Source organism: Phaeobacter sp. JH20_08 (assembly GCF_048056635.1).
GTDB classification, from domain to species: Bacteria; Pseudomonadota; Alphaproteobacteria; order Rhodobacterales; family Rhodobacteraceae; genus Phaeobacter; species Phaeobacter bryozoorum.
This window is the reverse complement of record NZ_JAYMVV010000018.1, coordinates 169,495-595,168: the sequence shown is the minus strand read 5'-3', so window position 1 is coordinate 595,168 and position 425,674 is coordinate 169,495. Positions and strand designations below refer to the sequence as shown.

At 61.2% G+C, this 425,674-nt stretch carries 394 protein-coding genes, 6 tRNA genes and 1 pseudogene; 175 read left to right on the top strand and 226 right to left on the bottom strand.

What is annotated here, in order from left to right; translation table 11 throughout:
- The 6 genes and pseudogenes from VWY75_RS18380 to VWY75_RS18355 form a co-directional block, all read right to left on the bottom strand.
- Window positions 1–200, bottom strand: a pseudogene (locus tag VWY75_RS18380) (hypothetical protein); the annotation flags it as partial.
- Between the two features lie 651 nt (window positions 201–851).
- Window positions 852–2,189 (bottom strand): pyruvate dehydrogenase complex dihydrolipoamide acetyltransferase, encoded by a 1,338-nt coding sequence (locus tag VWY75_RS18375; protein ID WP_416538882.1) that lies wholly within the window; start codon window positions 2,187–2,189, stop codon window positions 852–854.
- A 12-nt stretch (window positions 2,190–2,201) separates the two neighbouring features.
- Window positions 2,202–3,587 (bottom strand): pyruvate dehydrogenase complex E1 component subunit beta, encoded by a 1,386-nt coding sequence (locus tag VWY75_RS18370; protein ID WP_416538881.1) that lies wholly within the window; start codon window positions 3,585–3,587, stop codon window positions 2,202–2,204.
- Window positions 3,588–3,603: 16 nt separating this feature from the next.
- Complete coding sequence (gene pdhA / locus VWY75_RS18365; RefSeq protein ID WP_340545752.1) at window positions 3,604–4,617, bottom strand: pyruvate dehydrogenase (acetyl-transferring) E1 component subunit alpha; 1,014 nt, start codon at window positions 4,615–4,617, stop codon at window positions 3,604–3,606.
- Between the two features lie 303 nt (window positions 4,618–4,920).
- Window positions 4,921–5,220, bottom strand: a complete 300-nt coding sequence (locus VWY75_RS18360) for an FtsB family cell division protein (RefSeq protein ID WP_340545751.1) — start codon at window positions 5,218–5,220, stop codon at window positions 4,921–4,923.
- Between the two features lie 256 nt (window positions 5,221–5,476).
- Window positions 5,477–6,667 carry a phosphoglycerate kinase gene (locus VWY75_RS18355; RefSeq protein ID WP_416538880.1) on the bottom strand — a complete coding sequence of 397 codons (1,191 nt, stop codon included), beginning with the start codon at window positions 6,665–6,667 and terminating at the stop codon, window positions 5,477–5,479.
- Window positions 6,668–6,860: 193 nt separating this feature from the next.
- On the opposite strand from VWY75_RS18355, the gene VWY75_RS18350 reads away from it, so the two are divergent.
- The 3 genes from VWY75_RS18350 to VWY75_RS18340 all read left to right on the top strand — a co-directional run bounded on the left by VWY75_RS18350 (window position 6,861) and on the right by VWY75_RS18340 (window position 9,123).
- Window positions 6,861–7,367 (top strand): peptidylprolyl isomerase, encoded by a 507-nt coding sequence (locus tag VWY75_RS18350; protein ID WP_416538879.1) that lies wholly within the window; start codon window positions 6,861–6,863, stop codon window positions 7,365–7,367.
- A complete protein-coding gene (locus tag VWY75_RS18345; RefSeq protein WP_340545748.1) occupies window positions 7,360–7,911 on the top strand; it encodes a peptidylprolyl isomerase in 552 nt (183 codons plus the stop codon). The genes VWY75_RS18350 and VWY75_RS18345 overlap by 8 nt, the downstream gene beginning before the upstream one ends.
- Window positions 7,912–8,157: 246 nt before the next feature.
- Window positions 8,158–9,123, top strand: coding sequence for a DUF3179 domain-containing protein (locus tag VWY75_RS18340; protein WP_416539167.1), 966 nt, complete (start codon window positions 8,158–8,160; stop codon window positions 9,121–9,123).
- A gap of 88 nt (window positions 9,124–9,211) precedes the next feature.
- Here the strand turns inward: VWY75_RS18340 and VWY75_RS18335 are convergent, their stop codons facing one another.
- The 6 genes from VWY75_RS18335 to VWY75_RS18310 form a co-directional block, all read right to left on the bottom strand.
- Window positions 9,212–10,708: a calcium-binding protein gene (locus VWY75_RS18335; protein ID WP_416538878.1), complete on the bottom strand. Its 1,497-nt coding sequence runs from the start codon at window positions 10,706–10,708 to the stop codon at window positions 9,212–9,214.
- A 225-nt stretch (window positions 10,709–10,933) separates the two neighbouring features.
- Window positions 10,934–12,178, bottom strand: coding sequence for a calcium-binding protein (locus VWY75_RS18330; protein WP_416538877.1), 1,245 nt, complete (start codon window positions 12,176–12,178; stop codon window positions 10,934–10,936).
- A 247-nt stretch (window positions 12,179–12,425) separates the two neighbouring features.
- Window positions 12,426–12,968: a bactofilin family protein gene (locus VWY75_RS18325; protein WP_416538876.1), complete on the bottom strand. Its 543-nt coding sequence runs from the start codon at window positions 12,966–12,968 to the stop codon at window positions 12,426–12,428.
- Complete coding sequence (locus VWY75_RS18320) at window positions 12,958–14,289, bottom strand: DUF5930 domain-containing protein (RefSeq protein ID WP_340545744.1); 1,332 nt, start codon at window positions 14,287–14,289, stop codon at window positions 12,958–12,960. Before VWY75_RS18320 ends, VWY75_RS18325 begins: the two co-directional genes overlap by 11 nt.
- Before the next feature lie 462 nt (window positions 14,290–14,751).
- Window positions 14,752–15,630, bottom strand: coding sequence for a ferritin-like domain-containing protein (locus VWY75_RS18315; RefSeq protein ID WP_416538875.1), 879 nt, complete (start codon window positions 15,628–15,630; stop codon window positions 14,752–14,754).
- A gap of 156 nt (window positions 15,631–15,786) precedes the next feature.
- Window positions 15,787–16,248 (bottom strand): peroxiredoxin, encoded by a 462-nt coding sequence (locus VWY75_RS18310; protein ID WP_340545742.1) that lies wholly within the window; start codon window positions 16,246–16,248, stop codon window positions 15,787–15,789.
- A gap of 100 nt (window positions 16,249–16,348) precedes the next feature.
- Between VWY75_RS18310 and VWY75_RS18305 the strand changes: the two genes are divergently transcribed.
- The 7 genes from VWY75_RS18305 (at window position 16,349) to uvrA (ending at window position 29,394) form a co-directional block, all read left to right on the top strand.
- Entirely contained in the window at window positions 16,349–20,005 is a 3,657-nt protein-coding gene (locus VWY75_RS18305; protein ID WP_416538874.1) for a DUF3971 domain-containing protein, read from the top strand.
- Window positions 20,006–20,130: 125 nt separating this feature from the next.
- Window positions 20,131–21,201, top strand: coding sequence for a tRNA preQ1(34) S-adenosylmethionine ribosyltransferase-isomerase QueA (gene queA, locus VWY75_RS18300; protein WP_416538873.1), 1,071 nt, complete (start codon window positions 20,131–20,133; stop codon window positions 21,199–21,201).
- A gap of 249 nt (window positions 21,202–21,450) precedes the next feature.
- A complete protein-coding gene (locus VWY75_RS18295) occupies window positions 21,451–22,725 on the top strand; it encodes an MFS transporter (protein ID WP_340545739.1) in 1,275 nt (424 codons plus the stop codon).
- A gap of 137 nt (window positions 22,726–22,862) precedes the next feature.
- Entirely contained in the window at window positions 22,863–23,441 is a 579-nt protein-coding gene (locus VWY75_RS18290; RefSeq protein ID WP_340545738.1) for a DUF924 family protein, read from the top strand.
- Between the two features lie 191 nt (window positions 23,442–23,632).
- Entirely contained in the window at window positions 23,633–25,027 is a 1,395-nt protein-coding gene (gene lpdA, locus VWY75_RS18285) for a dihydrolipoyl dehydrogenase (RefSeq protein WP_416538872.1), read from the top strand.
- A gap of 129 nt (window positions 25,028–25,156) precedes the next feature.
- A complete protein-coding gene (locus VWY75_RS18280; protein ID WP_416538871.1) occupies window positions 25,157–26,407 on the top strand; it encodes an MFS transporter in 1,251 nt (416 codons plus the stop codon).
- A gap of 110 nt (window positions 26,408–26,517) precedes the next feature.
- On the top strand, window positions 26,518–29,394 hold the full coding sequence (gene uvrA / locus VWY75_RS18275) for an excinuclease ABC subunit UvrA (protein ID WP_416538870.1): 2,877 nt from the start codon (window positions 26,518–26,520) through the stop codon (window positions 29,392–29,394).
- 855 nt (window positions 29,395–30,249) lie between these two features.
- On the opposite strand, the gene mmsB is transcribed toward uvrA, so the two are convergent.
- The 52 genes from mmsB to VWY75_RS18015 all read right to left on the bottom strand — a co-directional run bounded on the left by mmsB (window position 30,250) and on the right by VWY75_RS18015 (window position 68,619).
- Window positions 30,250–31,125: a 3-hydroxyisobutyrate dehydrogenase gene (gene mmsB, locus VWY75_RS18270; protein WP_416534844.1), complete on the bottom strand. Its 876-nt coding sequence runs from the start codon at window positions 31,123–31,125 to the stop codon at window positions 30,250–30,252.
- Between the two features lie 3 nt (window positions 31,126–31,128).
- Complete coding sequence (locus VWY75_RS18265; protein WP_416538869.1) at window positions 31,129–32,169, bottom strand: enoyl-CoA hydratase/isomerase family protein; 1,041 nt, start codon at window positions 32,167–32,169, stop codon at window positions 31,129–31,131.
- Window positions 32,170–32,176: 7 nt separating this feature from the next.
- On the bottom strand, window positions 32,177–33,322 hold the full coding sequence (locus VWY75_RS18260) for an acyl-CoA dehydrogenase family protein (RefSeq protein WP_416538868.1): 1,146 nt from the start codon (window positions 33,320–33,322) through the stop codon (window positions 32,177–32,179).
- Between the two features lie 510 nt (window positions 33,323–33,832).
- Window positions 33,833–34,711, bottom strand: a complete 879-nt coding sequence (locus VWY75_RS18255; protein WP_416538867.1) for a hypothetical protein — start codon at window positions 34,709–34,711, stop codon at window positions 33,833–33,835.
- A gap of 301 nt (window positions 34,712–35,012) precedes the next feature.
- Window positions 35,013–35,774 carry a hypothetical protein gene (locus tag VWY75_RS18250; protein ID WP_416538866.1) on the bottom strand — a complete coding sequence of 254 codons (762 nt, stop codon included), beginning with the start codon at window positions 35,772–35,774 and terminating at the stop codon, window positions 35,013–35,015.
- The gene (locus VWY75_RS18245) at window positions 35,737–35,955 is read right to left on the bottom strand and encodes a Com family DNA-binding transcriptional regulator (RefSeq protein ID WP_416538865.1); all 219 of its coding nucleotides are present in this window, start codon (window positions 35,953–35,955) and stop codon (window positions 35,737–35,739) included. Before VWY75_RS18245 ends, VWY75_RS18250 begins: the two co-directional genes overlap by 38 nt.
- Before the next feature lie 134 nt (window positions 35,956–36,089).
- Window positions 36,090–36,461, bottom strand: coding sequence for a DUF1353 domain-containing protein (locus VWY75_RS18240; protein ID WP_260079469.1), 372 nt, complete (start codon window positions 36,459–36,461; stop codon window positions 36,090–36,092).
- Complete coding sequence (locus tag VWY75_RS18235; protein WP_416538864.1) at window positions 36,458–37,438, bottom strand: phage late control D family protein; 981 nt, start codon at window positions 37,436–37,438, stop codon at window positions 36,458–36,460. Before VWY75_RS18235 ends, VWY75_RS18240 begins: the two co-directional genes overlap by 4 nt.
- Window positions 37,435–37,644 (bottom strand): tail protein X, encoded by a 210-nt coding sequence (locus VWY75_RS18230; RefSeq protein WP_416538863.1) that lies wholly within the window; start codon window positions 37,642–37,644, stop codon window positions 37,435–37,437. The genes VWY75_RS18235 and VWY75_RS18230 overlap by 4 nt, the downstream gene beginning before the upstream one ends.
- Window positions 37,644–38,069, bottom strand: coding sequence for a phage tail protein (locus tag VWY75_RS18225; RefSeq protein ID WP_416538862.1), 426 nt, complete (start codon window positions 38,067–38,069; stop codon window positions 37,644–37,646). Before VWY75_RS18225 ends, VWY75_RS18230 begins: the two co-directional genes overlap by 1 nt.
- On the bottom strand, window positions 38,069–40,906 hold the full coding sequence (locus VWY75_RS18220; protein WP_416538861.1) for a phage tail tape measure protein: 2,838 nt from the start codon (window positions 40,904–40,906) through the stop codon (window positions 38,069–38,071). Before VWY75_RS18220 ends, VWY75_RS18225 begins: the two co-directional genes overlap by 1 nt.
- Window positions 40,907–40,927: 21 nt before the next feature.
- On the bottom strand, window positions 40,928–41,056 hold the full coding sequence (locus VWY75_RS18215; RefSeq protein WP_260079512.1) for a GpE family phage tail protein: 129 nt from the start codon (window positions 41,054–41,056) through the stop codon (window positions 40,928–40,930).
- A gap of 26 nt (window positions 41,057–41,082) precedes the next feature.
- Window positions 41,083–41,403, bottom strand: coding sequence for a phage tail assembly protein (locus VWY75_RS18210; RefSeq protein ID WP_260079511.1), 321 nt, complete (start codon window positions 41,401–41,403; stop codon window positions 41,083–41,085).
- Window positions 41,404–41,487: 84 nt separating this feature from the next.
- A complete protein-coding gene (locus VWY75_RS18205; RefSeq protein WP_260079510.1) occupies window positions 41,488–41,988 on the bottom strand; it encodes a phage major tail tube protein in 501 nt (166 codons plus the stop codon).
- Between the two features lie 12 nt (window positions 41,989–42,000).
- Entirely contained in the window at window positions 42,001–43,182 is a 1,182-nt protein-coding gene (locus tag VWY75_RS18200) for a phage tail sheath C-terminal domain-containing protein (protein WP_416538860.1), read from the bottom strand.
- A 42-nt stretch (window positions 43,183–43,224) separates the two neighbouring features.
- Window positions 43,225–43,707 carry a hypothetical protein gene (locus tag VWY75_RS18195; protein ID WP_416538859.1) on the bottom strand — a complete coding sequence of 161 codons (483 nt, stop codon included), beginning with the start codon at window positions 43,705–43,707 and terminating at the stop codon, window positions 43,225–43,227.
- Window positions 43,708–43,717: 10 nt separating this feature from the next.
- The gene (locus VWY75_RS18190) at window positions 43,718–44,611 is read right to left on the bottom strand and encodes a hypothetical protein (RefSeq protein WP_416538858.1); all 894 of its coding nucleotides are present in this window, start codon (window positions 44,609–44,611) and stop codon (window positions 43,718–43,720) included.
- Window positions 44,608–44,934 (bottom strand): hypothetical protein, encoded by a 327-nt coding sequence (locus VWY75_RS18185; RefSeq protein ID WP_416538857.1) that lies wholly within the window; start codon window positions 44,932–44,934, stop codon window positions 44,608–44,610. Before VWY75_RS18185 ends, VWY75_RS18190 begins: the two co-directional genes overlap by 4 nt.
- Window positions 44,935–44,937: 3 nt before the next feature.
- Complete coding sequence (locus VWY75_RS18180) at window positions 44,938–45,552, bottom strand: phage tail protein (protein WP_416538856.1); 615 nt, start codon at window positions 45,550–45,552, stop codon at window positions 44,938–44,940.
- On the bottom strand, window positions 45,552–46,256 hold the full coding sequence (locus tag VWY75_RS18175; RefSeq protein WP_416538855.1) for a phage tail protein I: 705 nt from the start codon (window positions 46,254–46,256) through the stop codon (window positions 45,552–45,554). Before VWY75_RS18175 ends, VWY75_RS18180 begins: the two co-directional genes overlap by 1 nt.
- Window positions 46,249–47,256: a baseplate assembly protein gene (locus tag VWY75_RS18170; protein WP_416538854.1), complete on the bottom strand. Its 1,008-nt coding sequence runs from the start codon at window positions 47,254–47,256 to the stop codon at window positions 46,249–46,251. The genes VWY75_RS18175 and VWY75_RS18170 overlap by 8 nt, the downstream gene beginning before the upstream one ends.
- Entirely contained in the window at window positions 47,253–47,585 is a 333-nt protein-coding gene (locus VWY75_RS18165) for a GPW/gp25 family protein (protein ID WP_244918460.1), read from the bottom strand. Before VWY75_RS18165 ends, VWY75_RS18170 begins: the two co-directional genes overlap by 4 nt.
- Window positions 47,586–47,590: 5 nt before the next feature.
- The gene (locus VWY75_RS18160; RefSeq protein WP_416538853.1) at window positions 47,591–47,776 is read right to left on the bottom strand and encodes a hypothetical protein; all 186 of its coding nucleotides are present in this window, start codon (window positions 47,774–47,776) and stop codon (window positions 47,591–47,593) included.
- A gap of 1 nt (window position 47,777) precedes the next feature.
- Window positions 47,778–48,068 carry a PAAR domain-containing protein gene (locus VWY75_RS18155; RefSeq protein ID WP_416538852.1) on the bottom strand — a complete coding sequence of 97 codons (291 nt, stop codon included), beginning with the start codon at window positions 48,066–48,068 and terminating at the stop codon, window positions 47,778–47,780.
- Window positions 48,068–48,466 (bottom strand): phage baseplate assembly protein V, encoded by a 399-nt coding sequence (locus VWY75_RS18150; RefSeq protein ID WP_416538851.1) that lies wholly within the window; start codon window positions 48,464–48,466, stop codon window positions 48,068–48,070. The genes VWY75_RS18155 and VWY75_RS18150 overlap by 1 nt, the downstream gene beginning before the upstream one ends.
- On the bottom strand, window positions 48,459–49,016 hold the full coding sequence (locus VWY75_RS18145) for a hypothetical protein (protein ID WP_416538850.1): 558 nt from the start codon (window positions 49,014–49,016) through the stop codon (window positions 48,459–48,461). The genes VWY75_RS18150 and VWY75_RS18145 overlap by 8 nt, the downstream gene beginning before the upstream one ends.
- Window positions 49,013–49,459, bottom strand: a complete 447-nt coding sequence (locus tag VWY75_RS18140) for a phage virion morphogenesis protein (RefSeq protein ID WP_416538849.1) — start codon at window positions 49,457–49,459, stop codon at window positions 49,013–49,015. Before VWY75_RS18140 ends, VWY75_RS18145 begins: the two co-directional genes overlap by 4 nt.
- A 3-nt stretch (window positions 49,460–49,462) precedes the next feature.
- A complete protein-coding gene (locus VWY75_RS18135; protein ID WP_260083097.1) occupies window positions 49,463–49,906 on the bottom strand; it encodes a gp436 family protein in 444 nt (147 codons plus the stop codon).
- A 96-nt stretch (window positions 49,907–50,002) separates the two neighbouring features.
- A complete protein-coding gene (locus VWY75_RS18130; protein ID WP_260112269.1) occupies window positions 50,003–50,392 on the bottom strand; it encodes an HI1506-related protein in 390 nt (129 codons plus the stop codon).
- 14 nt (window positions 50,393–50,406) lie between these two features.
- Window positions 50,407–51,321 (bottom strand): Mu-like prophage major head subunit gpT family protein, encoded by a 915-nt coding sequence (locus tag VWY75_RS18125; protein WP_416538848.1) that lies wholly within the window; start codon window positions 51,319–51,321, stop codon window positions 50,407–50,409.
- 2 nt (window positions 51,322–51,323) lie between these two features.
- Complete coding sequence (locus VWY75_RS18120) at window positions 51,324–52,307, bottom strand: phage protease (RefSeq protein WP_260083094.1); 984 nt, start codon at window positions 52,305–52,307, stop codon at window positions 51,324–51,326.
- 256 nt (window positions 52,308–52,563) lie between these two features.
- Window positions 52,564–53,094: a hypothetical protein gene (locus VWY75_RS18115; protein ID WP_416538847.1), complete on the bottom strand. Its 531-nt coding sequence runs from the start codon at window positions 53,092–53,094 to the stop codon at window positions 52,564–52,566.
- A 303-nt stretch (window positions 53,095–53,397) separates the two neighbouring features.
- Entirely contained in the window at window positions 53,398–54,606 is a 1,209-nt protein-coding gene (locus VWY75_RS18110; RefSeq protein WP_416538846.1) for a phage minor head protein, read from the bottom strand.
- Window positions 54,599–56,170 (bottom strand): DUF935 domain-containing protein, encoded by a 1,572-nt coding sequence (locus VWY75_RS18105; protein WP_416538845.1) that lies wholly within the window; start codon window positions 56,168–56,170, stop codon window positions 54,599–54,601. The genes VWY75_RS18110 and VWY75_RS18105 overlap by 8 nt, the downstream gene beginning before the upstream one ends.
- Window positions 56,170–57,612, bottom strand: a complete 1,443-nt coding sequence (locus tag VWY75_RS18100; RefSeq protein ID WP_416538844.1) for a terminase large subunit domain-containing protein — start codon at window positions 57,610–57,612, stop codon at window positions 56,170–56,172. The genes VWY75_RS18105 and VWY75_RS18100 overlap by 1 nt, the downstream gene beginning before the upstream one ends.
- On the bottom strand, window positions 57,602–57,808 hold the full coding sequence (locus VWY75_RS18095) for a hypothetical protein (protein WP_416538843.1): 207 nt from the start codon (window positions 57,806–57,808) through the stop codon (window positions 57,602–57,604). The genes VWY75_RS18100 and VWY75_RS18095 overlap by 11 nt, the downstream gene beginning before the upstream one ends.
- On the bottom strand, window positions 57,808–58,344 hold the full coding sequence (locus tag VWY75_RS18090) for a DUF3486 family protein (RefSeq protein WP_260083089.1): 537 nt from the start codon (window positions 58,342–58,344) through the stop codon (window positions 57,808–57,810). Before VWY75_RS18090 ends, VWY75_RS18095 begins: the two co-directional genes overlap by 1 nt.
- 2 nt (window positions 58,345–58,346) lie before the next feature.
- On the bottom strand, window positions 58,347–58,646 hold the full coding sequence (locus VWY75_RS18085) for a hypothetical protein (RefSeq protein WP_040170660.1): 300 nt from the start codon (window positions 58,644–58,646) through the stop codon (window positions 58,347–58,349).
- 6 nt (window positions 58,647–58,652) lie between these two features.
- Window positions 58,653–58,991, bottom strand: coding sequence for a DUF2730 family protein (locus tag VWY75_RS18080; protein WP_036766944.1), 339 nt, complete (start codon window positions 58,989–58,991; stop codon window positions 58,653–58,655).
- Window positions 58,988–59,557, bottom strand: coding sequence for a holin family protein (locus VWY75_RS18075; protein WP_416538842.1), 570 nt, complete (start codon window positions 59,555–59,557; stop codon window positions 58,988–58,990). Before VWY75_RS18075 ends, VWY75_RS18080 begins: the two co-directional genes overlap by 4 nt.
- Before the next feature lie 67 nt (window positions 59,558–59,624).
- Entirely contained in the window at window positions 59,625–60,236 is a 612-nt protein-coding gene (locus VWY75_RS18070; RefSeq protein WP_416538841.1) for a holin-associated N-acetylmuramidase, read from the bottom strand.
- 85 nt (window positions 60,237–60,321) lie between these two features.
- Entirely contained in the window at window positions 60,322–60,708 is a 387-nt protein-coding gene (locus tag VWY75_RS18065) for a hypothetical protein (protein WP_416538840.1), read from the bottom strand.
- On the bottom strand, window positions 60,705–61,160 hold the full coding sequence (locus tag VWY75_RS18060; RefSeq protein WP_416538839.1) for a gp16 family protein: 456 nt from the start codon (window positions 61,158–61,160) through the stop codon (window positions 60,705–60,707). Before VWY75_RS18060 ends, VWY75_RS18065 begins: the two co-directional genes overlap by 4 nt.
- Complete coding sequence (locus VWY75_RS18055) at window positions 61,160–61,411, bottom strand: hypothetical protein (RefSeq protein ID WP_416538838.1); 252 nt, start codon at window positions 61,409–61,411, stop codon at window positions 61,160–61,162. The genes VWY75_RS18060 and VWY75_RS18055 overlap by 1 nt, the downstream gene beginning before the upstream one ends.
- Window positions 61,412–61,422: 11 nt before the next feature.
- On the bottom strand, window positions 61,423–62,088 hold the full coding sequence (locus VWY75_RS18050; RefSeq protein WP_416538837.1) for a DUF3164 family protein: 666 nt from the start codon (window positions 62,086–62,088) through the stop codon (window positions 61,423–61,425).
- A 298-nt stretch (window positions 62,089–62,386) separates the two neighbouring features.
- Window positions 62,387–62,581, bottom strand: a complete 195-nt coding sequence (locus tag VWY75_RS18045; protein WP_416541679.1) for a hypothetical protein — start codon at window positions 62,579–62,581, stop codon at window positions 62,387–62,389.
- Entirely contained in the window at window positions 62,578–62,955 is a 378-nt protein-coding gene (locus VWY75_RS18040; RefSeq protein ID WP_416538835.1) for a hypothetical protein, read from the bottom strand. Before VWY75_RS18040 ends, VWY75_RS18045 begins: the two co-directional genes overlap by 4 nt.
- Window positions 62,955–63,752: a hypothetical protein gene (locus VWY75_RS18035; RefSeq protein ID WP_416538834.1), complete on the bottom strand. Its 798-nt coding sequence runs from the start codon at window positions 63,750–63,752 to the stop codon at window positions 62,955–62,957. The genes VWY75_RS18040 and VWY75_RS18035 overlap by 1 nt, the downstream gene beginning before the upstream one ends.
- Complete coding sequence (locus VWY75_RS18030; protein ID WP_416538833.1) at window positions 63,749–64,492, bottom strand: AAA family ATPase; 744 nt, start codon at window positions 64,490–64,492, stop codon at window positions 63,749–63,751. The genes VWY75_RS18035 and VWY75_RS18030 overlap by 4 nt, the downstream gene beginning before the upstream one ends.
- A 57-nt stretch (window positions 64,493–64,549) precedes the next feature.
- The gene (locus tag VWY75_RS18025) at window positions 64,550–66,682 is read right to left on the bottom strand and encodes a transposase domain-containing protein (RefSeq protein ID WP_416538832.1); all 2,133 of its coding nucleotides are present in this window, start codon (window positions 66,680–66,682) and stop codon (window positions 64,550–64,552) included.
- Entirely contained in the window at window positions 66,679–67,572 is an 894-nt protein-coding gene (locus VWY75_RS18020; protein ID WP_416538831.1) for a ParB/RepB/Spo0J family partition protein, read from the bottom strand. The genes VWY75_RS18025 and VWY75_RS18020 overlap by 4 nt, the downstream gene beginning before the upstream one ends.
- A gap of 678 nt (window positions 67,573–68,250) precedes the next feature.
- A complete protein-coding gene (locus tag VWY75_RS18015) occupies window positions 68,251–68,619 on the bottom strand; it encodes a hypothetical protein (protein WP_416538830.1) in 369 nt (122 codons plus the stop codon).
- A gap of 161 nt (window positions 68,620–68,780) precedes the next feature.
- On the opposite strand from VWY75_RS18015, the gene VWY75_RS18010 reads away from it, so the two are divergent.
- The 4 genes from VWY75_RS18010 to VWY75_RS17995 all read left to right on the top strand — a co-directional run bounded on the left by VWY75_RS18010 (window position 68,781) and on the right by VWY75_RS17995 (window position 73,215).
- Window positions 68,781–69,125, top strand: a complete 345-nt coding sequence (locus VWY75_RS18010) for a helix-turn-helix domain-containing protein (RefSeq protein WP_416538829.1) — start codon at window positions 68,781–68,783, stop codon at window positions 69,123–69,125.
- A gap of 214 nt (window positions 69,126–69,339) precedes the next feature.
- The gene (locus VWY75_RS18005) at window positions 69,340–69,957 is read left to right on the top strand and encodes an autoinducer binding domain-containing protein (protein ID WP_416538828.1); all 618 of its coding nucleotides are present in this window, start codon (window positions 69,340–69,342) and stop codon (window positions 69,955–69,957) included.
- Between the two features lie 61 nt (window positions 69,958–70,018).
- On the top strand, window positions 70,019–70,687 hold the full coding sequence (locus tag VWY75_RS18000; RefSeq protein ID WP_416538827.1) for an acyl-homoserine-lactone synthase: 669 nt from the start codon (window positions 70,019–70,021) through the stop codon (window positions 70,685–70,687).
- Between the two features lie 770 nt (window positions 70,688–71,457).
- Entirely contained in the window at window positions 71,458–73,215 is a 1,758-nt protein-coding gene (locus VWY75_RS17995; RefSeq protein WP_416538826.1) for a UDP-N-acetylglucosamine-peptide N-acetylglucosaminyltransferase, read from the top strand.
- A gap of 233 nt (window positions 73,216–73,448) precedes the next feature.
- Here VWY75_RS17995 and VWY75_RS17990 read toward each other — a convergent pair whose 3' ends face one another.
- The 3 genes from VWY75_RS17990 to VWY75_RS17980 form a co-directional block, all read right to left on the bottom strand.
- Window positions 73,449–74,051 (bottom strand): L,D-transpeptidase, encoded by a 603-nt coding sequence (locus VWY75_RS17990; RefSeq protein ID WP_340545730.1) that lies wholly within the window; start codon window positions 74,049–74,051, stop codon window positions 73,449–73,451.
- Window positions 74,052–74,220: 169 nt separating this feature from the next.
- Entirely contained in the window at window positions 74,221–75,255 is a 1,035-nt protein-coding gene (locus VWY75_RS17985; RefSeq protein WP_416538825.1) for a fatty acid desaturase, read from the bottom strand.
- Window positions 75,256–75,456: 201 nt separating this feature from the next.
- On the bottom strand, window positions 75,457–76,956 hold the full coding sequence (locus VWY75_RS17980) for a CoA-acylating methylmalonate-semialdehyde dehydrogenase (protein ID WP_416534848.1): 1,500 nt from the start codon (window positions 76,954–76,956) through the stop codon (window positions 75,457–75,459).
- Window positions 76,957–77,088: 132 nt separating this feature from the next.
- On the opposite strand from VWY75_RS17980, the gene VWY75_RS17975 reads away from it, so the two are divergent.
- The 3 genes from VWY75_RS17975 (at window position 77,089) to coaD (ending at window position 79,140) form a co-directional block, all read left to right on the top strand.
- Window positions 77,089–77,985 (top strand): LysR family transcriptional regulator, encoded by an 897-nt coding sequence (locus VWY75_RS17975; protein ID WP_416534849.1) that lies wholly within the window; start codon window positions 77,089–77,091, stop codon window positions 77,983–77,985.
- A 56-nt stretch (window positions 77,986–78,041) separates the two neighbouring features.
- On the top strand, window positions 78,042–78,476 hold the full coding sequence (locus VWY75_RS17970; protein WP_340545726.1) for a CBS domain-containing protein: 435 nt from the start codon (window positions 78,042–78,044) through the stop codon (window positions 78,474–78,476).
- Window positions 78,477–78,645: 169 nt separating this feature from the next.
- Window positions 78,646–79,140, top strand: coding sequence for a pantetheine-phosphate adenylyltransferase (coaD, locus tag VWY75_RS17965; RefSeq protein ID WP_340545725.1), 495 nt, complete (start codon window positions 78,646–78,648; stop codon window positions 79,138–79,140).
- Between the two features lie 113 nt (window positions 79,141–79,253).
- On the opposite strand, the gene VWY75_RS17960 is transcribed toward coaD, so the two are convergent.
- Both VWY75_RS17960 and gap read right to left on the bottom strand, forming a co-directional pair.
- Window positions 79,254–79,397 (bottom strand): hypothetical protein, encoded by a 144-nt coding sequence (locus tag VWY75_RS17960; RefSeq protein WP_416538824.1) that lies wholly within the window; start codon window positions 79,395–79,397, stop codon window positions 79,254–79,256.
- A gap of 114 nt (window positions 79,398–79,511) precedes the next feature.
- The gene (gene gap, locus VWY75_RS17955) at window positions 79,512–80,513 is read right to left on the bottom strand and encodes a type I glyceraldehyde-3-phosphate dehydrogenase (protein ID WP_340545723.1); all 1,002 of its coding nucleotides are present in this window, start codon (window positions 80,511–80,513) and stop codon (window positions 79,512–79,514) included.
- Window positions 80,514–80,797: 284 nt separating this feature from the next.
- Between gap and VWY75_RS17950 the strand changes: the two genes are divergently transcribed.
- Window positions 80,798–81,769: a DUF808 domain-containing protein gene (locus VWY75_RS17950; RefSeq protein WP_416538823.1), complete on the top strand. Its 972-nt coding sequence runs from the start codon at window positions 80,798–80,800 to the stop codon at window positions 81,767–81,769.
- A 72-nt stretch (window positions 81,770–81,841) separates the two neighbouring features.
- On the opposite strand, the gene VWY75_RS17945 is transcribed toward VWY75_RS17950, so the two are convergent.
- Together VWY75_RS17945 and tkt are read right to left on the bottom strand one after the other, a co-directional pair.
- The gene (locus VWY75_RS17945; RefSeq protein WP_416538822.1) at window positions 81,842–82,555 is read right to left on the bottom strand and encodes a GIY-YIG nuclease family protein; all 714 of its coding nucleotides are present in this window, start codon (window positions 82,553–82,555) and stop codon (window positions 81,842–81,844) included.
- A gap of 102 nt (window positions 82,556–82,657) precedes the next feature.
- Entirely contained in the window at window positions 82,658–84,679 is a 2,022-nt protein-coding gene (gene tkt, locus VWY75_RS17940; RefSeq protein WP_416538821.1) for a transketolase, read from the bottom strand.
- A 282-nt stretch (window positions 84,680–84,961) separates the two neighbouring features.
- Here tkt and VWY75_RS17935 point away from each other — a divergent pair, with 282 nt between their 5' ends.
- Both VWY75_RS17935 and VWY75_RS17930 read left to right on the top strand, forming a co-directional pair.
- Window positions 84,962–86,017, top strand: coding sequence for a hypothetical protein (locus tag VWY75_RS17935; RefSeq protein WP_416534853.1), 1,056 nt, complete (start codon window positions 84,962–84,964; stop codon window positions 86,015–86,017).
- On the top strand, window positions 86,017–86,415 hold the full coding sequence (locus tag VWY75_RS17930; RefSeq protein ID WP_416534854.1) for a cell division protein ZapA: 399 nt from the start codon (window positions 86,017–86,019) through the stop codon (window positions 86,413–86,415). The genes VWY75_RS17935 and VWY75_RS17930 overlap by 1 nt, the downstream gene beginning before the upstream one ends.
- Window positions 86,416–86,587: 172 nt before the next feature.
- Here the strand turns inward: VWY75_RS17930 and grxD are convergent, their stop codons facing one another.
- The 7 genes from grxD to VWY75_RS17895 all read right to left on the bottom strand — a co-directional run bounded on the left by grxD (window position 86,588) and on the right by VWY75_RS17895 (window position 92,506).
- A complete protein-coding gene (grxD, locus tag VWY75_RS17925; RefSeq protein ID WP_340545717.1) occupies window positions 86,588–86,950 on the bottom strand; it encodes a Grx4 family monothiol glutaredoxin in 363 nt (120 codons plus the stop codon).
- Window positions 86,951–87,061: 111 nt separating this feature from the next.
- Window positions 87,062–87,292: a hypothetical protein gene (locus tag VWY75_RS17920; RefSeq protein WP_416541678.1), complete on the bottom strand. Its 231-nt coding sequence runs from the start codon at window positions 87,290–87,292 to the stop codon at window positions 87,062–87,064.
- A 6-nt stretch (window positions 87,293–87,298) separates the two neighbouring features.
- On the bottom strand, window positions 87,299–87,535 hold the full coding sequence (locus VWY75_RS17915) for a BolA/IbaG family iron-sulfur metabolism protein (protein WP_340545715.1): 237 nt from the start codon (window positions 87,533–87,535) through the stop codon (window positions 87,299–87,301).
- Between the two features lie 66 nt (window positions 87,536–87,601).
- The gene (locus VWY75_RS17910; RefSeq protein ID WP_416538820.1) at window positions 87,602–88,150 is read right to left on the bottom strand and encodes a hypothetical protein; all 549 of its coding nucleotides are present in this window, start codon (window positions 88,148–88,150) and stop codon (window positions 87,602–87,604) included.
- Between the two features lie 97 nt (window positions 88,151–88,247).
- Window positions 88,248–90,413: a phosphoribosylformylglycinamidine synthase subunit PurL gene (purL, locus tag VWY75_RS17905; protein WP_416538819.1), complete on the bottom strand. Its 2,166-nt coding sequence runs from the start codon at window positions 90,411–90,413 to the stop codon at window positions 88,248–88,250.
- Window positions 90,414–90,670: 257 nt separating this feature from the next.
- Window positions 90,671–91,066: a hypothetical protein gene (locus VWY75_RS17900; protein ID WP_340545712.1), complete on the bottom strand. Its 396-nt coding sequence runs from the start codon at window positions 91,064–91,066 to the stop codon at window positions 90,671–90,673.
- 534 nt (window positions 91,067–91,600) lie between these two features.
- Entirely contained in the window at window positions 91,601–92,506 is a 906-nt protein-coding gene (locus VWY75_RS17895; protein WP_340545711.1) for a LysR family transcriptional regulator, read from the bottom strand.
- 169 nt (window positions 92,507–92,675) lie between these two features.
- On the opposite strand from VWY75_RS17895, the gene VWY75_RS17890 reads away from it, so the two are divergent.
- From VWY75_RS17890 to VWY75_RS17845, 10 genes are all read left to right on the top strand, one after another.
- The gene (locus tag VWY75_RS17890) at window positions 92,676–96,095 is read left to right on the top strand and encodes an indolepyruvate ferredoxin oxidoreductase family protein (protein ID WP_416538818.1); all 3,420 of its coding nucleotides are present in this window, start codon (window positions 92,676–92,678) and stop codon (window positions 96,093–96,095) included.
- A 282-nt stretch (window positions 96,096–96,377) separates the two neighbouring features.
- A complete protein-coding gene (locus VWY75_RS17885; protein WP_416539166.1) occupies window positions 96,378–97,298 on the top strand; it encodes a lysophospholipid acyltransferase family protein in 921 nt (306 codons plus the stop codon).
- 20 nt (window positions 97,299–97,318) lie between these two features.
- Complete coding sequence (locus tag VWY75_RS17880) at window positions 97,319–98,128, top strand: glutamate racemase (RefSeq protein ID WP_416534858.1); 810 nt, start codon at window positions 97,319–97,321, stop codon at window positions 98,126–98,128.
- Between the two features lie 127 nt (window positions 98,129–98,255).
- Window positions 98,256–99,284, top strand: a complete 1,029-nt coding sequence (gene argC, locus VWY75_RS17875) for an N-acetyl-gamma-glutamyl-phosphate reductase (RefSeq protein ID WP_416538817.1) — start codon at window positions 98,256–98,258, stop codon at window positions 99,282–99,284.
- A 51-nt stretch (window positions 99,285–99,335) separates the two neighbouring features.
- Window positions 99,336–99,779 (top strand): cytochrome c maturation protein CcmE, encoded by a 444-nt coding sequence (gene ccmE / locus VWY75_RS17870; RefSeq protein ID WP_340545707.1) that lies wholly within the window; start codon window positions 99,336–99,338, stop codon window positions 99,777–99,779.
- A gap of 130 nt (window positions 99,780–99,909) precedes the next feature.
- The gene (locus tag VWY75_RS17865; protein ID WP_416534860.1) at window positions 99,910–100,521 is read left to right on the top strand and encodes a holin-associated N-acetylmuramidase; all 612 of its coding nucleotides are present in this window, start codon (window positions 99,910–99,912) and stop codon (window positions 100,519–100,521) included.
- Window positions 100,512–101,120 (top strand): holin family protein, encoded by a 609-nt coding sequence (locus VWY75_RS17860; protein WP_416538816.1) that lies wholly within the window; start codon window positions 100,512–100,514, stop codon window positions 101,118–101,120. Before VWY75_RS17865 ends, VWY75_RS17860 begins: the two co-directional genes overlap by 10 nt.
- 107 nt (window positions 101,121–101,227) lie before the next feature.
- Window positions 101,228–103,192: a heme lyase CcmF/NrfE family subunit gene (locus VWY75_RS17855; RefSeq protein ID WP_416538815.1), complete on the top strand. Its 1,965-nt coding sequence runs from the start codon at window positions 101,228–101,230 to the stop codon at window positions 103,190–103,192.
- On the top strand, window positions 103,189–103,683 hold the full coding sequence (locus VWY75_RS17850; protein ID WP_416538814.1) for a cytochrome c-type biogenesis protein: 495 nt from the start codon (window positions 103,189–103,191) through the stop codon (window positions 103,681–103,683). The genes VWY75_RS17855 and VWY75_RS17850 overlap by 4 nt, the downstream gene beginning before the upstream one ends.
- A gap of 181 nt (window positions 103,684–103,864) precedes the next feature.
- Window positions 103,865–104,641, top strand: coding sequence for an enoyl-CoA hydratase-related protein (locus VWY75_RS17845; protein WP_340545702.1), 777 nt, complete (start codon window positions 103,865–103,867; stop codon window positions 104,639–104,641).
- A 152-nt stretch (window positions 104,642–104,793) separates the two neighbouring features.
- Here VWY75_RS17845 and VWY75_RS17840 read toward each other — a convergent pair whose 3' ends face one another.
- The 3 genes from VWY75_RS17840 to gltX form a co-directional block, all read right to left on the bottom strand.
- Window positions 104,794–105,681, bottom strand: a complete 888-nt coding sequence (locus tag VWY75_RS17840; protein ID WP_416534864.1) for a calcium-binding protein — start codon at window positions 105,679–105,681, stop codon at window positions 104,794–104,796.
- A gap of 331 nt (window positions 105,682–106,012) precedes the next feature.
- Window positions 106,013–107,308 (bottom strand): citrate synthase, encoded by a 1,296-nt coding sequence (locus tag VWY75_RS17835; protein WP_340545700.1) that lies wholly within the window; start codon window positions 107,306–107,308, stop codon window positions 106,013–106,015.
- Window positions 107,309–107,434: 126 nt separating this feature from the next.
- Window positions 107,435–108,835 carry a glutamate--tRNA ligase gene (gltX, locus tag VWY75_RS17830; protein ID WP_416538813.1) on the bottom strand — a complete coding sequence of 467 codons (1,401 nt, stop codon included), beginning with the start codon at window positions 108,833–108,835 and terminating at the stop codon, window positions 107,435–107,437.
- A gap of 79 nt (window positions 108,836–108,914) precedes the next feature.
- Between gltX and VWY75_RS17825 the strand changes: the two genes are divergently transcribed.
- Complete coding sequence (locus tag VWY75_RS17825; RefSeq protein ID WP_416538812.1) at window positions 108,915–110,975, top strand: ComEC/Rec2 family competence protein; 2,061 nt, start codon at window positions 108,915–108,917, stop codon at window positions 110,973–110,975.
- A 68-nt stretch (window positions 110,976–111,043) separates the two neighbouring features.
- Here the strand turns inward: VWY75_RS17825 and lexA are convergent, their stop codons facing one another.
- The 7 genes from lexA to VWY75_RS17790 form a co-directional block, all read right to left on the bottom strand.
- Entirely contained in the window at window positions 111,044–111,721 is a 678-nt protein-coding gene (lexA, locus tag VWY75_RS17820) for a transcriptional repressor LexA (RefSeq protein ID WP_340545697.1), read from the bottom strand.
- A gap of 153 nt (window positions 111,722–111,874) precedes the next feature.
- Complete coding sequence (glp, locus tag VWY75_RS17815) at window positions 111,875–113,047, bottom strand: gephyrin-like molybdotransferase Glp (protein ID WP_416538811.1); 1,173 nt, start codon at window positions 113,045–113,047, stop codon at window positions 111,875–111,877.
- Window positions 113,048–113,521: a cyclic pyranopterin monophosphate synthase MoaC gene (gene moaC / locus VWY75_RS17810; protein ID WP_416538810.1), complete on the bottom strand. Its 474-nt coding sequence runs from the start codon at window positions 113,519–113,521 to the stop codon at window positions 113,048–113,050. It abuts the gene before it with no gap.
- Window positions 113,521–114,333 (bottom strand): indole-3-glycerol phosphate synthase TrpC, encoded by an 813-nt coding sequence (trpC, locus tag VWY75_RS17805; protein ID WP_416534868.1) that lies wholly within the window; start codon window positions 114,331–114,333, stop codon window positions 113,521–113,523. Before trpC ends, moaC begins: the two co-directional genes overlap by 1 nt.
- A gap of 14 nt (window positions 114,334–114,347) precedes the next feature.
- Entirely contained in the window at window positions 114,348–115,001 is a 654-nt protein-coding gene (locus VWY75_RS17800) for a uracil-DNA glycosylase (protein WP_416538809.1), read from the bottom strand.
- Window positions 114,998–116,029 (bottom strand): anthranilate phosphoribosyltransferase, encoded by a 1,032-nt coding sequence (gene trpD / locus VWY75_RS17795; protein ID WP_416538808.1) that lies wholly within the window; start codon window positions 116,027–116,029, stop codon window positions 114,998–115,000. The genes VWY75_RS17800 and trpD overlap by 4 nt, the downstream gene beginning before the upstream one ends.
- Window positions 116,026–116,607, bottom strand: coding sequence for an anthranilate synthase component II (locus VWY75_RS17790; RefSeq protein WP_416534870.1), 582 nt, complete (start codon window positions 116,605–116,607; stop codon window positions 116,026–116,028). Before VWY75_RS17790 ends, trpD begins: the two co-directional genes overlap by 4 nt.
- A gap of 199 nt (window positions 116,608–116,806) precedes the next feature.
- Here VWY75_RS17790 and VWY75_RS17785 point away from each other — a divergent pair, with 199 nt between their 5' ends.
- The gene (locus tag VWY75_RS17785) at window positions 116,807–118,510 is read left to right on the top strand and encodes a divergent polysaccharide deacetylase family protein (RefSeq protein ID WP_416538807.1); all 1,704 of its coding nucleotides are present in this window, start codon (window positions 116,807–116,809) and stop codon (window positions 118,508–118,510) included.
- 165 nt (window positions 118,511–118,675) lie between these two features.
- On the opposite strand, the gene trpE is transcribed toward VWY75_RS17785, so the two are convergent.
- From trpE to fabI, 6 genes are all read right to left on the bottom strand, one after another.
- On the bottom strand, window positions 118,676–120,187 hold the full coding sequence (trpE, locus tag VWY75_RS17780) for an anthranilate synthase component I (protein WP_416534872.1): 1,512 nt from the start codon (window positions 120,185–120,187) through the stop codon (window positions 118,676–118,678).
- A gap of 15 nt (window positions 120,188–120,202) precedes the next feature.
- Window positions 120,203–122,044, bottom strand: coding sequence for a SurA N-terminal domain-containing protein (locus tag VWY75_RS17775; RefSeq protein WP_416538806.1), 1,842 nt, complete (start codon window positions 122,042–122,044; stop codon window positions 120,203–120,205).
- A gap of 158 nt (window positions 122,045–122,202) precedes the next feature.
- Complete coding sequence (locus VWY75_RS17770; RefSeq protein ID WP_416538805.1) at window positions 122,203–123,393, bottom strand: aminotransferase; 1,191 nt, start codon at window positions 123,391–123,393, stop codon at window positions 122,203–122,205.
- Between the two features lie 207 nt (window positions 123,394–123,600).
- Entirely contained in the window at window positions 123,601–124,104 is a 504-nt protein-coding gene (gene gpt / locus VWY75_RS17765) for a xanthine phosphoribosyltransferase (protein WP_340545686.1), read from the bottom strand.
- Between the two features lie 50 nt (window positions 124,105–124,154).
- Window positions 124,155–124,769, bottom strand: coding sequence for a LysE family translocator (locus tag VWY75_RS17760; RefSeq protein WP_340545685.1), 615 nt, complete (start codon window positions 124,767–124,769; stop codon window positions 124,155–124,157).
- A gap of 97 nt (window positions 124,770–124,866) precedes the next feature.
- Window positions 124,867–125,685, bottom strand: coding sequence for an enoyl-ACP reductase FabI (fabI, locus tag VWY75_RS17755; RefSeq protein ID WP_340545684.1), 819 nt, complete (start codon window positions 125,683–125,685; stop codon window positions 124,867–124,869).
- Between the two features lie 169 nt (window positions 125,686–125,854).
- On the opposite strand from fabI, the gene pdxH reads away from it, so the two are divergent.
- The 5 genes from pdxH to VWY75_RS17730 all read left to right on the top strand — a co-directional run bounded on the left by pdxH (window position 125,855) and on the right by VWY75_RS17730 (window position 132,212).
- On the top strand, window positions 125,855–126,460 hold the full coding sequence (gene pdxH / locus VWY75_RS17750; protein WP_340545683.1) for a pyridoxamine 5'-phosphate oxidase: 606 nt from the start codon (window positions 125,855–125,857) through the stop codon (window positions 126,458–126,460).
- Window positions 126,461–126,578: 118 nt separating this feature from the next.
- The gene (locus VWY75_RS17745; RefSeq protein WP_340545682.1) at window positions 126,579–127,115 is read left to right on the top strand and encodes a cold-shock protein; all 537 of its coding nucleotides are present in this window, start codon (window positions 126,579–126,581) and stop codon (window positions 127,113–127,115) included.
- 4 nt (window positions 127,116–127,119) lie between these two features.
- Window positions 127,120–127,641 (top strand): DUF192 domain-containing protein, encoded by a 522-nt coding sequence (locus tag VWY75_RS17740; RefSeq protein ID WP_416541677.1) that lies wholly within the window; start codon window positions 127,120–127,122, stop codon window positions 127,639–127,641.
- A gap of 43 nt (window positions 127,642–127,684) precedes the next feature.
- Window positions 127,685–127,761 (top strand) — tRNA-Pro (locus tag VWY75_RS17735).
- A gap of 806 nt (window positions 127,762–128,567) precedes the next feature.
- Window positions 128,568–132,212 carry a vitamin B12-dependent ribonucleotide reductase gene (locus VWY75_RS17730; protein ID WP_416538803.1) on the top strand — a complete coding sequence of 1,215 codons (3,645 nt, stop codon included), beginning with the start codon at window positions 128,568–128,570 and terminating at the stop codon, window positions 132,210–132,212.
- 197 nt (window positions 132,213–132,409) lie between these two features.
- On the opposite strand, the gene VWY75_RS17725 is transcribed toward VWY75_RS17730, so the two are convergent.
- Window positions 132,410–133,585 (bottom strand): MFS transporter, encoded by a 1,176-nt coding sequence (locus VWY75_RS17725; protein WP_416538802.1) that lies wholly within the window; start codon window positions 133,583–133,585, stop codon window positions 132,410–132,412.
- Between the two features lie 424 nt (window positions 133,586–134,009).
- Here VWY75_RS17725 and VWY75_RS17720 point away from each other — a divergent pair, with 424 nt between their 5' ends.
- Genes VWY75_RS17720 through VWY75_RS17690 form a run of 7 tightly spaced genes read left to right on the top strand, consistent with a single transcriptional unit; the run spans window position 134,010 to window position 141,347 of the window.
- The gene (locus VWY75_RS17720; RefSeq protein ID WP_416538801.1) at window positions 134,010–134,756 is read left to right on the top strand and encodes a FadR/GntR family transcriptional regulator; all 747 of its coding nucleotides are present in this window, start codon (window positions 134,010–134,012) and stop codon (window positions 134,754–134,756) included.
- Complete coding sequence (locus VWY75_RS17715) at window positions 134,749–135,900, top strand: aminotransferase class I/II-fold pyridoxal phosphate-dependent enzyme (RefSeq protein ID WP_416540130.1); 1,152 nt, start codon at window positions 134,749–134,751, stop codon at window positions 135,898–135,900. The genes VWY75_RS17720 and VWY75_RS17715 overlap by 8 nt, the downstream gene beginning before the upstream one ends.
- A 41-nt stretch (window positions 135,901–135,941) precedes the next feature.
- On the top strand, window positions 135,942–137,198 hold the full coding sequence (locus VWY75_RS17710; protein ID WP_340545676.1) for an ABC transporter substrate-binding protein: 1,257 nt from the start codon (window positions 135,942–135,944) through the stop codon (window positions 137,196–137,198).
- Window positions 137,180–138,130 carry a carbohydrate ABC transporter permease gene (locus VWY75_RS17705; protein WP_340545675.1) on the top strand — a complete coding sequence of 317 codons (951 nt, stop codon included), beginning with the start codon at window positions 137,180–137,182 and terminating at the stop codon, window positions 138,128–138,130. The genes VWY75_RS17710 and VWY75_RS17705 overlap by 19 nt, the downstream gene beginning before the upstream one ends.
- A gap of 8 nt (window positions 138,131–138,138) precedes the next feature.
- Entirely contained in the window at window positions 138,139–138,990 is an 852-nt protein-coding gene (locus tag VWY75_RS17700) for a carbohydrate ABC transporter permease (protein WP_416534881.1), read from the top strand.
- Between the two features lie 11 nt (window positions 138,991–139,001).
- Window positions 139,002–140,069 (top strand): ABC transporter ATP-binding protein, encoded by a 1,068-nt coding sequence (locus tag VWY75_RS17695; RefSeq protein ID WP_416538799.1) that lies wholly within the window; start codon window positions 139,002–139,004, stop codon window positions 140,067–140,069.
- A 24-nt stretch (window positions 140,070–140,093) separates the two neighbouring features.
- Window positions 140,094–141,347: an AGE family epimerase/isomerase gene (locus VWY75_RS17690; RefSeq protein WP_416538798.1), complete on the top strand. Its 1,254-nt coding sequence runs from the start codon at window positions 140,094–140,096 to the stop codon at window positions 141,345–141,347.
- A gap of 227 nt (window positions 141,348–141,574) precedes the next feature.
- On the opposite strand, the gene VWY75_RS17685 is transcribed toward VWY75_RS17690, so the two are convergent.
- Window positions 141,575–141,649: transfer RNA gene (locus VWY75_RS17685), tRNA-Asn, on the bottom strand.
- A 457-nt stretch (window positions 141,650–142,106) separates the two neighbouring features.
- Here VWY75_RS17685 and VWY75_RS17680 point away from each other — a divergent pair.
- Complete coding sequence (locus VWY75_RS17680) at window positions 142,107–145,052, top strand: hypothetical protein (protein ID WP_416538797.1); 2,946 nt, start codon at window positions 142,107–142,109, stop codon at window positions 145,050–145,052.
- 26 nt (window positions 145,053–145,078) lie between these two features.
- Here VWY75_RS17680 and VWY75_RS17675 read toward each other — a convergent pair whose 3' ends face one another.
- The 3 genes from VWY75_RS17675 to VWY75_RS17665 form a co-directional block, all read right to left on the bottom strand.
- Window positions 145,079–146,542 (bottom strand): phosphatase PAP2 family protein, encoded by a 1,464-nt coding sequence (locus VWY75_RS17675; RefSeq protein ID WP_416538796.1) that lies wholly within the window; start codon window positions 146,540–146,542, stop codon window positions 145,079–145,081.
- A 133-nt stretch (window positions 146,543–146,675) separates the two neighbouring features.
- Window positions 146,676–148,448: an adenylate/guanylate cyclase domain-containing protein gene (locus VWY75_RS17670; RefSeq protein ID WP_416534885.1), complete on the bottom strand. Its 1,773-nt coding sequence runs from the start codon at window positions 148,446–148,448 to the stop codon at window positions 146,676–146,678.
- A gap of 122 nt (window positions 148,449–148,570) precedes the next feature.
- On the bottom strand, window positions 148,571–149,059 hold the full coding sequence (locus VWY75_RS17665) for an Lrp/AsnC family transcriptional regulator (protein WP_416538795.1): 489 nt from the start codon (window positions 149,057–149,059) through the stop codon (window positions 148,571–148,573).
- A 94-nt stretch (window positions 149,060–149,153) separates the two neighbouring features.
- On the opposite strand from VWY75_RS17665, the gene VWY75_RS17660 reads away from it, so the two are divergent.
- Complete coding sequence (locus tag VWY75_RS17660; RefSeq protein WP_416538794.1) at window positions 149,154–150,359, top strand: methionine gamma-lyase; 1,206 nt, start codon at window positions 149,154–149,156, stop codon at window positions 150,357–150,359.
- Window positions 150,360–150,463: 104 nt separating this feature from the next.
- On the top strand, window positions 150,464–152,857 hold the full coding sequence (locus VWY75_RS17655; protein WP_416538793.1) for a 1-deoxy-D-xylulose-5-phosphate synthase N-terminal domain-containing protein: 2,394 nt from the start codon (window positions 150,464–150,466) through the stop codon (window positions 152,855–152,857).
- Between the two features lie 254 nt (window positions 152,858–153,111).
- Here VWY75_RS17655 and VWY75_RS17650 read toward each other — a convergent pair whose 3' ends face one another.
- A complete protein-coding gene (locus VWY75_RS17650) occupies window positions 153,112–154,095 on the bottom strand; it encodes a helix-turn-helix transcriptional regulator (RefSeq protein ID WP_416538792.1) in 984 nt (327 codons plus the stop codon).
- 48 nt (window positions 154,096–154,143) lie between these two features.
- Between VWY75_RS17650 and VWY75_RS17645 the strand changes: the two genes are divergently transcribed.
- The gene (locus VWY75_RS17645) at window positions 154,144–154,638 is read left to right on the top strand and encodes a DUF1579 domain-containing protein (protein WP_416538791.1); all 495 of its coding nucleotides are present in this window, start codon (window positions 154,144–154,146) and stop codon (window positions 154,636–154,638) included.
- A 239-nt stretch (window positions 154,639–154,877) separates the two neighbouring features.
- Here the strand turns inward: VWY75_RS17645 and VWY75_RS17640 are convergent, their stop codons facing one another.
- Complete coding sequence (locus VWY75_RS17640; RefSeq protein ID WP_416538790.1) at window positions 154,878–158,129, bottom strand: chemotaxis protein CheB; 3,252 nt, start codon at window positions 158,127–158,129, stop codon at window positions 154,878–154,880.
- 262 nt (window positions 158,130–158,391) lie between these two features.
- Here VWY75_RS17640 and VWY75_RS17635 point away from each other — a divergent pair, with 262 nt between their 5' ends.
- The 7 genes from VWY75_RS17635 to VWY75_RS17605 all read left to right on the top strand — a co-directional run bounded on the left by VWY75_RS17635 (window position 158,392) and on the right by VWY75_RS17605 (window position 165,096).
- Entirely contained in the window at window positions 158,392–159,069 is a 678-nt protein-coding gene (locus VWY75_RS17635; RefSeq protein WP_416541676.1) for a hypothetical protein, read from the top strand.
- A gap of 622 nt (window positions 159,070–159,691) precedes the next feature.
- On the top strand, window positions 159,692–160,828 hold the full coding sequence (locus VWY75_RS17630) for an ABC transporter substrate-binding protein (protein ID WP_416538788.1): 1,137 nt from the start codon (window positions 159,692–159,694) through the stop codon (window positions 160,826–160,828).
- 100 nt (window positions 160,829–160,928) lie between these two features.
- Window positions 160,929–161,849 (top strand): branched-chain amino acid ABC transporter permease, encoded by a 921-nt coding sequence (locus tag VWY75_RS17625; protein ID WP_416538787.1) that lies wholly within the window; start codon window positions 160,929–160,931, stop codon window positions 161,847–161,849.
- Window positions 161,849–162,832, top strand: a complete 984-nt coding sequence (locus VWY75_RS17620) for a branched-chain amino acid ABC transporter permease (protein ID WP_416538786.1) — start codon at window positions 161,849–161,851, stop codon at window positions 162,830–162,832. Before VWY75_RS17625 ends, VWY75_RS17620 begins: the two co-directional genes overlap by 1 nt.
- Complete coding sequence (locus VWY75_RS17615; RefSeq protein ID WP_340545658.1) at window positions 162,825–163,595, top strand: ABC transporter ATP-binding protein; 771 nt, start codon at window positions 162,825–162,827, stop codon at window positions 163,593–163,595. The genes VWY75_RS17620 and VWY75_RS17615 overlap by 8 nt, the downstream gene beginning before the upstream one ends.
- On the top strand, window positions 163,592–164,281 hold the full coding sequence (locus tag VWY75_RS17610) for an ABC transporter ATP-binding protein (protein WP_340545657.1): 690 nt from the start codon (window positions 163,592–163,594) through the stop codon (window positions 164,279–164,281). Before VWY75_RS17615 ends, VWY75_RS17610 begins: the two co-directional genes overlap by 4 nt.
- A gap of 71 nt (window positions 164,282–164,352) precedes the next feature.
- Window positions 164,353–165,096, top strand: a complete 744-nt coding sequence (locus tag VWY75_RS17605; RefSeq protein WP_416534894.1) for a glycosyltransferase family 2 protein — start codon at window positions 164,353–164,355, stop codon at window positions 165,094–165,096.
- Window positions 165,097–165,152: 56 nt separating this feature from the next.
- Here the strand turns inward: VWY75_RS17605 and VWY75_RS17600 are convergent, their stop codons facing one another.
- Entirely contained in the window at window positions 165,153–166,703 is a 1,551-nt protein-coding gene (locus VWY75_RS17600; RefSeq protein WP_416538785.1) for a trimethylamine methyltransferase family protein, read from the bottom strand.
- A gap of 474 nt (window positions 166,704–167,177) precedes the next feature.
- Between VWY75_RS17600 and VWY75_RS17595 the strand changes: the two genes are divergently transcribed.
- From VWY75_RS17595 to VWY75_RS17575, 5 genes are all read left to right on the top strand, one after another.
- Complete coding sequence (locus tag VWY75_RS17595) at window positions 167,178–167,762, top strand: outer membrane protein (protein WP_416538784.1); 585 nt, start codon at window positions 167,178–167,180, stop codon at window positions 167,760–167,762.
- A 365-nt stretch (window positions 167,763–168,127) separates the two neighbouring features.
- Complete coding sequence (locus tag VWY75_RS17590; protein WP_416538783.1) at window positions 168,128–168,712, top strand: outer membrane protein; 585 nt, start codon at window positions 168,128–168,130, stop codon at window positions 168,710–168,712.
- Between the two features lie 340 nt (window positions 168,713–169,052).
- Window positions 169,053–170,450, top strand: coding sequence for a cysteine--tRNA ligase (gene cysS, locus VWY75_RS17585; RefSeq protein ID WP_416538782.1), 1,398 nt, complete (start codon window positions 169,053–169,055; stop codon window positions 170,448–170,450).
- A gap of 116 nt (window positions 170,451–170,566) precedes the next feature.
- Window positions 170,567–172,198 carry a citramalate synthase gene (gene cimA, locus VWY75_RS17580; protein ID WP_416538781.1) on the top strand — a complete coding sequence of 544 codons (1,632 nt, stop codon included), beginning with the start codon at window positions 170,567–170,569 and terminating at the stop codon, window positions 172,196–172,198.
- Entirely contained in the window at window positions 172,198–172,977 is a 780-nt protein-coding gene (locus VWY75_RS17575) for a squalene/phytoene synthase family protein (RefSeq protein WP_340545650.1), read from the top strand. The genes cimA and VWY75_RS17575 overlap by 1 nt, the downstream gene beginning before the upstream one ends.
- A 93-nt stretch (window positions 172,978–173,070) precedes the next feature.
- Here the strand turns inward: VWY75_RS17575 and VWY75_RS17570 are convergent, their stop codons facing one another.
- Window positions 173,071–174,297, bottom strand: a complete 1,227-nt coding sequence (locus tag VWY75_RS17570; protein WP_416538780.1) for an MFS transporter — start codon at window positions 174,295–174,297, stop codon at window positions 173,071–173,073.
- Between the two features lie 91 nt (window positions 174,298–174,388).
- On the opposite strand from VWY75_RS17570, the gene VWY75_RS17565 reads away from it, so the two are divergent.
- Together VWY75_RS17565 and VWY75_RS17560 are read left to right on the top strand one after the other, a co-directional pair.
- A complete protein-coding gene (locus VWY75_RS17565) occupies window positions 174,389–175,072 on the top strand; it encodes a DNA-3-methyladenine glycosylase family protein (protein ID WP_340545648.1) in 684 nt (227 codons plus the stop codon).
- Entirely contained in the window at window positions 175,069–175,734 is a 666-nt protein-coding gene (locus VWY75_RS17560; RefSeq protein WP_340545647.1) for an alpha/beta hydrolase, read from the top strand. Before VWY75_RS17565 ends, VWY75_RS17560 begins: the two co-directional genes overlap by 4 nt.
- 48 nt (window positions 175,735–175,782) lie before the next feature.
- Here the strand turns inward: VWY75_RS17560 and VWY75_RS17555 are convergent, their stop codons facing one another.
- Complete coding sequence (locus VWY75_RS17555; RefSeq protein ID WP_340545646.1) at window positions 175,783–176,475, bottom strand: pseudouridine synthase; 693 nt, start codon at window positions 176,473–176,475, stop codon at window positions 175,783–175,785.
- Window positions 176,476–177,100: 625 nt separating this feature from the next.
- Between VWY75_RS17555 and VWY75_RS17550 the strand changes: the two genes are divergently transcribed.
- On the top strand, window positions 177,101–177,667 hold the full coding sequence (locus VWY75_RS17550) for an HNH endonuclease (RefSeq protein ID WP_340545645.1): 567 nt from the start codon (window positions 177,101–177,103) through the stop codon (window positions 177,665–177,667).
- A gap of 90 nt (window positions 177,668–177,757) precedes the next feature.
- Here the strand turns inward: VWY75_RS17550 and VWY75_RS17545 are convergent, their stop codons facing one another.
- Both VWY75_RS17545 and rocF read right to left on the bottom strand, forming a co-directional pair.
- Window positions 177,758–178,804, bottom strand: a complete 1,047-nt coding sequence (locus tag VWY75_RS17545; protein WP_340545644.1) for an ornithine cyclodeaminase — start codon at window positions 178,802–178,804, stop codon at window positions 177,758–177,760.
- 133 nt (window positions 178,805–178,937) lie between these two features.
- Entirely contained in the window at window positions 178,938–179,864 is a 927-nt protein-coding gene (gene rocF / locus VWY75_RS17540) for an arginase (protein WP_416538779.1), read from the bottom strand.
- 112 nt (window positions 179,865–179,976) lie between these two features.
- On the opposite strand from rocF, the gene VWY75_RS17535 reads away from it, so the two are divergent.
- The gene (locus VWY75_RS17535; RefSeq protein ID WP_340545642.1) at window positions 179,977–180,402 is read left to right on the top strand and encodes an Lrp/AsnC family transcriptional regulator; all 426 of its coding nucleotides are present in this window, start codon (window positions 179,977–179,979) and stop codon (window positions 180,400–180,402) included.
- A gap of 75 nt (window positions 180,403–180,477) precedes the next feature.
- Here VWY75_RS17535 and VWY75_RS17530 read toward each other — a convergent pair whose 3' ends face one another.
- Window positions 180,478–180,948 (bottom strand): disulfide bond formation protein B, encoded by a 471-nt coding sequence (locus VWY75_RS17530; RefSeq protein WP_416538778.1) that lies wholly within the window; start codon window positions 180,946–180,948, stop codon window positions 180,478–180,480.
- A 2-nt stretch (window positions 180,949–180,950) separates the two neighbouring features.
- Window positions 180,951–181,529, bottom strand: coding sequence for a YqaA family protein (locus VWY75_RS17525; protein ID WP_340545640.1), 579 nt, complete (start codon window positions 181,527–181,529; stop codon window positions 180,951–180,953).
- Window positions 181,530–181,701: 172 nt separating this feature from the next.
- On the opposite strand from VWY75_RS17525, the gene VWY75_RS17520 reads away from it, so the two are divergent.
- The 3 genes from VWY75_RS17520 (at window position 181,702) to VWY75_RS17510 (ending at window position 182,632) form a co-directional block, all read left to right on the top strand.
- Window positions 181,702–181,787, top strand: a tRNA-Leu gene (locus VWY75_RS17520).
- 172 nt (window positions 181,788–181,959) lie between these two features.
- The gene (locus VWY75_RS17515) at window positions 181,960–182,253 is read left to right on the top strand and encodes a hypothetical protein (protein ID WP_416538777.1); all 294 of its coding nucleotides are present in this window, start codon (window positions 181,960–181,962) and stop codon (window positions 182,251–182,253) included.
- A 58-nt stretch (window positions 182,254–182,311) separates the two neighbouring features.
- Window positions 182,312–182,632, top strand: coding sequence for a hypothetical protein (locus VWY75_RS17510; RefSeq protein WP_416538776.1), 321 nt, complete (start codon window positions 182,312–182,314; stop codon window positions 182,630–182,632).
- A 135-nt stretch (window positions 182,633–182,767) separates the two neighbouring features.
- Here the strand turns inward: VWY75_RS17510 and VWY75_RS17505 are convergent, their stop codons facing one another.
- From VWY75_RS17505 to VWY75_RS17445, 13 genes are all read right to left on the bottom strand, one after another.
- Entirely contained in the window at window positions 182,768–184,246 is a 1,479-nt protein-coding gene (locus VWY75_RS17505; RefSeq protein ID WP_416538775.1) for an HD-GYP domain-containing protein, read from the bottom strand.
- A 135-nt stretch (window positions 184,247–184,381) separates the two neighbouring features.
- Window positions 184,382–185,137 carry an ABC transporter ATP-binding protein gene (locus VWY75_RS17500; RefSeq protein WP_340545624.1) on the bottom strand — a complete coding sequence of 252 codons (756 nt, stop codon included), beginning with the start codon at window positions 185,135–185,137 and terminating at the stop codon, window positions 184,382–184,384.
- Window positions 185,134–185,991 carry an ABC transporter ATP-binding protein gene (locus VWY75_RS17495; RefSeq protein WP_416538774.1) on the bottom strand — a complete coding sequence of 286 codons (858 nt, stop codon included), beginning with the start codon at window positions 185,989–185,991 and terminating at the stop codon, window positions 185,134–185,136. Before VWY75_RS17495 ends, VWY75_RS17500 begins: the two co-directional genes overlap by 4 nt.
- A complete protein-coding gene (nikC, locus tag VWY75_RS17490) occupies window positions 185,988–186,923 on the bottom strand; it encodes a nickel transporter permease (protein ID WP_340545622.1) in 936 nt (311 codons plus the stop codon). Before nikC ends, VWY75_RS17495 begins: the two co-directional genes overlap by 4 nt.
- Complete coding sequence (locus tag VWY75_RS17485) at window positions 186,920–187,978, bottom strand: ABC transporter permease (protein WP_416538773.1); 1,059 nt, start codon at window positions 187,976–187,978, stop codon at window positions 186,920–186,922. The genes nikC and VWY75_RS17485 overlap by 4 nt, the downstream gene beginning before the upstream one ends.
- Before the next feature lies 1 nt (window position 187,979).
- Window positions 187,980–189,575: an ABC transporter substrate-binding protein gene (locus VWY75_RS17480; RefSeq protein WP_340545620.1), complete on the bottom strand. Its 1,596-nt coding sequence runs from the start codon at window positions 189,573–189,575 to the stop codon at window positions 187,980–187,982.
- 91 nt (window positions 189,576–189,666) lie between these two features.
- Entirely contained in the window at window positions 189,667–190,737 is a 1,071-nt protein-coding gene (locus VWY75_RS17475) for a dipeptidase (RefSeq protein ID WP_416538772.1), read from the bottom strand.
- A gap of 203 nt (window positions 190,738–190,940) precedes the next feature.
- Window positions 190,941–191,612: a class II aldolase/adducin family protein gene (locus VWY75_RS17470; RefSeq protein ID WP_340545618.1), complete on the bottom strand. Its 672-nt coding sequence runs from the start codon at window positions 191,610–191,612 to the stop codon at window positions 190,941–190,943.
- A 7-nt stretch (window positions 191,613–191,619) separates the two neighbouring features.
- Window positions 191,620–192,723 (bottom strand): S-methyl-5-thioribose-1-phosphate isomerase, encoded by a 1,104-nt coding sequence (mtnA, locus tag VWY75_RS17465; RefSeq protein WP_416538771.1) that lies wholly within the window; start codon window positions 192,721–192,723, stop codon window positions 191,620–191,622.
- Between the two features lie 87 nt (window positions 192,724–192,810).
- A complete protein-coding gene (locus VWY75_RS17460; protein ID WP_416534910.1) occupies window positions 192,811–193,101 on the bottom strand; it encodes a MoaD/ThiS family protein in 291 nt (96 codons plus the stop codon).
- Window positions 193,102–193,110: 9 nt separating this feature from the next.
- Entirely contained in the window at window positions 193,111–195,381 is a 2,271-nt protein-coding gene (locus VWY75_RS17455) for a xanthine dehydrogenase family protein molybdopterin-binding subunit (RefSeq protein ID WP_416538770.1), read from the bottom strand.
- Window positions 195,381–195,863, bottom strand: coding sequence for a (2Fe-2S)-binding protein (locus VWY75_RS17450; protein WP_340545614.1), 483 nt, complete (start codon window positions 195,861–195,863; stop codon window positions 195,381–195,383). The genes VWY75_RS17455 and VWY75_RS17450 overlap by 1 nt, the downstream gene beginning before the upstream one ends.
- On the bottom strand, window positions 195,860–196,726 hold the full coding sequence (locus VWY75_RS17445) for an FAD binding domain-containing protein (RefSeq protein WP_416538769.1): 867 nt from the start codon (window positions 196,724–196,726) through the stop codon (window positions 195,860–195,862). Before VWY75_RS17445 ends, VWY75_RS17450 begins: the two co-directional genes overlap by 4 nt.
- Window positions 196,727–197,438: 712 nt before the next feature.
- On the opposite strand from VWY75_RS17445, the gene VWY75_RS17440 reads away from it, so the two are divergent.
- The 3 genes from VWY75_RS17440 (at window position 197,439) to VWY75_RS17430 (ending at window position 201,575) form a co-directional block, all read left to right on the top strand.
- Complete coding sequence (locus VWY75_RS17440; protein WP_340545612.1) at window positions 197,439–198,404, top strand: TAXI family TRAP transporter solute-binding subunit; 966 nt, start codon at window positions 197,439–197,441, stop codon at window positions 198,402–198,404.
- A 136-nt stretch (window positions 198,405–198,540) separates the two neighbouring features.
- On the top strand, window positions 198,541–201,147 hold the full coding sequence (locus tag VWY75_RS17435; protein WP_416538768.1) for a TRAP transporter permease: 2,607 nt from the start codon (window positions 198,541–198,543) through the stop codon (window positions 201,145–201,147).
- Window positions 201,144–201,575, top strand: a complete 432-nt coding sequence (locus VWY75_RS17430; RefSeq protein ID WP_340545610.1) for a universal stress protein — start codon at window positions 201,144–201,146, stop codon at window positions 201,573–201,575. Before VWY75_RS17435 ends, VWY75_RS17430 begins: the two co-directional genes overlap by 4 nt.
- Before the next feature lie 89 nt (window positions 201,576–201,664).
- Here the strand turns inward: VWY75_RS17430 and VWY75_RS17425 are convergent, their stop codons facing one another.
- From VWY75_RS17425 to VWY75_RS17415, 3 genes are read right to left on the bottom strand one after another with little or no spacing between them, the layout of a single operon-like run.
- Window positions 201,665–202,771, bottom strand: a complete 1,107-nt coding sequence (locus VWY75_RS17425; RefSeq protein WP_416538767.1) for a lipocalin-like domain-containing protein — start codon at window positions 202,769–202,771, stop codon at window positions 201,665–201,667.
- A complete protein-coding gene (locus VWY75_RS17420) occupies window positions 202,761–205,211 on the bottom strand; it encodes an FtsX-like permease family protein (RefSeq protein WP_416538766.1) in 2,451 nt (816 codons plus the stop codon). Before VWY75_RS17420 ends, VWY75_RS17425 begins: the two co-directional genes overlap by 11 nt.
- Window positions 205,208–205,873 (bottom strand): ABC transporter ATP-binding protein, encoded by a 666-nt coding sequence (locus VWY75_RS17415; RefSeq protein WP_416534917.1) that lies wholly within the window; start codon window positions 205,871–205,873, stop codon window positions 205,208–205,210. Before VWY75_RS17415 ends, VWY75_RS17420 begins: the two co-directional genes overlap by 4 nt.
- Before the next feature lie 200 nt (window positions 205,874–206,073).
- Here VWY75_RS17415 and VWY75_RS17410 point away from each other — a divergent pair, with 200 nt between their 5' ends.
- Entirely contained in the window at window positions 206,074–206,466 is a 393-nt protein-coding gene (locus VWY75_RS17410; protein WP_416538765.1) for a hypothetical protein, read from the top strand.
- Between the two features lie 96 nt (window positions 206,467–206,562).
- Window positions 206,563–207,012, top strand: a complete 450-nt coding sequence (locus tag VWY75_RS17405) for an ion channel (protein WP_416538764.1) — start codon at window positions 206,563–206,565, stop codon at window positions 207,010–207,012.
- Window positions 207,013–207,036: 24 nt separating this feature from the next.
- Here VWY75_RS17405 and cls read toward each other — a convergent pair whose 3' ends face one another.
- A complete protein-coding gene (gene cls, locus VWY75_RS17400; RefSeq protein ID WP_416538763.1) occupies window positions 207,037–208,455 on the bottom strand; it encodes a cardiolipin synthase in 1,419 nt (472 codons plus the stop codon).
- Between the two features lie 113 nt (window positions 208,456–208,568).
- Here cls and VWY75_RS17395 point away from each other — a divergent pair, with 113 nt between their 5' ends.
- Together VWY75_RS17395 and VWY75_RS17390 are read left to right on the top strand one after the other, a co-directional pair.
- A complete protein-coding gene (locus VWY75_RS17395) occupies window positions 208,569–209,420 on the top strand; it encodes a YihY/virulence factor BrkB family protein (protein WP_340545603.1) in 852 nt (283 codons plus the stop codon).
- A gap of 174 nt (window positions 209,421–209,594) precedes the next feature.
- Window positions 209,595–209,792, top strand: coding sequence for a hypothetical protein (locus VWY75_RS17390; RefSeq protein ID WP_340545602.1), 198 nt, complete (start codon window positions 209,595–209,597; stop codon window positions 209,790–209,792).
- A 67-nt stretch (window positions 209,793–209,859) separates the two neighbouring features.
- Here the strand turns inward: VWY75_RS17390 and VWY75_RS17385 are convergent, their stop codons facing one another.
- Together VWY75_RS17385 and VWY75_RS17380 are read right to left on the bottom strand one after the other, a co-directional pair.
- Complete coding sequence (locus VWY75_RS17385; protein ID WP_340545601.1) at window positions 209,860–210,615, bottom strand: RlmE family RNA methyltransferase; 756 nt, start codon at window positions 210,613–210,615, stop codon at window positions 209,860–209,862.
- 71 nt (window positions 210,616–210,686) lie between these two features.
- Complete coding sequence (locus tag VWY75_RS17380; RefSeq protein WP_340545600.1) at window positions 210,687–211,799, bottom strand: Ppx/GppA phosphatase family protein; 1,113 nt, start codon at window positions 211,797–211,799, stop codon at window positions 210,687–210,689.
- A 323-nt stretch (window positions 211,800–212,122) separates the two neighbouring features.
- On the opposite strand from VWY75_RS17380, the gene VWY75_RS17375 reads away from it, so the two are divergent.
- The 3 genes from VWY75_RS17375 to VWY75_RS17365 are packed head-to-tail and all read left to right on the top strand — an operon-like array spanning window position 212,123 to window position 214,443.
- Window positions 212,123–212,419, top strand: a complete 297-nt coding sequence (locus VWY75_RS17375; RefSeq protein WP_340545599.1) for a virulence factor — start codon at window positions 212,123–212,125, stop codon at window positions 212,417–212,419.
- 26 nt (window positions 212,420–212,445) lie between these two features.
- A complete protein-coding gene (locus VWY75_RS17370) occupies window positions 212,446–213,378 on the top strand; it encodes a methylenetetrahydrofolate reductase (protein WP_416538761.1) in 933 nt (310 codons plus the stop codon).
- A 3-nt stretch (window positions 213,379–213,381) separates the two neighbouring features.
- Window positions 213,382–214,443 carry a methyltetrahydrofolate cobalamin methyltransferase gene (locus VWY75_RS17365; RefSeq protein ID WP_340545597.1) on the top strand — a complete coding sequence of 354 codons (1,062 nt, stop codon included), beginning with the start codon at window positions 213,382–213,384 and terminating at the stop codon, window positions 214,441–214,443.
- Window positions 214,444–214,779: 336 nt separating this feature from the next.
- Here the strand turns inward: VWY75_RS17365 and VWY75_RS17360 are convergent.
- Both VWY75_RS17360 and VWY75_RS17355 read right to left on the bottom strand, forming a co-directional pair.
- Window positions 214,780–214,856 (bottom strand) — tRNA-Arg (locus tag VWY75_RS17360).
- Between the two features lie 238 nt (window positions 214,857–215,094).
- Window positions 215,095–215,664, bottom strand: coding sequence for a YcbK family protein (locus tag VWY75_RS17355; protein WP_340545596.1), 570 nt, complete (start codon window positions 215,662–215,664; stop codon window positions 215,095–215,097).
- Window positions 215,665–216,038: 374 nt separating this feature from the next.
- On the opposite strand from VWY75_RS17355, the gene VWY75_RS17350 reads away from it, so the two are divergent.
- From VWY75_RS17350 to VWY75_RS17335, 4 genes are read left to right on the top strand one after another with little or no spacing between them, the layout of a single operon-like run.
- Entirely contained in the window at window positions 216,039–217,673 is a 1,635-nt protein-coding gene (locus tag VWY75_RS17350) for a L,D-transpeptidase family protein (protein WP_416541675.1), read from the top strand.
- A 38-nt stretch (window positions 217,674–217,711) separates the two neighbouring features.
- Entirely contained in the window at window positions 217,712–218,785 is a 1,074-nt protein-coding gene (gene lpxD / locus VWY75_RS17345) for a UDP-3-O-(3-hydroxymyristoyl)glucosamine N-acyltransferase (protein WP_416538758.1), read from the top strand.
- 48 nt (window positions 218,786–218,833) lie between these two features.
- Window positions 218,834–219,088 (top strand): acyl carrier protein, encoded by a 255-nt coding sequence (locus tag VWY75_RS17340; protein ID WP_416538757.1) that lies wholly within the window; start codon window positions 218,834–218,836, stop codon window positions 219,086–219,088.
- A 28-nt stretch (window positions 219,089–219,116) separates the two neighbouring features.
- Window positions 219,117–220,325, top strand: coding sequence for a beta-ketoacyl-[acyl-carrier-protein] synthase family protein (locus VWY75_RS17335; RefSeq protein ID WP_416538756.1), 1,209 nt, complete (start codon window positions 219,117–219,119; stop codon window positions 220,323–220,325).
- Between the two features lie 103 nt (window positions 220,326–220,428).
- Here VWY75_RS17335 and VWY75_RS17330 read toward each other — a convergent pair whose 3' ends face one another.
- Complete coding sequence (locus tag VWY75_RS17330; protein ID WP_416534925.1) at window positions 220,429–221,073, bottom strand: invasion associated locus B family protein; 645 nt, start codon at window positions 221,071–221,073, stop codon at window positions 220,429–220,431.
- Window positions 221,074–221,617: 544 nt separating this feature from the next.
- Between VWY75_RS17330 and VWY75_RS17325 the strand changes: the two genes are divergently transcribed.
- Window positions 221,618–223,162 (top strand): helicase HerA-like domain-containing protein, encoded by a 1,545-nt coding sequence (locus tag VWY75_RS17325; RefSeq protein WP_416538755.1) that lies wholly within the window; start codon window positions 221,618–221,620, stop codon window positions 223,160–223,162.
- A gap of 111 nt (window positions 223,163–223,273) precedes the next feature.
- Here the strand turns inward: VWY75_RS17325 and VWY75_RS17320 are convergent, their stop codons facing one another.
- The 5 genes from VWY75_RS17320 to VWY75_RS17300 form a co-directional block, all read right to left on the bottom strand.
- Complete coding sequence (locus tag VWY75_RS17320; RefSeq protein WP_416538754.1) at window positions 223,274–224,596, bottom strand: branched-chain amino acid ABC transporter permease; 1,323 nt, start codon at window positions 224,594–224,596, stop codon at window positions 223,274–223,276.
- Window positions 224,593–225,603: a branched-chain amino acid ABC transporter permease gene (locus VWY75_RS17315; protein WP_416538753.1), complete on the bottom strand. Its 1,011-nt coding sequence runs from the start codon at window positions 225,601–225,603 to the stop codon at window positions 224,593–224,595. Before VWY75_RS17315 ends, VWY75_RS17320 begins: the two co-directional genes overlap by 4 nt.
- Window positions 225,604–225,606: 3 nt before the next feature.
- Window positions 225,607–226,437, bottom strand: a complete 831-nt coding sequence (locus tag VWY75_RS17310; protein ID WP_340545587.1) for an ABC transporter ATP-binding protein — start codon at window positions 226,435–226,437, stop codon at window positions 225,607–225,609.
- Window positions 226,434–227,222, bottom strand: a complete 789-nt coding sequence (locus VWY75_RS17305; RefSeq protein WP_340545586.1) for an ABC transporter ATP-binding protein — start codon at window positions 227,220–227,222, stop codon at window positions 226,434–226,436. The genes VWY75_RS17310 and VWY75_RS17305 overlap by 4 nt, the downstream gene beginning before the upstream one ends.
- Window positions 227,223–227,321: 99 nt before the next feature.
- A complete protein-coding gene (locus VWY75_RS17300; RefSeq protein WP_416534929.1) occupies window positions 227,322–228,515 on the bottom strand; it encodes an ABC transporter substrate-binding protein in 1,194 nt (397 codons plus the stop codon).
- Between the two features lie 486 nt (window positions 228,516–229,001).
- Here VWY75_RS17300 and VWY75_RS17295 point away from each other — a divergent pair, with 486 nt between their 5' ends.
- A complete protein-coding gene (locus tag VWY75_RS17295) occupies window positions 229,002–230,108 on the top strand; it encodes a PQQ-dependent sugar dehydrogenase (protein WP_416538752.1) in 1,107 nt (368 codons plus the stop codon).
- 60 nt (window positions 230,109–230,168) lie between these two features.
- Here VWY75_RS17295 and VWY75_RS17290 read toward each other — a convergent pair whose 3' ends face one another.
- Window positions 230,169–231,173 (bottom strand): GlxA family transcriptional regulator, encoded by a 1,005-nt coding sequence (locus VWY75_RS17290; protein ID WP_416539164.1) that lies wholly within the window; start codon window positions 231,171–231,173, stop codon window positions 230,169–230,171.
- 181 nt (window positions 231,174–231,354) lie between these two features.
- Here VWY75_RS17290 and VWY75_RS17285 point away from each other — a divergent pair, with 181 nt between their 5' ends.
- Window positions 231,355–232,725 (top strand): class II 3-deoxy-7-phosphoheptulonate synthase, encoded by a 1,371-nt coding sequence (locus tag VWY75_RS17285; RefSeq protein WP_416534932.1) that lies wholly within the window; start codon window positions 231,355–231,357, stop codon window positions 232,723–232,725.
- Window positions 232,726–233,028: 303 nt separating this feature from the next.
- Here the strand turns inward: VWY75_RS17285 and VWY75_RS17280 are convergent, their stop codons facing one another.
- On the bottom strand, window positions 233,029–233,862 hold the full coding sequence (locus VWY75_RS17280; protein WP_416538751.1) for a PAS domain-containing protein: 834 nt from the start codon (window positions 233,860–233,862) through the stop codon (window positions 233,029–233,031).
- 245 nt (window positions 233,863–234,107) lie between these two features.
- Here VWY75_RS17280 and VWY75_RS17275 point away from each other — a divergent pair, with 245 nt between their 5' ends.
- From VWY75_RS17275 to phoB, 11 genes are all read left to right on the top strand, one after another.
- Entirely contained in the window at window positions 234,108–235,004 is an 897-nt protein-coding gene (locus VWY75_RS17275; RefSeq protein WP_340545581.1) for a YicC/YloC family endoribonuclease, read from the top strand.
- A gap of 46 nt (window positions 235,005–235,050) precedes the next feature.
- On the top strand, window positions 235,051–235,692 hold the full coding sequence (gene gmk / locus VWY75_RS17270; protein WP_416534934.1) for a guanylate kinase: 642 nt from the start codon (window positions 235,051–235,053) through the stop codon (window positions 235,690–235,692).
- A complete protein-coding gene (locus VWY75_RS17265; protein WP_416538750.1) occupies window positions 235,689–236,210 on the top strand; it encodes a gamma carbonic anhydrase family protein in 522 nt (173 codons plus the stop codon). The genes gmk and VWY75_RS17265 overlap by 4 nt, the downstream gene beginning before the upstream one ends.
- 27 nt (window positions 236,211–236,237) lie before the next feature.
- A complete protein-coding gene (locus tag VWY75_RS17260; RefSeq protein WP_416539163.1) occupies window positions 236,238–237,395 on the top strand; it encodes a trans-sulfuration enzyme family protein in 1,158 nt (385 codons plus the stop codon).
- 49 nt (window positions 237,396–237,444) lie between these two features.
- The gene (locus VWY75_RS17255) at window positions 237,445–238,485 is read left to right on the top strand and encodes a sensor histidine kinase (protein WP_340545577.1); all 1,041 of its coding nucleotides are present in this window, start codon (window positions 237,445–237,447) and stop codon (window positions 238,483–238,485) included.
- 223 nt (window positions 238,486–238,708) lie between these two features.
- Window positions 238,709–239,764, top strand: coding sequence for a substrate-binding domain-containing protein (locus VWY75_RS17250; RefSeq protein ID WP_340545576.1), 1,056 nt, complete (start codon window positions 238,709–238,711; stop codon window positions 239,762–239,764).
- Between the two features lie 144 nt (window positions 239,765–239,908).
- Window positions 239,909–241,387: a phosphate ABC transporter permease subunit PstC gene (pstC, locus tag VWY75_RS17245; protein ID WP_340545575.1), complete on the top strand. Its 1,479-nt coding sequence runs from the start codon at window positions 239,909–239,911 to the stop codon at window positions 241,385–241,387.
- The gene (gene pstA, locus VWY75_RS17240) at window positions 241,387–242,766 is read left to right on the top strand and encodes a phosphate ABC transporter permease PstA (protein ID WP_416534937.1); all 1,380 of its coding nucleotides are present in this window, start codon (window positions 241,387–241,389) and stop codon (window positions 242,764–242,766) included. The genes pstC and pstA overlap by 1 nt, the downstream gene beginning before the upstream one ends.
- Before the next feature lie 14 nt (window positions 242,767–242,780).
- Window positions 242,781–243,578 (top strand): phosphate ABC transporter ATP-binding protein PstB, encoded by a 798-nt coding sequence (gene pstB / locus VWY75_RS17235; protein WP_061049311.1) that lies wholly within the window; start codon window positions 242,781–242,783, stop codon window positions 243,576–243,578.
- A gap of 17 nt (window positions 243,579–243,595) precedes the next feature.
- Window positions 243,596–244,306: a phosphate signaling complex protein PhoU gene (phoU, locus tag VWY75_RS17230; RefSeq protein WP_061049310.1), complete on the top strand. Its 711-nt coding sequence runs from the start codon at window positions 243,596–243,598 to the stop codon at window positions 244,304–244,306.
- Between the two features lie 2 nt (window positions 244,307–244,308).
- Complete coding sequence (gene phoB / locus VWY75_RS17225) at window positions 244,309–244,998, top strand: phosphate regulon transcriptional regulator PhoB (protein ID WP_061049309.1); 690 nt, start codon at window positions 244,309–244,311, stop codon at window positions 244,996–244,998.
- Between the two features lie 74 nt (window positions 244,999–245,072).
- On the opposite strand, the gene VWY75_RS17220 is transcribed toward phoB, so the two are convergent.
- The gene (locus VWY75_RS17220) at window positions 245,073–245,984 is read right to left on the bottom strand and encodes a LysR substrate-binding domain-containing protein (RefSeq protein WP_061049308.1); all 912 of its coding nucleotides are present in this window, start codon (window positions 245,982–245,984) and stop codon (window positions 245,073–245,075) included.
- Between the two features lie 102 nt (window positions 245,985–246,086).
- Here VWY75_RS17220 and VWY75_RS17215 point away from each other — a divergent pair, with 102 nt between their 5' ends.
- On the top strand, window positions 246,087–247,307 hold the full coding sequence (locus VWY75_RS17215; protein WP_340545573.1) for an acyl-CoA dehydrogenase: 1,221 nt from the start codon (window positions 246,087–246,089) through the stop codon (window positions 247,305–247,307).
- Between the two features lie 753 nt (window positions 247,308–248,060).
- Window positions 248,061–248,837, top strand: coding sequence for an SDR family oxidoreductase (locus tag VWY75_RS17210; protein ID WP_416539162.1), 777 nt, complete (start codon window positions 248,061–248,063; stop codon window positions 248,835–248,837).
- A gap of 8 nt (window positions 248,838–248,845) precedes the next feature.
- Here VWY75_RS17210 and VWY75_RS17205 read toward each other — a convergent pair whose 3' ends face one another.
- The 6 genes from VWY75_RS17205 to VWY75_RS17180 form a co-directional block, all read right to left on the bottom strand.
- Window positions 248,846–249,712: an acyl-CoA thioesterase gene (locus tag VWY75_RS17205; protein ID WP_340545571.1), complete on the bottom strand. Its 867-nt coding sequence runs from the start codon at window positions 249,710–249,712 to the stop codon at window positions 248,846–248,848.
- A gap of 78 nt (window positions 249,713–249,790) precedes the next feature.
- Window positions 249,791–251,002, bottom strand: a complete 1,212-nt coding sequence (locus VWY75_RS17200; protein ID WP_416538749.1) for a serine hydrolase domain-containing protein — start codon at window positions 251,000–251,002, stop codon at window positions 249,791–249,793.
- Window positions 251,003–251,033: 31 nt separating this feature from the next.
- A complete protein-coding gene (locus VWY75_RS17195) occupies window positions 251,034–251,786 on the bottom strand; it encodes an enoyl-CoA hydratase/isomerase family protein (RefSeq protein ID WP_340545569.1) in 753 nt (250 codons plus the stop codon).
- 143 nt (window positions 251,787–251,929) lie between these two features.
- A complete protein-coding gene (locus tag VWY75_RS17190) occupies window positions 251,930–252,724 on the bottom strand; it encodes an IclR family transcriptional regulator (RefSeq protein WP_340545568.1) in 795 nt (264 codons plus the stop codon).
- Between the two features lie 24 nt (window positions 252,725–252,748).
- Window positions 252,749–253,738: a phosphotransferase family protein gene (locus VWY75_RS17185; RefSeq protein WP_416539161.1), complete on the bottom strand. Its 990-nt coding sequence runs from the start codon at window positions 253,736–253,738 to the stop codon at window positions 252,749–252,751.
- A 92-nt stretch (window positions 253,739–253,830) separates the two neighbouring features.
- Entirely contained in the window at window positions 253,831–254,817 is a 987-nt protein-coding gene (locus tag VWY75_RS17180; protein WP_416538748.1) for an NAD(P)H-dependent flavin oxidoreductase, read from the bottom strand.
- Window positions 254,818–255,017: 200 nt separating this feature from the next.
- Here VWY75_RS17180 and VWY75_RS17175 point away from each other — a divergent pair, with 200 nt between their 5' ends.
- The 3 genes from VWY75_RS17175 to VWY75_RS17165 all read left to right on the top strand — a co-directional run bounded on the left by VWY75_RS17175 (window position 255,018) and on the right by VWY75_RS17165 (window position 257,485).
- Complete coding sequence (locus tag VWY75_RS17175; RefSeq protein ID WP_340545566.1) at window positions 255,018–256,019, top strand: NADPH:quinone oxidoreductase family protein; 1,002 nt, start codon at window positions 255,018–255,020, stop codon at window positions 256,017–256,019.
- 264 nt (window positions 256,020–256,283) lie between these two features.
- Window positions 256,284–256,733 (top strand): type II 3-dehydroquinate dehydratase, encoded by a 450-nt coding sequence (aroQ, locus tag VWY75_RS17170; protein ID WP_416538747.1) that lies wholly within the window; start codon window positions 256,284–256,286, stop codon window positions 256,731–256,733.
- Entirely contained in the window at window positions 256,730–257,485 is a 756-nt protein-coding gene (locus VWY75_RS17165) for a helix-turn-helix transcriptional regulator (RefSeq protein ID WP_416534941.1), read from the top strand. Before aroQ ends, VWY75_RS17165 begins: the two co-directional genes overlap by 4 nt.
- Window positions 257,486–257,978: 493 nt before the next feature.
- On the opposite strand, the gene tsf is transcribed toward VWY75_RS17165, so the two are convergent.
- The 5 genes from tsf to VWY75_RS17140 form a co-directional block, all read right to left on the bottom strand.
- Window positions 257,979–258,854, bottom strand: coding sequence for a translation elongation factor Ts (gene tsf, locus VWY75_RS17160; protein ID WP_340545563.1), 876 nt, complete (start codon window positions 258,852–258,854; stop codon window positions 257,979–257,981).
- 79 nt (window positions 258,855–258,933) lie between these two features.
- On the bottom strand, window positions 258,934–259,707 hold the full coding sequence (rpsB, locus tag VWY75_RS17155) for a 30S ribosomal protein S2 (protein ID WP_340545562.1): 774 nt from the start codon (window positions 259,705–259,707) through the stop codon (window positions 258,934–258,936).
- A gap of 188 nt (window positions 259,708–259,895) precedes the next feature.
- The gene (locus VWY75_RS17150; RefSeq protein ID WP_416538746.1) at window positions 259,896–260,741 is read right to left on the bottom strand and encodes a lysophospholipid acyltransferase family protein; all 846 of its coding nucleotides are present in this window, start codon (window positions 260,739–260,741) and stop codon (window positions 259,896–259,898) included.
- The gene (locus VWY75_RS17145; protein WP_340546318.1) at window positions 260,738–261,499 is read right to left on the bottom strand and encodes a GNAT family N-acetyltransferase; all 762 of its coding nucleotides are present in this window, start codon (window positions 261,497–261,499) and stop codon (window positions 260,738–260,740) included. Before VWY75_RS17145 ends, VWY75_RS17150 begins: the two co-directional genes overlap by 4 nt.
- Before the next feature lie 105 nt (window positions 261,500–261,604).
- Complete coding sequence (locus VWY75_RS17140; RefSeq protein WP_061049281.1) at window positions 261,605–261,790, bottom strand: DUF3553 domain-containing protein; 186 nt, start codon at window positions 261,788–261,790, stop codon at window positions 261,605–261,607.
- A gap of 28 nt (window positions 261,791–261,818) precedes the next feature.
- On the opposite strand from VWY75_RS17140, the gene VWY75_RS17135 reads away from it, so the two are divergent.
- The gene (locus tag VWY75_RS17135; RefSeq protein ID WP_340545560.1) at window positions 261,819–262,415 is read left to right on the top strand and encodes a histidine phosphotransferase family protein; all 597 of its coding nucleotides are present in this window, start codon (window positions 261,819–261,821) and stop codon (window positions 262,413–262,415) included.
- Between the two features lie 78 nt (window positions 262,416–262,493).
- On the opposite strand, the gene VWY75_RS17130 is transcribed toward VWY75_RS17135, so the two are convergent.
- From VWY75_RS17130 to VWY75_RS17100, 7 genes are all read right to left on the bottom strand, one after another.
- Window positions 262,494–263,759, bottom strand: a complete 1,266-nt coding sequence (locus VWY75_RS17130) for a glutamate-5-semialdehyde dehydrogenase (protein ID WP_340545559.1) — start codon at window positions 263,757–263,759, stop codon at window positions 262,494–262,496.
- A 74-nt stretch (window positions 263,760–263,833) separates the two neighbouring features.
- Complete coding sequence (gene proB / locus VWY75_RS17125) at window positions 263,834–264,940, bottom strand: glutamate 5-kinase (RefSeq protein WP_340545558.1); 1,107 nt, start codon at window positions 264,938–264,940, stop codon at window positions 263,834–263,836.
- Window positions 264,928–265,962 carry a GTPase ObgE gene (obgE, locus tag VWY75_RS17120; RefSeq protein WP_340545557.1) on the bottom strand — a complete coding sequence of 345 codons (1,035 nt, stop codon included), beginning with the start codon at window positions 265,960–265,962 and terminating at the stop codon, window positions 264,928–264,930. Before obgE ends, proB begins: the two co-directional genes overlap by 13 nt.
- A 109-nt stretch (window positions 265,963–266,071) precedes the next feature.
- Window positions 266,072–266,611 carry a GNAT family N-acetyltransferase gene (locus VWY75_RS17115; RefSeq protein WP_340545556.1) on the bottom strand — a complete coding sequence of 180 codons (540 nt, stop codon included), beginning with the start codon at window positions 266,609–266,611 and terminating at the stop codon, window positions 266,072–266,074.
- Between the two features lie 191 nt (window positions 266,612–266,802).
- Window positions 266,803–267,072 carry a 50S ribosomal protein L27 gene (gene rpmA / locus VWY75_RS17110; protein ID WP_340545555.1) on the bottom strand — a complete coding sequence of 90 codons (270 nt, stop codon included), beginning with the start codon at window positions 267,070–267,072 and terminating at the stop codon, window positions 266,803–266,805.
- A gap of 11 nt (window positions 267,073–267,083) precedes the next feature.
- Window positions 267,084–267,674 carry a 50S ribosomal protein L21 gene (locus tag VWY75_RS17105; RefSeq protein WP_340545554.1) on the bottom strand — a complete coding sequence of 197 codons (591 nt, stop codon included), beginning with the start codon at window positions 267,672–267,674 and terminating at the stop codon, window positions 267,084–267,086.
- A 264-nt stretch (window positions 267,675–267,938) separates the two neighbouring features.
- Window positions 267,939–268,790 carry a DUF2059 domain-containing protein gene (locus tag VWY75_RS17100; protein WP_416538745.1) on the bottom strand — a complete coding sequence of 284 codons (852 nt, stop codon included), beginning with the start codon at window positions 268,788–268,790 and terminating at the stop codon, window positions 267,939–267,941.
- Window positions 268,791–268,909: 119 nt separating this feature from the next.
- Here VWY75_RS17100 and VWY75_RS17095 point away from each other — a divergent pair.
- Window positions 268,910–268,999: transfer RNA gene (locus VWY75_RS17095), tRNA-Ser, on the top strand.
- A gap of 236 nt (window positions 269,000–269,235) precedes the next feature.
- Here VWY75_RS17095 and VWY75_RS17090 read toward each other — a convergent pair.
- The 9 genes from VWY75_RS17090 to VWY75_RS17050 all read right to left on the bottom strand — a co-directional run bounded on the left by VWY75_RS17090 (window position 269,236) and on the right by VWY75_RS17050 (window position 277,132).
- Window positions 269,236–270,456: a cysteine desulfurase gene (locus tag VWY75_RS17090; RefSeq protein WP_416538744.1), complete on the bottom strand. Its 1,221-nt coding sequence runs from the start codon at window positions 270,454–270,456 to the stop codon at window positions 269,236–269,238.
- The gene (locus tag VWY75_RS17085; RefSeq protein ID WP_340545551.1) at window positions 270,449–271,030 is read right to left on the bottom strand and encodes a YIP1 family protein; all 582 of its coding nucleotides are present in this window, start codon (window positions 271,028–271,030) and stop codon (window positions 270,449–270,451) included. The genes VWY75_RS17090 and VWY75_RS17085 overlap by 8 nt, the downstream gene beginning before the upstream one ends.
- Window positions 271,027–271,512: a YIP1 family protein gene (locus VWY75_RS17080; RefSeq protein ID WP_340545550.1), complete on the bottom strand. Its 486-nt coding sequence runs from the start codon at window positions 271,510–271,512 to the stop codon at window positions 271,027–271,029. Before VWY75_RS17080 ends, VWY75_RS17085 begins: the two co-directional genes overlap by 4 nt.
- The gene (locus VWY75_RS17075) at window positions 271,512–272,792 is read right to left on the bottom strand and encodes a SufB/SufD family protein (RefSeq protein ID WP_416538743.1); all 1,281 of its coding nucleotides are present in this window, start codon (window positions 272,790–272,792) and stop codon (window positions 271,512–271,514) included. The genes VWY75_RS17080 and VWY75_RS17075 overlap by 1 nt, the downstream gene beginning before the upstream one ends.
- Entirely contained in the window at window positions 272,793–273,548 is a 756-nt protein-coding gene (sufC, locus tag VWY75_RS17070) for a Fe-S cluster assembly ATPase SufC (RefSeq protein WP_340545548.1), read from the bottom strand.
- Between the two features lie 67 nt (window positions 273,549–273,615).
- Entirely contained in the window at window positions 273,616–273,930 is a 315-nt protein-coding gene (locus VWY75_RS17065; RefSeq protein WP_416538742.1) for a YbjQ family protein, read from the bottom strand.
- Window positions 273,931–273,968: 38 nt separating this feature from the next.
- On the bottom strand, window positions 273,969–275,492 hold the full coding sequence (gene sufB / locus VWY75_RS17060; RefSeq protein ID WP_340545546.1) for a Fe-S cluster assembly protein SufB: 1,524 nt from the start codon (window positions 275,490–275,492) through the stop codon (window positions 273,969–273,971).
- A gap of 15 nt (window positions 275,493–275,507) precedes the next feature.
- A complete protein-coding gene (locus tag VWY75_RS17055) occupies window positions 275,508–276,551 on the bottom strand; it encodes a cysteine desulfurase family protein (RefSeq protein WP_416538741.1) in 1,044 nt (347 codons plus the stop codon).
- A gap of 122 nt (window positions 276,552–276,673) precedes the next feature.
- Entirely contained in the window at window positions 276,674–277,132 is a 459-nt protein-coding gene (locus VWY75_RS17050; protein ID WP_340545544.1) for an Rrf2 family transcriptional regulator, read from the bottom strand.
- Window positions 277,133–277,320: 188 nt separating this feature from the next.
- Here VWY75_RS17050 and VWY75_RS17045 point away from each other — a divergent pair, with 188 nt between their 5' ends.
- From VWY75_RS17045 to VWY75_RS17020, 6 genes are all read left to right on the top strand, one after another.
- Window positions 277,321–277,974, top strand: coding sequence for an alpha/beta hydrolase (locus VWY75_RS17045; protein ID WP_340545543.1), 654 nt, complete (start codon window positions 277,321–277,323; stop codon window positions 277,972–277,974).
- Window positions 277,974–278,222, top strand: coding sequence for a hypothetical protein (locus VWY75_RS17040; protein ID WP_416535948.1), 249 nt, complete (start codon window positions 277,974–277,976; stop codon window positions 278,220–278,222). The genes VWY75_RS17045 and VWY75_RS17040 overlap by 1 nt, the downstream gene beginning before the upstream one ends.
- The gene (locus tag VWY75_RS17035; protein ID WP_416538740.1) at window positions 278,215–279,387 is read left to right on the top strand and encodes an HD domain-containing protein; all 1,173 of its coding nucleotides are present in this window, start codon (window positions 278,215–278,217) and stop codon (window positions 279,385–279,387) included. The genes VWY75_RS17040 and VWY75_RS17035 overlap by 8 nt, the downstream gene beginning before the upstream one ends.
- Window positions 279,388–279,444: 57 nt before the next feature.
- A complete protein-coding gene (locus VWY75_RS17030) occupies window positions 279,445–279,780 on the top strand; it encodes a DMT family transporter (RefSeq protein WP_340545540.1) in 336 nt (111 codons plus the stop codon).
- 147 nt (window positions 279,781–279,927) lie between these two features.
- A complete protein-coding gene (gene typA / locus VWY75_RS17025; protein WP_340545539.1) occupies window positions 279,928–281,748 on the top strand; it encodes a translational GTPase TypA in 1,821 nt (606 codons plus the stop codon).
- Between the two features lie 118 nt (window positions 281,749–281,866).
- Window positions 281,867–282,448 (top strand): VOC family protein, encoded by a 582-nt coding sequence (locus VWY75_RS17020; protein ID WP_416535950.1) that lies wholly within the window; start codon window positions 281,867–281,869, stop codon window positions 282,446–282,448.
- Between the two features lie 108 nt (window positions 282,449–282,556).
- Here VWY75_RS17020 and VWY75_RS17015 read toward each other — a convergent pair whose 3' ends face one another.
- From VWY75_RS17015 to recA, 3 genes are all read right to left on the bottom strand, one after another.
- Window positions 282,557–282,844 carry a DUF1330 domain-containing protein gene (locus VWY75_RS17015; RefSeq protein ID WP_340545537.1) on the bottom strand — a complete coding sequence of 96 codons (288 nt, stop codon included), beginning with the start codon at window positions 282,842–282,844 and terminating at the stop codon, window positions 282,557–282,559.
- A 78-nt stretch (window positions 282,845–282,922) separates the two neighbouring features.
- Complete coding sequence (alaS, locus tag VWY75_RS17010) at window positions 282,923–285,574, bottom strand: alanine--tRNA ligase (protein ID WP_416538739.1); 2,652 nt, start codon at window positions 285,572–285,574, stop codon at window positions 282,923–282,925.
- Between the two features lie 224 nt (window positions 285,575–285,798).
- Window positions 285,799–286,866: a recombinase RecA gene (gene recA / locus VWY75_RS17005; protein ID WP_340545535.1), complete on the bottom strand. Its 1,068-nt coding sequence runs from the start codon at window positions 286,864–286,866 to the stop codon at window positions 285,799–285,801.
- 204 nt (window positions 286,867–287,070) lie between these two features.
- Here recA and VWY75_RS17000 point away from each other — a divergent pair, with 204 nt between their 5' ends.
- Window positions 287,071–287,664, top strand: a complete 594-nt coding sequence (locus tag VWY75_RS17000) for a gamma-glutamyl kinase (protein ID WP_340545534.1) — start codon at window positions 287,071–287,073, stop codon at window positions 287,662–287,664.
- A 64-nt stretch (window positions 287,665–287,728) separates the two neighbouring features.
- On the opposite strand, the gene VWY75_RS16995 is transcribed toward VWY75_RS17000, so the two are convergent.
- The 3 genes from VWY75_RS16995 to guaB form a co-directional block, all read right to left on the bottom strand.
- On the bottom strand, window positions 287,729–290,038 hold the full coding sequence (locus VWY75_RS16995) for an ATP-binding protein (RefSeq protein ID WP_340545533.1): 2,310 nt from the start codon (window positions 290,036–290,038) through the stop codon (window positions 287,729–287,731).
- A gap of 93 nt (window positions 290,039–290,131) precedes the next feature.
- Entirely contained in the window at window positions 290,132–291,343 is a 1,212-nt protein-coding gene (locus tag VWY75_RS16990; protein ID WP_416538738.1) for an RsmB/NOP family class I SAM-dependent RNA methyltransferase, read from the bottom strand.
- Between the two features lie 68 nt (window positions 291,344–291,411).
- Entirely contained in the window at window positions 291,412–292,860 is a 1,449-nt protein-coding gene (guaB, locus tag VWY75_RS16985; protein WP_416538737.1) for an IMP dehydrogenase, read from the bottom strand.
- Window positions 292,861–293,109: 249 nt separating this feature from the next.
- Here guaB and VWY75_RS16980 point away from each other — a divergent pair, with 249 nt between their 5' ends.
- The 4 genes from VWY75_RS16980 (at window position 293,110) to VWY75_RS16965 (ending at window position 297,305) form a co-directional block, all read left to right on the top strand.
- Window positions 293,110–294,285, top strand: coding sequence for a CaiB/BaiF CoA transferase family protein (locus VWY75_RS16980; RefSeq protein WP_416538736.1), 1,176 nt, complete (start codon window positions 293,110–293,112; stop codon window positions 294,283–294,285).
- A 150-nt stretch (window positions 294,286–294,435) separates the two neighbouring features.
- Window positions 294,436–296,532 (top strand): ASKHA domain-containing protein, encoded by a 2,097-nt coding sequence (locus tag VWY75_RS16975; protein ID WP_416538735.1) that lies wholly within the window; start codon window positions 294,436–294,438, stop codon window positions 296,530–296,532.
- An 87-nt stretch (window positions 296,533–296,619) separates the two neighbouring features.
- Window positions 296,620–296,693, top strand: a tRNA-Gly gene (locus VWY75_RS16970).
- 135 nt (window positions 296,694–296,828) lie between these two features.
- Entirely contained in the window at window positions 296,829–297,305 is a 477-nt protein-coding gene (locus tag VWY75_RS16965) for an acyl-CoA thioesterase (RefSeq protein WP_416538734.1), read from the top strand.
- A 24-nt stretch (window positions 297,306–297,329) separates the two neighbouring features.
- Here VWY75_RS16965 and pgl read toward each other — a convergent pair whose 3' ends face one another.
- The 3 genes from pgl to VWY75_RS16950 all read right to left on the bottom strand — a co-directional run bounded on the left by pgl (window position 297,330) and on the right by VWY75_RS16950 (window position 300,030).
- On the bottom strand, window positions 297,330–298,001 hold the full coding sequence (gene pgl / locus VWY75_RS16960; protein ID WP_416538733.1) for a 6-phosphogluconolactonase: 672 nt from the start codon (window positions 297,999–298,001) through the stop codon (window positions 297,330–297,332).
- Window positions 297,998–299,482 (bottom strand): glucose-6-phosphate dehydrogenase, encoded by a 1,485-nt coding sequence (gene zwf, locus VWY75_RS16955; protein ID WP_416535958.1) that lies wholly within the window; start codon window positions 299,480–299,482, stop codon window positions 297,998–298,000. Before zwf ends, pgl begins: the two co-directional genes overlap by 4 nt.
- A gap of 278 nt (window positions 299,483–299,760) precedes the next feature.
- Entirely contained in the window at window positions 299,761–300,030 is a 270-nt protein-coding gene (locus tag VWY75_RS16950) for an usg protein (RefSeq protein ID WP_340545525.1), read from the bottom strand.
- Window positions 300,031–300,253: 223 nt separating this feature from the next.
- On the opposite strand from VWY75_RS16950, the gene gyrA reads away from it, so the two are divergent.
- Window positions 300,254–302,986, top strand: a complete 2,733-nt coding sequence (gyrA, locus tag VWY75_RS16945) for a DNA gyrase subunit A (RefSeq protein WP_416536301.1) — start codon at window positions 300,254–300,256, stop codon at window positions 302,984–302,986.
- Between the two features lie 123 nt (window positions 302,987–303,109).
- Complete coding sequence (locus VWY75_RS16940; RefSeq protein ID WP_340545524.1) at window positions 303,110–303,460, top strand: DUF6614 family protein; 351 nt, start codon at window positions 303,110–303,112, stop codon at window positions 303,458–303,460.
- Between the two features lie 94 nt (window positions 303,461–303,554).
- Here the strand turns inward: VWY75_RS16940 and VWY75_RS16935 are convergent, their stop codons facing one another.
- The 3 genes from VWY75_RS16935 to VWY75_RS16925 all read right to left on the bottom strand — a co-directional run bounded on the left by VWY75_RS16935 (window position 303,555) and on the right by VWY75_RS16925 (window position 307,013).
- The gene (locus VWY75_RS16935; protein WP_416538732.1) at window positions 303,555–305,024 is read right to left on the bottom strand and encodes a carboxypeptidase M32; all 1,470 of its coding nucleotides are present in this window, start codon (window positions 305,022–305,024) and stop codon (window positions 303,555–303,557) included.
- A 2-nt stretch (window positions 305,025–305,026) separates the two neighbouring features.
- Window positions 305,027–306,175, bottom strand: coding sequence for a heme A synthase (ctaA, locus tag VWY75_RS16930; protein ID WP_340545522.1), 1,149 nt, complete (start codon window positions 306,173–306,175; stop codon window positions 305,027–305,029).
- Window positions 306,176–306,266: 91 nt separating this feature from the next.
- Window positions 306,267–307,013, bottom strand: a complete 747-nt coding sequence (locus VWY75_RS16925) for an RNA methyltransferase (RefSeq protein WP_340545521.1) — start codon at window positions 307,011–307,013, stop codon at window positions 306,267–306,269.
- Window positions 307,014–307,220: 207 nt separating this feature from the next.
- On the opposite strand from VWY75_RS16925, the gene VWY75_RS16920 reads away from it, so the two are divergent.
- The gene (locus tag VWY75_RS16920) at window positions 307,221–307,856 is read left to right on the top strand and encodes a thiamine phosphate synthase (RefSeq protein ID WP_416538731.1); all 636 of its coding nucleotides are present in this window, start codon (window positions 307,221–307,223) and stop codon (window positions 307,854–307,856) included.
- Between the two features lie 64 nt (window positions 307,857–307,920).
- On the opposite strand, the gene VWY75_RS16915 is transcribed toward VWY75_RS16920, so the two are convergent.
- Window positions 307,921–309,144, bottom strand: coding sequence for a HupE/UreJ family protein (locus VWY75_RS16915; protein ID WP_416538730.1), 1,224 nt, complete (start codon window positions 309,142–309,144; stop codon window positions 307,921–307,923).
- On the opposite strand from VWY75_RS16915, the gene VWY75_RS16910 reads away from it, so the two are divergent.
- From VWY75_RS16910 to VWY75_RS16895, 4 genes are all read left to right on the top strand, one after another.
- The gene (locus VWY75_RS16910; RefSeq protein WP_340545518.1) at window positions 309,143–309,988 is read left to right on the top strand and encodes a DUF4198 domain-containing protein; all 846 of its coding nucleotides are present in this window, start codon (window positions 309,143–309,145) and stop codon (window positions 309,986–309,988) included. The two genes, VWY75_RS16915 and VWY75_RS16910, sit on opposite strands and share 2 nt — an antisense overlap.
- Before the next feature lie 48 nt (window positions 309,989–310,036).
- Window positions 310,037–310,999 (top strand): PfkB family carbohydrate kinase, encoded by a 963-nt coding sequence (locus VWY75_RS16905; RefSeq protein WP_340545517.1) that lies wholly within the window; start codon window positions 310,037–310,039, stop codon window positions 310,997–310,999.
- Window positions 310,996–311,910, top strand: a complete 915-nt coding sequence (locus VWY75_RS16900) for a pseudouridine-5'-phosphate glycosidase (protein WP_416541674.1) — start codon at window positions 310,996–310,998, stop codon at window positions 311,908–311,910. The genes VWY75_RS16905 and VWY75_RS16900 overlap by 4 nt, the downstream gene beginning before the upstream one ends.
- Before the next feature lie 83 nt (window positions 311,911–311,993).
- A complete protein-coding gene (locus tag VWY75_RS16895) occupies window positions 311,994–312,686 on the top strand; it encodes a DUF502 domain-containing protein (RefSeq protein ID WP_416538728.1) in 693 nt (230 codons plus the stop codon).
- 44 nt (window positions 312,687–312,730) lie between these two features.
- Here the strand turns inward: VWY75_RS16895 and VWY75_RS16890 are convergent, their stop codons facing one another.
- Together VWY75_RS16890 and VWY75_RS16885 are read right to left on the bottom strand one after the other, a co-directional pair.
- Window positions 312,731–313,759, bottom strand: coding sequence for a patatin-like phospholipase family protein (locus VWY75_RS16890; protein WP_416538727.1), 1,029 nt, complete (start codon window positions 313,757–313,759; stop codon window positions 312,731–312,733).
- Between the two features lie 135 nt (window positions 313,760–313,894).
- Entirely contained in the window at window positions 313,895–314,668 is a 774-nt protein-coding gene (locus tag VWY75_RS16885) for a 3-hydroxybutyrate dehydrogenase (RefSeq protein WP_416538726.1), read from the bottom strand.
- Window positions 314,669–315,084: 416 nt separating this feature from the next.
- Between VWY75_RS16885 and VWY75_RS16880 the strand changes: the two genes are divergently transcribed.
- From VWY75_RS16880 to VWY75_RS16860, 5 genes are all read left to right on the top strand, one after another.
- Window positions 315,085–316,911: an extracellular solute-binding protein gene (locus tag VWY75_RS16880; protein ID WP_340545512.1), complete on the top strand. Its 1,827-nt coding sequence runs from the start codon at window positions 315,085–315,087 to the stop codon at window positions 316,909–316,911.
- 111 nt (window positions 316,912–317,022) lie between these two features.
- The gene (locus tag VWY75_RS16875) at window positions 317,023–317,862 is read left to right on the top strand and encodes a helix-turn-helix domain-containing protein (RefSeq protein WP_416538725.1); all 840 of its coding nucleotides are present in this window, start codon (window positions 317,023–317,025) and stop codon (window positions 317,860–317,862) included.
- A 16-nt stretch (window positions 317,863–317,878) separates the two neighbouring features.
- Window positions 317,879–318,355 carry an arsenate reductase ArsC gene (locus VWY75_RS16870; protein ID WP_340545510.1) on the top strand — a complete coding sequence of 159 codons (477 nt, stop codon included), beginning with the start codon at window positions 317,879–317,881 and terminating at the stop codon, window positions 318,353–318,355.
- Entirely contained in the window at window positions 318,352–319,008 is a 657-nt protein-coding gene (locus tag VWY75_RS16865; protein ID WP_340545509.1) for an MIP/aquaporin family protein, read from the top strand. The genes VWY75_RS16870 and VWY75_RS16865 overlap by 4 nt, the downstream gene beginning before the upstream one ends.
- A gap of 191 nt (window positions 319,009–319,199) precedes the next feature.
- Entirely contained in the window at window positions 319,200–319,430 is a 231-nt protein-coding gene (locus tag VWY75_RS16860) for a hypothetical protein (protein ID WP_014874610.1), read from the top strand.
- A gap of 146 nt (window positions 319,431–319,576) precedes the next feature.
- Here the strand turns inward: VWY75_RS16860 and VWY75_RS16855 are convergent, their stop codons facing one another.
- Window positions 319,577–320,200, bottom strand: coding sequence for a helix-turn-helix domain-containing protein (locus VWY75_RS16855; protein WP_340545508.1), 624 nt, complete (start codon window positions 320,198–320,200; stop codon window positions 319,577–319,579).
- 65 nt (window positions 320,201–320,265) lie between these two features.
- On the opposite strand from VWY75_RS16855, the gene VWY75_RS16850 reads away from it, so the two are divergent.
- The 3 genes from VWY75_RS16850 (at window position 320,266) to VWY75_RS16840 (ending at window position 323,989) form a co-directional block, all read left to right on the top strand.
- Entirely contained in the window at window positions 320,266–321,876 is a 1,611-nt protein-coding gene (locus VWY75_RS16850) for a class I adenylate-forming enzyme family protein (RefSeq protein ID WP_416538724.1), read from the top strand.
- Window positions 321,873–322,544, top strand: a complete 672-nt coding sequence (locus VWY75_RS16845) for a DsbA family oxidoreductase (RefSeq protein ID WP_416538723.1) — start codon at window positions 321,873–321,875, stop codon at window positions 322,542–322,544. The genes VWY75_RS16850 and VWY75_RS16845 overlap by 4 nt, the downstream gene beginning before the upstream one ends.
- Before the next feature lie 221 nt (window positions 322,545–322,765).
- Window positions 322,766–323,989: an MFS transporter gene (locus tag VWY75_RS16840; RefSeq protein WP_416535973.1), complete on the top strand. Its 1,224-nt coding sequence runs from the start codon at window positions 322,766–322,768 to the stop codon at window positions 323,987–323,989.
- 92 nt (window positions 323,990–324,081) lie between these two features.
- Here VWY75_RS16840 and mfd read toward each other — a convergent pair whose 3' ends face one another.
- The gene (mfd, locus tag VWY75_RS16835) at window positions 324,082–327,543 is read right to left on the bottom strand and encodes a transcription-repair coupling factor (protein ID WP_416538722.1); all 3,462 of its coding nucleotides are present in this window, start codon (window positions 327,541–327,543) and stop codon (window positions 324,082–324,084) included.
- Window positions 327,544–327,577: 34 nt separating this feature from the next.
- Entirely contained in the window at window positions 327,578–328,102 is a 525-nt protein-coding gene (locus VWY75_RS16830; protein ID WP_340545503.1) for a component of SufBCD complex, read from the bottom strand.
- Between the two features lie 201 nt (window positions 328,103–328,303).
- Here VWY75_RS16830 and hemB point away from each other — a divergent pair, with 201 nt between their 5' ends.
- Both hemB and VWY75_RS16820 read left to right on the top strand, forming a co-directional pair.
- A complete protein-coding gene (hemB, locus tag VWY75_RS16825) occupies window positions 328,304–329,302 on the top strand; it encodes a porphobilinogen synthase (protein WP_416538721.1) in 999 nt (332 codons plus the stop codon).
- A gap of 217 nt (window positions 329,303–329,519) precedes the next feature.
- The gene (locus VWY75_RS16820; RefSeq protein ID WP_340545501.1) at window positions 329,520–330,095 is read left to right on the top strand and encodes a YSC84-related protein; all 576 of its coding nucleotides are present in this window, start codon (window positions 329,520–329,522) and stop codon (window positions 330,093–330,095) included.
- A 159-nt stretch (window positions 330,096–330,254) separates the two neighbouring features.
- Here the strand turns inward: VWY75_RS16820 and VWY75_RS16815 are convergent, their stop codons facing one another.
- Window positions 330,255–331,127 carry an NAD(P)-dependent oxidoreductase gene (locus VWY75_RS16815; RefSeq protein WP_416538720.1) on the bottom strand — a complete coding sequence of 291 codons (873 nt, stop codon included), beginning with the start codon at window positions 331,125–331,127 and terminating at the stop codon, window positions 330,255–330,257.
- A gap of 136 nt (window positions 331,128–331,263) precedes the next feature.
- Here VWY75_RS16815 and VWY75_RS16810 point away from each other — a divergent pair, with 136 nt between their 5' ends.
- Window positions 331,264–333,753, top strand: coding sequence for a penicillin acylase family protein (locus VWY75_RS16810; RefSeq protein WP_416538719.1), 2,490 nt, complete (start codon window positions 331,264–331,266; stop codon window positions 333,751–333,753).
- A 104-nt stretch (window positions 333,754–333,857) separates the two neighbouring features.
- On the opposite strand, the gene hflX is transcribed toward VWY75_RS16810, so the two are convergent.
- From hflX to trkA, 4 genes are all read right to left on the bottom strand, one after another.
- On the bottom strand, window positions 333,858–335,129 hold the full coding sequence (gene hflX / locus VWY75_RS16805; RefSeq protein ID WP_416538718.1) for a GTPase HflX: 1,272 nt from the start codon (window positions 335,127–335,129) through the stop codon (window positions 333,858–333,860).
- Entirely contained in the window at window positions 335,129–335,368 is a 240-nt protein-coding gene (hfq, locus tag VWY75_RS16800; protein WP_008204623.1) for an RNA chaperone Hfq, read from the bottom strand. Before hfq ends, hflX begins: the two co-directional genes overlap by 1 nt.
- Window positions 335,369–335,496: 128 nt before the next feature.
- On the bottom strand, window positions 335,497–337,044 hold the full coding sequence (locus VWY75_RS16795; protein ID WP_340546316.1) for a TrkH family potassium uptake protein: 1,548 nt from the start codon (window positions 337,042–337,044) through the stop codon (window positions 335,497–335,499).
- Between the two features lies 1 nt (window position 337,045).
- Complete coding sequence (trkA, locus tag VWY75_RS16790; RefSeq protein WP_340545497.1) at window positions 337,046–338,422, bottom strand: Trk system potassium transporter TrkA; 1,377 nt, start codon at window positions 338,420–338,422, stop codon at window positions 337,046–337,048.
- 129 nt (window positions 338,423–338,551) lie between these two features.
- On the opposite strand from trkA, the gene VWY75_RS16785 reads away from it, so the two are divergent.
- Entirely contained in the window at window positions 338,552–339,013 is a 462-nt protein-coding gene (locus VWY75_RS16785; protein ID WP_374015281.1) for a hypothetical protein, read from the top strand.
- A gap of 76 nt (window positions 339,014–339,089) precedes the next feature.
- On the opposite strand, the gene VWY75_RS16780 is transcribed toward VWY75_RS16785, so the two are convergent.
- The 5 genes from VWY75_RS16780 to dusB form a co-directional block, all read right to left on the bottom strand.
- Entirely contained in the window at window positions 339,090–340,505 is a 1,416-nt protein-coding gene (locus VWY75_RS16780) for a sigma-54-dependent transcriptional regulator (RefSeq protein ID WP_340545495.1), read from the bottom strand.
- The gene (locus VWY75_RS16775; RefSeq protein ID WP_340545494.1) at window positions 340,502–342,781 is read right to left on the bottom strand and encodes a sensor histidine kinase NtrY-like; all 2,280 of its coding nucleotides are present in this window, start codon (window positions 342,779–342,781) and stop codon (window positions 340,502–340,504) included. The genes VWY75_RS16780 and VWY75_RS16775 overlap by 4 nt, the downstream gene beginning before the upstream one ends.
- 99 nt (window positions 342,782–342,880) lie before the next feature.
- On the bottom strand, window positions 342,881–344,293 hold the full coding sequence (locus VWY75_RS16770) for a response regulator (RefSeq protein ID WP_340545493.1): 1,413 nt from the start codon (window positions 344,291–344,293) through the stop codon (window positions 342,881–342,883).
- Between the two features lie 6 nt (window positions 344,294–344,299).
- Complete coding sequence (locus VWY75_RS16765) at window positions 344,300–345,466, bottom strand: two-component system sensor histidine kinase NtrB (protein ID WP_416538717.1); 1,167 nt, start codon at window positions 345,464–345,466, stop codon at window positions 344,300–344,302.
- Window positions 345,463–346,476, bottom strand: coding sequence for a tRNA dihydrouridine synthase DusB (gene dusB / locus VWY75_RS16760; RefSeq protein ID WP_416538716.1), 1,014 nt, complete (start codon window positions 346,474–346,476; stop codon window positions 345,463–345,465). Before dusB ends, VWY75_RS16765 begins: the two co-directional genes overlap by 4 nt.
- Window positions 346,477–346,667: 191 nt before the next feature.
- Between dusB and VWY75_RS16755 the strand changes: the two genes are divergently transcribed.
- The 4 genes from VWY75_RS16755 (at window position 346,668) to VWY75_RS16740 (ending at window position 350,249) form a co-directional block, all read left to right on the top strand.
- A complete protein-coding gene (locus VWY75_RS16755) occupies window positions 346,668–347,870 on the top strand; it encodes a bifunctional 2-C-methyl-D-erythritol 4-phosphate cytidylyltransferase/2-C-methyl-D-erythritol 2,4-cyclodiphosphate synthase (RefSeq protein WP_416538715.1) in 1,203 nt (400 codons plus the stop codon).
- A complete protein-coding gene (locus VWY75_RS16750; protein ID WP_340545489.1) occupies window positions 347,867–348,373 on the top strand; it encodes a phosphatidylglycerophosphatase A in 507 nt (168 codons plus the stop codon). Before VWY75_RS16755 ends, VWY75_RS16750 begins: the two co-directional genes overlap by 4 nt.
- A gap of 17 nt (window positions 348,374–348,390) precedes the next feature.
- Window positions 348,391–348,855, top strand: coding sequence for a CinA family protein (locus tag VWY75_RS16745; protein ID WP_416535989.1), 465 nt, complete (start codon window positions 348,391–348,393; stop codon window positions 348,853–348,855).
- A 212-nt stretch (window positions 348,856–349,067) separates the two neighbouring features.
- A complete protein-coding gene (locus VWY75_RS16740; RefSeq protein ID WP_340545487.1) occupies window positions 349,068–350,249 on the top strand; it encodes an ammonium transporter in 1,182 nt (393 codons plus the stop codon).
- A gap of 84 nt (window positions 350,250–350,333) precedes the next feature.
- Here VWY75_RS16740 and VWY75_RS16735 read toward each other — a convergent pair whose 3' ends face one another.
- Window positions 350,334–350,780: a type II toxin-antitoxin system RatA family toxin gene (locus VWY75_RS16735; protein ID WP_340545486.1), complete on the bottom strand. Its 447-nt coding sequence runs from the start codon at window positions 350,778–350,780 to the stop codon at window positions 350,334–350,336.
- 73 nt (window positions 350,781–350,853) lie between these two features.
- On the opposite strand from VWY75_RS16735, the gene hpt reads away from it, so the two are divergent.
- Both hpt and VWY75_RS16725 read left to right on the top strand, forming a co-directional pair.
- Window positions 350,854–351,399, top strand: coding sequence for a hypoxanthine phosphoribosyltransferase (hpt, locus tag VWY75_RS16730; RefSeq protein WP_340545485.1), 546 nt, complete (start codon window positions 350,854–350,856; stop codon window positions 351,397–351,399).
- A gap of 212 nt (window positions 351,400–351,611) precedes the next feature.
- A complete protein-coding gene (locus tag VWY75_RS16725; RefSeq protein WP_340545484.1) occupies window positions 351,612–351,962 on the top strand; it encodes a hypothetical protein in 351 nt (116 codons plus the stop codon).
- 47 nt (window positions 351,963–352,009) lie between these two features.
- On the opposite strand, the gene VWY75_RS16720 is transcribed toward VWY75_RS16725, so the two are convergent.
- Both VWY75_RS16720 and lipA read right to left on the bottom strand, forming a co-directional pair.
- Complete coding sequence (locus VWY75_RS16720; RefSeq protein ID WP_416538714.1) at window positions 352,010–353,155, bottom strand: amidohydrolase; 1,146 nt, start codon at window positions 353,153–353,155, stop codon at window positions 352,010–352,012.
- Window positions 353,152–354,102, bottom strand: coding sequence for a lipoyl synthase (gene lipA, locus VWY75_RS16715; protein WP_340545482.1), 951 nt, complete (start codon window positions 354,100–354,102; stop codon window positions 353,152–353,154). The genes VWY75_RS16720 and lipA overlap by 4 nt, the downstream gene beginning before the upstream one ends.
- Window positions 354,103–354,461: 359 nt before the next feature.
- Here lipA and VWY75_RS16710 point away from each other — a divergent pair, with 359 nt between their 5' ends.
- The gene (locus VWY75_RS16710) at window positions 354,462–355,010 is read left to right on the top strand and encodes a peroxiredoxin (protein ID WP_340545481.1); all 549 of its coding nucleotides are present in this window, start codon (window positions 354,462–354,464) and stop codon (window positions 355,008–355,010) included.
- A gap of 93 nt (window positions 355,011–355,103) precedes the next feature.
- Here VWY75_RS16710 and VWY75_RS16705 read toward each other — a convergent pair whose 3' ends face one another.
- A complete protein-coding gene (locus tag VWY75_RS16705; RefSeq protein WP_416538713.1) occupies window positions 355,104–356,177 on the bottom strand; it encodes a DUF6456 domain-containing protein in 1,074 nt (357 codons plus the stop codon).
- 239 nt (window positions 356,178–356,416) lie between these two features.
- Between VWY75_RS16705 and VWY75_RS16700 the strand changes: the two genes are divergently transcribed.
- A complete protein-coding gene (locus tag VWY75_RS16700; protein WP_416538712.1) occupies window positions 356,417–356,713 on the top strand; it encodes a DUF6477 family protein in 297 nt (98 codons plus the stop codon).
- 130 nt (window positions 356,714–356,843) lie between these two features.
- Here the strand turns inward: VWY75_RS16700 and VWY75_RS16695 are convergent, their stop codons facing one another.
- Window positions 356,844–358,397: a trimethylamine methyltransferase family protein gene (locus VWY75_RS16695; RefSeq protein ID WP_416535996.1), complete on the bottom strand. Its 1,554-nt coding sequence runs from the start codon at window positions 358,395–358,397 to the stop codon at window positions 356,844–356,846.
- A 237-nt stretch (window positions 358,398–358,634) separates the two neighbouring features.
- Between VWY75_RS16695 and guaA the strand changes: the two genes are divergently transcribed.
- From guaA to VWY75_RS16650, 9 genes are all read left to right on the top strand, one after another.
- Window positions 358,635–360,203: a glutamine-hydrolyzing GMP synthase gene (gene guaA / locus VWY75_RS16690; protein ID WP_340545477.1), complete on the top strand. Its 1,569-nt coding sequence runs from the start codon at window positions 358,635–358,637 to the stop codon at window positions 360,201–360,203.
- 146 nt (window positions 360,204–360,349) lie between these two features.
- Window positions 360,350–361,903 (top strand): hypothetical protein, encoded by a 1,554-nt coding sequence (locus tag VWY75_RS16685; RefSeq protein ID WP_416538711.1) that lies wholly within the window; start codon window positions 360,350–360,352, stop codon window positions 361,901–361,903.
- A gap of 106 nt (window positions 361,904–362,009) precedes the next feature.
- Window positions 362,010–362,912 (top strand): DMT family transporter, encoded by a 903-nt coding sequence (locus tag VWY75_RS16680; RefSeq protein ID WP_416538710.1) that lies wholly within the window; start codon window positions 362,010–362,012, stop codon window positions 362,910–362,912.
- A 106-nt stretch (window positions 362,913–363,018) separates the two neighbouring features.
- On the top strand, window positions 363,019–364,143 hold the full coding sequence (locus VWY75_RS16675) for an OmpP1/FadL family transporter (RefSeq protein ID WP_416538709.1): 1,125 nt from the start codon (window positions 363,019–363,021) through the stop codon (window positions 364,141–364,143).
- A 200-nt stretch (window positions 364,144–364,343) separates the two neighbouring features.
- Window positions 364,344–365,207, top strand: coding sequence for an ATPase (locus VWY75_RS16670; protein ID WP_416538708.1), 864 nt, complete (start codon window positions 364,344–364,346; stop codon window positions 365,205–365,207).
- 65 nt (window positions 365,208–365,272) lie between these two features.
- Complete coding sequence (metA, locus tag VWY75_RS16665) at window positions 365,273–366,190, top strand: homoserine O-acetyltransferase MetA (RefSeq protein ID WP_340545472.1); 918 nt, start codon at window positions 365,273–365,275, stop codon at window positions 366,188–366,190.
- Window positions 366,180–367,184, top strand: a complete 1,005-nt coding sequence (locus VWY75_RS16660; protein ID WP_416538707.1) for an alpha/beta fold hydrolase — start codon at window positions 366,180–366,182, stop codon at window positions 367,182–367,184. The genes metA and VWY75_RS16660 overlap by 11 nt, the downstream gene beginning before the upstream one ends.
- A gap of 60 nt (window positions 367,185–367,244) precedes the next feature.
- Window positions 367,245–368,114 carry a polyphosphate kinase 2 gene (gene ppk2 / locus VWY75_RS16655; RefSeq protein ID WP_416538706.1) on the top strand — a complete coding sequence of 290 codons (870 nt, stop codon included), beginning with the start codon at window positions 367,245–367,247 and terminating at the stop codon, window positions 368,112–368,114.
- On the top strand, window positions 368,107–368,724 hold the full coding sequence (locus VWY75_RS16650) for a TetR/AcrR family transcriptional regulator (protein ID WP_340545469.1): 618 nt from the start codon (window positions 368,107–368,109) through the stop codon (window positions 368,722–368,724). Before ppk2 ends, VWY75_RS16650 begins: the two co-directional genes overlap by 8 nt.
- A 101-nt stretch (window positions 368,725–368,825) precedes the next feature.
- On the opposite strand, the gene rpsI is transcribed toward VWY75_RS16650, so the two are convergent.
- On the bottom strand, window positions 368,826–369,311 hold the full coding sequence (gene rpsI / locus VWY75_RS16645) for a 30S ribosomal protein S9 (RefSeq protein WP_416536010.1): 486 nt from the start codon (window positions 369,309–369,311) through the stop codon (window positions 368,826–368,828).
- Window positions 369,312–369,316: 5 nt separating this feature from the next.
- On the bottom strand, window positions 369,317–369,775 hold the full coding sequence (rplM, locus tag VWY75_RS16640) for a 50S ribosomal protein L13 (RefSeq protein WP_260101830.1): 459 nt from the start codon (window positions 369,773–369,775) through the stop codon (window positions 369,317–369,319).
- A gap of 296 nt (window positions 369,776–370,071) precedes the next feature.
- On the opposite strand from rplM, the gene VWY75_RS16635 reads away from it, so the two are divergent.
- Window positions 370,072–370,596 (top strand): hypothetical protein, encoded by a 525-nt coding sequence (locus VWY75_RS16635; RefSeq protein WP_340545468.1) that lies wholly within the window; start codon window positions 370,072–370,074, stop codon window positions 370,594–370,596.
- A 96-nt stretch (window positions 370,597–370,692) separates the two neighbouring features.
- Here the strand turns inward: VWY75_RS16635 and VWY75_RS16630 are convergent, their stop codons facing one another.
- On the bottom strand, window positions 370,693–372,108 hold the full coding sequence (locus VWY75_RS16630) for a PLP-dependent aminotransferase family protein (protein WP_416538705.1): 1,416 nt from the start codon (window positions 372,106–372,108) through the stop codon (window positions 370,693–370,695).
- Window positions 372,109–372,199: 91 nt separating this feature from the next.
- Between VWY75_RS16630 and VWY75_RS16625 the strand changes: the two genes are divergently transcribed.
- The 5 genes from VWY75_RS16625 to asd all read left to right on the top strand — a co-directional run bounded on the left by VWY75_RS16625 (window position 372,200) and on the right by asd (window position 375,353).
- On the top strand, window positions 372,200–372,433 hold the full coding sequence (locus VWY75_RS16625; protein ID WP_340545466.1) for a DUF1127 domain-containing protein: 234 nt from the start codon (window positions 372,200–372,202) through the stop codon (window positions 372,431–372,433).
- A 212-nt stretch (window positions 372,434–372,645) separates the two neighbouring features.
- Window positions 372,646–373,167 carry an adenosylmethionine decarboxylase gene (gene speD, locus VWY75_RS16620; RefSeq protein ID WP_340545465.1) on the top strand — a complete coding sequence of 174 codons (522 nt, stop codon included), beginning with the start codon at window positions 372,646–372,648 and terminating at the stop codon, window positions 373,165–373,167.
- Window positions 373,164–374,018, top strand: a complete 855-nt coding sequence (gene speE, locus VWY75_RS16615; RefSeq protein ID WP_416536014.1) for a polyamine aminopropyltransferase — start codon at window positions 373,164–373,166, stop codon at window positions 374,016–374,018. The genes speD and speE overlap by 4 nt, the downstream gene beginning before the upstream one ends.
- Window positions 374,019–374,120: 102 nt before the next feature.
- Window positions 374,121–374,357 carry a hypothetical protein gene (locus VWY75_RS16610; protein WP_260090384.1) on the top strand — a complete coding sequence of 79 codons (237 nt, stop codon included), beginning with the start codon at window positions 374,121–374,123 and terminating at the stop codon, window positions 374,355–374,357.
- A gap of 105 nt (window positions 374,358–374,462) precedes the next feature.
- Window positions 374,463–375,353 (top strand): archaetidylserine decarboxylase, encoded by an 891-nt coding sequence (gene asd / locus VWY75_RS16605; RefSeq protein WP_416538704.1) that lies wholly within the window; start codon window positions 374,463–374,465, stop codon window positions 375,351–375,353.
- Between the two features lie 3 nt (window positions 375,354–375,356).
- On the opposite strand, the gene VWY75_RS16600 is transcribed toward asd, so the two are convergent.
- Window positions 375,357–375,779 carry a PaaI family thioesterase gene (locus VWY75_RS16600; RefSeq protein WP_416538703.1) on the bottom strand — a complete coding sequence of 141 codons (423 nt, stop codon included), beginning with the start codon at window positions 375,777–375,779 and terminating at the stop codon, window positions 375,357–375,359.
- Between the two features lie 128 nt (window positions 375,780–375,907).
- Between VWY75_RS16600 and VWY75_RS16595 the strand changes: the two genes are divergently transcribed.
- From VWY75_RS16595 to gluQRS, 4 genes are all read left to right on the top strand, one after another.
- Window positions 375,908–376,696, top strand: coding sequence for an enoyl-CoA hydratase (locus VWY75_RS16595; RefSeq protein WP_340545461.1), 789 nt, complete (start codon window positions 375,908–375,910; stop codon window positions 376,694–376,696).
- A gap of 365 nt (window positions 376,697–377,061) precedes the next feature.
- On the top strand, window positions 377,062–378,405 hold the full coding sequence (gene trmFO, locus VWY75_RS16590) for a methylenetetrahydrofolate--tRNA-(uracil(54)-C(5))-methyltransferase (FADH(2)-oxidizing) TrmFO (protein ID WP_416538702.1): 1,344 nt from the start codon (window positions 377,062–377,064) through the stop codon (window positions 378,403–378,405).
- Window positions 378,406–378,438: 33 nt separating this feature from the next.
- Window positions 378,439–379,053, top strand: a complete 615-nt coding sequence (locus VWY75_RS16585) for a class I SAM-dependent DNA methyltransferase (RefSeq protein ID WP_416536019.1) — start codon at window positions 378,439–378,441, stop codon at window positions 379,051–379,053.
- Window positions 379,050–379,925, top strand: coding sequence for a tRNA glutamyl-Q(34) synthetase GluQRS (gluQRS, locus tag VWY75_RS16580; protein WP_416538701.1), 876 nt, complete (start codon window positions 379,050–379,052; stop codon window positions 379,923–379,925). Before VWY75_RS16585 ends, gluQRS begins: the two co-directional genes overlap by 4 nt.
- A gap of 57 nt (window positions 379,926–379,982) precedes the next feature.
- Here gluQRS and hisI read toward each other — a convergent pair whose 3' ends face one another.
- Window positions 379,983–380,360, bottom strand: a complete 378-nt coding sequence (hisI, locus tag VWY75_RS16575) for a phosphoribosyl-AMP cyclohydrolase (protein ID WP_416538700.1) — start codon at window positions 380,358–380,360, stop codon at window positions 379,983–379,985.
- A gap of 59 nt (window positions 380,361–380,419) precedes the next feature.
- Between hisI and VWY75_RS16570 the strand changes: the two genes are divergently transcribed.
- The gene (locus VWY75_RS16570) at window positions 380,420–380,872 is read left to right on the top strand and encodes an iron-sulfur cluster assembly scaffold protein (RefSeq protein ID WP_416538699.1); all 453 of its coding nucleotides are present in this window, start codon (window positions 380,420–380,422) and stop codon (window positions 380,870–380,872) included.
- A 368-nt stretch (window positions 380,873–381,240) separates the two neighbouring features.
- Here VWY75_RS16570 and VWY75_RS16565 read toward each other — a convergent pair whose 3' ends face one another.
- The 5 genes from VWY75_RS16565 to VWY75_RS16545 form a co-directional block, all read right to left on the bottom strand.
- Window positions 381,241–381,363: a hypothetical protein gene (locus VWY75_RS16565; RefSeq protein ID WP_024097384.1), complete on the bottom strand. Its 123-nt coding sequence runs from the start codon at window positions 381,361–381,363 to the stop codon at window positions 381,241–381,243.
- Window positions 381,364–381,553: 190 nt separating this feature from the next.
- Window positions 381,554–383,644: an ATP-dependent DNA helicase RecG gene (gene recG / locus VWY75_RS16560; RefSeq protein ID WP_416538698.1), complete on the bottom strand. Its 2,091-nt coding sequence runs from the start codon at window positions 383,642–383,644 to the stop codon at window positions 381,554–381,556.
- Window positions 383,641–385,836: an NAD-dependent DNA ligase LigA gene (ligA, locus tag VWY75_RS16555; protein WP_416539160.1), complete on the bottom strand. Its 2,196-nt coding sequence runs from the start codon at window positions 385,834–385,836 to the stop codon at window positions 383,641–383,643. Before ligA ends, recG begins: the two co-directional genes overlap by 4 nt.
- Window positions 385,837–386,038: 202 nt before the next feature.
- Window positions 386,039–386,758 carry a response regulator transcription factor CtrA gene (ctrA, locus tag VWY75_RS16550; protein ID WP_340545454.1) on the bottom strand — a complete coding sequence of 240 codons (720 nt, stop codon included), beginning with the start codon at window positions 386,756–386,758 and terminating at the stop codon, window positions 386,039–386,041.
- 125 nt (window positions 386,759–386,883) lie between these two features.
- Entirely contained in the window at window positions 386,884–387,162 is a 279-nt protein-coding gene (locus VWY75_RS16545; RefSeq protein WP_040104126.1) for a DUF1153 domain-containing protein, read from the bottom strand.
- A 149-nt stretch (window positions 387,163–387,311) separates the two neighbouring features.
- Between VWY75_RS16545 and mnmA the strand changes: the two genes are divergently transcribed.
- Window positions 387,312–388,457 carry a tRNA 2-thiouridine(34) synthase MnmA gene (gene mnmA, locus VWY75_RS16540; RefSeq protein WP_340545453.1) on the top strand — a complete coding sequence of 382 codons (1,146 nt, stop codon included), beginning with the start codon at window positions 387,312–387,314 and terminating at the stop codon, window positions 388,455–388,457.
- A 271-nt stretch (window positions 388,458–388,728) separates the two neighbouring features.
- Here the strand turns inward: mnmA and lpxB are convergent, their stop codons facing one another.
- The 13 genes from lpxB to pyrH form a co-directional block, all read right to left on the bottom strand.
- Complete coding sequence (gene lpxB / locus VWY75_RS16535; RefSeq protein WP_416538697.1) at window positions 388,729–389,910, bottom strand: lipid-A-disaccharide synthase; 1,182 nt, start codon at window positions 389,908–389,910, stop codon at window positions 388,729–388,731.
- Entirely contained in the window at window positions 389,907–390,695 is a 789-nt protein-coding gene (locus VWY75_RS16530) for an LpxI family protein (RefSeq protein WP_416538696.1), read from the bottom strand. Before VWY75_RS16530 ends, lpxB begins: the two co-directional genes overlap by 4 nt.
- A gap of 4 nt (window positions 390,696–390,699) precedes the next feature.
- Entirely contained in the window at window positions 390,700–391,485 is a 786-nt protein-coding gene (gene lpxA, locus VWY75_RS16525) for an acyl-ACP--UDP-N-acetylglucosamine O-acyltransferase (protein ID WP_340545450.1), read from the bottom strand.
- Window positions 391,486–391,490: 5 nt separating this feature from the next.
- Window positions 391,491–391,955 carry a 3-hydroxyacyl-ACP dehydratase FabZ gene (gene fabZ, locus VWY75_RS16520; protein WP_340545449.1) on the bottom strand — a complete coding sequence of 155 codons (465 nt, stop codon included), beginning with the start codon at window positions 391,953–391,955 and terminating at the stop codon, window positions 391,491–391,493.
- A 137-nt stretch (window positions 391,956–392,092) separates the two neighbouring features.
- On the bottom strand, window positions 392,093–392,743 hold the full coding sequence (locus VWY75_RS16515; RefSeq protein WP_340545448.1) for an OmpH family outer membrane protein: 651 nt from the start codon (window positions 392,741–392,743) through the stop codon (window positions 392,093–392,095).
- A 5-nt stretch (window positions 392,744–392,748) separates the two neighbouring features.
- The gene (gene bamA, locus VWY75_RS16510; protein ID WP_340545447.1) at window positions 392,749–395,145 is read right to left on the bottom strand and encodes an outer membrane protein assembly factor BamA; all 2,397 of its coding nucleotides are present in this window, start codon (window positions 395,143–395,145) and stop codon (window positions 392,749–392,751) included.
- Between the two features lie 125 nt (window positions 395,146–395,270).
- Complete coding sequence (locus VWY75_RS16505) at window positions 395,271–395,396, bottom strand: hypothetical protein (protein WP_340545446.1); 126 nt, start codon at window positions 395,394–395,396, stop codon at window positions 395,271–395,273.
- Window positions 395,397–395,584: 188 nt separating this feature from the next.
- On the bottom strand, window positions 395,585–396,934 hold the full coding sequence (gene rseP, locus VWY75_RS16500; RefSeq protein WP_340545445.1) for an RIP metalloprotease RseP: 1,350 nt from the start codon (window positions 396,932–396,934) through the stop codon (window positions 395,585–395,587).
- A 4-nt stretch (window positions 396,935–396,938) separates the two neighbouring features.
- Window positions 396,939–398,111, bottom strand: coding sequence for a 1-deoxy-D-xylulose-5-phosphate reductoisomerase (gene dxr, locus VWY75_RS16495; protein WP_416538695.1), 1,173 nt, complete (start codon window positions 398,109–398,111; stop codon window positions 396,939–396,941).
- Window positions 398,111–398,902, bottom strand: coding sequence for a phosphatidate cytidylyltransferase (locus tag VWY75_RS16490; RefSeq protein WP_340545443.1), 792 nt, complete (start codon window positions 398,900–398,902; stop codon window positions 398,111–398,113). The genes dxr and VWY75_RS16490 overlap by 1 nt, the downstream gene beginning before the upstream one ends.
- Window positions 398,899–399,657 carry an isoprenyl transferase gene (locus VWY75_RS16485; protein ID WP_416536039.1) on the bottom strand — a complete coding sequence of 253 codons (759 nt, stop codon included), beginning with the start codon at window positions 399,655–399,657 and terminating at the stop codon, window positions 398,899–398,901. The genes VWY75_RS16490 and VWY75_RS16485 overlap by 4 nt, the downstream gene beginning before the upstream one ends.
- A gap of 9 nt (window positions 399,658–399,666) precedes the next feature.
- Window positions 399,667–400,230: a ribosome recycling factor gene (gene frr / locus VWY75_RS16480; protein ID WP_340545441.1), complete on the bottom strand. Its 564-nt coding sequence runs from the start codon at window positions 400,228–400,230 to the stop codon at window positions 399,667–399,669.
- A gap of 275 nt (window positions 400,231–400,505) precedes the next feature.
- Window positions 400,506–401,255, bottom strand: a complete 750-nt coding sequence (gene pyrH, locus VWY75_RS16475; RefSeq protein WP_340545440.1) for a UMP kinase — start codon at window positions 401,253–401,255, stop codon at window positions 400,506–400,508.
- A gap of 146 nt (window positions 401,256–401,401) precedes the next feature.
- On the opposite strand from pyrH, the gene miaA reads away from it, so the two are divergent.
- The 6 genes from miaA (at window position 401,402) to VWY75_RS16445 (ending at window position 410,326) form a co-directional block, all read left to right on the top strand.
- Window positions 401,402–402,274, top strand: a complete 873-nt coding sequence (miaA, locus tag VWY75_RS16470; protein WP_416538694.1) for a tRNA (adenosine(37)-N6)-dimethylallyltransferase MiaA — start codon at window positions 401,402–401,404, stop codon at window positions 402,272–402,274.
- A gap of 306 nt (window positions 402,275–402,580) precedes the next feature.
- Window positions 402,581–403,405 carry an AraC family transcriptional regulator gene (locus VWY75_RS16465; RefSeq protein ID WP_340545438.1) on the top strand — a complete coding sequence of 275 codons (825 nt, stop codon included), beginning with the start codon at window positions 402,581–402,583 and terminating at the stop codon, window positions 403,403–403,405.
- 411 nt (window positions 403,406–403,816) lie between these two features.
- Window positions 403,817–405,487: an ABC transporter substrate-binding protein gene (locus tag VWY75_RS16460; protein WP_340545437.1), complete on the top strand. Its 1,671-nt coding sequence runs from the start codon at window positions 403,817–403,819 to the stop codon at window positions 405,485–405,487.
- A gap of 139 nt (window positions 405,488–405,626) precedes the next feature.
- The gene (locus tag VWY75_RS16455) at window positions 405,627–406,679 is read left to right on the top strand and encodes an ABC transporter permease (protein WP_340545436.1); all 1,053 of its coding nucleotides are present in this window, start codon (window positions 405,627–405,629) and stop codon (window positions 406,677–406,679) included.
- 14 nt (window positions 406,680–406,693) lie between these two features.
- Window positions 406,694–408,136 (top strand): ABC transporter permease, encoded by a 1,443-nt coding sequence (locus VWY75_RS16450; protein WP_416538692.1) that lies wholly within the window; start codon window positions 406,694–406,696, stop codon window positions 408,134–408,136.
- 102 nt (window positions 408,137–408,238) lie between these two features.
- Window positions 408,239–410,326: a dipeptide ABC transporter ATP-binding protein gene (locus VWY75_RS16445; RefSeq protein WP_416539159.1), complete on the top strand. Its 2,088-nt coding sequence runs from the start codon at window positions 408,239–408,241 to the stop codon at window positions 410,324–410,326.
- A 26-nt stretch (window positions 410,327–410,352) separates the two neighbouring features.
- Here the strand turns inward: VWY75_RS16445 and VWY75_RS16440 are convergent, their stop codons facing one another.
- Together VWY75_RS16440 and VWY75_RS16435 are read right to left on the bottom strand one after the other, a co-directional pair.
- Window positions 410,353–410,727 carry a hypothetical protein gene (locus VWY75_RS16440; protein WP_340545433.1) on the bottom strand — a complete coding sequence of 125 codons (375 nt, stop codon included), beginning with the start codon at window positions 410,725–410,727 and terminating at the stop codon, window positions 410,353–410,355.
- 293 nt (window positions 410,728–411,020) lie between these two features.
- Entirely contained in the window at window positions 411,021–411,605 is a 585-nt protein-coding gene (locus VWY75_RS16435) for a lytic transglycosylase domain-containing protein (RefSeq protein ID WP_416538691.1), read from the bottom strand.
- Between the two features lie 342 nt (window positions 411,606–411,947).
- Here VWY75_RS16435 and ssb point away from each other — a divergent pair, with 342 nt between their 5' ends.
- Together ssb and VWY75_RS16425 are read left to right on the top strand one after the other, a co-directional pair.
- A complete protein-coding gene (gene ssb / locus VWY75_RS16430; RefSeq protein WP_340545431.1) occupies window positions 411,948–412,475 on the top strand; it encodes a single-stranded DNA-binding protein in 528 nt (175 codons plus the stop codon).
- 273 nt (window positions 412,476–412,748) lie between these two features.
- Entirely contained in the window at window positions 412,749–414,971 is a 2,223-nt protein-coding gene (locus tag VWY75_RS16425; protein WP_416538690.1) for a methyl-accepting chemotaxis protein, read from the top strand.
- 144 nt (window positions 414,972–415,115) lie between these two features.
- Here the strand turns inward: VWY75_RS16425 and aroB are convergent, their stop codons facing one another.
- Both aroB and VWY75_RS16415 read right to left on the bottom strand, forming a co-directional pair.
- Window positions 415,116–416,243 (bottom strand): 3-dehydroquinate synthase, encoded by a 1,128-nt coding sequence (gene aroB, locus VWY75_RS16420; protein ID WP_416536049.1) that lies wholly within the window; start codon window positions 416,241–416,243, stop codon window positions 415,116–415,118.
- Window positions 416,243–416,833 carry a shikimate kinase gene (locus VWY75_RS16415; protein WP_340545429.1) on the bottom strand — a complete coding sequence of 197 codons (591 nt, stop codon included), beginning with the start codon at window positions 416,831–416,833 and terminating at the stop codon, window positions 416,243–416,245. The genes aroB and VWY75_RS16415 overlap by 1 nt, the downstream gene beginning before the upstream one ends.
- Window positions 416,834–416,914: 81 nt before the next feature.
- On the opposite strand from VWY75_RS16415, the gene VWY75_RS16410 reads away from it, so the two are divergent.
- The 6 genes from VWY75_RS16410 (at window position 416,915) to VWY75_RS16385 (ending at window position 424,754) form a co-directional block, all read left to right on the top strand.
- Window positions 416,915–417,064 carry a hypothetical protein gene (locus VWY75_RS16410; protein WP_340545428.1) on the top strand — a complete coding sequence of 50 codons (150 nt, stop codon included), beginning with the start codon at window positions 416,915–416,917 and terminating at the stop codon, window positions 417,062–417,064.
- Window positions 417,054–418,802, top strand: coding sequence for a hypothetical protein (locus VWY75_RS16405; RefSeq protein WP_416538689.1), 1,749 nt, complete (start codon window positions 417,054–417,056; stop codon window positions 418,800–418,802). Before VWY75_RS16410 ends, VWY75_RS16405 begins: the two co-directional genes overlap by 11 nt.
- A 24-nt stretch (window positions 418,803–418,826) precedes the next feature.
- On the top strand, window positions 418,827–419,834 hold the full coding sequence (locus tag VWY75_RS16400; protein ID WP_416536053.1) for a site-specific tyrosine recombinase XerD: 1,008 nt from the start codon (window positions 418,827–418,829) through the stop codon (window positions 419,832–419,834).
- Between the two features lie 95 nt (window positions 419,835–419,929).
- Window positions 419,930–421,240: an HlyC/CorC family transporter gene (locus tag VWY75_RS16395; protein WP_340545425.1), complete on the top strand. Its 1,311-nt coding sequence runs from the start codon at window positions 419,930–419,932 to the stop codon at window positions 421,238–421,240.
- Window positions 421,241–421,428: 188 nt separating this feature from the next.
- On the top strand, window positions 421,429–423,846 hold the full coding sequence (locus VWY75_RS16390; RefSeq protein WP_416538688.1) for a GcvT family protein: 2,418 nt from the start codon (window positions 421,429–421,431) through the stop codon (window positions 423,844–423,846).
- Between the two features lie 245 nt (window positions 423,847–424,091).
- Window positions 424,092–424,754 carry a nucleotidyltransferase family protein gene (locus VWY75_RS16385; protein ID WP_416538687.1) on the top strand — a complete coding sequence of 221 codons (663 nt, stop codon included), beginning with the start codon at window positions 424,092–424,094 and terminating at the stop codon, window positions 424,752–424,754.
- Window positions 424,755–424,763: 9 nt separating this feature from the next.
- Here the strand turns inward: VWY75_RS16385 and VWY75_RS16380 are convergent, their stop codons facing one another.
- Complete coding sequence (locus VWY75_RS16380) at window positions 424,764–425,363, bottom strand: Hint domain-containing protein (protein WP_416538686.1); 600 nt, start codon at window positions 425,361–425,363, stop codon at window positions 424,764–424,766.
- Window positions 425,364–425,674: the final 311 nt, after the last annotated feature.

Here is a 425,674-nt window from a genome sequence, read left to right as displayed (position 1 = left end):
GACGAACTCCCTCTAAAAAACTTTAGGGTGTCAACCCCGGCCCCTCCATCGATTCCATCAGCCAATGGTTGCCCGGCAGATGCTGCAACATTGTAGACAATCGTGTCATTTCCTGCATCTCCAAAGATTGTGTCTACGCCTGCGGTATCTAGCAGGATATCATCACCGATAGTTCCGGAGATAACAGAGCCAATACTCATTGAATGTCCTTTCTTCTTACAAAATTATTGGGGATCAATTCTCGGTTCTACTTTTGGAACCACGCCCGGTAGAATTCACATTTTTTGACCTGCCACTCGAAGTCAGAGCACTGCCATGAAGGGAAAGCCAAGATTGAACCTCAACCTTTAAAAGTGACTGGTTAGCAAAAGGTTAATCTGAATCTAGGGAGATCAAACCTGGAAAATTTAGCTGTTTCGCATGCCACTTAACGCCACAAGGGCGAGGAGTTTATTGTTCAGAGTTCGCAGTCGAAGTTCTCTAGCTGTCACTTTTTCCTCTAGATGTCAGCATGGATGACCGCAAACGGCAACCCTCCTGTCTTTGGTTCCGATCAGGTGAACGGCTACAAGGTCCCGCATCCCGTTCGTTCGATCATGGTTAGCGGCTGCACGTGCGGCGAAGGTCTGTTCCTGCCATCGCTCATGCAGCATGGGATCGCCGCCCGACTGCCAGCCCCCGAGACTTTGCAAAGCCCATTTCCTGCGCTTTGCTGTCTCTGGCAGCCGTCCAGCTGCGCCCGCGCGCGGGAGGCTTAAGCTGGCCTTTGGAACAAGGCACCCGCTCCACAAAAAAGGACCGGAGCGCTGCGCCGGTCCTTTCCTTTTGCTCGTCCGTTGACCTGTGGCGGTTTAGGCCAGCATCATCATCGGGTTTTCAAGGTTGTCCTTGATCGCGTTCAGCAGTTCGGCGCCAAGGGCGCCGTCGATGACGCGGTGGTCGACGGACATGGTCACCGACATGACGGTGGCCACGGCCAGTTCGCCATCCGCACCGACAACCGGTTTTTTCACCCCTGCGCCGACGGCAAGGATGCCTGCGTGCGGCGGGTTCACGATGGCGTCGAAATTGTCGATGCCGAACATGCCGAGGTTGGAGATCGCAAAGCTGCCGCCCTGATATTCATGCGGCGCAAGCTTGCGGTCGCGGGCGCGTTTGGCGAGGTCTTTCATCTCCGTCGACAGCGTCGAGAGTGATTTGGTCTCGCTGTTCTGCAGAACGGGTGTGAACAGGCCGCCCTCGATCGCGACCGCGACCGCCACATCGGAGGCCTCCATCTTCAGCACGCGGTCACCGGCCCAGACGGCATTGGCATCCGGCACGGCCTGCAGCGCCAGGGCGCAGGCCTTGATGATGAAGTCGTTGACCGAGAGTTTGACGCCACGGCCCTCGAGCTGTTTGTTCAGCTCGCCGCGGAACTTCAGCAGCGCATCCAGCTGGATGTCGCGGCGCAGGTAGAAATGCGGCACCGTCTGCTTGGCCTCGGTGAGGCGGGCGGCGATGGTCTTGCGCATGCCGTCCAGTTTGACCTCCTCATAGCTGCGGCCTTCGTACATGCGGGCGACCTGATCGGCGGAGGGGCCTGTGGGGGCGGCGGCTGCGGCAGGGGCTGCGGCGGTTGCCGGAGTGGCTGCTGCCGGGGCGGCGGCGGCCTGCGGTCTGGCGTTTTCCACATCGGCCTTCACGATGCGGCCACGGGGGCCGGAGCCGGAGATGGCGGCCAGATCCAGCCCTTTGTCAGCTGCGATACGGCGCGCCAGGGGCGATGCAAAGATGCGGTTGCCATCGGCGCCCTGCGGGGCTGCGGGCGCGGGTGTTGCCGCAGCGGCGGCCTCTGCCGGCGCCGGGGAAGAGGCCGGGGCGGCTTCCTCGGACGCCGCAGGGGCGGCCTTGTCTGTCGCGGCGGCGGGGGCAGCCGGGGTGGCGCCGATGTCGTCGGCGCTTTCGCCCTCTTCCAGCAGCACGGCGATGGGGCTGTTGACCTTCACGCCTTCGCTGCCTTCGGGGATCAGGATCTTGCCGATCACCCCTTCGTCGACGGCTTCGAATTCCATCGTCGCCTTGTCGGTTTCAATCTCTGCCAGCAGGTCGCCGGAGGCGACGGTGTCGCCTTCCTTCACGAGCCATTTGGCAAGGGTGCCTTCCTCCATGGTGGGAGAGAGGGCGGGCATCAGGATTTCTGTGGGCATCGCTGTCTCTCCTTACCGGTAGGTCACTTGTTTCACCGCTTCGATCACCTCATCGGTGGTGACCAGCGCGTGTTTTTCGAGATTGGCGGCATAGGGCATGGGCACGTCCTTGCCGGTGCAGGTGATCACCGGGGCATCGAGGTAATCAAAGGCCTCCTGCATCACCACAGAGGAGATATAGCTGCCAACAGAGCCCTGCGGCCAGCCTTCCTCAACTGTAACCAGACGGTTGGTCTTCATCACCGATTTGATGATGGAGCCGGTGTCCATCGGGCGCAGGGTGCGCAGGTCGATGACCTCGGCGCTGATGCCATCCTCGGCCAGTTTCTCCGCCGCTTCCAGCGCATAGGTCATGCCGATGCCAAAGGAGACGATGGTGACGTCAGTGCCTTCCCGCCAGATCCGGGCCTTGCCAAAGGGAACGGTGTAATCATCCAGCTTCGGCACTTCAAAGGATTTGCCGTAGAGGATCTCGTTCTCGAGGAAGATCACCGGGTTGTTGTCGCGGATTGCGGTTTTCATCAGACCTTTGGCGTCGGAGGCGGAGTAGGGCATCGCCACCTTCAGGCCGGGGATCTGCATGTACCAGGCGGCGTAATCCTGGCTGTGCTGCGCGCCCACGCGGGCAGCGGCACCGTTGGGGCCACGGAACACCATCGGTGCCCCCATCTGACCGCCGGACATATAGAGCGTCTTGGCGGCAGAGTTGATGATGTGGTCAATCGCCTGCATGGCGAAGTTGAAGGTCATGAACTCCACAATCGGGCGCAGACCGCCAAAGGCCGCACCGGTGGCGATGCCGGCAAAACCATGTTCGGTGATCGGGGTGTCGATCACGCGCTTGGAGCCGAATTCGTCCAACAGACCCTGAGAGATCTTATAGGCGCCCTGATATTCGGCGACTTCCTCGCCCATCAGGAAGACATCGCCGTCGCGGCGCATTTCCTCGGCCATGGCGTCGCGCAGGGCTTCGCGGACCGTGGTCTGCACCACTTCGGTGCCCTCGGGCCAGTCCGGGGTGGTGTCCACCTCGGGTGCGGCGGGGGCTGCGGCAGCAGCGGCGGCGGTTGCGGGCGCCGCAGGTGCCTCTGCCGCCGGCGCTTCGCTTGTGGAGGGCGCGGATGCTGCGGGGGCCGCATCGGGGTCGTAGCTTTCGCCGTCTTCCAGCAGCACGGCGATCGGGCTGTTGACCTTTACGTTCTCGGTGCCTTCACCGATCAGGATCTTGCCGATGACGCCTTCGTCAACGGCTTCGAATTCCATCGTCGCCTTGTCGGTTTCGATCTCGGCCAGAATATCGCCGGAATTTACTGTATCGCCCTCTTTGACCAGCCATTTGGCCAGGGTGCCTTCCTCCATGGTCGGCGACAGGGCGGGCATCAGGATTTCAGTTGCCATATCGTATTACGTCCCCTCAGGCGGTTTCTTGCGGCAGCTCATCCGCATAAATATCGGTCCAGAGTTCATCGAGCGCCGGTTCCGGGCTCTCCTTGGCGAAGTCTGCGGATTTGTTGACGATGTCCTTGATCTCTTTGTCGATCACCTTGAGGTCGTCCTCGCTTGCATGTTTGCCGGTGAGCAGCATGTCGCGGACCTGTTCGATGGGATCGCGTTCCTCGCGCATTTTCTGCACCTCTTCGCGGGTGCGGTACTTGGCGGGGTCGGACATGGAGTGGCCACGGTAGCGGTAGGTCTTGACCTCAAGGATATAGGGGCCTTTGCCTGCGCGGCAGTGGGCGACGGCGCGTTCGCCGGCCTCTTTCACGGCCAGCACATCCATGCCGTCAACTTCCTCGCCCTTGATGCCGTAGGCTTCGCCGCGTTTCCACAGGGCGGGGGATTTGGTCGACCGCTGCACCGAGGTGCCCATGGCGTATTGGTTGTTCTCGATCACGAAGACGACCGGCAGATCCCAGAGCTGGGCCATGTTGTAGGTCTCGTAGACCTGACCCTGGTTGGCGGCGCCATCACCGAAATAGGCGAATGTCACGCGGTCGTTGCCTTTGTATTTGTCGGAGAAGGCGAGGCCTGCGCCCAGTGGCACCTGCGCGCCGACGATGCCGTGGCCGCCGTAGAAATGTTTCTCTTTCGAGAACATGTGCATCGAGCCGCCTTTGCCCTTTGAGTAGCCGCCTTCGCGGCCGGTCAGCTCGGCCATGACGCCGTTGGGGTCCATGCCACAGGCCAGCATATGGCCGTGGTCGCGATAGGAGGTGACGCGTTTGTCGCCCTCTTCGGCGGCGGCCTCAAGGCCGACAACAACCGCTTCCTGTCCGATGTAGAGATGGCAGAAGCCGCCAATCAGACCCATGCCATAGAGCTGGCCTGCCTTTTCCTCGAATCGCCGGATCAGCAGCATCTCGCGGTAGTACTCGAGTAGCTCTTCGGCAGAAACGTTTGGTTTCTTGACACTTTTTCTCGCAGCCATAGTGGCGGGCTCCCCCTTAAGGCTAGATAGTTTAATGCTAAACTAGTTCATAATGGATTTTGTTACGTCATGCGAGTGTTATTATGACGTGCCGTCACCAAGGGGTAAAGGCGATGGTGTTTCACCAGTGTTTCAGCGGTGTTCCGGGGCGTTGACCTGAGGGCTGATCGGGGGCTGGCCTGCAGCATGGGGTATCGGCTGGCATTGCGCGGCGCAGCCTTTCGCCCGCCGGACAGCAAAACGCCCGCGAGCGAGGCTGCGGGCGATCACATGTTTCAGAGCGGTCTGCGCCGGGGCGGCTGTTTAGCGGATGACGATTTCATCCGAGCGCAGCAAGCCCAGGACGGAGCGGGCCTGTTCATCCAGCAGGTCCAGATCGAGGTAATCATCGGACAGCCGGTGGGTGAGGTTCTCCATCTGCGCGGTCTCACGCTTCAGCTGGTCGAGATCCTGACGCAGCGCTTCCACTTCGGCCTGGATCTCGACCCGCCTGAACAACCCGAAATCCCCCTGCACGGCAGCGAAGGTGAAATATGCGCTCAGCGCGAATGCAATCGTGGAAAAGACGAATGCACCCAGAGAGGGACGATTGGTTCGGGTCACGGTGATGGCCTGTATGATCTGCTGCTCAAGTCTCGCGCCGGTTTACCCGGCGTCTGCAACAATACTGCCACAGGCATCATGGTTTGTGAAAGGTGAAAATTGTTAATTATGAACATTCTGACGCAAAAACGCACCCCAACCGGATGGCAGGGGTGCGAGGTGTTAACAAGTGGTTAACGGATCTTGCGGGTCACCGCGATCTTAACCTTTTGGCGGCGATACCGGCCTCTGGCCTGCGACAGGTGGCAGATTCGGGTCAGCCCTCCAGTGCGGCGACGCCGGGCAGGGTCTTGCCCTCCATCCATTCCAGGAAGGCACCGCCCGCGGTGGAGATATAGGTGAAATCAGCCGCAGCCCCGGCCTGATTGAGGGCCGCAACGGTATCGCCGCCCCCCGCGACGCTGACCAGTGCACCGGATCTTGTCAGCGCGGCGGCCTGTTGTGCGGCGGCATTGGTGGCAGCATCGAAGGGCGCGATTTCAAAGGCGCCCATGGGGCCGTTCCAGATCAGCGTTTTGGAGGCGGAGAGCGTATCGGCGACGGCAGCGACAGTCTGCGGGCCTGCGTCGAGGATCATCGCATCGGCGGGGCAGGCGTCGGCGGCGACGGTTTCATTGTCGGCCCCGGCCTTGAATTCGCGTGCGACGACGACGTCGACGGGCAGGATGATCTTGCAGCCTGCGGCCTCGGCTTTGGTCAGGATCTCGCGGGCGGTGTCGGCCATATCGTGCTCGCAAAGCGACTTGCCCACATCAATGCCCTGTGCGGCGAGAAAGGTATTGGCCATGCCGCCACCGATCACCAGATTGTCGACCTTGCCGACGAGGTTGCCCAGCAGTTCCAGCTTGGTGGAGACCTTGGCACCGCCAACCACGGCGGTGACCGGGCGCTGGGGTTGGCCGAGGGCTGCGTCAAGCGCTGTCAGCTCAGCCTCCATCAGACGACCAGCGCAGGCGGGCAGCAGACGGGCCAGCGCCTCGGTCGAGGCATGGGCGCGGTGGGCGGCGGAGAACGCATCGTTGCAATAGATATCGCCCAGCTGGGCCATCTCAGCCGCAAGAGCGGCGTCATTCTTCTCCTCGCCCGCGTGGAAGCGGGTGTTTTCCAGCAGCAGCACGGCACCTGCGGGCAGGCCCGCCAGCGCGGCCTCGGCAGCGGGGCCGCGACAATCGGCGGCAAAGGTCACCGGCGCGTCGAAGGCGGCCTCAAGTGCCGGCACCAGCGGGCGCAGCGACATCTCTTCGACAACCTTGCCCTTGGGGCGGCCGAAATGGGCCAGCAGAATCGGGGTGCCGCCCTTGGCGAGGATATCCTTGACCGTTGGGGCGACGCGCTGAATGCGGGTGTCATCGGTGACGCGGCCATCCTCGACCGGGACATTGATATCGACGCGCACCAGAACGCGCTTGCCTGCCAGGTCCATCTTGTCGAGTGCGGTCCAGCCCATGATCATATCCTTCTGTTGGTCGCGTGTGTTGGTCGTGCTGTGCGAGGCCAGTCGCGCGGAGGCGGGCTGGCGCTGTTGGCGCGATGTTTCGGGGCTTTTTGCCGCCCAGTCAATGCTCCGTGACCAAAGCTCCCTTGGCAATCGGCGGCGCGGGGCTTAACTATCGGGCGAATGCAAAGCACAGGAGGGCCACATGGCCGAGATCAAGGATCCCGAAAACACCATCATCATGGAGCTGAAAGACGGCAAGGTGGTGATCGAGCTGCTGCCCGATGTGGCCCCCCAGCACAGCGCACGCATGAAAGAGCTGGCCCGTGGCGGTGAATATGACAATGTGGCGTTTCACCGGGTGATCGACGGCTTTATGGCGCAGACCGGCGACGTGCAGCACGGCGATATGGAAGACGGGTTCAACCTGCGTATGGCAGGCACCGGCGGCTCTGACCTGCCGAATGTGCCGGCGGAATTCTCCAAGCTGCCGCATGACCGTGGCACGCTGGGCGCGGCGCGCTCCGCCAACCCGGATTCGGCCAATTCGCAGTTCTTCATCAACTTCAAGGACAACCATTTCCTGAACGGTCAGTATACGGTCTATGGCCGCGTGATCGACGGTATGGAACATGTCGATGCGATCACCCGTGGCGAGCCGCCTGCGAACCCCGACCGCATGATCAGCGTCAAGGTGGCAGCCGATGTATAAGCTGGCAGCGGTATTTGCGCTGATGGCGGGGCCTGCGCTGGCCAGCGGTCTGGAGATCGCGGTCGAAGGCGAGGGCGCCAATGGCACCATCAAGATTGACCTGTTCGAGGACGTGGCCCCCAAACATGTCGAGCAGATCACCGCGCTGGCAGCCGAGGGCAAATATGATGGCGTGGTGTTTCACCGTGTGATCGAAGGCTTTATGGCGCAGACCGGTGATGTGGAATTCGGCAAGCTGGGTGGCGATATGCGCCGCGCAGGCATGGGCGGTTCCGAGCGCTCGGACCTGCCGGCCGAATTCTCCGATCTGGAGTTCGATCGCGGTGTCGTCGGCATGGCCCGCTCGCAGGATCCCGACAGCGCCAATTCGCAGTTCTTCATCATGTTTGCGCCGGGGCATTTCCTCAATGGTCAGTACACCATTGTGGGCAAGGTGACCGAGGGCATGGATGTGGTTGACGCGATCAAGCGCGGCAGCAGCAGTCAGAACGGCGCCGTTGTCGGCCAGCCCGATGTGATGAAAACCGTCACAGTGACCGAGTGATCCTGCGATCCGGCCTGCCGGATTGACCTGATATATATTGCAACGGCCCGTACCCTGCGTGGTGCGGGCCGTTTGCCGTTTCAGCCTGGGATACGCGCGCCTGTCACGGGCTTGTGCGGTGCATGTGAGGGGATTTTGCGGCAGGCTGTGCGCCTCAAGATCAGTTGCGAAGCTGGTCGCAGGTCAAGGGGGAGCGCAGAGATGTCACGGCTGGCGATAGGGAAACGGGATCCGCTGCGCGCCGGGATGGTCGGCGCTGTGCTGGCGGCTTTGCTGGTGATGCTGGGCGCTGTTAAGGCGGTGGCTGATCCGGCGCAATGGGCGCGGGAGTGGCCGCAGACCGATTTCAGCCGCTCCGCCGTGGCCAGCTGGGATGAGATCAAATCCGGTGGTCCGCCAAAGGATGGCATTCCGGCGCTGAGCGATCCGGCGTTTCACCCGGCGGCGCAGGTGACGGGGCTGAGCCCCGCCGAACCGGTGGTGGTGCTGGATCTGCCGGGGCAGGCGGCGCGGGCCTATCCGCTGCGCTATCTGATCTGGCATGAAATCGTCAATGACCGGGTCGGTGGCATGCCGGTTGCGATCACTTATTGTCCCTTGTGCAATTCCGCCATGAGCTTTGACCGGCGGGTGGCTGGCCGCACCCTGAGCTTTGGCGTCACCGGCAAGCTGCGCCAGTCCGATATGGTGATGTATGACCGCGAGAGCGAGAGCTGGTGGCAGCAGGCCACGGGCACCGGCATCGTGGGCGAGATGACGGGCCGGGAGCTGCGGCAGCTGCCGAGCTGGCTGGACAGCTGGCAGGCATTTCGCGCCGCCTACCCAGAGGGTCTGGTGATGGCTGAGCCGCGCCACAACCGCAGCTATGGCCGCAATCCCTATCAGGGCTATGACCGGTCGAACTGGCCGTTTCTATATGATGGCGCGCCGCCGCCCCATGGTATCGCGCCGCTGGCGCGTGTGGTGCGGGTGGGGGACCGGGCCTGGCCCCTGGCGCGACTGGCGGCGGCCGGGGAAATCCGCGAGGCGGGGGTGGTCCTCAGCTGGCGGGCCGGGCAGGCCTCGGCGCTGGATGCCGGGCAGCTGGGCAAGGGGCGCGACGTCGGATCGGTGCGGGTGCGGGGACAGAACGGTGCGGATCTGGCCCATGATGTGATGTTTGCCTTTGCCTATCATGCTTTCTGGCCCAAGGGGCGCTGGATGCTGGAGTGAGGAGGCGGTGCTCAACCGAGTTCTGCACGAAAAAGAGGGCGCACCGGCAAAGGCGCGCCCATAGCCATATTTTGAGAGCGGTATCTAATCAGAACAGGAAGTTATCGGTGTCCATCAGCTGATCGACGGTCACGTCTTCGACCAGCAGGGAGACATTGGCGAAGGTGACGCGCACATCCGCGCCGAGCTGTGCAAATCCAAGGTGGTCGATGCGGGTTGCACCGCGGGTGATCTCGATCACATCCTCGCCAAGGCGGAAATCGGTGATGGTGTCCTGACCGGAACCACGGCCAAAGACAAAACTGTCGGCACCGCTGCCGCCGGTCAGGCGGTCATGGCCGGACTGACCGATGAGCCGGTCGGCGCCGTCGCTGCCAAACAGCGTGTCATGCCCGCGCCCGCCCAGCAGGAGATCATCGCCGGCATCGCCGCGCATCACGTCGTGGCCACCGCCGCCGCTGAGCCGGTCGCTGCCGGTACCGGCGGTCATCGTGTCATTGCCGCGCCCACCGGTCAGGCTGTCGTCGCCGGTCCCGCCGGTGATCAGATCGCGCCCGTTGCCACCGTCAAGCCGGTCATTGCCGTCGCCGCCATCAAGCGTATCGGCGCCACTGCCGGCCCTCAGCGTGTCGTGGCCTGCGTTGCCGTCAAGGCTGTCGTGGCCGCTGCCGCCAATCAGCAGGTCATTGGCATTTTCGGCCGGGCCAATCTCGTTGTCGCCACGCAGGGTGTCATTGCCAGCGCCGCCGATCAGCGTGTCATTGCCAAGACTGCCACGCAGGTTGTCGTGACCGGCCTCACCGGAGAGGTGATCGTCCCCCAGCTCGCCGTCGAGGAAATCATTGTTGCGCCCGCCCGACAGGGTGTCGGCGCCGGTGCCGCCCAGCAGGAAATCCTTGCCCGCGCCGCCGGTGATGCTGTCATTGCCGCCCCGGCCATGGATCATGTCGGAGCTGTTGCTCTCCGCCGCGTTGCGGGTGGTCAGGATTTCGTCGGCGCTGCCGCCTTCCTGAATATGCAGGGTCTGGGTGGCGAGGCGCACCGTCTCCACGCTGAGCAGCAGGTCCTGTCCGGCCCGCGTCGTGAGCTGCGCGCCTGCGATGTCGTCAAAGGCAAAGCTGTAGCTGGTGATCCCCTCCGCCAGTCGCAGCTCGTCCTCGCCGGGGCCGCCGATGATGGTATCATTGCCGCCGCCTGCCTGAATGGTGTCGTTGCCACCAAACCCCTGGATCCGCTCGCCACCGTTCCAGGCCGAGGTGATGGTGTCATCCCCCGCCAGCGCCAGTGCCAGCAGCGAATAAAGGTCACTGGTGGCAATCATCTGCGAGGGCAGGCTGAAGCCGCTGACCGACAGGATCAGGGTCTGGTGGTGGAACAGGGCAAAGCTGTTGAGCGGGCTGTCCGCAGTCAGATTGCCGGTCTCGTCAAAGGTGAACCTGCCCTGAAACACCAGCACAAAGTCGCGGTATTGCACGGCGATCTGGGTCTCGGATGTGCTGAGAACAGCCACTTTGGTAAAGTCGAAGTCATTGAAATCAAACGGCGGCGCCATATTTGACGCGGCCGCTACAAAAAGCTCTGCCATGGTCTGACCTGCTGCCTGAATGCCCGTTGCATCTTTTTGATGCTTTTGTCGGGAACCTAGGGGGCGGGTCTGGATCGGGGAAGTCTCGGGTTAACGAATAATTAACCTTTGTTAATTCTGTTGCGAAAACTCTGCACCGTGTGCACGCCGGACTTGTCGCCTCTGGTATTGAAAAAGGCGCCCCGATTGGGGGCGCCCTTGGTCAGTGCAGATCTGCGATATCGCTCAGAAGAGGAAATTGTCCGCCGCCTCGATCTGCTCAAGCGTGCTGTTCTCGACCAGAATGGTGACATCGGCGAAGGCAATCTGAACATCGGCGCCCAGCTGGGTGAAGGTGAGATCCTCGACCCCATCCGCGCCACGCCCGATCTGAATAAGATCCTCGCCAAGGGTGAAATCGGTGATGACATCGCTGCCATAGCCACGATGGAAGACAAAGGTATCGGCGTGAGCGCCGCCGGTCAGCGTATCGTCACCCTCCTGACCGATCAGCCGGTCGCTGCCGCCATCACCATAGAGGCGGTCGTCTCCCTGGCCGCCCAGGAGTGTATCCTGGCCGGAGTTGCCGCGCAGGAGGTCGTGACCTGACTGACCGCGCAGCTGGTCATTCCCGCCGCCGCCGATGAGTTTGTCACCGTGGGACCCGCCGACGATAATATCGTCGCCAAGATCGCCAGCCAGCCAGTCACGCCCGGTGCCGCCAAGCAGGAGATCATCCCCATCGCCGCCTTTCAGCGTGTCATGGCCCGTGCCGCCGAGCAGGCGATCGTTGCCTTCTTCGCCCAGCAGCATGTCGCGCCCGGAGAGGCCAGAGAGCGTATCGGCGCCACGTCCACCAAGCATCATGTCGCTGGTCAGCTGGGCATCCTGATCGCCGCTCAGCGTGTTGTCGAAACTGCTGCCGGTGCGCAGCGCGAAGCTGCGATTGGCAAATTGCAGCTGTTCGATCGACACCAGCGTGTCGCGGCCATCGGCGGACTCCAGCGTGATGGTTCCATAGAAGGACGACGCGGAAGCGCGGCCAAAATTGTCGTTGATGATCAAACGATCGGTGCCAGTGCCGCCATTTACATAGTCATTGCCGGTGCCAAGGCTGATGACATCGTCGCCGCCATAGGCCAGCCAGCGGTTGCCCTCGGTCATGTTGGAGGTGATGGTATCATCACCGGTCAGCAGCGCAGCTTCGAGAGCGCTGCCGCTGGACGAGGCGAACCGATAGAAGTTCATCGAAAATTCGCTGAAGGAATAGACCGTTGTCCTGCCGGTCGCCACGGACATGGAGTTCACGGTCCACAGGTAGGGAGAGGATGAGGCGAAGGTTCCGGTCAGGGTGACCGAGGTATCGCTGGGGGAGGTAAAGTACAGCCGGTTGCTGGTTCGGCTACTCAGGCTGAGACCTGAAAACCCAAGATCGTTGATGCCATCCAGGGTCAGCGTTCCGGTGGGATCATTTACAGTAAAAATTGCCATAACAGAAAGAGATCCTGATGAGAGATGCAGCAGACCAAATGCCTGCAACTTTAACGGTCTCGTACACTCAGCAACCTATGCCTGCAAGATCCGCGCCTAAGAATCGCTCTGCATTCACCGGGCGACGTCGCGTCCGCGTGCTGGGATAGTCGGGTCAGACGGGCAGATGACCATGGCGCAGCAAAAACGCCGCAGGCGGAACCTGCGGCGTTGATTTTTTGTCGATACGGCCGATGGAAGGCTCGGATCAGTTCTCGGCTTTATGCGCGGCGGTGGCTGCGGAGACGGCGGCGGAGGGGGCCGGTGCCGGGGCTGCGGCGCGGGGCGCTGCGGCTTTGCCGGGGTTCAGCGGGTCGTCCTGACGCTGCACGGAGCCTTCGAAATGGGCGCCACTTTCGATTGCGATGGTCTTGTGGATGATGTCGCCTTCGACGCGGGCGGTTGAGGTCAGGCGTACCTTCAGGCCGCGCACACGACCGACGATGCGACCATTGATCACCACGTCATCGGCGGTCACTTCGCCCTTGATGGTGGCGCTTTCGCCAATGGTCAGCAGATGGGCGCGAATATCGCCTTCGACGGTGCCTTCGACCTGGATATCGCCGGTGGTCTTGAGGTTGCCGGTGATGTGCAGATCCGAGCTGAGCACGGAGGCCGGTGGCTTGGCCTTGGGCGCGGTGGCCTTGAAATCGCTGGCGGGCGGAACCGGAGCGGAAGACGGCGCAGGTGCCGCAGGGGTTGCTTCGGCCGCTTTCTGGCCGGGCTCGTTGATTTTGCTTTTAGAAAACATTTCTCGCAGCCTTGATATAGATCATCGGGTTTACGGGGTTGCCATTGACCCGAACCTCGTAGTGGAGGTGGGTCCCGGTGGACCGTCCGGTGTTACCCATATCAGCAATGTGATCCCCGCGCGAGACCCTTTGACCGACCTTCACGCGGAGTTTCGAATTATGGGCATATTTCGTCTCAATGCCAAAGGCATGTTGAATTGTCACAAGTTTTCCGTAGCCGGATTGCCAGCCGGCATGAGTCACCACGCCATCGGCGGTGGCAAAGATATCGGTGCCGGTCTGTCCGGCGAAATCGGAGCCTTTGTGCAGGCGGCGGCCGCCGGTTTTGGGGTCGCGACGATAACCAAAGCCGGAGCTGCGGCGCACCAGGTTGAGGTTCACCGGCGAGGCGAAAGGCGCTTTCTGCGCGGCCAGCCGATAAAGGTTCAGCTGGTTCATCTGGTGCAGCAGGTCGTTGGCTCTGCGCTCTTCGCGGGTGGGTTCCTCACCGCGCGTGGACAGGGCTAAAGGGCTGAGCGGACCGCCCTGACCGCTGTAACCGCGCCGGACCTGTTCAAGGATACGGTCGGTGGGCATTCCGGCACTGCGGAACATCTTGTCGAGGGGGGCGACGGAGACTTCCATCGCCTCTTCCAGCTGGCGGAAGATCTGATCGTTACGCTCATCCATCAGCCGCAGTTCCAGCTCCAGCGCGTCGCGCTGTTCAAGCGCGGATTGGGCATTGGCTTCGATCTGGTCACGCTCGGCGGCGGTTTCGGCCAGCGCCTCGGCCATGAATTCCATCTGCACGGGCGCGCTGACGGCCATCAGCTGGGCCGGGCTGTCGGCGGCGGTTTCCTGTTTCAGCGCGGCGAGGGCGTCGCGGGCGGCTTCGCGATCCTTCATGGTCTGGCGCAGAGTGGTCTGGATCACCTCGATGCCGGTTTCCAGCTCACGGCGGCGGGTCTCGGAGGCCAGCAGCTCGGATTGCATGGAGGAAATCTGCGTCAGAGCGGCGTTGAACCGTTCCTGGGCGGCCAGCGCCTCGGCGGCGCGGTCGTTGCGCTCGCTCGACAGCGCATTGAGCCGCGCACGATAGGTCATCTGGTCGCGCTTGGCCTGTTCGCGGAAATTGCCGGAGCCGATGCTGTCCATCAGCACGATGGCGGTGGCGACGATGGACCAGGCCACCAGCAGCGCCATGCCGGCAAAGGCAATGAGCTGGGTTTCGGAGCGCAGCCGGATGAAACGGGTATCCGTGTCGGATTTAAGGAACACACGTCGCTCCGGGAAACGACGTTCAAGAAATGCGTGAATTTTGATTGCCAGACGTGTTCGCACGCTTTGGTCCTTGTCCTGCCCCAGTTGTCGCACTGCCTGTACCGGCGCTCCTCCTGCCGGTGTGACGGTCGGTTCCGGTCCCCCTCGGAGCGCCCCTGTCGCAGTGCCTGGACGCGCAGATACGCGCCATGGCGAAAGGGAATAGCCAGCCGGAGGAATTTGGGCAAGCCTGTTGGCCCGGTGTTCGGCGGGAGGGCGCGGAAACCGCGCGGCAGGGCGAAGATCAGCGGGTGAATGAGCGAAAAATCGCCGATAGCCGCCCGATCCGGGGTGTGAGGCCGGTAATGGGGCTGCGGCGGTCGGCCTGCCGACACGGGGCAGGCTTACCGGATCGGAGGGGTGTTCAGGTCAGGTTGCTGGACCGTCTGCGGCGTCCTGCGCAGGCCGCTGGGAGCGCGCGTTATTGGCCACTTCGCGGAGCCGATGGCGGCGCGCCCCGCGCCTGTTGTGGCTGTGGGTGGCCTAGCGCAGGGCCGGGGGTTTCATCGGGATGTCTTCGGTGAGCGGCCAGTAGAAATCGGGCGGGATGCCGGCCTCGGCACGTTTTTCCTCGTTGAAGGGCGGTTTCAGATGGCCATGGAAATATCGACCGACGAGATCGTGAAAGACCTCTTTCGGGTCCAGATTGTCGCGCCCGCAGAGGAAATGGAACCATTTCGATCCATAGGCCACATGGCTGACCTCTTCGGCGTAGATCACCTCTAGCGCATCAACCGCCTGGGTGAGCTTGGCCTTGCGGAAAATCTCGATCATGCCGGGGGTCACATCCAGGCCGCGCGCCTCAAGCACCATCGGCACAACGGCGAGCCGACCCATCAGATCCTCGGCGGTGTCCTCGGCGGCGCGCCACATGCCGGCATGGGCCGGAAGATCTCCGTAATGGCTGCCCAGTGCCTCAAGACAATCACACATCAGATTGAAATGTTTCGATTCTTCATCTGCCGCCTTGACCCAGTCGTCAAAGAAGCCAAGCGGCATCGGCACATGAGAAAAGCGGGCGATGATGTCCCAGTGCAGATCCACCGCATTCAGTTCGATATGGGCTACCGCATGTAGCAGCGCCTTGCGGCCGGCCTCTGATCCGGGGCGGCGGCGCGGCACATCGCGGGGGTTCAGCAGCTCCGGGCGCTCGGGGCGGGCCGGGTGCAGCGGCGGGTTGGCGGTGCCGATCTCGATCTTATCCGCATCACCGGCGCGCGAGGCAAACCAATGCGCGGCGTGGCGACGCGACAGCGCGGTTTTCTCGCGCCCGTCTGCGGTGGTCAGCACCTGCTGCGCCATCTGCGCAAGGGTGAGCGGGGCGGTGGTCTCGGCTGCGGTCTGCGGGGCTTCGCTGGTCATCTGGGCGGGTCCGTTACTGGCGGTGGGCTGCTCTTGTCCCTCCCTGCCACCGGCGGCTGTGGCGCGCAACCCGATAGGCGGCCCCGCGTCAGGCCGATCTGGATCAGCGGGGCGGCCGGCACGGTGGGCGGAATGGCTGGCGGAATGGGGCCGCGTTCAGAGCGCCTGCGCCGCCTCCAGCACCTCGGCGACATGGCCGTCAACCTTCACCTTGCGCCAGATCCGGGCGATATTGCCCTCGGCGTCGATGAGGAAGGTCGAGCGTTCGATCCCCCAGTGTTTCTTGCCGTACATGTTCTTTTCTTTCCAGACGCCATAATCCTCGCAGGTGGTGCCGTCGGCGTCGGACAGAAGCGGCGTGGTCAGCCCGTGTTTGGCGACAAATTTGTCGTGTTTGGCAACCGGATCCTTGGAGATGCCATAGACCACGGTTCCGGCATCGGCAAAGGCCTGCAGGTGCTCGGAAAATCCGATGGATTCCTTGGTGCAGCCCGGGGTATCATCGCGGGGGTAGAAAAACAGGACAACGGCCTTGCCGCGCAGCTCCTCCAACGTCACGGTGCCACCGCCGTCGCGGGGCAGGTTAAAGGAGGGCGCTGGGTCTGAGGGGGCGAGCATAAGTTAAGGTCTCCAAAACGGTTTCGCAGGGTTTGCGTGCCATAGTTAGGCCATCACGGGCAAAGGGAAAGCAAGGATTAAACCGGTCTCACCCATAGCGGTGGATCCCGAGCGGGAGCCATCTTCCTCTGTGTCGGCGCAGGCCACGCAGGAGGCTGCACCCGATGGGGCTGCGGCGGATGAGAATGTGGCTGTTGCGCGCGCGGTGCCGCCGCCGGAGGGGGTTGTCTATCTGGGCCCCGATGAGGCGCCACCGGCAGAACCGGTGGAACAGGCGGTGCCGGTGCCGGGGCCTCGTGCGTCGGACGGGATTTCGGCCGGGGATCTGGGCATTCCTGCGGCGGCAGGGGCTGATCTGCCGCCCGCGGCGACGGCGCGCGCGCGGCCCCAACGGCGACTGCTGCGGCGGATGCTGCGCAGTGCGACCATCACCGCCGTGCTGCTAGCGCTGCTGGCAAGCGGGGTTGTCTTTCTCGGGCTGGGCACGCGCATAGATGCGCCGGACTGGCTGCGCGACCGGGTGGAGCGGCGGATCGAGCAGCACCTCGGCGGACTGAGCATTGAATTCGGTGCCATTCATCTGGTGGTGAACCGGGGCTGGCGGCCCCGTGTCAGCCTGCGCGATGTGACCCTGCGCGATGAGACCGGCGCGCGGGTGGCGCGGCTGGCGGACGCGCAGGCCTCGCTGGCGATGCGGCCGCTGCTGCGCGGGCAGATCCGACCCAAGACGATCATGCTGAGCGGTCTTTACGGCACGCTGCGGCGCGACAACAGTGGCGGTCTGGCGCTGAGTTTGGCCGAGGGGGAGGCGCCGCTGCGGCAGGCCGCCACCCTGCCTGCGCTGATCGAACAATGGGACCGGCAGCTGGAACTGCCGGTGCTGTCGGCGCTGATTGCGGTAGAGACCGAGGCGCTGACCCTACGCTATGAGGACGCGCGGCTGGGTCGGGTCTGGACGCTGGATGGCGGCAGCATCCGCATGGGCCGCAGCGGACAGGAGATTGAGCTGGCCGCCGGGTTCTCGCTGTTGAGCGGGCGCGATTATGTCGGCACGGTCGAGGCGAATTACAGGTCAGCCATTGGCGACAAGGCGGCGGATTTCGGTGTCCTGGTCAATTCGGTGGCGAGCAAGGATATCGCAGCCCAGAGCGCCGCGCTCGGCTGGCTGGATGTTCTGGACGCGCCGATTTCGGGCTCTCTGCGCGGTGCCATCAGCAGCGAGGGTGCCTTGTTGCCGGTCTCTGCCAGCTTGCAGATTGGCGAGGGGGTGATCCAGCCCACCGCCGCCACCCGCCCGGTGCCGATCACCGGCGCGCAGAGCTATTTCACCTATCTGCCCGCGCGGCAGGAGCTGCAGTTCAACGAGCTGTCGGTGAACAGCGGCTGGGGCTCCGGCTCGATGGAGGGGCGGGCGCGGCTGATCGGGGTGGAGAACGGCCAGCTCACCGATCTGGTGGGGCAGCTGCGGTTTCAGGACCTGAGCCTCAATCCGGCGAAACTCTATGAGGCGCCGCTGGATCTGGCGGGGGTGACGGCGGATTTCAAGCTTGAGATGGCGCCGTTTCGACTGCGTCTGGGCGAGATGCTGGTGCGTGACGGTGAGACGCGGATCCTGCTGGATGGCGAGATTTCGGCGGGGCAGACCGGCTGGGATTACGCGCTGAACGGACGCGCCAACCGGATGACCGCCGAGCGGCTGAAAGAGGTCTGGCCTGCCGCAGCCCCGCCAAAGCCGCGCGAATGGGTGCGCGAGAACCTGCTTGCAGGCTATGCGCGCGATGTGAATTTCGCGCTGCGTGGCCAGGGCACGGCAAAGCCGTTTGTCTATCTGGATCTGGCATTCGAGGAGGCGGCGGTCCGGTTTCAGAAAACGCTGCCGCCGCTGCGCGATGCGGCGGGGCAGTTCAGCCTTTATGGCAACCGTCTGGTGGTGATGGCGACAAAGGGCTGGGTGACAGCGGATCAGGGCGGGCGCGTGGATGCGGCGGGTACGTCGTTCATCATTCCTGACACTTCGGTGAAGGACGGCGCGCCGGGGATTGCCCGGATCGAGGCCACAGGCCCGGTGACGGCGGCGCTGTCGCTGCTCAACCGTCCGCCGCTGTCGGTGATGGACAAGGCCGGGTTGCCGGTGGATCTGGCGACGGGGCAGGTTGCGATCAGCGGCACGCTGGCGGTGCCCCTGCGCAAGGGCGTCACGCCCGAGGAGATCACCTATCACTACCGGGGGCGCCTGCGTGATGTCAGCAGCGATGTGCTGGTGCCGGGTCAGCGCGTGGCGGCGAAGGCCCTGAGCCTGAGCGGCAATCAGGACCATGTGCAGATCGAGGGCGGCGGCGCGCTTTCCGGGGTGCCGGGCAGCCTGATCTGGCGGCAGGCGGTGGGACCGGCGGCGGAGCGGGCGGTTGCGGCTGCGGGCGGGGCCGCGCCGGTGCGGGTCAGCGGTACCATCGAACTGTCGCAGAACACGATTGATACGTTTGATATCGGCCTGCCTGCGGGATCGGTATTCGGACGCGGCGAAGGCCGTTATGAGGTGGTGATCGACAAGGGGCAGGCGCCGCGGCTGACCCTGGAAAGCGATCTTGCGGGGCTGGGGCTGCGCATTCCGGCGCTGAGTTGGCGGCTGAGCGAGGCAGGCACCGGCCAGCTGAAACTCAGCGCGACCCTTGGGGAGACGCCGGATGTGCAGGCGCTGTCGCTGGAGGCGGCGGGGCTGCGGGCGGCCGGTGCCATCACGCTGGAGCCGGGCGGTGGTCTGCGCCGGGCGCGGTTTGACCGCGTCGACCTGCAGGGCTGGTTCCGGGGCGCTGTCGATCTGGTGGCGCGCGGCGCGCGGTCGCCGGCCATCAATGTGCTGAACGGGGTGCTGGATCTGCGGCAGATGCCCGATGGTTCCGGCGGCAGCGGCAGCAGCGGTGGTGCCTCTGGCGGCACCGGGCCGATCAGCCTGCAACTGGACCGGATGCAGGTCACCGACAGTATCGCGCTCACCGGTTTTGCCGGGCGGTTTTCCACCACTGGCGGTCTCAACGGCAACTTCACCGCGGCGCTGAACGGGCAGACCGGGGTCAGCGGCGTGGTGGTGCCCAAGGATGGTGGCTTTGCCACCCGGATCCAGTCTCAGGATGCCGGTGGGGTGTTCCGCGCGGCGGGGGTGCTGCGCCATGGCTCTGGCGGGACATTCGACATGTCGCTGGTGCCGGCCCCCGGCGCCCCCGGCGAATATGACGGCCAGATCGAGGTCAAGAACACCCGGATCAAGGACGCCCCCGCAATGGCGGCGCTGCTGAATGCGGTCAGCGTTGTCGGGCTGATCGACGCGCTGGCCGGGCAGGGCATTCTGTTCACCACGGTGGAGGCGAGGTTCAGGCTGGGGGCGACCCATCTGATTGTCCATGAAAGCAGCGCGGTGGGGCCGTCGATCGGCCTGTCGATGGACGGCAATTACGATCTGGAGCGCAGCGTGCTGAACATGCGCGGGGTGGTCTCGCCGATTTATCTGCTCAACGCCATCGGCCGCGTCTTTACCCGCAAGGGTGAGGGGCTGATCGGCTTTGCCTTTACGCTGAAGGGCACGGCGGATGATCCTCAGGTGCAGGTGAACCCGCTGTCGGGGCTGGCGCCGGGGATGTTCCGCGAGCTGTTTCGCGGACCGGCGCCGCGGCTGCCGGGGGAGGAGCCGCCAGCCCCCGCCGTGCCGCGCGCCGAACGCGACAGGCCGAGCTATTCGGTTTCGCCGGGCGAAGACCGCTAGGGCGACCCGCTGCCATCGGACCATCCATGGGCCATTCCAAGGCGATCCATGGGCGGTGTGCCGATCGCGGACAAAGGTGCAAAACCTATTGGCCAAGGGCCGCGCAACAGCCTATATCGCAGCCTATGAAACTCAGTGATTTTGACTTCGACCTCCCCGATGACCGCATTGCCACCCGTCCGGCAGTGCCGCGCAGTTCCGCGCGGCTGCTGGTGGCCGAGGGCGATAGCATCTGCGACGCGCGTGTTGCCAATCTGGGCCAGTGGCTGCGCCCCGGTGACCGGCTGGTGCTGAACGACACCAAGGTGATTCCCGCGCGGCTGAGCGGGCTGCGCCACCGCGACACCGCACAGGGGCCGATGGCCGCCAAGGTGGAGGTCACGCTGCTGGATCCCGGCGCCGATGGCAGCTGGGCGGCGCTGCTGAAGCCGCTGAAGAAGGTCAAACCGGGCGAGGAGATCGTGTTCTCCGAGGCGCTGAGCGCGACATTGGAGCGGGTCGAGGACGGGCAGGGCTACCTGACGTTCAATCTGAGTGGCACCGATTTCGATGCGGCTCTGGCCGAGGCGGGGGCGATGCCGCTGCCGCCTTATATCGCGGCCAAGCGGCCAGCGGATGAACAGGACAAGACCGATTACCAGACCGTCTGGGCGCGCAATTCCGGCGCGGTGGCGGCGCCGACAGCCTCGTTGCATTTCGACGAGGCGCTGCTGGCAGAGCTGAAGGCCATGGGGGTCGAGATCAGCTATGTGACCCTGCATGTGGGGGCAGGCACCTTCCTGCCGGTCAAGGTCGAGGATGTGACCACCCACCGGATGCACGCCGAATGGGGCCGCGTCAGCGCCGAGGCCGCCGCCGAGATTGCCGCAACCAAGGCCGCAGGTGGCCGGGTGATCCCGGTTGGCACCACGGCGCTGCGGCTGATCGAAAGCGCCGGGCAGAGCGGTGCAATCGAGCCCTGGGAAGGCGATACCGACATCTTCATCTATCCCGGTTTCACCTTCCATGTGGTGGATGCGCTGATGACCAATTTCCACCTGCCGAAATCGACGCTGTTGATGCTGGTCTCGGCGCTGATGGGGCAGGACCGGATCCGGGCGATTTATGACCATGCGCTGGCAGAAAACTACCGCTTCTTTTCGTATGGCGATGCGTCGCTTTTGATACCGCCGGTGGCGGAGATGTCGCAGACCTGAGGGATAATTTCAGCGAGAAGCATTTTTAACTGGTCTGGGCTATGGTCCTGCCGGATCCAATTGTCACCGGGTTTGCGATGGGCACACCCGGTTTTTGGGGTCTCTTGGTCATGAAGCTGCCATAAGACCCTGTTCATAACGGCGCCGGGCGATTGCGATGCCCGTGACCAATTCACCAGGACCCCGGAGCGGGCCCAGAGCCCGTTCGGCGCGCTCTGGTACGGACAAGCGAAGTAGGAGAGACGGGCAATGTGGCAGGTGCTGTCGAGCGCATGGGCGCTGCTTTTGGGTATGGGTATGCTGATGGTCGGCAACGGTCTTCAGGGGACCCTGCTGGGCGTTCGGGGCGAGATCGAAGGGTTTTCTACCCTCGAGATGTCCTTTGTCATGTCGGCTTATTTTGTCGGCTTTCTGGGCGGATCGCGTCTGGCGCCGGAGATGATCCGGCGGGTCGGCCATGTGCGGGTCTTTGCGGCGCTGGCCTCGTTCATCTCGGCGGTGATGATCCTTTATCCGGCAATCACCAACCCGGTGGCCTGGATGCTGGGCCGGGTGCTGATCGGTTTCTGTTTCTCCGGCGTGTATGTCACCGCCGAAAGCTGGCTCAACAATGCCTCTGACAATGCCAACCGGGGCAAGGCGCTGTCGCTCTATATGATCGTGCAGATGATCGGCATCGTCAGCGCGCAGGCGCTGTTGCTGGTCGGCGATCCCTCGGGATATGAGACCTTTGTCATCGCCTCGGTGGTGGTTTCGGTCTCCTTTGCCCCCATTCTGCTGTCGATCTCGCCAACCCCGGCCTTTGACCGGACCAAGCCGATGACCCTGCGCCAGCTGATGGATGCCTCGCCGCTGGGCTGTGTGGGCATGTTCCTGCTGGGGGGCGTGTTCTCGGCGCAATTTGGCATGAGCGCGGTCTATGGCGCTGCGGCCGGGCTGAGCCTGACGCAGATTTCGATCTTCGTTGCGACCTTCTATGTGGGGGCTGTGCTGATGCAATACCCGCTGGGGTGGATGTCGGACCGGATGGACCGGCGGATCCTGATCCTGTTTGGCGCGGCGGTTGCCGGCGGTGCTGCGATCGGGGCGATGATCCTGGGGGCTGATTTCCGTTTCCTGCTGATTGCGGCCTTCCTGATCGGGGGCATGACCAACCCGCTTTATTCGCTGCTGATTGCCCATACCAACGATTATCTCGACTATGACGACATGGCGGCGGCCTCGGGTGGGCTGGTGTTCATCAACGGGCTGGGCGCTGTCGCCGGGCCGCTGATCACCGGCTGGCTGATGGGGGATGAGGTCTTTGGTGCGCCGGGGTTCTTCCTGTTTACCGCGCTGCTGCTGCTGATGCTGGCGGTCTATGCTGCCTATCGCACAACCCAGCGCCCGGCGATTCCCACCGAAGAGACTGGGATCATGTCTGCGATGTCGCCGACGGCCTCTCCTGTTGCGGTTGAGTTCGCCCAGGAATATGCCATCGAGGCGGACATCGAGGAGCAAGAAGCCGCCGCCGAAGCGAGCTGATTGCGCTAACTCACGGGAACTGTGGCAAGTTTTTCACGAAACTGTCGTGTATGACGCAAATCGTGACGGGCTTGCCCTTGTAAAATCTCTGCAAAAAAGTCTGAATTTCAGAACGGTATCTATGTGGAGGCAGACCTATGACAGGTCCCGAGGAGATCCTGGACTTCTGGCTTGTAAGCACGGGAGAGAAGGGGTGGTACATGCAGGATGACGCGCTGGATGAGGAGATCCGGCGCCGGTTTCAGCCAACATGGGAGGCGGCCTGTGCCGGCAAATGCGACCATTGGCGCAGCAGCCCGCAGGGGGTTCTGGCCTATATCATCCTGACCGATCAGTTTCCGCGCAACATGTTCCGGGGGCAGGCGCAGGCTTTCTCGTCGGATACATTGGCACTGGCGGCGGCGAAATGTGCGATCAGCAAGTCCTGGGACATGAAGATCGACGAACCGCAGCGGCAGTTTTTCTACCTGCCGCTGATGCATTCGGAGAACCTGTGCGATCAGGAACGCTGCGTGCGGCTGATGCTGGAGCGGATGCCCAAGAACGGCGCGTCCAATCTGCTGCATGCGCGCGCCCACCGCGAGGTGATCCGCCAGTTCGGCCGTTTCCCCTATCGCAACGAGGCGCTGGCGCGCAGCAGCACCGCGCCGGAAATGGATTACGTCATGGCCGGTGGCTATGGCAGCACCATGCGCAGTCTTCAGGCCGCAGGCTGAGGCGGCTGCCTTTCGGGCTTGCCTGAAACGCATCCTGCCCTGACACTGTTTTTGCGCCGTGCCCCAAGGAACGGGGTGCGGCGTCGCTGTTTCTTGCATGGCTCCTATGCGGTTGCATAGTGTGATTGCAGTGCCGCGAGAAATAGTTTAACGGTGAACTAGTTTTTGATCCAGTATGGCGAGGAACCACCATGGCCGCAGAAACCTATGACGTGATCGTAATCGGCGCAGGGCCGGGGGGCTATGTTGCCGCCATCCGTGCCGCCCAGCTGGGGTTGAAGACCTGCATTGTCGAACGTGAACATATGGGTGGCATCTGCCTGAACTGGGGCTGCATCCCGACCAAGGCGCTGCTGCGCTCGTCGGAAGTGTTCCACCTGATGGAGCGGGCCAAGGATTTCGGCCTGAAGGCAGACAACATCGGCTATGACCTCGATGCGGTGGTGAAACGTTCGCGCGGGGTGGCCAAGCAGCTGTCCAGCGGCATTGGCCATCTGATGAAGAAGAACAAGATTGCCGTGGTCATGGGCGAGGCGACGATCCCGGCCAAGGGCAAAGTGTCGGTGAAAACCGAAAAGGGCACGCAGGAACTGGCGGCGAAGAATATCGTGCTGGCGACTGGCGCCCGTGCGCGCGAACTGCCGGGGCTGGAAGCGGACGGCGATCTGGTCTGGACCTACAAACACGCGCTGCAACCGGTGCGGATGCCGAAGAAGCTGCTGGTCATCGGCTCCGGCGCCATCGGCATTGAATTTGCCAGCTTTTACAACACGCTGGGCGCTGACACCACGGTTGTTGAGGTGATGGACCGGGTGCTGCCGGTCGAGGACGCGGAAATCTCCGCCTTTGCCAAGAAGGCCTTTGTCAAACAGGGCATGAAGATCATGGAGAAAGCCATGGTCAAGCAGCTGGACCGCGGCAAGGGCAAAGTCACCGCCCATATTGAGGTCGGCGGCAAGGTGGAGAAACAGGAGTTCGACACCGTGATTTCCGCCGTGGGCATCGTTGGCAATGTCGAGGGGCTGGGGCTGGAAGGTCTGGGCGTCAAGGTCGACCGTACTCATGTCGTGACCGATGAATACTGCCGCACCTGCGTCGATGGCCTTTATGCCATCGGCGATATCGCAGGGGCGCCCTGGCTGGCGCATAAGGCGTCGCATGAGGGCGTCATGGTGGCCGAGCTGATCGCGGGCAAGCACGCGCATCCGGTGAAGCCGGAAAGCATTGCAGGCTGCACCTACTGTCAGCCGCAGGTCGCCTCTGTCGGTTATACCGAAGCGAAAGCCAAGGAGTTGGGCTATGACATCAAGGTCGGCCGCTTCCCCTTCATCGGCAATGGCAAGGCGATTGCGCTGGGTGAGGCCGAGGGCATGGTGAAGACCATCTTTGACGCCAAGACTGGCGAGCTGCTGGGGGCCCATATGGTTGGCGCCGAGGTGACCGAGATGATCCAGGGCTATGTGGTGGGTCGCCAGCTGGAGACCACCGAAGAAGACCTGATGAACACCGTCTTCCCGCATCCGACGCTGAGCGAGATGATGCATGAGAGCGTGCTCGATGCCTTTGATCGGGTGATCCATATGTAATCTGGTCTTTGGGCCTGATTGATTGAGATGACAGAAACGCCCGAGGCCATGCTTCGGGCGTTTCTGCGTCCGGGGGGTCGTGTTTGATGTATCGCTCGGCTGGTACTTTGCAGTGGGGCGCGCTATGCCATGCGCTTCGACCGGTTTTGGCGGATTCCAAGCGCCAGGCGCAATTGCAATGAGGGCAGCCCAATGAACACCCCCCACCTCCAGGAACCGCAGACCCGCTGGGGCGTGGTGATGATCATCTGGGTCGCCGGCCTGGGGGCAGCGGCGCAATACGGCAAGATCGCGATCATTTTTGATCAGCTGGGGCTGCTGTATCCGGCTGCGGGGTCATCGCTGAGCCTGACGGTGACCATGGTCGGGGTGCTGGGCATTCTGCTGGGCGTGGTTGCGGGCGGGTTTGTCGCCTCCTTCGGCTATCGCCGCAGCCTTGTCTGGGCGCTGTGGATCGGGGCGGCGATGTCGGCGCTTCAGGCGCTGCATCTGCCTTATGGTCTGTTTCTGGCAACACGGCTGATCGAAGGTCTGTCGCATCTGGGGATCGTGGTGGCAGCCCCAACACTGATCCCGCAGATCTGTAGCCCGCGCCACCGTGGCACGGCGCTGTCGATCTGGAGCACCTTCTTTGGCGTGTCTTTTGCACTGCTGGTCTGGTTCGGCCTGCCGCTGGTTGCCGGGTTCGGCCTGTTGTCGCTGTTTGGCGCCCATGCGCTGGTGATGGCGGTTCTGGCGCTGTTGCTGGGGCGGGTGCTGAAATCGGTGCAGGTGCCGCCGCGTCTGCCGCTGCCCAAGCTGGCGGAGCTGCCGGGCCTGCATCTTGAGATCTACCGCTCTCCGGCCAAAGTGGCCCCGGCGGCGGGCTGGCTGTTCTATACCACCTGTTTCGTGGCGCTGCTGACGGTCCTGCCGCCGCATCTGGATGCGGACGTACGGGTCGGCGTGGTCAGCGCCATGCCGCTGGTCAGCATTGCCACCTCGATGACACTCGGGGTCTGGTTGCTGCGCCGGGTAGCGGCGGTGCGGGTGGTGCAGGCCGGGTTCCTGCTGGCCGCTGGTGGCGCCGTCTGGCTGCTGCTGATGCCGGGGCTGCCGCTGGCCTGCATGGCGCTGGCGGTGGCCTTTGGTCTGGTGCAGGGGGCCAGCTTTGCCTCCGTGCCGCAGCTGAATGCTGAGGCGGCAGAGCAGGCGCAGTCCAATGGCGCGATGAGCCAGGCCGGCAATATGGGCAATGCCATTGGCACGCCGCTGATGGTGGCGGCTGTTGCGCTTGGCGGATACCACGGGATGATGGGAATGGCGCTGCTGCTGTTCCTTGGCGGCTTGGCCGTGCATGTGATGCTGGCCCGACGGCGGGCGCAAAGGGCAGCTATCTGAAGGCGTTCGCCCTCTGTTCTCTTTTTTCTATTGGAGACTCGGCGCGCAGTCCCTATCTGTAGGGTCGGACACCGGTCGCAAGGGCGGCTGGCGTTGAATCTGGGGGCAGTATGGCTGAGTTGAAATCGATCGAAGTGCGCGGCGCGCGCGAGCACAACCTGAAAAACATCGACGTGGATATCCCGCGCGATCAGCTGGTGGTGATCACCGGCCTGTCGGGCTCGGGCAAGTCCAGCCTCGCGTTTGATACCATCTATGCCGAAGGCCAGCGCCGCTATGTCGAGAGCCTGTCGGCCTATGCACGCCAGTTCCTCGACATGATGGAAAAGCCGGATGTGGATCACATCAGCGGCCTGTCGCCTGCGATCTCCATTGAGCAGAAGACCACCTCGAAGAACCCGCGTTCGACTGTGGGGACCGTGACCGAGATCTACGATTATCTGCGTCTGCTGTTTGCCCGCGCTGGCACGCCCTATTCGCCGGCCACCGGAATGCCGATCGAGGCGCAGCAGGTGCAGGATATGGTCGATCGCATCATGACGCTGGAGGAGGGTACCCGTGGTTTCCTGCTGGCGCCCATCGTGCGGGACCGCAAGGGGGAGTACCGCAAGGAGTTCCTCGAGCTGCGCAAACAGGGCTTCCAGCGCGTGAAGGTGGATGGCGAATTCTACGAGCTGGATGAACCGCCGACATTGGACAAGAAGTTCCGCCATGACATTGATGTGGTGGTTGATCGTCTGGTGGTCCGTGAGGGTCTGGAAACCCGGCTGGCCGACAGCCTGCGCACCGCGCTGGATCTGGCTGATGGCATCGCCATTCTGGAAACCGCCCCGCGTGCGGCCGAGGGCGAAGAAGCGCCTGAGCCTGAGCGGATTACTTTTTCCGAGAATTTTGCCTGTCCGGTCAGCGGCTTTACCATTCCCGAGATCGAACCACGGCTGTTTTCCTTTAACGCGCCGTTTGGGGCCTGCCCGGAATGTGACGGTCTGGGGGTTGAGCTGTTCTTTGACGAGCGGCTGGTGGTGCCGGATCAGAACCTGAAGATCTATGACGGCGCGCTGGCGCCCTGGCGCAAGGGCAAATCGCCCTATTTCCTACAGACCATCGAAGCTATCGCCAAACATTACCAGTTCGACAAGAACACCAAGTGGAAGGACCTGCCCAATAAGGTGCAGCAGGTGTTTCTGCACGGTTCTGGCGATGAGGAAATCAAGTTCCGCTACGATGAGGGCGGTCGTGTCTATGAGGTGACGCGGGTTTTTGAGGGGGTGATCCCCAATATGGAACGCCGCTACCGCGAGACCGACTCCAGCTGGATCCGCGAGGAGTTCGAACGCTATCAGAACAACCGCCCCTGTGGCACCTGCGAAGGCTACCGACTGCGCGAAGAGGCGCTGGCGGTCAAGATCGCCGGGCTGCATGTGGGGCAGGTGGTGCAGATGTCGATCCGCGAGGCGCTGGCCTGGATCGAGGATGTGCCCAACCACCTGTCGACGCAGAAACAGGAAATCGCCCGCGCCATCGTGAAGGAGATCCGCGAACGTCTGGGGTTCCTCAACAATGTTGGTCTGGAATATCTGACGCTCAGCCGCAATGCCGGCACGCTCTCCGGTGGCGAAAGCCAGCGGATCCGTCTGGCGTCGCAGATCGGCTCTGGTCTGACGGGCGTTCTCTATGTGCTGGATGAACCTTCTATCGGGCTGCATCAGCGCGACAATGACCGGCTGCTGGAGACGCTGAAAAACCTGCGCGATCAGGGCAATACGGTGATTGTTGTCGAACATGATGAGGATGCGATCCGCGAGGCGGATTATGTTTTTGACATCGGTCCGGGTGCCGGGGTGCATGGGGGCCAGGTGGTCAGCCATGGCACGCCGGAGATGATCGCGGCCGATGAAGCCTCGATCACCGGGCAATATCTGTCCGGCAAGCGTGAGATCGCGGTCCCGGCCGAGCGGCGCAAGGGCAATGGCAAATCGGTGAAAGTGGTGAAGGCCACCGGCAACAACCTGAAAGAGGTGACGGCGGAGTTTCCGCTGGGTAAATTCCTCTGTGTGTCCGGCGTCTCTGGCGGCGGCAAATCCACGCTGACGATTGAGACGCTGTTCAAGACCGCCTCCATGCGATTGAACGGCGCGCGTCAGACACCGGCGCCCTGCGAGACGATCAAGGGGCTGGAGCATCTGGACAAGGTGATCGACATCGACCAGCGCCCGATTGGCCGGACGCCACGGTCAAACCCGGCGACCTACACCGGTGCTTTTACCCCGATCCGCGAATGGTTTGCAGGGCTGCCGGAGTCAAAGACGCGCGGCTACAAACCGGGCCGGTTCTCCTTCAACGTGAAGGGCGGTCGCTGCGAGGCCTGTCAGGGTGATGGGGTGATCAAGATCGAGATGCACTTCCTGCCGGATGTCTATGTCGAATGCGAAACCTGCAAGGGCGCACGCTATAACCGTGAGACGCTGGAGATCCAGTTCAAGGGCAAGTCGATTGCCGATGTGCTGGATATGACGGTGGAGGATGCGCAGCAGTTCTTCCAGGCGGTGCCGTCCATCCGTGACAAGATGGATGCGCTGATGCGGGTGGGCCTTGGCTATATCAAGGTGGGCCAGCAGGCGACCACCCTGTCCGGCGGCGAGGCGCAGCGGGTCAAGCTGTCAAAGGAACTGGCCAAACGCTCAACCGGGCGGACGCTCTATATTCTGGACGAGCCGACCACTGGTCTGCATTTCGAGGATGTGCGCAAGCTGCTGGAAGTGCTGCATGAGCTGGTCGATCAGGGCAATTCCGTCGTGGTGATCGAGCATAACCTCGATGTGATCAAAACCGCCGACTGGATCATTGATATCGGTCCTGAAGGTGGTGACGGCGGCGGTCAGATCGTGGCCGCAGGCACACCCGAGGAGGTTGCCGCCACCGAAGGCAGCCATACCGGCCACTACCTGAAGGATATCCTGAAGGCGCGCAGCCTGGCGGCGGAGTGATCCGCCAGGCGCGGCCGTCAGTCTGTGGCGGGACATAGTCCCTGTCGCGCTGAGCCGATCCTGCCAGTGTCCTGCGAAACGGTATCCTGAAACGACGAAGCCTAAAAAGACGAAGCGCCGCCGACATTCTGTCAGCGGCGCTTTCCACAGAGCTGGATTGGGACGGCGCGGCACCCTTCGGGGGGGTGGGGGAGAGCCTGCGGACGAGGGGCGCAGGCAGCAGATGCCGCAAACCAAAATCGTTTAATCCAATTGGCGTGGAAGTCTTCTTCTCAGAAGCCAAGCGAACCTGTGTAAATGCGACGAAATAGACGATACCGGTGGGGGTTCAGTGTCGTTTCTTACGTATTCGCAAAGTGTCGCTTATATATAGGTCGGTCCTTTCCTGATAATTGCTGTATTAATGTCTATACGCCATCGGCCTACTGCCAATTAACGAAATAGGGCCCGGATTGCTTCCAGAGAGAGTGGCCGTTTTTAGCCGCATCGTCAGGGGGGATCAGATATTTGGCTGATCTATTCGTAGGTTGACATATGAATATTCATGCGTCTAGGAAAAAGTTAACGCGTCGCCCTGCGTAAAAATAATAATTTTACATTTCCTAATGTGAGGATCTGTTAATTAATTGCCTGTTAACGAAGGTTTCCCGACAAACTGTTGATCATTTTATTTAATTCCCCCGCTTGTAAAGCGCCTGAGGGGGGCAGCATCAAAATGCGTGAATAACGCCAAATCAGAGAAAAACGCCGCAGCCCGGAATGGGTGCGGCGCCTGGATGTTTTTTACGAACCCTGAGTCAGGCGTCAGGTCACGGGGGGCCGGATCTGGCGGAGACAAAAGGCTCAGCTGTCGGATCAATCGTGGCGGCTGCGGGCCGCGAAGCGCGGCAGCATGGCGCTGAAATCCTTGCCTGCGCCGCCTTCTTCCTCAACAAACATGGAATAAAGCGCCTGCGCCAGCGCCCCCATCGGCGTGTCGGCATCGGCGCTATGGGCGGCCTGCTGGGCCAGACGCAGGTCTTTCAGCATCAGCTCGGCGGCAAACCCGGGTTTGTAGTCATTATCGGCAGGCGACTGCGGGCCAACCCCCGGCGCCGGGCAATAGGCGTTCATCGACCAGCTGTAGCCAGAGGAGGTGGAGACCACATCGAACATCTTCTGACGGTCGAGACCCAGTTTGTCGGCAAGGGCAAAGGCCTCGCAGGTGCCGATCATGGTGATGCCGAGGATCATGTTGTTACAGATCTTGGCGGCCTGACCGGCGCCGGCATCGCCGCAGTGCACAGCCTTTTGTCCCATCACGTCAAACAGCGGCTTGGCTGCGTCGAAGGCGGCCTGGCTGCCACCGGCCATGAAGGTCAGCGTGCCGGCCGATGCGCCACCAATACCGCCGGAAACCGGGGCGTCGACAAACATCAGATTGGCCGACCCGGCACGATCGGCGACCGCGCGGGCGCTGTCGACGTCGACGGTAGAGCAGTCAACCAATGTAGCACCGGTCGCCATTGCGGGGATCACGTCATCGGCAACCGAGCGCAGGATCTCGCCGTTGGGCAGCATCGTGATCACCACCTCTGCGCCGGTCGCGGCCTCAGCGGCGGAGGCCGCCATGGTGACGCCCTCGATCGAGACATCCGCCATGTCAAAGCCGGTGACGGTGTGGCCTGCCTTTGCCAGATTGGCGGCCATTGGGCCCCCCATATTGCCGAGACCGATAAATCCGATGTTCATGTCTTACTCCTCCTCGAACTGCAGCGTGTCGCGGGCCAGTGGCATCAGCATCTGGCTGACAGCGGTAGCAGGCACTTCACGATCTGCATATTGCCATTTGGGCTGGCGGTCCTTGTCAATGATCTGGGCGCGGATGCCCTCCAGAAAATCGCCCTTTTCCATTGCGCGGTGAGTAAAGCGATACTCCAGTTCCAGCGCTTTGCGAATACTCATGCTGCCAAGGCGCAGCCGGTGCAGGAGCTCGACGGTGCAGGCCATTGATAGCGGCGAATTGCGGCGGAGGGTTTTCAGCGTGTCCTCGGCAAAGCTGCTGGCGTCATGATTGAGCGCCGTCAGGATATCGCCAAGCGCCTCGCCGCCAAAGCTGCGGTCAATGTCGGCACGCAGCGCGGCCAGCTGCCCTTCGGGGGCGGTCTCTGCGCTGCTTTCGAGACTCTTGGCACGGCCGGTCTGCTCAAGCTCCGAAATCAGCGCAGGCCAGCTGACCTCGGGAATGTAATGGTCGGCAAAGCCTGCGTAGATCGCGTCCGCCGCCGTCATGCGCGCACCGGTGAGGCCCAGATATTCACCAAGCCGACCGGGCGCCAGAGCCAGCATCAGGCTGCCGCCCACATCGGGGATGAGGCCGATGCCGACCTCGGGCATGGCAATACGTGTGCTGTCGCCGACAATGCGATGGGTGCCGTGGCAGCCAAGACCGACGCCGCCACCCATGACAAACCCCTGAAGGAAGCTGACCACCGGTTTGGGGTATTCGAAGATCCGGGCGTTCATACGGTATTCATCGCGCCAAAACCGGCGACCATAGTCGTAATCGCCACTGGTGCCGGTCTGGTAGAGTTCGGCAATGTCACCGCCGGCGCAGAAGGCTTTTTCGCCCTCGGCGTCCATGACCACCAGATCGACCGCGTCATCCGTTGCCCAGGCCCTGAGGGCGGCATCGACCGCCAGACACATGTCATAACTCAGCGCATTCAGCGCCTTGCCACGGGTCAGGGTGATCCGCCCGGCGCGGCCGGTGATGCGGATATCAATATCGCTCATGTCGGCCTCAGTGGTTTTCCGCCAGCAGATGGCGCGCGGTAATCACCCGCATGATTTCATTGGTGCCTTCCAGGATCTGGTGGACGCGCAGATCACGCACCAGTTTTTCGATGCCGTAATCGGCAAGATAGCCATAGCCGCCATGCAGCTGCAAACATTGATCCACCACTTTGGAGCCTGCTTCGGTGACAAATTTCTTTGCCATCGCGCAGTGTTTGGAGGCATCCGGCGCGCCCTGATCCAGCTTCCAAGCCGCCTGACGCAGGAATACACGGGCCGCCTGCAATTCGATTTCCATATCGGCGAGGCGGAATTGCAGCCCCTGAAACTGGTCGATAGATTTGCCAAAGGCCTTGCGTTCGGACATGTATTTCAGGGTCATGGTCAGCGCCTGCTGCGCAGCCCCGAGCGAGCAGGAGGCGATATTCAGGCGCCCGCCGTCGAGACCCTTCATCGCGTATTTGAAGCCGCTGCCTTCTTCGCCGACCAGGTTATTGGCCGGGATCGTGCAGTCGTCGAACTGGACCTGCGCGGTGGGCTGGCTCTTCCAGCCCATTTTTTCCTCAAGCCCACCAAAGCTGAGGCCCGCCGTGCCATCTTCGACATAGACGGTGGAGATCCCCTTGGGGCCGTCTTCGCCGGTGCGCACCATGCAGACATAGGCGTCAGAGTAGCCGCCACCGGAGATGAATGCCTTGGTGCCGTTGAGGGTGTAGCCCTCGTTGGTCTTGGTGGCGCGGGTTTTGAGGGCGGCGGCATCGGAGCCGGAGCCGGGTTCGGTCAGACAGTAGCTGAGCACGGTCTGCATCGACAGGATGTCGGGCATGATCCGGGCCTTCATCTCGTCGCTGGCAAAGCTGTCGAGCATCTTGGCGCACATATTGTGGATCGACAGGAAGGCGGCAACAGACGGGCAGGCCATCGACAGCGCCTCAAAGACCAATGTGGCATCCAGCCGGGACAGCCCCGCGCCGCCGGTTTCCTCGGAGACATAAAGCGCGCCGAACCCCAGCTCGCCGATCTGCGGCCAGAGCGATTTCGGAATGGTGCCTTCGGCCTCCCACTGGCGGGCGAAGGGGGCGATATGCTCCTGTCCAAAGGCGAAAGCCATATCGAAAATGGCGGTCTGTTCCTCGGTCAATGCGAAATCCACAGCATATCCTCCCTGATGTGAACGCGGCCCGGCCCGGATCTGACCCGCCGGGGTCGTCATGAATTGAACGGTTGTTTATTTTCTAGCGACCCAAGGGCAGCAGGGCAAGCCGCAGCGGTGCAAAGCTGCTGTTGTAGCGGGACACTTCCGTTTGCAAACTCGGACACTTCAAGTTGCAGCAACTCATTTTCATGATTTCCCTGCTTTTTAGGTCAAAACCCGGTGCCCAGCCAGATCCGAGAGCTTCGGCTTCCCCGATCCGGCGCTGCGGTTTTGGGACACTTCCCATTGCAAACTTGAACGTTCGCCGCCCAGACCGTTAAAAAATGGCGGGGCGGCAGAGAGTTTTATGGGGCGTTAAAAGGGTCTTCTAAAGAGCTGGAACCGAGCCGACACAGCGATTGCGGACCCATGTTGGCAGTGACCCAGAAGGCAACAACGCGGACGGAGCGGACGTTCGCAAGATTTGGCCAAACGGTCGTTTGCGGAAACCTTCCCGAAATAGTGTTTCTAGGACTGGTCTTGTACCGCCTTTGCCTGTGTTTTTATGTAGTCCTCGTATCCCGTTAGGTAGGCCTTCCGCTGTGGACAGTCCTCCAACACGGCTAGTTGCAAAGCTGCATATAATGAAAAGCAAATCTGATCGAAATTAATCTGATTAAGCCTTCCTTCCTTGAATGTGTCATTCCTAATATCAAAAATCCTTCTCACCTCATCGCCTACGATCTGGGATCCGAGTTCATCACAAAAGTAGCGACGGCGCTTGTTGCCATTACTTCCACCACCTGAATGGGTGTGGAAGACAGCCTCGAATGCAAGCCACATAAGGATGAAGCGCTCATAGGGATAGCGTTGGGCGAAAGCACTATCGAGCAACGTAGACGCCTCGAGCGGTACGGGCCGCAGCTTCGCTTCCTCTATAGGCGGATTATCGAATACGTTGAGGTTTTGGTTGTCGAATACCGAAGCGAAGCCAACGTCAGAAATGTCAGAAATACAGGACTCACCCTGCAGACCGATTTCTCCGTGCCTTTCGAGAACAAGGTCGCGGGCAATAGGCGCACCAAACATCACGCGTAAGGCATTAGCCACGAGGATGCGCTGAACATGCTCAGCGTCGCGCTCATCAGAGCTTTGATAGCTGAAAGTCAACTTTAGAAAAATCGACCCGACCGGGATTGGGACGCCATGAGCATGTGAAATGCATTGTCCTGTTGGATCGTAATAGGTGGACCAACGCACTCTGGTGGCGTCACCTCCCTGAGGTGATACCAAAGCTAAGTCTATGCCTTGGAAGCCATTGTTTTCTAAAAAGGCTCTGACTCGCGGAATGTCAGCCTGTTGCAGTGAAGAACTCCATAGCGTTTCCGCGAAAAATGATGGCTGCATGAGCTAGTCTTTCCTTTTCAGAGCGGTGGCCAATAACGGTTTCGTACTCCGTACATCGGTCATTTGTCACTCACTACAGACCTGTGCTTCGGGCACAGTAAGAACAGTAAGAATTGGCATTTTCCAACTTCCATGAGCCAGTTCAAAACCCAAGCAGTTGTTGAAGGTCGCTGGCTGATTCGCAACAGCGGACATTCATGGCTTGCACAGCATCGGTCAGTTTGGGCTCGTTTCTGCCGTTCGCAACAAACTGGTTCAAAGGCCGGTTTGAAGTTCTTGCTGGGGTAGGGGGAGCCCCGGCCTAAGCCGGAACCTCCTTTTCAACTTGTGGCAGGGCATCGGGGTATTCTTTTGCTAAGGGCTCGATCTGCCTGCGCATTTTCCGGTCCAAGGGCATCAGGTATTTGTGCCGTTTGAGGTGAACTCGGGGGAGTTGTTCGAACCCAAGCGATTTGGCGTATTCGGCGTAAGTCATGCCAAGGCGCTTGATGCGCAGGCTCATGGTGCGGCCATGGACCAGCTTGTCGCCATCTTTGAAGGCGTGCGACGCAACGCAGTCCTCATAGATCCAGTTGCCAGCCTGATAAATGCCGCCATGATGGCCCTCCTCAAGGGCGGCGTAGGAAATCACCAGGCGCAGGCCGGGATTCAGCGCCTTCAACATGGCCAGGGCTTCGCTGATGATCTGGGTCACCGGGGCCTTGTGATTGTCCAACGCTACCCGCGTCAACTCGCAGACCTCGACCTGTTCCAGACCGTAGGGGGTGCCAATGCGCGGGGTTGCGCCGCGTGAGAAGACAACAGCGCCGATGAAACGCCCGGCTTCAAAGACGCCGACTTTCACGGTTTTGCCGGTTGGCATGGTCTTGGTGTAGTGCCAGGTTTTGCATGCCCAGAGGGCGTCATGATAGCCAATCCAGGCCAAGGCAAGCGGGTGTTTGGCCGTGTCTGATTTCCCTAACCGGTCAAGCTGAGGCTGTGACGCGGCCGTCAGAGGCAGCACAAGGCGTGCCTTTTCCGTGGGACTATGTCGGGAGGTGATCCAGTTGCGAAACTTGGGCATTTTGCCCTTCCTTTCCATCGCGCTCGCTGTTCTGGCGCTTAGGTGAAGGGCTCTGCGGCCTCAGGTTATTATGTGCCTTGCATCTTGGGCACTTGATGGCGAGCGTGCCGCTAAGGGCGCCAGGCTCAATTTTGAATAACAATCTGCGGCATTCACCGCAGCGTTGGTCTTGCAGCTCCAAGTGGAATCACTCCAAAGAGGCCGTGTCCTCGCGAGGGCAGGGGGCGGCCATAAGATTGAGCTGGTCGGCGGGGGCAAGTGTGAGAGCTGGACCCCGTGCAAAAGGATGCGTTAGCGCCCTTTTGCCTCCCGGTTTCATGCGGGAATACGTAGTGCCCATTTCCAGAACCGGCGGGCGCGCATGGCGCCGTAGGCGGCCCAGGTGCGCAGGGCGGGGGCGTGTTCGCTCAGTGCTGCCTCAAACCACTGGCTGTCGGCAAAGGCCACGCGGTAGCCTTCTTCCAGCAGTGTGTCGTGGATGACCGCGGATTTCAGGAAATAGGGATCGTCAGGCGAGAACAGCCAATGCAGCCAGGCGGGGACCGAGCTTTCAAACTCCCGGCCTGCCGGGATGGTCAGGAGCCAGCCGCTGTCTTTCTTGCCAATGCTCCAGGTCAGATCGCGCGTGGTGACATAGCTGCGCGTGCCGCCCCGGCGATACCATTCGGTGTCCAGGTTTACGTTCATGTCTTGGCCTTCTCGTTGTCGCGTTCTGCTTTGAAACTGGTTGTGAGTGTGGCGTTGAGGCGGTGGGTGACGCTGGTGATCAACCATTCGCCTTCCAGTTCGGGCTTGATGCCGGTCAGGTTCACCTTGGCCTCTGCCATTAGATCCCCCCAGAAGCCCCCGAGCTGAACATTGACCGAGCCGCTGGCGCGGGCGGCGCGGGATAGGGCGGCGTCAGCGGCGCGCTGTGCTTCGGCCTCGTTCGGGTAGCGGTGGCGCAATTTCAACTTGGGGTCTTTGTCTCCGGCCTTGCAGGTGCGGATTTCAGCGCTTCCAAGGTTGGTCCATTCCACGATGACGCAGCCGTATTTGCCGCGCCCTTTCAGTTGCCAGTCGCAAGAGGCCATTTGCGCGCGGTTCACTTCAAAGACCGGCAGGGCAGAGCCATCTGCGGCCTTGTTCTCCCCGCGTTTGGCAACCACCAGGGCGCCGCCCGCCGGTTTGGCAACGGCGTCCAGATCCTTGGCCAGACGGGTCAGGAAGTTGAGGTCGCTTTCGGTGGTTTGCGCAAGATACGCATAGCGGTGGGCTTTCAGGCTGTCGCTGATCACCGGTTTCAGCCCATGTTCGCCCGCAATCTTGGTGACGATGTCGGCAAGAGAGACGTTGTGCCAGGACCGCGATTTGCGCGCCCGGATACCGCTCAGCATATCTGCCGCCTTGGCACCAATGGTCATGGTGTCTGGCGCAAGACTGCCGCTCAGCTCATCAACCACAAAGCGCCCGATTTCCACCAGATCCCCGGTGAAACCAAGCGAGATTTGCAACGCGGCGCCGGTTTCAGGCAGGGCGATGGCATAGTCGCGGTCGTCCACCGTGATCTCTGCGCGGTCGGATTTGCTGCCCGCCTCATCAATGACGGTCAAGCCGATCAGCCGGTCGGCAAAATTGCCGGTGACGTCCTCACCATCGGCGATAATCTGATAGGCGACTTTCATGACGTGCCCCAGAGACGCAGCGGCTTGCGGACGGTGGCCGGGGCCGGATCGGGCAGGTTGATCAGCACCCCCTTGGGGAGGATGGGGCCAAGCCGCGCCAGCCCCGGATTTGCCTCATAAACGGCAACGGTCATGTCCTCGTGGCCATAGTGATCCTTGCAGATCTCGTCGATCATATCGCCCTCGCTGGTGCGGTAGGTCTGCATCACAGCCCCCCGAGGAATGAGGACAGGACGCCGTTGTCCTGGCCATAGGCTTGCAAGGTCAGCGAGAACTCAATTTTGCGCGGGGCACCATCGGCCAGAAAGACGCTTTTGCGTTCCTCAACATGGGTGATCACCCAGCGGTCCCAGACCCAGCCGAGGCCATCGACCATCATCATCGGTTTGGCCACCTTGGCCTGCAACCGCATCATTTCAACCTGCCGTAAACCGCCTTTGAAATGGGGATAAATCACCCCTTCAAGCCGCAGTTCCTCGGCGTCTGGTCCGGTGAACTGAAGGGCCGGGGCACGTCCGATCCGATTCACCTTTTCCCAGCGGTAGGCGGCGGTGCGGGCAAACTGCTGGTAGGAACCCCCGCCCATACCAAAGCGAAAGCCGCCAAGGGCCATCATGACCATACTCAACATCAGTAATCCAACCCATCATGCAGGTCGGCGCGGCGGGCGCTTTCCTGTCGGTTCAGCTCTTGCATCACCATCCGCGCAATTGCGGCCTCATCGGTGCCCTGCGGCGGTGCGATGGTGATGTTGATCGTGTCGCCCTGGCGGGTGATCTGCGGTGCGGCGGCTTGCGCCGACAGGGCCGGGCGCGGGTCAATCTGGCGCTGGATTTCTGCGGGGCCTGCGACGGCGGCCGCCGGGATCGACAGCGAGGTCGCCGCCATTGCCGCCTTCAGAACCCGCGTGGGCAGGACGCTGCCGGATACGCCAGGCACAAAGATCTCGGCGCTGCGTTCCCCGACCAGATAGGGCATCCCTGCGCGCACCGGGCCGCCTGCGTCTCGCTGCCCGCTCAGGGGATGCGCTTTAGGCGAGCGCTCACGCCCGCTGCCGGTCGCTGCCTTGGCGGTGGGGCTGTCGCCACTGGCCCAGGCTTGCAGATCTGTCAGCCATTGCGGCTTGAGATTGGCCAGTTTGTTGGTGATGAACGTCACCGCCTGGTCCACGATTGAGGCCATGCCGTCCCAGAGTGTTTTCATCAACGTGACGCCGCTGGCAAAGAGAGAGATTTCGCGGAACTTGGCAATGATTTGCTGCGGGACGCCCAACAGCTCCATGACATAGGCCACCAGCCCGATGGCGCCCTCTATCGCAATGGTGAAGGGGTTGAACTCTGCCAGCAGCTTGAACACGCCTTTGATCAGCCCTTCGTCAAAGGCCGCGCGCACCAGTTCGATTTTCTCGGTGACTGCGCCGACGATCTTGTCCCAATTGTCATAGACGACATAGGCAAGTGCGGCGACGGCTGCGATGACCAGGCCAATCGGATTGGCCATGGCCAGAGCGCCAAGGCGGACAAAGGCACCGCTCAGCAGCTTGACCCCGCGCAGCAACAACAACAGCGGACCTTTGCCAACCCACATCAGCAGTTTGCCCGCCGCGAAAATGGGGGCCATGGGCAGCCACCAGATCAGGCGCAACGCGGCAAAGCCCGCATAGAGTGCTGCGGCTGAGGCAATGACCCGGCCTAAGCTGCCGTCCCACTCAAACAGCGAGGCCACCATTTGACCAAGCGCGGCCCCGGCATCGGTGCCCCAGGACGTCCAGGCGTCGCGGCTGGCGTCCAGCGGTCCCAGGAGATTGCTAAACCACTCCCAAAGATCACGCGCGGCCTGGATGATTGCGTCCAGCATTGGCGCGGCAGGACCAAGGGCGGCGCGGAACCCTTCCCAGAATCCGGTAAAGAACGCGCCAAGGCCGGACCAGTTGTTGTAGATCCAGATACCCGCCATCGCGACACCGGCCAGGAGCGCGCCAATGCCGGTGGCCAGAAAGGCCCAACGGATCGCAATCAACGCGCCGCGCACCAGCTTTAACGGGTTCAACAGCGCCAGCAATCCACGCGCCAGAAGTGGCGCCAACATCAGCAAGCCGCTGCCCGCCCGGATGATGTGCAGGAATACCGGCAGAATCGAGAACAGCGACCAGCGCAGGGCAATGGATGCGGCCCGCAGGCTGAACAGGGCGAATGCCGCTTTCATCACGCCGTTGATCAGAGCGGGGTGGGCGGCGGCCCAATCCGTCATCGCAGCCACAATCGGCATCAGCGTGGCCATCAATTCATTCATCTGTGGCAGAACGGCAGTGCCGACGACAACGGCCAGCCCCTTGGCGAACTCCAGAAGGCGCTGGCGCTGCACAAAGGTGGTGGCCGCCTGTCGGCTGTATTCTTCCTCCATCAGCCCTAGCAAGCTGGCGGTGTCGGCGGCGTTGGCAAAGGCGGTCTCCAACATTTCGACATTCGTGATCAGGGGGGTGATCGCGCCCTTGGCTTCCTCACCAAAAAGAATGCCGACCATCGAATTGCGCTGATGAACCGGGATGCTGTCAAACGACTTGATCACCTTCAAGATGGCGCCGGTCGCATCGTCCTGCATGTCTTTGGCGAGCTGTTCCGGGTCCAGGCCGAGGGCCTTGTAGACGGCGCGTTGGCGTTTGGTGACATTGCTGCCACGGGTCAGCGCGTTGGTGAAGTTTTTCAGCCCCGTTGCGGCCACCTCTGGAGCCGCGCCTGCGGCCAGCAATGTGGCGCTAAGCGCGGCGATTTCATCGGCGGCAAGACCGGCGGATTTGGCAACGGTGCCTTGCCGGTTGATCACGGCTAGAATGTCGGCCTCGCTGGTCGCCATGGTATTGCCGAGCAGGTTCACGGTATCGCCCAAGACCATGGCTTCGCTGTGGGTTAGGTTCAGGTTCTGACGCCAACGCGCCAGCGCGGTTCCGGCCTCATCGGCAGTGATGCCAAAGGCGGCGCTCATCTTGGCAGCGTCGGTGGCAAATTCCAGCAACTGGCGACGTTTCTCATCATCGGGCAGGTTTTCATCTACCACGCCCATCCGACCAGCGGCGGCGATGATATCGGTCATGCCTTCGGCGGTGGCGGCCAACCCGCCAGAGGTCACCAATTCGCGGATCTGCGTTTGCAGGATATTCAGCCCATCGGCGTCCTTGAATGACACCACCTTGGACACCTCGGCCAAACGCCGTTCGGCCTGAATGGCGGGTTCGGTCAAGCCAAGCAGGGTGCCGCCCAATGCGGCTAGCCCCAGAACCTCGCCTTGCAGGGCAGAGCGGCGCGCCTTGTTGGCTTCAAGCTGTTGATTGGCCCATTCCACACCACGGCGCCCGGTCTGTTCGGTGACGTGGCCGATCTTGTCCAGCGCCGCAGTCGCCTGCCGCGCCGGGGCCGACACCTGGTCAACCAGTTTCAAGATCAGGGCAATGTTCAGATCGCCTGTGGCCATGCCACCCACTCCAATATCAGCCTATTTCTGCGCGCCGTTCTGGGCCTCGGATCGCTCGCGCGCTTTTTCCCGCCACATGGCCAGCTCCTCGATGCTCATGCTGTCCATCACATCGGGGGGCCAGTGGAACACGAGGGCGATATCCGCCATCGCGTCCTCTACAAATTCGGGCAGTTTTAGGGGGTCGCCTCCAGTTCCAGAAGCTGCCCCTCCAACTGCTCTTTCTTCGCGAAAAAAAGCAGGGTTTTCGTCGCCAGTTCGGTGAAGTCCTCCGGTGCTAACTCAGAGGACAATTGCAGAGGGGACAGCGGCGGCTGGGTAATGCGGGGCAGCAATTTGAACATGGCGTCCACTTCCATCCGCAGGATATCCACCATCGACAAGCCGCGCAGCTCCCCTGGCGAGGGGCGGCGCAGGGTGATTTCGGTGACCTTCTCGCCGTCGATGGTAACGGGCGAGGACAGGGTGACAGCGTTTAGTTTTTGGGTCTGGCTCATGGGTCAGGCTTTCAAAAAAGGTGAGGGCGAGGGCAGGGCGGATGAGCCGCCCTGCGGGGTGTTCAAGGTGTTTCAAATGCTGCTTTAAAGGCCCATTGAGGCGCGAAGGGCCGCCAATTGATCAACGCCACCGATGACGCGCTTGCCCGCGCGCACGTCGATCTCGAACAGTTCTTCGCCATCGTGCAACATGCGGAAATAGTCAGCTTCAAGCGTGAGCTTCATTGGTACGTCAGAACCGGGCTTAAGGTCGGCAAAGTTGGTGACGGCGAACAGACCGCCAACGGTGGCGACATAGGTGTCAGAGGAAAAGTCATCTTCGCCCATCGCGCCGGGGCGCAGTGTCAGCCGCTTGCGAGTGCCAAACATCTTGATCAGCTCCGGCGGCCATTCCGCCAGCGTCAGCTCACAGCGCAAGGCCTCCATGCCCATGTCCTGGGCAACTGTGCCGTCCATGCCGGAACCGCGATGATTGGCAAGCTGGAGTTTCAGTTCCGGCAGCTTGCCTTCGGTGACGCGCCCGCAATAGCTGCGCCCGTCCACGAACGCGCCGAAATTGCGGATTGTGCGGGGGTATTGGATCATTGTTCAGCCTCCTTATGCTGCCTGTTTCACACCGGAAACAAGGTCGTCGTAATAGGCGCCATTGCGGTGGCCCCGGAAAATCAGGTGTTCCAGCGGGGCGGGCGGTTCCAGGTCATAGTCCAGATACAGCTTGCCTGCTTTCAGGGTGGCCTCGGTGTTCAGTTCCGCGTCCATCCAGCAGTTGAAACCCAAGAGGGCACCGCGCTGAACCAAGCCCCGGCCAAAGGCCAGAACGCCATCGCGAATATCCATGATGAGCTGCGCCGACATAGGACGATCCATGGCCCAATCATGGGCTTCGGCGATGCTCTGGGCCACGATATCGGCGGTCCGTACAACCGACAGGAACGCCCACTGTGCATCTGCCGAGGTTGTGCGGTTACCCCAGAGGCGGAACCCATTGTTGCGGATGATCGTGGCGACTTCCGCCTCGTTCATCCGGTTGGCTTCGGTAGCCGCCGAGTTGATGTGGAAACCGACCGGGCGGGCGGTGCCATTGATGCCGCGCACGATCTTGTTTGACGGGGAATGCCAATAGCCGTTTACAACGTCATTCTTGGCGATCAACCCGGCAACATAGCCGGAGGCTGGGCGGGTCACATTGCTGGCGCTGTCGGTGTCAAACGCGGTCACCGCTGGGTCGATGATGAACAGACGGTCGGATCCGTAATTCTGCCGATCCAACTTCCCGTCTTCTTCGGTGGTGTTGGGGCCGTCCTTCAGCACCACGGCGCGGGTCTTTTCCGCCAGGGTAATGAGATTGGACACAACCGGATTGACGCCCTCACCGGGCAGGCCAGAGGTAAAGCCGGGCGCCGCCGTGATCCGGGGGGTCATGTCCAAAACACTGCGCGCGTGTTCCAGGGCAAAAACCCCGGTTCCAGTGGTCGGATCGCCAACCACATTGGCCTTGGTTGCAGCCGCGTTTTCCCCCTCTGGTGCGGCCACCACGACCACCTCGGTTGCGCCGTTCTGATAGGCAGCCAGATAGGCATCGCGCAGGGTGCCGCCGACGCCCAGCTCATTGGCGTGGCGGGGGCCTTTCAGGTGAACCGGCTTGTTACGGGGAAAGCCGAGGGGCGCATCGGGCGCGGTGCCGACAAGCCCGATTACCGAGCTTTTGGCCGAGCGGATCGGGCGGAGGCCGTCGTCAATGCGAACGACTTCGACCCCGTGAAGAAACATTTCAGGCATTGTGAGCCTCCTTTGGTTGGGTTCGGGAAAATGGGCCATGTGTCAGCTCTCGACGGGCCAGGCGGCCAGCATGGCGGCCTTGTGTTCGGCGGTGGCGTAGCCTTCGGCGATCAGGCCGTCCAAGAAGATGCCGACGACAGCGTGTTCGCGGCGGATGCTCTGGGGCACATCGGTTTCCCATTTCATCCAAAGCAACCGCATGGCCGGGCTTGGATCCTCGCGCATGGCCAGCTCGCCCGCGTCATCCATGCCGGTGATGTGCCGGAACAGGGTCATGGCTTCCAGCTTGGTCAGGGGGCGGTAGACCGGATCGCGGGGCGGCAGCGGTTCGACCGTCCAGCTGCCATCCTGCCAGTCCAGCCGCTCGGTGGCCGGATCATAGGCGGGTTTTGCCGGGGCCAGCGCATATCCCGCAGCCGTCAGATCCGCTTCGGCATAGGGGGCAGTCCGCCAGCGGCCATTGGGCAGGCGCAGTTTTTGAGGAAGAGACGCGGGACGCGCGCCATTCAGCGTGTATTGGCTCACAATGGCCTCCTTAATATTGCTCGGTGAGGTAGCCCCGGTTCTCAACCAGCCAGAGCGTTCGGTCAGGGGCATAGGCGAATTGTTCGCTGCTGGAGTTATGCGGATCCGGGCGCTGCCCCTGATAGGTCAGCGTGTCCAAATCGCCATTGGTGCCATATCTCAGGGTCTGAACCCCGTAACCAAGACCGACGTCTGACGAATTGAAACAGCACAGCTCATCGTCCGCTGGCATAAAAATTCCGGCACCGCCGTTGTTCTTTATCTCGCTGGGCACAAGCACGCTTTGATCGGGGGTCGCGGTGTCAATGCCGGAGAAATCCCAGGGCGTGGCGGCGTTCCACTTGTCGAGATAGCTGACGTAATCCGGTGATCCGGTCTCTTGGCGAAAACGCAGCAAGTAGCTGCCGTCGCGGGCAAAACAGGCATAACTGCTGGCATGTGAAATCGGATTTCCCACGGACCAGTCCAACACCATCGTATTGACGTCCCAAGGGGTGGTCAGCCGGTAAACGCTGATCGCGGAGGCAGATCCGAAAAATGCAAAATGAGATCCATCAGCAGCGGCCACCATCATTCGGTTTCCGGGCGAGACTTGCCCATGGCTCACAACCGAATTGGCAGGATCCGAAAGATCCTCCCAATTTCGGATATCATAGACGATGAGGGCACCGCCGGTATCCTCCGATGACACGATCAATTTGCCGCCTCCGGAGGCGTCTGGGACGACACAGATGCCCTTCAGGATGCTGAGGCTTGGGCTACCAACAATGCCCGAAAGAGACAGCTGTCGCCGAAAGAGGCCGGTCGCCGCACCTATGCTACCGCCGCCCCCAGCTTTACCTGCGCTGCCCAGCGACAGCAGTGGGCTGCTCAGCGCGCCGTCATGTCCGACGACGCGTCTCATGCGGGCACCGGGCGATCATGGTAGCTGACCCAGACATCAAGCGCTGCATCGTCGCTGGCAACAAAGCGCAGCACGTCACCGGCCAAGAGTGTGCCGGGGCCGACCATACTGGCGCGGGCGTCGCCATCGGAGATGGTCTGGGCGGGCGTCACCTTATAGGTCTCGCCGCCTGCGTCGATTTCGCAGGTCAGGATCACGCCGGATGCCGCGTCATTGCTGGTCTGGATGGTGGCAATATGGCGGGTGTGATCCGCCGGGACCGGTGGCATGGCGACACCGGCCTGCGTGACATGCGCCAGAAAACGGTTTGGGATAATGCTCATGGGTTAGGCTCCTGCGATCATGGCGAGGTGTTCGGTGTCGGACAGGGCGTCAGAGCGCGGCACCCATTGAGCGCTACCGTCTGGGGCGCCTTGCAGCATGGCCCCCGGTGACGGCGCGCCTTCGGGCAACAGGCGGGGGTCCAGTGCGTCCAGGTCTTGTTTGGTGGCGAGGGTCAGCAGTTCATTGATCTGGGCCGTGACATTCTGGGCCTGGCCAATCACGGTGATCAGATCAAAGGTCTGTTCAATGACGGTTGCGCCGCCTTCAGCGGGCATAAAATCCGGCGTATCGGCGGCATGGGTGTAGCCATAAAGCTGTTCATCACCTGTCGCCGGATCGCGGGCAAACACGCCCAGCTCGCGGATATAGAACCCCTCGGCCAGCCCTTGGTTGGTGACAAAGGCGCGGATGCGCGATGTACCATCGCCCAGAACCTCCATTGACTGGATGCCAAGCGATAGCCGTTCATTGACCAGGGCATTCAGTGGCTTGATCTCTGCCGGTTCTGCGCCGTCGCCCAGGGCAACGCGGGTGAACTCCAGGGGCTGGCCGATCTGGGCCTTGGCTTGCAGGTTGTCGCCTGCGGCGGTGGTGACTGTGCCGGAAAAATTCGCCATCAGATTGACCTCGGTTGAATGGTGGTTTTGGCGGTGATGTGGGCGGCTGTGCCGCGCATGAGCCGGGCAGGTGCGACGGCAATGCTGGGTCGTGCCGGGCGGATCTCGGTGCGCTTGACCTGGTGCAGTGCGGCACCGATGGTCCGGCGGGTCGGCGCGACCTTCACGTCAAAACGGATACCGACACGCAGATGCGTCCCGCTGTGCAAGGCGGTAGCTTTGTAGAACGTCGTCACAGCGGATCGGATGACGCGGATTGCGCTCAGGCGTGACCGCACGGGTTTCACGCTCTCAACAACACGGATCAGCTCCGCATAGCTGGCGGCTTGCAGCCCCTGATTGGGGGCAAGGGACAGCGCGAAGGTATGGGGCGCAACGCGCGCGTCATTGCGCGGCTCAGCAATGCTGATTTGACCGACGATACCCTCCAAAACGCGACGCAGTGCCGTGACCGTGCCTTTGCGACGGTGAACCTCGAGCGCGGCCTTGATCACCCGGCGTTTGGTCGCCTCGTCCCAGGACGGTTCCCAGACATCCACGGAGAACGCCCAGGCCAACCAGCCCAGCAAATCGGCGGGGCAGCTATCAGGGTTCATCAGCGTGGCAACGGGTGACAGATCCGGGCGTGTGCTTTGGATCAGCCGTTCCAAGGACCGCTCCAGCGATGTGCTGTTTGGTGGCAGGATGGACGGTTGATCAGACATGCTGCCCCCCAACGGTCAGGGCCACGCCTTCGGGCGCGCAATAGGCCGCTTGCCAGTCTCCGACCTCGATGTCGGCGGCAGGGTTGATGAGATTTACACGCTGCACACCTTCGACAAACAGCGCGGCATAGATTGCGCCGCGTGTGACGTCGTGGCCAAGCCGGTGACTGCGGTTGATATAGTCGGCCAGTGAGGCTTGCGCGGTGGCCAAAACCAAGGCGCGATCGGGGCCGTCCTTCAGGGTCAATTCCGCGGTGATCTCATAGGGTAGAATACCGGCGCTGCGCGGGCGTGGGTTGTCGGTGATCGGTCGGACGTCTTCGGCGTTCACAGAGGTTTCAACGGCGCTTAAAACCTCGTTTGAAGCGCTGCCGTCACCGGTTTGGCTCAAGACAGTAATGGCCACGTCACCCGGCATCGGGTCCACCAGACCGGCATCATCCAGAACGCCAAGCACCAGGGCACCGGCGGGCAACTGCGCGGCCAGCTCGGGCGTGATTTGCAAACGCGTAAAGGCGGGCGCTGCCACGTCCACGTCTTTGATGCCGCCCGCTGCTGACAGTGCCCAGTAGATGTAGGAGCCGCGCGGCCCGGCGGTGCTGCGACCTTCCATGGATAGTTGGATGCGGTGGCGGAATGCGTCGTCGCTTTCCTTCAGCTCAGGGATCGGTGGAATGGGGCTGTCGTCGGCCTCTTGAATGGTCAGGCGTTCAACGCCCCAGAACACACCGAGGTGATCCAGTGTTGCACCGGTGGAAAGCGCCAGCAGCAGGCCGCGCGCATCGTCGTTAAACTCCAAACGATCCAGCAGGCGGTAGTAGGCAAAGACGCGGATCAGTTTTGTGACCGGCTCGCTTTCAAGCTGAAGGAACGGCGCCAGCTCCGGCTCCAGGCGGACCGCCTCTGCCTTCATATCGGCAAACAATGCGTCAAAGCCGACCGAGCGCAGGATTTCCGGCGCGGGAAGCTTGCTGTGGTCGATGGCGGTAAAGCCGCTCATTGGCTGGCCTCCGGTGACAGATCCACGGGCAAGGGCAACAGGTTGCCGTCGGGGTCGCTCAATTCCAGAACCGCATAGCCGGGGCGCGCCTCGGTGACCTGCACCCGCGCAAGCGTGATGCGCGGCTCCCAGAGAGCCAGCGCCTCGGCGGTGGCCTGGTAGACGTCAATGAGGGTGTCCCCGTTCAAGGGCTGGTCGATGATAAAGGGCAGGTCTGAGCCATAGTCCCGCAGCATCACCGTTGACCCCTTTGGGGTGGTCAGGATGTCGTGGATCGACTGGGCAAGATGCCCGTCGCCCTGCAACGCCCGCCCGCTATGTCGGTTCATACCGGTCACGACTTGGCGCGCTCCGGCTTGCCCGCGCCTGATTTGGCAGCGGGTTTCGGGGCCTCATCCGCCAGGGCAACATTCTCATATTGCGCCTGGGCTGCGGTCAGTTGCAAAGGCGCGCCTTTGGGGCGCCATTCGCCGGCCGTCCAGCCTGCGGCGGTGGTCACATAGTCCAGTTTCAATGGCATCTTAGCCTCCTACAATCACGGTTCCGGCGCCGGTCGCGATGGATGAGCCGCAGCCCACCGCATCGCCAACGCGGGCCAAGGGTTTGCCGTTCACAAAAACGGTGGATGAGCCTGTCGCCTGGCTTGCACCGTGGCAGAGCAGGTCGGGGTTGCAGTGGGTTGCCCAGCTATCGCCTTGGCGCAGGGCGGCGAGGCCCTCGATGTCCACATTCGGGCTGCCGCCAGTGGCGGGCCGGGGTGGATAATCGGCATGGCCGGTGCAGGTGTCGGTTTTGCGGGCTGCTTTTGGCATTAGTTGATCCTTACTTTGGCGCCTTGCAGGAACAGCTCACCAACCGCTTTGATGGTGATATTGCCACCAGCAGCTTCGATGTATGAGCCGCCCTCAAAGCTGAGGCGGAATGTGTCTGGCGCCCCGTGGGGCGGGTTCTTTCCTGTGGGCAGGGCGCCCAGAATGACAGCCTGGGCCAGATCGCCGAATGGGGCGGCCAGCATCACCCATTCGCCGGTCTGCAAGGGCCACCACGAATGGTTGCTTGCGGCGCGCTGTGCCATCCAGGGGATCAGGTCGGTCTCAATGTCACCGCATTGGACGCGCGCCCTGCCTGAGGCCGCATCAACCGCAATGACCTTTCCGGTCATCAGCAAATTTTCAATGCGGCGGTCTGCTTCTGCGAGTTGTTCACTCATCGTCAGAGCCTCCAACGTGTTCGTAGTCATCGGCATGATCCGCGCCGACCTTGGGCGCGATGCCGACATGCAGCTCCACACCCAAAGATCGGGGCGCAGGCTGGAAAAAGCTGATGGGCTGAAGCCAGGTGACCGCCCAAAGGGAAACGGCTTTTGATTTCACCTTGGTCGATATCAACGTGTGCATCGCCGTGGTCCGGGCGGGGCCGATGCCGTCCAGGCCCCAAGTCTGTTCGGGGATGGCGGCCAGCAGCGTCTGGCAGATCCGGGCGGCAAGAATATCGCGACTGATGCCGAGGCCATCACGGGTGACCACATATGCTGCCATCAACAGCAGAAAGGTTGCCGGTGCCCCTGCATAGGTTTGATCCTGCTTTGCGCCGAGACACGAGACCTTGACCGCTGGCGCGGGAATGCCTTCGCGTTTTAGGTCATCAAGGGAGTACTTGCCCTCATGCGGCGTACACTCGCGAAGATCCGGCAACAGGGCGTTGAACCGGGCGCAGACCTGGGTGGGTAGATCAGCCATAGCGTTGTTCGGATCGCTCATTGCAACAGATCCTCCAGCGTCACGGTGACGAGGTCGTACAGATCCAGCTCGTCCTCATCAGAGACGCCAAGATAGGGCCGGGCCGGAATGCCGCTGTCGATTTCATCACCGCCGATCTGGTGGTGGGCGGCATAGACAAGATTGGAGCCGACCTGGACCTCGCTCTCGCTGGCATAGCTGGCGATGCTGTCCCGCAAATCTCCCTCATCGACCAGCAGCGAATGCACGTCATGGTCGCGGGTTTCGTCATAGCTTTCTGACCAGGGCGCCCAACGGTCGCCGTCGGGGGCGACGGCAGTGTCAAACCGGCGCCGGGTAGAGCTTTCCAGAACCGCCCCGGCATCATCTGCCAGTTCAGCCAGGCGAAAGCCCTCAAGGCGGCGGACCTTGGCAATGGCTTCGGTCAAGCCCGAGGATGTGAGAGTTGCAGCAACACCGGCCATGGATCAAAGCCCCCGCATTTTATCACGGGTGAACTCGCGTTCCGGGCCGACCGTAACCACCGGGCGGGGGCGGGCGGGGGCGACAGGATCGTCTCCGTCGCCTGATTGCGGCGCGCCTGTGTTTAATGTGGCGGTGCCGCGCGCGATGTCCTTCAGGTGTTTCTGGGCGTCCTCGTAGCGGGTGCGGTGTTCGTCCGACAGCACGTCGCTGGACAGCGCGAGCCGGTAAAGAGCGATATCCACGCTGAACTGAACCAAGAGGCCGGGCACGGTCTCCAGCGGCAAGCTGAACCGGACGCCCAGATAGCTGTCGATCTCATCACCCGCTGTTTGCAAGGCGCGGGCAATGGCTGCCTCGTCGGGTACGCCGTCGCCGTCACGATCCGCCACATAGAGCGCGTCCTGCGAATAGAGCGTCACGATATCTGTCTGAGTGGCGTAGGCCATCAGGTCACCTTTGGTTACTGGTCTTGGATAAGTCGTCGGGGCAAGAGGCTCCCCGATGCAGCACCCCGTGGCCGCGTCGGATCATCGCCCCCCGGTTTAAGCCGGTGCAGTGGCGGCTGGGGTTTCAAACCCGCCACTGGTGAGAGCATCCCAGGCCGCGTTGCGCTCGGCGGTGGTGATCTTGCCCAGGTCATCGCCCAGAAGGTCGAACAGGGCGTCGATTTTCGGCTTGCCGTCCTTCTGGAAATCCTCGGGGCTGAGGCTTTTGATGGCCTCGCGGATCTGGGCGTCGCGCGCTGCTGCGTCTGAAGCCGGGTCAGCCTCGGCCAATGCCACCCGCAGGTTTGGCTCTGCCTTCAGGCGGCGCCATTGATCGGCGTCGAAATCCTCGGCGTTGACCGGGATGCCAGCGTTGGGAAAGAACGTGCCGCAGCGGCAAAAACCCTCTTTTGGTACGCCTGAAATTGTATAGTTCTTGGATGTCATAGCGCGGCCCTCCTTTAAGGCAGCCAGGGGTTCACCAGAACCTTGACCTCGTTGTAGTTGGGGTTGGATGCGCCACCGTCGCCGAGCATCATCTTGACGACCTTGTTGGCCTTGGAGCGGTTGGACCGGCCCACCATGATGTGTGAGGGCATCAGGCCCAATTCGCGCCCGCCGTCGCCGGTCACGCCCATCATGGCCTCAAAGGCGGCATCAAAATTGTCGCCGTTCAGTTCGGCCTTGGACATATGGGCCATTTGCCAGAAGCCATAGCCAGCCGCCCAATATGCGTCGGCGCCATAGAGGTACTGGTTGCGCATGAACACATGGTCGCTGGTCTTGGGGTCTTCCTTGCCAATGAGGCTGACCTTTTCGCGCTCTTGGAAAATGAACGGGCGCAGGACGGAATTCAGATCCAGCATATACCAGGGCGACCCGGCGCCATCGGTCATGTTGGAAATGGTTGTAACCGCGCCGGTGCCGTCATGCCCGGCATAAACCGGGTGGTCAGTGTCAAAGAAATACTGACCGTCATAGCAAGTCTGGCTTGCTCCGTTGATGATCAGATCGCGGACCATCTGGTCGGGCTTGCGGGCGGCGGCTTCACCGAGGCGGCGGAAACGAGGACCGTAGGTGCCCAGCTTGTCGTTCTTGATGTCCTTGGCTTTGACGCCGATGGTTGTCTCGAACTCCTGGTTGATGATCTGGTAGCCGTGCGACTTGATATCTTTGACCACCCGGTCGCCGATCCATTCCCGCATTTCCGGCGCATCGCCCAACCAGTCATAGGTCTCGCGATCATCATTGGAATTCACGATGGTGCAGACGTCCTTGTAAAAGGACTGGTTGGCCATCGCCTCATAGCCATCATTGAAGTTCTTTTTGGCGCCTGTCCAAAGTGCTGACAGCACCGCTGGTGTAATTGCAGCCATGATCAGCTCTCCTCGGTTTCAGCTTGCGCCGCGTGGAAGTCTTCAGGGGTGAGGCCCATCTGGCGGCAGATCGCCAGCTCGTCGGGCGATAGCGCCTTGTTTTGGGCGGTGGGGGTCTTGTCGCGCAGCTCGCTGTCTGCGGCGATGACGGGGCTGGCATCGACAAGTTGCTGGAATTTCTCCAGCCCGCCCTCGGAGCGGCAGGCCGCCACATGGTAGTCGCGGCTGCTTGGCGCAATTTTACCCGCCTCAATGGCAGCGCCGACGGCAGTGTTGATCGCCTCGTCCTGGCGCTCTTTCTCGGCAGTTTCAAAGGCGCTGAGTTTGTTCATCGCCAGATCGTAATCGGCGCGCGGGATGAACTTGCCGCTGTCAGGGTTTTCGGCCCGATTGCGGGCGGTCGCCTCATCCGTCTTCATTTTGTTGATCGCCGTCACCACATCCAGATCGGACGCGTTTTCCGGCAGGCCGAGGGCCTCAAGGATCGCCTTGTTCATCGGCAGTACCTCATCAGCGCCACCCTGATGGTCTTCAGTGTTCAGGGCGGCTAGTTCCAGGTTGGGTTGGTTGGTCAGGCCCGCCGAAATCATCTTGCTGATTTCCTTGGCCGCCTTGGTGAAGGTGAAAACGGGGCTCACATAGCGGTATCCTTTCGACGCGATGGAATTGCGGCCTGCGTCATTCCATTCAACGCGCCCCCAGATCGCCCCGTTGCGCGCATCCAGTTCCTTGATCCAGCCGACCGCAGGGGCGGCATCGCCCTTTGCGCCCTTCACTTGGGTGGCATGTTCAAAATCAACGGGGAGGTCAGCACGGTTGCGCGCAAATTCAGCGACCACCGCGTCGGGATTGGTCAGCCGCCATTGGCGCCCGTCACGGCCCGTCAGGTGCGGGCCGGGTGGCGTGAGCTGGATCCAATCGGGTACGCTGTCGCCCTCTGCGTTCAGCGCTAGCGCAATGGTGGTTATGGAGTTGGCCTGTGTCATGAGGCCACAATGCCCCGCCGTGCGGCACTACTCAGCCCTGGCAGGTGTCGGGGGCAAGATCGAGGGTCAGAAAGGGGTTGGCGAAAGAGGGGGCTTAGAAGGGCGTAACGGCTGCTGGCGCATGATGCCGCCCGAAAACCCGTTTCACCCCTTTCTACCCCCTTTAACCCCCCTTTAAAAACGATCCTGAAGCAAAGATGACTCGGGTTTTACCAGAAGATGCAGCAATATGCGCTTTCTGGGTCTCGGTGACATCCTAGTTGCTTACGCAGGAAGACCTTACCACGGCGCTCTTTGAAGGGATGGCTGATATGTTTTCGAATTTGCAAGTCTGCCCTTCGAAATCTAATGCGATGTGGCCGCCGGTATCCGCACTATGACTTTGCTGGCCGTCGACTTTTAATGTGAGTATCGTTCCGCTGACATTAGCTTTAAGCAGTTTCGTTGCACCATTTGGCGCCGTGAAATCGAAGACTTGGCCCGATTCATAGGTCGTCAAACTTGACAGTAAGTTCGGAACGAATAGAGCACTATTGGCTTTATTGGATGTAGCCACCTCTAACGTCTTTCCGAATGCGTCAAGTTTGCGCTGCAATGAGTTCAGTGAGGAGTCGCCGGGAGCGAGACCTTCAGGTGAAATGAGGTTCTCGAGTTGGTCGAGACGCTTTTCGAGTTCTGGGTAGGTCGTTATCTCTGAAGGTTTGACGGCGGTATAGACAGCCGCTCCCCCCATGAGAAGGCCGCCAAGACCTGCTAGAAGTGTTCCAATGGGCGCGATGGTTGACATAGTTATTCCTAAATCCGAGGTCATCAAATGCTGTGATGATCAGTGAAAGCTAGATTCATAGCAATCAAAAATTCAGATTGATGATGTCTTCAAATCAGCAATATAAAATAGGGTGTTTGGGTATACTGCGAACCTTATTTTGAGGGTTGATATCACCGCAAGCACCTCGTGACGATGACGTTTCAGCGCCCGCCAACCTCGCCAGTATTGAAAATTTCATCCCTGATTGCTATCTTTGAAGTGTGCGTGAGCCTAGGGAAGCCGGTCTTGAGCCGCGAGGGAATTTCCGCCCCTCCACGCGCGTCATTCCCTCACTATGGTTACATTTTTTCCGCGCAACAGCTTTGCCCATTTGGCGGGTGTGCTGCGGTGGAATGTGCTCAGGAAGATCTCATCCCCGGCCACAGTGCGCTTTAGAACGAACCGCCAGCGCTTGGCGTCTTGGCCTTCAAAGATCAGGCTTTCGGTTCCGGTGCCTGACACCTCATGAGCGATAGATCCTGTTTCCAGAAGCTCCGCAACGCGCCTGAACTGATCGGCGGTGGCCTCACCATGGTTGCGCCGGGTTTTTTCGGCTGTGTAGTCGGAGAACTGCACCACGCGGGTTTTGGCGCCGATCCGGTCTGCCAGCTCCTGCGGCAGCATGGCGACAGGGGCCGAGCCGGTGGCTGAACCGTCATGGATGCGGCGCACACGCCAGCTTGTCGCCATATCGCGGGCGGCAGCATGGGCGATGGCCGGATCTGCGGCATTCAGTTTGTCTTGCAGGAACTCGGCCATGCGGCGTTGGCGGTAGAGGCCGGGATTGCTTTCCCATCCGGGGTCGATGCCGACCGGGAGTTTCTTCAGCTCGCCGGTACGCGGATTGAGCACCTCGCGGCTGGGGGTGTCGGGGTTTTCACTGATGCCGATTTCTTCAGCTTCGCGGCGGGTGATCTGGCGGACATGGCATTTGCAACCAAAACCGTTGGGCGGATACCAAACCTGCCAGGCCGGATCATCGACCGGCAACACCATGCCGCTCCGGGCCGCGTGGCTGGGCCGGTGGCGGACGCTCGGGCCGAGCAGATAGACCAGATAGGGCAGGGCGCGCTTGCTGCGTTGGATGCGTTGCCATTGGCCCGCCGCACGGGCCGAGCGCATATTGGCGCGATAGATGGTCTTGAGACGGCGAGGCGATCCAAGGCGAACCTTCTTCACGTCACCTGTAAGCGGATCCACCTGTTCCTTGACGCCCCACCAGCCCATGCGACGCAGGCGTGGGGTCAGAGTTTTCTGGAACTCCTCAAAGGGAATGCCCTTTTCCAGGGCCGCTTGCAGCTCGTCGCGGATGGTTTGCAGTACATCGACCTGCATGGCCTTGGCCACGGTGAAGGCGACGGCGTGTTCTTCAGGCTCAACATCGCGAAAGCTGAAGCTTGGGCGCATGGCCTTATTGCGGAAAAAATCCGTCACCTCAGGCGGCGCGCCGGGATTGAAGCTGTAGCCGGGCCGGTCGCGAAACTCAGCCATCGCTGATGTCTCCCAGGGCGCGGGATTTCACGGCGGATTTAACCAGGCTGTCCAAGAGCGGGCGGGTGTCCATTTTGGGGAACGCATCGGCCAGTGTCGCAAGCGCGTCCTCATAGGAGGTGGCGGTCTCCAGCAGTTCCAGGACAGGGGCAATAACTGGCCCCATGATCGCGTCCCAATCCTCTGTCAGTTCTGCCTCCAGATCGTCCAGCGGCGCATAGGGGTTGCTTGCGCCTGTTGACGTTTCGGACCGGTTGGCGGCGGTTTCAGTGGGCGGCGCGGGCGGCGTTGCATCTGCGGCGTCGGTTTTCTTCCGCGACGGCGTCAGGATCTCGTCGCCCGCATCGGGTTCAGAATAGCCAAGCTTGCCCCGCACCTCGGACTGGCGCACCCGAACGCCCCGATCCACCATCTCAGCGGTGTGACGCAGGATCATGTCCACGTCTTCGGTTTCTTCAATGGTGATCTTCAGGCGCGGATATCGCTTCTGCACCCCAAAATGCAGATCTACATAGGGCTTCACCAGATCCCGGTTCAGAGTGGTGGTGACAGATTTTGCATCGGCCTTGGCAACGTCGTGGCGGACATCGTTATGCACCTCGGCCTGGGCCATGGACGAGCCATTGTCTGAGGTCATGGTCTGGCCGAGCACGGCCTTTGATGTCTGTTCATCGACCCAGCGCGCGAGATTTTCAAACACCTCGGCGCTGGCGCTGCCGCTCATGGCCTGCACAAATTCAATTTTCATGGCCTCTGGGATGACTGCCGCCGCGTCGGTGCCGATATTGGCAACGGCCCGGAACAGCACCTCGACGTCTTCTGGCGTGGCGCTTGGCCCGTATTTGCCCAGACGCAACGGCAGGCCGTAGGTTTCAACAAAAGCCATCCAGTCTTTCACCGTATAGGCTTTGCACATCCACCCAAAGGACACGAGACGGGCCAGGCCACCCCGGATCGGCAGACCGGATTTCAGTTTGGCCTGATGGGAAATCCACTTGAATGGTTCCAGCTCAACCCCGTCGATCATATCCCGCTCATCCAACATTCGGATTTTACGGCCTGTCTCGCGGTCTAAGGTGAAAAACCTCGGGTCGTGATGCAGAAACTCTTTGATCGACCACTCGGTTTTGCTCCGTTCCCAGATGATTTCCGTTTGGGAAAACCCTTTTCCGAGGGCGTCCAACATATCCTCAATCAGGTCTGAGAACCCGTCATGCTCTGCAATGTTTTCGCGGACGGCATCGGCGATTTTTTCGTCCTGAGCGTCACCGGATGCCGGAGTGACAACGGGGTCAACGCCCGAAATCGCGCGCTTTCGGATGCCCAGGACCGAACCATAGTGTTGGTCTCGCTCCTCCATTTCCTCGGCCAGGACGAGATAGTCATGAATGTCACCTTCGTTGGCCGAAAGAAGGATCTGCGACAGGCGCTGCGGCGTCAGGCCGAGCGCGACCGACGGCGCCCAAGCGTTGCGGATAGAGGTGATCCCCGGTTCGGGCACCCGCTGCGTCAGGCTCTGGAGTTTGATCGGGCGCCCGTAGGCGTCAAGCAGGCGGGGTGTCATCACCAAATTCCTTTTCTGGCATTAAAACCTGCGGTCAGGTGGATGGGCCGTTTTGTGTCTCTTTCGCCGCCGGGTGCGACGGGGCGATAGACCAGCGGCTGGTATTCGGTTTCTGCGGCTTCGCAGGCCAGGGCTGCCGCCCAGAAGCGGTCGGCGTGGCCGTCGGTGTCGGTGTCCGCGACGAGGCGCCGGATGCCCGTGGGGCCGGTCACAGATTTGATGGCATGAAGATCCGCGCGCAGCTTGGGGTCGCCCTCGGGGATCAACATTGAGCGATCCTGAAAGCGGTCTTTCATGCCGGTCGCCAGATCCAGCTTGGCCGGCGCGCTGAACAACACGCCGAGAACACGGTCCTCGCCGTGATTGCGCTGGGCATCTTCCACCGGCTTTTCGCCCATGCCGGTCTGATCCATGCAGCAGCGCGCCACGCGGTAGCGGCGGAACACATCGGCTAGAAGCTGGTCCTGCCGCGCGAAGCTGATACGGCGCTCGGCGATGACTTCGCGGGTGATCAACTGACCTTCGACCAGTTCCATCACCCAGATCACAAAGAGGTCGTTTCGTGCCGCGATATCAACGCCGACGTAGCAAAGCCCGCCACGATAGAGCGCAGGGTGACCGGCGCGCACATCTTCACAGGATGAAATAAGATCGTAGTCCAGCCAGGCCGAGGCCGCGTCCAGCCATTTCAGCTCAAATTCTTGCGCCCAGGCGTCTTCGTCGGACATACCGGCGCGCAATTCGTCGATATCAACGTCCAGCCCCTGTTTGACCGCCTCGTAGATATCGACGTGGTGTTTAGAAAACCCATTGTTGAGCGTGGTCATCAGCTCATGGAACTTGTTGCCCTTGCCATTTGGTGTGCTGATCACCCGGATTTTATGGCCACCGCGCGCGGCGACCGGAAAGGCCGACCCCCAGATCCGGCGACTGTCGGCGTGAAAGGCAAACTCGTCAAACAGCATGTTGCCGCCAAAGCCACGGGCGGCGTCAGGTGAGGCGGAAATCGCCGTTACGCGGGAGCCGCCCGGATAGCGGACTTCCTGCGCCTTGTAGGTTGCAGCCTCAACATCAACCAGATGGACAGCGCCATTCTGGACGACCTCCCGTTTGTGGGCGGGCACGTGGAAATCTTCCTCGGAAAACTCTGGCCGCCCCTTGCGCGCCAAGGTGGTGAGGGCCGCGTAATAGCCCTCAGTCATGGGTTTTACGGCGTCTTCAATGGCCTCTTTGGCGGTTGCCTCTGATCGTGACAGGATCGTCCAACGCGTTTTTCGCCCTTCAATCTCGGCATCAACGCAGTCGCCTACGATTTCGCCGCCCGAGCCGAATGTCTTGCCGCCCCGCCTGGTAAACATGCCAATTTTAAAACGGGATGTGTCGGCGATCCACGCCTTCTGGTAGGGCAGGAAGTCAATGACCGGCCCAACGCTAACCGCCATTTTTGGCCTCGGGCGCCTCACGCATTGCAATCAGGTAGGGCTGTTCCTTGTACCACGCGATTGTGCAGCGCATTCCAAGGTGGACGAACCTCTGGCGCCGCCCAAAGAACAGAGCAGCTATTGAGGGCCACATCGGCCCCTTGCGCCAATTGTAGTCACCGACCAGGACAATAGTTCCAATTACCATATCGCTCATCAGACAAACCCCATGATTTCGCGGGCCTTTTGCGCGGCCTCTTTTTCCACGTCTCCGGCTTCCACCGCCTCATCCAGTTTGCGCGCCATTGCGTCGCGTTCGGCCTTGGCGATTTCATCACGCAGCGAGGTGCTGCGGATCAGGTTGTTTAGGGCCGTGGTCAGATCCTTCAGCCCGCGCGGATCGGGAAGCCGGTCGGGATTGGCCATTGCCATCTGCAATCGCCATTGAATCGTGGTGAGCTGCTGGAACAGGGCCGAGGTGACGTCGACCTCATCTTGCAGGCTGGCCTCCTCAAGAAAGGCGCGGATTTCGTCCTGGGCCTGTTCCTGCATCTTGGCATAGTCGCGAAACTCCTGCCCGTAGGCGTGAACGGCGGACTTGCCGATCCGCATTTCCAGCCCGGCGTCTTCAAGGCGAAAATTCAGCGCTTCGGTGACATCCTCATAGTCAGAGAAACCACGCGCCTTCAGCTCATCTTGCAACCAGTGGCGCATCTCGCTTGGCAGTAGGTCGATCTTGCGGGGTGGGGGCATGACTACGGCCCAGGCCGGGGGCGTTGGACGCCTGAATGGCGCGCCTTGCCTTCGGCGACCTCAACACCGCGACTGGTCGCAGTGGCAATGCGGAATAGCCCGTTATCAGTGACACTTGCCAAGCCCTGTTCGCTCAACCAGTCCAGCTCGCCCATGACCTGGTCGCGGGTGGTAGCTACGCCGTAGCTATTGCAGACGTCCACGAGGATGGATGCGTTGGACGTATATTCCGGGCTGTCTGACAGGAATTTTAGAATTGTCAGGCGACGGTGTTTGGACAGGGTGTCTTGGTATGCGCTCATGGTCTCTTAGGTCCCGATTAGATGGTCTTCGTGACGGCTGACGATGGTTTCAAGGCGGGCCATGATCTTGGCGTTGCCGTCCATCACAGCGCGGATTTCGGCCAGCGATCCTGTCTGTTTGACCAGCTCCAGTTGCAGGGCGTGAATGTCGCCCGTGCCGGGGAGGATCTGCACTGTTTGCTCAAGTGCCGCGATACGGTTTTCGTGGCGATCCATCCGCTTGGACCCTTCTTTGAACCGTTCGTCGGTGTCTTTCTGGCGGGTCGCAAAGAACGTGTAGATGATGGCGCAGACTGAAATTCCGAGATTGGTCAGCTTTAGAATGGTCTCAAGATCCAGGGTCACCGTTTCTGCCCCGCTTCCCACCAGTCCGTCACGGCTTGATTTTCCCCTTTCGGCTGCGCCTTGGCGATGTCATCGCCCGCCACGCCGCCCTCAGCGGCGCCGGGCGTGTCATGTCGCAGAGCGTCGATTGCGCTGATGTTTTCCAGAACCTGCGGCAACAGCGCGGTGCCCTGGTTAAGCGACTGACGGAACTGTTGCGATTTCACCTGAAACCGCCCGCCGAAATAAAATGCGACGATTGTTCCGGCCAGCCACCAGAGCGGATCGGGCACCAGGGCCAGACCCTGCATCCGGGCAGCAAACCAAAGCGGGTCGAACATGGCCGAGGCGAAAAGGGCGAATGTGGCAATCACCATCAGCGGGCGCGGCAGACGGTTCATGCCGTCCATAAACCGGTCAAAACGCCCAATGGCAGGTCGGCTGAACTCGGCGCCATGTTGGGCCAGCGCGGATTGCACATAAGCCGCCTCGCGCTGTGCACTCGCCTCAGCATGTGGGCGAAATACGCCTGCTGTTTCAGTGATCACATTGCGACCGCCGCCAAAGAGCCATTTCAAAAGCTGCATATCTTGCCTCCTAAGTCGCAGCCAAACCGATGCGTAAACTGCGGAACCTGCCAATTGCCCGGCGCGCTCATCCCCATGCCGATGTCCGTTGCTGGAAAGCGGCGTCGCTCAGGTGGTAGCGGGGAGACATGAATTCCTCGGCGCGCTTGATCCAGCCGCCTTTGCCGCCCACGCGGGTCCGGGCAAATTTACGGGATGCAGGCCGACGGTCAGCGAGGCGCAAATAGTAGTCCCGGCGGGCAATACCGTAGGCATCTACCAGATAGTCTCCGGCCTTTTCATAGGCCCGGTGGGCCGCTGCGGCGGTCTTTGGGCCAAGCGCGCCATCGACCGCGACCGGTTCTTGAAACCCCGCCAGTAGGCGCTGGAGGATCTTTACGGCATTGGCACCGGCATTGACCTGCATGTCAAAAACACTGGCTTGCAGCGCCTGCGGCAACAGGTCGATCCGGGGTCTTGTGAAATAATGCCGGATGAAAATTTCAACGGCCTGCGCGCGGCTCAAAGCGCGCACATCCAACACGTCAACATCGCCGTCGCGGTCTAGGTCCAATCCCAGACGGCGCATCGTATGGATGGTGACGCCGTAATTGGTCGCGCCGCCGGGATCGGCGGGATCATTTACGAACCCGCCTTCGCGCGCGACGATTTCCTCTGCAATGGTTTGGACTGATGGCATGGCCGGTGGCTCCGTCTGTGTAAGACAAAACTACCTGTGCCATCGGGTGATTGCCGTCCCGGCGGGTGTCGGGGGCAATGCAATATTAGATGAAAAAATCGCCTTGATCGTCGTTGCGTCGGCGCAGGCTGGCCGCGACACGCTCGACTGTTCGCAGGGTCACGTCAACCTCGGCAGCGACCACCGAATGACTTTTGCCTTGGCCCAGCAACGTGGCGATCCGCTGGCGGCGGCCGGCCTGCCCGCCAAAGTTTCCGGCGGGGACAACCAGTTTGCCGCCACCCAGTAGTTTGTAAAGGCGAAGGGCATCTTCTGCACCCACCAGCTCCGCAAGGCTGGAGCCTGCCTTATCCGAGATGTAGACCTCACGCCCGCCCTTTGCCTCTGCCAGGCGCACCGCCAGATCAAGGCTGATTTCCTCGGCGATGTAGGACAGCACACCGGGCAGATATGGGCGGAAATTGCGGTTCATCGCTGATGGTCAGACCAGTCAAAGTCGATGTCCTGGCGGTGGCCCCAAGACTTCAACGCCTGAATGACCTGGTCGATCTGATCATGATCGCGGAGCATATCAACGTCGGCGGGCACCGACTGCCAGGCGGAGCCAAACCGTTTGCGAATGAATGTATTTAACCCGTTCCGGCTAGGGTCACGCAACGCGTCGGCCTCACCGAGCTTGCGCCAAAGGACATGGACCAAACGCAGGTCAGCACGGGGGGCTTTCTTATGGCGGTGGTTCCCGGCTGTCGCGGCCTTGAAACCATCGTTTTTAAGGCGCTTTAAAACGCTTTTTAACTCGGCCTCGGTCATGTCTTTCATGGACGTTTTGCCCGTGACGGCCAGCTGCAGGCCGCGCCGTGCATCGCTGTCCATGCCAAGCTGACGGCAGCCGATGTGGATCTTCTGTTGCAGGGCGCGGCTCATCACACAGCCTCGGCTATCGGGGCGGCAACGGGATGCCGGGCAACGTCGTCCTGCATCCGCTTGTCCGCTTGGTTCATTTCCTCACGGACCATCGCGTCGAATGCCTCAGGCGCGATCTTGGCAATCTCCGCCTCACGCCGCAGAACGACCAAGCTATTGCCCAGGACCAGATTGGCGCGCCGCATTTTGGTGGCATAGCTGCTGAACGCACGGTGTAGAGCAGTTTGGATTTCGGATTGGGTCATTGCCATCGGACGCGCTCCTATGCCTTGGCCAAGTCAATCGTGATATGTTCCCAGGGCGCATCAACGCTGGGCCGCTGATAGCAGCGCGTATAGCTGGCGGTGCCCACCACCCGCATGGCATCCTTGATCGCCGTCATGGCTTGTTTCCAGCGCACATCGGTGATGTCCAGCCGCAAGAGCATCATCACCTCACCGCGATTGATCTGGCCGGGCTTTTCGGTGTTGAACGCACGGGTGACGATGGCGCGCAGCTCTGCCGGGGCATCTGCTGACCATTCGTTAAGGCATTCATCCAGCAACTGCTTGGCCACCTGCAATTCCGGGCCAAAGTCGATTTTGTCCGCGACGGACACGGTGATTTTGAACAGGCCGTCAAATGAGGTCAGGGTCATGTTACCCTTAGCACCGCCAAGCTGTGCGCCGTATTCCTGAGCCAGCAGGGCCTGCAAATCGGCAACATCGCGGCCAGTATGGGCTTTGAAACGGGCAACTTGGCTGCGCAGCGGCAGGGCATAGCTGATGATCTTGCGGACGGTTTCGTCCTGTAGTTTGTCGCGGGCGTTGACCGTTTCTAGTGGCACCAATTTGCCCTTTGCGTCGGTCATGTATTTGTTGCCATTGGCCTCGACAATGCCGTCGGGGATGTCTGCTCGTTCGAGGGAGGAGGTCTGGGCTTGGGTCATTCCAATTGCTTTCTTTCTGGGGGGGGCGTTTCGGGGTTAGGGTTAGGTGGATTTCAGTTCCAGGGCGGCAATACGCTCCTGCGCTTCGTTGCGTTCCTGGCGCAGGATCCAAGCTTCCAGTTTCGAGCCTAGAGGGCCGAGGGTCATGCCCGCCATAATCGCCTCTTTCGGCCACCACCAAGCGACTGACAGTGGAGTGAGGGCGGAGTAAGTAAGGGCGACTGAAAGCGTCTTTTGAGCATTTCGGCTGATCATTTATGTCCTCGCGGGTGGTGAGGGGTGCGTTTCGGGATTGGGGTTACGCGCCCTCTGGGTCCAGCGCGTCGGCCAGGCTGCGCAGGACGATACCTGCGTGAACCGGATCCTTGATCATGATGGCGTCTGCGAGCGCGTCGGCGGCGCCGATGGGAACGCGTGCGCCTGATACGAGGTCATTCACTGCTGCGCGCACTTTCTCAGGTGTCAGGCGGCAAAAAGGGTGCGGAGTGATCATGTGTCACCTTCTGATTTGGCGAACTGTGGGCAAGCGCGACAGGCGCGGGTCATGCGGACGCGAAAGGGGTTGGAGTGGGACCAGGTCTCAGCGCGGCGGCGATGGTCGAGGCAAGCCGCACTCGCAATTTCCACCTGCAAGGCCGGGCATTGCACCGGTGCATTCATGAAGACATCACGCACCGTAGATTCAATGCGGGCCATATTCCCGGCATAGCGGTTGCGGATTGCTTGGCTGACCACGGCGGCACTCACGCCGAGCTGCTTTGCGACTACGTTTTGTGAAGAGCGGTCGCATTCGGCAATCAAGACGGCGATCCACTCGGGCAGGGGTTCGCCCCAGCCATCCTGGGCAAGGATCAGGCGGTCGTTCATCACAAACGCCCTCCGGGTGCGTAGACGATCTTGTCTTCGTTACTATCGACAACCACGGTCATCCGTTTCTTCTGCGGCGGTAAGGGGCCTGTGTCGCGGATTAGGATTAGCAAGGTGTCGTCCTGCATTTCACGGCTACGGGTCCGCGCGCTCGGCCTCAGGTAGCCTGCCGCCCTCAGGACACGGCAGTACGCGAGGATATCATCTTTGGAGACGTCAGGCCGCGCCGGTGAAAGCGCCGCAAAAATATCAATTGGTCGGAACTTCTTTTGCTGCCTGATGGTGATCCAGATTGCGCCATCGGCAGTGGCGCGCATGGATTTTGCGTGCTCTCTAGCTTCCTGTCGTGTCTTGGTCGTATAGAAAATTTTTCCGTCGCTTCGGCCCCACTCTCGGATGATCTCGTGGCGGCGCAATTCGGAGACAAACCGTGTGCGGATTGCGCCGACAGCACATACCGATGCAAGGTCTTCAATCGTGAAGTATATGCGATCATGGATGAAGCTCCAGATCTGCCTTTCTTCGTCGCATTTCGGACCGAATGCAGCCGGGGTTTCCAGACCGGTCGCCCCGGATATGTTCGCTTGTGGCGGATCGTAGCGATAGAAACGGACGTTTTTTTCTCTGCCGCATGGCTTAACCGTGCCATCGCGGAGTAAGGAGCGTAAGAATATCTCCCGCTCCGATTTGGTTCCGGGGCAGTGTTCTGCGACCTCGGAATAGGTGAAACGGTCGCGGGATTTGATGAACTTTAGGACGCTTTGTTCGCAAGGTCCGCGAAGGAGTTGCATGTTCATTTCAGCCCCCGACGCGGAGAGGGAGCGTCTTTGCGGCGAAATTCGATACCGCCCCAGTCTTCTAGGCTCATGGTGTTTAGGCCCAATTTGACCGCCTCATTCTTAACCTGAGCGATATCCGTAACCATGCGGCGAACATTGCCAGTATTTCGTTCAAGAATGGCCTCCAAAAGATCAGGCTGAATTTCAACATTCGGCGAATAAACGGCGCTCAGCATCTGAGCATCTTTGGGGGTCGCAGGCTGTGCCGCGACCCACGACATGACCCGGCTGTCAATCAATTCAAACTTGCGGAGCTTCTGAGGGAATTCTTCCATGCCGATCAGGATAACCGGAGTGTCTGAACCGTCGTGCAGATCTCGGATCAGCTCAATAACGCCTCTGCGAAACGCATAGTCGGCCTCATCCACCAGCAACGTGCGCCCGTCCATCGCAAGCGCCTCGCAAGCTTGTAAGACCATGTCAGGCACGACCCGTTTTGGCGCAACGCCCAGTTCTCGCAGCAAACGTTCTAGGAACGTTTTTTTCGTCCAATCACCTTGCATGGAAATATGGATAACGTCGAACTTGGAGGAACAGAATATTGCGCCAAACGTCTTCCCGTAGCCGGGGTAACCATAGAACACACCCAAGCCTGGCATCCCGAAGCTGCGGCCTTGCAGCTCTTTGACCAGCGTTGCCATTCGCGCGACATTGGCAAGCGGCTGAATGCTGTTGCCTGTTTCCATCAGTTGTGTCATTCCTTACTCCTACTCAATTTATGCCGCCGCTTCGGATCCAGCCGGGCGGCGGTTTTCTTATCCGGCGCTGTTGCTGCCGAAATCTCCGAAAATCGCTGAATACGCCTCGTATTCTGGGTGTTCATAAAACCCTGCCAGCCATCCGGCCTCCGCCTCGCCGACGGGTTTTCCTTGCTGCTGTCGAAGCGCGATTTCCTCGGCCTGCCTGAACCGTGCCTCTGGGGTGTCCGCCACCTTAAACTGCCCACTCTGCGCCGCCGTTTTCTTGGCAATATCCATCTGCAAAATCAGAGCGTCTTGCTCTTGCTCCGCCGCTGGGTCCATGTGATCGCGGAACGTGGTGACCGCAGTTGGTTTGCGGAACACCGGCTTCACCACTTTGGCCTCCAAGTCCGCCAGAGCCTCAGACGGCGACGGGGCAGAGTTGTTCATATCGGCGGCAAGTTGTTCGACCGGGATGGGCCGTTGCAGCTCTGCCAAGGCTTTTTCCGCTTTGACGATCTGGCGGTTGCGGCGGGCTGTTGACCGCGCGCCGTCCAGATCGAAAAAACCAACCTTCTGCTGGCATTCGGCAAAGCCCAAATATTGGCCGTCGAGCGCTGAAAGATGTACGCCGCAGTGAAGGTCTTCGGGATCAAAGCGGATGATCACTTTGCGACCCGCTTCCTGGCTCATCCAATCGCAATGGTAGACATTGCCGTGCAGGGTGAGCTTGCCGCTGTCCTTGTGCAATTTCCCGTCTGCCTGGCCCATCAACCAAAGGTGCCGCTGTTCTTCGGTCGCCTTGATGATCGGCGCGGTCGCATAGCTTTCGGCAAATGTCTCATCAAAGGACCGACCCTTGGCGGTATCGGATCGGCGACCCGTGCGGGCGTTGTGTTCGGCAATACCCTCCGCCAGGACTTCCAGAAACTCAGCGGCCTTGATTGCCCGGCTGCCGTAGTTTTCTGGTTTGGCGTCGGGTCGGTTGCCTACATAGGCGCCCGCAAAACGCACATCCTTGGCAACATCGCTGGCCAGATCCCTGAACGCGCGTTCAATGGGTTTCGCCTGACCGTGGGCAGGCGTGGCCCAGTGCATGTCGATGTTAAGCAAGGGCAAAACACCAATTGGATCGGCTTCCCGAACTTTGAAGCGGAACCGGGTGGGTGCGCCTGCCGTCATCCATTTGTTGGCAAATTCGCGCCCGTTGTCGAACAGGCAACGCTTTGGAATACCCCAGTTGTCGACCAACTCACCAAATGCCGCCATCACCATGACTTTGTTCGGGTCGTGATCCACGCGCCAGGACAGAATTTTGCCGGAATAGAGGTCTTGGAACGCCACGATTTGAGGGCGGTTGATGGTGCCGTCGGGCCATTCGACAAAGACGTCGATCTTGTGGCAGTCGGCGTTGACAGCTTCCAGCGCGTGGAGGCTCGACCGGTCGCGAATTTGGGCCGGATAGCAGCGCATCAGGCCATTGACGCCCTCGCGGAGATAGACTTGCGTTGTGCGCAGCACCTCGGCATCTACCCAGCGCTTTGCCGTCTTCTCAATTGGGATGGGCCAACCCATCTGGCCCGCCTGGCGCTCAGCCATGCGGTAGCATTGCGCAAACGTTGGGCGCTCGGGACGCAGCCAAGCGCTCTTGAGCCAATCCATAAACGGCTGATAGGCGGCACGATCTGCCTGTTGGGTGCGTTTTTTCGGTGCTTTGGGCGCGACGAATGCAAGCCGGTCCTCTGGCGCCACACCGGCGACAAGGTCGATCCAGTTATAGATCGTCCGGGCGCTGGACCCGATTTCTGCGGCGATGGTATCGACGGCATGGACATGACCCGCACCGCTGGTGTGAAGCAACTCAACCTTGGTGATCGCATCCAGGCGGCGCGCGGCCTCGTCTTTGGATTTCTGGGGCAGGGCGGCATAGGCGGCCCATGCACCGTTTCGATCCGGCTTGGCAACGGGTTGGACCGTCTCGCGCTCAACCAGTTTGGTGCGGGCGGCAAGGGGCAGTACCGACCAGTGATAGACATACCCACCACCGCGTCCGACTTTGCGCTTTATTGCGCCGGGTACGTCCCGCCATCCGTCACGCTCGGCTCTCGCCGTGATACCCTGCACGGTGCCGGGGAGGCCGGGGAGGCGGGCGGCAGCCAGCTCAGCCGCCGACCACCATTCCTGTGCCGGTGTGCCGGGCGCGCTCATGCTTGGCCCCCGCTTTTACGGGAGCGAAACCCGATGACCTCACTGCCCGGAGCGCGTTCGGCCTGGGCATCTTTGATCAACTCGACCAGGACGTCGCCATACTGTGCGACAAACTGGCGGCGCGCTTCTTTACTTGCGCGGGCAAACGCATCAGCCAGCTTTGAAAACTGCTGTTCAACAGGCGTTTTAAGGGCGGCACCGGGGGCTTTTTTCCGGTCCAGAACCTCTTTCGCCGATTTAGCGGTTCCCTCGCCCAGGGCGGCGCAGATAGCAGCTCGGTCGGCTTGCTCTCCGCATTTGGCAATATGCTCTAGGTCTTTGAATTGGACCTTTTGCGGGGCGTCCCGGAGCTGGGCGATTTCACTAGGTGAGAGCTTTTCACCGACGCTGATCAGGCGTTGCATCGTTTTTTGAGACTTACCGAATGTCTCGGCTGCATTTGCCGTGAACGATGCAAGCGACATTTTGTCGTTTGCATCCCAGCGCCCGTGTGCGCCCGCTTTTCCGCGCGCAGTTTCGGGGTTTTCCCGCTCATATAGTTCTTTGTGAGCGGCGAGAAACACGGCCATATCCAGCGGCGTCAAAGGTGCGCCGGCCACATTGGCGTCCACCTCAATACGGATCGCCTGATCATTGGTGCACTCGCTGACTTTAACCGGCACCTCGGCCAATCCTGCTTCTTTTGCGGCAGTAAGGCGGTGCAGACCGTCCAGCAGGCGATAGCCGTCTTTGACACGGCGGACCAAGAGCGGTTGCAGGATGCTGCCAACCTCTTGAATCGAAGACACAATGCTTGCAACCGCTGTTTCAGAGGCGGTGCGCAACCGTTCCTCTACCTGAATATCTTCTACGGGTAGGGTTTGAATTTGTTGCCAGACGGGTGGGGTCATTGGGGATGCTCCATCGTAACTGAGGGTCGAGTTTGTTGGCCTGTCGTTCTGTGCGACATGGCCAATGAGGTTGAGGCGCTTCACCTGGGCCGCATGGCCTGCGTGGGTCAGCGCGCCGGGCATCAGGGACGCCCGCTTGTTTCGAGTTTCAGAAGGTCCGCGAGGCATTCCAGGGAACCGCGCCCATTTAGGTGGGCGACAAGATCGGCAATGCGTTCTTGGGCCGTGCCAACCGCCTCAGCGGCGCTATCCACTGCGTCAGCCAAAGCTCCGGCGTTCTGGCTTCCAAGGGTTCGGGCCTCTTGATGGGCCGCAACCGCTTGCTCCAATGCCGACCGGCATCGCGCGTAGTCGGCGGCATGTTTCGTCAGTTCACTCGCAAGCCGGTGCTGGGGGAATTGGATCAATTCAAAGTCTATCGCGCTCATTGCAAAAGGCTCCAAAGTAAGGGGGCGGCGGGCAGCACAAAGACACAGGCCGCGCCGATAAGATCGCCCCAGAAGTCGAACGGGGTGGGGAAGTAGCGTTTGAAACTTTTTCGAAGAAGCCGTACCGTGGTGGCCGTCCTTCTCTGAAAAAGCCCCCAGCGGCGCATCCCCATGCCCGCTGGGGAAGTTGCCCGATTTTGCGGCGGGGAGTGGGTCGCCACATACCGTCGGGGCGGCATTCCAGATCCTTTCATATCGCAGCACCCGCGCTCTCAGCGTTTGCCGCGATGTCTCGCGCGGTGAGTTGCTTTCGGCTGCGCAATGGACCGTGTAGTGCATCAACGTAGCAACCTTTGCTTTGTAGGTGTGGGACTACGTCTTCTTCTGGCGTATCGACCTCATAGCCCAAGGTAAAAAGGACGAGCCGTATGGTAAGGGTCGATGGGTTTCCTTGTTGTTCTGCAAGCTTACGCAGCCATTTACCGGTCAAGCCACACGAGCGACCAAGTTCTGCGTATGACAGCTTCCCCAATCCTTGGTTTGCTACTTTCAACTCCCTGTTCAGGAGTTTGGCGAACTGCCGCCCGCTCATCTGTGAAATTATAGTGTTCGGCGTCATCACGTCCTCCTGTAGTTCGATACGATAGAACTAAAAGTCTACCATTTCAATACAAGAAGTCTATTTTATCGAAGTATAGATCTATCACCGGCTACTTCGACACTTCCGACGCGGCCTATATTCCCGATTGCGGGAACTATAATTCCCTGTATTATGCGCTCATGGTTGGACCGATTGACAAGAACCAGGCAGCACGCGGTGGCGGGGTTGAGATATGGCGCAAGCGCCTAAGGCAGGCGCTGGACGACCGTGGCCTTGATTATGGCGAGGTCTCGGTAGCAGCCGGAAACAACGACGAGTATGTGAGCAAAGTCTTGAACGGCCGGTTCAATCCTACGGTCGCACGGATCTTGAGGATCTGTGAGGTTTCCAACATAGATATGGCTTATCTTTTTTCGGATAGCCCCTCCGCAGACGAGCGCGAGGTAATTCAGAAGTCGAGCGATTTGACGGAAAGCGATGCTGAACTAGTCAGCCGCCTCCTTGCTAGTTCGCGTTCCCGATAACGAAGCGGTTGCCAACGCTTCTCTAAAAGCTGCAATCCCCTTTCCAGGCGCTGCTGCATCTTTCTCGCTCACACGTGTAAGGACTATTTCAAGGGTGCGCGCAGTAATTCCGTTGCTAGTCATAGTTTTGCCTGTGTAGAGAAAGTATCACTTGTGATAATACCCTAATGCGGTATTAGATGTACGGATTACATATATAGCGTGTGTGTCCAATATGATTAATGATATAATGCGGGTTCATTTGCGAACCTTGGAAGAGATCTCCAAGAAAGGTTTCTCGCTCGGCGTTGGCTTCGATGGTGCAGAGCCGGTGTTTATGAAGTCTACTTATTCAAGGGAGTGGATAGACCACTATCTGGTGCAGCGGTACTTTGATCAGGACCCCACTATCCACTTCGGCAAATCCGCAACGGGCTTCACAACTTGGGAAGATCTGCGGCGAGATTATCCGGGATCTAACAAGTTCTTTGATGATGCCGCACGCTTCGGTCTCGGAGAGGGAAACACTCTCTCCGTCCATGTTGACGGTCAAGTTTCAATACTGAGTTGTTCCGGTCCGAAATGGGGAGACACCGAGAGAAGGCTGGCGAAGGCGGCCCTCTACTCAATCCATGCTGTCCACCATCGGAGTTCCTGCCGCTTCAGCATCAAAGAAAAGTCGAAGGATGTGATCAGGTTGATGTGTGCGGGGCTACAAGATCGAGAGATTGCGGAGAGGCTCGGGGTGAAACTGGAGACGGTCCGTCAGCGTAGACAAACAGCGATGCAGGCGGTCGAGGCATCGTCAACAGCTCAGCTAATATCATTAGTGATAAAATACGGCTTGATCTAGCTCTTATAGATTCACAAGGTTCGAGTCTGGTTGAACATGGCGGTTCAGATAGGAGATTGCCATGCAGCTACACGTTTTTTCGTACGAACAGACTTCAGATTTTTCTAGGATCTTCGACGGTTTTCTTTCGCTTAGAAAGCGCAAACTGGTTGATGAGTTGGGGTGGACGTTAGCTTGCAGAGGTGAAGTCGAGCGCGACCAGTACGACAGGCCGGGGACATTGTATTCTATAGCCACTTACAATGGGGAGGTTGTTGCCGGAGCGCGCGCGCAATCCTGTGGTAACAAGTCCGGTCGGTGGACGTACATGTTGAAAGACGCCGCAGACGGTAAGCTTGTCGGCATTCCCGGCGGGCTGTTGGTTTCTTATCCGTCCGATAACACCGTGTGGGAATGTACTCGCTTTGTAAATGACGAGCGGCTCTTTAAGGATTTGCCCGACTGGATCGGAACCAAGTTGGTTGTGGCGGGGCTGTGCCAGGCCACGCGGCGGCTTGGTGCCGAAAGACTGATTTCTCTGTCTCCACGTGCGCTTGGCGTACTGCTCAGAAGGTTCGGTTATCAGGTCCAAAGGCAGGGCCGCCGTTACCTCTGCGAAGATGATCAGCGGGAGTATTGGGCATTTGTCATGGGCTGCGCCCCGGTTGTGAATGAGGCCTTGTTCTTCAGGCACGCTACACCACCGACGCTCGAGCACGCCCATGCCCGTCTGTTGTCAGGGGTGGCTTAGGTCTAGTTCACCGGTCGCCGGTGCGGGTTTCCGCAGTTCTCATTCGACGATCAGAGATCCTCTGTGTGGTTTGGTCTGCGAAAAATCGTTTTCAAGTTTCTACCGGGTTTATCGGCAAGAAGATTTACCTAAGAGTATGAATGATAGAAGAAAATATCTTTCTTGAAAATTGGAACGCAAATCCGGCGCTATTTTCAGGTTCGGTTGGGGGAGGTTGGGCATCGAACTTGACATAATGGCCCTTATTGGGATCCTGCGGCGCTGCTGTGGTGGCGCCGCTTTGATTGGGGGGCTGTGGCCCTCATAGCCTTACAATAAAGGCCGACAGTGCAGGCGGGCGCTGCTGTGCGCTACTATGGGGAGCCTGGGCAGAATAGAGGCGGGTAGCCCCAGATAATTTGAAACTTGAGCTGTCTCAGTTTTCGACATCGGCCCGAAATTCGCCCAATTTTCAAGTTGTGCAAGACAAGCGCCATTTTGGCCCGAGCCTTTAAATCCGTCTTGAACGCCCAATTTTTTATGCCTCATCCGGGTTTGTCCGGCTTCCCCCGGCCTCTTCCGGTTACTGCAATATAAAGTGTCTCCTAACAGCTGTGCAGAAATGTCGGTCCGGCGGCGTTTGCCGATGGTTGACCGTGGCATTGACGCAAGGGGCGCCGTCTGGCTGTAAGTGAACCGTTTCTTAGGCATTTTCTTCCAAACTGACCGAAATTTGTCAAAAACCGTGGTGCATCGCCCGCCATGGATGATCAGCTGAGGGCAGACTTTCGATGAACAAGCCATTGCGCACCAAACATCTTCCGAAATCAGCGCGTCGCAGGCTGGAAACTCCGGCGCCATCGCCGGCGCTGGCGCTGAAAGCAGAGGCGGGGCGTGCCTTTATCGAGGCTGACTATCCACGCGCGCGCGACTTTGCGACCCGCGCGCTTGCCTTTGAGCCGGACAACGCGACGCTGCATGCGGAGATTGCTTCCAGCTTCATGCAGGAGAAAAAATACGAACTGGCGCTGAAGCATCTTATGGGTGCGCTTAAACTTGAGCCGACCAATCCGAAATGGCTCAGCGCGATCGGGACCATTCTGTTTCTGATGGACAAGCTGACAGATGCCGTTGGCTTCTTTGAGGCGGTTTATCAGATCGACCCGGAAAATGCGATGAATGTCTCCCGGCTTGTGCAGTCGCAGATGAACCTTTGCGACTGGACCGTCTACAAGGATCAGAAGAACAAGCTGAGGATCCTCGATAACGACCCGGCCAACGGCGATCCGTTCACCACGCTGCTCTATGTCGATGACGCCGCGTTGCAGAAGAAACGCGTGGTGAGCAAGACGAAGAACAAGGTGACGATTTCCGAACGGAAAGTGGCCCGTAAGTTCAACAGGACTCCGGTGGCTGGTCGCAAGATCCGGATTGGCTATTTCTCCTGCGATTTCTTCAATCACGCGACCATGTTCCTGATGGCGCGCCACTTCGAATTGCATGACCGTGATAACTACGAAATCTACATCTATGACTACAGCCGCGAACCAAGCGATGTCATGCGTCAGCGCGTGCTCGACGCTGCCGACTGCTACCGGCCGATCCATAACCTGAAAGACGAGGATGTCGCGGAGCTGGCCCGGGGGGACAGTCTGGACATCGCGATCGATCTGAAAGGCTACACCAAAGACGCAAGGCCAACGATATTCGGCTTTCGCGCGGCACCGGTGCAGATCTCCTATCTCGGCTACCCAGGCACCACGGGAATGCCCGCGATGGACTATTTCGTCGCTGACGCTGTCACCGTACCAAAAGAGGGGCGGCGCCATTTCTCAGAAAAAATCCTGTATATGCCGAATTGCTATCAGGTAAATGACAACAGTCGTCCCCATCCCGAGACCGGACCGACCCGCGCGGATATGGGGCTGCCCGAGGATGCGGTGGTTTTCTGTTCGTTCAACAACCATAACAAGGTTTCCCCGGCGGAGTTCGACATCTGGATGGACCTGCTTAAGGAGGTCGATGGCAGTGTCCTGTGGTTCCTTGCGGTGCCTGGTGTGATCCGTGATAACATCCGCAAGGAGGCGGAGGCTCGTGGCGTGCCGGCGGATCGGATCGTCTTTGCCGGGCGTTGTCCTACTCCCCATCACATTGCGCGTCTGCCGCTGGCGGATATCTTTCTTGATACCTTTGCCTGTAATGCCCACACCACGGCGAGTGAGACGCTGTGGTCGGGCGTGCCGGTGGTGACCAAACCGGGGCAGCAGTTTGCGGCGCGGGTTGCGGCGAGCGTCGTCACCGCCGTGGGTTGTCCTGAGCTGATTGCCGAGACGGAGGAGGAGTATCGCGCGCTGGCGCTGCGGCTGGCCCGGAACGCCGAGGAACGACAGGCGCTGCGCGAGAAGCTGAAGGCGAATATCGCCACCACGCCGCTGTATGATACCGAGCAATATGTCCGCGATTTCGAGGCGCTTCTAACAAAGGCGATCCAGCGCTATGACGATGGGTTGAAGCCGGATCATTTAAGCCTGGCGGAGGGCAAGGTCTAACCCGCCATCCGTGGCGTCGCTGACCGGGATCCGCATTTTGCTGAGCCGGACGGTGCTTCCGGCGCAAAGCCTGCCGTCGAAAAAGCGACCCGCCAAAGAGTAAAAAACGCGCCCCGGTCTGCCGGAGGCGCGTTTTTGTTATGACATCCGTGTGGCGCGGGGATCTGCCATGGTGGCCGACCGGCGCTCAGGCCGACGGATATTTGACCGGCAGCCGCCTGCGGGCGGATGGATCAGAGCAGGCGCACCTTTGTGCCGATCTTCACCATCTCGTAGAGCGATTCGACGTGCTGATTGTAAAGGCCGATGCAGCCGGAGGAGCTTTGCCGTCCGATCTTGCGGGTGTCATGGGTGCCATGCACCAGATAGGCCGGCCAGTCGAGATACATCGCACGTGTGCCCAGCGGGTTGCCCGGGTCGCCGCCGTCGATGCGGACGGGCAGTGTCGGGTCACGCTCGCGCATGGAGGCGGTTGGAGTCCAGCTGGGGTTCTCCGCCTTGCGCACAATTTCGGTATAGCCGCGTCGGGTCAGCTCCTCGGTCATCGGCACCGAGGAGGGGAACAGCCGGTAGGTCTCGCCATCCGGCCCCCAGTAATGCAGCGCGCGCGAGGAAATATCGGCCAACATGCAGCCCACGCCCAGATCATCGAAGTGATCCTGCCAGGCCTGCTGCTGGAAGGAGGAAATATTGCGTTTCACCGGGATTTCGGTTTCGATCTTTGGCTCTTCCACCGGAAAGGCGTCGCTCGACTGGGCGCGCAGCAGCGCCGGGGTGGCCAATGTGGCGCCAATCCCGGTGAGGGCAGCGCGGCGGGTCATACGAAAGTTGCTCATGATATCCTTCGACAGTCTGCTCGGACATTAGTTGGCAAACTAGGTAGTACTGCGGAATTTCCTAGGGGCAGGTCGCGAAATTCAGCCGGTCTCACAGGGTTGTGTAGCCCGGTGAGACCGTGAGTGGCGGAAGTCTGCCGTTTTTTCGGCGCCTGGGCGCCGGTGAGGGTCAGCCGTAGAGCTGGCGCGCCTGGGCAAAGGACAGCAGGCGCTTGGTCTTCTCGTCCCAGAGGTGCAGCCGCGCATTGGCGAGGCTTTCGCGGATGGTCATCCGGTTGCCCTCGGCCAGTTCGGCGTGGTCGCGCAGCACCTGGGGAAGCCGGTAGAAGGGAATGCGGCTATAAAGGTGATGAACGTGGTGGATGCCGATATTGGCGCTGATCCATTGCAGCACCGGCGGCAGAACATAATGCGAGCTGCCATGCAGGGCGGCGTCATGCAGGTGCCAGTCCTCTTCCTGTTCCCACTGTGTCGTCTCGAACTGATGCTGGACGTAGAACAGCCACAGCCCGGCGGTGGCAGCCAGCAGCGTGGCGGGCACAAAAATCAGCAGCAGCGGCATCAGCCCGCCGAAATACCAGATCACCGCCAGCGCCAGAATAATGGTCAGATTGGTGCCCATGGCGCTGATCCAGTAGCGGGCCTGGCCCATCAGACCGTAGGGGATACGGTTTTGCAGGAAGAACAGATAGCCGGGGCCGATGGCAAAAAGCGTCACCGGATGGCGATAGAGCCGATACATCAGCCGGCCCCAGCGGCTTTCGGCGTGGTATTCGGCTACGGTCATGGTGTGGATATCGCCCATGCCGCGTTTGCCCAGATTGCCATGGGTGCTGTGATGGATCGAATGGGTGCGGCGCCAGACATCATATGGCGTGAGGGTCAGCACCCCGATGATGCGACCGGTCCAGTCGCTGAGCCGACGGTTGCTGAAGAAGGAGCCATGGCCGCAATCGTGCTGAATGGTGAACAGCCGCAGCAGGAAGGCGGCGATCAGAACGGAGATGGCCAGCGTCAGCCAGTAACTGATCGACAGCGACCACCAGGCCAGGGCCCAGAGCAGCAGGAAGGGCACGACCGTCACCGCCAGCTCAAAGCTGCTGCGCAGGGGGCTTGGGTCGCGGTATTGGGCCAGGATCTTGACCCAGTCGCGGGCGGATTTCGCAGCCGCCTGCGGCTGGTTGGATTCGTCTGTCGTGCTCATGCGCCTGCCGTTTTTCTGTCCATCCATGACCGGATAGACGAGTTACGCGGCGGAACAAGCATAAATTGGTCGAAGCCCTTATTTTTCTGGCCCTGTGCCGCGAATAACGCCCGCCTGCCGCTCTATCTGGGCGGGAGCGCGCAGCGCCATGGAAAAAGGCCCCGGAATGTCCGGGGCCTTTTCTCGTTTTGGGGCGACAGGTCAGTCCATCGCCTTGAAGTTGAATTCGCCACCTTCCTTGATGCCCGAAGGCCAGCGGGAGGTCACCGTCTTGGTGCGGGTGTAGAATTTGAAGCTGTCGGGCCCGTGCTGGTTCAGGTCACCGAACATCGACTTCTTCCAGCCGCCGAAAGTGTGATAGGCCAGCGGCACCGGGATCGGCACGTTGATACCCACCATGCCGATGTTCACGCGGGAGGCAAAGTCGCGCGCGGTGTCGCCGTCACGGGTAAAGATCGCGGTGCCGTTGCCGTACTCGTGATCCATCGCCAGCTTCAATGCTTCCTCGTAGGTGCCTGCGCGCACAGTCGAAAGCACCGGACCGAAGATCTCCTGCTTGTAGATGTCCATGTCGGGGGTGACATGGTCGAACAGGTGGGCGCCGACGAAGAAGCCGTCCTCGTAACCTTGCAGTTTGAAGTCGCGGTTATCGACCACCAGCGTGGCGCCCTGATCGACACCGGACTGGATCAGGCCCAGGATGCGGTCCTTGGCCGCCGCGGTCACAACCGGACCCAGATCCACGTCGTCGCCGGCGGTGTAGGGGCCGACTTTCAGCTTTTCGATCCGCGGGATCAGCTTCTCGATCAGCTTGTCGGCGGTTTCCTCACCAACCGGAACCGCAACCGAGATTGCCATGCAGCGTTCGCCGGCCGCGCCGAAGCCCGCGCCAACCAGCGCGTCAGCGGCCTGATCCAGATCGGCATCGGGCATCACGATCATGTGGTTCTTGGCGCCGCCGAAGCACTGCGCGCGCTTGCCGTTGGCGGTGGCGCGGGAATAGATGTACTGGGCAATCGGGGTAGAGCCGACGAAGGACACGCCCTGAATGATTTCGCTGTCCAGAATGGTGTCAACCGCCTCGCGGTCGCCGTTCACCACCTGGAACACGCCTTCGGGCAGGCCTGCCTCGACGAACAGCTCAGCCAGCATCAGTGGCACGGAGGGGTCGCGCTCGGACGGTTTCAGCACCACGGCGTTGCCGCAGGCCAGCGCCGGGCCGACGTGCCACAGCGGCATCATGGCGGGGAAGTTGAACGGCATGATGGAGCCGACAACACCCAGCGGCTGGCGCATGGAGTACATGTCGATGCCGGGGCCGGCGCTGTCGGTGAATTCCCCCTTCAGCATCTGCGGCGCGCCGATGCAGTATTCGATCACTTCCAGACCGCGCTGCAGGTCGCCCTTGGCGTCCGGGATGGTCTTGCCGTGCTCGCGCGAGAGCGCCTCGGCCAGCTTGTCCATGTCGCGGTTCATCAGGCCAACCATCGCCATCATCACGCGGGCGCGCTTCTGCGGGTTGGTGGCGCCCCATGCGGGCTGTGCCGCGGCGGCTTTTTCAATGGCATCGGTGGTTTCCGACGCGCTGGCCATCGGGCATTTGTACTGCACTTCGCCGGTTGCCGGGTTGAAGACATCGTCAAAACGGCCCGAGGTGCCGGACACCAGCTTGCCGTTGATAAAATGGCCGAGTTCTTTCATCGGATCCTCCTACATTCCAGTTGCCGGTATCGTAGGCTTGCAAAAAACACTGGAAAAGAGGAAAGATCTCAAAGAGGCTTTGCAGGAACGCAAAGGTTAACAGAATGTTGACGGCAGGAGAGGGAAAAGCTCATGGATCCACAATGGGATGACATGCGGGTGTTCCTGGCAGTGGCGCGCGAAAGCAGCCTGTCGGGGGCGGGGCGGATCCTGAAGATGGATCCGGCCACCGTGGGTCGGCGGATCTCGCGCTTTGAGGAGGCGCTGGACACGCCGCTGTTCGTGAAATCCCCGCAGGGCTATGCGCTGAGTGCTGCGGGGGACCGTTTGCTGGGCCATGCCGAGGCTGCCGAACAGGCGATGCGGGCCGGGCAGGAGGCGCTGGTCGGCCCCAGTGACACGCTGTCGGGCCAGATCCGCATCGGTGCGCCGGATGGCAGCGCCAATTATCTGCTGCCGCAGGTCTGTGCCAGAATCGGGGCCGAGAACCCGGATCTGGATATCCAGATCGTGGCGCTGCCACGGGTCATCAACCTCAGCCGCCGGGAGGCCGATATGGCGGTGACCGTCAGCGCGCCCACCGCAGGCCAGCTGCTGGTGCAGAAAATCACCGATTACAAACTGCATCTGGTGGGATCGCGCCATTATCTGCGCGCCCATCCGCCGATCGAAAAGCTGGAGGATCTGAAGGATCACAAGATGATCGGCTATATTCCTGACATGATCTTTGACCGGGAGCTGGATTATCTCAATGATCTTGGGGTGGACCGGGTGGCGCTGGCCTCCAATTCGGTGTCGGTGCAGATAAAACTGGCGGCTGAGGGTACGGCGCTGTGCGTCGCGCATGATTTCACGCTGCCGTCGCACCGCTCGCTGCGCAAGGTTCTGACCGACAAGATCAGCCTGACGCGCAGTTTTTATCTGGTGCGCCACCAGGGGGATCAGCGCAGCGACCGGCTGAACCGGTTTGCCCAGGCGTTGTCAAAAGGCATACGCGACGAAGTGGTCCGGCTGGAAGGCTTGACTTGATGCCGGGTTAGGGCAACCCTTGGTGGTACGTAATAAAATTACAAAAAGGAGCGCCTATGTTGGTTCAATTGATTCTGAAGTCCAAGGCAAGCTCTGGGGTGGTCACCATTGCTCCCGAGGCAACGATATCCGAGGCCGCCAAATTGCTGGGCGAGCACAAGATCGGTACTGTTGTTGTCTCCAGTGATGGCGAAACCGCCGAGGGTATCCTGTCCGAGCGCGATATCGTGCGCGAGCTGGCCCGCAGCGGCTCCGGCTGCCTGAGCAAGGCCACCAGCGAATATATGACCCGCAAGCTGGTCACCTGCACCAGCCAGTCCAACGTCGAGGACGTGCTACAGCAGATGACCGAAGGCCGCTTTCGCCACATGCCGGTGGTCGAGGATGGCAAGCTGATCGGGCTGGTGTCGCTGGGCGATGTCGTGAAGGCGCAGCTGGCCGAGGTCGCGATGGAGAAAGACGCCCTTGCAGGCATGATCATGGGGCACTGACCTCAGGATCCTGACACCCGGGGCTGTGGCCCCGCGTCTGATGCGGTGTCCTCCCGCATCGGACGGCTGACGTCACGGCGCAGGAGCAGGTCGGTATTTCCACGCTCTTGCGCCCTGATGACAAAAATGTTTGCTTGCGCGCAACCAACCAGCAGGCAGGAGAGGCCCCATGCGTATTGGCTTGTATCCCGGCACATTCGATCCCATCACATTGGGGCATATAGATATTATCCGCCGGGCCAGCGCGCTGGTGGACAAGCTGGTGATCGGCGTTGCGATCAACCGGGACAAGGGGCCGCTGTTTTCGCTGGAAGAGCGTGTCGCCATGATCGAGGCGGAATGCGCCAAGCTCAGCGAACAGACCGGCACCGAGATTGTCGCCCATCCGTTTGAAAACCTGTTGATCGACTGCGCCCGCGACGTGGGCGCGCAGATCATCGTGCGCGGGCTGCGCGCGGTGGCGGATTTCGAGTATGAATTCCAGATGGTTGGCATGAACCGGGCGCTCGACAGCTCGGTCGAGACGGTGTTCCTGATGGCCGAGGCGCGCCATCAGGCAATTGCCTCCAAGCTGGTGAAGGAAATCGCCCGGCTGGGGGGCGATGTTTCGAAGTTCGTCACGCCGATGGTCAAGAGCGAGCTGAGCCGCCAGCTGGCGAAATAGTCAGCCTGCGGCGATAGAGATGCGACATTGGGAGCGGCCCGGTTCGGGGCCGCTTTTTTATGTCTGCAAACACTGTGTTGCGACCTGTTCCTGATCTGCGCGGCGCCGCCGGATCAGCGCCAGAAGGCAATCCAGTCGATCAGTTCAAACAGGCGCTTGCCCAGAAACACCATATGCGCGGTGCCAAACAGCCAGAGATCCACGGCCAGACCAGCCAGGATCAGCAGCGCAAGGAACAGGGCAATTCTATTGGTCATGATGGGTCTGGGGCCGGGGTAAATAAGATACGCCCGGCCAGATATGCCTGACCGGGCGGTGTCTTACAAGCCATGCGGGCCAAGTGCTGCGCACAGAGGCCGTGGTGCCGGGGCTCAGCCCAGACGACCCATCGCGACAGCGACGTCCGCCATACGCACCGAGAAGGCCCATTCGTTGTCATACCAGGCCAGAACGCGCACCAGGCTGTTTTCCACGACGCGGGTCTGATCCGGCGCGAAGATCGAGCTTTGCTCCGTGTGGTTGAAATCAATCGAGACCAGCGGCGCGGGTTCATAGCCGATCACGCGGGACATATGGCCCTTGGCGGCTTCGCTCATGATGGCGTTGATTTCGGTGACGCTGGTCTGCTTGCTGGAGCGGAAGGTCAGATCCACAGCAGAGACATTCGGGGTCGGCACGCGGATCGCAGAGCCATCCAGACGGCCCTTCAGGTTTGGCAGCACCTCACCCAGCGCCTTGGCGGCACCGGTGGTGGTCGGGATCATCGCCATGGCAGCGGCGCGGGCGCGGTAGAGATCGTCGTGGCGGCGGTCCAGTGTCGGCTGATCGCCGGTATAGGCGTGGATCGTGGTCATGATCCCGCTTTCGATGCCGACGGTTTCATCCAGCACCTTGGCCAGAGGGGCGAGGCAGTTGGTGGTGCAGGAGCCGTTGGAGACCATGCGGTCGCCCGCCCGCAGCTTGTCGTCATTGACGCCAAAGACGATGGTCTTGTCGACATTGGTGCCGGGGGCGGACAGCAGAACCTTCTTGGCGCCGCGCGCCAGATGCGCCTTGGCCTTTTCGCCGTCGTTGAATTTGCCGGTGCATTCCAGCACCACGTCACAGCCGGACCAGTCCAGATCGTCCATATTATAGGTGGAGAACATCTGCATATCGCCACGGCCGAGGTTCATGGTGTTTTCACCCAAGGTGACCTCGCCGGGGAAACGGCCATGCACGGAGTCGTATTTCAGCAGATGCGCTGCGGTTTCCAGCGGGCCGGTGGCATTGACCTTGACCACTTCGATATCGTCCCGGCCCGAGGCTGCGATATGCGCCAAGGTGCAGCGGCCGATGCGGCCAAACCCGTTGATCCCGACTTTGATGGTCATATGCGTATCTCCAAGCGAGCAAGAATTGCCTCCGCTATAGCTGCCATTCCCTCGGGTCAAAAGCTTAAAAATGGCTTTATTCCAGACTGTTAGCGCAAAACTTGACTGGTTGCGGTAACAAAATTGACTGATTGCGATAACGGTTTTTGCGGCCCTGCGGCGGATGTGCGACGCGCCCCGGATTGCATGCCATCGGGAACAAAGCGGGCGCTGAACGGCTTGTACCTGATAGGCGATAGGATAGGGTGGGCCAAAATGCGCGCGAATGGAAAAGGGGACCGGGTATGAGCGGTTTGTTGGCTTTGCTTGATGATGTGGCAGGCATCGCAAAGGTGGCTGCGGCCTCGGTGGATGATGTGGCCGCGGCGGCGGGCAAGGCGGGCGCCAAGACGGCGGGCGTGATCATCGACGATGCGGCGGTCACGCCGAAGTATCTGCAAGGCTTTGCCCCGGCGCGCGAACTGCCGATCATCTGGCGCATTACCCGTGGGTCGCTGTTCAACAAACTGATCCTGTTGCTGCCGGTCGCCATGCTGCTGGCGAATTTCGCGCCCTGGCTGATCACGCCCTTGCTGATGCTCGGCGGCTCCTATCTGTGTTTTGAGGGGGCCGAGAAGATCTTTCACGTGCTGTTCCCCCATGCGAGCCACGCCATTGACGAAGACATGAGCATCAAGGATCCCGGCCATCTGGAAGAGCAGAAGATCAAGGGCGCGATCAAGACCGACTTCATCCTGTCGGCGGAAATCATGACCATCGCGCTGGCCGCGATCGAGGCACCAACTGTGTGGATGCAGGCAGCAACACTGGCGGTGGTGGCCATCGGGGTGACGCTGGCGGTCTACGGATCGGTTGCGGTCATCGTGAAGATGGACGATGTGGGGCTGTATCTTGCGGGCAACGCACCAACGCCCATCGGGCGCGGTCTTGGCCGTGGGCTGGTGAAATTCATGCCGGTGCTGATGTGGATCCTGTCGGTGGTCGGCACCGCCGCAATGCTCTGGGTCGGCGGCTCCATCATCATCCACGGGCTGGAGGTGCTGGGCTTTGGCTGGCTGGGCCATCTGATCCACGACTGGGCCTACGCCGTCGGTCACGCGGTGCCTGCGGCCTGGGAAGGCTTTGCCGAGTGGAGTGCCAAGGCGGCGATGGACGGGGTGTTCGGCGTTGCCTGGGGGCTGGTCCTGATCCCGCTGGCGACCAAGGTTGTGGGGCCGGTTTTAGGGATGTTTGGTAAGAAGTCTGCTGGCCACTGATGGCACATAGATCTGTTAAAGGACAAAGCCGCGCCCAAAGCAAGCGCATTTCCCCCCACGGAAAAAGGCTATCTATTGGAACTTGCGCCGCTTGAAGGCTCTCACGTCGGCGTGAGATAGCTTGAACCACTCGCCATTGGCGCGTTGGGCTGCAAAGCGGCGGTGCCAGTACCCTTCGATACCTGGAGGGTCGTCTGTTTTGATAGCGTGGACCAATTCGACTTTCTCGGGGAGCGCAATGCTGATCTGCTTCACTCGTTTTTCCAACTCGTCGCTTCGGCCAATCTTGAAATGCTGCCCAGACTGGAGAAGGTAAACCCATCCCTCAAAACAATTCGATATTTCAGAACTTGCTTCGGAAGTTTGTGAAGCTTTTTCTTTGGGTAGGATGGCGACCAGATCGTTTTCACCTCGCTCTATGGCACGATCCCTAAGAGCGGCGATTACTCCGTCTTTATTTCCGAAGTGTTTAGCGAAAGTGTTGTGACTTATGAAGTTGGGAGTGTTCCTTGCGTAAAAGCGCAATTCAGCACTTGAGGGTGGTTTTCCGTAGTGGCGGCAGACCTCTGCATACTTGTCCAGGACTAAATCGCCGGACAATCGCTCTTGCATATCATTGGGCGTCAAACCTGCATCAGCAACTACGTCATTCCAACGAACCCATAATTTGCCATACCAGTCACTGTCAGAGATTCCGGTTTCTTGCTGAAAGTAGATCTTGCCGGGGGTCTTGCCCCCGTTTTCCGCTGCAAGGCGTTTGATTTCACTGAGGATGCGTTCTCTCATGAAGGAATGATCGTTGAGCGTGGGGATAGTGTCAACGCGTTGCGAAGAACTAAAAAGGGCACCTATCTGGGTGCCCTTTGTGTTTGTTCGCTTGGGGAGCAATTACCCCAGCAGTTCTTTCACTTTCGCCACCGTACCCTCAGCCGTAATGCCGAACTTCTCGAACAGCTCGCCCGCGGGGGCGGAGGCGCCGAAGCGGTCCATGCCGACGAAACCGGCTTTCTTCTCCTGGCCGCGTTCGCCCATCAGCAGGCGATCCCAGCCGCCGGCGCGCATGGCGGCTTCGATACCCACGCGGACCGGGCCTGCGGGCAGGACCTTGCGGCGGTAGGCTTCGTCCTGCTCGGCGAACAGTTCCATGCAGGGCATGGAGACAACGCGGGTGCCGATGCCGTCGGCTTCCAGTTTGGCCTTCGCCTCCAGCGCGACGGAGACCTCAGAACCGGTGGCGATCAGGATCACCTGACGCTTGCCCTCGGCCTCTGCCAGAACATAGCCGCCCTTGGCGGTCAGGTTGCTGAGCTTATGCTCGGTCCGCACGGTGGGCAGGTTCTGACGGGTCAGGGTCATCACCGAGGGGGTGTCCTTCGAGGTCAGGGCGATTTCCCAGGCCTCTGCGGTTTCCACGGTGTCGGCGGGACGGAACACATAGGTGTTCGGCGTCGCGCGGCAGATTGCCAGATGCTCCACCGGCTGGTGGGTCGGGCCATCTTCGCCAACGCCGATGGAATCATGGGTCATCACAAAGACGGTCGGGATCTTCATCAGGGCCGCCAGACGCATCGCCGGACGCGCGTAGTCGGTGAAGCAGAAGAAAGTCCCGCCATAAGGGCGCATCCCGCCGTGCAGCGCCATGCCGTTCATCGCCGAGGCCATGCCGTGCTCGCGGATGCCCCAGTAGACGTAGCGGCCCTTGCGGTTGTCGGTGTCAAAGACGCCCAGATCGCCGGTCTTGGTATTGTTGGAGCCGGTGAGGTCAGCAGAGCCGCCGACGGTTTCCGGCATGATCGGGTTGATCACTTCCAGCGCCATCTCGGAGGATTTGCGGGTGGCCACCTTCGGCTGGGTTTCGGAGACCTGCTTTTTCAGCGCCTTGATGGTGGCCGACAGCTTCTTGGGCGCATCCAGCGCATAGGCGCGGTTGAAGCGGTCCTGTTTCTGCTGCGAGGCTTCGGCAAAACGGGCTTCCCAGGCTTCGCGCTCGGCTGCGCCGCGCTGGCCGATGGCTTCCCACTGGGATTTCACATCTGCGGGCACCTCAAACGGGCCGGTGGTCCAGCCGTAGGCGGCCTTGGCGGCCTTCATCTGCTCGGCGTCGGTCAGCGCACCGTGACCCTTGGAGGTGTCCTGTGCAGCGTGACCCAGTGCGATGTGGGTCTTGCAGGCGATCATCGAGGGTTTCTTCGATTTCTTCGCCGCGGTCAGGGCCTCGTCGATGGCCTTGGGATCGTGACCGTCGATTTCGATGACCTGCCAGCCGGAGGCCTTGAAGCGCTGCACCTGATTGGTGCGGTCGGAGAGTTCAACCGTGCCGTCGATGGTGATGTTGTTGTTGTCCCAGAGGACGATCAGCTTGCCCAGCGAGTGGCGACCGGCAAGGCCGATGGCCTCCTGGCTGATGCCCTCCATCAGGCAGCCGTCGCCTGCGATCACATAGGTGTGGTGATCGACCAGCTTGCGGCCGTAATGCGCGCGCTGCATTTCCTCGGCCATGGCAAAGCCAACGGCATTGGCAATGCCCTGACCCAGCGGGCCGGTGGTGGTTTCGACGGCATCAATCAGGAAGTTTTCCGGGTGACCGGCTGTCAGCGCGCCCATCTGGCGGAAATTCTTGACCTGATCCAGCGTCACCTGTGCATCGCCCATGAGATAGAGCAGCGAATAGATCAGCATGGAGCCGTGACCGGCGGACAGGACGAACCGGTCGCGGTCGGGCCACTGGGGGTTCGCCACATCGAACTTCATGTGTTTTTCAAACAGGACGGTGGCGACATCGGCCATGCCAATCGGCATGCCGGAATGGCCGGAATTTGCCGCGGCAACGGCATCAAGGGTCAGGGCACGGATGGCCGCAGCCTTGGTCCAATGTTCGGGGTTTGCGTTGCGCAGGGCTGTCAGATCCACTGGATTTTTCCTCTGGGTTTTCGGCAGACTGAGCGCTCAATAGCAGTGATATGGCAAAGATCAAGCGTTTGCGCGGCTTCCTGCGCGAAGTTGACGCTGCAAGTGGTTGAAAGCAAACAGGGGGTAATTTATCCCTGCATGAACTAAGCTGGATGTGCAGCGCCGGATCCCTCTTGATTCGCCCTCCGTTTGCGGAGACGAGCGGAAAAACGGGGCGATGGCGCGGCGCAGGGTCCGGCGGAAAAGACCGGCAGATACTCACGGGGTCGTAAAGGGGCAGGCATGGAGCAGATCGAAGAATTGCAGGGTCGGATCCTGGCGGCAATGGACCGGATTGGCGCAGGTGCCGCAGCATTGCAGGCCGGCGCACAGGCTTCGGCAGAGGCGCATGCGCAGGCCCAGGCGGAGGCGCAGTCACGGACGGCTGCTGCGCAGAGCGACCTCAGCCGCGCGCTGGAAGAGGAAAAGATCGCCAATGCCCAGCTGGAAGAACGGCTGAAGGTTCTGCGCGCCAAGCTGGAGGAGGCCGAAGCCAATGCGGCCCCCGCGCAGGGCGCCGATATCGGTGAGCTGGCGGCGTTGCAGGCCGAGGTCGAGCTGCTGCGCAACGAGGTGGGCAATACCGCCGAGAAAGACGCGCTGAAGTCCGAAGTGGCGCGGCTGAAACAGGAATTGGAAGTGCAGGGCAACGAGGCGGCCACCGCCCGCGAAACCTTGCAGGATCAGCTGGATGAGGCGCAGGCCTCGCTGGCGCGGCTACAGGAAGAGCTGGCCGAGCAGCCCGATGATCTGGGGGCGGCGGTGGATACAGCCGCGCTTGAGGCCGAAGCGGAGGCGCTGCGCGGTCAGCTTGCCCGGGCTCAGGACGAGCTGGCCCAGGCGACGGCCACCCTTGCGGCGCGGCCCGCAGGCCCCAGTGCCGAAGAGATTGCGCAGCAGAATGAGACGCTCTTGCGTCTGGATGCCACGCTGCAGGAGCTGCGCCACAGCAATGATCAGCTGCGGGCCTCCAATGCGGCGCTGCGAGACGCAAATGCCGCTGGTGTTGGTGATGCGACGCTGATCAATGCAGCGCTTCAGGCCGATATCGACGCGCTGACCGCAGCGCGCGCCAGCGATCAGGCCGAGGTCGATGCGGTGCTGGCCAAACTGGAACCCCTGCTGGCGGCTGAGCCTGCGCAGGGCGAAACCCCCGCAGCCCCGGCTGAGGCGGCGCCGATTGCGCAGACGGCGGCGCCCGTCGATGTGATGCCTGCATCCGCAGCGCCCCAGGTGCCCCAGGCGCCGATCACGCAGCCGCGAACCGCCCAGCCCATGCCCGAAGGGGAGGATGTATGATGCCCGAGGTTACGATTCATATCGGGGGGCGCGGTTTTGAAGTCTCCTGCCAGGAAGGCGAAGAAAGCTATCTGCATTCGGCGGCCAAAATGCTGGACGATGAGGCTCAGGTGCTGTCGGACCAGATTGGCCGTATGCCCGAGGCGCGGATGCTGCTGATGGCGGGGCTGATGCTGGCGGATAAAACCGCAGCGGTCGAGGATCGCATCAAGGAGGTTGAGGCCGAACTGGCAGAGCGCACCGCCGAGCTGGCCGAGCTGCGCGCCGCCCCGGCACCGGAGCCTGAGCGGATCGAGGTGCCGGTGGTGCCGCCGCTGGTGACCGAGACCCTCGCCGAGCTGGCCGCCCGCAGCGAGGCGCTGGCGCAGGAACTGGAAGAGCAGGCGGCCGCGGGCTGACAGGCCGCGAACCGCGACGCTCAGATTTGAAACCGCCGCATGGGTCAGCCCCATTGCGGCGGTTTTCTATGATATTGGAACCAAACGGTGCTTAAAAAAAACACCCCCGGCCAACGCCGAGGGTGCGGATCTTCTGGTCGCCAGCCACAACAAGAGGCGAGCGGGGACAGGCTTAGCCGTTGGCTTCGCGGATCTTGTCGGCGGCATCCTTGTCAAAGGCGACACCGTTTTCAGCAAACATGCCGTCCAGTTCACCGGAGAGGGTCATCTCGGTGATGATATCGCAGCCGCCGACAAACTCGCCTTTGACATAGAGCTGGGGAATGGTCGGCCAGTCGGAGTATTCCTTGATGCCCGCGCGGATTTCCTCATCCGCCAGCACGTTTACATCGGTGTATTCGACGCCGATGTAGTTCAGCACGCCAGCCACGCGGGAAGAGAAGCCACATTGCGGCATGTCCTTGGTGCCTTTCATGAAGAGCACCACGTCGCTGGCTTTGACGGTTTCATCAATACGGGTTTTTACGTCGGTCATTTTCGTCTTCCTCTCGGCGAATGTGCCGTTGATCAGTTGGCCATGATATAGGCAATTACATGCGGCTTGCCAATCCGGGGCGCTAAGTTGGCGCGGCGAGCGGCTCTGCGGCTATCTTTTCCCTCTTGGAACAAAGAAACGGGCGTATTCGTCCGGGTCCTTGGGCACCTTCCATGTGCGCATGGAACCGCCGCCCATCCCCGACTGATAGTCGGAGCGCAGGGTGTGGTAATTCGGGTCGTTGTCATCCTCCTCCAGCGGCGCACGGCGCTGCCCAACGAGGGCAACAACCGCCGTCATGACAACAATGCCGAGGATCAGAAGAGACATGAACAGCGACATGGCAGGTTACTCAGGCGCCTTGGTGGTCAGGGCCAGCGCGTGCAGCTCGCCGTTGGCGCCGTCCATCTTGCCCTTCAGGGCTGCATAGACAGCGCGCTGCTGCTGGACACGGTTCTTGCCGCGAAAGCTTTCGTCGATGACCATCGCGGACATATGCACACCGTCATGGCCACCAACCTGGATTTCCGCATCGGGAAATGTCTCGCGCAGCAGGTCTTCGATTTCTTGGGCTTGCATCGGCATTGGGGGGTGTCCTTATTTCTAGCTTATCAAAAATGTAGGGTGCGGCGGGGGCCTCTGCAAGGCGGATTAGCCGCGCAGCGTCACATAGGGAGCAAGGCGCGGGATGAAGGCGGGCACCTCGGCCAGGGCCTCCTGGACCTGCGGCTCCTCAAAGTCCCAGATGGTGCGCCCGTCGCTGACCGCCAGCGTCGCCATCAGAACATTCAGATCGGCCCGCAGCGCGTCCGGCAGCGGCAGGCCGGCTGCCTCGCGCAGGATCAACAGCGCCTCATGGATGGGGCGCAGGACACGCAGGGCGTGGGTCATATGCGGCAGAAGGTCAGCATCGTCGCGCCATGTCTCGCCCTGAAACAGCACCTCAGTCACCCGCTGCCCGGCGCCCGCGCAGGAATAGGCAATACAGCCGCCAAAGCCACGGGTATTCAGATTGGCGTGGATGGTGCAGCTGAAACAGGATTGCGAGAGGTTGGGGCAGGGGGTGTCGGTCTCCTTCAGGATCGCGAAATCCTCGTCCTCCTCAAACGGGTAGGCCACACAGCAGAGCGCGGCGCAGCGGCTGCAATCTGCTGTCAGTTCGGGGAGGTCGATATCAGGAATTTGGCCGGACAGGGGCATGTGGTCACCTGCGAGACATCAAAAAAATGGGTGGGACGGCGATGCCATCCCACCCGGTATCATCGTGTCGAGGACCATGCCCCAACGCGGCCTGCGCTCAGGCAACGGCAGCAGCGAAGCTGCTGCGGAAGATGTCTGCCAACTCGGCCAGTGGCGCTTCGGAGCCGCCGATTTTCACCATGTCGCCGCCGAATTTGCCGACGGTGGTGATGGTGACACCGGCCTGACCTGCGGCCATCATCAGGGCCTCGGCCTGATCGAAGTTGCAGGCCACAAGGTAGCGCGCCTGATCCTCGCCAAAAACCGTCGGGGTGTCGCCTGCGTCGAGCTGGACGCCAACACCGGCCGCTTCGGCCAGCTCAAACGCCGCCAGCGCCAGACCGCCATCGCCCAGATCGGTGCAGGCCTTGATCAGCTCACGGTTGGCGCGGATGAACTCGCCATTGCGCTTTTCCGCTTCCAGATCCACTGCCGGTGCGTCGCCGTCCTCGCGGTTGAAAACCTCCGCCAGCAGCGCCGACTGGCCCAGATGGCCGATGGTTTCGCCGATCAACAGCGCGATATGTCCGTCGCGAACTTCGCCGGTGATGGCCTCTTCGCCTGCCGCGATCAGGCCAACGGCGCCAATCGTCGGGGTCGGCAGGATGCCCTGACCGTCGGTTTCATTATAGAGCGACACGTTGCCGGAGACGATCGGCATGTCCAGCGCAGCCACAGCCTCGCCGATGCCTTTGATCGCGCCGACGAACTGGCCCATGATCTCGGGCTTTTCGGGGTTGCCGAAGTTCAGGTTGTCGGTGGTTGCCAAGGGTTTGGCGCCGACAGCGGTCAGGTTGCGGTAGGCCTCGGCCACCGCCTGTTTGCCGCCCTCATAGGGGTTTGCCTTGACGTAGCGCGGCGTCACGTCGGAGGTGAAGGCCAGCTGTTTGTCGGTGCCATGGACCCGCACGATGCCGGAACCTGCGCCGGGGCGGCGGGCGGTGTCGCCCATCACCGTGGTGTCGTACTGCTCATAAACCCACTGCTTGCCCGCGTAGTTGGGCGAGGACAGCAGCGCCTTCAGCCCGTCGATCGGATCAATGGTCGGCACATCCGCGTCGGTCAGCGGCTCGGCGGCCGGGGTTTCCACCCAGGGGCGGTCATATTCCGGCGCGGTGGAGGACAGTTTCGACAGCACCAGATCGGCCTTCACTTCGCCGTTGTGCATGATCAGGAAGCGGTCCTCGGCAATGGTTTCGCCAACGATGGCAAAATCGAGATCCCATTTTTCGAACACTGCACGCGCCTCGGCTTCCAGCTCCGGCTTCAGCACCATCAGCATCCGCTCCTGGGATTCCGACAGCATCATCTCGTAGGCGGTCATGTCCGCTTCGCGCTGCGGCACGTTTTCGAGATCCAGACGCACGCCCAGCTTGCCCTTGTCGCCCATTTCCACGGCAGAGCAGGTGAGGCCCGCGGCGCCCATGTCCTGAATGGAGATCACCGCGCCGGTCTGCATCAGCTCCAGCGTGGCTTCCATCAGGCGTTTTTCGGTGAAGGGGTCGCCGACCTGCACGGTGGGGCGTTTTTCTTCGATAGTGTCGTCAAATTCCGCCGAGGCCATGGTGGCACCGCCAACGCCGTCGCGACCGGTCTTGGCACCGAGATAGACCACCGGCATACCAACGCCCGAGGCGGCGGAGTAGAAAATGGCGTCGGTCTTGGCCAGACCGGCGGCAAAGGCGTTCACAAGGCAGTTGCCGTTATAGGCGGGGTGGAAGCGCACTTCACCACCGACGCATGGCACGCCAAAGCAGTTGCCATAGCCCCCGATGCCCTCAACCACGCCGTTGACCAGTCGCCGGGTCTTGTGGTGGGAGGGTTCGCCAAAGGACAGCGCGTTCATTGACGCGATGGGGCGTGCACCCATGGTAAAGACGTCGCGCAGAATGCCGCCAACCCCGGTCGCCGCGCCCTGGTAGGGCTCGATGTAAGAGGGGTGGTTGTGGCTTTCCATTTTGAAAACAACGGCATCGCCGTCGCCAATGTCCACGATGCCTGCGTTCTCGCCGGGGCCGCAGATCACCTGGGGGCCTTCGGTCGGCAGGGTGCGCAGCCATTTCTTGGAGGACTTATAAGAACAGTGCTCGTTCCACATCGCGGAGAAAATCCCCAGCTCCGTGAAGGTCGGCTCCCGCCCGATGATGTCGAGGATCAGATCATATTCCTCGGGCTTCAGCCCGTGGTTGGCAATCAGTTCAGGCGTGATGGCGGGTTCTTGCATCCGTAAACGTCCCCAATGGCTGCGATTGCGCGCCTTTTAGGGCAAGCAGGGCCAAGGGGGAAGGAAAAAGCGCAGACTTGCAGGCGGCGGCGGGCCTGGCCGTGCCGATGCTGCGGATTTCGGCACGTCGGGGCGCGCATCACGGTGCGGTCGATGCGCCAGATCCCATGAAAAAAGGCCAGAGCCACGACGGCTCTGACCTTATGATGGTCCCCGGTCCCGCGCTGCGGCGGGGCGTGACCCTCAGACGGTGGCGATCAGTTCAGAACGGAACCGTCGGTCAGTTTCTCAGGGTTTTCGCTGGCAAAGGTTTCCAGCATGGTGCGCAGCTCGCCCGTGGTCTGACCCATGCGCAGCACGCCATCGGTTTCCCACATGCCGTCCAGCGTGAAGCGCATGCCGCTCAGCTTGTCGGAGAAGCTGTCGCGGAACTCCACCAGGATCTTGCGGTCAGGGCCCGGCTCGGTGCCGACCTCAACAACTTTGCCCAGGAAGACGCCGTTGACGTCAACCACGGGGGCACCCATGAATTCCATGTTTTCTTCAAGAAAGGTCTCGCCCGCATCGTTCGGGGTGGCGTTTTCGGTCAGCACCTCGGCGCTGGCGGCGCCGGTCATTGCGATCAGGGCGGCGATAGAGGTCATGCGGAGCATAGTTGCTCTCCTTCAAGTCAGTTGCATTTGTCTTGCGTTCTGGCTGCTCAACGGAGGAGACCGACAAAAGGTTCCTGAGTTTTTTTCGCGCGATGATGGGGGTGATCGGCATATCGGCGGTGATCTGCACAGGCTGATCGGATTTCCAGCAGCTGCGGTGAAAATTGCGGCGTTCCGGGGAAATATGCTGCCTGAATATCGCGCGCGGCGGCAGGCCCGTTGACGGCAGGCGGGGCGCTGGTGACGCTACACGCAGACCAGTCATTGCCAGCCGGCCTGTGAGTGCCGATCGTTAGGATAACGCCGAGCGATGCCTTGATCCGGCGGCCAGTCCTACGGATCACGCCGTCGACGTTTGAACCAAAAAAAAAGGCCGAGCACTAAGCTCGGCCGAAGTCCAACAGGGAGGTATGAAGGGCGACAGCGTCGCTGCCTTCGAGATGTGATTTAGGGGGGCAGCGCGCCTCGATCAAGAGTTAACAGACCCGGAAAATGGCAAGGCCGCTATGCGCTGTGCGCATGGCTCGGGTCTGGCTAGATTTTGCCCAGTTCTTTCATGTGCTTGCGATGTGCAATAATCTCATTCTGGACGAAATCGCGGAATGCGGAAATCCGCCGGGAGTGGCGCAATTCTTCCGGGTAGGCGAGGTAGACCGGCACGTCGCTGGTATCCTCTTCCTGAAGCACCGGCACCAGATCCGGGAAGTCCTCGGTCACGTAATCGGGCAGAACGCCAATGCCCAGATCGTGGATAACGCCCTGCAAGACACCGAAGTAATTGTTCACGGTGAGCAGCGAAGAGGGGTTATAGGTCATCAGTTTCTGTACCAGGACCGCAGCGGAGCCAACCTGCGCCGAGCGCGGGTTCTGGCAGATCAGCCGGTGATCTGCGATATCCTCCGCCTGTTCCGGCGCGCCGTTGCGTTCGACATATGCACGGGAAGCATAAAGCTTCATCTGCACCGTCATCAGCCGCTTGCGGATCAGGTCGGCCTGGCTCGGCTCCTTCATGCGGATCGCCACATCGGCCTCGCGCATGGGCAGGTCAAGAACCCGCTCCTCCAGCATCAGGTCGATCTTGAGATCGGGGTAATGTTCATAAAGCTTGGTCAGGCGCGGCGCCAGCCACAGAGTGCCGAAGCCAAAGGTGGTGGTAACGCGCAATTCGCCAAACACCTCTTCCTCGCTGTCGCGAATGCGGGCAGAGGCGGCTTCCAGCCGTTTTGACATCGATTTCGTCGCGTCAAACAGCAGCTCCCCCTGTTCGGTGAGAATCAACCCCCGCGCGTGGCGGTGAAACAGCGTCGAGCTCAGACTCTCTTCCAATGCGCGAATCTGTCGGCTGACTGCCGATTGCGACAGGTTCAGCTTGTCGCCTGCATGGGTGAGGCTGCCTGCGTCCGCCACCGCGTGAAATATTCTAAGCTTATCCCAATCCATACCCGTCACTTTCGATGCCTCTGATGTAGCCTATATGAAATGTATCGAAACTTTCAATTTGATAGGGCGGTCAGAAACATATTCCGGCAGAAAACAGTATACAGGTCAGCAATTATGACCTAATATATCGCCAAGAAGTGCAAGCTAATCGAGGTTGGGGAGGCCCAGGATGAGCACGCAGAAGATTTCTCTGAACGACAAATTCGATCTGACAAAATCACCGGTGATGCTGAATGGCACCCAGGCGCTGGTGCGTCTGATGCTGATGCAGAAACACCGGGATAAGGCGGCGGGGCTGAACACGGCTGGTCTGGTGACAGGCTATCGCGGCTCGCCGCTTGGCGCTGTCGACATGCAGATGAAGCGGGCGGAAAAACATCTGACCGCAAGCGATGTCACCTTTCAATTCGGTCTGAACGAGGATCTCGCCGTGACCGCCCTCTGGGGTGCCCAGCAGGCCGAGGTGCGCGGCGAGGGCAAATATGACGGCGTCTTTGGCCTGTGGTACGGCAAGGGGCCGGGGGTTGATCGCTCTGGCGATGCCATCCGCCATGCCAATATGGCCGGCTCGTCGAAATATGGCGGCGTGTTGATGGCGATGGGCGATGACCACACCGGCGAAAGCTCCACCGTGCTGCATCAGTCGGAATGGTCGCTGATGGATTGTTACCTGCCCATCGTCAGCCCGGCTGGCGTGCAGGAAATCCTTGATTACGGGATCTACGGCATTGCGCTCAGCCGCTTTTCGGGGCTGTGGGTTGGTCTGAAAACCATGAAGGACACGATCGAGGTGACATCGGTCGTCGATGGCAACCCGGACCGTATGCAGCTGGTCACGCCGGAGTTCGACATGCCGGCCGATGGCCTGAACATTCGTCTGGATGATGACCGTTTCCGTCAGGAAAACCGGATCATCGACTACAAGCGCTTTGCGGCGGAGGCTTTCAGCCACGCCAACAAGATGGACAAGCGCATGTGGGGCAAGCCGGGCGCCAAGATCGGCTTTGTTGCGGCGGGCAAGAACTGGCTGGATCTGGTCCACGCGATGTCGCTGCTCAACATCGACGAGACCATGGCCGAACGGCTGGGGATTACAACCTATAAGGTTGGCCAGACCTGGCCTCTGGACATGAAGGGGTTCAACGCCTGGGCCGAAGATCTGGACCTGATCGTTGTGGTCGAGGAAAAGCGCAAGCTGATCGAGATACAGATCAAGGAAGCCCTGTTTGACGAGCGCAAGGGCCGCCGCGTCTACGGCTGGTACAAGGGCGGCGCAGGCGGGATGCACCGCGACGAGCTGTTCCCGACGAAATATGCGCTCGACCCGATCATGATTGCCGAAAAGCTCGGCCAGATCCTGATCGAAGAGGGCCGCGAGACCGAGGCGATCCGTGCTGGTCTCTCGGCGCTGGATGAGGCGAAGCGTGCCGACAATGCCGAGGAAATCGCGGCCCGTCTGCCCTATTTCTGCTCGGGCTGTCCGCATAACTCCTCGACCAAGCTGCCGGATGGCTCCCGCGCCTATGCCGGGATTGGCTGCCATTTCATGGTGCAGTGGATGGACCGCGAGACCACCGGCTTCACCCATATGGGCGGCGAAGGTGTGAACTGGGTTGGCGAGGCGCCGTTCTCCAACCGCAAGCACGTGTTCCAGAACCTTGGCGACGGCACCTACAACCACTCCGGCGTGCAGGCCATTCGCGCGGCGCTGGCCGAAGGCACCAATATCACCTTCAAGATCCTCTATAATGACGCGGTTGCCATGACCGGCGGACAAGAGGCCGAGGGCGGGCTGACCGCCCAGCAGATCGCGCATGAGCTGACGGCGATGGGTGTGAAAACCATCGCGGTGGTCTATGACGAAAAGGAAGACGTCGACGCCAAGCTGTTCCCGGCAGGTATGCGGATGCATGAGCGGGCGGAGCTGATGGTGGTACAGAAGGAGTTTGAGAAGGTCGAAGGCGTCTCCGCCATCATCTACATTCAGACCTGCGCCGCCGAAAAACGCCGCCGTCGCAAGAAGGGCCTGTTCCCCGATCCCGACATGCGCGTGTTCATCAACTCCGACGTCTGCGAGGGCTGCGGTGACTGCGGGGTGCAATCGAACTGCGTCTCCATCGTGCCGAAGGAAACCGAACTGGGCCGCAAACGCGCCATTGATCAATCGTCCTGCAACAAGGATTTCAGCTGCGTCAAAGGCTTCTGCCCGTCATTCCTGACCATCGAAGGGGCAAAGATCCGCAAGGAGCCGACCGCCGCACTAGACCTGCCGGACCTGCCGACGCCTGAGCTGCCGAGCATCAATGGCACCCACAACGTGGTGATCACCGGCGTCGGTGGCACCGGCGTTGTCACCATCGGTGCCGTGCTGGCGCAGGCCGCGCAGATTGATGGCAAGGGCGCTGGCATGATGGAGATGGCCGGTCTCGCCCAGAAAGGCGGCGCGGTGCATATCCACTGCCGCATTGCCAACAGACCCGAACACATCAGCGCCATCCGCGTGGCCACTGGCGAATGTGATGCGCTGATCGGCGGCGATCTGGTTGTGTCTGCCGGGGCAAAAACCATCGGGTTGATGAAAACCGGCAAGAGCGGTGCGGTGGTGAACAGCCATGAGATCATCACCGGTGATTTCACCCGCGACACGGATTTCCAGATCCCGAGTGATCGGCTTCAGGTCGCGCTTGAGGCCCGTCTGCGGGATCGTCTGGATCTTTTTGACGCCTCCGAACTGGCGCGCGCCAGCATGGGCGACTCGATCTTCTCCAACATGATGATCTTTGGCGCCGCCTGGCAGCGCGGTCTGCTGCCGATCAGCCTGGAGGCCATCCGCGAGGCGATCACCCTCAATGGGGCTGCGGTTGAGCGCAATCTGCGCGCCTTTGATATCGGTCGCTGGGCGGTGCTATATCCGCAGGAGGTGCAGAAGCTGATTGCCCCCAATGTGGTCGAACTGCCCAAGACATTGGAGGATCAGATCGCCTTCCGCAGTGCCCAGCTGGTCGATTATCAGGGGCCGCGTCTGGCCAAGCGCTATGGCAAGATGCTGGACGGCATTTCTGACAAAGCGCTGAAGGAAGCTGTGACCAAGGGCTACCACAAACTGTTGTCCTACAAGGACGAATATGAGGTGGCGCGGCTGTTGCTGTCGAGCCGTGAGAAAGCCGAGGCCGAGTTCGAGGGCGATCTGAAGATCTCCTACAACCTCGCGCCGCCGATGCTGACTGGCACCGATCCCAACGGGCGCCCGAAAAAGCGCAAGTTTGGTCCGGGTCTGGAACGCTGGCTGCGGCTGTTGGCAAAGTTCAAAGGTCTGCGCGGCACGCCGCTGGATGTGTTTGGCTATACCGCCGAGCGCAAGATGGAGCGGGCGCTGATCAGCCAGTATGAGGCCGACATGAAGGAATGGCTGCCCAAGGCATCGCCTGAGATCATGGCACCGCTGATTGCGCTGGCGGAATTGCCGCTGGAAATCCGCGGCTTTGGTCCGGTGAAACAGGCCAACGAGACCAAGGCCGCCAAACGCCGCGAGGAGCTGCTGGCCGCATTGCGTCAGGGCGGCAGCGAGTTGAAGACGGCCGCGGAATAACGCGGGCCGCTGCTGGCGATCGTTCTGGCCGAGCCACTTAGGCCAGACCACTTCGGAAGGGCGTCACCGGTCGGATCGGGGGCGCCCTTTGTCGTTGATCCGGGGGATCTGGAACCGGAAAGACACAGATTCCCAACCCGCTGTCGCATCGCCGTTACCCTGGTTGTGTAGACCGGGGCACAGGCCCTATAGCCGGAGCGGGGGGCTTGGCTGCCCCTGCGTAAACCAGAGACTGAGACCACGAGGCTCGCTATGTCGTCCATCCGCAGCACGCCCGGCAACATGAACAGCTATGCCAGAGACACTGGATCACGACGTGAGGCGATGCGCAGCGCACGCGATCTCTCTTATGCGCATTCCGCCCAGACCCGGCCGGGACGGGCGATGATCCGGGTGATGGAGAATGCCACCGGGCGGCTACAGCTGATCAAACGTGCCGAAGGCTATGAGGCGGATGTCGCCGCCGGGCAGAGCTTCTGGACTGTCATGCGCGACCGCTACGGGCTGCAGCTGGAGCTGTTGGGAGGCACGCTTGCCAATATCCCGAAGGATCAGCCGGTGGTGGTGATCGCCAATCATCCCTACGGTATTCTGGATGGTCTGATGCTGGGGCATATCCTGTCCGAGGCGCGGGGCGATTTCCGCATTCTGGCGCATCAGGTGTTTCGCAGGGCCGACGATCTCTCCCGCGTTATCCTGCCGATTGATTTTGCCGAAACCAAAACGGCACTGAAGACCAATCTGGAGACCCGCAAGACCGCGCTGGACTATCTGGGGCAGGGCGGCGCGATCGGCATCTTCCCGGGCGGCACGGTGTCCACCGCCGCGCGGCCCTTTCTGCGGCCGATGGTGCCGCCGATGGATCCGGTCTGGCGTGGCTTTACTGCGCGGATGATCGCCAAATCCCGCGCGGTTGTGGTGCCGATCTACTTCGACGGGCATACCTCCCGGCTGTTCCAGATCGCCAGCCATGTCCACCCGACTCTGCGTATGGGCCTGTTGATCAAGGAGTTTCGCAAACGGGTGGATACGCCGGTCCGGGTCGCCATCGGCAGCCCGATCGGGCGCGAGATCCTCGATCCGCTGGCAGGTGACGCAAAAGCAATGATGGATTTCCTGCGCAAAGCCACGTATGAGCTGTCTCCGAAACCACTCAAATCCTATGACTATGGGTATGAGTTTGAGGAGAAACACCGCGCCTGAGCGGTGAGCGAGAGAGACAGATGGCTGTAGGTATCTTTGATTCCGGCCTTGGCGGGCTGACGGTTCTGAATGCCGCGCAGGAGCGGCTGCCGGATGTGGACTTCCTCTACTACGCGGACAGCGCCCATGCGCCCTATGGCGTGCGCGATGCCGAAGACATTTACCAGCTGACCAAGGCCGCAGTTGAAGACATGTGGTCCAAGGGCTGCGATCTGGTCATTCTGGCCTGCAACACCGCCTCGGCGGCGGCGCTGCGCCGGATGCAGGAAGGCGGGCTGCCCGAGGGCAAGCGCGTGCTGGGTGTGTTTGTCCCTCTCATCGAAGCGCTGACTGAGCGGCAGTGGGGCGACAATTCGCCGCCGCGCGAAGTTGCGGTGAAACATGTCGCGCTGTTTGCAACGCCCGCCACCGTCTCCAGCCGCGCGTTCCAGCGTGAACTGGCGTTCCGCGCCATCGGCGTCGATGTCGAGGCGCAGGCCTGCGGCGGTGTTGTGGATGCCATCGAAGACGGCGACATGATCCTTGCCGAGGCGCTGGTGCGCAGCCATGTCGATGCGCTGAAGCGCAAGATGCCACAGCCACAGGCGGCGATCCTTGGCTGCACCCATTACCCGCTGATGGAAGATATCTTTCAGGCGGCTCTGGGCGACGAGGTTCAGGTGTTCAGCCAGGGCAAACTGGTGGCCGAGAGCCTTGCCGACTATCTGGAGCGTCATCCCCATATGATGGGCGCGGGGCAGGGCGGGTTCTACACCACCGGTGTGCCGAGCCGCGTCAGCGATCGCGCCACGCAGTTCTTGCGACGAGAGATGATCTTTCAGGCGGCCTGAGCCGCGCCGGTGAGCGGATTTCGGCGATTGTTTGATCTGCCGCAACTCTGGTCACCACCGTCTTTGCTATCACTGCCGCAATCTCGACGCGGCATCTCGTTCTTCCCTTGTTTCAAAGAGGTCCATGATGACCCATAAAGTAGCTATTCTGGGCGCCTCCGGTTACACCGGCGCTGAACTGGTGCGGCTGATTGATCAGCACCCCATGATCGAAATTGCCGCCCTCTCTGCCGACCGTAAGGCAGGCATGACCATGGCCGAGGTGTTCCCGCATCTGCGCCATATGGATCTGCCGGTGCTCTGCAAGATTGACGAAATCGACTTTGCGGGTATTGACCTGTGTTTCTGCGCGCTGCCGCATAAGACCAGCCAGGACGTGATTGCCGCCCTGCCGCAGGATCTGAAGATCGTGGATCTGTCGGCGGATTTCCGGCTGCGCGATCCTGCGGAATATGAAAAATGGTACGGCAACCCTCATGCCGCGCTGGCGCAGCAGGACGAGGCGGTCTATGGCCTGACCGAATTCTACCGCGAGGAAATCAAATCCGCGCGTCTGGTGGCGGGCACTGGCTGCAACGCCGCCACGGGCCAGTTTGCCCTGCGTCCGCTGATCGCATCCGGGGTGATTGATCTTGATGACATTATTCTGGATCTGAAATGCGCGGTCTCCGGCGCGGGTCGCAGTCTCAAGGAAAACCTGCTGCACGCGGAGCTGAGCGAGGGCTATCACGGCTATGCCATCGGTGGCACGCACCGCCATCTGGGCGAGTTTGACCAGGAGTTTTCCAAGATCGCAGGCCGCCCGGTCAAGGTGCAGTTCACCCCGCATCTGGTGCCGGCCAACCGCGGCATTCTGGCCACCGTCTATGTCAAAGGAGACGCGCAGACGATCCATCAGACCTTTGCCAGCGCTTATGCGGATGAGCCCTTCATCGAGCTGCTGCCCTTTGGTGAGGCGCCCTCCACGCGGCATGTCCGTGGCTCCAACTTCTGCCACATCGGGGTCGCTGCAGACCGCATCGAAGGCCGCGCCATCATCGTTGCGGCACTTGATAACCTGACAAAAGGTAGCAGCGGGCAAGCCTTGCAGAACGCCAACCTGATGTTAGGTGAAGAGGAGACCACGGGGCTGATGATGGCGCCGCTGTTCCCCTGATACCCGATTGTCTGGCGCCCTCCGGCGCCGGATCCCACCCAAGAGGCCCCGATGAAGTCACTGAAGAAACAACGCCGTATCCAGATCATCGCGCTCACCACTGTGGCGCTGGTGGTGGCGACGGCGTTGATTGGCTACGCCATGCGCGACGGCATCAATTTCTTCCGCTCGCCCAGCCAGGTGATTGCGGCGCCACCGGAGGCAAGCGAGGTCTTTCGCATCGGCGGGCTGGTCGAGGAGGGCAGCATCGTGCGTGGTCAGGGCGAGACGCTGCGCTTTGTGGTGACGGATGGCGGCGCCTCGGTCCCGGTCACCTATACCGGTGTGCTGCCGGATCTGTTCTCTGAGAACCAGGGTATGGTCGGCACCGGTCGCTACATCAATGGCGTGTTTGAAGCTTCTGAAATCCTTGCCAAACATGATGAGACCTATATGCCGAAAGAGGTCATGGACGCGCTAAAGGAACAAGGCGTGTATCAGGCCCCGGAGAGCTGATCCTCCAGTTGTCTTGACACCCGATCACGCGCTCGGATCGGGTGTTGCGATCCGAGCGCGCGCCGAGGTCCGGGTGCGCTCATTTTTCATTGTCATGCTGGTGTCCCGAACCAATCAAAGGGACTGACCCATGCAGGACATCAAAGCCATCGCTCAGGAAATCATTGCCCGCGAAGGCGGCTATGTGGACGACCCGGATGATCCCGGCGGCGCCACCAAACACGGTGTGACCCTCGGCACGCTCCAGCGCCTCGGCATGGATCTGACCGGCGATGGGGATATCGACAAGGCGGATGTCGCGGCTGTCAGCGAGGCGCAGGCGGTGGATCTCTACATCCGGCATTACTTCGACCGGCCCCGGATCGCGGCGCTGCCGGAGGTGCTTCAGCCCTCGGTCTTTGACATGTATGTAAATGCCGGAGCCAATGCGGTGCGGATTTTGCAGCGCCTGCTGGCGCAGATGGGCTATGAGCTGGCCGTGGATGGGCGGATCGGCCCGCAGACCGCCACGGCGGCCCGCGCGGCGGCCAAGATCGGCCGCGTTGCGCTGCGGGACGCCTATGGCGTGGCCCGGCGGAACTATTACTTTCGCATTGCCGACCGGCGTCCGGCCAGCCGCAAATATGCCCGAACCCGAAAGGGCGGCAAGGGTGGCTGGATCCTGCGGGCCGAAAGCTTCATCTCGCCGCAATATCACCTCAGCCCGGCAGAATTTCAGGCACGGGTGGCGACATGGGGCTGATTGCGGATGTGCTGCGGGGCCTGTTCGGCCGGGAGCGGAATGTCGTTGTCGAAACGCTGGAGGTGTTTCGCGAGAATGCCGAAGCCGGTGCGGAGCGGGATCAGGCGCGCCGCGCGGATGCGCTGGCCCAGCTGGCGGCGGAATTTGCCCGTGGCGGCGGCAGCGCGCCCAGAGGCTGGTTCGATCGCTGGATGGACGGGCTGAACCGGCTGCCGCGGCCCTTGCTGGCGCTGTCGACGCTGGCGCTGCTCGGCTCGGCGATGGTGGATCCCTTGTGGTTTGCGGCCCGAATGCAGGGACTGGCGCTGGTCCCGGAGCCGCTGTGGTGGTTGCTGGGCGTGATCGTCTCGTTCTATTTCGGGGCACGCCAGCAGCTCAAGAGCCAGGGGTTCCAGCGCGAGATCGCCGAAAGCCTCGCGCAGGTTCCAGCGGTCGCGGCGAATGTCGCCCGGATCGACGCGCTGCGCCGCGCTGACCCTCAGGCCCCGGCATCGGCAAACTCACCGGTGCTGCATGGTGATGTCGACGCAAGTGATTATGATCTCGTTGAAAATCCAGCGCTGGAGGACTGGATGGCCCTCTCGCGAGCAGCAAGGTGACAGGGGTGGTGTACGCGATGCCTGTGCCCTCAGAACAGCGCACACTGCGGCGTGAGGACGCGCCGATTGCGATTGGCGGCCTTGCCGGATCGCCCTATAGATAGGCTATGATTACAGAACTCGGTCACTTCGCCCTCATCCTTGCCTTTGTGATTGCCACCGTGCAGATGGTGGTGCCCTTGGTTGGCGCCCATTTCCGCTGGCCCGGCTGGATGTCGGTGGCCGAGCCTGCGGCGCAGGCGCAGTTCTTCTTTACCGCCTTTTCCTTTGGGGCGTTGATGTGGGCCTTTATCACGTCAGATTTCTCGCTGCGGCTGGTGGCGCTGAACAGCCATTCCGCCAAGCCGATGCTTTACAAAATCTCCGGCACCTGGGGCAATCACGAAGGGTCGATGCTGCTCTGGGTGCTGATTGTCAGCCTGTTTGGCGCTGTGGCCTCGGTCTTTGGCAATGGCCTGCCGCCAACGCTGAAGGCCCGGGTGCTGTCAGTACAGGCCGCGATTGGCGTGGCGTTCTTTGCCTTCATCCTGTTTACCTCAAACCCGTTCCTGCGCCTTGCGGTGCCGCCGTTTGACGGGCAGGGGCTGAACCCCTTGTTGCAGGACCCCGGTCTCGCCTTTCATCCGCCGTTCCTATACCTCGGCTATGTCGGCCTGAGCATGGCGTTTTCCTTTGCCGTGGCGGCGCTGATCGAGGGGCGGATTGACGCCGCGTGGGGGCGCTGGGTCAGGCCCTGGACATTGGCGGCTTGGATCTTTCTCACCATCGGTATCGCGCTGGGGTCCTGGTGGGCCTATTACGAGCTGGGCTGGGGCGGCTTCTGGTTCTGGGATCCGGTGGAAAATGCCTCCTTCATGCCCTGGCTGCTGGCGGCAGCGCTGCTGCATTCCGCCATCGTGGTGGAAAAGCGCGAAGCCCTGAAAAGCTGGACCATCCTGCTGGCCATTCTTGCCTTTGGCTTTTCGCTGATTGGCACGTTTATCGTGCGATCCGGCCTGCTGACCTCGGTCCATGCTTTTGCCAGCGACCCGGAGCGCGGGGTGTTCATCCTCTATATTCTGGCGATTTTCACTGGTGGCGCGCTGCTGCTGTTTGCGCTGCGTGCGCAGGCGATGCAGGCCAAGGGGGTCTTTGGCCTCGTCAGCCGCGAGACCGCGCTGGTGGCCAATAACATCCTGCTGGCGGTGAGCTGTTTTGTCGTCTTCTTCGGCACGCTCTGGCCGGTGGTGGCGGAGATGGCCTTTGATCGCAAGCTGAGTGTGGGTCCGCCGTTCTTCAACGCAGCCTTCACCCCCTTCATGGTGGTGCTCGGCGCGATCCTGCCGGTGGGTGCGATGCTGCCGTGGAAACGCGGCCTTCTGGCGCGCACGGCCTGGCGGCTGCGTTTTGTCTTTGCGCTGGCGGTGGCGTTTGGCGTGCTGGCCTGGGCGATGCAGACCGGCCGGTCCGGCCTGGGGCCGATCGGGCTGTTCCTCGGGGTGTGGATCGTGGTTGGCGCCTTCGCTGACCTCTGGCTGCGCGGCAGCGCGACCGGGCGCTGGCAGCGTCTGCTGCGCCTGCCGCGTGCGGATTGGGGCAAGGCGCTGGCCCATGCCGGTCTGGGGGTCACCATCTTTGCCATCGCCGGGCTGACCGCCTGGCAGGACGAAGACATTCGCGTGGCCGAGGTGAACCGGCCCTTCGACGTCGGCGCCTATACGCTGGAGCTGCAGGCCGTGCGCAGGGTGCAGGGGCCGAATTATTTCAGCACCATGGCGGATATCGAAGTGACCCGGGCAGGGCGGTTCGTGGCGCTGCTGAACCCGGAGAAGCGTGAGTATCCGGTGTCGCGGATGCCGACCACCGAGGCGGCGATAGACTACCGGTTCCTGCGCGATCTCTACGTGGTGATCGGCGACCAGCAGGCCAATGGTGGCTGGACGGTACGGACCTATATCAAACCGCTGGCGAACTGGATCTGGGGTGGCTGCCTGTTGATGGCCTTGGGTGGTCTGCTGAGCCTGAGTGACCGTCGTTTCCGCGTTGCGGCAGGGGCGCGCCGCGCCCCGCGTGAAGGAGTGCCCGCCGAATGATACGACTGTTTCTTGCCCGGCTATTGCTGGCGTTGACGCTGCTGGCTCCGATGGTTGCCACCGGCACCCCGGCGCTGGCGGTTGAACCTGACGAAATTCTTGATGATCCGGTTCTGGAAGGTCGCGCGCGTGAGCTGTCCAAGGATCTGCGCTGTCTGGTCTGCCGCAACGAGAATATCGACGAAAGCAATGCCGATCTGGCTCGTGATCTGCGCCTGCTGGTGCGCGAGCGGCTGGTGGCCGGTGACAGCGACGCCGAGGCGATGGCCTTCATCGTGGAGCGCTACGGCGAATATGTGTTGCTCAGCCCGCGTGCAAACGGTGCCAACTGGCTGCTTTATGCCGCCGGTCCGCTGATGCTGGTGATGGCGCTGCTGCTGGCCGGGGGCTATATCCGCGCCCGCAGCCGCACGCCGGAGGCGGAGGACCCCGGCGCCGACAGCCTTAGCGCGCAGGAACGTGCGCAGCTCGATCGCATCCTGAAAGACTGAGCCACCAAGACGCGCCGCGCGGGTGGGGGGCGGTAGGACCGCCCATACAACCGCAGCGGCACAGCGCCGACCAGCGCCCCTCCGCGGGTGGTTTTGCAGCAAGAGGTTACGCGGCGTTTGCCTTTTCCTGCGGGCTTGCATAGGCAAGTCTGCGAAAAACCTTTAACCACGAGGCCCTTTGATGGATTACAAGGAAATTCTGTTCTCGCTGGAAGACGGCTTGGCCGTTGTGACGCTGAACCGACCCGCAAAGATGAACGCGCTGACCGGTCTGACGCGGGCGGAGATCACCCATGCGATGCAGCGCGCGGGCAAAGAGGCCCGTGCGGTGGTCCTGACCGGTTCCGGCGTGTCATTCTGTTCGGGGCAGGACCTGTCCGACGCCGCAAGCCAGGGCAAGCTGGATCTGGAGCGGACGCTGCGGGATGAATACACCCCGATGCTGGAGGCGATCTATAACTGCCCGGTGCCGACCATTGCCGCGGTAAACGGCCCGGCTGCGGGTGCGGGTGCCAATCTGGCGCTGGCCGCCGATGTGGTGATCGCCACCGAGAGCGCTTATTTCATGCAGGCCTTTGCCCGTATTGGCCTGATGCCGGATGCCGGCGGCACCTGGTTCATGCCGCGCCAGATGGGCATGGCCAAGGCAATGGGGGCCGCGCTGTTCGCCGATAAGATCTCCGCCAAACAGGCGAGCGACTGGGGCATGATCTGGGAAGCCATTCCCGACGCCGAATTTGACGCCCATTGGCGCGCCCGTGCGGCCTATCTGGCGAATGGCCCGACCCGTGCGTTCGGCGCGATCAAGAGCGCGATCCGCGATGGCTATGGCAACAGCCTGCCGGAGCAGCTGTCCGAGGAGGCCCATCTGCAAGGCCAATGCGGCAAGACCCGGGACTTCATGGAAGGGGTCACCGCTTTTATGGAAAAACGCCCCGCGAAGTTCGAAGGCCGCTAAGACGGTGCAATCCGTGATCGGCTGATGCCCTTCCTGAAATGCAAAACCCGCCCCTGATGCGCATCGACTGCGCGGGGGCGGGTTTCTTTTTTGCGCCAAGGGGCCTGCCGGACCGGGCCGGATCAATTGACCCGGCCCGGCAGATCACCTGGTCAGCTGCTGCGGGCCACCAGGGCGACATGTTCGGCCAGGTTGAAGCTGGCACCGGCATTGATCAGGCGCACGACCTCCTCGCCGTCTGCAACGAGATAGGCATCGGTGCCGCCGTCCTCATTTGCGCGGGTGATCACCTCCAGCTCCGGCTCGTCTTCGGTTTCGTCGTAGTAATAGACCACCCGGTCATCATCCGCCGTGAAATCGGTAATGGTCGCCTGTTCATCCTCGGTCAGCCAGGCTCCGGTTTCGAAGCTGTCGTTGCCGCTGCCACCGGTCACCGTATCGTTGAGACCAAAGAGCACGGAGTCGTCACCGGCACCGGCATTGATGGTATCGCCAGCAGCGTCCTGATCGGCCGTGTAGTCAAAGTTCAGCAGGGCGTTGACCTCGGCTGCGGAGGTCGGCGTCTCGCGGCCCTGAACGATGTCTTCATAGGCGCCTTCGTCCAGAATGCCTGCGGCGATGATCAGGTCATTGCCCTGACCGCCGACCAGATGATCCGCGCCGCGGGTGTCAATCAGCGTGTCGTCACCGGCATTGCCGCGCATGAAATCATCGCCATTGCCACCGATGAGAGTGTCATCACCATCGCCACCAAAGACGTTGTCATTTGCCGAGCCACCGTCCAGCCGGTCGTCGCCTGCGCCGCCTTCGATCGTATCGGGACCGCCGCGTGCGTCGATGTTGTCGTCACCCTCACCGCCAAGCAGGTTTTCGCTGCCGGTGGTGCCGAACAGCAGGTCGGCACCCTCGCTGCCCTCGATCACGGTCGCGTTTTCCTCGTTACCGCTTTCATCTGCGTTGGAGTCATTGCTGTCGGAATCGTCGGAATCGTTGATGATCACACCCGCCAGCAGGCCGACCCCCAACATTGTCATAAGCATTAGCACGGTGCGTCTCCCGTTAAGGTTTAATTAGCAATTGCGATTATGCCTATTGCCGAGGTCAAAATTCGTCAATCGAAACCCTTCGTAGTTGAGTAAAATGCGATGAAAAGGGTTAACCAGGTTTCTGCATTGGAAACATCCCGGACCTAACCTTTTGATTGTTGACCTATCCGAAAGGCGCGGACCTGCAATCTAAAGATGTGTCGCGCTGCGGCGCGGGCGCGCGCCTTGGGGGTTGCAAGGTCGGCGCCATAAAAAAGCCCTGCCTCCTAGGAAGCAGGGCTCATATCTGTGATGGTCAGCGAGGCCTGGGCAGACCGGCTGCCGGTCAGCGCTTTTCGATGTCGACGTAATCGCGGGCGGTTTCGCCGAGGTAGAGCTGGCGCGGGCGACCGATCTTGTTCTGCGGATCCGCGATCATTTCTTTCCACTGCGAAATCCAGCCGACGGTGCGCGACAGCGCAAAGATCGGTGTGAACATCGAGGTCGGGAAGCCCATCGCCTCAAGGATGATGCCGGAGTAGAAATCGACGTTCGGGAACAGTTTCTTCTCGATGAAATACTCATCGTTGAGCGCAGTGCGCTCCAGTTCCTTGGCGACCTGCAGCAGCGGGTTGTTTTCAACGCCGAGCAACTCCAGAACCTCATCGGCGGACTGTTTCAGCACCTTGGCGCGCGGATCGGTGTTCTTGTAGACCCGATGGCCAAAGCCCATCAGACGGAACGGATCGTTCTTGTCCTTGGCGCGTTCGATGAATTCGGGGATCCGGTCAACGGAGCCGATTTCCTTCAGCATTTCCAGGCAGGCCTGGTTGGCGCCGCCGTGGGCCGGACCCCAGAGGCAGGCGATGCCCGCAGCGATACAGGCAAAGGGGTTCGCGCCGGACGAGGACGCCAGACGCACGGTCGAGGTCGACGCGTTCTGCTCGTGATCGGCGTGCAGAATGAAGATCCGGTCCATCGCGCGGGCGAGGATCGGGTCGACGTGATATTCCTCTGCCGGAACCGAGAAACACATGTGCAGGAAGTTGGCCGCGTAATCCAGATCGTTGCGCGGATACACAAACGGCTGGCCGATGGAATATTTATAGGCCATCGCAGCAATGGTGGGCAGTTTGGCGATCAGGCGGATCGCGGCCACTTCACGCTGCCAGGGGTCATTGATGTCGGTGGAGTCGTGATAGAAAGCCGACATTGCACCCACAACACCCACCAGGGTTGCCATCGGATGCGCGTCGCGGCGGAAACCGCGGAAGAAGTTGTGCATCTGTTCATGCACCATGGTGTGACGGGTCACGCGGGTCTCGAAATCTTCCAGCTGGGCTGCGGTCGGCAGTTCACCATAAAGCAGCAGGTAGCAGACTTCGAGGTGGTGCGACTTGGATGCCAGCTGGTCAATCGGATAGCCGCGGTGCAGCAGCTCACCCTTGCCGCCGTCGATATAGGTGATCGTGCTGTCGCAGCTTGCGGTCGAGGTGAAACCGGGATCATAGGTGAACACACCGGCCTGGCTGTAGAGCTTGCGGATATCAAGAACATCGGGCCCGGTCGTCGGCGAAAAAATGGGAAGCTCGTAAGTTTCGCCATTCAGGCTGAGCTGGGCGGTTTTCTTTGTATCGGTCATAGATGTCCCTTCCTGATACAGGCGCGAAAGCGGGGGAGGCCCCCGCCTTGTGCAGGCAGCACCTGCACGGCAACCGCGCAGGTGAGGTCATAGCTGTACCGGCTTACCCAGCGGTTAACGATGGGGTCAGTCGGCAACGTCGGCGAGTCGGGCCAGTGTTTCGTCCCGGCCCAGAATCAGCATCATATCGAAAACTGAAGGTGTTACCGCACGGCCTGCCAGCGCTGCCCGCAACGGGCCTGCCAGTTTGCCGAACTTGGTATCCCGTGCTTCTGCAAATGTATTCAGAAGCGCCTCCAGATCGTCTCGGGACCAGCTAGCATTTTGCAGCTGCGGCGTCAATTCACTCAGTATACCGTCGGATACAGATGCCAGGGCCTTTGCCGCCTTCTCGTCGAGAACGAGCGGGCGTGAAGCCAGAATAAAATGAGCCTTTTCAAGCAGCTCCGGAAAAGTCTTGGCCCGGTCCTTGAGGCAATACATCGCACGTTCAAGATCGTTTGACTGAACGTCATTTAACTGTGGCTTGCCAGCAGCGGCAAGATAGGCCTGCAGCTCATTCCGCAGCGCAGCATCATCGCTGATCGCAATGTGCTGACCACAGAGGTTTTCGAGCTTCTTGGTGTCAAATCGTGCCGGGCTTTTGCCGATACCGTCAAGGTCGAACCAGTCACGGGCCTGCTCATCCGTAAAAAATTCGTCATCGCCATGGCTCCAGCCGAGACGCGCCAGATAGTTGCGCATGCCCGCAGCCGGATAGCCCATCGCCTGGTATTCCTGCGCGCCGAGGGCGCCGTGGCGTTTGGACAGTTTCTTGCCATCAGGGCCATGGATCAGCGGGATATGGGCCCAGACCGGAACATCCCAGCCCATGGCTTCGTAGATCATCATCTGGCGCGCGGCATTGTTGAGGTGGTCATCGCCCCGGATGACATGGGTGACGCCCATATCGTGATCATCCACCACCACGGCCAGCATGTAGACGGGCGTCCCATCCGAGCGCAGCAGGATCATATCGTCAAGCTGCTCGTTCTTGATGGTGACATCGCCCTGAACCTCGTCTCGGATGACGGTGCTGCCCTGCTGCGGCGCCTTGATGCGGATCACATAGGGCGCATCGGGATGGCTGCTGGCATCGGCGTCACGCCACGGCGAGCGATAGAGCGTCGATTTGCCCTCGGCCTTGGCCTGGTCGCGGAAGGCGGCAATTTCGTCCTGCGTTGCAAAGCACTTATAGGCCTTGCCCGCCTCAAGCAGTTCACGCGCAACGGCGGCATGACGTTCGGCGCCTTCGAACTGGCTGATCACCTCGCCATCGTGATCCAGACCCAGCCAGGCCATGCCCTGCAGAATGGCGGCGGTCGCCTCGGGGTTGGAGCGCTCGCGGTCGGTGTCCTCGATACGCAGCAGGAATTTGCCGCCGCGCCCACGGGCATAAAGCCAGTTGAACAGCGCGGTGCGCGCACCACCGATATGCAGATAGCCGGTGGGAGAGGGGGCGAAACGGGTGACGACCGGTTTGGACATGGGGGTGATTTACCTTTTGGAAACCATGGAAAGGGTAGTTTTGTCGCCTGTCTACCGAGCCAGAAGGCAAGGAGCAAGCATGCGCGCCCTGGGCATTCTTGACAGTCTGCTGCAATCCCAGCGCGGGGAGCTGTTTCCCTGGGTGCCGGTCCTGTTCGGCACCGGGATCGGGGTTTTCTTTTCTCTGCGGTTTGAACCTGTGGCGGTTCACTATTTCGGCCTGGGCGGCGTTGCGCTGGGTGGGGCGCTGCTGTTGCGACGTGGTGACAGGCAGGACGGGCTGGTGTTTCTGGGCTGGGCGATTGTGACGATCGCGCTCGGCTTTGCGGCCGCCGGGATGCGCGCCCATTCGGTTGCTGCCCCGGTGCTGAGCTTTCGCTATTACGGCCCGGTCGAAGGGCGGGTAATCGCGATAGATCGCTCCGCCCGGGACCGGCTGCGCATCACCCTCGATCAGCCTGTGCTGGACCGTCTGGCGGCTGGGGCCACTCCGGCACGGGTGCGGCTGTCACTGCCGGTCGGGGCCGCGCTGCCGGGTATCGGCGACCGGGTCATGACCACCGCACATCTGATGCCGCCGCAGGGACCGGTGGAGCCCCATGGCTTTGATTTTCGCAGGCACGCCTGGTTTCAGCGCCTGGGGGCTGTTGGCTATACTCGGGTCCCGGTTCTGCGCGTTCAGCCGAGCCGGTCTGATCTGCCCGTACAGCAGCTGAGACAGCGGATTTCCGACCGTATCCGTGACCAGATGCCGAAAGCCACAGGTGGCTTTGCCGCGGCCATCACCACCGGGGATCGCTCGGCCATCCCGCAGGCGGAACTGGAGGCGCTTAGAGCCAGCAACCTTGCACATTTGCTGGCGATTTCAGGGCTGCACATGGGGCTTCTGGCGGGCGTCGTGTTTGGCGGCCTGCGGCTGCTGATGGCGCTGGTTCCGGCCTATGCGCAGCGGGTAAACGCCAAGAAATTGGCCGCGGGTGGTGCGCTGCTTGCGGCGAGCGCCTACCTGCTGCTGTCAGGCATGCAGGTCGCCAGTACCCGTGCCTATGTCATGGTTGCGATGATGCTGGGCGCGGTGCTGCTGGATCGGCGCGCCCTGTCGCTGCGGGCGGTGGCGCTTGCGGCACTGGTGATCCTGGCGATCCGCCCGGAAAGCCTGCTTGGCCCCGGGTTTCAGATGAGTTTTGCGGCGACAACGGCGCTGGTGGTCGTCTTCGGCGCGCTGCGGGATCACGTTGCGCCGGGTGGCGCGCGCTGGCTGCGGATGGTGGGTGGGGTGGTGCTGTCGTCCCTGGTTGCGGGCGTTGCCACGGCCCCCTTTGGGGCGGCGCATTTCAATATGCTGTCTCACTACGGGTTGCTGGCCAATGTTCTGGCGGTGCCGGTTATGGGGTTGCTGGTGGTTCCTGCGGCGGTGCTGGCGCTCTGCCTCGCACCGGTCGGGGCATCCGGTGTCGGGCTGGCGCTGATGGACCTCGGCATCCGCTGGATCCTGTCGGTTGCCAATTGGGTGGCCGGACTGGAGGGCGCGCAGGGTGCGGTCCAGATGCCGCCCGCCGTGGTGTTGCCGCTGGTTGCCCTCGGCGCGCTGCTGCTTGCCCTCTGGCGAGGGCGGCTGCGCTGGGTTGGTCTGCCGGTTCTGCTGGCGGCAGCGGGGCTCTGGTACGGACATCCCCGACCCGTGGTCCTGATCGCGCCAAATGGTGGGCTGGTTGGCGTGATGACAGCGCAGGGCCGCGCCTTGTCCCGCGCAAAGGGGCATGGCTATGCGGCCGAGCGATGGGCGGAGAACGACGGCAGCCTGCTAACCCAGGCCGAGCGTGCGCAGCTGTGGCAGCGGATCGCGGTGGCGGCGCCCAGCGTTGCGGGCAAATCGGTGTCGGCGTATCTCGCGATCTCTGATCAGCCGCTGATCCATGTGATTGGCAAGGCGGCCGCAGAAGCGCTGAGCGATTGTTCGGCGGACGCGGTGCTGGTCAGCGCTACGCCACTGTCACCGGTGGGGGGCTGCAGGGTGTTTGATGCTGATAGCCTGCGCACCCTTGGCAGTGTGCAACTGCAACCGGACGGGCGCTGGATCTCGGCAAGTGACGTGGTTGGTGACCGACTGTGGAGCCACACTCCGCAGCGCGACAGGTGATAATCCTCGACAGCCTCTTTCAAAGGCGTGTTTCTTGGGGCGGGTAACCTTCGAGGGCGACCCTCTGGTCAATAGGTGCGGATAAGTCCGACAAGGCGGCCCTGCACCTTTACCTGATCCTGCGGATACTGGCGGGTCTCATAGGCCGGGTTTGCCGCCTCCAGCGCAATGGTGCTGCCTTTGCGGTAGATGCGTTTCAGCGTGGCTTCCTGTCCATCGACCAGCGCAACCACCACATCGCCATTGTCAGCCACGGAGGTTTCGCGGATGACAACGATATCGCCATCATTGATGCCGGCTTCGATCATTGAATCACCACGGACCTCCAGCGCGAAATGCTGCCCCTGGGCTGACAGCATGGAGGCCGGGACCGCGACCTGATGGGAGACCTGGTTAATCGCCTCAATCGGGACGCCGGCGGCGATGCGGCCCATCACGGGCAGCTCCATCGCGGCGATCATTGCCGGGGCGGAGACCTGATTGGCCGGTTCGGATGGCGCTGCCTCTGTCATCTGCTGGGCGCTGCCGAGGCTGTCCGGCAGGCGGATGATCTCGATCGCGCGGGCACGATGTGCGAGGCGGCGGATAAATCCGCGTTCTTCCAAAGCGGTGATCAGCCGGTGGATGCCCGATTTCGAGCGCAGGTCAAGCGCCACCTTCATCTCGTCAAAACTGGGGGGGACGCCATCCTTTTGCAGACGTGTGTTGATGAAATCCAGCAAGTCCAGTTGCTTCTTCGTCAGCATGACATCCCTCTCAGCCGCTCGATGTTTCGCTTTGTTCTACGCATGTTCCCGTTTTGTGTCAACGGCATGTCGCATGAAACCTGTCAAACGCAGCCGAATTGATGCTGAATTGTTGGCAAAGTGAAATCCGCCGGCGTGTATCGCCTTATCCGATCAGATCGGAAGGTAGGCAAGCATCGTGCCCTTGGCGCGGGGCGGATCATTGGCGGGACGGATGGCAAGCGCGTTGGCCTCGGCAAGCAATGTCAGCCTGGCGCTGTCCTGATCGTCAAACACATGCAGCTCCGCTGCGCTGAGCTGCGCCCGCATGTAATGGGTACGCGGGCCGTTGGCCGGCAGGTCCTGCGCCAGGGGGGCCTCGGCCGGTTGCGGACCATGGGGCGGGAGCCCCTGCATGGCGCGCAGCATCGGTAACAGGAAGACATGGCCGCAAACCATTGCAGACACAGGGTTTCCCGGCAGGCCGACCATGGCGGAACGGCCCAGTGTCCCGGCCATCAGCGGCTTTCCCGGGCGCATCGCAACCTTGTAGAAGGCGCGCGCCATACCCAGGCTTTCGGTCACCCCGGCAACCAGATCATGATCGCCCACCGAGGCACCGCCAATGGTCACGATCAGATCCGCCTCGCGGGCCAGATCCAGGGCCATGCGCAGGCTGCCTTCGGTGTCGCGGGCGATTGGCAGAATGCGGACGCGGGCGCCAGCCGCCGTGAGCAGCGCATCGAGGCCAAAGGTGTTGGACGCGATGATCTGGTCGGGGCCGGGCGTATCGCCGGGGAGCACCAGTTCATCGCCGGTCGAGATCAGGGCAACGGTCGGACGTACATGCACCGGCACCTCGGCGATGTTCATCGCGGCCAGCAGCGCGATATCGGCAGACGACAGCAGACGCGGCGCCGCGATCGTGCTGCCGAGCTGAAAATCGCCGCCCTTGGGACGGATATTGTTGCCGGGCCCCGGATGATCCGAGATCGTGATCAGGGATCCGGTGCGGCTTGTATCCTCTTGGATAACCACAAAATCAGCGCCTTCGGGCACTGGCGCTCCGGTAAAGATACGGACCGCCTGACCGGGGCCGACGCGGCCCTTGAAGCCATGACCGGCGGCGCTTTCTCCGATCACCTTGAACATGGCGTCACGCTCAACCTCGGCGGCCTTTACCGCGTAGCCGTCCATCGCGGAGGCAGCGAAGGGTGGCTGGTCGCGATTGGCCGAGACCGGCGCCGCAAGAACGCGACCGGCTGCGGCGCGCAGCGGCACCGTTTCGACCCGCATCGGGGACACCAGTTTCAGAACTGTGTCGAGGGCCTCGGATACTGAGATCATCTACGCCTCGTAACGGCCTGATTTTCCGCCGTCTTTCAATGTTACGCGAATGCCGCCGATCTGCATCGCCTTATCCACCGCCTTGGCCATGTCATAGACGGTGAGCGCGGCGGTGGAGACAGCCGTAAGCGCCTCCATCTCGACGCCGGTCTGGCCCGTGGTTTTTACGGTGGCTTCCACGCGCACCCCCGGCAGGTCCGGATCGAGCGACAGTTCGACGGCAACTTTGGTCACCGGAAGCGGGTGGCAGAGCGGGATCAGATCTGGCGTTTTCTTGGCGCCCATGATGCCTGCCAGCCGGGCAACGCTCAGAACGTCGCCTTTCTTTGCCCGACCTTCCGAAATGATATCAAAGGTTTCGCGCGCCATGCTTATGTGGCCTTCGGCGGTGGCGATCCGCGCCGTCACCGCCTTGTCGGAGACGTCGACCATATGGGCATCGCCCTTGCCGTCGAAATGTGTAAGCGGCGCCATCACATGGCCCCCGGCATTAGTGGGTTTGCGAGGATATCACGGGTTGCGGCGGTCACATCCGCCTGGCGCATCAGGCTTTCGCCAATCAGGAAACTGCGGGCGCCGTACCGCGCCATGTCGGAGAGATCCTGGGGCGTCGCAAGACCGCTTTCACAGACGATGGTGCGATCCGCAGGCACCAGCCGCGACAGGGTGCGCGTGGTGTCGAGCGTGGTGTCGAAGGTCTTGAGATTCCGGTTGTTGATGCCGAGGAGGGGCGATTTCAGCTTGCAGGCGCGGTCCAGCTCTTCCTCGTCATGAACCTCAAGCAGCACATCCATATCCCATTCAAAGGCAGCGGCCTCCAGTTCGGCGGCCTGCATGTCGGAAACGGAGGCGAGGATGATCAGGATGCAATCGGCGCCAAGGGCACGGGCCTCGGCCACCTGATAGGTATCATACATGAAGTCCTTGCGCAGCACCGGCAGGGCGCAGGCATTGCGGGCCGCTGGCAAAAACGGCTTTGCCCCCTGAAAACTGGGTGTGTCAGTCAGCACCGACAGGCAAGTTGCGCCGCCGTCCTCATAGGCTTTGGCGAGGGTTGCGGGATCGAAGTCTTCGCGGATCAAGCCTTTGGAGGGGCTGGCTTTTTTGATCTCGGCGATCAGCCCGTAACCCTGACGGCCGGCCGCCATCAACGCCTTGGCAAAGCCGCGCACCGGATCGGCTTCACGGGCCTCGGCCTCGACCGTCTCAAGCGGTTTGGCGGCCTTGTCGGCGGCGACCTCTTCCAGCTTGTAGGCCTTGATCTTGTCCAGCACAGTTTCAGTCATCTTGACGCCTCCGGTCACGCGTTCCAATCAATCTGCGGCTGCCCGCGTTGGGCCAGCCAGCTGTTCACCGCCGAAAACGGGCGCGATCCGAAAAAGCCGCGGCGCGCCGAGAGGGGTGAAGGATGGGCCGTCCTCAGAATAAGGTGATCGCCCGGTTGAATATGTTTTTCAAGCCCTTGGGCCTGTTTACCCCATAATATGTAGGCCGTCGGGCGCTGACTGCTCCGGGCCAGCACCTGATCGGCCAGCGCCTGCCAGCCCAGATGCTTGTGGCCGTTGGCCTCACCTGCGGGCACGCTGAGCACGGTATTGAGCAGCAAGACACCCTGACGGGCCCATCCGCGCAGGTCGCCATTGGGTTTCTCGACACCAAGGTCAGCACTTAACTCCTTGAAAATATTACTCAAGGAGCGCGGTAAGGGGCGGACATCCGGCTCCACCGAGAAGGCCAGACCATGAGCATGACCCGGCGTCGGATAGGGATCCTGACCGAGGATGACAACGCGGGTGCGGTCGGGCGGCGTCAGGTCCAGCGCCGCCAGCCGCTGCGCCACGGGCGGCAGGATCTGACGTGGGTCATCCGCCACCGCCTTGGCGATGGTTGCATAATCATTGGCAAAAAACGGCAGGTCACCCCAGCCACCCGGAACGGGGAGGTCTGGGGTCATTTGCTGTCAGCGGCTGCTGTGGTGATCCGCGCGACCGCTTCAATCTTGCCCCGTGCGGCGCCGCTGTCGATGCTGCTGCGCGCCATCTCGACGCCGGTTCTGAGATCATCCGCGGCGCCTGCCACCAGCAGGGCGGCGGCAGAGTTCAACAACACCGCGTCCCGGTAGGCGGATGCTTCGCCTGACAACAGCGCCTCAAACGCCTTTGCGTTGTCTTCGGGTGTGCCGCCGACGATTGCCTCAAACGGATGAACCGGCAGGCCTGCGTCCTCGGGGTGGATCTCCATTTCGGTGACATTGCCACCTGGGTTCAGTGCCGCAACCCAGCTGATGCCGGTGATGGTCAGCTCATCGGTGCCGTCGGAGCCATGGACCAGCCAGGCCTGCTCGGACCCCAGCTGGCCAAGGGTTTCGGCCATCGGGCGGATCAGATCGCGGCTGAAGGCGCCGGTGAGCTGGCGTTTAACACCGGCCGGGTTGGTAAGCGGGCCGAGAATGTTGAAGATCGTGCGCGTGCCCAGTTCCTGCCGGGTGGGCATGACATGGGCGATGGCCGGATGATGCATCGGCGCCATCATGAAGCAGATGCCTGCTTCGCGCAGCGCCTGTTCGGCCACTTTCGGGCCGACCATGACATTGATGCCCATCTGGCCAAGCGCATCCGCAGCGCCGGATTTTGACGACAGGTTGCGATTGCCATGTTTCGCGACAACGGTTCCGGCACCGGCCACGACAAAGGCGGTAGCGGTGGAGATATTGAGCGTTCCCTTGCCGTCACCGCCGGTGCCGACAATGTCCATCGCGCCCGCAGGTGCCACCACGGGATTGCATTTGGCGCGCATGACGGCGGCGGCGGCGGCATATTCATCGACCGTCTCGCCACGGGTGCGCAAGGCCATCAGCAGGCCGCCCATCTGGCTGGGCGTGGCATTGCCTTCGAACAGATGGGTAAAGGCGGCCTCTGCTTCGGCCCGGCTGAGAGGGCGATCCGCAGCGGCGTCGATCAGCGGCTTCATCTGATTGCTCATGCGGGCACCTTCATCACGTCGAGGAAATTCTTGAGCAGCGCATGGCCGTGTTCGGAGGCGATGGATTCCGGGTGGAACTGGACGCCGTGGATCGGCAGAGTCTTGTGCTGTAGCCCCATGATGGTGCCATCTTCCAGCTCTGCGGTGATTTCCAGACTGTCCGGCAGGCTGTCGCGCTCCACCACCAGCGAATGATAGCGTGTCGCCTCAAAGGGGGAGGGCAGACCGGCAAATAGTCCGGTGTTGTTGTGGTGCATGGTGCCCATCTTGCCGTGAACGATGTCCTTGCAGCGCACGACCTTGCCGCCAAAGGCCTGACCGATGGTCTGGTGGCCAAGGCAGACGCCCATCAGCGGGGTCCGGGTTTCGGCGGCGGCTTCGGTCAGGGCCAGGCAGATGCCGGCCTGATCGGGGTCGCAGGGTCCCGGCGACAACAGGATGCCGGCGGGGTTCATCGCCATCGCATCCTGTACGTTCAGCGCATCATTGCGATGGACCTGCACATCAGCGCCCAATTCGCCCAGATAATGCACGAGGTTGTAGGTAAAGGAGTCGTAGTTGTCGATCAGCAGCAGCATAGTCGCGGGGCTCGTTTAAGGGCTGGCGGGCCGGGGCCGCGCCGCAGTATAGTGGTCGCGACATACATGTTCAGGGTTGCGCGGCAGCGTCAAGTGCACATCACCAGCAGCGGCCAGGCCAATCGGGCCACGGGGTGTTGGGGCGGCTTGACCGACAGAATGCGACCGGTTCCAGAAGGCAACGAGAGGCAGGACAGAGATGCGAGGGTTTCTTGGAGGCGTGAGTTTCGGGGCCTTGGTGGCCGCAGGCAGCGCCGTGGTGTGGTCGCTGTCGGTGCCGTTGCCCAAATCGGTCGAGGTCAGCGTGGCTGAACCGGCGCGCAGCGTCGTGCAGGCTCCGGCGGCGGAAACGCCGGTTGACGGTGGCGGCACCGATCCAGATCTGGTGGAGGCGCCGCCCGCCGCATTGGATCCGCAGGTCGTGGGCGATGATCTGGCGGCGCTGGCCGATGCCGATACGGGTCCGGCGGAACGTCCTGAGGTTGGCACCGAACTGGGGAGCGGCACCCGTGCTGCTCCGGGCGGTGTCGGTGCGCCTGCCATTGATGTCGGGCGCGATGCGCCTGTTACCCCAGTTGAGGCCTTGCCGGCCCCCAATGCGCCCAGCCAGGAGCAGAGGCTTGTCGTGGTGTCGGATCCGGCGCAGCCGCCGGTGCCTGCGGCAGCAAGCGAAGCCCCAGCCCGGCTGGCCTCCCCCCCGGATCAGGGCACTGAGGCCAATCCGGGTGGCGACAGCCGCACCGCGGCAACAGCTGCACCCAGCGACGAGGAGCCAAGCGGCAGCGCAGCCGCCAGCCGTCTGCCGGTGCCGAATATTACAACCGGTGATCCGGTGCTGAGCAGCCCAGCCACGGGCGGGGCGTCAGGTCCGGCGCTTGGGGCAGCCCCCGGGCCCACACCGACACCTGTGCTGCCGGCGCCCGGCCGCGCCGGACCAGCGCAGGTGGGCACGCAGCCAGCGGCCAGTGATGCCCAGGCCAAGCCTTCGCAGCCAGAAAGCGTCGGCCAGCCAGAAAATGCCGGAACCGGGTCAGCAGCATCGACGGCGCCAGCGACGCGGCGGATTGCGGATCTGCCGACCACGAATTCCGCGCCGGAACCATCCGCTTCAGCCTCTGAGAGTGCTGGCCGTCCGCAGATCGGCACGCCGGTGCGCCCGCTGACCGAACGCGATGACGCCAAGGCCCCTGCCGCTGGCAGCCAGATTGCGACGCCATCCGCCGGGGTGCCGTTTGAGCAGAATGCCCAGCCCTTTACCCCGGAGGACGGGCGCGCGCTGATGTCGATTGTCCTGATTGACGATGCGAAGGCCATTGGCGCCGAAGCCTTGCAGGATTTCCCCTATCCGCTGACCTTTGCGCTGGATCCCGAAGATCCCGAGGCCGCAGCCAAGATGGCCCGCCATCGCGCGGCTGGTTTCGAGGTCATGGTGGTGGCGGATCTGCCGCGCGATGCGGGGCCACAGGATGCCGAAACAGCCTTGCAGGTCTGGCTGGAGACCCTGCCGGAGGCTGTCGCCGTGCTGGAAGGGGTCGAGACCGGGTTTCAGGGCAACCGCCCGCTGGCCGATCAGATGGCCACGGCGCTTGGCGCGATGGGCTACGGGATGGTGACGCAGGATGCCGGTCTGAATACCGTGCAGAAACTGGCGCTGCGTGAGGGGGTGCCGGCCGGTGTGGTCTTCCGTGATTTCGATGGCGCCGGACAGGATCCCCGGGCCATTCGCCGGTTCCTGGATCAGGCAGCCTTCCGCGCCGGGCAGGAAGGTGCGGTGATCATGCTGGGTCGGGTACAGCCGGATACGATTTCGGCACTGTTGATCTGGGGGCTTCAGGATCGTGCCAACCGGGTGGCGCTGGCGCCGGTGTCGGCCTCTCTGCGGGCGCAGGTGCAGGCCGAGTGATCGGCGCGCCGGGCTGAGCCCGCGTGAAAAAGGCGCCCCTCTGAACGAGGGACGCCTTTTTTGCCTTCGGCGAGAGTATTTTGGGAAAGATGACAGGCGGTCGAGATGCCGCGCGCATGAGATGCCGGGCGCGCAGAAACTCGGGGGCTGCGGTTCTGTCCGCGCCTAGCCGTTGCCGTTGCCGGTAAAGCGGGCCGCATCTGCGGCGGCACGGCGGATCGCGTTGGATTTATGGACGGTCTCCATATATTCCGCCTCCGGGTCGCTGTCATAGACAACGCCGCCGCCGGCCTGGATATAGAGGGTCTGATCCTTGACGATGGCGGTGCGCAGCGCGATGCACATGTCCATGTCGCCGCCGGCCGAGAAATAGCCGACACCGCCGCCGTAGATGCCGCGTTTTTCCGGCTCCAGTTCGTCGATGATTTCCATCGCGCGCACCTTTGGCGCGCCGGAGACGGTGCCTGCGGGCATGCCGGCAAAGAAGGCATCCAGCGCGTCCTTGTCCTCTGCCAGCTCGCCCACGACGTTGGAGACGATGTGCATCACGTGGCTGTAGCGCTCGATGATGAATTTTTCGGTGGGGCGTACAGTGCCGATCTTCGCCACCCGGCCGGTGTCGTTGCGGCCCAGATCCAAAAGCATCAGGTGTTCGGCCAGCTCTTTCTTGTCGGCCAGCAGATCCAGTTCCAGCGCCTTGTCTTCCTCGGGCGTGGCGCCGCGCGGGCGGGTGCCTGCGATCGGCCGGATGGTGACCTCCTGCCCGAAGACGCGCACCAGGATTTCGGGGCTGGCACCGACCACCTGGAAGCCGCCGAAGTTGAAGTAGAACATGAAGGGCGAGGGGTTGGTGCGGCGCAGGGAGCGGTAAAGCGCGAAAGGCGGCTGCGGGAAGGCCTGTGTCCAGCGCTGTGCCGGCACCACCTGGAAGATGTCACCGGCGCGGATGTAGTCCTTGGCCTTCTCCACCGCGGCCATATAGCCCTCTTTGGTGAAATTACTCACCGGGGGCGCAACCTCGTCGGCGTCGCCAAGGTCGCGGCTTTCGGCGGGCATGGCACGTTCCAGATCGCGCACCGCGTCCATCACCCGCTCGGCAGCCTGGGCATAGGCGGCCTTGGCCGACTGGCCTTCGCTGGCCCATGCGGGGGAGACCACTGTGACCTCGCCCTTGACCCCGTCGAGCACGGCGATCACCGAGGGGCGCAGCATCAGCGCATCGGGGAGGCCAAGCGGATCCGGGTTCACGTTCGGCAGATGTTCGACCAGCCGGATCATGTCATAGCCGAGATAGCCAAAAAGACCGGCCGCCGCCTGCGGCAGATCATCGGGCAGCTCGATCCTGCTTTCGGCGATCAGCGCCCGCAGGTTGTCCATCGGGTTGCCGTCCTGAGCGGTGAAATCATCCGCATCAAACCGCGCCGAGCGGTTCAGGGCCGAGCGCTCCCCGTGGCAACGCCAGACCAGATCCGGTTTCATGCCGATGATCGAATAGCGCCCACGCACCTCACCGCCGGTGACGGATTCCAGCATGAAGGCATCTTTCTGGGCGCCTGTCAGCTTCAGCATCAGCGACACCGGCGTGTCGAGGTCGGCGGCAAGCCGGGTGTAGACAACCTGGTTTTCACCGGCCTCATAGGCTTTGGCAAAGGTCTCGAAATCGGGGGTCAGGGCCATCTGGATCTGCCTTGATTACTGGAAGTTGGCCTGCACGGCATTGAGCGCCTGCGGGTCGATGCGCGGCGCGGCGCGGGTCTGGGCGTCCTGCACGAAGGCTTCGAACAGGGCCTGAGCAAGCGCCTGATCCAGCTGGGTGCCCATCGCCTCGGCCAGCGCAGCCATCTCAGGCGTGTCGGCCACCGGCAGGGTTTCGGTGAGGCGCACCACAACAGTAGCACTTTCATCGCTGACCACGGCGACCTCGCCTTCGGCCAGATCAAAGACTCTGGCCATCAGCGACTGCGGGGCTGCGTCGATATAGGCGGCGCGGGTGAGGCCGGTTTCGGATGTAAGCTCAACGCCCTCGGGCAGCGCATCGCCGCTCTTCAGCAGGTCTGCCAGACGCTCGGCTTCGGCGACGGTGGCATCCTGAAGGCGCTGCTCCTGCCACGCGGCGCGCAGTTTGTCCTGAGCTTCTGCAAAGGGTTCGGGGCGTGGCTCAAGCTGTTCATCCAGGCGGATGGCAAAGAGGCTGCCGTCTTCGAGGAAGTCGACCTCGGGGAAATCTTCGGTGCTGACAGCGGCAGCGGCGGTGCGGAACCCGTCATAGGCGGCGATGCCATCGGTGCTGCCGTTGTGCCAGTCGATCTTGCCCAGCTCCATGCCGGGTTCGTTGACGAGCTCTTCCAGCGTGGCACCACCGGCGAGCATGTCGTTGATGTCCTCGGCGCGGGTTTCGATCACTCGGCGGGCGCGGTCGGTTGCCAGCTCGGCGCGCAGCTCGTCCTTGACATCATCAAGGCTGGTCACGCGTGCCTCAAGACGGCCATTGACGCGGAACAGGGCCGGGCCGAGATCGCTGTCGAGCGGGCCAACCACATCGCCGACCTGCGCGGCAAAGACGTCCTGTCCGGCGCCGCCGAGGTCGCCCATGGTCACATCGCCCAGATCCACGTCCTGCAGGCTGAGACCGCGATCGGCGACCAATGCTTCAAAGGTGCTGCCATTGATGTCGAGCTGCGCCTTGGCGCTGGCGGCCGCTTCGGTGTTGGCAAAGACCAGACGTTCCACCAGACGGCGCTCGGGCACCTGATATTCATCGCTGCGCTCGTTGAACAGCTGTTCCAGCGCGGCGGCGTCGATCTCGATTTCGTCAACCAGCGCATCGGGGCGCAGGGCGGCGTAGGTGATGACCTTGGTGCGGGGCAGGGTGAAGCGGTCGATATGCGCCTCATAGAAGCTGCGCAGCTCTTCTTCGCTGGGGTCGACGGCCGTCAGGGCGATGCTGTCGGGGCTGACTGGCAGCCAATCAAAGCTGCGACGGGCACCGACATAGCTGGTGAGCGTGTCGCGCAGCGTGTCGGGCATTTCGGTGCCTGCCATGATCGCACCCTGCACCAGGGTGCGGGCGGATTCGCGACGCAGGTCGGCCTCGAAGGCGGCTTCGCTCAGGCCGATATTGTCCAGCGCATATTGATAGGTGTCGCGATTGAAGGCGCCGCTGCCGTCCTGGAACGCCGGGATCCGGCTGATTTCGTCGAACAGGTTCTGATCGCCGATGGACAGGCCCAGATTGCTGCTTTCCTGATCGAGTGCGGCGATGGCGATCAACCGTCCCAGTACCACGCGATCAAGACCAAGCGCTGTCATCTGCGCGATAGGAATGCGCTGGCCGGTCTGGGCCTCCAGCGCGCGCTGTTCGCGCTGCAATTCGCGGGCGTAGTCATCGACCGAGACCTCCTGATCTCCGACCACCGCAACCGAGTTCACCGATCCGGTGAAATTGACCGCACCAAAGCCGGCGAGGCCGATGATCAGCATCCCCATCAGGATCCAGACAAATGTATTTGATAGTTTTTTCATGCCTGCAGCCATGATGTCCTCGTATTGCCGGTCGCCGGACTGCACGGGGCAGCCGGGAATGCTGAAATGTCGAGGCTCTGAATACGCTGCCACCTTGAAAGGGGCAAGGGACGACTGATCTGTGCCTGCGTTCAGAGCGGGTGAGAGGGTGAGATTGCGGAGGCCTCAGCTCACGGGGCCCAGTTTGCCAGCCGGTCGAACAGGGTCCAGATGCCGGATGTGTCGACATTGGCAAAGGCGATGCGGAATTGCTGCGCGCCCGATGGATCACCCTTGGGCGTGAACATGCTGCCGGGTAGCATCAGGATACCTGCCTCTTTTACCAGACGCCGGGCCAGCGGGTCGCTGTGCTGGTCAAACGGGTGGGCCACATAGGCGAAATAGGCGCCACAACCGAGCAGCTGCCAGCCACGCGCCGCCAGCGGCGCAAACCCGGACTCGATGGCAGCGCGGCGGCGCAGCAGTTCCTGACGCTCTGCGGCGAGCCAGTCGTCGAGGTTTTCCAGCCCCCAGAGCGCGCCGACCTGACCAAGCTGCGCCGGGCATATGGTGACCGTGTCGAGGAACTTCTCCATCTCCTGCAGGTGATCGCGATGCGCGGCCACGGCACCCAGCCGGTGCCCGGTGAGCCGATAGGCCTTGGAGAAAGAATAGAGGTGGATCAGCGTGTCGGACCAGCCGGGATCCTGAAACAGCCCATGGGGTGGGCCATCCCGGCTGTCAAAGTCGCGGTAGGTCTCATCCACGATCAGGGCAAGACCGTGGGCACGGGCAAGATCATAGAACCGCTGTACCAGACCGCCGGGATATTCGACCCCGCAGGGATTGTTCGGTGTGACCAGAACGATGGCGCGGGTCCGGTCGGTGATCAGCTTTGCAGCGGCATCCGGGCAGGGCAGCATGGCTGCGCCGACCGGCAGCGGGCAGGTTTCGACCCCCTGCATGTCGAGCCACATTTTGTGATTGAAATACCAGGGGGTCGGGAGAATGACCTGATCACCCTCACCACAAAGCGCCGCGATGGTCGCGGCAAAGGCCTGATTGCAGCCGGAGGTGATTGCGACATCACCCGCCGTGAGGTCGGCCGCATAGTGGCGGCCCATTTTTGCGGCGAGCGCGGCGCGCAGGCTGTCCCGGCCCAGTACCGCCCCGTAAAGGTGGCTGCTGTCGTCGCCAAGGGCGGCCTCGGCGATGGCGCGGCGCAGCCCCTCGGGGGGCGGGTCCGCAGGCGCCGCCTGACTGAGATTGAGGAGCGGCATGTCAGCAGGCAGGGTCAGCCCCTCCAACCAGCGCCGGGAATCGACGATGGGCGAGACAAAGGTGTCTTTGGTGCGGGCGTGGGGAAATCGGGCCTGTGGCATCGGGTGTCCTGTCTTGCGTCGGCGCGTCACCGGCCAGAGCCATGGCGCGCTTTGGCCACTCCGCCGCAACTGCGCCGGTTTTGCAAGGGGGTTTGACCTGCGCCGGAAAAATCCAAGCAGATCCCCGGCGCGGAAACGAAAAAAGACGCCCCCTAAGGTGCGTCTTTCCATGCGTCGTGTGACGGTTGGTGGTCCGTCAGTCGATGATCAGTCGGTCCCGCGATAGGGTTCGACATATTGCAGCGCCATATCCCAGGGGAAGAAGATCCAGGTGTCCTGGCTCACCTCGGTGATGAAGGTATCGACCATCGGCCGACCTTTGGGTTTGGCATAGACGGTGGCAAAATGCGCCTTGGGATACATCTGGCGCACCAGTTCCAGGGTTTTGCCGCTGTCGACCAGATCGTCGATGATCAGCACGCCTTCACCGTTGCCCATCAGTTCGGCGTCGGGAGCTTTCAGCACCTCCGCCTGTCCCTGATCCTGATGATGATAGGATTTCACCCCGATCGTGTCGACGATGCGGATATCCAGTTCGCGGCTGACGATCATGGCCGGAGCCATGCCGCCACGGGTGATGGCGACAACGGCACGCCAGGCGCCTTCGTCGGGGCCTTGCCCGTCCAGACGCCACGCCAGTGCGCGGCTGTCGCGGTGCAGCTGGTCCCAGGAAATATGAAAGCCTTTTTCATGAGGCAGACGATCGGTCATTTTTTTGATGCTCCTGTTAGGGTCTGGCGTCCGGGATCGTGCATCTGCCCTCAGAGGGCGGCGATCTTGACGCCGAGGGCGGCCAGCAGACCACCAAAGACCCGGTCGATCACATGTTTCAGATTGATATACCCGCGGCGCGTTTTCTCAAAGGAGAAGATACGGGCCACGAGGGTGTTCCAAGTGACTTCACCCAGAAAGATGCAGGTGAGCAGCGCGGCAAGGGCCAGGCTGCTGCTGCCTTCGGGTACGGTACCGACAAAAACGGCGCCGAAAAAGGCGGCCGGCTTGGGGTTGGCCAGCTGGGTGAAGATCCCAAGACGGAAGGCCGCAAAAGCAGTCTGCGGCAATTGTGCGTCACTGTCCTGCGACATCGGTTCACTGGCATGGCGCCACATGTTCCAGGCCATGTAGATCAGGAACATGGCGCCGCCGATTTTCAGCAGGGTCAGCAGGAAGGGGGCATAGTCAAACAGCAGGTTCAGCCCGAAGAGCGCGGCGGAGGCCCAGAACACCGCACCCGCACCGATGCCAATCGCCAGCGCCAGACCACTGCGCCAGCCATGGGCCAGGCCAACGCGCGCAGCCATCAGAACGGCTGGGCCAGGGCTGATGGCAGCCATCAGGCACAGGAGGACGGAAGCGGTAAAAGCGGCGAGTGTCATGGTGGGTCCCTGTCATTGGAAGAGGCGCGCGTGGGCCGCGCGCCTGCTGTGTCATTCTCTGTGGTGCAGATGCGCGCAGCATCTGCTGGACCCGTGTTTATTTGCGCCCGGTTGCCGCATCGATGTCAGGGGCGTCAACCGCCTTCATCCCGACGACGTGATAGCCGGCATCCACGTGCAGATTCTCGCCGGTCACGCCGGAGGACAGATCCGACAGCAGATAAAGCGCGGATTTGCCCACGTCATCAATGGTCACGTTGCGGCGCAGCGGCGAATTATATTCGTTCCATTTCATGATGTAGCGGAAATCACCAATGCCCGAGGCGGCCAGCGTCTTGATCGGTCCGGCAGAGATCGCATTGACGCGGATGCCGTCCTTGCCCAGATCTTCGGCAAGGTATTTGACCGATGCTTCGAGCGCGGCCTTGGCGACACCCATGACATTATAATGTGGCATCACCTGTTCGGCGCCGTAATAGGTCAGTGTGACCGCGCTGCCGCCCTCGGACATCATCTTCTCGGCGCGCTGCATCACCGATGTGAAGGAGTAGACCGAGATATCCATGGTCATCTGAAAGTTGCCACGGGTGGTGTCGACATAGCGACCGCGCAGCTCGTTCTTGTCGGAAAAGCCGATGGCGTGCACCAGAAAGTCCAGTTTGCCCCATTTTTCTTCCAGCGCTGCAAACAGCGCATCAACGGAGCCCTCATCGGCCACATCGCAGGGCAGGACGATATCGCTGCCAAGCTGCGCCGCCAGCGGGTCGACGCGTTTCTTCAGGGCATCGCCCTGGTAGGAAAACGCAAGCTCGGCGCCGGCGTCGGCGCAGGCTTTGGCAATGCCCCACGCGATGGATTTATCATTGGCAAGGCCCATGATGAGGCCACGTTTGCCGGCCATCAGTTGACTAGACATGCAGGTTCTCCGCCTGTGATATTCGAATTAGACGACGTTTAGTCTGTCAGGCGAGGCGCTTCAAGAGCGCTGTCTCTTGTCGTTTGCCCTGTCTCGGCCTAGGTTGCTGAAAGCCATGCGCATTATCGCGCCAGCCAGACCCATATAATAACAGTCCAAGAGGTGCGCCATGTCCGATCGCAGCGGTATCTTTGCGGGGGAGGATCCCTTTGCCATCGCGCGCAGCTGGCTGAGCGAGGCGGAAGAGAGCGAGATCAACGATCCCAATGCGATTGCGTTGTCGACGGTGGATGCCGATGGGTTGCCCAATTGCCGGATGGTCCTGCTGAAAGAGATCGAGGACGCAGCCTTTGTCTTTTATACCAATTACGAAAGCGCCAAGGCGCAGGAGCTGGATGGCGCTGGCAAGGCGGCGTTTGTCATGCATTGGAAATCGCTGCGACGCCAGGTGCGCGCGCGCGGGATCATCAGTCGCGAGAACGGCCCGCAGGCCGATGCCTATTATAAATCCCGGTCCCTCAAGAGCCGGCTGGGGGCCTGGGCCTCGGCGCAGTCGCGCCCCTTGTCGAGCCGGGGTGCTCTGATGGCGGAGGTGGCCAAGGTCACAGCCACCAAAGGGTCAAATCCCGAGCGCCCGCCATTCTGGGGCGGTTACCGTCTGACGCCGCTTGAGATCGAGTTCTGGGCCGATGGCGCGTTTCGTCTGCATGATCGCTTTGTCTGGCGGCGCGAAACACCCGAAGCGCTTTGGAGCGTGGAGCGGTTGTGCCCTTAGGTCACTATCGGAAAATAGCAGAATTGTGATATTGGTGTCCGTTTTTGGCTTGAACTCAGAACCGAGAATAGAGCATCACCTACTGGTTAAAAACTGAAGAATACGGTGGACTACAGCAGTGGCAGAAGACTTGAGCAGTTTGCAGCAAATACGCGGGCTGGTGAAATGGTTCGATCCAACCAAAGGTTTCGGCTTTGTCGTCTCCGATGAGGGCGGACCGGACATCCTGCTGCACGTGAATGTGTTGCGTAACTTCGGTCAGAGCTCCATCGCCGACGGGGCCGAGGTTGAGCTGGTAACGCATCGCACCGAACGCGGCGTCCAGGCGGTGGAGGTTCTGTCGATCACGCCGCCGGTTCGCGACGACAGCCCGGTTCTGAGCGATTTCGCTGAGATTGATGCCGAGACGCTGAGCGCCGAGCCACTGGTACCCGCGCGAGTGAAATGGTTCGACAAAGGCAAGGGCTTTGGTTTTGCCAATGTGTTTGGCCGCGACGAAGACGTGTTTCTTCATGTTGAGGTTCTGCGCCAGTCGGGTCTGTCGGAACTGCAACCGGGCGAGGCGCTTGGGATGCGGGTGATCGACGGCAAACGCGGCCGCATGGCGGTCGAGGTGCTGGCCTGGGAAGCGGCGCTTCTGGAAAAGCAGGACTAAGGTGATGCGGCACGCCTGGACCCGATTGTCAGACAGGATGACAACAGGAGCCAGAGCCGCCGCTCTCTCTATTATGTCGGTCGCTGCGATTGTGGCGGCCGGGGCGGTGCAGGCCGAAGAGGCCTGCCGCCCTGATCTGGTCAGCCTGCGCGGCCCCTGGGGGCAGGCGCAGTTCTCTGTAGAAATCGCCGATACCATAGAAACACGCGCGCAGGGGTTGATGCACCGGCCCCATATGGCGCGTGGCAATGGCATGTTGTTTGTCTATGAGGCGCCGCAGCGCGCCAGCTTCTGGATGAAGAATACGCTCATTCCGCTGGACATGCTGTTTGTCGACAGCAGCGGCACGGTGCGCCATATTCACCATCGCGCCATTCCCGGGGACCTGACGCCGATTCCGGGTGGTGACAACGTCTATGCCGTGCTGGAAATCAACGGCGGTCTTGCCGCGCTTTATGGGATTTCAGTCGGCACCCAGCTGCGCCATGAAGTTTTTTCAACGACAGGCGCAATTTGGCCCTGTTAGGGCTTTTCAAATCAGATCGGCAACGCTAGGAAGGCGCACGGTCCGGGGCGTGGCGCAGTCTGGTAGCGCACCTGTTTTGGGTACAGGGGGTCGTGAGTTCGAATCTCGCCGCCCCGACCATTTCATCCATCTGGATGTGACGTAGACGCCGACATGCCTGTCACAGGGCTGTTGGCGTTTCGCGTTCCAGCTGACCGATCCGATGGGGGCGCAGATCCGTCATCCGCGGACGGGCAGGGGCGCTGTTCAGTCCCTGAGGGCTCGCTGAGGAGATTCGGACTGGTTTCCAAATTATGACCAAATCAGGCGTCTCGCTATGTCTGTTAAGGGTTGCTTAACCAACTGACGCGCGTTGGCGTCGATTTCCTTTTACGCTTCGTGCCAACAGGGAAAAAAAACACCTCGGCACGCCTTCTATCTGGAGGGCGTGTATTTCATTTTTTCAACCCTCGGCCTGGTTGAGTGATTTCTGTTTCAGAAGAGTTCGCTGCTGCCGTTGCTGCGGCGTGACATGCGGCAAGCCCCTCTCCGCAAGGGGATTTATCGCGTCGGATGGATGGGGCTCTTGGGACCGTGCCAGGTAAAGTGATCAACTCTGAATCGCAGCTTCGTGATCGACCGCAGACCATTAAGCTATCGTCAACGAAAAAGATGGTTACGAAAGCCTAAAAATGCCGTTGACCCCATATGCCTGAATACGTCAAATTGTGTACGTCGGATGATGCAGCACAAAATATGGTGGATTTCACCCGGTGCTACACCAGACCAAGCAAAGCATTTAGCGCTGGCGGATATGGGGCCTCGGCCCTGGCACGCATCTTATGTGAGGTGCGCAGCAGGGTGTTTTGCGGCGAAGAACGAGAAGAGACGCGTCGGCAAAAAGGCGTGATTTGTGACAGTGGGACTGCAAAAAAGAGGCAGATGGCATGAAGATTGAACGGAAATTTACAAAATCTGGGCAGGACGCATATGCCGATCTGGACTTTGTCCCTGCAACGTCGGAGATCCGCAATCCAGACGGCACCATTGTGTTCCGTCTTGATGGCGTCGAGGTCCCGGCGGGCTGGAGCCAGGTCGCCAGCGATGTGATTGCGCAGAAATATTTCCGTAAAGCCGGTGTCCCGAGCAAACTGAAAAAGCTCCGTGAAAAAGGCGTGCCCGAGTTCCTATGGCGCTCGGTTCCGGCCGGTGATGATGTTGAATTTGGCGGCGAGACCTCCTCCAAACAGGTGTTCGACCGTCTGGCCGGCGCCTGGTGCTACTGGGGCTGGAAAGGCGGCTATTTCTCAACCGAGGAAGACGCGCGCGCCTATTTCGACGAGATGCGCTATATGCTGGCGACCCAACGCGCCGCGCCGAACAGCCCGCAGTGGTTCAACACCGGTCTGCATTGGGCCTATGGCATCGACGGCCCGGCACAGGGGCACCATTATGTCGATTACAAAACCGGCCAGCTGACCAAATCTGACAGCGCCTATGAGCACCCGCAGCCCCATGCCTGCTTTATCCAGTCGGTCTCTGACGATCTGGTGCAGGACGGCGGCATCATGGATCTTTGGGTTCGTGAGGCGCGGTTGTTCAAATATGGCTCCGGCACCGGCACCAATTTCAGCCACCTGCGCGGCGAAGGCGAACCGCTGTCCGGCGGTGGCAAATCCTCTGGCCTGATGGGCTTCCTCAAGATCGGTGACCGGGCAGCCGGGGCGATCAAATCCGGTGGCACCACCCGTCGCGCCGCCAAGATGGTGATCGTCGATGCAGATCACCCGGATATCGAACAGTTCATCGACTGGAAAGTGATCGAAGAGCAGAAGGTGGCCTCCATCGTCGCAGGCTCCAAGATGCACGAGAAGATGCTGAACGGTCTCTTCGAGGCCATTCGCAGCTGGGACGGGGCCGAGGCTGACGCCTATGATCCGGCCGTCAACGATGGGCTGAAAAAGGCAATCCGCGAAGCCAAGAAGGTCGCCATCCCCGAGACCTATGTGAAGCGCGTGCTGGACTATGCCAAGCAGGGGCATACCTCGATTGAATTCCCGACCTATGACACCGACTGGGACAGCGACGCCTATAATTCGGTTTCCGGTCAGAACTCCAACAACTCGATCCGGGTCACCAACGCCTTCCTTCATGCGGTGAAGAAGGACGCCGACTGGCAGCTGATCAACCGGGTCGATGGCAAGGTCGCCAAAACCGTGAAGGCACGGGATCTGTGGGAAAAGGTCGGTCATGCGGCCTGGGCCTGCGCCGATCCGGGCATCCAGTTCCACGACACAGTGAACGAGTGGCACACATGCCCCTCCGACGGTGAGATTCGCGGCTCAAACCCTTGTTCGGAATATATGTTCCTGGACGATACCGCCTGTAATCTCGCGTCTCTGAACCTGCTCACCTTCCTCAAGGACGGGGTGTTCCAGGCCGAGGATTACATGCACGCCTGCCGTCTGTGGACGGTGACGCTGGAAATCTCGGTGATGATGGCGCAGTTCCCGTCCAAGGAAATCGCGCAGCGTTCCTATGATTTCCGCACGCTGGGTCTTGGCTATGCCAATATCGGCGGCCTGCTGATGAACATGGGCTACGGCTATGACAGCGCCGAAGGGCGCGCGCTTTGCGGTGCGCTGACCGCGATCATGACCGGCGTGTCCTATGCCACCTCCGCCGAGATGGCCTCCGAGCTGGGGCCGTTTGCCCGCTACGAGCAGAACGCAAGCGACATGCTGCGGGTGATCCGCAACCATCGCGCAGCCGCGCACGGCGCGGTCGACGGCTACGAAGGCTTGGCCGTGAAGCCGGTGCCGCTTGACAGTGCCAACTGCCCGGACCCGCGTCTGGCGGAACTGGCGATGAGCAGCTGGGACGAGGCGCTGGAGCTGGGCGAACGTCACGGGTTCCGCAATGCGCAGGCCACCGTGGTGGCCCCAACCGGCACCATTGGCCTGGTCATGGATTGCGACACCACCGGGATCGAGCCGGACTTTGCGCTGGTGAAGTTCAAGAAGCTGGCCGGCGGCGGTTATTTCAAGATCATCAACCGCTCGGTCCCCGCCGCGCTGGAGGGGCTGGGCTATTCCCCGGCCCAGATCGAAGAGATCGTCTCCTATGCCGTGGGCCATGGCACCATCGGCAATGCGCCGGGAATCAATCACACCTCGCTGGCCGGTCACGGCTTTGGCCCCAATGAGCTTGCGAAGGTCGATGCGGCGCTGGAGTCGGCCTTTGATATCCGCTTTGTGTTCAATCAGTGGACGCTGGGCGAGGATTTCTGCACCGGTGTTCTGGGCATCCCGACGACTAAGCTGAACGATCCGACCTTTGACCTGCTGCGCCATCTGGGCTTCAGCAAGCGCGATATCGAGGCGGCGAATGACCATGTCTGCGGATCCATGACGCTGGAAGGTGCGCCGCATCTGAAGGAAGAGCACTATCACATCTTTGATTGCGCCAATCCTTGTGGCAAGAAAGGCAAGCGTTATCTGGGGGTTGATAGCCATATCCTGATGATGGCCGCAGCCCAGAGCTTTATCTCCGGTGCAATCTCCAAGACCATCAACATGCCCAATGACGCCACCATTGAGGATTGCCAGAAGGCCTATGAACTCAGCTGGTCGCTGGGGGTGAAGGCCAATGCGCTGTACCGTGACGGCTCCAAGCTGAGCCAGCCGCTGGCGGCGGCACTGGTTGAGGACGACGATGAGGCGGCCGAAATTCTCGAAAGCGGGTCGCAGCAGGAAAAGGCCATCACCCTTGCCGAGAAGATCGTCGAGAAGGTGGTCATCAAGGAAATCGTGAAATCGCATCGCACCAAGATGCCTCAGCGCCGCAAGGGCTATACCCAGAAGGCGGTGGTTGGGGGCCATAAAGTGTACCTGCGCACCGGCGAATATGAGGATGGCAACCTTGGCGAGATCTTCATCGACATGCACAAGGAAGGTGCCGGTTTCCGGGCGATGATGAACAATTTCGCCATCGCGGTATCGGTTGGCCTGCAATATGGCGTGCCGCTGGAGGAGTTTGTCGACGCCTTCACCTTCACCAAGTTTGAGCCCGCGGGCATGGTGCAGGGCAATGACTCGATCAAGAATGCGACCTCCATTCTGGACTATGTGTTCCGTGAGCTGGCGGTCAGCTATCTCGATCGGACCGATCTGGCGCATGTCAAACCGGAAGGCGCCAGCTTTGACGATCTGGGCCGGGGCGAGGAAGAGGGTGTCTCCAATCTCTCGGAACTGAGCGAAACCGCTGCGACGCGGTCGCTGGAGGTGCTGAAACAGATTTCCTCCACCGGCTATCTGCGTAAGCGTCTGCCGCAGGAACTGGTCGTATTGCAGGGCGGGCAGACCGAGCTGCTGGCCAACATCGGGGGCGATCCGGTCGCTGCCTTGCAGTCGCTGGTGCCTGAGACATCAGCCGTTGCGCCTGCCGTGTCCGGCGGCATGGACGCCCGCACCAAGGCCAAGATGCAGGGCTACGAGGGCGAGGCCTGCGGCGATTGCGGAAATTACACGCTGGTGCGCAATGGCACCTGCATGAAATGCAACACCTGCGGCGGCACCTCTGGCTGTAGCTGAGTGCTGATGGAATTGGACTGTGACCGTCGCGGCGATGCTGTCGCGCCGGTCGGAAACCCGGGGTGGGTGCGCTCACCCCGACACGGATCGGGACACAGGCAACAACCTCGGGCGGTAACAAGAACCACCTGATCCGTGCAACTGGGAGGGGGAGGCCACAGCGCCTCCCTTTTTCTTTTTTGGGTCCGGAGCTTGGTTTAGCTGCGTTTTAGAACCCTTGAAAATATAACGATAAACGTTGAAAGCGCTGCAAGGATCATAAAGGCGGCAGGCAGCGACAGCAACTCGGCGGTAATGCCGATCATGGGTGGGCCGATCAGAATGCCGCCGTAGCCGAATGTCGCGACGCTGGCGATAGCAGCGCCCGCGGGCAGTTCGGGATCACTGGCCGCGCGGCTGAAGGCGAGCGGCATGACCAGCGCATAGCCGATACCCATCAGGGCAAAGCCAATCATGGCAGCAGCGTAGTTGCCAAACACCACCGCGATCAATGCGCCAAGACAGGCGCTGGCACCGGCCATGCGCGCGGCGCTGACGGCCCCAAGCCGCGCAACCACAAGATCGCCGATCAGCCGCATTGCCACCATAGCGACCGAGAAAACGGCAAATCCAAGCGCGGCATCCGCTTCGCTGGCGCCCGTCGTCAGCACCAGAAAGATCGCGCTCCAGTCGGCCATCGCGCCTTCGCCAACGGCCCCGCAAAAGGCGACAAATCCCACCGCAACCAGCGGTCCACGGGGCAGAAGCGATGGTTTTGTCATCGGATTCTTGGGGGCGGGGTCGGCAGTCCAGGGGATCTGTGCGACAGAGAGCGTCAGAAGCGCTGCGATCCCCCCGGCGAGCAGGAAATGCAACGGGATTTCTGCCCCGACGGAGGCCGCGCCGTAGCCAGACAGCGCACCAAGCCCGGCCCCAAGGCTAAACATCGCGTGAAAGGACGACATCATCGGCCGTCCGGCACGTTTCTCCACCTCGCTTGCCCATGCGTTCATCGCTACGTCCATGCTGCCATGGGCGGCACCAAAGACAAAGAGCGCGGCCGCCAGCAGTGGCAGGCTCGGCGCCAGCGCCAGCAGCACCAGCCCGAGGACATAGGCCAGCGCCACCCGGCGGGTGACATGGGCGGCCCCCATCCGATCTGCCGCCCGTCCGGCAAGCGGAAAGGAGAGGATCGCGCCTGCGGCCATTAGCAACAGCAGCAACCCCAGCGCGCCGGGCGTCAGCCCGTGGCTGTCGGCGACGGCGGGGATGCGCGACGCCCAGATCCCAAACAGGGCGCCGTTCAGCACAAACATCGCCGCAACCGCGCGCCATGGCGTGCGTAGCCGGAACCGGGAAGACGGACGGGTCGGGTGAGGGCTGGTTACGGGCACGCGAAATCCTTTTTACGGTAGAAACTGAGGTCTCAAATCTGGCGGGCCCATACCGGCTTGGGACATCTGACGGGACCACTTGGCGCTGACAAATCCTCGCCAGGATTTTCGCAGAGTGATTGGAACTCAATGCCGGTGCAAGCGGTTTTGGCCCAATGTGCGGCAGGTGCCCGGGTGGTTTATTCGGGCCGTATTCGGCGCGGTAGATGGATCGAATCGACGTCGGCAGGGGCCTGTTGATTGGCAAGAGCGTCTGTTCTGATCCGGCTTCGATCTCTGCGCGGTGCCTTAACATGTCTTTATAACGCATTGAATATGCGTGTTTATATAATGTCCGACAATACTGTTGATAATGTCCGACATTATTGCCATGCTGTGACAGGAACCGGGTCTGGCCAGCGCCAGATCGCATGAAAGGCACAGCATGGCAGCGCGTGATCCGAACCAGACATCCCATCACATGGCGCCGCTTCCGGCGCGCAGCACTAGCCGGGATGTCCTTGAAGCGCTGATCCGCATGATCGAGGCTGACGGGCTGGGTGTGGGCGATCGCCTGCCGCCAGAAGTGGAGATCGCCCGTCAGCTGGGCGTAGGCCGGTCCAAGGTGCGCGAGGCGCTGACCGCCTGGCAGAACATGGGCATCGTGACCCGCAACAAGAAGGCCGGGACGCGACTGGCGACGGAGGTGGTGTCAAATGCCATCCATCTGCCGGTGATGGTCAAGCTGGAGGCCGAGAGCCTTATGCGAACCCATGCGGTTCGGCGCCCGCTGGAACTGGAAACCGTCCGCCTGGCAACCCGCAACATCACCCCGCAAAGCGCCCGTATCATCATGGGCCGTGTGACCGAGCTGATCGCGATTCACGGTGCCGGAGAGGACTGGCGCGCCTCCGATTACCGGTTTCACGAAGCCCTGCAGGAGGCCTGCGGCAACCCGTTGTTCGGTCAGCTGATCCAGCAGATCCAGCATGGGTTCAACGAGGTTTACGAAGCGCCATTCGGCAAGCCGCATCTGGGGGAATCCTCGATCCCGCTGCACCTGCCGCTGGCCGAAGCGGTGGTCGCGGGCAATGAGGAGGAGGCGATGAAAGTGATGAAGCGCATTCTCGACATGGTCGAAGCGGAGATCCGCGAGTCGATGCAGGCGATGGTGGAGGGACATGATGACTGAGGACCTGGGCCTGGCCACGTTGATGGCGGCTGTTCTGGAGGATCGCAACGGCGCGATCACCCCGCCGATCGTACAGACATCGCTGTTCAGTTTTGACAGCTACGAAGCGTTTGAAGATCGCATGGCCGGGCGCAGCGATACGGCGATATACACACGGGTCCAGAACCCGACGGTGGCGGCTTTTGAGGGGTTGATGGCCAAGGCCGAGCAGGGCGAGGCGGCCTGCGGATTTGCCTCCGGGATGGCGGCGATTTCCTCGACGCTTCTTGCCTTTGTGAAACCGGGTGACAGGATTGCCTGCGTCGAACATGTCTACCCCGACAGCTATCGTTTCATGGAACGGCTGTTGCGGCCCTTTGGGGTTGAAATCGACTATTACGCGCCGAAGCAGCTGGAAGAGGAGCCGGACCTGCTCAAGGGCGTGCGGCTGGCCTATCTGGAAAGCCCCAGCTCGGTGGTGTTCCAGCCTCTGAACCTCATGAAGGTTGCAGCCCATGCAAAACGGCATGGCGTGCTGACGATGATCGACAATTCCTGGGCCAGCCCTGTGTTTCAAAAACCCCTGACCCAAGGCATTGATATCGTTTTGCATTCAGCATCGAAATATATCTCCGGCCATTCCGATACCGTGGCGGGGGTGGTGGTGTCTTCGCAGGCGAATATCGACCGGATCCGTGATCTCACGTTGCCGTTGCTGGGTGGCAAGCTGGCGCCGTTCGAGGCGTTTCTGCTGACCCGAGGCCTGCGCACGCTGGCGGTGCGGATGCGCCAGCACGAGGCCACGGCGACGCTCTTTATCGACCGTCTTTCGGCCTTGCCGCAGGTGCGCCGGGTGCATTCTCCGGGCCCAAACGACGTGCCGGGTCTCACCGGGCGGTCCGGTCTGATGTCGGTCGAATTTGATGACAGCGTGGATATCCCGGCATTTGCCAACGCGCTGACCCATTTCCGGCTGGGCGTCAGCTGGGGTGGATTTGAAAGCCTGATCCTGCCGGCCCGCGTCGGGCTTGCGCAGATCGGCGAAGAGAACTCGATGCAACGTTTTGGAGTTTCGCCGAACCTCGTTCGGCTGAACCTCGGGCTGGAGGAGGCCGAGGACCTGTGGGCGGATATCACATCCGCCCTCGCGACTAGCACGGTCTGACAGGGCCGTGTGCACCGTCACACGACAAGGGGAAGGACAACATGAAAAAAATTCTGACAGGGATCACGACGGCGGCCATGCTGATGGGCAGCGCCGCCTACGCGGAGACGACGCTCAAGCTGGTTGAGGTGATCACCAGCCCGGAACGCACCAAGGTGCTGCAGAGCATCGTTGACGGCTACGAGGCCGCCCATCCCGATGTTTCCGTCGAAATCATCAGCCTGCCGTGGGGGCAGGCGTTTGAGAAGCTGGCGACCATGGTTGCCGGCGGCGATATCCCCGATGTTGTCGAAATGCCCGACACCTGGCAGGCGCTTTATGCAGGCTCCGGCCAGCTGGCAAGCCTCGCCGATCATGTCGCCGACTGGGAGCATGGCGCAACGCTGACAGACAAGACGATCGCAATGGGCAGCCAGGCGGGTGATCTCTACATGATCCCCTACGGGTTCTACCTGCGCGCGATGTTCTACAACAAGAAACTGCTGGCCGAAGCCGGTGTCGAACCGCCCGAAACCATGGAAGACTTCATGGCGGCATCGGCTGCGGTATCGGAACTGGACGGCAAATCAGGCTACTGCCTGCGCGGTGGTCCGGGTGGCACCAACGGCTGGGTGATGATGGCGGCTGCGATGAACGGCACCAATGACTTCTTCACCGATGATGGCAAGAGCCGCATGAATGAGCCAGGCTCGGTCGAGGGCATCCAGTTCATGCTTGATCTCTACCAGAAGGGCTATGCCCCGAAGGATGCGGTCAGCTGGGGCTTCAATGAGATCGTCGCCGGTTTCTATTCTGGCACCTGCGCTTTCCTCGATCAGGATCCTGACGCGCTGATCGCGATTTCGGAGCGGATGCCAGCCGAGGATTTTGCGGTGATCCCGATGCCTGTCGGCCCCTCCGGCAAGGCATTCCCGACCATCGGTTTTGCAGGCTGGTCGATCTTCAATGCGACCAAGCATGAGGACGAGGCCTTTGATCTGGTGGCGGCGCTGTCTGCACCTGAGGCCAATGGCACCTGGGCCAAGCGAGTTGGTGTGATCCCGGTCCATAAGGGCGCCGATCAGGACCCCTATTTCCAGACCGAGCAATTTGCAGGCTGGTTCAAGGAGTTGAACGGTGAGCAGTATGAGCCGACCACCATGCCAACCTTTCTGGAGAAATGGGGCTATTTTGCAAGCACCGTGGTTCTGGAAACCAGCCAGGAAGCGCTTCTTGGTCAGCGCAGCGCACAGGATCTGGCCGATGAATGGGCGGATTTCCTGACCGGCGAATATGCGAAATGGCAGGCAAAGCAGTGATTGCGCGCGCCCAAAAAAACGTCGTGCCCGGGGGAACCGGGGCACGGCGCTCGCTCTACTGGCACTATATGGTTGAGCCGTTTCTCTACCTGTCGCCGATGATCCTGTTGATCGGCAGCGTCATGCTGATGCCGCTGGTGATTGGGGTGTCCTACTCGTTTCAGGCCATTGAACTGCTGAATCCTTTCGACACTGGCTGGGTCGGGTTTGAAAACTATCAAAAGCTCTGGACGGATCGCAAATTCTGGATCGCGCTTGAGAACACCTTCTTCTGGACGTTCTGGTCGATCTTCTTTCAGTTCTTTCTCGGGCTTGGGCTGGCGATGCTGCTGAACACGCAGTTCTTTGGCAAGAAGCTGTTTCAGGCGCTGGTGTTTCTGCCCTGGGCGGTGCCGACCTTTCTGTCAGCCCTGACATGGGCCTGGCTGTTCAACCCGGTGATCGGACCGATCCCGCACTGGCTGGCCGCGCTTGGGGTGCTGTCGGAGCCCTACAATATCCTGGGTGATCCTGATCTGGCGATCTGGGGGCCGATCACCGCCAATATCTGGTTTGGTGTGCCGTTTTTCGCCATCACGCTGCTGGCTGCGCTGCAGTCCATTCCGGGTGAGCTGTACGAGGCTGCCGAAATCGACGGCGCCAGCGCGTGGCAGAGCTTTACCAAGATTACCCTGCCGTTCCTGGCGCCAATGATTGCCATCACGGTGATGCTGCGCACCATCTGGATCGCCAATTTTGCCGATCTGATCTTTGTGATGACCGGGGGTGGTCCGGCCAATTCAACGCAGATCCTGTCCACCTACATCTTTACCACCGCGTTCCGCAAACTGGACTTCGGCTATGCCTCGACCATTGCGGTGGCGCTGCTGATCATCCTTCTGGCCTATGCTGTCATCCTGCTGTGGATGCGCAGACGGCTGGTCAAGATCTGAGGATCACCATGGCTAATATCGCGCGTTCATCCAGACGTCATCCAGCGCTGGCGCTTGGGAAATATGCCGCCATCGCATTCTATCTCGGGTTTGCGCTGTTTCCGCTCTACTGGCTGATGAAAATCGCCGTTACGCCCGATGCGCTGATCTTCTCCGAGGGCACGCGGATGCTGCCCAGTGCAGTGACGTTCGAGAATTTCGCCACCGTGCTGTTTGAGACCGAGTTCCTGGCCTATTTCCGCAACTCTCTGACAGTCTCGCTCGGCACGGCGTTCTTCACCACGCTGATTGCGGCCGGGGCGGGCTATGCCTTCTCGCGATTTGTCTTTGCGGGCAAGCGGATCATCATCGGCGTGATGCTGATCACCCAGATGTTCCCGCTGCTGATGATCATCGCGCCGATCTACAAGATCGTGGCTGATCTGGGCCTGCTGAACTCGCTCACCTCGCTGATCGTGGTCTACACCGCCTTCAACATCCCATTTGCGACCTTCCTCATGCAATCCTTCTTTGACGGGATCCCAAAGGATCTGGAAGAGGCCGCGATGATGGATGGCTGCACCCGGTTTCAGGCGCTGCGCACGGTGGTGTTTCCGCTGACCCTGCCGGGGCTGGGGGCGACGCTGGGTTTTGTCTTTACCGCCGCCTGGTCCGAGCTGCTGTTTGCGCTGATGCTGATTTCAAAAAATGACGCGATGACCTTCCCGGTCGGGCTGCTGACCTTCGTGTCGAAATTCTCGGTGGACTGGGGGCAGATGATGGCGGCTGGCGTGCTGGCGCTGGTGCCAAGCTGCCTGTTCTTCATTTTCATACAACGCTACCTGGTGCAGGGCCTCACGTCCGGCGCGGTCAAAGGATAGGGGGCCGGATCATGGCACGGATCGAACTCAGAGATGTTGCGAAACGCTATGGCGCTGTTGAGGTGCTGCGCGATATCAATCTTGATATTCAGGACGGTGAATTCATCGTTCTGGTGGGGCCATCAGGCTGCGGCAAATCTACCCTTCTGCGGATGATCGCAGGGCTGGAGCCGATCACGTCTGGCGATTTCGAGATCGACGGGCAGCGCATGAATGACGTGCGGCCACGGGATCGCGACATTGCCATGGTGTTCCAGTCCTACGCGCTTTATCCGCATATGGATGTGGCGCGGAACATGGGGTTTTCCATGGAGATCCGCAAGGAACCGGCAGAGGAGCGCAGATCGCGCGTCGCCAAGGCCGCCGAAACCCTAGGCCTGTCGAAACTGGTGGATCGCTTGCCCAAGGCGCTATCGGGCGGGCAGCGCCAGCGCGTTGCCATGGGGCGCGCCATCATCCGCGATCCGCGCGCGTTCCTGTTTGATGAGCCGCTGTCCAATCTGGACGCGGCGCTGCGTGTGGAGATGCGGCTGGAGATTGCTCGGCTGCACAAGCAACTGGGCGCTACGATGATCTATGTGACCCATGATCAGGTCGAGGCGCTGACGCTGGCGGACCGCATTGTGGTGTTGAATGGAGGCGATATTCAGCAGGTCGGATCGCCGCTCGATCTCTATGAGCGGCCCGCCAATAAGTTCGTGGCGCAGTTCATCGGCTCTCCCACGATGAACATATTGCCGGTATCCGGGGCCGATAGCGGGGTGATGGCCCGCAATGGCATGATGCTGACGCTGGATCATCTGCGCGACACCGCCGCAGCTGTGGATTTTGGCATCCGACCGGAGCATCTGGATGTGGTGGCACCGGGTGAGGGGGATCTGACTGCGGTTGCAGATGTGGTTGAACGTCTGGGATCGGACACAAACATCTATGCCAATGTCGATGGGCTGGGGCCGATTCTCGTGCGCAAACATGGCAATATCCCGGTCCGAAACGGGGATCGGCTGGGATTGCGGGTGCAGCGGCAGAATGCTCATATCTTCAACGCAAATGGCAGGGCCATCCGGCCCGCTGCCTGACGTGCGACACAAAGGAGAGTAGCCATGGTCACGCCGAACCCTGCCGGAGCGCTGGATGCAGCCGGTTTCTGGCTGGACGACCCGGATCACCGCGCTTTTCTGATAGCGGATGCTCGTCGGCAACTGAGTTTCTTTTCTGCGAGTCTGGGCAAGGGACCGGGCTTCCATACCCTTGATGCCGCCGGTCAGCCATTGCCGGACAACACACAGGAGCTGCACACAACCACGCGTATGGTGCATTCCTACGGGCTGGCGCATATCTGCGGCTATGCCGGTGCCGACCGGATCATTGACCATGGCATCGCCTATCTCAACAGTCATCATCGCGATCGCGTCCATGGCGGGTATCTTTGGGCGATGACGGGCGACACGGTCGCTGATGATCGCAAACTGGCCTATGGGCATGTCTTCGTGCTGCTGGCGGCCTCCACTGCCAAGCTGGCCGGGCATCCAGGTGCGGATGCGTTGCTGTCGGATGTCGCCGAGGTGCTGGACCACAGATTCTGGGAACCGCAGGCGCAGCGCTTTGCCGATGAATGGAACCGGGACTGGACGCCGTTTTCATCCTATCGCGGCATGAACGCCAATATGCACGGGGTCGAGGCGCTGCTGACAGCCTACGAAGCCACCGGCGAGTCGATGTTCCTCGAGCGAGCGGGGCATATTCTGGCTTTTTTTGTCGGTGATATCGCCGGGCAGGACGGCTGGAGACTGCCAGAGCATTATACCGAGGAGTGGCAGATTGATCGCCCCTATGCCGGTGATCCGATGTTTCGGCCTGCGGGCACCACGCCGGGCCATTCCTTTGAGATGGGACGGCTGCTGTTGCAGCACTGGGATCTGGCCGGACGGCAGGATCCAGGCGTTCCATGCCGCGCCCGGAAGCTGATCGAGCGGGCCCTGGCGGACGCCTGGCTGCCGGATGGCGGGTTTGCCTATACGCTTGACTTTGAGGGTAAGGTTGCGATGACCAATCGCTTCTGGTGGCCGGTAACCGAGGCCATCGGCGCGGTTGCCGCTTTGATCAGGCTGGACGCCCGGGCCGAGGACGAGCTGTGGTATCGCCGCCTCTGGAGCTTTGCACAGGCCCATTTCATTGATGAAGAGCGCGGTGGCTGGTATCCCGAGATTGACCAGGCGGGGCAGGTGACGCAGACGATTTTTACCGGCAAGCCGGATATCTACCACGCGCTTCAGGCCTGTCTGTTGCCCATGGGCGCCTTGCAGTTGGGCCATGTGTCAGGGCTGAAACAATTGCCGACACCGCTGTTGTCCTGAGTACGGCGCGCACCTGAAGAAAACCGGTCCGATCACCCATCCATCTGCCGCTAGTGCAGCGCCTTGGCCCGGACATTGGTGAGCCCCGCTCGGCCCGGACTGTACCTGCGCCGGGCGTCGCAGGGCGGCCGACATTATCGCGAAATATCGACGCGATGACACCGTAGAAAATCCCGACATCAACCAAATAAGGGCTTAGCGAATGAACGCTAAGCCCTTGGAAACTTTGGCTCCGGCGGTAGGGATCGAACCTACGACCAATTGATTAACAGTCAACTGCTCTACCGCTGAGCTACGCCGGAATGTGGGGCTGATATATGGCGTGCATTCTGGCGCGTCCAGAGAAAAAATGCCCTCGGCTGCATTTTTTTGACAGCTCGATCGCGCAGGGTTTTGGGCCGTGGCGGGGCTGGGGCGATTGGCGGTCTGCGCCGCGTGATGGCCATCAATATTCCGTCGTCCGGCGATACGGGGCGTGCTGCCGCGCGGCTACTTTCCGCATCGAAACTGTGGTAGGCTTACCGGATGGGGATCTTTCGATCTTGCAAAGCGACCGGCGCGGCGGGTGTCGGGAGACGCGGCTGGACAAGCCAATCTCGGCAGGAGAGACGAGATCGAAAATACCAGAGCCGAAGAGGCGGGACCGCGCGACTGAGTGCGGCGGTGTTCCCCCGCAAATGGGCCATCCCTGAGGGTGTCGAGCGATAATTTTGACACAGACAGAGCATCGCCAAGGGCGTGTGCTCGAAGGGGGACGACATGGCGAAAGTGACATTTCCGGGACGTTGGCCGCCGTCGGCAAATCTTGCCAGCAGCACGGTGAAGGCCTGGCTGCGGTACGAGCGGCAGTATCCGGGTTCGCGCCGCCCGTCGCGGCTGATTTCACATCCGACGGCCCCTTATGTCGCAGAGGCCACCGCCGGGGCGGCTGACGGGCCGATCAATCTGGCTGCGCTGACCGGCGCGGCGGCCGACTATCTGAAACACCTGAGAGCCTATGTGAATGCGACAACTCCGCCTCTGGGCGCGGCGGACCCGATGCTGGACCTGATTGCAGGTGTCGCCTCCGCTGGAAGCCTGCTTCACTGGTGCGATATCTGGCCGGAAATTGATGGGCCGTCGACCCGGTTGAAAGGGCAGATTGCCAGTTGGAACATGTCACGCAATCCGAAGGGCGCGATGCCGGGCACCGTGATCCTGGTCGCGACCGAAGGGATCGAGAACCCATTGCTCTCGTCGTTCCTGATGCGGTTTCCCTCAGCAGGATTTCGGGTGCCGGTTGAGGTGCGCCAGACAACACGCGGCTTTGATCTGATCATCCGCGGTCTGACAGCTGAATTCCCAGGCGGTGCAAATCGCGCGCTGTCGGCGATCCTGGCCAACAGCAGTGCTGACGAAAAACAGTCTATTCTGAGCCGGTTGGCGCAGTCGTTGTCAAGCGTTCCGATCGGGTTTCAGGCGGCAGATGATCCTGCAACGGCCGAACCGCAGGCCGCTACGGATACCGGCGATTTGCCGACGGCATCGACCACCGATGATACTGCGGACAGCGACACGGGCGGCGCCGCGCCCCCGGTCGTATCAGCGCCGCGCATGATGTCGATGCTTGAGGAAACTATCGCCAAACAGGCGGGGGTGGAGGCGCGGTCGCTGTTGTTGCAGGATATCCAGTTTTCGGCGGAACAGGACAATGTCGCTGCGGGGGCCTGGGAGATGACGCTGGTCCTGCTGGCGCGCGGGCAGGAGACAACGCGCGGCGCGCCGCTCAGCTATCGGCTGACGGTGCGTCTGCGGTTACAGGACCTCGCTCAGAACAGCGTCGAAGTTGTGTCGGTGACGCGGGTGCCGCTGGTGAGCCATGCAGTGGCAGGTGGTGGCCCCCGGGTGCCGGAGCTGGAGCCATTTGTGCGGGTGTTCCCGGTGCCGCCACCGGATTGGCGCGGGCACCCGGCGCCGCCCTTGTCCTGGCGGCGCCCCACGCGGCCGGACAAGATCCTTGACCTGTTCCGCGAAAATCGCGCGATTAAGCTGGATCTGGGGATGAAGATGCAGCGACCGGCCTATGTGGTGCGCAATTGCCCGCGTTTTGTGCCGGGTGATGGTCACGGCGATCTGCCCAAGCCGCTGCCGCCGATGGATGTGTCAGATGTGCCGCCACGCCGCAACCTGTCCACCGCAATCAGCGCCTATTGGCATAGCACGGTGTTCTTTGACAGCATGAGCGGGCTGGGTTTGGCACCGGATGCCTATGTTGCGACGGCGGACGGACCGCTGGCCGTGCATTACCGCTCGGGCATCGTGCCCGGACCCGGCAGAAGCGGTCGGACAATCAACGCGCAGGTGCGTTACGACGTGGCGCCGGATGCCGCCCAGCAGAGCAAGCCGAGCATCGACATGCATCTGGCGCTGGCCAATCTCAACCGCTGGGCCAGGGTCAAGCCGGGGACGCCAGATAGCCAGCTGGAGCCGCTGGGCATCGCCAGCAGCGGGCGCTGGATGCTGCATGAATTCGGTCACTACCTGCTGGCGGCGCGGATCGGGCAACTTGAGTTCGATTTTGCCCATAGCGCCGGCGATTCCATGGCGGCGGTTTTCTTTGACCCGTTGTCGGATCTGTCCAGCCCGGCCTATCCGGGCGATGAACGGATGCGGGGCTGGACCTTCCCGTTTGTCTTTGCGCCACGGCGGCATGATCGCACCCCGTCCATGGGTTGGGGCTGGTACGGTCTGCTGAACCGCTCGGTTGTTGAGGATCCGCCCAAGTCCGGCACCGAGCATAAGGCCTATCTGACGGAGCAGATCCTGTCGTCCTCATGTTTCCTGCTTTACCGCGCGCTTGGCGGCGATACGCTGGCAGGGAGCGACGCCGATTGGGGGCAACGCACCCGCGCCTCCGATATGACGCTGTATCTGCTGCTGCAGGCAATGGCAGGTCTGGCGCAATCGCCGTCGCGCGCTGAAATGCTGGAGGTTGGGATGGAAGCCGCAGGCTGGGGTGCCCCGGCGTTGGTTCCGCTGCCCAGAGGCGGGGCGGAGTGGCAGCCGGCAACCTCGCACAAGGTGACACGATGGGCCTTTGAAACCATGGGCATGTTTCCGGCGAACCCGGAGAAGATCAGCAGCAAGGCGGGAGCGGCCCCGGTGGTGGATATCTACATCCTCGATCGCCGCGCCGATGTTTTTCCAACTGGTGATGGCCCGGTGACAGTGGGGCGCGGCAGCTATCTGCCGGTCTCTCTGCACTGGGCGCAGGATGCCGATTGGGTGATGCCGGGACTGGTGCCGAAGCTCGGTAACCGGGGAACGGTCGCGGCGCAGGGTGCGGGGCTGCGCGTCTGGGGCGGATGGGTCCTGAACGATAAACCGATCTCGCAGATTATGGACCGAAGCATCCTCTGGAGTCCGCATCCGCTTGCGCTGGGGCCTTGTGACATCGGCCCGGATCAGCAGGCGGTATCGGATCTGACGCAGAATGACGCGCAGCAGATCACGCAGCTCTGTAAAGATACGCGCAATGCAGCACCCGCAGGGCTGCAGCTGGTGTTTTTCTATGAGCTGACCCATGTGAATGACCGCGCCAATACCGACCCCGCAGCGGGACTGGCGCCGCAGATCGGCGCAGGCGAAACCCCGCCACAGACGGTGCAGGCCCTTGTCGATCTGGTCGCCTGTGACAACAATCTGGGCCTGCACATGATCGGCTAGGGTCGGGAGCCAAGAGGTCCCGGAGCTCAGGCGATTTCGCTCGAAATCCACGGTGTCGGCCATTCTGTCTTGGCCTTGTCAAGGATACGGTGCAGCGTCGGAACATTGAGATGTGCCCAGGGGACTGGCCCGGCGTTCGGATCAACCGGCGCGCGGTCCATCATGCAATACCAGATCCCCGCCGCGATATGGCGGCCCGCGGTTGAATCCGACGGGTAGTGCACGCCGATCCGCTCGCGGTTCACCGCGATCCGGTTGGCCATGGTCAGCAGCGGCGAGGCGATAACGTTGGTGCCAAGCAGATCGTCATAGGTCGGCTTGCGCAGCAGAGTGCCTGCCGGGATCTGGATATTGGTTCCCGTGCCATCGGACTCATAGCCCCTCACCACGCCAAATCGCTGTGCGATGCCCGGAACCTCCAGCAGTAGCAGCGACAGGAAATGGGCGAGAAAGGCGTGGCCGCTGGGAAAGGCAGGATGGGCAGGCGGACCAAATGGCACGGTTAGCCCCGGACGCAGAATTGAGGGACGGACCCGCTTGTAATGGGCTTTGTAGCTCATATAGGCGACATTGCCGACCGCCAGTCCCAGATCAATAAGCTTCAGCGTGAAGGGGTGATCAAAGCTGTTGGCCCCCAAAAAATGGATCAGATAGGCCGGCAGGCCATCGGCCTGAATGTCGCATTCGACCATATATTGCTGACGATCATCCTCCATATACATCTTGAGCACTTCCAGCTCGGCGACGATGATCTCAAAGGCCTCCTTGGCGGCGTCCTGAGATTGCGTTGGGGTTCCGGTTTGGACATAGCGCCAACGCAGATCGTTTTGTTCCAGCCAGCGGTCGCCGACATGGGCGGGATGCCAGTTCTGGTATTGCGATGCGAATTCCAGTGCTGCCATGGTGCCGGGTTCGGACCTGTCCGCCGCACGCAGCCATTCCCCAAGGTTGGGGTCAAATGGCAGCGCCCAGAACCGCAGAGCAGGATCCCAGTCCTCGGTGATCCATTCCAGCGCGATAGGGTATTGCGGTTGCGGCGGTGTGCCTTTGTCCTTTGGGATCTGATAGGGTGTGATGATCATCGACAGCGGGAAGGGATCGCCACCGTTGTTGTCCGGGCTGAAATCCAGCGTCCAGGGCAGAAGTCCCAGCTCTTTGGGCGTTGCGTAGTAGCTGCGCAGAATGCCGATGCCGGCGTCTGCGCCATTGCCCAGAAGATAGCCGTTATCCTCAATCCCTAATCCCAGACCCGCGCCAAGCCCCAGACCGTTGCCGAGGCCCAGACCATTGCCGAGACCCAGGCCAAGTCCTTGACCTGCGCCCAAACCCAGACCGTTACCAAGCCCTAATCCCAGACCGTTACCCAGTCCCAGACCATTGCCCAAGCCGAGGCCGTTGCCAAGCCCAAGACCATTGCCCAAACCAAGACCGAGCCCAAGTCCCAGACCAAGCCCGTTCGACGACGCTTGCGAGTTGCCATGTCCAGCCATCAGTAATCCCCCTTAAACCGTTGAATACGTGTTAAAAACAAACTGTGTGACTGCGCGTGTCGGTGCTCTGCCGGTCTGCCTCTTGATGTCCTTCCTGCTTGCCGGGTTGCCCCGATCATTGTTGTTCCAAATCCTAGTCAGGCAGCCCAGCGCGTGTCAGACCATCGGTCAGACGACCCAGGGCTTCCTTTGATTTCAGCGGATACCAGGTCGCAAATTTCGATACCGAAAATCCCGGATCCAGTTCGATTATTTCTCGGCCCACCTTGCGGGCGCTCTCGGTCTGCCCGCTGAGCGCAAAGGCGGCGGCGAGCAGCCGGAGGCTGGCCATGAACCGCGGTTTGTTGCGGCGGGCGTTCTTCAGGAACCGGATCGCTTCAGGCATGTTGCCATCGACAAATTCAGCAAGGCCCGCAGCAGTCAGGAAGAAGAAGCTCAACGGATCATAGGGCGCCAGTCGCCAGACATTGAGCAACCGTTCACGGGCCTCGGCGCCGTCGCCAAGATAGGCATATGTCGTCGCACTCAGCCCCCAGGCCAGCGGCAGGTTCATATTATGGGCCAGCGCATCCTCGAAGAGTTCCAGCGCATCCTCGGGGCTGTTCTCATGCAGGCTGAGCACATGGGCGCGGATCGACAGGGTCAGCGCGTCATCGGGGTCCAGCTCGACCGCGCGGCGGGAATGGTTGATCATGGTCAGAATATCGTCGCGCGGGTTGTGGGAATACCCTTCTGCCAGAAAGAAATTCATGCACCACGCCAGATAGGCGTGAGCCTGGGGGTAATTAGGGTCGAGAGACACGGCGCGCTTCAACAGAGCGATGGCCTCTTCATAGCTGTAGTCATCCAGCTGATAGAGCCGCGCCAGCGCCCGCAGGACACATTTATAGGCGTCCAGGCTCTCTGTGCTGCGTGCGCTGATATGCTCCGCCTCGGTCGACAGCACCTTGGGTTCCAGCATGGCCAGAATGCTGGAGGCGATTTCATCCTGAAAGGCAAAAAGATCCTGCAGGTCACCGCGATAGGTCTGGGCCCAGATCGCCCGGTTGCGCAGAACATCCATCAATTCGACGAAGATGCGGAGCTGGTCGCCATGCTGGTCGACGGAGCCGGTCAGCAGATAGGCGACGCCTAAATTGCGGCCGATCTTGGCAGGGTTTTCCTTGCTACTGCGGAATTGCAGCGTCGAGGTGCGCGCCATGACGAACATGGTGCGGCTGCGGGAGACGCCGGAGATGATCTCCTCGGTGATGCCATCGCCGAAATACTGTTCCTCGGCCTGCGCACCGCGATCCTGAAACGGCAGGACCGCCAGCGTCGGGCGGTTTTTCCAGTCAGCATGAGGATGTAGCAGAACACTGTCGCCGCTGCTGCTGAGGACCTGATAGACGTGGACGGGCCGGTCAATATTCTTCAACAGCGGCGCGCCGAGGTCGTGAAACCTGAGCGACAGCTTCCCGCGGACGATATCGCGGACCATTTTGGTGACCACCACGGTGCCCGGATTGGCGAGCTGATGAATGCGCGAGGCGATGACAACACCGTCGGATTGCACGGTCCCTTCATCGTCGATCACATCGTCGATATTGACACCGATACGGATTTCCATCGGGTTCTCTTCGGCGACCTGCTGGCGCAACCGATCCTGAACAGCCATCGCCCAGAGCACAGCATCCGTGGCGCTGGTGAATTCGACCAGCAGCGCATCCCCGGCATCCGACCGACGCACGCCGCCATAGCGTTTCAGCTCATCCAGCAGCACGGTGTCGCGCAGCTCGCACCAGCGACGGACAGTCTCAGTTGTGCTGATCTCCATATGCCGTGTGTAGTCTGCCACATCGGCAAAGGCGAAAGCTGTCAGTCGCGTCGAGATCTTTGGAAACGTTGTTGGGATGGGCCTTTGCATGGATGATGTCCTGCCGCCAGTAGGGGGGCAGTATATCGAACGGTCGCGATTTTTAAAGAATGTAGACCGGCGGTTTGCGCATCTTTGCCAGCTATCTGCGAAATGGGCACCCTGCCGGATGATCAGCTTTGAGAGCTATCAACCTCAGGGTAGACGGCGGTCTTTTTCACCACACCGTAGACGAAACTGGTGTCAATCGAACTGATGCCGCCGATGGGATGCAGGCGCGCGCGTACGAAGCGTTCGTAATCTTCCAGATCGGCCACCACCACACGCAGCAGATAATCGGCAAGGCCAGTCATCACGAAACATTCCAGAACCTCAGGCGTGCCACGGACCTGGCGTTCAAAGTTGGCCACCACGCTTTCGGTATGGTTCTCCAGGCTGACCCGCACAAAGACCGTGACCGGCAGGCCATAGACCTTGGCATCAACGTCGATGCTATAGCCTTGAATGACATTGCTGCTTTCAAGAATGCGCAGCCGGCGCAGGCAGGGAGAGGGTGAGAGGTTGACCTCCGCCGCGAGATCGAGATTCGTCATCCGCCCATTGCGTTGCAAGGCCCGTATGATGCGTCTGTCCGTCGCGTCCAATTTTGGCTTCTCTGGCATATTATGCCAATCCTTATGCTGTCTGAAGGTAAATTAGCAACTAATCGCCCAGCTGACCATCCTAAGATGCTGGAAACACATTAGGGTGATTTTCATGAAAAAGACCGACTCCAGCTTTTCGACACGTGCAATCCACCATGGCTATGACTCGCAGTCGCAGCAGGGGGCGTTGAACCCGCCGCTTTATCTGACCTCGACCTTTACCTTCGACTCCGCCGAGGCGGGCGGCGAGATGTTCACCGGTGAGCGCGAGGGGCATTTCTACAGCCGCATTTCGAACCCGACACTGGACCATCTGGAGCAGCGCATCGCCAATCTTGAGGGCGGCGAAGCCGGGCTTGCGACCGCTTCCGGCATGGGCGCAATCACCTCGACTCTATGGTCGTTTCTAGCGGCCGGGGATGAAATCATCCTAGACAAGACACTATATGGCTGCACGTTTTCCTTCATGACCCACGGGCTGCCACGATTTGGCGTCAATGTGCGTCTGGTCGATATGACAGATCCCTCAAATCTGGCAGAGGCGATCAGCCCGAAAACCAAACTGGTCTATTTCGAAACCCCGGCAAATCCCAACAATCGCCTGATCGACATCGCGGCGATTTCCGAGATCGCGCATAAAGCTGGTGCAAAGGTGGTTGTCGACAACACCTTTGCCACGCCGGTGATCACACGCCCGATAGAACTGGGCGCCGATATCGTGGTGCATTCGGCAACGAAATTCATCAGCGGCCATGGCGATGTGATCGCCGGTCTGGTTGTCGGCTCCAAGGAGGACGTCACCCAGATCCGTCTTGTCGGGCTGAAGGATATGACCGGTGCGGTGATGTCACCCTTTAGTGCGATGCTGTTGATGCGCGGTTTGAAGACGCTTGAACTGCGAATGGAGCGTCACTGCAAATCCGCCCGCAAGGTGGCTGAGGCGCTGCAATCCCACCCGGCGGTGGAGCGGGTCTATTACCCGGGCCTTGACGGCTTTGCACAGAATGAACTGGCCGCGCGGCAGATGTCGGGCTTTGGCGGGATGATCCCCTTTGAGGTTGTTGGTGGCAAGGCTGGCGGTATCGCCATGATGAACCGGCTGGAGCTGGTCCAGCGCGCGGTGTCGCTGGGCGACGCCGAAACGCTGATCCAGCACCCGGCCAGCATGACCCATTCGACCTATACCCCCGAAGAGCGTGCAGAACATGGCATCGCCGAGGGGCTGCTGCGGATGTCAGTTGGGCTTGAAGGTGTCGATGATATCATCGACGATCTGATGCAGGCGCTGTCTTCGCATAACGCTTACGCCGCCGCCTGAGTATGGCGGCCCCTGGTGGGGTGTTTCATTCCGCCAGATTTGACAGGTCCCCTCCGCATTCGTGCGGGAGGGAGAGTATCTTCACCTAATCAATGAGTTGACCCATGACCTCTTCAGTGGCCGCGCCGATACCTTCCTCCGAAACGCTCAAGACGATCGAGCAGCGGCTATTGTGGCTGTCCCACTGGATGATCCACAACGCCAACCACCTGCGCCCCAAGGCGGACGGCATCAAGGTTGGCGGTCATCAGGCCAGCTCGGCTTCGATGGTGTCGATCATGACCGCGCTCTACTTCAGCGCGCTGCGGCCAGAGGACCGGGTGGCGGTGAAACCCCATGCCTCGCCGATCTTTCATGCGATCCAGTATCTGATGGGCAACCAGACCCGCGAGAAGATGGAAAACTTCCGGGGCTTTGGTGGCGTTCAGAGCTATCCGAGCCGCACGAAGGATATTGATGACGTGGATTTCTCCACCGGCTCCGTGGGGCTTGGGGTGGCGATCACTTCCTTTGCGTCGATGGTCCAGGATTATGTTACCGCGAAATCCTGGGGATCCGATGCGCCAAAGGGGCGGATGGTCGCGCTTGTCGGCGATGCCGAACTGGACGAGGGCAATGTTTACGAATGCCTTCAGGAGGGATGGAAGAACGACCTGCGCAACACCTGGTGGATCATCGACTATAATCGCCAGTCGCTGGATGGGATCGTGCGCGAAGGGCTGTTTCAGCGGATCGAGAAGATCTTCGACGCCTTCGGCTGGGATGTGGTGAAGGTGAAATACGGCGCCTTGCAGCGCGCCGCCTTTGAGGAGCCGGGCGGTGACAAGCTGCGCCAGTGGATTGATGACTGTCCCAATCAGACCTATTCGGCGCTGACCTTCATGGGTGGTGCTGTCTGGCGTCAGCATCTGCTGGATGATCTGGGCGATCAGGGCGACGTCAGCGCGCTGATCGAGCGCCGCTCCGATGCAGAGCTGGCAGCCTTGATGGAGAACCTCGGCGGCAACTGCGTTGCGACCATGGCCGAGACATTTGCCGCCATCGACCATGACCGCCCGGTCTGTTTCCTCGCCTATACGGTCAAGGGCTGGGGTACACCCATTGCCGGCCACAAGGACAATCACGGCGGGCTGATGAACAAGACCCAGATGGCCGAATGGCAGCGCTATATGGGGGTTGCCGAGGGGCAGGAGTGGGAGCCCTTTGCGACCGTGCAGAACCCCGCTGCATTGCAGAGTTTTCTGGATCAGGTGCCGTTTTTTGCAAACGGGGCGCGGCGTTATCACGATGCCCGCCTGCCGGTGCCGACAGTCGAGGTGAAAACCGACCGCGAGATGTCGACCCAGATGGGCTTTGGCAAGATCCTCGATGATCTCTCCAAAGGTGACAGCGACCTTGCCGCGCGCATTGTGACCATGTCGCCGGATGTGACGGGGACCACGAACCTTGGCCCCTGGGTGAACCGGCGCAAGCTCTTTGCACGTAAGGCGCAGGCGGATGCCTTTATCGAACACAAGATCCCCTCAACCGCGAAGTGGGAGTTCACGCCAGAAGGCCAGCATATCGAGCTGGGCATCGCCGAAATGAACCTGTTCCTGCTGCTGGGGGCTGCCGGCCTGTCGCAATCGCTGTTTGGCAAGCGGCTGATCCCTATCGGCACGGTCTATGATCCCTTTGTGGCGCGTGGCCTCGATGCGCTGAACTACGCCTGTTATCAGGATGCCCGCTTCATGATCGTGGGCACGCCTTCCGGCGTGACCCTGGCGCCGGAAGGCGGTGCGCATCAATCCATCGGCTCACCCCTCATCGGGATGAGCCAGGACGGGCTGGCCGCCTTTGAGCCGGCTTTTGTGGATGAGCTGGCGGTGATCATGGAATGGGCCTTTGATTATCTTCAGCGCGACGGCGAGGGCGATCCGGATGAACGCACCTGGCTCCGGGATGAGACCGGCGGTTCCGTCTATCTGCGCCTGACCACCAACCCGATTGAACAGCCGGGCAAGCGGGTTGATGACGCCTTCCGTCAGGGCGCGATTGATGGCGCCTATTGGCTGAAGCAGCCGGGGCCGAACTGCGATGTGGTGATTGCCTATCAGGGGGCGGTTGCGCCGGAGGCGATCAAGGCCGCTGCCGCCATCGGCGAGGGACGCCGCGATGTCGGCGTTCTGGCGGTGACCTCGGCCGACCGGCTGAACGCAGGCTGGACTGCTGCGCAGCGGGCCCGGGCGCGCGGTGTGCCGCAGGCACAAAGCCATATCGAGGCATTGCTGGCGGAGCTGCCGCGTCACTGTAAACTGATCACGGTGATCGACGGCCACCCGGCGACGCTGAGCTGGCTGGGCAGTGTGCAGGGCCATCAGAGCATTCCGCTGGGGGTCGAGCATTTCGGTCAGACCGGCACCATCGCCGATCTCTATCGCCACTTCGGCATTGATGCGCAGGCGATCACCGAAGCGGCCGATGGGCTGACCGCAGGCAGACGGCTGAAGGTCGTATAGCAACCTCGACCCAATGCAGCGCCAGCCCTGACCGATTGGCAAAGGTAGGAAAGCGGCAGGCATCCGTGCGCCCCCGCGCATCCCGTCGCGCAGGCCCCGCCACCGCCCGCTGGGATTGAGAGGCCAATATAATAACGGCTCCCGAAGTGATCTTCGGGAGCCGTATGTGCTGAAGGTCGGCAGGCGGGCCAAGCGGGAGTTCGGTGCCGTCGCATAGGGTGCCCCCTATCTGCACTACGTGGGCCTCAACGAAATCACGATACGTATAGATCGATAACTTTGCGGGCCTCAGCGATCACCTCTTCGCGAAATGCGGCTGGCCCATGGACCTCGGCCTCAGCGCCCAGAGATAGAACGTCACGGATGGCCTTTACGCCAACCTCCATTTGTACGTTTACGCAGAACCATCCTTTTCGTTTCGGGATCAGAGCAGGGGACTGCGGTGCAAAACCCATTTCGTTCAACATGCGCAGGCCTGTTGAACTGACATGAAGTGCAACGGATTGAGACTTCAGCCGGTGCTCGAAATCTGCGATCCAGCTGTTCCAAAAGGCGCTGATATCAAAAGTCGTCGGGCGTGAGAACGTGTCGTCAAGAACCTTGATGCTCCGGATATTTGCAATCTTGTAGACACGTGGGGTTTCGACGAGCGCAACGAGATACCAGTTACCGGCTTTCAGGACAATCGCCAGGGGCGATACAACGCGGTCCACGACGCCTTTCCAGCTCTCGTATTCTATCGACAGTCGCCGTTCGTTCCACACCGCAGCGGCAACCTCCGACACAAATGGAGCAGTGTCCTTCTTTCGATACCAACCCTGCGGATCCAACAAAAACCGCTCGGAAACAACAATGGCCTGATCGCGCGCGGGACCAGAGAGCGAAGCCATGACTTTTAGCTCTGTTTGGCTCGCAGCTTTCAGCAAACCCAGATCATCCAATGCAGAACCAAGCCCAGCCAGCAGCAGGCTGCGTGCTTCATCCGCATCAAGGCCTGTCAAACGGGTCTGGTATCCATCCATCAACCGATACCCGCCGCCTCGTCCCCGCTCGGCGAAAACCGGGACACCTGCATAGCTCAGCTGATCGATGTCCCTGTGGATCGTGCGCAAGCTGACCTCAAACTCATCGGCCAATTGCTGTGCCGTCATCAGGCCGCGGGTTTGGAGAAGCAACAAAATTGACAGTAAACGAGAAGATTTCATCTGCTCTCTCAAAAACATGACACGAAGTGTCATGTTATGTCGTTCATAAGCACTCTTGTCACGAAAGATAAGGGAGACACCATGCACACCGATCGCGACCCCACGGCGACAACCGCTGTTGAGAATGATTTTGACTTCATGTTCGGGTCTTGGACTGTAAAGCACAGACGCTTGAAGGAGCGGCTAACCGGCTGCGATGATTGGGAGGTTTTCGATGGCCTGTCGCAAACGCAGCCAATTCTTGCAGGCAATGGAAATATTGAAGACAACTTTGTCGGGTTTCCTGGGCAGCCTTATCGCGCGATTGCGTTGCGAAGCTTCGATCCTGGTTCAGGGGTGTGGGCAATCTGGTGGCTCGACGGTAGATCGCCCCACATGCTTGATACACCGGTAAAAGGTGCATTCACAGGAGATATCGGCGAATTTCGCGCGAATGACGTGTTGAATGGGCAGCCTATAATAGTCCGATTTCTTTGGAAAAAAGGGTCGGTGCCGCGATGGGAGCAGGCGTTTTCAACCGACGATGGAACCACATGGGAAACCAACTGGACGATGGACTTTACACCGGCTGCCTGATGAACGACAGGGTTCTGCCGGATAACGGGCTTTGGGACGGAGCGCAGAAACGGTCAAACGGGCCCACAACCGCCGCTGAGGAATACGCAGCATCCTTCCCGAAAAGCCGGTGTTGATCTGGATAACACAAAGCCCGGACCGCAAGATGCGCTCCGGGCTTTTGATCTTTTCGTCGCAGATGGTGTGGCCACGACGTCAAGAGCCGGTGATTGGCTCTGCGGGCGTGTCATGAACTGCCGTCAGCTGGCGTCGGCATCGACCTCGCGAAAGATGCCGACCAGTTTGGTGACGTCCCCGTTGTCATCGCGGATCGCCATGCCTTTGCTTTCGACGCGGATCTCGACGCCGTCCTTGCGGATCAGGCGTTTGACAAAGCGGAAGCCTTCACCGCTTTCGATGGCTTCGGCGACATTGCGTTTGACGTCCTCGCGATCATCGGGATGGAAGAAGGCAATCGCGCTGTCGATATCCGGCACATAGTTCTCTGGCGTCACACCGTGGATCTCATAGACTTTCGGTGACCAATAAGGGGCCTGAGAACCGGAATCGATGGACCAGAAACCGATCCCGACCATCTCCTGTACCAGTTCGGCCTGTGCCAGCAGCGCCTCGGCGCGCTGGCGGGCCTCGACGGTTTCGGTGACATCGGTGCCGATGGTGAAAACCGTCGGCTCTCCGGTGATATGGTGCGGGAAGCGATGCCGGTCCATGTTGATCCAGCGCTCTTCGCCGCCATCGGCCAGTGTCACCTGACGCAATTCACTGTCAAAGCCTTCGGGCTCGTCCAGGACCGCGTCGTCCTGCTCGAACATCTCCTTGCCCGCGTCATTGTCTTTGATGAGTGAAAACACATTTTTCGACAATGCCTTGTCACGGCTGAGGCCCAGCAGCTCAGCATAGGCCTCACTGATGCGCAAGATTTCACCGCTGCGGGTCCGGTTCAGCAACAGCAGTTTCGAATTGTCGAGGATCATCTCCATCTCATGCGCCATGCCGGGGAATTCCGACACCACCATGGTGACGCCAAGGATCTGCCCGTTGACATCGAAGTAGGGCGAGCAGGTCAGCCGGATACGGGTGCCGCGCGAAGTGAATTCCTCGGTGACGGTCTGGCCAAGGCGCAGCGCCTCGCTACAGATCGGCGCCAGGATCGGGAATCCTTCCGGCAGGGCGCATTGGCTGATGTGCGGGCTGGAGATGGGCCGCCGGATGTTGAACATCCGGGTCGCCGCCAAAGTCGCCTGAGTGATCTGAAGCGCACTGTCGGCCACAACAATCGCCAAGGGCGTGCTTTCGAGCACCGAAATCAGCTCGCCGGTGCGTCCGCTCAGCTCGGACGCCGTCACCTGCAATTCCTCGTTGACGGTGATCAGCTCCTCGTTGGTGGACTGGAGCTCCTCGTTGGAGGTTTCCAACTCTTCGTTGGTGGCCTGCAACTCTTCATTGGTGGATTGCAGTTCTTCGTTCAGAGATTGCAGCTCCTCATTCGAGGTTTCAAGCTCCTCGATGGTCTGCTGCAGTGCTTCGCGGGTGGTTGCAACCTCATTCTCCAGATTGCGGATCCGCTCAAATGTCGCGTCACCTTCCTCGCCGACGAACGGAGCCTGATCGATCTTGGACCGGTCTACGGTCACCGGGGTGAACACCACCAGCGCTGCACGTTCGCTGATCTCCTTGGCCACGATCGGGTAGACGTCGAGCCGGATTTCCTCATCGTCAGTCTCGGCAAGAAGGTGGCGGACACCGCCCTTATGGGAGCCGTTCTTCAACGCGATGGTAATCAGGCTGCGGGCTTCTTCGCGCAGCGGGCTGCGCAGCAGATCAAGGTGCATCCGCAGCGAACTGGTCTCATTCACCTCAATGAACTGGCTGACCGAGCCATAGACACGCGCGATGGAGAAATCTTCGGTCACCAGCAGGGAATTCTTGCCCAGCGACTGCGCCAGCGCCTCGAACAGCTGGCGATCGGTTGATGGCGCCTGCTGCGATGGCGGTTTGATGGTTGGACGCTGCGCCATCATCGGGATCGACGGCATGTTATAGGGCTGCTGCGACTGATGGGCACGCAGGGAGCGTTTGCGATAGACATGACTGGCTGAGCGGTCCTGCACAAACAGCTCATCCGATCCGGCGACGCTTTCTGCGGTGCCGAGGAACAGCAGACCATGCGGTGACATCGCGTAGTGGAAGCGCGACATGACCTTTTGCTGAAGCGGATTGCCAAAATAGATCAGTAGGTTCCGACAGCAGATCAGGTCCACCTTCTGAAATGGCGGGTCCTGACAGACGTTGTGGTCCGAAAACAGAACCGCATTGCGCAGATTGTCGACCACCCGGACACCATCGGTCTGCCGGATAAGGTATTTGTCAGCCAGCTCCGAGGGGATATCGTTGAGTGCGGCGAGGCTATAGACTCCCTTACGGGCCGTCTTCAGCGCGTCCTTGTCGATATCCGTGGCAAAGATCTGGACCCGTGATTTCAGCTGGTTGGTCGGATTGCCGAGCGCCTCTGACACGACCATGGCGATGGAATAGGCTTCCTCGCCGGTGGCGCAACCCGCAACCCAGATCCGCAGGGGGCCGGGGCCGCGATCCTTGATCAACTGCGGCAGCAGAGTCTTCAGAAGCTCGAATTCCTCGCGATCACGAAAGAACCGGGTGACGGAGATCAGAAGATCCTTGAACAGCGCATCCACCGCATGGGGGTTGTTGCGGCAGAACTGCGTGTATTCCTCCTGGGTTTCGATCCCCAGGGCGATCATCCGCCGCTCGATACGACGGCTGATTGTTGTCTGCTTGTAGTCGCGGAAATCGACACGGGTGCGCGCAAGAAGGATCTGCAACAGATCCGAAACCGGTGAATCCCTCAGACTGTTTTCGTGGCGAAACGAGGAAAAGTCACGCGGCGAGGAAAGGATCTTCTGTAGATTGGTGCCAATATCCTGCGGCCGCAGCACCAGATCAACGCAGCCGGTCTGCACCGCTGCTACCGGCATGCCGTCGTATTTCGCGCTTTCGGCGTCCTGTGCAATGGTGATGCCGCCAGCCTCGCGGATGGCCTGCACACCATAGGCCCCATCGCTGCCGGTGCCGGACAGGATGATCGCCATAGAGTTGTCGCCGTTCTGCTCCGCCAGGCTGACCAGAAAGCGGTCGACCGACGGGCGCGGGGTGCCGGGTTCGGCATTCGGATCCTGCAAGAGATGCAGACGGCCTTCGGAGAAGATGACATCGCTTTTGGGCGGCGTGATATACACGACATTCGCTTCCGGCACGGTGCCGTTTTCGATGGTGCCAACTTTCAGCTGGGTCTGCCGCGCGACCAGCTCGGTCATCAGGCTTTTATGGTGTGGTGACATGTGTTGCACAACAACATAGGCGGCAGGCGCATCCACCGGGAGAGTCGCGACGAGCTCTCGGATGGCTTCCAGTCCACCAGCGGACGACCCGATTCCGATGATTGTCAGGTCATTCTTCGTTTGCGTTGTCATATGCGTGCCTATCGTCTACCATATGTAAACCTCTTATCCTCTAGATCGATGTCAGGTCCATGGCAAATCCCGATCGGACTGAGGTTTTGACCGGACGATGCGTCTACCGTCACGGATGAGCAATCGAGGAGGCAACATAATGCAATTAATGGTTGTATAAAGCTTGACGTGGAATGTTACTCCAAACTACGCTGCTTAAACGGTTTGTAAACTACTCCTAACTACATATTAAAGACATCTCCAGTTATACAGGTTGGGTGTAATGAACGTTGTTGCCATGACTGACAATATGGATGCTGGAGAGGATCAGCGCAGGTTCATCGTGAACCTTATGGCTCAGAAGGGGCAGCTGCCCTTTGTCCGCTCTTGCGAGGTGGTCAGCCCGACATTCCGCAATCGCACATCCTTCGTCAAATCACTGGCGCTGGAGGAGGTGTTTTGCGACTCCATCGCCGAGGGGTTGAACGACTGCGTTAAGATGCTGTCGGGCGAGACACAGGTTATTTCGCTGCCGTCGCTGATACTTGAAGTTCCGGGACTCGTCCTTGCCGGGGCGCATATCCTGGCAACGGTCGACGATGACGGCAGTCAGTCCATTATTATCAGGTTCCGGATTAGCCTTGGCGGTATTGGCTATGCGTTCCGTCCCGACGTGGGCTTTGGTGCCGGGCTTGAAGATCTGACGCGTGAGGTGAGCGCACAGGTGCTCACCGATCTTGCGCTGCCATTGCTGAATGTCCTTTCGGCGACCGAGGCGGGTCTGGTCGATGCCGAAACCGCAATCGGCTCGCTCAGCCGGCAGCTTGCGGATCGTGTCCATGAGATTCGCTTCCAGATCGAACTGGTGAAGCGCTATACAGACGGGTTGGAACGGCAGCGCAACAGCTGCACCGCCGCAGAACCCGCGCCAAAGCAACTGCGTCAGCTCAGCTCCGGCTGACACTTGCACCGCAAGGGGCGTTAATCCCGCAATGTCGCTGCAAATGATGGCCCCACATCTTCTGAATATCTGGCGTCAATCGTCATGGTGGCTGCTCTGCTTGCGGATCTAGGTGCAATGGATTCCACCGCTGAATATAATGCCTTACCAAACAGGCGGAGACGCAAGGCCGGTTGAGTGAATTGCCTGACAGGTTGTATTCAGCCGTTCTTATCGGGCGGTTCAACAGCCTGTTTTCACGGCAATGCGGGGGCGGGGCGCCTGCACTGACCACAGGCCTTCTCGCCAAGGGCGGAGCGAATGCCTCGCTTGCATAGTCGTGCCACGTCAGGAGGCGCGTCAGCTCCGGTAAGTTTTAAGGTTAGATATTTTAATCTTGAAATAAATATCCACTTCGGCCTAGGCTTGCCAAAGCGGCCGGTGCAACGGCCGGTGGACGGAGCGCAGCCCGATGGGTGTGCGGGGATCTGGACGGCAGCCATATGCTGACCGCTGTCATCGTGGCAATGCCATACATCCCCGTAAAATGCTGGCGCCGCGCGGTCCAATCGGAAAGAGTAAGCAGCGAAGAGTCACCACAGAAGTGACCTTCATTGCTCAGATAGATCAGGGAGATGGACCAATGACGACACTTAAGACCATGGCGCTTGCCGCAGCGGTTTCGACGCTGGCCTTGGCCGCCGGCGCCGAGACAAAGATTGGCATGATCACAACGCTATCCGGCGGTGGTGCAGGACTGGGTGTCGACGTGCGCGACGGCTTCATGCTGGCAATGGAACAGGCCGGCCGCGACGACATCGAGGTGGTCATCGAGGATGATCAGCGCAAGCCAGAAAGCGCCGTACAGATCGCCGACCGCATGATCCAGTCCGAAAAGGTTGACATCATGACCGGGATCATCTGGTCCAACCTCGCAATGGCAGTGGTGCCCGCGGCGACGGCTCAGGGCGTGTTCTACCTGTCGCCCAATGCAGGCCCCTCCGCATTGGCGGGCAAGCGCTGCCATGAGAATTATTTCAACGTCGCCTGGCAGAATGACAACCTGCACGAGGCAGCAGGTGCCTATGCCAATGACGCGGGCCTGAAAAACAGCTACATCCTAGCCCCGAATTACCCCGCTGGTCAGGACGCGCTGACCGGCTACAAGCGCATGTATAAAGGCGAATTGGCGGGCGAGACCTACACCAAGCTTGGCCAGACCGACTATGCCGCAGAGATTGCCCAGATCCGCGCATCCGGTGCCGACAGCGTCTATTTCTTCCTGCCCGGTGGCATGGGGATTTCATTCCTCAAGCAATACGCCGACAGCGGTGTCGATCTGCCCGTTGTAGGTCCGGCCTTCAGCTTTGATCAGGGGATCCTGCAAGCAGCCGGCGGCGCCGCGCTCGGGATCAAGAACACCTCGCAGTGGAACAAGGATCTCGACAACCCGGCCAACACGGCCTTTGTTGCGGCCTTTCAGCAGAAATACGAGCGTCTGCCGTCGCTCTATGCAAGCCAGGGCTATGACACTGCCAACCTCATCCTGAGCGCGCTGGACAAGGCAAGTGTCGATGACAAAGTCGCCTTCCGCGCCGCGCTGAAGGCGGCAGAGTTCGACTCCGTCCGGGGAGATTTCAAATTCGGCGACAACCATCACCCGATCCAGAACATTTATGTTCGTGAAGTCATTCAGGAAGGCGATGTCTACACCAACAAGATCATCGCAACAGGTCTGGAAAATCACGCCGACGCCTATGCGGCAGACTGCAAGATGTAAAACCATCTGAGTGATGCGGGCCAGTGGAGGACACCGGCCCGCATATCACAAACCCAGTTGTTGCGGAGGCACGCTGCCTCTGCCTTGGTGGAACTGTCACATGTCCCTCATTCTAATATTGGAGCAGATCCTGAACGGATTGCAGTTCGGGGTGATGCTCTTCCTCATGGCGGCTGGCCTGACGCTGGTCTTCGGCGTCATGGGGCTGATCAATCTGGCGCATGGTGCGCTTTATATGGTTGGCGCCTTTGCCGCTGCCATTGTCGCGGGCTGGACCGGTTCCTTTGTGCTTGCGCTGGTGGCCAGTCTCGCTGCCGCCGCAGCCGCCGGCGCGCTGGTCGAACTTCTGGTGATCCGCAAGCTTTATGATCGGGATCATCTGGATCAGGTGCTGGCGACCTTTGCGCTGATCCTCATATTTTCTGAAGGCACACGCTGGGTCTTTGGCTCCTTTCCACTGTTCCTCGATGTGCCGAGCTACCTGTCGGGGCCCGTCACCCTGCCGGGCGGTATTCAATATCCACTCTACCGGCTGACGATCATTCTGATCGGGCTGGTGGTGGCGGCTGGTCTGTTCTGGCTGATCGCGCGCACGCGGATCGGCATTCAGATCCGTGCAGGTGAGAATGATCGCGAGATGATCGCCGCACTTGGTGTAGATATTTCAAAGCTCTACACGCTGGTCTTCGCGCTTGGGGCAGCGCTTGCGGGCCTCGCCGGCGCATTGGTCGGGGCCATCCAGTCGGTCCAGGTCGGCATGGGAGAGCCCGTTCTGATCCTGGCCTTTGTGGTGATTGTCATTGGCGGCATCGGCTCGATCAAGGGGGCGCTGGTCGGCGCGCTTCTCGTCGGGCTGACGGATACACTTGGCGGGGTGTTCCTGCCGCAGTTATTTGGCCTGTTCATGGAACCTGCAAGCGCGACATCCATCGGAGCATCGCTTGCGTCGATGCTGATCTACATCCTGATGGCCGCAATTCTGTTGGTGCGCCCATCCGGTCTATATGGGGGACAGCATTGATGGCGCACGAAAAACTGTTGAACGCGGCGGTGATCCTGCTGCTGTTGGGAATTCCGCTCTGGGCGCATTTCGCCGGCGACCCCTTTGTGATCACGCTCGCCACCAAGGTGGCAATCCTGGCGCTGGCAGGCGTCGGGTTGAACATCGCACTTGGCATCGGCGGGCTGGTCAGCCTGGGCCACGCGGCGTTCTTTGGAATTGGCGGCTATGCGATGGGGATCCTTGCCGCCCATGCGCAGAACTACGAGCCGCTGGCACAGTGGCCGATGCTGATAGAAGGCACCAACCAGATGCCGGTCATTTGGCTGGTCGCGGTTCTTGTCAGTGCCTTTGCTGCATTGGTCATTGGTGCGCTTAGCCTGCGCACATCGGGTGTCTATTTCATCATGATCACCTTGGCCTTTGGTCAGATGCTGTATTACTTCGCCATCAGCTGGACCGCCTATGGTGGCGAGGATGGTCTGTCGATCTGGGTGCGCAATGAATTCCCCGGCCTCAACACATTGGTTCCCTTGCAGTTCTTTCTGGTCTGCTATGTGATCTTATGTGCTGCGCTGTGGTTTGCGTCGCGTCTGGCGCGGGCGCCTTTTGGTCTGGCGCTGGCAGCTGCGCGGCAATGCGAGGCGCGGGTGGAGACGGTCGGGATTACGCCCTACAAACTGCGGCTGACGGCTTTTGTCATCTCTGGCGCGATCACCGGTCTGGCGGGGGCGCTATTTGCGGATCTGAACCGCTTTGTCAGCCCGACCATGCTCAGCTGGCACACCAGCGGCGAGATCATGATCTTTGTCATCATCGGCGGAGTTGGCCGCCTGTTTGGTCCGGTCATCGGCGCGGCGCTGTTCATCCTGCTTGAACACTTCCTCGGCGGGATCAGCGATTATTGGCAGATCTACCTTGGCGGTCTGTTGCTCATCATCGTGCTATATGCCCGCGGCGGCGTGATCGGCGCAATCAGCGGACGGGAGGTCGCCCATGACTGAGGTGCAGAGGTCAGAGCAGGTTCTGAAGGTCAGCAATCTCAGCAAATCCTTCGGCGCATTGCAGGCGAGCAAGAACATATCGCTTGATCTTCGGGCGGGGGAAATTCATGCGCTGATCGGCCCAAATGGAGCAGGGAAATCCACACTTATCAAACAGATATCCGGTGAACTTCGACCGGATAGCGGATCAATCTCCCTGCTAGGCCAGCCGGTTGACGAACTGGATCGCGTGGCGCGGGCGCGGATGGGGCTGGGCCGGACCTTTCAGATTTCGGCCCTCGCGATGGAGTTCACGGTGCTGCAAAACGCGGTGCTTGGCGCATTGGGCGCGCGGGGCGGCGTGTTCCGGTTCCTGGGCAATGTCATGAAGGACAAGGCGCTGGTGGCACAGGCAGAGCACGCATTGGACCGTGTCGGACTGAGCAATGAGGCGGCGCGGCGCACGGCAGATCTCTCTCATGGGCAGCGCCGCCAGCTGGAGGTGGCCGTTGCGCTCACCATGGCGCCTAAGCTGTTTTTGATGGATGAACCCATGGCCGGGCTTGGGGCTGGCGGATCACAGGCGCTTACCGGGTTTCTCGACCAGCTGCGACAGGAGGCGCCAATCCTGTTGGTGGAACACGATATGGATGCGGTTTTTGCGCTTGCTGATCGGATCAGCGTCCTGGTCTACGGCGAGGTGATCGCAACCGGCACCACCGATGAGATCCGCAACCACCCCGAAGTCCGCCGCGCATATCTGGGTGAGGAGGAGGCGGTATGACGCTGTTATCGCTTAAGAACGTCACGGCCTCTTATGGTCCGTCTCAGGCCTTGTTTGGGGTCGATCTGGAGATCGGCGAAGGTGAGGTTGTCGCGCTGATGGGGCGCAATGGGATGGGCAAATCAACCACGATCAAGACCATCTGTGGAATGTTGCCCGCAAGCGACGGGACGCTGTCCTTCGCCGGACAGAACCTGCGCAAACTGCCGTCGCACAAAATTGCAAGGCTCGGCGTTGGTCTGGTGCCGGAGGGGCGGCGATGCTTTGCACCGCTGACAGTGGAGGAGAACCTGACCGCCGCGGCGCGTCCGGGCCCATGGGATTTTTCCATGGTTGCGGATCTTTTCCCCCGTTTGGCGGAGCGTCGCGATCAGACGGCGTCCTCCCTGTCGGGCGGAGAGCAGCAGATGCTGGCCATCGGACGCGCGCTGATGATCAACCCAAGACTATTGATACTGGATGAGGCAACCGAAGGTCTGGCCCCGGTGGTCCGTCAGGAGATCTGGGCCGCTATTGCCCGACTGAAACGCGATAGCGGCCTTGCAATCCTGGTGGTGGACAAGACCCTGCGCGAACTGGCGGCCGTGGCGGATCGCGCGGTGATCCTGAACAAGGGGGTGACGGTCTGGACCGGCGGCATGGCCGCGCTGACGCCCGACTTGAAAGACCGCTATCTGGGCGTCTAGGCGCTGCCGCGGCTTGGACTTGTGATCTGGCTTTGCTAGGCAGGGCAAAATCCTCGGCCAAGGAGCCTGACATGCCCGCCATCACCCTCTGCATTCCGGCCTACGCAATGGGCGGCGACGGTGCGCGCTACCTTCAGGACTCCTTTGAGCACCTTTGCAATCAGAGTTTTACTGACTTTGATATCGTCGTCTCCGATCAATCCGATGACACCGCGGTAGAGGATGTTTGTCGATCCTACGAGGATCGTCTGTCGATCACGCATCTGTGGAACCGCGAGGGGCTGCGGCAGGCCTCCGCCAATGTGAACAACGCTATGGCCCATGCCACGGGTGAGGTGATCAAAGTGTTGTTTCAGGATGATTTGATTATAGATCCCAATGGATTGTCCCATATTCATGATGCAATGGGGCAGGGCGCTGACTGGTGTCTTTGCGGCTCTGGTGTGACGCGGGATGGCAGCAGCATCCTGCGCCCGATGGTGCCCCGTCTGAGCGCGCGTTTGCATTTTGGCAAGAATACCGTCTCAAGTCCCTCGGTGCTCGCAATGCGCCGCGCTTCGGCGCTGGAGTTTGACGAACAGCTGATCTGGCTGATGGATGTCGACCTGTATAAACGGTTGTGGGACACCTACGGCGACCCGGTCATTGTGCAGGGGACCATCATTGCCAATCGCATGCACGACGGGCAGGTCAGTGCCTCTGTCAGCAAGGCGCTGCGACAGAAGGAACTGCGCTACGTCGCCCGGAAATTTGCCCGCAGCACCACGCTGCGCGGCTGGCTAGAGTATCTGCGGCAGCGTCTGAAGGCGCTGTAATCCAAGGCATGGGGTGACGGGCAAATCGGCCTTTGCCCGTCAACTATCTCAATGGCTTAGCGGGGCAGGTGAATGTTGAACTGCTCACGTATCGCCTTGTCCAGAACCGGATCGAACTGTGCCTGCGATGGCTCCGCGAGGATCTCAAGCTTGCGCGCAATGGCCTTGGCCACGAGATCAGGTTTGTCGATCTCCACCCATTCCTTTGGCGATGTGCGATCAGCCAGAGCCGGGTAGATATAGTCGGTCTGCATACGTCCCAATGTCTGGTCCGACCCCAGATAATGCCCCGGCCCGCCGATACAGGTGGCGCGGATTGTCTCCAGGCTGACCGAATCTTCGTCAACCTCGATGCCGCGCACGCAGCGCAGGGCCTGCCCGATCAGATCATCCCCGAGGATCAGCGACTCCAGACAGAAGCCGAGCAGTGAGGCGTGCATTCCGGCGGCCTCGTAAACCATGTTCAGTCCTGACAATCCGGCCAGAACGTTGGAGCACATCTGCTCCCAGCCGGCCTGCATGTCCGGCATCTTGGCATCGGCAATACCCGCTGCTGCGCCACCGGGCAGCCCGTAGAAGGCGTGCATCTGTGCACAGCCCGCCGATAGCAGTGCCTGTTCGCCGGAGCCGCCGGACATCGCGCCGGTGCGCAGGTCGGAGACAAAGGGCCAGGTTCCGAAAATCGCGGGCGCGCCGGGCTTTACCGCGTTGACGTAAACCAGCCCGGCGAGGCATTCGGCAACCGCCTGAACAATGGCGCCGGCAATCGGCGCAGGGGCGGTGGCGCCGGCCTGTCCGGCAGACAGCAGCAGAACCGGCATCCCTGCAAGGATCACGGCCTCCATCGCCTGACAGCTTTCGGTGGCGAATTTCATTGGCGGCACTACAAAGCAGTTGGAATTGGAGACAAAAGGCCGTTCGCGCCAGGCCGCCTCTCCGCCCGCGATCATGTGCAGCATCTCCATCGCCGGCGCAACAAAGGCGGGATCCGAGAACGACGTCCCCACATGTTTGGTCGTGCCGGAGCAGCAGGCGTAGATGGTGTTCAGATCCATCTCGAGGTTATCGGTGATATCGCGCGCCACCATGGGCCGTTGCAGGAAGTGGATATTGTCCATCCTGTCGCAGATACGGGCGGCATCGTGCAGATCCTGAACGGTGCATTCGCGGTAGTTTCGCCCGTCGATCTCGACCAGATGGACCGCCGCACCCGCAGTGCCATAATGTACTTTGTTGCCAGATAGATGCAGGTCGTTCTTCGGGTCGCGACCATAGAGGGTCACGCTGCGATTGGCGTTGCGAATTGTATCTTCCACCAGAGCGCGCGGAAACCGGATGCGCCCGTCCTCGCCCTGGATACATCCTGCGGCTGTCAGATAGGCCACACCGGTTGGTGGTGCATCTGCCAGCCCGATCTGTTCCAGCGCGTCCAGGGCCGCCTGATGAATGCGTTCGACGCCGGCATCGCTGAGGGGGCGGTACTGCCCGCCTTCCAGTCCGGGGCGGACCGGGCGCAGGTGATCGGCAAGCGGCGCGGCACGGGCGGCACGACGGGCGGCGCGTCCGCCGCTACGGGCCGCACGAGGGGAGTTCGATTGATCTGTCATTGGGGTCTCTCAGGTTTTGGGGTCGGATCTGATGGGTTCAGATCCGCTGTGGCCGCCCCCGTGCCGCACGCCCGCGAGCCGCCCCGATCGTGCGGCCGATCAGGCTGATGATCCATCGCTCGCCTGACTGTGGTTCCATCTGGATGCCTGTCATATCGACACTCCGCTTCACTCTGGACATCGTTGCACAGCAGGGGGGCGTTTCTGTTCCATTTGCGACCAATGTGAAATTTGCGACAGAAATTTCACGCAGGTCTGGAATTCCCGACCGCTTGCAGCTGCGGGCCGGTTTGGAAAAAATCTAATTAATCAATGAGATTGCGATGCGGTTTTCATCTGCACCAAAGGCGCGATTTCGGGCAATCTCAGGACAGGATCATACTGAACCGAGTGTTAAACATTCTGGAGGATACTGGTCGCAGATGGGTCGTCACGCGCGCTGAACCAGCGCGCAGCCAGAAAAGGGCAGCGCCGATGATACCGGCCATATTACGCACCACGTTGAAGAACCGCCTGTCAGCGGGTCCGGCACGCCGGTCGGATGGTTCTGGCCATCTGTGGCGAGGGGCAGCCGCTGGTCTGGTGCTGAGCATCGGCATGGCGGGGCCGGTTGGCGCTGGCGATTGGAGCGGGTTCTTTCTGGGTGCCTCTATGGCTCGGGTGACCGGTGCCGCGTCTGACGGCGGTTCCACCAGCGCGCCCGGTCTGCATCTGGGGTATGATCACGACTTTGGCCGCGTCATCCTGGGGGGAGAGGTCGAGGTTGATCGCAGCGGTGGGGCAGGCGACAGCCTGGCAGAGGATCAGACACACCGGATCAAGCTGCGGGCCGGATATGACATGGGCGAAACACTGGGCTATGTCACCATCGGATCGGCACGTCGCGAAACAGCGACAGACAGCGACAATGGCGCGGTCTACGGGCTGGGTGTCAGCTATTCTCTCAACCGGGCGCTGCGGTTGAGCGGCGAATACCTGCATCAGGACGCCAATGACGGCGCGGCGCTTCAGGCACCAGCGCGTGATATCCTGTCGATCCGCGCGTCATTTCAATTCTAGCGGCTGACACCCGCCGCACCACGCCCATCGTGTTTCCGCGCCGCGGCGGTTCCTGATCTCGTCAGGTTCGGCGCGGCAAAATCCACCCTTGCCGATCAGCATAGCGCCTTTTCGGGCATGAGCGGCAATTGGCCCGTTGGCGGTTGGGCGGGCGCAGTCTTGCCAGTCGGCAGATCCGCGCCTCAATCCTATCGGCAGGAACCTGCCCTGAGCCCTGATTTTGGGCCAATAGGCGCGCAAGATCTCCAAAAAATCCGCAGGGGGCTGGAACAAAGCGGCCGGCAATCTTCTTTAGGTGAGGCAGACGCGAGAGTAGCGCGTCCAAGCAAAGACAGATGTCGAAAGACAGACAAGGAGAAGTCGAGATGACTCGTATCGTATCCATGGCCGCTATCGCCGCCGCACTGAGCACTCCGGCCTTTGCCGGCAATCTGGAAGAGCCCGTCGTGGCACCAGCACCTGCCGCACCGCCCGTTGTGGTTGCCAATGACGGTGGTGACTGGACCGGTGCCTATATCGGTGGCCAAGTTGGGCAGCTGGACGCAGACACCAGCAATGGCCTGTCGGGAGATGACGTCTCTTACGGTGTTCACGCCGGTTACAACTATGACTTCGGCCGCTTCGTGCTGGGTGGGGAAATCGACTATGACGCCACCGATGTGGATCTGGGCGGCGGCGCTGCCACTGTGGACTCGGTGATGCGCGGCAAGGTCAAGGCCGGCTATGATTTCGGCCCGGTGCTGGCCTATGTGACCGGCGGTGTGGCGCAGGTTGATACCTCCGTCGGCGATGAAGCCGGTGAATTCTACGGCATTGGCGTGGCCTATCGTGTCACCGACCAATGGACCGTCGGCGGCGAAGTTCTGGAGCATGACTTCGACAACCTGGGCAGCACCGGCATCAGCGCCGATGCGACCACCGTGTCGCTGCGCGCCTCTTACCAGTTCTGATGTTATCCCCTCGGGGATGATAGCGGCGCGTCCATTTCGGTGGGCGCGCCGTTTTCATGTGCAGATACCCCGCCCGGATCCACCCGTACCCGCGGTGTCCTCCTGTGGTCGATTTGCAGGCTTGGCGGAGCTATTGCCTTGTGTTATGCAAATCCCATGAACCGGCTGTGCAACATTATTACCTGCTGCATTACCTGCTGAAAAACTCAGCGGGCTGGTTTCTGTCGTTCCCTTCTTTTGAACAAGTTGCTAAGCCCGCGCTGCGCGCCGCTGATCTGCGGCACCCGTTGGGAGATTGGCCTGAGGCGCCCTTGCGTTCCGGTCAGACGAAGGATTTGTGATGACGACGATCAAGCTGCACAACACACGCACCCGCGGCAAAGAGGTGCTGAACCCGATCAATCCCGACGATGTACGCCTCTATCTCTGCGGGCCGACGGTCTATGATCGCGCCCACCTGGGCAATGCGCGCCCTGTCGTGGTGTTCGATGTGCTCTATCGTCTGTTGCGCCATGTCTACGGCACCGATCACGTCACCTATGCGCGCAACTTCACTGATGTGGACGACAAGATCAACGCAACCGCTCTGGCGCGCAAGGAGGCTGGTGCCCCCGGCACGCTTGAGGAGCTGGTGCAGCAGCGGACCGAGGAAACCATCAGCTGGTATCTGGCCGATATGGCTGAACTCGGGGCGCTTGAACCGGATCACATGCCGCGGGCAACCGCCTATATCCCGCAGATGATTGACATGATCGAAGCGCTGATTGCCAAGGGCCATGCCTATGCCGACGGGGCAGGCCATGTGTTGTTCTCGGTCAAGAGCTACAAGGACTACGGCGCGCTCTCCGGTCGCTCAGTGGATGACATGATCGCAGGCGCCCGGGTTGAAGTGGCGGATAACAAGCGCGATCCGATGGATTTCGTACTGTGGAAGCCCTCCACCGATGAGTTGCCGGGCTGGGACAGCCCCTGGGGGCGGGGGCGCCCGGGTTGGCATATCGAATGCTCCGCCATGAGCCACGAGCTGTTTGGCGCGAGTTTCGACATTCACGGTGGCGGCAATGATCTGATGTTCCCGCATCATGAGAATGAAATTGCGCAAAGCTGCTGCGCCCATCCCGAGGGCGATTTTGCAAAGATCTGGCTGCACAATGAGATGTTGCAGGTCGAGGGCAAGAAGATGTCCAAATCACTGGGCAACTTCTTCACCGTGCGCGACCTGTTGGATCAGGGCTATCCGGGCGAGGTGATCCGCCTTGTATTCCTGCAAACCCATTATCGAAAACCGATGGATTGGACCGACAAGAAGGCAAAGGAAGCGGAGGCAACGCTGCGCAAATGGCGGGCGCTGACCGCGGGCATCGAGCCCGCACCCACCGCTGCTGCCGCGGTTCTGGAGGCACTGTCGGACGATTTGAATACAGCAGGTGCGCTTGCGGAGTTGCACAGGCTGGCCTCGGCTGGTGCCGCGGCGGATCTACTTGCATCGGCCGAACTGATGGGCTTGCTGAGTGATGAGATGGGGGCCTGGGCGGCAGGTGAAGATATTGATTTAAGCGCCTATGAAAAAGCGCTTTTCGAGGCTCGAGAGATCGCAATGAAAACCAAGGATTTCGCCGAGGTCGACCGGTTGAAGACCGCCTATCTTACCGCAGGCGTCGAGGTGCGGATGTCCAAGGAGGGGGTCCAGCTGGTGCCGGGGCCGGATTTCGACCCCGAAAAACTCGGCGCGATCTAGCCCCCGATACGGATCCTCGCAGGTGGGCGCCGGGCCCGCCTGCGGCAGAGCCAACAGACAGCAGAGGCCCTCATGACGGGGCAACGACCATACTTTGCCAAGCCATGAGGCCAGCCATGACCAAAGACCGTCTTTACCTTTATGACACCACCTTGCGGGACGGGCAGCAGACGCAGGGCGTGCAGTTTTCCACCGCTGAGAAAGTTCGGATCGCAACCGCACTGGATGGGCTTGGGGTGGATTACATCGAAGGCGGCTGGCCGGGGGCCAATCCGACGGACAGCGGCTTCTTTGAAACCGCCCCCAGAACGCGGGCCACCATGACCGCTTTTGGCATGACCAAACGGTCCGGGCGTTCGGCGGCAAATGATGATGTGCTGGCGGCGGTACTGAACGCCGACACCGCCGCGGTCTGTCTGGTCGGCAAGAGCCATGATTACCACGTGACCCATGCGCTGGGGATCGATCTTGAGGAAAACCTCGACAATATCCGCGCCTCCGTCGCCCATCTGGTGGCCCAGGGGCGCGAGGCGCTGTTTGATGCCGAACATTTCTTTGACGGATACCGGGACAATCCGGACTATGCGCTTGCGGCCTGTCGCACAGCGCTTGAGGCCGGCGCGCGTTGGGTTGTGCTCTGTGACACCAACGGCGGCACCCTTCCGGCGGATGTGGGCCGCATCGTCAAGGAGGTGATCGCGGCAGGGTTGCCGGGGGAGCGTCTGGGGATCCACACCCATAATGACACCGAAAATGCGGTGGCCTGTTCGCTGGCGGCAGTCGACGCCGGGGCGCGGCAGATTCAGGGCACGCTCAACGGTCTGGGCGAGCGCTGCGGCAATGCCAATCTGACAACGCTGATCCCGACGCTGTTGTTGAAGCAGCCCTATGCCGATCGCTATGACATCGGTGTCAGCCGGGAGGCCCTGAGCACTCTGACGGCGCTCAGCCGGATGCTGGACGAGATCCTGAACCGGGTGCCGACGAAACAGGCCGCCTATGTCGGGGCGTCGGCCTTTGCGCATAAGGCGGGGCTGCATGCCAGCGCGATCCTGAAAGATCCAAGCACCTATGAGCATATCGACCCGGCGCTGGTCGGCAATACGCGCATCATCCCGATGTCCAATCAGGCAGGTCAGTCGAACCTGCGCCGGCGCCTGTCCGAGGCGGGCCTGAGCGTCGAGACCGGCAACCCGGCCCTCGCGCGTATTCTGGAGCGGATCAAAACCCGTGAGGCCGAGGGCTATTCCTATGATACCGCGCAGGCCTCGTTTGAGATCCTGGCGCGCGAGGAACTGGGGCAATTGCCCAGTTTCTTTGAGGTGAAGCGGTACAAGGTGACGGTCGAGCGGCGCAAGAACAAATACAACCGCATGGTGTCGCTCTCCGAGGCGGTTGTTGTTGTGAAAGTGGACGGCCAGAAGCTGTTGTCGGTCAGTGAATCCCTCGATGAGACCGGCAGCGACCGCGGGCCGGTCAATGCGCTGGCAAAAGCGCTGACCAAGGATCTCGGCCAGTATTCCAAGGCGCTGGATGACATGCGGCTGGTCGATTTCAAGGTGCGGATCACCCAGGGCGGCACCGAGGCTGTCACGCGGGTCATTATCGACAGCGAAGACAGCAAGGGGCGGCGCTGGTCGACGGTCGGCGTCAGTGCCAACATAATCGACGCCTCCTTTGAAGCGCTGCTGGATGCGATCCGCTGGAAGCTGCTGCGGGACACCGACACGGCTGGCGGCGCGGCTTGATGCTTGCATTTGACGATGATGTGACCGCCTGCGCCGATCTGGTGCAGAAGGGCGACCCGGATCGCTTTGCCACGGTGATGGCTGCGCCGGTTGAAGCGCGGGCGGCGCTGTTTACGCTCTACGCCTTCAACCTTGAACTGGCGCGGGCGCCCTGGGCCTCGGCGGAGTCGATGATTGCCGAGATGCGCGTGCAGTGGTGGCGCGATGTCGGGACAGAGATTGCGGCCGGTGGCCCGGTGCGACGGCATTACGTCGCAACGCCACTGGGGGCGGTGCTGCGGCCTGACCTTGCGGTGCATATTGATGCCATGGCAGAGGCGCGGCGCTGGGACATCTACCGCGACCCCTTCGAGGATGAGGCAGCGCTGGCGGATCACATCGACAAGACGACGGGCGCGCTCATGTGGATGGCAGCGGCGACGCTGGGCGCGCGGGATGAGACGCTTGTGCGCCGCTTCGCCTATGGCGTGGGCGTCGCCAACTGGCTGCGGGCAATTCCGAAGCTGGTTGCCGAGAAACGCGTCCCGCTGCTGGATGGCACGCCGGAGGGGGTGCGCGCGCTGGCGGAGAGCGGTCTTGCAGCGCTGAAGGACGCTCGCTCCAATCGTGCTGCAATCGCAAAATCGGCCTTGCCCGCACTGCTGCCGGGCTGGCAGGCCAGCGCGATCCTGCAACAGGCGGTGGCGGAGCCTCGGCGGGTGGCCGACGGGACCCTGGGCACCAGTGAGTTCCGCCGCCGTGCCAGCCTGATCTACCGGGTCTCCACCGGGCGCTGGTAAGGCATCAGACGCCGGATTGGACCAGATAAGAAAGACGCCTGCGGCTCCCCGTCAGGCGTCTTTTCATGTCGTGCGGTCTCGGCTCGCCGGAGATCAGTGACCGTGAACAGGACGCGGTTTCAGCACCAACCACAACAGCGCGCCGCCCGCCAGCACCAGGAAGGGTGCCATCGCCATATTGACTGCGGTCCAGCCTTCGACCGGGCTGCCACCAGAGCAATTCATCAACCCGCCCGAAGCCAGCGAGGCAAAGGTGACACCGCCAAAGACCAGCAGATCGTTGAGCCCCTGCATCCGGCCGCGCTCATAGCTTTCATGAGCACCCGCCAGCATCGTGGTTGCGCCGATGAAGCCAAAGTTCCAGCCGATACCCAGCAGGACCAGCGCGACAAAGAAATTTTCCAGATCAACGCCTTGCAGGGCAACAGCGCCAGCTCCGCCCAGGATCACAAGGCCCGCGCCGACGATTTTTTCGACACCGAAACGCGCGATCAGATGCCCGGTAAAGAAGGACGGTACATACATCGCCAGCACATGGGCGGTGACGACATCAGCCGCGCTGCCTTCGCTGAAGCCGCAGCCAACAACGGCCAGCGGTGTCGAGGTCATCACCAGGTTCATCAGCGCGTAGGACACCATGGCGCAGATCACTGCAACCGCGATGGTGGGGTTGCGCAACAGCTCCATCCGGCTGCGCCCCCGGGGCGCATCTTCGCTGGGCACCGGCGGTTTGGGGATTTTCAGGAACAGGAACAGGACTGCGCCCAGCACATTGACGGCGACCACGGCCATATAGGTGCCAAGGAAAGGGATCACAAAGGCCTGGCTTGTCGCCTTCACGATCTGCGGGCCGATGATCGCGGAGAGCAGACCGCCAGCCATCACATAGGAAATTGCCTTGGGCCGGAACGCATCAGAGGCGGTATCGGTGGCGGCAAAACGGTAAAATCCCTGTGCACTCATGTAGATGCCGGTGAGGAAACTGCCGAGGAGAAAGATCGGAAACGAGCCGAGGTAGAGCCCATAAGCCCCGATGACCCCACCCAATGTGCCACCAGCGGCGCCAACAAAAAAACCCGCCTTACGTCCGTAGCGCTGCATGATCGCTGAAATCGGCGTTGCCGCCAGCATGGAACCGGCCACAATCAGCGAAATCGGCAGCGTTGCGAAACAGGCATTGCTGGCAAGCGATTGACCTGCGAGACCACCAATGGTGAAGATCATCGGCATCTGCGCACCCAGAAAGGCCTGCGCGAGCACGAGAATGACAACATTGCGCTTGGCGATGCGGTCGTCGGGGAGGGGGAGGCTGTCTGTCATGGCAGATGCGTATCCCCGAAAATCCGACAGGGCAAGATTGATGCTGCATCGGTGCGCTATGCGCGCGAAAAAGACGCAAAGGAGCGGTAGAATGACAGGATCGCAAACTCCGGTCGGTCAGTTTGGGGGTGACGCCCGGTCGGCCGCAATCGGGCGGATCATCACCAGCGATGCCTGTGTGCGTGAGGGCGCCCAATGGCTGGCCGCAAGCGACCCGCGCTTTGCCCGCGCGATCGACCTCTGCGGGCCCCTGCCGCTGCGCCGCAAACCGGAGGGTTTTGCCGAACTGCTCAGCGCGATTGTCAGCCAGCAGGTGAGCGTTGCCTCCGCCAATGCGATCTGGGGCCGGATGGTCGGAGCCGGGTTGGACACTGCGCCTGCTGTTTCCGCCGCCAGCGAGGACGACCTGCGCGCGGTTGGCCTCAGCCGTCAGAAGATCCGCTATGCCCATGCTCTTGCGGCAGCGGGACTTGATTTTGACGCGCTGCGCCAGCTCCCCGATGCCGAGGTGATCAAAATCCTGACACAAGTGTCCGGTATTGGCACATGGACCGCAGAGATCTATGCGATGTTTTCGCTTGGTCGGGCGGATGTCTTTGCCCATGGTGATCTGGCCCTGCAAGAGGGGGCGCGGATCCTGCTCGATCTGCCGCAGCGGCCAAAACCCGCCGAGATGCGCCGCATAGCTGAAGCCTGGTCACCCTGGCGGTCGGTTGCGGCGCGCGTGCTCTGGGCCTATTACCGGGTGGCAAAGGACAGGGAAGGGATCCGATGACACGAGTATTGACAGCTGAACGCAAGGCGCCCCTGTCGGGGCAGACACGATCTGTGGTGGTGTTTCTGCATGGCTATGGCGCCAATGGGGCCGATCTGCTGGGGCTGGCGGACCCGTTGGGGGAACATCTGCCGGATACGCTGTTTGTGGCCCCGGATGCCCCGGAGCGCTGCGCAGGCACGCCCTTTGGTTTCCAGTGGTTCCCGATCCCTTGGATCGACGGCTCCTCCGAAGAGGAATCGATGCGCGGCATGATGGCCTCCATCGAAGATCTGAATGCCTTTCTGGATGCGCTGATGGTGGATGAGGATGTGCTGCCGGAACAGGTGGTGCTGTTTGGATTCTCCCAGGGCACCATGATGAGCCTGCATGTGGCCCCGCGTCGCGAAGATGCGGTGGCTGGAATCGTTGCCTTCTCCGGCCGGCTGCTGTCGCCCGAAACGCTGAAGGACGAAGTTGTCTCGAAGATGCCGGTATTGCTGGTGCATGGCGACGCCGATGACGTGGTGCCGCCGCAATCTCTGCCAGAGGCAGCTGAAGCTCTGGGGGAGGCCGGATTTCAGGACGTCTTTGCCCATATCATGAAGGGCACAGGCCACGGCATCGCGCCCGACGGTCTGAGCGTGGCGCTGGCCTTCATGCGCGACAAGCTGAGCCTCTGATCCGCCAGAGCGGTTTGCCAGACAAAACGCCGTCGAAAGCCGTGCAGCCTAGCGCTTGCGCGGCTTTCGTGGTTTGCGGGGCGGCTTTTGCGGGTCTGACGGGGTTGTTTTTGCGCCTACCGCCTTGCGCCGGGCAATCGCCTGCCGGTTCGGGGCGGGTTTGGGTTTTGGCGGACCGGGGATGCTGGGCACCTCCAGATCTTCCCAAGTGCCGGGGCTGAGCCCGTCAAGAGTCCAGATGCCGATGGCCGCCCGGATCAGACGCAGTGTCGGATGGCCCACTGCCGCTGTCATCCGCCGTACCTGCCGGTTGCGGCCTTCGCGAAGGGTGAGGGCGATCCAGCTGTCGGGTACGGATTTACGCACCCGGATTGGTGGGGTCCGCGCCCAGATTCCCTGCGGTTCGTCGATCAATGCGGCCTTGGCAGGTCGGGTCAGCCCATCTTTCAGCTCAACACCCTCTGCAAGCGCCTGAATGGCGGCCGCATCCGGTGTCCCCTCGACCTGCACCCAATAGGTTTTCGGCATCTTGTGCTGCGGATCCGAGATCCACGCCTGCAAGCGGCCCTGGTCGGTCAGCAGCATCAACCCCTCGCTGTCGCGATCCAGTCGCCCGGCGGGATAGACACCGGGCAGGTCAATCCAGTCGCTCAGCGTGGCGCGCGGGCTGCCCTCGCTGCCGCGGTCGGTGAACTGGGGCAAAACATCGAAGGGTTTGTTGAAACGGATCAATCTGGTCATCAGTCTGCAATAGGCAGCCCCCGGCAGGCTGGCAAGGGCAGCGGCGTTGCCGGCAGTGTTTTCGCATAGGGGATTTCGCGACCGCCGACCCGCCAGCAGCTGTCATGCCGCTGTCACGGAATCATCCTACCGCTTGAGGCGAAGCGAGGTCAGTGCCCCGTTGCGATCATTGATAATGGGGGCTTGCCAGCTGACTGACACGATATATAGTTAAATCAAAGCAGGGGCGGGCTCCCCGCTCTGGTGTCGAAACGCAGGCAGACAGGGCGGTTGAGCCGTTGCAGAACATGCAGATCCATCAGCAAGAGATGACAGCATATGTCGCGCCTCCGGCGTGGACTGCAATCCGTGGTCCTGTTGCGCCGCAGAATGACACCGGGGTGAGGACGCGGCCGCAGACCGGGCTGCGAATACCTGTCTGGCCTTACCCGTGCCATCTGTCGGTATCCCTGCGGAGCACTGGCAGCAAGAAACCTGATTTGAAGACAAGCGCGTGGGCTCCACGCGCTTTTGTTTTTTTCAATACCGGGACGATCCGGCAGGCTGGAAACAGACTGCTGCGCCGCCCTGGGCAACGGCGTTGGTCCGGGCGCAGGCCACCGCTGTTGAAACGAGGAGGTGCAGTATGACCGTCGCCGTTGGTAATCTCAGAACATTGATTCTGAACGCGGATATGCAGCCACTCAGCTGGGCGCCGCTATCCGTCTGCAATTGGCAGGATGCTTTTGTCGCCGTCCATCAGGAGCGGGTCATACAGGTCAAAACCTACGAAGATGTGGCGGTTCATTCGGCCTCTGCCTCCTTTGAAGTTCCCGCCGTGGTCGCCCTCAAGCGGTATCGCAAGCGCAAGAAGGTGGCCTTTACCCGCTATAATGTCTTTCTGCGTGATGAATTCTGCTGTCAATATTGTGGCAAGCGCTTTGCGGCGAAGGATCTGACGTTTGATCACGTGATCCCTCGCAGCAAGGGCGGGGCCTCGTCCTGGACCAATATCGTGGCCTGTTGCAGCGCCGATAATCTGCGCAAGGGCAATCTGAAACCGCAGCAGGTCGGACTGAAACTGCGCCGCAAACCCTTTGCTCCCAGTCCGCATGAGCTGGATGCCATCGCCCGCCGTCTGCCCCGTCCGAAGCCTGAATTGCATCAAACCTGGATGGATTTTCTCTATTGGGATAGCGAACTGGACAGCTGAATCTCATCAGTCGTTCAAAAATAAGCTAAGGCCCCGACCGGACAGGCGGGGCCTTTTTCCTTAGAATAGCTGCGAGAGACAATCCCGATTTCAGCCCTTGGCGCGCTGCACCATGCCGAAGAGATCGCGCGGGTCGTCCGGGTCGGCGAGCATGTCCAGTTCCAAAAAGAAATCCGTGTCCTTGATCCGGTCGCGGATGTAGCGCAGGGCCGAGAAATCCTCGATTGCAAAGCCGACACTGTCAAACAGGGTGATCTGCTTGTCATCTCGGCGACCGGGCTTCTGGCCAAGGATCACCTGCCAGAGTTCCGTCACCTCAAAATCCTCCGGCATCTGCTGGATCTCGCCCTCGACGCGGGTTTGCGGCGGGAATTCCACAAAGACATCAGAGCGGGTCAGGATGCCCGGTGCCAATTCGGTTTTGCCGGGGCAATCACCGCCGATGGCGTTGATATGGACGCCGCTGCCGACCATGTTGTCAGTGAGGATGGTGGCGTATTGCTTGTCAGCGGTGCAGGTGGTCAGGATCTGCGCGCCTTCAATCGCTTCTTCGGGGGTTGCGCAGGACACCACGGTGAGGCCGCTGCCAGCAAGGTTGGCGGCACATTTCACGGTCGCCGCCGGGTCGATATCGTAGAGGCGAACCGATTTCAGCCCGCAGATTGCCTGCATGGCGAGCGACTGGAACTCCGACTGCGCGCCATTGCCAATCATCGCCATTGTTGTGGCGCCCTTCGGGGCCAGATGTTTTGCAACCATCGCAGAGGTCGCGGCAGTACGCAGCGCGGTTAGGATGGTCATCTCAGTCAGCAGCACCGGATAGCCTGTGTAGACATCGGCGAGCAGGCCAAAGGCGGTCACCGTCTGCAACCCCTCTGAGGTGTTCTTCGGATGGCCGTTGACGTATTTGAAGCCATAGGCTTCGCCATCAGAGGTCGGCATCAGCTCGATCACGCCGACGTCGGAATGGCTGGCAACCCGCGGCGTCTTGTCAAACAGCTCCCAGCGTTTGAAGTCCTCTTCGATGTAATCGGCGAGGTCCCTCATCACGGTGTCGATACCGATCGAGTGAATGAGGCGCATCATGTTGTCGACGCTTACAAAAGGCACAAGCGCCTTATCCGAAGGTTGGGTCATGACCGGGTCCTTTCACGGGGGCTAAGGTGGATGCCTGCCAGCATGCAGCGCATTGACCCGCCAGCGGTTTCAGTTGTTAGAATGGCGCGCCGCAGGGGCGTGCCGTACTCGGCGGGCGCAGCCTGATGCTGGCTCATTGATAGCTTCGCGTCGGACGATCAAACACGCGCCGACCCAGGGCTGAGGCACAGAGATCGACCATCAGATGGGCCGTGCGCCCGCGTTCGTCCAGAAACGGGTTCAGCTCGACCAGATCGAGCGAGGTCATCAACCCGGAATCATGCAGCATCTCGCAGACCAGATGCCCCTCACGGACAGTTGCGCCGCCGGGGACGGTGGTGCCGACAGCCGGCGCCACGGAGGGGTCGAGGAAATCGACATCCAGCGAGACATGCAACATGCCGTTGGCCTCGGCCACGCGGTTGAGAAAGGCCGAGAGCGGACCTGCAATGCCGTTCTCGTCAATCTCGCGCATGTCGTGACGATGAATGTTGCTCGCCTCCAGCGCTAGCCGCTCCGGGGTGTCGACCGACCGCAGACCGATCATACAGACGTTTTCCTGCGGCACCGGGTTCTGCACCTTCGGGAAGCCCGCAAAATCCGGACGGCCGGTGAAATACCCCACCGGCGTGCCATGCAGGTTGCCACTGTCGGAGGTGGTCGGCGTGTGGAAATCTGTATGGGCGTCGAGCCACAGCACGAATTGCGGACGGCCTTCCTTGGCGGCGTGGTTGGCAACACCGACAACGGATCCGAGCGACAGGGAATGGTCTCCGCCCAGGAAAATCGGCAGGCCGTCCTTCATCGCTTCTTCTGCAGCGCGGATCAGGCGGTTGGTCCAGCCAATGGTTTCATTGCGGGCAAAGACAAGACCGTCATTGTGGTCGGCCTCATGGCTGGCCGGACGCAGGTTGCCCTGATCAATCACCTTGTGACCCAGGCTTTCGATGGCACGTCCCAGACCGGCGGTGCGATAGGCATCCGGCCCCATCAGGCACCCTGCACGCCGCTTGCCACTGTCTACGGGAGCGCCGATCAGAATACAGGTCTTGGATGTCACGCGCATATCTCCTCTGCGAAAAGTGAATACTCTTAGAAAGCTCCGATTTGAGGTGGAATCCAGCAATCATTTCGCTCATATAGTAGGGCAAATCGTCAAGATGGAGATCAGATTGGACAAAACGGATGAACGGCTGATTGCCGCCCTGCGCCATAACGCACGCGCCTCACTCTCCGATCTTGCCTTGCAGCTGAACCTGTCGCGGACCACCGTCCGGGCACGGATCGAGCGGCTGCAGACCAAGGGCGATATCCTTGGCTTTTCCGTAGTGCTGAAAGAGGATGTGCTGCGCGACCCGGTTCGCGGTCTGATGATGATCGGTATCGAGGGGCGCGGCACCAGCCGCATCACCCGCCAGCTTCAGGGGCTGCCCGAGGTGCGGGCGATCCATACCACCAACGGACGCTGGGACCTGATCGTCGAGCTGGGCACCGAAACGCTGGAAACGCTGGATGCAGCGCTGGCAAAGATCCGTACCTTTGAAGGTGTGGTCAGCAGCGAGACCAATCTTCTGCTCGCCACAAAGAAAGACAGCTGAAAAGGATAGATCGCCGCGTGGAGAGCTGCGGCCGGGGCTCTGTGCATCGGCTCCCGGTGACTGGCTGCGCCGGGATCAGATCCGGTTTTTGCGCATGTGGTTGGCTGCGGCAATCCAGATCACCGCCAGCAGCAGCGAGGCAATCGCATTCCAGCTGGCCATCGACAGGCTGAACAGCTCCCACGGGACCTCGTCGCAGCGCACGAGCGGTGCCGACATGATCTGCTGCATCAGATCTTCGGAGCTCAGATTGCCGATCGGGCCGGAGGTGCAGGAGTTCGGACCTTCCCACCAGCCACGCTCAACCCCGGTATGATAGGCACCGATGGCGGCAGTCGCCAGCGCGGCCAGCGCGCCAAGGTAGGGCAGGATCAGCAGCGGTACCGCCAGTGCCAGAGCACCGATGACGACAGCTGCGCCATGCGGATAGCGCTGCCAGATGCACAGTTTGCAGGGGGCCATCTCGCCGATGTATTGAAATCCAAAGGCACCAAGCAGCAGTGCAGCAGATCCGGCGCTGGCAATCAGGATGAGAATTCGGCTCATGTTTACAATACCTTCACTGCAAGAAACCCGCCGAACAACAACACCACAAAGACCGTAAAGACAAGCCCCAGCCGACGTTCGATGAAATCGCGGATCGGCGCGCCAAACTGCCACAGCAAGCCCGCAACCACAAAAAACCGCAGCGCACGGGCCAGAATGGAGGTCACAACGAAGGTTGCGATTGGCATCCCGGTCCAGCCTGACATGATTGTGATGACCTTATACGGAAAAGGCGTGATCCCGGCGATCAGCACCGCCCAGAACCCAAAATCATTGAAGCGGCTGTTGAATTCGACCATGGCATCTGCCTTGCCCATCGCGGCCAGCACCGGCTGGCCGATGCTGTCGTAGAAAAATGCGCCAATGGCGTAGCCGAGCAATCCGCCAGCCACGGAGGCGACCAGAGCCACCAGCGCAACCAGCCAGGCACGTGATGGGCGCGCGAGGATCATCGGGATCATCAGAACATCCGGCGGGATGGGAAAGACCGAGCTTTCGATGAAGGCAACGCCGGCCAGCCACCACAGCGCCTTTGGGTGGTCGGCCAAGGCCATCGTTCGGTGATATAGCGCACGCAGCATCCTGTGAAGCTCTCCCTGGCAATCCGCCCTGAGCGGTGCCACGTCGGGATGAGCAGGTCAACCACGATGGTTGCCCGCTACACAGCCGTCGGCAGGCAGATGTTTTTTTGCCGCCAGCCGCGCGATTTGCCTATGGACCTCGGCCTTTGGCTTGGGTAGGAACGGGGCAGAGGCCCAAGTGGCGGAATGGTAGACGCAGGGGATTCAAAATCCCCCGCCTTTGCGGGCGTGCCGGTTCGAGTCCGGCCTTGGGTACCATAGATTTCAAGGGGTTACGTGATCCGCTCGCGTAGCCCCTAATCTTTTTCAAATCCGTATAAGCACAATGTAAGCACCGTGATTGCGTGTAAGTTGCCTGTTGGAATCAACGCTGATTTGCAAGCAGGATAGTCTTGCGGCAAGGTTGCCGTGGATTATTCAGGAGTTTTTCATGTCCTACGATTTAAGGGAACAGGTCAGGGTTCTCGAGACTATTCATCAAAACATGATTTATGACCGGCGGTTGTTGGTTGCCCAGTACCAGTTCAAAGAAAATGAACAGCTCGAGATCGGCGAGCGCATTGCAGAAAAACAGACACAAATTGAAGCTGTTGCGAGAGCGATTGCCGAAGAACTAGGGAACATCGGACCCAACGAAGATGTCCCGTCTGGGCTGAAAGGTTTTTACGAAAGCGATCAAGACGCGGACAAGTTCTACCCTGGCAGAGCAAGGATTAAGCCATAAAACCCGGCGGTTTTGTTACTGGTCTGCCGGGCACTTTTTCTCCAAGGCTTTAATTAAAATGGATTTTCAAGTGAACCCCAGAAGCTATGTGATCGCAGCAGCAGTGATTTGCAGTGCTGCTGCTATTTTTTACGCAGGTTATGTCAGAAATGAAAAGCGCTGTGCTGATGACTTGCATGCAGGCATTGAAAGCGCCATGGCTACTATTGACCGCTGGCGCAAAGAGCGCCCCGACTATGTCACACAAACCGATGGCGAGTTGCTCCAAATGAAAGCCGACCTCGCGAAAGCCAATGTTACAGTTGCGGCAATGTCGATAGACCAACACCGGCATGCCTGCGACGTGTATCTTCGCGGGTTCACGCTTTCTTATAAGTGATCTTCAGCATAGAGACTTGATCCCCAGCGCTCCTGATCGACATGTGCCAAACTCTTTGTTAGGTTCGCAACTCATTCATTTGTCGCTGCGAGTGGTGAGGCAGCTCTAACGAAGCCCAGATAAGTATCTGGGGCGCTAGAGTTTTGGTGAGAATGGCCGCTCTTCGCGGGCAGGCCAGGGGCTGGCGGCTATGGCATCCTTCAGGGCCTGATATATCGCCGGATCTATGGCCGTTCCCTGCATATCATCCATTATCTCAAAGGCCTTTTCCAGCGGCAGTGCCGAGCGATAGGGCCGGTCCGCGGTCAGCGCGTCAAAGATGTCAGCAACCGTCAGCACGCGCATGTCGGTGGTGAGATCGGCGGCTGCAAGCCCATACGGGTAGCCTTTCCCGTCGAGCCGTTCATGATGGGCCGCTGCCACCTCCGCCACGTCTTCAAAGACTGAAATCCGCCGCAGAACGTCGTGTCCCAGCACGGGATGCAGCTTCATGCAGGCGAACTCTTCCTCGGTAAGCTTGCCCGGTTTGTCGAGGATCGCATTGGATACCCCCAGCTTTCCCAGATCATGCAGAAGTCCGGCCCGCACCATCCAGCGACGATGCACCAGATCATGGCCCAACTGTTCACAGATCATGTCCGTGTAATGGGCGACCCGTTCGGAATGGCCGTAGGTAAAGGGGCTTTTTGCGTCGATAACCTTTGAAAAAGCGTAGGAAATTTCATCGAGATAGGTTTCATCAACCGTGAGGGTCGCCCGGGCGGAGCGATCCGAGAACACGCTCGCTTCCAGTCGACTGCTGGTCAATGCGTCATAGAAACCGGGGGATCGGATCACCCGGGTAAACACCGGAACGAGATCGGGATCGAACCAGCTTCCGGCACGCTCCTCCAGCTCGGTAGCGGCGGCTTTTGAGCCCATCTGTAGCGTGAACACATCGGTGACCTGAGCCATCAGCGCAATGCGCGAGAACAGCGGAATCTCGTCACCGCTGATGCCGGCCGGGTGGCCGCCGCCGTTCCAATGCTCGTCCAGCCCTGCGATCCCTTCAGCGACCTGTTCGGAGAACCGCATCAGCCGGGCGATCTCCGCGCCGCGATCGCAGCGGGTCTGGATCAGCTCAGTCGCCAGACTGCCGCTGCGGCCAATCACGCCGGTCACTGTTTTCAACCGCTTCAACCGGCTGTCGCCCTGGCCGGTATGGCGCAGGACAAATTCGAGCTTCTGTCGGGTGGTTCCGTCTACGAATTTGAAATTGCGTTTGAAGGTCAGATCATCCGTGCGGTAGAGCGCGCAGATGCGGGCGGCGTTTGAGCTACAGCCAAGATCCTTCAGAAGCAGGGTAAAGTAGAGATCAGCGCGATCCTCCTGCGACAGATCGAGGTAATCGGCGACCTGCATGCCGATCCAGCAGCATCTTACGCAATGACCCTCTGGCTGGCCTTCTGTAAGATCAAGCGCGTGGCTGAGCGCGCCGAGGAGTTCGCCCAGCTGGACGGTCTGGCCGCCAACCTTTGGGTAGGTCACGCCATGCAGGACACCAGAGGAGACGGTCGCAACCGTCATCCCCGGAGTCGGTCCGGACAGCGAATAGGGGGTCGGCGTGGCCACCATGACACGCATCCTTGTTCAAACGCGCGTCAAGCCTACTATCTTGGCCTTAATCTCAGGTTACCGTCCCGTGCGCGGCGCATTCCGAGGGGCGTCGCCCGCTTGGCAGCTCTCTGTCAGACCCCTGACAGCCCCATTTCAGGCCACCCGATTGGCCGAGGCCCGCAGCAGCGTTTGCGTATAGGGGTGCTGTGTCTGCCCGGCGCGCATGGCATCAATGCTGAGCACCTCTACAATCTCGCCATGCTGCATCACCGCCGCCGCATCACACATATGCGCAACGACCGCGAGGTCATGAGACACCATCACAAAGGTCAGCCCATGCGCGGCACGTAAATCGCTGAGAAGGTTCAGGATCTCCGCTTGTACCGAGACATCCAGCGCCGAGGTCGGCTCGTCCAGCAGCAGGATATCCGGCCGTGGGGCCAGCGCGCGGGCGATGGCGACGCGCTGCCGCTGACCACCGGACAGCTGGTGCGGATAGCGAAAGCGGAACGACGGCCCAAGGCCGACATCCTGCAGCAGCTGTTCCACCCGTGCATCGATGTCGCGGAACCCGTGCAGATGCAGTGTCTCCGACAGCACCTGATCCACGGATTGACGCGGGTGCAGCGAGGCATAGGGATCCTGAAACACCATCTGAACGGTCTTGTAGAATGCGCGGTCACGGGTCGGTCCAAGCCGTTTGCCCTCAACCGATATCTCACCATTCCACTGCGGCGCGAGACCGGTGATGGCTTTCAGGATAGTGGATTTTCCTGAGCCGCTTTCGCCGACGAGGCCGAAACTGGCGCCGGTCTCGACCGCCAGAGACGCCGATTTCACGGCATGGACCAATGCGCCACGGTCGCCGAAATAGACGTTTAAGTTATTGATTTCCAGCGCCATTGTCATCTGCGACCCTCCACGCTGGGCGCATCCCGCCAGGCGGGATCACGTTGCAGCACCTCAAGCCGAGGACGCGGAGCATCAAATCGGGGCAGGCTGCCGAGCAGACCTCGTGTATAAGGGTGCTGCGCCTCGTGCAGCTGATCGGCGTCGCAGACCTCGACGATGCGGCCTGCATACATGATCAGCACCCGATCACAGAACTGCGACACCAGATTGAGATCGTGGCTGATAAAGATCAGCCCCATGCCGCGTTCCTTCACCAGCCGATCCATGATCGACAGCACCTGTCCCTGCACCGAGACATCCAGCGCCGAGGTCGGCTCATCCGCGATCAGGATTTCGGGGTTCGGGATCAGCATCATGGCAATCATGATCCGTTGCCCCATGCCACCCGACATCTCATGCGGGTAGGCGGTCATCACGCGCTCCGGGTCGCGGATCGACACGGCCTCCAGCATTTCCAAGGCCTTGGCATAGGCCTCGGTCTTGGTGGATTTGCTGTGCAGGCGGTGGGCTTCGATCAGTTGATCGCCGATGGTCATCACCGGGTTGAGCGAGAATTTGGGATCCTGCATCACCATGGAGATCTGTTCGCCGCGAACCTTGCGCATCTCGCGCTCCGATTTTGCCAGCAGGTTCTCGCCGTGCAGACTGATGTGATCCGCTTCGACGATGCCGGGAGGCCGGATCAGTCGTAGGATGGCGCGACCGGTCATTGACTTGCCGGAGCCGCTTTCCCCAACGATGCCGAGCCGTTCACGGCCGAGCGAGAAGGACACACCGCGCACCGCGTCAAAGATGCCATTGCGGGTGGGAAACCGCACCCAGAGGTTTTCGATATCCAGAAGCGGGCTCATGAGGCGCTGTCCTTTGGGTCCAATACGTCGCGCAGGCCATCTCCCAGCAGGTTGAACGCCAGCGAAACGGCAAAAATGGCAAGACCGGGCATGGTGGCCACCCACCAGTGATCGAGGATGAACCGGCGCCCTTCGGAGATCATCGCGCCCCATTCCGGGCTTGGTGGCTGGGCGCCAAGGCCGAGGAATCCCAGACCGGCGGCGGCCAGAATGATGCCTGCCATATCGAGCGTCACCCGAACGATCAGCGAGGAGATGCAGAGTGGCCAGATATGTTTGATGATGATCCTGAGCGGGCCTGCGCCTTGCAGGCGGATCGCGCTGATATAGTCTGAGGAGCGGATCGTCAGTGTCTCGGCCCGCGCCATCCGTGCATAGGGCGGCCAGGCAGTGAGCGAGATCGCCAGCACCGCGTTTTCAATCCCGGCGCCAAGAGCAGCGACAAAGGCCAGCGCCAGCACCAGCCGTGGAAACGCCAGGAAAATATCGGTGATCCGCATCAGAATGATATCGGCCCAGCCGCCGACGTAGCCGGAGACGGTGCCAACCAGAAGGCCCGCAACCGGTGCAATCAGCGCCACCAGCGCCACGATATAGAGGGTGATGCGGGCGCCATGGATCAACCGGCTGAGGATATCACGACCAAGGGAATCCGTGCCCAGAATATGCCCCTCGCTGCCCAACGGTTGCAGCCGATTGGCGAGATTCTGCACATATGGGTCATGGGGCGCGATCACCGGCGCCAGCAGCGCGATGGAAATCAACAAAATCAGGATGGCCAGCCCGACCATCGCCATATGGTTCTGCTTCAGCGACAGCCAGCCCTGATAGAGTGCCGCTAGCCGGGCCTGACGCCGCGATCTCGGCGTGTCGGTCAGCAGCCAGGCGCGCAGGCCCTGCTGAGGGGCCGGGGTTTGCGATGACAGGCTCATTTCGACCTCGGATCAAAGACTTTGTAGAGAAGATCGGAGAAGATATTGAGGCAGATGAACACGAGCCCCACAACAACTGTACCGCCCAGTACTGCATTCATGTCAGCCGACAAAAGCGCGGTGGTGATATAGCTGCCGATCCCCGGCCAGGAAAAGATGATTTCGGTCAGAACCGATCCCTCAAGCAGATTGGCATAGCTTAGGGCGATCACGGTGATCAGCTGCACGCGGATATTGCGAAATGCGTGCGTCCAGACCACGGCCCATTCACTCATGCCTTTGACGCGGGCGGTGGTGATATATTCCGCCGAGAGCTGTTCGAGCATGAACGAGCGCGTCATGCGGCTGATATAGGCAAGGCTGTAATAGCCGAGCAGCGCGGCAGGCAGCACGATATGAGAAAACGCGTCGCGAAACGCGCCCCAATCACCTGCAATCAGCGAGTCCACCAGGATCATGCCTGTGACCGACGGGATCATATCCTCGTAGAAAATACCCTGACGTCCGGGGCCGCCGACCCAGCCCAGAATGCCGTAGAACAGCAAGAGCCCCATCAGGCCGAGCCAGAAGATCGGCATGGAATAGCCCACAAGTGCAATCACGCGGGCAATCTGGTCGATCCAGCTGCCCCGGCGTACGGCGGCGATGACCCCCAGCGGCACGCCCAGAATGCAGCCGAAGATAATGCCAATAGTGGCAAGTTCAAAGGTCGCCGGAAACACGCGTGCGATATCGGAGGAGACATCCCGCGCGGTCAGCAGCGAGGTTCCGAAATCACCGCGCAGCACATCGGTGACATAGTAGAAAAACTGAATAGCCAGCGACCGGTCCAGACCCAGCTCACGGTAGGCGGCATTATACTGCTCCTCGGTGGCGCGTTCGCCCACGATGGCCAGCACCGGATCAATGGGCATCACGCGACCAATCAGGAAGGTGACGAACAAGAGGCCCAGCATGGTGACGGCGATGGAAGACAGCGTCACCAGTGTGCCGCGCGCCCAAGGGGGGAGAGGCAGCCAAGGCCGCCGCTCCGTTTCTGTTGCGAAATTCGCCATTTTACTTGGTCACGTCCCAGTAGGCGACGGAGGTGATCGCCCCGCCGAGGCTCAGCCCTTCGACATTGTCGGCCATGCCAGCCTGTTCGATCAGCTGGAACATGATGGCAAAGGGGGCTGTGTCGCGGAACTCTGCCTGAATTTCGTGGTACATCTCGGCGCGCTTGTCGGTGTCGCCCTCGACCACGGCGGCGGCAACCTTTTCCGTCAGCCCGCCGGTGTCCCAGCCGTTGCGCCAGGCCAGAAGACCGGTTGCATTGGCTTCGTCCGAGTTATCCGGGTTATAGGCAAAGGTCCCCGCATTGGTATGCGGATCAGGATAGTCCGGGCCCCATGCGCCCAGATAGATATCCAACTCGCGTGCGCGGTATTTGCCCAGGATCTGCTTGCCCGTGCCAACCTCAAGGTTCAGCGTGATTCCTGCCTGCGCGAACGTGTTCTGCAACGACTGTGCAATTTCGAGCCGTTCCTGCGCTTCGCGTACGCCGACGGTCAGCTCCAGATTCTCGACACCGGCCTCCGCCAGCAGCGCCTTGGCCTTTTCGACATCGAGCGAGAAGGGGTTTTCGTCCACAGCGCCCAGATAGGTCTTCGGCAGGAAGTTCTGGTGGCCGACATACCAGTTCTTCAGGAAGCTGTTTTCCATACCGTCATAGTCGATGAGATATTTCAGCGCCTGACGGACCTGCGGCTTCGACAGTTCCGGGTGTTTCTGGTTGAAGGAGACATACATCAGGCGGCCGCGCATTTCGCGCAGCACCTCGACACCCTCAACACCGGCCAGACCGTCCACATCCGAGGGCGTCAGATCGCGGGCCACGTCGATATCACCGCGTTCCAGCATCAGGCGCTGGGTTGCGCTTTCCTGAACGTGGCGCACGATGACGCGCTTCATTTCTGGCTCACCGCCATAATACGAGGGGTTTGCGCTCAGGGTGACACTTTCCTTCGGCTTCCAGCTGGCCAGGCTGTAGGGGCCGGAGCCTGCCGAATTGGTGGTCAGCCAATTGTTGCCCATATCGCCATCGACCTCATTGGCCATGACCAGTTCCTTGTCGACGATGGCGCCGATGGTCGCCGTAAGGCAGTTCAGAACAAAGGAGGTCGCATAGCGTTTGTCGGTGGTGATAGACAGCGTATTGCCATCAACCTTGATGGTTTCATCGACGTTTTCGGGCGTAAAGCCAAACTGCGTGATGATGAAGGAGGGCGTCTTGTTCAGAATGACCGCGCGCTTCAGCGAAAACGCCGCATCCTCGGCCCGGACCGGGTTGCCGGACTGGAAGGTCACGCCTTCGCGCATGGTAAAGGTGATGGTGCGTCCATCCTCAGAGACGGTCCAGCTTTCGGCCAGATCGGGCTGATAGCCGGCGTCCAGATCGGAGGGGTCAAAGTTGACCAGCTTGCCATAGATGTTGCGGATCACATCGGCACCCGCAAATTCAAAGCTCTGCGCCGGATCCAGCGTGGTGATATCGTCAATGCGGTTGGCAATAACCAGCATATTGGCGGGCGTCTCAGCCATGGTCGCCATCGGAGTGAGGCCAATCGCCAGCCCCAGCGCGGCGGTGCCAAGAAGGGTATGAATGGTTTTCATCTTTAACTCCCTGTTGTGTTTTTGATCTTGGAATATCGCGCTGTTGTCAGCGTCTTGTTGTTGTGTGGGTCTGAACCGGAGCGCACGCCGGTCAGCTGCGCGCCTCCGTTTTCGGGCTGCGCCAGGTGGCATCCAGAACCCGCAGCCAGTTGTCGTGACATAGTTTTTTCATCAACGTCTCATTCACACCGTGGTGACGCAGAGCGGCGCGAAGCGCGGGCAGGCCTGCAACGGTCCTGATCTCCCGCGGCACGGTGGCCCCGTCGAAATCCGAGCCGAAACCAACCCGATCCTCGCCGAGCTGGCTGATCAGGTGGTCGATATGGCGCAGCATCCGGTCAATCGGGGTGTTTTCGTCCATCCGGCCATCTTCGCGCAGAAAGGCGACCGCAAAGTTCAGGCCGACCATCCCGTCACTGTCGCGGATCGCGTGCAGCTGGCGGTCGGTGAGGTTGCGGCTGTGCGGCGTCAGCGCATGGGCATTGGAATGGGTGGCCACCAGCGGCGCTGCGCTCAGCTTGGCGACATCCCAGAAACCGGCCTCGTTCAGATGCGACAGGTCGATCATAACACCCAGATCATTGCAGCGCCGGATCAGCCGTTTGCCATCCTCCGTCAGCCCCGGACCGGTATCGGGTGATCCCGGAAACCGGAAGGGCACGCCATGGCCGAACCTTGTCGGGCGGCTCCACACCGGACCGATTGAGCGAAGCCCGGCCTGATAAAGCAGGTCGAGCATGTGGAAATCCGGATCAATTGCCTCCGCGCCCTCCATATGCAGCACCGCCGCCATCATCCCGGTCGAGAGGCAGTCGCGAATATCTTCGGTTGTGCGGCAGACCTTCAGCGCGCCGTCGCTTTCCAGCTGAAACAGCAGGGACGCCTGCGACAGAGCGACAGGGGCGGCATCGGGCCAGCTGATCGCCGCCGACAGCGGCATATCATAGCTGTCTGCCATCATCTCGTCTTCGCTATCCAGACTGTGGCCATCCGGAATATAGATCGCAAAGAAGCCGCCGCCAAAGCCGCCCGTGCGCGCTTTGGCCAGATCAATCTGGCGCCCGCCGTTGCCTTGGAACCCGTCCACGCCGGATGAAATATCGCGATTGTGCAATCGCAGCAAAACATCGTTGTGGCCGTCGAAAATCAGAGGGTCAGTCATATTTCTTCCTAATTCCCTGATATGAGGTCGTATCTTTTGCGCTAACGCAAGGGAATTTACGCCCGTTTCCGGGATAAGACGGACGAAGGCCCAAAAACTGCCATCTAACTGGGAGGAATGGCGTGACAGCGGTCATCTTGCCCGCTGGTCGTTCGACCGGGCCGGGAAGATGTTCGATTATCGCGCAATGGCGACTCGGCTGGTCAGGCCTGTTTCAGCCCGTAGGTGGCGAAGGCAGCAAGCGCCTCCTCCATCTGCGCCGTGCTTAGCAGTTTTGGTGTGCCGATGCTGCGGGCCAGTATGTACGTCCGCGCCAGGCTCTCCAGCTCCACCATGCGCCACATCGCCCGCGCCAGCGTATCACCGGTCACGAGGGCCCCATGGTTTGCCATCAGGCAGGCGTGGCGGTCGGCCATGGCGTGGACGACATGATCCGACAATTCAGCCGTACCGAACAGCGCGTAATCCGCCAGAGGCACGTCATCTCCGCCAAAGGCCGCGACCATATAGTGGCAGGCCGGGATCGTCATGTGGTTCACGGCGAGAGCGCAGCAATGCGCCGGATGGGCATGGACGACCGCCATCGCCTCCGGCTTCGCCGCAAGCAGCGCCTGATGAAACTGCCACTCCGACGACGGGGCCGGCTGTGCATCCTCGGGATCAGGCCCGCCCGCAAGCGGCATTCGGACGATCATCTCCGGGCTCATCGCCTCATAAGGGATGCCGGACGGGGTAATCAGCATGTCACCCCCGGCGATCCGCAGGGAGATATTGCCGGAGGTGCCCTGATTGATGCCGGTCCGGTTCATCTCCAGGCAGGCATCAATGATGGACTGACGCAGGGCGCGGCTGTCATCCGGGGCGGGTCTGATCATGGCGCGGTCACCCGGCCTTGCGGATAAGATCGGGGAACAGCGCCGCCAGCCCGTCGGCAGAGGCATCGCAGATGCCGCGCTCTGTGATCAGCCCGGTGACCAGCCGATTGGGGGTCACGTCAAAGGCCGGGTTGCCGCAGACCGTGCCGTCCGGTGTCACACGCGCAAGCCCGATATCGCCGCTATCAAGCACGCCCTGCACATGGCTTACCTCGCGGCTGTCGCGGTCCTCGATCGGGATCTCTGCAACGCCATCGGTCACCGTCCAGTCGATGGTCGGCGAGGGCAGGGCAACGTAGAAGGGCACCCCGTTGTCATGGGCTGCCAGTGCCTTCAGATAGGTGCCGATCTTGTTGCAGACATCACCCTGACGCGTGGTGCGGTCGGTGCCGGTGATCACCAGGTCGACCTGTCCGTGCTGCATCAGATGACCGCCGGCATTGTCGGTGATGTAGCTGTGGCTAATACCATGGCTGCCCAGTTCCCAGGCGGTCAGCGCGCCCTGATTGCGCGGGCGGGTCTCATCGACCCAGACATGGATCGGAATTCCGGCATCATGGGCCTGATACATCGGGCTGGTGGCGGTGCCCCAGTCAACCGTGGCGATCCAGCCTGCATTGCAATGGGTGAGCAGCCGCACCGGCTCACCTGCGGGTTTCTTCTGTGCGATCTCACGGATCAGGGTCAGCCCGTAAGTGCCGATGCGCCGGTTGATTTCAACATCCTCATCGGCGATTGCATGGGCCAGTTTCAGTGCGGCGTCAGCACGCTCATCCTCGGGCAGGGGACGCAGGACCTCCATGCAGCGGTTTAGCGCCCAGCGCAGGTTGATCGCAGTGGGGCGGGTCGCATTGAGCTGCTCCCAAGCGGCCTCCAGCGCACCGTCCGAAGGATCAAGCTCGGCCGCCAGCGCCATGCCATAGGCGGCGGTGGCTCCGATCAGCGGCGCGCCACGCACCCGCATCTCGACGATGGCGGTCGCGAAATCATCCAGTGTTGCAACCGGCTGAATGCGAAACTCATGGGGCAGCCAACGCTGGTCGATAATCATCAGAACCGATTGATCCTCGTCCCACCAGAGCGAGCGATAATGTGTGCCGTTGACCTTCACTGCGGTGTCCTCCGTTGATGGCTGGCCCAGCGCCGCCGCTGATGCCGTCCTAGCGCATTGGCGGTAAAGTGCAATCCTCTTGCGCAGCTAGCCGCCGCGCAACCTCTGCATGAGGTAGATTTCATTCTGGGGCCGGAGCGGTTCATCAAGACTGGCAGCAATGATCCGGCCGTCCACGGCAACGGATACGCCTGCGTCGAGAGCCGGTGCAAGTGCGGGATAGGCAGATTTGAGCGCTGCGATCATCGCGCCGATTGTGGTGGCCTGAACCTCCACAGCGTCCTGCCCATCTGCAAACCGTCGCAGGCCTGACCAGAGGTGTACGGTCAGGCGCGGTGTGCCCGCGCCCTGACCTGTGGTGCTGTACTCAGGTGCCATTGCGGCGCCTCAGCCCGTCTTGGCGCGCTGCTGATCCAGGGCGGCCAGAATGCGCGGTGGCGACATCGGCAGCGCATGCAAGCGCACCCCCGCCGCCGCAGAGACTGCATTGGCGATGGCCGCGAGAGGCGGACAGATCGAGGTTTCGCCGACACCGCGCACGCCAAAGGGATGACCGGGGTTCGGCACCTCGACAATCACCGTGTCGATCATTGGCAGGTCCGAGGCGACGGGGATCCGATAGTCGAGGAACACCGCATTCTGCAACCGGCCGTCCTCGCCGTAGATATATTCCTCATTCAGCGCCCAGCCGATGCCCTGTGCGGCACCGCCCTGAAACTGACCTTCGACATAGGTGGGATGGATCGCCTTGCCAGCATCCTGAATGACCGTATAGCGCGTCACAGCGGTCTTGCCGGTTTCGGGATCTACCTCCGCATCGACGATATGGGTGGCAAAGGAGACGCCGGCCCCTTCGGGCGTCGCCTCGAAATGGCCGGAGATCGGTCCACCGGTCTTGCCCATGTCGCGGGTAATCTCCGCCAGCGGCATCGGGTCGAAGTTGCCCGCATTGGGACCGGAGGGCACGGCATGGCCGTCCTCCCATTTCACAGCATCCTCGGGGATACCCCATTTGGCCGCGGCGCGTTTGCTGAGCTTGGCCACGGCATCCTCTGCCGCCTTGATCGTGGCAAGGCCGCTGGCATAGGTCACCCGGCTGCCGTGGGAGACGTCATTATAACCAAGCGTGGCAGTATCGGCGATGGTGACGCGGATGCTCTCATAGGGAATGCCCAGAACCTCTGCCGCCATCAGCGCCATGGAGGCGCGGGAGCCGCCGATATCGGGCGTGCCAACAGAAATCTGACAGGTGCCATCCTCTGACAGCGACAATGACACCGAGGTTTCGCCACCATGGTTGAACCAGAAGCCGCAGGAGATCCCGCGCCCCTGACCGGGCTTCAGCGGGGCACTGTAGTGGGGATGCGCCTTGGCAGCCTCGAGCGTTTCCACCAGACCAATGCGTTCGAACTTTGGCCCGTAGGAGGCTTTGGTGCCCTCGCGCGCGGCATTTTTCAAGCGCACTTCGATTGGGTCGAGATCCAGTTTGCGGCAGAGCTCGTCAATCACAGATTCCACCGCGTAGGCCGCCATCGGCGAGCCGGGCGCGCGATAGGCCGCCTGTTTGGGGCGGTTGCTCATGACGTCATAGCCAATCTGCTGGACGTTCTTCAGATCATAGGGCGCAAAGGCACACATTGCGGTCATATCCGCAGGCGCACCCGGAAAGGCACCGCCCTGTAGGCGGAAGGTGCCCTGTGCTGCGGTAATGATACCATCAGCGGTCATGCCGATCTTGATATCCATGGAGGTCGAGGCGGTGGGGCCGGTGGCGCGGAACACCTCGGGGCGGCTCATCACCAGTTTGACCGGGCGATTGGACTTGCGCGACAGGGCCAGTGCGACAGGTTCGATGAACACCGTGGTCTTGCCGCCAAAGCCACCGCCGATTTCCGAGGCGGTGACGCGCAGCTGCGATGTCTCAATCCCCAACAGCGCCGCGCAGTTCTTCTGCACATACCAGTGGCCCTGCGTACAGCACCACAGCTCACCCTTGCCGTCCTGTCCCAGCTGCGCAAGGCAGGCATGGGGTTCAATATAGCCCTGATGCGTCGCCTCGGTGACGAAATGCTCCTCGACCACCAGATCGGCCTTGGCAAAGCCCGCCTCGACATCGCCATGGCCGCTTTCGTGGTAGCGCACCACGTTTGGGTGCATCCCCTCCGGCACAGAGTAATCGGCAGCGCCCTCGCGGATCACCGGTGCATCCTTGGCCATCGCCTTATCGACATCGGTCACATGGGGCAGCACCTCATACTCGACCTCGATCAGCTTCAGCGCGTCACGTGCGGCGAGGGCCGAGGTGGCTGCCACAGCCGCGATGGCATGGCCATCATAGAGCGCGGTATCGCCCGCCATCACGTTTTCCAGCACATTCCATTGTTCGCCTTCCAGCCCCGGCGCGGGTTTGATGGCGTCCGAGAAATCGGCACGGGTGACAATCGCCTTCACATCGCTCAGCGCCTCGGCCTTGCTGGTGTCGATATGTTTGATCCGGGCATGGGCGTGAGGGCTGCGCAGGATGGCCCCGAAGAGCATTCCCGGTGCCGTGATATCGGCGCCAAAGCGCGCCTTGCCCGTGACCTTGTCCAGACCATCGGGGCGGTTGGGACGGGTGCCCACCTGGGTGAAATCGGTCTTGCGTTGATCCAGAGCCATTATGATGCCTCCCGCATCTCTGCCGCCGCGTCCATGACGGCGCGAATGATCTTGTCATAGCCGGTACAGCGGCACAGATTGCCCGCCAGCCAATAACGCACTTCGGTCTCGCTGGGGTCCGGGTTCTTCTCCAGCAGCGCCTTGGCCGCGACCAGAATGCCCGGCGTGCAGATACCGCATTGCAGCGCGGCGTGGTCGATGAACTTCTGTTGCAGCGGATGCAGTGTTTCGCCAGCAGCGATGCCTTCGACGGTGGCGATTTCCTGGCCTGCGGCTTCGACGCCGAGCACCAGACAGGAACAGACCAGCCGCCCGTTGAGAGTGATCGAACAGGCGCCACAGTCGCCGGTGCCGCAGCCTTCCTTGGCACCGGTAAGGTTCAAACGGTCGCGCAGCACATCAAGCAGCGTTTCGCGCGGATCGCAGAGGTAATCGACGGCATCGCCGTTGACGGTGGCCGAGACGTGGATCTTCGTGCTCATGCTTTGTCTCCCTTGGCGCGGGCATAGGCGGTTTCTGCGGCGCGGCGGGCCATCACGCCCGCCACCTGCGTGCGAAAGGCAATGGTGCCGCGTTTGTCGGTGATCGGTGAGCAGGCATCAGAGGCAGCGGTGGCCAGTCGCCCCAAGGCCGCGTCGTCCAGCCTGGAGCCGATCAGGGCATCGGCACAGGCCTGCACCAGCAGTACCGTGGGCGCGACAGCTCCGAGGGCAACGCGGGCATCCGCGACGGTGTCGCCCTCCAGCCGAAGCCAGACACCACAGCCGACCACGGCGATGTCCATCTCGGTTCGCGGGATAAACCGCAGATAGGCGTCGCCCTGACCGGGCACGGCGGGCGGCAGATGCACCGCCGTGATCAACTCGCCGGGCTTCAGCGTGGTCTTGCCGGGAGCTGCCGGAATATCCACGACCGCGGCGCGGCGATTGCCGTCAGGTCCGGTGATGTTGACCGATGCACCTGCCGCAACCATAGCCGGCACGCTGTCGGCGGCAGGGGAGGCATTGCAGAGGTTACCGACAAGCGTGGCCCGGCCCTGCACCTGGGTGGATCCGATCAGGTCCATCGCCTCGACCACGCCCGGCCATGCGGCGGACAGGTCATCATGTTCGGACATTTCGGCTCCGGCCACCGCGGCGCCGATGGTCCAGCTGCCATCGCTTTCCTTGCGGATGTCGCGGACGCCATCAATCGCCTTGATGTCGATCAGCGTATCCGGCGTGACGATATCGGCGCGCATCTGCACCAGCACATCGGTGCCGCCGGCCAGAACACGGGTAACCCCCGATGCTGAAGCCGCCAGCTCCGCCGCTTCGGCAAAGCTGGTTGGTCGGTGATAGTTCATTGGGACTGTCCTTTTGCTGGCCTGCTGCAGGTGGCTGATGGGTGGGTCCGGATGTCCGGGGCATGGAATGCGCTGCGGGCTGTCTCGACGCATATGCCTGGCCGCGGGCCAAGGCGGTGCGCTTTTCGGTATCTTGCGTCCTTGCGCAGTCTTCGGCAAGCCGCCATCGCAGCCGGTTTTGGACATAGGCGTGAAATCTCACGCTCGCAAAGCACAATCGGCAGTGATGTTCACATACCGCACCGGGCAACGACCGAGGGCGCGCTTAGGTGGCAGGGGCCCATAAACGGGGAGGGTATTGCGCTTTTGCCCCTTGCGGTGTCGGATCCAGTCTTTTATGGCGGCGGCAATTCCAGAAATATTCTAGAAAATATCGCCATCAAAGGGGTTTGAATGGCGAAGTTGGGTTGCGCATGGGTGTGACAATCTGCCACAGTGCGCCGAATCCAATGGATGTGGATGCGGGGGAATATTCCGGGATTGGTATCAGATACGCTGAAACCTCGTGCCTGCGGGGCCACGGGCAGATCGTAAGCCTTGACTTGGTCTGATGCGCCTGAAACGCTTTAACCGCTGGACCTGCCGGAAATTGTTGCCAGAACGCGCGACAAAACACACCTGGCGTCTACATGTCCCCAAGGGTTCAACGACCCCAGCCGCGCCGTGTGCGGCTCTACGGTTTCGAAGACAAAAACGTGGGAGAACACTACATATGACCAACACCAAGCTGGCCGTTAGCGCCCTTGTGGCTACCGCCTTCATGGCACCTGCCGCGATGGCAGAAGAATTCATCACAATCGGTACCGGCGGTGTGACCGGCGTGTACTACCCGACCGGTGGCGCGATCTGCCGTCTGGTCAACAAGACCCGCAAAGAGCACGGTATCCGCTGCTCCGTGGAATCCACCGGTGGCTCCGTCTACAACATCAACACCATCCGTGATGGTGAGCTGGAATTCGGTGTGGCGCAGTCCGACTGGCAGTACCACGCCTATAACGGCACCTCCAAATTCGAAGAGCAGGGCGCCTTTGAAGGTCTGCGTGCCGTGTTCTCCGTTCACCCGGAGCCCTTTACCGTTGTGGCGCGTGCCGATGCCGGTATCACCAATTTCGACGACCTCCAGGGCAAGCGCGTCAACATCGGCAACCCCGGTTCCGGTCAGCGCGGCACCATGGAAGTGCTGCTGGAAGCCAAAGGCTGGGGCATGGACAGCTTTGCGCTGGCAACCGAGCTGAAGGCAGCCGAACAGTCCGCAGCGCTCTGCGACAACCAGATCGACGCCATGGTCTACACCGTTGGCCACCCCTCCGGCTCGATCCAGGAAGCCACCACCGCCTGCGACTCCGTCCTGGTGACCGTGGATGGCGAAGCGGTTGAAAAGCTGATCGCTGACAACTCCTTCTACCGGACTGCAACCATTCCCGGCGGCATGTACCGTGGCTCCGACGCAGATGTGAGCACATTCGGCGTTGGCGCGACCTTCGTGACCTCTGATCAGGTCTCGGACGAGGCGGTCTACACCGTGGTGAAAGCGGTCTTTGAAAACTTCGAAGACTTCAAAAAACTGCACCCGGCCTTCGCCAATCTGAAGCCTGAGGAAATGGCAACTGCGGGCCTGTCCGCACCGCTGCATCCCGGCGCGGCGAAGTACTACAAAGAACAGGGCTGGGTTGAATAACCAGACCGATTGATCGAACGGGGCGCCATGGCGCCCCGTTTTGCACCTGCGGTCTCCACGTCCGCTGACCGGGGTGTCAAGAACAAGTGGAGCAGTACCTGCACCCAAGCGGTACGAGCTTTCGAGGGGAACCATCATGACAAGTGAAACACAGGGCAAAGGTCCGCTGTCGGAGGAAGAGCTTCAGGCTCTTGTTGCCTCATCAGACTCCGGCGCCCGCAACCCGATTGGCAGCGTAGGGCTGTTCCTGGCCATTGTGGCCTGCATCTGGTCGGTCTTTCAGGTGCTGCTGGCCTCTCCGGTTGCCAATCTCGTGCTACCGGGCAGCGTCGTAAACAATGCGCGCCAGATCCATCTGGCCTTTGCCATTTTTCTCGCCTATGCGGCCTATCCCGCGCTGAAGAGCAGCCCGACGGACCGGATCCCGGTTCAGGACTGGATCCTGGCGCTGATGGGCACATTTACCGCACTTTATGGCTATATCTTCTACGAGAAGATCGTGAATGCCGGTGGCAAGGGTGATGACATCGACACGGTCTTTGCTGCGATCGGTCTTGTGCTGCTGTTTGAGGGCGCGCGCCGCGCCCTTGGCCCGGCGATGGCAATCGTGGCTTCTGTGTTCCTGCTGTATGTTTTCTTCGGCTCATCCGAGCTGGTCCCCGATGTGATCCGCTGGAAAGGCGCATCGCTGGACCGCGCGATGGAGCAGATGTGGATCACCTCGGAAGGTGTGTTTGGCATCGCGCTGGGGGTGTCGACGAAATTCGTGTTTCTCTTCGTGCTGTTCGGTGCACTTCTGGATAAGGCGGGTGCCGGCAATTACTTTATCAAGATGGCCTTTGGCGCGCTTGGTCACCTGCGCGGTGGCCCGGCAAAGGCGGCGGTGGTCGGCTCGGCCGCAACCGGTCTGATCTCCGGCTCCTCGATTGCCAATGTCGTGACCACCGGTACCTTCACCATTCCGCTGATGAAGCGGGTTGGCTTCACCTCGGAGCAGGCCGGTTCGGTAGAGGTTGCCTCCTCTGTCAATGGCCAGATCATGCCTCCGGTTATGGGCGCGGCTGCGTTTCTCATGGTGGAATATGTCGGTATTTCTTATGTCGAGGTGATCACCCATGCGTTCCTGCCGGCGACGATCTCCTATATCGCGCTGATCTACATCGTGCATCTGGAAGCCGTAAAGCGGAAGATGCCGACCCTGGGCAACCGCGAAGTAAACCTGATGCGCACGGCGCTGGGGATGCTGAGCTTCTTCCTGGTGTTTGCGGGGCTGTGCTATGGCACCCAATTCCCGGTTGATGCGATCGAAGCCGTCGCACCAAGTGCAGCCGGCCTGATCATCACCTGTCTGGTTGCATTGGTCTATGTCGCGCTGGTCTATATGGCAGCGCAGGTTCCCGACCTTGAACCCGATGATCCCAACGCCAAGGACATCGAACTGCCCGAGGTTGGCGAGATCTACAAGGCCGGTCTGCATTACCTGCTGCCGATCATCGTGCTGGTCTACTTCCTGATGATCGAACAGAAATCGCCGGGACTGTCGGCTTTCTGGGCGACCGCCTTGCTATTCGTGATCCTGCTCACCCAGAAACCGCTTAAGGCGCTGTTCCGCGGGCAGAGCAACCTGCTGCACAACTTTATGGATGGGCTCAACGACCTGTGGCACGGCATGGTGGATGGTGCGCGCAACATGATCGGTATCGCGCTGGCAACAGCAACAGCCGGCGTGATCGTGGGCACGGTGACCCTTACCGGTGTTGGTCAGGTCATGGCCGATCTGGTTGAGTTCCTGTCGGGCGGCAACCTGATCCTGATGCTGGTGATGGTAGGGCTGTTGTCCCTGATCCTCGGCATGGGTCTGCCCACGACGGCGAACTACATCGTTGTCAGCTCGCTGATGGCGGGCGTTGTGGTGGAACTGGGGGCGCAATCCGGTCTGATCGTGCCGCTGATCGCGGTGCATCTATTTGTGTTCTACTTCGGCATCATGGCGGATGTGACACCGCCTGTGGGCCTTGCGAGCTTTGCCGCGGCGGCTGTCTCCGGGGGCGATGCGATCCGTACCGGCTTCATCGCCTTCTTCTACAGCCTGCGCACCGTGGCGCTGCCGTTTGTGTTCATCTTCAACACCGATCTTCTGCTGATTGATGTCACCTGGGCCGAGGGGATACTGGTTGCGGTGACCGCCACCATTGCAATCCTTGTCTTTACTGCCGGCACCATGGGATATTTTCTGACCCGCAGCCGGATCTATGAAAGCGTGGCGCTGGTGGCGATTGCCTTTGCAATCTTCCGTCCCGGCTTCTTCATGGATTACATCCAGCCGCCGTTCACGCAGGTGGAGCCGGCCGAACTGGTCACCGCGCTCAACGATGTCCCCGAAGGCACCGAAGTGCGCGTGAAAGTGGCGGGTCCCGATTTCGACACTGGCGAGATGACCGAAACCACTTTGGTTCTGACCGTCGGCGCAGAGGGCGGGCAGACAAGCCTCGATCAGTTCGGACTGCTGCCGCTGGAAGAAGACGGCATTGTCAAACTGGAAGAGCCGATGTTCGGCACCCCGGCGCAGCCGATGCTGGACGGGTTTGATTTCTATCTGGATGACCCGGTATCCTTGACCTCGGTGCAGGTGCCGTCGGATCAGCTGCCCAAGGAGCTGATCTTTATCCCGGCGCTGCTGCTGCTGGGGCTTGTTGCCCTGATGCAGACGGGCCGTGCCCGCCAAGAGGAGGCAATGGCATGAGTAAATCTGTTCTCTGCGCGCTGGAACTGAACGGCGACACGACGGACCGCAAGGTGCTGGCAGAGGCGGCCCGACTGGCCGATCTGGATGGCGCGCAGCTGGATGTCGTCAATGTGCTGCCCGATTTTGGCGAAAGCTGGGTCTCGGGGTTCTTCGAAGAGCACCACCATGAACGCGCGGTAAAGGAAACTGCAGATCATCTGGGCAAGCTCTGCGAGGAGGTCCTCGGCGCCGAACGCAACGCCAAGGTGCGGCATCTGGTGGCCACCGGCAAAGCCTATCAGGAAATCCTGAAGGTCGCGGACAAGGCGGGAACCGATCTGATCGTGATCGGCGCGCATAAGCCGGAGCTGTCGGATTATCTGCTGGGACCCAATGCGGCGCGGGTGATCCGCCATTCCACCTGTTCGGTCTATGTGGTGCGCTGATCCGCAGGCATTCTAACCGCATATCTCCGGATTTAAGGGGCGCCCGATCGGGCGCCCCTTTTTCCGTCGCCCATGCGCCCGGTCTGCCTTTAGTCGGGAGGCGGCGCGTAACCTGTCATCTCCAGATATCCCTTACCGCTGTGGCTGCCAGTGATCCGCACCGGTCCCTCCCAATAGGGAAAGGACATCGCCATCCAGGCCTGCGGGTTCAGCGCGGTGACTTCGATATCGAGGCCGCGTTCGGGCAGGCGCAGGTTCCACTCCGTTGGGACCGCGCGACCGGCAACCTGTGTCAGCCCGCGCGGCGTCGCCTGAAGATGCCCCGGCTCCAGCGGAGAGGGCGTGCCATCGGCTGCGATCCATGTGCCTGAGGTGAACAGGCTGCTGCCCCGCAACTGAAACCCCATCAGCTTTTCGCCACTATCAAAGCGCAGCGAAAACCAGTCCCAGCCGCTCTGATCCTCAGACAGGGGCTGACTTGACCATTCACGGTCCAGCCAGCCTTCTCCGGTCACCTGCACCGGGCCGCCGGGCAGCTGCAATGTGCCGCTCAGCTGATAGTGCGGTTGGGAATAATAGTAGCTGGCCTGTCCATCCGCCGATTTCACCGAATAGCCGCCATCCCCCTGCAAGACCAAGGGACCATTGGCTGTGAGAGAGAGATCATAGCGAAAATCCTGCCCGGTCGCGCGCAGGCTCAGCGCGTCCAGACCGGCATCGCGGCCGCGCATGAACCAATCGTCGATATAGGCCTCAAACGGAGCGGTGGTGACACCGGCCTGCCCAATGCCACCCCGCGCCAGCCGCTCGGCGTGAAAATGGGCGTCGGGCGTCGTCAGACCAGCGTGGCCCATCCAGATCTGGGGGTCTTCCCAGGCGGATGCGGTCGGCATCGAACGGGCATCACCCGGTTGCAGGGCAGACCGGAACAGCGTCCACTGAACCCCGTAGTCACGCCCGTCATCTCCGGTCAGATTGGCGGTCAGATACCACCACTCGATGCGGAACTCGGGGTGCGCGCCGTGATCACGCGGGAAAACCAGCTGGGTGCCGCGTGCAGGTACTGCAAACCCGTCCACCTCGGTTCCGAGCCCGGCATATCCCTGCGCCGCAGCCGGACCGGCAAGCCGGATGAACAGCACCAGCACCGCGACAAGGCCGCAGAAAATCGCTTGGAGAGCAGGCTTAACGTTCATTGGCAAAGACCCTCAGCAGATCGGCGGGTTTCAGCTTTGACAGCCGCCGTGCCGGCAGGGCCGCCGCCAGCGCGGCCGCCGCCAGCGCCATCAGGAACAGCCTTAGCCAGTCCAGCGGAAACAGAAACATCGGCAGGCGCCAGCCGAAGGCTTCGACATTGACAACCGCGAGCAATGCCCAGCCCAGCAGCAGGCCGAGAGGCAGGGCAAGCAGGGCCGTCAGCCCGGCCAGGATCACGCTGCGTAGAAGTTCATATCTGGCCAGTTGACGGCGTGTCAGCCCCATCGCCCAGATCGGCGCCAGCTGCGGCAGACGTTGACTCCAGAGCGTCAGCAGGCTGGTCAGCATTGCAAAGCCAGCGACGCCGAAGGTCAGCAGGTTCAGCGCTCCGGTCACGACAAAAGTACGGTCAAAAATCGCCAGCGACTGCCGTTTAAGCGCGCTCTGGTCGATGAAGGCACTGGACGGCAGATCGAAATCCTGTTGAAGCTGACGGCGCAGGCGCGCCACGTCCTCAACCGGCAGACGAAGGCCGAAACGGCGGTTCTCGATCAGCGGGCGATGCTCCAGCAGGGTGGCGAGACCGACAATCGCCTGCGGGTTGGGGTTGCCATAGTCGGAATAGACGCCTGCTATCCGCATGTGCCATTCCGGTGCGATCTGCAGCAGATCTCCGGTTTCCAGGTCGCCACGGCGCGCCAGCTGTTCGTTGATCAGCGCGCCGCTGCCGTCGGCCACCTGCTGCCAGACGGTTGCGTCGGCCTGCAACAGCGGCCAGTTGTCGCGATAGGTGGCATCATCGACCACACCGTATACGTCCATCGGGGCGCCGCTGTAGCGCTCATCACTGTGGCGGATTGGCAGGGCGCGGATGCCCCTCTCCGCCAGCCAGGGCAGCACCTCATCGGCCATCTCGTCGCGCGGAAGCGTCATATAGAGCTCTGAGGCCAGCCGTTGATCCAACCAGCCAAGGAAGGTGAGGCGAAAGCTGGAAACCATTGTGCCAACACCGATATTTGTCGCCAGCGCCAGAAGGAGTGCCATCAGCGCCAGCGACAGACCCGGCAGCTGCGCGCGCATGTCCGCCCATAACCAGAGCGTCACCGGGCCACGCGCCATTCGGGTTCCGACCAAGGCCAGCCGCGATAGCGCCAGCGGCAGCAGCAGCGCGGCCCCCAGCATCAGACAGCCGAGAAAGACAAAGCCAGCCAGCAGCCCGTCGAACAGCACCGGTATTGCTGCCGCCGCCAGCACCATCAGCGCACCGGTCGCAGCAGAGAGCCGATGGCCACGCAGCGCCTGCTGACCGCGCGCGGTTGCAGCTGGCGCTGCAAGAATGGGCAATCGCGACAGGCTGTACCAGCTTTGACCACCGGCCAGCATCATGCCTGCCAAGGCCATCGCAAGGCCAGAAAGCACCCAGCCCGGACGAAGGTTCAGGCTGCCATCGACCGAGGCGCCATACAGCCCCGAAAGGGTTGCGCTGACACCGGGAAGGAGAGCCGCCGCGATCAGATAGCCAAGGATCAGGCCAAGCAACGCCGCCACAAGCGTGATTGCCAATAGTTCAGCAAAAACAAGCCAGACCAGAGTGTTGAGCGGTAACCCTAAACTGCGCAGGCTGCGGAACATGCCGCGTCTCTGCTCAATCCCCAATGCGATGGTGCCCTGTACGATGAACAGGCCCACCGCAAAGGACAGCAGCCCAAAGGCGGTGAGGTTGAGGTGAAAACTGCGGGTGAGCTGCGCCGTATCCGCGCCGGTTGATGCGCTCTGCAAACGCAGGTCAGGTACCAGTTCGCCCAGCGATCTGAGCCCACCGGGTTGCGCATCCAGCACCATCAGGCGGCTGATCGCATCCGGTCGCGCGAGCAGTCGCGCCGCAGTCGCTATGTCACTGATCAAAACGTCTCGGGGGACCGCTGTGCTGCGCGTTGTCGGAGGCAGATCAAGATCGAGGCCGGTCATATCCGTCTCGGGATGCAAGAACAGGTGACCGGGTGCCAGCAGCAGATCCGCCGGGGAAAGCGCCACGGATGTGTCGCCGTCGGATTCCGTCGCGGTTCCGGCTTCGCTCAGCCGTTCCATCATCGGATGCGAGAGGATATCAATGCCCACCATCTCAAGGCGCCTTCGGTCGGAGCCTGTTTGTTGATTTGTGAGGTCACCGATCAGTATCGGCGAGAGCTGCCAACCTTCACGTCGCAGCGCAACATATTGGGAAATATTAATATCTCCCTCAAGGTTTACGAGATAGCTTTGTCCGGACGGGGAGATGCTCTCTGCGGCTTCGGCATAGCTTGCACGCGCCTCGGCATTGATCGCCTGCACCGCAGACCAGAGCGCGGTGGCCAGCGCAAGACCGGTGATCAGCATGGCCAATTGCAGCGGGTGCTGGCGCCAGTGAGACAGGATCGCGGAGAATGCAGCCGCTCTCATGTCCCGGCCTCACGCAGGCGGCCATTGCTGAGGTGGATTTGCCTGTCTAGCAAGCCCGCAATGGCCTGCGAATGGGTCACGAGCAGCAGCGCCGCGCCAGTTTCCCGCACCAGATCCAGCATCAGCTCCATGACCGAAGCACTTGACGTTTCGTCCAGATTACCGGTCGGCTCATCCGCCAGCAGCAGCTTTGGGCGCAGCGCCAGCGCGCGGGCAATAGCGACCCGCTGCTGCTGTCCGCCAGACAGCTGTTCGGGGTAGCGCCGCTGTAGTTCGGCCAGCCCCAGCCGACGGGTCAATGCCTCGATCCAAGGGGCATCAACCGTGTCGGCCAGCCGGGCATGCAGGCTGATGTTCTGACCAACGGTCAGGGCCGGGATCAGGTTGAACTGCTGAAACACCAGGGACACATGTCGTCGCCGCAGCGCCGCGCGCCCGGTGTCATCCAGCTCGGCGAGGGACACATCATCCACCACTATGCGGCCGCGGTCGAACTGATCCAGCGCGGCCGCCAGATGCAGCAACGTGCTTTTGCCGGATCCGCTGTCTCCGGTGAGTGCGAGGCTGCTCCCGGCGGCCAGATCCAGCGAGACACGGTCCAAAACCGGAACAGCGCCGGACGGCCCCGAGTAGGACTTGCTGACCTCCTCAATTATTAGCATCGACGTATAACCCCTTGCGGCTGTTATGGTTTGTGCGACTGCGCCGCGATACATCCGGCGACCAGACAGGCTGATCTTGCAGGCTGACCTTTCCGGGGATCCCGGCCCAAGACAACAGATAACATTGACGCGCCCTGATGTAGGCCCCATTTGAAGCTTGCCCATGCAATAATGGGGTTGGGCTCAACAAAGGCTATGCCATGTCGCTGTTCTCACTGCCATTCCGCTGGTCATCGCGAGGTCTGGCACCTGCCATTCTGGCCGCTCTGGCAGCGGTCCCGCTGACGGAGGTCGCCGTGGCGCAAACGGCGTCCGGCAGCCGCGAAGCGCTCTGCCGCAGCCGGGCGGAGGCCTACGCCGGCGCGCCGCGCAGTGATGCCCCTGACGGTCTGCGGCTGGGCGATGATCGCGCCGGGATCACTTTCTTCGGGACAGTTCGGATCGGGATCAGTGTGCAGGAGGGCAAGCTGCGCCGCGCGAGATCACGCAGCGGTTCCGAAGCCGAGGACCGCGATGATTACTTCAACACGCCCGAGGCGCAGCGCAAGCGGCTGGCCAAACAGTACTATCGCGATTGCATGTCGCAGCGCTGATTTCGTAGACTGCGCCAAAATCGGAGCCGTGAGCCGAACCGATCGCGGCTGATCGACAGATCCATCGGCGCAAGGTCAACGAATGAGGGCAGGGACATGACACTCATCCAGCAGCTGCTGCTCGGCAGCCTGTACCTCGGGATCTGCCTTGTCGTGGAGGCTGGGTTGCTGGTGTTCTGCATCCATGTTCTGCGCAGGCGGCTTGGCGTGCTGCAACGTGGGCGGCGCTTTGTGCAGATGAGCGCAGTGCTGGCGGTTGCGATCGGGCTGATCGTCTTTGCCCATACGCTGCAGGTCTGGATCTGGGCCACGGCGCTGATTTTCTCTGGTGCCATAGGCGACTGGAATACTGCGATTTATTTCTCGCTCGCGACCTATACCACCCTCGGCTACGGCGATATCGTCCTTGGCGAGGGGATGCGGATCTTTGCCGCGTTCGGCGCGGTTACCGGGCTCTTTGCCTTTGGCATCAGCACGGCGTTTCTGGTGGCTGCATTGCGAGAGGTGTTCCTGCTGGAAGATACCGCGCCGGTGAGAGCACGCTGACCCGTCACCTCGGGCGTGGTGCCCCTACAGGATTGGCGCCAGCAGGCGCGCGACAGGCGCACCAAAGCGGATGGTCATCGGTTGCGCGTCCAGATCCGTCTCCAGAAGTGTTGACGATGCCATGTCCTCATCCAGCATCTGCGCCACCTGTTCTGCCGTTTCCGCATCAAAGCACAGCGCCATACTCTCAAAATTCAGCCGGAAAGAACGGTTGTCGAGGTTCATCGTGCCCACCGCCGCGATGGTATCATCCACGACAAAAACCTTCTGGTGCACAAATCCGGCCTGATACCTGTAGATTTTGACACCAACCTCGCGCAGGTCGTCAAAATAGGCGTAGGCAGCCAGCCAGGGTGCGTAGTGATCCGCAGTCTCGGGCAAAAGGATACGCACATCGACCCCGCGCATGGCGGCGTTCTTCAACGCAGCCACAACATCCTGATCCGGCACGAAATAAGGCGAGGCAAGCCAGATCCGGGAACGCGCTGCGGAGATGGCAGAGAAATACAGCATCGAGCCGTTGATCGTACTGTCTCCCGGCCCGGTTTCGACCACCAGCGCGGGTTTGCCTGTGCCCTCAACCGGGGCGCAGTCCCAGGTCAGCAGGTCAAGGATCGGATCCTCGGTCAACCAGAACCAATCCTCCGCATAGCCCAGCTGTAGCTGCTGCACGACCGGACCGGTCAACCGCACCTGCGTATCGCGCCAAGCGCCAAAGGCCGGGTCGCGCCCCATGTATTCATCGCCGATATTCATTCCGCCCGTAAAGCCGACACGCCCATCGACGATGACCGTCTTGCGATGGTTCCTGAAGTTCAGGTGAAACCGATGTTTCGGGCCGGGGCGGGTGCTGGGGTCAACCTGATTGACACCTGCCGCCTCCAACGCCTCGCGGTATCGGTTTGACAGCCCGTGACTGCCTACCGCATCCGTCATGAACCAGACAGCAACGCCGCGCGCGCGTGCGTCAAGCAAGGCGGTCTTGAACCGCTGTCCGATCTTGTCATCGCGCACGATGTAGAAATGGACCAGAACGTAATCCTCTGCCGCATCAATGGCCTCGATAATCGTATCGGCGATTTCAGCGCCGTTTTTGAGCAGCTCAAACCCGTTGCCCCGGCAAACCGGATAACCGGCCAGCCGTTCGAAGGGGGCCTGGTTCGCGGCCAGTTGATCGCGGTCCTGTGTGTGAAGATCTGAGTAGACGCGCAGCGCGTTCAGGACCCGCTCCGCCTCGCGCCGGGTGGCGCGATACCTCGAAAACCGGCGTTGCCCGAAAAACAGATAGAGCGGCAGCGCCACCAGCGGAGCGGACAGCAAAAATACCACCCAGCCGATTGCCCCTTGCGGCGTGCGGGCGGTGCGGGCCGCCTTCAGAGAGGCCAGACCCGCAAGCACCCACATCATCAGTACTGCCGATGTGCTTATCGCAATCCAGGCCATCGCCGCGCTCCCTGTCGCATATCTTCTGGCCAAACCTACATCCGGCGGATGGGCTTGGCTATATCTCCCTGAAAGGCCTGGTTTTTTGAAGCGAGCTATGAGACCGTCAGGCCATGAGCATGCGACCCTATGTGAAACCCGGCGCCTATGCGTTGTATCTGGCCGCCAAGCGGTTCAACGACAAGAACGGCTGGGTGCTGAGCAGCCATATCGCCATGTCGCTGATGCTCGCCTTGTTTCCCTTTATCCTTTTTACCGTGGCGCTCACCGGTGCGGTGGCGGGGTCACTGTCGGGCGGGGTTGATCTGGAAAACCTGGTCGAGCTGGTCTTTGGCTCCTGGCCGGAAAGCGTCTCGGATCCCATCGTGCGGGAGGTCTATTCGGTGCTTGCCACATCTTCCACCGGGGTGGTCACGCTAGGTGGTGTCATCGCTATCTACTTTGCCTCCAACGGGGTGGATGCGGTGCGTCTGGCAATGGTGCAGGCCTATCATGAACGCGATACCAGGCCGTTCTGGAAGACCCGGGGCCTGTGCATTGGTCTGGTGATCCTGGGGGGCGCGGGCATTATGGCGGCGGCGGTGTTTGAGCTGATCCTGCCGCTTTATGCGCGCCATCTGGCCAGTTTCTTCCCGCAAGTCCCGCTGAGAGGCAACTGGGAGGGCGGTCTGAACGGGGTTCTGGTTGCGGTGATCCCGCTCGTTGCTGTGTTTGCCTTCCACATGCTGCTCCCGGCGAAGCGTCACCGGCTCTCCCAGGTGCTACCGGGGGTGCTGCTAACAGTGGTGCTGTGGTGGGCGGCCGGCCTCGCCTTTGCCATCTACATCAGCAGTTTTGCGGCCTATTCGGCCACCTATGCAGGGCTGGCGGGGGCTATGGCGGCGCTGATCTTTCTCTATCTGAACTCAGCCATTCTGATCCTTGGTGCGGAACTCAATGGGGTGCTGCTGCATCCAACCTCCTGACCTGTCGCAGGCGTTTGCAACCGTCCGAGTGCACCAGCCCGTGCCTGAAGTGAAATTGTTTCGAAAATCGCAACAATAAGGCAGTTCTGCCACAATTGAGCCACGATGCTGGCCCAGTGGCCGGTCTATTCTTCGATGAGAACAGCCCGAACGCTCATACGGTACGAGGAACAGATGCGTCTTTTGCAAAGCAAACTTCCACCCCGCCAATTGGTGCAACGCCTGCTGAAACAGCCTGTCGCGGCGCCTCATCGCATCGAGAAGGACAGCCCGCGCGTGACGCTGCGCGCTGAAGGCACCTCACTGGAAACCATCGCCTTGCAGGCGCTGGCGCTGCGGTCGTTTTCCAGCACCGCTCAGCGCGGCAGCTGATCGCCCAGACCTGAAAGCCGGGGCAGGGCGGCGGTTGCCATGCGCCCGGCCACAGCCCGGTTAGAGATCAATCGTCAGACGCATCCGAAGGCTCTCCGCGAAACCCGGTTGCAACCACGAATTTTTCCGAACTGTCCGAACGTGACGATGGCGGTTTGACGTGGAAAACCTTGGTGAATTTCTGCTTCAGTAGCTTTTGCAGATCACCCTCGGCCCCGCCGGCCAATACCTTGGCCACGAAGGTACCGCCTTCTTCCAGAACGTCGAAGGCAAAATAGGCCGCGGTTTCACAAAGCGAGATAATCCGCAAATGGTCGGTCTGCTTGTGACCGGAACTGGCAGCTGCCATATCCGACATCACCACATCTGCCTTGCCACCAAGCCATTCCTTGACCTTGTCGTCGGCCCCTTCGTCCATGAAATCCAGCTGGTGGAACTCGGCACCCGCCAGCGGCTCGACCTCCTGCAGATCAACGCCGATGATGCGGCCTACCGCCTTACCCGGCTTTTCCCCCAGCGCATTGATCCGCTTCACCGCTACCTGCGCCCAGCCGCCCGGGGCGCAGCCCAGGTCGACCACCCGCGCGCCATTCACAAGGAAGCGGAATTTATCGTCGACTTCCATGATCTTATAGGCCGCGCGCCCACGGTAGCCTTCTGCCTGGGCGCGTTTCACATAAGGGTCGTTCAACTGCCGCTGCAACCAGCGGGTGGAGCTGAGTTTACGCCCACGGGCAGTCTTGACCTTGACCTTCAGGTCACGCTGTCCGCGCCCGGAGGTGTTCTTGCCAGTGGGTGTTTTTCCCGTGGGTGTCTTTGCCATATTTGCTGTTCCCTGTCGTCCGTGGCCGCATCGGGGCCAACTGTCGGACGCTCATATCCTGTGTGTGGCCGTCAGAACGGCCCGTCTTCCAGAACGCCGTCGGCGCTCATCTGTGCATAAAGCAGGCCTTCGCGCAGGCCCCGGTCCGCAACGGACAACCTGTCCGTCGGCCAGCACCGCAAGAGCGCCTGTAGAATTGCCGCCCCCGACATGATCAGCGCCTGACGGTCTTCGCCAATACGCGGGTCGCTGCGGCGCCCCTGAGGGCCGAGTTCTAAATAAGAGCGGATAACCTTGTCAATCTGATCGCTGGTCATGCGCAGCCCGTCCACCTTGGTCCGGTCATAGCGTTTCAGCCCCAGATGCGAGGCGGCAACGGTGGTGACGGTGCCGGAGGTGCCAACGATCTGAAAGCCCTGTCGGGTCTGCTCGTCCTTATAGGGCGCAAAATCGGCGAGGTTCTCTTCAAAGAACCAGCTCATCAGGGCAAAACGGGCCGCGTCATCCTCGACGTCGTGGAACTGATCGCGCAGCGTCGCGACCCCAAGTGGTACTGAGATCCAGTCAACAACCTTGGCCGCGGGGAAGGGGCTTTCAACGGGATGAAACCCTGCGTGCAGCCGCATGATGGCGGATGGCCGGTCGCGGCGCGGGATCGAGGAGATGTCGATCCAGACCAGTTCGGTGGAGCCGCCGCCAATATCGACCACCAGCAGCTGATCCGTCTTCGTCGACACCAACGGCGCGCAGGAAATCACTGCCAGACGCGCTTCTTCCTCGGGTTGGATGATCTCCAGCGTCAGACCGGTCTCGCGGCGCACCTGACGAATGAACTCTCGCGCGTTCTTCGCCCGACGACAGGCCTCGGTCGCGACCAGCCGCATCCGTTTCACCCGGTTGCGTTTGAGCTTTTGCTGGCAGATACGCAGAGCCTGGATGGTGCGCGCCATCGACGCGCGCGACAAGCGCCCGGTCCGCTCCAAACCGGCGCCAAGCTGCACCGATTTTGAAAAGCTGTCCACCACATGGAAGCCGCTGCCCTTGGGTTGGGCAATCAGCATCCGGCAGCTATTTGTCCCCAGATCGAGCGCCGCATAGAGCGCATCAGGATCTGGGCGGGCCGGTGCAGGGCTCTCTACCACTCGGGGAAATGCGCCCGCACCTTTGGAACGCCTGGGCGCCATGATTCACGCCCTCCGATAATCGTGTTGATCCAAGCATATGTGGGCTGACCGCCACGTGCAAGGTGGCCCGAATGCCCCGATGACGATTTGCCGATTGACGAATTGACGTTTCTTGAACGGTTTTGAGCGCTTTGCCGATCAAATTCATAAAGCTGTTGAATATTATGAGGGCGCTGCCCGGTAGCCAGCCCGGCCCGCCATTGCTATCCAGAAGCGACCCGGAAAAGGTCGCTCAGAACCAATGTCAGGTCGAAATCCGACGAACGCGTCCGGCGATGCCACACTAGAAACGCAACTACACAGACGCAAAGGAAGCTCAGGCAATGCCCGACGTCACCATCGTATATTGGCGCGACATCCCAGCACAGATCATCGTCGGCAAAGGCCGCCGCGGGGCCAAACGTCAATTGGAAGAGCGGTTTGAACAAGCCATCGACCGTGCGGCAATGAAGGTGAACGCGAAGGACGCCGACGCCTATCTCGCGGAATGGCGCAAGGCTGCGCCCTACGCCATGGATGGTGAACCGGCCGATATCGCCGAGGCCGAGGCCAAGCGTCTGGAAGCGGATTATGATCAGGACCGGCTCAAGACACTGATCGCTAACGACGGATGGGCATGAGCCTGACATCTTTTTGGGAGGCCACGATGGCTTTGTTGAACTTCAAGAAACGCGATGCTGGCGTAGCGCAGCCCAGCAGCCCCGAGGTCGAGGCCTTTCTGGAAAACTACTCGATCGAGGTGATGCCCCGTACCGCTGCCAAGGTCGAGAGCTTCCGCGATCTGCTGCCCGCAGGCACCCGCGTCTACATCGCCCATATCGAAGGTACGCCGATCGAGGAAATGGTGGAAACCGCCAAGCGGCTCAATGCCGAAGGCTACCCGGTGATGCCGCATTTTCCCGCGCGGATCATCCAGGACGAGGCCACGCTGGCCGACTGGATCGCCCGCTATCAGGGGGAGGCCGATGTCAAGCAGGCGCTGCTGCTGGCCGGTGGTGTTGCCAAACCTTATGGTGCCTTTGACAGCTCCATGCAGCTCTTGGAAACCGGATTGTTCGACAAGGCCGGGTTCACCAACCTGCATGTTGCGGGCCACCCCGAAGGCAACAAGGATATCGATCCTGACGGCAGCATGAAGAACGTCTCGGATGCGCTTCTGTGGAAACAGAAATTCTCCGAACGCACCGATGCGAAGATGGCGCTGGCAACCCAGTTCGCCTTTGAGGCGAAGCCGATCATCGAATGGGCCGACAGCATCAAGGCCGCAGGCGTAGATCTGCCGATCCATATCGGCATTGCCGGCCCGGCCAAACTGCAGACGCTGATCAAATTCGCCATCGCCTGCGGTGTTGGTCCGTCCCTCAAGGTGCTGCAAAAGCGCGCGATGGATGTCTCCAAGCTGCTGCTGCCTTATGAGCCGACAGATGTGATTGCCGAGCTGGCCGCCCACAAGGCCGCCAACCCCGATTTCAACATCACCAATGTGCATTTCTTCCCGCTGGGTGGCATTAAGACCAACGCCACCTGGGCCATCAACAACGGCGGCGCAGCAGCGCAGCCGGTCAATTCCCAAGGATAAAAAATGACCCGTACCGTCGTAGAATCTAAGACAAAAACCGCAATCCTGGGATTTGATGAGCCGTTCTGTGTGATCGGCGAACGGATCAACCCCACAGGCCGCAAGAAACTCGCGGCCGAGTTGGAAGCCGGCGATTTCTCCACCGTTGAACAAGACGCGATTGCGCAGGTGATGGCCGGCGCCAACATCTTGGATATCAACGCGGGCGTTGTCTACAACTCCAACCCGAACCCGAACGAGACCGAGCCGCCGCTGATGACCAAGATCGTCCAGCTGGTGCAAGGTCTGACCGACACGCCGCTCTGCATCGACTCCTCGGTGCCCGGCGCGCTTGAAGCCGGTCTGCAGGCCGCCGAGGGCCGTCCGCTGCTGAACTCGGTCACCGGCGAAGAAGAGCGCCTGGAGCACGTGCTGCCGCTGGTCAAAAAGTACAACGTGCCGGTCGTGGCCATTTCCAACGACGACACCGGCATCTCCGAAGATCCCGACGTCCGCTTTGCCGTCGCCAAGAAGATCGTCGAGCGCGCCGCAGATTTCGGCATTCCTGCGCATGACATCGTGGTTGACCCGCTGGTGATGCCGATTGGCGCGATGGCGACCGCAGGCCAGCAGGTCTTTGCACTGGTTCGCCGTCTGCGTGAAGAACTGGGCGTGAACACCACCTGTGGTGCCTCGAACGTCTCCTTTGGCCTGCCGAACCGTCACGGCATCAACAATGCCTTCCTGCCGATGGCGATGGGCGCGGGGATGACCTCTGCGATCATGAACCCGGTGGCACTGCCGGTAACCCAGAAGAAGATTGCCGAAAAGAGAGCCGAAGTAGAGGCCGCCGGGATCATCCTGCCCGAGGGCATGGAAGACGAGGCCTTTGTTCAGATGTTCGGTCTTGGATCCACCAAGCCACGTCCGGGCAAGGAGATGGAAGCGATCCGCGCCGCGAACCTGCTGACCAACAACGATCCTCACGGTGGTGAATGGATCAAGGCCAACAAAGAGCCGGCAAAAGAGGGCGAGGAAAGCCGCGGTCGTGGTGGTCGCGCCGGCAGCCGTCGCCGTCGCGCCTGACTCGCCGCCCATACAAGCTATGAGAGGTCAGACCACTGGTCTGGCCTCTTTTTTTGCCGGGCAATCCAGCTGTTTCGCAAGCTGTCTGGCGCGGGGATTCAGCATCCCGATTGGCGCTAAAACGAGCGACCCACGGGTAAAACCATTCCTGAATGGACGCAGGCCGCTCTCTCCCGCCCCGGATTTGTCGGGATTAACCAATAATAGTGCGAGGGCGCAACAGCGTCCACTTATGGCCCTTGGACCGGCAAGCCCTTGCCACGCAGCCCGCGCAACACAAGCACAGCACACAGGCGCCAGCGGCATCGTTGCATATGCGAAATATGGTGTGAGAGATGGCGCACCTGAGAGGATTCGAACCTCTGGCCTCTGCCTTCGGAGGGCAGCGCTCTATCCAGCTGAGCTACAGGTGCCTATATGCGTCGTATAGCTGCCGCGCGGTGGCTCTGCAATGGCAAAAAACATGGGAACCATAATTCAATTCAGGCGTTTGTGATCTGTATGATTATGCAGAGTATGGACATTGGACAGACTATGGTGCGCGCGGGAAACTCGCTGAATTCAGACGTCAGTGCACAGCAAAAAACCCATGTTGTCGGGCAACATGGGCTTGCAAAGGCTCGGGACACGAGAACAGGCGAGGTAGGCTGTTTAGCCGTTCCAGCTGCGGACAACACCGCAGTCCATATGAACGAAATTCGAGCCGCTGTATTTGCCAACGCCACCGGCACGGCAGGCCATCGCGGCTTTCGCCATCTGCGATACGGAGCGCGAGGAGAGCCGCAGGTCAGCGGCCTGGCCGCGCATGTGAAGCGAGTTCTTCGCAACTCCGCGCGAGCGGCTGCGCAGCATCGCGTTGGTTTTCGGGCTGCGGTAGCCCGACAGCATCATATAGGGCTCATTCACATCAAGAAGATTGTGGGAGGCGGCCATGATGTCGATCGTGCGCAGGTCGATTTCCTTGACCTGATCGTTGCGCCAGTCGCGCATGAAGTGGTTCACTTCCTTGATCGCATCCTTGATGTATTTGCCGTCGATCCAATACACCATGTCGATCCGCTCACCGGTGCGGCCTGAGTACATCCGGATCCGCCGGATATCACCTGCGCCGCGCAGGAAGCCCGCTGCATTGGAGAAGGTCGGAGCGGCGACCATGGTTGTTGCCGCGAACGCACCCAATAGAGCACGACGGGAGAAACCCGATTTTTCAGTTTTAGCCATTGTCACTGCGCTGTCCCGTACGCCTGATGTCTCTGCCTGTGCCCGATGTTACGGACAGGGTGTGGTCCTGTTTCCACGCGAGAACTGTATTGCACATACAGAATCGCGCGCCAAGTTTTGAATGTTGCAGCTCGACATGAACTGTGATTTTCGGCAATTTTTTGCGCAAAAGGGAAATAAATGGTTAATTTCCCCTCAATGTGTCGTGGCGATCACGGCCCGAGTGGCGGTAATTGAGACCGATAAGACGCAGGTGCCTGTTGCCTGTTTGCGCTGTTTAAAATGTGAATGGACAGCAGGGGCTGGCGTTCACCAGGATTTCATGTAGGCAACTGCAGACTGTGAAAAGCAATTCATTTGAGGACCGTACCCATATGTCGCCTGTGTTGATGACCCGTGCCATTTCGACCGTTGGCCCGACGCTGAAGGCGGGAGTTTTTGCACTTGCACTGGGTGGGGTTGCCCTTGCCATGCCCTCCGGTGCCCGGGCAGAGGTGACGGCGTTCAAACAGGCGGTTGCCGAAGCGGCCTCAGCGAGCGACCCGGTTGCCGCGTTTTACCGCGAAACGGGCTATGCTGCGATCTGGACCGGCAGCGATGATGCCGCGCGCATCCGGCGCGCAGCGCTGTTTCGCGCCCTGCAGGAGGCCCCGGTTCACGGACTTCCGGACCGCAGTGCCGAAATAGATGCGCTGATGGAGCTGCTGAGCCAGGTTCGGACCACCCGTGACCTCGGCCGTGCCGAAGTCGCAATGAGCCGCGCGCTGGTGGGCTATGCCAGCGACCTGCAAACAGGTCTACTTGAACCGCGCCGGATCGACGACGGTATCGTCCGCGAGAAACACCAACCGGATTTCGCCGCCTATCTGATCGGGATCCGTGATCAGTCTCCTGTGGCCTATCTGCGCAGCCTGGCGCCGCAAAGCGCCCAGTATCAAGCGCTGCTACGTGAGAAGATGCGACTGGAAAAGCTGCAGGCGGCCGGCGGCTGGGGCCCACGGGTTGCGGCGCAGAAACTGGAACGTGGCGACAATGGCCCCGCGGTGATTGCCCTGCGCAATCGTCTTATTGCGATGGGGTATCTGCCACGCAGCGCAGCGCGCGGCTATGATGGCGCGCTGGAGCAGGCCGTGCAGGCGTTCCAATCCGATCACGGGCTGACCGCCGATGGGGTCGCCGGTGGCGGGACAATCGCGGAAATCAACAAACCGGTTTCGGACCGGCTCAAATCCGTTCTGGTAGCGATGGAGCGCGAACGCTGGCTGACCCCGGATCGCGGCAACCGTCATATTCTGGTCAATCAGACCGATTTCACCGCCAAGATCATCGACAATGGTGAAGTAACCTTTGTGACCCGCTCTGTCATCGGCAAGGACAATGCCGACCGACGCTCGCCGGAATTCTCTGACGAGATGGAGCATATGGTGATCAATCCCAGCTGGTACGTGCCCCGGTCCATCGTCACCAAGGAATATCTGCCCAAACTGCGCAGCAACCCAAACGCGGTGAGCCATATCGAAATCACCGACAGTCGGGGCCGCAAGGTGAATCGCGCAACCGCTGATTTCTCCAAATATACCGCGCGCACCTTCCCCTTTGCCATGCGCCAGCCACCCAGCAGCAAGAACGCGCTGGGGCTGGTGAAGTTCATGTTCCCGAACAAATACAATATCTATCTGCATGACACACCGCAGAAGAGCCTGTTCCAGCGTGAGGTCCGCGCCTTCTCGCATGGCTGCATCCGGCTCGCGCAACCATTTGAATTCGCTTACGCTTTGCTGGCTCGCCAGACTGAAAACCCAAAGGATTTCTTTCACCGTATTCTGAACAGCGGCAAGGAGACCAAGGTGGTCCTTGATCAGAAGGTTCCGGTGCATATCATCTATCGGACCGCCTTTGTGTCCTCGAAAGGGCAGCCCGAATACCGTCGCGACATCTACGGTCGTGACGCCAAGGTATGGGCCGCGTTGGAACGGGCAGGGGTGGTGTTGCCGGGCGTACAAGGGTAATCCTCGGGCCCAAAGGCAACAGACCGGAAGGGCCCGACATGTTTACAGTCCGCGAAATCGCCGCCTCTCTTCAGGCAGAGGCCGCAGGAGATCTGGACCTGGTGGTGCAGCGCGCCGCTGAACCGCAGGATGCAGGCCCCGATGATCTGGCCATGGCCATGGCCCCGAAATACGCCGAAACCCTGAACGAAGGCAGCGCCCGCGTCGGATTGGTCTGGGAGGGCGCCGACTGGCAGGCGATGGGGCTGAAGGCCGCCATCTTTGCCCCGCGCCCGCGCCTCGCGATGGGCGGTGTGACCCGGCTGCTGGACCAGGGACAGGGCTTTGGCGATGAAATTCACCCCAGCGCTGTGATCGACCCCTCCGCAGAACTGGGCGAGAATGTCTCCGTCGGCCCTCTGGCGGTGATCGCCGCGGGTGCGCGGATCGGCGCAGGGTCAGTGATTGGCCCGCAGTGCTACATCGGGGCGGATGTCACCATCGGCACCGAGGCGCAGCTGCGCGAAGCTGTCAGCATTGGCGCCCGTGCCACCATCGGTGATCGCTTTCGCGCCCAGCCCGGCGCACGGATTGGCGGCGACGGGTTTTCCTATGTGACACCGGAGGTCTCCGGCGTGGAAACCGCGCGCAAAACCATGGGCGATCAAGGCGATAGCAAGGCGCAGAGCTGGCTGCGGATCCATTCGCTCGGCGCAGTCGAGATTGGCGATGACGTCGAACTCGGCACCAATTGCACCATTGATAATGGCACCATCCGCAACACCGTGATCGGCAGCGGCAGCAAGCTCGATAACCTCGTTCATATTGGCCATAACACCCGCGTCGGTCGGGACTGTCTGCTTTGTGGTCAGACCGGGATTTCAGGCTCAGTCGATATTGGCAACAACGTGGTTCTGGGCGGTCAGACCGGGGTTGCCGACAATATCTTTATCGGTGACGGGGTGATTGCCGGGGGTGGAACCAAGATCTTGTCAAACGTGCCCGCAGGCCGTGTGGTGATGGGCTATCCCGCTGTCAAAATGGAGACACATACCGAGATGTATAAGGGGCAGCGGCGTCTTGGCCGTCTGATGCGCGACATCGAGGCGCTGAAGAAGGCGGTTTTCAAATAACGGCGCACCACTTACATGACGCAAAATACCACTGATCAGGGATCCCTCATGAGCACGCAGGCCAAGGTCATCGCCATCATCGCCGAACAGGCTGTGCTGGAACCATCGGATGTGACACTCGACAGCACATTGGAAGACCTCGGTATCGATAGCCTTGGCCTTGTCGAGAGTATCTTTGCCATTGAGGAAGAGTTCGACATCACCATCCCCTTCAACGCAAATGAACCGGACAAGAGTGATTTCGACATCTCCAATGTCGCTGCGATCATCGTCGGCATTGACAAGCTGATCGCCGAAAAATAACGATGTTCAGCGGGGTTGGAGGCACAAGATGAACCGGGTTGTCATCACTGGCATGGGGACAATCAACGCCCTTGGCCATACGGTGGCCGATACGCTGGCCTCAATGGCCGAAGGTCGCTGTGGCATCGGAGAGCTCGATTTTCGCGACGTTGACCGCCTGTCGATCCGCATCGGCGGACAGGTGCGCGGGTTTGAGGCCGAGGGCCGGTTCAACCGGCAACAGATGAGCCTTTATGATCGTTTCACCCAATTCACGCTGACCGCCGCAAAAGAGGCGATTGAGCAGTCGGGGCTGGAGTTTCACGGCGAGCTGTCTCAGAAATCCGGCGTGGTGCTTGGGACGGCCGGCGGCGGGGTCTCGACATGGGACGACAATTATCGCTCGGTTTACGAGGACGGCAAAAACCGGGTCCACCCCTTTGTCGTGCCCAAGCTTATGAACAATGCCGCAGCCAGCCATGTCTCGATGGAACATAATCTGAAGGGGCCGAGCTTTACCGTCTCGACAGCCTGCGCCTCTTCAAATCATGCCATGGCCCAGGCGTTTCAGATGGTCCGCTCCGGGATGGCTCCGGTGATGGTCACCGGTGGATCTGAATCGATGCTCTGCTTTGGCGGGGTCAAAGCCTGGGAAGGACTGCGGGTCATGTCACGGGATGCCTGCCGCCCTTTCAGTGCCAACCGCAACGGCATGGTGCAGGGCGAGGGGGCCGGGATCTTCGTTTTTGAAAACTATGATCACGCCCGCGCCCGCGGCGCCGATATCATCTGCGAGGTCATCGGCTTTGCCATGTCCTCGGATGCGGCAGATATCGTCATGCCCAGCAAACAGGGCGCCGCGCGCGCCATTGCCGGCGCGCTGCAGGACGCAAAGGTCAACCCCGAGGACGTCGGCTACGTCAACGCCCATGGCACCGGAACCGCCGCCAACGACAAAACGGAATGCGCGGCCGTGGCGGATGTCTTTGGGCCCCATGCGGATAATCTGATGATGTCCTCGACCAAATCCATGCACGGCCATCTGATCGGCGGCACCGGAGCGGTCGAACTGCTGGCCTGCATCATGGCGTTGCGTGACGGTATCGTGGCGCCAACCATCGGTTATGAGGAACCTGATCCGGAATGCGCGCTGGACGTGGTTCCGAATGAGGCACGGCAGGCCAATGTGACCGTCGCCCTCAGCAATGCCTTTGCCTTTGGCGGGCTGAACGCGGTGCTTGCTCTGCGCAAGATCTGAGCGATCGCCAGCCGCAGAGCCGAAAAAAACCGCCGCATCCTGATCCAGGGTGCGGCGGTGATCGTTTTCTGGACAGCGGCTTTCTGTTTGCCACACCGGATGTTTATTGCTTCACAACGTCCACGACATTGTAACCGGCAGTAAATCCGCTGAGCGACAGCTCCATATTGATCACCTGATCCGGCGCTGGTGCGGGCCGCAGGCTCAGCGTGGCGATCTTGCCCTTTTTGAACGCGGCGATATCGGTCTCGGTCAGCCCGATCTGGGCGACGCAGCCCATTGGGCTACAGAAGGAATAATTATACCGCTTGCCGGGGGCGCCATCGATGGAAATGGTCAGCGCGGCCGGCAGCAAGGTTTCAAGCGGCACGATCACCGTCGCACCGGCGACAGCCTGGCTGCCTTCCTGATCAATCCGGAACAGCGAAAACTCCGCCATCGGATTGCCGCTGTCGTCGGACATGATCTGCAACAGCGAACAGGGATCGGTTTCTTCCTCGGTCTTGACGCAGGCCAGATCCCAATCGCCATGGGTTTCTTTGGAATAGCGCTGCCCCAGCTTGGGGCCATCCTGTACGGGCTGGCCAAGATCCAGAACCTCGTCGGCTTTTGGTGCCTCCGTGGCTGCGGCATCTGCGGCGGGCTGGCTCTCTTCGGTCTCGGCCGCCCCGGCGGTCTCCTGCGCCATCAGCGGCAGCGGCAGCGCCATCAGCGCGGCCAGGGTCATCGGGGTCAGGGACTTGATCATGATTGCCTCATCTATCCTGTGGTGTCGGATTCGATGTAGCATGGCCGAACCCCGGTGTCAGGCCAATAACCATGTTTGCCCGCTTCACTGGCGGGGAATTGACCGGATCGCGCGTCACGACTGGAAGCGCTTGGAACAAAACAAAAAAGGGAGCAGAACTGCCCCCTTTTTCGTATTTTTTCTCCCCGTCGGACTGGCCGACTTAGTTATTGGGAGGACGTTACGAAAGGGTCGGCCATCGGTCAACATGGAAAGAGAAAAAAATGTCGCAGTTGGTGGAATAATTGACGCCTACGCCCATAGCGCGCGCAATATGCACAAAACACCTGCCCGCAAGGCGCAGCTGATCGCCACGGGCCGGCCGCGAGCGCAAAAAAAGGCCGTGCCCGAAGCACGGCCCAGTCTGACAGGGAGGAAATGTCCGCCGACACAACCGCATGATGGTCGACGGGCAATTATCACTCTCGCATTCAAAGGTTAATTTTGTATTTTCATTTGAGACCGATCGCATTTTTCGTGGGATCACAACAGTCAGGGGCAGATCATGCAGGACAAACTCTTTATCGGCGGCGGTGGCGAAGCCTATGCCGATCCACAGGCGCTGGCGTTGAAATATGCCAATCGTCACGGGTTGATCGCCGGAGCAACCGGCACGGGCAAGACGGTCACGCTACAGATCCTCGCAGAGAGTTTCTCCAATGCCGGCGTGCCGGTAATCCTGTCGGATGTGAAGGGCGATCTGTCCGGCCTGGCGAAATCCGGCAGCGCCGACCATAAGCTACATGATGCCTTTACCAGCCGGGCGACCAAGATCGGCTTTGACGACTACCGCTACCATGCCTGCCCGGTCACCTTCTGGGATCTCTACGGTGAGCAGGGGCATCCGGTCAGGACGACCGTGGCCGAGATGGGGCCATTGCTGCTGGCGCGGCTGTTGGAACTGAGCGAGGCACAGGAGGGCATCCTGAACATCGCCTTCCGTCTCGCGGATGAGGAAGGTCTGGCGCTGCTGGACCTGAAGGATCTACAGGCGCTGCTGGTCTGGGTGGGTGAAAACCGCGCGCAGCTATCGCTGCGCTACGGCAATGTCTCCACAGCCTCAATCGGGGCAATCCAGCGGCGGCTGCTGGTGCTGGAGAACCAGGGCGGGGCGCAGCTCTTTGGCGAGCCGGCCCTGGCGCTGAGCGACCTGATGCGCGGCACCGCTGACGGGCGTGGCATGGTCAATATCCTCGCCGCTGACAAACTGATGGCGGCGCCGGGACTATACGCAACATTCCTGCTCTGGCTGCTGAGCGAGCTGTTCGAGGAGCTGCCAGAGGTTGGCGATCCTGAAAAGCCCCGGCTGGTGTTTTTCTTCGACGAGGCGCATCTGCTGTTCGACGACGCTCCCAAGGCGCTCATAGACAAGGTGGAACAGGTGGCGCGTCTGATCCGTTCCAAAGGGGTCGGGATCTATTTTATCACCCAGAACCCGGCTGACGTGCCGGAAGACATCCTTGGCCAGCTTGGCAACCGCATCCAGCACGCACTGAGAGCGTTCACCGCGCGCGACCGGAAAAACCTGCGCATGGCGGCCGAAACCTACCGTGAGAATCCACGGTTCTCCACCGAGGAGGCGATCCGCGAGGTCGGCGTCGGTGAGGCGGTTACCTCGATGTTGCAGGAAAAAGGTGTCCCCGGCGTTGTTGAGCGCACGCTGATCCGCCCGCCCAGTTCTCAACTCGGCCCGATCACCGCTGAGGACCGCAGAGCAATCTTGCAGAGCTCGGACATGGCCGGGAAATATGACCAGACCACCGACCGGCGGTCCGCCTATGAAATCCTGGCGGAACGCGCCGCAAAAGCCGCCGCCGAGGCTGAGGCCGCAGAAGATTACGCCGAGGCGGCACCCGAACCGATGGCACGCGAATATAACGCCGGGCGGCGCTATTCTGGCAGCCGGATCAGCCGGTCCTCCGCGCGGCGGGTAAAACCACGCGACAGTTTTGCCTCAGCCATGTCCGAGGCGGTCATCAAGGAATTGAAAGGCACCACCGGTCGACGGCTTGTGCGCGGCATCCTCGGTGGTCTGTTCAAGGGGCGGTGAGCAGGCCCGACCTGCCAGAGCAAAACAAAACGCCGCCCGGGGAGCATATCCACGGGCGGCGTTTCGCGTTTCCATAGGTCCGATTGTCAGACCGGTCGCGGATCTGCGACCTCAGCGCTCGGGGATCAGGCCACGGGGGCTGAAACGCAGCACCAGCAGCAGGATCAGCCCCATGGTCAGCAGACGCATATGCGACGCGCTTTCCAGCAGATGAACCTTCAGCGCATTGGTGTCGGCCATGCCTGCGGTCAGGGTCTCGATCAGCAGGATGCCCATCGGCTCAACCTTGATCCACAGGAACCAGATCAGCAGACCTCCCAGCACCGCGCCAAAGTTATTGCCGGACCCGCCGACAATCACCATCACCCAGATCAAAAAGGTGAAGCGCAAGGGATTATACGTGCCCGGCGTCAGCTGGCTGTCGAGCGTGGTCATCATAGCCCCGGCAATGCCACAGATCGCAGAGCCAAGGATGAAGATTTGCAGATGGCGGCGGGTCACATCCTTGCCCATCGCCTCAGCTGCCACCTCATTGTCGCGAATGGCGCGCATCATCCGGCCCCAGGGGCTCTTCAATGCCATCTGCGCCATCCACAGCAGCACCAGCAGCACGACGGTGAACAGCAGCGAGTAGCCCAGCTTGACATAGAGCGTGGAGGCCAGAACCGGATCCAGACCATACTCCGCCGCCTTGGCGACAAACTCCGCATCATTCTGCAGATCGACCTCATAGGGCAGGGGCCGGGGCAGGCCGACGACGTTTTTCACGCCGCGCGACAGCCAGTCCTCGTTCTTCAGCACCGAGATGATGATCTCGGCAATGCCAAGCGTCGCAATCGCCAGATAATCAGACCGCAGACCGAGGGCCGTCTTGCCAATCAGCCAGGCAACGCCAGCCGCCAGCAGACCGCCCGCAGGCCAGGCCAGAAGCACCGGCAGACCCAGCCCGCCTAGGTTGCCCTCCAGCGCCGGGTTGATCGCCTCGACCCCGGCAACCGCCGGATCGAAGATTGCGCGATACACCACAAAGCCGAGGATCAGCACCGCCAGCAGCACCGCAATACGCAGCTTACCGGCAGGCACCATCCGCATGGTTGCAACGGCCGCGACCAGCGTCATCGCCCCCATGGCCAGTGCCATGATGATCCCGACACCGCCCTGGCTCCACGCGCCCGGTGTTGGCGCGGTAGAGACCAGCACAACGGCCAGACCACCAAGCGCCACAAAGCCCATGATGCCGACATTGAACAAACCGGCAAAGCCCCACTGAAGATTGACGCCAATCGCCATGATCGCAGAGACCAACCCCATGTTGAGGATCACCAGAGCCGAGTTCCAGGATCCGGAGAAAAACAGAAAGTTCGTGCTGCCCTCAAGCAGGATCAGAATGCCAACAAACAGAAACAGCAGGGAGGTTTTGACTGTCTCGCTCATACCACTTTTCCTTTGAAAAGGCCCGTGGGCTTGAACAGAAGCACGACCACAAGGATCGCAAAGGACACGGCGAATTTGTAATCCGTGCTCAGAAGCTGGACGAGGCCATCAGGCTCGAACGACTCCGGAACGACGTAGGTCAGCACTTTCTTCCAGGCATAGGTGATGGTCACCTCGGAGAACGCGATGATGAACCCACCAGCGATGGCCCCGACCGGGCTGCCCAGACCACCAACGATAGCGGCGGCAAAGATCGGCAGCAGCAGCTGGAAATAGGTGAAGGGTTTGAAAGATTTGTCCAAACCATAAAGCACGCCGGCAATGGTCGCGAGGGTCGCAACGATCAGCCAGGTATACATCACCACCCGCTCCGGGTTGATGCCCGAGAGCAGCGCCAGATCTTCGTTGTCGGAATAGGCGCGCATGGATTTACCGGTGCGGGTCTTGTTCAGGAACCAAAACAGCAGCGCGACAACCACCACTGCGGTGATCACGGTGATGCCTTGCGTGGTCTTGATCGCCAGCCCCTCACTCAGGCCGGTCATCGCCTTGAAATCCCGCGCGGAAATCAGAAAGCGTTCGCCGTCAGCAAACCGCTGATCGCCCGGCCCGATGACAAATCGCACAAGGCCATTCATCATGAACATAACGCCCAGCGACACCATGACAAAAATCACCGGCTTGGCTTTCTGTGTCCGGTAGAACCGATAAACGGTGCGGTCGGTGACCAGCATCAGAAGCATACAGCTCACGATGCCAAGCGGCAGCGCCAGCAGCGCAGTTGGCAGCGGGCCAAAGCTGATGCCCATCGACTGCAACCACCAGGTCACGATGATGGTCACCATCGTGCCAAAGGCCATAGTGTCGCCATGGGCAAAATTCGAAAACCGCAGCACCGAATAAATCAGCGTCACACCCAGCGCACCAAGCGCCAGTTGACTGCCGTAAGCGATTGCCGGAACCCCGACAAAATTTGTAAGCGCCACAAGGGCGTTGAGGAAGTCCATCTCTTAGCCCCCAAGGAAAGATTTGCGCACTTCGGGATCGGCGAGCAGCTCTTGGCCGGTGCCGGTGTAGGCATTGCGGCCCTGTACCAGAACGTAACCTTTGTCCGCGATCTCAAGCGCTTGTTTGGCGTTTTGTTCGACCATCAGGATCGGCAGGCCGGTGCGGGCCACCTCGATGATACGGTCGAACAGCTCGTCCATGACGATGGGCGACACACCTGCTGTCGGCTCGTCCAGCATCAGAACCTTCGGCTTGGTCATCAGCGCGCGGCCAACGGCCACCTGCTGGCGCTGACCCCCGGAGAGTTCGCCCGCCGGCTGGTTACGTTTTTCACGCAGGATCGGAAACAGCTCATAGACCTGCTCCATGGTATCGCGGAAATCATCGGTGCGGATGAAAGCACCCATTTCCAGGTTTTCCTCAACCGTCATCGAGGTGAAGATATTGCTGGTCTGGGGCACAAACCCCATGCCCTTGATCACCCGGTCCTGGGGGGTCAGCAGGGTGATATCCTCGCCGTCCAGACGCACGGCACCTGCGCGGACATCGAGCATCCCGAACACAGCTTTCATCGCGGTGGATTTCCCGGCACCATTGGGGCCAACGATAACGGCGATCTCGCCCTTATCGACGGCAATGGTGCAGTCGTGCAGGATATCCGGCCCTTTGCCGTAGCCGCCGGTCATCGTGTCACCGATCAGAAAGGGACCACCGTCCACCTTGCGTGTGGGGCCGCTTTTGCTGTGGGCAGGCTGCATCGTTCCGACACCATGCGGATTGGTGATCGAGGCATCACGATTGCCGTGATCGTTCTGGTAGGGATTGTCGCTCATGCTCCAGCCTCCAGTTTATCTTTGTTTTTCAGGCCGGTGCCAAGATAGGCTTCGATCACCTGCTCGTTGGCCTTGATCTGATCCAGCGTGCCTTCAGCCAGTTTCTTGCCCTCGGCCATGCAGATAACCGGGTCGCAGAGGCGCCCGATGAACTCCATGTCGTGCTCGATCACGACGAAGGTATAGCCGCGCTCCTCGTTGAGGCGCTTGATGGCATCGGCAATGGTATAGAGCAGGGTCCGGTTCACACCTGCGCCCACCTCATCGAGGAAGACGATCTTGGCGTCCACCATCATGGTGCGGCCCAGCTCAAGAAGTTTCTTCTGCCCGCCCGAGACCTGACCGGCCTTCAGATCGGCGATATGGCTGATGGTCAGGAATTCCAGAACCTCATCTGCCTTGGCCCGCAGCGCGCGTTCCTCATCCGCGATGCGCTTGCGGCCGAACCAGGTGTTCCACAGCGTCTCACCCGACTGCGCACTTGGCACCATCATCAGGTTCTCGCGGCAGGTCATCGACGCAAATTCATGCGCGATCTGGAACGTCCGCAGCAGCCCCTTGTGGAACAGCTCATGCGGCGGCAGGCCGGTGATGTCCTCACCGTCCATGGTGACCCGGCCAGAGGTCGGTTCAAGCACGCCTGCAATCACGTTGAAAAGAGTGGTTTTTCCGGCGCCGTTTGGCCCGATCAAACCGGTTATGGAGCCCTTAGCGATTTCCAGCGACGCGCCATCAACCGCATGGAACCCGCCGAAGTGCTTGTGCAAGTCCTCGACGACGATCATGTCATTTCATCCCCCACCGTCTTTTTGACGGCTTTTGAATTTGGAACAGCCCGGGCAAAACCCGGGCTGATCAACTTGGTTCGATCCGATTTTACGGGATCAGCGGAATTTCACGGTGGCGTTGGCGCCGTCCTTGACTTCGATCTCGCGGTAGGAGCCTGCGCTCTCACCGGGGCCGATCAGTTCTACGCCAGTCGCACCCTCATAGTCGATGTCGCCGCCATTCGCGAGGATTTCCAGGGCCTTGCCCAGCTCGCCGGGGTTGATCTTCTCACCGGGCGCATTGGCTACTTCAAGGATCTTGGAGCCATAGTCGGCCGGATCCTTGGAGTTTGCGGCCTGCATTGCCAGCATGAATAGCGCGGCAGCGTCATAGCTCTCCGGGGAATAGGCGGAGGTGCCGTCGAAACCTGCGGCTTTGGCCAGCTCAGCATAGATCGCCGCACCTTCGCTGTCGGAACCGGCAATCTGGCCAAAGGAGCCATCAAGATCCGGGCCGATGTTCTTGGGCAGGGTGTCACCGATCATGCCACCGGGCAGACCGAAGGTGTCATAGGCACCGGAGTCGAGCGAGGCCTGAATGATGCCCAGGCCGCCCTGATCCAGGTAGCCGGCAACAACCAGAATATCGCCGCCAGCGGACGCCAGTGCGGCGACTTCTGCGGAATAGTCGCCCTTGCCGTCTTCATGCGCGGTCACGATGGTGACTTCACCGCCGACTTCCTCAAAGGAGGTTTTGATCGCGTCGGCCAGACCTTTGCCGTAGTCGTTGTTGGTATAGGTCAGGGCGATGGAGTTGACGCCGCGCTCTTTCAGCACTTCGGCCATCACCTGGCCTTCGCGGGCATCGGAGGGCGAGGTGCGGAAGAACAGGTCGTTGTCTTCCATGGTCGACAGGCCGGGCGAGGTGGCCGACGGCGAGATCATCACCATGCCGTTCGGGATCGCGACGTTCTGCAGGATCGCGCCGGTCACGCCGGAGCAGTCACCGCCGATGATGCCGTTGACACCGTCAGCAACCAGCTTCTCGCCGTTTGCCGTCGCCAGACCATTGTCGATACAGCCGGTGTCCGCGCGCACCGGAATGACAGTCGCCGCATCAAGCAGCTTGCCGGATTTGGTCACTTCCTCCATCGCCAGCTCAGCGCCGGAACCCATGGCCGGGGCGAGGGATTCGATCGGCCCGGTAAAGCCGAGAAGCACACCCAGCTTCACTTCCTTGGCGTGGCCACCCGCAAACGCAGTGCCAGCAGTCAGGGCAGCGGCGGCTGTCGCCATCATCATTTTTTTCATTTTTGTGAACTCCCATTTGTTGGAACATATTTGTTCAAATCGGACCCTAGGCAAGCGTGGTAAAAAAGGGAAGTCCTCTAGCGCCAACATGTCGCAGGTTTTTTCGCCCCGGTTACGGAGAATGGAATGTTCCCAATGGGGTAGATGACCCAACGGCCGCTCGCCCCTTGGGCATCGGGGATCAGCGCACCGCAGCGCTCGTCGCAAGTCGCCAGATCCGCGTCGCATTTCATGCCGGGCGGCGCAAAAGCTGGCCAAATAGAAAATTCGCGCTAAATTCGGTCGAATAGCATGAATATGAGCCATTGGACCGCTCCCCCCAGGGTCTGATCACGGAATTGCGCAGGAGGCGTCATGCATATGGGGAGGTCTGTTATTAGAGTGCTCCAAGTCAACCCATCGTGTCAGGCGATGCGACCCCGGCGACGGCAATCGTCGGCTTGTCAACCGGAAAGATCGACCAGCCAGACGCGACAGATCCCGCCGATGCTGGCATCCCTGGCACAGCGCTTTATCGCATTAACCCTGCTGGCCACCGTTGGCACCGCGGTCTCGGCACAGACGCTGAGCAGCGATCACGGAGTGTTGAAGATAGAGCGGATGGCCCACGGGCTGGATATCCCATGGGCTTTTGATTTCCTGCCTGATGGCTCGGTGCTGATCACTGAAAAAGACGGTGACCTGTTGCACCTGGCGGCGGGCCGTCTGACCCGCGTCAAAGGCACTCCGAAAGTGCTCGATCAGGGGCAGGGCGGGCTGCTGGACGTGTTGATCCCGCGCAATTTTGACAGAACCCGGCGGATATATCTCTCTTATTCGAAACGGCTTGGAAGAGGCTCTGCCACAGCGGTGGCCACCGGGCAGCTCGCCCGGCGCAACACCCAGCTTGAGGGGCTGCGGGACATCTTCGTCGCCGCGCCACCCGCCGACAGTGGGCGCCATTTCGGATCGCGGCTGACAGAAGGGCCTGACGGAACTCTCTATGTCACTCTGGGTGATCGCGGCGACCGGCCATCGGCCCAATCCCTCACCTCACATCAGGGCAGCATTCTGCGTTTGAACCCCGACGGATCCGTCCCGCGCGACAACCCCTTTACCAAACAGAAAGGGGCGCAGCCGGAAATCTGGTCCTATGGGCATCGCAACCCCCAGGGACTGACCTTTGCCGCCAATGGCCAGCTCTGGTCTGTTGAGCATGGCGCCCGTGGCGGGGATGAGGTCAATCTGATCGAGAAAGGCGCAAATTACGGCTGGCCGGTCATCGCCTACGGCCGGCATTATTCAGGGCTGAAAATCGGCGAAGGGACCACAAAGCCGGGCCTGAAGCAGCCGGCCCACTATTGGGACCCCTCGATGGCGCCCTCAAACCTGCTGGTGTATTCCGGCAGCATGTGGCCGGACTGGCGCGGTGATATCTTTGTCGGCTCGCTCAAGTTCGGCTATATCGCGCGGCTCTCCGGGCAACCACTGGCGGAGGTTGAGCAGATCAGGGGCGATGAGACAGGACGCATCCGGGACCTGCGCGAGGCCCCGGACGGTAGCATCTGGTTCCTGTCCGAGACCAATGGCGCGCTCTACCGCCTGTCGCGCTGAACCGGCGCGAACCGGACCCCGGGCCGATCCGGCATAGGCCTGATCCGACAGGGGCGCGGGTCACAACGTCGGCGGGGCCGATTTGCTGCCGCGTTCGCGATAAGGCGTCGTGTCGTAATGCGCCCGGTAGCATTTGGAGAAATGCGAAGGTGATGCAAACCCGCAGGCAAGCGCCACATTGATCACACTCATATCGGTCTGCATCAACAGGTTGCGCGCCTTCTGCAACCGCAGTTCCATATAATAGCGTTTGGGAGATCGGTTGAGATAGCGACGGAACAGCCGCTCCAGCTGGCGGGTCGACATGCCGACATTCTGCGCCAGAATCGAGGGGCTGATCGGCTCCTCGATATTGGCTTCCATCATCTGGATCACCATCGACAATTTGGGGTGGCGCACCCCGATCCGGGTCGGGATCGACAGGCGCTGCGTGTCCTGATCGGTCCGAATCGATGAATAGATGAGCTGATCGGCCACCGAATTGGCGATATCCTCGCCGTGATCATTGGCAATCAGCTTCAGCATCAGGTCGATGGAGGAGGTGCCGCCGGCTGTCGACATCCGGTTGCCGTCGATGACAAAGACCGATTTGGTCAGCTCGACCTCGTCAAACTCCTCGTTGAAACTGTCGGCATTCTCCCAGTGAATCGTGGCACGTCTGCCATCCAGCAGGCCCGCGCGCGCCAGCGCATATGACGCCGTGCACAGCCCGCCGACCTTCAACCCCTTGCGCGCTTCGCGACGCAGCCACGACAGCAGTTTTTTTGTGGTGGCTTCCTGCACCGAAATACCGGAGCACAACAGAATTGTGTCATCGCGCTGGAGCTCGATCAGGTCGTCATCCACCTGAAAGGATGTTCCGGCCGAACAGCTGACCGTGCCGCCGCCTTCGGCCAAGAGCATCCAGGTGTAGGCCTCGCGGCCAATCATCCGGTTGGCAATTCGCAGACATTCCAGCGCCGAGGCAAAAGACAGCATCGTAAAACTGTCAAGCAAAACAAAGGCATAACGCCGGGATTGGGGCCCTTTGGTCGGGCTTGGTGTTGGCTTGCTCTGCGTCTGCATGGCCAGCGTCCTCATTCAATATTTCTGTTCTTCGCAAGGGCGGATTTTGCGAAATTCGGGCACCGTGTTCATAGCTTCGCGGTGTCGTCAAGACTTTGCAAATCTAAACTGGTCAGCCGGAGTGTGATTTCGTATAGATGGCGTTCGTTAACTTTGAGACCTCTTATGCGGAGACACAGCTATGAGTGAGTGGCAAAAATCGACCTGGCGCCAAAAGCCGCGGGTGCAAATGCCAGAATATACCAACGCCGACGCGCTGTCGGCTGTTGAGGCTCAGCTGTCAAAATATCCGCCGCTGGTATTTGCCGGTGAGGCGCGACGGCTGAAACAACACCTCGGCGCGGCCGGCCGGGGCGAGGCATTCCTGCTTCAGGGCGGCGACTGCGCCGAAAGCTTCGACCAGTTCAGCGCCGATGCGATCCGCGATACCTTCAAGGTGATGTTGCAGATGGCGATGGTGCTAACATACGGCGCCAAGGTTCCGGTGATCAAGGTCGGGCGCATGGCGGGCCAGTTCGCCAAACCCCGCAGCGCACCGACAGAGACCGTGAATGGCGTCGAGCTGCCCAGCTACCGCGGTGACATCATCAACGATCTGGCCTTCACCGAGGCCTCCCGCGTGCCGGACCCGCAGCGGATGCTACAGGCCTATACTCAGGCCGCCGCGACGCTGAACCTGATCCGGGCGTTCTCAACCGGCGGTTATGCCGATGTGAACCAGGTCCACGCCTGGACGCTGGGCTTTACCGAGGGCGAGAAGGCCGAAAGCTATCGTGAAATGGCGAATCGCATCACCGATACGCTCGACTTCATGAAGGCGGCCGGCATCAACAATGATACCGCGCACACCTTGCAGTCGGTTGACTTCTACACCAGCCACGAAGGTTTGCTGCTGGAGTATGAAGAGGCGCTGACCCGTCTGGACTCGACCTCCGGCAAATGGCTGGCTGGCTCCGGCCACATGCTGTGGATCGGCGACCGGACCCGTCAACCGGATGGCGCACACGTGGAATTCTGCAGCGGCGTGCTGAACCCGATTGGTCTGAAATGTGGTCCGACCACAACGGCCGAGGATCTGAAGGTTCTGATGGCCAAGCTGAACCCGGAGAATGAGGAAGGTCGTCTGACCCTGATCGCACGCTTTGGCGCAGGCAAAGCCGGCGAACACCTGCCACGCCTGATCAAGGCGGTTCAGGAAGAGGGCGCCAAGGTGACCTGGGTCTGCGACCCGATGCACGGCAACACCATCAAATCCTCCACCGGCTACAAGACCCGCCCGTTTGAGAGCGTCCTGCGCGAGGTTCGCGACTTCTTTGCGATCCACACCGCAGAGGGCACCATCCCGGGCGGCGTGCATTTCGAGATGACCGGTCAGGACGTCACCGAATGCACCGGCGGCGTGCGCGCCGTCACCGATGAGGATCTCAGCGACCGTTATCACACGGCCTGCGACCCGCGCCTGAACGCCAGCCAATCGCTCGAACTGGCCTTCCTCGTTGCGGAAGAAGTCTCGCAGCTGCGCGCCCGCACCGCGGAGCGTCAAGCCGGCTGATCACCCACAGATCCACCCTGATCATCAGGATGGCACCTAGCAATGGACCCTCACCCATCCGGGTGAGGGTCTTTTTATTCAAAGGGTTGGGAGAAGTTTCTGATGCACCTTAGCCAGAGTTTCGGCAGCGATCCGCAAGGCGCCACCAGCCCCGTGGGCGCAGTACCTTGAACATGGCGACAGGGTCGTTTGCGCATCTGACAAAAGGGAAACGCCCCGGACCTTCTGTCGCGGGGCGTCTGCTTTCTAGCTATGTCCAGTAGCGCGAAAGTATCTCGGGAATATGCTGTGCCGTCTCAGGCCTCAGTCTTTGCTGACCACCAGTCGCAGGTGGCTGCCGCGCTTCTTGGCGGGCTGTTTTTCGGCCTTTGGTGCCACGTCCTTCGCGCTCGACATCTGGCGGCTGCGCTCAATCAGCGAACGCGCTTCCGTCATCACGCTCGGCTCTGCCTCAAACCGCGCCTGGGTCTCGGCAAACCCCGGATTGGGTGTGTTGACGTCCTGCGGTTTACGCTGGGGTGCGATCGGATCAGCGGCGCGTGGCTTGGCCTTAAAGGGGGTGTCGCCCTTATGGCTGACCTGACGGATCTTTGTTTCGGTGATGGAGAACCGCTGTGACGTACCGGTCGGGTTGCCTTCGGAGATGAAAACACCCAGCGCACGGCTGATGTCGCCCAGATCGCTGCGCAGCGGCAGCAGCAGCATCCGCGCCTCACGTGCACCGCGCAGACGGTTGTTTTCGGTCTGAAGCGTCAGTTCGATGATGGCGGGCGTGTCGAACATGGTTTCCATTGCCGCGCTCATCTGTTTGCGCGCCTCCGGTGTGAAGAAAGCGGTGATCGGCATGCCGCGCACTTCCATGCCAGCCATTTCATTCACCCGCTGTCCGGCCAGACGGAACCGGGCGATACCGGGCGCGATCCGTTCCAGAATAAAGGTCTGGGGCAGGATGTTCTCCAGCCCGCGCGGGTCAATCTGCGACCGGCTGGGAATGTCATCACCCCGGCGCAGGGCGGTCCAATAGGCCTCCGCCTGACGCATGGGCGACAGCGATCCCGCAGCACGGAACCGGTCCATTGCCACAACCTTAGTTTGACCATCGGTCTGATCGTTATCTTTGCGGCCGCCAAAAAACATCGCTGTCATCCTCGCTGGATCCGGCTGGGTCATGCGCCAAGCTAAAGTTGGTTGCCTAACGATTAATGCCGAATTGGTTATCCTGAAGTTAACATGCCACAATCTTATTCAATTTTGGACTACTTCTTTAATCAATGGTTAACACTTTAGGATAGGACCGCGCGCTTATGGACTTGTCGGCTGCCCGTTTGTAAACCTTTGACCACGCAAAACTGCGCCTTGGGCGCCTCGGAGGGCAGCAGGACATGACCATCCATTCAATGACGAGCTTTGCAGCGGGACAGGGCAGCATCGGCGCCCATAGCTGGTCGTGCGAATTGCGCTCGGTCAACGCCAAGGGGCTGGATCTGCGGCTGCGCATTCCGGACTGGCTGGAGGGGCTTGAGACCAACCTGCGTGGCCAATTGAGCAAGGCGCTGTCGCGCGGCAACGTCTCCATGACCCTGCGCATCAGCCGCAGCGAAGCCGCCGCAAGCGCGCTTGAGATCAACCAGCCGGCGCTGGCATCGCTATTGCAGGCGATTGCCGAGGTGGAGCGTCAGGCCGATGCGGCGGGCATCGTGCTGGCACAGACCACGGCGGCCGATCTTCTGGCGCAGCGCGGCGTGTTGGAGCAGGCCAGCAGTGCCGATGATCCCGCCCCGATCGTGGCGGCACTGAGCGCAGATTTCGCCGCAATCCTGTCCGACTTTGTTAACATGCGCGCCAGCGAGGGCGCCGCGCTGAAGACCGTGCTAATGGACCAACTGGACCAGATCAGCACGCTGCGCGATGAGGCCGCACGCCGCGCCGAGGCGCGCAAGGATGAGGTTGCCGCAAACCTGCGGACCAATCTTGCGCGGGTTCTGGACAACAGCGACGGCGTCGATGAAACCCGTCTGGCGCAGGAACTGGCGCTTCTGGCGGTAAAATCCGACGTCACCGAAGAATTGGACCGGCTCACCGCCCATGTTGCGGCAGCGCGTGACCTTCTGGCCAAGGGCGGGGCGGTCGGGCGCAAACTGGATTTCCTGATGCAGGAATTCAACCGCGAGGCCAACACACTCTGCGCAAAAGCGCAGAACAGCGATCTGACGGCGGTCGGGCTTGAGCTGAAGGCGGTGATCGACCAGATGCGCGAGCAGGTCCAGAACATCGAATAACGACACAGAATAACAACAACGTCATAAGACATAAGGAGAGCACGCCATGGCAGATCGGCGCGGCCTGTTGATCATCCTTTCTTCGCCCTCGGGGGCCGGGAAATCCACATTGGCAAAACGACTGCGGTCCTGGGATCCCAGCATCGAATTCTCCGTCTCCGCCACCACGCGCAACCCGCGCCCGGGCGAGGTGGATGGGCAGGACTATCATTTTATCACCACCGATGCCTTTAAAACTGCGGTGAGCGAAGGCGACATGCTGGAACACGCTCATGTGTTCGGCAATTTCTACGGCTCGCCCAAGGGGCCGGTAAAGGCGGCGATTGATAGCGGGCGCGACGTGCTTTTTGATATCGACTGGCAGGGCGCCCAGCAGATCCGCAACTCGGATCTGGGCCAGCACACGCTGTCGATCTTCCTGCTGCCCCCCTCGATCTTGGAGTTGCGCCGACGTCTGGAAAGCCGGGCGCAGGACGATGCCGCTACGATCACCCGCCGGATGGAGAAAAGCTGGGACGAGATCAGCCACTGGGGCAGCTATGACCACGTGCTGATCAACGATGACCTCGACGCGACCGAGACACAGCTGAAGACAATTATCACCGCCACCCGCCTGCGCCGGATCCAGCAGCCGCATCTGATGGACCATGTGCGCGGCCTGCAAAGCGAATTTGAGGAGCTGTCATGACCATCTATGCCCTGGGCGACAAGACCCCGAACATCCACGCCGACACCTGGGTCGCGCCCGACGCCAACCTGATTGGCCTTGTGGTGCTGGAGGAGGGGGCCTCGGTCTGGTTTGGCACCACCATCCGGGCCGATCACGAAGAGATCCGTATCGGTCGCGGCTCCAACGTGCAGGAAAACTGCGTCATGCACATTGACGCAGGCTACCCGCTGACCATTGGTGAAAACTGCACCATCGGCCACAAGGTGATGCTGCATGGCTGCACCATTGGCGACAACTCCCTGATCGGAATGGGTGCGACCATTCTGAACGGTGCCAGAATCGGCAAGAACTGCCTGATCGGTGCGGGCGCCCTGATCACAGAGAATAAAGAAATCCCAGATAACTCTCTGGTCATGGGCGCACCCGGCAAGATTGTCCGGGATGTTGACGAGGCTCTGGTGCAGTCGCTGCGCCAGAGCGCTGAGCACTACCAGGAAAACATGCGTCGTTTTCGCAACGAACTGACAGAGGTCTGACACGTGAGAAATTCCAAAGGGTCGCTGATGCGGCCAGATCCCTTGCCCTTCAGCGCGAGCCATCCGGTTGTGACACCGCTCAGCCCGTCGGTGGTCTATGCCAGCGAAACGCCAGATGCGCTTGATGACCAGTACGAAGGGCGGGTGCACGGCTATACCTACTCCCGCGAAGGCCATCCCAATGCCGATGTGGTCTCCAAGCGGCTGGATGCGATGGAAGGTATGCCCGGCGGTGTCGTGACCGGCTCCGGCATGGCGGCGGTTTCGGCCGTTCTGCTGGGCCTGCTGAAAACCGGCGATCACGTGATTGGCGGCAATCAGCTCTATGGGCGGTCGATGCGCCTGATGGCCGAGGATCTGCCGCGTCTGGGCATTGAAACCACTTTGGCCAATCCCGGTGATGTGGCCGCAGTGGAGGCCGCGATCCGCCCCGAAACCAAGATGATCCTGGTCGAGGCGGTGTCAAACCCGACGCTTGCCGTCGCCGATATCGACGGGCTGGCCCAGCTCTGCAAGGATCGCGATATTCTCTTGGTGGTGGACAATACCTTTACCACGCCGCGGGGCTTTCGTCCCTTTGACCACGGCGCCGATATCGTCATCCATTCAATCACCAAGCTGCTGGCCGGCCATTCCGATGTGATGCTCGGTTATGTCGTGGCCAAGGATCCTGAGATCAACACCCGTCTCAGCGTCTATGTGGTGACCACCGGCATGACGCCCAGCCCGTTCGACTGCTGGCTCGCCGAACGCGGTATGCTCTCGTTCGAGCTGCGGTTTGAACGCGCGCAGGCCACGGCGGTGACGCTGGCGGACCATCTGGCCGGGCTGCCGGGGGTGAAGCGGGTGATCTACCCGACCCGCAAGGATCATCCCGATCACGAGCGCGCAATGGCGCTGTTGGAGGGCAGGGGCTGCAATATGGTCAGCTTCGAGCTTGAGGGCGGGCGCGCTGCCGCCAATGCCTTTACCCGGGCGGCAGATGGGCTGAACTTTGCCCCGACCCTTGGCGATGTGGGCACAACGCTGTCGCATCCGGCCTCTTCCTCGCACCGCGCCCTCAGCGCGGAGGATCGCGCCAAACTGGGGCTGAGCGAAGGGTTCTTCCGCGTCTCGGTCGGGCTTGAGGATCCGGCAACGCTCTGCGCTGTCTTCACCGAAGCGGTCGCGGCTGCCATGTCATAGTTACAATTGATTTGTAACACGGCCGGCACAGCTAAAACGCGAGGGGCACATGACTGACGATCTGATTAACGGTTTCATGGAGGCCATCCCCTTGCCAGCTGTGCTGGTCGATCAAAGCGAAAGGTTCATCGCCGCAAATGCGGCGGCGACCACGCTGCTGGGCGCCAATCTGGTCGGGCGCCATTTCGCCACCATCCTGCGCCAGCCCAATGTGGCCACGGCGATCGAAAGCTGCCTTTACGACCGCAGCGCCAAAACCGCGCGTCACCTGTCCAATGATGGCGCACAGGACACCACGTTTGAGGTGGCCCTGCGCTATGTGCCGGGCATCGGCGCCGTGAATGGCGGTGCGGCGCTGATCAGCCTCACGGATATCACCGAGCGCGAGCAGGCGAGCCAGATGCGGCGTGATTTTGTCGCCAATGTCAGCCATGAACTGCGTACGCCGCTCACTGCGCTTATGGGGTTTATCGAAACGCTGCGCGGCCCTGCACGCGATGATGCTGCGGCACGGGATCGGTTTTTGCAGATCATGCAGGATGAAGCCAATCGGATGAACCGGCTGGTTGGTGATCTTCTGTCGCTGAACCGGGTCGAAAGCGAGGAGCGGGTGCGCCCGCGCGAACAACTGGATCTGGGCGCTCATCTGGCCTCGACCCTGAAATCGCTGGAGCCGGTTGCAGAGGCCGCCGAGGTGCAGCTGACGCTCGACATACCGGAGACGCCAACCGCCGTTACCGGCGATCCAGACCAGTTGCAGCAGGTCTTCACCAATCTGGTTGAGAACGCGATCAAATATGGCGGCGATCACGTCACGCTGCGGTTGCGGACCCGTGATCGTGATCCAGCGGTCCGCGCCGCTGCTGTCAGGGTCGAGGTAATCGACAACGGCAGCGGGATCGACCCCGTGCATCTGCCGCGCCTGACCGAACGGTTCTACAGGGTGGATACCCACCGATCCCGAGAGCAGGGCGGCACCGGGCTGGGGCTGGCGATTGTCAAACATATCGTCAACCGCCATCGCGGCCGCCTGCGGGTTGAAAGCAGCGCCGCCACTGGCACCGTCTTTACCGTCATCCTGCCGCGCTGAGCCGGCCACCGGGGTGCCGATGTGGCCTAAGCCGCGCCAACAGCCGCCAGCGATTAACAAAAGCCGGGGCACCCGGAGCGTTTTGTCACAAAAATCCGCCAGAAATCCGGGTTTGTCATACAGCTGTTACATAGCTGTCACAAAAGGCTCACGCGCCGCCCTTAGGTGAGGGCGCAAGATCATCACGGGATGATCCTGAAAATTGACACCCAAGGAGACACAGATGTCCTTTGTGAAACTCACCGCATCCGCCCTGGCCATTTCGGCTGTTTCTGCCACTGCTGCGGCAGCGCGCGATCAGGTTCAGGTTGCCGGTTCTTCGACCGTTCTGCCCTATGCCTCCATCGTGGCCGAAGCCTTCGGCGAGAACTTCGACTTCCCGACACCGGTTGTCGAATCCGGTGGGTCCTCGGCTGGCCTCAAGCGGTTCTGCGAAGGTGTTGGTGAAAACACCATCGACGTGGCCAACGCATCGCGCCGCATCAAGGACAAGGAAATCAAGGCCTGCGCCGAAAACGGCGTGACCGACATCATCGAAGTTCAGATCGGCTATGACGGCATCGTGTTTGCCAATGACATCAAGGGCAACGCCTTTGAATACACGCCGACCGACTGGTTCCTGGCGCTCTCCGACGAAATCCTGGTTGATGGCAAAATGGTCGCCAACCCGAACAAGACCTGGGCCGACGTCAACAGCGCCTTCCCGGCACAGAACATCCAGGCCTTCATCCCCGGCACCAAGCACGGCACCCGTGAAGTCTTCGAAGACAAGGTGATCCTGGCGGGCTGTGAAGCCACCGGCGCATTCGAACACCTGCTGGCCCACGCCGAAGGCGACAGCGACAAGGCCAAGAAGAAAGCCGCCGAGAAAGCCTGCATCTCGCTGCGCACCGATGGTGTGTCGGTGGACATCGACGGCGACTACACCGAGACCCTGGCGCGGATTGAATCCAACAAGGACGGTATCGGTGTCTTTGGCCTGGCCTTCTACGAGAACAACACCGACAAGCTGCAGGTTGCCACCATGTCCGGCGTGGTTCCCACCACCGAGAGCATTGCCGAAGGGGAATACCCGGTATCGCGTCCGCTGTTCTTCTACGTGAAGAAAGCCCATATCGGCGTGATCCCCGGCCTGAAGGAATATGCTGAATTCTTCGTCGCCGATGAAGTTGCCGGTCCCGATGGCCCGCTGGCGGAATACGGTCTGGTTGCCGACCCCGAGCTGAGCAAGACACAAGCCGTGGTTTCCGAAGAAGAGGTCATGGGCGGCAATTCCTGATCGCTCGGCCAGAATGAGACAACGGGCCGGGGCATCTAGGGTTGCCCCGGCCCATTTCACGACCACCAAATGAAATACCCCTGCATGTCGGCGCGTCCGGCGCCGCAGGAGCGGAGTTTCCGCCCCACTCAAACGGAGTAGCTGATGCCGACAGTCTGGCTCGTTATTGCCCTGATCGCCCTTTCAGGGCTGGGCTTTGTGCTTGGGCGCAAGCGTGCGCTTGCTTCGGCCGGGGGCGACGCCAAGGCGTTGCATTCCCTGCCGGCCTACTATGGTCACAACGTGGCCTTCAGCGCGCTGGTGCCTGCCCTTGCCGTGTTGGCGATCTGGACATTGGCGCAGCCCATGGTGATCGAAAATCGCGTCTCGGCGATGATCCCCGCCGAGATGGTGCCGGAGAACTCCACTCTGGGTCTGGTGATGAGCGACGTGCGCCGTCTTGCCGACGGGCTGGATCAGGCGGTGGCGCAGGGGCTGCTCTCGCCGGATGAGGCGCGCAGCCTCGACAGCGGTGAAACGGATATTCGTGCCCGCCTCGGCGACATCGGCGTCGCCCTCGGGTCTGAAGTCCGCCCGGAGGTTCTGAGCGCGGCCCAGAGCTATCGCAGCCAGTCAAACAAAGGCCAGATCATCATGTCGGTGATCGTCGGTCTTCTGGCGATTGTCGGCTTTGCCTGGGCCTATGGCCGCACGCATAAGGATTTCCGCGCCCGCAATGTGGTGGAACAGGGGATCATGGCACTGCTGGTTCTGGCGGCCAGCCTCGCGATCCTGACCACGGTCGGTATCGTTTTCTCGATGCTGTTTGAGAGCATCAACTTCTTTGGCCTTCACGCCTGGTCAGATTTCTTCTTTGGCACCACATGGGCGCCGAATTTCCGCGGCGACAGCGATCTGTCGATCCTGCCGCTGCTGTGGGGCACGCTTTATATCTCTGCAATCGCCCTTGCTGTCGCGGTGCCTGTGGGCCTGTTTGCCGCCATCTACCTCTCAGAATACGCCGGCAGCACCACGCGCGCATTTGCCAAACCGCTGCTGGAAATCCTCGCAGGTATTCCGACCATCGTTTACGGCCTGTTTGCGCTGCTGACGGTTGGTCCGCTGCTGGTCAAAGTCTTTGGCCAAGGTGAGGATGGTCTGCTGGGCGTCGAATGGATGAGTGGTGCGACCTCGGTGCTGACCGCCGGACTGGTGATGGGCATCATGCTGATCCCCTTTGTCTCCTCGCTCTCTGACGACATTATCAACGCAGTGCCGCAGGCGATGCGTGATGGCTCGCTCGGGCTTGGCGCCACCAAATCGGAAACCATCCGCCAGGTGGTCCTGCCGGCGGCGCTGCCGGGCATCGTCGGCGCGGTGCTGCTGGCGGCCTCACGCGCCATTGGCGAGACGATGATCGTCGTGATGGGGGCAGGGGCGATTGCCAAGTTCTCGCTCAACCCGCTGGAATCAATGACCACGATCACCACCCGTATTGTCAGCCAGCTGACGGGTGATACGGATTTTGCCAGCCCCGAAACGCTGGTTGCCTTTGCCCTGGGGCTCACGCTGTTCGTGCTGACCCTCGGCCTGAATGTCCTGGCGCTCTATATCGTGCGCAAATACCGGGAGCAGTACGACTAATGACCGATATCAGCCAAAACACTCCGGGAAACACTCCTGGGCCAAACGCTGGTGCCGAACGGCGCCATGCAGGCTCGCTGTTGCAGCAATCGGATCGCACTCGCAAGCGCAACGCCGCCGAGCGCCGCTTTCGCGGCTATGGCATGGCCGCAATCGCGGTTGGCCTGCTGATGCTCGCTGTGCTGGTGTTCACCATCGTCAGCCGGGGCACCGGTGCCTTTCAACAGACTTTCATCACGCTTGAGGTGGAGCTGCTGGAAAGCAAGCTCGACAAATCCGGCACCCGTGATCTGGAGGCCATCAAGAAGGTGACCACCTTTGGCTACGCGCCGCTGATCAAGAACGCGATGGAAACCAAGGTGGCCGAGCTTGGCATCCAAACCGGTCTCAAGCCCAAGGAACTGGCGGGCCTCCTGTCCAAGGACGCCGCCGCGCAGCTGCGCAGCTTTGTGCTGGCCAACCCCGACCAGATTGGCGAAACGGTTGTGTTCCGCTTCCTCGCCTCCAGCCGTGTCGACGGCTACCTCAAGGGCCGGGTCAGCCGTGACAGCATCGCCAATGACAAGAGTATTTCCTCCGAACAGCTGGATCTGGTCGATGCCTTGGTTGCGGCGGGGATCGTGGCCAAGACCTTTAACCTGGATTTCATCACCGGTGCGGATGCGTCTGACGCGCGCCCCGAAGCCGCGGGCATGGGGGTTGCGATGATGGGGTCGCTGTTCATGATGCTGGTGGTGCTCGCGCTGGCGCTGCCGATTGGCGTCGCCGCGTCGATCTATCTTGAAGAATTTGCACCGAAGAACTGGCTCACCGACGTGATCGAGGTGAATATCTCGAACCTCGCGGCGGTGCCGTCCATCGTGTTCGGTATCCTCGGCCTTGCGGTGTTCATCAACTACATGCACCTGCCGATGTCGGCACCGCTGGTCGGCGGTCTGGTGCTGACGCTGATGACCCTGCCGACGGTGATCATCTCAACCCGCGCCGCATTGAAGGCTGTTCCGCCGTCGATCCGCGACGCGGCGCTGGGAGTGGGGGCCTCGCGGATGCAGGCGGTGTTCCACCATGTGCTGCCGCTGGCGGCACCGGGGATCCTCACCGGCACCATCATCGGGCTGGCGCAGGCCCTTGGCGAGACCGCACCGCTGCTGCTGATCGGCATGGTGGGCTTCATCGCCTCCAACGCGCCAGAAACCATTGCCGACGGCCTGCTGGCGCCAAATTCCGCCATGCCCGCGCAGATCTACGAATGGGCAAAACGTGCCGATCCGGCATTTTACGAACGCGCCTGGGGCGGTATCATCATCCTGTTGATCTTCCTCGTGACCATGAACACAGTGGCCGTGATCCTGCGCCGCCGCTTTGAACGCCGCTGGTAAGAGGGGCAGCCGAAATGAACCAGATGACTGCATTGGACAAAGACGTGCACACAGAAAAAACCAAGATCGCCGCCAAGAATGTGAATGTCTATTACGGCGAGGCCCACGCGATCAAGGACGTGAACGTCGAGATCGAAGACAACACCGTCACCGCCTTTATCGGTCCGTCGGGCTGCGGCAAATCCACGTTCCTGCGCTGCCTGAACCGGATGAACGACACCATCGACATCTGCCGCGTGACCGGTGATATCTCGATCGACGGAGAGGATATCTACGACAATCGCGTCGACCCTGTGCAGCTGCGCGCCAAGGTTGGCATGGTGTTCCAGAAGCCGAACCCGTTCCCCAAGTCGATCTACGACAATGTTGCCTATGGCCCGCGCATTCACGGCCTGGCCGCCAATAAGGCCGAGCTGGACGAGATCGTCGAGAAATCCCTGCGCCGTGGCGCCATCTGGGATGAGGTGAAGGATCGCCTGGATGCGCCCGGCACCGGTCTGTCCGGTGGCCAGCAGCAGCGCCTGTGCATTGCGCGCGCCGTCGCGACGGAGCCGGAAGTGCTCTTGATGGATGAGCCATGTTCGGCGCTGGACCCGATTGCAACCGCCCAGATCGAAGAGCTGATCGACGAGCTGCGCAACAGCTATTCGGTGGTGATCGTCACCCACTCGATGCAGCAGGCCGCGCGCGTCAGCCAGAAAACCGCCTTCTTCCACCTCGGCAACCTGGTGGAGTTTGGCGCGACCGGCCAGATCTTTACCAATCCCGAAGATCCCCGCACCGAAAGCTATATCACCGGCCGCATCGGCTGATCGTGAGGACCAAAGACATGCCAGAGCAACATATCGCATCCGCCTTCGACCGGGATCTGGAAGCCATTCAGGCGCAGATCATGAAAATGGGGGGCCTTGTCGAGGCCGCCATCATGGACGCCGCTCGTGCACTTGAAACCCGCGACGAAGAGCTCGCCCAGCAGGTGCGCAACGGCGACAAGGCCATCGACGGGCTGGAAGAGCTGATCAACGAAGAAGCCGCCCGCGTCATCGCCATCCGCGCGCCTGCTGCGGTCGATCTGCGGCTGGTGCTGTCGGTGATGAAAATCTCCGGCAATCTCGAACGTATCGGCGATTATGCCAAGAACATTGCCAAACGCACCGCCGTTCTGGCGCAGGGGCCCAGCGTCTCTGAGAGCGCCGCCGCCATGCGCCGTATGGCGCGCGAGGTCGAGCTGATGCTGAAGGACGCGCTGGATTCTTACATCCAGCGCGACGTGGAACTGGCGCAGGACGTGATCGCCCGCGACAAAGACGTCGATCAGATGTACAACGCGCTGTTCCGCGAATTCCTCACCTTCATGATGGAAGACCCGCGCAACATCACCCCCTGTATGCACCTGCATTTTATCGCCAAGAACGTCGAGCGCATGGGCGATCATGTCACCTCGATTGCCGAACAGGTGGTCTATCTGGTGACCGGCGACAAGCCTGAGGATGACCGGCAGAAAGCCGACACAACATCCTCTGTGCCGCAGGAGGTCTGACCATGGCTGCCGACCAACCCACCGTTCTGGTGGTCGAGGACGAATTGGCCCAACGCGAGGTTCTTTCCTATAATCTTGAGGCCGACGGGTTTCGTGTGCTGCGCGCCGAACATGGCGAAGAGGCGCTGCTGGTTGTCGAAGAGGACATGCCCGATATCATCGTGCTCGATTGGATGATGCCCAATCTCAGCGGCATCGAAGTCTGCCGTCGGCTGAAGTCGCGCCCCGAAACCCGGAACATTCCGATCATCATGCTGTCGGCCCGTTCGGAAGAGGTCGACAAGGTGCGCGGGCTGGAAACCGGCGCCGATGATTACGTGGTGAAGCCCTATTCGGTGATCGAACTGATGGCCCGCGTGCGCACGCAGTTGCGGCGGGTGCGCCCCTCGACCGTCGGGGTGCGGCTGGAATTTGACGATATCGTGCTGGACGCCGAGACTCATAAGGTCAGCCGGGCCGAGGCGCCGCTCAAACTTGGCCCGACCGAGTTTCGCCTGCTCTCAACCTTCATGGAGAAACCGGGCCGGGTCTGGAGCCGCGAGCAGCTCTTGGACCGGGTCTGGGGGCGCGATATCTATGTCGATACACGCACCGTCGATGTCCATATCGGCCGGCTGCGCAAGGCGCTGACCCAACACGGCGGATCTGACCCGGTGCGGACGGTCCGTGGCGCGGGCTACGCGTTAGGGTAGCAATATAACTACTTGAAAAATATGCGGCTTACGGGATTGCTCGGGGCCGCGCTTCGCTGGATTGATCAGCCGATCTATCGCGGCAACGGGTCTTCCGGCTGCGCCTGACCAGCCAGCCAGTTGCGGAACTTGATCAGGGCGGGATCCTTTGACCGGGCCTCTGGCCAGACCAGATAATAGGCGCCCTTGCTCTCGGTTGCTGTCGGGTAGAGCGCCACCAGACGGCCCGTTGCGAGATCCTGCTCCACCAGATAATCCGGCATCAAAGCCACCCCAAGCCCATGCAGTGCAGCCTGGGTAATGGTTGCGAATTGGTCATACATGGTACCGGATAATCCATCCTTCAACGCGATATCATGGGTCTCAAACCATTGCTGCCAGGCCTTTGGACGGGTCTGGATATGCAGCAGGGGCAGGGCGGTGATATCTCCCGCGGTCTCGATCTGCCGACCGTTCAGAAGCTCCGGCGCGCAGACTGGCAACATCTGTTCGTGCTTCAGCAGCAGCGCGTCAGTTCCGGGCCAGTCAGCAGTGCCAAAATGTATCGCCGCATCAAAGCCTTCGCTGACGAAATTAAACGGTTCAAGCCGGGTCGACATATTGATGGTCACATCCGGGTGCAGCCGCGCGAATTCCGGCAGGCGCGGCATCAGCCAGCGCATCCCAAAGGCCGGCAGAATGGCCAGGTTGAGCGTGCCGGCCAACGGCGCGGCCTGAACCCGCAACGTCGATTGCGCGATTTGATTGAGCGCCTGACGTATTTCGGCGGCGTAAGTCTGCGCTTCTGCCGAGAGCATGAGCCGCTTCTGGTCCCGCCGCACCAGATCCACGCCCAATTGTCGTTCCAGCGCCTGCAGTTGGCGGCTGACAGCGCCTTGCGTCAGAGCCAATTCATCCGCCGCGGCAGAGGCGCTGCCCAGACGGTCCAGCGCTTCCAGCGCGCGCAGCGCGGCAATTGAGGGGAGAAAGCGTCTCGGCGTGGCCATGTATGAGCTTTTGTAATGTTTGCTTGTGGTTCTGTCGCTGTCATTCCTCTTACCGCAAGGTTAAGGTCGGCGGCAAGTTTTGGATCAGGAAGGTGATGACAAATGACCGAAAAACCCGCATTGCGCGCCAAAGATGCCCCGGATCTCGGCCAGTTCAACTGGGAAGACCCGCTGCGTCTGGATGATCAGCTGGGCGAAGATGAACGCATGATCGCAGCTTCCGCGCGGTCGTATGCTCAGGAAAAACTTCAACCTCGGGTTCTAAGTGCCTATGAAAACGAGGAAACCGATCCCGAGATCTTCCGCGAGATGGGCGAGATGGGTCTGCTCGGCACCACCATTCCGGAACAATACGGCGGCCTTGGTGCAGGCTATGTCTCCTACGGTCTGGTTGCACGCGAGGTCGAGCGCGTTGACAGCGGTTACCGCTCGATGATGTCGGTGCAAAGCTCGCTGGTGATGTATCCCATTTACGCATATGGCAGCGAAGAACAGCGCCAGAAATACCTGCCCAAACTCTCCTCCGGTGAGTGGATCGGTTGCTTTGGCCTGACCGAACCCGATGCGGGCTCGGATCCCGCCGGCATGAAAACCCGGGCCGAGAAAACCGATGGCGGGTATCGTTTGACCGGGTCCAAGATGTGGATTTCCAACGCGCCCATCGCCGATGTCTTTGTGGTCTGGGCCAAGTCCGAGGCCCACGGCGGCAAGATCCGCGGATTTGTTCTGGAAAAGGGTATGAAGGGGCTTTCAGCTCCCAAGATCGCCAACAAGGCGTCGCTGCGCGCGTCGATCACCGGCGAAATCGTCATGGATGGCGTCGAGGTCGGCGACGACGCGCTGCTGCCGCATGTCGAGGGGCTGAAAGGTCCGTTCGGTTGTCTGAACCGCGCGCGCTACGGCATCAGCTGGGGGGCGATGGGTGCGGCAGAGGCCTGCTGGCACGCCGCCCGTCAATACGGTCTGGATCGCAAGCAGTTTGGCCGCCCGCTGGCCAACACCCAGTTGTTCCAGCTGAAACTCGCCAATATGCAGACCGAAATCACCCTTGGGCTCCAGGCCTCATTGCGGGTTGGCCGCCTGATGGACGAAGCCAATGCAGCGCCAGAGATGATTTCCATCGTCAAGCGCAACAACTGCGGCAAGGCGCTTGAGATCGCCCGCAACGCCCGCGACATGCACGGTGGCAATGGCATCAGCCTCGAGTTCGGCGTCATCCGACATATGGTGAACCTCGAAACGGTGAATACCTATGAGGGCACACATGACGTCCATGCCCTGATCCTGGGCCGCGCCCAAACCGGTCTGCAGGCGTTTTTCTAAACAGATCGCATAACAAAACGTTTAAAAAGCGCATCGTTGTCTGACAACGGTGCGCTTTTTCGTTAACATCGTAAATCAGAGATGACTGGAGGCACGCGTTAATCAACGCCCAGACACTGATATTTCTGCAAGGCCGATTTGCAAAAACGCAAATCATGGACATCGCTTTATCCGCGCAAAGATTCTGACCGCTCTTTGCTGGACGAGCATCCCTCTGTCGCACGCCGAAAGGTTAAAGGGAAAGACGTGACAAATCCGGTCTTTCGTTGCAAAACACACGGCTCCGCGCGCGAGTGGGTTAACGCGTTCATGAAGCGGTGCAGTCAAGAGCGACCAGGCGGGTGCGGGCACCGAGATTTTTGCACAGGGGTGTTGCAATGGGTACTAACCGTCATCGACCTGCGCCGCTGCAAAACACCAATGCCAGATCAGGGCAAAATCCGTCTGGCGGCGGGTTAATCCCATTGCTGACATGCAAACCCGGGCCAGCGTAACCTTCGATGGCCAGGCCAATCCTACAAAGCGTCCATGAAGTTCTGCATATTGGCAGGCGCAAATCTGCCAGATGGATCAACTTCCATGAACAAGCGGTAAAATCAGAATACCCGTGGTGTACGACGGGTGGTAGGACCGACACGTATTGCCTGTAATCAGTATTATGTATAATTTATATGATGCAGCGTCACTGTTGCAGGCTTGGCCGCAACATCGAACAGTTGCACAGCATATGTTCCAACGACAGCTGAGGCCCAAATGGATTTGCAATGCAAAACGATTGTTATCACAGGCGCCGCTACAGGTATCGGGCGGGCTTTGGCGCTGACGATCGCCAAGCACGGCCCACGGCACATCATCTGTGCCGATATTGATGGCGTCAGTGCCCAGCATACTGCCGATGATGTTGGTGGCAGCGCCTTTGCCGTGGATGTCGGATCAGACCAGGCCATGGCGCAGATGATCGAGGCGATCGAGCGTGATATCGGCCCGATTGATGTTTTCTGTTCGAACGCCGGAATTCTCAGGATCGGCGGCCTCGAGACCTCCCTTGCGGATTGGCAGCGCAGCTGGGATGTAAACGTAATGGCGCATGTTTCCGCCGCCCGCCATCTCGTGCCACGTATGCTCGAACGTGGCGGCGGTTATTTCCTGAATGTCGCCTCGGCGGCCGGCTTGCTGAACCAGATCGGCGCCGCCAGCTACGGGGTTACCAAACATGCCGCCGTGGGGTTTTCAGAATGGCTGGCGATCACCCATGGCGACCAAGGGATCGGTGTTTCCGTCGTTTGTCCGCAAGCGGTGAAAACTGCCATGACCGAAGGATTGGAACATAGCGCTGCGGCTGTAGACGGTATGATCACCGCCGAGGACGTCGCAAAGATCTGCGTAGAAGCCATTGAGAACGAAACATTTCTCGTGCTTCCACACCCAAGGGTGGCAAGCTACATCCAGGCCAAGGCCGCCGATACTGGACGCTGGATCACCGGTATGCAGCGGTTGCGCGACAAGTTCGACGCCCCGAACTCAGAATAATGGCTGCATCAGGATTTGGCGATGGGCCGCATCAGACCTTCCTGAGCGACGCTCGCCACCAAACGGCCATCCTGCGTGAAGATAGATCCGCGATTGAAGCCGCGGCCGCCTCCGGCAAAGGGCGAATCCATCGTATAGAGATGCCAGTCGTCGAATTTCACCGGTCCATGGAACCACATCGCGTGATCGAGACTGGCCGTCATCGCCTGTCCCTTTACAAAACTCAGACCATGCGGACGCAGCGCCGAGCCCAGCAAACCATAGTCAGAGACATAGGCCATCAGCACATGTTGCAGCTGCGGGCTGGCGTCCTTGGCGGCTTTCATCCTGACCCACATATGGTTGATATCACTGCATTTACCGGGATTGATTGGATCGCGCGGCTCAACATCGCGGATTTCGAACGGGCGTTCTCGGGAAAATTCTACGCGCAGTCGGCCATCCAGCGTTTCGGCTAGCTCACGTAGCAACACGTCACGAGATACCAGCGCATCGGGGGCCTTTACCTCCGGGATCTCATGCTGATGTTCCCAGCCCGGTTCATCAATGTGAAAGGACGCCGCGAGATTCAGGATCTGCTTGCCATTCTGCAAGGCGGTGACCCGCCGGGTGGTAAAGCTGCCGCCATCCCGCGCCGGATCCACCGCGTAAATCACCGGCTTTGACGGATCTCCCGGACGGATGAAATATGCGTGCAGCGAATGGCACAGACGATCCGGCACTGTCGCATAAGCGGCCATCAGAGCCTGAGCGATAACCTGACCACCGTAAATCCGGGTCGGCGTCTCACCACCGGATCCAATTCCGCGATAGAGGTTGCGGTCCAGTTCCTCAAGATCGAGGAGATTGAGCAAAATTTCAGCTGCGTCAGGCATTTGTTACGTCCTGTTGATCTTTGCGCGGGTCATCGGCTGTGCGTCACCCTGCCCTCATGGCGTGGCCGACAGGCAGGATTAGCCCGTTATCGCTCCGTGAACCAGCGCCTTTAGCTCAGCGCGTGCCGGATAGGAGCTGGATGGTGCCAGCTGTGTAAAAAACACGACACTCAGATCCAGCAGCGGGTCAACCCAGAAGAACGTCGACGCCATACCGCCCCAGCTGAAATCGCCCACCGATCCTGGACATCGCGCCCGCGCCGGATCAAGCACAACAGCGCCGCCGAGACCAAAGCCCATCCCCTCCATCGGCTGTTCCGCAAAGCTCTGCGGTCCCATCGACGCAATATCGCCTGGAAGGTGGTTTTGGCACATGAAATCAATGATTTGTGGACTGATCAGATGGTGTTTCCCCAACTGCCCACGCAACCGGATCAACTCAACAAAGCGCATATAGTCGTCAATCGTACTGAGCAGGCCGCCGCCGCCCGAGTGCATCTCGGTCCGGCCAAACGGCGTATCGACGTAGCAATCAATCAGCCGCAGGCTTTCGTCTCCCTGCTCTGCACCATTCAAATCCATGGCGTCGCCACTCAGCGGAGAATATAATGAAGCCAGATGGTTACCGGTTTCCGCTAAGGTGTGAAATGCGGTCTGATCCATGCCAAGCGGGTCAAATATCTCACGCTTGAGGAACGCCGCAAGGCTGTCACCGGTTACAACCTCAATCACCCGGCCAATCACGTCAATGCCAACCGAGTATTCCCAGCGTTTTCCGGGTTCAAAAGCAAGCGGAAGCGAGGCCAGTTCCGTGACCTTCGTCGCAAGAAGCCCCTGATCCGGTTTGAACATCAGATCTGTTTTCGACATTTCTTCTGCCAGCAGGCCCGGATTGAACGGGTAGCTCAATCCGCTGGTATGGGTCAGCAGCTCATGCAGCGTGGGCGCGCGGCAGGGCTGTGTCTGGTCAATATCGGTCGCGCCCTCAATAAGACAGTGCATATCAATGAATTCAGGAAGAAATTCCGACACCGGCGCATCCAGATGTAACAGGCCGCGTTCCAGCAGCAGCAGCAATGCAAGCGAGGTGACCGGTTTCGTCATGGAATAGATCCGTGTCACCGTATCGCGGGTGAATGGCAGATCTTCGGCGATATTGCGATGACCAACCGCGTAGAAATAGCATTCTTCGCCGCCGCGGTTGATCAGCAGCGAACTGCCGGCATATTTGCGGTGATCGACATAGCGATGCTGCCATCTTCTGATGTTTTCTAGCCGCGCGGCATCCATGGGGGCTCCTGTCGTCAGATATCGGTAAGGTTCAGCCGATGAGCCTGGTCATCGCTGGCACAGTTTCACTGGTAAACCAGGGGGTATCATCCGATTCCGCTGCCATCGCCGCCTTGATCCTGGCGATCGTCTCGCCTCGGAGCTGCTGCTTGATCGCGCCGTAGGTTCCGGCGGGCAAGTCCGCCAGTGTCCGTGCTTCCTTCAGCGCGTATCCGAGCAGATCTTCGGCATCATCGGCAATGATATCAACGATATCGAAGTTGCGGGCTGCGATTGGCCCAATGGTCTGCCCGGTCAGCATCAAACGCCGCTGAATATTGGGGCTGAGGGTTGCCCGGGCGATCTCCAGCGGCGCCACGGGAAAATCCACTCCGGCCTGCACTTCTGCAAGACCAAACTTGGATTTAACCAGGGCTACACGTACATCACTGCAAAGGACAAAGAACAAGCCACCGGCAATCGCCGCACCATTAACAGCCGCAACCACCGGCTTGGGACAGGCGTAAAGCGCGAGGAACGCCTCGTTCAGCCCATCCACAGCAGCCCGCTGACCTGCCAGATCGAAATCCTTCGCGGCTTTCAGATCGAGGCCTGCCGAGAACACCTTGAACGCGCTGGTCAACAGGATCGCACGGACGGAAGGGTCCTCTCCGAATTCTTTGATTACATTGGCGAAATCCATCAGGAACTCGGGCGACAACGCATTGACCGGGGCCCGTGATAGTTTGAGTTCGACAACCCCGTCCCCATGTGACTGCCGGAACAACCAGTCGCTCTGTGTCATCTCTGCCTCTTCCCTTTGGGCTGGCGATCTGCTGCCAGCTGTTTGCGATATCATGCGTGGTTTGCTGACTGAGGTCGAGTATTTTGACCTACGTAAAACCACGCATAAAGCTATATCGCCCCCGCTTTGGCAAAGGGTTACCGCTAGGGGCGCATGCTTAGGGTTTCGGCAGCAGAAATCAGCTGATCGGCGTAGCGCTGTTCCAGAACGGCGCGGCTTACGTGAAAGGACGGTCCACCGACATTCAGCCCGTAGACCCGTGTCCCGTTCAGCGAGACAACCGGCACCGCGATACCGTTCACATCCTCGCGCCAATCGCCATAGCCGGTGCAAAAGCCCCGTGCCGCATATTCCTCCTGCGCGCGACCCAGACAATCCTGCCGCGCCTGTTTTCCCTCAGGGTCAAGCGCGTCGGCGATCTTCAGGCTCTCCGTCCGCTGATCGGGTGACATGCCGGCCAGAATGGCGCGGCCAACGGCCGAGAAAAACAACGGCAGACGCATCCCGACATGTGCCGCAAGCGAGACATCCTCGCGCGAGCGATGCACCGCGATATAGATGACGTCAGCATGATGTGCTTCGCCTAATGCGCTGGTAATATAGGAATTTTCTCCATTCCTCAGATCCCGCAGGATTTGCGAGGCACGGTCGCTGATATCCATTCCCGCCAGCACGCCATAGCCCAGACGCAGAACCCCTGCCCCCAACCGATACGTCCCCGACTGCGGATCCTGCACGAGGTAGCCCAATTGGCACAGGGTATAGGTCAGCCGCGATACGGTCGGCTTTGGCAGGCCTGTGCGGTCGGCCAGATCAGTGTTGGTCAGCTCCAGCTCATTGCGCCGAAACGCGCGCAGCACATCCAACCCCCGCGCCAAGGCGGTGACAAAATTGCGGTCTTTCTCCGCATCCGCTGACGCTGTGTGGTTGCTGTCCATGCCCTGTCCCCTTGGCCGCTTGGCCTAGTCAAAACTACGCGTCAACGCGGCGAGCCCGGCGCGCGCAAACTCCGGCACAAATGCGCCCAGTCGCGCTGCATGTTCGGGGTTTGACGCATTGCCATCAAGCCCTCTTTTGCGCACACCCTGCAGGATCGCAGCCATCCGAAAGAAGCTGAAGGAGAGATAATAGCCAAAGTTATCAACTCCGGGCAAATCTCTGCGTTTACAATAGCTTGCAATAAAGGCTTTATCTGATGGCAGACCAAGCTCGCGCCGGTCAAGCCCGGCCAGTCCGCGCCCCTCGCGGCCGGGTGGCATCTGCCACTGCATGATGACCCCGGCGAGATCTGCATAGGGGTGGCCGATCGTCGACAGCTCCCAGTCGAGCACCGCACGACAGTTGGTTCCCTCTGCAGCAAAGATCATATTGTCGATGCGGTAATCACCGTGCACCAATCCGCGCTGCCCATCATCCGCAGGCATCTGCGCATCCAGCGCGGCGATCAGATCATCCATTTCGGTAATGGTTTCAACCTCGCTGGCGCGATACTGCTTGCTCCACCGCGCCAGCTGACGCGTGAAGTAATTGCCCTCGGGCCCGTAGTCGCACAGACCGACAGCGGTGACATCAACCCCGTGTAGCGCCGCCAGAACGCGGCTCATTTCATCCATCACCGCGCCGCGCTCGGTCGGCGACAGATCCGGCAGTGACGGATCTGAGAAATTCCGCCCAACCACATGTTCCATCAGGTAAAAAGGCGATCCGATGACGCTATCATCCTCGCAGAGATGATGCATCATGGCGACCGGCACTTCGGTGTTGCGCAAGGCGGTCTGAACACGAAACTCACGCTCGACCGCATGGGCAGATTTCAGCAGCACACCGGGTGGTTTACGCCGCAGCACATATTGCCCCGCATCGGTCGACACCAGATAGGTGGGATTGGACTGGCCGTTCTGGAATTTGCGGGCTGTGATCGGCCCGTCAAAGCCCGGCAGCCGTCCGCGCATGTAATGCTCGATAGCGCGCAAATCCAGCGCCGCTGCGCCTTGTTCACGATCAGAGCCGCTGCGGTCTTTGCCGTTTGAACTGCCGCGTCCCATTATACGTCTCCGATTGTGGTAAACTCTGCCGCCAGCGCTCTGCCCGCGGCCTCGTAATCGGCGGCGATCTCCGCAACCAATGTGGCGACCGGCTGCACCTCTGTGACCGCCCCGATACCTTGACCGGATCCCCAGATCTCCTTCCAGGCCTTGGGCTTGGATGACCCACCGGCGAAATTCATCGCCGTCGCATCAGCGCTGGCCAGATTGTCGGGATCAAGCCCCGCCTTCTGAATGGAACCACGCAGATAGTTACCAGAAACACCTGTAAACAATGAGGAATAGACGATATCATCGGCACTGCTGTCGACGATCATCTGCTTGTACGCCTGCTGCGCATTGGCTTCCTCAGTGGCGATAAAAGGTGACCCGGCATAGCCAAAATCGGCCCCCAGCGCCCGGGCCGCCAGCAGAGAGCGGCCATTGGCGATTGCTCCCGACAGCGCAAGGGGGCCGTGAAACCAGCTGCGGATTTCGCTGATCAGCGCCAGCGGCGACAGCTGCCCGGCATGGCCGCCTGCCCCTGCGGCAACCGCGATCAGACCATCTGCGCCCTTCTCGATGGCCTTATGGGCAAAGCGATTGTTGATCACATCATGCAGCACGATGCCGCCGCAATCGTGAGCCACCTCATTCACCTCTGGTCGCGCCCCCAGTGATGTGATCCACAGCGGCACCTTCCAGCGATGACAGATCTCAAGATCACGCTCCAGCCTGGTATTTGACCGGTGAACAATCTGATTGACCGCAAAGGGTGCCGCCGGATGATCCGGGTTGTCCTGGTTATGGCGGTCCAGCGCCTCGGTGATCTGTTTCAACCAGGCTTCCAGAAGCGGCGGCTCGCCCTCAGCCTCACGCGCGTTCAGCGCCGGGAAGGATCCAACGATTCCGGCCTTGCATTGGGCAATGACGAGGTCGGGTACGGATATGATGAACAGCGGCGCGCCGATCAACGGCAGCCCAAGCCCCTGCAGGGCTTTGGGCATAGGCTGCCCACCCTGGGTGAGGTGATTTTTCTTCATTTCCAGCCCCTTATCCAGCAGAATTCAGGCCGCTTTCCGGTTGGAAAACAGATCGTTTGCAGAGCAGAATTGCATTTCGCAATTTCATTGACAACGCAAGATCTGCACAGAAGACTTGACGTCACACCGGCCAGGGTTCGGCCACCATGACAGGATAATCACTCATGCATGCGATGCTCTCCACCGCTCCAGGCGGCCCCGAAACCCTGCAGTGGAGCGCACAGGACGATCCCGTCCCCGGCCCCAGGGATGTGCTTGTGGCGATCCATGCCGCCAGCGTGAACTATCCTGATACTCTGATGATACAGGACCTCTATCAGATCAAACCACCGCGTCCCTTTGCACCGGGCGGTGAAATCGCGGGCGAGGTTATCGCCCTTGGCAAGGACGTCGATAATCTGAACATCGGCGACCGGGTTCTGGCGCTGACGGGATATGGCGGGTTTGCCACCCATATCTGCGTCCCTGCCGCCAGCGCCATCAAGATTCCCGATCAGATGCCCTATCTCGATGCGGCTGGTTTTGTCTTTACCTACGGCACATCTCATCACGCGTTGAAAGAACGGGCCCAGCTGCAACCGGGAGAGACCGTGCTGGTGCTGGGCGCCGCTGGCGGGGTTGGCTCTGCCGCAATCGAACTCGCCAAGGCCGCAGGGGCGCGTGTCATCGCTGCGGTATCCTCCGCCGAGAAGGCGGCCTTCTGCGAGAAGATCGGCGCGGATGCGACGGTGATCTACGGCCATGCGCCCGACAAGGAGGACCAGATTGCCTTTGGAAAGAACCTCAAGGCGATGGCGGGGAAAACCGGGATCGATGTGGTCTATGATGCGGTCGGCGGCCCCTATGCCGAACCGGCGCTTCGCGCGATGGCCTGGCAGGGCCGCTATCTGGTTGTCGGTTTTGCCGCCGGCATCGCGAAAATGCCGATGAACCTGCCGCTCCTGAAAGGATGCCAGATCGTCGGCGTATTCTGGGGCGCCGCCGTTCAGCGGGCGCCAGAGCAGCATCGCACCAATGTCGGTGAGCTGTTTGAGCTCTATTGCAAAGGTGACATTCGACCGCGCATCCACGCGCAGTATCCGATGACCGAAGCCGCTGCTGCCCTGACAGAAATGCAAAACAGAAGCGTTCTGGGCAAGATCATCCTGACAAACACGCCAGATTGACACTGCTCGTCTAGAGGATAACGTTAGCGATAGCTCGGTTGCATATTATTCTAAAATATATATCAATATGAGCGAATTACGGCGGAGCGGCCGCAGCGCTGATGGGCTGGCCAACCGATCCTGCGCCTGTCACTTGGGCCAGCCAACGACGCGCCGGCAGGGCTGGAGACTGGCGGCCATCCCGACGAGTCCGCACCATGGCAAATGTCCTCTATTGGGCGGAAGACGGGCAATCGGGGCATCACAGAGTTATTGGATATCGACATGCACAACATCCTGGTTTTGAACGGCCCCAACCTGAACCTGTTGGGAACGCGCCAGCCTGAGGTTTACGGGCATGAAACGCTGGCGATGGTTGAACAACGCTGCATCGACCATGGCGCGACACTCGGGCTTTCGGTGAAGTGCGAGCAGTCCAATCACGAAGGCGCGCTGCTTGATGCGCTGCACGGGGCCCGCGGCAGCTACGCCGGGATCATCCTCAATGCAGGCGCCTACACCCATACCTCCATCGCGCTGATGGATGCGATTTTTTCCATCGCCCTGCCGGTGGTTGAAGTTCACCTGTCAAACATCCATGCACGCGAGGAATTTCGCCATCGCTCCTATATCGCGCGCGCCGCGCTTGGACAGATCTGCGGATTTGGGTCACAGGGCTATCTGATGGCACTTGATGCGCTCAACAGCCATTTGAATCAGGAAAAACCGGGATGAAGCTGCGTGCCTACATAGACTTTCTATGCGGGGCGCGGACGCTTGAGGAGCTTTGGCTGGAACACGTCAAACAGATGCAGGCCTTTCGTTTTGACCGGCTGATCTATGGCTATACGCGTCACAAGACCAAAACCTCGCTCGGTGACCCCGAAGATTTCGTGATCCTGTCCAATCACTGCACCGAATATGTGAAAGGCTTCGTAAACTCCGGCCTCTATTTCGACGCGCCGATGTTGCAATGGGCGCTGAACAACGAAGGGGCCGGCAGCTGGCGCATGGTGCAGGAGCAGATGGCAAATCAATGCCTGACACCACAGGCGCAGAAAGTGATCGATTTCAATACGGCTATGGGGGTAAAGGCAGGCTACACCGTCAGCTTCTATTCGGCCTCTCAGCGGTTCAAGGGCGCGATATCTTTGGCGGCGGAGGAAACCCTCAGCCAGGATGAGGTCGATGAGATCTGGGCAACGCATGGGCATGATATCGTTCTGATGAACAATGTCGCGCATCTGAAGATCCTCACGATGCCTTATGACCCGCCAAACCGCAGCCTGACAAAACGCCAGAGAGAAGCGTTGGAATGGGTTGGTGACGGCAAGACCACTCAGGATATAGCGGTTCTGATGGGGCTGACGCCTGCGACCGTCGAAAAACACCTGCGCCTGGCACGCGAGGCACTGGCCGTTGAGACAACAGCCCATGCGGTACTCAAAGCGGCACTTCACAATCAGATGTATATTATGGAGAACTGATAATCCCTATAATATTTATTGGATATTACAGCTGATATTCAGAGAGTTTCTTCCAATTTTCGCAATCTATCTGCAATTGGGTATGGAATTCATTACTTCCCCAATAGGAGAACTACAGGCACACTTACCATGTTCCGTGAGTGGGGCTTTGGCCTGGGACGGCGCAGGGCATGACCCTTGGGATTGCAAGGCTCTCTAACCTGTCCGGTAGCTGCGCGTATTGTTCCGCGCCAGCGCCGGGATATTCTGAGGGGCTTGTTGCGGCCATTCGATGTCTTTCCTGACATGGGCGCGCGACAGGCCCCTCACCCTCTTCCGACCGTATGACTGCCAATATGATATGCGCCATGGGCTTTGCCATCTGGGCGCTGCTGACGCGCCCTGCCCCTGATCGCCGCGCCTCTCACATTGCGTTGTCACAAAGGAAAAGGCCGACGAAACGCGTTCGTCGGCCTTTAATTGTCTTACGATCGGGCGTTAGCCCGCGTCGGGCTTAGCCCTGGGCTGCCTTAGCAACCTCAGCTGCGAAGTCTTCTTTTTCGACTTCGATGCCTTCGCCGACTTCCAGACGTACGAAACCGGTGATGGTAGCGCCTGCTTCCTTGGCCGCTTCTTCAACGGTCAGGTCAGGGTTCACAACGAACTGCTGGTTCAGCAGGGTCGATTCAGCCACGAATTTCTTCATGCGGCCGACGATCATCTTCTCGATCACCTGCTCCGGCTTGCCGGATTCGCGGGCGATGTCCATCTGGACCTGCTTTTCTTTCTCAACAACAGAGGCGTCCAGCTCCGCTTCGCTCAGCGCGGCGGGGTTCACAGCTGCGATGTGCATCGCAATCTGCTTGCCGATCGCTTCGTCGCCGCCGTTCATGGCAACCAATACGCCGATCTTGCCCATGCCTGCGGTCGCAGCGTTGTGCACATAGGACACAACGGTTTCACCTTCGAGAGAGGCCATACGGCGCACGGCCATGTTCTCACCGATGGTGGCGATCTTGTCGGTCAGGGTTTCGGCAACGGTTTTGCCGCCCATGTCCGCCGCCAGCAGCGCGTCGACATCGGCTGCGTTCACTGCGGTCTTGGCAATGCCGGACACCATTTCCTGGAACTCGGCGTTTTTGCCGACAAAGTCGGTTTCCGAGTTCACTTCGACGGCAACACCTTTGTTGCCTTCGACGACCACGGCGACCAGGCCTTCTGCGGCGGTACGGCCGGATTTCTTGGCCGCTTTTGCCAGACCCTTGGTGCGCAGCCAGTCAACGGCGGCTTCCATGTCGCCATTGGTTTCGGTCAGCGCCTTCTTGGCGTCCATCATGCCTGCGCCGGTGCTGTCGCGCAGTTCCTTAACCATGGATGCAGTAATTGCCATCTTAGGCTCTCCTCAATTCAAAAACGGATATGGGGCAGGTGATAGCCTGCCCCGCATGTCAACTCCGTGACAGGACGGATCAGGCGTCAGCGGCGGCGTCTTCAGCAACGGCTTCTTCTGCCGGTGCCTCTTCCAGGGCGCCAAGATCAACGCCTGCGGCGCCGAGCTGTGCGGACATGCCGTCCAGAGCAGCGCGGGCAACCAGATCGCAGTAGAGAGCGATGGCGCGGGCCGCGTCGTCGTTGCCGGGGATGATGTAGTCAACACCATCGGGCGAGCAGTTGGTGTCGACGATGGCCACAACCGGGATACCCAGCTTGTTGGCTTCGGCGATGGCCAGCGCTTCTTTTTTCACGTCGATGACGAACAGCAGGTCAGGAACGCCACCCATCTCGCGGATACCACCGAGCGAGGCTTCCAGCTTCAGCTGGTCACGCTCCATGCCCAGACGCTCTTTCTTGGTCAGGCCTTCGGCGCCGGACGCCATTTTCTCGTCGATTTCCTTCAGGCGGTTGATCGACTGGGAAACGGTTTTCCAGTTGGTCAGCGTGCCACCGAGCCAGCGGTGGTTCATGAAGTACTGAGCGGATTTCTCAGCTGCGTCTGCGATCGGCTGAGCCGCCTGACGCTTGGTGCCGACGAACAGGATCCGGCCGCCCTTGGCGACGGTGTCGCGGACAGCGTTCAGAGCTGCGTCCAGCATGGGAACGGTCTGGGTCAGGTCCAGAATGTGGATGCCGTTGCGTGCGCCATAGATGAAGGGCGACATGCGCGGGTTCCAGCGCTGGGTTTGGTGACCAAAGTGTACGCCTGCCTCAAGCAGCTGACGCATGGAGAACTCGGGAAGAGCCATGTATCTTTTCCTTTTCCGGTTTCGTGCCTCGGCGGGGGTCTCAGAGCGGATGCTCCAACCGGCGGTCTGCCAGGGATGTCTCCCCCGGTCAGGCCAATCCCCACCTGCGGATTGAATGGCGCGCGTATATGCCAGCGCTGAAGGATGCGCAAGGGCAAAAGACATATCTGCGCCCTGCCCCGGCCATTTCAGCGCGCGCCCTGCCCAATGCGCTGCCGAAGCGCGGTATGTCCGGCGCTGACCTCGGCTTCGCAGGCGGTCGCAAGGGCCTTGCGATCGACGAAATCGGACACCCGCAGCGGAGTATGATAGTGCAGCACCACCTCGCCCTGACGCAGCGACGCCATTGTTTTCAGCAGATGTGAGCCGAAATCCATGTCTCCCCACCAACCATAAAACCGCGGATCCTCTCCATTTGGCGGGTAGAACACCACAGAAACCGGCTGGATCGAGATCATATCGCGCAGCTCGGGGTGAAAGAACGCCGCAAAAAGCGTTGTCTTGAACGGCAGCACACGCAGCCCGTCGGTCGATGTCCCTTCGGGAAAGAACAGCAGCTTGTGCCCCAGCAGCAGGCGCTGCTGGAACAATGCCGTCTGCTGGCGCGCTTCCCTTGCGTCGCGTTTGATGAACACCGTGCCCGTGGCCCGTGCCAGCCAGCCAATACCCGGCCATGAGGCAACCTCCGCCTTGGAGACGAAATAGATCCGCTTGCGGGCGTTCAGAGCAAAAATATCCAGCCATGACGTATGGTTGGCGACCACTGCGCCGCGTTGCGTCATCAATGAGCCTTCAGTGCGGAACCCGATGCCCAGAATACGAAAGGCATTGCGGCAGACACATTGCGTGATGAACGGCGTCACCGGCCGGCTGAGACCACAAAGCGGCCGTTCGATCAGGCGCACCAGCAGCAGCACCAGCAAGCCGCCAAAGACCAGCGTGCCCAGACATAGGCCGCGACCGAGGATCAACACCCATCCAATGGCGCTGATCTTGATCGGAGGCGGCGCGTCCTCTCCCTCCCAGGTGGTCATGGCTCGCTGCGCCCTGCCTCGTAGATCCGTCGCTGACGCGCGTTCATGCGTGCAGTGTCCAGCACAAGACAGATATCGGTGGTGTTGAAATCATGGTCGATATAGGCGCCATCGCCCACGCAGCCGCCAAGCCGCAGGTAGGCCTTGATCAGCGCCGGCGTGTCCAGCATGGCGCGGCGACGGTCCAGATCGCCTGCCGGGATCAGGTCCATGGATTGGTAGCTGCGCGAAACCGGCCGCAGGTCTTCCGGCGCGAGATGGTTGTGGTGCAGCGATGACAGCGCATTGGCCAGCGGCGCAACCTCCGTCCCATGAAAACTGGCAACACCAAACAGCACCTCGATCTCATGCTCGGCCACATAGGCTGACAGCGCGGACCAAAGGTGAAACATCGCGGTTCCGCCCCGATAATCCGGGTGCAGGCAGGAACGCCCCAATTCCAAAAGCTTACGACCCGAAGCTCTCAGTTTAGAGAGGTCATATTCATCCTCGGAATAGAATTGCCCGGCCAAAAGCGCCTGATCGCCACGCAGCACCCGGTAGACGCCAACCACCGCATCGCGCGTCTGGTCCCAGAGCAACAGATGGTCGAAGAACGCATCGAAACGATCCTGCTCCAGCCCTGCCTCGTGATCCACCAGCGCGCCGCCCCCGCCAAGCTCACTGACAAAAACGTCGTATCTGAGCGCCTGCGCCGCGCGTAAATCCGCCGATGTCTGTGCCAGTTTGACCTGAAATGCAGGAGAACTGCCGCCCATGAGCTTGCTCATCAATGGTTTGCCTTGCGTGCAGCTAGCCTATAAGGCACGGCATGTGCAAGTTTCGTTCAAATTGGTGAACAGGCGTTAACCGTTCATCAACGCTTATGACGGATCAAAGACTGGAATAAGGGCCACCTGCGCGCTGTTGAACACCACCTTGCCCTGATCGGGAAAGTTAACGGTGATCTTGCCGGCGGCGTTGGACTGGACCTGCCCCGTCCCCCATTCCGGGTGGTTGGGGTGGGTCACGAACATGCCAGGGGCAAGTATAGCGTTGAGGTCGTTCATGCGTGATGGCCCACTTCGGAGGAAAGATATGTCAGTAGATAACGCTAATCTCGCGGCTTTGATAGGGTCGCGTATCTGTCATGACCTGATCAGCCCGATCGGCGCAATCAACAACGGGCTCGAACTGCTTGGAATGTCTGGGGATATGTCCGGCCCCGAGCTGGAGCTGATCTCCGACAGCGTGGCCAATGCCAATGCCCGTATCCGGTTCTTCCGGATTGCCTTTGGCGCAGCCAGCGAACAGCAGATCAGCCGCGCCGAAGTGGTGTCGGTCCTGGAAGACATCGGCAAGGGCGGGCGGCTGAAATATCAATGGGCGCCGCAGGAGGCCTCGAGCAGGACCGAGGTGCGTCTCGCCTTTCTTGCCGCTTTGTGCCTCGAAACCGGCCTACCCTATGGCGGCACGGTCAAGATCCTCTGCGCGGATGGCAAATGGACCGTCATCGGCGAAGGCAGCAAGCTGAATATCGACGATGATCTGTGGGCGCGGGTCAGCGGCGGCACCTCTTCGGCAACAGTGACCCCGGCGCTGGTCCAATTCGCCATGCTGCCCGAAGCGGCGAAGGATCTGGGGCGCACCGTGCGCGTGGAACAGACATTGGAGCGGGTGACGATCCACTTCTAACCCGCATCAGGCGATCGAAATATGAAAGCGCTGCAATCACTTGCAGCGCTTTTTTTATGTCAGATGGGTTGGATGCTGTCAGCTGCGGACCGCACCGTTCCCGCGCACCAGATATTTGAAGCTGGTCAGCTGCGCCGCGCCCACGGGGCCCCGCGCGTGCATCTTGCCGGTTGCAATACCGATCTCGGCCCCCATGCCAAATTCACCACCATCCGCAAACTGGGTTGAGGCATTGTGCATCAGGATCGCGCTGTCCAGCTCAGCAAAGAACTGCGCAACGGCGCCGTCATCCTCGGTGATGATACAATCGGTGTGCTGTGAATGATGCGCGCGGATATGGGCGATGGCCGCGTCCAGATCCTGGACCTGTCTGGCGGCAATGATCGCATCCAGATATTCGCAGCCCCAATCGGCTTCGGTTGCCTCTGTCATGCCATCCGGGCCCGGCAGACCAGCCTCGGCGCGGATTTCCACACCGGCGGCGGCCAGCGCGGTCAGCACGTCGCGCCCAATCGTATCCGCGATATCCCGGTGGATGAGCAAGCATTCCGCAGCGCCACAGATGCCGGTGCGGCGCGTCTTGGCATTCAGCACGATCTCCAGCGCCTTTTGCGGATCTGCAGCCTTGTCGAGGTAAATATGCACGATCCCCTCCAAATGCGCAAAGACCGGCACTCGGGCCTCGCGCTGGACAAGACCGACCAACCCCTTGCCACCACGCGGAACAATCACATCGACCGTATCGGTCATCGTCAGCAGTTCCTGCACCGCTGCACGGTCGCGCGTCGGGACCAGCTGGACCGCATCCTCCGGCAGATCGGCGCTGCGCAGACCCGCAACAAGGCAGGCGTGGATGGCCTGGCTCGAGTGAAAACTTTCCGAGCCACCGCGCAGGATCACCGCATTACCCGACTTCAGGCAGAGCGCGCCGGCATCGGCGGTGACATTCGGGCGGCTTTCGTAGATGACACCGATCACGCCAAGCGGTGTGCGAACACGCTGGATCTGAAGCCCAGAGGGTTGCGACCATTCCGCCAGCACTTCTCCCACCGGATCGGCCTGCGCTGCGACCGCCCGCAGACCGGAGACAATTCCGGCAATCCGGTCTTCATCCAGCGCCAGACGGTCCATCATCGCAGGCGAAAGCCCCTTGGTGCGGCCGAAATCGAGATCCTTGGCATTGGCGGACAATATCTCTGCCCGCTTGTCCCAAACCGCATCAGCAGCGGCATTCAGCGCGGCGGTTTTGCATTCGGCACTGGCAACAGCCAGTTTTGCGGCGGCTTGCTTTGCACGTTTGCCGATGTCAGCCATCAGCGCAGCAATATCTTGCGTCTCATTCATCACTGGAAACCTTTTGTGGACCCACTTTGACACATCTGGTGGTCAGGCGGGGTCAGCCCTAACATAAATCACGGTTACAGCGCCATATCATCGCGGTGGATGACGGCCGCGCGCCCCGCATACCCAAGGATCGCTTCAATCTCGGCCGACTGGCGTCCCTGAATGGCGGCAGCTTCCTCAGCCGTGTACCGGCTGAGCCCCTGCCCCAGTTTTCGCCCGTCTGGGCCAAGGATGGCCAGCGGATCGCCGCGGCCGAAGTCTCCTTCGATATGTCGGATGCCCGCGGGCAGCAGGCTCTTGCCGCGACCTAGCGCCCGTGCGGCGCCTTCGTCGATGGTGATCACGCCACGGGTTTTCATCGCTGCAATCCAGCGTTTACGCGCCACCTGCGGATCACCCTGTGCCGAGAACCACGTGGACGGCGCACCGTCTTCCAGCAATTTCAGAGGGTTGTGTCGCGACCCTTCAGTGATTGCCATGGCGCAGCCAGCCGCTGTCGCCATCTTGGCGGCCAGCAATTTGGTGATCATCCCGCCCTTGGAGAGGCCAGAGACGCCATCCCCGGCCATCGCCTCGATCTCGGCTGTGATGTGATCAATCCGGTCATAACGCTGCGCAGTCGGGTCCAGCACCGGATTGGCGCTGTAAAAACCGTCAACGTCCGACAGCAGGATCAGCGCATCAGCTCCGACGGTCACCGCAACCTGCGCCGCCAGTCGGTCGTTGTCGCCATAGCGGATCTCATCGGTGGCAATGGTGTCGTTTTCATTGACGATGGGCACCACGCCAAGGCCGATCAACGTCTCCAGCGTCGCACGAGAATTCAGGTAGCGACGGCGATCGGTGCTGTCTTCGAGTGTCACCAACACCTGCCCGGTGGTGATCTCATGCGGCGCAAGCGCCTCCTCATAGGCGCGCGCGAGACGGATCTGGCCGACCGCCGCTGCCGCCTGCGATTGCTCCAGCGGCAGCTCCCGCGCGGCAAGATCGAGCACGCGACGCCCCAGTGCGATGGATCCCGAGGATACAAGGATCACGTCCTTGCCCATGGATTTCAGCCAGGCAACATCCTCTGCCAAGGCCCGCAACCAATCCGCCCGCAATGCGCCGCTGTTCCGGTCCACCAGCAGGGCGGACCCGATCTTGACGACAATACGCCGGGCGTCGGTCAGGGTTGCCACGTGCCCTGCTCCCCCTGAGGTTTCTGGCGCAGACGATCTTCGTCGATCTGCGTACGCATGGCACGCAGCACCTCGTTCAGACCCTCCCGGCTGACGCCGGACATCATGAAGACAGGACCGCCGACGGCGGCTTCCAGCTCGGCTTTGGCCTCCGCGCGTTCCTCATCATCAAGGGAGTCGACCTTGTTCAGCGCAGTGATGCGCGGCTTGTCCGCCAGCTCGCCGCCATAGGCCTCCAGCTCATTGATGATGGTCTGGTAGTCTTCCGCCACGGTTTCCGATGTCCCATCCACCAAATGCAGCAGAACGGCACAGCGCTCAACATGGCCAAGGAATCGGTCACCGATCCCGCGCCCCTCATGGGCGCCTGCGATCAGACCGGGGATATCGGCCACAACGAACTCAACCCCGTCGATGCCAACAACGCCGAGATTCGGATGCAGCGTTGTAAACGGGTAGTCCGCGATTTTTGGCCGGGCGTTGGATGTCGCCGAGAGAAAGGTTGATTTTCCGGCGTTGGGCAGGCCCAACAGGCCGACGTCCGCGATCAGTTTCAGCCTCAGCCAGATGGTCCGCTCAATCCCGTCCTGACCGGAGTTGGCCCGGCGCGGCGCCTGATTTGTCGCGCTTTTGAAATGCAGGTTGCCAAAGCCGCCATTGCCGCCCTTGGCCAGGAGAAAACGCTCACCGACCTCCGTCAGATCCGCAAGAACGGTTTCCTGATCCTCATCCATGATCTCCGTGCCAACCGGCACGCGCAGCACGATATCATCGCCATCCTTGCCGGTGCGCTGGCGCCCCATGCCGGATTGGCCGTTCTTGGCAAAAAAGTGCTGCTGATAGCGGAAATCAATCAGCGTATTCAGCCCCTCGGTCACCTCGACCCAGACTGACCCGCCACGGCCGCCGTCGCCGCCGTCGGGGCCGCCATATTCCATAAATTTTTCACGGCGAAAGCTGACGCAGCCGTTCCCGCCCGCGCCGGAGCGAATGTAGACTTTGGCCAGATCGAGGAATTTCATGTCAGCTCCTTGCTGATGACCTGCCGCCACAGGCGGAGGGAAGATGGGTCGTGCCGCCCGCTGTCGGGGGCTGTTGCCCCGACTTAACGCAAAGCGCGCGGCGCGCCAATCACAGTTTTCTGCTGTAGGTCCAGGTTGGCACCGTCGCATCGCGGGCGACCGAGAATGTTTCGGCGTCACCGAGATATTCAAAGCCACAATGGGTCAGGACACGCGCCGAGGCGGGGTTGTCCTGAAAAGCGCTGGCAAACATCGCGCTGCACCCTTGCGGATTGGTCTCGACCAGAGCCCGCAGCGCCTCGGAGGCCAGACCATTGTTCCAGAACACCGGCGCAATCCAATAGCCGACCTCGCTCTGGTCACGGTCAAGCCGCTTGAGGCTGATGATACCTTTCAGTTCTTCGCCACCATCTGCGGTGCCGTCGATGGCCCAGACATCTTCTTCGCGCTCTTCGTCGGTTGCGCGGGCAACAAATGCCTCGATCGCGCCGGGCGGCAGCGGGTGCGGAATGGCGGTGGTCATGCGGGCGACACGTTCGTCGCTCACGTAATGGGCAATCAGCCCCTCGTCGGATTTACGCAGCGGGCGCAGGACAAAACGTCCCGCATCGATCACAGGCTGTTCTGCTCTTTTATGATCCAAACTCATGCCCTCGCTCCTCTCGAAGAATACAAAACCGACCATCTGGCCGGGTAAACCTAGTGGGCCTTAACAAACTGACGCGCTCTGCCATACAGCAAAGCCGTTTAGAACTGGTTAGGGTTTGCGCCCCCGGGAAAATAAAAAGGGACCGGCGGTGTCGCCGATCCCCTGATTGTGTCTCACCTTTCAGGTTCGGCTTATTCAGCGGCCTCCGCCACTGGCAGAACCGAAATAAAGGTGCGGCCCTTGAGGCCCTTGTGGAAGGTCACAGCACCGTCGGTGGTCGCAAAGATTGTGTGATCTTTGCCCAGACCTACGCCTTCACCCGGCCAGAACTTGGTGCCGCGCTGACGAACGATGATGTTGCCAGAGATGGCCGACTGACCACCGTAGAGTTTCACGCCAAGGCGGCGACCGGCTGAGTCGCGGCCGTTACGTGAGGAACCACCAGCTTTCTTATGTGCCATTGTCTATCTCCTTAGCCTTTAGCCAATTCTTTGGCCTGCTCAACCCATTCGGGTTTCACTTTGACCGCGTCGATAGCAGCAATGTCAGCATCCGACAAGGCCGCGATCTGGGCAAAGCTGGTCAGACCGGCTTCTTCCAGTTTCTTGGCAGCAGCCGGACCAACACCGGTCAGCGCAGTCAGGTCGTCGCCCGATGCAGCCGGAGCGGCTTTCTTGGCAGCAGGCGCAGCTTTGGCAGCAGGAGCAGAGCCCTGGCCGCTGGCAGCTTTCACGCCGGACTTGTCAGCGCCGGAGGCCAGGATCTCAGTGATCTTGACCAGGGTCAGCTTCTGACGGTGGCCCTTGGTGCGCTTGGAGGAGTGCTTACGACGGCGCTTCACAAAGTGAATGACCTTCTCGCCTTTGATCTGGTCGATGACTTCGGCCTGAACCGCAGCACCATCCACAAAGGGCGCACCCACAACCGGTGCATCACCACCGAGCATCAGAATGTCGTTGAACTGGATTGTTTCGCCAGCATCAGCAGCCAATTTTTCCACGCGCAGCATATCGCCGGCCTGAACTTTGTACTGCTTGCCGCCGGTTTTGAGGACCGCAAACATATGCGTCTTTCCTTTTCTACCCGCGTCCTACGGTCCCGGATGTATCCTGCGATACGGTCGGTGTTTCGGCCAGTGGGCCACCTCGAACAGCGCGCCCCCTGGGGGCGTATGACAAATAAACCCCGGCACAGGGAATCCGGGCCGGGATGCGGGCTTATGCGGCGAATTGAGCAGCGTGTCAACCCTGCGCTGCCCCCTACGCCAGTGGCCAGTGTCGCGCCGTGTTTTGCAGGGATGTTTCACACTTCGGGCGCGGATTGCCCCTTACAGATCCTGCGCCGGTTCAAGCCCCTTCAGACGATAGGCCAGAAGTTCAAAGCGGTTGGCGGTGATCTCGAAGGTAACCGCATTCAGCAGCTCATAGACCCGCTGCATCAACGGATGCTCCAGCGCGGCGATATATTGCTCCAGTTCTGCGTCGCTGAACCCCTGATAGGTATAGGCATTGGCTGCCAGATTGGCCGCCTGCATCGCCATCCGCGTCGACGCCTGCTGCTCCTTCATCAATGCACGCAGCCCATCTGCATCGAGCTGCAGGTCAATCACCCCAGCCGCGCTGGCAGCCATCAGGAAGCGGAACTGGATCTCCTGCACCGCCTTCACCCCGGTGCCATCGGAATCCAGCGCCAGCCCCATGCGCTGAAACAGATGCGGGCGATCACTGCCGTCCGCGACCAGATCGGAGATAATGCGCATGCCCGCCTGCTGCTTGGTTTCGTCATCCTCCACCATGTGAGAGGCGTTCTCCGCTTTCACCAGACGTGCGCCCAACGGGCTGGCGTAGAACTCCGCCGCATGGGACAGCGCGTCCTCCTCAAGCGTTTCCTCCAGAATGCCAAGGGCGATCTCGCGCATTTCCCTGCGGTCAAAGACATCCTGCGACAGCTCTACCCAGGCTGCGCCAAAATCACCGGCATCAACACCCAGCATACCCGGTGCCATCTCAGCCGAGAGTGCGATACTGTCCAGCGCGACGTCAAAACCAGTTGTTTCAAGGAACGCGACAACCCGGTCACGATCCGCCGCCTGCGCGCCGGAGAATGCAAATAACGATGCAAGAACAAGGCCCAAGAGCGGTTGCATCACAAGTTTTCGGAGGGGTGAAAGCTGTTTCATACCACGAAATCTAAGGGTTTTATCGCGCGAGACAATGAAAATTCCGATTTCCTGCAGAAAGCGCAAAATCCCCCCTTGCGCGCCCAAGCTTTCCACTTTAAACGGCCCTCACCCCCCGCGGAGAGGTGCCGGAGTGGTCGAACGGGGCGGTCTCGAAAACCGTTGTTCCTTCACGGGAACCCAGGGTTCGAATCCCTGTCTCTCCGCCATTATTCCAGACCACATCCACAGACCACGCCTATGGTATAGGCTGACAGATCACCTAATGATCCTGCATAGGGTGCGTCACAGCCTGATGTTGAGGCAACCGGGGCTTTCCGCAACACGGGCGATCGTTTCGGGCACTTTTCCAGCAGCCTTCACATCTTGCATCTGCATAAGCAGTAAAAAAACGTCACCCGGCCGGGTGACGCTTCAGAAGCTGGGCAACATGTTGCGACGGATGCTAGGCAAATAGATCGTGGGCCAGTTCCAGCGCCTCGATCAGCACGTCGACCTCGTCCTTGGTGTTATACATGGCAAAGGACGCACGACAGGTCGCCGCAACGCCAAGGTGATCCATCAGCGGTCCGGCGCAATGTTGTCCCGCGCGTACCGCGACACCCTTCTTGTCGAGAATGGTCGAGATGTCATGTGCATGTGCCGCGCCTTCCAGTGTGAAGCTGAAAATAGCAGCCTTGTCAGCGGCTTGACCTTGGATATTGACCCAGTTCAGACCGCTCAGCCGTTCGCTGGCATAGGCGGTGATCGCCGCCTCATGGGCTGCGATATTCTCCATGCCGATAGCCATCATGTAATCCAACGCAACACCCAGTCCGATCATCTGTACGATGCCGGGCGTGCCGGCCTCGAATTTCATCGGAGCGTCATTGTAGATCACCTGATCGCGGGCAACCTCCTTGATCATGTCGCCGCCACCCATGAAGGGGCGCATTTCAGCCATGCGCTCCGGGCGAATGTAGATGGCACCGGAGGAGGACGGCCCGTAGAGCTTATGACCGGTAATCGCATAGAAATCACAGCCCATATCCTGCACATCCACGGGCAGATGAACCGCCCCCTGCGAGCCATCAACCAGAACCGCAACGCCGCGTTGGCGGGCCTCATGGCATATGGTTTTCACATCAACGATGGTGCCCAACACATTGGAACATTGGGTAACTGCAATGAGCTTTGTCTTTGGACCGATGGCGTCCAGCACGGCCTGCGGATCGAGGCTTCCGTCAGCTGCTGTCTCCACCCATTTCAGAACCACGCCCTGACGTTCACGCAGGAAATGCCAGGGAACGATATTTGCGTGATGCTCCATCACGCTGAGAATGATCTCATCCCCGGCCTGAAGCTGCGGCATGGCCCAGCCGTAGGCGATCGTGTTGATCCCCTCCGTGGTCCCTGAGTTCATGACGATGGTATTTTCGTCGCCCGCATTCAGGAACCGTGCAATGGTGCCCCGAACGCTTTCGTATTTCTCGGTCGCCAGATTAGAGAGATAGTGCAACCCTCTGTGAACGTTTGAGTATTCCTCAGAATAGGCGCGCGTAATTGCGTCAATTACAACCTGGGGCTTCTGTGCAGATGCGCCATTGTCCAGATAGGTCAGCGGTTTGCCATTCACCTGACGAGACAGGATCGGAAAATCGGCGCGGATTTTTTGGACGTCATACATGGTCGGGAAGCCCCAGTAGTGCCGGGGCCTGCGCCCCCAAAAGCAGAGAGAGAAGAATGACGATCAAAACCGCCGACATCAGAACCGAGCCGATGGCCCGCCAGATGGATGTAAACTGATGCGCTTCCTTGATAAACAGCAGAAAGATTGCCAGCATCATGAAATTCGCGAGCAAGGCGATCAAGGATGCCGCCAGCGGCAGCACCAGATGCAGCAGCATCACCGCCACCAAAAGCGCGATCTGCACGGCATTCAGCCAGACATTGACCGCCAGAATATCGCTGAACTCCGCCTTGCCGCCAATCCAGCGACCGGTCCAGGTCAGAAGCGCCGTCACGGCCAGATGCAGCGCAAAAACAGCACCGGCATAGTACAGGGGTTGAATGGCGGCCAGTACCGCGATGTTGCCCGGAAGGATCAGATCGGCGAGCTGAAGGATCATCGTGTTGACAACCGCCGTCAACAGCAAGGCAAGAACAAGCACCCGGCGCGGCCAGTCAACGGACAGAAGAACCCGCGCCGCCGCTGTGGGAGCGCTGAAGGTAAGACCCGCAAGTGACTGATAAGGGATCATTCTTTGCCCCAATACGCCTGAACCATCCCGCTGCCCCAGAACCACAGGAACAGCACAAACCATAGCCCGCCCACCAGATTGAGCTCCAGCCCCGGGCCGATAAACCCCGCGACAAGCCCGTTCAACAGCATCAGCGGACCAGCCGCGAGGAACGCCCAGAACAAGGCCAGACGTGCCTGCGCGCTGTCGCCAGAGCCGCCAAAGATCCGCGCGACGCCATGCGCCAGAAAGGCCACCCCGTAGAGGAGCAGCGGCGCAATGAAGATCAGCGCCAGCAGCGAGCCGCCCAGCAGCATGTTCAGCTCCTGCCCGCTCAGATGCGCCTCACGCGCCCGAGCTGGCATCTGAGCAATGAACGCCAGAGCGCAGCCGGCCATGAGCATGGCCAGCAGCCGATCTTCACGCAACCCCATGGCAAGACGCCGCGCATAAACCCTGCGCGGCCCCCTGTAGGTGGCAACGATGTCCTGACTGACGGACATCAGCGGCGCCGGGCCAGCCAGCCTTCCAGCCGGTCCACAACGCTTGCCGCAACATCGGCGTCTTCGATCTCCTCAACTGCTTCAGCAAGGAAGGCAAGGGTCATGAGATCGGTTGCTTCAGCCTGAGGAATGCCGCGCGACCGCAGGTAGAACAGGCCCTCCTCGTCAATTGCGCCTGAGGTGGAGCCATGTGAACAGGCCACATCATCGGCGTAGATTTCCAGCTCGGGTTTGGCCAGAAACTGGCTGTCGTCATCCAGCAGAAGAGACTGAGAAATCTGATATCCATCAGTCTTTTGCGCGCCCTCTTTGACAAGGATCTTGCCCTGGAAAACACCGGTTGCCCCGTTGCGCAGAACCTTCTTGAAAACCTGGCGGCTCTCGCAGTTCACCGCATCATGGGTGATGAAGACGGTGTCATCGTGGTGGAAATCACCATCACCGACACAGGCGCCTGCGATATGCGCGACAGCATCATCGCCGGTCAGTTCAATCACCGCCTCATTGCGCGTCAGCACGCCGTTTACAGTGAGGGTGAAGGCCTTGAACACGGATTCAGTACCGAGGCGTGCAAACAGATGCGTTGCAGCCCGGCGCTCATGATCACGCCCCTGCGCCCGCACCAGATGCAGAGCCCCGCCGTCGGCAACGTCGATTTCCATACATTTGTTGAACCGCGATGCAGCCGGGCCGTTTTCCAGAATGGTCGCTGATGCACCGCTTTCAACACGGATCACGTGATGCAGGATGGCGTCTGACTCTTCTGCCGCATGACGGTAGATCAGATTGACCGGTTTGGACGGGCTGCCGGTCACACGGATGGCGACACCATCGCTGGCAAATGCGGTGTTCAGCGCCGCCAGAGGGCGGGCAACAGGCGTCTGTCCGCGCGCTTCAAGAACGCCGTACAAGTCCTTGGCCCAATGGATATCTTTGTCACAGATATCGGCGATGCGATCAATGCTGATGCCCTCCAGCGACAGATCGTCAGAGGCATCGGCATCAAAGACACCGTCAACGAACACGATCTTGATACGATCAAATTCGTTGAACATCGGTGCTTCGCCTGCATCAAAAACTGCGGCCTTTGGTGCCACAGCGGCGGTCAGTGTGTCCGGGCGGGTGTATTTCCAGTATTCATCGCGGCGGTTCGGCAGGCCCAGTGTCTGAACCCGCGACAACGCCGCATGGCGCGCCTCCGCCAGACAGCCCCCCTCCGGCATGGTCAGCGCCGCCAACCGTGCCTCGGTTTCGCTTTGTTTTCTTTCAGGAGCGGCCATTTACACACCCTCTGCCAGAATATCGGCATACCCGTTGTTTTCGACTTCCAGCGCCAGCTCGGGACCGCCGGTTTTGACGATGCGGCCGTCTGCCATGATGTGAACGACGTCGGGTTTGATGTGGTCCAGCAGGCGCTGGTAATGGGTGATCACCAAGAAGCCGCGGCCTTCGTCGCGCAGGGCGTTCACACCTTCGGCAACCAGTTTCATCGCATCGACATCCAGACCGGAATCGGTCTCATCGAGGATGCACATTTTTGGCTCAAGCATCGCCATCTGTAGGATTTCGTTACGCTTTTTCTCGCCGCCGGAGAAGCCGACATTGACCGGGCGCTTCAGCATATCGGCGTCGATTTTCAGGGTCTTTGCCTTGGCCCGCACTTCCTTCAGAAAGTCGGAGGCGCTCAGCTCGTCTTCGCCACGCGCCTTGCGCTGCGCGTTTACGGCAGTGCGCAGGAAGGTCATATTGCCGACACCTGGGATCTCGACCGGGTATTGGAACGCCAGGAACACACCTGCGGCGGCGCGCTCTTCCGGCTCCATGTCCAGCAGATCTTCGCCAGCCAGCGTCGCCGCGCCGTCGGTGACCTCATAGCCATCGCGACCGGACAGCACATAAGAGAGGGTCGATTTGCCAGAGCCGTTCGGCCCCATGATGGCATGTACCTTGCCAGCCTCAACGGTCAGGTTGACACCTTTGAGGATCTGTTTGTCCTCTTCTTCAAGTTTGACGTGCAGGTTTTTGATTTCGAGCATTTTTTCCTCGTTTATATCTCTTCGGAGCAGCGCCCCGGTTGTTTCTGTGCCCCGAAGGGCGAATTCCTTAACCGATCACAACGGCTGTTCCACTGGCAGAGACCATCAGCATGGACTGGCCTACCACCTCGTAATCGAGGTCGACGCCGACAACCGCATTTGCACCCTTGGCCCGGGCGCGGTCCTCCAACTCTGCCAGCGCGGTCTCGCGCGCGTCCTGCAGCTTGCTTTCATAGGCACCGGAGCGGCCGCCGACGATGTCTGTGATCGAGGCAAAGACATCGCGCACCACATTGGCGCCCATGATCGCCTCGCCCACCACGATGCCCTTATATTCGGCGATCTGGTAGCCTTCGATGGAGTTGGTGGTTGTGATGATCATTTTATTGTTTCCTCGCGATGATGCCCAAGGGCCTGCCATTACCCGACAGACCCTTCCAGCGAGATCGCAACCAGTTGCTGCGCTTCCATGGCGAACTCCATCGGCAGCGCCTGCAGCACGTCCTTGCAGAAGCCGTTCACCACCAGGGCCACGGCCTCTTCCTCGTCCATGCCGCGCTGGCGGCAGTAGAACAGCTGGTCGTCATCCACCTTTGAGGTGGTCGCCTCATGCTCCACGCGGGAGGAGTTGTTCTTGACCTCGATGTAGGGAACCGTGTGCGCCCCGCATTTGTCACCGATTAGCAAGCTGTCGCACTGGGTGTAGTTGCGCGAGTTCTTCGCCTTCGGGTGCATCGACACCAGCCCGCGATAGGTGTTCTGCGCCTTGCCGGCAGAGATCCCCTTGGACACGATGCGGGATTTCGTGTTTTTGCCCAGATGGATCATCTTGGTGCCGGTATCGGCCTGCTGCATGTTGTTAGCGATGGCGATCGAGTAGAATTCGCCCTGGCTTTCCTCGCCGCGCAGAATGCAGGAAGGGTATTTCCAGGTCACCGCAGAGCCGGTTTCCACCTGAGTCCACATCACCTTGGCGCGGTCGCCGCGGCAGTCGGCACGTTTGGTCACGAAGTTGTAGATGCCACCCTTGCCGTTCTCATCACCGGGATACCAGTTCTGGACGGTGGAATATTTCACCTCGGCGTCTTCTTCGATGATGATCTCCACGACGGCTGCGTGCAGCTGCGCGATATCGCGGGCCGGTGCAGTACAGCCTTCCAAGTAGCTGACATAGCTGCCTTTATCGGCAATGATTAGGGTGCGCTCGAACTGACCGGTGTTTTCCGCGTTGATGCGGAAATAGGTTGACAGTTCCATCGGGCAGCGCACACCCGGCGGCACATAGACAAAGGAGCCGTCAGAGAATACCGCGGAGTTCAGCGTGGCATAGAAGTTATCGGAGACCGGAACCACGGTGCCGAGGTATTTCTTTACCAGCTCAGGGTGTTCGCGGATCGCTTCGGAGATCGAGCAGAAGATGACGCCTGCCTTTTTCAGCTCTGCCTGGAAGGTGGTGCCGACCGAAACGGAGTCGAACACCGCGTCAACTGCGACCTTGCGACCTTCGGCGGGCATGTTTTCAGCCCCCTCGACGCCCGCAAGGATCATCTGTTCTTTCAAAGGGATACCGAGCTTTTCGTAGGTAGCGAGCAGTTTTGGGTCCACCTCATCCAGCGATTTCGGCTTCACCTCCATCGATTTCGGACGGGCATAGTAATACTGGTCCTGGAAATCGATTTCCGGGTAATCCACCATGGCCCAGGTCGGCTCTTCCTTCTGAAGCCAGCGATCATAGGCCTCAAGCCGCCAGTTCAGCATCCACTCCGGCTCCTCGTTCTTTTCCGAGATCAGCCGCACGATATCGGTGGTCAGCCCCTTGGGCGCGTATTCCATCTCGATATCGGTTTCCCAACCGTATTTATAGGCGCCGCCCACCTCGCGGACCGCATCGACCGTTTCCTGGTCAACGCCTTCTTTCACCTGAACATCATCCAATGCTGTCATGGTCATCTCCTGCACTCACGCCACCCGGGCGCGATGTTTCTTTTGTTTGGCGCACCAGCTTTCGGCAAAGCGCAGCACATCCGTTTCTGTTGTGTTCGGCCCAAGCGAGACGCGCACGGCGCTCTGGGCGGTTAACTCGTCATATCCCATGGCGGTGAGCACCGCGCTGGCGCGGACCTTGCCGCTGGAACAGGCGCTGCCGGCACTAATGGCAAATCCGGCCAGATCCATCTGCATGACCTGGGTTTCGCCCTTCCAGCCCGGCGTGGCAAAACAACTGGTATTGGGCAGGCGCGCCGCTGATGTCCCAACAAAAATAGTGTCAGGGCTGCCCGCTGCAAGGGCGGCCTCCATTGTGTCGCGCAGCTCTGCCACACGTTCCCAGACACCATCCGCCAGCGCCCTTGCCGCAGCTTCCGCGGCCGCTCCGAACCCCGCGATCCCTACGACATTTTCCGTGCCGGAGCGACGCCCCATCTCCTGACCGCCGCCGGTGATCTGCGCCGCCAGATCGGTTCCCCGTTTCAGGACCACCGCGCCCACGCCCTTTGGCCCGCCCAGTTTATGCGCCGAGATCAGCGCCATCGTGGCCCCCATCCAATTGAAGGCGACAGGCAGCTTGCCGAAGGCCTGCGTCGCATCGGTCACCGCCAGCCCTTCGGGCAGCTTCTGGATAACGCCGGTTTCAGAATTGGCCAATTGAACGGAGGAGCGCTGCGGATCAATCACCGCAACAGCGCCATCAGGTGAAACCTGCAAATCCTCGACAGACCAGGACCTTACGGCGTCATGCTCAACTGCTGCACCATGCAGATCGCGACCGCTCATTGCCAGCGCGGCCCCTTCTGTCGACCCGGAGGTGAACACGATATCAGCACCATCCGCCCCAAAAGCCGAGGCGATCTGCGCCCGCGCGCGTTCAATCAGCGCCTTGGCGGCACGGCCTTCGGCGTGAACGGAAGAAGGATTTCCGCAAACCTCCATCGCGGCAACCATCGCGGCCTTTGCAGCATCGCAAAGCGGCGTGGTGGCGTTATGGTCAAGATAGACACGCGACATCGGCGGTGCGGATCCTTCTGTCTTGTCCCTCGCACCCATCAGGATGCTGTAACGAGGGCGTTCTTAAATCTACGAAACAGCGCAGGCCGCGCCGGGGTTAGAGGGGCGGATATCTCGGGCCGTCAGTCGTCGACCACCGCAAACAGGCTGGGCACCGCCGGACATGGCGCCAGATCGTTCTTGATAACGTCAGACAGGCGGGTCTGATGCAGGAACACATAGACATGGGCGCTCAGCCCTTCCCAGAGGCGGTTGGTCAGCGATTGCGCGCGACTCCCGGACAAGGCACCGGATGCGCCTGCGCCCTTGTGCATCGCATCAACCGTTTCATCAACTGCGCTCAGCACATCGACGATGCGAATGTCAGAGGGCGGATGCGCAAGACGGTAACCCCCACCCGGACCGCGCACAGAGACTACAAGCCCGCTCCGACGCAGTTTCACAAACAGCTGCTCCAGATAGGGCAGCGAAATATCCTGACGTTTGGAGATATCGCCCAACACCACCAGACTGCCCTCCGGCTGCAAGGCGATATCTGCCAGCGCCACCATTGCATAGCGTCCCTTGGTCGAAAGTTTCATATTTTCAAATCCTCCGACCCTGGCGGCACAGCGAAAAGATTGACCTTGAACGCTGCAATGCGTATCTCAGCGAGACGGCAGCGAAACTTGACCTCTGCCATCAATTAGAACCGTTCTAAGGTGCCTTACGGAATTCGTCAAGTATTCCAGTCGGCATCCCCGAAAATAAGAGTAGGATCCACCCACCCATGCCTGAGGTCATTTTTCCCGGACCCGAAGGCCGCCTGGAAGGCCGCTATCACCCGCAAAAAGAAAAAGACGCCCCGATTGCCATCGTTCTGCATCCGCATCCGCAGTTCGGCGGCACGATGAACAACAAGGTCGTCTACAATCTGCATTATGCGTTCTACAACATGGGCTTTACGGTTCTGCGGTTCAATTTCCGCGGCGTTGGCCGGTCGCAGGGCGAATATGATCAGGGTGTTGGCGAATTGTCCGACGCGGCATCGGCGCTGGATTACCTCCAGTCGATGAACAACAACTCCAAACATTGCTGGGTCGCCGGTTTTTCCTTTGGGGCCTGGATCGGTATGCAGCTGTTGATGCGCCGCCCGGAAATCACCGGCTTCATCTCGGTGGCACCGCCAGCGAATATGTATGACTTCTCGTTTCTGGCGCCCTGCCCCTCCTCGGGTCTGATCATCAATGGCACCGCAGACCGCGTGGCGCCGCCCGCCGATACGGTAAACCTGGTGAACAAGCTGCACGAGCAGAAGGGGATCACCATAACCCATACCGAAGTTGAAGGCGCCGATCACTTCTTCCAGGACCCTTATATGGATCCGATGATCAGCAATGTCTCCGACTATGTGAAACGGCGGCTGACAGAAAGCTCCCGCTGATGAGCACGATCGAGACGCTGGCCCAGAAACTGGCCGCCGACACGCTGAAGGTTCAGGACGCCACTGGCGAAGAGCGCCTTTACATGGAGGTGAGCGAGGTTCTGGGGGCAGCGTCTCAGTCGCTTGAGGAAGCCTTCCTCACTGAAATGCGGGTCCGCCTTGCCGAGCGCAAAGCGCGTGCCTTTCTCAACAGCAAGATCAGCGCCGCCAAGGCCAAGATCGCATCCAGGGCCCCAGAGAATGACTGACCAATCGACGCGGCTTGCCAGCCAGTTCCGTTTCTTGCTGGAGGCGGACAAGCTGCGCCGCGTGGAGCGTCAGAACCTGATCCTGGATGGCTCACGCTGCGAAAACTCCGCCGAACACAGCTGGCACCTGGCGGTTTATGCGCTGGTGCTGGCCCCGTTTGCGCCTGCTGATGTCTCGGTTGAACGGGTCGTACAGATGCTTTTACTGCATGATCTCGTCGAGATCGACGCAGGCGATCACCCGATTGATGGGGATGTCGACTGGGAGGCGGTTGCCAGCGCCGAAGCGGTGGCCGCAACCCGGCTGTTCTCGCTCCTGCCAGCCGATCAATCAGCTTTTCTGCATGGGCTCTGGCGCGAGTTCGAGGCCAGCCAGACACCTGACGCCCAATGGGCAAAGCGGATTGACCACTGCCAGCCGATTTTCCAGACGCTCTACAACGAAGACGTGCCTGCGGCACACATCGAGGTGGTGCGCGGCAATCTCTTTGGCGGACGCGCTGCGGCCCTGCAGGACGCCTTTCCCGAGGTATTTCACCACGCCGTCGCCCACCTGGAAGGCTTGCAGCCACAGGATGCGCTCACCGCACCTCTCAGCTTCCTAAATGAGGTCGACGGACTGAAGACGGTCCTGCGCGCAACGACGCTTGCCGATGGCAGCCGCCGCGAAAACTCGGCCGAGCACAGCTGGCATATCATGCTCTATGCCTGGGTGCTGGCCCAGCACAGCCACGCGCCCGTCGACATGGCCAGGGTGCTGCAGATGCTGATGCTGCATGACATCGTGGAGATCGACGCGGGCGATGTGCCGATCCACGCAACCCTGTCGGAGGCCGATCAGGCCGCGATTGCCGCCAATGAACAAGCCGCCGCAGAACGGATTTTCGGCCTGTTGCCCGCCGCGCAGGGCGAGGTCTTTCACCGTATCTGGACGGAATTCGAAGCCGCCGAAAGCCCCGAAGCGATCTATGCCAAGGCGATTGACCGGGTACAGCCTGTGCTGCTGAACCTGATGTCAGGCGGCGGCAGCTGGCGCGCGTATAATGTCACGCTGGAGCAGCTGGAGGCCCGTGTCGGCCACAAGGTCGCCCGTGGGGCACCGGCGGTCTGGGACCATGTGCGCGCCGCTGTCGCTCCCTGGTTTGCCGAAAATACCAGCGCCTGACCCCGGCGCTGCGCGGGCTGGTTCCGCGCGCAGCCCATCCTCAGCGGAGGCCTGATCATGCCACTCCATTATCTCTATCTTGTGCTGGCGGTTGCGGCAGAGACCATTGGCACCACTGCGCTACAGGCCAGTCAGCAGTTCACCCGGCTTGGCCCGTCACTGCTGGTGGTGGTCGGCTACGGGCTGGCCTTCTATCTGATGGCCCTGACGCTGCGCCACATGCCGGTCGGGATTGTCTACGCGATCTGGTCCGGCCTCGGGATTTTCCTCATCGCCATCATTGGCTGGGTCGTCTTTGGCCAACGGCTTGATTTGCCAGCGGTTCTGGGGCTGTTGTTGATCCTTGCCGGGATTCTGGTGATCCATCTGTTCTCCAGCACAACCGGCCACTGACGGCGCAACCGGCGCGTCACCGAATGGCCGCACACCGCCGGACGACCCACCGGATCGCCCCTGCGCGCGCAAAAAGATGTATTTCCTCTGGTCTTTGGCCAACGATCACGCTATGCGCGCGTCAACTTCCTTACAAAGGCTGACGTCATGGACCTGCGCAACATTGCGATCATTGCTCACGTGGACCACGGGAAAACCACCCTGGTTGATGAGCTTCTGAAACAATCCGGCGCCTTCCGCGAAAACCAGGCTGTGGCGGAACGCGCCATGGACAGCAACGATCTGGAACGCGAGCGGGGCATCACAATTCTGGCCAAGGCCACTTCGGTGGAGTGGAACGGCACCCGGATCAACATCGTCGACACTCCCGGCCACGCCGATTTCGGCGGCGAGGTCGAGCGGATCCTGTCGATGGTCGACGGGGTGGTGCTGCTGGTTGACGCCGCCGAAGGCCCGATGCCGCAGACCAAATTCGTGACCTCCAAGGCGCTGGCCCTTGGTCTGCGCCCGATCGTGGTTGTGAACAAGGTCGACAAGCCCGACGGCGAGCCTGACCGCGCGCTGGATCAGTGTTTCGACCTCTTTGCCAACCTTGGTGCAGATGATGATCAGCTGGATTTCCCGTCCATGTATGCCTCCGGTCGCGCCGGTTGGGCCGACATGGAGCTGGACGGCCCGCGCAAGGATCTTTCTGCGCTGTTTGACCTGATCGTCAAACACGTCCCTGCCCCAAAGCAGATCGAGCAAAAAGGCGAGCCGTTCCGTATGCTGGCAACCACGCTAGGCGCGGATCCTTTCATGGGCCGTATTCTGACCGGTCGCGTTGAATCCGGCACCCTGAAGGCTGGCGACAGCCTCAAGGCGCTGAGCCGTGACGGTGAGCTGATCGAGAACTTCCGCTGCACAAAAGTGCTGGCGTTCCGTGGCCTCGGTCAGCAGGCCATCGACGTGGCGGAGGCCGGCGATATCGTCTCCATCGCGGGGATGACCAAGGCCACCGTCGCCGACTCGCTGGTGGATACCTCGGTGACCGAAGCGCTGCCCGCCCAGCCGATTGATCCGCCGACCATCACCGTGACCTTTGGCATCAACGACAGCCCGCTGGCCGGTCGCGATGGCAAAAAGGTTCAGTCCCGTGTGATCCGTGATCGCCTGATGAAGGAAGCAGAATCCAACGTCGCGATCCAGATCTCAGACACCCCCGGTGGTGAAGCGTTTGAGGTGGCCGGTCGCGGCGAACTTCAGATGGGTGTTCTGATCGAAAACATGCGCCGCGAAGGCTTCGAGCTGTCGATCTCGCGCCCTCAGGTCCTGTTCAAGGAAGAAGACGGCGTTCGCATGGAGCCCGTCGAAGAGGCCACAATCGACGTTGACGATGAATACTCCGGCGTTGTGATCGAGAAACTCACCGGCCACCGCAAAGGTGAACTGGTCGAGATGAAGCCCGCAGGCGCTGGCAAGACCCGCATCATCGCGCATGTCCCCTCCCGCGGCCTGATCGGCTATCACGGCGAGTTTCTGACCGACACCCGCGGCACCGGCGTTCTGAACCGTGTGTTCCACGGCTGGACCCCGCACAAAGGGTCCATTCCCGGCCGTCGCGCTGGTGTTCTGATCTCCATGGAGAATGGCACCTCGGTGGCCTACGCCCTGTGGAACCTCGAAGAGCGCGGCAAGATGATGATCGGCGCACAGGAAGACGTCTATACCGGCATGATCATCGGCGAGCACAGCCGCGACAATGATCTGGAAGTGAACCCGCTGAAGGGCAAGAAGCTGACCAACGTCCGCGCCTCCGGCACCGATGATGCCGTACGTCTGACCACGCCGATGAAGCTCTCGCTGGAAGAGGCGATTGCCTATATCGACGATGACGAGCTGGTAGAGGTAACCCCGAACTCCGTGCGTCTGCGCAAGCGCTACCTGGATCCGCATGAGCGCAAGCGGATGGCCCGCGCCAACGCCTGATCCTGACCGCTCAGCTGGAAAAAACAAAGGCCGCCCGGCAATATGGGCGGCCTTTTTGCTATCTGCCGCCTGCGTGCTACCCTTTGCAAAATCAGGCGTTTAACCAGGGAGAGACAGCATGCGCAAGCTACAGGTTCAAGGCGTCCACCACATCACCTTGACCGGCGCTGACCGGCAGACATCCATTGATTTCTGGGAAGGTGTCCTTGGGATGCCCTTCATCTTTGACCAGCCCAATCTGGATGACCCGGACGAGGGGCATCTCTATTTTGATCCCGGCGATGGGCGCCTGATCACCGTCTTCACCAACAAGCGCCGTACAGCTGACCGTCGCCGCACCCCGACGGAGCCGGGATGCGTCCATCATCTGGCTTTCAACGTCTCAAAGGCGACATTTGCCCAGGCGGTCGAGCGGCTGGACGAACGCGGCATCGGGCATTCAGGACCAAAGGATCGGGGATTTATGGATTCGATCTACTTCAAGGACCCGATGGGGCTTCTGATCGAGCTTGCCTGCTATAAATTCGAACCGCCAATGGGATGCTCCCACGCCGATGTGATGATCACCGCCCATCGTGTCCGGGTGGCCGCAGGAGACGCCCATATTCAGGAGATCCATCTGGCCGAGGCGATTGAGCAGCTTGTTCAGCAGCGCCAGCCGTCACTGTCGGACAACCGCGCGCCACGCGATCCGTATTGATCGACCGGCCGGGCTGGCGCAAATGAAAAAAGAGCGGTCAGAAGCCGCTCTTTCATCGTTCCTGGAGGCATCGTCCCTTAGGGGATCCGACGCGCAGCCATGTCGCGCTCATTCGGTGATTTCGACCACCATCAGCTCCCGCTCGGAGGCGTCGCGCGCATGGCTCAGCGCCTCCTGGTATTCTGGGCTGTTGTAGCAATCCACCGCCGCATCGACGCTGGGAAAGCGGGCTACCACATTGCGCGGGCGTTCCTTGCCTTCCAGCTGTACAAACCGACCGCCACGGGCAATAAACTGCCCTCCGTGTTTGGCAACGGCCGGTCCCGCCAGCTCGGCGTATTTGCCGTAGGCCTCGGCATCGGTGACGGTAACATGCGCAATCCAGAGTGCGGGCATCTGAGCCTCCTTTGGTGATGATCTTCCCGGCAGCTTAGGCAGATTACCGGAAAGACCAAGGTTTTTTTGACCGCTTGGTCAGCCTGCCAGCAGCGCCTCGGCCGCCTTGATCGCCTCTTCGGCGCCGGAGAAATCCTTGCCGCCGCCCTGCGCCATATCGGGACGACCACCGCCGCCCTTCCCGCCAACAGCCGGAACCGCCGCTTTCAGCACATCTACGGCAGAGATCTCGCCGGTCAGATCGTCGGTGACACCCGCGGCGACCGCGACCTTACCGTCATCATTGGCAATCAACAGGATCACGCCTGAGCCGATCTTTTGCTTGTGGGCATCGATCAACCCGCGAAGATCCTTGCCAGAGACGCCTTCCAGCGCCTGCCCGAGGAAGGTCTTACCGCCGATTTCCTTGGTTGCGGATCCGCCTGCCGCGCCGCCGCCCATGGCGACCTGCTGTTTCAGCTGGGACACCTCGTTCTGCAACGCCTTGCGTTCATCCATCAAGGCTTTCAGGCGGTCCATGACTTCGGCCGGCTGGGCCTTCAGGACGCCTGCAACCTCGGCCATACGGCCTGCTTCACGCTCCAGATGCTGCACCGCTGCCGCACCGGTCAGCGCCTCGATCCGGCGCACGCCGGCTGAGGAGGCGCTATCGCCCAGAATGACAAAGGTGCCGATGTCACCGGTCTGCTTCACATGGGTGCCGCCGCACAGCTCAATCGAATAGGTATCGCCGTCCTGACCCTTACCCGTCGCTGCGCGGCCCATGGAGACAACGCGGACCTGTTCGCCGTATTTCTCGCCAAACAGCGCCTGTGCACCCAGCGCGCGCGCATCATCCGGGGTCATGATCCGGGTCGATACCGGCGTGTTCTGACGAATGAAATCGTTCACCTCGGCGCCGACTTTGGTCAGTTCCTCTGCGCTCATCGCCTTGTTATGGCTGAAGTCGAAGCGCAGCCGGTCCGCAGCATTGAGCGAGCCCTTCTGCGCGACATGCTCGCCAAGCGCGTTGCGCAGCGCCTCGTGCAGCAGGTGGGTGGCCGAGTGGTTGGCGCGGATCTTGCTGCGGCGGTCGTGATCCACTTCCATCGCAGCACCCTGCCCGACGGCGACGTCACCCTCGGTCACCTCGGCGATGTGCAGGAACAGCCCCTCAACTTTCTTGGTGTCGGTGATGCGGGCTGCACCGCCCTCAACGGTCAGGACGCCACTGTCGCCAACCTGACCGCCGCTTTCGCCGTAGAACGGCGTCTGGTTCAGGATGATCTGCACCGTGTCGCCCTTAGCGGCAGTTTGGAGCTGAGCACCGTCCTTGACCATGGCCATGATCTGGCCCTCGGCTTTCTCGGTTTCATAGCCGAGGAAGTCAGTTGTACCGGCAGCGTCCACGATGTCGAAGTAGACCTTCACATCCGCCGCTTCGCCAAGGCCAATACCGCCCGCGCGGGATTTCTCCTTCTGCTCCTTCATCGCCGCATCGAAGCCATCGGTATCGACCTCGATCTCCTTGGCGCGCAGGGCGTCCTGAGTGAGGTCGAGCGGGAAGCCATAAGTGTCATAGAGCTTGAACGCAGTCTCACCCGGTAGGACGTCGCCCTTGCCCAGATCGACCGAGGCTTCGTCCAGCAGTTTCAGGCCACGGTCCAGCGTTTTGAGGAAGCGGGTTTCCTCCTGCTCGAAGGTCTCTTCGATCAGCGCCTGGCCCTGGCCAAGCTCAGGATAGGCGGCACCCATCTTCTGCACCAGCGACGGCACCAGCTTGTGCATCACCGGATCGGTAGCGCCCAGGAGCGAGGCGTGACGCATCGCCCGGCGCATGATCCTGCGCAGCACGTAACCGCGACCTTCGTTCGACGGCAGCACGCCTTCGGCAATCAGGAAGGAGCAGGAGCGCAGGTGGTCCGCGATCACCCGGTGATGCACGTTGTGATCCCCGAATGGGTCGGTATTCGTCGCGTTCGCGGACGCCTCGATCAGCGACTTGAACAGATCCGTTTCATAGTTGTCATGGGTGCCCTGCAGCAACGCCGCGATCCGCTCCAAACCCATACCGGTGTCGATGGACTGCATCTCAAGATCGACCATTGAGCCATCGGCGAATTTCTCGTTCTGCATGAACACGAGGTTCCAGATCTCGATGAAACGATCGCCGTCTTCCTCCGGCGAGCCCGGAGGGCCGCCCCAGATGTGGTCGCCGTGGTCGTAGAAGATCTCGGTGCAGGGACCGCAGGGACCGGTGTCGCCCATCTGCCAGAAGTTGTCAGAGGTCGCGATGCGGATGATCCGCTCCTCCGGCACACCCATCTTTTTCCAGATCTCAAAGGCTTCGTCATCGGTGTGATAGACGGTGGTGTAGAGCCGGTCCTTCGGAATATCGAATTCCTTGGTGATCAGCTCCCAGGCAAAGGGGATCGCTTCATGCTTGAAATAGTCGCCAAAGGAGAAGTTGCCGAGCATCTCGAAAAACGTGTGGTGGCGCGCGGTATACCCGACGTTGTCGAGGTCGTTGTGCTTGCCGCCGGCGCGCACGCATTTCTGCGCTGTGGTCGCGCGCTTGTAGTCGCGGGTTTCCACGCCGGTAAAGCAGTTCTTGAACTGCACCATGCCCGAGTTGGTGAACATCAGAGTCGGGTCGTTGCGCGGCACCAGAGGGCTGGAGTCAACCACCTCATGCCCCTGTTTGGCAAAGTAGTTCAGGAAGGTGGAGCGAATATCATTGAGCGTCGGCATAATCGGGATCTCTCGGCTGGCTGTCTCAGCGGTTCGGGAAGATGTATCCGGCCCCAGTGAGCCTGTCCAGCGCTGCGGTGCGGAAAGGCGCCGTGAAACCCGCATGAAAAAGGGCGCGGAGTGATCCACGCCCTGATTTGATCAGATTTTTCAGCCTGCGCCGGTGTTTATCGAGCAACCGCTGCCCTTTGCATCACCCGGCAAGAGGCGTCATCAGCCTTGTGTCAGGCTTCCAGAATATCGTCATCGGCGCCGTCAGGACGGTGGAACTCCAGCCCGTGCGCCGCGCGGATCTTATCCTCGATATCATAGGCGATATGGGGGTTCTCCCGCAGGTATGTCTTGGCGTTTTCACGCCCCTGCCCGATCCGTTCATCACCATAGGAGAACCAGGCCCCGGATTTCGCGACAACACCAGCCGCTACGCCCAGATCCAGCAGTTCGCCCATCTTGGAGATGCCTTCGCCATACATGATGTCGAATTCAACCTGTTTGAACGGAGGCGCCACCTTGTTCTTCACGACCTTGACGCGGGTTGCGTTGCCGACCACCTCGTCACGGTCCTTGATCGCGCCGATGCGGCGGATGTCCAGACGCACCGAGGAGTAGAATTTCAGTGCGTTACCACCGGTTGTTGTTTCCGGCGAGCCGAACATCACACCGATCTTCATGCGGATCTGGTTGATGAAGATCACCATACATTTGGAGCGGCTGATGGAGCCGGTCAGCTTGCGCATCGCCTGGCTCATCAGGCGAGCCTGGACGCCCACATTGCTGTCGCCCATGTCGCCTTCCAGCTCCGATTTCGGAGTGAGGGCTGCCACGGAGTCCACGATCACCATGTTCACCGCGCCGGACCGCACCAGAGTGTCCGTGATTTCCAGGGCCTGTTCGCCGGTGTCGGGCTGCGAGATCAGCAGCTCATCAAGGTCAACACCCAGTTTCGCCGCATATTGCGGGTCCAGCGCATGTTCCGCATCCACAAAGGCGCAGACGCCACCGTTCTTCTGCTGCTCTGCAATGCAGTGCAGAGTCAGCGTTGTCTTGCCCGAGCTTTCGGGACCGTAAATCTCGATAATGCGGCCCATCGGCAGACCGCCAATGCCAAGCGCAATGTCCAGCCCCAACGATCCCGTTGAAGAGGCCTCAATCTCGGCCAGGGGATTACCATCGCCCAGCTTCATGATCGAGCCCTTGCCAAACTGCCGCTCAATCTGCGCCAGAGCGCTGTCCAGCGCCTTTTGTTTGTCGCCGCTCTTCTTATTGTCTTTCATGGTCAAAAGATCCGCCATAGTCCCTTGTCCCTTTCTATGTGTCACACCCGCGACCGGGCGGCAATCACTGCTTTGTTCGCCTCTTGTTCTATATGAGATCAAAAAGAGAACATTGCAACGGAAATCTTACATGATCACTCCCATACCGATCTGGTGGCCAAGAGGGTTAAGAGAGTGTTATCCAAGGGAGACACCGATCATTTGCTGCGGAAATTTCACGCTATGCTCATCTTTTTCAAGGAACGGCTGGCTCTGCTGAGCGTGCCCAAAACCGGGACAACCGCCTATCACGCCGCTCTGGCCAGCCGTGCCGACATGGTGTTTGCCAATCCGCCGCAGCTGAAACATGCGCCGGTCTATCGCTACAATCGCTGGATTCGCCCGATGCTGGCAAAGGTCTGTGACGCGGAGATGGAGCTGATTGCCGTCATGCGTGAACCTGTCAGCTGGCTGGGCAGCTGGTACCGGTTTCGTCAGCGCGACGATCTGCGCGATCATCCCAACAGCACCCAAACCATCAGTTTTGACGATTTTCTGCGAGATGCCTGCAAGGGCAAGCCGCCAGCCCATGCCGACGTCGGCAGCCAGGCGAAATTCCTCGAGCCGCAACCCAATGGCTGCGCGGTCACTCATCTGTTTCGCTACGAGGCCCCAGAGACTCTGCAGTCATTTCTACAGGAGCGGCTACAGACCCGCATCGACCTGCCCAGACTGAATGTCAGCCCGAAAGCGCAGTTACGCCCAAGCGAGGCAGCGCTGGAGATTGTCCGGCGTAAACGCGCGGCGGAGTTCGACCTTTATGACAGCCTGACCTAAGACACGCGGGCGACCGGCCAAAAGGGGCGGCAGACGCCACCCCAGGCCGCTCCGGGGGGACTGCCTAGTGTAGCTGCTCATGGACGGTTTCGGTCAGCTGGTTCAGCGAGAAGGGTTTGGGCAGGAACACCGAGTTCGGCACCGATGGCTCTGCCTCGCCAAAGGCCCCCTCGGCGTAGCCCGAGACAAAGACGACGCGGGTGTCGGGCCGTGTCTTCAGCGCCTCACGCACCCAACTCGGCCCATCCATTCCCGGCATCACCACATCGGTGACAAAGACATCAACGGTCAGACCCGGATCTTCGAGCGTGCGCAGCGCGTCCTCAGCGGATTCGGCTTCGAGAACCGTATAGCCGCGCATCCGCAGAGCCCGCGAGGCAAAGGCCCGCACCGGCGCTTCGTCTTCGACCAGCAGAACAACCCCCTCGCCGTGCTGTGCCGCAACCGGTTTGGCAGCTGGGTTCACGGTGACTGTGGCTTCTGGTTCGGGCTGCGTGTTGACAGGGAAGAACAGCGTGAACTGGGTCCCCTGATCCTTGATCGAGTCGACAAAGATGTAGCCGCCCGTCTGTTTGATAATCCCATAGGCGGTTGAGAGACCCAGACCGGTCCCCTCGCCTGTCCGTTTGGTGGTATAAAACGGCTCGAACACCTTCTGCAGCTTATCCGGCGCGATACCGACCCCCTCGTCGGAGACTTTGACTGTGACCCAGTCACCGGCGGGGACCACCGCACGGTTGCGCTCCAGCGGTTCATCCAGAACCACCGCTTCGGTCTCGATACGGATCTCGCCGCCCTGTGGCATCGCATCACGTGCGTTCACCACCAGGTTCATCAGCACCTGCTCCAGCTGCCGTTTGTCGGCGCGGATCGACCGCATCACCGGATCATGGCTGAGCGTCAATGTCACCTTCTCACCAACCAAGCGATTCAGAAGATGGGTCAGATCCGACAGGGTATCGCGAACATCCAGCACTTCGGGCTGCAGCGTCTGCTTGCGTGAGAAGGCCAGGAGCTGGCTGACCAGAGCGGCCGCGCGGTTGGCATTCTCGTGGATCTGGATCAGGTCGCCGAAATCCTGGTCGCCCTGATCGTGCCGCAGCAGCAGCAGGTCGCAATGCCCGGAGATGGCTGTCAGCAGGTTGTTGAAATCATGCGCCACACCGCCGGCCAACTGACCAATCGCCTGCATCTTCTGGCTTTGAACGAACTGCGCCTCAAGCGTCTTCAGCTCGGTGGCATCGTTCAAGACCGCAATCAGAACGGTCTCACCCTCTTCGATCACACGGGTGAGTGTCACCTGAACAAAGACTTCCTTGTCACGGCGGGTGAGACGCAGGAATTCGGATTTATGCGAGGCCTGACCCTCGGCGGTATCGCGCAGCCAGTCCGACATCGGACGGCCAAGTCCATCCATCAGCTGGCCGATATTCAGGTTGCCGCAGGAGCTGATACCAAGCAGGTGCATCCCCATCTTATTCGCCGAAAGCAATGTTCCCTTGGGGTCCACCTTGACGAAGGGCACCGGCAAGCTCTCGAGCGAGGCCTGACCGACCGAGGCTTCGCTGGCATCCAGCTGCAGAAAATACAGTTCGCTCCGCCCCTGGCTGCGGTTCTTCTCGCAGACCAGAACCTCGATCAGCCCGCTTTTGGTGCTCATCGTGTTGATCTGCCCGGACAGCACCGGCAGCGAGGGGAAGAGACGATCAGTGGATTTGACCCGTTCCCCGATCAGGCTGCGCGCGGCTTCATTCATGAACAGGACGGCGCCGGTCCGGCCAATGGTCAGCATTGGGATCGGCACCGCATCGGCGCCACGGCTGGTTGTCGGACGATCGGTGATTTCTTCGACCCGCCACAGGAAGCTGCCGCCCTGCATCTGATGGACCGCCAGCCGCACATGGCCGCGTCGTGTCACGATATCCTCGCGCGCCGCGCCATCGACACGCGCGCGGCTCTGCATCCGAAAAAGCACGGCCGAAGGATTGGCCAGGATGGACCGCAGCGTCCCTGCCAGCGTTTCGGTATCAACATCGGCAAAACGCTTGCGCGCGGCCCCGTTCGAAGCATGGATCATGCCGTCATCGTCGCAAACGAAGGTTGCGGTCGCATCCTTGTCGATAAAGCCGGTAAGAAGCGCTGTCGCCACCGCCCGCGCGCGCAGACGTGTGCGGGCCTGTATCAGCATCATCAGGGCCACCGCAATCAGCGTCAGGCCAACCGTGACCAGCCCGCGGGTGATCCAGTCCGGGGTCTGTAGCAGCCAGGGCGCCGTGATGACCATGGCCGACAACAGCAAGACCGCCGCCAGACGAGCGTGTTCTGGCGTGTAGACGCGCAATTGGGGAACGGGTGAAGCTTGGCGACCGTTCATTGCGGCTCCCTCGATGAATTGATCTGCTTATATCGAGACGAATTAAGTTAAAACTGCGTTAAGAATGCAGCGTATGGCTTGCATATAGCGTGGTCAATCGTCGCCCAAACGGACCATCACGGCAACATAGAAACCGTCGGTTCCATTGTGGACCTGCCAGCCGTGATCCTGTTGCAACTGCCAGCCCGGATTCTCGGCCAGAAACCGATCCACCTGCGCGCGGTTTTCCACATCCAGCATCGAGCAGGTTGCATAGGCCAGCACACCGCCAGCGCCAACCAACTGGCTGGCATCGCTGAGGATCTGCGCCTGGATCCCGCAGAGCTCATCCAGTTTCTCCTGCGTGAGCCGCCACTTGCCCTCGGGCGCACGCCGCCATGAGCCGGAGCCGGAACAGGGCGCGTCGCAGAGCACCAGATCAAAGGGCGCGCGGGCTTCCACGTCACCGGGCGCGAGCAACGTGATGGCGGCTCCGGCACGCGCAGCACGGGTCGGGAGATCCTTCATCCGCTGAGGCGCGATATCATGGGCAAAGACGTCCAGACTGGCCCGGGCCGCCATGGCCAGGCTCTTGCCGCCGCCGCCTGCGCAGAAATCAAGGACGCGCAGGCCATCCGCCAGCGGCAGTGCTTCGATCACCGCCTGGCTGGCAGCGTCCTGTAACTCGACCAATCCGTTTGTGTAGGCATCGCTGTTGCGCAGCTTGCGAGCGCCTTCGGTCACACAGAGGGCCGTGGCCGCCGCCGGATGTGGCTCAGCAAGGATGCCCTCTTCCGCCAGCCGCGCAATCGCTGTGGCCTGATCAGGATGGCTGCGGTTGACGCGCAGATGCACCGGGGCCCGCTCCTGCAATGCGCGTGCCGCAGTCTCGGCGGCGCTGCCAAGGCTGGCTTCAAATGCAGGCCAGAGCCAGTCGGGCATGTTCAGTTCTTCGGCCTGCCCCATCTGCGGCGCGGTCTGCAACAGCGCCTGTTCGGCAGCGTCCAGCGGCGCCGGTGCGTGGCCCACGCCGGTGAAGATATCGGCCGGATCAACCTCTTCTGCGCGCAGAGCCCCCAGCATCAGCTGTCGACCGGTCGTATTGCCGTCAGAGACGAGTGCAGCACCACCGCCACCACCAAGGGCTGCATAGGACCGCAGGCTGCGCAGCGCGTCAAAAACATGATCCCGCACCGCTGCCCGGTCCTTGGACCCCGCAAACCGGCTCCGCCGCGCCCAGGCCGTCAGTTCTTTCTCGGCAGGCTGTCCCGTCAGGATCTGATCAAGGATCTCAATCGCGGCCTGACGGCGGGCAGCCGGGGTCATACCCCGGCCTCTGGGTGATGGCGGTTGGTCATGGCGACGATGGTCATCGGGGGATCTCCCTGGCTGGCTCAGCCTATACGGTAGTTCGGGCTTTCGCGGGTGATCTGCACGTCATGAACGTGGCTTTCCTTCAGACCAGCGCCGGTGATGCGAACAAATTCGCAGTTCTTGCGCATCTCGTCGACCGTGGCACAGCCGGTGTAGCCCATGGCGGCCCGCAACCCGCCAACCAGCTGATGGATCACCGCCCCGGCCGAGCCTTTATAGGCCACCTGCCCTTCGATGCCCTCCGGCACCAGCTTGTCGCTGGCCGCATCCTTCTGGAAGTAGCGATCCGCAGACCCCCGCGCCATTGCGCCAAGCGAACCCATCCCGCGATAGGATTTGAACGAGCGCCCCTGATACAGGATCACCTCACCGGGGGACTCATCCGTGCCCGCAATCATCGAACCGACCATCGCGCAGGACGCCCCTGCCGCGATCGCCTTGGCAAAATCGCCGGAGAATTTGATGCCACCGTCGGCAATGATCGGAATATCACCGGCAGCGCCTGCGCAATCCATGATCGCGGTCAGCTGCGGCACCCCGACACCCGCCACCATACGTGTGGTGCAGATGGAGCCGGGACCAATGCCGACCTTCACGGCATCCGCACCAGCATCAATCAGCGCCTTGGTTGCGGCGGCTGTGGCGACGTTGCCTGCCACGACCTGCACCTTGGAGGACAGCTCCTTGATCCGCTTCACCGCGTCGATGACGCCTGCCGAATGGCCATGGGCCGTATCCACAACGACGATATCAACACCTGCATCAATCAGCGCCTCGGAACGGGCAAAGCCGCTGTCGCCGACCGAGCTGGCCGCCGCCACACGCAGGCGCCCCAGATCATCCTTGCAGGCGGTGGGGTTCAAAACCGCCTGTTCAGTATCCTTGAGTGTCAGCAGACCTGTAAGCTTGCCAGCCTTATCGGTGACCAGCAACTTTTCGATGCGACGCGCCTTCATCATCGACTTGGCCTCTTCCAGCTCGGCCGGCTCATGCAGCAGCGCGAGATTGTCAGAAGTCATCATTACCGAAACCGGCGTATTGTCGTCAGTGGCAAAGCGCATATCGCGGTTGGTCACGATGCCAACCACACGGCCGTCATTGTCCACAACCGGGAAACCGGTGACGCGGTAGCGCTCCTGCAGAGCCTTGGCATCCGCCAGGGTCTGATCGGCGGTCAGGGTGATCGGGTTGTAGACGATGCCGCTCTCGAAGCGTTTCACGCGGCGCACCTGGCGGGCCTGCTCTTCGAGGTCGAGATTCTTGTGAATGACACCCATGCCGCCGGCCTGCGCCATGGCGATGGCCATACGCGACTCTGTCACCGTATCCATGGCAGAGCTGAGCAGCGGTATGTTAAGGGAGATGCCACCGGTCACCCGCGTGCGGGTATCCGCAGTGCTCGGCAGAACGCTGGACGCAGCCGGTACCAGAAGAACATCGTCGAATGTGAGAGCCTCACGAATCTGCATTTGTCATCCCCATGCAAAACCCCGTTTGGCGATGACCCTATGGCACAGAAGCCGAAGGGGGAAAAGAGGCCGAACCGGAAAATCGGAAGAATTGCGCGGGTTTCTCTTGCCGGTGACGAACGGCCCTTGGCGTGACTCTACGCCCCGGCCGCGCCTCCGCACACCCGTCGCCCGGCTGATCTGTATCAAGGCAGGCCCGCCGCCAATCCGCCACCAAGGGCGCGCGGACAGAGCAAACAGGAGACCCCGATGATTTACCCGCTATCCGGCATTGTTGTTCTTGACCTCACCCATGTTCTGGCAGGTCCCTATGCCTCGATGACGCTCAAGGATCTCGGCGCAAGGGTCATCAAGGTGGAGCGACCGGGCCTGGGTGATGATACCCGTGCATTCCCGCCCTTCAAGGACGGCGAAAGCGCCTATTTTGCCACCATCAACCATGGCAAGGAAAGCATCGCGCTGGACCTGCGCGCCGAGGAAGATCGCGGTATCTTCGATCAGCTGCTGAACGAGGCCGATGTGATCCTCGAGAACTTTCGCCCCGGCGTGATGGAGCGGCTGGGCTACGGCTGGGAGGCGTTGCACACCCGGTTTCCCAAGCTGGTTTATGGCGCCGTCTCGGGCTTTGGTCATAGCGGGCCGGACCGGCTGCGCCCGGCCTATGACATGGTGGTGCAGGCGCGCGGGGGGGTGATGTCGATCACCGGCGAGCGCGACCGCGAACCGGTTCGCGTCGGCGCCTCCATCGGGGATATCGCGGCTGGCATGTTTCTCTGTCAGGGGGTTCTGGCCGCGCTTTATGCGGTGCGCGGCGGCGCGCCGGGGCAGAAAGTGGATATCTCGATGCTCGACAGCCAGCTTGCGCTGCTGGAACATGCAGTGGCAATCACCTCCGTAACGGGTCAGCCGCCGCGTCCTTCGGGCGCCCGCCATCCGTCGATCACCCCGTTTGAAACCTTTCACGCCAGCGACGGTTTGTTCGTGATTGCTGCCGGGAATGACGCGCTCTTTGCCACCCTCTGCACCGCGCTGGAACTGCCGCTGGCCAATGATCCGCGCTTTGCCGACAATCAGTCGCGCTGTGAAAATGCCCGTCTCCTCAAACGGTTGATCGAGGCGGTCACGCTGGATCAGCCGGCGAGCCACTGGATCGACCTGCTTCAGCGCGCAGGTGTGCCCACCGGCCCGATCCAATCGGTGGCCGAGGTAATGCAGGACCCGCAGATCCTGGCGCGCAATATGCTGGTGGATGTCTGCGACAAAGACGGCACACCGAGGTTCAAGGCCGCAGGCAATCCGGTCAAACTCTCCGAGCTGCCCGATGCAACGACCCGCAGGCCCGCTCCGAAACTGGACGAAGACCGGGCCGACATCCTGCGCTGGCTGGCTGCGACTACGGGCGAGTCTCCGGCACGGACCCCTTAGATCGCCGTGACGCCGCCAAAGGGGCGCCAGTTTTGAGCAAATGCGCTCAGAAATGACGCCCGGAGACCGCAAAATGACGCGCTCCGCCTTCCCTCGCGCAAAAAACGCCATATGCTCCGCCCAAACCGCGCAAGCAAGATAGGTACAGGCATGGCAAACGATCCCGTCACCGAGATCCCGACCGAGACCGCAACTGATCCCGCGTCCCATCCGCTGGTGGTCTTCACCCCCTCGGGCAAACGGGGCCGGTTTCCGGTTGGCACCCCGGTTCTCACCGCGGCCAGACAGCTCGGCGTCGATCTGGATTCGGTCTGTGGTGGCCGGGGCATCTGCTCGAAATGCCAGATCACGCCCTCTTATGGTGAGTTCTCCAAACATGGAGTCACCGTCGCCGATGATGCGCTGACCGAGTGGAACAAGGTCGAACAGCGCTACAAGGACAAACGCGGGCTGATCGACGGGCGGCGACTGGGCTGTCAGGCACAGGTGCAGGGCGATGTGGTGATCGACGTGCCACCTGAAAGCCAGGTCCACCGCCAGGTCGTGCGCAAACGCGCAGAGGCCCGCGAAATCACCATGAACCCCTCCACCCGGCTCTATTATGTCGAGGTGGAAGAACCCGACATGCACAAGCCCACCGGCGATATGGAGCGGCTGATCGAGGCGCTGGACAGCCAGTGGAACCTGAAAGGTGTCAAAACCGACCTGCATATCCTGAGCGTGTTGCAGCCTGCCCTGCGCAAGGGCGGCTGGAAAGTCACCGTGGCCGTGCATCTGGGCGATGCGAACCACCCGCCCAAGATCATGCACATCTGGCCCGGCTTCTACGAAGGCTCGATCTATGGCCTTGCTGTTGACCTCGGTTCCACCACCATCGCCGCGCATCTGTGTGATTTGCAGACCGGCGAGGTCGTGGCCTCCTCCGGCATCATGAACCCGCAGATCCGCTTTGGCGAAGACCTGATGAGCCGGGTCTCCTATTCGATGATGAACAAAGGCGGCGATCAGGAAATGACCCGCGCCGTGCGCGAGGGCATGAATGCGCTGTTCACGCAGATCGCGACTGAAGCGGGCATTGACAAGGCGCTGATCGTCGATGCGGTCTTTGTCTGTAACCCGGTGATGCACCACCTGTTCCTTGGCATTGATCCGTTCGAGCTGGGCCAAGCGCCCTTTGCCCTGGCGACCTCCAATTCGCTGGCCCTGCGCGCAAGCGAGCTGGAGCTGAACATCCACCCCGCTGCCCGTGTCTACCTGCTGCCGTGCATCGCTGGCCATGTCGGCGCCGATGCCGCCGCGGTGGCGCTGTCGGAAGCCCCTGACAAATCCGAGGATCTGGTGCTGGTGGTCGATGTGGGCACCAACGCCGAGATCCTGCTGGGCAACAAGGAAAAGGTTCTGGCCTGCTCCTCCCCCACCGGGCCCGCATTCGAGGGCGCGCAGATCTCCAGCGGCCAGCGCGCCGCGCCCGGCGCCATTGAGCGGGTCGAGATTGATCCCGTCACCAAGGAGCCGCGGTTTCGCATCATCGGCTCTGAGCTCTGGTCCAATGAGGACGGTTTCGCCACGGCTGTCGCCACGACCGGGATCACCGGCATCTGTGGCTCCGGCATCATCGAGGCCATTGCCGAGATGCGACTTGCGGGCATTCTGGATGCCTCCGGTCTGATCGGATCTGCCGAACAGACCGGCAGCACGCGCTGCATTCAGGACGGGCGCACCAATGCCTATCTCCTGTGGGATGGCTCGGCCGACGGCGGCCCGACCATCACCGTGACCAACCCGGATATCCGCGCCATCCAGATGGCAAAGGCCGCGCTCTACTCTGGCGCGCGATTGCTGATGGACAAATTCGGGATAGACAAGGTGGACCGGGTTGTCCTTGCCGGTGCCTTTGGCGCGCATATCTCGGCGAAACATGCGATGGTTCTGGGCATGATCCCGGATTGCCCGCTCGACAAGGTTACCTCGGCCGGCAATGCGGCAGGCACCGGCGCACGGATCGCGCTCCTCAACACCGCTGCCCGCGCCGAGATCGAGGCCACCGTGCAGCAGATCGAGAAGGTCGAAACCGCTGTGGAACCACGCTTTCAGGAGCATTTCGTGAATGCCTCCGCAATCCCCAATTCCATGGAGCCATTCCCGATCCTCAACAGCATCGTCACCCTGCCGGATGTCAACTTCAACAGTGGCGGCGGTGACAGTGGTGACGACGGCGGACGCCGTCGCCGCCGGCGCCGTGGCTAGCGTCTGTTGACGGTTCAAATTTGCTGGTTGGAGGGCGGTTGTGCGCTTGACCCTCCCCGGCGAAACCGGTAATCAGCCCTTATTGGCGCGGGTATGGTGAAAAGGTATCACGGCAGCTTCCCAAGCTTTAGTTACGAGTTCGATTCTCGTTACCCGCTCCAAAATCTCCCAGATCAGCACACTGCGCCAAGCCATTGATCTTTCGCTGGATTTTGCGGCGCGTGATTGGCGTTTCCCATAAAGTTATGCCGCAAGTCGACTTGCGACCTGCCGCCATTCCTTCTACCGACAGGGCCATGGATCTGATTTTTCACACCCCGCTCAGCCCCGAAGCGCAACGCCATCACGGGCTGGAGACGCCGCAGCCGCTTGCCATGGCGGATCGGGTGCGGTTCTCTGAATTGGACATTCTGCACCACGTCAATAACAAGGCCTATCTGAGCTGGTTCGAAACCCTGCGCGTGGCCTATTATGATCGGTTTTTTGCGCCTCATTTCACGGGCATGCCCACGCCACGCAATGTATTGCGCAACGCCAATGTCCATTATGTCAAAGAGATGGTGCTGGATGAGAGCTATATCGCCACCGCCCGTGTGGTGTCGTTCCGGCGCACTTCATATGTCATGGAACAACAGATCTGGTCAGGCGATCTGCGTGCCAGGATGACAGGAGTCATGGTGCTGCGCTCGCCAGATGGACGCTCAGGCTATCCGCTCCCCGACAGTTTGCGCGCCGCCCTGATGGAGCAGGACGGCGCAGTCGCAGAGGCCTGAGCCATCAGCAGAAGGTCGCATCACTTAAGGCGCCCAATGCACTGTCATTTCTGACAAAACCGCCTGAATCGGTGCCTCTTCGGGCGGCAGAGATTTCGCCCGTTCCAATGCCTCACGCTTGGCATCGCCATAAATCACCAGATGTTTTGCAATCGCAGCGTCCAATACACGCGCCGACAGGCTGACACGCGGTTCGGGCTGGCTGTCGGGCCGCATCACCGCCAAAACCGGCGCATCCGCAGCCAGAGCCTCGGCCAGCCCGGAGACGCCGGGAAACAGCGAAGCTGTATGCATGTCCTCGCCCATACCAAGCAGCACCACCGACAGCGGCAGATCCGGCTGGATCTGGCTTTCGACTTCGGCCAGCACCTCCTCGGGGGCGCGCGCGGGCACATGGAACGGCAGAAACGTCGCCGCAGCGGCGCGGTTGACCAACAGCCGTTCACGGATCATCCGGGCATTGGAACGCGCGCTGTCAGACGGCACCCAGCGTTCATCTGTCGCCATGAGGCGCACCCGCGCCCAGTCAATATCGGCAGCGCAGAGGTCGTCAAAAATCGGCGCAGGCGTGGTGCCGCCCGCAACGGCAAAAGACGCGCTGTCATGATGCAGCAGATGGGTTTTCAGGTCACCGGCCAGTTGATTGGCCACATCAATGGCCAGCATGTCCCGATCAGCATATTCGATAATATTCATGGGTTGATCCCCCGCCATTCCCGTTGATCGCGCCGCATCAGAAGATCCGCATCCCCCGGCCCGGTGCTACCGCTATCATAGGGTTTTGGCACATCTCCGCGCGATGTCCAGCCCGCAATGATGGGATCGGTCCAGGCCCAGGCCGCTTCGACCTCGTCGCCGCGCATGAACAACGTCTGATTGCCCCGGATCACATCGGTGATCAACCGCTCGTAAGCATCCGGCGCGCCGTCGATGTCGGCCCCCAGCGCCTGGGCAAAGCTCATATCCAGCGGCACGTCGATCAACCGCATACCGCCCGGCCCCGGCTCCTTGATGGTCACCTTGAGGGTGATGCCCTCATCCGGTTGCAGGCGAATGGTCAGCAGATTGGCATGGCGCCCGGCATCAGCACCAAAGATCGAATGTGGAGCATCCTTGAAAAACACATTGATCACCGAGGATCTCGCCACCAGCCGCTTGCCGGTGCGCAGATAGAACGGCGTGCCCGCCCATCGCCAATTGCTGATATGCGCCTTCAGCGCCACATAGCTTTCGGTGGTCGAGCGCGGATCACCGGCGGTTTCGCGATAGGAAAGATCCGCACCCGGCTCCGCCCCCTCAACAGAGGTATATTGGCCGCGCACGATATGGTGCGGTTCCACCGGTTCCAGCGCCCTGATCACCTTCAGCTTTTCGTCACGTACTGCGTCGGGATCAAACTTCGCCGGAGGCTCCATCGCAATCAGGCAGAGCAACTGCATCAGATGGTTCTGCATCATGTCACGCATCGCGCCAGATTTGTCGTAATACGACTCCCGACCGCTTACACCCACCGATTCAGCCACTGTGATTTGAATATGATCAACATACTGGCTATTCCACAGAGGCTCAAAAAGCATATTGCCGAACCGGATCGCCATCAGGTTCTGCACTGTCTCTTTGCCCAGGTAGTGATCAATACGGTAGATCTGGCTTTCATCGAAATGGCTGGCGAGCGTACGGTTCAGCGCCTTGGCCGAGGCAAGATCATGCCCGAACGGCTTTTCCACCACGATTCGGGTGTTATCATCGGCCAGTTCATGGGCCCAGATCTGTTCGGCCAGCGGTGCAAATAGAGTTGGCCCGACGGAAAAGTAGAACACCCGCACACGGTCCGTCGTCGGCCGGCCCAATTGCTGCGCCAGTGCGCGCCAGCCTGCTGTCTCTGTGGCATCAATCGCAAGATAGTCCAGCCGCGCCAGAAACCGCTCAAGCTCAGCGGCGCGCATCGCCAGATCTGTGGCGCCGCTCTCATCCTGCAAGGCGCGGCGGACCAGATCGCGATACCCGTCACTGCCAAGGTCGCCCCGCGCCGCGCCCAGAATACGGGCATCCTGTGGCAGCTGGCCCGCGCAATGGCGCCGGAACAAGGCGGGCAGAATCTTGCGCTGCGCCAGATCGCCGGTACCGCCAAATATGACCAGATCGAAGGCCTGAACCGGAATAACACGAGAAACCATGATGCGCCTTCTCTCACCCCTGAGATTCCACGCCGCGGCGAGATGCGCCTCAGGCACATGCACGCGGCCGCAAACCGTCACCGAAGCAGGCGCCAACCAGCTGGGCCCACCTGTTTTCAGTTCTATTCGGCGCCAGTATAAGCAGTTGCCAGTGAAAGAAAACAGCTCTCCGGCACGCCGAAGTGACAGCAGCACAGCTGGAAAGCGGCCGCAGGTAAGATGGCTCAGCTCTGCTCAGCCCCCAGCGTCTTCACCGGGGACCGCGCAATGGGGCGCTGTCAGTGGATCTGCAACACGCCTTTGACGTGGCGCCACTCTCCGGGGCTGATCATCTTGCGATGGGTAAATCGGACAGAATGAAGCGGGCCGTCGATCTCACGGTGCCAGAATTCAATGAATTTGAATAATCGCGGATGGTCCGGTGCAAGATCATAATCCTGCCAGATAAAGGTGTTCAGGACATGGGTGTGATCCGGCATATGATAGGTCATCTCTGCCGTGGTCAGACCGTAGCCCTTCAGCATCAGTTCGGTTTCGCTTTCCTTCATTTCAGGTCTCCCTTACGGATCCCCCCATTCCACACTAGCACGCAATGGGTTAATTCTGAACGAATACAGTTCCTTGCCCAAAAACATCGGTCATTGACCGGGTGAAAACCCCTGCTTGCTTGCGCCTTATATGCCCTGTCTGTTAAGGTGCTGACACAATATATAGACCCAATAATAACAACGGGCAGCCAACGTGAACGATACGCCGGAAACTCCTGAAAACATGGACGAAAACAAACCCGCAAGGCCCAAATACGACGGCCCGACGGTGTCCATCGAATCCGAGATGCGCACATCGTATCTCGATTATGCGATGTCGGTTATTGTCAGCCGCGCCATTCCCGACCTGCGCGATGGTCTGAAACCGGTTCATCGCCGGATCCTCTACGCCATGCATGAGGTCGGAAACTCGCATGACAAACCCTATCGCAAATCGGCGCGTCCGGTTGGTGATGTCATGGGTAAATACCATCCCCATGGTGACTCCGCGATCTATGACGCGCTGGTGCGAATGGCGCAGGATTTCTCCATGTCGCTGCCGCTTCTGGACGGTCAGGGCAACTTCGGCTCGATGGACGGCGATAACCCGGCGGCCATGCGTTACACCGAGGTGCGGATGGACAAACCCGCAGCCTCGCTGCTGGCGGACATCGAAAAAGAGACCGTCGATTTTCAGGACAACTACGATGGCAAGGACCGTGAACCCACGGTACTGCCCGCGCGTTTCCCGAATATGCTGGTCAATGGCGCTGGCGGTATTGCCGTCGGCATGGCCACGAATATCCCTCCTCACAACCTCGGCGAGGTAATCGACGCCACGCTTGCGCTGATCGAGGACCCCGATCTGACCAGCGAGCAGCTTATCGATTATATCCCCGGCCCCGACTTTCCGACCGGCGCGCTGATGCTGGGTCGCTCCGGTGCCCGCAAGGCCTATCTTGAGGGGCGCGGCAGCGTCATTATCCGTGCGAAGACGCGGGTCGAGGAAATCCGCAAGGACCGCTATGCCATTGTCGTGGATGAGATTCCCTATCAGGTGAACAAGGCCGCGATGATCGAGAAAATCGCCGAGCAGGTGCGCGAGAAGAAGATCGAGGGCGTCGCCCACGTGCAGGACGAATCTGACCGCAACGGCGTGCGTGTGGTCGTGGAACTGAAGCGCGATGCCACCGCCGAGGTGGTGCTGAACCAGCTCTACCGGTTCACGCCGATGCAGACGCATTTCGGCTGCAACATGCTGGCGCTGAACGGTGGGCGTCCCGAGCAGCTGACGCTGCGCCGGTTCCTGACCTCCTTCCTTGATTTCCGCGAAGATGTGATTGCCCGGCGCACCGCCTATGATCTGCGCAAAGCGCGTGAACGCAGCCATATTCTGTGCGGCTTGGCGGTTGCTGTCTCCAATGTGGATGAGGTGGTTGCGACCATCCGTGCCTCTGCGGATGCAGCCGAGGCGCGGCACAAGCTGATGACCCGGCGTTGGCCGGCCGCAGATATTGCGCCCTATATCCGTCTGATCGACGACCCGACCCATACGATGAATGACGATGGCACCTATAACCTCTCCGAGGTTCAGGCCCGCGCCATTCTGGAACTGCGGCTGCAGCGTCTGACCCAGATCGGCGTCAAGGAAGTCACCGACGAGCTGGAACAACTGGCGGGCAAGATCAAGGAATACCTTGAAATTCTCTCCTCGCGTGAGCGGATCCTTGGCATCATCTCCGACGAGCTGCGCGAAGTGCGTGACAATTTCGCGGTTCCCCGTCGCACCGAGATCGTCGACTGGTCCGGTGATATGGACGACGAAGATCTGATCGAACGCGAGGACATGGTCGTGACGATCACCAGTGGCGGCTATATCAAGCGGACCCCGCTTGCCGATTTCCGCGCGCAAAAGCGCGGCGGCAAGGGTCTGTCGGGGATGCAGACAAAGGAAGAGGATGTTGTCACTAACCTCTTTGTCGCCAATACCCACACGCAGCTGTTGTTCTTCACCACTGATGGCATGGTCTACAAGCTGAAGACCTGGCGTCTGCCACAGGGCGGCCGTACCTCAAAAGGCAAGGCAATCGTCAATATCCTGCCGATCCCCACCGGGGTGTCCATCGCGGCGATCATGCCCGTCGATGTGCCGGATGACGAATGGGAAAACCTGCAGGTGGTCTTTGCCACCAGCGGCGGTGACGTGCGCCGCAACCGGCTTTCGGATTTCACCAATGTACGCCGCAACGGCAAGATTGCGATGAAGCTGCCCGAGGATGGTTCGGTCAAGCTGGTCAATGCCCGGATCTGCTCCGAAGATGATGACGTGATGCTGTTCACCGACTCCGGTCGTGCGATCCGCTTCCGCACCACTGATGTGCGGGTCTTCAACTCACGTGAATCGACCGGGGTCCGCGGCATCCGCCTGACTGGTGATGACCATGTGGTGTCGATGTCGGTGATCCGCCATTTCGAAGCCTCGCCCGAGGAACGCGCCGCCTATCTCAAGATGCGCCGCGCGGTGGCAGGTCTGACTGATGATGGCGAAGGTGACGAGGAAGAGGCCGTCGCAGGCGCCATCAGCCAGGAGCGCTATGCCGAGATGTCGGCCTCCGAGAACCTGATCCTGACCATTACCTCCGGCGGCTCGGGCAAGCTCAGCTCCAGCCATGATTACCCGGTACGTGGCCGCGGTGGCATGGGTGTCACCGCAATGGACAAGGCGATGCGCGGCGGTGCCATTGTTGCCTCCTTCCCGGTTGAGATGGATGACCAGATCATGCTTGCCACCTCCAAGGGGCAATCGATCCGGGTGCCGGTTGATGGCATTTCCTTCCGGTCGCGCTCCGCCGGTGGCGTGCGGGTGTTCAACACTGCCAAGGGCGAAGAGGTTGTCTCGGTTGCCTGGATTGCCGAGCAATCCGACGATGACGACGATCTGCCAGACGCGGATACCGCCGCCAGCGCAGAGGCCTGATCCCGTCCGGGATCATCTGCCAAGACTTCAAAACGCCACCCTCGGGTGGCGTTTTCGTTAATCAAAACCTAAGCAGTGTCTGTCATTCTTCCTCCCACAAACGCCATCGCGAAGGGAGGCACCATGAACCTCTATCACTGCTCGATCGACCTGCATCATGAGGCCAAGGCGCTTGCCTTTGCCAACGCCGTGGACCAATGGATGTCTTATCTGCGCGAGCGTGAGGTGATCCAAGGCTGGCGCCTGCTGCGCCGCAAGCTGAACCTCGCCAGCGACAAGCACCGGGATTTCCTGCTGGAAATCGAATTCGCCAATATGACCCAACTGGATCAGGCGTTTCGGGTGCTGGGCGAATTGGACGAGCATGTCGAGCGGCTCTACGCAAATGTGAATGCGCTGATCGCCTCGGCTGATTTCGGGCTTTATCGCCCCTTCCCCGATCCCGAACGTGCCGAGCGGATGGCGCTGATCTGACTGGCAGGCCTCCGGCTGGAACAGACAAATAAGCCCCCGCCAGTTTCCGGCGAGGGCTTTGAATTACTGCGCAGGATCTTGAACCAATGCGCGCTTACAACCCGTAGAGCGCGCCGAACTTCTGTTCCAGATAGGACAGCAACGGCTCCGGGCTGGGCGCCATGCCCGCAGCATGAGTGATCGTCTCGACCGGGCTACGCAACCCGCCATGGGTCTGCAGGTTATCCCGCAGCCAGCTGGTTGCCGCCACGGTATCACCCGTCGCCAGCTGCGCTTCCAGATCCGGCACTGCCTGACGCAGCGCGTCATAAAGACAGCCGGCATAGACATTGCCCAGCGAATAGGTCGGGAAGTATCCAAACAGCCCCACCGACCAATGCACGTCCTGCAGGCAGCCGTTGGATGGCTTATCAACGGCATAGCCAAAATCAGCGGCAAAACGGTCGTTCCAGGCTGCCTCCAGATCCTTAACCTGCAAATCGCCGGACATCAGCGCCCGTTCCAGATCAAACCGCATCATCACATGCAGGTTATATTGCAGCTCATCCGCCTCGGTGCGGATATAGCCGTTATGCACCGCATTCACGGCCGCATAGAAGGCATCAGCATCCGCAATGCCGAAATCACCAAACTGCAGCACCATCTGATCGAACAGCCAGCCGGTGAAGGCACGGCTGCGGCCCAGCTGGTTCTCGTAGATCCGGCTCTGGCTTTCGTGCACCCCCATCGACACGCCACGCCCCAGCGGCGTGAACAGATAGGCATGGTCAATGTTCTGTTCATAGGCGGCATGGCCCACTTCATGGATGGTCGAGTAGAAGCAGTTGAACGGATCCTCATCGCTGGTGCGGGTGGTGACGCGCACATCAAGCCCGCTGCCGGAACAGAAGGGATGCACCGCCTTGTCGACCCGGCCGTGGCTCATCTGATAGCCGAAGGTCTCGGCCAGCGTGGTGGTCAGGGCCATCTGTTTATCGGCATCGAAATGACCGCTGACGCCTTTGGGCGTGGGGCGGTCCAGCACGCGGGCGCGCAGCTCCACCAGACGCGGGCGCATGGCATCAAACAGCGTCGCAATTTCCGCCCCTGTGGTGCCGTGTTCATAATCCGCAACCATCGCGTCATAAACATCGCCCCCGGCGGCGAGTGCCTGCCCCTCTTCGCGCTTCAGGGCAACCACCTCTTCCAGCACGGGCAGGAAGGCTGCGACATCCTCGGCGGCACGGGCAGCCGCCCATTTGCCCTGAGCCTCGGAGGTAACGCGGGCGATACGTTTGGCGAGATCTCCGGGCACTTTCACGGCGCGCTCGTAGCTGCGGCGGATCTCGCGCAGCTGGGCGGCACCGATCTCATCGGGCGCCTCGGCCTGCTCCAGCCAGTCAGCGACCTGCGGATCAGAGCGGCGGGCGTGCAGCACAGCCTCGATGGCGGCCATTTCCTCGCCCCGCTGAGGCGCGGCCCCGCGCGGCATCATCGTCTCCTGATCCCAGCCCAAACGGCCGGCAATCTGGCCAAGCGCCTGGGTGTCACGCTCGTAGGCCATCAAATCGTCAAATGCGCTCATTCTCAGTGATCCTTAATCGAAGTTGCAATCGGATAGCCCGACAGATACCGCGCCCTGAGGATCAGGACCCAGAGGCAAACAGCCATCAGCTGATGCAGGATCGCAACCTGCCAGGGTGCGGCATAGAGCACGGTGACAATACCCAGAACCATTTGCAACAGCAGCGCCGCAAAGACCGCGTTAAAGGCAAAGCGCGTCCGCGGATGGGCGCTGCCCCTGCCCCGCAGCCAGACAACAACGCCAAAGGCCAACAGGAGATATCCGCTGACGCGGTGAATGAACTGCACAAGGCCGGGGTTTTCAAAGAAATTGGTCCAGAGTGGCTCCAGCATGAAGGGCTGCGGCGGCAGGATCTGCCCCCCCATCAGCGGCCAGTCGGTGTAGGAACGGCCCGCATCAATACCGGCGACCAGCGCGCCCAGAAGGATCTGCAAGAAGCTGAAGTGCAATAGCCCGGTCGACAGGCCGAACAGCTTGGCCTCCTTGGCGCGACGCGCCTGCATCAGATCGCGATCCTCACGCCCCAGCAGGAACATATACCAGGAAATGAACCCCAGAATGACAAAGGCGAGCCCCAGATGCGTCGCCAGCCGGTAAGAGGCAACCGAGGTCATGCCTTCACCCTGCGTGACACCCGATTCCACCATCCACCAGCCGATCGCGCCCTGCACGCCGCCCAGAACACCCAGTAGCGCCAGACGTCCGGTCCAGCCGACCGGGATCTGCCGCGCCAGCGCAAAACCTAGGAACCCCAGCGCCCAGACCAGACCAATAACGCGGCCCAGTTGGCGATGGCCCCATTCCCACCAGTAGATTTCCTTGAAGTCGGCCAGCTGCATCCATTGGTTGGCAATGCGCCACTGGTCGATTTCCTTGTATTTGTCGAACTCCGCCTGCCAGTCTGCCTCGGTCATGGGGGGGATCGCGCCGGTGATCGGCCGCCATTCGGTGATCGACAGACCGCTGTCGGTCAGGCGCGTCAGCCCGCCCACCACGATCATTGCCACCACCAGCGCAAAGAGCACCGCAAGCCACGCGCGGATTGCCCCCCTTGCGCCACGGCGGGCACGGTCGATGCCGCCCGGTTGCGCCTGCGGGCGCTCCTGGGGCTCATTGCCGGACACCTCTTCGAAAATGCTGCGCTTGCTCATGCTTGCCTCTTCCAATTTCCCGTCAAGCTAGGCCGCAGACGCGACCCCGTCCAGTGGGCGACTATGGCGCAAATCGGCCCGAAGTCGCGTCTCAGTCGCGTTTTTCTTTCCAGCGGACCATCTGTCGCATGATCCCGTGCAGCATCTGCACATCGGCGCGGGTCAGCGGCATCCGGCTGAACAGGTTGCGAAACACCGTCTTCATGCTTGGGGCCTTGTCCGGCGGAAAAAAGAAACCAGCCTCGTCCAGCCGTTCCTCATAGTGATTGACCAGCGCATCAACATCGCCATGAGTGGCCCAATCCGATTTGCCAAGGTCGGTCACAACCGGCATCACCTCAGTCACCTGCCTGCGCCATTCATAAGCGGTGAGCAGGACGCATTGACCAAGGTTGAGCGAGGCGAAATCCGGGTTCACCGGAACCGATATGATGGCATTGGCTCGGGCGATGTCCTCATTCTCAAGGCCCGCCCGTTCGGGTCCGAACATCACGGCCACCCGTTCGCCAGCTGCAATTTTCTCCGCAGCCAGCTTCATCGCCGCCTCGGGGCTGTAGACCGGTTTGGTCAGCTCACGCGGGCGCGCCGTCGTCGCAAATACAAAATCGCAATCCGCGATGGCGCCTGCCAGATCTTCGGCCAGCTGCGCCTCATCCAAGAGCCGCCCAGCACCAGAAGCCATGGCCACCGCCTTGGGGTTCGGCCAGCCATCGCGCGGGGCCACGATGCGCATCCGGTCCAGCCCGAAGTTCCACATCGCCCGGGCGGCGGCGCCGATATTCTCGCCCATCTGCGGGCGCACGAGGACAAAAGCGGGTTGAGGGGTGTCGCTGGGCATCCGTTTCTCCAAAAAATCTGCTCTGCTCTAATCGGCGCGGGCCTGATGGGCAAGGCTCGGTCGCGGGACTTCTGTGCAAACGCTGCTATATTCCCGCATAATGAGCGTAGCATCACACGGAAATATCCCACCCGGGATGTCGCCAAATCCTTGCGTCCAGTGGCAGATGCGCTAAACACCGACAACCACTGAACAGGAGCCCTCCCGATGGACAGCCCCGCTGACGCCCCCGAAACGCCGCAGATCTATCTGACGACACCTCCCAGTTTTGAGCTTGGCCGGTTTCCCGACCAGCTGGCGCGGGTGCTGGATGAAGTGGAGATCGCCTGCGTCCGGCTGGAGCTGGCCAGCCGCGATGAGGACACACTGAGCCGTGCCGGCGATGCGCTGCGCGCTGTCGCCCATGCCCGCGATGTGGCGATTGTGATCACCGATCATCAGATCCTCGCCGAGCGTCTCGGCCTTGACGGCGTGCATCTCTCCGATTCAGCCCGCCCGGTGCGCGCCGCGCGCAAGGCGCTTGGCGCCGATGCCATTGTCGGCAGTTTCTGCGGTGCCTCACGCCACGACGGGCTGACCGCTGCCGAAGCCGGCGCTGATTACGTCAGCTTTGGCCCGATTGGTACCTCCGGGCTTGGCGATGGCAATCAGGCGCAGAAAGACCTGTTTGAATGGTGGTCGCAGATGATCGAAGTGCCCGTGGTCGCCGAAGGCGGGCTGACCGTTGATCTGGTCCGTGATCTGGCACCCTATACTGATTTCTTCGCTATCGGCGATGAGATCTGGCGCGAGGAAGATCCTCTGGCAAGTCTGCGGCAGCTGATGGCCGCAATGGAAGGCTGAAACCGCCCATTTTGTCTGGCCAAGGCCACATATCGGAAACGAAGCTGACCGGCGCCACCGCCGGTCAGAGCAACAGACGCTCCACGCACCAGTATCCGCCGATCAGCGCGATGGTGAAACTGGCGGGGATGGCAACCCGGCCGCGGTATTTCGGATGCCGCCAGAACCAGAACCCCAGCAGCCCATAGGCCGCGCCGACAACGGTCAGCTGCCCCAGTTCAACGCCAACATTGAACCCCAGGAGTGCCGGCAGAAACTGCGCCTCAGGCAGGCCGAATTCGCCCAGCACCGAGGCAAATCCCAAGCCGTGCAACAGGCCAAAGCCAAAGATCACCAGAGTGCGCCAGCTGTGCAGCTTGCGGGCAAAGATATTCTCAACCGCGACAAACACGATGGATCCTGCGATCAGCGGCTCAACTATGGCCGGGTTGATCTGCACCAGCCCCAATGCCCCGAGCGCCAGCGTGATTGTATGCGCTACGGTAAAGGCACTGATCTGCCATATCAGCGGCCGCAGCCGGGTGCTGAAGAAGAACAACCCCAGTACAAACAGAATATGATCCAGCCCCTTTGGCAGGATATGCGTATACCCGACCGGCACATAGTCGACGAAGGCCTCGCTTGGCGTCTTGGCCAGCCCGCCGGACAGCGGAATGGTTGGCGTGGTCTCGCCACCTTGCAGATAGCCGGTATAAGGACCTTCCACACCGTTCTGACGCAACACCACACCGCCTGATCCCTTGGGCCAGCCGATCTTCAGCCCGCGTGCACCGGTGGGAACCTCGCCCGACAGCTGCAGGATACTGCTGCGCGGCAGGCTGACGTCACCCGGCTCCGGGATCTCGATCCCGACCACCTCCAGTGCGATATCGCCACCCGCCTCGATCCGCAGCGCCTGCAGCCAGTCTTCGGCAAAGACCTGAACCATCGGTTTCAGCTCATCCGGGCCAAGTCCGCGCAGGTCGTCATAGTCCCGCGCCTGATCAACGGTATCCGTATCGTCCACGCCATCAAGATCGATGCCTGCGACAAATGCCTCGGCGTTCAGACGCAGGTCCATCTTCAGCCGCCCGTCGGCAATTTCAAAATCCGCAATCGTCGGCGTGACTTCATGCGCAAAACCACTAGAGTAGGAGAGGCTCCAGAAGAGCCAGACCAGCAACAGACGGCTCAGCTGGGGGAGCCTGCGACCGGCGTGGCTACGACGTCGCACCGGAGCCTCCATCGACGCCGCGCGTTGCCCGTCTCTGTCATCCTGCGTCCCAGCCAGAGGTCCCATCTGCGCCATGCGTTCTGTCCACCCTGTTGTTCTTATTCTGCTCACGCTCGCCACCAATATCATCGGCGGCCGCGCCCTTGCCCATGAGTTTTGGATTGCGCCAGAAAAATATCAAGTGAAATTAGGCGCCTCGGTGCAGGCAGATCTGCGGAATGGGCAGTTCTTCAGCGGGTCGCGCCTGGCGTATTTCGACCGCAATATCGCCCGCTTCGAGGTCTGGGATCAGCTCGGTGCCCATCCCTACGCTGGCCGGATGGGAGATATGCCGGCATTACAGCTCGAGCCACCGGCCGAGGGGCTGCTGGTGGTGGTCCACGAAACCACGCCGGACACGCTCACCTACAAGACCTGGGAGGAGTTCGCAAAATTTGCGGCCCATAAGGATTTCGCCGATATCAAGTCCCGCCATGCCGCGCGCAACCTGCCGGATGCGGGCTTTGCAGAGCGCTATACCCGCCACGCCAAATCGCTGGTTTCGGTAGGCAGCGGCGCCGGGGCGGATCGCGCAACCGGTCTGTTGACCGAGTTCGTCGCGCGGGCCAACCCCTACACCGACGATCTCACCGCTGGCCTGCCGGTTGAGCTTCTGTTCGAGGGGGCCGCGCGCCCCGACGCCCAGATCGAAGTGTTCGAGCGCAGCCCAGATGGCAATGTCGCTGTCACATTGACCCGCAGCGATTCCCAAGGGCGGGCGACGATCCCGGTCAAATCCGGTCACGTCTACCTGCTCGACGCCGTGGTGCTGCGCAGTCTGGACGCCGAGGCGGGTGCGTCCGATGATGGCGCTACCAAAAGAGGCCCCATACCGGTCTGGCAAACCCATTGGGCGGCGTTGACTTTCGCGGTTCCCTAGATCGGTTGCGCCTTGCGGGGGCGGGAAAAACGCGGCAATACGGGATTTATGACACAGGTTCCGCACTCTCCCGCTTCACCTAGATCTGAGGCTCCGGCCGCCTTGGGCGACGGCACCGCCGCAGATCAGCCTGACATCCTCTGCATTGGCTCCGTCCTCTGGGACATTATCGGCCGCTGCACGGCTGAAATGCAGCGCGGATCCGATATGCCCGGACGTATCAGCCGCCTGCCCGGCGGTGTTGCGATGAATATCGCCATGACACTGGCCCGCTTTGGTCTGCGTCCGGCCCTGCTCAGCGCAATCGGGCGCGACCCGGAGGGCGACGAGCTGGTCCATGCCTGTGCCCATCTCGGCCTTATCACCGATCATCTCTACCGCTCGGAAGATCTGCCCACCGACCGCTATATGGCCGTCGAAGGTGCCAACGGTTTGATTGCCGCGATTGCCGATGCCCATTCGCTTGAAGCCGCAGGTGCCAAGATCTTGCGACCGCTTAGCGATGGTACTCTTGGCAGTGCGGAAACGCCCTATACCGGTCCCGTCGCGCTTGATGGCAATCTGACGCTGTCGCTGCTGGACGACATCACTGCCGACCCGATCTTTGCCAAGGCGGATCTGCGCGTCGCGCCCGCCTCTCCGGGCAAGGCCGAACGCCTGCGCCCCTTTCTGCTGCGCAGCTGTGGCACGCTCTATGTGAACCTCGAAGAGGCCGGTCTGCTCTGTCAGGACGACTTCACCGACAGCGCCACCGCTGCCCGCGCCATGCTGGATCGCGGCGCAGCGCGGGTACTGGTCACCGATGGTGGCAGCACCGCCACCGAAGCCGACCACAATGGCCTGATCACCCAGGCGCCACCGCGCGTGACCGTGGCGCGCGTCACCGGCGCCGGTGACACTTTCATGGCCGCTCATATCGCGGCCGAGGCCCGCGGCGAAGACCGCGAAACCTCCCTTGCGTCGGCATTGAAAGCCGCTGCCACCTATGTTTCAGGAGAACCACCCCTTTGATCAATATGACATTTTCCGCCGAGGTCGCCGCCGCCCGCGACTCCGGCCAGGCCATCGTTGCGCTTGAAAGCACCATCATCACCCATGGCATGCCCTATCCGCAGAACGTCGAAGTCGCCGCTCAGGTCGAAGACGACATTCGCGCCGCAGGCGCGGTGCCTGCCACCATGGCCGTGATCGAGGGCGTAATGCACATCGGCCTTGAACCCGATCAGCTGCAGGCGCTTGGCCAGGCAAAGAACGTCGCCAAGATCTCGCGCGCGGATATGCCGGCCTGTATCGCCACAGGCGGCACCGGGGCAACAACCGTCGCAGCCACCATGATTGCCGCACGGCTAGCCGGGATCAGCGTCTTTGCCACCGGTGGCATCGGCGGTGTCCACAAAGGCGCCGAGACCAGCTTTGACATTTCCGCCGACCTTATGGAGCTGGCCCAGACCCCGGTAACCGTGGTCGCCGCAGGCGCCAAGGCGATCCTCGACATCCCGAAGACGCTCGAGGTGCTGGAAACCCAAGGCGTGCCGGTCATCGCCTATGGTCAGGACAGCTTCCCTGCGTTCTGGTCCGCAACCTCGGATCTGGCCGCCCCCCTGCGCATGGACAGCGCCGCAGAGATCGCCCGTGCCCATGCCACCCGTCAGGCGATGGAGCTGCCCGGTGGCCAGCTGATCGCGAACCCGATCCCGGCAGCAGACCAGATCGCAGCCGAGGATCTGGCCCCGGTTCTGGCCCAGGCCCAGTCCGAAGCGGACGCGGAAGGCATCAGCGGCAAGGATGTAACCCCCTTCCTGTTGCAGCGTATTTTTGAGCTGACCGAGGGCCGCTCGCTCACGGCCAATATTGCCCTGGTGCGCAACAATGCCCGTCTCGCAGCGGAAATCGCCAAGGAATTGGTCAACTTGAAGCAATAAAAGGTCTTTCTGCGCAGCTGCCCATTGCGGTTGCGCAGTTCCCTGCCTAGCTTCCTTACGTTCCTCTTTGGTGAAACGCACAGATGACCACGCCCTTCGACGACGAAACCACCCCCCGCCGCCCCGGCCTTTTTGCCCGGCTGCGGTCGTCCTTCTTTACCGGCATCGTGGTCATTGCCCCGGTTGGCTTGACCATCTGGCTGCTATGGACCGTGATGGGCTGGATCGACGGGGTTGTGCTGCCGCTGGTGCCGCATACCGTGCGGCCAGAACAGTATATCGGGATCAACCTGCGCGGCGTCGGGCTGATTATCTTCCTGCTGTTCACCATTGTGGTTGGCTGGATCGCCAAGGGGATCATAGGCCGTTCGCTCATCGGCTTTGCCGAGAGCCTGGTGGATCGCATGCCGGTGGTGCGCTCGATCTACTCCGGGATCAAGCAGATCTCGGAAACCGTGTTTGCCCAGACCGAGCGCAGCTTTGATACCGCCTGCCTGATCCAGTATCCCCGCCGCGGCATCTGGGCGATCGGCTTTGTCTCCACCACGGCCAAGGGCGAGGTGGCCGACCGCGCTGAAACCGGCGGCAACCTTCTGTCGATCTTCGTGCCGACAACGCCGAACCCGACCTCCGGCTTTCTGCTGTTCTTCCCCGAAGAAGACGTCATCATGCTGGATATGAGCGTGGAAGAAGCTGCAAAACTGGTGATTTCCGCCGGGCTTGTCTATCCGAACGCCAAGGATCCGACCAAACCTGTCGACCCCAGCGCAGATTAAGCCTCCGCTTAAGCCCCGGCCGTTTCCTTGACGGGCGGCCGCATTTAGCCAAACATCTCGGCCAGATCCACTGTCGATGAGACGCCGATCGCGGCGCAATCCTGTTCCAGAAAGCGCTCCGCTGCGGCCCGGCCTGCCGCCTTCAGCTTTGCCAGGATCTGCGGGATCGGGATCAGCTTGGTATTGACCGATAGCTGCCGCATCAGATCATCATCAGCGATCATATGCACCAGCACCCGCTTCATCTGTCCCGGCTCCAGATGCCCGTCGGCCAACAGCCGCTGAACAAAGGAGATCGCCCGCAACTCACGCAGCAGCGAGGAATTGAAGCTGATTTCATTCACCCGGTTCTGTATCTGCTGCGGCGTCCGCGGCAGCTCATCGCGCTCCAGCGGGTTGATGCTGACAATCACCACATCCGACGGCAGCTCAGGCCGATACAGCGGAAACAGCGCCGGATTGCCGGTATAGCCGCCGTCCCAATATGGTTCCAGACGCCCGGTCTTGGGGTCCTCTATCTCGATCGCCTGAAACAGGTTGGGCAGGCAGGCCGAGGCAAGAATGGCATCGGTTGTGACCTCGTTACCGGAAAAAACCCGCACCTTTCCGCTGCGCACCGAAGTGGCGCAGATAAACAGCTGCGGCCCCTGATCCGCGCAGACCTCGGCAAAATTGAATGCCTCCACGACAGGCGTCAACGGATTGCGATAAAACGGCCCGTAGCTGTAAGGCGACAGGATCTGCCCCATCGCCTCACGCGGGGAAAACGGCGCGATCCAGTCCAGCGCTCCGAGCAAAGGCGTCGCATCAAGCCCCGCCAGCCAATGGGCAAAGCGCAGATCGCCGACCGCTCCCATCCGCTGCCAAAGCTGATCGAGACAGGCGCGCGCACCGGCAGGACCGCCATGCACCAGCCCGGATTTCAACGCAGCCCCGTTGAGCGCTCCAGCAGAGGTGCCGGTGATGGCAGCAATCTCCAGCTCGTCGCTTTCAAGCAGCCGGTCCAGCACCCCCCAGGTGAACGCCCCATGGGCGCCACCGCCCTGAAGGGCCAGGTTGATCCGCTTCGTCATCTCTGCCTCCTGATCGGCGCGTCCCCGCCGCAGAGCCATGCCCGCTGCGTGTCACCTTTCTCAAAATACTCCGGGGGTGAATTGCCCTGAACAGGGGCAAGAGGGGGCGGGCCCCCTTCCCGGTTTCCGCGCGGCCTACAGCGCGGTCCAGCCACCATCGACGCTGAGCGTGGTGCCTGTCATCTGGGCTGCCGCATCAGAGCAGAGGAACACTGCCGTGCCACCAAGCTGCTCCACGGTCGCAAACTCGCGTGAGGGCTGGCGTTCCAGCATCACCTTCTTGATGACCTCTTCGCGTCCCATATTGTACTTTTCCATGGTGTCCGGGATCTGCGCCTCGACCAGCGGGGTCAGCACGTAACCGGGGCAGATTGCATTGGCGGTGATCGGCTCTTCTGCGGTTTCCAGGGCCAATGTCTTCGTCAGCCCGACAACGCCGTGCTTGGCTGCGACATAGGCGGATTTGTAGGGCGACGCCGTCAGCCCATGCGCCGAGGCGATATTGATCACCCGGCCCCACCCTGCAGCGCGCATCATCGGCAGCGCTGCCGCCGCCGTGTGGAACGCCGATGACAGGTTGATCGCCAGGATGGCGTTCCATTTGTCGATCGGGAAGTCCTCAACAGGTGCGACATGCTGGATGCCCGCATTGTTGATCAGAATGTCGCAGCGCCCAGCCGTGGTGATCAATGCCCGGCAAGCCTCTGCATCGGACATATCGGCCTGAATGTAGCGCGCCTTGACGCCGAATTCTTTGGCGATCCCAGCTGCCAGCGCGTGGTCCTCGTCCCGGTCGGTAAAGGAATTCAGCACCACATCCGCCCCGGCCCGCGCCATTTCCCGCGCGACCCCAAGCCCGATGCCGGAATTCGACCCGGTAATCACCGCGCATTTGCCCGTCAATGTCATCTTGCTCTTCCCTTCCTGTGCAAAACCTGATTGGTGCAACTGTGACATGCTGCACCTGCAAAGGGAACGGCAATCCCGGCCGGAAAGTTGCGAGAAACCGCGGCAAAACGGTCCAGATGCTGGCCCATGCAGCAACCGCGTGCAAGAGATGTGTGCCGAAAGGGCACCGCCACCGGGGCCGACCATCGCCCGGCAAGCCCGTCAAATATATCGCGAAGCACCGCACAAAAAAACGCCCGCACGAAGCGGGCGTTAAGTTATTGAGGCAGGTTTCATACAGGCAAGAAACCTATCGAGCAGTGAGACCTTTATAAGCAATTTCCCCCGCTCATCCAAGCTAAAAGTTTGAATTGACGCGGCAGCGCCGTTAGCGTTGGTGTTCATGAAAATAAGGCCAGAGCGGGATTGTTGCAAAAGTGCGTCCAGATTTTTTCTTTAGAGTTCGACCGGCCTTGGCCGGAATCATCCTCAGCGCATGCGCAAATTTTGCACAGGCAGAATCAGCGCATGGCATAGCTATGTATGGGGACCCGGCACTACCACCGGATTTTGTGTCTTTACCCTATGCAAATGCCGATGCCCCCAAGGGCGGCACCGTGGTCTTCGGCAACACCGGCGGCTTTGATACGCTGAACCCGTTTGCCCAAAAAGGCACCCCGCCCTGGCAGCTGCGTTTCTGGGGATATGAGAGCCTGATGGGGCGCTCGGCGGATGAACCTTTCACCCTCTACGGGCTGCTGGCCGAATCGATTGAGGTGCCAGAGGATCGCGCCTGGGTTGAATTCACCCTGCGCCCCGAGGCCCGATTCTCCGATGGATCGCCTGTCACGGTCGAGGATGTCATCTGGTCCTACCAGACCCTCGGCCAGGAAGGGCATATCCGCTACCGCCGGTTCTGGACCCAGATCGACAGCATCGAACAGACCGGAGAGCGCAGCCTGCGCATCACCTTCAACGAAGACAACCGCGAACTGGCGCTGATCGCCGGGCTGCGTCCGATCCTGAAAAAGGCGCAGTGGCAAGGCAAGGATTTCGCCGAGTCCGGCCTGCAGGAAGCCCCGATCGGCTCCGGCCCCTATACGGTGGCGGATTTCGAACCCGGTCGTTTCATCCGTTTTTCCCGCAACCCGGAGTACTGGGGGCAGGATCTGCCGCTGCGGCGCGGCACCAATAATTTTGACGAGATCCGGCTCGATTTCTATGGCGACCAGACCGTCCTGCTGGAGGCCTTCAAGGCCGGGGAAATTTCTGCAATCCGCGAATTCAACGCCGCCAAATGGGACAAGGCCTATGATTTTCCTGCGGTGACCTCCGGTGAGGTGATCAAGACCGTCATCCCCAATGGCAACCCTTCGGGCATGACCGGCATCGCTATGAATACCCGCCGTGCCCCATTCGACGATTGGCGGGTGCGCGAAGCGCTGATCCAGGCGTTCAACTTCGAATATATGAACGAAACGCTGACAGGTGGCACCCAGCCGCGGATTTCTTCCTATTTCTCGAACTCCTATCTGGCAATGCAGCCGGGAGCTGCCGAAGGCAAGGTGCGCGAGCTCTTGACCCCGTTCAAAGACAGCCTGCTCCCCGGCGTGATGGAGGGCTATACGCTGCCGGTCAGCGACGGGAGCGAGCGCAATCGCAAGAACCTGCGCACCGCAACCAAACTGCTGGCGGAGGCCGGATGGACGGTCCAAGACGGCATCATGCGCAACGCAGATGGCGAGGCGCTTGAGATCAAGGTGCTGTTGACCCCCGGCAATCTGGGCGAAGGCGAGATGCGCTCGGTCGTGGAAATCTATGCCCGCGCTCTGGAACGTCTCGGTATCGCGCTGGAGGCCGACATGGTGGACAGTGCCCAGTTTGTCGAACGTCAGCAGGAATTCGACTACGACATGACCTTCTTCCGCCGCTCGATGTCGCTCAGCCCCGGCAACGAGCAATATCTTTACTGGGGCAGCGACGCTGCGCAGCAGCCGGGATCGCGCAATCTGATCGGGATCGAGGACCCTGCCGTGGATGCAATGATCGACGCCATGCTGACCTCCAAAAGCAAAGAGGATTTCACCGCCGCCGCCCGCGCGCTTGACCGTCTGCTAACCGCAGGACGCTATGTGATGCCGGTCTGGCAATACGCCGAAGGCCGCATCGCCCATCGCAAGGAGTTGAAATTCCCCGAGCGTCTGCCCGTCAGCGGCGATGGTATCAGCTACATGCCAGAGGTCTGGTGGTATCAGGCCGACTGACCAAGCTACAGCAAAAGCTGACAGAAGCCCGCCCCGGTCATCGGTGGCGGGCTTTTTTTTGGCCAGCCAAAACGGTTGACGCAGGAATGCTAATTCCGTATTTCGTGAAATATGGAAATAAAGCTTACATCACAGCTTTCCGCCTTGGCCCACCCCCAGCGGCTGGCGCTGTTTCGTCTGCTGATGCGGCGATATCCCGATGCGGTTCCCGCAGGCGAAATCGCGACGGCGCTGGCGCAGAAGGCCAATACCGTTTCCGCTTATCTTTCAACGCTCAGCGCGGCGGGGCTGATCCTGTCGCAGCGGCAAGGCACGTCTCTGCTCTATCAGGCACATCTGAACGGGCTGCGCGGGGTGTTTGATCAGCTGCTGTCCGACTGCTGCCAGAACCGCCCGGATATCTGCACTCCGCCGGATCACGAGACGGCGCTCATCCCCACGGCTGAGCGCCCGCTGAATGTCCTCTTCATCTGCACCGGCAACTCAGCCCGGTCGATCATGGCCGAGGCGATCCTGACCCAGGAGGGGCATGGCCGCTTCATCGCGCATTCTGCTGGCAGCCAGCCCGCGACAGCCCCACGACTCGAAGTTCTGGCGCTGCTGCGCGCCAAGGGTCATGACACCGCCACCTTGCGCTCCAAACATCTCAGCGCGGTCTCCGGCGAGGCGGCGCCGCAGATGGATTTCGTCTTTACCGTCTGCAATCACGCCGCAAATGAAGCCTGCCCAGCCTGGCCCGGTCAGCCCATGAGCGCCCATTGGGGCCTGCCTGATCCCGTGATGACCAAAGGGACAGAGGCGCAGAAACAGCTTGCCTATCAACAGGCCTACGGGCTGCTGCGAAATCGCATCCGGGCCTTTGCGGCGCTGCCTTTTGACACACTCAACCGACTGTCGTTGCAACATCATCTGGATGATATCGGCCGTCACAAAGCCACCGAACGCTCCTAAGAAACGGGTTTCCCATATGAATATCCTCGTCCTCTGTACCGGCAATTCAGCGCGGTCTATCCTGCTGGAAACGCTGCTGAACACCCATGGGAATGGCCGTGTCCGCGCCTATTCCGCCGGATCCAAACCCGCCGGAAAAGTGCATCCGCAGTCATTGGTTCTGCTGAATGAGAAAGGCCATGACACAGACGCGGCCCGATCAAAAAGCTGGGACGAATTTGCAGGCCCCGATGCCCCTGAGATGGACCTTGTGATCACCGTCTGCGCCTCCGCCGCAGGCGAAACCTGCCCGATCTGGCCCGGCGCGCCGCTCCGCGCCCATTGGGGTATCGAGGATCCGGCCGCCGCCGCGGAGCCAGATTGGGACGCTGCCTTTCAGACCGCCTATGCGCGGCTGGAGCGCCGCGCGCTGGCCTTCCTTGATCTGCCGCTGGAGACGCTGGATCGTGACAGCCTGCGCCAGGAGCTGACACGCATCGGAGAGCTGCCATGACCACGCAGAAGCTGATGGCCGAGGGGCTAGGCACCTGTTTCCTGCTGATTGGCGTCGTGGGCTCCGGCATCATGGCCGAAACCCTGTCGGGCGGAAATGTCGGGCTGGCGCTGCTGGCCAATGCGGTGGCAACTGGCGCGATGCTCTATGTGATCATCACCACGCTGGGACCGATCTCGGGCGCGCATTTCAATCCGGCTGTGACGCTGGCCTTTGCGCTGCGCGGTGACCACAGCTGGCGCGCGGTTCCGCCCTATCTGGCGGCGCAGATCATAGGGGGCATCCTCGGCGTCTGGGCAAGCCACGTGATGTTCGATCTGTCGATCCTGCAAAGCTCCAGCACAATGCACCGAACCGGTATGGCCCAGTGGTTCTCCGAAATCCTCGCGACATTTGGATTGCTCTTCGTGATCTTCGGCGGGTTGCGATCGCGGCCCGAGGCCGTGCCGACGCTGGTCGCCTTCTACATCACAGGTGCCTATTGGTTCACTTCCTCCACCAGCTTTGCCAATCCGGCGGTCACCATTGCACGCGGGTTCAGCGACACCTTCGCCGGGATCTACCCCGGCCATATCCTGATGTTCATCGTGATGCAGGTGATCGGCGTCGGGCTGGCGCATCTGCTCTTGCCGCGCCTGTTCCGTCCCAGCTGACCCTGCCCCTGACGCGAACCCGGATCCCGGCAGAGATTGGCACCGATCCCGTCAGCCGCCTCTTGCTATAGCTGCGCCCCGGCCGGTCCACCCCGTGCCGGGGCGCAGCACGTCTGACGCGGACTTTCTTTTTTTGCAAAAAATGCTAGCATAAATACCCACGCGCAATTTTGACCCGGAGGGACCCCCCCATGCCTGTTCAAACAGCCCGCGCCAGCTGGTTCGACAGGATGCCCCGTCTCAAGCAACGGTTTCCGCATCTGCAAACTCGCTCGGCCCCATCCCTGTTCGACGACAAGGATAAGTTTGTGGCTTATCTCGCCCGAACGCACCATCTGACGCTGACCGAAGCGCGTGAGGAAGTGGATGATTTTCTCTACACGGAAAGCCTGCACCGCGAGCTGGAGCATCAGCTGAACTGATCTCTGATCCCGCATGGCTTAGGCACGCGCCAGGCGATGGCGGTTGCCTTGGTGGCGCGCGAACGTCTGCAACCTAAATCATCCTGATTGCATCAGGCTGAGCATGGTCCGGCAGCGCGCGGGGCCCCCGCTAGCGCCTGCGATGATCAGGACAGGGATGTCACCCAGAGGATACTGGCGTCTTCGTCGCTGAGCGAAATCACGTTATGGCCCATCGCCGCATCATAATAGGCGCTGTCACCGCGCCGCATTTCGATCGGTTCATAGAACTCGGTATAGAGCCGCACGACGCCGGTCAGCACGTATAGGAATTCCTCGCCATCGTGGCGTACCCAACCATCAAACTCGTCCATCGAGCGCGCCCGAACGCGGGCGCGATAAGGCAGCATCCGCTTGCGCGTCAGGCTGTCGGCCAAGAGTTCATGTTCGTAGGTGGTGGTCGCATGGGCAGACCCCTGACCGGTCTTTGTGACCGTCAGACGCCCGTTCACCTGATCCCGCTGCGGCTGCGTAAACAGCTGTGGAACCGAGATCTGAAGCCCGACGGCAAGCTTCTTCAACGCCTCGTAAGTCGGTGACATCTGGCCATTTTCGATCTTTGACAGGGTCGATCGGGCCAGGCCGGCCTGATTGGCCGCATGTTCCAATGTCCAGTCCCGCGCCTTGCGCAGCTCACGCACACGGGCGCCCAGATCCAGCGGCTCGGTTTCGGCAGCCTCGCCCGACGCACGGGCAATAGTGATGAGCGATTTTGGATCACGAGAGGTCATGCTTTTTCCTATAGGCCGGGGCGCGCCATCTTGCAACGCGTGGATTGCCAAGTTAGCCAATCGACATGCAATCCCTGTTTGACAGCGGGCCCTTCGCGCCCTGCCCCGCGCCGTTCAATCTGGCTGACCACGTGCTTTATCAACGTGGGTCGGCCCAACCTGCCGCGGCGGATGCCATGGCACTTGCGGTTCTGGCGGTTCAGACAAACGCCGAAGCGTCGACGTCACCGGGCCAGCAGCCAAGCCCCCAGGTGCAGTCCTGGACCTATGGAAACCTGCGGGCCGCTGTGCGTGGAACCGGTACGGGATTGCTGGCGCAAGGTTTGAAACCCGGCGACCGGGTGTTGCTGCGCCTTGGCAATACGCCGATCTTTCCGATCGCCTATCTGGGCGCCATTGCCGTGGGTCTGGTGCCGGTCCCTACGTCATCGCAGCTGACCGAACCGGAGGTGGCACGTATTATCGACGACCTGTCTCCGGCCGCTGTGCTGCGCGATCCCGAGGTTCGGTCGGTGCCACATCCCCACGAAATTGACCGCGACTCACTTGAGGCAATGCAGCGCCACGCTCCGGCAGAAGACAGGTTTCAGATGCCCCTCGGCGACCCTGATCGGCCCGCTTATATCGTCTATACCTCCGGGACCGGCGGAAATCCGCGCGCGGTTGCCCATGCCCATCGCGCCATCTGGGCGCGGCAGATGATGATCCGCCACTGGTATGATCTGCGCCCCGACGACCGGCTGCTGCATGCCGGGGCCTTCAACTGGACCTTCACCCTCGGCACCGGTCTGATGGACCCCTGGAGCATCGGCGCGACAGCTCTGATCCCCGCGGAGGGCACGCCAGTGACCGCGCTGCCGGAGCTGTTGCGTCAGCATCGCGCCAGCCTCTTTGCCGCCGCGCCCGGTGTCTATCGCAAGCTGCTGCAAGCTGACGGGTTGCCTGATCTTCCGGCCCTGCGCCATGGTCTGTGCGCCGGGGAAAAGCTATCGGGCCAACTGGCTCGGAGCTGGCATCAGACCACCGGCACGCAACTCTATGAGGCCTTTGGCATGTCGGAGTGCTCCACCTTCATCTCCTCGGATCCGGCGCGTGATCGCGATGCGGCTGAGGTCGGCGATACCCTGGGGTGGCCGCAGCCGGGGCGACGGGTTGCCATCCTCGATCCTGACGGCAATCCGGTCCCCCGCAACACCCCCGGCGTCATTGCCATTGATCGCCACGATCCCGGGCTGATGCTGGGCTATGTCAACGCGCCCGAGGCGACCAGGGACCGCTATAGGGGCGACTGGTTCCTGACCGGTGACCTTGGCGAAATGACGGGAGATGGCCAGATCCGCTACCTCGGTCGCAACGATGACGTGATGAATGCAGGCGGCTATCGCGTCTCCCCGCTGGAGGTGGAGGCCGCGCTGATGGCCCACCCCGATCTGGAACAGGTTGCCGTCACCTCGGTCGAGGTGAAACCCGACACTCATATTATCGTCGCGTTCTACACCGGTGCCAAAGACGTGACCGCCGAGGCGCTATCGACTTTTGCCAAGACCCGGCTGGCAGGATACAAACAGCCCCGCGCCTATCTGCGCCTCGACGCGCTGCCCAGCGGAGCCAACGGAAAACTGCTGCGGCGCGCCCTGCCCGATTGCTATATTCGACACCAAAGGACCCCGTCATGAGCCTCGTTAAGCTGGATATCCTGTCCGACCCGATCTGCCCCTGGTGCTATATCGGCAAGACCCACCTGGACAAGGCGCTGGCCGACGTCGGCGATCATCCGTTTGTCATCGAGTGGCATCCGTTCCAGCTGAACCCTGACATGCCACGCGAAGGCATGGATCGGCGCGCCTATCTTGAGGCGAAATTCGGCGGCAAGGATGGCGCGGTCCGGGCCTATGCCCCGGTCGTTGAACACGCCAGCGCCGCCGGGCTGGAGATCAATTTTGAGGCCATGGAGCGCACCCCCAACACGCTGGACGCCCATCGGCTGATCCACTGGGCCGGGATCGAAGGTAAACAGGGCGCCGTGGTCGATGCTTTGTTTGACGCCTATTTCGTTAAAGCGCGGGATATTGGCGACGCCGAGGTCCTCGCCGATATCGCCGAAGCGGCCGGCATGGACCGGGCCGTCACCCTGCGCCTGTTGTCCGGCGACACAGACGCCGAGGAGATCCGCAGCCGCGATGCCCATTCGCGCAAGATGGGGATCACATCTGTCCCGACATTTGTGGTGGCCAATCAGCACGCCGTTCCCGGCGCCCAACAGCCCGAACTGTGGAAACAGGTTATCGCCGACATTCAGGCGCAGCTGGACCAGGACGCCGCTCCAAATGCGGAGCCGACCTGAGGGGCGCACGGTAACACACTGAAATACTATAAAAAACAAAGAAACTGGATCGCTGACCTCTGGCGGTCCGCTTCGCATCTGGCTTACGACGCATAAAGATGCACATAATTCTGTGCGCCCCCGCTTCTGGCCCAATCCCGGTGGATATGTTAGCGCGGACAGAGTGACGCCCAGACAGCGCCCGATTACCGGGGCTCCTGATGTGTCACCAGAGGTTTCAAATGACAAAAGATATTCACATCAGCATGTCAAAAGCTGAGTTCATTGCCCTGATTGCGATGATGTTCGCAACCGTTGCATTTTCCATCGACGCCATGCTGCCAGCCCTGCCCGAAATCGGTCAGACGCTCAGCCCTGACAACCCCAACCGTGCGCAGCTGGTCATTGCCGCCTTTGCGCTTGGCATGGGGATCGGGACTTTCTTTACAGGCCCGCTTTCCGATGCCTTTGGGCGGAGAACGGTCATTTTTGCTGCGGCTGCTCTTTATATTCTCGCCGCGCTGGCGGCCTACGCCAGCTCTTCCATCGAAATGCTGCTGCTCAGCCGTGTGGTCATGGGGCTTGGCGCTGCCGGTCCGCGTGTCGTGGCTCTGGCCATCGTGCGCGATCTCTATTCCGGCCGGGAAATGGCGCGGATGATGTCCATTGCCATGCTGATCTTCACCCTGGTCCCGGCCATCGCGCCGATGCTGGGGGCTGGTATTATTCTGCTGACAAGCTGGCGCGCGATCTTCCTGGCCTTTGCGCTATTTGCGATCATCATCATCCTGTGGATGGGGCTGCGCCTGCCCGAACCCTTGCCGCGGGAAAATCGCCGTCCGTTCCGCCTGCCAAGCCTGCTGGCCGCCGTGGCCGAGATGCTCCAGCACCCGACCGTCCGGCTGTCAATGATGGTCCAGTGTCTGTGCCTGGCGATGCTGTTTTGCATGATCACATTGGTGCAGCCGATCTTTGACGTGGTCTTTGACCGCGCGGCCAGCTTCCCCTTCTGGTTTGGCTTCATTGCCGTGATGTCTGGCACCGGCAGCCTGATCAATGCCTCCGTTGTGGTCCGCCTTGGGATGCGGCGCATGGTGACCTGGGCGCTGGGGGGGCAGATCCTGCTGTCAGCGATCATGCTGAGCCTGGGCACGCTGAACCTGCCGAATGATGTGATGTTCGGCCTCTTTGTGGCCTGGCAGACAAGCGTCTTTTTCATGGCCGGGCTAACCCTAGGCAACCTCAACGCAATGGCGATGGAACCGATGGGTCATATTGCAGGTATGGCAGCCTCGATCGTCGGGGGGGTCTCCACCGTCTTTGCTGCCGCTGCGGCTGCAACCGTCGGGCTTCTGTTTGACGGCTCCATTGCGCCACTGACCGGGTCGATCCTGCTCATGGTCGCCGCAGGCTTTGTCATCATGCTGCATATGGCGCGGGTTGAGAACCGGATCGCAGCCGAATAATCCCGCCCCCAAGAGAATGAAAAGCAAAGCCCCTCCAAAATGTTGGAGGGGCTTTTTCACGTTCTCACTTCAAGCCGATCAGATCAGGCCGATCAGCTGGTTTTGGCCCTGGCCTTCTTCTTCTCGGCAACCACTTTTTCCGCCAGATCCCGCGCGATGGCAAAGGCACCTTTGATCTTGTCGCCGTCTTTCTTCCAGTCCCGACGGACGACAATCTTGTTGTCTTTCACCTTGGCCAGCCCATCCTGGGCCTGGATGAAGTCCACCAGCCCCTGGGGTGATGCGAATTTATCGTTGTGGAACTGGATCGTTGCCCCCTTGGGCCCGCCGTCCAGTTTGGCAATGCCAGCGCGTTTGCACATTGCCTTGATCCGCACCACAAGCATCAGCGTATTGACCTCCTTCGGCAGCGGACCGAAACGGTCGATAAGCTCCGCCGCAAAGCCTTCCAGCTCCACCTTGGTGCTAAGGTCGGAAAGCCGACGATACAGACCCAGACGCACATCCAGATCGGGTACGTACTCCTCTGGGATCAGGACCGGCACCCCTAGGTTGATCTGTGGCGCCCATTGATCATCGCTGCCGGTCAACCCTTCCAGCTCACCAGATTTGATCTTGGCAATCGCCTCTTCCAGCATGGACTGATAAAGCTCATAGCCCACATCACGCATCTGGCCGGATTGTTCCTCGCCCAGGAGGTTGCCAGCGCCGCGAATGTCCAGATCCTGTGACGCCAGAGAGAACCCAGCGCCCAGCGTATCCAGCGACCCCAGCACTCGCAGGCGTTTCTCGGCTCCGGGTGTCAGACGCACCCGCGGCTTGGTCGTGAGATAAGCATAGGCGCGCGTCTTTGACCGGCCCACGCGGCCCCGGATCTGATAGAGCTGCGCCAGACCAAACATATCGGCACGATGCACGACCATCGTATTGGCGGTCGGAATATCGAGGCCGGACTCCACGATTGTGGTCGCCAGCAGAATGTCGAACTTGCCATCGTAAAAGGCATTCATCCGGTCATCCAGATCCCCGGCGGCCAGCTGGCCGTGGGCGATGACGTAGCTCAGCTCGGGCAGCTGCTCCTTCAGGAAGGCCTCGACATCGGGCAGATCGGTGATGCGCGGCACCACGTAAAAGCTTTGCCCGCCACGATAATGTTCCCGCAGTAGCGCCTCGCGGATGGTGACGGCGTCAAACTCGCTGACATAGGTTCGGATCGCCAGACGGTCCACCGGCGGTGTGCCGATGATCGAGAGGTCCCGCACCCCGGTGAGGCTCAGCTGAAGCGTACGCGGAATCGGCGTCGCGGTTAGCGTCAGGACGTGAATGTCGCTGCGCATCTGTTTCATCCGTTCTTTATGCGCGACCCCGAAATGCTGTTCCTCGTCGATGATCAGCAGGCCAAGGTTCTGAAACCGGATCGATTTGGCCAAAAGCGCATGGGTGCCAACCACGATATCAACCGTTCCGCGAGCCATGCCTTCGCGGGTTTTCGCCGCTTCCTTTGCTGAAACAAAGCGTGACAACTGCCTGACTTCCAAGGGAAACCCGCGAAACCTCTGGGCAAAAGCCGCCGCATGTTGACGGGCAAGCAGCGTCGTCGGCGCGACAATAGCCACCTGCACGCCGGACATCGCCGCAATGAAGGCCGCGCGCATCGCAATCTCGGTCTTGCCAAATCCAACGTCACCGCAGATCAGACGATCCATCGGCGAGCCGGACTGCAAATCCTCCATCACCTCGGCAATGGCACGCAGCTGGTCGTCGGTCTCCTGATAGGGGAAACGGGCGGAGAATTCCTCCCAGGCGTGCGGCGGCGGATCCATCATCGGCGCCTTGCGCAGCGCCCGTTCTGCGGCCACACGGATCAGCCGATCCGCCATCTCGCGGATGCGTTCCTTTAGCTTGGCCTTCTTGGCCTGCCAGGCACCGCCGCCGAGCCGATCCAGAAGCCCCTCATCGTGGCCGTATTTGGACAGCAGTTCAATGTTTTCGACTGGCAGGTACAGCTTTGATTGTTCTGCATATTCCAGCAGAATACACTCATGCGCCGCGCCAGCGGCGGTCACCACCTCCAGACCCTTGTAGCGGCCAATCCCATGGTCCACATGCACCACCAGATCACCGGGGCTGAGCGATTGGGTTTCAGTGAGGAAATTCTCGGCCTTGCGCCGCTTCTTGGGCGCGCGGATCAGCCGGTCACCCAGCACATCCTGTTCGGAAATCACCGTCAGATCGGCGGTCTCGAATCCGTGCTCCAGCGCCCAGACCGCCAGATGCAACCCAGATTTGCCGATCCGGGTGCCATCGCGGATCGCGATCACCTCGGCCAGGCCCTCATCCTCGATCAGGCCGGTCAAACGCTCTCGGGCGCCCTCTGAATAAGAGGCAACAACCACCGGACCCACCTGCAAACGCGCTTTAATATGATCTGCCAGCGCACTGAACAAGCTCACATTTTCCAGCTGTCGCTCCGGCGAGAAATTGCGTCCGATCCGCCCACCGGCATCAATCACCCCCGGCCCGCTGGCCTGTGGCAACGGATGGAACTGGATCACCCGGTGATCCGCGATCGCGGCCTCCCAAGCGGCATCATCCAGATACAGCAGCCCCGGCGGCACCGGTTTATAGACGGTATCCATCCGCCCCTTCTGCGCCATCGCGATCTTGCGCGTCTCATATTGGTCCGCGATGCTGTCCCAACGCGCCAACCGAGCCGGTGTCACCTGATCGTCCAATGTCACCGTGGCTGACGGCAGATAGTCAAACAGCGTTTCCAACCGCTCATGAAAGAACGGCAACCAATGCTCGATGCCCTGGTATTTCCGCCCGGCTGAAACCGCCTCGTAAAGCGGATCATCGGTGCCCGCTGCACCAAACTCGATCCGGTAGTTCTGCCGAAACCGGGTCACCGCCGCCTCATCAAGGATCACCTCGGAAACCGGCGCCAATTCAACCACGCTCAGCTTTTCGGTGGTCCGCTGGGTGGCGGGATCAAACCGCCGGGCCCCATCCAGCACATCCCCAAAGAGATCCAGCCGTACCGGACCGCTCTGTCCCGGCGGATAGATATCAATGATACCGCCCCGCACCGCAAAATCTCCCGGCTCCATCACCGTCGGGCTCTTGGTGAATCCCATCCGTGTGAGGTAGCTGCGCAGCGCCTCCTCGTCGATGCGACGGTCCACTTCGGCGATAAAGGCGGAATCCTTCAGAACCTGTCGTGCAGGCACCCGCTGGGTCGCCGCATTCAGCGTGGTGAGCAGCACAAATTGCCCCGGCATCTGATGCACAAGCGCCGCCAGCGTCGCCATCCGGGCCGCGGCAATATCTGCATTGGGCGACACACGGTCATACGGCAGGCAATCCCAGCCCGGAAAGCTGATCACCGGCATGTCGGGCGCAAAAAAAGCCAGCGCCGCCCGGGTCGCTTCCATCCGCTTGTCGTCGCGCGCCACATGCAGGACAGGACCATTGCTGCTGGCCGCCTCTTTCAGGATCAGCCGCGCATCAAAACCTTCTGGTGCGCCGCCCGCGGTGATTGCCCGTTGCGCCATCTACGTCTCTCTTTCGTCGTCTGCCCGCAGGCGATTAGCCGAGGAACCCGATTTGAAGGTTCTGATACATGCCCCAGAGCGCGGTGACAAAAATCGCCACCATCCCCACCAGCTGAATGAACAGTCGGCTGAGGGTCAGCTGCCGGATCAGGGTTTCCCCCGCCAGCCCTTCGCGGTGGATCCGGCGCGCGGAGTTCCAGTTAATTAGGCCGACAAACCCCATGGGAAAGGCCAGCAGGAACACGGCCTGGGCAAATTCAACACCGTAGTAAAACCCCAGCATCCCCAGCATGGCGAGCACAAAACAGGTCATGCCCAGCACCCAGTGGCCCGATACATCGGTGATATACATCATCCGGTTCACATTGACCCGCGCAATCGCCTCCAGATCCAGCGCTGCCTGTCCACCCTGCTTGCGGGCGCGGTACACCATGTCAAACGGCACCCCCATCACCCAATGGCTGGCAGAGGACCAGACAACGGCCAGCGCGATCCAGTACCACAGGTTGGAAAAGGACCGCAGATCAATCAGCTCGGTCAAGGTATGAAACAGATCCACTGCGCGGCCCTTCTCTCGTCCAGTCTTTGCGTCCCTATATCCCCCGCGCGGCGCCCTGGCACAAGGGGTGGCCCCGCGCCGCCATAAGATGGGGACATATGGCGCGGCGAATCTGTCACTTGTCGCCGCCGTCATTCCATGCGACCCAAAGGGAGACCACCGCGACCGCCCCCGGTCGCGCCAAAGACCTGCGAGGACCCGATGAACCCGACCGTCGCCCCATTTCCCGCTGCCCGTCCACGCCGACTGCGCAGCACCTCTGCCCTGCGCAATCTGGTGCGTGAAACCACCTTGACCAGCGACGATCTGATCTGGCCGGTTTTTGTCCGTGACGGCGAGGCGATCGAAGAGCCGATCCCCTCCATGCCTGGTGTTACCCGGCGCAGCATCGACAAGGTGGCCGAAGCCGCCGTCGAGGCGAAGGCGCTTGGTATTCCGGCGATCTGTCTGTTTCCCTATACCGACCCCGCGCTCAAGACCGAGGATTGCGCAGAAGCCTGGAGCCCCGACAATCTGGTCAACCGCGCCATCCGCGCCATCAAATCCGCCGCACCGGATATAGCGGTGATGACCGATGTGGCGCTGGATCCCTATAATATCAACGGCCATGACGGCTATGTCGTCGATGGTGAAATCGTCAACGACGAAACCGTCGAGGCGCTGGTCAAGATGACCGTGGCCCAGGCCGATGCCGGTGCCGATATCATCGGCCCCTCCGACATGATGGATGGTCGCATCGGCGCCATGCGCCGCGCGCTTGAAGCGGCGGGCCACCGCAATGTCACCATCCTGTCCTATGCGGCCAAATACGCCTCCGCATTCTACGGACCCTTTCGCGATGCCGTCGGCGCCTCCGGCGCGCTAAAGGGGGACAAGAAGACCTATCAAATGGACCCGGGCAATACCGATGAGGCGCTGCGTATGATCGAACGCGATCTGAGCGAAGGCGCCGATATGGTGATGATCAAACCGGGGCTGGCCTATCTCGACATCTGTCAGCGGGTGAAATCCACCTTTGGCGCGCCCACCTTTGCCTATCAGGTCTCCGGCGAATACGCGATGATCGAGGCCGCTGCGCAGAATGGCTGGATCGACGGCGAACGCATCATGATGGAAAGCCTCATGGCCTTCAAACGGGCGGGCTGCGATGGCGTGCTGAGCTATTACGCCCCGGCTGCGGCGCGGCTGCTGAACGGCTGATCCGCATCGGACCGGTGGCCGCTTTCGTGCATTGCGTGGGCAGCGGATCGCCAAAAATTGACGGCAGGAAGCCGCTGATTGCGGCGGTCGCAGTGATGACAGACGGCAGCTTTCCGCGTATACCATGCCACAGAGCCAGAGAACTGGCCGCAACTGAACAGTGACAGGCCGAAATGACAGCCCGCGCGGCGCCGGCCCCAGAAAACAGGCAAACAAGATGAGCAGCTCTTATTCTTCCCGTTTGACCCGGCGCGGTTTTGCGCTTGGCGCCCTCGCCGGTGCCGGTGTCACCGCCGCCTGCGGCAATGGCATCGGCAACAGCAATGCCAGCAAGATCGACGCCCGCGTCGATGCGACTCTTAGCCAGATGTACAGCCAATACCCCGGCGCCGTCGCACTGGCCGAAAAATCAACCGGCATGCTGGTGATGCCACTGGTGACCGAGGCAGGCTTCCTTGTCGGCGGTGCCTTCGGTCGCGGCGCGCTGCGCATCGACGGCGTAACGGTGGATTATTATTCCACTGTAAAAGGGAATGCAGGCCTGCAGATCGGCGCACAGCAATACGCCCATGTGCTGTTCTTCATGACCCAGGAAGCACTGTCGAACTTCCGCCGCTCCTCCGGCTGGGCCGCAGGCGCCGATCTGGAATATGTGATCCGCGACGAAGGCGACTCGCTGGCCGCCGATACCAATACGCTGAACAGCCCTATCCTGGCAGCGGTCTTCGGACAGGCAGGGCTGCGTCTTGGCGCCACCCTGGAAGGCACCAAATACACCCGCATTATCCCCTGATCCCTGCCCGCGCGCCCCGGCGGAGCGGATCAGCCAAGCTGGCAACGCGCGCAGCATGAAACAGGGTTTCGACTGTCGCGCGGCTGCCTATCTTCTGGCCCGAAATATCCCCGCCGGAGGCATGGCCTTTCCATCAGGAAAGGCCATTTTCATACCGACCTACTCAAAGGCCTTCAGGCGTTTGAACAGGCTGGAGGTGTCCCAGCGGCCGCCGCCCAGTTTCTGGACATCCTTGTAAAACTGATCGACCAGCGCCGTAACCGGCAGGCTCGCACCGGTTTCCTCCGCCGCATCCAGACAGATGCCCAGATCCTTGCGCATCCAATCGACCGCAAACCCATGCTCGAAGTGATCGTCCAGCATGGTCTCATGCCGATTGACCATCTGCCAGCTGCCTGCCGCGCCCTGGCTGATCACTTCCACCACAGCCCGACCATCCAGCCCCGCCTTCTCGGCGAAATGCAGGGCCTCGCTCAGCCCCTGAACCAGCCCGGCGATGGCAATCTGGTTGCACATCTTGGTCATCTGGCCAGCGCCGCTGTCGCCGATCCGGCGGCAGATCCGCGCATAGGCGCCGATGATCGGCTCTGCCTTGTCATAGGCGGCCTGATCGCCGCCGCACATGACCGAGAGCACGCCATTCTCCGCCCCCGCCTGTCCGCCGGAAATCGGCGCATCGACAAAAGCCAGATCCAGATCCGCCGCAGCGCCAAATAAGTCGCGCGTGACCTTCGCCGATACGGTGGTGTGATCGACAAAGATCGCCCCCGCGTCCATGCCGCCAAAGGCACCGTCATCGCCCAAGCAGACGCTGCGCAGATCATCGTCATTGCCAACGCAGGCCATCACGAACTCAGCCCCTGCCGCGGCCGCACGCGGCGTTGCGGCGGCGCGGCCACCATGTTCCTTGGCCCAAGCCTCTGCCTTCGCCGCAGTGCGATTATACACCGTGACCTCGTGACCGGCGGCCACCAGATGACCGGCCATCGGATAGCCCATCACTCCCAAACCCAAGAATGCAATCTTCGCCATCTGCTTTCCCCCTGATGCGTCTTGTCCTATGTTGGCGCCACCCTAGCAGCCGCGCCGCCCGGTGCAATCTGCGAGGGCGACAATCTGCGCCATAACCGGGCCAATAACGCCAAAAACCTGAGGAAACGCACCACCGATGGGACTTCTCTTTCGCTGGCTCCTGCGCCTTGCCGCCGCTTTGATTCTACTTCTGGTGATGGGGCTTGGTCTGGTCTATTTCCTCGCCGCGCAATCCCTGCCCGACTACGACAAGGAGATCACCCTGCCCGGCCTCCTCGCACCGGTGGAGATCGTGCGTGACAATGCCAATGTGCCGCATATCTTCGGCAGCTATGGCGCCAGCGATGAAGATGTCTATTTCGGTCTCGGCTATGCCCATGCGCAGGATCGCCTGTGGCAGATGACCACCCTGCGCCGCACCGCCATGGGCCGCCTGTCGGAGATCTTTGGCAGCCGCACCGTACAGGTCGACACGCTGATCCGGCGGCTGGACATCTACCGGCTGGCGCAGCAGTCGGTCGCCGCGCAGACGCCTGAGACGATGACCGCCCTGCGCGCTTATTCCGCAGGGGTCAATGCCCGGCTGCAAGAGATCAACGAGGATGCGCTGGGGCGCGGCGCACCTGAGATGTTCCTGTTCAATGTGCCCATGGCGCCCTGGCAGCCCGCCGACAGTATCGCGGTTATGAAACTGATGGGCCTCAAGCTATCAGGGCACATGCAGGAGGAAATCCTACGCGCCCGTACCTCTCTGGCGCTGCCGGATCCCAGCCGACTGAAGGACATCCTGCCCGATGCCCCCGGCAATGGCGTGGCGGCCCTGCCGGAATATGCCGCGCTGTTTCCCCAGCTGCCCCGTCATGCCAGCACCAGCACCGATGGCAGCCAAACGCTGCCCTTCATGCCGATTGCGCCGCGCGGGCTGGCCGGCGCCTCCAACGCCTGGGCTGCGGCACCCAGCCGGTCGGCGGCGGGCGGCACGCTGCTGGCCAATGATCCGCATCTGGAGCTGACGGCACCCGGTCTGTGGTATCTGGCGCGGCTGGAACTCGGCACCGGCGGTGTCATCGGCGCAACCATTCCCGGCATTCCCGCTGTGATCTCCGGCCGCTCGGACTTGCTCGGCTGGGGGGTGACCTCCTCTTATATGGATGATCAGGATCTGTTCATCGAACAGCTGAACCCGGACAATCCCGAGGAATACAAGACCGCCGACGGCTTCAAGCGGTTCACCAGCCGCCCTTCGATCATCAATATCAAGGATGAGACGCCGGTCACCCTGACCCTGCGCTGGACCGACAATGGCCCGGTGCTGCCCCGCTCGCTGTTCGATCTTGCGTCGATCACACCGCCCGGTCATGTGGTCAGCCTCGGCTGGACCGGCCTTAGCGCGCAAGACACCTCGATGAGCGCCGCACTCGAGCTGATGCGGGCCAATACGGTCGCAGAGGCGATCGAAATCGGCGAAGGCTATTTCGCCCCCTCGCAGAACCTGACCCTTGCCGGCAGGACCACGGTCGCGCTCAAAACCGTGGGCGCCATACCGCAGCGCGACGCACGGCACCAAAGCCAGGGCCGGATGCCGAGCCAGGGCTGGCGCCCCGAGAACCAGTGGCAGGGCCGCGCACCCTATGCCGCCAACCCGGAATTTGTCTCGCCCATCGGCGGCATTCTCGGCAATACCAACAACAAGCTACTGGACCGCCCCTTCCCCAACCATGTGTCCTACACCTGGGGGGATACCCAGCGGATCAACCGCTGGAAAAAGCTCATGCAGGACCGCCAGGTCCATACCCGTGACAGCTTTATCGAGGCACAGCTCGACACCGTGTCCTATACCGCGCGCACCCTGCTGCCGCTGATTGGTGCCGATCTGTGGTTCACGGGAGAGGCCGCCCCCGAGGGTACCCGCGAACGTCAGCGCCAGATCGCCCTGACCCTGCTGTCAGAGTGGAACGGTGAAATGAACGAACATCTGCCGGAACCGCTGATCTATGCCGCCTGGGTTCGGGCTTTGCAGAAACGCCTGATCACTGACGATCTCGGCCCGCTGGCTGCTGAGTTCACGCAGGTCGACCCGCTGTTCCTTGAACGGGTCTTCCGCGATGTCGAAGGCGCCTCGGTCTGGTGCGATATCCGCCAAAGCGCACCTACAGAGAGCTGCACCGAATTGGCCCGCCTGGCCCTTGATGATGCGCTGATCTGGATCGAAGAAACCTATGGGACCGCATTGGAATCCTTGCGCTGGGGCGATGCCCATCAGGCCACCCAGAACCACGAAGTGCTGGGCGACGTGCCCCTGCTGCGGGTTTTTGTAAACATCCGTCAGTCCACCAGCGGCGGCGACAACACGCTGCAACGCGGGCTCACCTCAGGCAAAGGCGAGCACCCGTTCAGCAACGTTCACGCCGCCGGCTATCGGGGGGTCTATGATTTTGCCGATCCTGACAGCTCCGTTTTCATCACCGCCACCGGCCAGTCCGGCCATTTCCTGTCGCGGCACTACGACGACATGTCCCAGCTCTGGCGGCGCGGCGAATATATCCCGATGTCACTGGACGAGGATTTGGCCCGGGCAGCAGCCGTTGGTATCACCCGGCTGATCCCCGCGGCCCCCGCGGAATGAGGCGGGCGATCCGGCGCCCGCAGCTAAACGTATCTGTTTCAAAACAAAATACCCCGCAACCGGTCCGGTTGCGGGGTATTTTCTAGACGAACTGCGCGATCTGATCAGAGCGCCGCGAAGCGATTCTTCTGTGTCTCGGTCCACAGAACAGTCAGTTCAAACCCGGTATCGGTCTGGGTTTCGCTTTGCACAACATCCTGTTCAAACAACCAGGCACGCTGCTTTCCTTGCGCGAATGTCAGGGTGATATCATCCTCGTGCCTGATCAGCCGCAGCTTGTCGGTGATATCCGCCAACAGCCCATCCAGCCCCTCGCCGGTGATCGCAGAGATGGCATGAATGCCATCTTCACGCTCCGCGCGCTGGCGGCGGGCCTCGGCCTCTTCCTCATCCAGAAGATCAAGCTTGTTCCAGACCTCAATCCGCGCACGGCTGTCATCAACCCCGAGCGAGGTCAGAATGCTCTCGACATCCGCCGCCTGGTTCTGGGTCTCATCATGGCTGATATCGCGTACATGCACGACCACATCGGCGGCCAGCACCTCTTCCAGCGTTGCCCGGAACGCAGCAACAAGCTCGGTCGGCAGATCAGAAATAAACCCAACCGTATCCGACAGGATGATTTCCGGCCCATCCGGCAGCTCAACCCGGCGCATGGTCGGATCCAGCGTGGCAAAGAGCATGTCCTTTGCCATCACCTCGGCACCGGTCAGCCGGTTGAAAAGCGTCGATTTTCCGGCGTTGGTATAGCCCACCAGCGCCACAATCGGATAGGGAATCTTGGCCCGTGCTGCGCGATGCAGAGTCCGGGTTTTCACCACCTTGTCCAACTGCCGGCGCAGCCGAACGAGCTGCTCGTCAATGGCGCGCCTGTCGGCCTCGATCTGGGTTTCGCCGGGTCCGCCGACAAATCCCAATCCGCCACGCTGCCGCTCCAGGTGGGTCCAGGCCCGCACCAGTCGCGTGCGCTGATAGCTGAGTGCCGCCATTTCAACCTGCAACACCCCCTCACGGGTGCGCGCCCGGTCCGAGAAGATCTCGAGGATCAGCCCGGTCCGGTCAAGGATTTTGACCTTCCAGGCCTTCTCAAGATTGCGCTGCTGAACCGGCGACACCGGGCCGTCGATCAGGACCAGCTCCACCTCTTCGGCCTGGAACATCGCCTTCAGCTCTTCGATTTTCCCGGATCCAAACAGCATCCCCGCATGCGCCTTTGGCAGGCGCACGACGGCCGATCCGATCACCTCGATGTCGGGCAGAGCCTCGGCCAATGACACGCCCTCAGCAAGGGCGGACACCGGATCGCGGCGATCGCGGTCTGATTTGATATCGGGATGCACCACCCAGGCACGGGTGGGCGTCCGGTCATGCTCCATCAAGAGGCGTCTTCACCTTCATACAGGCTGATCGGCTGGGCAGGCATGATCGTCGAGATGGCGTGTTTGTAAACCAGTTGCGACTGCCCGTCCCGACGCAGCAGGACACAGAAATTGTCAAACCATGTGATCACACCCTGCAACTTTACGCCGTTGATCAGAAAGATGGTGACCGGAACCTTGGTTTTACGAACGTGGTTCAGGAAGGCATCCTGAAGATTCTGTCTGTCCGAAGCCATTATTATTATCTCGCCTTTGTTCTTGTCGCGCTGCGGACCAGCGCCCCGTTAATGAATACTATGAACGCAGATAGTCGGAGTTTCCACCCGAAAATTACTCATATGACACCCACGGTAACCATGATTGATCAGCTGCGCCAGAGGTTTGGTGTCATAAGGGCAATGATCGCCAATGTTTCCAGCCGTCCCAACACCATGGCAAAGCACAGGATCAGTTTTGCGCTGGCTGTCAGATGGATCAGGGCGATGGGTTCGGATCCTGCGACCTCGGTCAACGGGCCGGTTGTGGACAGGGTCGCAATGGTCAGGATCAGCGCCTGTTCGAAATCCGAACCAACTGCGGCCAGACTGATGCTGATCACCGCCAGTGACAGCGCAAATAGCATGAAGAACACCCAGGCAACAAAAGCCCCGTTGCGTTGCAGTCGCCGATTGCCCTTGCCCTCGTTGCTGACGGAGGACGGATGCACCAGCCGTTCCATCTCGCGCAAGCCGTTCAGATAAAGCGCATAGACCCGCAGCAGTTTCACCCCGCCTGCCGTGGTGGCGACGCCGCCGCCGATCACCGCAAGCCCCAGTAGGATCATGCCCGGCGTATCCAGCCCCGACCATTGGCGGGCGGTTTCCCAGTCGGCGCTCTCGAACCCGGTGGTCGACAGGAACGACAGCACGGTAAAAGTCGCCCCCCACCATGAGTGCAGCCCCTGCATCAGATCACTGGTGGTTGCGACATCAAAACTGGCGATCCAATGGCGCAGGAACAACAGCAGAGGCACGCCAAAGACGATCAGTAGGCCGATGCGGAACTCCGGGTCGCGATCCAACCGGCTATGGCCGCTGGTCACCGTATCGGTCGAAAACGTCAGACGCGACAGGGCAAAGAACATGAACAGGAACATCACCATTTCCCCGGCGATGCCACTGGCACCATTCTCCACCCCGCCCACCGCCGAGATCCCGGAGGTGGCCAGCACCGACATCGCATGTCCCAGCGCAACAAGGGCGGTCTCGCCCGTGATGATCAACAGGATCCACAGAACCAGCGTCAGCCCGGCATAAAGCGGCGCCAGGGTTTTGGTCACCACCACCAGTTTGCGACGTGGATCAGCCCGCTGCATATGGAGCGGCGTCTCGGTGCCGCGTCCCGGCTCCCCCCGCGCGGTCACCTCAAATCCCCCCAGCGACAGCGGCGCCAGAATGGCCGAGGCCGCAACCCACATCAGCAGCCCACCCAGCCAGCCCACCATGGCCCGCCACAGATGCACGCTCGGCGGCAGGCGGTTGGGATCGGCAAATACATCCGCCCCGGTGGTGGTGATCGCGCTGACCATATCGAAATAGGCGTTGAGATAGCTGGTGTTGCCCAGGGCATCCTGCACCGGAACCGCCAGGAATGCGGGCAACACGGCAAAGCTCGCAAGCAGCGAGGTGAGCTGCCCCGGCATGCTGTACCGCGGCATCCGGTTGCCCATCGACAGCCCGACCAGCACAACCAGCATCAATCCCAGCACACCGGAATAGAAGAAACTGCGCGAGGTCTGGTGATCATCCAGGATCAGCGCGTGAACGGCAGGCACCCACATCGCCAGCGCGGCCACCATCAGGATCAGCAGAAAGAGCGGCAGACGCAGCAGGCCGCCTGTCTTTTCCATCGGCTGTTTGCGATGACGCGCCATGTTAGAAGAAGTCAATCGAGACCTGCATCAGGCGCTCAACCTCCGGCACATCCGCAGCCATGGCAAAGAGCGCGATCACATCGCCCTCCTCGATCCGCATTCCTCCGGTCGGCCGCATCACCTTACCGTTCTTGCTAACGGCGCCGACCAGCACCCCTTCGGGGAACGCGATGTCGCGGATCATCTGCCCAGCCATGGGAGAGGTCGACATCACCTCGGCCTCGATCACCTCGGCCTCGGCATCGCCGATGGAATAGACCTGTCGCACCCGGCCATAGCGGATGTGGCGCAGGATCGAGCTCACCGTTGTGGCCCGCGGATTGATATAGGCGTCGATCCCCAGCGGCGCCATCAGCGGCACCAGCGTCGGATCGTTGATCAGTGCAATCGCCAGCGGGCAGCCTTCGGCCTTGGCCCGCACAGCGGCCAGCATATTGACCTTGTCGTCATCGGTGACCGCCAGCATGGCGTCGGCCCGGTCGATCCCCGCCTCGATCATCAGGCTGCGATCCAGACCATCGCCGTTCAGCACGATGGTTCGCTCAAGCGTCTCGGCGGCGCGTTCGGCGCATTTGCGGTTCCGCTCAATCATCTTGGCGCGGGTGCGCCCAGTCCGGGCCTCCAGCGCCTTGGCCACCTCAAGCCCGACATTGCCGCCGCCAACGATCACCACGCGATCCTGGCGTTTCTGTTGTTTGCCAAACACTTCGATCGTGCGGCTCACGTCATCAACATGGGCAAACACATAGGCGCTGTCCCCCACAAACAGCTGATCTCCCGGCTCTGGCGCAAACAGGGTGCCATCGCGGCGAATGCCCACAACGATGGCCCGCAGCGTCGAAAACAGATCCGTCAGCTGTCGCAGCGGCGTGTTGACCACCGGACAGTCCTCGTCAATCTGCACCCCCAGCAGCTGCGCTTTGCCGTCCATGAACATCTCTGTATCAAAGGCGGCAGGCGCCGAAAGACGCTGCATCGCCGCCGCTGCCACCTCGCGCTCGGGGCTGATCACCACATCAATCGGCAGATGGTCGCGGCGGTAGAGATCCGAATAAATCGCTTCGAGATAGCTTTTTGACCGCAGTCGCGCGATTTTGCGCTGGATCGAAAAGACCGAATGAGCCACCTGGCAGGTGACCATATTGACCTCATCCGAATGTGTGGCCGCAATGATCATGTCTGCGTCACGGGCACCGGCGCGGGTCAGCACGTCCGGGTAGGAGGCAAACCCGGCAATCCCCTGCACATCCAGCGTATCCGTCGCGCGGCGCACCAGATCGGGATTGTTGTCCACCACGGTCACGTCATTGTGCTCCCCCGACAGGTGCCGGGCGATCTGCCAGCCGACCTGACCTGCGCCACAGATAATAACCTTCATGTGCTTGTTCCTCAGGGCGCTGCTGCGCGAAATCGCGCGTTTTGAATGACAGAAGCCGCCGGAACGGTCAATTCAATTGTCTTACCGCCCGTTCTGGCGCACAATCAAAGGATGTCCATAAGAAATCATATGCTTGCCGCACTGCTGGTGACATCAGCGCTGGCGGCCTGTGGCCCGGTTCCGGTCTATTACCGCGCCGGTGCGGATGTGGCCCGGCGCGATGCGGATCTCCTCGCCTGCGAGGTCAGCGCCCTGCGCGACGCCCCTGTGGCCACCCAGATCCGCCAGCACCCGCCGATCTTTCGCCCCGGTGGCGAGGTTTGCCGCAACGGGCGTTGCTATCACCGGGCCGGCTATTGGGAGGATGGCGGCATCTATACCGTGGACGTAAACGCCGATCTGCGCCAGCGGGTCGAGCGGTCCTGCATGGCCGCGAAGGGCTACGAAAACATCGCCGTAAAACGCTGCCCGCAGTCGGTGGCGGATGCCGTCGGGGCGCGGCGCGCCGCAACCCTGCCTCAACTCAGCCAGACCTCCTGTGCGATCGAACGCCGTGGTCAGTCGCCACAGATTGTGGCGACGACGCCCTAAGGCTCAACCACGGCGTACCGAGCTTTCAGTCAGGAAACCCTGACAACCCACTGATAAGCAGGGGATATGGCCTGAATCAGACCATATCCTCTTCGGTTTCCTTCTCAACATGCGCGATCCGCGCGCCTGCCTTGTTCGAGGTGACAACCCCCAGCGATTTCAGTTTGCGGTGCAAGGCAGAGCGTTCCATCCCGACAAAAGATGCGGTGCGGCTGATATTGCCGCCAAAGCGGTTGATCTGGGTCAGCAGGTATTCGCGTTCAAACGCCTCGCGGGCCTCCCGCAGCGGCAGCGTCGCCAGCGCCCCGGAAAGCACAACGCGGCTCTGGTCATCTACCGCTTCTTCATCGCGGGGCAGATCCTTTGGCTCAATCGGACCGCTGCTTTCGCCAAGGATCAGAACCCGCTCCACCATGTTCTTCAACTGCCGCACATTGCCCGGCCACAGCATGGTCTGCATCAGGGCAATGGCATCCTCGCTGAGCTTGCGCAGCGGCAGGCCCTGGCTCTGGTTGAAATGCGCGATGAAATGATCCGCCAGCAGCGGAATATCCTCGCGCCGGTCGGCCAGAGAGGGCACCGGGATCGGCACCACATTCAGGCGGTGATAGAGCTCCTGACGGAAGCGATCCGCCTCAATCTCGCGCTCCAAGTCCTTGTTTGTCGCGGAAATAACCCGCAGGTCAACGCGTACCTTATCGGCCCCGCCAACCCGCTGGAACTGCTGATCCACCAGCACCCGCAGGATCTTTGACTGGGTCCCAAGCGGCATATCCGCCACCTCGTCAAAGAAGATCACGCCGCCATGCGCCTGTTCCAGCAGCCCGGGCTCAACTCCGCGTTCGGCGCTTTCCCGACCAAACAGCACCTCTTCCATACGGTCCGGCTCGATACTGGCGCAGTTCACCGTCACAAAGGGGGCCGAGGCGCGATTGGACTGGGTGTGAATATAGCGCGCTGCAATCTCCTTGCCGCTGCCAGCAGGCCCCGTCAGCATCACCCGGCCGTTGGACTTTGTCACCTTGTCCAACTGGCCAATCAGCGCACGATAGGCCGCAGAGGCCCCGATCATCTCGCTCACGCCGGCATCCTGACGCTTCAGATCGGAGTTTTCGCGGCGCAGCTTCGAAGCCTCCATCGCGCGGCGAATAACCACCAGCAACTGGTCAATATTAAAAGGTTTTTCGATGAAATCATACGCGCCCTGCTTGATCGCGGCGACGGCAATTTCAATATTTCCATGGCCGGAAATGATCACCACGGGGATTTCCGGGTTGTCGCGTTTCACCACCTTCAGGATGTCGATCCCATCCATCTGGCTGTCCTTCAGCCAGATATCGAGGATCAGGAGCGCCGGCGGCTCGGCGTTGAGCGCGGCCATGCATTCCTCAGAGCTGCCGGCCTTGCGCGTTGCATAGCCTTCATCCTCAAGGATATCGGAAACCAGCTCACGGATGTCGCGTTCGTCGTCAACAATCAGAATGTCACTCATGTCAGACCTGCTTTCACTGTACTCTTATTGGGGGCTGCCGCCTCATGTGCGGCAGGCAGGCGGATCACGGCCATGGCGCCATAATGGGCCTGACCTTCGAACACCGGTGCGTCTTCCAGCACCAGCGTTCCGCCGTGTTCTTCGATGATCTTCTTGACGATCGGCAGGCCGAGACCGGTGCCTTCGTCACGGGTGGTCACATAGGGTTCAAACAAACGGGCACGGTCTTCTGGCAGACCGATGCCATTGTCGGCGATGGTGACCTCATAGCCGGTTTTCGTCGAGGTGACGGCAATGCGAATTTCCGGATCCAGATCCGGCACGCCACCTTTTTGCTTCAGGGTTTCAACGGCTTCGCCCGCGTTCTTGATCAGATTGGTCAAGGCCTGGCCGATCATGGTTGCATCCAGATCGGCAAGCATCGGTTCGGTGGGCAGATCGGCGGTGATGCGCAGATCAGGCTGGCCTGCCCGTTGCAGGGTCACCGCATCGCGCAACAGCTTCACCAGATCCTCTTCGCGGCGCTCCGGCTCCGGCATCCGTGCGAATTTTGAAAACTCATCAACAATGCGGCGCAAGTCATTGGTCTGGCGCACGATCACATCTGTCATGGATTGCAGGAGATCGCTGTTCTCCTCCCCCAGCTTGGGCGCGAATTTGCGTTTGATACGCTCGGCACTCAGCTGGATCGGGGTCAGCGGGTTCTTGATCTCATGGGCAATCCGACGGGCCACATCGCCCCATGCCGCCATCCGCTGGGCGCTGACCAGGTCGGTGACATCGTCAAAGGCAACCACATAGCCCTCAAGCCGCCCCTCCTCGCTGCGCCGTGGCGACATCCGCACCAGCAGGTTCTCCAGCTGCCCCTGGCGCGTCACCTTGACCTCATCCTGCACCACATCGGCGCCGGTTTCGCTCAATTCCACAAACAGCGGCCCAAACTCCGGCACGGCCACAGCCAGTGCCAGCGACTGACGATCGCCATTCCAATCCAGCAGGCGCTCGGCGGAGCGGTTCACAAAGGTCACCCGCCCCTCAGGGTCCAGCCCGACCACACCCGAGGTCACCGACATCAGCACGGAATCAAACAACCGGCGGCGGCGTTCGATCTGGCGGGTGTTCTCAAGCAGCGTGTCGCGCTGCTCGCGCAGCTCCAGCGTCATCTGGTTGAAATAGCGCCCCAGCTGCGAAATCTCGTCATCGCCGTCGTCTTCGGGCACCTGCACGTTGAGATTGCCCGCACCGACCCGGCGCGCCGCAATTGTCAGCCGTCCGACAGGCCGCGACAGCCGTTCGGCAAACCACATGCCCAGCCACATCGCCGCAAGGATCAGGATCACCGCAAAACCGAGGTACAACAGCACAAAGTCAAACAGAACCCGCCCGCGTTCGCTCTCCAGCTGCTGGTAGAGATGCGCGGTTTCCTTGGTGTCATCCAGGAGGCTCAGCAACTCACCGTCCACATCACGGCTGACATACAGGAAGCGGTCGACAAACGCATCCAGCCGCACCAGCGCCCGCAGTTCGCTGTTTTCCCAGTCCTGGATCAGCGTAACCCCGTTAAACGACGCCTTGCTGATGTCAGCGGCGCGCGGCTCTTCAAAGTCAAACTCATAGGAGCGTTCGCCACGGGCCCGGATGGCCCCGGCGCCATCCACCACATAAGCCTCCTGAAGGCCGCGTTGGATCTGCAATTGCCCCTGTGTCAGCACCTGGCGCAGCTGCCCGTCGCTGATGAAGAAATTGCGGTTCCGGCTGTTGTCGATATAGCGCGCCAGCGCCACCGCATCCTCCGACAGGTCGCGCTGCTGCTGCTCCTGATAGGCCTCAGCGGCGGCAAGCGAACTTCCCACGACCTGACGCACCCGGTCCGAAAACCAGCCCTCAAGGCCCACGTTCACGGTCAGGCCGGCAAACAGCGCCACAATCACGGTGGGCGTCAGCGCCAGAAAGGCGAAGGCCCCGATCAGCCGCAGATGCAGCCGGGAGCCCGCGGATTTGGCCCGTCGGGCTGCGATCAACCGCCCAACCTGCGTCAGGACCAGTGCCGCGACAGCCAGCACATAGATCAGATCAGCCAGCAGGATCAGCCGCAGCGACAGCGAGGCGACCCCTTGCGAGAACGGGCCGATGATCAGAAATGTCGAGAGCGCCAGCACAGGCCCCAGAACAACCAGCCCAAGCGCGCCGACATTGCGTGCCCTGCGGGTTCTGCGCCAGCGGTCAAGGGCCGCAAATGGCCCGTATGCCGAGCGAAGATGTGACCTCTGCGCCACGTACCGTCCCCATCCTGATGTGCGACCATTCTGGCCGACCGCCACATATCGTGATCGTCACCAGCGCGAACGCTGATCTGCCACGGTTCTGTGGCTATATTACATCAGTTTGCGACGGCGTGTCACCTCAATATCAAGGTCGGTGATCTTCTTGCGCAGCGTATTGCGGTTAATACCAAGTAAATCCGCACATTTTGCCTGATTTCCGCCGGTCATCGCGAGCGATAATTCAATCAAAGGGGTCTCAACCTCCCGCATCAACCGGGCATATAGGCCGGGTGGCGGCAGCATATCGCCGTGCAGATCGAAATAGCGCTGCAAATGGCGCGCCACTGATTCCGACAGTTTCTCGGTACTGAGGGCCGCACCGCTGGCTGCCAGCGGCTCCCCGCCCGATTGCGCGCCCAGCGCACCGTTGACTTCATCCAGGCTGATGTCCTCGCTGCGGGCGGTCAGCGCCAGACGCCGCATCACATTCTCCAGCTGGCGCACATTTCCCGGCCACGGGAACTGCCGCAGCGGTTCGCGCGCTGCCTCGCTCAACCGGCGGTGCGGTGCGCCATCATTTTCGGCCCGCGTCAGGAAATGCGCGCAAAGCAGCGGAATGTCATCCACCCGCGCCCGCAGCGCAGGCACGGGGAGCTCCGTGCCGCTGATCCGGTAATAGAGATCCTGTCGCAGCCGTCCGGCCTCCATCGCTGCGGTCAGATCCTGCTGGCTGGTGGCGATGAAACGCGGCTGGTGGTCTCCGGGGGCATCCATCATGCGAACGACGCGTGCCTGTGCCTCCTCGGAGAGATCTGCCAGCTCATCCAGCAGCAGCGTGCCGCCACGGGCCTGCGCCAGCAACTGCGCCGGACCATCGAGCGAGGCGAGATCAGCCGCCTCAGCCCTGACAAACGGCAGGGTGCGCCGATCCGAAAGATCATGCATGGACCGCGCGATCAGGGATTTTCCAGTGCCGCTCTCGCCGGTGATCAACAGCGGGATATCGGTGTTCATCACCCGCGCCACCAGACGGTAAAGCGTCTGCATCACCTCGGTGCGCCCCACCAGTGGCAGGTCCTCATGGGTCTCGCCGCTATGAAGGCCGAGATCGCGTGCGCCCTCCCCCTGCGGCGTCGAACGCCCCTGCCCCTGCGTTTGCCGCCGCTCCGTCAGCGCCTTGGCAGTCCGCTTCATCAGCTCCGGCAGGTCGAACGGTTTGGGCAGGTAATCATAGGCCTCGGCCTCAGCCGCCTTGATCGCTGTCATGATGGTGTTCTGCGCCGAGATCACGATCACCGGCAGCCCTGGCCGGTCATCGGCGATCTTGGGCAGCATCTCCAGCCCATTGCCATCCGGCATCATCACGTCGGAGATGACGACATCGCCCTTGCCCTCGCCAACCCAGCGCATCAGCGTCGTCAGAGAGGAGGTCGCATGCACCTTGCACCCGGCCCGTGTCAGGGCCTGTGTCAAAACCGTGCGGATAGTGCGATCGTCATCTGCGACCAGAACGGTGCCGTCCATGATGTGCTACTCCTTGGGTGCGTCTGCGGTATGGTTGGGATCATGTGGAAACGGTGCCGGGCGTGGCGCCGTCGGCACGCGCGACAGCGACAGGCGAAACACCGTCTGCCCGGGTTCGGAACTGACCGTGATCCAGCCCTGATGATCGGCAATGATCTTGCTGACCAGCGCCAGTCCCAGACCAGTGCCATTCTCGCGGCCAGAAACAAACGGATCAAAGATATCATCGCGGATCGCCTCAGGCAGACCCGGACCGTCATCGGAAATCTCAATCTGCAGCGGCAACAGCTTGCCGGACCCATCACTGCGCCGCAGGCGGAACGAATGCTCATAGAAGGTACGGATGCGAATGGTTCCACCACCGGGATCGGCGGCCTCTGCTGCGTTCTTCAGCAGGTTCAGGACCACCTGCAACAGCTGGTCCCCATCGCCCCAGGCCATCGGCAGCGAGGGGTCGTAATCCTCGATGATGGTCATCTGCGCGCCAAACCCCAGCAACGCAGAGCGGCGCGCCCGGTCCAGCACATCATGGATATTGACCTCCTGAAAGGCCGGGGCCGAGAGGTTGCCGAATTGCTCCACCTGCTCCAAGAGTTTCACGATCCGCCGACTTTCGCTCACGATCAGATCGGTCAGCTCCAGATCATCCCCCGACAGCCCCATGGACAGCAGCTGCGCCGCACCGGTGATCCCTGCCAGCGGGTTCTTGATCTCATGGGCCAGCATCTCGGCCATACCGATTGCGGATTGCGCGGCGGATTTGGCCGAATGGTTCTGCGTCAGTCGCCCGGCCAGCTCGCGCGGGGAGAGCAGGATCAGCATCCCCCCCTGAACGCCCTGCACCCGCGCCACCTGTACATTGCATTGCAGCGGCGCCCGCCCGGGGGTGCCGACGTCGATATCGTTCACAAACAGCGGCGTGCCATTGTCGCGGGCGCGCTCCACCGCCTCGTCAATGGCCGGGGCAATGATCACATGCTGCCAGATGCCCTGGCCCAGCAGCGCCTTGCGCGAGGTATTGAGGAAGCCCTCACCGGCGGAATTCACATCCGCAATCCGGGCCTCGCGATCTATGACAAAGGCCGGAATCGGCAGCGACGCCCAGAGCGCGCTGTCTGCACCGTTCCAATCGACCTGCGTTGCGCCGGTTTTTCCGCCCTCTGCCTGTGTCATGCCGCTTGCCCGCCCATGGTTTGTGGTCCAAGATCCGGCCCAGCGCCCCCGGTCAGCGCCGAAGGCAGGAGGCTGAGCACCGTCTTGGGGTCCTTGGCTGTCAGCACCTCCCGGCGCAGCTGAGCAGGAGTGGCGGCCTCATCCATATACCAGCCCAGATGTTTGCGTGCGACCCGCAGGCCCAGATCCACGCCGTAAAAGGCGATCATCGCCTCGTAATGAGCGCTGACCATCTGAACCAGATCCGAACCGGTCGGCACATCGGGGGCTGCACTGCCCCAGATGTCATGCGCCACCTCAGCCAGCAGCCAGGGCTTGCCCTGCGCCCCGCGCCCAATCATCACGCCATCCGCACCCGAGAGTGCCAATGCACTGCGGGCGGTGGCCGTATCCACGATATCGCCATTGGCCAGCAGCGGAACCGTCAACGCAGCTTTCACTGCTGCAATGGCCTGCCAATCTGCATTGCCCTTGTAGAACTGACACCGGGTACGGCCATGGATGGTGACCATCTGCACCCCAGCCTCCTGCGCGCGATAGGCCACATTGGCGGCGTTCAGACAGCTGTCGTCCCAGCCAAGCCGCGTCTTCAACGTCACCGGCACCGAGACCGCAGCCACCACCGCCTCAATCAGCGACAGCGCATGATCCGGTGTCTTCAGCAGGGCCGAGCCGGAATAACCATTGGTCACCTTCTTGGCCGGGCATCCCATATTGATATCAATCAGCTTTGCGCCCCGGCTTTCCACCTGCCGCGCGGCCTCTGCCATCCAATAGGCATCGCGCCCGGCAATCTGCACCGCCGTATTCTCCACATCCGCACTCAGCTCGGCCCGTTCACGCACGCCGGGCTTGGCCTGCACCATTTCCTGACTGGCAACCATCTCGCTCACCATCAGCCCGACACCAAAGCTGCGCACCAGATCGCGAAACGGCCGATCGGTGATTCCAGCCATCGGCGCCAGCGCGATGGGAGGGGTCAAAGAGGTGGAACCGAGAGTGAAGGACAACTGCCTAATCCTTGTGCATATGTGGTGTTTCTATCCGAAGCAGCCTCTATGCGACAATGAAACCCCTGGCGGCAAGGCTGCTTCTTTTGGCAGTTGCCTAATTTTTAGGCACTTTACCCAGGGTGACGCGCTGCCATTGCCTCCCCTTGCATCACCTCCTAAACATTTGCGACCCAAGAAAGAGCCATCCCATGCCGTCTACCCCCCTACCCACCGCGCCGGTTTCCACCGCAGCTGATCCTGCGTCCCACCAAACCGCAGCGTTGATTGTTGCCGCAGGCAAGGGCCTGCGGGCCGGCGGCGGTCTGGCAAAACAATGGCGCCCCCTGATGGGACGCCGGGTAATCGACTGGACCATTGATGCCTTCCTACGCGCAGGCGTTCAGCGGATTGCCCTCGTTCTCGCTGCTGAGGATACCGATCACTGGCAGGAGTTTGCTTCGCGCGCGGAGCTGCTGCTCACAAAGGGTGGCGGCACAAGGGCGCAGTCGGTGGCCAACGGGGTGGAACTGCTCAATCAGCACGGGCTCCACAGGGTTCTGATCCATGATGCCGCCCGCCCCTGTGTCTCTCCCCGGGTGATCCGCGATGTGATGGCCGCGCTTGATAACCATCCGGCCGCCGCCCCGGCGCTGGCGGTGACCGATGCGCTGTGGCGCGGGGATGGTGGGACGGTTACCGGCACAGAGAACCGCGACGGCCTGTTTGCTGCCCAGACCCCGCAAGGCTTTCACCTGCCGCAGATCCGCGCCGCCCACCACCAGCTTGCCGCATCCGGCGGCGACGCTGCAGACGATGTGGCCGTGGCCCGTGCGGCAGGGATTGACGTTGCCATCATTCCGGGCGACCCAGACAATATCAAAATCACCCGCCCGGAGGACTTTGACCGGGCTGCGCGCATATTAGGGGGCGACATGGATGTAAGGCTTGGCAATGGCTATGATGTTCACCGGTTCGGACCGGGGGATGAGGTCGTGCTCTGCGGTGTGCCCGTGGCCCATGATCGCGGGCTTCAGGGCCATTCTGACGCCGACGTCGGGCTGCACGCCATCACCGATGCCCTCTATGGTGCGCTGGCAGAGGGCGACATCGGTCGCCACTTCCCGCCCTCGGATCCCCAATGGAAAGGTGCCGCCAGCGATATCTTTCTGCGCCACGCCGCCGATCTGACCCGCTCCAAGGGCTATCAGATCTCCAATGTGGACTGCACGCTGGTCTGTGAATTCCCCAAGATCACGCCCCATGCCCCCGCCATGCGCGCGGCGGTGGCCGAGATCCTGTCGATTGATATCTCCCGCGTCTCGATCAAGGCGACCACCTCCGAACGGCTTGGCTTTACCGGTCGCGGCGAAGGCATCGCCGCCCTCGCCACCGCCTGCGTGGTGAAATCATGAAACGCTCGCGCCTCGCCTTTCTGATCGGCACCGTGGGCGGCATCGGCTACATGCGTCCGGCACCCGGCACCTGGGGGTCGCTTGCAGCGCTGCCTATGGCTTTTGTCCTGCACCAGCTGGGCGGATTCCTCCTGCTGGCGCTGGCAACCGTGATCTGCATGGTGGTCGGCGTCTGGGCGGCGGAGGCGATGACCCGCAACCGCGAAAACATGGATCCTTCCGAATTTGTGCTGGATGAGGTGGCAGGCCAGTTTGTTGCCCTCTGGGCGATTTCCTATCCCGCCTGGGCGCATGACATTGCCATCACTGCACTCTGGCCCGGCTGGATAGCCGCCTTTGTGCTGTTTCGCCTGTTTGATGTGTGGAAACCCGGCCCCGTTGGTTGGGCCGACCGTCAGAAAGGGGCCACAGGGGTGATGATGGATGATATTATCGCAGGCATCCTTGCTGCCATCGGTGTCGCCGCGCTGGCCGGTCTCACCCATGGTGTACTGGGCCTGTAAATTGCAGAGGTAAGTCCATGGACGCGTCCGACATCATCCGCAAGGCCAGCGCAAAAGGCCTGACCATCGCCACCGCAGAGAGCTGCACCGCCGGTATGATCGCCGCTGCGCTCACCGATGTGCCCGGCTCCTCGGCGGTGGTTGATCGGGGCTATGTCACCTACTCAAACCGCGCCAAGCAGGAGATGTTGGGCGTGCAGGCCGCGACTCTCGAGGCTCTCGGCGCGGTCAGCGAGGAGGTCGCCATCCAGATGGCAGAAGGCGCCCGCAGCCGCGCCCGTGTCGATATCGCGGTGGCCGTGACCGGGATCGCAGGCCCCGGCGGCTCCGAACACAAACCCGAAGGCCGCGTCTGTTTTGCGCTGGCAGCCGGGGACCGCAGCACCCATGTCGAAACCGTCGATTTCGGCGCTCTTGGCCGCGACGCGGTGCGACGGGCCACCCGCGACTATGCGCTGACACTGATCCGACAGGTGCTCTGAACCCGCTGACGCAAATCACCGCCCATCTGCCGCAATTTCATATTCTGTGCGCAGATTGAGCAGCACCCCCTCGATTGTGCTCATTTTTTCGGCACTTTGACAAAAGCCCGCTTTTTTAGCGCCAACATCAAACCTGCCGCTTTTTTCAACGCTGCAACTCCGCTTTGTCAGGCCTCAGATAGAAATCAGCCTGAAATGCGGAAGGAACGGCGATGAACGCAGCCGATACAGCTTGGATTATTGTGGCCACGGCCCTTGTCCTCTTTATGACTTTGCCGGGGCTAGCCCTGTTCTACGGCGGGCTTGTCCGTGCCCGCAATGTGCTCAGCGTGTTCATGCAGTGCTATGCGATTGCCTGTTTGATGAGCGTTCTATGGCTCGCCTTCGGCTATTCCATCGCCTTTGGCAGCGGCACGTCCGGCATCTGGGGCGGGCTGGACAAGATGTTCCTGTCCGGCGTCACCGCCGATAGCCTCTCCGGCACCCTGCCCGAGGTTCTGTTCTTTGCCTTTCAGATGACCTTTGCCATCATCACGCCCGCGCTGATCGTCGGCGCCTATGTCGAGCGCGTCGGCTTTGGCTTTGTGCTGGTCTTCTCCGGCCTCTGGATGCTTCTGTGCTACGCGCCGGTGGTGCATTGGATCTGGGGCGGCGGCATGATGGCCGATGGCGGCATCTTTGGGGAGACTGGCGTGCGCGACTTTGCCGGTGGTATCGTGGTCCATGAAACCGCCGGTCTGGCTGCGCTGATCATCGCCGTCTTCCTCGGCCCGCGCAAAAACCGCACCACACCGCCGCACAACCCCGGCTATGTCTTCATCGGTGCCGCGATGCTTTGGGTCGGCTGGTTCGGCTTTAACGGTGGCTCGCAGCTGGCCGCCGACGGCGGTGCGGCAATGGCGCTGACCGTGACGCATATTTCTGCCGCGACGGCCTCTCTCACCTGGGCGCTGTGGGAAAAGATCAAATACGGCAAGGCCTCAATGGTCGGTCTGGTCACCGGCACCATCGCGGGGCTGGCCTCAATCACGCCGGCCTCTGGCTTTGTCGGTCCGGTTGAGGCGCTGATGATTGGCGCTGTCGCAGGTATCCTCTGTCAGGAAGCCGTGAATCTGGTGCGCAATGTGCTGAAGATCGACGACACGCTTGATGTCTTTGCCGTGCACGGTGTCGGCGGCATCTTTGGCACCATCATGATCGCGCTCTTTGGTCAGGGCACCTGGCTGGCACAGCTGGGCGGTCTTGCAATCGTCGGTATCTTCACCGCTGTTGTGACTGTTGTTCTGGTCAAGGTTACCGCCGCGATCACCCCGCTGCGCGTCGATCCAGAGACCGAGACAAACGGCTTGGACATCTCCGTCCATGGCGAACGCGCCTATGACATGACCAGCTGACGACGCAGCACCAGCCGCCATAAAAAAGAAACGGGCCCGCATCGCGGGCCCGTTTTCTTTCAATAGCTTACAATGCGTTCCTGATCAGCCATACAGCTCCGCCGCGCGCCGCTCAAACGCCCGCACGATCCGCTGCATCGCTTCGTTGAAGACCACACCAATAATGCCCTGCAACACTGCGTTCTTGAACTCAAAATCCACGAAGAAGGACACGTCGCAGCCGCCATCCGCACGGTCGGCAAAGGCCCAGTTCGACTTCATATAGCGAAACGGACCGTCCAGATATTCGGTGTCGATCTTCTTATCCTCGGCATAGAGCGTCACGCGGCTGCCAAAACGCTCGCGGAACACCTTGAAGGAGATCACCAGATCCGCCTCCATCACCTCCGCGCCCCCCTGCGGCACCCGGCTACGGATCCGCGCCGCCGCACACCAGGGCAGAAACTTCGGATAATCCCCGACATCAGCCACCAGATCATACATCTGCTGTGCCGTGTAGGGCATTGGCCGGGTTTCTGAATGGGTAGGCATGAGTGGCGCATTTCCTGCTATGATCATCCGGCGTCATGTCATATGAACGCGCGGGAATTTCAAGGGGGCACCCATGACACAGCGGCCATATGTCATCGATGTGATGATCTCAGCCAAGGCCATTGCGGCCCGGATCGAAGAGCTTTGCGCCGAGATCCAAGACGAATTTCAGGGCACCGACAAACTGGTGGTGGTGGGGCTGCTGCGTGGCAGCTTCGTCTTTATCGCAGATCTCGTGCGGGAACTTGACCTGCCGATCGAGGTCGATTTCCTTGAGGCGTCCTCTTATGGGGACGCGATGGAAAGCAGCCGGGAGGTGCGCATTCTCAAGGACTTGCGCGGCGCAATTGAAGGGCGCGACGTGCTGGTTGTCGAAGATATCGTCGACACCGGTCATACCCTGAACCATGTCACCCATCTGCTGCGCAGCCGTCAGCCTGCACGGTTGAAGTCGATCGCGCTGCTGGACAAACCATCACGGCGTGAGGTCGATTTCCGCTCTGACTGGATCGGCTTTGAGATCCCGGACGAATTTGTGGTGGGCTACGGAATCGACTACGCGCAGCGCAACCGCAACCTGCCCTTCATCGGCAAGGTCCGCTTCACCGATGAGGGCTGAGCGCCGCACGGAACTGCCCGGCCGGTATCAGAGCACCTAACAGGGCACCGAGAAAGGCGCGCAGACACCGCGCCTTTTTTCATGCGCGAGGGAACCGGCGGCCCCTTGCCGATTGTCGCACCCCGGTCAGCACAAAGCAGCGCAGGCGATTTGCCAAAACCGGCAGGCTCCCCCATGTCTTGGTCAAAGCAGAGATCACGAGGAGATCCGCCATGACCATGAAATACCTTGCCGCCGCGGCCACTGCCGCCGCGCTGAGCCTGACGCCCGCCCTTGCCCCGACCATCGCCAATGCGGCGCCGCCAAAATGGGCTCCCGGCCATAATAACAGCGCCGCCCATTACGCGCCTGGGCAGATCAAGAAACAGTATAAGAAGCGCCACAAGACGCGGGAGCGCATCAGCGGCGACTATATCTATATCGACGATTACGCGCGTTGGGGTCTGGCACCACCGGCTCCCGGCCACCGCTATGTGCGCAAGGATGACCGCATCTATGAGGTGGTGCGTGACACGCTGGCAATCGTAGGGGCCGTCGCACTGGTCGAAGCCCTGACAAACTGACGCCTGAGCGGGTTGAACAGGTCCGCGCAAGGGCCTGTTGCAACACGCTAATCGCTCAAAATATCGGCGATAACCTCGGCAAAGATGGTAACCCCGACCGGGATTGCCGCATCCGGGAAATCATAATCGGGATTGTGCAGCTGCGGCTGATCCAGGCCGGAGCCGAGCCAGAACATAGCTGCCTTGGCCTGCTTGCCAAACTGGCCAAAATCTTCGGACCAGCGCTGTGGCTGCGCCCGCATCCGAACTGCATGGCCTGCGCGCGTGCAGGCGCGCCGCAGCAGCGTCACCGCCTCGGCGTCATTGGTGCAGGCCTCGAACACATCATCAAACCTGATCTCACAGCCAAGGCCGCTCTCAAGGCAGGTGCTCTGTACCAAAGTCGTGGCAGCTGTGATCAGCTCCGCCATGCGCGCATCATTCACCGTGCGCAGCGTGGCCCAGACCTCCCCTTCGCCGGGAGCGATGCCAAACGTGGCCTGCCCCAGTCGCGCATGGGTCAGCGTGACCAGCGCGTAATCGGGGCCAAGATCCCCACCACCCCCCAGCGCGACCAGCCCCGGAAGCAGCTGCGCCATGGCAGATGCAGGCGAAATTCCATCCTGCGGCGCCGCCGCGTGAGAGGTCCGGCCAGTTAGCTGCACCCGCATCCCCCGCGAGGCACAATTGGCGGCACCCGCGCAGAGCGCAATCTCCCCAACCGGCAGCCCCGGCAGATTATGCAATGAAAACGCGTAGTCAGGCGCGATAGTGGCAAAGGCCGGGTCGCCGATCACCGCAGCGGCCCCCTTGCCGGTCTCTTCGGCCGGCTGGAACAGGAGCACCACCCGCCCGCGAGACGGGCGTCGGGCTGCCAGATCCTCTGCCAGCGCGGCGACCATCACCATATGGCCGTCATGGCCGCACAGATGGCCACGCCCGGCATGGCTGGATCTGTAGGGCTGCTCCGACAGCTCCTCGATTGGCAGGCCATCGAGCTCGCAGCGGATCATGACGGTCGGCCCCGCCTCCATGCCCTGATAGACTGCAGCAACGCCATGGCCGCCGAGCCCGGTCAGCAGCTGGTCCGGCCGGTATTGGTGCAGATAGCGCGCCACCATCTCCGCCGTCTTCTCCTCGGCACCCGAAACCTCGGGGATCTGGTGCAGACGATGGCGCAGCCCGGTCAGCCGCGCCAGACGCTCCGGTGTCATGCCTGGCCGAGCTTGGCGTTCCGTGCCGCACGCAGCCGGGCAAAATCATCCCCCGCGTGATAAGATGACCGCGTCAGCGGCGTCGCCGATACCATCAGAAAGCCCTTGCCATAGGCGGCTTTCTCATAGCTCTCGAATTCTTCCGGCGTCACAAAACGGTCCACCGCATGGTGCTTTGGCGTGGGCTGAAGATATTGGCCGATGGTCAGGAAATCGATATCTGCGGCGCGCATATCGTCCATCACCTGCTTTACCTCCTGCGCATTCTCGCCAAGGCCGACCATGATGCCGGATTTGGTGAAGATCGCAGGGTCCAGCTCCTTTACCCGCTGCAACAGCCGCAGGGAGTGGAAATAGCGCGCACCGGGGCGGACACCGGGATAGAGACCGGGAACGGTTTCCAGATTGTGGTTGAACACATCCGGGCGGGCCTCCACCACGGTTTCCAGCACCTCAGGGGCGCATTTCAGGAAATCCGGTGTCAGGATTTCGATCGTGGTTGTCGGGCTGCGATGGCGGACCGCGCGAATGGTCTGGGCGAAATGGTCTGCACCGCCGTCTTCCAGATCGTCGCGGTCGACGGAGGTGATCACAACATGGTTGAGGCCAAGTTTCTGCACCGCATGGGCGACGCGACCCGGCTCAAACGCATCCAGCGTGTCGGGCCGGCCGGTGGCGATATTGCAGAAGGTACAGCCGCGGGTGCAGATTTCACCCATGATCATCATGGTGGCGTGGCCCTGGCTCCAGCATTCGCCAACATTCGGGCAGCCGGCTTCCTCACAGACCGTGACGAGGTTGTTCTCACGCATGATCTTATGCGTTTCCGCGTAGCCTTTGCCCCCTGGCGCCTTGACCCGGATCCAGCTCGGCTTCTTCGGCTGAGCATTGTCAGGACGATGCGCCTTTTCCGGGTGGCGTTGCTCGGGGATTTTCAGATCTCGCACGTCGATGTTCCCTTGCGGCAATGGTCTTTTGGTCTTCGTAACATAGTTGCAATCGCTTGGCACGACCAGTTCTGCACCTGACGACGGCGGCAAAACGGATCAGCTCTGCGCCGTAATAATCTGTCTTGATTAAGATATTTGCGCGCAATGCAGAATTTGCAACCCTGCCCGCCGGTTTTGCCTTCCACGCTATTGCAGGATCAAACCCGCCTCCGAGTCGGTCAGAAAGCGGCGCATGACCACAGCGATGCGGCGCCACCCGGACACCGCTGCACCAGCGCGCGAATACCCCATTGCGGGCGATTTAGAACTATTATAAGTCACCGCCCGACACCGAATTGATCAACTAGGAGCCGATGATGAAAGCTGGCGTAAAACTGCCCGACGTGACCTTCCGCACCCGTGTTCGCGACGAATCCGTGGGCGGCCCGAACCCGTTCCGCTGGGAAGACAAAACCACCGCTGACTATTTCGCGGGCAAGCGCGTAGTGCTGTTCTCCCTGCCCGGTGCTTTCACCCCAACATGCTCGACCTATCAGCTGCCCGGTTTTGAAAACGGCTTCGCCGACTTCCAGGCCGAAGGCATCGATGCGATCTACTGCATGTCGGTGAACGACAGCTTCGTGATGAACAAATGGGCCGAATCCCAGAACCTGAAGAACGTTGGCGTGATCCCCGACGGGTCGGGCGAATTCACCCGCAAGATGGGTATGCTGGTGGCCAAGGATAACCTGGGCTTTGGCAACCGGTCCTGGCGCTATGCAGCCATCGTCAACAACGGTGTTGTCGAGGCATGGTTCGAAGAGCCGGGCCTGTGCGACAACCACGGCGAAGATCCCTATGGCGTCTCCTCCCCGGAGACCGTTCTGGAGCACCTGAAAACCGCCAAGGCTGAGGTCGCCGCCTGATCCGCGCGACCCCGGTCAGGTCCGGACCGGCCAGAGAAAATCCGCAAACCCGGTGCCGCATGGCGCCGGGTTTTTCTATGTCAGGCCATGGGTTCAGCCGATAAGCTCATCCTGCGCCTGCTGGGCGTCATAATGAAGTTTCAGCTGTTGCAACGCAATGCGCAGCACCACCTTGCCTGACCGTGCCGACCAGCCCAGCTGGCGTTCGGCCGCCTCCAGCCCTTCCAGATGGCAGCAACAACGCATCACGATGTCGCTCAGCCCCTCGCCAAGCGCGTTGAGCGCGGCAGAGGCCCGGCGTTTGGCGGCTGCCGCCGCCTGTCCGGGTCGGTGACGCCGGGCGGCGGCCGGACTGCAATCGCCATCGGCAAACTGCGCCACCGATTGCGCCAGATGATCGCCGACCTGCGCCAGTTCGAAATCTTCGCGCAGCCGCTCACCGGCGCGGACCAGATCGCTGGTCAGAAACGGCGTCCCATCACGATCCGTCAGCCGCGCCAGCATATGCAGCGGCGTCTCACCCAGCCCATAGCGCGCCCGGCGTGGACGACGCGGACCGCGACCAACCTTGCGCGTCGCCAGGCTGGCGCTTTCCAGTCGGGAACGGGCGCGGTTCTCGCGGCGGGCCACAAACTGGCTGAGCGCGGTGCGCCCTTCGGGTGTGATATGATAGCGGCTGAGCCTCCCCGGCGCCGGACAGGCGATCCAGTCGCGCAGCGCCATGGCCTCGGCCAGGATGCGATCCACCACGACCTTCTTGTCACCGCTTGCCGCCTCCCGCACGACAACCGCTTTCTCCATGCCATCCGCCACCGCGAGCACCGCGCCCTGCGGGTTCAGACAGGTCAGGATTTCGACCACCTCGCTCTCGAAGGCTTCGGCGCAGGCGGGCACTGTGCCCAGGGCCAGAGCACGGGCCGACATTGGCCTGGGCCCCGGCATCGTTTCGGCGTAGTGGCGGGCCGCCAGCGACGCCAAGGCGCCATCGACCAGCGGATCGTCGCGTCGGGTTTCGACCCGTCGGACCTGTCGCAATACCGTGGACGGGTGGCAGCCCGCCTGTTTTGCAAGATTGCGGATCGAACGGCCCGCTTCGGTGTGTTCAAGATATCGGCACGCCTCCTCAGGCACCCATTCCGGCAAGCCGGATACAGCCATAGTTTGCATTTTATCACCCCACATGTGATCATTCGAAACTATCCTCCCACTGGCCGCCTACGTGTTATCCACAGACACCATTCACCGTACTGGCCTGATTTTTCTGGATAGTCTCAGTCAGAGCATCATTGGTTTCAAATTTTCATCAATCAATATCGAATAGACCGTTCGCCGAACCGGCCCCTTCGGCAACACCCGCTTCAGTTGTGTTACACAGCGCTATCAACAGAGCTGGAAAGGACATGACGATGCAGGATATCTTTGGTCATCTGGCCGCTTTGCGCCGCCCTCGACTGTTGGTGCGGACCGCGCGGATCGGCGCGCGGGACTATAGTCGGCGCCGCGATTTGAAACGGGTGCTGGGCTATGGCGCCCTGCCGAAACCGGCCGCTGCGGTGATGCGGCTGCTGGATCTCGAACACGATTACAACCGCCAGCGCGAGTCCGGCGATGCCGGGTATTCACTGACCCGCCATGTCGATGTGCTGATTGCCCTGATGGGCGAGGCCGAGGGGCTGCGCCGCCCGACCCTTAAAGTCGCCTGAGACCGTCGCCGGACAGGATGGATCCCAGGGCAGACCACCGGCCCGTAACGCAAAACGGCGGCCCCGAGGGACCGCCGTCTGCCTGCCAGCCGGGCTGGCATATATCTCAGAGTGCCGATCTCAGCCGGTCTTACATGAAGGCATCGGGCATCGAGGCTTTCTTCTCGGCGACATAGGCCTCCAGCCTGCTCAGCACTTCAGGATCGAGCGGCGGCGCCTGATAGGCGTCGAGCAGCGTTTCCACCCGGCTGCTGGCCAATGCAACGGTGTCACGCGCACCTTCTTCTTCCCAGGTTTCAAAGGGCTTGTAGTCCAGCAGCTCGGATTTCCAGAATGCGGTCTTGAAATTCGCCTGCGTATGGGCGCAGCCAAGGTAGTGACCACCGGGACCAACCTCGCGGATGGCGTCCATGGCTTGGGCTTCCTCGTCCACGGCAACACCTTTGGCAAGACCATGCAGCGCGCCCAGCTGATCGGCGTCCATCACGAACTTCTCGAAATCGGCAACCAGACCGCCCTCGAGCCAGCCGCAGGAGTGCAGCTGGAAGTTCACGCCCGACAACAGGCCCATGTTGAGCGAATTGGCGGTTTCATAGGCCGCCTGCGCGTCGGGCAGCTTGGAGCCACAGAACGATCCGGCCGAACGGAACGGCAGGTTCATCCGGCGTGCAAGCTGACCGGCCCCATAGGTCACCAGCGAGGCTTCCGGCGTCCCGAAGGTCGGCGCACCGGAGTTCATGTCGATCGAGGATACAAAGGCGCCGAAGATCACCGGCGCACCGGCGCGGATCAGCTGGCTATAGGCCACGCCTGCCATCACCTCGGCCAGAACCTGAGTCAGCGTACCGGCAACCGAGACCGGCGCCATGGCACCGCCAACGATAAAGGGCGAGATGATGCAGGCCTGGTTGTGGGCGGCGTAGACCTCCAGCGCACCCATCATCACATCATCAAAGGTCATTGGCGAGTTGATGTTGATCAGCGAGGTCATCACGGTGTTGTCGCGCACGAAATCCTTGCCAAAAAGGATCTCGCACATCTCGATGGAATCCTGCGCCCGACTGGGCTCGGTCACCGACCCCATGAACGGCTTGTCGCTCAGGGTCATATGCGCCATCAGCATGTCGAGGTGGCGTTTGTTCACCGGTACGTCGGTCGGCTCGCAAACGGTACCGCCGGAATGGTGCAGCCATTTGGACATATAGCCCAGCTTCACGAATTTCTGGAAATCATCCAGCGTCGCGTAACGGCGCCCGCCCTTGGCATCGCGCACAAACGGCGGGCCATAGACCGGTGCCAGCACCATGTTCTTGCCGCCGATGACCACGGATTTCTCCGGGTTGCGGGCATGTTGGGTGAATTCGGACGGGGCCGTCTTGCACAGCTCGCGCGCCAGGCCGCGCGGGATCCGTACCCGCTCGCCATCAATCGTGGCCCCGGCCTCGCGCCAGCGCTCCAACGCGCCGGGGTTGTTCACGAAGTTGACACCGACCTCTTCGAGGATGGTTTCGGCGTTGGCTTCGATGGTCTGCAGCGCCTCTTCGCTCAACACTTCGAAATTCGGAATATTCCGCTCGATGTATTTTGCGGTATCAATCTTGACGCCGGTTCGTTCTGCGCGACGGGCGGCACCACCGCCTCCACGAGCGCGACGGCGCGGTGCTGCTGGAGCTGCTTCTGTCATGGTTGTTCCTCACCACAGGCATTTCGTTGCTGGTGTGATTATAGCGCCCAAGACCAAAGCCGCCGCAGGATTGCGGCCATTGAAGTTGAAAAGCGACATTCCCGACAGGTTTCTCGCGCCTGCGGCCCGATATCGGCCGTAGGAGGCCGCGCGACAACCGGATCAGAGATTGTGCAAACGCGGCCCGAAACACGAAAATACCTTGCGAATTTCGCGCCGCTGCCCTATGGCGCGTGCATGACAGAGACATCCCACGACCGCCTTCTCATCATCGACTTTGGCAGCCAGGTCACGCAGCTGATTGCGCGCCGCCTGCGCGAACTGAATGTCTATTGCGAAATTCACCCCTACCAGAATGTCACGATGGATTTTGTGCGCGAAATGGCGCCCAAAGCCGTGATCTTTTCCGGTGGCCCGGACAGCGTGACCCGCGAAGGCAGCCCCCGTGCGCCGCAGGAAATCTTTGACCTTGGCGTGCCGATCCTGGGGATCTGCTATGGTCAGCAGGTGATGATGCACCAGCTGGGCGGCAAGGTGCTCTCCGGACATGGCACCGCCGAGTTCGGTCGCGCCTATGTGACGCCGACGGTCAGCAGCCTGCCGCTGCTGGATGGCTGGTTTGCAGATGACAGCGACCGCGAACAGGTCTGGATGTCTCACGGCGATCATGTCAGCGAAATCGCGCCCGGTTTTGAGGTATACGGCACCTCGCCCAACGCGCCTTTTGCCATCACCGCCGATGTGTCGCGCAATTTCTACGCGGTTCAGTTCCACCCGGAGGTGCATCACACCCCCAATGGTGCGAAACTCTATGAGAACTTTGTCAAGATCGCAGGTTTCACCGGCGACTGGACCATGGGTGCCTACCGCGAACAGGCGATCCAGGCGATCCGCGATCAGGTGGGCGACAAGAAAGTCATCTGCGGCCTCTCTGGCGGCGTTGACAGCTCGGTTGCGGCGATCCTGATCCACGAGGCCATCGGCGACCAGCTGACCTGTGTGTTCGTGGACCACGGGTTGCTGCGCAAGAACGAGGCCGAAGAGGTCGTCACGATGTTCCGTGACAACTACAATATTCAGCTGATCCACGCAGATGAAAGCGATCTGTTCCTGGGCGAACTGGACGGCCAGTCCGACCCGGAAACCAAGCGCAAAATCATCGGCAAACTGTTCATCGACGTGTTCCAGAAACACGCCGACACCATCGACGGAGCCGACTTCCTGGCGCAGGGTACACTCTACCCGGATGTGATCGAATCCGTGTCCTTCTCGGGCGGGCCGTCTGTCACCATCAAATCGCACCACAACGTCGGCGGCCTGCCGGAAAAAATGGGGCTGAAGCTGGTCGAGCCGCTGCGCGAGCTATTCAAGGATGAAGTCCGCGCGCTTGGCCGCGAACTGGGCCTGCCGCAAAGCTTCATCGGTCGCCACCCCTTCCCCGGACCGGGCCTTGCGATCCGCTGTCCCGGCGAAATCACCCGTGAAAAACTGGAAATCCTGCGCGAGGCGGATGCGATCTATATCGACCAGATTCGCAAGCATGGTCTCTATGATGAAATCTGGCAGGCCTTTGTGGCGATCCTGCCCGTTCGCACCGTCGGTGTGATGGGCGACGGCCGCACTTATGACTATGCCTGCGCCCTGCGCGCGGTGACATCTGTCGATGGTATGACTGCCGATTATTACCCGTTCAGCCACGAATTCCTGGGTGAAACCGCCACGCGGATCATCAATGAGGTCAAGGGTATCAACCGCTGCACCTATGACATCACCTCGAAGCCTCCGGGCACGATCGAGTGGGAATAATCTAAGCCCTTGAAACCCCGGCCAACTGGCCGGGGTTTTTCTTTTATAGAAAGCCCTGAATTTATTCTACTTTCACTGATGTCTTAACAGTTTCAAAAACTCTATTTGCGAGGTTTCAGTGAAGTTCTATTGGGAGAATCTCTGGAATGATTATCTGCCATCCGCTCAAACTGATTTTCATTAAGACCAAGAAGGTTGCTGGAACCTCGTTTGAAATCGCACTGTCCAGCTATTGTGATGAAAGCAGCATCATCACACCAATCAGCCCAAAGGATGAAGAGAGGCGGAGGGCGTTGGGCTATCCCGGCCCTCAGAACCATCAGACCCAGACTTGGCCGGATGGAAACGGGGGCACGCAGGTTTTCTTCGATCACATGACCGCCGGACAGATCCGCGCCGCAGTTCCTCAGGATATCTGGGAGACCTATACCAAAGTAACGATCCGGCGCGATCCCTACGATGCCATGGTTTCCCGCTACTACAACGAGGCGATGGATCAGAGAGATGTTCCGCTCGATATCTTTGTCCGACGCTACCGCAGCCTGTTGAGCGAAAACCGCCGTATTGCACCACTGGATGGTTCGAATTCCGCAGATGTCGTGCTGCGCTATGAGCATCTTGAGGAGGATATAAATGCGCTCGATATCGACGGGCTTTGGGAGCGGTTTTCGAACCTGAACGCCAAGGCGCCGATGCCTGCGAAAACTGGCGCTGATGCGGCCAGACTCTTTACAGCCCACCCGGAGGCGGCGGACGTGATCGAGGTCGAGGCCGTCGGTGAAATTTCCCGGTTCGGCTACACTCGCCCGGCACTGGCTGCCGCAGTCCCAACTCTTGCCACGCCGGTGTCAGAAAACGCTCAACAATGCTTAAAGCCTGAATTCATCTTCACCCTCTCTGCCGGACGTACGGGCACCGCATGGCTTGCGAAATTTCTGGGTGAGAACCTGAATATCCCGTCGGTGCATGAGCCGCTTGGCGCGAATGACTATGGCATTCGTATGCCCAGTATTGGACACATGCGTGGGTTCAATACCTACGGGATGAACGCGAATGTCTGCGACTTCTGGGAGGGCAAACTGGGCAACCTGCAAGCCCCCTATGCGGAAAGCAACCATACATTGGGCAAATGCGGGTTGATTGAGGCGCTGGTGGAACACGGTTTAGCGCCGCGAACCCGCGTGATCATCCTGCGCCGCAACCTTGGCAAACAAATCGCAAGCTATGTGAACCGTAATGATTTTTGCAATATTACAATACCTTGGCAATGGTACCTGCATCCGACCTACAATCACAAGATCCTCGACCCCGCGCCGTTCGAGCAAATGGGCGAAATCGGCATGGCGATCTGGTATGCGCTGGAGATGGAAGTGCGCTACGCCTACTACAAACAACTCTACGGCGACCAACTTCACTTTATCGAAACCACGCTGGAGCAGGCCACGACGCCGGATGGCGCTCGAAACCTGCTGCAAGAGCTGGGCCACACCACAGGACCGATCCTGCCGCAGAAGGTCAATGCGTCGCCACAAGGCAGCGCCACGACCAATGCGCTGGTTGAGGAAATCGAGACGCTGCTGTCACGGTTGGGGTTTGATGCCGACACGATAGCGAAGGAGTATATCGAGCGCGGGAACCGGCTGGACCTCCCCTCACTGCCCCACGCGGCAATGCTCAAGCAGACGGTTGCCGCCGAATAGACGCCTGTTCTGCGCGGCCCGGCCCCGCGACCGCAGCCGCGCAGAGATGACTTGACCCGCCTGCTAAATTAGCCCTTCTTCGTGACCAACGGGCAAAGGGGCGGCCATGGCGCAGGGTGAGTTAAGAATAGGCACGGCTGCGCTCTGGATGGTCGGGGCGATTGTCTCGTTTTCCTCGATGGCCATCGCTGGCCGCGAAGCCGGGTTGAGCCTCGACACCTTTGAGATCATGACCTATCGCAGCGCCGTCGGGATGGTTATTGTTGTCATCTGTCTGACCGCCACCGGCAGCTGGGGCCAGGTGCGGCGCGATCGGCTGGGCCTGCATCTGATCCGCAATGCCGCCCATTTCACCGGACAGAACCTGTGGTTCCTTGCGGTAACGCTGATCCCGCTTGCACAGGTTTTTGCGCTGGAGTTCACCTCGCCGCTCTGGGTGCTGCTGCTGTCACCGCTGCTGCTGGGCGAGCGGCTGACGAGGCCTCGCGTATTGGCCGCCGCGCTAGGCTTTGTCGGCATTTTGATCGTGGCCCGCCCCAGCCCGGAGACGCTGAGCCTTGGCGTTTTTGCGGCAGCTGCCTCAGCCATCTTCTTTGCGCTGACCATCCTCTTCACCAAAAGGCTGACCCGGCACGAGCCCATCAGCTCCATCCTGCTCTGGCTCACGCTGCTGCAACTCGGCATGGGGCTGGTGATATCGGGGTGGGACGGGCAGATCACTCTCCCAAATGCCGCAACGGCACTTTGGCTGCTGATTATCGGCTGCGCCGGGCTTGCGGCGCATTTCTGCATGACCAAGGCGCTCTCCATTGCCCCGGCCACCGTTGTGGTGCCGATTGATTTCGCCCGACTACCCACCATCGCCGTGGCCGGAATGTTGATTTACGGTGAAGCGCTTAACCTCTGGGTACTGATCGGGGCTGCGGTCATTTTCTGCGCAAACTACATCAATATTCTGGATGCCGCCGGACGGTTCCGCGCGCCCCGCCGACACGGTCATTCTGCCTGATTTTCTTGCCGTTGATTGCCTTTGCGTCAACATTGACCGAAAAAATCCCCCTTGCTAGCTTTCCTCAATGTAAAACCAGGCGCCCAAGTCTGGACAGGGAGGAACAATGAAACGCTATCTTGCAACGTCAGCAGCGCTGGCGCTGGCTTCCGGCTCCGCTATGGCCAGCGGTCTTGATCGGACCGGCCAGCCGATTGGCATCATCTTCGAAGAAGGCACTTACGCCGAGTTTTCCATCGCGACGACCTCGGCGGATGTCTCGGGCAATGATCTGACCACCCTCAATCCTTTCGGATCTGCGACGGGCGATGTCGGTGATCGCTTCAACATGTTCGGTGCCGGTTACAAGCGGGACATCAACGAACAGCTGTCCTTCGCAGTGATCTTCGATCAACCCTGGGGTGTAGACATTGCCTACCCGGTTGGGAGTTCGCTGTTGTTGGGCGGCACTACCGCCGAGGCAAATTCAAACGCTGTAACCGCACTGCTGCGCTACCGGTTCAATGAGAACTTCAGCGTCCACGGCGGCATCCGCTATCAGGAAATTGATGGTGAGATCAATCTGGCCGGCGGAGCCTACGCCAGCATCGGGAGCCAGTATAATGTACGGGTGAACAAGGATGGTGCATTTGGCTGGGTTGTTGGCCTGGCTTATGAGGTCCCTGAAATCGCTCTCCGCGCAGCGCTGACCTATAGCTCCGAAATCGAACATGATTTCAGCCTGAATGAAACATTCGCCACCGGTGCCTCGGCCGGAACTTCGACGAAGACCAAAACCCCGCAGTCCGTCAACCTGGACTTGCAGACTGGTATTGCCAAAGACACGCTTTTGTTCGGCAACATTCGCTGGGCTGAACACAGCGTTACGAACCTCGTCGTGCCAGGCCTCAGCAGTCAGGCGGGTCGCTCCGTCGACCTGATCGATCTGGACGATTCCTTCACCTACACGATCGGCGTCGGACGCAAATTCAACGAAAACTGGTCTGGCTCGCTCGCGTTTGTCTATGAGGATGCGGATGGCGACAATCGGGTCTCCCCACTTGCACCAACGCAGGGAATGAAGGCCATTCGCCTAGGTGTGCAGTATCAGCAGGACAAGATGAAAATCTCTGCCGGTATCCGCTATACCGAATTGGGCGATGCCTTTGCCTCGCCAGGCGGTACACCTGTTGCATACTTTCAGGACAACACTGCTGTAAGCTTTGGCCTGAAGGTCGGCTATAGCTTCTGATCCTGACGTAGACCTGCGTGCGCCACAGGCAGCGCTGGAACAAAGACAGGTACAGGACCAGTTCTCCCCCGCATCCTATGGTGCGGGGGTTTTGCGTGGTCCATCGCCAGCCGCCGCACCCAGGTCCTCCAGCGCTGCCGATTGACCCGCAGGCCCGGGGCGATTAGCAAGGCAAGGAACCAGAAGGGACCGGATTTCACATGCTCTATTCGTCTGCCGAAGATTGGCGCAATGCGGCGCATAAGCGGGTTTTGTTCTTTGGCATGTCCGGACTGGGCAAGACCTATATCAGCAATATTCTGCGTGGCGCGGGCAGCTGGTTCCACTACTCGATCGATTATCGGATCGGCACCCGATACATGGGCGAATATATCGCCGACAACGCCAAGGCAGAGGCGATGAAAGTGCCGTTTCTGCGCGATCTGCTGCTGTCGGATTCGATCTATATCGGCTCTAATATCAGCTTTGAAAACCTGACACCCGTTGCCTCCTATCTGGGCAAGCCCGGCAATCCGGCCAAGGGCGGGCTGGCAATGGCGGAATATACCCGCCGCCAGGACCAGTTTCGCACCGCGGAACTGAACGCGCTGCGCGATACCGGTTATTTCATCGACCGGGCCGAGCGGCTCTATGACTATCCGAATTTCATCTGCGACACCGGCGGCAGCATCTGCGAATGGGTCGATGCCAATGATGCAAGCGATCCGCTGCTGAGCGAGCTTGCTAAACACACGCTGATGGTCTGGATCAAAGGGGACGACGCCCATACCCAGGAGCTGATCCGCCGGTTTGATCGCGCCCCCAAGCCCATGGCCTATGAACCGGCTTTCCTCGCCCGCGTCTGGCAAGAGTATCTAAAGGAAAACCACCTATCTGAAAACGAGGTGGACCCTGACAGCTTCATCCGCTGGACCTATGCCCAGGCGCTGGCCCATCGCCAGCCCCGCTATGCCGCCATGGCAAAGAACTGGGGCGTGACGGTCACGGCGGATCAGATTTCGGGCATCCGCAACGAGGCCGATTTCACAGATGTGATTGCGGGCGCTCTTGAGGCGCGCGGCTAGGCCTTCTACATCACAGCGCCAAGACTCTGTCCAGAACGGGCGGAGCATAGACCAAAGGACACGACATGCCGATCAAGATCCCTTCTGACCTGCCCGCCTATGACGTTCTCACGAACGAAGGCGTGATGGTCATGTCGCCGGATCAGGCGGCCCGTCAGGATATCCGTCCGCTGCGCATCGGCCTGCTCAACCTGATGCCGAAGAAGATCCAGACCGAGAACCAGTTTGCCCGGCTTATCGGCGCCACACCTTTGCAGATCGAGCTGTCCCTGATCCGCATGACCGAACATCAGACCCGCAACACCGCCGCAGAGCATATGGCGGAGTTCTACCGGCCGTTCCAGGAGATCAAGGACGAGCGTTTTGACGGTCTGATCATCACCGGCGCGCCGATCGAACATCTCGAGTTCGAGGATGTCACCTATTGGGATGAGCTGTGTGAGGTCTTTGACTGGACCCAGACCAATGTGCATTCCACCTTTGGTGTCTGCTGGGGCGGCATGGCGATGATCAACTATTTCCACGGGGTGAAGAAACACCTCTTGGATCACAAGGTCTTTGGCTGTTTCCGGCATCAGAACCTTGATCCCGCATCCCCCTATCTGCGGGGGTTTTCCGATGACTGCGTCATTCCCGTGTCGCGCTGGACCGAAATCCGCCAATCCGAAATTGATGCCCGACCCGGCCTGCGCAGCCTGCTGGGCAGCCCCGATGCCGGCCCCTGCCTCATCGAGGATCCCAGCCACCGTGCGCTCTATATCTTCAACCATTTCGAGTACGACAGCGATACGCTGAAGCAGGAATATGATCGCGATATCGCCAGCGGCACGCCGATCAATATTCCGATGAACTACTACCCGGACGACGATCCCAGCCGCAAACCGCAGAACCGCTGGCGCAGCCACGCGCATCTTCTTTATGGCAACTGGATCAATGACATCTACCAGTCCACCCCGTTTGATATGGCGCAGATTGGGCGTTAAGCGCGTGCTGACAGCCGGTCTAATTCTGGCGCTTGCAGCTGGCGGGACGCTGTGGCGGGCCAAGGCTCGCGAGGCGGACGCCATCGCCGCCTATCCGCCGCTCGGCAGCTTTGTCACGGTTGATGGCCAGCAGCTGCACCTGCTTGATCTGGGGCAGCCGACACCCCGGCCCGACGGGCTGCCTGCGGATGCGGCAGCGCCGGATCTGGTGTTGATCCACGGCGCCAGCGGGCACATCCGCGATATGACCTTCCGGCTGGCCCCGGCCCTCAGCAGCCGCTTCCGGGTGATCATCGTGGATCGCCCCGGGCTGGGCTATAGCGATCCCACCGGTGGCGCGCAGGCGTCCCTCAGCAAGCAGGCCGCCATCATTCGCCAAGCGGTTGCCGCTCTGGGTGCAGAGCATCCCATCGTGCTGGGCCAGAGCTATGGCGGCGGTGTCGCCCTCGCCTGGGCGCTGGATGCGCCCGACAGCCTCTCGGCGCTGGTCACGGTCGGCGCGGTCTCCCATCCTTGGCGGACGCCGCTCAGCACCTTTTACAAGGTCACTTCCTCGCCGCTGGGCCAGCGGCTGGCGGTGCCGCTGCTGACCGCCTATGTGCCCGAAAGCACCATTCGCGACACCCTGACCGAGGTCTTTGCGCCGCAGGCCGTGCCAGCGGGGTATTTCGAACATTTCGGCCCGGGGTTGACCCTGCGCCGCTCCGCGCTGCGGGCCAATGCCCGCCAGCGGGCCGACCTTCTGGCCGAAATCAGAGCGATGGCCCCCCGTTACGGCGATCTCAGCCTGCCCATTGAGGCGGTTCATGGCAGCGCCGACACCACGGTGGGGCTGGATCTGCACGCGCGCCAGCTGGAGCGCGATGTCCCCTCGCTGAACCTCACGGTGCTGGATGGCGTCGGCCATATGCCACATCAGGTGGCCACCGATGCGGTTGTGGCGGCAGTAGACCGGGCGGCGGCGCGGGCAGCTACGGCACGGAATTTGCGTTAAAACGATTCACATTTCGCCGCAAAGCCCCATATAAGGGACAGAAGACAGAAGGAATTTTCTATGCCCCTGCCCTTTGACGGCGCAATCAGCGCGTTCTACGAGACCAAGGCCCCAGAGGAAATCCGCGCCGCGATCAAAGCTTCGCAGAAGGATGATCTGCTGGATCCGGGCTTTCCCTATCACACGCGGATGAGCCGCAAGCGCTATGAGAAAGAGATGGCGCGGCTTCAGATCGAACTGGTCAAGATGCAGTCTTGGGTGCGTGAGACCGGGGCACGGGTCGCCATTCTCTTTGAAGGGCGCGACGCCGCTGGCAAGGGCGGCACCATCAAACGGTTTCGCGAAAACCTGAACCCGCGCGGGGCGCGGATCGTGGCGCTGTCAAAACCCAGCGAGCGGGAACAGACCCAGTGGTATTTCCAGCGCTATATCACCCATCTGCCCGCCGCAGGTGAGATCGTCTTCTTTGATCGCAGCTGGTACAATCGCGGCGTGGTCGAGCCGGTCTTCGGCTTTTGCACCGACGGTCAGCGCGAACGGTTCTTCGATCAGGTCAACGGCTTTGAGGAGGCGCTGGTCGAGGACGGGATTCAGCTGTTCAAGATCTGGCTCAACGTCGGACGCGCCGAACAGCTGCGGCGGTTCCTCTCGCGCGAGACCGATCCGCTGAAGCAGTGGAAACTCAGCCCGATCGACGTCAAAGGTCTGAGCCTCTGGCAGGAATACTCCACCGCCATTACGGATACGCTGACACGTAGTCACACCGAGCACGCCCCCTGGACCATCGTGCGCTCCGACGACAAGCGCCGGGCCCGGCTGGCCGCCATTCGCCGGGTGCTGCACTCCGTCGATTACACCAACAAGGATGCCAAAGCGCTTGGCGATCTGGATGATTCCATCAGTGGCGGACCGGATCTCTGGGATGCCTAAGCGGGGGTATCACCACGGCAACCTGCGCCAGGCGCTGGTCGAAGCCGCACTGAAGCTGATCGAGGCCAAGGGCCCCACCGGCTTTACCCTGTCGGAGGCGGCCAAACAGGCCGGCGTCACCCCGGCCGCGGTCTATCGTCACTTCAACGGGCGCGAGGATCTGATCGCCGAGGCAGGCCGTCAGGGCTATGTGATGTTTGCCGATCTGATGCAGCACGCCTATGACAAATATCAACCTTCGGCCCTGGCAGCGTTTGAAGCGACGGGCCGGGCCTATCTCGCCTTTGCGCGCAAACATCCAGGCCATTACATCGCGATGTTCGAAAGCGGGATCTCCGTCAACCGTACGCCTGAGCTGGCCGAGGCCGCCAACCGCGCCCGCGCCATTCTGGAACGCGCCGCCGCAGATCTGAGCAAACATATCCCGGCCGAAAAACGCCCGCCCGCCTCGATGTTCTCGGCGCATGTTCTGGCGATGAGCCATGGCGTGGTGGAGCTCTATGCCCGGAACTCTCCCGGTGCGGCCTCCCCCTTCCCGCCCGAGGATCTGCTGGAGAGCGGCATCGGCATCTACCTGCGCGGGCTGGGCCTGATCGAACCGGACAGCTAAGACTGACCGCTACGCAGGCTCAGGCAGCATTCGAACAATCCACACAAAGAAAAGGCCGCAGATTGCTCTGCGGCCTTTTCCAAATCCATGTGATCCAGCGATTAACGCTTGGAGAACTGGAACGAACGACGCGCTTTGCGGCGGCCGAATTTCTTACGCTCGACAACACGGCTGTCGCGGGTCAGGAAGCCTGCGGCTTTCAACGCGCCACGCAGCGACGGATCGTACAGCTGCAGTGCTTTGGAGATGCCGTGCTTGACCGCGCCGGCCTGACCGGAGAGGCCACCGCCCTTGACGGTTGCGTAGACGTCGAATTCGCCTTCGACACCGGCAACCTGGAACGGCTGGCGCAGGATCATCTGCAGCACGGGGCGTGCAAAATATGCGTTCAGCTCTTTACCGTTGACGGAGACCTTGCCGGAACCCGGCTTGATCCAAACGCGGGCAACCGCGTCTTTCCGCTTACCGGTGGCATAGGCACGGCCCAGCTCGTCGCGAACGGGTTCGCGCACGATGGTTTCTTCGGCTACGGTTTCTACGCCTGCAACGGCGCCGAGCTCTTCGAGAGTGTTGATCTGATCAGCCATCGGTCTCAGCTCCGGGTGTTTTTCTTGTTCATGGATTTGACATCCAGAACCTCGGGGGACTGGGCTTCATGCGGGTGCTCGGCACTTGCATAGATGCGCAGGTTGGTCATCTGCTGACGCGACAGACGGTTGCCGGGCAGCATCCGCTTGACGGCCTGATAGACAACGCGCTCGGGGTGGGCACCGTCCAGGATTTCCTGTTTGGTGCGGGATTTGATACCACCGGGGTGGCCGGTGTGCCAGTAGAAGTGCTCTTCGCGCTTCTTGCCGGTCATCTGGATCTTGTCAGCGTTGATCACGATGACATTGTCGCCCATATCCATGTGAGGAGTGAAGGACGGCTTGTGCTTACCACGCAGGCGCATGGCGACGATCGAGGCAAGACGGCCCAGCACCACGCCTTCGGCGTCGATGATGATCCACTTCTTCTCGATGTCTGCCGGTGTAGCAGAGAAGGTTTTCATAGCAGGTCAATCCTGTTTGACGTGAAGGGCACCCCCAAAACGGCGCGCCCGAATTCGATGGACGGGGTTTACGGCAGGCCTGCGCATAGGTCAACACCCTGAAATCAGATTAAAATGTTTAAAAACAGCATCTTACAAAATAGGTATTATAATACCCCATATTTGAACACCCTCGGATACGCTCCTGCCCCGATCCAGACCGCATCTGTCGTCGCGGAACAGGTCGGGGCGCCTTTTCAGTCGGTGTTTCACACGCTAAAGCTGCAACGGAAAGAGAAATTATAGGATCCTACTACATGTTTCGAAAACTTGCTCTGGTTGGCGCCCTGCCGCTGGCCCTTGGTGCCTGCATGCAAAACGCCGAAGTCACCGCTCCCCCGGTAACGGTCGCGCTCAAGAATCAAGGCTCAACAGCGCCGCGCGTTCAGGGCTACAAAGAGCTGACCTTCCGCACGCACGTCGTGCTGGACAAGGAAAAGATGAAGGCGACAGGCGGTCAACCCAGCAGCGCCAACATGCGCGAAGTTGTTGGCGCCCGGTGCACCGTCGAAAGCGCCGAATTCAAGGCGACATTCATCACCCCGGCTCTCGTCAACGTTCCGGTGCTCAAACGCCGTCCGACCCCGGCCTATGTGCAATGCGACGCGGGCCAACAATCCGGCCAGACCACGCTTAAACCTGAGCTGAACGGCACAGTGGTTGGCGGGGCCTCGGCAGCAGGTCTTCTGGCCGCTGCCATCACCGCTGGCATCGCTGCTGGTCGCGACAACTGGTCTTTTATCGGGAACCACACCTCGGGCGTGTCGATCCTGGTAGAATAAGCACCCCGGTCGATCACCGCTTACATATAAGGGGGGCCTGAGTGTTCAGGTCCCCTTTTCCTTTGCAATACAGCCCGCCCCGAGCCGGGCAACAGTTCAGACGCTGATCTGCTCCGGTGGGTTGTCGAGCAGTGCGCGCAGCCGCAGCATTGCCTCCTCAAACCGTTTGGGCGTGACGTGGCCGTTCACCGCGATCCGCACCGCATTGGGCGCGCGGCCGTCGCGCAGGGCGAATTCATCGGCCGAGCGGATCTGAACCCCCTGCGCCTCTGCCGCGCGGGTGAACGCGGCCGAACGCCAGCCCGATGGCAGCCTTAACCACAGGAAGGGCACGCTGTCCGACCAGACAAGTTCAAAACTGCCCAGAGCGTTGACGGCAATGCGGACGTATTTGGCCATCTCCTTGCGGACATCGCGCACCAGCTGCGGCGTGCGGGGGTCGGACAGCAGGATACGGGTCAGCTCCGCCAGTGGCTGTGCGATTCCGAAATAACTGTATTCCGCCGTGCGCCGCAGATCGGCGCCACGCCCCTTGGGGGCGAGTGCGAACCCCACGCGCAGCGCCGGTGTTATCGTCTTGGAAAATGAGGTGACATGCCAACCCAGCTCAGGAGCAAGCACGCGGTAGCTTGGCGCACGCGCCTCCCCCATCCGGTAGCAGTCATCTTCTATGATCTGAACCTCGTGGCGCCGGGCGATCTCGACAATCTCCTTGCGACGCTCCAGCGGCGTATAAAGCCCGGTCGGATTATGCACCTCCGGGCTGGTGCATAGAACGGTGGCGCCTGTCTTGCGAATGGCGAGTTCCAGTGAATCCGGCAGGATGCCCTTGTCATCCATCGCCACCCCCACAACCCGGGCGCGCGCCAGCTCTGCGGCGCGCCGAAACCCAGCATATGAGAGATCTTCGACCAGAATCGTCGGCTGCGGCCCCTCAAGCACGGTTTGCAGCACCGTCAGGATGCCGTTCTGCCCGCCGTGGGTCAGCACGACGTCATTCTGATGCACATTGCCCAGCAGCTCATCCGAGAGCCAATCGGCAACCACCTCGCGTACCGGTTCATAGGCATCGCGTGTGGGGTAGTTCAGGAATTGCAGCGGATCGCCCTGGGACACTTTCACCATCGCCTCGCGCAATGCCGCAACCTGACCAACATCCGCGAGGCGGGGACTGAACAGGCTGACGTGGCCGGGATTAGTGGCCTCCAGCAGATGCAGCTGCCGCGACCAGACATCATCCAGCACCTTGGTTTCCGGTTCCGCCACAAAAGTCCCGCGCCCGACTTCCGCCTGCAACAGCCCGTCATCGGTCAGGAGCGAATAGGCCCGCGCCACCGTGCCGGGGGTGATCTTCAGCTGATAGGCCAGCTCCCGCACCGGCGGCAGCTTTGTACCGATACAAAGTGTGCCATCTTCAACCGCCGCCCGGATGGTATCAGCCACCCGTTGATATTTCGGCCCGGATCGCCCGGAAAGATCAGTCGGCAGCTCGTTTGGCCAAATTGTACCCATTACAATCCTTTCTTGGACAAGATGTCGCGCAAATTGTACCCATTGATTGTGATATAAACACAGGATTGTATCAATACAATAGGAAACTGCCATGACACAGAACGCAACACCCTCTTCGCCCGACATGATCTATCTTTCCAGCCGCCCCACCCTGCCGGTGCTGGCTGAGATCGCGGTCTCCTTTGCGGTTCTGGTCACCAAATGGACCGTGCGTCAGCGCACGCGACAGGCATTGCGTCAACTGCCGCCGGAACTGCTCAAAGATGTTGGGCTGACCCGCGAAGACGCCGAGTATCAAGGGACTCTTCCGTTCTGGCGCCCATGATCCCCGGGCAACGGAACCACCTGATGACCGGGGCTTGCCCCGGTCTTTTTTATGGCACGATGGTGTTCATTTTACAAAAAACCCCTTGATCGAATCCCGCCCCCACAATAGATGCCCCCTCACTTTCGGTACCGATCCCAACCCCGGACTCTTATCCGGGGGGGCGCTAAGGGCCGGCTGGATTGTCATCTACTGGAACGAAGGGGAGTGTCATGACGGACGCCAACCTCTTCCAACTGGGGATCGGTCTGGAGACAGGCGCCCAAGAGGAAGATACCGCCCGCAGTGCAACCACTGCGATCGTAAACTCACTTGTGGATTCGGATCGCGAAGACCATTTCATCCGTCGGGATGGAAAGGTATTTGCCGGAACCCATCTCATTATCGAGGTCATGAACGGCAGCGGTCTGGATTGCGAAACCCGCATTCAGAACGCCTTCCGCAAATGTGTCGAGGTCTGCGGCGCGACGCTGCTGCACATCCATACGCATAAATTCTCGCCGCAAGGCGTCTCCGGCGTGGCCGTTCTGGCCGAAAGCCATATCTCCGTCCACACCTGGCCCGAGATCGGCTATGGCGCCTTTGACGTCTTCATGTGCGGCGATGCCGAGCCCTGGAAAGCGGTTGATGTGCTGAAAGAGGCCTTCGACACGCCGACGGTTGCGGTGCGCGAACTGCTGCGCGGCGAGGAGTTCCTGGCAAAGGGCATCCTGACCAAGGAAGTGGCGGCATGAGTGATCACACCTGGATCACCGAAGGCCTGCACGCCCACTACGCCCAGCGTTTGCGCGTCGATGAGATGCTCTATGACAGCAACACCGAGCACCAGCGTCTGAAGGTGTTTCAGAACGGCCAGTTTGGCCGCGTTCTGACGCTGGACGACGTGGTGCAGACCACCGAAGGCGATAACTTCATCTACCACGAGATGCTGACCCACGTGCCGATTCTGGCCCATGGCAATGCAAAACGGGTGCTGATCATCGGTGGCGGCGATGGCGGCATGGCGCGCGAAGCGCTGCGCCACCCATCGGTCGAGCATGTCACCATGGTTGAAATCGACGGCGGTGTGGTGGAATTCTCCAAAGAATACCTGCCGATGCTGAGCGATGGCGCCTTTGATGATGCCCGCCTCAATCTGGTGATCAACGATGGTGCGCTCTTCATGAAAGAGAACACCGAGAAATTCGATGTGATCATCGTCGATTCCACCGACCCGATCGGCCCCGGCGAGGTACTGTTCACCGATACTTTCTATGGCCACGCAGCCCGTTCGCTGACTGAGGATGGCATCATCGTGACGCAGAATGGCGTGCCCTTCATGCAGGGCGATGAGCTGACCGGCACCCTGCGGGCGTTTCAGGCGCTGTTTGCCGATGCCTCCTGCTATCTGGCGACCGTGCCGACCTATGCGGGTGGCCCGATGGCGTTTGGCTGGGGCAGCCATTCGGACAAGGCGCGCAGCGTGAGCCTTGCGGATCTGGAGGCACGTTTTGCCGCCGCGGGGATCGACACCGGCTATTACAACCCGGAGGTTCACAAGGCCGCATTCGCCTTGCCGAACTATGTGAAAAAGCTTTTCCCGTAAGGGGCAGGCATCTGGGGGCTTCGGCCCCCTTTTTCGTTGCGCTGACTTTGCGCTTGCAGCCCGTGCCCTGCCCGGCAGACACTGTTCGCAAGAGAGGTACATATGGCTCATATCAATAAGGTCATCAAATCGGTCAACCTGGACGGTGAGCTGATCTGCACAGATATTTTCCAGCGGCCGGACGGAAGTTATGGCTTTGACGAGTTCCGGCGCGACCCCGAGGACGGGCGCGGCTGGTACAGCATCGGCCACTACGGCGGACAGGTGTTCGCAGACGCAAAAGCTGCGATTGCCGCAGCCAAAACGCAAATTCACTGGCTGCACGATAAGATTGACTAAAGAACACGACCGAGTGGCGATGGTCCTTAATCCCCCTTGGCCCCTTGGCGTGACTGCTGCTTCTTGCTAGGCGCGGCGGGAGCGAAACAAAATCTGGCAGGCCCCATGCAGCGCGACCCTATCCTAGTTGTTGACCGCGACACCGGAGACACCTTTGAAGAGGTCGTTCTGGGTGAAAAATGGATCCGCTGGGCCTATCAGAACGCCAGCGCAAAACCGGTGGAAAAACTGTTGTTCCGCTCCGCCCTGATCAGCCGCCTGATGGGAGCATGGTTTGATTCGTCCCTCTCCAGAGGGAAGATCCAGACCGTGGTCGACGATCTTGCCATCGACATGAGCGAGGCGACGGAACCGACGGAAAACTATGCAACTTTCAACGCCTTCTTTGCCCGCCACCTGAGGCCGGAGGCACGCCCCTACAGCGACGATCCCAGCGAAATCGTCAGCCCCGCCGATGGTCGGGTGCTGGTCTTTCCCGAGCTGGCGGAGGATGTCTTTGTCCCCGTAAAGGGGCATCCGATGTCGGTGCGGACCATGCTGCCCGGTATTTCTGACCGCTTTGTTGGTGGCGCGTTGGCCATCGTCCGGCTCTGTCCTGCGGATTACCACCGCTACCACTTCCCGGCCGCCGGTCGCATCACCGCCGCGCAGGATATTCCGGGCGCGCTGCATTCGGTGAACCCCATCGCGCTTGGCGCCGGACCGGATGTCTTTGGCGAGAACAAACGCAGCTGGACCCTGATCGACACAGACACCATTGGCAGCTACGCCTTTGTCGAGGTCGGCGCCTTTGGCGTTGGCTCCATCGTCAACACCCGCACCTCGGGCGCGGTGCAGAAGATGGACGAAAAGGGGTATTTCAAATTCGGAGGCTCCACCGTTGTGGTGGTGTTCGAACCGGGCCGCGTGCAGTTCAGTGACGATCTGGTCACCAATAGCGCCAGGGGCCGCGAAACCCTGGTAAAAGTTGGCCAGCCGCTGGCCACTGCGCGCTAGGTCCTACCGGTCTGGCGGGATGGCATAGGTCATGGTGGAGCGGGCCACCGGACGCGGATCCCCTTCGGAGAACAACAGCACATCGCCCACCGCCAGCTGGCGTCCCAGTTTCAGCAGCTTGCCTTCGGCAATCAGGGGCGTGCCGCCTGCCGGTTTGCGCATGAAGTCGAACGAGGCATTGGTGGTCACCGCCAGCGCCTTGCGCCCCAGCCGCGACAGCACCAGCGCATAGATGGTGACATCGGCCAGACCAAACATCGACGGTCCTGAAACGGTCCCACCGGGGCGCAGGTGACGTTCATCCACCAGAAGCCGCATCGTGATCCCGTCCTCATCCAGCCGGTCAATCACAAAATCATTGGCCACCTCTGCAAACACCTCATGCAGATAAGCTCCCAACCCTGCGGCATCAAACGCCAAGCCCATGCTGTCTCTCTCCCTCACTGTTGCCGGTTCCCTGCGAGCCGATGTCGCATGGGGTGGCGGCGCAATACCGGTTCCCCCCTAAGTGCAACATGTTCTAACGTTGGCCTTAATCCGGGGAGGGACACAAGATGACAATTTTGGAACGTCACGACAGCAACGGCATCGCCACGCTCCATCTCAACGCGCCCGAGCGGCTGAATGCGCTGTCGGACGGGATGCTGGCCGCACTTCAGGGGCAGATCGACAGCCTGCGCGACGACGACGAAACCCGCGTCGTCATCCTCGCCGGACGGGGCAAGGCGTTCTGCGCGGGCCATGATCTGCGTGAAATGACAGCCGGGCGGCAGGCCGAGGATGGCGGACAGGCCTATTTCGCCGATCTCTTTGCCCGCTGCACCGAGGTGATGCTGGGCCTGCAACAGATCCCGCAGCCGGTAATCGCACAAGTCCACGGTATTGCCACCGCAGCCGGCTGCCAGCTGGTGGCCTCCTGCGATATGGCCGTCGCCGCCGAGGGCACACGCTTTGGCGTCAATGGCGTCAATATCGGCCTGTTCTGCTCCACTCCCATGGTGGCGCTGACCCGGAATATCTCGCGCAAACATGCCTTTGAAATGCTGACCACCGGCGATTTCATTGACGCCACCCGCGCCGAGGAGCTGGGGCTGATCAACCGCATCGCCGCAGCTGAGGATCTGACCGAGACCACAAATGCCCTCGCCCAAACCGTGGCAAGCAAACTCGGCGCCGCCGTCAAGATCGGCAAACGCGCGTTTTACGACCAGCTTCAGCTGCCCACGGCCGATGCCTATGCCCACACCGGCGCCGTCATGGTCGAAAACCTGATGCTGCGGGATACCGTCGAAGGTATTGATGCCTTTCTGGAAAAACGCGACCCGGACTGGAAAAATCGCTGATCTGCTCAAAAAATCTAAAAGACATCGAAAATTTTAGTCTTTGTTTACGATTGGTGATTTATTGTTTCCATGTCAGGTCTTTCAAACAAGGCAAGATCATGGCAAAGATTGGGCAGGGCTTGTGAGACATGGTCACGAACCCCAGCACAATTAGGGTCGCTGATGCGGACCGTCCCTCCACCGGGTCTCTCCCCCGGCCAGACAGTTCCCCAGCGACCCCAATACCCCTCCCGCTCAGACCAGTCGACATTTCCACTGCTTGCAACAGGCTCACTTGGCCCAAAAGCACCAGTTTTTCGTGCCGATCTGCACAAGCCGCACCGCGCAATATTGCGTGACGGCCCCAGCTGCCCTATGTGGCGGGCATGACAAAAACATTGCATATCGTGGGCGGCGGCATGGCCGGCTCAGAGGCCGCATGGCAGGCCGCACATATGGGCGTAGAGGTGGTGATCCACGAAATGCGCCCAAAGGTGGAAACCTTTGCCCATCAGACCGGCAATCTGGGCGAGATGGTCTGCTCCAACTCTTTCCGCTCAGACGATGACGAGCAGAACGCCGTGGGCCTCCTGCATTGGGAGATGCGCGCAGCCAACGGGCTGATCATGTCCACCGCCGAACAACACCGCCTGCCCGCCGGCGGCGCATTGGCGGTGGACCGCGAGCCTTTTGCCGAAACCGTCACCGCGCGGCTGAAAGCGCTGCCGAATGTCGCCGTTTCTTATGAGGAAATCACCGAGCTGCCCGCCGATGGCCACTGGATCTTTGCCACCGGCCCGCTGACTTCGCCTGAACTCGGCAAGGCCATTCAACGTGAGACCGGCGCCGAGGCGCTGGCCTTCTTCGACGCCATCGCCCCGATCATCTACGCCGACAGCATCGACATGTCGCAGGCCTGGATGCAGTCGCGCTACGACAAGGGTGAGACCGAAGAAGAGCGCACCGCCTACCTCAACTGTCCGATGGACAAGGATCAGTATGAAGCGTTCATCGACGCGCTGCTGGCCGCCGACAAGACCGAATTCCACGAGGGTGAGACCGCAGGCTATTTCGATGGCTGCCTGCCGATCGAGGTGATGGCCGAACGCGGCCGTGAAACCCTGCGCCATGGCCCGATGAAACCGGTGGGGCTGACCAACCCGCACCAGCCGGAGGTCAAGGCGCACGCGGTGGTCCAGCTGCGGCGCGACAATGCGCTGGGAACGCTGTTCAACATCGTCGGCTTCCAGACCAAGATGAAATACGGCGCCCAGACAGAGGTGCTGCGGATGATTCCGGGGCTGGAAAACGCCAGCTTTGCCCGCCTCGGCGGCATCCATCGCAACACATTCCTGAACTCCCCCACCCTGCTCGACGCGCAGATGCGGCTGAAATCAAAACCGCACCTGCGGTTTGCCGGCCAGATCACCGGGGTCGAAGGCTATGTGGAAAGCGCCGCCATGGGCCTGCTGGCCGGCCGTATGGCCGCTGCAGAAATCCTTGGTCAGGAGCTGCCAGAGGTGCCGCAGGACAGCGCCATGGGCGCGCTGATCCATCACATCACCGGCGGCGCCGAGGCCAAGACCTTCCAGCCGATGAATGTGAACTTCGGCCTGTTCCGCCCGGTCGATGGTCTCAAAGGCGGCCGCCGTGGCCGCAAGGACCGCTACAAGGCCTATACCGACCGGGCCAAAGCCGCGTGGCAGGACTGGCTTGGCAACTTTTCCTAGACGCTTCGGGCGGCGAAGGCATAAACTGTCGTCATGAGCAAAAAGTTCCTCGACAAATCCTATGACCTGGAAACACCGGAAGCGACCCTGGCGCATTACGACCAATGGGCCGCTTCCTACGATGCTGAAATCGCCGAGAACGGTTACGCGACGCCGGGACGGATTGCCCTGGCGCTGGCGAAATTCCAATCGGACATGAGCGAACCCGTTCTGGATTTTGGCTGCGGCACCGGCCTGTCAGGTCTGGCGCTGCGCCTCCAGGGGTTTGAAACCGTCGACGGGATGGAGCCCTCCGCCCGGATGCTGGAGCAGGCCCGTGCCAAAGACGCCTACCGCCAACTGACGCAGATCGACGCCGCCGACCGCCAGCCGATCCCCAAGGGCGCTTATCGTCTGATCACCGGCTGTGGCGTTCTGGGCACCGGTGCCGCTCCGCCTGCGGTCTTCGACAGCATCCTGCACGCCCTGCCGCGCGGCGGCCTCTTTGCCTTTTCCTACAATGATCACGCACTGGAGGATCCCGCCTATACCGGCAAGCTCAACGAATGGCTGGATTGTTCGGCGGCACGGCTGCTGTTTCGGGAACACGGTGACCACCTGCCCGGAATCAACCTGAAGTCCACCGTTTATGTGATTGAGAAAGCGTGACATTCGCAACCCGATTTGCGCCATCCCCAACTGGACCACTGCACCTCGGCCACGCCTATTCGGCGCTTCTGGCACATGATATGGCGCGGGCAGCGGAGGGCATTTTCCTGCTGCGCATCGAAGATATCGACCAATCCCGCTCCCGGCCCAGCTGGGAGGCGCAGATCTATGACGACCTGCATTGGCTCGGCCTCCGCTGGCCGCAACCGGTGATGCGCCAGTCCGAACGGCTGCCACGCTATCGCGCTGCGCTGGATCAGCTTGCGGCAATGGGGCTCACCTATCCCTGCCGCTGCAACCGCGCCGATATCGAGGCCGCCGCAGGCGCGCCGCAAGAAGGCGTACCGCAATTCGGCCCCGACGGGCGCATCTATCCGGGCAGCTGCCGCAGCCGCGCAATGGCCGACGCCGCACCACAGGACGTGATACGGCTCAAGATGGCAAAAGCGCTGGATGCGGCCAGCCTGCGCAGCTTCTCGGAAACCGGCCTATCCCATCAGGGCCGGCATCGGCTGAACCCCGATCAGCTGCTCACCGCGGTCGGCGATATTATCCTCGTCCGCCGCGGCATGGGCAGCGCCTACCACCTCTCCGTAGTGGTCGATGATGCCGATCAACAGATCACCCATGTCGTGCGTGGAGAGGATCTGTTCGAGGCTACGCAGATCCACGTGCTGCTCCAGGCACTGCTCGGCCTGCCGACACCCATCTACCACCACCACGGGCTGATCCGCGACGATCAGGGCAAGCGACTTGCCAAGCGCGACGATGCCCGTGCCCTCGCCAAATACCGCGCCGAAGGCATCAGCCCGTCGCAGATCCGCGCCATGGTCGGCTGCGCTGCGGTGCCCGAACAGACATCTTCTGGCTAGAAATATCCCCGCCGGAGGCACGGCCCGCACCGGGCCGTCCCCTTCAGCCGGTTTCTGTCAGACCATCGGCGCCATCAGCTCGACCTCCTCGCCATCGCGAAGGGCCGTATAAAAACAGCTGCGCCGGTTGGTGTGGCAGGCAGGCCCGGTCTGACGCACCACCGCCAGCAGGCAATCGCGATCGCAATCCACGCGCAGATCGACCAGTTCCTGCACATGTCCCGAGCTTTCGCCCTTGACCCAGAATGCCTGCCGCGACCGCGACCAATAGGTGACTCGGCCACTGTCCAGCGTCTGTCTCACCGCATCGGCATTCATCCAGGCCATCATCAGGACCTCGCCGCTGCCCTCCTGCTGCGCGATGCAGGGGATCAACCCGGCCTCATTGTACTTTAGGCTAAGAGGATCAAACGACATGGCAAAAACCTTTTGCATCTGGAGACTGGCTCCCTATGTATTGGGAACAGCACGTAAGGGAAAGCCCGAGGTATCCGATGTCCGGCGAGACTGATCTGATAAAACTCTACTCCGCACGGATCCTGGCCCTGGCCGCCGATATCCCGCATCTGGATCGTCTCGACGCCCCGGATGTTACGGTTAAAAAACGCTCGCCCCTGTGCGGCTCGACCGTGACCGTCGATCTTCGGATCGAGGATGGCGCGATTGTCGGATTTGGTCAGGACGTCAAAGCCTGTGCGCTTGGCCAGGCCTCGGCAGCGGTTGTCGGCGAGGTCGTCCTGGGTCGCACCCTGCCCGAGGTTGAGCGGGCCCGCCAGCAGCTGAAGGCCATGCTGACCGAAGATGGCCCGGTTCCGGACGCGCCGTTTGACGGGTTTGAAGTCCTGATCCCCGCCCGCGAGTTCAAGAACCGCCACGCCTCGATCATGCTGGCGCTCGATGCCACCTATGAGGCTATGCAGACCCATCAGGAACAGAGCTGCGCCTGATGGCCGCCTGCCGATCCAGCGTTACAAGTTCAACACGTTGGATCAGTCGCTCACGCCAATAAAGCAGATCCGCAGTCATGATCCAAGACCGCCATCTCAGCCGCCGATTGACATGCCCGTCTCACCAGCGCCCGTGACGACAGCCAGAACAACCCCTCCAAAAGGGCCACATGAAAAAACCGCCGCACACCTGACAGGTGGCGGCGGCAGTATGCTCTCTCATGCGGGACCCGAACGGGGCCTGTTGACCTGAGGCAGGTCGGCCAGACCGGCAGGCAAACCGGGCAGGCTTGGGACAGGCGGCCCCGTCCGGCATAAAGAGTGCGATCAGGAAATCTCAAAAACTCAAGGCTGGTCGCCCGGCGTCATCACAGCAGACCCGGCAGGTGCAACCCCGCGACCAGCATCACAACCAGTGCCGCCGCGCCAATGGCGTCTTGCAACAGTGTCGATTGGGCATTCTGAACAGTCGTCTTGATTTGGGTCATCATGGTGCATCCTCCTGTCTATCTTGCGCTCGCTCTCTGGCGTGTTGTTGCCTATTTGTTCTCATATTCAAACGCAGCTGTAAAGAACTTTATAAGAACATTTGCGAACACATGAGAACACGGCGCAAAACGCAAAGCAGCGTCCCGATCATAAGGGCCGCCGCTCTTGAAGGTTTCAGCTCAGGAAGACGTGCTAACCGACAGAAATCAAACGGATCGCCTGATCCTGTTTCATCAGCCACAGAAGAACCCGCGCCGCCTGTCCGCGCGGGCTGGACAGATCGGGATCGCTGGCCAGCAGGGCCCGCGCGTCGCTTTGTGCAACAGCCATCAACCCGGCCTGACGGTCCAGATCGGCGATGCGGAATCGCGGCAGCCCCGATTGTGCGGTGCCGATGACATCGCCCGCACCGCGCATCTCAAGATCGGTTTCGGCAATGCGAAAACCATCCTCGGTCTCGCGCAGGATCTCCAACCGTTTCTGGCCGCCCTTGCTGAGCGGCGCCTGATAGAGCAGCAGACAGGTCGAAGCCGCATCCCCGCGCCCGACGCGGCCGCGCAGCTGGTGCAGCTGTGCAAGGCCGAATATCTCGGCCCGCTCGATCACCATGATCGACGCATTGGGCACATTGACTCCGACCTCGATCACCGTTGTGGCCACCAGAACCTTGGTCTCTCCAGCCTGAAAGGCAGCCATCGCCGCGTCTTTCTCCGCCGGGGGCATCTGTCCGTGAACCAGCCCGACCACGCCCTCTCCCAGCGTCGCCCGCAGATGTTTGAACCGCTCCTCTGCGGCGGTCAGATCCATCACCTCGGATTCCTCAACCAGCGGACAGACCCAGTAGCATTGTCGCCCGGCTTCGATGGCGCCGCGCAGATGGCTGACCACCTCCTGCATCCGCTCGGTGCTGATAACCGCAGTCTTGACCGGTTTGCGACCGGGCGGTTTTTCATCCAGTACCGAAACTTCCATATCGCCATATTGCGTCAGCGCCAGCGACCGCGGAATCGGTGTTGCGGTCATCACCAGCACATCCGCGCCTTTGCCCTTTTCCGCCAGCTCCATGCGCTGGCGCACGCCAAACCGATGCTGTTCGTCGACAATCGCCAACCGCAGATCCCGAAACACCACATCCGGCTGAAACACCGCATGGGTGCCGACCAGAATATGAATGTCCCCCCGCGCCAGCGCCGCGCATTTTGCGGCCCGCTCCCGGCCCTTGTCGCGGCCTGTCAGGATTTCCAGAACCACGCCTGCGGTTTCCGCCAGCGGGCGCAGCGCCTCCAGATGCTGACGGGCCAGAATTTCTGTCGGCGCCATCATGACACCCTGCCCGCCTGCTTCAACTGCGACCAGCAAAGCCATGAAAGCAACAAGAGTTTTGCCAGCGCCGACATCGCCCTGCAACAGACGGTTCATCCGCGCACCAGCCGCCATATCGGCGGTGATCTCCGCAATTGCGCGGGCCTGCGCATTGGTCGGCCGATAGGGCAAGGCCGCAAGCACCCGCGATTGCAACGCCCCGCTGGCCAGGCTGCTGCGCCCCGGCAACGTCCGATCCCGCAGCCGCGCCAGCGCCAGTGTCAGCTGATGGGCAAACAGCTCATCATAGGCAAGACGTGTCCGACCGGGTGCCTCTGCTGCCAGCGCATCCGGCCCATCGGGGTTATGCGCAGCGCGCAGCGCCTGCTGCCAGCTTGGCCAGGATTCCTTGGTGATCTGCGAGGGATCTGCCCATTCGGCCAGCTCCGGCAAGCGCGATAGCGCGCTTTGCGCCGCCTTGAACATGGTTTTCTGCGACACACCATGGGTCAGGTGATAGACCGGCTCAAAATCGGGGATCTCGGCAGCCTCTGCCAGCGGCAGCATATGGTCAGGGTGCACCATCTGCGCCATGCCATCAAACAGTTCCAGTTTGCCCGACACCACCCGCCGCGCCCCCTCCGGCAGCTGGGCCTCCAGATAGCGGCTGCGACCGTGGAAAAATACCAGCTGGAATTCCTCCTCGGCGTCGCTCACCTGGATCCGGTAGGCGCCCCCCTTGTTCCGCGCCGGCCGATGCGCGCCGATGGTCACCTCAACCGTTGCAACCGTGGGAAAATCAAGCCCGCGAATACTATCGCGCCGCCGTCGATCCACCACCGAATAAGGCAGCGAAAACAACATGTCACGCGGCGTTTCTATATCAATCTGCGCAAAATGCTGCGCCGTCTTCGGGCCGATACCCTGAAGCGTTTCCAACCCGGCAAACAGCGGGAAGAGGATCTCTGGTCTGCCGCTCATGCGCCCGCAATCAGCTCCAGCCAGCCGTCTTCGTCGAGGATCCGCACACCAAGATCGCGAGCCTTCTGCTCCTTTGACCCCGCACCGGGACCTGCGACCAGAATATCCGTCTTTTTCGACACCGAGCCGGCCACCTTCGCCCCCAGGGCTTCGGCGCGTGCCTTAGCTTCGGCGCGGGTCATTTTCTCCAGCGTCCCGGTAAAGACCACCGTCAGGCCGGTGACCGGGCTGTCGTTCTTCGGAGCTTCGGGCGGAATGATCGACAGATGGCCGCGCAAGGCGTCGAAGGCCGCCCGCTCATCGCTATTGGCAAAAGCATCGGAAAGCGACAGACCCAGCGTTGCGCCAATGCCGTCGATCCCGATCAGATCCTCCCATGCCGCGGTGGCCCCCGCAGGCACGTTCAGCGCCGCAATGGCCCGGTCTCGCGCTTCCTTGATGCGGGCGCGACGGCCCTGCTGGGCTGCTGCAACCCGCTCGGCCTCCTCGGCCTCATCCGCTGCGCGCTGCGCCAGGGCGGCCGGGCGGGCCAGATCAACAGCCGCCGCCATCGCGTCCCAATCCGCATAATGGAGCGCCAGATCGCGCGCCCCGACCTCGCCCACGTGGCGAATGCCAAGACCAAAGATCAGCCGGGCCAGCGCGATGTTGCGCTTCTCGTCAATCGCGGCGAAGAGGTTGGCGGCAGAGGTCTCGCCCCAGCCATCGCGGTTTTTCAACTTGGCCAGATTCTGCGCATCCCGCGCCTGAAGGGTAAAGATATCGGCCGGCGTTTTGATCGCCAGACCCGCGTCACTGTAAAAGGCTTCGATCTGCTTGGCGCCCAGACCTTCGATATCGAAAGCCTTGCGCGAGACAAAATGCTTCAGCTTCTCAACCGCTTGTGCCGGACAGATCAAGCCGCCGGTACAGCGTCGCACCGCGTCGCCTTCCTCACGCACGGCCGGGCTGCCACATTCCGGGCAAACGGTCGGAAAGGCGAAGGCAACCGCGCTCTCGGGACGTTTGGACAGATCCACATCGGCAATCTTCGGGATCACATCCCCGGCGCGGTAGACCTGAACCCAGTCGGCGACCCGGATATCCTTGCCGTCGCGGATCTCTTCACCCTTGGAATCCAGCCCGGCGATATAATCCTCATTGTGCAGCGTCGCATTGGAGACAACAACGCCGCCCACCGTCACCGGCTGCAACCGCGCCACCGGGCTGAGTGCGCCGGTCCGTCCAACCTGAATGTCGATGCCCTCCAGCCGCGTCCAGGCCAGTTCAGCCGGAAATTTATGCGCAATCGCCCATCGCGGGGTGGTTGAGCGGAAGCCGAGACGGTCCTGCAAGGCCAGCGCATCCACTTTGTAAACCACGCCGTCGATATCGTAGCCAAGCGTCGCCCGCTGTTCCTCGATCAGGCGATAATGCGCAATCAGCTCGGTGGTGCCCTTGCAATATTTGGTCAACGGGTTGGTCTGAAAGCCCATGCCCTTCAGGCGTTCAAGCGCTGAAAACTGCGTATCGGCGAGCGGCTCCGACAGCTCGCCCCAGCTGTAGGCAAAAAAGCGCAGCGGCCGCGACCGGGTGATTTCAGCATTCAGCTGCCGCAGGGATCCCGCCGCCGCATTGCGCGGATTGGCGAAGGTTTTGCCACCCTGTGCGGCGTGCCGATCATTCAGCGCCGTAAAATCCGCATGGCTCATGTAGACTTCGCCGCGCACCTCAAGTACCGCCGGAGCATCGTCGATCCGCTGCGGAATATCGGCAATGGTCAGGGCGTTTTCGGTGACATTCTCCCCCACCGCCCCGTCGCCACGGGTGGCCGCATGGATCAGCCTGCCCGCTTCATAGCGCAGCGACAGCGACAGCCCGTCGATCTTCGGCTCCGCCGTATAGGCCAGCGGGTCCTCGGCGCCGAGGCCAAGATATTTGCGCAGACCTTTGTCGAAATCGCGCACGTCCTCGTCGTCAAAGGCGTTGCCCAGCGACATCATCCGCTGTGCATGGGTGATCTTGCCAAAGCCGGAGGCTACCGGCGCACCAACCGTCTCCAGCTCGGTTGCGATCTCAGCCAGATCGGGAAATTGCTCCGCCAGCGCGCGGTAGCGGCGTTTCTTAGCGTCATATTCCGCATCGCTGATCTCGGGATCGTCGGCCTGATGATAGGCAAGATCGGCGGCGCGCAACTGCTCCTGCAACGCCATAAATTCGCGGCGCGCCTGATCCTTGGTCAAACCGTTCAAATCGCTGTTGCCTGACTGTGTCACGTCTGTCGCCTCGCTTTATCTTAGCTAGGTGATAGGACGGTGACGCCATCGCGTCCAGCCACAGCGCAGGTGGCAGACGTGAAAAATCCCGCCGTAGCGGGATCGTTCGGGAACCGGGTGAGATGAAGGTCGCGCCGGATCAGGCGCCAACAGCCATCCGGTGACCCCCAGTCAGCTGATCGTCCTGCGGATCACGCAGCACATAGCCGCGGCCCCAGACTGTTTCGATGTAGTTATCGCCACCTGTCGCCGTGCTCAGCTTCTTGCGCAGCTTGCAGATAAAGACGTCGATAATCTTCAGCTCGGGCTCATCCATGCCGCCATAGAGATGGTTCAGGAACATCTCCTTGGTCAATGTGGTGCCCTTGCGCAGGCTCAGCAGCTCCAGCATCTGGTATTCCTTGCCGGTGAGATGCACGGCCTTGCCTGCAACTTCCACCGTCTTGGCATCCAGATTGACCGAAATCTTGCCGGTGTTGATAATCGACTGGGAATGCCCCTTGGAGCGGCGGATGATGGCGTGAATACGGGCCACCAGTTCCTCGCGATGGAAGGGTTTGGTCAGATAATCATCGGCGCCAAATCCAAAGCCCTTGATCTTGTTTTCGGTGTCATCTGCACCGGACAGGATCAGAATGGGCGTCTCGATACGGGCCATGCGCAGCTGCCGCAGCACCTCGTGGCCGTTCATATCGGGTAGGTTAAGATCCAGCAGGATCAGATCGTAATCATAGAGTTTAGCAAGATCGATCCCCTCTTCGCCGAGATCGGTCGAATAAACGTTGAGGTTGGCATGAGTCAGCATCAACTCAATGCTCTTCGCCGTTGTTGGATCATCCTCAACAAGAAGAATGCGCATATTATTTTCTCCGCCTGTACACTGTTTCCCTCAGGTCGAATTAACCTTGGTGGAAAAAAGTTAATGGCCCGTTACCATGATGGTTAATTTGCGCGTTCACCTCAAGTCTGAATGATTTTTTTGCGTCAGGATTTACGATAGTCTTTGAGACGGGTGGCTTTCAGGGCGTCCTCGCCAAAGTCCGCAACAGCGGAAACCCAGCTGCGAAACTCCTCTTCGGAGAGGCTGTATCTGCGCAATGCCTCGCTTTGCGGGATCAAGCCGTAGAGGACTCCGCGCACAACCGCCGCCTTGCGTGAGGCCACCCAGCGCCGCGTGGTCTTTGGCGGCAGATCCGCGCGCGTCATCACCGTGCCATCCGGCAGGGTCACAGCGCGCGGGCCATCGACTTTCTTCAAGAACATCTTTTCTTCCTTCGTGTGGAGCATAGAAATTGGTCCGTCCCCACATTTCGCGCAAACGCCTTAAGGAGGGGTGAACCTGCCCCCTTGAGGATCATTAGGATTTTCCTATATTCTGCGGTGTCTTTCCCACATATCCGAGGAGTCGCCTGATGGCGCAGGATGCCAATCCCCAACTGAATTCGCTTGGCTTTGCCAAACCACCGTCGGAGACGCGGGTGGTTGTCGCCATGTCGGGTGGCGTCGACAGCTCTGTTGTTGCTGCACATTTGGCCGATGAAGGCTATGATGTTGTGGGCGTGACGCTACAGCTCTACGACCATGGTGCGGCGCTTGCAAAGAAAGGCGCCTGCTGTGCGGGGATCGATATCCATGATGCGCGCCGAGTCGCCGAGGAGCGCGGCTTTCCGCATTACGTGCTGGATTATGAGAACATTTTTAAGGATGCGGTGATCGATGAGTTCGCCGACAGCTATCTGGCTGGCGCAACCCCGGTACCCTGTATCCGCTGCAACGAACGGGTCAAGTTCAAGGATCTGCTGGAAACCGCCCGCGATCTGGAAGCCGACTGCATGGCCACCGGCCACTATATCCAGCGCAAGGATGGGCCAAACGGGCCCGAGCTGCATTCGGCCGAGGATGCCAACCGCGACCAGAGCTATTTCCTGTTCTCCACCACCCCCGAGCAGCTGGACTATCTGCGATTCCCGCTGGGACATCTGCCGTCAAAGGACGCCACCCGCGAGATGGCGGCACAATATGGTCTGGCGGTGGCCGATAAACCCGACAGCCAAGACATCTGCTTTGTTCCCAATGGTGATTATGCCAGCGTGATCGAGAAACTGCGCCCCGGCGCGGCGGAGCCGGGGGACATCGTTCATGCCGATGGCCGGGTGCTCGGCCGTCACAACGGTGTCATCCACTACACCATCGGCCAGCGTCGCGGCCTCGGCATCGGCGGGCTGAGCGAACCGCTTTATGTGGTGAAACTAGATGTGGACAAGAAACAGGTGGTCGTCGGTCCCAAGGACTTGCTGGCCACCCGCACCATCCCGGTGCGGGAAATCAACTGGCTCGGCGATGAGCCTTTCACCAGCCGCGACGAATGGCATCTGAAGGTCAAGGTCCGCTCGACCCGGCCCCCGCGCGATGCGGTGATCCGTCCGATCTCGGAGACCGAAGCCGAGGTCGAACTGCTGACCCCGGAAGAGGGTATTTCTCCCGGACAGGCCTGCGTGTTCTATGCTGAGGAGGGCAGCCGTATCTTTGGCGGCGGCTGGATCTGGCGCGGCTACTGACACGGCAAGGAACACGGCGCGTCTGTCAGGGAAGGCGCAGCCTCCGCGCGGGACGCGCGGCTTGTCCTTGACAGGCCCTCCCCAAACCCAAAATCGAGATAGCGCCTGAGGGCAGACCTGCCCTTAGGCGCGTCTCAGCAAAATATAATCCACCACAACACCACGCCCAACGGCACATGCTCAGTCCCCCGCATTGCGGCGCGCACCGCGCGGGTGCACAGCGCCCGCGCTACGAGAGGCCACCTGCCGGAGGCTCTGCATCCGGCAGGCTTCAGGTGACGGCGGAGGTCTGCGCAGACAGACGATCCAACACTGCGCGGGCCGCGCGCAGACCGGGGTCTTCGCCCCCCTCGCCCAGCCGCTCCATCGTGATGGCCATGGCAGAGGATTGCGCGGTAGGCGCCGCCTTGACCTTGATCAGCGCCTTGGCGATAACCTCCGGCGTACACTCAGGGCCGAGGCATTCCGGCACCACGCGTGTATCGCTGACCAGATTGACCAGCGTGACGGTGTCAATCAACGCCATGCGCCGCATGATATGCCAGGTGAGCCACTGGAATTTATAGGCAATCACCATTGGGGTGCGCGCCGCCGCCAGCTCCAGCGAGACCGTACCAGAAGCCGCAAGCGCCAGATCCGCCGCCGCAAAAGCCGCGCGTTTATGCGCCTTGGCCACTTCACCGTCCAGCGTATTGGGGTCGATCACCACCGCGGTATCCGACCATTCCGCAAGATGGCTGCGCACCAGATCGGCAACCGGAGCTGCGGCCGGCACCACGATCCGGTATTCGGGATGGCTGTCCTGAAACTGTTTCAGGGCCGCACCGAATACCGGCGCCAGACGTGTCACCTCAGAGCGCCGCGATCCCGGCAGCGCCAGAATGCAGGGCGCCTCCTCCAGCTGGTACTGGCTGCGAAAGGCGGCAATCTCCTCCGCCGTGGCCTGTGGCTCCCCCACAACGGGGTGGCCAACGAAATCACACTCCATGCCAGCCGCTTCCATATAGGGCGGCTCAAACGGCAGCAGCGCCAGCACATGATCGATGACCTTGGCCATCTTCTCCGCCCGCTTGGGGCGCCAGGCCCAGACCGATGGCGCCACATAATGTACCGTGCGAATACTGCTGGCTTCTTTCACCAATGCGGCGACCCGTAGGGAGAAATCCGGGCTGTCGATGGTGATCATCACATCCGGCTTCATGTCCAGAACCGCCTCTGCGGTTTCGCGAATGCGGCGCTTCAGCTGACGGTATTTCGGCAGCACCTCGGCCAGTCCCATGACCGACAGCTCCGACATATCGAAGCGCGACTTTAGGCCTTGTTCAGCCATCAGCGCGCCGCCAACCCCCTCAAAGATGATATCCGGGCGCAGCTGCCGCAGACCTGCCATCAGCGCACCGCCAAGGCGGTCCCCAGAAGGCTCGCCTGCGAGGATGAACACCCGTAGGCTCATGCGCTGCGCAGCCAGAGAAACAGCCCGAGCCGATTGCAGGTGGCCACCACCTCATCCTGATCGAGCACGATAACACCGCCGGCTTCCAGCACGATCCCCGACAGCCCAGCCTTGGCCGCCAGCTCAACCGTCTGCACGCCAATCGTGGGCAGATCCGCGCGGCGGTCCTGTCCGGGTTTGGGCGCCTTGAACAGCAGACCTCCGGTGCCGTCAGGCCGGTTCTGCAACGCCGTCAGCATCCAGTCGGTGCCAAAGAGGTTCTCGACCGCAATCGCCTGTCCGCGCCGCACCGCGCAGGACTGGCCGACATCGGCGCGGCACATGGCCTCGACAACCTCTGCGCCGCGTTCTGCATCGCGCCGGTCCAATTCGCCGGGCTGCACCTCGGTCGGGATGCCCTCGGCCATCACCAGATCCGGTGCAATCTCATGGGCGGCGCGCACGCACATGCCCGCCTGCTCAAAAAGGCCGATGATGGCGCGCAATGCCCCGTCGTCACCTGCGGCAATCGCCCCCTGCAGAATCGGAACCAGCGGCATGGTCTCGGCATCAATCTGCGATGGATCAATGGCCGGGCGGCGCACTGCGCCCGCCAGGCAGATCTCGCGCACACCGCTGGCCGACAGGCGCGCGATAAAGCTGCCGAGCTGTTCCAGGCGAAAGGTCAGCTCCGGCTCAATGTGATCGGGCTCGGAGCCGCGCATGGCACAGACCAGTGGCCGGTCGGACAGGCGCGCGGCCAGTTCGGCAGGCAGTGCGCCCTGCCCTGCAATCAATGCCAGCATGGTCTCAGCCTCCCGGCGTCAGGAAAGAGCGGTCACTCTCGCCGGTAATGAAATCAACGATTTCCTGCACGTATTCGCTGTCGCTCTCTGCGCCAAGACGGCGCGCGCGCTCCTGAAACGTGCCCTCGCCCTGGGCCAGCATCTGAAAGGCCGCCCGCAGCGCGGTGATATCCGCACGCTGCACGCCCCGGCGTTTCAGGCCGACAAGGTTCAGCCCGTCCAGCTCACCGCGCGGCGCCTGCACCAGCCCGTAGGGAATCACATCATTGGTCACCATGGTGACCGCGCCGACAATGGCGCCGTGACCGATGCGCACCCATTGGTGAATGCCGGACAGGCCGCCGATGATGACGTCATCTTCCAGCACGCAGTGGCCCGCAACCGCAGCGGAATTCACCACGATCACACGATCTCCGATCTGCGCATCATGGGCGATGTGGCAGCCGGCCATAAACAAGCCGTCATCACCGATCCGCGTGATCCCGCCGCCGCCTTCGGTGCCGGCATTCACCGTCACATGCTCTCGGATGCGGTTGCGCTTGCCGATCACGGTCTTGCAGCGCTCGCCCTTGAACTTCAGATCCTGCGGAATCTCGCCCAGCACGGCAAAGGAGAACACCGTGGTATCCTCTCCGATCTCGGTATCTCCGGTGACGACCACATGGGATTTCAGCTCAACCCGGTCGCCGAGCACGACCTCAGGGCCAATCAGGCAGAACGGGCCAATGACGCAATCGGCGCCAATCTTCGCCCCTTCTTCGACCACCGCGCTGGGATGGATCCGGGTCATCTGTGTCAATCCTTCTGCACGTCGATCATGGCCGAGAACTCGGCCTCCGCCGCAGTCTCACCATTGACGGTTGCAACACCCTTGAACTTGAAGATCTTGCCACCGGGCTTGCCCCTTGTGGTCTCCACCCGCATCTCCAGCACATCGCCGGGGATCACCTTGCGGCGGAATTTGCACTTGTCGATGTTCATGAAATAGATCAGCAGCTCGGTGTCGATCATATCCATGCCTACGCCCAGCATCACGCCCGCAGTCTGTGCCATCGCCTCGACGATGGTGACGCCCGGCATAATCGGCGTGCCCGGGAAATGGCCCTGGAAATGCGGCTCGTTCATGGTGACGTTCTTGATCCCGCAGGCCGAGGAATAGCCGTCGATCTCGACCACCTTGTCGACCAGCAGAAACGGATAGCGATGCGGCAGGATCCGCTGGATCAGGTGAATGTCGGCGCTTTTCAGCTCGGTTGTCATTGCGGTTTCCCCGTTTTCTGAATGTTAGGTATGTCCTAGCAACTGCCCACAGCTTCGGCAAGCGGCAGACCCGGCGATGGCTGCACGGTCGGCGCCCTGCCTCCGCCTGAGGCAATCGCCAGCCGGGCGCGGTAAGCCTATTCGCCGGTGGCCTCGGGCAGGCTCTCACGCCCGTCGCCGAGCACTTCGTTCACCCGCGCGATCGCCAGATCGGTGACATCCGCGGCATCTGCGCTCAGAAACACGCTGGCGTGTTCCAGAATGGCTCCAGCCCCGGCTTCCAGCATGATCTGTTGCAGCACAGGCAGCGAAGCGGTGAAGAAATCACGCCGCGCATCTTCGCCGATCTGGTTGATATCGCGCAGTTTCTGATCCTGTTGACGACGGGTTTCCTGCACCTTTTTGTCAAAAGCATCGGCCAGCGCGCGAAACGCCGCAGGATCCATGCTGCTGCGGCGCTCAGTCAGCTCAAGTTCCTCTGCGCGCAGCTCCGCCTCGATCCGGCGGTTTTCGGCCGTCAGGACCGCACCCTCGGCATCCAGTTCCTGCGAAACACGCTGACCAAAGGCGCTCTCGGCATAGAGCCGCTCGGACTGGATGGTCAGCAGCCCGGTCTGCGGTGCGCCCAGCTGCAATGTCTCGCCAAAGGCAAAGCCCGCCCCCGGCAATGCCGTCTCCTGCGCCATCGCAGGCAGCACCAGCAGCGGCAGCATCGCAAGCCCGCGCACAAAAGGCGCCAGCATCTCAGCCAGCGCCCCCGTGTGCCGTGTGTCCACAGCTCGTGTCATTGCGATCAGAACCGCGCCTGCAACGTCAAATCAAAGCTCTGCTCCTGGTCGAAGTCTTCTTTCTTCAGCGCCTTGGAGAAATTGAACCGCAAAGGGCCAAATCCGGTTGTCCACAACAGCGAGAAGCCGACCACATGACGGTACGACCCGCCGCGCCCGACAATATTGCCGCCCGCCGCGCCGGTATCGGCATTGTTCAGACCCCAGAGGTTGCCCACATCATAGAACAGACCGCCTCGCAGGCCGATCTCTTCCGGCAGGCCCAGCGGGAATTCCGCATCAAAGCGGGCCGCCGCGTAATAGTTGCCGCCGAGGAAGTCGTTATAGGTCCCGCCTGCGCCATTGGGCGACTGGTCCCGTGGACCGATACCACCCGGTTCAAAACCACGCAGGATATTGGGAGACAGGACAAACCGGTCAATGGAGCGGCTGAAGCCATCCCCCTGCCAGGCAAAGGCGCCTGCCTCGATCGTTGCCCGCAATGTCACCTCTTCGTTGAAGACACGACGCTGGGCGATGATCTTTGCGGTGGTGCGCAGATATTCAGAATCCCCGCCAAGCCCGGCATAATCGGCCCCAACCTGGAACAGATAGCCCGAATTCGGATCCAGTCCGTTCAGGCGGCTGTCAACAGTATAGGTAAAGCCGATGGAACTGGCGTTGATCGCACCCTGGTTGATCTCGCTACGAACCACAGGACCGGCAAGCGGGATCCCGGCGGAATCATCACCACGGGTGATCATCTCATCCTCATCCCAGGTGTACCGGATCTGAAGGCTGCTGTTTTCCGAGGTTTGGAAGGTCAGCGCGGGCGAGAAGAACGCACGTTTGGTGTCGTAAAGCGCAAAGCTGGAATCCGTCTCAGACAGACCCAGATCCAGATCGAGACGCAGGTCGCGCCCCAGAAGATAGGGCTCGGTGAAGCCAAGCGTGTATTCCTCGGCGTCCTGAGCGGTCGAGATGTTGAACGACAGGCGCTGCCCCCGACCAAGGAAGTTGTTCTCCGACAGGCCGATGCTGAGACCGAAGCCGTCGTTGACCGAGTAGGCACCACCAAGGCTCAGTGCACCCGTTGGCTTTTCCTCGACGTCCACATCGACAACCACCTCACCGGCGCTGCTGCCTTCGCGCACGTCCACCTCGGCGGTTTCAAAGAACCCCAGCGCACGGATGCGTTCAGCGCTTTCGCGGATTTCGCGCGGATTGAACGGGTCGCCCTCGACGGTGCGGAACTGCTGACGGATCACCCGGTCCAGCGTGGTTGTGTTGCCTTCGATGTCGATCCGCTCAACAAACACGCGCGGACCACGGGTCAGCACAAAATCCACATCCAGCGTCAGCTCGCGATCATTGCGGCTGATCCGCGGCTCGGCCCGCAGGAAATCAATCCCCTTGCGGATCGCATATGTTTCCAAGCGCCGGATGGCATTTTCCACCACACTCGGCGAATAGGTTACCCCGGGGCGGACCCTCAGAACTTTGCGGAACTCATCGGCGTCAGCTTCCGACATCTCGCTGGTGACCGAAATTTCGCCAAACTCGAACTTCTGGCCCTCGCTGATATCCACCACCAGGAAGGCGGCGTCGCGTTCTTCGGTCACCTCGGCATTGGTGCTGTTGATACGCACGTCAACATAGCCGCGCGACAGGTAGAAATCGCGCAGCACCTGCTTGTCGAATTCCAGACGGTCCTCGATCAGCGTATCGGCGCGGATGAAGGTGCGCAGCAGACCGGCCTGTTTGGTCTCCAGCACGCGGCGCAGACGACGATCGGAATAGACGCGGTTGCCGATGAAGGACACGCGCTCGACCTCGATGGTGTCACCTTCGGAGATTTCGAACACCAGATCGACACGGTTGTCGCTGCGCCGGATGATGCGCGGTGTCACGGTTGTGGCCAGACGTCCCTGTGCACCATAGGCTTCGGCCAGATTGGAGGCATCACGCTCGGCGACCGTGGGGTTGAATACCCGGCGCGGCGCCGATTCGATCAGCTCGGCCATGGCATCGTCTTTGATGCGGCGGTTGCCTTCAAAGCTGATCTTGTTGATGGTCGGAAATTCGGTGACCTTGATCACCAGCGTATTGCCCTGCGGAACAATCTCGACGCTTTCGAATACGCCGCTGTCCAGAATGCGCTGATAGGCATCGTTGAGCTGCCCGGCGCTCACCGATTTGCCCCGCTCAATGCCGGTATAGGCCACAATTGTTGAGGTCTGGATGCGTTGATTGCCCTCGACCTGAACGTTTGTGAAACTATAGCTCTGCGCCACTGCGAACTCTGGCGTCAGGACAAATCCCAAGGCAACAGCCAGCGCTACAGCAGATGCGTTTCTATACAAAATATGGGCACCTAATTTGCGCCCCCCACAGGATCTACCTGTGTGCTTCCCCCGAACCATCAGTCAAAACCCGATTTTTTTACAGCTTAATCCGTGCGTATCGGGTTTATCAGCGCTTGTCAAAAACAACAAAAAGGCGCGCGGGAGGACCCCACGCGCCAGATTGCTTGCAACAGGTTGAAAACTCAGAGACTGCCGATCCAGGCCCCAGCCACCAGCGCTCCCAAAATCGTCGCCACAGACATGGCGCGGTCCCAGTTCAGGCGCATAAAAAGACCCAATCCCGTATTGGTAATATGCAGGCTGCTCATGGCGTCCACTCTCCCGTTTATCTAAAAAAAGATCCCACATCCGCCACAACCGCGCCGCGATCTGCGGCACCGCTGCCCACCGGCGGCTTACCAAAGGATTAACAGGGGAATGTGGCGACAGTTTGGCGCGCCCTGCTGCTGCGGGATCTGCCGACCAGCCGGATCGCGGCCGGTCGGCAAGAAAGCGCCTAGCAGAAGATATCGTTGAAAAGCGCAAACATCATCAGGCTGAGGATGGCGGAGATACCAACCGCCATCAGTACCCGCATCACCGCATCATTCGGCGGCTTACCGGTCACCGCCTCATAGGCGTAGAACATCAGATGCCCCCCATCCAGCGCCGGGATCGGGAACAGGTTCAGCAGGCCAACGGCAGTGGAGAGCACGGCAATAAACCGAATGAAGCTGGCCGCCCCCTGGCTTGCCATCGCACCAGAGGTCTCGGCAATGCCAATCGGACCCGACAGGTTGCAGGTGCTGATCGCACCGGTGATCATATGTTTCAGCCCGGAAAGCGACATTTCGACCACGCCCCAGACCTGCGCCGCACCACCGCCAAGCGCCTCTCCAAGGCCCAGGCTCTCGGTCGCAGGCTCAAACGCCAGACCACCGACAATGCCCATACGCCAGCGGGTGGCAAAGCCGCCATCCGCCTGCGGCTCATCCACACGGCGGGGCGCCAGAGCCATCTCGAACTCTTCGCCAGCGCGCCAGACCTTCAGCAGCAACACCTTGCCCTCGGCGCTTTCAACCGCACGTTTCAGCTGGTCAAAGGCAAAGATCGGCGCGCCATCCACGGCGGTGATCACATCGCCCGGCTGCAGGTCGATGTCAGACGCGGCACTGCGCGGTGCCACGCCACGCACATGCGGCGGCCAGGGATACGGTCCCTCGACCTCGGTCTGCTGGCCGTCGCGCAGCACGGTATAGGTTAGCGGCTGCTGTTCCGGCACCGCATCGCGGAAGGCCGCAAAGGCAGTGTTATCCTCCAGCGAGGGAACATCGACACCGTTGATCTGCAACAGTGCGTCACCTTCGCGCAGGCCGGTTTGCAGCCCCGGCAGCGGCACCAGCCGCTCCACCGTCAGCGGATCGCGCATGGTGCCCTGCACCATGAAAACACCGGCAAAAATCAGCGCGGACATGATGAAGTTGAACACCGGCCCCGCCGCGACGGTGGCCGCCCGCGCCCAAAGCGGCGCGCCGTGCATCGTGCGCCGCAGCGCCACCGGATCAGCCGCCGCATCCGCCATTGCCGCGCTATCCTTGCCCGAGGCCGCATCCGCATCACCTAGGAACTTCACGTAGCCACCAAACGGCAGCAGCGCCACCTGCCAGCGGGTGCCGCGCTTGTCCACCCGCGAAAACAGCACCGGACCGAATCCCAGCGAGAAGACCTCGGCATGGATCCCGGACCAGCGCCCGACGATGTAATGGCCATATTCATGCACAGCCACGATCACCGACAGGGCCACCACAAAACTGGCAATCACATAGAGATACCCGCCAAACTGCGGAAGAAAGGAGACGAGATCCAAGGGCTTACCTTACATATTTCAAAATTTCATTGTCGGCGTCCATACGGGCGAGATGGTCGGTCCGGCGCACCGTATCAAGTGTCATTGCCTCATCTAGCCCGCGATCGGCACTGTCAAATTGATCCAGCACCCGCGCCACCACTTCGGCCATGTCCAGAAAGCCGATGCGCCCGGCGATGAAATGATCCAGCGCCCGTTCCTTGGCGGCATTGAACACCGCCCCCATCAGCCCGCCCCGCGCCATCACATCATAGGCCAGCCGCAATGCCGGATAGCGCGCGGGATCAGGCGCCCGAAACGTCAGCTGCGCCAGCCGCGCCAGATCCAGCCGCTCCACCGGCAGCTCGCGCCGTTCGGGCCAATGCAGCGCATAACCAATGGCGTGGCGCATATCCGGCGCGCCGAGATGCGCCATCAGCGCCCCGTCGCGAAATCCGACCAGCGCATGCACGATAGATTCAGGGTGAACGACAACCTCAATCTGTTCTGGTGCAACGCCAAAGAATTCACGGGTTTCAATAACTTCCAGCGCCTTGTTGAACATGGACGCGCTGTCGATAGTGATCCGCTGCCCCATGTCCCAATTGGGATGCGAGGAGGCCTGTGCCACCGTGGCGGTCTTCAGCTGCTCCAGCGGCCAGTCGCGAAACGCCCCGCCAGAGGCGGTGATCACCACACGTTCCACCGCCGCGATGTCTTCACCGACCAGCCCCTGAAACACCGCCGAATGTTCGCTGTCCACGGGCAGGAGCCTCGCATTATGGCTGCGGGCGGTCTCCAGCAGCAGCGCTCCGGCGCAAACCAGCGATTCCTTATTCGCCAGCGCCAGAGTCGCGCCCTGTTTCAGTGCCTCGAGCCCCGGAGCAAGGCCAGCCGCGCCGACAATCGCCGACATGACCCAATCCGCAGGTCGCGCCGCCGCCTCGACCAGCGCCGCCTGCCCGGCGGCCGCCGCGATGCCCGAACCGTCCAGGGCGGCCCGCAGCTCCGGCAGCTTGTCATCATAGGCGGTCACGGCGATATCGGCACGCAGCGCTCTGGCATCCTGTGCCAGCTGGGCAATATTAGCGCCACCGGTCAGCGCCACCACATTGTAGTCACCGGGGGCCCGCCGGATCAGGTCAATCGTATTCTGACCAATGGATCCGGTGGCCCCGAAAATCGAGATCTTGCGCATCAGATCGTCCCGCCGGGCAGACCCCACAGGCTGAGTACCAGCAGCACCATGGCCGCCGCGCCCAGCATACCGTCAAAGCGGTCGAACAGCCCGCCGTGGCCCGGGATCAGGCCGCTGGAATCCTTCACAGCCATCTTGCGTTTCAGCGCGCTTTCGGCAACGTCACCGGCCTGGCTGGCCATGGAGACCAGCACCGACAGCAGCACGACGCCAAAGCCAAGCCCGCCCTGCACCGCAAAGACCGCACCAACAGCTGCGGCCGCGATCCAGCCCGCAGAGGTGCCGGACCAGGTTTTCTTCGGGCTGACACGCGGCCAGAATTTCGGCCCGCCAAAGGTCTTACCGGCGAAATAGCCCGCAATATCCGTGGCCACCACAACCGAGATCAGCCAGATCATCCAATCCAGCCCCAGCGCGCTGCGCATCCAGATGAACGCATAGGCCGCGAACAGCACCCAAAGCGCGAAACCGATGTAAATGCCCCGGCGGATGTCGATGGCCAGCGCGCCCAGCAGCGCCGGTATCAGCAGCAGGCCAAGCGCCCAGCCGCCGCCCATCAGCGCTGCGGCCAGCACCGCCCCCATCGACAGGACGCCGAGCGGCAGCGCCAGCCCCTGACGATCAGGCACCACCATGCGCAGCAATTCCCAGATCATGCCACCACAGGCCGCCGCGATCAGCAGGTCAAACACCACGCCCCCGCGCCATACGGCCCAGCCACCCACGACGATCATCACGATGGCGGAGATCACCCGCGGCATCAGATCGGCCCAACGTCCCGCGGCGCTCATGTCTTCACCGCGCCAAACCGGCGATCCCGCTGCCCGTAGCTGCGGCACAGCCGGTCCATCTCGTCGGCGGTGAAATCCGGCCACAGCGTGTCGATGAACTCATATTCCGCATAGGCCGACTGCCACAGCAGAAAGTTGGAGATCCGCGCTTCACCGCTGGTGCGGATGACCAGATCTGGATCGGGCAACACATGGGTATCGAGATAACGTGGCAGGGTTTCCTCATCCACATCCGCAGGGTTCAGGCGCCCCGCTGCCACATCCTCGGCCAGCCGTTTGGTGGCCCGCGCCACCTCGTCACGGCTGCCATAATTCAGCGCGATGGTCAGGTGGGTACCGTCATTGCAGGCGGTCTCCTGCTCCAGCTGGTCCATCAGCGCGACCAGCTTTTTGTCCAGCCGCACCCGGTCCCCGATGAAACGGACCCGGACATTGCGCTGCGACAGCGCTTTCATCTCCTTGGAGATATAGCGGCGGAACAGGCTCATGAGGCCTGCGACCTCCACCTGAGTGCGCTTCCAGTTCTCGGTCGAGAAGGCAAAGATAGTGAGGTATTTCACCCCCAGCGCAGGGCAGCATTCCACCACCTCGCGCACCCGTTTGGCGCCCGCGTGGTGACCGAACAGACGCGGACGGCCCCGCGCCTGTGCCCAGCGGCCATTGCCATCCATGATGATGGCAACATGTTTCGGGCCGCGTTCCGGTGCGGGGTCGCTCTCATCCGGCGCCAGGACGGTGTCTGTGCTCTGTGACATAAGCAGGTGTCAGACCTGCATAATTTCGGCTTGTTTGGTTTCCAGAGCCGCGTCGACAACCTTAATCATCTTATCGGTCAGCTCCTGAACTTCGCCTTCCCAGAGCTTCTGGTCGTCCTCGGACATGCCGTCGGCCTTGGCTTTCTTGATCTGGTCCATCCCATCGCGGCGCACATTGCGGATCGACACCCGCGCGTGCTCGGCATACTGGCCGGCCACTTTGGTCAGCTCGCGGCGACGTTCTTCGTTCAGCTCGGGGATCGGCAGCATGATGATGGTGCCATTGAGCTGCGGGTTGATGCCCAGACCGGATTCACGGATGGCTTTTTCGACCTTGCCGACCAGCGCCTTGTCCCAGACGTTGATGGTGACCATGCGCGGCTCCGGCACGTTGACGGTGCCAACCTGGTTGATCGGCGTCATCGAGCCATAGGCGTCCACCATCACGGGCTCCAGCATCGAGGCGGAGGCACGACCGGTCCGCAGCGACGCGAATTCGGTTCTGAGATTGGCCATGGCACCATCCATGCGGCGCTGTAGATCATCGGTATCGAGAATAAAATCGTCAGACATTCTGCTCTCCCCTGACTTGAGGCGGTGTTTGCATTGCTCATAAGACATTGGTGCGGCGTTGTATAGCGATCTTGCCGCAGATTTGAAGCGGCCACAGGCAGGGTTCTGCCCTTCTCCGGGACGGCCCGGTACCGCAGCCGGTCAGCCGCCGCCGCACAAAACCCTCCGCCAGCGCCGCGCGCCACATGAAAAAACCGCGCGCCGGATCTCGATCCGGGCGCGCGGCTCATTGTGCATGTGGCAAGGGCAAGTGCGCCCCGCCCACCCCGGCGCGGTTAGCCGTGAACCTTCGTGTAGGTCCCCTTGCCCGCCAGAATGCCCCGGAAGCCGCCCGGCTCATCCAGCGGGAACACCATCAGCGGCAGGTTGTTGTCGCGCGCCAGCGCAATGGCCGAGGCATCCATCACCTTCAACCGCTTGGCCAGAACCTCGTCGTAGCTGATGGTGTCATAACGCACCGCGTCGTCATGCTGCGCGGGATCCTTGTCATAGACACCATCGACGCCATTCTTACCCATAAAGATCGCCTCGCAGGCCATCTCATTGGCGCGCAGCGTGGCCGCGGTATCGGTGGTGAAATAGGGGTTGCCGGTGCCTGCGGCAAAAATGCAGACCCGTTTCTTTTCAAGGTGACGCACGGCGCGGCGGCGAATGTAGGGCTCGGCCACCTCATCCATGCGAATGGCCGAGATCACCCGGGTAAAGACACCCAGACCTTCCAGCGCCGACTGCATCGCCAGCGCATTCATCACCGTGGCCAGCATCCCCATGTAGTCGGCCGTTGTCCGCTCCATCCCCTGGGCCGAGCCGGACAACCCGCGGAAGATATTGCCGCCGCCGATCACCATGCAGATCTCCACGCCCATGTCGCGCACGGATTTCACCTCCTGCGCGATGCGCTGGACGGTCGGTGGATGCAGGCCAAACCCCTGGTCCCCCATCAGCGCCTCGCCTGAGATTTTCAGCATCACACGTTTATAGGTTGCCGCCGGCGTGGCCTCCGGCTGATCGTTTGTAAGGGGCATGTTGCGCTCCGGAATATGACGGGGTTAATTTGCGCGCAAAATGAAGCAAATCGGCGGCAGGATCAATGCGGCCTGAGATGTTTTTCGGCGCCCCACCGCAGCAAAGCTCCGCGCGCCGCAGAACATCCAAAGAACAGGACGCCCGCATGACCACCGCAACCCAGCTGCCAGACATCCCGCCGCACCAGCCGGTGCTGATCGCCGGGCCAACCGCCTCCGGCAAATCGGCGCTGGCGCTTCAGATCGCCGAAGCTCAGGGCGGCGTGATCGTCAATGCCGATGCCAGTCAGGTCTATGACTGCTGGCGGGTGATCACCGCCCGCCCCTCCTCCGAGGAAGAGGCGCAGGCCCCGCATCTGCTCTATGGCCACCAGCCTTATGACGCCGACTATTCCGTCGGGCATTGGCTGCGCGAGGTGCTGCCGCTGCTGGACCACGGCCCCCGTCCGATCATCGTCGGTGGCACCGGGCTCTATTTCAGCGCCCTCACGCAGGGCCTTGCGGAGATCCCTGCCACCCCGGCCGAGGTCCGGGCGCAGGCCGATCTGCTGTCGCTTGAGGATATGCGCGCGGCGCTGGATGCCGCGACGGCTGAGCGGATCGACCTTCTCAATCGCGCCCGGGTGCAGCGCGCCTATGAGGTGCTGACTGCGACCGGTCGCGGCCTGGCCGACTGGCAGGCCGAAACACCGCCGCCGCCGCTGCCGCCGGATCGCTGCACCGCGATTGTTTTTGACACCGACAAGGACTGGCTCGAAGCGCGCATCCGCCGCCGCTTTGATGCGATGATGGAGGCCGGTGCGATGGAGGAGATTGCCGCCATGCAGGATCGCTATGATCCCGCGCTGCCCTCCTGCCGCGCAATTGGCGTGCCGGAGCTGATGGCGCATTACCTGGGCGCGATGACCGAGGCGGAGGCGCGCGAGCGGGCCTCGGTTGCGACGCGGCAGTTTGCCAAACGTCAGCGCACGTGGTTCCGCGCGCGAATGAAGCAGTGGACGCCCTTCCGTCCGGCCTGAGGGCCGTCTGAACAGCCTCGAAAATACCGTCTGAACGCCGCTTTGGTACTGCCCGGTACCCCGGCTTGCGTCCGGTCGATAGCGCTTTCGCTGGCCAGAATGACATCGGCGGCACGGTGCGCGGAACAGATGTGGACAAAATGTCCAGATGACCGCGCGTCATACGCACATTGTTGCCCAAACCCCATGCAGAGACCTGCAATTCTATTAAATCCTTAAGCATTTTTCGGCAAAAACTTGCCAGAATCAATTTTTCATGTCCATTTGCGCCAACCGAAAATACGAGCATCACATATCAACCAGCCTATGCCTTTTGACCCCACCCATATCGGCGAGATCACAGTCGCACCGCTGTCGCAGCTGACTCCCGATGGGCCTTGGCAGGTCGAATTGGCACATGACCGCCCCGAAAATCTGCTGATCTGGATCACCCGTGGCCAGGGGCGGGTCTTTCTGAACGGGCAGCAGCGTGGCTTTGGCCCCAACAGCGCAATCTTTGTTCCGGCCGGGACCCTGTGGTCGCTGGAGCTGGGTCGGCAGTGCATCGGCCAGGTCATGAATGTGCCCACCTCGACCCCGATGGATTTCCCCGATGCCGCCGACACGCTGCGCATCCCCGATGCTCAGGATCAGGCGGTGATCAACAGCATGTTCCAGGCCATGCAGGCCGAACAGCAGGATCGCCCCGCACTGTGGTATCGCGCGATGCAGGCCCATGGCACGCTGATCGCTATCCACATCCGCCGCCTGATGGCGGAACGCAGCAGCACCAGCGGCAAACCCACCGCTGCCCAGCGGCTGGCTCAGGGCTATTGCGGGCGCATTGTCGAATGCTATGCCCAACATGCCAGCATGGCCGATCATGCCGCCGCGCTGAATGTGACGCCGACACATCTGACCCGCGTCTGCAAATCCGAAACCGGCAAGACGGCGGGCGCCCTGCTGACCGAGCGCCAGCTGCACGCGGCGCGCAGCCTACTGATCAACTCTGAATTGCCGATGCGCGATATCGCATCGACCCTCGGTTTTGGCAGCGCCGCCTATTTCACCCGTTTCATCACCCAGCACACCGGTGAAACCCCAAGCCGTCTGCGCAAACAGGCGCGCGAAAAGCTGAAACGCGCCGCCTGAGATATCGGGCCGACACCAGATCTCCCCCGCACCGTGTCCACCGAGGGCGCAGCGACGCCGCGCCTGCGCGCCTGCACCACCTCGCGCCGAATTCCCCAGCCCCTGGACCGCGCTAAACGTCCACGAGTCACCCCGGCCACAGACGCGCGGCCTACCGGCTAACTGTGCACATATGCCCAGTACTAAAACTTTCGGACTGGCCTCCCTTGGGGAAAAACACAAAACCGACACCAACAATGTCGCAAAAGTCATGTGAAACGTCGACTTCTTACATTGACCTAACCCGCGATCTGGGGCCGAATGACCAGACGGGGAAACAATCTTTGAACACAGCACCTCAAACGGCGCCAGCCAGCTCAGATGGCCCGCCGTTCCAAAAGCGAAAACTTGCGGTGCAACAGGGAGAGCCACATGACAAAAGACACCATCACCGGGACCGATATCCACCCGGCGGCAAAGATGTATGCGACAGAAACCCTTGCTGGGAAGATGGATCGACGCGAATTCATGGTCCGCGCCACCGCGCTTGGCGTCAGTTCGGCTGCGGCATACGGCCTCCTTGGGCTTGACGCCCCTGTTCAGGCCGCAGGTCATGAACAGACCGGCGGCACCCTGCGCATGCAGATGGAAGTGCGCGCCCTGAAGGATCCGCGCACCTATGACTGGGCGCAGATCGCAACCTTTACCTCCGGCTGGCTGGAATTCCTGGTTGAATACAACAGCGATGGCTCCTTTGAGCCGCTGCTGCTGGAAAGCTGGGACGTCAACGAAAACGCGACCGAGTTCACCCTGCATGTCCGCAAAGGGGTGAAGTGGAACAATGGCGACGATTTCACCGCAGAGGACGTGGCCCGCAACATCACCGGCTGGTGCGACAAGAGCGTCGAGGGCAACTCCATGGCAGGCCGTATGGCGTCGCTGATCGACGCGGAGACCGGCCAAGCTGCCGAAGGCGCCATCACCGTTGTCGACAGCCATACCGTGCTGCTGAAAACCAACACCCCGGACATCACCATCATTCCGGGGATGGCTGATTATCCCGCGCAGATCACCCATGCCAGCCATACCGGCGACACCATGCTGGAGAACCCCATCGGCACCGGCTACATGCTGCCTGAGTCGATGGAAGTCGGCGTGAAAGGCGTCCTCGTACGCAACGAAGACCACGAATGGTGGGGCACCGCAGCGGGCAAAGGCGGCTATCTGGACCGGATCGAATTCATTGATTACGGCACCGATCCGGCTTCGTTCCTGGCGGCCTATGAGGCCGAAGAAATTGATATGAACTGGGAATCCGTGGGGGAATACGTCGATATCTTTGACGGCATCGGCCTGAACCGCTCGGAAATCGCCTCCGGCTTCACCATCGTGATCCGCCCCAACCAGCTGGCCGAGGTCAACGGCACCAAGCCTTATGCCGACAAGCGCGTGCGCCAGGCGATTGCCATGGCGGTGGACAACACCGTCTGCCTTGAACTGGGCATGTCCGGCTATGGCATTCCGGCAGACAACTGCCATGTCGGCCCAATGCACCCCGAACACGACCCGACTGTGACGCGGCTGCCGTTTGACCCGGCCAAGGCCAAGGCGCTGATGGAAGAGGCAGGCATGCTCGATTATGAGCACGAGCTGCACTCCATCGACGACGACTGGCGCCGCAACACGACCGACGCGGTCGCAGCCCAGCTGCGTGACGCGGGCTTCAAGGTCAAACGGACCATTCTGCCCGGCTCGACCTTCTGGAACGACTGGGCGAAATACCCGTTCAGCTCCACCAACTGGAACCACCGCCCGCTCGGCACCCAGGTTCTGGGACTGGCTTACCGCTCCGGCGAAGCCTGGAACGAAGCCGGTTTTGCGAATGAAGAGTTCGACAGCCTGCTGGCCGAAGCCAACGCACTTGCAGATGTCGATAAACGGCGCGAAGTCATGGCCAAGCTACAGGCCATCATGATTGACGAAGGCGTTACCATCCAGCCCTTCTGGCGGACCGCCATCCGCCACCACACCGACAATGTGGTCGGCGTCGACAAGCACATCGCCGATCTGCCCCAGATCTACAAATGGGCTTTCAAGGCCTGATCTGACACAGCGGGCCGCGCCGCACGGCGCGGCCCAAAGCTTCTGGCCGCAAGAAAACGCTCAAAAGCCTGGCAGGCCGCCGACTGCGGCCTGACCATTGGCCTAACTCAAGGCGTACAGCCACCAACGGGAGCATTCCATGGGACTGTTCATCCTCAGGCGCGTCGGGATCATGATCCTGACCGCGCTCTGCCTGACCTTCATCGTCTTCACGCTGACCAATCTCTACCCGAACCTTGAAAAACTCGCCAAGACCCAAGGCAACTTCCGCATGTCGGACGAGGCGGTCGCCAGCTGGCTGGAAAAGGGAGGGTATCTGCAACCGATGCCGGTGAAATACGGCCAATGGCTGGGAGTGCTGCCGGGCTGGACCACGGTGACAGATGAGGGGACCACAGGGCGCTGCATCACCGGGGTTCAACCCGCCGAAGAGGCCGCAGCTGCCCCACGTTTCTGCGGCATTCTTCAGGGCGACTGGGGCCATTCGAGCGTTTTCAAGGATGATGTCAGTTCCATCATTGCAACGCGCCTTGGCAATACCGGTTTTCTGATGATGTGGGTGCTGATCCTGATGGTGCCCTCGGCGCTCTTGATCGGGATCCTGGCCGGGATGCGCGAAGGCTCGGTCACGGACCGCACACTGTCAACCGCCTCGATCCTGACCACGGCAACCCCGGAATATGTCTCCGGTGTGATCTTCATGGCGGTCTTCACCTCCTCTGCCGTTGGCTTGAAATGGTTCAAGGGCACCGCAAATTCGGCGATGGTCGACGCCAATTTCGAAAACTTCTTCCTGCCGGTACTGACCATCGCCCTTTATGGCATCGGCTATATCGCCCGGATGACCCGCGCCTCCATGACCGAGGTGATGACCGCACAGTATATCCGCACCGCCCGGCTCAAGGGCGTCAGTTTTCCAAAAATCGTCATGCGTCACGCGCTGCGGAATGCGCTGATCGCCCCCTTCACGGTGATCATGCTGCAGTTTCCCTGGCTGCTGAACGGCGTGGTGATTGTCGAGACCCTGTTCAACTACAAGGGCTTCGGCTGGGCGCTGGTCGAGGCGGCTGGCAATAATGACATCGAACTGCTCTTGGGGATTTCGGTGGTCTCTGTCGTTGTCGTGCTGCTCACGCAGCTGATTTCCGACATTGGCTATGTCTATCTCAATCCCCGTATCCGGATTTCCTGAAGGAGGAACGCAGCATGGACCCTCTCAGCTGGACCGGAAGTCTTGCCTTTCTGAACCCGGTGCTGATCCTTGCCCTGGTGGCACTGGCGCTCTGCATCATTGCCTGGCTGGTGCTCAGCATCGTCACGGTCAGCCCGACAACGATGATCAACGCCCATGGCAGCGCCGGTCTCGCGACCACACCCGATGTGCTGGCCGGCAGGGCGGTGCGCCTCAGCTTTCTTGCGGTGATCGGACTGATCCTGATCTATATCCTCTTCGGCGTGCTGTTTGGCGCCAGCGGCGGCATCGTCGGTGCCATGGCGCGGCTGCTGCTGCCGGTCTGGATCGCGCTGGTGGGGCTGTTTGCGGTGTCGATGACCTTCAAGCGGCGGCTCGGTCTTTATGGCAAGCTGTTCGACAGCCCAATCGGTATGATCGGCTTTGCGCTGGTGATGTTCTGGGTCTTTACCGGTGTGCTGGGCGCGATGGATCTGATCTCACCGCACGACCCGCTGACCCAGGTCAGTGGCCTCAAGAACAAGCTGCCGGGCACCCCCCTGCCCGGCGCCGAGGCCGACAGCGGCATTGCGGCCTGGTATCTGCTTGGCGGTGACAACCTGGCGCGCGACGTCTTCAGCCGCCTGATAGACGGCGCCTGGGTGGTGGTGCAGATCGCGCCGCTGGCCACGGTGTTTGCCTTTATGGTGGGGATCACACTGGGGCTGCCTGCGGGCTATTACGGCGGCCTGTGGGACACGGTGCTGTCCTTCCTCGCCAACCTGATCCTGGCCTTCCCGGTGATCCTGCTGTTCTACCTGCTGGTCACCCCGGAGATCATCGCAACCGGGCTGCCGCAATATATCGCCGTGGTGCTCTTTGCCTTTCCGCTGATCTTTGTCGGGGTGCTGATCCACTCGCGCTTCCGCACCCGGCCGCAGCACAGCGCGCTCTGGCTGGCCGTCGTGCTGATCCCGGGCCTGCTGGGCTATCTGTCGCTGATCAATGAGGCGGGATCCAAGATCACCTTCTGGCCGCTCGATCTCTTTGACGTGCCGGGCGGTATTCTGGTGGTCTTTGTCTCGGTAGTCTTTGTCAATTCGCCCACAGTGTTCCGCATCGTGCGCGGGCTCACCATGGACATCAAAACCCGCGACTATGTCGCCGCCGCCCAGACCCGGGGGGAACGGCCCTGGTACATCATGCTGTGGGAAATCCTGCCCAATGCGCGCGGGCCGCTGATCGTCGATTTCTGCCTGCGCATCGGCTATACCACCATCCTCCTCGGCACGCTGGGCTTTTTCGGACTGGGCCTGCCACCGGAAAGCCCTGACTGGGGCAGCACCATCAACGACGGGCGCAAGCTGCTGTCGGTCTACCTGCACCCGCCGCTGCCGCCGGCGCTGGCGCTGCTGAGCCTGGTTCTGGGGCTGAACCTCCTGGCCGATGGCCTGCGCGAAGAAAGCCTGCGCGATTGATCCGAACCGGTCGGACCGGGGGCCAGCCCCCGGACCCCCGTGATATTTTGGGGCCAGAAGAAGGGCAGACCACCCTTCCAGCTCCAACAGGGAGATAAGATGATGAACAAACTGGCAGATTATGACGGCCCGATCCTGGAAATCGACAAGCTGTCGATCTCCTTTTTCACCCGGTTGCGCGAAATTCCGGCGGTGATGGATTTCTCCGTCACCGTGCAGCCCGGCGAGGCGGTGGGGCTGGTCGGGGAATCGGGCTGCGGCAAATCCACAGTGGCGCTTGGCGTGATGCAGGATCTGGGCAAGAACGGCCGCATCACCGGCGGCTCCATCAAGTTCAAGGGCCGCAATCTGGCGGAAATGAGCGCCGAAGAGCTGCGCGATGTGCGCGGCAATGAGATCGCGATGATCTATCAGGAGCCGATGGCCTCGCTCAATCCGGCGATGAAGATCGGCAAGCAGCTGATGGAAGTGCCGATGATCCACGAGGGCGTCAGCAAGGAAGAGGCCTATCGGCGCGCGCTGGAGGTGGTGAGCGATGTCCGCCTTCCCGACCCTGAGCGGATGCTGAATTCCTTTCCGCATCAGCTGTCGGGCGGCCAGCAGCAGCGTATCGTGATCGCCATGGCCTTGATGTCGAAACCGGCGCTGCTGATCCTTGATGAGCCGACCACCGCGCTCGACGTGACGGTGGAGGCCGCCGTGGTCGAGCTGGTGAAGGATCTGGGCAAGAAATACGGCACTTCAATGCTGTTCATCAGCCACAACCTCGGGCTGGTGCTGGAAACCTGCGACCGGCTCTGTGTGATGTATTCCGGCGAGGCGGTGGAGCGCGGCTCCATCCATGATGTGTTCGACGAGATGCAGCATCCCTATACCCAGGCGCTGTTCCGCTCGATCCCGCTGCCCGGCGCGGATAAGAATGCCCGCCCGCTGGTGGCGATCCCCGGCAATTTCCCGCTGCCCCACGAACGCCCGCCCGGCTGCAACTTTGGCCCGCGCTGTGACTATTTCGTGGCCGGGCGCTGTGATGCCCAGGATATTCCGATGGCAGCCGTCCATGGCAACGACCGCCACCACACCCGCTGTCTGCGCCATGATGAAATCGACTGGAACGCCCCGATTGCCGCCGCTGTGCAAAAGGAAAAACCCGAGGTCGGCAAGGTGGTCCTGAAAATCGACAATCTGCGCAAATATTACGAGGTCTCGGCCAATGCGCTGTTTGACAGCGGCGCGCGCAAGGTGGTGAAGGCCAATGAAACCCTGAGTTTCGAGGCCCGAGAGAGTGAGACCCTGGCCATCGTCGGCGAGAGCGGCTGCGGCAAATCCACCTTTGCGAAGGTGCTGATGGGGCTGGAGACCGCGACCGATGGCGCCATCGAATTGGATGGCAAGAATATCGAAGCCACCCCGATCGAACAGCGCGACACCCGCACGGTGTCCGATGTGCAGATGGTGTTTCAGAACCCGTTCGACACGCTGAACCCCTCGATGACCGTGGGCCGTCAGATCATGCGGGCGCTGGAAATCTTTGGCATCGGCGACAGCACGGCGGCGCGCCGGGAGCGGATGCTGGAGCTGCTGGATCTGGTCAAGCTGCCGCGGGCCTTTGCCGACCGGATGCCGCGCCAGCTGTCAGGCGGGCAGAAACAGCGCGTCGGCATTGCCCGCGCCTTTGCCGGTGGCGCCCGCATCGTGGTGGCGGATGAGCCGGTCTCGGCGCTGGATGTCTCGGTGCAGGCGGCGGTCACCGATCTTCTGATGGAAATCCAGCGCAAGGAGAAGACAACGCTCCTGTTCATCTCCCACGACCTCAGCATTGTGCGCTATCTCAGCGACCGGGTGATGGTGATGTATCTCGGCCATGTGGTGGAACTGGGCACCACCGATCAGGTCTTTGCCCCGCCCTATCACCCCTATACGGAGGCGCTGCTGAGCGCCGTGCCGATCGCCGATACCTCGGTTGAGAAACGCCATATCGTGCTGGAAGGCGATATTCCCTCGGCGATGAACCCGCCGCCCGGCTGCCCGTTTCAGACCCGCTGCCGCTGGAAGTCGAAGGTGGCCGATGGGCTCTGCGAACGCGAGGTTCCGCCGGTCCGCACCCTTGCGGGGGGCCATCAGGTGAAATGCCATCTCGACGATGCCGAACTGGCCCAGATGGAACCGGTGATCAAAATCGCCGCCGAGTGATCGGCGGCCAGGCCGCTGCGAAACGATCAGCCCAGCAGCAGCATCACGATGATCAGCAGGTTCATCGAGGCAAACTGCATCAGTCGCGGCATATCGTGGCGGCGCAGCACGGCATAGGCGGCCAGCGCAATAGAGGCCGCCGCCCCGGCGAGAGAGGCGCCGCCGATCAGCAGCCCGATCTGGCCGGTATTGGGTCCCCAGGGCGCGCCGGGCGTATAGATCCCCTTGAGGCCGACACCGATCAGGATGCCCAGAATGGCGCCCGCCAGCGTGAACTCCACGCCGCGGATCGCCAGCGGCGCGCGGTCGGCAATCACACTGTCAACGATCTGCGGCGACGGGCCGGACTGGGGCTGCCATTGCATCTGGTTCAGGCGTTCGTCGAAGCGTTTGAAAGACACCGGGATATTCCTCTTCTGAAGCTTCCGATTAGTTGCCAAGAGATTAAGGCAACTTTCTGGCAACCAGACGGAGTTAACGCGGCATTAAGGAAGATTATCAGCGCATTAATGCCGATCCCCCGGACAATCGGCAAGCTGCTGCCGAAACTGCGTAGAATTTCAGATTTGAAGCTCAGATTTCAAACAGACAAAACACGCAGACCCCCGGTCAATTGCGCCCCCAAGCGCGCAGGCTCGGCGTGGTCAGGCTGCTGCGCGACGGTCACTCTGGCGCGATCCCCTGCCGGAGGGGCTTAGCTGCCCCAGATCTTCTTCACGTAGTTCTGGGTCTCGCGGTAGGGCGGCACACCGCCATGTTTGCGCACCGCTTCGGGGCCTGCGTTATAGGCCGCCAGCGCCAGCCGCCAGGATCCGAACTTGCGGTACTGCCGGGCGAGATAGCGCGCGCCACCTTCCAGGTTCTGCCTGGGATCGGTGGCATCCACCCCCAGCGCCTTGGCGGTGGCGGGCATCAGCTGTGCCAGCCCCAGCGCGCCCTTGTGGGATTTTGCCGTCGGGTTCCAGCCGCTTTCCTGCTGCACCAGTCGCAGAAACAGATCCTCCGGCACGCCGTGTTTCTGCGCCGCGGCCCGCGCAATGTTCAGATACTGGCCCCGATATTTGCCACTATACGGCAGGCTGCCGTGTTTGGAGGGCGTATGGATGGTGGGCGGTTGCAGGCGGATCGAATTCTTGTACTGCCCGGCAGCGCGCTCATCCAGAACCCGCGCGTGCGAGGCAAACAGCTTGCGCTGGCTCTTTGTGCTGAACATATCTGCCATTGCCATCTGGCCCGATACAACACCGGCCAGCGTGACCCCCACCAACAGCCTACGCATAAAACGCCCTGCCCTGTCCCTGTTTTTCCGTATCCTGGATTGCGCGAAACTATATCCGGATTGACTAAAAAGAAAAGAACCTTCGCGTTTCCTGCGGCTGCGGCCGGTGATGCGGGCGCCTCTCGCGCAAAATATGAGGATGACCTCAGATATCGCCGCCAGCCGACTTTCATGTGGCGACCCGGAGCGGTAGTGTGGCCGCCAACCCGGCGCGACCAGATTCGGACCGGACAGATTTCATACCCCGACGGGGCCCGCCGAAACCGCTGAGCTGGAGGGGTAGACCACCCGGCTTTTGCTGATTTTCGCGACTCCGAACGACCAGACCAAGAGGACAGACCCATGGCAGGCTCAGTCAACAAAGTAATCCTGATCGGCAACCTCGGCCGTGATCCCGAAGTGCGCAGTTTCCAGAACGGCGGCAAGGTCTGCAACCTGCGGATCGCAACCTCCGAGACCTGGAAAGACCGCAACACCGGCGAGCGTCGCGAAAAAACCGAATGGCATTCGGTCGCGATCTTCTCCGAAGGTCTGGTGCGCGTGGCAGAACAATATCTGCGCAAAGGCTCCAAGGTCTATATCGAGGGCCAGCTGCAAACCCGCAAATGGCAGGACCAGAGCGGCCAGGACCGCTACTCGACAGAGGTGGTCTTGCAGGGCATCGGCGGCACGCTGACCATGCTTGATGGCCGCAACGAAGGCGGCCAGGGTGGTGGCAGCGGCTATGGTGGCGGTCAGGGCGGCGGCAGCTATGGCGGCGGCGGTGGCTACGACAGCGGCCCCAGCGGCGGCGGTCAGGGCGGCGGCTTCGGCGGCGGCAACCAGGGCGGCGCATCGCATAATATCGACGATGACGAGATCCCGTTCTAAAGGCGAATCACAGTCACGAACCGGCGCCAAAAGCCCGGTCGACTGGTGTTTTTCCTGCGCAGACCTCCATCGGTCTGCGCATTTTTTTTTGCAAAACCCTTAGTTCCCATAGCGATAGCGGCGGCGATTGATCCCAGCCAATAACCAGCAAAACAAGGCGATTTTGAATTCATCTTTTATCTAAAATCTCTATCGGGCGATAAAATACATATTCTATTAGCACCTCGAACCTACGGTTTTGCGGACCGATAACGTTAAGCCGGAGCGTAGAGTATGATCAGCCGACTGTTGCAGCGTATGTCCATCCGGGCAAAGATTATGACCCTCATCGGGTTGCCTCTCCTTATTATTATCGGGATATCCGGCGCGGTGCTGTACACGCTGAACAAACGGGCGAGTTTCGACACCACGCTGACCCGGGACATCATGCTGACCGCGAGCGAGCTGGTTCATAATCTACAGCTGGAGCGCGGCATGTCTGCGGAGTTCCTCTCCACCGAGGCGACCGCGCTCCCTGCCCGGCTGGAAACCCAGCGCCAGACATCGCAGGAGTTGCGCGAGCATATGCTGGAGGTGATCGAAACCGCCGATCTGTCACAGCTGCACGACAACACGCGTGTCTTCGTCAGTCTCGCCCATGACGAGCTGGAAGCCCTGGATGACATGCGCCTCAAGATCGCGGATCGGGCCATCAGCGCGCCGGAAGCGGTCGAATTCTACAGCAAACTGAACCTCCACCTGCTGGAAACCGCCCTTGCCTTTGAGGTGCTGGTCCACGACACCGAACTGGCCGAGCGTGCGATGGCCTTTACCTATTTTCAGATGGCCAAAGACGCCTATGGCATCCAGCGTGCGGTCGGTGCCCAGGGCTTCGCCAATGGCTGGACCGAAAACCTGCAATCACGGATGCTCATTTCCTATATGCAGTCAAAAGAACGCATGCGCGTTTTCCATGAGCTGTCCGACAGCGAAAGCGTCGAGCTTTTTGACGGGCAGGCCGCAGGCGAAACCTATCAGACCTTTGCGAATATCCGGTCGGATGTGCTCGCCGGTCGCACCCCTCAGGACCTGACCGCCGAGGAGTGGTTCGAGATCGCCACCAACGCGATTGAGATTGTCAAAGAGGTCGAAACCGAGATCCGCGATCAGCTGATGGCCGATTTCGAGGCTTTCGACAGGTTCAACAACAATGCCTTCTACCAGACGCTGGCTGGCCTCTCCTTTGTGATCGTGGCGATAAGCCTTGGCGCGCTGGTGATGGCCCGCGATATCGCAGGCGGGGTGCGGATGGTAACCACCGCGCTGGAGCGGATCAGCTCCGGTGAGCTGGAGATCGACATCTCCGGCAAATCGCGCAAGGACGAGATCGGCAATATCGCGCGACAGGCCGAAATCCTGCGCGGTCACGCCCTCGAAAAACGCGCGGCCGATGATCATCTGGACCGCGCAATGGCCGAACAGAAACTGGTCTCCGACGCCATCGCAGAAGCGCTGAGCCAACTCAGCAACAAGGTGCTGGTCTACCGTCTGAAAGACCATTTCCCCGAAGATTTCAAAAGCCTGCGCATGGATTTCAACGAACTGGCCGCCTCGCTACAGGATGCCATGAGCACCGTCCGCAGCGCCGCCCTGTCGGTTGGCGACGACAGCCAGACCATTGCCGCCAATATGGATGATCTGTCCCGGCGCACCGAATCGCAGGCCGCCGCGCTCGAACGCTCCACCCATGCCATGAACGAGATCACCACCAGCGTTGGCGAATCCGCCAGCAACGCCAAGGAGGCCGAGACCATCGCCGGCACCACTCAGGACAAGGTCAACGATTGCGAAGAGATCGTTCAGAAAACGGTGACCGCGATGGAGGAGATCCGCGCCTCCTCCGACGAGATTTCCCAGATCACCAAGGTGATCGAGGATATCGCCTTCCAGACCAATCTGCTGGCGCTCAATGCCGGTGTCGAGGCGGCGCGCGCTGGTGAGGCCGGTCGCGGATTCGCGGTGGTCGCCAGCGAGGTGCAGCGGCTGGCACAGCGCTGCTCCGATGCGGTGTCGCAGATCGACGAAATCACCGCCCGCAGCTCGGCACAGGTCAATACCGGATCCAGCCTCGTCGGCTCTGCCGGCAGCGCCATGTCCGAGGTCAGCACCCAGGTGAGCGCGATTTCCGAACTGATCGTCTCGATTGCAAAGGGGCTGGAGACCCAGTCGACCCAGCTGAGCGAGGTGAACCACGCCGTCGGCGAGATGGAACAGATGACCCAGACCAATGCCGCCATGACCGAGGAGACCACCGCCTCGGCCACGCAGCTGTTCCAGCAGGCACGCGAGCTGAACACGATGATCGGCGCCTTTCAGCTGGAAGGCACAGCAGCCCCCGCCTCAACGCAGGAGGAGCACAGCGACGCGGAGATGGCGGCGCAGATGGCCGCCGCCGCCGAGCATGACGCCGCAGATATCGAAGCTGGCGTTGACGACGACGAATCCTGGGTCGCCTGATCCTCAGGCCAGCCAGGCCAGATCCTCATCCGGCATATGACACAGCCCCCGCCATGGCAGGGGCTGTCGTCAGTTGAACGGCGTGCCGAGCAGCGCGCCGTCACGTCGGGATCAGGGTCTGGGCCAGCGCCGCCCCTCAGGCCGTCACCGCTGCGCCAGCGCCTCCCGCAGCACCTCCAGCACAGCCTCCGGCGGCACGTCCCCGGTGACAAAAGCATGGCCGATGCCGCGCGCCAGAATGAACCGCAGCTGGCCATCGACCACCTTCTTGTCCTGCCCCATCAGCGCCAGCAGCGCCTCGGCATCCGGCAGGTCGCCGGGGATATCGGCGAGGTCGGTCTTCATCCCCATCGCCTTCAGATGCGCCCGCACCCGGCTGGGGTCCTCCTGGCTGCACAGGCCCAACCGCGCCGAGAGCTCAAACGCCAGCGCGCAGCCGATCGCCACCCCTTCGCCATGCAGCAGCCGGTCACCATATCCGGTGGCCGCCTCCAGCGCATGACAGAAGGTATGGCCAAGATTAAGCAGCGCGCGGTCGCCCTGTTCGGTCTCGTCACGCACCACGATATCGGCCTTCATCTGCACCGAGCGGGTCACCGCCTCCACCCGTGCCGCGCGCGCACCGGCCGCCAATGTCGGCCCCTGCGCCTCCAGCCAGTCGAAAAACGCCGCATCCCCCAGCAGCCCGTATTTGACCACCTCGCCATAGCCGGCCAGAAAATCGCGCGGCGTCAGCGTGCTCAGCAGCGCGGTATCCGCCAGCACCAGCGAGGGCTGATGAAAGGCCCCGATCAGGTTCTTGCCCTGCGGCGCATTGATGCCGGTCTTGCCGCCGACGGAGCTGTCGACCTGCGCCAGCAGCGACGTCGGGATCTGCACAAACCGCACCCCGCGGCGCAACACAGCCGCCGCAAACCCGGCCAGATCGCCGATGACCCCGCCGCCAAAGGCGATGACGATGTCATTGCGCTCGACCTTCTGCTCCAGCAGCCATTCCACCGCGCGGCTGAACTGCGGCCAGCCCTTGGTGCTTTCTCCGGGGGGCAGCGCCAGCGCCGCCATCTCGATCCCCGCCTCCGCCAGCCCGGCCTGCAAGGCCTCCAGATGATGGGCAGCCACCGTCTCATCGGTCAGCACCGCCACTTTCGGACGGCGCAGCAATGGTTGCAGCCGCGCGCCCACATCCGCAAGAAGATCCGGCCCGATCACCACGTCATAGGCCCGCTCGCCCAGGTCGACATGCACAACCCGTTCCAAGCTGAACTGCACCATCATATCCACTCCAGCACGTCCGGGCGGGCGCGCAGCGCCTCGATCACCCGGTTCACCATTTCATCTATCGACGCCTGCCCGTCCGACACCACGGTCAGATCCGCCTGCGCATAATAAGGCACCCGTTCATGATAGAGCGCCGACAGCGTCGCATGGGGATCCTTGGTGCGCAGCAGGGGCCGCGTGTCGCGGTGTTTGACCCGGTTCCACAGCACCTCAAGATCCGCATTCAGCCAGATCGCAACCCCGCGTTCGGAGATGATCCTGCGGTTTTCCTCGGCCAGGAACGCACCACCGCCGGTGGACAGCACGCCACGCTCCTCATCCAGAAGACGCCGGATGACCTGGCGCTCCTTCTGCCGAAAGAACGGCTCGCCATCGCGGGCAAAGATTTCGGGAATGGTGCGGTTGGCCGCGGCCTCGATTTCGTGATCGCTGTCCAGAAACGGGGCCTTCAGACGGGCAGCAAGGGCCCGGCCCACGGCCGTTTTCCCTGCCCCCATCATCCCCACCATGACGATGGTCTTCTTCAGCGCTCCGGGCACCCGGCGGTCACCCGCGCCACTGAGTGTTTGCTCTTTTTCGCTCATTCTTCAGTGAATGACGTGATATTGCTAAAAAGGCCATATATAACTTGCACAAAAGCCAAAGAAGCAGTCAGCGGGACACCCATGGGGCGATTGATCAAATACCTACTTTATTTAGTTATACTGGCAGCGATCGGATTGGTGATCTATGCCTATGTCGGGCCGTGGTTCGGGGCGGATTTCGACGCCCCCACCTCCGAGGTCCGCAAACCGGTGGTTCTGAATGCCGACTAGAAAACGGCGCGGTGAGTCGGCCCCTGCGCGCTCTCCCTCGGGCAGGGAATGCGAGGCCGCCCCCGCCCTGATCACCCAGCGACTGGCGCAGATCGCGTCTCTGACCCGCCCCCTGACGCTGAGCCTCGGGGTGGCGGTCGGCGTTGGCCTTGCCGCTTCGGCCCCGGCACAATCGCCCGCGACCACGCGCCCCCCCGCACCCGCTGCCACCCCCCCATCAACCACGCCCCCCGCGGCCAAGACGCCGCGACCGGGCAGCCGGGCCGCAAAACCGGATGATCCGCTCGCCGCCATCGACTGGCTGGCCACGCCGGCGCCGGATGCAGGGCTGCCCGGCACCGTTCTGCTGGAACCACCCGTCGCCGGGTCTGCCCGACGCCCCGAGGTCACCGTGACGCCGCTCGCCAGCCTTGTTGCGCCCGTCGGCCTTGTCAAACCCGCCTCCACCGGACTGCCTGTCGACCTGTGGCGCGGCAGCAGCGCCGAGGAGCTGGCCACCCTGCTGGCCGCCGTGCCTGTGCGCAACTCCCCGGCGATGCAGTCGCTGATGTTCACCCTGCTGCTGTCGGAAACCCGCCCGCCTGCCGAGGGCGGCGAGACGCTGCTGCTGGCGCGGCTGGACCGGCTGATGGATCTTGGCGCCCCGGACCCGGCGCAGGCCCTGGCCGAACAGGCAGGCCCCACCCGCAGCACCGCCCGGTTCAAGCGCTGGTTCGACGCCACCCTGCTGACCGGTGACGAGCAGACCGCCTGCCGTGCCCTGCAGGAACAGCCGCATCTGGCGCCCGATTACGCCGCCCGCATCTTCTGCGCCGCCCGGCTCGGCGACTGGCCGACCGCCGCGCTGCTGCTGGAGGCCGCCCATGCGCTTGAACTGGTCGACAGCCGCCAGCTCGACCTTCTGGACCGCTTCCTCAACCCCGATGTGTTCGAGGATGCCGCCCCCCTGCGAGCACCCAAATCGCCGGATCCGCTGACCTTCCGCCTGTATGAAACCATCGGAGAACGCCGCCCGACCGCCAATCTGCCCCGCGCGTTTGCAGCGGCAGATCTGCGCGATATCGCCGGCTGGAAGGCGCAGCTGGAAGCGGCTGAACGGCTGACCCGCATCGGCGCGCTGAACCCCAATCATCTGCTGGGGCTCTACTCCGAACGCGCCCCCGCGGCGTCCGGCGGCATCTGGGACCGGGTTGCGGCGCTGCAACGCTTTGAAACCGCACTCGAAACCGGCAGCGCCGAGGCCGTCAGCAAGACCCTGCCAAAGGTCTGGCAGGCCATGCGCACCGCTGAGATCGAAACCGCCTTTGCCGATCTTTTTGCCGACCGGCTGGCGCGGATCCCGCTGGAGGGCAGCGCCGCACAGCTGGCCTGGCGCATCCGCCTGCTGGCCCCGACCTATGAAACCGCCTCCCACAGCCTGCCGGATCTGAAGGGCCACGCCGCATTTGTCGCGGCGGTGGCGCAGGGCGTGCCCACGGCCGAGCTGGCACATAGCGGTCTTGAGCAGGCGATCGCCGCCGCCTTTGCCCCCGAAAGTGCTGCCCCCCGCAAACTTCAGCGCCTGCTGGACAATGGCCAGCTCGGCGAATCGATCCTGCGCGCGATGCAACTCTTTGCCCAGGGCGCCGAGGGCAATCTCGGCGATCTCACCGATGCGCTGGCAACCTTCCGCGCCGTCGGACTGGAGGATACCGCCCGCCGCGCCGCCTTGCAGCTGCTGCTGCTGAACCGCCGTTAGGCCCGCCGCCATGGCCCCTCCCCGATGAGCAGCCCCGCCCATGCCCCGCAGGATGATCTGCAATGGATCTCCACCTTTCTGGATGCGCAGGCCGCCGATCTCGGTGCGGCGCGCAACACCTTGCTGGCCTATGGCCGCGATCTGAAGGATGTCGCCAGCTGGCTTGCCCATAAAAACCTCGGTTTTGGCAGGGCCTCCCGCGATGATATCGAGGCCTATCTGATCTCCTGCGACGCCGAAGGGCTGGCCCGCGCCACCCGCGCCCGCCGCCTCTCCGCGATCAAGCAGATCTACCGCTTTGCCTTTGACGAAGGCTGGCGCAGCGACAATCCCGCGATCCAGATCAAGGGGCCGGGACGCCAGAAGGCGCTGCCCAAGACCCTTGAGGTGATCGAGGTCGACCGGCTGCTCTATGCCGCCCGCCAGTCCGGCCGCAGCACCGCCGACCGGCTGCGCAACACCTGCCTGATGGAGCTGCTCTATGCCACCGGCATGCGGGTGAGCGAGCTGGTTGGCCTGCCGGTGGCGGCTGCGCGGGGCGATCCGCGCATGTTGCTGGTGCTGGGCAAGGGCGGCAAGGAACGCATGGTGCCGCTGTCGCCGCCGGCCCGCGATGCGCTGGCGGCCTGGCTTACCGCACGCGACACCGCTGAGGAGGCCGCCGTTGCCAAAGGGGCTGCCCCCTCGCGTTTCCTGTTCCCGTCGCGTGGCAAATCCGGCCATCTGACCCGGCACCGGTTCTATCTGCTGATCAAGGAATTTGCCGTCGCCGGGGGCATCGCGCCCGAAGCGGTGTCGCCCCATACCCTCCGCCACGCCTTTGCCACGCATCTTCTGACCAATGGCGCCGATCTGCGGGCGATCCAGGCACTGCTTGGCCATGCCGATATTGCCACCACCGAGATCTACACCCATGTGCTGGACGCCCGGCTGAGCGAGCTGGTGCTGGACCATCACCCGCTGGCCCGCCCTGCCGGGGCTGCCGATCACCCCGCCCCACCGGGTAAAACCGACCTGTCGGGAACAGAATAGCTCCCGCACGGCGCGAGCGTGCCACCTCCCCCCTTGCGACAGAGCGGTCGGCACCCCATAACCATGGGGATCACAACATTTCTTTCGGGACTCTGATGGACAGCACCACGACCTTTGTCGATTCCACCTTCTGGACCACCGCCGGCGCAATTGTCTTTCTGCTGGTTCTGTCGGGGTTTTTCTCTGGCTCCGAGACCGCATTGACAGCCTCTTCGCGGGGCAAGCTGCGTTCGCAGGCCGACAAGGGCTCCAACGGCGCCAAACGTGCACTGGCGATCACCGAAGACAGCGAACGGCTGATCGGCTCGATCCTCTTGGGCAACAACCTGGTGAATATCCTCGCCACCTCGCTGGCCACCGCGCTGTTCACCCGCGCCTTGGGCGAAAGCGGTGTCGCGCTGGCCACCCTGGTCATGACCCTTCTGGTGCTGATCTTTGCCGAGGTCCTGCCCAAGACCTACGCCATCTCCAATGCCGAGAAAGCCGCCGCCGCCGTTGCCCCTCCGATTGGCATATTGGTCACGTTGCTGGCCCCCGTGGTGGGGGCCGTCCGCCTTCTGGTGCGCGGTGTGCTGCGCCTGTTTGGCGTACGCATCGACCCCAACAGCCACATCATGGCCGTCCGCGAGGAAATCGCCGGCGCCCTGCACCTTGGTCACTCCGAAGGTGTGGTCGAAAAGGAAGACCGAGACCGGATCCTTGGCGCCCTTGATCTCTCCGACCGCTTTGTCGAGGAAATCATGCTGCACCGCTCCAATATCGAGATGATCGACGCCAGCCTTGAGCCACAGAAGATCCTCGAACAATGTCTGACCTCGCCGCACACCCGCCTGCCGGTGTTCAAGGACGAGCCGGAGAACATCATAGGCGTGCTCCATGCCAAGGATCTTCTGCGGGAGATGTACGCCCAGATCGGCGGCCCCGACGGCGATGCCGCCTCGCTGCGCAACTTCAATATCACCAGCGTGACCAAACCGCCCTATTTCGTCCCGGAAACCACCACACTGGATGAACAGATGCGCCAGTTCCTGCGCGCACGCACCCATTTTGCGCTGGTGGTCGATGAATACGGCACCCTACAGGGCCTGATCACCCTGGAAGACATCCTTGAGGAAATCGTCGGCGAGATCACCGATGAATTCGACCCGGATGAGGAAACCGTGGTGAAGAAAACCAGCGACGGCAACTATCTGGTCGATGGCGCCACCACCATTCGCGATCTCAACCGCGCAACCGACTGGTCGCTGCCCGATGACGAGGCCAACACAATCGCCGGTCTGGTCATTCACGAGGCGCAGACAATCCCCGTCGTGGGGCAGGTCTTTTCCTTCCATAATTTCCGCTTTGAGGTCACCGCGCGCGACGGCAACCGCGTGACGGAGCTGAAAATCCGCCCGCTGCAATAACGCAACCGCGCCCCCGCATCATCAGGCCGCCGCCCCACCGGGTGGCGGCTTTTTTTGATGCAGCGCCCCACGGCTGACGCCCGGTTCGTCCTCGCAGCGCTCAATCCCGACGGCTGATGTCGCGTTTTTGCTGGACTACTAAACACATCTGTCCAGAATAACCGCAAACAGCCAGTGGGGGATGCAAGATGAAGACGACAACACGGGTAGCGGTGATCGGTGGCGGCGTTGTGGGGTGCTCGGTGCTCTATCACCTGACCAAGCTCGGCTGGTCCGATGTCCTGCTGCTGGAACGCTCGGAGCTGACCTCAGGCTCCACCTGGCACGCGGCGGGCGGCTTCCATACGCTGAACGGCGACACCAACATGGCGGCGCTGCAGGGCTACACCATCAAGCTCTACAAGGAGCTGGAGGAGATCACCGGCATGTCCTGCGGGTTGCACCATGTCGGCGGCGTCACCCTCGCGGACAACCAGGAACGTTTCGACATGCTGAAGGCGGAGCGCGCCAAGCACCGGTTCATGGGGCTGGAAACCGAGATCATCTCTCCCGAGGAGATCAAGAAAATCGCCCCGGTCACCAATATCGACGGCATCATCGGCGGTTTGTATGACCCGCTCGATGGCCACCTCGACCCCTCCGGCACCACCCACGCCTATGCCCGCGCCGCGCGCATGGGCGGCGCCACGATTGAAACCCACTGCAAGGTGATCGAGACCAGCCAGCGCCCCGATGGCAGCTGGGATGTGGTCACAGACAAGGGCACAGTGCACGCCGAACATATCGTCAACGCCGGCGGCCTCTGGGCGCGCGAGGTGGGCGCCATGGCAGGCATCTACATGCCCCTGCACCCGATGGAGCATCAATATATCGTCACCGACGAGGTGCCGGAGATCGCCGAAATCATCAATGCAGGGGGCGAGCATCCGCATGTGATGGACCCGGCCGGCGAAAGCTACCTCCGTCAGGAAGGCCGCGGCCTCTGCATCGGCTTCTATGAACAGCCCTGCAAACCCTGGGCCGTCGATGGCACGCCATGGGACTTCGGCCATGAACTGCTGCCCGATGATTTCGACAAGATCGAGGACAGCATCGCCTTCGCCTACAAACGCTTCCCGGCGCTCGAACGCGCAGGCGTCAAATCGGTGATCCACGGCCCCTTCACCTTTGCCCCCGACGGTAACCCGCTGGTCGGCCCGGTGCCGGGGATGCGCAACTACTGGTCAGCCTGCGCCGTCATGGCCGGCTTTAGCCAGGGCGGCGGCGTCGGGTTGATGCTGGCGCAATGGATGGTCGAGGGCGAATGCGAGCGCGATACATTCGCAATGGACTGCGCCCGTTTCGGCGGCTGGATCACTCCGGGCTATACTCGGCCCAAAGTTATTGAAAACTATCAGAAACGCTTCTCCATCGCCTACCCGAACGAGGAGCTGCCTGGCGCCCGCCCGTTCCGCAGCACCCCGATGTATGACATCTTCGATGGCATGGGCGCGGTCTGGGGCGCGCAATACGGGCTGGAGGTGCCGAACTACTTCGCCACAGGCGACGAGCCGCGCTATGAAACTCCCTCCTTCCGCCGCTCCAACGCATTCACGGCCACCGCACGCGAAGTCAAAGCCGTGCGCGAAAACGTCGGTATCAACGAGGTCCACAATTTCGGCAAATACCTGGTCAAAGGCGCCGGCGCCCGCGCCTGGCTCGACCGCATCATGGCCGGTCGGGTGCCACAGCCGGGCCGCCTGTCGCTGACACCGATGCTGTCGCCCAAGGGTCGCCTGATCGGCGACTTCACCATCTCCTGCCTGTCCGAGGACGAGTTCCAGCTCACCGCCTCTTACGGCGCGCAGGCCTATCATATGCGCTGGTTCCTGCAGAACCTGGACGCGGGCGTTCAGCTGGAAAACATCTCCGACACCCGCACAGGCTTCCAGATCGCAGGCCCCCGCGCGCGCGCGGTCCTGCAAGCCTGCACAAGGCAAGACATCTCGGACATGCGCTTCATGGAGGTGCGCCGCCTGACCGTGGGCATGGCCGACTGCATCGTGCAGCGGGTCAGCTATACCGGGGATCTGGGCTATGAAATCTACTGCGACCTGCCCAGCCAGCGTGCCCTGTGGGATGCGCTGTGGACTGCTGGCCAGCCCCACGGCATGAAGCCCTTCGGCATGCGGGCGATGATGTCGCTCAGGCTCGACAGGTTCTTCGGCTCCTGGCTGCGCGAATTCTCCCCCGATTACACGGCGGCGGAAACCGGCCTCGACCGCTTTATCTCCTTCAAGAAACCCGTTGATTTCATTGGCCGCCCCGCGGCTGAGGCCGGACGCGACACACCGCCAGCCCGCCGGCTCTGCGCCTTTGAAGTGGAGGCTGACGACGCCGATGTAACTGCCTATGAGCCGATCTGGCTGGACGGCGCAGTTGTGGGCTTCTGCACCTCCGGCGGCTACTCCCACCACGCGCAGAAATCCATCGCACTGGGCTTTGTCCCCACCGACCGCGCTGAAGAGGGTCTGGCGGTCGAGATCGAGATCCTGGGCAAGATGCACAAGGCCCGACTGATCACCAGGCCGCTGTTTGATGCCGACGGTGCCCGGATGCGCGGCTGACAGCAGCAGGCGGGTCAATACTTCTGACCCGTCTCCCCCAGTGTTGCCATGTCAGCGCGCGCCGGGCCGCCGCTTTCGCGCAACAGATGGGTCCTGCCCCGGCCCCAATGTTTCGCACGCGAAACATTATGTCAGCCTCACTGACCTGCCCTGTCACTTTTTCTGGACCCCTCTCCTCTTCTGGCCCTAAATATCCCCGCCGGAGGCTTCCGACAGCGCGGCACCACGCCAGGGAGGCGACAGATATGACCGCCATCGCCATTCTGATCCTCGCTGCCGGCAGCGCCTCGCGGATGCGCGGGCGTGACAAATTGCTGGAGGAGATCGACGGAACACCGCTTCTGGCCCGGATCTGCGGGGCGGCCCTTGGCACCGGGCAGGACACCTATGTCACCTTGCCAGCCGCACCCCACCCAAGAGCCCAGCTGCTCAGCCGCGCCTGCCCCGCTGCAACAGCGCTCTTTGTGCCGGACGCGCAGGAGGGCATGGCCGCCTCCATTCGCTCAGGCATCGCAGGTCTGACCAAGAGCTACGAGGCGGTGATGATCCTGCCTGCCGATATGCCGGAGTTGACGCAAGCCGATCTGGCGCAGGTCGCGGGCAGCGCTATGGCGCTGCCAGACCGGATCCTGCGCGCGACCGGAACAGCAACCGGTGCAGACACAGGCTCAATCACCGGGGCGCAGGAGCGGTTTGGACATCCGGTGGTCTTTCCCCGCCGGTATTTCGCCGCGCTCGGCCAGCTTAGCGGCGATCAGGGCGCCCGCGCGGTTCTAAAGGCTGCACAGGATCAGGGAGAGACCATTCACCCGGTGCCGCTGCCCGAGGCCCATGCGCTCACCGATCTGGACACGCCCGAGGCGTGGACGGCCTGGCGCCGCGCGCGCACGACATTCAAAAGCGATTAGGCCACAGGGCTAGTGGATGAACCACTGCGCCCCCGCCTTGCACCCCGGCCGTCGGCGTGACGGCTGCGCAGGGGGCGCACCGGGCACCGGCGGCCGTGTCTGCAACTCGGGAAACAGCATCAGCACCTCATCGCGCTGGGCGCGATCCAACCCGCGCTGGGACTGGTCGGCAGGCTGAAAACACTCGATCCACGCCCCGTCGGCACAGACCACCTGATGGTCCTCACAGACAAAATGCAGATAGTCGATGCTGGTGGTCTCTACCGCATCGACCCCGGACAATCCGGTCAGATGTTTGGCCGCGACCAGTATCTCGCGATTCTCGAAATAAAATGCGGTCTTGTCATTGCCGATCAGCACCCGATGGCTCGGGCTGAGCAGCAGATCCCGCTCCGGCATCCCATTGCCAAGCGACCCTGCCGCGATCAGCACCGGTTGCAGATGTGCCGCCGCCTGCAGGGCGCTGCGATCCAGCCTCCGCCGCCCGATCCAGCGAATGGGCTGCAGACCATTGTCACGGGTCACCACACGGTCCCCAACGCTCAGATCCTCGACAGCGCAGATCCCCTGAGGGGTCGCAACAGTTGTTCCGGGCGTAAAGCAAGGCACGTCATGATCTCCGTCCAAAAGCCCGACCACCCCGGTCGCACAGCCGTGCAACCGGTCCCTAGCCTGCCTTGGTATTGCAAAGGGGCGCCACACCTCGGGGTACAGCTTTGAAGAGAGCGCCACTCATCCTGTGGCAGCATGGGATTACCCTACGCGGGCAAACCTGCCTAAAAAAGAACAAAATCTTAATCAGCGTGCATCCGCCGGCCCGGCCGTCCGATGATCCCGTCCCCAGAGGCCGGGGATTGTTTCCGGTCTGACCGCCGTCACCGGGCGATCCCGCAGAATCTGCCGTCACCGCCGCGAAACAA

Excerpts from the sequence above, each read along its gene's own strand:
- VWY75_RS18375 (WP_416538882.1), bottom strand. The coding sequence starts at position 2,189 with ATGCCCACAGAAATCCTGATGCCCGCCCTCTCTCCCACCATGGAGGAA.
- VWY75_RS18370 (WP_416538881.1), bottom strand. The coding sequence starts at position 3,587 with ATGGCAACTGAAATCCTGATGCCCGCCCTGTCGCCGACCATGGAGGAA.
- pdhA (WP_340545752.1), bottom strand. The coding sequence starts at position 4,617 with ATGGCTGCGAGAAAAAGTGTCAAGAAACCAAACGTTTCTGCCGAAGAG.
- VWY75_RS18355 (WP_416538880.1), bottom strand. The coding sequence starts at position 6,667 with ATGGGCTGGACCGCACTCGACAAGATGGACCTGGCAGGCAAGCGCGTT.
- VWY75_RS18350 (WP_416538879.1), top strand. The coding sequence starts at position 6,861 with ATGGCCGAGATCAAGGATCCCGAAAACACCATCATCATGGAGCTGAAA.
- VWY75_RS18345 (WP_340545748.1), top strand. The coding sequence starts at position 7,360 with ATGTATAAGCTGGCAGCGGTATTTGCGCTGATGGCGGGGCCTGCGCTG.
- VWY75_RS18340 (WP_416539167.1), top strand. The coding sequence starts at position 8,158 with ATGGTCGGCGCTGTGCTGGCGGCTTTGCTGGTGATGCTGGGCGCTGTT.
- VWY75_RS18335 (WP_416538878.1), bottom strand. The coding sequence starts at position 10,708 with ATGGCAGAGCTTTTTGTAGCGGCCGCGTCAAATATGGCGCCGCCGTTT.
- VWY75_RS18330 (WP_416538877.1), bottom strand. The coding sequence starts at position 12,178 with ATGGCAATTTTTACTGTAAATGATCCCACCGGAACGCTGACCCTGGAT.
- VWY75_RS18325 (WP_416538876.1), bottom strand. The coding sequence starts at position 12,968 with ATGTTTTCTAAAAGCAAAATCAACGAGCCCGGCCAGAAAGCGGCCGAA.
- VWY75_RS18315 (WP_416538875.1), bottom strand. The coding sequence starts at position 15,630 with ATGACCAGCGAAGCCCCGCAGACCGCAGCCGAGACCACCGCCCCGCTC.
- VWY75_RS18310 (WP_340545742.1), bottom strand. The coding sequence starts at position 16,248 with ATGCTCGCCCCCTCAGACCCAGCGCCCTCCTTTAACCTGCCCCGCGAC.
- queA (WP_416538873.1), top strand. The coding sequence starts at position 20,131 with ATGAAACTCAGTGATTTTGACTTCGACCTCCCCGATGACCGCATTGCC.
- VWY75_RS18295 (WP_340545739.1), top strand. The coding sequence starts at position 21,451 with ATGTGGCAGGTGCTGTCGAGCGCATGGGCGCTGCTTTTGGGTATGGGT.
- VWY75_RS18290 (WP_340545738.1), top strand. The coding sequence starts at position 22,863 with ATGACAGGTCCCGAGGAGATCCTGGACTTCTGGCTTGTAAGCACGGGA.
- lpdA (WP_416538872.1), top strand. The coding sequence starts at position 23,633 with ATGGCCGCAGAAACCTATGACGTGATCGTAATCGGCGCAGGGCCGGGG.
- VWY75_RS18280 (WP_416538871.1), top strand. The coding sequence starts at position 25,157 with ATGCGCTTCGACCGGTTTTGGCGGATTCCAAGCGCCAGGCGCAATTGC.
- uvrA (WP_416538870.1), top strand. The coding sequence starts at position 26,518 with ATGGCTGAGTTGAAATCGATCGAAGTGCGCGGCGCGCGCGAGCACAAC.
- mmsB (WP_416534844.1), bottom strand. The coding sequence starts at position 31,125 with ATGAACATCGGATTTATCGGTCTCGGCAATATGGGGGGCCCAATGGCC.
- VWY75_RS18265 (WP_416538869.1), bottom strand. The coding sequence starts at position 32,169 with ATGAGCGATATTGATATCCGCATCACCGGCCGCGCCGGGCGGATCACC.
- VWY75_RS18255 (WP_416538867.1), bottom strand. The coding sequence starts at position 34,711 with ATGCAGCCATCATTTTTCGCGGAAACGCTATGGAGTTCTTCACTGCAA.
- VWY75_RS18250 (WP_416538866.1), bottom strand. The coding sequence starts at position 35,774 with ATGCCCAAGTTTCGCAACTGGATCACCTCCCGACATAGTCCCACGGAA.
- VWY75_RS18240 (WP_260079469.1), bottom strand. The coding sequence starts at position 36,461 with ATGAACGTAAACCTGGACACCGAATGGTATCGCCGGGGCGGCACGCGC.
- VWY75_RS18235 (WP_416538864.1), bottom strand. The coding sequence starts at position 37,438 with ATGAAAGTCGCCTATCAGATTATCGCCGATGGTGAGGACGTCACCGGC.
- VWY75_RS18230 (WP_416538863.1), bottom strand. The coding sequence starts at position 37,644 with ATGCAGACCTACCGCACCAGCGAGGGCGATATGATCGACGAGATCTGC.
- VWY75_RS18225 (WP_416538862.1), bottom strand. The coding sequence starts at position 38,069 with ATGTTGAGTATGGTCATGATGGCCCTTGGCGGCTTTCGCTTTGGTATG.
- VWY75_RS18220 (WP_416538861.1), bottom strand. The coding sequence starts at position 40,906 with ATGGCCACAGGCGATCTGAACATTGCCCTGATCTTGAAACTGGTTGAC.
- VWY75_RS18215 (WP_260079512.1), bottom strand. The coding sequence starts at position 41,056 with ATGGCGGATATCGCCCTCGTGTTCCACTGGCCCCCCGATGTGATGGAC.
- VWY75_RS18210 (WP_260079511.1), bottom strand. The coding sequence starts at position 41,403 with ATGAGCCAGACCCAAAAACTAAACGCTGTCACCCTGTCCTCGCCCGTT.
- VWY75_RS18205 (WP_260079510.1), bottom strand. The coding sequence starts at position 41,988 with ATGATCCAATACCCCCGCACAATCCGCAATTTCGGCGCGTTCGTGGAC.
- VWY75_RS18200 (WP_416538860.1), bottom strand. The coding sequence starts at position 43,182 with ATGCCTGAAATGTTTCTTCACGGGGTCGAAGTCGTTCGCATTGACGAC.
- VWY75_RS18190 (WP_416538858.1), bottom strand. The coding sequence starts at position 44,611 with ATGAGACGCGTCGTCGGACATGACGGCGCGCTGAGCAGCCCACTGCTG.
- VWY75_RS18185 (WP_416538857.1), bottom strand. The coding sequence starts at position 44,934 with ATGAGCATTATCCCAAACCGTTTTCTGGCGCATGTCACGCAGGCCGGT.
- VWY75_RS18180 (WP_416538856.1), bottom strand. The coding sequence starts at position 45,552 with ATGGCGAATTTTTCCGGCACAGTCACCACCGCCGCAGGCGACAACCTG.
- VWY75_RS18175 (WP_416538855.1), bottom strand. The coding sequence starts at position 46,256 with ATGTCTGATCAACCGTCCATCCTGCCACCAAACAGCACATCGCTGGAG.
- VWY75_RS18170 (WP_416538854.1), bottom strand. The coding sequence starts at position 47,256 with ATGAGCGGCTTTACCGCCATCGACCACAGCAAGCTTCCCGCGCCGGAA.
- VWY75_RS18165 (WP_244918460.1), bottom strand. The coding sequence starts at position 47,585 with ATGAACCGACATAGCGGGCGGGCGTTGCAGGGCGACGGGCATCTTGCC.
- VWY75_RS18160 (WP_416538853.1), bottom strand. The coding sequence starts at position 47,776 with ATGCCATTGAAACTGGACTATGTGACCACCGCCGCAGGCTGGACGGCC.
- VWY75_RS18155 (WP_416538852.1), bottom strand. The coding sequence starts at position 48,068 with ATGCCAAAAGCAGCCCGCAAAACCGACACCTGCACCGGCCATGCCGAT.
- VWY75_RS18150 (WP_416538851.1), bottom strand. The coding sequence starts at position 48,466 with ATGAGTGAACAACTCGCAGAAGCAGACCGCCGCATTGAAAATTTGCTG.
- VWY75_RS18145 (WP_416538850.1), bottom strand. The coding sequence starts at position 49,016 with ATGAGCGATCCGAACAACGCTATGGCTGATCTACCCACCCAGGTCTGC.
- VWY75_RS18140 (WP_416538849.1), bottom strand. The coding sequence starts at position 49,459 with ATGGCCGGTGTTGCTGCAACTCTCACATCCTCGGGCTTGACCGAAGCC.
- VWY75_RS18135 (WP_260083097.1), bottom strand. The coding sequence starts at position 49,906 with ATGGCCTACGCCACTCAGACAGATATCGTGACGCTCTATTCGCAGGAC.
- VWY75_RS18130 (WP_260112269.1), bottom strand. The coding sequence starts at position 50,392 with ATGACATCCAAGAACTATACAATTTCAGGCGTACCAAAAGAGGGTTTT.
- VWY75_RS18125 (WP_416538848.1), bottom strand. The coding sequence starts at position 51,321 with ATGGCTGCAATTACACCAGCGGTGCTGTCAGCACTTTGGACAGGCGCC.
- VWY75_RS18120 (WP_260083094.1), bottom strand. The coding sequence starts at position 52,307 with ATGACACAGGCCAACTCCATAACCACCATTGCGCTAGCGCTGAACGCA.
- VWY75_RS18115 (WP_416538847.1), bottom strand. The coding sequence starts at position 53,094 with ATGTCAACCATCGCGCCCATTGGAACACTTCTAGCAGGTCTTGGCGGC.
- VWY75_RS18110 (WP_416538846.1), bottom strand. The coding sequence starts at position 54,606 with ATGGCTGAGTTTCGCGACCGGCCCGGCTACAGCTTCAATCCCGGCGCG.
- VWY75_RS18105 (WP_416538845.1), bottom strand. The coding sequence starts at position 56,170 with ATGACACCCCGCCTGCTTGACGCCTACGGGCGCCCGATCAAACTCCAG.
- VWY75_RS18100 (WP_416538844.1), bottom strand. The coding sequence starts at position 57,612 with ATGGCGGTTAGCGTTGGGCCGGTCATTGACTTCCTGCCCTACCAGAAG.
- VWY75_RS18095 (WP_416538843.1), bottom strand. The coding sequence starts at position 57,808 with ATGAGCGATATGGTAATTGGAACTATTGTCCTGGTCGGTGACTACAAT.
- VWY75_RS18090 (WP_260083089.1), bottom strand. The coding sequence starts at position 58,344 with ATGCCCCCACCCCGCAAGATCGACCTACTGCCAAGCGAGATGCGCCAC.
- VWY75_RS18085 (WP_040170660.1), bottom strand. The coding sequence starts at position 58,646 with ATGAGCGCATACCAAGACACCCTGTCCAAACACCGTCGCCTGACAATT.
- VWY75_RS18075 (WP_416538842.1), bottom strand. The coding sequence starts at position 59,557 with ATGCAGCTTTTGAAATGGCTCTTTGGCGGCGGTCGCAATGTGATCACT.
- VWY75_RS18070 (WP_416538841.1), bottom strand. The coding sequence starts at position 60,236 with ATGCCATCAGTCCAAACCATTGCAGAGGAAATCGTCGCGCGCGAAGGC.
- VWY75_RS18065 (WP_416538840.1), bottom strand. The coding sequence starts at position 60,708 with ATGAACCGCAATTTCCGCCCATATCTGCCCGGTGTGCTGTCCTACATC.
- VWY75_RS18060 (WP_416538839.1), bottom strand. The coding sequence starts at position 61,160 with ATGAGCCGCGCCCTGCAACAGAAGATCCACATCGGCTGCCGTCAGCTT.
- VWY75_RS18055 (WP_416538838.1), bottom strand. The coding sequence starts at position 61,411 with ATGGCAATGACCCAATCCGAAATCCAAACTGCTCTACACCGTGCGTTC.
- VWY75_RS18050 (WP_416538837.1), bottom strand. The coding sequence starts at position 62,088 with ATGACCCAAGCCCAGACCTCCTCCCTCGAACGAGCAGACATCCCCGAC.
- VWY75_RS18045 (WP_416541679.1), bottom strand. The coding sequence starts at position 62,581 with ATGATCACTCCGCACCCTTTTTGCCGCCTGACACCTGAGAAAGTGCGC.
- VWY75_RS18040 (WP_416538835.1), bottom strand. The coding sequence starts at position 62,955 with ATGAACGACCGCCTGATCCTTGCCCAGGATGGCTGGGGCGAACCCCTG.
- VWY75_RS18035 (WP_416538834.1), bottom strand. The coding sequence starts at position 63,752 with ATGAACATGCAACTCCTTCGCGGACCTTGCGAACAAAGCGTCCTAAAG.
- VWY75_RS18030 (WP_416538833.1), bottom strand. The coding sequence starts at position 64,492 with ATGACACAACTGATGGAAACAGGCAACAGCATTCAGCCGCTTGCCAAT.
- VWY75_RS18025 (WP_416538832.1), bottom strand. The coding sequence starts at position 66,682 with ATGAGCGCGCCCGGCACACCGGCACAGGAATGGTGGTCGGCGGCTGAG.
- VWY75_RS18020 (WP_416538831.1), bottom strand. The coding sequence starts at position 67,572 with ATGACCCCACCCGTCTGGCAACAAATTCAAACCCTACCCGTAGAAGAT.
- VWY75_RS18015 (WP_416538830.1), bottom strand. The coding sequence starts at position 68,619 with ATGACGCCGAACACTATAATTTCACAGATGAGCGGGCGGCAGTTCGCC.
- VWY75_RS18010 (WP_416538829.1), top strand. The coding sequence starts at position 68,781 with ATGGTTGGACCGATTGACAAGAACCAGGCAGCACGCGGTGGCGGGGTT.
- VWY75_RS18005 (WP_416538828.1), top strand. The coding sequence starts at position 69,340 with ATGATTAATGATATAATGCGGGTTCATTTGCGAACCTTGGAAGAGATC.
- VWY75_RS18000 (WP_416538827.1), top strand. The coding sequence starts at position 70,019 with ATGCAGCTACACGTTTTTTCGTACGAACAGACTTCAGATTTTTCTAGG.
- VWY75_RS17995 (WP_416538826.1), top strand. The coding sequence starts at position 71,458 with ATGAACAAGCCATTGCGCACCAAACATCTTCCGAAATCAGCGCGTCGC.
- VWY75_RS17990 (WP_340545730.1), bottom strand. The coding sequence starts at position 74,051 with ATGAGCAACTTTCGTATGACCCGCCGCGCTGCCCTCACCGGGATTGGC.
- VWY75_RS17985 (WP_416538825.1), bottom strand. The coding sequence starts at position 75,255 with ATGAGCACGACAGACGAATCCAACCAGCCGCAGGCGGCTGCGAAATCC.
- VWY75_RS17980 (WP_416534848.1), bottom strand. The coding sequence starts at position 76,956 with ATGAAAGAACTCGGCCATTTTATCAACGGCAAGCTGGTGTCCGGCACC.
- VWY75_RS17975 (WP_416534849.1), top strand. The coding sequence starts at position 77,089 with ATGGATCCACAATGGGATGACATGCGGGTGTTCCTGGCAGTGGCGCGC.
- VWY75_RS17970 (WP_340545726.1), top strand. The coding sequence starts at position 78,042 with ATGTTGGTTCAATTGATTCTGAAGTCCAAGGCAAGCTCTGGGGTGGTC.
- coaD (WP_340545725.1), top strand. The coding sequence starts at position 78,646 with ATGCGTATTGGCTTGTATCCCGGCACATTCGATCCCATCACATTGGGG.
- VWY75_RS17960 (WP_416538824.1), bottom strand. The coding sequence starts at position 79,397 with ATGACCAATAGAATTGCCCTGTTCCTTGCGCTGCTGATCCTGGCTGGT.
- gap (WP_340545723.1), bottom strand. The coding sequence starts at position 80,513 with ATGACCATCAAAGTCGGGATCAACGGGTTTGGCCGCATCGGCCGCTGC.
- VWY75_RS17950 (WP_416538823.1), top strand. The coding sequence starts at position 80,798 with ATGAGCGGTTTGTTGGCTTTGCTTGATGATGTGGCAGGCATCGCAAAG.
- VWY75_RS17945 (WP_416538822.1), bottom strand. The coding sequence starts at position 82,555 with ATGAGAGAACGCATCCTCAGTGAAATCAAACGCCTTGCAGCGGAAAAC.
- VWY75_RS17935 (WP_416534853.1), top strand. The coding sequence starts at position 84,962 with ATGGAGCAGATCGAAGAATTGCAGGGTCGGATCCTGGCGGCAATGGAC.
- VWY75_RS17930 (WP_416534854.1), top strand. The coding sequence starts at position 86,017 with ATGCCCGAGGTTACGATTCATATCGGGGGGCGCGGTTTTGAAGTCTCC.
- grxD (WP_340545717.1), bottom strand. The coding sequence starts at position 86,950 with ATGACCGACGTAAAAACCCGTATTGATGAAACCGTCAAAGCCAGCGAC.
- VWY75_RS17920 (WP_416541678.1), bottom strand. The coding sequence starts at position 87,292 with ATGTCGCTGTTCATGTCTCTTCTGATCCTCGGCATTGTTGTCATGACG.
- VWY75_RS17915 (WP_340545715.1), bottom strand. The coding sequence starts at position 87,535 with ATGCCGATGCAAGCCCAAGAAATCGAAGACCTGCTGCGCGAGACATTT.
- VWY75_RS17910 (WP_416538820.1), bottom strand. The coding sequence starts at position 88,150 with ATGCCCCTGTCCGGCCAAATTCCTGATATCGACCTCCCCGAACTGACA.
- purL (WP_416538819.1), bottom strand. The coding sequence starts at position 90,413 with ATGCAAGAACCCGCCATCACGCCTGAACTGATTGCCAACCACGGGCTG.
- VWY75_RS17900 (WP_340545712.1), bottom strand. The coding sequence starts at position 91,066 with ATGCTCCGCATGACCTCTATCGCCGCCCTGATCGCAATGACCGGCGCC.
- VWY75_RS17895 (WP_340545711.1), bottom strand. The coding sequence starts at position 92,506 with ATGGATTGGGATAAGCTTAGAATATTTCACGCGGTGGCGGACGCAGGC.
- VWY75_RS17890 (WP_416538818.1), top strand. The coding sequence starts at position 92,676 with ATGAGCACGCAGAAGATTTCTCTGAACGACAAATTCGATCTGACAAAA.
- VWY75_RS17885 (WP_416539166.1), top strand. The coding sequence starts at position 96,378 with ATGAACAGCTATGCCAGAGACACTGGATCACGACGTGAGGCGATGCGC.
- VWY75_RS17880 (WP_416534858.1), top strand. The coding sequence starts at position 97,319 with ATGGCTGTAGGTATCTTTGATTCCGGCCTTGGCGGGCTGACGGTTCTG.
- argC (WP_416538817.1), top strand. The coding sequence starts at position 98,256 with ATGACCCATAAAGTAGCTATTCTGGGCGCCTCCGGTTACACCGGCGCT.
- ccmE (WP_340545707.1), top strand. The coding sequence starts at position 99,336 with ATGAAGTCACTGAAGAAACAACGCCGTATCCAGATCATCGCGCTCACC.
- VWY75_RS17865 (WP_416534860.1), top strand. The coding sequence starts at position 99,910 with ATGCAGGACATCAAAGCCATCGCTCAGGAAATCATTGCCCGCGAAGGC.
- VWY75_RS17860 (WP_416538816.1), top strand. The coding sequence starts at position 100,512 with ATGGGGCTGATTGCGGATGTGCTGCGGGGCCTGTTCGGCCGGGAGCGG.
- VWY75_RS17855 (WP_416538815.1), top strand. The coding sequence starts at position 101,228 with ATGATTACAGAACTCGGTCACTTCGCCCTCATCCTTGCCTTTGTGATT.
- VWY75_RS17850 (WP_416538814.1), top strand. The coding sequence starts at position 103,189 with ATGATACGACTGTTTCTTGCCCGGCTATTGCTGGCGTTGACGCTGCTG.
- VWY75_RS17845 (WP_340545702.1), top strand. The coding sequence starts at position 103,865 with ATGGATTACAAGGAAATTCTGTTCTCGCTGGAAGACGGCTTGGCCGTT.
- VWY75_RS17840 (WP_416534864.1), bottom strand. The coding sequence starts at position 105,681 with ATGCTTATGACAATGTTGGGGGTCGGCCTGCTGGCGGGTGTGATCATC.
- VWY75_RS17835 (WP_340545700.1), bottom strand. The coding sequence starts at position 107,308 with ATGACCGATACAAAGAAAACCGCCCAGCTCAGCCTGAATGGCGAAACT.
- gltX (WP_416538813.1), bottom strand. The coding sequence starts at position 108,835 with ATGTCCAAACCGGTCGTCACCCGTTTCGCCCCCTCTCCCACCGGCTAT.
- VWY75_RS17825 (WP_416538812.1), top strand. The coding sequence starts at position 108,915 with ATGCGCGCCCTGGGCATTCTTGACAGTCTGCTGCAATCCCAGCGCGGG.
- lexA (WP_340545697.1), bottom strand. The coding sequence starts at position 111,721 with ATGCTGACGAAGAAGCAACTGGACTTGCTGGATTTCATCAACACACGT.
- glp (WP_416538811.1), bottom strand. The coding sequence starts at position 113,047 with ATGATCTCAGTATCCGAGGCCCTCGACACAGTTCTGAAACTGGTGTCC.
- moaC (WP_416538810.1), bottom strand. The coding sequence starts at position 113,521 with ATGGCGCCGCTTACACATTTCGACGGCAAGGGCGATGCCCATATGGTC.
- trpC (WP_416534868.1), bottom strand. The coding sequence starts at position 114,333 with ATGACTGAAACTGTGCTGGACAAGATCAAGGCCTACAAGCTGGAAGAG.
- VWY75_RS17800 (WP_416538809.1), bottom strand. The coding sequence starts at position 115,001 with ATGACCCCAGACCTCCCCGTTCCGGGTGGCTGGGGTGACCTGCCGTTT.
- trpD (WP_416538808.1), bottom strand. The coding sequence starts at position 116,029 with ATGAGCAATCAGATGAAGCCGCTGATCGACGCCGCTGCGGATCGCCCT.
- VWY75_RS17790 (WP_416534870.1), bottom strand. The coding sequence starts at position 116,607 with ATGCTGCTGCTGATCGACAACTACGACTCCTTTACCTACAACCTCGTG.
- VWY75_RS17785 (WP_416538807.1), top strand. The coding sequence starts at position 116,807 with ATGCGAGGGTTTCTTGGAGGCGTGAGTTTCGGGGCCTTGGTGGCCGCA.
- trpE (WP_416534872.1), bottom strand. The coding sequence starts at position 120,187 with ATGGCCCTGACCCCCGATTTCGAGACCTTTGCCAAAGCCTATGAGGCC.
- VWY75_RS17775 (WP_416538806.1), bottom strand. The coding sequence starts at position 122,044 with ATGGCTGCAGGCATGAAAAAACTATCAAATACATTTGTCTGGATCCTG.
- VWY75_RS17770 (WP_416538805.1), bottom strand. The coding sequence starts at position 123,393 with ATGCCACAGGCCCGATTTCCCCACGCCCGCACCAAAGACACCTTTGTC.
- gpt (WP_340545686.1), bottom strand. The coding sequence starts at position 124,104 with ATGACCGATCGTCTGCCTCATGAAAAAGGCTTTCATATTTCCTGGGAC.
- VWY75_RS17760 (WP_340545685.1), bottom strand. The coding sequence starts at position 124,769 with ATGACACTCGCCGCTTTTACCGCTTCCGTCCTCCTGTGCCTGATGGCT.
- fabI (WP_340545684.1), bottom strand. The coding sequence starts at position 125,685 with ATGTCTAGTCAACTGATGGCCGGCAAACGTGGCCTCATCATGGGCCTT.
- pdxH (WP_340545683.1), top strand. The coding sequence starts at position 125,855 with ATGTCCGATCGCAGCGGTATCTTTGCGGGGGAGGATCCCTTTGCCATC.
- VWY75_RS17740 (WP_416541677.1), top strand. The coding sequence starts at position 127,120 with ATGCGGCACGCCTGGACCCGATTGTCAGACAGGATGACAACAGGAGCC.
- VWY75_RS17730 (WP_416538803.1), top strand. The coding sequence starts at position 128,568 with ATGAAGATTGAACGGAAATTTACAAAATCTGGGCAGGACGCATATGCC.
- VWY75_RS17720 (WP_416538801.1), top strand. The coding sequence starts at position 134,010 with ATGGCAGCGCGTGATCCGAACCAGACATCCCATCACATGGCGCCGCTT.
- VWY75_RS17715 (WP_416540130.1), top strand. The coding sequence starts at position 134,749 with ATGACTGAGGACCTGGGCCTGGCCACGTTGATGGCGGCTGTTCTGGAG.
- VWY75_RS17710 (WP_340545676.1), top strand. The coding sequence starts at position 135,942 with ATGAAAAAAATTCTGACAGGGATCACGACGGCGGCCATGCTGATGGGC.
- VWY75_RS17705 (WP_340545675.1), top strand. The coding sequence starts at position 137,180 with ATGGCAGGCAAAGCAGTGATTGCGCGCGCCCAAAAAAACGTCGTGCCC.
- VWY75_RS17700 (WP_416534881.1), top strand. The coding sequence starts at position 138,139 with ATGGCTAATATCGCGCGTTCATCCAGACGTCATCCAGCGCTGGCGCTT.
- VWY75_RS17695 (WP_416538799.1), top strand. The coding sequence starts at position 139,002 with ATGGCACGGATCGAACTCAGAGATGTTGCGAAACGCTATGGCGCTGTT.
- VWY75_RS17690 (WP_416538798.1), top strand. The coding sequence starts at position 140,094 with ATGGTCACGCCGAACCCTGCCGGAGCGCTGGATGCAGCCGGTTTCTGG.
- VWY75_RS17680 (WP_416538797.1), top strand. The coding sequence starts at position 142,107 with ATGGCGAAAGTGACATTTCCGGGACGTTGGCCGCCGTCGGCAAATCTT.
- VWY75_RS17675 (WP_416538796.1), bottom strand. The coding sequence starts at position 146,542 with ATGGCTGGACATGGCAACTCGCAAGCGTCGTCGAACGGGCTTGGTCTG.
- VWY75_RS17670 (WP_416534885.1), bottom strand. The coding sequence starts at position 148,448 with ATGCAAAGGCCCATCCCAACAACGTTTCCAAAGATCTCGACGCGACTG.
- VWY75_RS17665 (WP_416538795.1), bottom strand. The coding sequence starts at position 149,059 with ATGCCAGAGAAGCCAAAATTGGACGCGACGGACAGACGCATCATACGG.
- VWY75_RS17660 (WP_416538794.1), top strand. The coding sequence starts at position 149,154 with ATGAAAAAGACCGACTCCAGCTTTTCGACACGTGCAATCCACCATGGC.
- VWY75_RS17655 (WP_416538793.1), top strand. The coding sequence starts at position 150,464 with ATGACCTCTTCAGTGGCCGCGCCGATACCTTCCTCCGAAACGCTCAAG.
- VWY75_RS17650 (WP_416538792.1), bottom strand. The coding sequence starts at position 154,095 with ATGACACTTCGTGTCATGTTTTTGAGAGAGCAGATGAAATCTTCTCGT.
- VWY75_RS17645 (WP_416538791.1), top strand. The coding sequence starts at position 154,144 with ATGCACACCGATCGCGACCCCACGGCGACAACCGCTGTTGAGAATGAT.
- VWY75_RS17640 (WP_416538790.1), bottom strand. The coding sequence starts at position 158,129 with ATGACAACGCAAACGAAGAATGACCTGACAATCATCGGAATCGGGTCG.
- VWY75_RS17635 (WP_416541676.1), top strand. The coding sequence starts at position 158,392 with ATGAACGTTGTTGCCATGACTGACAATATGGATGCTGGAGAGGATCAG.
- VWY75_RS17630 (WP_416538788.1), top strand. The coding sequence starts at position 159,692 with ATGACGACACTTAAGACCATGGCGCTTGCCGCAGCGGTTTCGACGCTG.
- VWY75_RS17625 (WP_416538787.1), top strand. The coding sequence starts at position 160,929 with ATGTCCCTCATTCTAATATTGGAGCAGATCCTGAACGGATTGCAGTTC.
- VWY75_RS17620 (WP_416538786.1), top strand. The coding sequence starts at position 161,849 with ATGGCGCACGAAAAACTGTTGAACGCGGCGGTGATCCTGCTGCTGTTG.
- VWY75_RS17615 (WP_340545658.1), top strand. The coding sequence starts at position 162,825 with ATGACTGAGGTGCAGAGGTCAGAGCAGGTTCTGAAGGTCAGCAATCTC.
- VWY75_RS17610 (WP_340545657.1), top strand. The coding sequence starts at position 163,592 with ATGACGCTGTTATCGCTTAAGAACGTCACGGCCTCTTATGGTCCGTCT.
- VWY75_RS17605 (WP_416534894.1), top strand. The coding sequence starts at position 164,353 with ATGCCCGCCATCACCCTCTGCATTCCGGCCTACGCAATGGGCGGCGAC.
- VWY75_RS17600 (WP_416538785.1), bottom strand. The coding sequence starts at position 166,703 with ATGACAGATCAATCGAACTCCCCTCGTGCGGCCCGTAGCGGCGGACGC.
- VWY75_RS17595 (WP_416538784.1), top strand. The coding sequence starts at position 167,178 with ATGATACCGGCCATATTACGCACCACGTTGAAGAACCGCCTGTCAGCG.
- VWY75_RS17590 (WP_416538783.1), top strand. The coding sequence starts at position 168,128 with ATGACTCGTATCGTATCCATGGCCGCTATCGCCGCCGCACTGAGCACT.
- cysS (WP_416538782.1), top strand. The coding sequence starts at position 169,053 with ATGACGACGATCAAGCTGCACAACACACGCACCCGCGGCAAAGAGGTG.
- cimA (WP_416538781.1), top strand. The coding sequence starts at position 170,567 with ATGACCAAAGACCGTCTTTACCTTTATGACACCACCTTGCGGGACGGG.
- VWY75_RS17575 (WP_340545650.1), top strand. The coding sequence starts at position 172,198 with ATGCTTGCATTTGACGATGATGTGACCGCCTGCGCCGATCTGGTGCAG.
- VWY75_RS17570 (WP_416538780.1), bottom strand. The coding sequence starts at position 174,297 with ATGACAGACAGCCTCCCCCTCCCCGACGACCGCATCGCCAAGCGCAAT.
- VWY75_RS17565 (WP_340545648.1), top strand. The coding sequence starts at position 174,389 with ATGACAGGATCGCAAACTCCGGTCGGTCAGTTTGGGGGTGACGCCCGG.
- VWY75_RS17560 (WP_340545647.1), top strand. The coding sequence starts at position 175,069 with ATGACACGAGTATTGACAGCTGAACGCAAGGCGCCCCTGTCGGGGCAG.
- VWY75_RS17555 (WP_340545646.1), bottom strand. The coding sequence starts at position 176,475 with ATGACCAGATTGATCCGTTTCAACAAACCCTTCGATGTTTTGCCCCAG.
- VWY75_RS17550 (WP_340545645.1), top strand. The coding sequence starts at position 177,101 with ATGACCGTCGCCGTTGGTAATCTCAGAACATTGATTCTGAACGCGGAT.
- VWY75_RS17545 (WP_340545644.1), bottom strand. The coding sequence starts at position 178,804 with ATGACCCAACCTTCGGATAAGGCGCTTGTGCCTTTTGTAAGCGTCGAC.
- VWY75_RS17530 (WP_416538778.1), bottom strand. The coding sequence starts at position 180,948 with ATGAGCCGAATTCTCATCCTGATTGCCAGCGCCGGATCTGCTGCACTG.
- VWY75_RS17525 (WP_340545640.1), bottom strand. The coding sequence starts at position 181,529 with ATGCTGCGTGCGCTATATCACCGAACGATGGCCTTGGCCGACCACCCA.
- VWY75_RS17515 (WP_416538777.1), top strand. The coding sequence starts at position 181,960 with ATGTCCTACGATTTAAGGGAACAGGTCAGGGTTCTCGAGACTATTCAT.
- VWY75_RS17510 (WP_416538776.1), top strand. The coding sequence starts at position 182,312 with ATGGATTTTCAAGTGAACCCCAGAAGCTATGTGATCGCAGCAGCAGTG.
- VWY75_RS17505 (WP_416538775.1), bottom strand. The coding sequence starts at position 184,246 with ATGGTGGCCACGCCGACCCCCTATTCGCTGTCCGGACCGACTCCGGGG.
- VWY75_RS17500 (WP_340545624.1), bottom strand. The coding sequence starts at position 185,137 with ATGACAATGGCGCTGGAAATCAATAACTTAAACGTCTATTTCGGCGAC.
- VWY75_RS17495 (WP_416538774.1), bottom strand. The coding sequence starts at position 185,991 with ATGAGCCCGCTTCTGGATATCGAAAACCTCTGGGTGCGGTTTCCCACC.
- nikC (WP_340545622.1), bottom strand. The coding sequence starts at position 186,923 with ATGAGCCTGTCATCGCAAACCCCGGCCCCTCAGCAGGGCCTGCGCGCC.
- VWY75_RS17485 (WP_416538773.1), bottom strand. The coding sequence starts at position 187,978 with ATGGCGAATTTCGCAACAGAAACGGAGCGGCGGCCTTGGCTGCCTCTC.
- VWY75_RS17480 (WP_340545620.1), bottom strand. The coding sequence starts at position 189,575 with ATGAAAACCATTCATACCCTTCTTGGCACCGCCGCGCTGGGGCTGGCG.
- VWY75_RS17475 (WP_416538772.1), bottom strand. The coding sequence starts at position 190,737 with ATGACTGACCCTCTGATTTTCGACGGCCACAACGATGTTTTGCTGCGA.
- VWY75_RS17470 (WP_340545618.1), bottom strand. The coding sequence starts at position 191,612 with ATGATCAGACCCGCCCCGGATGACAGCCGCGCCCTGCGTCAGTCCATC.
- VWY75_RS17460 (WP_416534910.1), bottom strand. The coding sequence starts at position 193,101 with ATGGCACCTGAGTACAGCACCACAGGTCAGGGCGCGGGCACACCGCGC.
- VWY75_RS17455 (WP_416538770.1), bottom strand. The coding sequence starts at position 195,381 with ATGGCTCTGGATCAACGCAAGACCGATTTCACCCAGGTGGGCACCCGT.
- VWY75_RS17450 (WP_340545614.1), bottom strand. The coding sequence starts at position 195,863 with ATGAGCACGAAGATCCACGTCTCGGCCACCGTCAACGGCGATGCCGTC.
- VWY75_RS17445 (WP_416538769.1), bottom strand. The coding sequence starts at position 196,726 with ATGAACTATCACCGACCAACCAGCTTTGCCGAAGCGGCGGAGCTGGCG.
- VWY75_RS17440 (WP_340545612.1), top strand. The coding sequence starts at position 197,439 with ATGACCAACACCAAGCTGGCCGTTAGCGCCCTTGTGGCTACCGCCTTC.
- VWY75_RS17435 (WP_416538768.1), top strand. The coding sequence starts at position 198,541 with ATGACAAGTGAAACACAGGGCAAAGGTCCGCTGTCGGAGGAAGAGCTT.
- VWY75_RS17430 (WP_340545610.1), top strand. The coding sequence starts at position 201,144 with ATGAGTAAATCTGTTCTCTGCGCGCTGGAACTGAACGGCGACACGACG.
- VWY75_RS17425 (WP_416538767.1), bottom strand. The coding sequence starts at position 202,771 with ATGAACGTTAAGCCTGCTCTCCAAGCGATTTTCTGCGGCCTTGTCGCG.
- VWY75_RS17420 (WP_416538766.1), bottom strand. The coding sequence starts at position 205,211 with ATGAGAGCGGCTGCATTCTCCGCGATCCTGTCTCACTGGCGCCAGCAC.
- VWY75_RS17415 (WP_416534917.1), bottom strand. The coding sequence starts at position 205,873 with ATGCTAATAATTGAGGAGGTCAGCAAGTCCTACTCGGGGCCGTCCGGC.
- VWY75_RS17410 (WP_416538765.1), top strand. The coding sequence starts at position 206,074 with ATGTCGCTGTTCTCACTGCCATTCCGCTGGTCATCGCGAGGTCTGGCA.
- VWY75_RS17405 (WP_416538764.1), top strand. The coding sequence starts at position 206,563 with ATGACACTCATCCAGCAGCTGCTGCTCGGCAGCCTGTACCTCGGGATC.
- cls (WP_416538763.1), bottom strand. The coding sequence starts at position 208,455 with ATGGCCTGGATTGCGATAAGCACATCGGCAGTACTGATGATGTGGGTG.
- VWY75_RS17395 (WP_340545603.1), top strand. The coding sequence starts at position 208,569 with ATGAGCATGCGACCCTATGTGAAACCCGGCGCCTATGCGTTGTATCTG.
- VWY75_RS17390 (WP_340545602.1), top strand. The coding sequence starts at position 209,595 with ATGCGTCTTTTGCAAAGCAAACTTCCACCCCGCCAATTGGTGCAACGC.
- VWY75_RS17385 (WP_340545601.1), bottom strand. The coding sequence starts at position 210,615 with ATGGCAAAGACACCCACGGGAAAAACACCCACTGGCAAGAACACCTCC.
- VWY75_RS17380 (WP_340545600.1), bottom strand. The coding sequence starts at position 211,799 with ATGGCGCCCAGGCGTTCCAAAGGTGCGGGCGCATTTCCCCGAGTGGTA.
- VWY75_RS17375 (WP_340545599.1), top strand. The coding sequence starts at position 212,123 with ATGCCCGACGTCACCATCGTATATTGGCGCGACATCCCAGCACAGATC.
- VWY75_RS17370 (WP_416538761.1), top strand. The coding sequence starts at position 212,446 with ATGGCTTTGTTGAACTTCAAGAAACGCGATGCTGGCGTAGCGCAGCCC.
- VWY75_RS17365 (WP_340545597.1), top strand. The coding sequence starts at position 213,382 with ATGACCCGTACCGTCGTAGAATCTAAGACAAAAACCGCAATCCTGGGA.
- VWY75_RS17355 (WP_340545596.1), bottom strand. The coding sequence starts at position 215,664 with ATGGCTAAAACTGAAAAATCGGGTTTCTCCCGTCGTGCTCTATTGGGT.
- VWY75_RS17350 (WP_416541675.1), top strand. The coding sequence starts at position 216,039 with ATGTCGCCTGTGTTGATGACCCGTGCCATTTCGACCGTTGGCCCGACG.
- lpxD (WP_416538758.1), top strand. The coding sequence starts at position 217,712 with ATGTTTACAGTCCGCGAAATCGCCGCCTCTCTTCAGGCAGAGGCCGCA.
- VWY75_RS17340 (WP_416538757.1), top strand. The coding sequence starts at position 218,834 with ATGAGCACGCAGGCCAAGGTCATCGCCATCATCGCCGAACAGGCTGTG.
- VWY75_RS17335 (WP_416538756.1), top strand. The coding sequence starts at position 219,117 with ATGAACCGGGTTGTCATCACTGGCATGGGGACAATCAACGCCCTTGGC.
- VWY75_RS17330 (WP_416534925.1), bottom strand. The coding sequence starts at position 221,073 with ATGATCAAGTCCCTGACCCCGATGACCCTGGCCGCGCTGATGGCGCTG.
- VWY75_RS17325 (WP_416538755.1), top strand. The coding sequence starts at position 221,618 with ATGCAGGACAAACTCTTTATCGGCGGCGGTGGCGAAGCCTATGCCGAT.
- VWY75_RS17320 (WP_416538754.1), bottom strand. The coding sequence starts at position 224,596 with ATGAGCGAGACAGTCAAAACCTCCCTGCTGTTTCTGTTTGTTGGCATT.
- VWY75_RS17315 (WP_416538753.1), bottom strand. The coding sequence starts at position 225,603 with ATGGACTTCCTCAACGCCCTTGTGGCGCTTACAAATTTTGTCGGGGTT.
- VWY75_RS17310 (WP_340545587.1), bottom strand. The coding sequence starts at position 226,437 with ATGAGCGACAATCCCTACCAGAACGATCACGGCAATCGTGATGCCTCG.
- VWY75_RS17305 (WP_340545586.1), bottom strand. The coding sequence starts at position 227,222 with ATGATCGTCGTCGAGGACTTGCACAAGCACTTCGGCGGGTTCCATGCG.
- VWY75_RS17300 (WP_416534929.1), bottom strand. The coding sequence starts at position 228,515 with ATGAAAAAAATGATGATGGCGACAGCCGCCGCTGCCCTGACTGCTGGC.
- VWY75_RS17295 (WP_416538752.1), top strand. The coding sequence starts at position 229,002 with ATGCTGGCATCCCTGGCACAGCGCTTTATCGCATTAACCCTGCTGGCC.
- VWY75_RS17290 (WP_416539164.1), bottom strand. The coding sequence starts at position 231,173 with ATGCAGACGCAGAGCAAGCCAACACCAAGCCCGACCAAAGGGCCCCAA.
- VWY75_RS17285 (WP_416534932.1), top strand. The coding sequence starts at position 231,355 with ATGAGTGAGTGGCAAAAATCGACCTGGCGCCAAAAGCCGCGGGTGCAA.
- VWY75_RS17280 (WP_416538751.1), bottom strand. The coding sequence starts at position 233,862 with ATGTTTTTTGGCGGCCGCAAAGATAACGATCAGACCGATGGTCAAACT.
- VWY75_RS17275 (WP_340545581.1), top strand. The coding sequence starts at position 234,108 with ATGACCATCCATTCAATGACGAGCTTTGCAGCGGGACAGGGCAGCATC.
- gmk (WP_416534934.1), top strand. The coding sequence starts at position 235,051 with ATGGCAGATCGGCGCGGCCTGTTGATCATCCTTTCTTCGCCCTCGGGG.
- VWY75_RS17265 (WP_416538750.1), top strand. The coding sequence starts at position 235,689 with ATGACCATCTATGCCCTGGGCGACAAGACCCCGAACATCCACGCCGAC.
- VWY75_RS17260 (WP_416539163.1), top strand. The coding sequence starts at position 236,238 with ATGCGGCCAGATCCCTTGCCCTTCAGCGCGAGCCATCCGGTTGTGACA.
- VWY75_RS17255 (WP_340545577.1), top strand. The coding sequence starts at position 237,445 with ATGACTGACGATCTGATTAACGGTTTCATGGAGGCCATCCCCTTGCCA.
- VWY75_RS17250 (WP_340545576.1), top strand. The coding sequence starts at position 238,709 with ATGTCCTTTGTGAAACTCACCGCATCCGCCCTGGCCATTTCGGCTGTT.
- pstC (WP_340545575.1), top strand. The coding sequence starts at position 239,909 with ATGCCGACAGTCTGGCTCGTTATTGCCCTGATCGCCCTTTCAGGGCTG.
- pstA (WP_416534937.1), top strand. The coding sequence starts at position 241,387 with ATGACCGATATCAGCCAAAACACTCCGGGAAACACTCCTGGGCCAAAC.
- pstB (WP_061049311.1), top strand. The coding sequence starts at position 242,781 with ATGAACCAGATGACTGCATTGGACAAAGACGTGCACACAGAAAAAACC.
- phoU (WP_061049310.1), top strand. The coding sequence starts at position 243,596 with ATGCCAGAGCAACATATCGCATCCGCCTTCGACCGGGATCTGGAAGCC.
- phoB (WP_061049309.1), top strand. The coding sequence starts at position 244,309 with ATGGCTGCCGACCAACCCACCGTTCTGGTGGTCGAGGACGAATTGGCC.
- VWY75_RS17220 (WP_061049308.1), bottom strand. The coding sequence starts at position 245,984 with ATGGCCACGCCGAGACGCTTTCTCCCCTCAATTGCCGCGCTGCGCGCG.
- VWY75_RS17215 (WP_340545573.1), top strand. The coding sequence starts at position 246,087 with ATGACCGAAAAACCCGCATTGCGCGCCAAAGATGCCCCGGATCTCGGC.
- VWY75_RS17210 (WP_416539162.1), top strand. The coding sequence starts at position 248,061 with ATGGATTTGCAATGCAAAACGATTGTTATCACAGGCGCCGCTACAGGT.
- VWY75_RS17205 (WP_340545571.1), bottom strand. The coding sequence starts at position 249,712 with ATGCCTGACGCAGCTGAAATTTTGCTCAATCTCCTCGATCTTGAGGAA.
- VWY75_RS17200 (WP_416538749.1), bottom strand. The coding sequence starts at position 251,002 with ATGGATGCCGCGCGGCTAGAAAACATCAGAAGATGGCAGCATCGCTAT.
- VWY75_RS17195 (WP_340545569.1), bottom strand. The coding sequence starts at position 251,786 with ATGACACAGAGCGACTGGTTGTTCCGGCAGTCACATGGGGACGGGGTT.
- VWY75_RS17190 (WP_340545568.1), bottom strand. The coding sequence starts at position 252,724 with ATGGACAGCAACCACACAGCGTCAGCGGATGCGGAGAAAGACCGCAAT.
- VWY75_RS17185 (WP_416539161.1), bottom strand. The coding sequence starts at position 253,738 with ATGCGCGGACGGCTGCCGGGCTTTGACGGGCCGATCACAGCCCGCAAA.
- VWY75_RS17180 (WP_416538748.1), bottom strand. The coding sequence starts at position 254,817 with ATGCCCAAAGCCCTGCAGGGGCTTGGGCTGCCGTTGATCGGCGCGCCG.
- VWY75_RS17175 (WP_340545566.1), top strand. The coding sequence starts at position 255,018 with ATGCATGCGATGCTCTCCACCGCTCCAGGCGGCCCCGAAACCCTGCAG.
- aroQ (WP_416538747.1), top strand. The coding sequence starts at position 256,284 with ATGCACAACATCCTGGTTTTGAACGGCCCCAACCTGAACCTGTTGGGA.
- VWY75_RS17165 (WP_416534941.1), top strand. The coding sequence starts at position 256,730 with ATGAAGCTGCGTGCCTACATAGACTTTCTATGCGGGGCGCGGACGCTT.
- tsf (WP_340545563.1), bottom strand. The coding sequence starts at position 258,854 with ATGGCAATTACTGCATCCATGGTTAAGGAACTGCGCGACAGCACCGGC.
- rpsB (WP_340545562.1), bottom strand. The coding sequence starts at position 259,707 with ATGGCTCTTCCCGAGTTCTCCATGCGTCAGCTGCTTGAGGCAGGCGTA.
- VWY75_RS17150 (WP_416538746.1), bottom strand. The coding sequence starts at position 260,741 with ATGACCACCTGGGAGGGAGAGGACGCGCCGCCTCCGATCAAGATCAGC.
- VWY75_RS17145 (WP_340546318.1), bottom strand. The coding sequence starts at position 261,499 with ATGGGCGGCAGTTCTCCTGCATTTCAGGTCAAACTGGCACAGACATCG.
- VWY75_RS17140 (WP_061049281.1), bottom strand. The coding sequence starts at position 261,790 with ATGAACGACCTCAACGCTATACTTGCCCCTGGCATGTTCGTGACCCAC.
- VWY75_RS17135 (WP_340545560.1), top strand. The coding sequence starts at position 261,819 with ATGTCAGTAGATAACGCTAATCTCGCGGCTTTGATAGGGTCGCGTATC.
- VWY75_RS17130 (WP_340545559.1), bottom strand. The coding sequence starts at position 263,759 with ATGAATGAGACGCAAGATATTGCTGCGCTGATGGCTGACATCGGCAAA.
- obgE (WP_340545557.1), bottom strand. The coding sequence starts at position 265,962 with ATGAAATTCCTCGATCTGGCCAAAGTCTACATTCGCTCCGGCGCGGGC.
- VWY75_RS17115 (WP_340545556.1), bottom strand. The coding sequence starts at position 266,611 with ATGAGTTTGGATCATAAAAGAGCAGAACAGCCTGTGATCGATGCGGGA.
- rpmA (WP_340545555.1), bottom strand. The coding sequence starts at position 267,072 with ATGGCACATAAGAAAGCTGGTGGTTCCTCACGTAACGGCCGCGACTCA.
- VWY75_RS17105 (WP_340545554.1), bottom strand. The coding sequence starts at position 267,674 with ATGTTTGCGGTCCTCAAAACCGGCGGCAAGCAGTACAAAGTTCAGGCC.
- VWY75_RS17100 (WP_416538745.1), bottom strand. The coding sequence starts at position 268,790 with ATGAAACAGCTTTCACCCCTCCGAAAACTTGTGATGCAACCGCTCTTG.
- VWY75_RS17090 (WP_416538744.1), bottom strand. The coding sequence starts at position 270,456 with ATGTATGACGTCCAAAAAATCCGCGCCGATTTTCCGATCCTGTCTCGT.
- VWY75_RS17085 (WP_340545551.1), bottom strand. The coding sequence starts at position 271,030 with ATGATCCCTTATCAGTCACTTGCGGGTCTTACCTTCAGCGCTCCCACA.
- VWY75_RS17080 (WP_340545550.1), bottom strand. The coding sequence starts at position 271,512 with ATGTCCGTCAGTCAGGACATCGTTGCCACCTACAGGGGGCCGCGCAGG.
- VWY75_RS17075 (WP_416538743.1), bottom strand. The coding sequence starts at position 272,792 with ATGGCCGCTCCTGAAAGAAAACAAAGCGAAACCGAGGCACGGTTGGCG.
- sufC (WP_340545548.1), bottom strand. The coding sequence starts at position 273,548 with ATGCTCGAAATCAAAAACCTGCACGTCAAACTTGAAGAAGAGGACAAA.
- VWY75_RS17065 (WP_416538742.1), bottom strand. The coding sequence starts at position 273,930 with ATGATCATCACAACCACCAACTCCATCGAAGGCTACCAGATCGCCGAA.
- sufB (WP_340545546.1), bottom strand. The coding sequence starts at position 275,492 with ATGACAGCATTGGATGATGTTCAGGTGAAAGAAGGCGTTGACCAGGAA.
- VWY75_RS17055 (WP_416538741.1), bottom strand. The coding sequence starts at position 276,551 with ATGTCGCGTGTCTATCTTGACCATAACGCCACCACGCCGCTTTGCGAT.
- VWY75_RS17050 (WP_340545544.1), bottom strand. The coding sequence starts at position 277,132 with ATGAAACTTTCGACCAAGGGACGCTATGCAATGGTGGCGCTGGCAGAT.
- VWY75_RS17045 (WP_340545543.1), top strand. The coding sequence starts at position 277,321 with ATGCCTGAGGTCATTTTTCCCGGACCCGAAGGCCGCCTGGAAGGCCGC.
- VWY75_RS17040 (WP_416535948.1), top strand. The coding sequence starts at position 277,974 with ATGAGCACGATCGAGACGCTGGCCCAGAAACTGGCCGCCGACACGCTG.
- VWY75_RS17035 (WP_416538740.1), top strand. The coding sequence starts at position 278,215 with ATGACTGACCAATCGACGCGGCTTGCCAGCCAGTTCCGTTTCTTGCTG.
- VWY75_RS17030 (WP_340545540.1), top strand. The coding sequence starts at position 279,445 with ATGCCACTCCATTATCTCTATCTTGTGCTGGCGGTTGCGGCAGAGACC.
- typA (WP_340545539.1), top strand. The coding sequence starts at position 279,928 with ATGGACCTGCGCAACATTGCGATCATTGCTCACGTGGACCACGGGAAA.
- VWY75_RS17020 (WP_416535950.1), top strand. The coding sequence starts at position 281,867 with ATGCGCAAGCTACAGGTTCAAGGCGTCCACCACATCACCTTGACCGGC.
- VWY75_RS17015 (WP_340545537.1), bottom strand. The coding sequence starts at position 282,844 with ATGCCCGCACTCTGGATTGCGCATGTTACCGTCACCGATGCCGAGGCC.
- alaS (WP_416538739.1), bottom strand. The coding sequence starts at position 285,574 with ATGCCGACGCTCAATGATATTCGCTCCACCTTCCTGAACTACTTTGCC.
- recA (WP_340545535.1), bottom strand. The coding sequence starts at position 286,866 with ATGGCGGATCTTTTGACCATGAAAGACAATAAGAAGAGCGGCGACAAA.
- VWY75_RS17000 (WP_340545534.1), top strand. The coding sequence starts at position 287,071 with ATGCTCATCTTTTTCAAGGAACGGCTGGCTCTGCTGAGCGTGCCCAAA.
- VWY75_RS16995 (WP_340545533.1), bottom strand. The coding sequence starts at position 290,038 with ATGAACGGTCGCCAAGCTTCACCCGTTCCCCAATTGCGCGTCTACACG.
- VWY75_RS16990 (WP_416538738.1), bottom strand. The coding sequence starts at position 291,343 with ATGACCCCGGCTGCCCGCCGTCAGGCCGCGATTGAGATCCTTGATCAG.
- guaB (WP_416538737.1), bottom strand. The coding sequence starts at position 292,860 with ATGCAGATTCGTGAGGCTCTCACATTCGACGATGTTCTTCTGGTACCG.
- VWY75_RS16980 (WP_416538736.1), top strand. The coding sequence starts at position 293,110 with ATGATTTACCCGCTATCCGGCATTGTTGTTCTTGACCTCACCCATGTT.
- VWY75_RS16975 (WP_416538735.1), top strand. The coding sequence starts at position 294,436 with ATGGCAAACGATCCCGTCACCGAGATCCCGACCGAGACCGCAACTGAT.
- VWY75_RS16965 (WP_416538734.1), top strand. The coding sequence starts at position 296,829 with ATGGATCTGATTTTTCACACCCCGCTCAGCCCCGAAGCGCAACGCCAT.
- pgl (WP_416538733.1), bottom strand. The coding sequence starts at position 298,001 with ATGAATATTATCGAATATGCTGATCGGGACATGCTGGCCATTGATGTG.
- zwf (WP_416535958.1), bottom strand. The coding sequence starts at position 299,482 with ATGGTTTCTCGTGTTATTCCGGTTCAGGCCTTCGATCTGGTCATATTT.
- VWY75_RS16950 (WP_340545525.1), bottom strand. The coding sequence starts at position 300,030 with ATGAAGGAAAGCGAAACCGAACTGATGCTGAAGGGCTACGGTCTGACC.
- gyrA (WP_416536301.1), top strand. The coding sequence starts at position 300,254 with ATGGACGAAAACAAACCCGCAAGGCCCAAATACGACGGCCCGACGGTG.
- VWY75_RS16940 (WP_340545524.1), top strand. The coding sequence starts at position 303,110 with ATGAACCTCTATCACTGCTCGATCGACCTGCATCATGAGGCCAAGGCG.
- VWY75_RS16935 (WP_416538732.1), bottom strand. The coding sequence starts at position 305,024 with ATGAGCGCATTTGACGATTTGATGGCCTACGAGCGTGACACCCAGGCG.
- ctaA (WP_340545522.1), bottom strand. The coding sequence starts at position 306,175 with ATGAGCAAGCGCAGCATTTTCGAAGAGGTGTCCGGCAATGAGCCCCAG.
- VWY75_RS16925 (WP_340545521.1), bottom strand. The coding sequence starts at position 307,013 with ATGCCCAGCGACACCCCTCAACCCGCTTTTGTCCTCGTGCGCCCGCAG.
- VWY75_RS16920 (WP_416538731.1), top strand. The coding sequence starts at position 307,221 with ATGGACAGCCCCGCTGACGCCCCCGAAACGCCGCAGATCTATCTGACG.
- VWY75_RS16910 (WP_340545518.1), top strand. The coding sequence starts at position 309,143 with ATGCGTTCTGTCCACCCTGTTGTTCTTATTCTGCTCACGCTCGCCACC.
- VWY75_RS16915 (WP_416538730.1), bottom strand. The coding sequence starts at position 309,144 with ATGGCGCAGATGGGACCTCTGGCTGGGACGCAGGATGACAGAGACGGG.
- VWY75_RS16905 (WP_340545517.1), top strand. The coding sequence starts at position 310,037 with ATGACACAGGTTCCGCACTCTCCCGCTTCACCTAGATCTGAGGCTCCG.
- VWY75_RS16895 (WP_416538728.1), top strand. The coding sequence starts at position 311,994 with ATGACCACGCCCTTCGACGACGAAACCACCCCCCGCCGCCCCGGCCTT.
- VWY75_RS16890 (WP_416538727.1), bottom strand. The coding sequence starts at position 313,759 with ATGACGAAGCGGATCAACCTGGCCCTTCAGGGCGGTGGCGCCCATGGG.
- VWY75_RS16885 (WP_416538726.1), bottom strand. The coding sequence starts at position 314,668 with ATGACATTGACGGGCAAATGCGCGGTGATTACCGGGTCGAATTCCGGC.
- VWY75_RS16875 (WP_416538725.1), top strand. The coding sequence starts at position 317,023 with ATGGAAATAAAGCTTACATCACAGCTTTCCGCCTTGGCCCACCCCCAG.
- VWY75_RS16870 (WP_340545510.1), top strand. The coding sequence starts at position 317,879 with ATGAATATCCTCGTCCTCTGTACCGGCAATTCAGCGCGGTCTATCCTG.
- VWY75_RS16865 (WP_340545509.1), top strand. The coding sequence starts at position 318,352 with ATGACCACGCAGAAGCTGATGGCCGAGGGGCTAGGCACCTGTTTCCTG.
- VWY75_RS16860 (WP_014874610.1), top strand. The coding sequence starts at position 319,200 with ATGCCTGTTCAAACAGCCCGCGCCAGCTGGTTCGACAGGATGCCCCGT.
- VWY75_RS16855 (WP_340545508.1), bottom strand. The coding sequence starts at position 320,200 with ATGACCTCTCGTGATCCAAAATCGCTCATCACTATTGCCCGTGCGTCG.
- VWY75_RS16850 (WP_416538724.1), top strand. The coding sequence starts at position 320,266 with ATGCAATCCCTGTTTGACAGCGGGCCCTTCGCGCCCTGCCCCGCGCCG.
- VWY75_RS16845 (WP_416538723.1), top strand. The coding sequence starts at position 321,873 with ATGAGCCTCGTTAAGCTGGATATCCTGTCCGACCCGATCTGCCCCTGG.
- VWY75_RS16840 (WP_416535973.1), top strand. The coding sequence starts at position 322,766 with ATGACAAAAGATATTCACATCAGCATGTCAAAAGCTGAGTTCATTGCC.
- mfd (WP_416538722.1), bottom strand. The coding sequence starts at position 327,543 with ATGGCGCAACGGGCAATCACCGCGGGCGGCGCACCAGAAGGTTTTGAT.
- hemB (WP_416538721.1), top strand. The coding sequence starts at position 328,304 with ATGAACCCGACCGTCGCCCCATTTCCCGCTGCCCGTCCACGCCGACTG.
- VWY75_RS16820 (WP_340545501.1), top strand. The coding sequence starts at position 329,520 with ATGAGCAGCTCTTATTCTTCCCGTTTGACCCGGCGCGGTTTTGCGCTT.
- VWY75_RS16815 (WP_416538720.1), bottom strand. The coding sequence starts at position 331,127 with ATGGCGAAGATTGCATTCTTGGGTTTGGGAGTGATGGGCTATCCGATG.
- VWY75_RS16810 (WP_416538719.1), top strand. The coding sequence starts at position 331,264 with ATGGGACTTCTCTTTCGCTGGCTCCTGCGCCTTGCCGCCGCTTTGATT.
- hflX (WP_416538718.1), bottom strand. The coding sequence starts at position 335,129 with ATGGAGCATGACCGGACGCCCACCCGTGCCTGGGTGGTGCATCCCGAT.
- hfq (WP_008204623.1), bottom strand. The coding sequence starts at position 335,368 with ATGGCTTCGGACAGACAGAATCTTCAGGATGCCTTCCTGAACCACGTT.
- VWY75_RS16795 (WP_340546316.1), bottom strand. The coding sequence starts at position 337,044 with ATGGCGCGTCATCGCAAACAGCCGATGGAAAAGACAGGCGGCCTGCTG.
- trkA (WP_340545497.1), bottom strand. The coding sequence starts at position 338,422 with ATGAAGGTTATTATCTGTGGCGCAGGTCAGGTCGGCTGGCAGATCGCC.
- VWY75_RS16785 (WP_374015281.1), top strand. The coding sequence starts at position 338,552 with ATGCTTGCCGCACTGCTGGTGACATCAGCGCTGGCGGCCTGTGGCCCG.
- VWY75_RS16780 (WP_340545495.1), bottom strand. The coding sequence starts at position 340,505 with ATGAGTGACATTCTGATTGTTGACGACGAACGCGACATCCGTGAGCTG.
- VWY75_RS16770 (WP_340545493.1), bottom strand. The coding sequence starts at position 344,293 with ATGGACGGCACCGTTCTGGTCGCAGATGACGATCGCACTATCCGCACG.
- VWY75_RS16765 (WP_416538717.1), bottom strand. The coding sequence starts at position 345,466 with ATGACACAGGCAGAGGGCGGAAAAACCGGCGCAACGCAGGTCGATTGG.
- VWY75_RS16755 (WP_416538715.1), top strand. The coding sequence starts at position 346,668 with ATGCCGTCTACCCCCCTACCCACCGCGCCGGTTTCCACCGCAGCTGAT.
- VWY75_RS16750 (WP_340545489.1), top strand. The coding sequence starts at position 347,867 with ATGAAACGCTCGCGCCTCGCCTTTCTGATCGGCACCGTGGGCGGCATC.
- VWY75_RS16745 (WP_416535989.1), top strand. The coding sequence starts at position 348,391 with ATGGACGCGTCCGACATCATCCGCAAGGCCAGCGCAAAAGGCCTGACC.
- VWY75_RS16740 (WP_340545487.1), top strand. The coding sequence starts at position 349,068 with ATGAACGCAGCCGATACAGCTTGGATTATTGTGGCCACGGCCCTTGTC.
- VWY75_RS16735 (WP_340545486.1), bottom strand. The coding sequence starts at position 350,780 with ATGCCTACCCATTCAGAAACCCGGCCAATGCCCTACACGGCACAGCAG.
- hpt (WP_340545485.1), top strand. The coding sequence starts at position 350,854 with ATGACACAGCGGCCATATGTCATCGATGTGATGATCTCAGCCAAGGCC.
- VWY75_RS16725 (WP_340545484.1), top strand. The coding sequence starts at position 351,612 with ATGACCATGAAATACCTTGCCGCCGCGGCCACTGCCGCCGCGCTGAGC.
- VWY75_RS16720 (WP_416538714.1), bottom strand. The coding sequence starts at position 353,155 with ATGACACCGGAGCGTCTGGCGCGGCTGACCGGGCTGCGCCATCGTCTG.
- VWY75_RS16710 (WP_340545481.1), top strand. The coding sequence starts at position 354,462 with ATGAAAGCTGGCGTAAAACTGCCCGACGTGACCTTCCGCACCCGTGTT.
- VWY75_RS16705 (WP_416538713.1), bottom strand. The coding sequence starts at position 356,177 with ATGCAAACTATGGCTGTATCCGGCTTGCCGGAATGGGTGCCTGAGGAG.
- VWY75_RS16700 (WP_416538712.1), top strand. The coding sequence starts at position 356,417 with ATGCAGGATATCTTTGGTCATCTGGCCGCTTTGCGCCGCCCTCGACTG.
- VWY75_RS16695 (WP_416535996.1), bottom strand. The coding sequence starts at position 358,397 with ATGACAGAAGCAGCTCCAGCAGCACCGCGCCGTCGCGCTCGTGGAGGC.
- guaA (WP_340545477.1), top strand. The coding sequence starts at position 358,635 with ATGACAGAGACATCCCACGACCGCCTTCTCATCATCGACTTTGGCAGC.
- VWY75_RS16685 (WP_416538711.1), top strand. The coding sequence starts at position 360,350 with ATGATTATCTGCCATCCGCTCAAACTGATTTTCATTAAGACCAAGAAG.
- VWY75_RS16680 (WP_416538710.1), top strand. The coding sequence starts at position 362,010 with ATGGCGCAGGGTGAGTTAAGAATAGGCACGGCTGCGCTCTGGATGGTC.
- VWY75_RS16675 (WP_416538709.1), top strand. The coding sequence starts at position 363,019 with ATGAAACGCTATCTTGCAACGTCAGCAGCGCTGGCGCTGGCTTCCGGC.
- VWY75_RS16670 (WP_416538708.1), top strand. The coding sequence starts at position 364,344 with ATGCTCTATTCGTCTGCCGAAGATTGGCGCAATGCGGCGCATAAGCGG.
- metA (WP_340545472.1), top strand. The coding sequence starts at position 365,273 with ATGCCGATCAAGATCCCTTCTGACCTGCCCGCCTATGACGTTCTCACG.
- ppk2 (WP_416538706.1), top strand. The coding sequence starts at position 367,245 with ATGCCCCTGCCCTTTGACGGCGCAATCAGCGCGTTCTACGAGACCAAG.
- VWY75_RS16650 (WP_340545469.1), top strand. The coding sequence starts at position 368,107 with ATGCCTAAGCGGGGGTATCACCACGGCAACCTGCGCCAGGCGCTGGTC.
- rpsI (WP_416536010.1), bottom strand. The coding sequence starts at position 369,311 with ATGGCTGATCAGATCAACACTCTCGAAGAGCTCGGCGCCGTTGCAGGC.
- rplM (WP_260101830.1), bottom strand. The coding sequence starts at position 369,775 with ATGAAAACCTTCTCTGCTACACCGGCAGACATCGAGAAGAAGTGGATC.
- VWY75_RS16635 (WP_340545468.1), top strand. The coding sequence starts at position 370,072 with ATGTTTCGAAAACTTGCTCTGGTTGGCGCCCTGCCGCTGGCCCTTGGT.
- VWY75_RS16630 (WP_416538705.1), bottom strand. The coding sequence starts at position 372,108 with ATGGGTACAATTTGGCCAAACGAGCTGCCGACTGATCTTTCCGGGCGA.
- VWY75_RS16625 (WP_340545466.1), top strand. The coding sequence starts at position 372,200 with ATGACACAGAACGCAACACCCTCTTCGCCCGACATGATCTATCTTTCC.
- speD (WP_340545465.1), top strand. The coding sequence starts at position 372,646 with ATGACGGACGCCAACCTCTTCCAACTGGGGATCGGTCTGGAGACAGGC.
- speE (WP_416536014.1), top strand. The coding sequence starts at position 373,164 with ATGAGTGATCACACCTGGATCACCGAAGGCCTGCACGCCCACTACGCC.
- VWY75_RS16610 (WP_260090384.1), top strand. The coding sequence starts at position 374,121 with ATGGCTCATATCAATAAGGTCATCAAATCGGTCAACCTGGACGGTGAG.
- asd (WP_416538704.1), top strand. The coding sequence starts at position 374,463 with ATGCAGCGCGACCCTATCCTAGTTGTTGACCGCGACACCGGAGACACC.
- VWY75_RS16600 (WP_416538703.1), bottom strand. The coding sequence starts at position 375,779 with ATGGGCTTGGCGTTTGATGCCGCAGGGTTGGGAGCTTATCTGCATGAG.
- VWY75_RS16595 (WP_340545461.1), top strand. The coding sequence starts at position 375,908 with ATGACAATTTTGGAACGTCACGACAGCAACGGCATCGCCACGCTCCAT.
- trmFO (WP_416538702.1), top strand. The coding sequence starts at position 377,062 with ATGACAAAAACATTGCATATCGTGGGCGGCGGCATGGCCGGCTCAGAG.
- VWY75_RS16585 (WP_416536019.1), top strand. The coding sequence starts at position 378,439 with ATGAGCAAAAAGTTCCTCGACAAATCCTATGACCTGGAAACACCGGAA.
- hisI (WP_416538700.1), bottom strand. The coding sequence starts at position 380,360 with ATGCAAAAGGTTTTTGCCATGTCGTTTGATCCTCTTAGCCTAAAGTAC.
- VWY75_RS16570 (WP_416538699.1), top strand. The coding sequence starts at position 380,420 with ATGTCCGGCGAGACTGATCTGATAAAACTCTACTCCGCACGGATCCTG.
- VWY75_RS16565 (WP_024097384.1), bottom strand. The coding sequence starts at position 381,363 with ATGATGACCCAAATCAAGACGACTGTTCAGAATGCCCAATCGACACTG.
- recG (WP_416538698.1), bottom strand. The coding sequence starts at position 383,644 with ATGAGCGGCAGACCAGAGATCCTCTTCCCGCTGTTTGCCGGGTTGGAA.
- ligA (WP_416539160.1), bottom strand. The coding sequence starts at position 385,836 with ATGGCGTTGCAGGAGCAGTTGCGCGCCGCCGATCTTGCCTATCATCAG.
- ctrA (WP_340545454.1), bottom strand. The coding sequence starts at position 386,758 with ATGCGCATTCTTCTTGTTGAGGATGATCCAACAACGGCGAAGAGCATT.
- VWY75_RS16545 (WP_040104126.1), bottom strand. The coding sequence starts at position 387,162 with ATGTTCTTGAAGAAAGTCGATGGCCCGCGCGCTGTGACCCTGCCGGAT.
- mnmA (WP_340545453.1), top strand. The coding sequence starts at position 387,312 with ATGGCGCAGGATGCCAATCCCCAACTGAATTCGCTTGGCTTTGCCAAA.
- lpxB (WP_416538697.1), bottom strand. The coding sequence starts at position 389,910 with ATGAGCCTACGGGTGTTCATCCTCGCAGGCGAGCCTTCTGGGGACCGC.
- VWY75_RS16530 (WP_416538696.1), bottom strand. The coding sequence starts at position 390,695 with ATGCTGGCATTGATTGCAGGGCAGGGCGCACTGCCTGCCGAACTGGCC.
- lpxA (WP_340545450.1), bottom strand. The coding sequence starts at position 391,485 with ATGACCCGGATCCATCCCAGCGCGGTGGTCGAAGAAGGGGCGAAGATT.
- fabZ (WP_340545449.1), bottom strand. The coding sequence starts at position 391,955 with ATGACAACCGAGCTGAAAAGCGCCGACATTCACCTGATCCAGCGGATC.
- VWY75_RS16515 (WP_340545448.1), bottom strand. The coding sequence starts at position 392,743 with ATGACACGAGCTGTGGACACACGGCACACGGGGGCGCTGGCTGAGATG.
- bamA (WP_340545447.1), bottom strand. The coding sequence starts at position 395,145 with ATGGTTCGGGGGAAGCACACAGGTAGATCCTGTGGGGGGCGCAAATTA.
- VWY75_RS16505 (WP_340545446.1), bottom strand. The coding sequence starts at position 395,396 with ATGAGCAGCCTGCATATTACCAATACGGGATTGGGTCTTTTTATGCGC.
- dxr (WP_416538695.1), bottom strand. The coding sequence starts at position 398,111 with ATGCGCAAGATCTCGATTTTCGGGGCCACCGGATCCATTGGTCAGAAT.
- VWY75_RS16490 (WP_340545443.1), bottom strand. The coding sequence starts at position 398,902 with ATGAGCGCCGCGGGACGTTGGGCCGATCTGATGCCGCGGGTGATCTCC.
- VWY75_RS16485 (WP_416536039.1), bottom strand. The coding sequence starts at position 399,657 with ATGTCACAGAGCACAGACACCGTCCTGGCGCCGGATGAGAGCGACCCC.
- frr (WP_340545441.1), bottom strand. The coding sequence starts at position 400,230 with ATGTCTGACGATTTTATTCTCGATACCGATGATCTACAGCGCCGCATG.
- pyrH (WP_340545440.1), bottom strand. The coding sequence starts at position 401,255 with ATGCCCCTTACAAACGATCAGCCGGAGGCCACGCCGGCGGCAACCTAT.
- miaA (WP_416538694.1), top strand. The coding sequence starts at position 401,402 with ATGACCACCGCAACCCAGCTGCCAGACATCCCGCCGCACCAGCCGGTG.
- VWY75_RS16465 (WP_340545438.1), top strand. The coding sequence starts at position 402,581 with ATGCCTTTTGACCCCACCCATATCGGCGAGATCACAGTCGCACCGCTG.
- VWY75_RS16460 (WP_340545437.1), top strand. The coding sequence starts at position 403,817 with ATGACAAAAGACACCATCACCGGGACCGATATCCACCCGGCGGCAAAG.
- VWY75_RS16455 (WP_340545436.1), top strand. The coding sequence starts at position 405,627 with ATGGGACTGTTCATCCTCAGGCGCGTCGGGATCATGATCCTGACCGCG.
- VWY75_RS16450 (WP_416538692.1), top strand. The coding sequence starts at position 406,694 with ATGGACCCTCTCAGCTGGACCGGAAGTCTTGCCTTTCTGAACCCGGTG.
- VWY75_RS16445 (WP_416539159.1), top strand. The coding sequence starts at position 408,239 with ATGAACAAACTGGCAGATTATGACGGCCCGATCCTGGAAATCGACAAG.
- VWY75_RS16435 (WP_416538691.1), bottom strand. The coding sequence starts at position 411,605 with ATGCGTAGGCTGTTGGTGGGGGTCACGCTGGCCGGTGTTGTATCGGGC.
- ssb (WP_340545431.1), top strand. The coding sequence starts at position 411,948 with ATGGCAGGCTCAGTCAACAAAGTAATCCTGATCGGCAACCTCGGCCGT.
- VWY75_RS16425 (WP_416538690.1), top strand. The coding sequence starts at position 412,749 with ATGATCAGCCGACTGTTGCAGCGTATGTCCATCCGGGCAAAGATTATG.
- aroB (WP_416536049.1), bottom strand. The coding sequence starts at position 416,243 with ATGGTGCAGTTCAGCTTGGAACGGGTTGTGCATGTCGACCTGGGCGAG.
- VWY75_RS16415 (WP_340545429.1), bottom strand. The coding sequence starts at position 416,833 with ATGAGCGAAAAAGAGCAAACACTCAGTGGCGCGGGTGACCGCCGGGTG.
- VWY75_RS16410 (WP_340545428.1), top strand. The coding sequence starts at position 416,915 with ATGGGGCGATTGATCAAATACCTACTTTATTTAGTTATACTGGCAGCG.
- VWY75_RS16405 (WP_416538689.1), top strand. The coding sequence starts at position 417,054 with ATGCCGACTAGAAAACGGCGCGGTGAGTCGGCCCCTGCGCGCTCTCCC.
- VWY75_RS16400 (WP_416536053.1), top strand. The coding sequence starts at position 418,827 with ATGAGCAGCCCCGCCCATGCCCCGCAGGATGATCTGCAATGGATCTCC.
- VWY75_RS16395 (WP_340545425.1), top strand. The coding sequence starts at position 419,930 with ATGGACAGCACCACGACCTTTGTCGATTCCACCTTCTGGACCACCGCC.
- VWY75_RS16390 (WP_416538688.1), top strand. The coding sequence starts at position 421,429 with ATGAAGACGACAACACGGGTAGCGGTGATCGGTGGCGGCGTTGTGGGG.
- VWY75_RS16385 (WP_416538687.1), top strand. The coding sequence starts at position 424,092 with ATGACCGCCATCGCCATTCTGATCCTCGCTGCCGGCAGCGCCTCGCGG.